315 protein-coding genes, 1 tRNA gene and 3 pseudogenes (1 of these 319 only partly in view) are annotated in these 367,863 nt (G+C 68.0%); 179 read left to right on the top strand and 140 right to left on the bottom strand.

The features are described 5' to 3' along the window. Nucleotides 1-634: 634 nt before the first annotated feature. Nucleotides 635-2,836, bottom strand: coding sequence for a chromosomal replication initiator protein DnaA (gene dnaA / locus BOX37_RS33115; protein WP_071931044.1), 2,202 nt, complete (start codon nt 2,834-2,836; stop codon nt 635-637). Nucleotides 2,837-3,491: 655 nt separating this feature from the next. Here dnaA and rpmH point away from each other — a divergent pair. From rpmH to BOX37_RS33070, 9 genes are all read left to right on the top strand, one after another. Then, nucleotides 3,492-3,635, top strand: a complete 144-nt coding sequence (gene rpmH, locus BOX37_RS33110; protein ID WP_071932098.1) for a 50S ribosomal protein L34 — start codon at nt 3,492-3,494, stop codon at nt 3,633-3,635. A gap of 22 nt (nt 3,636-3,657) precedes the next feature. Next, nucleotides 3,658-4,077, top strand: coding sequence for a ribonuclease P protein component (gene rnpA, locus BOX37_RS33105; protein WP_071931043.1), 420 nt, complete (start codon nt 3,658-3,660; stop codon nt 4,075-4,077). Continuing rightward, nucleotides 4,074-4,448, top strand: coding sequence for a membrane protein insertion efficiency factor YidD (yidD, locus tag BOX37_RS33100; RefSeq protein WP_071931042.1), 375 nt, complete (start codon nt 4,074-4,076; stop codon nt 4,446-4,448). Before rnpA ends, yidD begins: the two co-directional genes overlap by 4 nt. 4 nt (nt 4,449-4,452) lie before the next feature. Further along, the gene (gene yidC / locus BOX37_RS33095) at nt 4,453-5,529 is read left to right on the top strand and encodes a membrane protein insertase YidC (RefSeq protein WP_071931041.1); all 1,077 of its coding nucleotides are present in this window, start codon (nt 4,453-4,455) and stop codon (nt 5,527-5,529) included. A gap of 25 nt (nt 5,530-5,554) precedes the next feature. Continuing rightward, nucleotides 5,555-6,088 carry a Jag family protein gene (locus BOX37_RS33090; protein ID WP_071931040.1) on the top strand — a complete coding sequence of 178 codons (534 nt, stop codon included), beginning with the start codon at nt 5,555-5,557 and terminating at the stop codon, nt 6,086-6,088. A gap of 109 nt (nt 6,089-6,197) precedes the next feature. Continuing rightward, entirely contained in the window at nt 6,198-6,953 is a 756-nt protein-coding gene (rsmG, locus tag BOX37_RS33085) for a 16S rRNA (guanine(527)-N(7))-methyltransferase RsmG (protein ID WP_071931039.1), read from the top strand. A 468-nt stretch (nt 6,954-7,421) separates the two neighbouring features. Then, nucleotides 7,422-8,417, top strand: a complete 996-nt coding sequence (locus BOX37_RS33080) for a ParA family protein (RefSeq protein WP_071931038.1) — start codon at nt 7,422-7,424, stop codon at nt 8,415-8,417. A 53-nt stretch (nt 8,418-8,470) separates the two neighbouring features. Beyond that, on the top strand, nt 8,471-9,505 hold the full coding sequence (locus BOX37_RS33075; protein WP_071931037.1) for a ParB/RepB/Spo0J family partition protein: 1,035 nt from the start codon (nt 8,471-8,473) through the stop codon (nt 9,503-9,505). A 185-nt stretch (nt 9,506-9,690) separates the two neighbouring features. Then, nucleotides 9,691-10,416 carry a hypothetical protein gene (locus BOX37_RS33070; RefSeq protein WP_071931036.1) on the top strand — a complete coding sequence of 242 codons (726 nt, stop codon included), beginning with the start codon at nt 9,691-9,693 and terminating at the stop codon, nt 10,414-10,416. Nucleotides 10,417-10,563: 147 nt separating this feature from the next. On the opposite strand, the gene BOX37_RS33065 is transcribed toward BOX37_RS33070, so the two are convergent. The 6 genes from BOX37_RS33065 to BOX37_RS33040 form a co-directional block, all read right to left on the bottom strand. Then, nucleotides 10,564-11,772 (bottom strand): N-acetylmuramoyl-L-alanine amidase, encoded by a 1,209-nt coding sequence (locus tag BOX37_RS33065; RefSeq protein WP_071931035.1) that lies wholly within the window; start codon nt 11,770-11,772, stop codon nt 10,564-10,566. A 152-nt stretch (nt 11,773-11,924) separates the two neighbouring features. Next, complete coding sequence (trxA, locus tag BOX37_RS33060) at nt 11,925-12,257, bottom strand: thioredoxin (protein WP_071931034.1); 333 nt, start codon at nt 12,255-12,257, stop codon at nt 11,925-11,927. Between the two features lie 41 nt (nt 12,258-12,298). After that, nucleotides 12,299-13,285, bottom strand: a complete 987-nt coding sequence (gene trxB, locus BOX37_RS33055) for a thioredoxin-disulfide reductase (protein ID WP_071931033.1) — start codon at nt 13,283-13,285, stop codon at nt 12,299-12,301. Between the two features lie 99 nt (nt 13,286-13,384). Next, nucleotides 13,385-14,113, bottom strand: coding sequence for a hypothetical protein (locus BOX37_RS33050; RefSeq protein WP_084760522.1), 729 nt, complete (start codon nt 14,111-14,113; stop codon nt 13,385-13,387). Between the two features lie 96 nt (nt 14,114-14,209). After that, the gene (gene sigM, locus BOX37_RS33045; RefSeq protein ID WP_071932097.1) at nt 14,210-14,767 is read right to left on the bottom strand and encodes an RNA polymerase sigma factor SigM; all 558 of its coding nucleotides are present in this window, start codon (nt 14,765-14,767) and stop codon (nt 14,210-14,212) included. Between the two features lie 333 nt (nt 14,768-15,100). After that, nucleotides 15,101-18,892, bottom strand: a complete 3,792-nt coding sequence (locus BOX37_RS33040) for a lipid II flippase MurJ (protein WP_420811646.1) — start codon at nt 18,890-18,892, stop codon at nt 15,101-15,103. Between the two features lie 168 nt (nt 18,893-19,060). Here BOX37_RS33040 and BOX37_RS33035 point away from each other — a divergent pair, with 168 nt between their 5' ends. Continuing rightward, complete coding sequence (locus BOX37_RS33035; RefSeq protein ID WP_156910678.1) at nt 19,061-20,422, top strand: hypothetical protein; 1,362 nt, start codon at nt 19,061-19,063, stop codon at nt 20,420-20,422. Between the two features lie 342 nt (nt 20,423-20,764). On the opposite strand, the gene BOX37_RS33030 is transcribed toward BOX37_RS33035, so the two are convergent. Both BOX37_RS33030 and BOX37_RS33025 read right to left on the bottom strand, forming a co-directional pair. Next, the gene (locus tag BOX37_RS33030) at nt 20,765-23,245 is read right to left on the bottom strand and encodes a DUF6049 family protein (protein WP_071931030.1); all 2,481 of its coding nucleotides are present in this window, start codon (nt 23,243-23,245) and stop codon (nt 20,765-20,767) included. Then, a complete protein-coding gene (locus BOX37_RS33025; protein WP_240505146.1) occupies nt 23,242-23,697 on the bottom strand; it encodes an NUDIX hydrolase in 456 nt (151 codons plus the stop codon). Before BOX37_RS33025 ends, BOX37_RS33030 begins: the two co-directional genes overlap by 4 nt. Nucleotides 23,698-24,072: 375 nt before the next feature. On the opposite strand from BOX37_RS33025, the gene BOX37_RS33020 reads away from it, so the two are divergent. After that, nucleotides 24,073-25,509 carry a CCA tRNA nucleotidyltransferase gene (locus tag BOX37_RS33020; RefSeq protein WP_084760519.1) on the top strand — a complete coding sequence of 479 codons (1,437 nt, stop codon included), beginning with the start codon at nt 24,073-24,075 and terminating at the stop codon, nt 25,507-25,509. On the opposite strand, the gene BOX37_RS33015 is transcribed toward BOX37_RS33020, so the two are convergent. After that, nucleotides 25,510-26,325: a hypothetical protein gene (locus BOX37_RS33015; protein ID WP_071932094.1), complete on the bottom strand. Its 816-nt coding sequence runs from the start codon at nt 26,323-26,325 to the stop codon at nt 25,510-25,512. A 121-nt stretch (nt 26,326-26,446) separates the two neighbouring features. On the opposite strand from BOX37_RS33015, the gene BOX37_RS33010 reads away from it, so the two are divergent. The 3 genes from BOX37_RS33010 to BOX37_RS33000 are packed head-to-tail and all read left to right on the top strand — an operon-like array spanning nt 26,447 to nt 28,820. Continuing rightward, entirely contained in the window at nt 26,447-27,205 is a 759-nt protein-coding gene (locus BOX37_RS33010; RefSeq protein ID WP_240505485.1) for a LamB/YcsF family protein, read from the top strand. A gap of 14 nt (nt 27,206-27,219) precedes the next feature. Next, nucleotides 27,220-27,909: a 5-oxoprolinase subunit B family protein gene (locus BOX37_RS33005; protein WP_071931027.1), complete on the top strand. Its 690-nt coding sequence runs from the start codon at nt 27,220-27,222 to the stop codon at nt 27,907-27,909. 53 nt (nt 27,910-27,962) lie between these two features. Continuing rightward, on the top strand, nt 27,963-28,820 hold the full coding sequence (locus BOX37_RS33000; RefSeq protein ID WP_071931026.1) for a 5-oxoprolinase subunit C family protein: 858 nt from the start codon (nt 27,963-27,965) through the stop codon (nt 28,818-28,820). On the opposite strand, the gene BOX37_RS32995 is transcribed toward BOX37_RS33000, so the two are convergent. Then, nucleotides 28,821-30,341 carry a DUF4185 domain-containing protein gene (locus tag BOX37_RS32995; protein WP_071931025.1) on the bottom strand — a complete coding sequence of 507 codons (1,521 nt, stop codon included), beginning with the start codon at nt 30,339-30,341 and terminating at the stop codon, nt 28,821-28,823. 51 nt (nt 30,342-30,392) lie between these two features. On the opposite strand from BOX37_RS32995, the gene BOX37_RS32990 reads away from it, so the two are divergent. Beyond that, the gene (locus BOX37_RS32990; RefSeq protein ID WP_071931024.1) at nt 30,393-30,863 is read left to right on the top strand and encodes a hypothetical protein; all 471 of its coding nucleotides are present in this window, start codon (nt 30,393-30,395) and stop codon (nt 30,861-30,863) included. Here BOX37_RS32990 and BOX37_RS32985 read toward each other — a convergent pair. Next, the gene (locus BOX37_RS32985) at nt 30,832-32,097 is read right to left on the bottom strand and encodes an MFS transporter (protein ID WP_156910814.1); all 1,266 of its coding nucleotides are present in this window, start codon (nt 32,095-32,097) and stop codon (nt 30,832-30,834) included. The genes BOX37_RS32990 and BOX37_RS32985 overlap by 32 nt on opposite strands. Nucleotides 32,098-32,266: 169 nt before the next feature. Between BOX37_RS32985 and BOX37_RS32980 the strand changes: the two genes are divergently transcribed. Then, a complete protein-coding gene (locus tag BOX37_RS32980; protein ID WP_071931023.1) occupies nt 32,267-33,043 on the top strand; it encodes a pirin family protein in 777 nt (258 codons plus the stop codon). A gap of 4 nt (nt 33,044-33,047) precedes the next feature. On the opposite strand, the gene BOX37_RS32975 is transcribed toward BOX37_RS32980, so the two are convergent. Next, entirely contained in the window at nt 33,048-33,575 is a 528-nt protein-coding gene (locus BOX37_RS32975; protein WP_071931022.1) for a hypothetical protein, read from the bottom strand. Between the two features lie 210 nt (nt 33,576-33,785). Here BOX37_RS32975 and BOX37_RS32970 point away from each other — a divergent pair, with 210 nt between their 5' ends. Together BOX37_RS32970 and BOX37_RS32965 are read left to right on the top strand one after the other, a co-directional pair. Continuing rightward, a complete protein-coding gene (locus BOX37_RS32970; protein WP_071931021.1) occupies nt 33,786-34,637 on the top strand; it encodes a helix-turn-helix domain-containing protein in 852 nt (283 codons plus the stop codon). A gap of 10 nt (nt 34,638-34,647) precedes the next feature. Then, nucleotides 34,648-35,013 (top strand): DUF397 domain-containing protein, encoded by a 366-nt coding sequence (locus tag BOX37_RS32965; protein WP_071931020.1) that lies wholly within the window; start codon nt 34,648-34,650, stop codon nt 35,011-35,013. A 41-nt stretch (nt 35,014-35,054) separates the two neighbouring features. Here BOX37_RS32965 and BOX37_RS32960 read toward each other — a convergent pair whose 3' ends face one another. The 3 genes from BOX37_RS32960 to BOX37_RS32950 form a co-directional block, all read right to left on the bottom strand. Beyond that, the gene (locus BOX37_RS32960; protein ID WP_240505145.1) at nt 35,055-35,423 is read right to left on the bottom strand and encodes a response regulator transcription factor; all 369 of its coding nucleotides are present in this window, start codon (nt 35,421-35,423) and stop codon (nt 35,055-35,057) included. 179 nt (nt 35,424-35,602) lie between these two features. Beyond that, nucleotides 35,603-36,691: an alkene reductase gene (locus tag BOX37_RS32955; protein WP_071931019.1), complete on the bottom strand. Its 1,089-nt coding sequence runs from the start codon at nt 36,689-36,691 to the stop codon at nt 35,603-35,605. Nucleotides 36,692-36,717: 26 nt separating this feature from the next. After that, a complete protein-coding gene (locus BOX37_RS32950; RefSeq protein ID WP_071931018.1) occupies nt 36,718-37,107 on the bottom strand; it encodes a RidA family protein in 390 nt (129 codons plus the stop codon). A 101-nt stretch (nt 37,108-37,208) separates the two neighbouring features. On the opposite strand from BOX37_RS32950, the gene BOX37_RS32945 reads away from it, so the two are divergent. From BOX37_RS32945 to BOX37_RS32935, 3 genes are all read left to right on the top strand, one after another. Next, nucleotides 37,209-37,616 carry a MarR family winged helix-turn-helix transcriptional regulator gene (locus BOX37_RS32945; protein ID WP_071932092.1) on the top strand — a complete coding sequence of 136 codons (408 nt, stop codon included), beginning with the start codon at nt 37,209-37,211 and terminating at the stop codon, nt 37,614-37,616. Between the two features lie 44 nt (nt 37,617-37,660). Continuing rightward, nucleotides 37,661-39,676 (top strand): M13 family metallopeptidase, encoded by a 2,016-nt coding sequence (locus tag BOX37_RS32940; RefSeq protein WP_071931017.1) that lies wholly within the window; start codon nt 37,661-37,663, stop codon nt 39,674-39,676. Between the two features lie 135 nt (nt 39,677-39,811). Further along, the gene (locus BOX37_RS32935) at nt 39,812-40,564 is read left to right on the top strand and encodes an MBL fold metallo-hydrolase (protein WP_071931016.1); all 753 of its coding nucleotides are present in this window, start codon (nt 39,812-39,814) and stop codon (nt 40,562-40,564) included. 419 nt (nt 40,565-40,983) lie between these two features. Here the strand turns inward: BOX37_RS32935 and BOX37_RS32930 are convergent, their stop codons facing one another. From BOX37_RS32930 to BOX37_RS32900, 7 genes are all read right to left on the bottom strand, one after another. Then, nucleotides 40,984-42,072 carry an ABC transporter ATP-binding protein gene (locus tag BOX37_RS32930; RefSeq protein WP_071931015.1) on the bottom strand — a complete coding sequence of 363 codons (1,089 nt, stop codon included), beginning with the start codon at nt 42,070-42,072 and terminating at the stop codon, nt 40,984-40,986. Nucleotides 42,073-42,133: 61 nt separating this feature from the next. After that, entirely contained in the window at nt 42,134-43,462 is a 1,329-nt protein-coding gene (locus BOX37_RS32925) for an ABC transporter substrate-binding protein (RefSeq protein WP_084760512.1), read from the bottom strand. 19 nt (nt 43,463-43,481) lie between these two features. Next, nucleotides 43,482-44,348: a carbohydrate ABC transporter permease gene (locus BOX37_RS32920; protein WP_071931014.1), complete on the bottom strand. Its 867-nt coding sequence runs from the start codon at nt 44,346-44,348 to the stop codon at nt 43,482-43,484. Further along, entirely contained in the window at nt 44,345-45,337 is a 993-nt protein-coding gene (locus tag BOX37_RS32915) for a carbohydrate ABC transporter permease (protein ID WP_206045744.1), read from the bottom strand. The genes BOX37_RS32920 and BOX37_RS32915 overlap by 4 nt, the downstream gene beginning before the upstream one ends. Before the next feature lie 80 nt (nt 45,338-45,417). Beyond that, nucleotides 45,418-46,308, bottom strand: coding sequence for a L,D-transpeptidase (locus BOX37_RS32910; protein WP_071931013.1), 891 nt, complete (start codon nt 46,306-46,308; stop codon nt 45,418-45,420). Nucleotides 46,309-46,611: 303 nt separating this feature from the next. Beyond that, nucleotides 46,612-47,964: a cytochrome P450 gene (locus BOX37_RS32905; RefSeq protein WP_240505144.1), complete on the bottom strand. Its 1,353-nt coding sequence runs from the start codon at nt 47,962-47,964 to the stop codon at nt 46,612-46,614. Between the two features lie 98 nt (nt 47,965-48,062). After that, nucleotides 48,063-49,358 carry a serine hydrolase domain-containing protein gene (locus tag BOX37_RS32900; RefSeq protein ID WP_071932089.1) on the bottom strand — a complete coding sequence of 432 codons (1,296 nt, stop codon included), beginning with the start codon at nt 49,356-49,358 and terminating at the stop codon, nt 48,063-48,065. Between the two features lie 115 nt (nt 49,359-49,473). On the opposite strand from BOX37_RS32900, the gene lppU reads away from it, so the two are divergent. Beyond that, nucleotides 49,474-50,091, top strand: coding sequence for an LppU family putative lipoprotein (gene lppU / locus BOX37_RS32895; RefSeq protein ID WP_084760507.1), 618 nt, complete (start codon nt 49,474-49,476; stop codon nt 50,089-50,091). A gap of 86 nt (nt 50,092-50,177) precedes the next feature. After that, entirely contained in the window at nt 50,178-51,578 is a 1,401-nt protein-coding gene (locus tag BOX37_RS32890) for an MFS transporter (RefSeq protein ID WP_084761099.1), read from the top strand. A gap of 43 nt (nt 51,579-51,621) precedes the next feature. On the opposite strand, the gene BOX37_RS32885 is transcribed toward BOX37_RS32890, so the two are convergent. Beyond that, nucleotides 51,622-52,296 carry a chymotrypsin family serine protease gene (locus tag BOX37_RS32885; protein ID WP_071931010.1) on the bottom strand — a complete coding sequence of 225 codons (675 nt, stop codon included), beginning with the start codon at nt 52,294-52,296 and terminating at the stop codon, nt 51,622-51,624. A gap of 516 nt (nt 52,297-52,812) precedes the next feature. On the opposite strand from BOX37_RS32885, the gene BOX37_RS32880 reads away from it, so the two are divergent. The 9 genes from BOX37_RS32880 to BOX37_RS32840 all read left to right on the top strand — a co-directional run bounded on the left by BOX37_RS32880 (nt 52,813) and on the right by BOX37_RS32840 (nt 62,327). Beyond that, nucleotides 52,813-53,667 carry an MlaE family ABC transporter permease gene (locus tag BOX37_RS32880; protein WP_071931009.1) on the top strand — a complete coding sequence of 285 codons (855 nt, stop codon included), beginning with the start codon at nt 52,813-52,815 and terminating at the stop codon, nt 53,665-53,667. 3 nt (nt 53,668-53,670) lie between these two features. Next, on the top strand, nt 53,671-54,534 hold the full coding sequence (locus BOX37_RS32875) for an MlaE family ABC transporter permease (RefSeq protein ID WP_071931008.1): 864 nt from the start codon (nt 53,671-53,673) through the stop codon (nt 54,532-54,534). A gap of 7 nt (nt 54,535-54,541) precedes the next feature. Beyond that, complete coding sequence (locus tag BOX37_RS32870; protein ID WP_071931007.1) at nt 54,542-56,053, top strand: MlaD family protein; 1,512 nt, start codon at nt 54,542-54,544, stop codon at nt 56,051-56,053. Then, complete coding sequence (locus tag BOX37_RS32865) at nt 56,050-57,075, top strand: MCE family protein (protein WP_071931006.1); 1,026 nt, start codon at nt 56,050-56,052, stop codon at nt 57,073-57,075. The genes BOX37_RS32870 and BOX37_RS32865 overlap by 4 nt, the downstream gene beginning before the upstream one ends. Next, a complete protein-coding gene (locus tag BOX37_RS32860) occupies nt 57,072-58,067 on the top strand; it encodes an MCE family protein (RefSeq protein WP_071932087.1) in 996 nt (331 codons plus the stop codon). Before BOX37_RS32865 ends, BOX37_RS32860 begins: the two co-directional genes overlap by 4 nt. Beyond that, entirely contained in the window at nt 58,064-59,176 is a 1,113-nt protein-coding gene (locus BOX37_RS32855; RefSeq protein WP_071931005.1) for an MCE family protein, read from the top strand. Before BOX37_RS32860 ends, BOX37_RS32855 begins: the two co-directional genes overlap by 4 nt. Continuing rightward, entirely contained in the window at nt 59,173-60,270 is a 1,098-nt protein-coding gene (locus BOX37_RS32850) for an MCE family protein (protein WP_240505143.1), read from the top strand. The genes BOX37_RS32855 and BOX37_RS32850 overlap by 4 nt, the downstream gene beginning before the upstream one ends. Beyond that, nucleotides 60,267-61,442 carry an MlaD family protein gene (locus BOX37_RS32845; protein WP_071931003.1) on the top strand — a complete coding sequence of 392 codons (1,176 nt, stop codon included), beginning with the start codon at nt 60,267-60,269 and terminating at the stop codon, nt 61,440-61,442. The genes BOX37_RS32850 and BOX37_RS32845 overlap by 4 nt, the downstream gene beginning before the upstream one ends. Nucleotides 61,443-61,571: 129 nt before the next feature. Further along, complete coding sequence (locus BOX37_RS32840) at nt 61,572-62,327, top strand: hypothetical protein (RefSeq protein WP_071931002.1); 756 nt, start codon at nt 61,572-61,574, stop codon at nt 62,325-62,327. Between the two features lie 86 nt (nt 62,328-62,413). Here the strand turns inward: BOX37_RS32840 and BOX37_RS32835 are convergent, their stop codons facing one another. Together BOX37_RS32835 and BOX37_RS32830 are read right to left on the bottom strand one after the other, a co-directional pair. Continuing rightward, a complete protein-coding gene (locus tag BOX37_RS32835; protein ID WP_071932086.1) occupies nt 62,414-62,977 on the bottom strand; it encodes a ribonuclease H family protein in 564 nt (187 codons plus the stop codon). Nucleotides 62,978-62,987: 10 nt separating this feature from the next. Continuing rightward, entirely contained in the window at nt 62,988-63,461 is a 474-nt protein-coding gene (locus BOX37_RS32830; RefSeq protein WP_071931001.1) for an SRPBCC family protein, read from the bottom strand. A gap of 162 nt (nt 63,462-63,623) precedes the next feature. On the opposite strand from BOX37_RS32830, the gene BOX37_RS32825 reads away from it, so the two are divergent. The 9 genes from BOX37_RS32825 to BOX37_RS32785 all read left to right on the top strand — a co-directional run bounded on the left by BOX37_RS32825 (nt 63,624) and on the right by BOX37_RS32785 (nt 97,779). Further along, nucleotides 63,624-63,980, top strand: coding sequence for an IS5/IS1182 family transposase (locus BOX37_RS32825; protein ID WP_071931000.1), 357 nt, complete (start codon nt 63,624-63,626; stop codon nt 63,978-63,980). Between the two features lie 106 nt (nt 63,981-64,086). Further along, the gene (locus tag BOX37_RS32820) at nt 64,087-64,947 is read left to right on the top strand and encodes an AfsR/SARP family transcriptional regulator (RefSeq protein WP_167660023.1); all 861 of its coding nucleotides are present in this window, start codon (nt 64,087-64,089) and stop codon (nt 64,945-64,947) included. A 228-nt stretch (nt 64,948-65,175) separates the two neighbouring features. Next, nucleotides 65,176-65,919 (top strand): thioesterase II family protein, encoded by a 744-nt coding sequence (locus tag BOX37_RS32815; RefSeq protein ID WP_071930998.1) that lies wholly within the window; start codon nt 65,176-65,178, stop codon nt 65,917-65,919. An 81-nt stretch (nt 65,920-66,000) separates the two neighbouring features. Then, nucleotides 66,001-79,857, top strand: a complete 13,857-nt coding sequence (locus tag BOX37_RS32810; protein ID WP_167660021.1) for a type I polyketide synthase — start codon at nt 66,001-66,003, stop codon at nt 79,855-79,857. Between the two features lie 11 nt (nt 79,858-79,868). Then, nucleotides 79,869-90,470 carry a type I polyketide synthase gene (locus BOX37_RS32805; RefSeq protein ID WP_071930997.1) on the top strand — a complete coding sequence of 3,534 codons (10,602 nt, stop codon included), beginning with the start codon at nt 79,869-79,871 and terminating at the stop codon, nt 90,468-90,470. After that, complete coding sequence (locus BOX37_RS32800) at nt 90,467-95,587, top strand: type I polyketide synthase (protein ID WP_071930996.1); 5,121 nt, start codon at nt 90,467-90,469, stop codon at nt 95,585-95,587. Before BOX37_RS32805 ends, BOX37_RS32800 begins: the two co-directional genes overlap by 4 nt. Next, nucleotides 95,584-96,435 (top strand): ABC transporter ATP-binding protein, encoded by an 852-nt coding sequence (locus BOX37_RS32795; RefSeq protein ID WP_071930995.1) that lies wholly within the window; start codon nt 95,584-95,586, stop codon nt 96,433-96,435. Before BOX37_RS32800 ends, BOX37_RS32795 begins: the two co-directional genes overlap by 4 nt. Beyond that, nucleotides 96,435-97,283 carry an ABC transporter permease gene (locus BOX37_RS32790; RefSeq protein ID WP_071930994.1) on the top strand — a complete coding sequence of 283 codons (849 nt, stop codon included), beginning with the start codon at nt 96,435-96,437 and terminating at the stop codon, nt 97,281-97,283. The genes BOX37_RS32795 and BOX37_RS32790 overlap by 1 nt, the downstream gene beginning before the upstream one ends. A 4-nt stretch (nt 97,284-97,287) precedes the next feature. Next, nucleotides 97,288-97,779 (top strand): nuclear transport factor 2 family protein, encoded by a 492-nt coding sequence (locus BOX37_RS32785; RefSeq protein WP_071930993.1) that lies wholly within the window; start codon nt 97,288-97,290, stop codon nt 97,777-97,779. On the opposite strand, the gene lhgO is transcribed toward BOX37_RS32785, so the two are convergent. The 4 genes from lhgO to BOX37_RS32765 form a co-directional block, all read right to left on the bottom strand. Then, nucleotides 97,776-98,990, bottom strand: a complete 1,215-nt coding sequence (gene lhgO / locus BOX37_RS32780) for an L-2-hydroxyglutarate oxidase (RefSeq protein WP_071930992.1) — start codon at nt 98,988-98,990, stop codon at nt 97,776-97,778. The genes BOX37_RS32785 and lhgO overlap by 4 nt on opposite strands. After that, on the bottom strand, nt 98,987-99,673 hold the full coding sequence (locus tag BOX37_RS32775; protein ID WP_156910676.1) for a hypothetical protein: 687 nt from the start codon (nt 99,671-99,673) through the stop codon (nt 98,987-98,989). Before BOX37_RS32775 ends, lhgO begins: the two co-directional genes overlap by 4 nt. A 684-nt stretch (nt 99,674-100,357) precedes the next feature. Beyond that, entirely contained in the window at nt 100,358-101,149 is a 792-nt protein-coding gene (locus tag BOX37_RS32770) for a TIGR03084 family metal-binding protein (protein WP_071930990.1), read from the bottom strand. A gap of 63 nt (nt 101,150-101,212) precedes the next feature. Beyond that, nucleotides 101,213-102,568 (bottom strand): DUF445 domain-containing protein, encoded by a 1,356-nt coding sequence (locus BOX37_RS32765; RefSeq protein WP_071930989.1) that lies wholly within the window; start codon nt 102,566-102,568, stop codon nt 101,213-101,215. A gap of 195 nt (nt 102,569-102,763) precedes the next feature. Here BOX37_RS32765 and BOX37_RS32760 point away from each other — a divergent pair, with 195 nt between their 5' ends. The 3 genes from BOX37_RS32760 (at nt 102,764) to BOX37_RS32750 (ending at nt 106,455) form a co-directional block, all read left to right on the top strand. Beyond that, on the top strand, nt 102,764-103,633 hold the full coding sequence (locus tag BOX37_RS32760) for a 3-hydroxyacyl-CoA dehydrogenase family protein (RefSeq protein WP_071930988.1): 870 nt from the start codon (nt 102,764-102,766) through the stop codon (nt 103,631-103,633). A 10-nt stretch (nt 103,634-103,643) separates the two neighbouring features. Then, on the top strand, nt 103,644-104,540 hold the full coding sequence (locus tag BOX37_RS32755; RefSeq protein WP_071930987.1) for a hypothetical protein: 897 nt from the start codon (nt 103,644-103,646) through the stop codon (nt 104,538-104,540). Between the two features lie 106 nt (nt 104,541-104,646). Then, entirely contained in the window at nt 104,647-106,455 is a 1,809-nt protein-coding gene (locus BOX37_RS32750; protein WP_071930986.1) for a serine/threonine-protein kinase, read from the top strand. Nucleotides 106,456-106,762: 307 nt separating this feature from the next. Here BOX37_RS32750 and BOX37_RS32745 read toward each other — a convergent pair whose 3' ends face one another. Then, nucleotides 106,763-107,383 (bottom strand): TetR/AcrR family transcriptional regulator, encoded by a 621-nt coding sequence (locus BOX37_RS32745; protein WP_071930985.1) that lies wholly within the window; start codon nt 107,381-107,383, stop codon nt 106,763-106,765. A gap of 84 nt (nt 107,384-107,467) precedes the next feature. Here BOX37_RS32745 and BOX37_RS32740 point away from each other — a divergent pair, with 84 nt between their 5' ends. The 4 genes from BOX37_RS32740 to lon all read left to right on the top strand — a co-directional run bounded on the left by BOX37_RS32740 (nt 107,468) and on the right by lon (nt 112,413). Next, complete coding sequence (locus BOX37_RS32740) at nt 107,468-108,250, top strand: Rv1157c family protein (protein ID WP_071930984.1); 783 nt, start codon at nt 107,468-107,470, stop codon at nt 108,248-108,250. 28 nt (nt 108,251-108,278) lie between these two features. Beyond that, nucleotides 108,279-108,449: a DUF2613 domain-containing protein gene (locus BOX37_RS32735; protein ID WP_071930983.1), complete on the top strand. Its 171-nt coding sequence runs from the start codon at nt 108,279-108,281 to the stop codon at nt 108,447-108,449. Next, on the top strand, nt 108,446-109,513 hold the full coding sequence (pgfA, locus tag BOX37_RS32730; protein ID WP_071930982.1) for a cell envelope lipid trafficking protein PgfA: 1,068 nt from the start codon (nt 108,446-108,448) through the stop codon (nt 109,511-109,513). Before BOX37_RS32735 ends, pgfA (BOX37_RS32730) begins: the two co-directional genes overlap by 4 nt. A 329-nt stretch (nt 109,514-109,842) precedes the next feature. Next, on the top strand, nt 109,843-112,413 hold the full coding sequence (gene lon / locus BOX37_RS32725) for an endopeptidase La (protein WP_071930981.1): 2,571 nt from the start codon (nt 109,843-109,845) through the stop codon (nt 112,411-112,413). Nucleotides 112,414-112,750: 337 nt separating this feature from the next. On the opposite strand, the pseudogene BOX37_RS35695 reads toward lon, so the two are convergent. Further along, nucleotides 112,751-113,158: pseudogene (locus BOX37_RS35695) on the bottom strand (PaaI family thioesterase); the annotation flags it as partial. Nucleotides 113,159-113,265: 107 nt separating this feature from the next. Between BOX37_RS35695 and BOX37_RS32715 the strand changes: the two are divergent. After that, a complete protein-coding gene (locus BOX37_RS32715; protein ID WP_071930979.1) occupies nt 113,266-114,339 on the top strand; it encodes a DNA polymerase IV in 1,074 nt (357 codons plus the stop codon). 247 nt (nt 114,340-114,586) lie between these two features. Continuing rightward, a complete protein-coding gene (locus BOX37_RS32710; protein ID WP_071930978.1) occupies nt 114,587-115,567 on the top strand; it encodes an acrylyl-CoA reductase family protein in 981 nt (326 codons plus the stop codon). An 18-nt stretch (nt 115,568-115,585) separates the two neighbouring features. Here the strand turns inward: BOX37_RS32710 and BOX37_RS32705 are convergent, their stop codons facing one another. Together BOX37_RS32705 and BOX37_RS32695 are read right to left on the bottom strand one after the other, a co-directional pair. After that, nucleotides 115,586-115,939: a hypothetical protein gene (locus tag BOX37_RS32705; RefSeq protein WP_156910675.1), complete on the bottom strand. Its 354-nt coding sequence runs from the start codon at nt 115,937-115,939 to the stop codon at nt 115,586-115,588. Between the two features lie 388 nt (nt 115,940-116,327). After that, complete coding sequence (locus BOX37_RS32695; protein WP_071932084.1) at nt 116,328-118,214, bottom strand: ABC transporter ATP-binding protein; 1,887 nt, start codon at nt 118,212-118,214, stop codon at nt 116,328-116,330. Nucleotides 118,215-118,327: 113 nt separating this feature from the next. Here BOX37_RS32695 and BOX37_RS32690 point away from each other — a divergent pair, with 113 nt between their 5' ends. Both BOX37_RS32690 and BOX37_RS32685 read left to right on the top strand, forming a co-directional pair. Further along, nucleotides 118,328-121,129: an FAD-binding and (Fe-S)-binding domain-containing protein gene (locus BOX37_RS32690; protein ID WP_071930975.1), complete on the top strand. Its 2,802-nt coding sequence runs from the start codon at nt 118,328-118,330 to the stop codon at nt 121,127-121,129. A gap of 341 nt (nt 121,130-121,470) precedes the next feature. Further along, a complete protein-coding gene (locus BOX37_RS32685; RefSeq protein ID WP_240505141.1) occupies nt 121,471-122,418 on the top strand; it encodes a DNA-3-methyladenine glycosylase family protein in 948 nt (315 codons plus the stop codon). On the opposite strand, the gene BOX37_RS34570 is transcribed toward BOX37_RS32685, so the two are convergent. After that, nucleotides 122,415-122,621, bottom strand: coding sequence for a hypothetical protein (locus BOX37_RS34570; protein ID WP_071930974.1), 207 nt, complete (start codon nt 122,619-122,621; stop codon nt 122,415-122,417). The two genes, BOX37_RS32685 and BOX37_RS34570, sit on opposite strands and share 4 nt — an antisense overlap. Nucleotides 122,622-122,803: 182 nt before the next feature. On the opposite strand from BOX37_RS34570, the gene BOX37_RS32675 reads away from it, so the two are divergent. The 4 genes from BOX37_RS32675 to BOX37_RS32660 all read left to right on the top strand — a co-directional run bounded on the left by BOX37_RS32675 (nt 122,804) and on the right by BOX37_RS32660 (nt 124,380). Further along, entirely contained in the window at nt 122,804-123,721 is a 918-nt protein-coding gene (locus BOX37_RS32675; RefSeq protein WP_071930973.1) for a helix-turn-helix domain-containing protein, read from the top strand. Further along, nucleotides 123,718-123,936, top strand: coding sequence for a DUF397 domain-containing protein (locus BOX37_RS32670; RefSeq protein WP_071930972.1), 219 nt, complete (start codon nt 123,718-123,720; stop codon nt 123,934-123,936). Before BOX37_RS32675 ends, BOX37_RS32670 begins: the two co-directional genes overlap by 4 nt. Beyond that, on the top strand, nt 123,933-124,145 hold the full coding sequence (locus BOX37_RS32665; protein ID WP_084760495.1) for a DUF397 domain-containing protein: 213 nt from the start codon (nt 123,933-123,935) through the stop codon (nt 124,143-124,145). The genes BOX37_RS32670 and BOX37_RS32665 overlap by 4 nt, the downstream gene beginning before the upstream one ends. A gap of 97 nt (nt 124,146-124,242) precedes the next feature. Further along, nucleotides 124,243-124,380, top strand: a complete 138-nt coding sequence (locus tag BOX37_RS32660) for a hypothetical protein (protein WP_240505140.1) — start codon at nt 124,243-124,245, stop codon at nt 124,378-124,380. A gap of 14 nt (nt 124,381-124,394) precedes the next feature. On the opposite strand, the gene BOX37_RS32655 is transcribed toward BOX37_RS32660, so the two are convergent. From BOX37_RS32655 to BOX37_RS32645, 3 genes are read right to left on the bottom strand one after another with little or no spacing between them, the layout of a single operon-like run. After that, nucleotides 124,395-125,141 carry a succinate dehydrogenase/fumarate reductase iron-sulfur subunit gene (locus BOX37_RS32655; RefSeq protein ID WP_071930970.1) on the bottom strand — a complete coding sequence of 249 codons (747 nt, stop codon included), beginning with the start codon at nt 125,139-125,141 and terminating at the stop codon, nt 124,395-124,397. A gap of 2 nt (nt 125,142-125,143) precedes the next feature. Next, complete coding sequence (locus BOX37_RS32650) at nt 125,144-127,153, bottom strand: fumarate reductase/succinate dehydrogenase flavoprotein subunit (protein ID WP_071930969.1); 2,010 nt, start codon at nt 127,151-127,153, stop codon at nt 125,144-125,146. Between the two features lie 26 nt (nt 127,154-127,179). After that, nucleotides 127,180-128,007, bottom strand: coding sequence for a hypothetical protein (locus BOX37_RS32645; RefSeq protein ID WP_071930968.1), 828 nt, complete (start codon nt 128,005-128,007; stop codon nt 127,180-127,182). 249 nt (nt 128,008-128,256) lie between these two features. Between BOX37_RS32645 and BOX37_RS32640 the strand changes: the two genes are divergently transcribed. After that, the gene (locus BOX37_RS32640; protein ID WP_084760492.1) at nt 128,257-129,438 is read left to right on the top strand and encodes a thiolase family protein; all 1,182 of its coding nucleotides are present in this window, start codon (nt 128,257-128,259) and stop codon (nt 129,436-129,438) included. 221 nt (nt 129,439-129,659) lie between these two features. On the opposite strand, the gene BOX37_RS32635 is transcribed toward BOX37_RS32640, so the two are convergent. The 3 genes from BOX37_RS32635 to BOX37_RS32625 all read right to left on the bottom strand — a co-directional run bounded on the left by BOX37_RS32635 (nt 129,660) and on the right by BOX37_RS32625 (nt 132,503). Then, entirely contained in the window at nt 129,660-129,950 is a 291-nt protein-coding gene (locus BOX37_RS32635; RefSeq protein ID WP_071930967.1) for a hypothetical protein, read from the bottom strand. A gap of 192 nt (nt 129,951-130,142) precedes the next feature. Further along, complete coding sequence (locus tag BOX37_RS32630) at nt 130,143-131,087, bottom strand: alpha/beta fold hydrolase (RefSeq protein WP_071930966.1); 945 nt, start codon at nt 131,085-131,087, stop codon at nt 130,143-130,145. Between the two features lie 234 nt (nt 131,088-131,321). Next, nucleotides 131,322-132,503, bottom strand: coding sequence for an AAA family ATPase (locus BOX37_RS32625; protein WP_071930965.1), 1,182 nt, complete (start codon nt 132,501-132,503; stop codon nt 131,322-131,324). Between the two features lie 109 nt (nt 132,504-132,612). Between BOX37_RS32625 and BOX37_RS32620 the strand changes: the two genes are divergently transcribed. The 3 genes from BOX37_RS32620 to BOX37_RS32610 all read left to right on the top strand — a co-directional run bounded on the left by BOX37_RS32620 (nt 132,613) and on the right by BOX37_RS32610 (nt 134,184). Continuing rightward, nucleotides 132,613-132,900, top strand: coding sequence for a hypothetical protein (locus BOX37_RS32620; protein WP_071932081.1), 288 nt, complete (start codon nt 132,613-132,615; stop codon nt 132,898-132,900). Nucleotides 132,901-133,228: 328 nt separating this feature from the next. Continuing rightward, nucleotides 133,229-133,789 carry a C40 family peptidase gene (locus tag BOX37_RS32615; protein ID WP_071930964.1) on the top strand — a complete coding sequence of 187 codons (561 nt, stop codon included), beginning with the start codon at nt 133,229-133,231 and terminating at the stop codon, nt 133,787-133,789. Nucleotides 133,790-133,791: 2 nt separating this feature from the next. After that, a complete protein-coding gene (locus tag BOX37_RS32610) occupies nt 133,792-134,184 on the top strand; it encodes an RNA-binding S4 domain-containing protein (RefSeq protein WP_071930963.1) in 393 nt (130 codons plus the stop codon). Here BOX37_RS32610 and BOX37_RS32605 read toward each other — a convergent pair. After that, nucleotides 134,181-134,570 carry a hypothetical protein gene (locus tag BOX37_RS32605; RefSeq protein ID WP_071930962.1) on the bottom strand — a complete coding sequence of 130 codons (390 nt, stop codon included), beginning with the start codon at nt 134,568-134,570 and terminating at the stop codon, nt 134,181-134,183. The genes BOX37_RS32610 and BOX37_RS32605 overlap by 4 nt on opposite strands. A gap of 142 nt (nt 134,571-134,712) precedes the next feature. On the opposite strand from BOX37_RS32605, the gene BOX37_RS32600 reads away from it, so the two are divergent. Together BOX37_RS32600 and BOX37_RS32595 are read left to right on the top strand one after the other, a co-directional pair. Next, nucleotides 134,713-135,663, top strand: coding sequence for an MBL fold metallo-hydrolase (locus tag BOX37_RS32600; protein ID WP_240505139.1), 951 nt, complete (start codon nt 134,713-134,715; stop codon nt 135,661-135,663). Between the two features lie 143 nt (nt 135,664-135,806). Next, nucleotides 135,807-138,179 carry a lysylphosphatidylglycerol synthase domain-containing protein gene (locus tag BOX37_RS32595; RefSeq protein WP_071932079.1) on the top strand — a complete coding sequence of 791 codons (2,373 nt, stop codon included), beginning with the start codon at nt 135,807-135,809 and terminating at the stop codon, nt 138,177-138,179. A gap of 22 nt (nt 138,180-138,201) precedes the next feature. Here BOX37_RS32595 and BOX37_RS32590 read toward each other — a convergent pair whose 3' ends face one another. Continuing rightward, nucleotides 138,202-139,005: a hypothetical protein gene (locus BOX37_RS32590; RefSeq protein ID WP_071930961.1), complete on the bottom strand. Its 804-nt coding sequence runs from the start codon at nt 139,003-139,005 to the stop codon at nt 138,202-138,204. A 299-nt stretch (nt 139,006-139,304) separates the two neighbouring features. Between BOX37_RS32590 and BOX37_RS32585 the strand changes: the two genes are divergently transcribed. Next, nucleotides 139,305-140,072 (top strand): FadR/GntR family transcriptional regulator, encoded by a 768-nt coding sequence (locus BOX37_RS32585; RefSeq protein ID WP_071930960.1) that lies wholly within the window; start codon nt 139,305-139,307, stop codon nt 140,070-140,072. Nucleotides 140,073-140,427: 355 nt separating this feature from the next. On the opposite strand, the gene BOX37_RS32580 is transcribed toward BOX37_RS32585, so the two are convergent. The 4 genes from BOX37_RS32580 to BOX37_RS32565 all read right to left on the bottom strand — a co-directional run bounded on the left by BOX37_RS32580 (nt 140,428) and on the right by BOX37_RS32565 (nt 146,040). Continuing rightward, nucleotides 140,428-141,546 (bottom strand): NAD(P)H-dependent flavin oxidoreductase, encoded by a 1,119-nt coding sequence (locus BOX37_RS32580; RefSeq protein WP_071930959.1) that lies wholly within the window; start codon nt 141,544-141,546, stop codon nt 140,428-140,430. A 43-nt stretch (nt 141,547-141,589) separates the two neighbouring features. Beyond that, entirely contained in the window at nt 141,590-142,948 is a 1,359-nt protein-coding gene (locus BOX37_RS32575; RefSeq protein WP_071930958.1) for a WS/DGAT/MGAT family O-acyltransferase, read from the bottom strand. 163 nt (nt 142,949-143,111) lie between these two features. After that, nucleotides 143,112-143,966, bottom strand: coding sequence for a hypothetical protein (locus BOX37_RS32570; protein ID WP_071930957.1), 855 nt, complete (start codon nt 143,964-143,966; stop codon nt 143,112-143,114). 337 nt (nt 143,967-144,303) lie between these two features. Continuing rightward, the gene (locus tag BOX37_RS32565; RefSeq protein WP_071930956.1) at nt 144,304-146,040 is read right to left on the bottom strand and encodes a cutinase family protein; all 1,737 of its coding nucleotides are present in this window, start codon (nt 146,038-146,040) and stop codon (nt 144,304-144,306) included. A 340-nt stretch (nt 146,041-146,380) separates the two neighbouring features. On the opposite strand from BOX37_RS32565, the gene BOX37_RS34565 reads away from it, so the two are divergent. Continuing rightward, nucleotides 146,381-146,869 (top strand): hypothetical protein, encoded by a 489-nt coding sequence (locus BOX37_RS34565; RefSeq protein WP_156910674.1) that lies wholly within the window; start codon nt 146,381-146,383, stop codon nt 146,867-146,869. Here BOX37_RS34565 and BOX37_RS32555 read toward each other — a convergent pair. From BOX37_RS32555 to rpsF, 6 genes are all read right to left on the bottom strand, one after another. After that, on the bottom strand, nt 146,855-147,088 hold the full coding sequence (locus tag BOX37_RS32555; RefSeq protein WP_071930954.1) for a hypothetical protein: 234 nt from the start codon (nt 147,086-147,088) through the stop codon (nt 146,855-146,857). The genes BOX37_RS34565 and BOX37_RS32555 overlap by 15 nt on opposite strands. A 147-nt stretch (nt 147,089-147,235) precedes the next feature. Then, nucleotides 147,236-150,331: a replicative DNA helicase gene (locus tag BOX37_RS32550; protein WP_206045742.1), complete on the bottom strand. Its 3,096-nt coding sequence runs from the start codon at nt 150,329-150,331 to the stop codon at nt 147,236-147,238. Between the two features lie 633 nt (nt 150,332-150,964). After that, complete coding sequence (gene rplI / locus BOX37_RS32545) at nt 150,965-151,417, bottom strand: 50S ribosomal protein L9 (RefSeq protein ID WP_071930952.1); 453 nt, start codon at nt 151,415-151,417, stop codon at nt 150,965-150,967. Nucleotides 151,418-151,434: 17 nt separating this feature from the next. Next, nucleotides 151,435-151,686, bottom strand: a complete 252-nt coding sequence (gene rpsR, locus BOX37_RS32540; protein WP_056823934.1) for a 30S ribosomal protein S18 — start codon at nt 151,684-151,686, stop codon at nt 151,435-151,437. Nucleotides 151,687-151,717: 31 nt separating this feature from the next. Next, complete coding sequence (locus BOX37_RS32535; protein ID WP_071930951.1) at nt 151,718-152,281, bottom strand: single-stranded DNA-binding protein; 564 nt, start codon at nt 152,279-152,281, stop codon at nt 151,718-151,720. Nucleotides 152,282-152,378: 97 nt separating this feature from the next. Beyond that, nucleotides 152,379-152,666: a 30S ribosomal protein S6 gene (rpsF, locus tag BOX37_RS32530; RefSeq protein WP_071930950.1), complete on the bottom strand. Its 288-nt coding sequence runs from the start codon at nt 152,664-152,666 to the stop codon at nt 152,379-152,381. Between the two features lie 171 nt (nt 152,667-152,837). On the opposite strand from rpsF, the gene BOX37_RS32525 reads away from it, so the two are divergent. Beyond that, nucleotides 152,838-154,223, top strand: coding sequence for a glycosyltransferase family 87 protein (locus BOX37_RS32525; protein ID WP_071932078.1), 1,386 nt, complete (start codon nt 152,838-152,840; stop codon nt 154,221-154,223). Between the two features lie 62 nt (nt 154,224-154,285). Here the strand turns inward: BOX37_RS32525 and BOX37_RS32520 are convergent, their stop codons facing one another. Together BOX37_RS32520 and BOX37_RS32515 are read right to left on the bottom strand one after the other, a co-directional pair. Further along, a complete protein-coding gene (locus BOX37_RS32520; protein ID WP_071930949.1) occupies nt 154,286-155,389 on the bottom strand; it encodes a DUF475 domain-containing protein in 1,104 nt (367 codons plus the stop codon). 69 nt (nt 155,390-155,458) lie between these two features. Next, complete coding sequence (locus tag BOX37_RS32515) at nt 155,459-156,034, bottom strand: TerD family protein (protein WP_071930948.1); 576 nt, start codon at nt 156,032-156,034, stop codon at nt 155,459-155,461. Between the two features lie 195 nt (nt 156,035-156,229). Between BOX37_RS32515 and BOX37_RS32510 the strand changes: the two genes are divergently transcribed. The 4 genes from BOX37_RS32510 to BOX37_RS32495 are packed head-to-tail and all read left to right on the top strand — an operon-like array spanning nt 156,230 to nt 162,134. Beyond that, nucleotides 156,230-157,432 (top strand): hypothetical protein, encoded by a 1,203-nt coding sequence (locus BOX37_RS32510; protein ID WP_240505138.1) that lies wholly within the window; start codon nt 156,230-156,232, stop codon nt 157,430-157,432. A gap of 39 nt (nt 157,433-157,471) precedes the next feature. After that, nucleotides 157,472-158,683: an HpcH/HpaI aldolase/citrate lyase family protein gene (locus BOX37_RS32505; protein ID WP_206045741.1), complete on the top strand. Its 1,212-nt coding sequence runs from the start codon at nt 157,472-157,474 to the stop codon at nt 158,681-158,683. Further along, on the top strand, nt 158,680-161,271 hold the full coding sequence (locus BOX37_RS32500) for a phosphoribosyltransferase (RefSeq protein ID WP_240505137.1): 2,592 nt from the start codon (nt 158,680-158,682) through the stop codon (nt 161,269-161,271). Before BOX37_RS32505 ends, BOX37_RS32500 begins: the two co-directional genes overlap by 4 nt. 38 nt (nt 161,272-161,309) lie before the next feature. After that, nucleotides 161,310-162,134 carry an HAD family hydrolase gene (locus tag BOX37_RS32495; protein WP_071932075.1) on the top strand — a complete coding sequence of 275 codons (825 nt, stop codon included), beginning with the start codon at nt 161,310-161,312 and terminating at the stop codon, nt 162,132-162,134. On the opposite strand, the gene BOX37_RS32490 is transcribed toward BOX37_RS32495, so the two are convergent. The 4 genes from BOX37_RS32490 to BOX37_RS32475 form a co-directional block, all read right to left on the bottom strand. Continuing rightward, nucleotides 162,085-163,134, bottom strand: coding sequence for an alpha/beta hydrolase (locus BOX37_RS32490; RefSeq protein WP_084760489.1), 1,050 nt, complete (start codon nt 163,132-163,134; stop codon nt 162,085-162,087). The two genes, BOX37_RS32495 and BOX37_RS32490, sit on opposite strands and share 50 nt — an antisense overlap. A gap of 123 nt (nt 163,135-163,257) precedes the next feature. Next, complete coding sequence (locus tag BOX37_RS32485) at nt 163,258-164,019, bottom strand: AIM24 family protein (protein WP_071930946.1); 762 nt, start codon at nt 164,017-164,019, stop codon at nt 163,258-163,260. Between the two features lie 4 nt (nt 164,020-164,023). Next, a complete protein-coding gene (locus BOX37_RS32480) occupies nt 164,024-164,722 on the bottom strand; it encodes an AIM24 family protein (RefSeq protein ID WP_071930945.1) in 699 nt (232 codons plus the stop codon). Between the two features lie 8 nt (nt 164,723-164,730). After that, nucleotides 164,731-165,354 carry an AIM24 family protein gene (locus tag BOX37_RS32475; RefSeq protein WP_071930944.1) on the bottom strand — a complete coding sequence of 208 codons (624 nt, stop codon included), beginning with the start codon at nt 165,352-165,354 and terminating at the stop codon, nt 164,731-164,733. Between the two features lie 165 nt (nt 165,355-165,519). Here BOX37_RS32475 and BOX37_RS32470 point away from each other — a divergent pair, with 165 nt between their 5' ends. Together BOX37_RS32470 and BOX37_RS35690 are read left to right on the top strand one after the other, a co-directional pair. After that, on the top strand, nt 165,520-166,902 hold the full coding sequence (locus BOX37_RS32470; RefSeq protein WP_071930943.1) for a TerD family protein: 1,383 nt from the start codon (nt 165,520-165,522) through the stop codon (nt 166,900-166,902). 27 nt (nt 166,903-166,929) lie between these two features. Next, a complete protein-coding gene (locus BOX37_RS35690; protein WP_084760487.1) occupies nt 166,930-168,822 on the top strand; it encodes a TerD family protein in 1,893 nt (630 codons plus the stop codon). A gap of 20 nt (nt 168,823-168,842) precedes the next feature. On the opposite strand, the gene BOX37_RS32455 is transcribed toward BOX37_RS35690, so the two are convergent. From BOX37_RS32455 to BOX37_RS32445, 3 genes are all read right to left on the bottom strand, one after another. After that, nucleotides 168,843-170,609 carry a glycosyltransferase family 87 protein gene (locus tag BOX37_RS32455; protein ID WP_071930942.1) on the bottom strand — a complete coding sequence of 589 codons (1,767 nt, stop codon included), beginning with the start codon at nt 170,607-170,609 and terminating at the stop codon, nt 168,843-168,845. A gap of 21 nt (nt 170,610-170,630) precedes the next feature. Then, nucleotides 170,631-172,916 carry a transglycosylase domain-containing protein gene (locus tag BOX37_RS32450; protein WP_084761096.1) on the bottom strand — a complete coding sequence of 762 codons (2,286 nt, stop codon included), beginning with the start codon at nt 172,914-172,916 and terminating at the stop codon, nt 170,631-170,633. Nucleotides 172,917-173,722: 806 nt separating this feature from the next. After that, a complete protein-coding gene (locus BOX37_RS32445; protein WP_167660020.1) occupies nt 173,723-174,142 on the bottom strand; it encodes a DUF5318 domain-containing protein in 420 nt (139 codons plus the stop codon). 382 nt (nt 174,143-174,524) lie between these two features. Between BOX37_RS32445 and BOX37_RS32440 the strand changes: the two genes are divergently transcribed. Then, nucleotides 174,525-175,082: a PadR family transcriptional regulator gene (locus BOX37_RS32440; RefSeq protein ID WP_071930941.1), complete on the top strand. Its 558-nt coding sequence runs from the start codon at nt 174,525-174,527 to the stop codon at nt 175,080-175,082. Next, nucleotides 175,075-176,184, top strand: coding sequence for an inositol-3-phosphate synthase (locus BOX37_RS32435; protein ID WP_071930940.1), 1,110 nt, complete (start codon nt 175,075-175,077; stop codon nt 176,182-176,184). The genes BOX37_RS32440 and BOX37_RS32435 overlap by 8 nt, the downstream gene beginning before the upstream one ends. Nucleotides 176,185-176,456: 272 nt before the next feature. Here BOX37_RS32435 and BOX37_RS32430 read toward each other — a convergent pair whose 3' ends face one another. The 6 genes from BOX37_RS32430 to BOX37_RS32405 form a co-directional block, all read right to left on the bottom strand. After that, nucleotides 176,457-176,888 carry a GyrI-like domain-containing protein gene (locus BOX37_RS32430; RefSeq protein WP_240505136.1) on the bottom strand — a complete coding sequence of 144 codons (432 nt, stop codon included), beginning with the start codon at nt 176,886-176,888 and terminating at the stop codon, nt 176,457-176,459. A 3-nt stretch (nt 176,889-176,891) separates the two neighbouring features. Next, on the bottom strand, nt 176,892-177,350 hold the full coding sequence (locus BOX37_RS32425) for a GyrI-like domain-containing protein (RefSeq protein WP_071930939.1): 459 nt from the start codon (nt 177,348-177,350) through the stop codon (nt 176,892-176,894). Nucleotides 177,351-177,522: 172 nt separating this feature from the next. After that, nucleotides 177,523-179,805, bottom strand: coding sequence for a transglycosylase domain-containing protein (locus BOX37_RS32420; protein WP_206045740.1), 2,283 nt, complete (start codon nt 179,803-179,805; stop codon nt 177,523-177,525). Between the two features lie 121 nt (nt 179,806-179,926). Next, nucleotides 179,927-180,814, bottom strand: coding sequence for a carbohydrate ABC transporter permease (locus tag BOX37_RS32415; RefSeq protein WP_084761094.1), 888 nt, complete (start codon nt 180,812-180,814; stop codon nt 179,927-179,929). 11 nt (nt 180,815-180,825) lie between these two features. Continuing rightward, nucleotides 180,826-181,803: a carbohydrate ABC transporter permease gene (locus tag BOX37_RS32410; protein ID WP_071930938.1), complete on the bottom strand. Its 978-nt coding sequence runs from the start codon at nt 181,801-181,803 to the stop codon at nt 180,826-180,828. 45 nt (nt 181,804-181,848) lie between these two features. Next, nucleotides 181,849-183,126, bottom strand: coding sequence for an ABC transporter substrate-binding protein (locus BOX37_RS32405; RefSeq protein WP_071930937.1), 1,278 nt, complete (start codon nt 183,124-183,126; stop codon nt 181,849-181,851). 198 nt (nt 183,127-183,324) lie between these two features. Between BOX37_RS32405 and BOX37_RS32400 the strand changes: the two genes are divergently transcribed. From BOX37_RS32400 to BOX37_RS32380, 5 genes are all read left to right on the top strand, one after another. Further along, complete coding sequence (locus tag BOX37_RS32400; protein ID WP_071932068.1) at nt 183,325-184,125, top strand: DUF2786 domain-containing protein; 801 nt, start codon at nt 183,325-183,327, stop codon at nt 184,123-184,125. Between the two features lie 156 nt (nt 184,126-184,281). Continuing rightward, nucleotides 184,282-184,809: a TIGR04338 family metallohydrolase gene (locus BOX37_RS32395; RefSeq protein WP_071932067.1), complete on the top strand. Its 528-nt coding sequence runs from the start codon at nt 184,282-184,284 to the stop codon at nt 184,807-184,809. A gap of 96 nt (nt 184,810-184,905) precedes the next feature. Then, nucleotides 184,906-185,580, top strand: a complete 675-nt coding sequence (locus BOX37_RS32390; RefSeq protein ID WP_071930936.1) for a DUF2306 domain-containing protein — start codon at nt 184,906-184,908, stop codon at nt 185,578-185,580. Between the two features lie 5 nt (nt 185,581-185,585). Continuing rightward, nucleotides 185,586-186,716: a sensor histidine kinase gene (locus BOX37_RS32385; protein ID WP_167660019.1), complete on the top strand. Its 1,131-nt coding sequence runs from the start codon at nt 185,586-185,588 to the stop codon at nt 186,714-186,716. Continuing rightward, nucleotides 186,713-187,360 carry a response regulator gene (locus tag BOX37_RS32380; RefSeq protein ID WP_071930934.1) on the top strand — a complete coding sequence of 216 codons (648 nt, stop codon included), beginning with the start codon at nt 186,713-186,715 and terminating at the stop codon, nt 187,358-187,360. The genes BOX37_RS32385 and BOX37_RS32380 overlap by 4 nt, the downstream gene beginning before the upstream one ends. 114 nt (nt 187,361-187,474) lie before the next feature. Here BOX37_RS32380 and BOX37_RS32375 read toward each other — a convergent pair whose 3' ends face one another. From BOX37_RS32375 to BOX37_RS32365, 3 genes are all read right to left on the bottom strand, one after another. Beyond that, the gene (locus BOX37_RS32375; RefSeq protein ID WP_071930933.1) at nt 187,475-187,897 is read right to left on the bottom strand and encodes an organic hydroperoxide resistance protein; all 423 of its coding nucleotides are present in this window, start codon (nt 187,895-187,897) and stop codon (nt 187,475-187,477) included. A gap of 8 nt (nt 187,898-187,905) precedes the next feature. Continuing rightward, nucleotides 187,906-188,337 (bottom strand): MarR family winged helix-turn-helix transcriptional regulator, encoded by a 432-nt coding sequence (locus tag BOX37_RS32370; protein WP_071932066.1) that lies wholly within the window; start codon nt 188,335-188,337, stop codon nt 187,906-187,908. 146 nt (nt 188,338-188,483) lie between these two features. Beyond that, on the bottom strand, nt 188,484-189,446 hold the full coding sequence (locus BOX37_RS32365) for an o-succinylbenzoate synthase (RefSeq protein WP_071930932.1): 963 nt from the start codon (nt 189,444-189,446) through the stop codon (nt 188,484-188,486). Nucleotides 189,447-189,530: 84 nt separating this feature from the next. Between BOX37_RS32365 and BOX37_RS32360 the strand changes: the two genes are divergently transcribed. After that, nucleotides 189,531-189,854 (top strand): hypothetical protein, encoded by a 324-nt coding sequence (locus BOX37_RS32360; protein WP_156910672.1) that lies wholly within the window; start codon nt 189,531-189,533, stop codon nt 189,852-189,854. Between the two features lie 117 nt (nt 189,855-189,971). Here the strand turns inward: BOX37_RS32360 and BOX37_RS32355 are convergent, their stop codons facing one another. Further along, complete coding sequence (locus BOX37_RS32355) at nt 189,972-191,141, bottom strand: thiolase family protein (RefSeq protein ID WP_071930930.1); 1,170 nt, start codon at nt 191,139-191,141, stop codon at nt 189,972-189,974. Nucleotides 191,142-191,225: 84 nt separating this feature from the next. Here BOX37_RS32355 and BOX37_RS32350 point away from each other — a divergent pair, with 84 nt between their 5' ends. After that, nucleotides 191,226-191,738, top strand: a complete 513-nt coding sequence (locus BOX37_RS32350; RefSeq protein ID WP_206045739.1) for a winged helix-turn-helix transcriptional regulator — start codon at nt 191,226-191,228, stop codon at nt 191,736-191,738. 76 nt (nt 191,739-191,814) lie between these two features. Here the strand turns inward: BOX37_RS32350 and BOX37_RS32345 are convergent, their stop codons facing one another. Further along, the gene (locus BOX37_RS32345; protein WP_071930929.1) at nt 191,815-192,897 is read right to left on the bottom strand and encodes an ABC transporter ATP-binding protein; all 1,083 of its coding nucleotides are present in this window, start codon (nt 192,895-192,897) and stop codon (nt 191,815-191,817) included. 144 nt (nt 192,898-193,041) lie between these two features. Between BOX37_RS32345 and BOX37_RS32340 the strand changes: the two genes are divergently transcribed. The 4 genes from BOX37_RS32340 (at nt 193,042) to BOX37_RS32325 (ending at nt 196,799) form a co-directional block, all read left to right on the top strand. Continuing rightward, nucleotides 193,042-193,836: an LLM class F420-dependent oxidoreductase gene (locus tag BOX37_RS32340; protein ID WP_071930928.1), complete on the top strand. Its 795-nt coding sequence runs from the start codon at nt 193,042-193,044 to the stop codon at nt 193,834-193,836. 71 nt (nt 193,837-193,907) lie between these two features. Further along, nucleotides 193,908-195,695, top strand: a complete 1,788-nt coding sequence (locus tag BOX37_RS32335; protein WP_071930927.1) for an ABC transporter substrate-binding protein/permease — start codon at nt 193,908-193,910, stop codon at nt 195,693-195,695. After that, entirely contained in the window at nt 195,695-196,420 is a 726-nt protein-coding gene (locus BOX37_RS32330; protein ID WP_071930926.1) for an amino acid ABC transporter ATP-binding protein, read from the top strand. Before BOX37_RS32335 ends, BOX37_RS32330 begins: the two co-directional genes overlap by 1 nt. A gap of 82 nt (nt 196,421-196,502) precedes the next feature. Then, entirely contained in the window at nt 196,503-196,799 is a 297-nt protein-coding gene (locus BOX37_RS32325; protein ID WP_071930925.1) for a hypothetical protein, read from the top strand. Between the two features lie 222 nt (nt 196,800-197,021). On the opposite strand, the gene BOX37_RS32320 is transcribed toward BOX37_RS32325, so the two are convergent. The 4 genes from BOX37_RS32320 to BOX37_RS35680 all read right to left on the bottom strand — a co-directional run bounded on the left by BOX37_RS32320 (nt 197,022) and on the right by BOX37_RS35680 (nt 202,675). Continuing rightward, entirely contained in the window at nt 197,022-198,299 is a 1,278-nt protein-coding gene (locus BOX37_RS32320) for a CHAT domain-containing protein (protein WP_071930924.1), read from the bottom strand. Continuing rightward, nucleotides 198,296-199,810 (bottom strand): tetratricopeptide repeat protein, encoded by a 1,515-nt coding sequence (locus BOX37_RS32315; protein WP_071930923.1) that lies wholly within the window; start codon nt 199,808-199,810, stop codon nt 198,296-198,298. The genes BOX37_RS32320 and BOX37_RS32315 overlap by 4 nt, the downstream gene beginning before the upstream one ends. A 232-nt stretch (nt 199,811-200,042) precedes the next feature. Continuing rightward, a complete protein-coding gene (locus BOX37_RS32310; protein ID WP_084760476.1) occupies nt 200,043-201,188 on the bottom strand; it encodes a hypothetical protein in 1,146 nt (381 codons plus the stop codon). After that, nucleotides 201,188-202,675 (bottom strand): hypothetical protein, encoded by a 1,488-nt coding sequence (locus BOX37_RS35680; RefSeq protein ID WP_240505482.1) that lies wholly within the window; start codon nt 202,673-202,675, stop codon nt 201,188-201,190. Before BOX37_RS35680 ends, BOX37_RS32310 begins: the two co-directional genes overlap by 1 nt. 170 nt (nt 202,676-202,845) lie before the next feature. Here BOX37_RS35680 and BOX37_RS32295 point away from each other — a divergent pair, with 170 nt between their 5' ends. The 3 genes from BOX37_RS32295 (at nt 202,846) to BOX37_RS32285 (ending at nt 206,418) form a co-directional block, all read left to right on the top strand. Then, nucleotides 202,846-203,361, top strand: a complete 516-nt coding sequence (locus BOX37_RS32295; RefSeq protein WP_071930921.1) for a lipoprotein LpqH — start codon at nt 202,846-202,848, stop codon at nt 203,359-203,361. 38 nt (nt 203,362-203,399) lie between these two features. Then, entirely contained in the window at nt 203,400-204,203 is an 804-nt protein-coding gene (locus BOX37_RS32290; protein WP_071930920.1) for a hypothetical protein, read from the top strand. 139 nt (nt 204,204-204,342) lie between these two features. Then, nucleotides 204,343-206,418 carry a PhoX family protein gene (locus BOX37_RS32285; protein ID WP_071930919.1) on the top strand — a complete coding sequence of 692 codons (2,076 nt, stop codon included), beginning with the start codon at nt 204,343-204,345 and terminating at the stop codon, nt 206,416-206,418. A gap of 66 nt (nt 206,419-206,484) precedes the next feature. On the opposite strand, the gene BOX37_RS32280 is transcribed toward BOX37_RS32285, so the two are convergent. The 3 genes from BOX37_RS32280 to BOX37_RS32265 form a co-directional block, all read right to left on the bottom strand. Further along, a complete protein-coding gene (locus tag BOX37_RS32280) occupies nt 206,485-207,228 on the bottom strand; it encodes a glycoside hydrolase family 25 protein (RefSeq protein WP_071930918.1) in 744 nt (247 codons plus the stop codon). A 345-nt stretch (nt 207,229-207,573) separates the two neighbouring features. Continuing rightward, nucleotides 207,574-208,914, bottom strand: a complete 1,341-nt coding sequence (ggh, locus tag BOX37_RS32270; RefSeq protein ID WP_071930916.1) for a glucosylglycerate hydrolase — start codon at nt 208,912-208,914, stop codon at nt 207,574-207,576. 54 nt (nt 208,915-208,968) lie between these two features. Continuing rightward, entirely contained in the window at nt 208,969-209,469 is a 501-nt protein-coding gene (locus tag BOX37_RS32265) for a DUF6069 family protein (protein ID WP_084760475.1), read from the bottom strand. A 206-nt stretch (nt 209,470-209,675) separates the two neighbouring features. On the opposite strand from BOX37_RS32265, the gene BOX37_RS32260 reads away from it, so the two are divergent. Together BOX37_RS32260 and BOX37_RS32255 are read left to right on the top strand one after the other, a co-directional pair. Further along, a complete protein-coding gene (locus BOX37_RS32260) occupies nt 209,676-210,365 on the top strand; it encodes an SDR family oxidoreductase (RefSeq protein WP_071930915.1) in 690 nt (229 codons plus the stop codon). Nucleotides 210,366-210,549: 184 nt separating this feature from the next. Next, entirely contained in the window at nt 210,550-211,332 is a 783-nt protein-coding gene (locus tag BOX37_RS32255) for a polysaccharide deacetylase family protein (RefSeq protein ID WP_071930914.1), read from the top strand. A gap of 859 nt (nt 211,333-212,191) precedes the next feature. Here the strand turns inward: BOX37_RS32255 and BOX37_RS32245 are convergent. Beyond that, nucleotides 212,192-212,389, bottom strand: coding sequence for a DUF5808 domain-containing protein (locus BOX37_RS32245; protein ID WP_071930912.1), 198 nt, complete (start codon nt 212,387-212,389; stop codon nt 212,192-212,194). A 9-nt stretch (nt 212,390-212,398) separates the two neighbouring features. Then, nucleotides 212,399-215,245 (bottom strand): leucine--tRNA ligase, encoded by a 2,847-nt coding sequence (gene leuS, locus BOX37_RS32240; protein ID WP_084760472.1) that lies wholly within the window; start codon nt 215,243-215,245, stop codon nt 212,399-212,401. A gap of 214 nt (nt 215,246-215,459) precedes the next feature. On the opposite strand from leuS, the gene BOX37_RS32235 reads away from it, so the two are divergent. Continuing rightward, nucleotides 215,460-215,867 (top strand): SdpI family protein, encoded by a 408-nt coding sequence (locus BOX37_RS32235; protein WP_071930910.1) that lies wholly within the window; start codon nt 215,460-215,462, stop codon nt 215,865-215,867. Between the two features lie 670 nt (nt 215,868-216,537). Here BOX37_RS32235 and BOX37_RS32225 read toward each other — a convergent pair. From BOX37_RS32225 to BOX37_RS32205, 5 genes are read right to left on the bottom strand one after another with little or no spacing between them, the layout of a single operon-like run. Continuing rightward, on the bottom strand, nt 216,538-216,921 hold the full coding sequence (locus BOX37_RS32225) for a cupin domain-containing protein (RefSeq protein ID WP_071932063.1): 384 nt from the start codon (nt 216,919-216,921) through the stop codon (nt 216,538-216,540). Nucleotides 216,922-216,980: 59 nt separating this feature from the next. Further along, entirely contained in the window at nt 216,981-218,024 is a 1,044-nt protein-coding gene (locus BOX37_RS32220; protein WP_084761093.1) for a pyridoxal phosphate-dependent aminotransferase, read from the bottom strand. After that, nucleotides 218,021-219,034, bottom strand: a complete 1,014-nt coding sequence (locus BOX37_RS32215) for a 3-oxoacyl-ACP synthase III family protein (RefSeq protein ID WP_071930909.1) — start codon at nt 219,032-219,034, stop codon at nt 218,021-218,023. Before BOX37_RS32215 ends, BOX37_RS32220 begins: the two co-directional genes overlap by 4 nt. Nucleotides 219,035-219,042: 8 nt before the next feature. Further along, a complete protein-coding gene (locus BOX37_RS32210) occupies nt 219,043-219,702 on the bottom strand; it encodes an SRPBCC family protein (protein WP_071930908.1) in 660 nt (219 codons plus the stop codon). Then, a complete protein-coding gene (locus BOX37_RS32205; RefSeq protein WP_071930907.1) occupies nt 219,699-221,435 on the bottom strand; it encodes a thiamine pyrophosphate-binding protein in 1,737 nt (578 codons plus the stop codon). The genes BOX37_RS32210 and BOX37_RS32205 overlap by 4 nt, the downstream gene beginning before the upstream one ends. A 167-nt stretch (nt 221,436-221,602) precedes the next feature. Here BOX37_RS32205 and BOX37_RS32200 point away from each other — a divergent pair, with 167 nt between their 5' ends. The 3 genes from BOX37_RS32200 to BOX37_RS32190 all read left to right on the top strand — a co-directional run bounded on the left by BOX37_RS32200 (nt 221,603) and on the right by BOX37_RS32190 (nt 223,991). Then, a complete protein-coding gene (locus tag BOX37_RS32200; RefSeq protein WP_071930906.1) occupies nt 221,603-222,130 on the top strand; it encodes an EXLDI protein in 528 nt (175 codons plus the stop codon). A gap of 113 nt (nt 222,131-222,243) precedes the next feature. Next, nucleotides 222,244-223,218 carry an ATP-binding cassette domain-containing protein gene (locus BOX37_RS32195; RefSeq protein WP_071930905.1) on the top strand — a complete coding sequence of 325 codons (975 nt, stop codon included), beginning with the start codon at nt 222,244-222,246 and terminating at the stop codon, nt 223,216-223,218. Further along, nucleotides 223,215-223,991 (top strand): ABC transporter permease, encoded by a 777-nt coding sequence (locus BOX37_RS32190; RefSeq protein ID WP_071930904.1) that lies wholly within the window; start codon nt 223,215-223,217, stop codon nt 223,989-223,991. Before BOX37_RS32195 ends, BOX37_RS32190 begins: the two co-directional genes overlap by 4 nt. 50 nt (nt 223,992-224,041) lie before the next feature. Here the strand turns inward: BOX37_RS32190 and BOX37_RS32185 are convergent, their stop codons facing one another. The 3 genes from BOX37_RS32185 to BOX37_RS32175 form a co-directional block, all read right to left on the bottom strand. After that, on the bottom strand, nt 224,042-224,740 hold the full coding sequence (locus BOX37_RS32185) for a zf-HC2 domain-containing protein (RefSeq protein WP_071930903.1): 699 nt from the start codon (nt 224,738-224,740) through the stop codon (nt 224,042-224,044). Beyond that, a complete protein-coding gene (locus BOX37_RS32180; RefSeq protein WP_071930902.1) occupies nt 224,737-225,246 on the bottom strand; it encodes a sigma-70 family RNA polymerase sigma factor in 510 nt (169 codons plus the stop codon). The genes BOX37_RS32185 and BOX37_RS32180 overlap by 4 nt, the downstream gene beginning before the upstream one ends. A gap of 67 nt (nt 225,247-225,313) precedes the next feature. After that, a complete protein-coding gene (locus BOX37_RS32175; RefSeq protein ID WP_071932061.1) occupies nt 225,314-225,952 on the bottom strand; it encodes a YqgE/AlgH family protein in 639 nt (212 codons plus the stop codon). Between the two features lie 106 nt (nt 225,953-226,058). Here BOX37_RS32175 and BOX37_RS32170 point away from each other — a divergent pair, with 106 nt between their 5' ends. Then, complete coding sequence (locus BOX37_RS32170) at nt 226,059-226,820, top strand: lysophospholipid acyltransferase family protein (RefSeq protein ID WP_071930901.1); 762 nt, start codon at nt 226,059-226,061, stop codon at nt 226,818-226,820. Here the strand turns inward: BOX37_RS32170 and BOX37_RS32165 are convergent. Then, nucleotides 226,814-227,125 (bottom strand): GNAT family N-acetyltransferase, encoded by a 312-nt coding sequence (locus BOX37_RS32165; RefSeq protein ID WP_071930900.1) that lies wholly within the window; start codon nt 227,123-227,125, stop codon nt 226,814-226,816. The genes BOX37_RS32170 and BOX37_RS32165 overlap by 7 nt on opposite strands. Before the next feature lie 216 nt (nt 227,126-227,341). Between BOX37_RS32165 and BOX37_RS32160 the strand changes: the two genes are divergently transcribed. Continuing rightward, nucleotides 227,342-228,478, top strand: coding sequence for a glycerate kinase (locus tag BOX37_RS32160; RefSeq protein WP_071930899.1), 1,137 nt, complete (start codon nt 227,342-227,344; stop codon nt 228,476-228,478). Here the strand turns inward: BOX37_RS32160 and BOX37_RS32155 are convergent, their stop codons facing one another. Then, nucleotides 228,479-228,841 carry a winged helix-turn-helix transcriptional regulator gene (locus BOX37_RS32155; RefSeq protein WP_071930898.1) on the bottom strand — a complete coding sequence of 121 codons (363 nt, stop codon included), beginning with the start codon at nt 228,839-228,841 and terminating at the stop codon, nt 228,479-228,481. Between the two features lie 115 nt (nt 228,842-228,956). On the opposite strand from BOX37_RS32155, the gene BOX37_RS32150 reads away from it, so the two are divergent. Further along, a complete protein-coding gene (locus BOX37_RS32150) occupies nt 228,957-229,862 on the top strand; it encodes an NAD(P)-dependent oxidoreductase (protein ID WP_276207276.1) in 906 nt (301 codons plus the stop codon). 89 nt (nt 229,863-229,951) lie between these two features. Here the strand turns inward: BOX37_RS32150 and BOX37_RS32145 are convergent, their stop codons facing one another. From BOX37_RS32145 to BOX37_RS32135, 3 genes are read right to left on the bottom strand one after another with little or no spacing between them, the layout of a single operon-like run. Continuing rightward, entirely contained in the window at nt 229,952-230,188 is a 237-nt protein-coding gene (locus BOX37_RS32145; protein ID WP_071930896.1) for a helix-turn-helix transcriptional regulator, read from the bottom strand. Beyond that, nucleotides 230,178-231,020: an ABC transporter permease gene (locus BOX37_RS32140; protein WP_071930895.1), complete on the bottom strand. Its 843-nt coding sequence runs from the start codon at nt 231,018-231,020 to the stop codon at nt 230,178-230,180. Before BOX37_RS32140 ends, BOX37_RS32145 begins: the two co-directional genes overlap by 11 nt. Then, a complete protein-coding gene (locus BOX37_RS32135) occupies nt 231,017-231,946 on the bottom strand; it encodes an ABC transporter ATP-binding protein (protein WP_071930894.1) in 930 nt (309 codons plus the stop codon). The genes BOX37_RS32140 and BOX37_RS32135 overlap by 4 nt, the downstream gene beginning before the upstream one ends. 180 nt (nt 231,947-232,126) lie before the next feature. On the opposite strand from BOX37_RS32135, the gene BOX37_RS32130 reads away from it, so the two are divergent. Then, complete coding sequence (locus BOX37_RS32130) at nt 232,127-232,573, top strand: nitroreductase family deazaflavin-dependent oxidoreductase (RefSeq protein WP_071930893.1); 447 nt, start codon at nt 232,127-232,129, stop codon at nt 232,571-232,573. 53 nt (nt 232,574-232,626) lie between these two features. On the opposite strand, the gene aroQ is transcribed toward BOX37_RS32130, so the two are convergent. Both aroQ and BOX37_RS32120 read right to left on the bottom strand, forming a co-directional pair. Next, a complete protein-coding gene (aroQ, locus tag BOX37_RS32125) occupies nt 232,627-233,103 on the bottom strand; it encodes a type II 3-dehydroquinate dehydratase (protein WP_071930892.1) in 477 nt (158 codons plus the stop codon). Between the two features lie 35 nt (nt 233,104-233,138). Further along, on the bottom strand, nt 233,139-233,714 hold the full coding sequence (locus BOX37_RS32120; RefSeq protein ID WP_071932060.1) for a hypothetical protein: 576 nt from the start codon (nt 233,712-233,714) through the stop codon (nt 233,139-233,141). A gap of 522 nt (nt 233,715-234,236) precedes the next feature. Between BOX37_RS32120 and BOX37_RS32115 the strand changes: the two genes are divergently transcribed. Together BOX37_RS32115 and BOX37_RS32110 are read left to right on the top strand one after the other, a co-directional pair. Further along, nucleotides 234,237-235,790 carry an NTF2-like N-terminal transpeptidase domain-containing protein gene (locus tag BOX37_RS32115; protein WP_240505135.1) on the top strand — a complete coding sequence of 518 codons (1,554 nt, stop codon included), beginning with the start codon at nt 234,237-234,239 and terminating at the stop codon, nt 235,788-235,790. Nucleotides 235,791-235,937: 147 nt separating this feature from the next. Then, entirely contained in the window at nt 235,938-236,294 is a 357-nt protein-coding gene (locus BOX37_RS32110; protein ID WP_071930890.1) for a DUF3054 domain-containing protein, read from the top strand. A gap of 1 nt (nt 236,295) precedes the next feature. Here BOX37_RS32110 and BOX37_RS32105 read toward each other — a convergent pair whose 3' ends face one another. After that, complete coding sequence (locus BOX37_RS32105) at nt 236,296-237,372, bottom strand: lysylphosphatidylglycerol synthase transmembrane domain-containing protein (RefSeq protein ID WP_071930889.1); 1,077 nt, start codon at nt 237,370-237,372, stop codon at nt 236,296-236,298. 4 nt (nt 237,373-237,376) lie between these two features. Further along, nucleotides 237,377-238,897, bottom strand: a complete 1,521-nt coding sequence (locus BOX37_RS32100; protein WP_206045942.1) for an adenylate/guanylate cyclase domain-containing protein — start codon at nt 238,895-238,897, stop codon at nt 237,377-237,379. Nucleotides 238,898-238,969: 72 nt separating this feature from the next. On the opposite strand from BOX37_RS32100, the gene BOX37_RS32095 reads away from it, so the two are divergent. From BOX37_RS32095 to BOX37_RS32070, 5 genes are all read left to right on the top strand, one after another. Further along, nucleotides 238,970-240,220, top strand: a complete 1,251-nt coding sequence (locus tag BOX37_RS32095) for an AI-2E family transporter (protein ID WP_071930888.1) — start codon at nt 238,970-238,972, stop codon at nt 240,218-240,220. Continuing rightward, on the top strand, nt 240,201-241,379 hold the full coding sequence (macS, locus tag BOX37_RS32090; RefSeq protein WP_071930887.1) for a MacS family sensor histidine kinase: 1,179 nt from the start codon (nt 240,201-240,203) through the stop codon (nt 241,377-241,379). The genes BOX37_RS32095 and macS overlap by 20 nt, the downstream gene beginning before the upstream one ends. Nucleotides 241,380-241,396: 17 nt before the next feature. After that, nucleotides 241,397-242,053, top strand: a complete 657-nt coding sequence (locus tag BOX37_RS32085) for a response regulator (RefSeq protein ID WP_071932058.1) — start codon at nt 241,397-241,399, stop codon at nt 242,051-242,053. Nucleotides 242,054-242,102: 49 nt separating this feature from the next. Further along, complete coding sequence (locus BOX37_RS32080; RefSeq protein ID WP_071930886.1) at nt 242,103-242,768, top strand: DUF1707 SHOCT-like domain-containing protein; 666 nt, start codon at nt 242,103-242,105, stop codon at nt 242,766-242,768. Between the two features lie 83 nt (nt 242,769-242,851). Next, complete coding sequence (locus BOX37_RS32070; RefSeq protein ID WP_276207225.1) at nt 242,852-245,137, top strand: DUF2339 domain-containing protein; 2,286 nt, start codon at nt 242,852-242,854, stop codon at nt 245,135-245,137. 64 nt (nt 245,138-245,201) lie between these two features. On the opposite strand, the gene BOX37_RS36010 is transcribed toward BOX37_RS32070, so the two are convergent. Genes BOX37_RS36010 through trmB form a run of 3 tightly spaced genes read right to left on the bottom strand, consistent with a single transcriptional unit; the run spans nt 245,202 to nt 251,044 of the window. Further along, on the bottom strand, nt 245,202-249,581 hold the full coding sequence (locus tag BOX37_RS36010; RefSeq protein ID WP_338039814.1) for an MMPL family transporter: 4,380 nt from the start codon (nt 249,579-249,581) through the stop codon (nt 245,202-245,204). Further along, complete coding sequence (locus BOX37_RS32060) at nt 249,582-250,304, bottom strand: NYN domain-containing protein (protein ID WP_071930883.1); 723 nt, start codon at nt 250,302-250,304, stop codon at nt 249,582-249,584. Continuing rightward, nucleotides 250,301-251,044, bottom strand: a complete 744-nt coding sequence (trmB, locus tag BOX37_RS32055) for a tRNA (guanosine(46)-N7)-methyltransferase TrmB (protein WP_071932057.1) — start codon at nt 251,042-251,044, stop codon at nt 250,301-250,303. The genes BOX37_RS32060 and trmB overlap by 4 nt, the downstream gene beginning before the upstream one ends. A gap of 224 nt (nt 251,045-251,268) precedes the next feature. Here trmB and BOX37_RS32050 point away from each other — a divergent pair, with 224 nt between their 5' ends. The 4 genes from BOX37_RS32050 to BOX37_RS32035 all read left to right on the top strand — a co-directional run bounded on the left by BOX37_RS32050 (nt 251,269) and on the right by BOX37_RS32035 (nt 256,517). Next, nucleotides 251,269-252,378, top strand: a complete 1,110-nt coding sequence (locus tag BOX37_RS32050; RefSeq protein ID WP_071930882.1) for a hypothetical protein — start codon at nt 251,269-251,271, stop codon at nt 252,376-252,378. Next, nucleotides 252,365-253,960: a hypothetical protein gene (locus BOX37_RS32045; protein ID WP_240505134.1), complete on the top strand. Its 1,596-nt coding sequence runs from the start codon at nt 252,365-252,367 to the stop codon at nt 253,958-253,960. Before BOX37_RS32050 ends, BOX37_RS32045 begins: the two co-directional genes overlap by 14 nt. A 286-nt stretch (nt 253,961-254,246) precedes the next feature. Then, nucleotides 254,247-256,079 (top strand): phosphoenolpyruvate carboxykinase (GTP), encoded by a 1,833-nt coding sequence (locus tag BOX37_RS32040; protein WP_071930881.1) that lies wholly within the window; start codon nt 254,247-254,249, stop codon nt 256,077-256,079. Nucleotides 256,080-256,334: 255 nt separating this feature from the next. Further along, nucleotides 256,335-256,517: a hypothetical protein gene (locus BOX37_RS32035; RefSeq protein WP_071930880.1), complete on the top strand. Its 183-nt coding sequence runs from the start codon at nt 256,335-256,337 to the stop codon at nt 256,515-256,517. On the opposite strand, the gene BOX37_RS32030 is transcribed toward BOX37_RS32035, so the two are convergent. Then, nucleotides 256,514-257,959 (bottom strand): aldehyde dehydrogenase, encoded by a 1,446-nt coding sequence (locus tag BOX37_RS32030; protein WP_071930879.1) that lies wholly within the window; start codon nt 257,957-257,959, stop codon nt 256,514-256,516. The genes BOX37_RS32035 and BOX37_RS32030 overlap by 4 nt on opposite strands. 211 nt (nt 257,960-258,170) lie before the next feature. On the opposite strand from BOX37_RS32030, the gene BOX37_RS32025 reads away from it, so the two are divergent. Beyond that, nucleotides 258,171-258,467 (top strand): hypothetical protein, encoded by a 297-nt coding sequence (locus BOX37_RS32025; RefSeq protein ID WP_071930878.1) that lies wholly within the window; start codon nt 258,171-258,173, stop codon nt 258,465-258,467. Here the strand turns inward: BOX37_RS32025 and BOX37_RS32020 are convergent, their stop codons facing one another. Beyond that, nucleotides 258,468-259,268, bottom strand: coding sequence for a class I SAM-dependent methyltransferase (locus BOX37_RS32020; RefSeq protein ID WP_071930877.1), 801 nt, complete (start codon nt 259,266-259,268; stop codon nt 258,468-258,470). 155 nt (nt 259,269-259,423) lie between these two features. On the opposite strand from BOX37_RS32020, the gene BOX37_RS32015 reads away from it, so the two are divergent. Then, entirely contained in the window at nt 259,424-260,593 is a 1,170-nt protein-coding gene (locus BOX37_RS32015) for a glycosyltransferase family 4 protein (RefSeq protein WP_071930876.1), read from the top strand. 2 nt (nt 260,594-260,595) lie between these two features. On the opposite strand, the gene BOX37_RS32010 is transcribed toward BOX37_RS32015, so the two are convergent. Both BOX37_RS32010 and BOX37_RS32005 read right to left on the bottom strand, forming a co-directional pair. Beyond that, nucleotides 260,596-261,474, bottom strand: coding sequence for an RpnC/YadD family protein (locus tag BOX37_RS32010; protein ID WP_084761091.1), 879 nt, complete (start codon nt 261,472-261,474; stop codon nt 260,596-260,598). Nucleotides 261,475-261,588: 114 nt separating this feature from the next. Continuing rightward, nucleotides 261,589-263,667, bottom strand: coding sequence for an MmpA family trehalose lipid delivery protein (locus BOX37_RS32005; protein ID WP_206045738.1), 2,079 nt, complete (start codon nt 263,665-263,667; stop codon nt 261,589-261,591). 173 nt (nt 263,668-263,840) lie between these two features. Between BOX37_RS32005 and BOX37_RS32000 the strand changes: the two genes are divergently transcribed. Continuing rightward, complete coding sequence (locus BOX37_RS32000; RefSeq protein WP_084761090.1) at nt 263,841-265,100, top strand: polysaccharide biosynthesis protein; 1,260 nt, start codon at nt 263,841-263,843, stop codon at nt 265,098-265,100. A gap of 157 nt (nt 265,101-265,257) precedes the next feature. Here BOX37_RS32000 and pgfA (BOX37_RS31995) read toward each other — a convergent pair whose 3' ends face one another. Further along, nucleotides 265,258-266,457 carry a cell envelope lipid trafficking protein PgfA gene (gene pgfA, locus BOX37_RS31995; RefSeq protein WP_071930873.1) on the bottom strand — a complete coding sequence of 400 codons (1,200 nt, stop codon included), beginning with the start codon at nt 266,455-266,457 and terminating at the stop codon, nt 265,258-265,260. Nucleotides 266,458-266,603: 146 nt separating this feature from the next. Here pgfA (BOX37_RS31995) and BOX37_RS31990 point away from each other — a divergent pair, with 146 nt between their 5' ends. After that, entirely contained in the window at nt 266,604-267,797 is a 1,194-nt protein-coding gene (locus BOX37_RS31990; RefSeq protein ID WP_206045737.1) for an acyltransferase family protein, read from the top strand. Between the two features lie 46 nt (nt 267,798-267,843). Here the strand turns inward: BOX37_RS31990 and BOX37_RS31985 are convergent, their stop codons facing one another. The 4 genes from BOX37_RS31985 to BOX37_RS31970 all read right to left on the bottom strand — a co-directional run bounded on the left by BOX37_RS31985 (nt 267,844) and on the right by BOX37_RS31970 (nt 274,212). After that, nucleotides 267,844-272,232 carry an alpha-(1->3)-arabinofuranosyltransferase gene (locus tag BOX37_RS31985; protein ID WP_240505478.1) on the bottom strand — a complete coding sequence of 1,463 codons (4,389 nt, stop codon included), beginning with the start codon at nt 272,230-272,232 and terminating at the stop codon, nt 267,844-267,846. Nucleotides 272,233-272,269: 37 nt separating this feature from the next. Continuing rightward, nucleotides 272,270-272,440, bottom strand: a complete 171-nt coding sequence (locus BOX37_RS31980; RefSeq protein ID WP_022566695.1) for a DUF2613 domain-containing protein — start codon at nt 272,438-272,440, stop codon at nt 272,270-272,272. Between the two features lie 66 nt (nt 272,441-272,506). Further along, the gene (locus BOX37_RS31975) at nt 272,507-273,688 is read right to left on the bottom strand and encodes an isochorismate synthase (protein ID WP_071930872.1); all 1,182 of its coding nucleotides are present in this window, start codon (nt 273,686-273,688) and stop codon (nt 272,507-272,509) included. A 56-nt stretch (nt 273,689-273,744) separates the two neighbouring features. Then, nucleotides 273,745-274,212, bottom strand: coding sequence for a universal stress protein (locus BOX37_RS31970; RefSeq protein ID WP_071930871.1), 468 nt, complete (start codon nt 274,210-274,212; stop codon nt 273,745-273,747). Nucleotides 274,213-274,325: 113 nt separating this feature from the next. Between BOX37_RS31970 and BOX37_RS31965 the strand changes: the two genes are divergently transcribed. The 3 genes from BOX37_RS31965 (at nt 274,326) to BOX37_RS31955 (ending at nt 277,453) form a co-directional block, all read left to right on the top strand. Continuing rightward, entirely contained in the window at nt 274,326-275,495 is a 1,170-nt protein-coding gene (locus BOX37_RS31965) for a glycoside hydrolase family 3 N-terminal domain-containing protein (RefSeq protein WP_071932052.1), read from the top strand. Between the two features lie 85 nt (nt 275,496-275,580). After that, nucleotides 275,581-276,180: a TetR/AcrR family transcriptional regulator gene (locus BOX37_RS31960; RefSeq protein ID WP_071930870.1), complete on the top strand. Its 600-nt coding sequence runs from the start codon at nt 275,581-275,583 to the stop codon at nt 276,178-276,180. Nucleotides 276,181-276,247: 67 nt separating this feature from the next. Continuing rightward, complete coding sequence (locus BOX37_RS31955; RefSeq protein ID WP_240505133.1) at nt 276,248-277,453, top strand: DUF5685 family protein; 1,206 nt, start codon at nt 276,248-276,250, stop codon at nt 277,451-277,453. A gap of 7 nt (nt 277,454-277,460) precedes the next feature. On the opposite strand, the gene BOX37_RS31950 is transcribed toward BOX37_RS31955, so the two are convergent. Next, nucleotides 277,461-279,323, bottom strand: a complete 1,863-nt coding sequence (locus tag BOX37_RS31950) for a VanW family protein (protein WP_071930868.1) — start codon at nt 279,321-279,323, stop codon at nt 277,461-277,463. 331 nt (nt 279,324-279,654) lie between these two features. On the opposite strand from BOX37_RS31950, the gene gnd reads away from it, so the two are divergent. From gnd to BOX37_RS34540, 4 genes are all read left to right on the top strand, one after another. After that, on the top strand, nt 279,655-280,686 hold the full coding sequence (gene gnd / locus BOX37_RS31945; protein ID WP_071930867.1) for a phosphogluconate dehydrogenase (NAD(+)-dependent, decarboxylating): 1,032 nt from the start codon (nt 279,655-279,657) through the stop codon (nt 280,684-280,686). A 186-nt stretch (nt 280,687-280,872) separates the two neighbouring features. Then, the gene (locus BOX37_RS31940) at nt 280,873-281,574 is read left to right on the top strand and encodes a hypothetical protein (protein ID WP_071930866.1); all 702 of its coding nucleotides are present in this window, start codon (nt 280,873-280,875) and stop codon (nt 281,572-281,574) included. Between the two features lie 84 nt (nt 281,575-281,658). Next, nucleotides 281,659-282,648 carry an alpha/beta hydrolase gene (locus tag BOX37_RS31935; protein ID WP_071930865.1) on the top strand — a complete coding sequence of 330 codons (990 nt, stop codon included), beginning with the start codon at nt 281,659-281,661 and terminating at the stop codon, nt 282,646-282,648. A 277-nt stretch (nt 282,649-282,925) separates the two neighbouring features. Continuing rightward, the gene (locus BOX37_RS34540; RefSeq protein WP_156910669.1) at nt 282,926-283,144 is read left to right on the top strand and encodes a hypothetical protein; all 219 of its coding nucleotides are present in this window, start codon (nt 282,926-282,928) and stop codon (nt 283,142-283,144) included. Between the two features lie 69 nt (nt 283,145-283,213). Here the strand turns inward: BOX37_RS34540 and BOX37_RS31925 are convergent, their stop codons facing one another. After that, the gene (locus BOX37_RS31925; RefSeq protein ID WP_071930863.1) at nt 283,214-284,548 is read right to left on the bottom strand and encodes an acetyl-CoA C-acetyltransferase; all 1,335 of its coding nucleotides are present in this window, start codon (nt 284,546-284,548) and stop codon (nt 283,214-283,216) included. 172 nt (nt 284,549-284,720) lie between these two features. Between BOX37_RS31925 and BOX37_RS31920 the strand changes: the two genes are divergently transcribed. From BOX37_RS31920 to BOX37_RS31905, 4 genes are all read left to right on the top strand, one after another. After that, on the top strand, nt 284,721-286,076 hold the full coding sequence (locus BOX37_RS31920) for a 3-oxoacyl-ACP reductase (RefSeq protein ID WP_071930862.1): 1,356 nt from the start codon (nt 284,721-284,723) through the stop codon (nt 286,074-286,076). Further along, nucleotides 286,076-286,945, top strand: a complete 870-nt coding sequence (locus tag BOX37_RS31915) for a MaoC/PaaZ C-terminal domain-containing protein (RefSeq protein ID WP_071930861.1) — start codon at nt 286,076-286,078, stop codon at nt 286,943-286,945. The genes BOX37_RS31920 and BOX37_RS31915 overlap by 1 nt, the downstream gene beginning before the upstream one ends. 114 nt (nt 286,946-287,059) lie before the next feature. Continuing rightward, entirely contained in the window at nt 287,060-287,224 is a 165-nt protein-coding gene (locus BOX37_RS31910) for a hypothetical protein (protein WP_240505132.1), read from the top strand. Between the two features lie 51 nt (nt 287,225-287,275). Next, a complete protein-coding gene (locus tag BOX37_RS31905; protein ID WP_071930860.1) occupies nt 287,276-287,647 on the top strand; it encodes a hypothetical protein in 372 nt (123 codons plus the stop codon). 1 nt (nt 287,648) lies between these two features. Here BOX37_RS31905 and BOX37_RS31900 read toward each other — a convergent pair whose 3' ends face one another. Beyond that, nucleotides 287,649-287,954 (bottom strand): hypothetical protein, encoded by a 306-nt coding sequence (locus BOX37_RS31900; RefSeq protein WP_071930859.1) that lies wholly within the window; start codon nt 287,952-287,954, stop codon nt 287,649-287,651. 604 nt (nt 287,955-288,558) lie between these two features. On the opposite strand from BOX37_RS31900, the gene BOX37_RS31895 reads away from it, so the two are divergent. Both BOX37_RS31895 and BOX37_RS31890 read left to right on the top strand, forming a co-directional pair. Continuing rightward, nucleotides 288,559-289,065 (top strand): hypothetical protein, encoded by a 507-nt coding sequence (locus BOX37_RS31895; RefSeq protein ID WP_338039872.1) that lies wholly within the window; start codon nt 288,559-288,561, stop codon nt 289,063-289,065. A 469-nt stretch (nt 289,066-289,534) separates the two neighbouring features. Beyond that, the gene (locus tag BOX37_RS31890; protein ID WP_071930857.1) at nt 289,535-289,849 is read left to right on the top strand and encodes a hypothetical protein; all 315 of its coding nucleotides are present in this window, start codon (nt 289,535-289,537) and stop codon (nt 289,847-289,849) included. Between the two features lie 85 nt (nt 289,850-289,934). On the opposite strand, the gene BOX37_RS31885 is transcribed toward BOX37_RS31890, so the two are convergent. Further along, nucleotides 289,935-290,324, bottom strand: coding sequence for a helix-turn-helix domain-containing protein (locus tag BOX37_RS31885; protein ID WP_167660018.1), 390 nt, complete (start codon nt 290,322-290,324; stop codon nt 289,935-289,937). Nucleotides 290,325-290,712: 388 nt separating this feature from the next. On the opposite strand from BOX37_RS31885, the gene BOX37_RS31880 reads away from it, so the two are divergent. The 11 genes from BOX37_RS31880 (at nt 290,713) to BOX37_RS31840 (ending at nt 296,868) form a co-directional block, all read left to right on the top strand. Further along, a complete protein-coding gene (locus tag BOX37_RS31880) occupies nt 290,713-291,396 on the top strand; it encodes a hypothetical protein (protein ID WP_167660017.1) in 684 nt (227 codons plus the stop codon). A 470-nt stretch (nt 291,397-291,866) separates the two neighbouring features. Continuing rightward, the gene (locus BOX37_RS34535; protein WP_156910666.1) at nt 291,867-292,007 is read left to right on the top strand and encodes a hypothetical protein; all 141 of its coding nucleotides are present in this window, start codon (nt 291,867-291,869) and stop codon (nt 292,005-292,007) included. A 140-nt stretch (nt 292,008-292,147) separates the two neighbouring features. Continuing rightward, a complete protein-coding gene (locus tag BOX37_RS31875) occupies nt 292,148-292,693 on the top strand; it encodes an ImmA/IrrE family metallo-endopeptidase (protein WP_156910665.1) in 546 nt (181 codons plus the stop codon). 427 nt (nt 292,694-293,120) lie between these two features. Continuing rightward, on the top strand, nt 293,121-293,804 hold the full coding sequence (locus tag BOX37_RS31870) for an alpha/beta fold hydrolase (protein ID WP_240505131.1): 684 nt from the start codon (nt 293,121-293,123) through the stop codon (nt 293,802-293,804). Nucleotides 293,805-293,965: 161 nt separating this feature from the next. Next, the gene (locus BOX37_RS31865) at nt 293,966-294,196 is read left to right on the top strand and encodes a hypothetical protein (protein WP_071930852.1); all 231 of its coding nucleotides are present in this window, start codon (nt 293,966-293,968) and stop codon (nt 294,194-294,196) included. Beyond that, complete coding sequence (locus tag BOX37_RS31860; RefSeq protein WP_071930851.1) at nt 294,174-294,470, top strand: hypothetical protein; 297 nt, start codon at nt 294,174-294,176, stop codon at nt 294,468-294,470. Before BOX37_RS31865 ends, BOX37_RS31860 begins: the two co-directional genes overlap by 23 nt. A 240-nt stretch (nt 294,471-294,710) precedes the next feature. Further along, nucleotides 294,711-295,157 carry a hypothetical protein gene (locus BOX37_RS31855; protein ID WP_071930850.1) on the top strand — a complete coding sequence of 149 codons (447 nt, stop codon included), beginning with the start codon at nt 294,711-294,713 and terminating at the stop codon, nt 295,155-295,157. Between the two features lie 39 nt (nt 295,158-295,196). Next, on the top strand, nt 295,197-295,859 hold the full coding sequence (locus tag BOX37_RS31850; protein ID WP_071930849.1) for a phage tail tube protein: 663 nt from the start codon (nt 295,197-295,199) through the stop codon (nt 295,857-295,859). A 43-nt stretch (nt 295,860-295,902) separates the two neighbouring features. Then, a complete protein-coding gene (locus BOX37_RS34530; protein ID WP_156910664.1) occupies nt 295,903-296,049 on the top strand; it encodes a hypothetical protein in 147 nt (48 codons plus the stop codon). Between the two features lie 19 nt (nt 296,050-296,068). Next, nucleotides 296,069-296,389: a hypothetical protein gene (locus BOX37_RS31845; protein ID WP_071930848.1), complete on the top strand. Its 321-nt coding sequence runs from the start codon at nt 296,069-296,071 to the stop codon at nt 296,387-296,389. Further along, nucleotides 296,305-296,868, top strand: a complete 564-nt coding sequence (locus tag BOX37_RS31840; protein ID WP_071930847.1) for a hypothetical protein — start codon at nt 296,305-296,307, stop codon at nt 296,866-296,868. The genes BOX37_RS31845 and BOX37_RS31840 overlap by 85 nt, the downstream gene beginning before the upstream one ends. On the opposite strand, the gene BOX37_RS31835 is transcribed toward BOX37_RS31840, so the two are convergent. Continuing rightward, complete coding sequence (locus tag BOX37_RS31835; protein ID WP_156910663.1) at nt 296,828-297,373, bottom strand: STM3941 family protein; 546 nt, start codon at nt 297,371-297,373, stop codon at nt 296,828-296,830. The two genes, BOX37_RS31840 and BOX37_RS31835, sit on opposite strands and share 41 nt — an antisense overlap. A gap of 13 nt (nt 297,374-297,386) precedes the next feature. Next, the gene (locus BOX37_RS31830; protein ID WP_156910662.1) at nt 297,387-297,920 is read right to left on the bottom strand and encodes an STM3941 family protein; all 534 of its coding nucleotides are present in this window, start codon (nt 297,918-297,920) and stop codon (nt 297,387-297,389) included. Between the two features lie 34 nt (nt 297,921-297,954). Between BOX37_RS31830 and BOX37_RS34525 the strand changes: the two genes are divergently transcribed. The 19 genes from BOX37_RS34525 to BOX37_RS31740 all read left to right on the top strand — a co-directional run bounded on the left by BOX37_RS34525 (nt 297,955) and on the right by BOX37_RS31740 (nt 313,589). Next, entirely contained in the window at nt 297,955-299,295 is a 1,341-nt protein-coding gene (locus tag BOX37_RS34525; RefSeq protein ID WP_156910661.1) for a hypothetical protein, read from the top strand. 45 nt (nt 299,296-299,340) lie between these two features. Further along, the gene (locus BOX37_RS31820) at nt 299,341-300,213 is read left to right on the top strand and encodes a hypothetical protein (RefSeq protein WP_084760464.1); all 873 of its coding nucleotides are present in this window, start codon (nt 299,341-299,343) and stop codon (nt 300,211-300,213) included. Further along, nucleotides 300,210-301,880, top strand: coding sequence for a Gp37-like protein (locus BOX37_RS31815; RefSeq protein WP_071932050.1), 1,671 nt, complete (start codon nt 300,210-300,212; stop codon nt 301,878-301,880). The genes BOX37_RS31820 and BOX37_RS31815 overlap by 4 nt, the downstream gene beginning before the upstream one ends. A 17-nt stretch (nt 301,881-301,897) precedes the next feature. Further along, nucleotides 301,898-302,323 carry a phage gene 29 protein family protein gene (locus BOX37_RS31810; RefSeq protein WP_071930843.1) on the top strand — a complete coding sequence of 142 codons (426 nt, stop codon included), beginning with the start codon at nt 301,898-301,900 and terminating at the stop codon, nt 302,321-302,323. Continuing rightward, the gene (locus tag BOX37_RS31805) at nt 302,320-303,915 is read left to right on the top strand and encodes a hypothetical protein (RefSeq protein WP_071930842.1); all 1,596 of its coding nucleotides are present in this window, start codon (nt 302,320-302,322) and stop codon (nt 303,913-303,915) included. The genes BOX37_RS31810 and BOX37_RS31805 overlap by 4 nt, the downstream gene beginning before the upstream one ends. Beyond that, nucleotides 303,912-305,576, top strand: coding sequence for a hypothetical protein (locus BOX37_RS31800; RefSeq protein WP_156910660.1), 1,665 nt, complete (start codon nt 303,912-303,914; stop codon nt 305,574-305,576). Before BOX37_RS31805 ends, BOX37_RS31800 begins: the two co-directional genes overlap by 4 nt. Continuing rightward, nucleotides 305,573-305,767, top strand: coding sequence for a hypothetical protein (locus tag BOX37_RS31795; protein WP_071930840.1), 195 nt, complete (start codon nt 305,573-305,575; stop codon nt 305,765-305,767). Before BOX37_RS31800 ends, BOX37_RS31795 begins: the two co-directional genes overlap by 4 nt. Before the next feature lie 13 nt (nt 305,768-305,780). Continuing rightward, nucleotides 305,781-306,548 (top strand): peptidoglycan recognition protein family protein, encoded by a 768-nt coding sequence (locus tag BOX37_RS31790; protein ID WP_071930839.1) that lies wholly within the window; start codon nt 305,781-305,783, stop codon nt 306,546-306,548. Between the two features lie 158 nt (nt 306,549-306,706). Continuing rightward, on the top strand, nt 306,707-307,876 hold the full coding sequence (locus BOX37_RS31785) for a hypothetical protein (RefSeq protein WP_071930838.1): 1,170 nt from the start codon (nt 306,707-306,709) through the stop codon (nt 307,874-307,876). Between the two features lie 12 nt (nt 307,877-307,888). Continuing rightward, entirely contained in the window at nt 307,889-308,542 is a 654-nt protein-coding gene (locus BOX37_RS31780; RefSeq protein WP_084760462.1) for a pentapeptide repeat-containing protein, read from the top strand. A 137-nt stretch (nt 308,543-308,679) separates the two neighbouring features. After that, on the top strand, nt 308,680-309,333 hold the full coding sequence (locus BOX37_RS31775) for a pentapeptide repeat-containing protein (RefSeq protein ID WP_084760460.1): 654 nt from the start codon (nt 308,680-308,682) through the stop codon (nt 309,331-309,333). Nucleotides 309,334-309,355: 22 nt separating this feature from the next. Further along, nucleotides 309,356-309,598 carry a hypothetical protein gene (locus BOX37_RS34520; RefSeq protein ID WP_156910659.1) on the top strand — a complete coding sequence of 81 codons (243 nt, stop codon included), beginning with the start codon at nt 309,356-309,358 and terminating at the stop codon, nt 309,596-309,598. 12 nt (nt 309,599-309,610) lie between these two features. Further along, nucleotides 309,611-309,808, top strand: a complete 198-nt coding sequence (locus BOX37_RS31770) for a hypothetical protein (protein ID WP_156910658.1) — start codon at nt 309,611-309,613, stop codon at nt 309,806-309,808. Between the two features lie 96 nt (nt 309,809-309,904). Beyond that, nucleotides 309,905-310,510, top strand: coding sequence for a hypothetical protein (locus tag BOX37_RS31765; protein WP_071930834.1), 606 nt, complete (start codon nt 309,905-309,907; stop codon nt 310,508-310,510). Next, complete coding sequence (locus BOX37_RS31760; protein WP_156910657.1) at nt 310,510-310,944, top strand: hypothetical protein; 435 nt, start codon at nt 310,510-310,512, stop codon at nt 310,942-310,944. The genes BOX37_RS31765 and BOX37_RS31760 overlap by 1 nt, the downstream gene beginning before the upstream one ends. A 94-nt stretch (nt 310,945-311,038) precedes the next feature. Next, nucleotides 311,039-311,626 carry a phage tail tube protein gene (locus BOX37_RS31755; protein ID WP_071930832.1) on the top strand — a complete coding sequence of 196 codons (588 nt, stop codon included), beginning with the start codon at nt 311,039-311,041 and terminating at the stop codon, nt 311,624-311,626. Nucleotides 311,627-311,719: 93 nt separating this feature from the next. Then, nucleotides 311,720-312,007: a hypothetical protein gene (locus BOX37_RS31750; protein ID WP_156910656.1), complete on the top strand. Its 288-nt coding sequence runs from the start codon at nt 311,720-311,722 to the stop codon at nt 312,005-312,007. Between the two features lie 56 nt (nt 312,008-312,063). Then, nucleotides 312,064-312,381: a DUF5361 domain-containing protein gene (locus BOX37_RS35005; RefSeq protein ID WP_071930830.1), complete on the top strand. Its 318-nt coding sequence runs from the start codon at nt 312,064-312,066 to the stop codon at nt 312,379-312,381. A gap of 896 nt (nt 312,382-313,277) precedes the next feature. After that, nucleotides 313,278-313,589, top strand: a complete 312-nt coding sequence (locus tag BOX37_RS31740) for a DUF5361 domain-containing protein (protein ID WP_071930829.1) — start codon at nt 313,278-313,280, stop codon at nt 313,587-313,589. Nucleotides 313,590-313,778: 189 nt separating this feature from the next. Here the strand turns inward: BOX37_RS31740 and BOX37_RS36365 are convergent, their stop codons facing one another. Both BOX37_RS36365 and BOX37_RS34515 read right to left on the bottom strand, forming a co-directional pair. Continuing rightward, nucleotides 313,779-314,189 (bottom strand): STM3941 family protein, encoded by a 411-nt coding sequence (locus tag BOX37_RS36365; protein ID WP_420811644.1) that lies wholly within the window; start codon nt 314,187-314,189, stop codon nt 313,779-313,781. A 361-nt stretch (nt 314,190-314,550) separates the two neighbouring features. Next, the gene (locus tag BOX37_RS34515; protein WP_156910655.1) at nt 314,551-315,726 is read right to left on the bottom strand and encodes a beta propeller repeat protein; all 1,176 of its coding nucleotides are present in this window, start codon (nt 315,724-315,726) and stop codon (nt 314,551-314,553) included. 111 nt (nt 315,727-315,837) lie between these two features. Between BOX37_RS34515 and BOX37_RS31730 the strand changes: the two genes are divergently transcribed. The 11 genes from BOX37_RS31730 to BOX37_RS31680 all read left to right on the top strand — a co-directional run bounded on the left by BOX37_RS31730 (nt 315,838) and on the right by BOX37_RS31680 (nt 327,976). Further along, complete coding sequence (locus BOX37_RS31730) at nt 315,838-317,256, top strand: hypothetical protein (protein WP_156910654.1); 1,419 nt, start codon at nt 315,838-315,840, stop codon at nt 317,254-317,256. Between the two features lie 1,454 nt (nt 317,257-318,710). Next, nucleotides 318,711-319,436 carry a hypothetical protein gene (locus BOX37_RS31725; protein WP_156910653.1) on the top strand — a complete coding sequence of 242 codons (726 nt, stop codon included), beginning with the start codon at nt 318,711-318,713 and terminating at the stop codon, nt 319,434-319,436. Continuing rightward, nucleotides 319,433-320,326 (top strand): phage tail protein, encoded by an 894-nt coding sequence (locus tag BOX37_RS31720; protein WP_071930825.1) that lies wholly within the window; start codon nt 319,433-319,435, stop codon nt 320,324-320,326. The genes BOX37_RS31725 and BOX37_RS31720 overlap by 4 nt, the downstream gene beginning before the upstream one ends. After that, nucleotides 320,326-321,891, top strand: a complete 1,566-nt coding sequence (locus tag BOX37_RS31715) for a Gp37-like protein (protein WP_071930824.1) — start codon at nt 320,326-320,328, stop codon at nt 321,889-321,891. The genes BOX37_RS31720 and BOX37_RS31715 overlap by 1 nt, the downstream gene beginning before the upstream one ends. Before the next feature lie 15 nt (nt 321,892-321,906). Next, nucleotides 321,907-322,947, top strand: coding sequence for a hypothetical protein (locus BOX37_RS31710; protein ID WP_071930823.1), 1,041 nt, complete (start codon nt 321,907-321,909; stop codon nt 322,945-322,947). Between the two features lie 10 nt (nt 322,948-322,957). After that, nucleotides 322,958-324,064 (top strand): hypothetical protein, encoded by a 1,107-nt coding sequence (locus BOX37_RS31705; RefSeq protein WP_071930822.1) that lies wholly within the window; start codon nt 322,958-322,960, stop codon nt 324,062-324,064. A gap of 1 nt (nt 324,065) precedes the next feature. Next, nucleotides 324,066-325,109 (top strand): hypothetical protein, encoded by a 1,044-nt coding sequence (locus tag BOX37_RS31700; protein ID WP_071930821.1) that lies wholly within the window; start codon nt 324,066-324,068, stop codon nt 325,107-325,109. A gap of 31 nt (nt 325,110-325,140) precedes the next feature. Then, nucleotides 325,141-326,430 carry a hypothetical protein gene (locus BOX37_RS31695; protein ID WP_071930820.1) on the top strand — a complete coding sequence of 430 codons (1,290 nt, stop codon included), beginning with the start codon at nt 325,141-325,143 and terminating at the stop codon, nt 326,428-326,430. Then, a complete protein-coding gene (locus tag BOX37_RS31690) occupies nt 326,430-326,879 on the top strand; it encodes a hypothetical protein (protein WP_071930819.1) in 450 nt (149 codons plus the stop codon). Before BOX37_RS31695 ends, BOX37_RS31690 begins: the two co-directional genes overlap by 1 nt. Nucleotides 326,880-326,960: 81 nt before the next feature. Then, the gene (locus BOX37_RS31685) at nt 326,961-327,389 is read left to right on the top strand and encodes a hypothetical protein (RefSeq protein ID WP_156910652.1); all 429 of its coding nucleotides are present in this window, start codon (nt 326,961-326,963) and stop codon (nt 327,387-327,389) included. Between the two features lie 26 nt (nt 327,390-327,415). Continuing rightward, the gene (locus BOX37_RS31680; protein ID WP_071930817.1) at nt 327,416-327,976 is read left to right on the top strand and encodes a hypothetical protein; all 561 of its coding nucleotides are present in this window, start codon (nt 327,416-327,418) and stop codon (nt 327,974-327,976) included. Nucleotides 327,977-328,092: 116 nt separating this feature from the next. Here the strand turns inward: BOX37_RS31680 and BOX37_RS31675 are convergent, their stop codons facing one another. Next, on the bottom strand, nt 328,093-328,671 hold the full coding sequence (locus BOX37_RS31675) for a cysteine hydrolase family protein (protein WP_071930816.1): 579 nt from the start codon (nt 328,669-328,671) through the stop codon (nt 328,093-328,095). Nucleotides 328,672-328,775: 104 nt separating this feature from the next. On the opposite strand from BOX37_RS31675, the gene BOX37_RS31670 reads away from it, so the two are divergent. After that, nucleotides 328,776-329,762 carry a GlxA family transcriptional regulator gene (locus BOX37_RS31670; protein ID WP_071930815.1) on the top strand — a complete coding sequence of 329 codons (987 nt, stop codon included), beginning with the start codon at nt 328,776-328,778 and terminating at the stop codon, nt 329,760-329,762. Between the two features lie 45 nt (nt 329,763-329,807). On the opposite strand, the gene BOX37_RS31665 is transcribed toward BOX37_RS31670, so the two are convergent. After that, nucleotides 329,808-330,551 carry a hypothetical protein gene (locus BOX37_RS31665; RefSeq protein WP_071930814.1) on the bottom strand — a complete coding sequence of 248 codons (744 nt, stop codon included), beginning with the start codon at nt 330,549-330,551 and terminating at the stop codon, nt 329,808-329,810. A gap of 521 nt (nt 330,552-331,072) precedes the next feature. Here BOX37_RS31665 and BOX37_RS31660 point away from each other — a divergent pair. Then, the gene (locus BOX37_RS31660) at nt 331,073-331,561 is read left to right on the top strand and encodes an LppU/SCO3897 family protein (RefSeq protein WP_156910651.1); all 489 of its coding nucleotides are present in this window, start codon (nt 331,073-331,075) and stop codon (nt 331,559-331,561) included. Nucleotides 331,562-331,666: 105 nt separating this feature from the next. Here the strand turns inward: BOX37_RS31660 and BOX37_RS34790 are convergent. Beyond that, a pseudogene (locus BOX37_RS34790) lies at nt 331,667-332,466 on the bottom strand (transposase family protein). A 147-nt stretch (nt 332,467-332,613) separates the two neighbouring features. Beyond that, a pseudogene (locus BOX37_RS35670) lies at nt 332,614-333,274 on the bottom strand (transposase family protein); the annotation flags it as partial. 299 nt (nt 333,275-333,573) lie between these two features. Here BOX37_RS35670 and BOX37_RS31640 point away from each other — a divergent pair. Beyond that, nucleotides 333,574-333,945: an adaptor complexes medium subunit family protein gene (locus BOX37_RS31640; RefSeq protein WP_156910648.1), complete on the top strand. Its 372-nt coding sequence runs from the start codon at nt 333,574-333,576 to the stop codon at nt 333,943-333,945. Between the two features lie 344 nt (nt 333,946-334,289). Then, a complete protein-coding gene (locus tag BOX37_RS31635) occupies nt 334,290-335,363 on the top strand; it encodes a hypothetical protein (protein WP_156910647.1) in 1,074 nt (357 codons plus the stop codon). Between the two features lie 135 nt (nt 335,364-335,498). Here the strand turns inward: BOX37_RS31635 and BOX37_RS31630 are convergent, their stop codons facing one another. From BOX37_RS31630 to BOX37_RS31620, 3 genes are all read right to left on the bottom strand, one after another. Next, nucleotides 335,499-336,212: an MmyB family transcriptional regulator gene (locus BOX37_RS31630; protein ID WP_071930809.1), complete on the bottom strand. Its 714-nt coding sequence runs from the start codon at nt 336,210-336,212 to the stop codon at nt 335,499-335,501. Nucleotides 336,213-336,313: 101 nt separating this feature from the next. Beyond that, on the bottom strand, nt 336,314-337,585 hold the full coding sequence (locus tag BOX37_RS31625; protein ID WP_071930808.1) for an ATP-binding protein: 1,272 nt from the start codon (nt 337,583-337,585) through the stop codon (nt 336,314-336,316). A gap of 275 nt (nt 337,586-337,860) precedes the next feature. Next, nucleotides 337,861-339,696 carry an acyl-CoA dehydrogenase gene (locus tag BOX37_RS31620; protein WP_071930807.1) on the bottom strand — a complete coding sequence of 612 codons (1,836 nt, stop codon included), beginning with the start codon at nt 339,694-339,696 and terminating at the stop codon, nt 337,861-337,863. A gap of 234 nt (nt 339,697-339,930) precedes the next feature. On the opposite strand from BOX37_RS31620, the gene BOX37_RS31615 reads away from it, so the two are divergent. Beyond that, complete coding sequence (locus BOX37_RS31615) at nt 339,931-340,536, top strand: alpha/beta hydrolase family protein (RefSeq protein WP_071930806.1); 606 nt, start codon at nt 339,931-339,933, stop codon at nt 340,534-340,536. 63 nt (nt 340,537-340,599) lie between these two features. Here BOX37_RS31615 and BOX37_RS31610 read toward each other — a convergent pair whose 3' ends face one another. From BOX37_RS31610 to BOX37_RS31600, 3 genes are all read right to left on the bottom strand, one after another. Next, the gene (locus BOX37_RS31610) at nt 340,600-341,325 is read right to left on the bottom strand and encodes a class I SAM-dependent methyltransferase (protein WP_084760459.1); all 726 of its coding nucleotides are present in this window, start codon (nt 341,323-341,325) and stop codon (nt 340,600-340,602) included. Between the two features lie 64 nt (nt 341,326-341,389). Beyond that, a complete protein-coding gene (locus BOX37_RS31605; RefSeq protein WP_071930805.1) occupies nt 341,390-342,496 on the bottom strand; it encodes a DUF4185 domain-containing protein in 1,107 nt (368 codons plus the stop codon). A gap of 170 nt (nt 342,497-342,666) precedes the next feature. Beyond that, nucleotides 342,667-343,416: a crotonase/enoyl-CoA hydratase family protein gene (locus BOX37_RS31600; protein ID WP_071930804.1), complete on the bottom strand. Its 750-nt coding sequence runs from the start codon at nt 343,414-343,416 to the stop codon at nt 342,667-342,669. 123 nt (nt 343,417-343,539) lie between these two features. On the opposite strand from BOX37_RS31600, the gene BOX37_RS31595 reads away from it, so the two are divergent. Beyond that, the gene (locus tag BOX37_RS31595) at nt 343,540-343,857 is read left to right on the top strand and encodes a hypothetical protein (protein WP_071930803.1); all 318 of its coding nucleotides are present in this window, start codon (nt 343,540-343,542) and stop codon (nt 343,855-343,857) included. Nucleotides 343,858-343,941: 84 nt separating this feature from the next. Here the strand turns inward: BOX37_RS31595 and BOX37_RS31590 are convergent, their stop codons facing one another. Together BOX37_RS31590 and BOX37_RS31585 are read right to left on the bottom strand one after the other, a co-directional pair. Further along, nucleotides 343,942-344,748: a potassium channel family protein gene (locus BOX37_RS31590; RefSeq protein ID WP_156910646.1), complete on the bottom strand. Its 807-nt coding sequence runs from the start codon at nt 344,746-344,748 to the stop codon at nt 343,942-343,944. Nucleotides 344,749-344,922: 174 nt separating this feature from the next. Beyond that, a tRNA-Gly gene (locus BOX37_RS31585) sits at nt 344,923-344,993 on the bottom strand. A 121-nt stretch (nt 344,994-345,114) separates the two neighbouring features. Here BOX37_RS31585 and dcd point away from each other — a divergent pair. Further along, complete coding sequence (dcd, locus tag BOX37_RS31580; RefSeq protein ID WP_071930802.1) at nt 345,115-345,714, top strand: dCTP deaminase; 600 nt, start codon at nt 345,115-345,117, stop codon at nt 345,712-345,714. Here dcd and BOX37_RS31575 read toward each other — a convergent pair. Beyond that, complete coding sequence (locus BOX37_RS31575; protein WP_071930801.1) at nt 345,633-346,139, bottom strand: hypothetical protein; 507 nt, start codon at nt 346,137-346,139, stop codon at nt 345,633-345,635. The two genes, dcd and BOX37_RS31575, sit on opposite strands and share 82 nt — an antisense overlap. Nucleotides 346,140-346,333: 194 nt before the next feature. On the opposite strand from BOX37_RS31575, the gene BOX37_RS31570 reads away from it, so the two are divergent. The 3 genes from BOX37_RS31570 to BOX37_RS31560 all read left to right on the top strand — a co-directional run bounded on the left by BOX37_RS31570 (nt 346,334) and on the right by BOX37_RS31560 (nt 350,750). Then, a complete protein-coding gene (locus tag BOX37_RS31570) occupies nt 346,334-347,596 on the top strand; it encodes a helix-turn-helix domain-containing protein (protein WP_167660015.1) in 1,263 nt (420 codons plus the stop codon). 104 nt (nt 347,597-347,700) lie between these two features. Beyond that, nucleotides 347,701-348,948, top strand: a complete 1,248-nt coding sequence (locus BOX37_RS31565) for a pyridoxal phosphate-dependent aminotransferase (RefSeq protein WP_071930800.1) — start codon at nt 347,701-347,703, stop codon at nt 348,946-348,948. A 527-nt stretch (nt 348,949-349,475) separates the two neighbouring features. Next, entirely contained in the window at nt 349,476-350,750 is a 1,275-nt protein-coding gene (locus BOX37_RS31560; RefSeq protein ID WP_071930799.1) for a YibE/F family protein, read from the top strand. Between the two features lies 1 nt (nt 350,751). Here the strand turns inward: BOX37_RS31560 and BOX37_RS31555 are convergent, their stop codons facing one another. Both BOX37_RS31555 and BOX37_RS31550 read right to left on the bottom strand, forming a co-directional pair. After that, nucleotides 350,752-352,113, bottom strand: coding sequence for a DUF7159 family protein (locus tag BOX37_RS31555; RefSeq protein ID WP_071930798.1), 1,362 nt, complete (start codon nt 352,111-352,113; stop codon nt 350,752-350,754). Between the two features lie 86 nt (nt 352,114-352,199). Further along, the gene (locus BOX37_RS31550) at nt 352,200-353,522 is read right to left on the bottom strand and encodes a UDP-glucose dehydrogenase family protein (protein WP_071930797.1); all 1,323 of its coding nucleotides are present in this window, start codon (nt 353,520-353,522) and stop codon (nt 352,200-352,202) included. A gap of 157 nt (nt 353,523-353,679) precedes the next feature. Between BOX37_RS31550 and BOX37_RS31545 the strand changes: the two genes are divergently transcribed. Beyond that, nucleotides 353,680-354,183 (top strand): YdcF family protein, encoded by a 504-nt coding sequence (locus tag BOX37_RS31545; protein WP_240505130.1) that lies wholly within the window; start codon nt 353,680-353,682, stop codon nt 354,181-354,183. A gap of 126 nt (nt 354,184-354,309) precedes the next feature. On the opposite strand, the gene BOX37_RS31540 is transcribed toward BOX37_RS31545, so the two are convergent. Then, nucleotides 354,310-357,555: a (Fe-S)-binding protein gene (locus tag BOX37_RS31540; protein ID WP_071930795.1), complete on the bottom strand. Its 3,246-nt coding sequence runs from the start codon at nt 357,553-357,555 to the stop codon at nt 354,310-354,312. 412 nt (nt 357,556-357,967) lie between these two features. Between BOX37_RS31540 and BOX37_RS31535 the strand changes: the two genes are divergently transcribed. After that, a complete protein-coding gene (locus BOX37_RS31535) occupies nt 357,968-358,765 on the top strand; it encodes a DUF8020 domain-containing protein (protein WP_240505129.1) in 798 nt (265 codons plus the stop codon). A 305-nt stretch (nt 358,766-359,070) separates the two neighbouring features. Here BOX37_RS31535 and BOX37_RS31530 read toward each other — a convergent pair whose 3' ends face one another. The 5 genes from BOX37_RS31530 to BOX37_RS31510 all read right to left on the bottom strand — a co-directional run bounded on the left by BOX37_RS31530 (nt 359,071) and on the right by BOX37_RS31510 (nt 367,427). After that, a complete protein-coding gene (locus BOX37_RS31530; protein ID WP_240505128.1) occupies nt 359,071-360,333 on the bottom strand; it encodes a S1 family peptidase in 1,263 nt (420 codons plus the stop codon). 154 nt (nt 360,334-360,487) lie between these two features. Beyond that, complete coding sequence (locus BOX37_RS31525; RefSeq protein WP_071930792.1) at nt 360,488-361,849, bottom strand: S1 family peptidase; 1,362 nt, start codon at nt 361,847-361,849, stop codon at nt 360,488-360,490. Nucleotides 361,850-361,967: 118 nt separating this feature from the next. Beyond that, on the bottom strand, nt 361,968-363,104 hold the full coding sequence (locus BOX37_RS31520) for a hypothetical protein (RefSeq protein ID WP_071930791.1): 1,137 nt from the start codon (nt 363,102-363,104) through the stop codon (nt 361,968-361,970). 23 nt (nt 363,105-363,127) lie between these two features. After that, nucleotides 363,128-365,629: a LuxR C-terminal-related transcriptional regulator gene (locus BOX37_RS31515; RefSeq protein WP_071930790.1), complete on the bottom strand. Its 2,502-nt coding sequence runs from the start codon at nt 365,627-365,629 to the stop codon at nt 363,128-363,130. Next, nucleotides 365,622-367,427, bottom strand: coding sequence for an Hsp70 family protein (locus BOX37_RS31510; protein WP_156910645.1), 1,806 nt, complete (start codon nt 367,425-367,427; stop codon nt 365,622-365,624). Before BOX37_RS31510 ends, BOX37_RS31515 begins: the two co-directional genes overlap by 8 nt. A 294-nt stretch (nt 367,428-367,721) precedes the next feature. Between BOX37_RS31510 and BOX37_RS31505 the strand changes: the two genes are divergently transcribed. After that, nucleotides 367,722-367,863, top strand: partial view of an IniB N-terminal domain-containing protein gene (locus tag BOX37_RS31505; RefSeq protein WP_071930788.1) — the start only. 2,006 nt of this gene lie beyond the right edge of the window; only the first 142 of its 2,148 coding nucleotides appear in the window; the start codon lies at nt 367,722-367,724; its stop codon lies off the right edge, out of view.

The raw sequence follows: 367,863 nt of genomic DNA, 5'->3' as shown, positions 1-367,863 counted from the left end.
CGGCGAATCCCGGTGTCCTCGACCGCCCCTCTTCTCCTTGCTGCCTGTGAGTGAACGACCGACCGAGCCGAGCCTGCCGATCCGACTTTCCACACACCTTGTTTTCAAGAGATCTCTCTCAGAAGGAGAACTGAAGTAGTAGTAGGCACTGTGGAATCTGTGGACTTCCCTCGAATCCGCAGGTCAGAGACCGAGTCGGCATGGGGATGACCGTGGAGTGACTCGAGGATGAATCCGGGGCGTCTGTGGACGGACGAAGTTGTCCCAGATCCATCCTCGAGTTGTCCTCGAGTTGTTCCACCGGATTCACCCGGTTGTTCACACACGGTGCCACCCTGGTGGCAACCCGGTGGATTCCTCGAGGACTCCACACGAATTCCTCGAGGAATCCACAGGCCGGATTCGACAGCGGCGCAGGTCAGTATGCCCATGTGCCTGTGAGCGGAGCGACCTGTGGACGATGTGGACAACTCCCTGTGAGCGAATACTCCCCACTCGGTCCCCAGGCCCTGTGCGCGAACCGGTGCACAACCGGTGGATTCCTCGAGGATTCCACAGGGAGTCCTCGAGGAATCCACAGGGCAAAAAAGAACACCGCCCCAGGTCAGGGCGGTGTTCGGGGTTGGGGATGAAATCAGCGCGAACGTTGCTTGATCCGGGCTGTGAGTTCTTGCACCTGGTCGTAGACGCGACGGCGCTCGGTCATCTCCTTGCGCACCTTCTTCTCCGCGTACATCACTGTGGTGTGGTCCCGGCCGAACGCCTGCCCGATCTTGGGCAGCGACAGATCGGTGAGCTCACGACACAGGTACATCGCGATCTGGCGGGCCTGTGCCAACGGACGCGCCTTGCCGGGCCCGGTCAGCTCCTCCAGCGTCGTATTGAAGTACTCCGCGGTCACGGCCATGATCGTGGCCGCATTGATCTCCAGCGCGGCGGTGTCGGGCATGAGATCGCGCAGCACCACCTCGGCCAGCGAGAGATCCAACGGCTGACCGTTGAGCGAGGCGAAGGCCGTCACCCGGATCAGCGCGCCCTCGAGCTCACGGATATTGCGCTCCACCCGGCTGGCGATCAGCTCGAGCACGTCGTGCGGCACGTCGAGCCGGTCCATCCGCGCCTTCTTGCGCAGGATCGCGATCCGGGTCTCGAGCTCGGGCGGCTGCACATCGGTGATCAGGCCCCACTCGAAGCGGGTCCGCAGCCGTTCCTCCAGCGTCGCCAGCTGCTTGGGCGGGCGATCCGAGGACACCACGATCTGCTTGTTGGCGTTGTGCAGGGTGTTGAAGGTGTGGAAGAACTCCTCCTGGATGCCTTCCTTGCCCTCGATGAACTGGATGTCGTCGACCAGCAGGATGTCGGTCTCGCGGTAGCGGCGCTTGAACGCGACCTTGCGGTCGTCGCGCAGGCTGTTGATGAAGTCGTTGGTGAACTCCTCGGTGGAGACGTACTTCACTCGCATCCCGGGGAAAAGCCGCTGCGCGTAGTGACCCGCCGCGTGCAGCAGGTGGGTCTTGCCAAGACCCGAGGCGCCCCAGACGAACAGCGGATTGTAGGCCCGCGCCGGTGCCTCCGCGATGGCGACCGCGGCCGCGTGCGCGAACCGGTTGGACGCGCCGATCACGAACGTCTCGAAGGTGTACTTGGCGTTCAGGCTCGCCGAAGACGAACTCTGTGGCGGCGCCTCGGGCGACTTGCTGAAGTAGGTCGGCCAGTTGTTTCGGGCATCGACCACGGGCTCGTCGTCGGTGGAGTCGGCGCCCGGCTGGCCCGGGAACGGCTTGTCCTGCGCCTCGGCAGCCGGTTCCTCGGCACGCGCGGCCAGCGGCTCCTCGGTCTGCGGTCCACGGCCCCGGCTCGGCGCGCGCGGCGGCGGGTCGGGGGTGAACAGCGATTCCTGCCCGGGCGGGATGTGCTCGCGACGCGGGGCACCGCCCTGCTCGCGGCGCATGGGCGGCGCAGACTCGGACGGGCGTTGCTCGGGGCGTCCGCCCCGGAACTCGCCGCGTCCGCCGAACTCCCCGTTGACGTAGTCGGTGACCGGGTACGCGGCGGTCGGCTCGAAATCGGAGCCGGGGAACTGCGTGTGTTCGCCCTGGTATTCCGTGGGCTGGGGGTACTCGGGGGCCTGCTGGTACTCCGGCTGCTGGGAGTACTCGGGCGGCTGGGCGTAGTCCGACTCGGCCGGATACTCGCGGTGGCCGGAATCACGCGGCCCGGAGTCTCGGTGGCCGGGGTACTCGGTCCGTTCGCCGTATTCGCCACCCTGTGCCGGGTACTCGCGGCCGCCGTAGCTGTTGCCGTAGTCACCGCCTGCCGGGTACTCGGCGGCGGCGGGATAGTCGTTGCCGTAGTCACCGTTCTGCGCGGGATACTCGCCCGCCCCGTAGCGCGGCCTGCCGTACTCACCACGGGCGGCGTAGTCGGGAACGCTGAAATCGGGGCCGGGATAGCCGGCGGGCGGGCGCACCTGTTCGCGCGGCCGCTCCGGCCTGCTCGTCATCCTGGCGTGCCGGGGCGAACTGCCTGCCCGCTCCCCCGCGGCCGGGCTCGGCGCGGCGATGCGAACACCGAGACCTTCCACCTGCGGGCCGAGTCGGCGGCCCAGCGACCGGAGGATGGGCTCGCGCAGATCCCGCTCGATCGCCTCCTGGGCCAGCGAGGACGGCACCGACAGCAACGCGAAGCCCTGCGCCACGGTGAGCGGTTTGACCAGCTTCAGCCAGGCCTGCTGCGCGCGGCTCACCGCCGGGATCGCACCGTCGGCCGAGCCGGTGGTGAGCTCGGCGACCACCTCCGGCCATACGGTGGCCAGCACGTTCTGCTCGTCGTCCATGCAGCGTCCTCCCCGGACCGGTTTGTTGGGGCCCACGACCTGGCGAGCACGCTCAGAAACCGCCCTTGACCAGGCGGGATTCAGTGATCCTGCGTACAACCGAAGCCGGTTCGAACGCCGTGCGGTCCCAGAGTCGGCGACTGCGGCGCGGGCACCGTCGGCCCTACGAATATGCCACTCCGGCCGTCTGTCCACACAATTATCCACAGATGTGGACAAACCTGGGGATAGAGGAATTCTGCCACCGTGTGGCAGTGAATGGGGGCTGGACCTGCGGTTCTTCAGCAATCCCCCGGCTACAGAGGCTAGCTGGCCTCGTCGCACAAGGCTAGTGGTGTGGACGAACTCACGAAAATCCGCCCGCTGCGTCACTACATCCCGGGCGTGTCGTCCCAGGTCGGGCCGGTTCGGGGCGCCGAGGCAGGGTCCGGTAACCTGGAGCGGTGCCTGGCGCACGTGCCTGGGGGCCGAGTTTGACCCCGCGTAGCGGTATCAGTACCCTCGTACAGTCACCCCTTGGCGCGGTGGCGGCTGTGTGCTGCACGTCGATCGCCAAGGCTATCTGCGTGTAGACCGCGGTCGCTGCGCAGGCATCCGATTCACCGAACAGACTTCGGGTACCGCATGGTGCCCACCAACTCGAGGAGTGTTGACCGTGGCCAAGGGCAAGCGGACGTTCCAGCCGAACAACCGTCGTCGGGCGCGCGTGCACGGCTTCCGCCTCCGGATGCGGACCCGTGCGGGCCGCGCCATCGTTTCGGCGCGTCGCCGTAAGGGCCGTTCCGAACTGACTGCCTGATCGCGCGTAGTCGGACGCTCGGGTGTTGCCTGAGCCGTATCGGTTGCACCACCGTGCCGAATTCTCCCGCACGGTGCGCCGCGGTCAGCGAATCGGGAGGCGAGATCTCGTCGTACACGCGTTCACGCACAGGTACGACGAGATCGCCGACGGCGATTCCCTGGTCCGCGTAGGCGGTCCACGGTTCGGACTGATTGTCAGCAAGGCGGTGGGTAACGCGGTGGTTCGCCACTACGTCGCCCGCCGCCTGCGTCATATGTGCGCCCAGGTGGTCGACGAGTTGCCGGTCGGTACCGATGTCGTGATCCGGGCCCTGCCCGGCGCTGCCTCTGCCGACTCCGCCGAGTTGCTGCGCCAGCTGCGCACCGGACTGCGCAAGCTGGGCTTGCGTCAGGCTCCGGAGCCCGCGCTCGGTCGCACCCCGGTCGGTGACCGGAGATGAGGACTCTCGCCCGGCTACCCGCGAACGCGCTGATCTTCCTGATCGAGCTGTACCGGAACTATGTCTCCCCTACCCGGATGCCGATCTGCCGGTTCACCCCCACCTGCAGTGAGTACGCGGTGACCGCCTTGCGAACCCGCGGGCTGGTGATCGGCTCGGTGCTGACGGTCGTGCGCTTGGCCAAATGCGCACCCTGGCACCCTGGGGGGTGGGATCCCGTGCCGGCGCGCGGGTCGAATGCTCGCATGAGAGGTGAGCGGCCGCAGGCGGAAGCGGAGTGTGACCACGGAGGCCGCCCGAGCATGCGCAATGGATACTGCAAAAAGTCATCGCCCGCGTTGATCGGCGATACGAACGACGGGAGTACCTAGAGCCGTGCTCGACATCATCTATTGGCCGGTATCCGCGATTCTGTGGTTCTGGCACAAAGCCTTCGGCTTTGTGCTCGGAGCCGACAGCGGTCTCACCTGGACCCTCTCCGTGGTGTTCCTGGTCTTCACCCTGCGGCTTGTGCTGTACAAGCCGTTCGTGAAGCAGGTCCGCACCACCAAGCAGATGCAGGAGCTGCAGCCCCAGATCAAGGAGTTGCAGAAGAAGTACAAGAACGACCGCGAGACCATGGCGCGGGAGATGCAGAAGCTGCAGAAGGAACACGGCTTCAACCCGCTGATGGGCTGCCTGCCGGTCCTGGTGCAGGTGCCGGTGTTCCTCGGTCTGTTCCACGTGCTGCGCTCGTTCAACCGCACCGGCCACGGCTTCGGCCAGCTCGGCCTGTCCGCTGAGGAGAACGCCAACCTCGGCAACTACATCTTCAGCGCGACCGACGTCCAGTCGTTCCTGAGCGCCCGAATCTTCGGTGCGCCGATCGCGGCGTTCATCACGGCGCCCACCAACGAACTCCAGGCCTTCGCCGATTGGGGTGGCACGCCGAGCCGGATGAGTATCGCGCTGGTCGCGATCCCGCTGATGATCATCGCCGGTGTGGCCACGCACTTCAACGCCCGCGCCTCGGTCCAGCGCCAGACCCCGGAGGCCGCGGCCAACCCGCAGGCCGCCATCATGAACAAGCTCTCGCTCTGGGTGTTCCCGCTCGGTGTGATGGTCGGTGGCCCGTTCCTGATGATCGGCATCCTGATCTACTGGGTGGCCAACAACGTCTGGACCTACGGGCAGCAGCATCTGGTGTTCGGCCGGATGGAGAAGGAAGAAGAAGAGAAGAAGGCCAAGAAGCTGGAGCAGCGCGCGCAGAACGCGCCCAAGCCCGGCGCCAAGCCGGTCGACGTCCGTAAGAAGCAGGACGCTCCGGCCGAGGACTCGGCCTCGACGAACGGCACCGCCGCGAGCAACGGCACCCCGAAGCAGTCGGCCAAGCAGGGTGGCGGTCACAAGCGCCCCGGCGGTCAGAAGCGGCCGGGTAACCGCGGCCGGGCGAACCAGAAGCGCAAGCGCTGAGCGGCGATCGGATAGAGGGAATCCAATGACTGTTGAGACCGAGACCGACGGAGGGGACGCCACTGTGGCGACGACTGTTGACGTCGTGAACGACGCCGAAGAAGCGTTGATCGAAGAGGGCGAGATCGCTGGCGACTACCTCGAGCAGCTACTCGACGTGCTCGACTTCGACGGCGATATCGACCTCGACGTCGAAGGCGACCGCGCCATCGTGAGCATTGACGGCGGCCGCGATCTGACCAAGCTCGTCGGCCGCAACGGTGAAGTGCTCGACGCGCTGCAGGAATTGACTCGGCTGGCCGTGCAGCAGACAACGGGGGTCCGCAGCCGATTGATGCTCGACGTGGCGGGCTGGCGCGCCCAGCGTCGCACCGATCTGAGCGAGCTCGGTGTGGCCGCGGCTACACGGGTGCTGGAATCGGGCGCGCCCGAAGCGCTGTCGGCGATGACTCCGTTCGAGCGCAAGATCGTGCACGACGCCGTCGCCGATATCGATGGTGTGGCGAGTGAGAGCGAAGGTGTCGAGCCGAATCGTCATGTGGTGGTCGTGCCCGAGTAGGCTGACATCCGCCCGGCGCGACACCGCCCACGAATGATGTGATTAGGGCCTCCGGTCTCGGACCGGGGGCCTTATTCATGCCCGACGCGATTGATCACCACTCGGAAGGATGTTTCACGTGGAACGAGAACTGGGTGCGCTGTCCGCCGAGCTGGAACCACCCGCCGCCGCTGCCCGACTGTTCGGCGAGCGCCTCGACCTCGCCCGTCGCTACTGCGCAGCCCTGGCTACCGCCGGCGTGGAGCGCGGTCTGATCGGCCCGCGGGAGGTCCCCCGACTGTGGGAGCGACACATCCTCAATTGCGCCGTGATCGGCGAGCTGATCGATGAGGGCACCACGGTCGTCGACATCGGCAGCGGCGCCGGACTCCCCGGCATCCCGTTGGCCATCGCGCGGCCGGACCTTCGCATCACTCTCGTGGAACCGCTGCTGCGGCGGACCGTCTTCCTGAGTGAGTTCATCGAGGCCGCCGGATTGGACGTGACCGTGGTGCGCGGGCGGGCCGAGCAATCCGGGGTGATCAAGGAAGCGGGGGGCGCGGATGTCGTCACCTCGCGTGCTGTCGCGCCACTCGCCAAACTCGCACACTGGTCGCTGCCGCTGTTGCGCGACCACGGACGGATGCTCGCGCTCAAGGGAACCAGCGCTGCCGAGGAACTCGAGCGCGATGGAGCCGAACTGATTCGCGACGGCGCCACCGATCTTCGTGTTGTCGGCTGCGGTGCGGGCATCGTGGAAATCCCGACGCTCGTCATCAGCGCCGAACTCCTCCCCCGTGCCGAGCGGCCCACCCGTCGTAGCGAGCGCAAGGCGGCCGGCGTGGAGAAGAAGGCGCGGAAGCGTAGGGAATCCGGAAGTTCGTGATCGGCGTGTGCGAGAGCGCTTTTCCCTTTTCGTAACGTGACGAAAGGGTCCGAGGGTGGTTGCCTGCGGCAGGTTCAGCCCGATTTCGGCCTTCCGCGCCGGGCTGCCGCAACCGTTGCGCGGGTGGCGTTCCTGCGACAATGTCGTTGTGTTCCTCGTCGGAGTCGCTGTGTTTCACGTGGAACGCCGCGAGTGCGAGAGTCTTGAATCTCGAGCACCACTCCCCCGATGTTTCCCGTGAAACAACCTCTCGGGCGCGGAATTCGACACAGTTGGGCGTGTCCTCCTCGCCGTGCCGCGATTCAGCTTTCCTAACCGTCGCGGTACTGGCAAGCTGTTCACAGTCGGGCGTGAGCGTCTGGGCCACGGTGATGTGGACGATGCCACCCCGCACTTATATGCGATGACACGGCGCCGACGCTCGGTCGGGAGTACGTGATCTGAAGTTTCTCGGGTTAGGAGCTGTCTATGTCGAGCGGTCCGGCGAATGTTTCACGGGAAACAGCGTCGCGGGTCCCGGGGATGCTGGATTCCAGCAGCTTCGACGCGGAGACGTTCGGGAACACTCCTTTCGGGAACATCTCCCCGGCCGAGACCCCGATCGCGGCGGAAGCGCAACGCGCCAGCCAGATTCTGCATCCAGGAAAGGTCACTGTGCCGAAACCCCGCGAGCAACGGATCATCACCATCGCCAACCAGAAGGGCGGCGTCGGCAAAACGACGACCACGGTCAATCTCGCTGCGGCGCTAGCGCACCAGGGGATGACGGTACTTGTCGTCGATCTCGATCCGCAGGGCAACGCGAGTACCGCGCTGGGCGTGGCGCACCACTCGGGCGTCCCGTCCAGCTACGAGCTGTTGATCGGCGAGGTGGCGGTCAAGGACGCGATCCAGACGAGCCAGCACAGCGAACGGCTGCTGTGTGTTCCGGCCACGATCGACCTCGCGGGCGCTGAGATCGAACTCGTCTCGATGGTCGCGCGCGAAGGCCGGTTGAAGACCGCCATCCACGAAGCCGCACTCGCGGGCTACGACATCGACTACGTGTTGATCGACTGCCCGCCCTCGCTCGGCCTGCTGACGGTCAACGCGCTCGTGGCCGCCAAAGAAGTGCTGATCCCGATCCAGTGCGAGTACTACGCGCTCGAAGGCGTCGGTCAGTTGCTCCGCAATATCGGTCTGGTGCAGGCGCACCTCAATCCCGAATTGCACGTGTCGACCGTCCTGCTGACCATGTACGACGGTCGCACCAAGCTGGCCGATCAGGTGGCCGAGGAAGTGCGCAACCACTTCGGCGACGTGGTGCTCAAGTCGATGATCCCGCGCAGCGTGAAGGTCTCGGAGGCGCCGGGCTACGGCATGACCGTGCTCGATTACGATCCGGGCTCCCGCGGTGCGATGAGCTACATGGACGCGGGGCGCGAGCTGGCCGGTCGCGCTCAGCTGAAGCAAGACGCGTCGTAATTGTGTGTTGGACCGTCGTAGTTGTGTTGGAAGACTGAAGGGATCGGTAGCCGATGAGTCAGGCGAAAAAGGGCGGTCTCGGTCGCGGTTTGGCCGCGTTGATCCCGACGGGTCCGGCGACGGCGCCGGGTCTGAGCAGTGCCGCGGCGAGCGTGATCGGCATCAATCCGATCGGCCCGCAGCCCGCCGAGGCGTTCCTGCATCGTGTCCCGGAGCCTGAATCGGAGCCCGAGCCCGCGGCTGACGATCTGGTCTCCCCCGGCGGCGCGGTCTACCGCGAGGTACCAGCCGACCAGATCGAGCCGAATCCGAAGCAGCCGCGTCAGGTCTTCGAAGAAGAGGCACTGGCCGAGCTGGTGCACTCGATTCGCGAGTTCGGGCTCATGCAGCCGATCGTGGTGCGGCGCGTCGAGCCGGGTGTCGACAAGTTCCAGTTGGTCATGGGAGAGCGCCGGTGGCGTGCCTGCCAGGAAGCTGGACTGGCCACCATCCCGGCGATCATCCGGGACACCGACGACGGCTCGATGCTGCGCGACGCTCTGCTGGAGAACATCCACCGCGTGCAGCTGAACCCACTCGAAGAGGCGGCCGCCTATCAGCAGCTGCTCGAAGAGTTCGATGTCACCCATGAGGAATTGGCCAGCCGAATCGGCCGCTCCCGACCGGTGGTGACGAATATGATCCGATTGCTGAAGCTGCCGATCCCCGTGCAGCGTCGGGTGGCGGCCGGGGTGCTCTCGGCCGGACACGCCAGGGCGCTGCTCGGTCTGGATGCCGGCGCGGACGCACAGGAAGTTCTGGCGGCGCGGATCGTCGCCGAGGGGTTGTCGGTTCGGGCCACCGAGGAAGCGGTGACGCTGGCGAATCGCAATCCCTCGGAGGTCGCTCCCCCGGCGCCGAAGCGCAAGCCGATCCACATGCCGGGACTGCAGGAAGTGGCCGAGCGGCTGTCGGGCTCCTACGACACCAGGGTCACGGTGAGTCTCGGAAAGCGTAAGGGCAAGATCGTTGTCGAGTTCGGTTCCGTCGAAGATCTCGAGCGCATTGTGGCGCTGATGGAGCAGCCCAGCCCCGAAACGTCACTGTGACGGGGCACTACCGGCCTTTCTACACAATTGAAAGAGGCGGCATTACTGTGGATAGTGATGTGGCGTGAGCGAGCGTCAGCGAGCGAACCATAGATACAACGCGCATCGCGCACGACGGAACCGAGCGCCAGCGAGGTGGAGTCGTGAGCGTGGATGAATCGGACAGCTGGAGGCTGAGCAGAGCGGTGTCGACCAGCGTCACAGCATTGACTCTCGACGGGCTCGATCGGCTCCCGGCGCACACCCGGCGGTGTGTGTTCTGGGAGCTCGATCCGGCCGTCGCCGCCGACTCGCACGCGTTCAGCGATCCGGTCTTCGAGAAAGAGGCGTGGCTGTCGACCGTGATGCTCGAATGGGGTTCGTGCGGTCAGGTGGCTCAGGTCGACAACAACATCGCCGGGTGCGCGTTGTACTCGCCCCCGAGCGCCGTGCCGCGGTCGACGCTGTTCCCCACCTCCCCCGTGAGCCCGGACGCGGTCCTGCTGACCACGCTGCAGGCCGAATTCCCCTATGACGAGGCCGATGTAGCCCATCGACTGGTCCAGGCCGTGGTGGCCGATCTGGTCCGCCGCGGTGTGCGAGCGCTGGAGGCGTTCGGCATCCGCAACGGTCCCCCGACCACGTCGGTCGCCGATCGCGGTATCGGCTCGTCCATGCGTCTGATGGAACGGATCGCCGCACCGCTGCGCGATCGAGCCGCCGCGACCCACTGCACACCCGAAACCTGCATGATCGACGCGGATTTCCTCGAGGACGTCGGTTTCGAAGTGGTCGCCCAGCATCACCGCTTCCCCCGGCTGCGCCTGGAACTCGACACCGACCACGGTTGGAAGGAAGACGTCGAGCGCGCCCTTGATCAACTCCTCGCCGCAGCGCAGATCCGCATTCCCGTGACTTCTGGCCGGACCTAGGTGCGTCGTCAGGTGGCATCGCACCTGACGGTGAGTCCCGGGTGAAGCCAGCCCGTTCCGGTGAGTTACCCGTGTTCCTGCGGAACAACGCAACGGCCCCCGTGGAAACACGGGGGCCGTTGCGTTGTTCGGGGACTAGACGCGCGGTCAGGGGACGGTGCCCGCGTCCGCGGCGGCCAACTCTTCGGCGAGCAACTCGGCGAAGGTGTAGGTGCCGGTGGGCTGGTCGTCCTGGCCGAGCAGGTACAGCCGCTTCACCGAGATGAGGATGGCTTCGGCGATCACGTCGCGCATGCGCGGGTTGGTGAGCACCGAGGCGTCGTAGTCGTTGGTGAGGTAGCCCAGATCCACCTGGACCGTCGGCATCTTGGTGAGCCGCAGCAGGTCCCAGGTGCGCTGATGAGTCCGGCAGTCCTGCACCGAGGTCCGGGCCACCACCTCGCGCTGGATGAAGCCGGCCAGCACCTGGCCGATCATCGACACCGAGCCGTGTGAGTTGCCGAAGTAGAACCCGGCCACTCCCTTGGCCGACGGGTTGTCGCTGGTGGCGCAGCGCAGCGAGATCATCAAGTCGGCGTCGAAGGCGTTGGAGGTCTCGGCGCGTTCCACATCGGTGGGGTTGGCACCCCACGGCCGGGACAGGAAGGTTTCCATGCCGGTGGCCGCCATTCGGCCCTCGAGTCGCGAGGCGAGATCCCACAGGATCTCCGACTCGTAGACGTCACCGAATTCGGTGGGCACCGCGAAACCCTTGTCGGCTCCGCCGAATCCGGGATCGATCACGATGCGCTTGCCGGTGAGCTGCGGCCCGGCCCGGTGCACCACCTCTTCCTCGGCGATGCGGTGCGGATTGCCACCGGTGACGCGCGCGCCGAGCAGTTCCAGCGAACGCAGGGTGTCGGGCCCGCAGATGCCGTCGGCGGACAGGCCGATCTCACGCTGGAAGGCGCTGAGCCCCTCGTGGGTGTGCGGACCGAAGTAGCCGTCCACCCGGTACACGTAGAAACCGAGGTCCTGCAGCCTGCGCTGCAGGGTGGCCACATCGTCGCCGTAGAGCGGGGCCGAGAGCTGATAGATCAGTGTGCGGGCACCCAGCCGATAGGAGGCTTCCTTCAAGGCGCGGTAAGTCGCCGGACCGACCACGCCGTCGACCAGGAGGCCACGCTGCTGCTGGAACGCACGGATCGCCGAGTCGAGCGGACGATCGAACACCGCGTCGGTTTCCTTCCAGTACTCCCGCGGGTCGGCGCCGTCGAGGGACTGGCCGTGCTGGGGATGCAGGAGACCGAGGCTTGCGAGGGTGCTCCGAACCTCTGCGACGGCTGGTCCTGAATCGCCGTGACGAAGTCGGTGCATGCGTGAGAGCCCTTTCCTTCGGCCGGAGCGTCGCCTCGATTGTCTCAGATCCGGGCCGCATTACGGCAATCCCGGGTCCAGGCATCCTACGGCGCGTCGGCCGGTAGGAGGCGCATTTGTGGGATGTGATACCCCTCAGATGATGGGATACCTCAGATGAGGCCGTCGAGTTCGCGCAGCAGCGCCGCCTTGCCCTTGGCGCCGACGATCTGCTTCACCGGCTTGCCACCCTGGAACAGGATCATGGTGGGCAGGGACAGGATCTGGTAGTCGCGTGCGGTGCCCGGGTTGGCCTCGGTGTCGAGCTTGGCGATGGTCAGCTTGTCGGCGTGCGAGCCCGCGATCTCCTCCAGCACCGGGGCGACCATCTTGCACGGACCGCACCAGTCGGCCCAGAAGTCGACCAGCACCGGCTTCTCGCTGAGCAGGACGTCATCGGCGAAGGACTGATCGGTGACGGTGATGGTGTTGGCGCTGTCGGCCATGGTGTCTCCTTGACAGGGGGTGGAACTCGTCGTGCTCGAAATCAGTTGGCGCGCACCGCGGCCGGTCCGTCGGCATGGTCGAGCGTATTGGCGGTGATGTCGCCCTGCTCGGCGAGCCAGCGCTCGGCATCGATCGCGGCGCGGCAGCCGGTGCCCGCGGCGGTGATCGCCTGGCGGTAGGTGTGGTCGACCAAATCGCCCGCGGCGAACACGCCGGCCACATCGGTGGCGGTGCTCGGATCACTCACCTGCACATAGCCCTCGCCGTCGAGAGCGACCTGGCCCTTGACGAGTTCGCTGCGCGGGTCGTGGCCGACCGCGACGAACAGGCCGGTCGCGGCGAGCTCGGACTCCTCGCCGGTACGGGTGTCGCGCAGGGTCAGGCTGGTGACGCTGGTCTCGCCGTTGACTCTCGCCACTTCGGCGTTGAGCACGAACTTGATCTTGGGGTTGGCCTTCGCGCGCTCGAGCATGATCCGCGAAGCGCGGAACTCCTCGCGGCGGTGCACGATGGTGACGCTGGCCGCGAACTTGGTGAGGAAGGTCGCTTCCTCCATGGCCGAGTCGCCGCCGCCGACCACCACGATGTCTTGGCCTTTGAAGAAGAAGCCGTCGCAGGTGGCGCAGGCGCTCACACCGCGGCCGAGCAGCTGCTGCTCACCGGGGACGTTGAGATAGCGGGCCGCCGAGCCCATCGCGAGGATGACGGCATAGGCCTCGAAGGTCTCGTCACCGACGGTGACCTTCTTGATGGTGCCGGACAGGTCGATCGCGTCGACGTCCTCGGTGCGCAGGTCGGCGCCGAAACGCTTGGCCTGCTCACGCATCTGCTCCATCAGGTCCGGGCCCATGATGCCCTCGCGGAAACCGGGGAAGTTCTCCACCTCGGTGGTCGTCATCAGGGCACCGCCGAACTGGGTGCCTTCGAAGACGATCGGGGCGAGCTCGGCACGAGCGGCGTAGACGGCCGCGGTGTACCCGGCGGGGCCTGAGCCGACGATGATCAGGTCGTGAACTGGCGTGCTCATGGGGCCCTTCCGAAAAAGACAAGCTGGGGACGTGTCGGTCAACAACAGGGTAAACGGTGTTGTTCCCGGCGTCGCGGCGCTGTCGGGGAACGCGCCGGATCAGCCGATGTCGCGCAGGGTCAGCTGATCCGGCGCGCCGGTGGTGCAGCCGGTGCCGACGACCAGCGCGGTGATCGTCGGCGGCTCTGGTCCGGCGAGCAGCACGAGGACCGCGTCGGCGCCCCGGAAGGTGATGCTCGACGCACCGAGCACGGTGCGGTCGATCCCGTTGGCTTGCACACAGCGAATGAGCGCCGCCTCGTCGCTCAGCGGACCGCTGACCGTGCGCTTGCCGAGGGCACTGAGTGCTACCGCGGTGGTGAGTTCGTCACCCGGGTCGGCTGGTTCGGTGTGCGGGGCCGCGGTCGGGGTGCCGTCGGTGGTGTCGAGCGTGGCCACGACGGCTCCGGCGCCCGCCAGCACGGCTACGGTGGCCGCCGCCGCGGCCAGCAGGCCCATCCGGCGCCGGGAGCGGTACCGGTCCAACGCGACCACCGGGGCGCTCGGCGGGTCAGGCGGGGTCAGGCGTTCGGTCGGGCCCTCGCCCGCGTCGAGGTCGGCGACGAAACGGAACATGCGGTCGGCGACGTCGTCGGGCATGCGGTGCATGACCCGTTCCTCGGTACTCAGTGCGTGGAGGTGGGCGTCCACCTCGTCGAGCTGGTTCAGGTAGCGCAGCGCGTCGGGGTCGGTGCGGACCAGGGGCCACAGTTGCTCGCGCAGTTCGGGCGCGAGATTGTCGGCATGGAGATCGGCCAGCAGTTCCGACGGGAACGGAGGCTGCGGCACGGATCGGGCCACCCTCGCACCTCCCCTGTTCTGTCGATTTCGGATCGCAGGATTCACATCGCTGACTTACTCGTCACTGTTAATGACGCATCCGGGCTAGATCCGGTTCCCTGGATCCCGGAAAAATTCCAAACGTTCTTGCAAACGTACGCGCGCTCGGGAGCATCTGCTCTTGATCGTGCCCTCCGCCACGCCGAGCGCGGCCGCCGTCTCGGCCACACTACGACCTTCCATCTCGACCATCACCAGGGCCAGCCGCTGGTCCTCCGGCAGGGTGAACAGCGCCTCGCCGACCACGGTCGACAACTCGTACTCGGCGAACTCGTCGCGCGGCTCCACGGCCTCGGGCATCGTATCGGGGGTCACCGAGATGGCGCGGCGGGTCTTGTTGCGGCGGATCCGGTCCAGGCAGGCGTTGACGACGATGGCGTGCAGCCAGGACCGTACCTCGGCCTCGGCCCGGAACGAGCCGGCTGTGCGATGGGCCGACAGCAGCGCGTCCTGCAGGGAGTCCGCGGCGTCCTCGCGGCTGTAGGAGGTGCGCAGCGCGGTCTGCCACAGATGGTCCTTGTGCCTGCGCAGCAGCTCGGCGAAGGCGTGCGGCTGCCCGCGCACGTGGGCGGCCAGCAGTTCCTTGTCGCTGCCGTTCTCCAGAACGAACGAGCGGTCACGGGGCGCGACCTGCCGCGTTCTCCCCCCGCGGATGTGCTCGTTGACTTCCGGCGACAACACTCGACCCCTTGGACAGCGCTCATTACGGCGACTTCACGTCGGCGAACGAGGCCGAACCATCACCTGACTACAACGCGGCGTCCAGGATCGACGTCGACAAATCCTGGGTAGCTCCCTGCGGAGAGCGCGGGAGTGATCATAACGTTGATAACAATCGCGCACCAACCGGACCGCGGTTCGATGAACGCGGGTGTTCGATGCGGAAATAGTCGACCACCTGCACTGATGGCGGTGGGAACGAGAACGCGGGCGAATTTACGGCGCGGCGTCGAACCGGACGTCGGCGATCGCGGTCTGGAACTGACCGCCCGAGTTCGCCAGTCCGTTGATCCATACGAGCACGAAACGAACGGCCTGATCGGTCTGCACGGCGATGTCGGTGACCCCGTCACCGAGCGTGGCCGTGCCGATCAGCTGGGTCTGATCGAGCGTCGGCGTCTCACTGGGCGAGGTGCGGATCTCGACCGTGCTGCCCGCGCTCGGCGAGGTGATCGACACATTGGTCAGCTTGGCCGGGGTCGGCAGCGTGGCCAGCAGGCCCACGCCCTTCTTGAGGGCGGGGAACTGCTGGAAGTACTGATCGGTGCGCCACAGCGTCGACGGGTTCTGGTCGAGTACCGCGTCCGCGGTGGCCGCGCCGTCCGGGGTGCCCTCCGGAGAGAACACCGCGGCGCCGGTGACCGGCACCGGCACGCTCGTCGGCGGCGCGGGCTCCCCCGACGGCTCGGGTACGGCCGCCGCCGCGGGTGGTGCCACGCTGGAGGTGAGACCGATGTTGATCTGCTGGTCCAGCGGCTTGTCGGAGGCACCGGGGGCGAAGATGCTGACCATCCACCAGATCAGCACGCCGACCACCAGCGCGGCCAGCACACCGAGGCCGACCATGATCCACATCATCCGCTGCGAGCGTTCCCGTTCGGCCGCGAGCAGTTCCGGATCGGCGAGCGAATCGGGACCGCTGGCGACCGCCCGCTGACCGAGCCGCAGGACCGGGATGAAATCGGTCTTCTGGTCGACGACCGAGGCCTGCTCGAGCACATGCTGCACGGTCGCCGCGGTGCGCACACCCTTGTTCGATTCCAGCGAACGAACCGCGACTGCCGAGATCTCGAACGGCACCTCCGGCCGGATCTGGCGCGGTTCGACCGGTGTGCCGTCGGGCCCGAAATCGGCGAGACGAAGGCCGCCGATGGTGGCCGCGGTCCCGGTGACACCGCCGACGCGAATCGGCCAGCGCGCGGTGATCAGGGCGTAGAGCATGGCACCGAGGCCGCGCACGTCGGACTGGGCGTCGGCGTCGCCGAGCGTGCCGGGGAAGGCGAGCACCGCGTCACCGGAGGCGCTGATCCGGATGCGGTCGGGATGATCGATCGACAGCGAACCGCCGCCGCGATGGGCCAGTTCGGCCGCCGAGGCGAGCGCCCTGATGGCCCTGGCCGCGCCGATCGGCGAGGGGACCGTCTCGGCCATCTCGCGCAGCGACCGGCCGGGCGTCCACTCGGCGACGACGATGCCGCCCGAGCTGCCACGGACCACGTCGAGCACCCTGGCCAGGCCGGGCGAATTGATCCGGCCAAGGCGCAGCGTGCGCGACAGGATGGCCTGCGGGCCGTCGTGGCCCGCGTTCTCGCCGGACTTCTGGTCGGCGTCGACGAAGGTCAGCGCGACCTCGCGGTCGAGCTTGATGTCGAGTGCCTGCCAGAACTTCAGCCCGCGCGCGCCACCGTGACCGGCGAGCAGGCGGTACCGGCCGCCCGCCACGGACGCGCCAGGGATGAGCTTGGGTCCGCGCTGCGCACGGCGCGGATCGGCCGGTGGCAGCGGCGGGATCGGCAGCATGCCGGTGTCGTGGGCGTGGTCCTGGGGTGGCTCGACGTGGTGCTGCGCGTCGGCCGGTTCGTTGTGGTGGTCCGTCGGGCCGTTGGCCTGCGGAGTGTCGCTATCGTCGGGCGCGTCGGCGTGCCCGGATCCCGCCGTGCCTGCCACAGTGGGATCGACATCGGTGGACATCCCTCTTGCTGCGCGCGCCGCAGAATCAGCGGCCGGGGCGCCGCCCACCGCGTCATCGCTCACCCTCGGTCCTCCTTCGGACTGGTCTCGCTGATCGTGCGGACCGTGCGGATACTTCCGCGTGTTGACGAAATCGCCACCCGTGTCGGTCTGCCGAACAGCGTACGGGAACTGTGCTTGGCCGGTGATGTCAACAGTGCCGGGGCGGATCACGGGCAGCACCATGGTCTGGGTGTCCAAGGACTGCCCGTAGGCCGGATAGCCGTAGGTATCGGGCCTACGCAGGACCGTGGTGGCGTAGATGTCGTCGCTGTCGGCCGGTGTGTCGTCGAGTCCGAGGTCCGGCGCGGGCGGGGTGATACCCAGCTTGCGTGAGATCGCGACGGTGATCGCCACGACCTCCGGTACCCCGGCCAAGCGCATCAGCCCGAACGCCACCGAGAACAGCACCACCGCGCCGATGGTGACCCGCAGCAGGGAGCCCGCGCCCCCGGAGATCCGGTCGAGCCCGGTGACGGTGTCGACGATGAGCATCACCGCGCCACCGGCCACCGAGGCGAGCAGCACCCGGGTCACCGTGCGCCCGACATTGGCCATGCGCAGATCGCCGAGGCTGCGGTGCAGCAGGATGCCGCCGACCACCGCGCCCGCCGTGAAGCCGAGGCCGGTGGCGACGCCGAGGATGATGACCACGTCGCTGCTGTCGCGGGCGAGCACCGGCGCGAGCGCGGAGAACGCCACCTTCACCGCGGTGATGCCCATGATGATCCAGGTGGGCGTCCACGCCTGTTCCCTGGCGTAGAACACGCGCAGGTGGATCAGCACCAGCGAGTACGGGATCAGCGTGAACGCCGACCAGCTCACCGCGCTGCCGAGGCGTTCGGCATCGCCGGAGAACCGGGCGTAGCCGTAGAGCGCCTCGCCGATCGACGGGCCCGCGACGGTCAGGAAGGTGACCACCGGGATCAGCGCGATCATGGTGAGGCGGGTGGCCACGGACAGGTCGTCGACGACGGCAGGAGTGTCGTCGTTGGCGGCGTTGCGGCTCAGGCGCGGCATGATCGCGGTCAGCAGGGTGACGCCGAGCACGCCGTAGGGCAGCTGCAGCAACAGCCACGCGTTGGTGTAGATCGCCGGTCCGGCCTCGTCGGCGGCGGAGGCGATGTGGTTGGCGACGGTCATGCCGATCTGGCTGATCAGCACGTAGAGGATGATCGCCGCGGCCATCTTGCCGAACTGCTTGAGCCGGGCGTCGATGCCCCACAGGGGACGCAGATTGATGCCGTGCCTGCGGATCGCGGGCAGCAGGCACAGGGCCTGGGCGGCGACACCGGCGGTGACACCGATGCCGAGGACCAGCAGTTTCGTGTCGCCCATCTTCACCGGATCGAGGCTGATCTCGCCCGGGGTGAGCGCGTAGACGGCCAGTACGACCAGCATGACCACGTTGTTCAGCACCGGCGCCCATGCGCCGGGCTTGAACGCCTGCCTGGTGTTCAGGATGGCGGTGAACAGCGCCGAGGCGCCGTAGAAGAAGATCGCGGGCACCAGCAGATAGGTCAGCGCCATCGTGAGCTGGGTGTTCACCTTGCCGTCGGAGGCGACGAACACCTGGGTGGCCAGGATCGGAGTCGCCGCCGCGGTGAGCACCGTCGCGGCGAACAGCACCGTGAAGGCCGCGGTCACCAATCTGCGCACGAACGCGACGCCGCCGTCGGCGTCCTCCTGTTCGGCGCGGATCAGCGTGGGCACCACGATGGCGGTGAGCACGGCGCCGAGCACCAGCTCGGCGATCATGTTGGGAATCAGGTTCGCCGAGATGAACGCGCTGGCGATGGCCGGACCGAGCACTGTCAGCAGCAACAGCTGCTTGGCGAACCCGGTGATCCGGCTGATCAGCGTCGCGAACGCGATCGACCCGGAATCCTTGAGCAGTTTCGCGTTGGCGCTCTGCGGGGTCTCGGCCTTGTCCGCCTTCTCCACCGTCACCGGCTCGGGCCGGGCGATGACCTGGGTCCGCTCCGAAGAACCGGGGATGGGCTGTCGACCGGCCGGCGAACGACCCCGATCGTTGTGTTCACCACCGGGTCGCCCCGCATCGGCCGACGTGCCGACCGGTGTCCCCGGCATACCCGGATAGCTGGGCCGCGGCGGGGTGGATCGCCGACCTGGCTGCTCGTCGCGGCGCGAACCGGGGGCGTCGGGGTGGCCACCGGGCCGACGCTCGCCCCCGGCGGGCGGCCGTTGCGCGCCGGGGTGATCGCCGAAGCGGCGCGTCCGTTCGTCACCGTCGAGGTCCGGCCGCGCCTGTCGCGGGATCGCCCCGGACTGCGCACCCGGTCGCTGCTGCAACGGGAACTCACCCGAGCGGGCGGCCGCGCCGGGTCGCTGCCGCGGGAATTCACCCGAGCGCGGATCGGCGGCGGGGCCACGATGCGGCGGTGGGGGTTCGCCCGGTCCGCCGGGACGCTGTTGCCGCGGGAACTCGCCGGATCGGGGTTGCTCGGGCTGGCCGCCGGGACCGGGGCGATGCTGGCGCGGGAACTCGCCGGATCGGGACTGCTGCGGCGGCTCTCCGGGTCGGCGGGTGCCTGGACGTTGCTGTGCGGGTTCACCGTTCGGGCCCACCGGGCCGCGACGCAGCTGAGGTGGTTGTTCGCCCGGCAGCCCGGAACCGCCCGGCGGTCGCTCGCCAGGGCGACCTGGGCGCTGCTGGATGGGCTCCCCCGGTCGACCCGGGCGCTGTTGTGCGGATTCGCCGGGTGGACCGGTGCGATCGGGAGCCGGGCGCTGCTGCGGGAATTCACCGGGCTGACCGGTCGGACCGGGGCGTTGCTGCGGGGGCTCACCGGACCGACGGGCGGGCCCAGGACCGGGGCGCTGCTGGAGTGGGAACTCACCCGACTGTCCGGGGCCGGGGCGTTGCTGCGGGAACTCACCGGACCGAGGGGCGGGCCCAGGACCGGGGCGCTGCTGGAGTGGGAACTCACCCGACTGTCCGGGGCCGGGGCGTTGCTGCGGGAACTCACCGGACCGAGGGGCGACACCGGGCCGCTGGACACGCGGCGGCTCTACCGACGCACGCGGATTCGGGGCGTGCCCGGGCTCACCCTGCTGGGGCCGCACATCGGGGGAGCGATATCCGGCCGACCGCGGTCCACCGTCGTGCTCCGGGCCGGGCCGACGTCCAGGCTGCCCCGGAACCCCCGCTCCGGGCCGAGCGGGCGGAACCCGGCGATCATCGGGCCGCTGGTCGACGCCGGGATCAGCAGGTCGATGCCCGACGCGCGGGTCGCCGAGTCGGGGCGCGGGCCCGGGTTCGGCGGGTCCAGATGTTCCGGGCGGCGCCAACCGATCCTCGGCACGCGGCGGCACTCCGTACCGGTCGACAGCCGGCACATCGGGACGGCCGGCCCGGTCGTCGGGGTAGCGCGGTACACCCTGGTCGCCGGGGCGGGAACGAAGGGTGAGCTCGTCATCGGGGTGCCGAGGCGCGCGGGGTCGGTCGACGGCGGAATCGCTGGGCAGTGGTCGATAGGAGGCGATGGTCTGCTCGGGATCGAATGAGGGTTGACCAGGGGTTACCGGAGGCTCGAGCCCGCTGGGCAGGCCAGTTCGCGGCGACAGCGGACGATCGACTCTCGGCACTGCTCCTGAGGTCTCGTCATCGTCTCCACCGCGTCCGGGCGTCATTCCACGTTCCCACGGCGCGGCGGGGATCCGGCGCTGGTCCGGTCCGTCGCCACGATCGTCGTGGTCTCGCCGATGAGCGGAATCATCGTCGCCCATCATGCCTCCTGTACCCGGCGCAACCCGCGAATCCCGCCGGTCCGATGAGCGTTTCGCCCACCCGTGCCACTCTCGTCCCTGTCTGCCATGGTGCCTCGCCCGCCTGTCAGGCGTGGGCGTTCACTGCCGCTGCAGTCGCTGACGGGCGCGCCGCAATCGACTCGCCCGCCGTTGCGTCTCCGGATCGAACCCTTCGTCGGCGGGATCGGGTTGGCCACGGAAGCGCCGCCACAGTCGGCGCCCGGCCAACAGCAACAGCAGTATCGCGGCACATGCGGTAATTATGGCCAAGGCCTGACCGTAGGCATTCGACCGCACCGAGACCGAGGTCGCCTCCCCTAGCGCGATCCCCTCCGGAGTGGTAAGGGCAATCGGAATCACCAGCTTACGGCTGTCGCTCACCTCCGTCGGGATCTGGAACGACCTGGTCCCGGACGGCGGAAGCAGCTGTTCGCCGATGTCGGTGATCTTCGTCTCGGCGGGTACCTCGATTCGGAAGGTCACCCGGATCGCGACCGGCAGTTCATTGCGAGCTACCAACAGCAACGGGCTCTGTTCGGAGGCCAGCGTGTAGACCCCGCCCGGCGGTAGTACCGACACCGAGGCGAACATCGTGTCGAGCTCGTCGGTGACCTGATCGATGCGGCGCTGGGCGTGCAGGTCGGCCAGTGTGTTGTCCTCGGCGCGGCGATCGGACAGGCTCAGCGCGCGCAACAGGTCCTCGCGAGCGGGGGTGAGGAAGGCCAGCGGGGTGAGTTCGGATTCGGGTATTTCCACCAGTGCGCGCAGCAGCTCGCTCACGCGCGCGCCCTGGGCCTGGATCGGCGCCACGTACTGCGGCGGTGCCGCGTCCTGGGCGGCCCTCGGCAGATACTCGAGAGCGAACGGCCGCGGGTCCGGCGCCTGGGCGACCAGATCGGCGAAGGCGCGCGGCGCGGCCAGATTGTGGCGGGTGAGCAGCTCGATCTGCTCGAGCAGCGCGATGCCCTCTTCCCGATTGGCGCCCCACTGCTGGGGCGGCATCAGCAGCTGTGAGCGCGGCCGGTCCGGCCCCGGGTTGAGCGCGGTCCACGACATCGCGCCGAGCGCGTCCTGCAGCCGGGCGGGCCGCGAGTCGTTGGCGACGTCGAATCGCACCTTCGAGGGCGTGAACGACGGCGTCGGCGGATTCGACCCCACCGCGGCCAGCGCGGTCGCCGACCAGATGTCGAAGGTGGTCACACGCAGCGCCGGATCGACCGGCGGGGTGGAGGACTGTGGTTCCAGGCTCACCGCGGGTACCCGCACGACATCCGGCGCGGCCTGTTCGCCGCCCACCACGGCACCGGGCTCGAGCAAGGCGGGCGCCGAGCTCAGCGCGGTGTCGAAATCGGCGGGTGCGCCGTCGGCCGACACCGCCGAAGCGGCCAGCACCGCCGTCTCGTACCCGTGCCGGCGCAGCAGATGGCCGGCGGGTTCATCGATGCTGCCGGAATCGGGCAGGCTCACCCCGCGCAGCGACCGGGTGCCCAGAATCGAGTCCACCACGTCGGCGGGCGCCAGCAGCGCCCGCGCGGACAGGCCGGGATCGTTGACCGCGGCCACCGCCGACAGGTCGACCTGCGCGAACGGCAACGCCACCGTGCACATCGACGAGGCCAGCGCACGCAACCGGTCCAGCCAGGCCTGCGCGTTCTCCGCGCCGGTCCCCTCGCGAGTCGCCCCGCTCGGATCCGACGGGCTCGCCAGCACCCGATACCCGCGGGTCATGGTCTGCACGGTCGACACCAGGTCCGGATCGATGGCGATACACACCGACCCCGCCACGCCCTGGTCCTGGCCCGGCACGGGCACCACCGACTCCAGCGCGGCCACCAGCTGCTCGAGCCGCCCGCCCTTGCCGAGCGAGACCGCCAGCTCGTCGTCGAGCAGTTCCGGCTGCCCGTTCACCGACCCCGGTTCGCCCGCCACCATCCGCGGCCGGTCGGCCAGCGGCCAGACCAGCGTGGTCGCCACCGGCGTGGCCTCCGGCGGCGCGGCGACCGGCAGCGCCGCGGCACCGGCGGCATCACCGCCGGCCGGTGGCAGACCGAGCACCGGCAGCAGGAAGCGGGCGTCGTCGAGTCGGGCCTGGGTCCCATAGGCGGGTTCGCCGTTGACATTGAGCAGCAGCGGATACACCCCGGGATCGGTCAGCCCGAGCGAGGCGGTACCGGTCCCGTCACGCAACGCGATGCTCACCGAGAACTGCTTGCGCTGACCAGGACTCAACCGCTCCGCGACATCCTGGAACGGCCCGGTGACCTCGTAGTTCACCTGATCGAGCAGCAGCGAACTGCGCAACCCGCTCGGTGCGGTCACCGCCGCGGCGCGCTGAATGCGCACGCTCACGTCGTCGACGACGCGATCACCGATGTTGGTGACCGTGCCCGAGACCGTCAGCATCGGATCGCTGTCGGTGGTGACGGTGCCCGGCGACACCGCGTCCATGGTCAGCTTGAGGAACTTCGGTGTCGTGCTGCCCGACCCGTTCGGCTGCGCGTCCGCGACCGCGGGCAGGAGCGACACCGAACCCAAGATGGTCAGGACCGCCGTGATCAGCCGGAACAGTCCACCCGTCATCGCTTGCCGGTCTCCATCCGGTCGATCAATCGGTTCGCCACTTCGGCCAACCGCCGTTCGTCGGCGTAAGCCAATCGGGAATCCAACTCGCTCAATGGAACCCACGCAACCTGGGTGACCTCCACGTCGGCGTCGGACAGTTCACCGCCCAGTGAGCGCAGCAGGAAGTGGTGCACGGTCTTGTGTACCCGCCTGCCCTCGGTCACGAACCAGTAGTCGATGCTGCCCAGTTCGGCGACCACCTCGCCGGTGATCCCGGTCTCCTCGGCGACCTCGCGCATCGCGGTCTGCTCGGAAGTCTCCCCCGCTTCGATGTGCCCCTTGGGCAGCGACCACAGCAGACGACCCCGGCGATCGGTCCGCCCGATCAGCGCGGCGCAGCGCAGCTCACGCGGCCCGTCGAGCCCGTCGACGACCAAACCACCCGCCGAGGTCTCCCGCACGGTCCGCATCCGCGGTGTACCGGCATTGTTCGCCGAACCGCGCCGCCGCGGCTGGCGGCGTCGACTGTTCGCGCGATCGGCCGGAGGAGACACTCCGCCAGCTTAGCTGTGTCGTTGGAGCGCTGGCGCGCTCGAGTTCGCGCCCCCGGCGGTCCCGCCGATCAGGCGCCGTTTCTTGCTCCTTCGTCGCGTATGAGACGGCGCCTGATCGGCGGGACGGGCGCGAACCGCCGACTGCGTCGGCGGACCCTCCTCGAGGTCGGGTCGTGCGGGGCTGGGAGTGCGGTCATGGCGGACGTCGATGGTGCGGTGTGGCTGGGGCGGCGGGAGGTGGGCCAAGTATGCTGCTCATTCGTGGTTTCCCCTGATGTTGTCCCTGAAGCTGTGGCGGATCGTCGTGCTCGCCTGCTGGCGGGAGCGCAGGTGACGTTGGGGCAGCTCACCGATGTGCTCATGCCGCTGGGGGCGATGTTCGCCGAGCGGGGGCATTCGCTCTATCTCGTCGGTGGCAGTGTGCGGGACGCGGTGTTGGGGCGGCTGGGCAATGATCTGGATTTCACCACCGACGCGCGGCCGGAGGTGGTGCAGGAGCTCATGCGGGGGTGGGCCGACCACCTGTGGGACACCGGGGGGCTCGCCTTCGGCACGGTGAGTGCGGCCAAGGCGGATCAGCAGCTCGAGATCACCACGTTTCGGGCCGATTCCTATGACCGGGTCTCGCGTAATCCCGAGGTGACCTTCGGTGACACGCTCGAGGGCGACCTGGTCCGCCGGGATTTCACGGTGAACGCGATGGCGGTGAAGATCGGTGCCGACGGGTCGCTCGAATTCGTCGATCCGCTGAACGGCCTCGATGCCCTGCTCGCGGGGATCCTCGATACCCCTGCCGCACCGCAGGATTCGTTCGATGACGATCCCCTGCGCATGCTGCGCGCAGCCCGCTTCGTCGCACAGCTGGGGTTCGAGGTGGCGCCGCGGGTGCGGGCGGCGATTGTGGACATGGCCGAGCAGATCGACCGGATCACCGCCGAACGGGTGCGCACCGAGCTGGACAAGCTGATCGGTTCGGTTCATCCGATCGACGGCATCAACCTCATGTGTGACACGGGCTTGGCCCAGCGGGTGCTGCCGGAGGTCCCGGCGATGAAACTCGAGATCGACGAGCACCACCAGCACAAGGACGTCTACCAGCATTCGCTGACCGTGCTCGCCCAGGCGATCGACCAGGAGGAGGGCGATCCCGACCTGGTGCTGCGCTGGGCGGCGCTGCTGCACGACATCGGCAAGCCCGACACCAAGCGCAACGAACCCGGTGGCGGCGTGAGCTTCCACCATCACGAGGTGGTCGGCGCGAAGATGGTGCGCAAGCGAATGCGCGCGCTGAAGTACCCGAAGGCGTTCACCGAAGAGGTCGCGCGCCTGGTGTTCCTACACCTGCGCTTCCACGGCTACGGCAAGGGGCAGTGGACCGATTCGGCGGTGCGCCGCTATGTCACCGATGCCGACGACCTGCTCGATCGGCTGCACAAACTCGTCCGCGCCGATTGCACCACCCGCAACAAGCGCCGTGCGGCGGCCCTGCGCGCCACCTACGACGAGCTGGAATCGCGCATCGCGACCCTGCGCGCCCAGGAGGACCTGGCGCGGGTACGCCCCGATCTCGACGGCAACGCGATCATGGAACTGCTCGACCTGCCACCGGGCCCGCAGGTCGGCAAGGCGTGGAAGTACCTGAAGGATCTGCGCCTCGATCGCGGTCCGATGACCCGCGAGGAAGCCGAAGCCGCCCTGCTGGACTGGTGGAAGACGCAGAACCCCTGATCAGAACACGATCAGCGTGGTGCCCGCGACGATGGCCGTGCGGATCTGGGCCAGGTCGAACGAGCCGGTGGTCTCGGGCAGCTCGATCCGGAAGCGCACCTTGTCGCCGCGGCGGTGCGCGTAGGAGATGCTCGCCCGGTTCGGTAGATCGTCGAGCAGCAGCGCGGGCGCTTTGATGGCGCGGCGTGGCAGGCGGATGCCGTGCCAGTTCGCCCGGGCCACATCGATGGTGAGCAGATTGTCATAGACCTGCGCATCGACCAGCGCGCGCATCTTCTTACTGCGATGACTGGCGAGGATGCGTCCGCGCTCGTCCAGGCGCACCCGCCAATCGAAGTTCTGCGCGTCGACCCACTCGACCAGCGCCTCGAGCCCGATGACACCCTCGATGTCGAGCTGCTGCACCCGGATCTTGGTCGGCACACCGGGAATCAGCCGCACGCCGTGCGCGATGACGGTGACGCTGTCGAACGGATGCGCGTCCCAGACCAGGTCGGAGAGCACTGTCTTGCTCTGGAAGTGCGCGCCGCGCCTGCGCACTTTGAACACATCCAGCGTGGCCGTCAGGTCGTGCCCGAGCAGGGTCGCGCTCACCTCTTGGCCGCCGAAACGGCTGAGAATGCCCTCGCTGAGCACGGTCATCAGTACATCGGGCATGAGCGCGGTGACGGTGCCGGAACCGAGGTCGGCGACGGGATCGGCCCAGGACGTGGTGAAGCCGAGCCACTGATCGATCCATGACGGGTCGAGCAGGCGCCTGCCCACATCGACAGCGCCCGACAGTGACCAGGACTTCGGATCGAAATACGTGGCCATGATGATCCGAGAGTACTTGGCGACGGGCCCGGCGGCCACGGTCCGCGCGGGGTTCTGGGACCCGCGCCAAGACCGACCCCGCCCCGGTGGTGACCGAGCGAGCCGGGTCGTTCATGCTCGAATCATGCCGCTCGACCTGAACAGCGATCTCGGTGAGGGCTTCGGCCCGTGGCGGATGGGTGAGGACGCCGCGATGCTCGACGTCGTCACCAGCGCCAACATCGCCTGCGGTTTCCACGCCGGTGATCCGGCCATCATGCGCCGGACCTGCGAACTCGCGGTGGCCAAGGGGGTGCGGATCGGCGCCCACGTCGGCTATCGCGACCTGGTCGGCTTCGGCCGCCGCGACCTCGCCATCGCCCCCGCCGATCTGCGCGACGAGGTGGTCTATCAGATCGGCGCGCTCTCGGCCTTCGCGGCCGCGGCGGGCGACCGGGTGCGCTACGTCAAGCCCCACGGCGCGCTCTACCACGCGGCGGCCCGCGACCGGCTGCTCGCCGACGCCGTGCTGGCCGCGGTGACCGATATCGAACCCACCCTTGCCCTGCTCGGCCCGGCGGGTACCGAACTGGAACGCGCCGCCCAGCGGGCGAATGTGCGCTTCGTCGGCGAGGGCTTCGCCGACCGGGCCTATACCGCGACGGGCGCGCTGGCCCCGCGTGGAGTCGCGGGTGCGGTGCTGGCCCCCGACGACGCGGTGTCGCAGGCGGTTTCTCTTGCGCTGTCGGGGACCGCGCGTACCGTAGACGGTCCCGGTACGGTCGTCGTAGCCGTGGCCAGCGTGTGCGTCCACGGTGACTCCCCCGCCGCCGTGGAGATGGCCCGCCGGATTCGCGGGGCACTCGACGAGGCGGGCGTGCCGGTGGAGCCGTTCGGCTGAGGGTGGGAGGCAGGATGGACATCGATTGGAACTCGCGGATCCGATCCGCGGGCGATCGCGCCATGCTCGTCACACTCGACGATCCCCGACCTGTCCAGCGCCTGGCCTCGGCTCTGCGGGTACACGCCATCGCCGGGGTGCAGGATGTGCTGCCCGCGGCGGAAACCGTGCTGGTGACGATGCACTCGGTGAGCTACGAAACGCAGGTCCGCCGCGAGCTCGTCGCCCTGCTCGACCGGCTGGATCGGGAGCCGCCGCAACCGGATTCGCCGGATGTTTCCCGTGGAACACCGCCGGACACCGGCGTCGACGACGACATCGTCGAGATCCCGGTCCGCTACGACGGCGTGGACCTGCCCGAGGTCGCCCGGTTGCTCGACCTCTCGGTGCCGGAGGTGATCGCGGCGCACACCGACACGATCTGGCGGTGCGCGTTCGTCGGATTCGCACCCGGATTCGGCTATCTCACCTCGCCCGACGGCAGGCTCACCGTGCCGCGCCGGGCGCAGGCGCGCACCGCCATCCCACCGGGAGCGGTCGCGTTGGCCGGCGGCTATTCGGCGGTGTATCCGCGGGGTACGCCGGGCGGCTGGCAGCTGATCGGCCGGACGGATCTGCGAATGTGGGTCGTCGACCGTGATCCGCCCGCGCTCGTGCGGGCGGGTTCGGCGATACGGTTCGTCGAGCTGACGAGCGAGGAATGACCCCAGGCTGCTCAACGGTGCGCCGCCTCGACAGCGAATCGGGGAGTGATCGCATGCTGATCTTCATCGAGCGGGTGGGGCCGCTCGCGACGGTGCAGGATCTGGGCCGTCCCGGCTGGTTCGACTCCGGGGTGGGCCAGGCGGGTGCGGCCGATCGCGCGTCGCTGCGGCTGGCGAACCGGCTGGTCGGCAATCCGGAGGACCACGGCGCCATCGAGGTGCTGCTGGGCGGACTCGCCCTGCGCGCCGACGCGCACCTCACGGTCGCGGTGACCGGCGCGCCCGCACCGGCGACGGTCGACGGCACACCCGTCGGGCATGCCAGCGTGCTCGAACTCGACGAGGGCGAGGTACTTCGACTCGGCCTGGCCAGCACCGGATTACGCAGCTACGTCGCGGTGCGCGGCGGCATCGATGTGGCCAAGGTACTCGGTTCGCGCAGCCGCGACACGCTGTCCGGAATCGGTCCCGAACCGCTGCACGCCGGCGCGCAACTGCCCATCGGCCCGCCCCCGCGCACCCTGCCCACGGTGGAGTTCGCGCCGCAGCCGGTGCCGCCGGAGGTGCTCACGGTCCGGGCGCGTCCCGGCCCGCGCGCGGACTGGTTCGCCGAGCCCGAACAGCTGTTTCGCGGGTCGTGGGTGGTCTCGGTCGACACCGACCGGATCGGCGCGCGCCTGGATCGCGTCGACGGTCCGCCGCTGGTTCGCGCTCGCTCGCGCGAGTTACCCGCCGAAGGTGTCGCGCTGGGCTCGGTGCAGGTGCCCCCGAGCGGTCAGCCCGTCGTCTTCCTCGCCGATCACCCGATCACCGGCGGCTATCCGGTGGTCGCTGTCGTGCTCGACGCCGATGTCGACACGGTGGCCCAGGCCCGTCCTGGTCAGCGATTGCGGTTCGTGCCGGATCTGTGATCAGGCAGGCGGACGCAGCCGCGCGTGCATCAGGTAGACGTTGTAGCTGTCCCACGCCGACATCGTGAAGTACAGGTCGCGCGCGGTCGACCAGGGGTGGATGAACCCGCCGTAGGCCCGCGGATAGTCCTCGGTGGAGACCAGCGGCACGGCCGAGGTCCACGCGCCCTGGGGTTCGGCCGCCGTGCGCAACACGATCTGGCCCGCCGCCGCGTCCAGGTAGACCATCTGCCACTGCCCGGTCTCGGTGTCGAAACGCACCGACAGCTCGCTGGCCGTGCCGAGTACCAGCGGCGTCGCCGAATTCTCCGCGGCCGGTGCCCAACTGCCGTCCACCCAGTACTGATAGGCCGTCTTGTTGAGCACGTCCTTCTTGTGCACCCTGGCCAGCCCGATCATTCCGACCCGGCCATTGGGGGTGCCGAACATGTAGACGTAGTCGCCGCGGGGCACCATCGCCGCGACCTGGAAGCGGCCGAGGCCGAACATGTTCTCCCACTTGGCGTGCTGGTCCTTGGTCCAGGTCTGTCCGCCGTCGTCGGAGTAGGCGAGACCGCCGTAGTTGGTCAGCCACATGCCCGGGATTCGCGACCAGTGGTTCACCGACATGTAGCTCATGAACTGCCGCTCGCCGAGGGCGAACCCCGAGGTGGGGATGGTGGTGGTCTCCCAGTTCTTGATCTTGCGGCTGCCGAGCAGTTCGGCGGCGTGGCAGGGACTGTCCTGCACCATCGAGTCGATGGTCAGCCCGTCGGACAGGTCGGTGTCGGTGCTGAAGGCGAGCGCGTTGGACCGCCAGTCGGCGGTGTCGGCGCCCGCACCGCCGTAGACCCAGCCCTCGCCGAACGTGTCACCGAAGACCATCGCGACCTTGCCCGGTTCGGTCTCCCAGAACAGGCCGAGGTCGGTGCCGTCGACCTGCCAGCGCATATCGGTCCGATTGGCCGAGCCGGGCCCGGTGACCTGCTCGACGAGCCGCACGAACTCCACCCCGGTCTGCGCGACCGGCGCGCGCACCGGACCCGGTTCGATCGGTCGCACAACCGGTTCCGGCGCGTCCTGCGGCGGGTCGCCCTCGCCGCCGGGCACCGGGATCGGGATGGGTTCGATCTCCGGCCTGATCTGGATCCGGGGCAGCATGGCGGCCGAACCCGTCGACATCGGCTCGCCCCCTTCGCTGTCCGGCTCGGGCGTGTCCCTGACCTCGGGGCACGGATTGCGGCACGGGTCCATCGGCAGCGGTGTCTGGGCGACCCGCGTGTTGTCGTGCGGCGGATCGGGGACCGGCACGGGCGTCGGCAGTGGCACCGGGATCGGGATGTCGATGCGCGGCGGGAGCGGCGGCGCGGGGGGCGCGGCGGGGTCGGGCAGCCGGTTCAGCGGGTCGAATCCGACTTCCCCGCAGATGTTCACCGGCGGCGGCGCCCACGGGAGCGGGGCGGCGTGAGCTGGTGCGGCGAGGACCGCGGCGAGCAACACACCGAGTGCGGCCGAACCGGGCGAAACCGCTGATGCGCGCATGCGCGTAGAACTTACCGGAACCGAACGCCCCTGCCCCGCGTCCAACCAGATGTGAACGAAATCGAGTACGTCTTCGGAACCGGCGACGGGATCGTGCACCACTGGTCAGGTCAGGCCGACCTGGAACTGGCGAACACCGGGATCGCCGACGCGCTGTGGCTCGATTTCGACGGTGACGGCAACGTCGATGACGCACTGTGGGATTCCGACCGCGACGGCGTCGCCGATGTCGCCGCCCTCGACCTGGACGACGACGGCGTCCTCGACCACTTCTTCACCGACCCCACCGGCAACGGCACCTGGTCGCACCAGATCACCGGCGCGCCGGAACACGCCGAGCGGGAACCGCTGCCCTGGGTCGAACGCGACGCCCCGGCCGAGACGACCGTCGACGCCGTGCGGACGGCGTCGAATCTCGACCTGCTGCCCGACATTCCACTGGCGACCGTCGATCATCGGACCGTCCTGGCCCAGGAGACTCCCGGCCCGCTCAGCCCGCCGCCCTGGCCCTGCGGGCGTTGAGCGCGATCGCCACGATGCCGAGCGCGTAGACCACCGCGCCCGTGAGCACCACGCCGAGCGAGTGGCCGTCGGCGGGGATCACCAGTGCGGTCGCCGCGATCGCCAGCACGAAGGTGATGTTGAAAACGGTGTCCTGCAGGGCGAACACCTGGCCGCGCCGATCGTCGTCGATGTCCATCTGCATGCTGGCGTCGCCGGTCAGCTTGATCGTCTGACCGGCCAGGCCGAGCCCGAACGCGCCGAGCAGCAGCAGCCGGTGGGCGTTGTCGACCGCGGCGTCGGTGGACGCCACCGCGATCGGGGTGACCAGCGTCAACTGGACGATCACCGCGGTCACCAGCCCGAGCAGCACCGTGCGCGGCTTGCCGAGCCGGGGAATCAGCACCGGCGCCAGGATCGCGGCGGTCAGCATGCCGGCCGCGGCGAAGCCGATCGCGACCCCGAAACCCACCAGCCCGCCGCTCATCTGGGTCTGGTCGGTGGGCTGACGCAGCACCAGCACCATGATCAGCGTGTTCATTCCGAAGACGATCCGGTGCGCGCCGATCCCGATCATCGCCGTGGTCACCTGCACCGACTGCCACACCGCCCGCGCGCCGGTGCGCAGGCCGGTCGCGATCGCGCGTACCGTGCTCGCCGATCCGGCCGACCCGCGCTCGGGCCCGAGCACGCGCGGTCCGAACCCATAGGCGAGTACCGCTCCGATCACCGAGCCGACACCACTGAGCGCCACTGCCACCGCCGCGGCCGCGTCGCCGGCCCCGAGCACCGCGATGACCGCCACGGCCGCCGCCGCGCCGACTCCGGCACACACCGAGGCCACGGTCGCCAGAATCGAGTTCATCGGCACCAGCCAGCGCCGTTCCAGCACCCGCGGCAACGCCGCCGACACCCCGGCCAGCACGAAGCGGCTGATCCCCACCACGGCCAGTGCCAGGATCAGCAGCGGTGTCTCCCCCGCCCCGCCGAACAGCGCGAGCGCGGCCACCCCGATCAGCACCGCCCGGGTCACGCTGGCGACCAGCAGCACACCGCGCCGATCCCACCGGTCCAGCAGGGCGCCCGCGTAGGGCCCGAGGATCGAATAGGGCAGCAGGAGCACCGCGAAACCGGCCGCGATGGCGAGCGGATCGGTCTCGCGTTCGGGGTTGAACAGAATCGCGCCCGAGAGCGCGGCCTGGAACATGCCGTCGCCGAACTGGGCGGCCAGCCGCAGCAGGGCCAGCCGGGGCATTCGCGGATTCCGCCGGAACACGCCGTGGCTCTCGCGGAGCAGATTCCGCAGGGAGTTCGGTTGTTCGTCCGCCGGATCCGGGCCGTCGCGACGATGGGTCGACACCTCGTGAGGATAGTGGTGCCAGAATTGAGGGTGGCGGTACGGGTGGAAGAGCAGGAGGAGCGTCATGTCGACACCGACGACGCCGCGGATCGAACTGCATCGCGGCGGTGACCGGATGAAGACGCGGATCTCGTGGCTGGACTCCAAGCACTCCTTCTCCTTCGGCGAGCACTACGACCCCGACAACACCCATCACGGGCTGCTGCTGGTGAACAACGAGGACGTGGTGCTGCCCGGCGAGGGTTTCGACACCCACCCGCATCGGGACATGGAGATCGTCACCTGGGTGCTGGGTGGCAGCCTGGTGCACCAGGATTCGCTGGGCCACAACGGCGTCATCTATCCGGGCCTGGCACAGCGGATGAGCGCGGGCACCGGGATCATGCATTCGGAGAAGAACGATTCGTGGCGCCTGGACGGCACGCTGCCCGCCCACGACGAGCCGGTGCATTTCGTCCAGATGTGGGTGGTGCCCGACGAGCCGGGCCTAGACCCTGGCTATCAGCAGCTCGAGATCGATGCCGAGCTCGCTCGCGGCGATCTGGTGACGGTGGCCTCGGGCCTACCCCGCTACCGCGACCGCACCGCCATCGCGATCAATTCCTCGCACGCGGCCATGCACGTGGCTCGTATGTCCGCCGAGAGTTCCGGCGTCACCCTGCCCGAAGCGCCCTACCTGCATGTTTTCGTCGCGCGCGGCGAGGTCGACGTCGAGGGCATCGGCACGCTGGCCCAGGGTGACGCGGTGCGGCTCACGCGCTCGGGCGGTCAGCTGGTGCGTCCGCACGGGGCCGCGGAGGTCCTGGTCTGGGAGATGCACGCCCGCCTCGGCGGTGGGTAGCCGCTCAGGCCGATCCGGGCTGGTGGATCAGGTCGGCGGTTCTGGCGTTGGTGCGGGTGGCGGCGATGATCTGGGCGAAGTCGGGGCGGTAGTCGCCGTCGGGGGCCTGCATCCAGGTGCGGTATCCGCTGCGTTCGTCGGCCGGGGACGGGAGCACGATCTCGCTGCCGGGTAAGGCGACCGAGGCGCACACCCGGAACAGTTCGGCGAAGAGCACGGTGTCGAGATAGGAATTGTCGGTGGGGCCGGTCAGGAAGGTCCATCGACCGGAGCGGGGATGGGCGATGATCGGCCCGCAGCGCAGGCCGCGCCCGATCAGCAGACCGCGGACCCGTTCGCCCAGCGTCGAGGGCATCACCACCGCCCCGACGGCGCCGATCTCGAGCATGATCCGGCCGAGGGTCGAGTCGACCACGCCGTAGAGCCCGTTGTGCTTGCGGTAGTGACGACAGCGCGTCAGCGCGTCCTGGGTGGCCGAGTACTCCTCGGCCGCGGTATACCCGCCTTTGTCATCAGTGCGCGACGTGCTCATCACGACCTCGTCTCTGTCGACGCTGGACTCGATGTAGCTGTGGATTCGCTCGATCGGGGGTGCTCATACATCACGAACGCTGTGGAGCGGGAAACTTTTTCATAACGGCCGTTCGAATGGGAAAAATGCCGTTCTCGACAGCCTAGTGCCGCACAACCGGCCTGACAATAGTCAGTAGCTAGCGTGTCGATCAGCGTATTATCTGCCCGCATGGCTCCCGTTTCGCCGACCGCAGCGCGCTGGGAACTCGTGCTGCGCCTGCGTGAGCTGCGCGAGCAGCGCGGTTTCGACTCGGCCGGGTTCGCCCGCCGCGTCGGGTTCACCCCGGCCAACTGGTCGCATGTGGAGAAGGGCAGGCGGGTGCTCACCCGCACCACCATCGAACCGGTCCTCGACGTTCTCGACGTCACCGCCGATGAGCGTCGCGAACTGCTGGAACTGCTCGAGGCCAGCAAGCAGCGCGGCTGGTGGTCCACCGCCTCGGCCCTGATCGGTCCCGAACTGCAGCGCCTGTACGGCATGGAGGCGGGCGCGCAGAGTATCCGCAGCTATGACAGTCTGATCGTGCCCGGCCTGCTGCAGACCGAGGCGTACGCGCGTGCTCTGATCAGTGCCGATGTGATGATCCGTCCGGTTCAGGTAGACCAATTAGTCTCGATAAGACTACGCCGGCAACGGCGTTTGCGCGAGCCCGACCCGCTCGAACTCACCGCCGTCCTCGGCGAGGCCACCCTGCGGCAGCAGACCGGCGGTCCCGATGTCCTCCGTGAGCAGCTCGGTCACCTGGTCGAGCTGGTTCGCACGCTCGACACCGTCGACGTGCGGGTCATCCCGTTCAGTGCCACCGAAGGGGCGGTGCTCGGCGGGTCCAGCTTCCATCTGCTCGACTTCGCAAGCGATCAGCTACCCACCTTCGCCTGGGCCGAGAGCGCGGTCTTCGGCGGCCCGGTCGACGACCCCGAACAGGTCCGCGATCTCGGCTTCGCCTACTTGCGCGCTCGGGAGCAGTCCCTTTCCCGCACTGAATCTCTCGCCCTGATCAGGGACTATGCGAGAGTGTAAGATTCGAGGCATGTCCACCACCGCTCGCCGCCGCCCGGCCGAACACGGCTGGTTCACCTCGTCGCGCTCGAATAACGGCAACCAGTGTGTCGAGGTTCGTTTCGATGGTGACGTCGTCCAGATACGCGACAGCAAATTCCGGCGCAACTCGATGAACGTCGGCCTGGACGAACCGATCATCACCGTCACCACCGAGCTGTGGACCGAATTCCTGCACTGCCTGCGCATCACCCGCCGCCACCCGGCCCTGGTCGCCCACGTCTCCACCGACGGCTCGGCCACCCTTCGCCACGAAGACGTCCTCCTCCACTTCACCCCCACCGAATGGGCGGCCTTCGTCGCCGGCGTCCACGACGACGAATTCGCCTGCGTCTGAGCACCGCTCGACAACGCGCCGGAGATGATCGCTGCTGCGCTCTAGTCGGCCCGCACGCGTCTGGTGTCGTATGCCCACATCGCGATCTCGACGCGGTTGCGGGCGCCGAGCTTGGCCATCAACGATGCGACGTGGGTCTTGACCGTGCTCAGGCCGACGAAGAGCTCGGTGGCGATCTCGGCGTTGGTCCGGCCCCGTGCCACCAGCGCGAGCACCTGCTCCTCGCGCTCGGTGAGCGGGTCGATGGGCTGGACCGGTACCACCGGCGCCTGGTCGGCGAAGGTCGCCAGCAGCCGGCGGGTGACGTTGGGGGCGATCAGCGCGTCCCCGTTGGCCGCCGCGTGGATGGCCTGTACGAGGAGCCGTGAAACCGTTCGCGCCCAGCAGTGAGCGCACACGCGCCACCGCATCGTCGACCCAGCCTTTCCGCCCTTGAACGCGGAGAAGGGTGACTGTCGATTGATGGCCGGTCAGGGAGTGGCGAGCCCGGCCCGGAACGCCGCTGGTCACACGACCCCTCGGTGTGTGACCTGCGGCAGAGCCCCACGGCCAGAACGATATTCAGACCGCACAGCGCGGCGTCCCGGACCTACGCCCGATCGGCGACCAGGGCCGGGTAGTCGGTGTACCCCTCCGCGCCACCGCCGTAGACGAGCTCACGGGCGTACTCGGTAAGTGGTGCGCCCGTGGCGATCCGGGCGGGGAGGTCGGGGTTGGCGATGAACGATCGGCCGAACGAGAAGACATCGGCGAGCCCGGCGTCGAGGGTCTTCTCCCCCGCGTCGCGCGTCGTCGGCGCCGGACCGTTGAAGTTCGCGATCAGGGTGCTCGACCAGCGGGGGCGCAGGTCGGCCAGGGCGGGGTACTTGCCGCGTTCGATCACGTGGAGGTAGGCCAGGCCGAGCGGGTCGATGGCGTCGACGAGGGTTCGGTAGGTGGTCCGTGGGTCGGCTTCGGCGATCTCGTTCTCCGGGTTGTCCGGTGAGATGCGCAGGCCGACGCGTTCGGCGCCCACCTCGGCCACGACCGCGTGCACGATGTCGAGGACCAGCTGGAGTCGCCCGGTGAGCGAGCCGCCGAAGCGGTCGGTGCGCAGGTTGGTGTTCTCCGCCAGGAACTGTTGCAGCAGGTAGCCGTTCGCGCCGTGGATCTCCACACCGTCGAATCCGGCCGCGATGGCATTGCGCGCCTCGACGGCGAAGTCGGCGATGGTGGCCTCGACTTCGGCGGTGGTCATCGCGCGCGGGGTGACGTGATCGACCATCCCCTGGTTGGTGAAGGTTTTCGCGGTGGTGATGCGCACGGCCGACGGTGCCAGCGGCGTGGCGCCGCCCGGTAGGACCGACGGATGGGTCATCCGGCCGACATGCCACAGCTGGGCGAAGATGCGCCCGCCCGCCGCGTGCACCGCGTCGGTCACCTCGCGCCAGCCCGCGATCTGCGCGTCGGTGACGAGGCCGGGGATGCCGGGGCCGCCCTTGCCGAAGGCATTGGCGTAGATGCCTTCGGTGACGATCAAGCCGGCGCCGGCGCGCTGGGCGTAGTACTGCTTGGTGAGCGGGTTCGGGACGCCGGTGACGTCGTCCGCGCGGCCTCTGGTCATGGGGGCCATCGCGATGCGGTTGGGCAGGTCGAGGGTGCCGCGCTGGTAGGGGCGCAACAGAGGGCTGTCAGACATCGTCGTGTTCCTTGTCGAGAGGTGGTTCAGCGGGCGAGGGCGGTGACTTCGACTTCGATCTGCCAGTCGGGCTGGGCCAGCGAGGACACCTCGAGCAGCGTGTCGGCCGGGTAGGGCTCGCTGAGGAACTCCCCGCGCAGCTGGATGACCTTGTCGAGGTTGGCGGCCATGTCGGTGACGAAGATGCCGACCTTCACCACGTCGGCGAAGTCGGCGCCTGCCTCGCGCAGCACGCGCTGGATGTTGCTGAACGCCTGTCGCCCCTGGGTGAGGAAGTCGTCGGAGACGGTTTTGCCCTGCTCGTCGATCCCGGCCTGTCCGGAGACGTGCAGCAAGCCGTTGGCCCGGATGGCCTGCGAGATCTTGTACGGCGCGTACCAGTCGGGGGTGGTGGCGATCTTCTCGATGCTGGTCATGACGACCTCTCCTCTGTCAGTGCATGTACATGCATGTAATGTAGGTACATGCAGAGTTTGGCATTGCATATACTCTGGTGTCAAGACGGAAGGTGAAGATCATGGAAACGGCGATCTGGGACCAGTTGGTGGCACTGCACGGCATGGTGACCCACCGCCTGGCCAAGCAGATGCAGCGGCGCCACAACATCGGACTCTCGGAGTTCCAGGCCCTGTGCCGACTCGCGAGCGCCGACGACGGTGAACTGCGCATGCAGGAACTGGCCGAACTCATCGGCCTCAATCAGAGCTCGGTCAGCCGCCTGGTCGCCCGCCTGGAATCGAGCGGCCTCACCCGCCGCGACCTGTGCCCCAAGGACCGCCGCGGCGTGTATACGGTGATCACCGACGAGGGCCGCGCCCTCCATCGCGAGGCCTTGCCGACCTACCAGCAGGCCCTCGCCGAGGCCATGGACGAGGCCGCCGCCGACACCAGGGTGAGCGAACTCGCCGCCACACTCCGCTCCTGATCGACCCGCGCCGCCACGTCGACACCTTCGGCATACTGGGGAACGTGACTTCCGATCTGAGCAGCCCCTCCGGTATCGATCTGTCCTTCCGTGATCAGGATGTGCGGGTGCAGGACGATCTGTTCGCGCATGTCAACGGCCAGTGGCTGGCCGAGTACGAGATCCCGGCCGACCGCGCGGTCGACGGTGCCTTCCGCACCCTGTACGACCAGGCCGAGCTGGATGTGCAGGCGATCATCTCCGACAGCGCGGCCGGTTCCGCCGACGATGCCGATGCCCGCAAGATCGGTGATCTGTACTCGAGCTTCATGGATACCGACGCCGTCGCCGCGGCCGGGTTCACCCCCGTCGCCGAGGAGCTGCGCGCCATCGCCGAGGTCGCCGATCCGAGCGCTTTCGCCGCGCTGCTGGGCAGGCTGCAGCGCACCGGTGTGCGCGGCGCGCTCGGCTACTACGTCGACACCGACGACAAGGACTCCACCCGGTACCTGGTGCACGCGACCCAGTCGGGCATCGGTCTGCCCGACGAGTCCTACTACCGTCAGGACGAATTCGCCGAGATCCGCGATGCCTACCGCGCGCACCTGGTGAAGATGTTCACCATCGCCGCCGCCGATCCGGCACTGGCCGGACTCGTGCCCGCCGACGCCGAGGACGCCGCGCACCGAGTGTTCGAGCTGGAACGCGCACTGGCCGCGGGGCATTGGGATGTCGTGCGCCGCCGCGATGCCGAGAAGAGCTACAACCTCACCACTTTCACCGCCCTCGCCGCCGAGCACCCCGAATTCGACTGGGCCGCTTGGGTGGCGGCGGTCACCTCCGGCCTCGATCGCGCGGGCACCGAACTGTTCGCCGAGCTCGTGGTGCGCCAGCCCGACTACCTGCGCGCCTTCGCCCGCGCCTGGGCCGAACTGCCGCAGGCGGATTGGCAGGTCTGGGCGGTCTCGCAGGTGCTGCACGCGCGGGCGCCGTTCCTGACCGACGAGATCGTCGCCGAGAACTTCGATTTCTACGGCCGCACCCTCACCGGCGCGCAGGAGAACCGCGAGCGCTGGAAGCGTGGCGTGTCGCTGGTGCAGGAGCTGCTCGGCGAGGCCGTCGGTAAACTGTATGTGGCCAGGCACTTTCCGCCGCAGGCCAAGGCGCGGATGGTCGAGTTGGTGGCCAATCTGCAGGAGGCCTACCGCCGTAACATCGCCGAGCTGGAGTGGATGGGTCCCGACACCCGCGCCGCCGCGCTGACCAAGCTGGAGAAGTTCACCCCCAAGATCGGCTACCCCGACACTTGGCGCGACTACTCCGCGCTCGAGATCGACCCCACCGACCTGGTCGGCAACTACCGGCGTGGCTACGCCGCCGATCATGACCGTGACCTGGGCAAGCTGGGCGGCGAGGTCGATCGCGGCGAGTGGTTCATGACCCCGCAGACGGTGAACGCCTACTACAACCCGGGCATGAATGAGATCGTCTTCCCCGCGGCGATTCTGCAGCCGCCGTTCTTCGACATGAACGCCGACGACGCCGCCAACTACGGCGGTATCGGCGCGGTGATCGGCCATGAGATCGGCCACGGTTTCGACGATCAGGGCGCCAAGTACGACGGCGACGGCAACATGAAGGACTGGTGGACCGATGCCGACCGCGCCGAGTTCGGCAAGCGAACCAAGGCGTTGATCGAGCAGTACAACGTGCTCTCCCCCACCGACCTGGCCGACGAGCACACCGTCAACGGCGAGTTCACCATCGGCGAGAACATCGGCGACCTCGGCGGCCTCTCGATCGCCCTCGCCGCGTACAAGATCTCGCTCGATGGTGCCGAGCCGCCGGTGATCGACGGGCTCACCGGTCTGCAGCGGGTGTTCTACGGCTGGGCGCAGGTGTGGCGCACCAAGGCGCGGCAGGAGGAGGCCATCCGGCGTCTCGCCGTCGACCCGCACTCGCCGCCGGAGTTCCGCTGCAATGCGGTGGTGCGCAATATCGACAGCTTCTACGAGGCGTTCGAGGTCTCGCCCGAGGACAAGCTGTTCCTCGATCCCGAGGAGCGCGTGACGATCTGGTGATGGCGTCCCCCGGTCCGTGCAGCACGATCGCCGGGCCGGGGACAGCTCGACAGCGCATGTCCTCTAGCCGGTTTCCGGGTCGGATGCGGTACCCGGTGACGCTCCGGAAAGTGTTGTCCTGGAATAGGATCAGCTATGCGCTACGAGCAGGTCGCCGACGATGTCTTCCTGATCCGCGGCACCGACGTGAACATGTTCGTGCTTCGCGACGGCCGCGACCTCACCCTGATCGACGCGGGCTGGCACGGCGACGCCGCGGCCATCGAGAAGTCGATCCGCGCGCTCGGCCACCGCCCGGAGGACATCGTCGGCATTCTGCTCACCCACGCCCACCTCGACCACGTCGGCGCCCTCAACCACCTGCACCGCCACTACGCGATCCCGGTCTACACCAGCGCAACCGAAGCGGCCCACGCCCGTGGCGAACACCACGAGTCCGCCACGCCCCTCGACGTGATCAAACGCCTCACCGACCGCAGCACCCTCGGCTGGGCCGCCCGCATCACCGCCGCGGGCGGCCTCCGCAAGAACCCGGTCCCTCACATCCAGCCCTTCCCCACCGAAGGCCCCCTCGACCTCCCCGGCCACCCCGTCCCGATCCCCACCCCGGGCCACACCTCCGGCCACACCGCCTACCACCTCCCCAGCGCAGGCGCCCTGGCCACCGGCGACACCCTCGTCACCGCCCATCCCACATCCGTGATCGTCGGCCCCCAGCCCTTGCCCAACTTCTTCAACCGCGACACCGCAGCAATGATCGCGAGCTATTCCGAGCTCGAATCCATCCCCGCCGGCCTGATCCTCCCCGGCCACGGCCCGATCTGGACCGACGGCATCGCCGCAGCCGTGTCCCGAGCCCAGGAGAACGCTGCCCACCAGCGGACCTGACGCATCCGCCCGAACTCGTCCCGGTGCGGACGGGACTAGCCCGTGCTCGTTGTCGACGCGTCCGCGATGTGCGCGGCCCTGTTGTGGCAAGACGAGTTCGGGCAGCGCGCGAGACTCGAACTCGGCAAACTACGACGCGGCTTATCTGGTGGTGGCCGCCGAGAACGAGTCACCAGTGGTGACCTGCGACGCGCGGCTCGCCAAAACAAGCCAAGGTCGACGTCGAGGTCCGGGTAGTCCGCTGATCGTCGGCCGGTCAAGCCAATCAGGCCGAATGCCCACGCCGATGATTCAGGCGGCTCGACAGTCCAGCCGCGGTTGGCCGTACCGCGACAAGGTGGGGCGGTCAGGACATCCCGCCGACGCCAGCACGGCATAGCCCCCCGGGCTCGCGTCCTGCTGGTCGGACGCCGGACGATCTAGACCCTGTCCGTGCGAATCCGCAGGTCGGTCTCCGCGTCGAAGAAGAAGATCTCTTCGGTGGTGGGGCGCAGGTGGAGGGTTTCGCCGAGGGTGGTGTGGAAGCGGCGGTCCACGCGGACGACGATCTTGCCGGAGCGGGTGGCCCAGTCGGTGCCCGCGCCGTGGGTGTAGACGAAGGATTCGGCGCCGAGTTCTTCGAGGAGTTCGGCGATGACGGTGATGCCTTCGGGGTCGGTGGTGACCGTCCAGGCCTCTGGTCGGATACCGAGGACTACACGGGAACCGGACACTGTGCGCGGCACGGGGATTCGTAGACCATCGAGGACCGCGTGACCGTCGATGACGGGGGCTTCGAGCAGATTCATGCCGGGTGAGCCGATGAAACCGGCGACGAAGGTGTTGACCGGGTCGTCGTAGAGCTCACGGGGAGAGGCGATCTGCTGCAGGGTGCCGTCGCGCAGGACCGCGACGCGATGACCCATCGTCATCGCCTCGACCTGGTCGTGGGTGACGTAGACCGTCGTCGTGCCGAGCCGCTGTTGCAGCGCGGCGATCTGGGACCGCGTGCTCACCCGCAGTTTCGCGTCCAGGTTGGACAGCGGCTCGTCCATGCAGAACACCTGCGGGCGACGCACGATGGCGCGCCCCATGGCGACACGCTGACGCTGCCCACCGGACAGCTTGGCCGGCTTGCGATCCAGCAAGGGTTCCAGCTCCAGCATGGCCGCGGCCTCGCGCACGCGAACAAGCGTGTCGGACTTACTCATTCCGGCATTGCGCAGCGCGAACCCCATGTTCTCGGCGACGGTCATGTTCGGATAGAGCGCGTAGCTCTGGAACACCATCGCCACATCGCGGGCGCGCGGCGGCAGCCCGGTGACGTCACGATCGCCGATCCGGATCGACCCCGCCTCCACCGATTCCAGCCCGGCCAGCATGCGCAGGCTCGTCGACTTGCCGCAGCCGGACGGACCGACCAGCACGAGGAACTCGCCGTCGGCGATGTCGAGATCGAGCGCGTCGACGGCGGGGGTCTCGGCACCGGGGTAGCGGTGGGTGACACCGTCGAACTGCACTGTCGCCATGGGGAATTCTCCTGGGAAGACGAACGGGCCGACGGCACGAGACCGCCGGCCCGCGGGGGGACTACTTCGGCAGCTTGGGCATGATCTGGCGGTCGATGATCGCTTGCACGTCCGCGGCCACCTTCGCCAGCACGGTGGCGGGATCGGCGTTCTGCAGGCCGATCTGCTCGTAGCCGGTGCCGATGATCTGGTCGGCACCGGGCACGAAAACGCGCGCGTAGTCCTGCGACTTCGACACCGCGAGCTGGTCGATCGCGACCTTGGAGTTGGGGTTCTTCGCGAGGAACTCGATCTCGGTGGGATCGTTGACCGCCGACTTGCGCACCGGCATGTACCCGGTGCCCTGCGTGAAGTACGCGGTGTTGGGCCCGTTGGTGATGAACTCGATGAACTTGAGCGCGTTGACCTTCCGCTCGTCGGAGATCCGCGACGGCACGGCCAGACCGGCGCCACCGGTGGTCACGCCGGGCCCGTTGGGATGCGGCAGGAAGGCGGTGCCGAACTCGAACTTGCCGTCGGCGTTCTTCTTGATGCCGGTCAGATCACCGGTGGAGGCGATGGTCGAGGCGGCGACGCCGGTCCCGAAGTCGACCGCGATCTGCGGGCGGATGGCCGCGTACTTCTTGACGTTGATCGAGTCACGCAGGTAGGTGGCCGCGGCGATGCTGCCCGGCTCGGTGAACTTCAGTGCCCACTCGTCGGAGTAGGCGCCACCGAAGGTCCAGTTCGGGCCCTGGAAGGTCCAGCCCAGGTAGTTCTTGGCGTCACCCCAGGCGTGCGCGAACTTGCCGTCGCCGACGGTGCTCTGCAGTCGCGGGCCCCACTCGTCGAACTCCTGCCAGGACTCGGGGCCGCGATCGGGCAGCCCGGCCTGCGCCCACACGTCCTTGTTGTAGTAGAACAGCGGGGTCGAACGGGCGTACGGCAGCGCGTAGTGCTTGCCGTCGAACAGGTAGTCGGCGGCGAGGGAGTCGACGTAGTCGTCGAGCTGCACGCCCGCGGCGCCGAAGTGCCCGTCGAGCGGCTCGATCGCCTGCGACAGCGCGTAGTTGAACCACCACACATCCGAGAGCACAACGACATCGGGCAGGTCACCACCGGTCAGCGCGGCATTGAACTTCTGCGCCACCTCCTCGTAGTTCTTGCCCGCATCGACCAGGTTCACCGTCAGGTCGGGGAACTTCTCCTGGAACCGGTTGATCAGTTCCAGTTCCAGCTCCTTGGAGGTGCCGGGGTGGTTGGACCAGAAGGTGATGGTGTTCGCGTCACCGGAACCACCCGACGAACCGCCGGTGCCCGCGCACGCGGTGAGCGCGAGGCCCGCGGCGACGCCGCCGGTCAGACCGAGGAAGCCACGGCGGCTCAGCGCCGGGAATCGTGAAGTGGACACGTGGATCTCCGTTCGAGAATCAACCCTTGACCGCACCGGAGGTGAGGCCTTTGATCATGTGACGTTGCAGGGCGAGGAAGACGATGAGGATCGGCAGCATGGTCAGCACGGTGCCCGCCATCACCGGCCCCCAGTTGGTGACGCTGGGGTTCTCGGTGTTCTGCAGCAGGGTCAAGCCCACCGGCAGGGTCGCGACATCGGTGGAGTCGGCCATCAGGAACGGCCACAGGTACTCGTTCCACTCGTTGACCAGCGTGACCACCGCGAACGCGACCATCGTCGGCCCCGACATGGGCAGCACCACTCGGGTCAGCAGCCGCCACCAGTTCGCGCCGTCCATCCGGGCCGCCTCGATGACCTCACCGGGCAGTGACAGGAAGTGGTTGCGCATCAGGAAGGTGCCGAAGGCGACGCCGCAGAGCGGAATGATGATGCCCTGGAAGGTGTTTCGCCAGCCCAGCTGGGCGATCAGCGCGTAGTTGGAGATGACGGTGATCTGGTTGGGCACCATCAGCGCCGCGATGATCACCAGGAACACGATGTTCTTGCCAGGGAAGCGCAGGAACACCAGCCCGAAGGCGCTGAACACACCGAGCACGAACTTCACCACCGACACCGCGCCGGTGACGATCAGCGAGTTGCGCAGGAAGGTCCAGAACGGCACCGTGGTGGTGGCGTGTCCGTAGTTCTCCGGATGCCAGCTGCCCGGCCAGTACACCGCGGGCTGGGTGTAGATGTCGGGCCGGTCCTTGAACGAAGTGATCAGGATCCAGAACAGCGGAACACCGATCAGGATCAGCACGCACACCATCGCCGCGTAGCCGAGCGCGGTCACCGCGCGCTCGCGGCGTCGGTACGACAGTGTCTGCGGTCCCACGTGTTTCATCGCTGGCCCCGATCCATCACGCGGACCTGGATCAGCGTGACCACCAGCAGTACCAGGAACATGATCGTGGCGACGGTGGCGCCGTAGCCGGCCCGGAAGTTGCGGAAGGACTCCTCGTAGACCTGGAACACCATGGTCGTGGTGCCGTTGCCCAGCGGCCCGCCGCGGGTCATCACGTTGATGATGTCGAAGACCTGCAGCGAGTTGAGCAGCACCGTGATCGAGAGGAAGAACGTCGTCGGGCGCAGCTGGGGCAGCAGGACTTTGGTGAAGGTGGTCCAGCGGCTCGCGCCGTCCATCTCGGCGGCTTCCATCAGCTCGGCGCGCACGCCCTGCAGCGCGGCCAGGTAGATCACGAAGGTGTAGCCGAGGTTCTTCCAGATGTAGGTGATCGTCACCATGAACAGCGCCCAGCGCGGGTCCTGATAGAAATCCGGCACCTTCTCGACGCCGACGCGGTGCAGCACGTCTTGTACCAGACCGAAACTCGGATCGAAGATGAATTGGAAAGCCACCCCGATCGCCGCGCCCGAAATCACGAACGGTGCGAAGATGGCGGAGCGAACAACATTGCGCCCGAACAATTTCCGATCCAACAGCAACGCGAGCGCGAGACCGAGCGCCATGCTCACCACGACCGCGGCGACGGTGAATATCACCGTATTGCTGACGATCTTCCAGGAATCGTCGCGCTGCCACCACTCGACGTAATTTGCGAAACCAATTGGTTTCGCAATGGGGTCGGCGATGTTCCAGTCGGTGAAAGAGAGCCGGATGTTGTCGGCCAGTGGCCGGTAGACGAACAGCGTCAACAGCGCCAGGTTCGGCACGACCAGCACTCCGAACAGCGCATAGTCCTGCCACGGGCGATTTCTCAGCCCGCGGCCGCTCGGGGCGGGGAGGACCCGCTCTGGACTGCTACGCACCGCGGCAGCTTTACGGCGCACGGCGAACGTCCGGTTAACCTGGACCGCCGACCTGCTGAACATCGAGCGCACAGGCCGAGTACAGCAAAGAGCCGAACAATCCGACCGGAAAGATCGTATTGTTCGGCTCTCGTTCGAAAGGGCTAGTTCCAGTCTCCCAGGCCGTCACCGGCGCTGAGGGTGGGGCCCTGGGTGTTGCTGACGATCACGGCGTCGCCGCGGCGCGAGTTCTCCAGGAACCACTTGGCGTTCTCGGTGCTCACATTGAGGCAGCCGTGGCTGGCGTTGGAGTAGCCCTGCTGGCCGACCGACCACGGCGCGGCGTGCACGAAGATGCCGCTGTTGGACAGCCGCGTCGCGTACTCCACGTCGATCTTGTAGCCCTCGGGATCGGTGACCGGGACGCCGTAGGTGGAGGAGTCCATGGTCATCTTCTCGAGCCGCTCGCCGACGATATAGGTGCCGTTGGGGGTCTCGTAGCCGGGCTTGCCCAGCGAGGTCGGCATCTGTTTGACGACCTCACCGTTGACGGTCACGGTGATCATCTTGGTGTTGTCGTCCACGGTGGCGATGAACGCGTCACCGATGTGGAACGAGCTGGAGGTACCGCCCGCGACGACGGTGACGTCGGTGTTGGCGGGCCAGAACTCGGCGGGCTTCCAACGCACCTGCTTGGTGCCGGTCCAGTAGAAGTTCCCCGGCACGTTCGTGCTCGAGGTGACCTTGATGGCCCGCTCGGCGGCGGCGCGGTCATCGACCGGCTCCTTGAACGTGATGATGATCGGCTGCGCGACACCAACGGTCTCGCCGTCGGCGATGTTGATGTTCGGCGGCGCGAACGGCGCCTGTGCCGGCGGCTGGTCGAGCGCGGGCTGGCTGGAACCGGAGCCGAAGCCCGGCAGGGTCGGCTCGGCCTGCGCGGGCACGACGACCAGGGCGCCGGTCGCGGCGAACGCCGCCGACAGCAGCAGACCCCGGCGCAGCCAGTGGGATTGCTGCGTATTTGCCTCGTGGTGCATAGGTATCTCGTCCATTCCATCTCTCGTTCCGCGTGTGGCGGCGCGAGATCTTCGTAAGTGACGCGGAGACCGCGATGGGTCTCCACGGGGTAACGACGCCCCGACCCTGACCGCTCATTCCTACCCGCCCGAGGTGACAACGTGCCAGCGGCGCGACCCGGCGATAACAGACCGGCAACTATGTGCTGCGGGTCACATAACACCGTGTTATCCACTGGCTTTCGGCAAACGCCGCGCTCACGGCGGCGAGTTGGATCGAGGGTCGGCGAGCAGGGCCGAAACACATCGGTGTGAGCTTCAAACCCGCAGTGAGCGAGATCACTGCATTCGTGTGAAGTGGATCGCTCGATTCGGCGCGGTGGCCAGATTCCGCGGCACGGTCCGTGGCCGGGCGCCCAGGGCCAGAGCGGGTTCGAGGCGCAACCGGACCGCGGTCAGCAGGGTTGCCAGCACGACACGGAGCTCGAATTCGGCCAGCGTGGCGCCGATGCAGCGGCGATGTCCGCCGCCGAAGGGCGCGAACTCGAACGGCGAGACCTTGCGATCGAGGAAGCGGTCGGGATGGAACAGCCTCGGCGCGGGCCAGGTCGACGGCCGGCTGTGCAGCACGCCAACCGCCAACCCGATCGTCTGACCTGCCTCGATGTCGATCCCCCGCCACCGACACGGTTGCCGAATGCTGCGCAGCACGATGGGCACGGGCGGATGCAGGCGCAGGGTCTCCTGACACACCGCGTCGAGCAGCGGCAGCCGGGCCTGCTCGACGGGATCGCCGGACGCGCTCGGCAGTTCGGCGACGACCCGATCGAGCAGGCCACGCTCCCTGTGCAGGTGGTAGAGCGCCCAGGTCAGAGTGGTCGCGGTCGTCTCGTGCCCGGCGACCAACAGGGTGCGTAGTTGCTCGCACAACTCGGCGTCGGTGAGTGCGGAACCGTCGTCATAACGGGTGTCGAGCAGCAGGTCGAGCAAGTCGCCGCTGACGCCGGAACCAGTGCGGTCGCTGGCGCCGGGGCGAGCGCGTCGACGTCGCGCGACATCGGCGAGGATGAGCTCGTCGAGTCGCTCGCGGGCCACGACGAATCGCGCCCACGGTCCGAAACCGCCGATGTCGCGGCGCAATACGGGCGCGACCAGCAGCGGCGTGGTGAACGCGCCGAGGAAATCGGTGACCGCACCGGCGTATTCGTCGCTCCGATCCCCGTCGGTCCCGAACGCCGCGGTGAGGATGACCCGCAGGGTGATCGCACGGGCCGCCGCGAGCGCGTCGATTCGCCCGCCGGGCTGCCAGGAACCCGCGGCGCCGCAGCCGATGTCGACCTCTCGCAGCGTCGCGGCCCGGATGATTTCGCCCAGCTCCCTTACCCGCGCACCGTGTAGCGCGGGGGCGAGCAGGGCGCGATCTGCCCGGTGACGCGGGCCGGAACTCAGGATGAGCGAAGCGGCGCCGACCATCGGTTCGATCGGATTGGGCCGTGGCGGTTCCAGCAACTCGACCGGCAGCCGGAACAGTTCACGCGCGCCCTCGGCTGTCCCGGTGAACAGCACCGGCGGGAACCCGGGGAAACCGACCGCGAACGGATCACCCTGCGAGGCGCGTCGCCGCAGGTAGCCCTCGAAATCGCGTCCAGCGGCCGCACCGTGCAGCAATGACCAGCGGGGCGGTGCCGGCATTTGCGCGCTCATACCGGTACTACGACCGACCTGGACCTCCGGTTCGAGTGGGCGCGAAGCCGGACCATCGATGGCCAGGCCCTCAGGTCAGCATCGGATCAACTGTCCAGGTCAGGCGTGGCCGACGCGGTGCGCAGGCGACGCGCGGTGCCCTGGGCGAGCGCGGCGAGCTTGGCCAAGCGGGCGTCGCCGAGCGCGGTGACGGCATTGCCGAGCCGGTTGGTGACGAACGCGATCGACATCCGCAGGTCAGGGTCGGCGTAGGCGCCGGAGCCACCGACACCGTAGTGGCCGAACGCGTTTCGCGGCTGCTGCTTGGTCATCAGCACCGGTCGGTGATAGCCGAGGGTGAACCGCAGCGGCAGGCCGAGGACGTAGTCGCGGCTCTCGGTCTGCTGGGTGCGGTTGATCGTCTCGACCGTCTCCGGCCGCAGCAACGACACCGCCGGGTTCCCGGACTTCGGACGATGCTCGGCGTCACCGCCGTACACCACGCCCTCGTTGGCGAGCGCGCCGTACATCCTGGCCAGCGCCCGCGCCGAGAACACTCCGTTCCAGCCCGGCATCACCGCGTCGTGCACCCGCGGGTCGCGGACCAACTCGTCGAAACTCTCCGGCATGCCCGCCTCGGCCAGCCCGCGCACCGGCCGCACCCACGACAGCACCGAGGACGCGGTGTTCCAGCGAATCCCCGGCGGGGCCAGGTGCGGGAAGATCTTGGCGATCCGGTGCCGCTGCCCGGCCGGGACCTGGAACCAGAACTCGTCGATTCCCAACGGCTGAGCCACTTCTCGGCGCAGGACCTCGGTGAAGGGATCACCGGTCACCCGCTGCACGATCTCGGCGACCAGCCAGCCGAAGGTGATCGCGTGATAGCCGGAGGTGCGGATGCGGCGGGGGTCGGCGGGGCTCTCGGCCAGCGCCTTCACCACCGCGCCGTAGTCGAGAATGCCCTCGCGCCCCGGCACCAGCCCGCGCACCCGGTGCAGTCCGGCCCGGTGCGAGAGCACATCGCGCACCGTGATGTCGGCTTTGCCGTGCGCGGCGAACTCCGGCCAGTACTCGGCTACCGGCGCCTCGTAGTCGATGAGGCCGCGTTCGGCCAGCCGGTGCAGCACCGTGGCGGCCACACCCTTGCCGGTGGAGAAGGTGAGTGCGACGTGGTCGCCGTGCCAGCGCTGATCCTTGGCCGCCCAACCGGCCCAGACATCCACGACCGGTCGGCCGTCGAGATAGACCGCCAGCGCTCCCCCACCACGACTCGGTTGCGGGAACATGCCGAAGAAATGGTCGGCGAGCCGGATGAAGCGAGGATCGATGAGCATCTGGCGCGGCGCCACGAGCGCGCCGGGTCTGGTCAGTGGGCCGAAATCTCCCGCCGTTGCTGCCACCATCGGGTTCACCTCCTGATGCAGGCCGACCCGGGAGGCCGGAATCCCAAGGGTAACGCAGTGTCCGGACACCGGGACGGAGTCGACGCAGGTGGCTTCGGTGGTGTATTCACAGTAGGTGTTTGCAGATCTGTCCCTCGGCCGGTTCGTCGGTGCTGCCGCCATCACGGTGGCCGCGTTCGTCTCGGCCGGATGCGGTGGCACCATCGACGGCAACGCCCAACCGGCGATCGACGTCGTCCCGGCCACCAGCAGTGCGGCACCGACCACCCAGTCGAGCACGACGACCACGAGCAAACCCGCCCCGACCTCGAGCCGCGGCGGCGACACCGATTTCCAGGCCAGTGTCGGCGATTGCGTCGTACTGGGCGGCACCGTCGACGACGCCACCATCGAGAAGGCCTCCTGCGGCAGCCGATCCTCGAACTACAAGGTCATCGGCAAGGCCAGGACCAGCGGCGAGTGCGTCAGCGACAGCGACAACTTCTACGCCGAGTCGCTCGACGGGATCGAGACGGGCGCCCTGTGTCTGGACATCGACTGGGTCGTCGGCGGCTGCATGGACATCGGCGGTAGCGACCCGACTCGCATCGACTGCGCCGAGTCCGGTTCCGATCCGGTCAAAGTCGTCGCGGTCCTGCAGGACACCGACGACATCGACGACTGCCCCGACCCCGCCGATTCCGGCGGCGAGTATCCCGAGCGTCGCTTCGTGGTCTGCTTGCAGAGCCTGTAGTTCCGGCGAACTTCCCTGGTAGGCGCTAGCTTGGACGGGTGGCGACCCAGACGGTTCGGCTGAAATCGGCGACGGGCCGGTGGATCATGCTCGCCACCGTCCTCGGCTCCTCGATGGCGTCGCTGGACGCCACCGTCGTCTCGGTCGCGCTGCCACGCATCGGCGAGTCGCTGGACACCGACGTCGCGGGATTGCAGTGGACCGTCAACGGCTACACCCTCACCCTCGCCTCGTTCATCCTGCTCGGCGGCTCGCTCGGCGACCGGCTGGGCCGTCGGCGCGTGTTCGTCTGGGGGATCGTCGGATTCGCGATCACCTCGCTGCTGTGCGCGGCGGCGGTGAATATCGAGATGCTGGTCGCCGCGCGGCTGCTGCAGGGCGTCGCTGGTGCGCTGCTCACGCCGGGAAGTCTGGCGCTGATCTCGGCCTCGATCGATCGAGGTGATCAGGGCAGCGCGATCGGCCTGTGGTCGGGCCTGGGCGGGGTGGCCGGAGCGTTCGGGCCGCTGCTCGGCGGCGGGCTGATCGATCTCGTCGGCTGGCGCGCCATCTTCCTGCTCAATGTGCCGTTGGCGCTGGTCGTGGGTGTGGTCGCGATCCGGTCGGTGCCGGAGAGTCGTGATCCGAACGCGCCTGCGCGGGTGGATGTCCCGGGTGCGGTGATCGTGGCGCTCGCCCTCGGCGCGCTCACCCTGGGCCTGATCGACGCCCATCCCCTGCTGGTGGTGTTCGGCGCGCTCGCGCTCGGGGGGTTCGTCCTGGTGGAGCTGCGCAGCCCGAATCCGCTGGTGCCGCCCGCGCTGTTCGGCTCGCGGGTGTTCACCGTCGCGAACGTGGTGACGCTGCTCGTCTACGCCGCGCTGGGCGGGGTGTTCTTCCTGCTGGTTCTGCAATTGCAGCTGGTCTCGGGGTATTCACCGATGGCCTCGGGCGCGGCGAGCCTGCCGGTGACGGTGCTGATGCTGGTGCTCTCGGCCCCGGCGGGCCGCTGGGCACAACGGCACGGTCCGCGCATTCCACTGACCGTCGGCCCGCTGTTGGCCGCGGTCGGTGTGTTCGCGCTGCAACGGATCGGACCCGACGCGAACTATCTGACCGATGTGCTGCCGGGCGTGTTGATCTTCGGCCTCGGCCTGTCGGCGCTGGTCGCGCCGCTGACCGGCGCGGTCCTGGCGGCAGTGCCCGTCGCCGAGGCCGGAATCGCCTCGGGGGTGAACAACGCTGTCGCGCGGACCGCCCAGCTCTTGGCCGTGGCCGCGCTGCCCGGACTGGCCGGACTCTCCGGGGCGTTCACCGACCCGGCCGCCTTCGCGGTCGGCTTCGACACCGCCATGCGCTGGTGCGCGCTACTGCTTCTCCTCGGCGGGGGCCTCGCCGCGGTGTTGCTACGGGTACCGCGCCAGGCCGCCGCACCCGAGCGGGTGGACTGTCTGCCGCACTGCGCCGGGGCCGACGGCCCGGCGCTGGCACCTCCCGACCCACAGTGACCACCACGTTCGCGGCCTTGGGTCCGGCGGCACCAGCCGCCGATCACACAGGGCGATAGCCCGCGCCCGGGCCACCCCTCGCGTTGATGTCGTCCATGATCGAGGTCATGTTCGTGCCGACCTCGGGACCGAAACAGGCGACCGCCAGATAGGCGTTCACCATGCCGACCAGCGTCGAGCCGACCACGACCGGCGCACCGGAATCGCCTTCGACCACACACATCTGCGACCAGGTCTCCATCTGGGTCTGGAAGACATCACCCCAGCTCACGCCGCAGGTGTTGCCGGTCGTTCTGCCTTCTTTGCACACGATCGTCGGGAACTGCGCGGGCCCGCCGAGGCCGGTGATGGTGACATTGCCGATCCGGTTGACCGGAATGATCCGGCCGGGCGTGAACTCGATGACCGCGTAGTCGAGTTCGGCGTTGCTATAGACGAACCGGCCGATCTCGCCGTAGCCACGGTTCACTTCGGCGGCGACCCGGGAGCCCGCGTCGCCGCAGTGGCCCGCGGTCAGGCCGACCAGTCTGCCGCCGCTGTCATTGCCGACCGTCGTGAGTGTGCACTCGAACATGTCGTCGATGACGATGCCGGACCCGCCGCCGAGCACCGGTGGGCCTGGTTGTGCCTGCGAAGCGCCGGCCCCGGTGCCGAGCAGTACTGCACCGAGGGCGACGGCGAAGGCAGCGCTGGCTACCTTGGCGAGTTTGCTGAACATGTCCCTCCAGATGTCGGAAGTCCGCACGATATCAATTCGGTTTGCCTATCGTGCCTGTATTCCGTCCCGGGCGCGCCATGCTCGAGCCCTGGTTGGCACACTTTCCGCGAACAGTGTGTGTTTGCTGCTTACCAGAGCGGGCGCCGCACCGTCGGTGATAGCTGATGTCTATTGGAATCGTGATCAAGCGACCATTTCCGGGTTCTGCGTGTGATGTGTCCACGCATTCCGGCGAGGGGTTCGTTATGAATGACAGTTTTCCGCAATATTTGTTTGGCGCGACCGCCGGTACTGGGAATCCATGTGGGAAAACGACATCCCGAGCAATCTCCGTAACTGTACAAATAGGGCCGGTAGGGTCCGGCATGGCACGGCTCATAACAGTTGTGGACAGTGACCTCCATCTATGACAGCGCTCACATGTCGGTGGTGTGTTCTGCACTACTCCGTAGTAAGGTGCGTCAAGCAAACAAGTCGCCGGGGCAATGAGGGCCGGCGTCGAGAGGGGTAAAAGCAGTGCAGTCGACCAAGAGTCCGCCCACACGTTCACGAGTCAGCGAGGCTGTCGACTGGAGCAAGGGCCTTTGGGACGACCATCCGAAGAAGTCGCTCGAAACCTTCGGCCGACAGATCACGATGGGTTTCGAGGCGATCACGGAGCTGATCGTCGCGATCTTCCGCAAGCGCTTCCCCTTCGACGAGTTCGTCCGGCAGTGCGCGTTCATGGCCAATGTCGCTGCCGCGCCCACCCTGCTCGTCGCCATCCCGATCGCGGTCATCGTGTCCATCCAGGTCGGCGCGGTCGCCGGCCAAGTCGGCGCCACCTCGTTCATCGGCGCGGCCAACGGCCTCGGCATCATCCAGCAGGGCGCCCCACTGGTCACCTCGATCATGATCGCCGGTGCAGTCGGTTCGGCGGTCTGCGCCGACCTCGGCTCCCGCACCATCCGTGAAGAGATCGACGCGATGAAGGTGATGGGCGTCGATCCGCTGCGCAGGCTGGTCGCCCCCCGGCTCGGCGCCGCGATGATCGTCAGCTTCCTGCTCTGCGGCTTCGTCGTCTTCGTCGGTTTCATCACCGGCTACATGTTCAACATCTTCGCCCAGGCGGGTACCCCCGGCTCCTACATGAGCACCTTCGCCTCCTTCGCGGTCACCCTCGATCTCGCGGTGGCGCTGCTCAAATCGGTGATCTTCGGCCTGATCGCCGGCATCATCGCCTGCGACTGTGGGCTCAACGCTCGCGGTGGACCGGGCGGTGTCGCCAACGCGGTGAACTCGGCAGTCGTCAGTTCCATGGTCATGCTGCTCGGCGTCAACGTGGCGATCACCCAGATCTACGCCGCCGTCTTCCCCCCACAGGTGGTCTGAGCCTTGTCATCAACCTATGTACCTCCGCTGCTGCGGCCGCTGCGCCAGCTCAAGGCGGCCGGCCAGGCGCCCGTCGACCTACTCGCTCGCCTCGGTCACCAGGTCTTCTTCTTCCTGCGTTCGGTTGGCTCGATTCCGCTGGCGTTCAAGCAGTATCCGAAGGAAGTCTGGCGGCTGCTCTCCGACGTCACCTGGGGCAACGGCAACATCGTCGTCGGTGGCGGCACCATCGGCGTCATTCTGATCATCAGCGCCTTCGGCGGTATGACGGTGGCCATCCAGGGCTACACCTCGCTGAACCTGCTCGGCCTGAGCCCGATCACCGGCGCCATCTCGGCCTTCGCCACCACCCGCGAACTCGGTCCGCTCCTGGCGGCACTGGCCTTCGCGGCCCAGGCGGGCTGTCGATTCACCGCCCAGCTCGGCGCGATGCGCATCTCCGAGGAGATCGACGCGCTCGAATCGGTGGCCATCCGCCCGCTGCCCTACCTGGTCAGCACGCGCATGGCGGCCGCGGTCATGGCGATCGTGCCGCTGTACTGCCTCGGTCTGGCGATGGCCTACCTGTCCTGCGCGGTCACCGTGCAGTTGATCGGCGGCACCGCGGCGGGCACGTACTCGCACTACTTCTACCAATTCCTGGTACCGACCGACGTGCTGTACTCGCTGCTCAAGGCGATCGTGTTCGTCATGATCACCACCTTCATCCAGTGCTACTACGGCTTCTTCGCCTCGGGTGGTCCCGAAGGCGTCGGCGTCGCGGCCGGTCGGGCGATCAAGATGTGCATCATCCTGGTCGTGTTCGCCGACCTGTTCATGACTTTGGCGATCTGGGGCGTCGACCCCGGCATCAGGATCTCGGGGTAGGGGCGCGATGATCATCGATCCGAGTGGGCGTGGCCCCACGATGAAACAGCTCTACATCGCCGGCGCGTGTGGCCTGGTGGTGTTCGCGGTGATCCTCGGCTTCCTGATGGCCAGGTACCAGGGCTACTTCGTGCCGAAGGTGAACGTGGCCGCCAACCTGTCGACCACCGGTGACGGCCTGCCGTCCAAAGCCGATGTGAAGTTCCGCGGCGTGCTCGTCGGCGTCGTCAAGGACGTCGACATCGTCGACCAGGGCGCCGGGCAGAAGGTGAACATCGAGCTGAAGCCGGAGTTCGCCAAGGGTGTTCCCAGCAATGTCACCGCCCGCGTCGTCCCGAGCAACCTGTTCGCGGTGACCTCGGTCGAGCTGGTCTTCAACGGCCCGTCCGACCAGTACCTGAAGGAGGGCTCGCAGATCCCGGAGGACCGCAGCGAGGGCACGATCGCGCTGCAGGACACCCTCACCACGGTGCGCGACATCCTCGACGAGATCGACCCGGTGCAGCTGGGCCGCGTGCTCGGCACGCTCACCCAGGCGCTCGACGGCAGCGGCCGGGTGCCCGGCTCCACCATCGTGCGCCTCGATCACTGGCTGACCACCGTCGCCGACGCGGGCCCGAACCTGGGCGGCATGCTCGACAACTTCTCGGCCTCGGCGCGCGCGCTCAACCAGTCGGCGCCGGAACTGATGAATGTGCTCGGTTCCTCGGTGCAGACCGCCAACACCATCGCGACCAAGCGGGATCAGCTGATCGCGCTGCTCGCCGGTGCCAGCGTCACCACCGACCAGGTGAACGACCTGTTCGCGACCAACCCCGATGTGGGTAAGGAAGTCACCGTCGGCATGAACGCCACGCTGGGTTCACTGGCCGCCGATCCGGCCTCGATCACCCGGGTCTTCGAGGTCTTCGGTCCGTCGCTGGCGGCGCTGAACACGACTTTCCACGGCGGCCCGAACGGCAAGCAGATGGTGTGGAATGCCGGTCTGACCTTCACGCCGTACAAGCCCTACACCGTCGCGGACTGCCCGCGCTACGGCGACCTGGTCGGCCCGAGCTGCTTCACCGCACCGGCCGAGGCCTCGCTGCCGCCGCTGCCGGAGAACCTGCGCCCGCGCAGGCTCGACTCGGCTGCCGGGCTGCCGCCGATGATCTCGATTCCCGGCATGCCCGACATCCCCGGCCTCACCACGCCGGTGCTGCCGATGCAGACCGCCAACGGCACCGAGGTGGTCCCGTTCGCCGGCACGCCGCTCGAGGGTCTCGTTCCGTCGTTCCAGATTCCGGGCCTGCCCGGTCTGCTCGGCGGCGAGCCGGCACCGGCGCCCGCCGCGGCACCGGTGGAACAGGCTCCGGCCGAACCGGCACCGGCGCCGTCCGGCACGCCGATCTCCTACCACGGTGACGCCGCGATCCCAGGATTCCTCGGCCGCAAGCCGACGACGTCCGAATATCTGCTGCTCGGTCCGATCATGAAGGGCGGAACCCTGCAAGTGTCCGAAAACGGGGGTGGCGCATGAGTATCCGTAAGCCACTGATCGGGTTCAGTATCTTCGCGCTCGTCTCACTGCTGGTCACCGTGGTCGTGTGGAACACACTGGCCCGCACGGTCGACGGTGACACCCGCAAGTACACCGCGATCTTCACCGATGTCCTCGGCCTGCGGCCCGGCGACGATGTCCGCATGGCGGGCGTGCGCGTCGGCAAGGTCGAGAACATCGAGCTCGACGGCAAGAACGACGCCAAGGTGTCGTTCATCGTGCAGAGCGACCAGTCGGTCTTCGACGACACCAAAGCCCTTGTCCGCTACCAGAACCTGATCGGCCAGCGCTACGTCGCGCTGGCGCCGGGCCAGGAGACGAGCCCGACCGAGCTCAAGAGCGGCGCGACGATTCCGATCGAGCGGACCGAGCCCTCCTTCGACATCTCGGCGCTGCTCAACGGTTTCCAGCCGCTGTTCCAGGCGCTCGAGCCCGCCGAGGTCAACGCGATGTCGGAGACCCTGATCCTGGCACTGCAGGGCGACGGGGTCTCACTCTCGGCGTTCATCGTCCAGGCCGCGCAGCTGGCGACCGATTTCCAGCGTCGGGACGCGATCCTGTCCGACGTGATCACCAACCTGTCCGGTGTGATGGCCGGGTTGGCCAAGCGAGGGGATGAATTGGAGACCCTGGTTACCCAGACCCGGGCGTTGATCGGTGGTCTCTACGACCAGGGGCAGTCGCTGCAGCAGTCGACGGTCGTCCTGGCCGATGCCACGACCTCGCTGGTCGGGATGGTCGGCAAGATCCAGCCCCAGCTGTTCGCCGCGCAGAACTCGTCCACCGCAGCGCTGAACCTGTTGCTCGCCAACGGCGCCAAGCTCGACCAGGCCGCCGTCGACCTTCCGTCGCTACTGGCTGACCTCGGCCGCATGAGCTCGGAGGGCACCCACGCCAACGCCTACCTGTGTGGCTTGGACGTCTCGCTCTACGGGGTGCTGTTCCCCCGCGGGCTGTTCAGCCAGATCGGTGGCACCTCGCACTCGGCGGTGTGCCGATGAGCACGCTGAAGTCGAGATTCCTCGGCAACCGTAACTTCTGGCTCGGCGTCATCGGGTCGCTGTGCATCGTGCTGCTGCTGGTCGGTTCGACGATCTACCAGTTCATCGGGATCGGCAAGCAGACCATCGAGGCGGAGTTCGTGCAGGCCGCCGGGATCAGGACCGGTGACAAGGTCGCCGTGTCCGGTGTCCAGGTCGGCACCGTCACCGGCGCCAAGATCGAGGGTGATCACGTGGTGATCACCCTCGACGTGGACAGCTCGCTGAAGTTCGGTCCCGACGCGCACGCCGCGATCAAGATGGCGACCCTGCTCGGCGCCCGCTACGTCGACCTGAACCCCGGTGACGGATCGGGGCTGAAGGACAAGACGATCCCGCGCAGCAACACCGACGTGCCGTACAACATCGCCGATGTCGTGCAGGTCGGTACGCCGAAGTTCGAGGCGCTCGACACCCAGAAGCTGGCCCAGTCGCTCAACACGATCAACTCCCAGCTCGGCGATTCGCCGGAGCTGGTGGCCCAGGCGCTCGACAGCGTCGGTGCGGTGGCCAAGGTCGTCGATCAGCGCAAGGGTGAGGTCGACAGCCTGCTCAAGGACCTGAACCGGGTCACCCAGCTGCTGGCCGACAACCGCAACTCGATCCTGCTGGTGATCACCCAGGGTGAGGCCATCGCCAACCGGGTGATGGAACGGCAGAACCTGCTGCGTCAGCTGCTGGACAACATCGCCACGCTGACCCGTCAGCTCGAGGAGATCGGCGCGCAGAACAACAACCAGTTCGGCGGCACCATCGGCCAGCTCAACACGATGGCCGAGGGTCTGCAGAAGAACAAGGAGAACCTCGACGCGCTGCTGCAGATCGGTCAGCCGACGGCGCGCTACTTCAACAACGCGCTCGGCAACGGCAACTACGGCGATGTCTCGCTGCCGTGGCTGTTCCCCGACAACTGGCTGTGCTTCGTTCAGGTGATCCAGGGGTGCGAAGGATGAAACTGACCAACAGGCTCCGCAGCGCGAAGTTCCTCGCGCGCACGGTGATGATCGGCGCCACCGCGCTGGCACTGGGCAGCTGCTCGCTGCTGCCCAGTCAGTTCGACGACGCACTCGGCCGCTCGACCACGATCACCGCGGATTTCGAGAACATCGCGGGCATGTTCGAGGGCAACGAGATCATGGTCCTCGGCCTGCCGGTGGGCAAGGTCGACAAGATCGTGCCCAAGGGCACCTTCGTCGAGGTCCACATGACCGTCGAGGCGGGGGTGAAGATCCCCAAGGAAGCGATCGCGGCGATCATCTCGCCCTCGATCGTCACCGACCGCCACATCGACATCAGCCCGCCCTACACCGGCGGCGAAGCGCTGAAGTCGGGCGATCATCTGCCCAAGGCGCGCACTCGCACACCGGTCGAACTGGACACGATGATCAAGACCATCGACCAGTTCGCCGCCGCGCTCAAACCCGAAGAGGGCCAGGAAGGTCTCGGCCCGCTCTCGGGCCGGGTGCTCTACCCGGTGCTCGACGGCAACGGTCAGAAGATCAGGGAAACCCTCGACGCGCTCTCGGGCGCGCTCAAGGTCGGTGTCGACAACAAGGACGCCATCTCCAACATCATCATCAAGCTCAACGAGCTGACGACGATGCTGGCCGACAACGATCAGTCGGTGCGCGATTTCAGCAACCGGATGACCGCCATGTCGGGTCTGCTCGCCGAGCAGGCGCCCGGTCTGCAGGCCACCCTCGATCAGCTCAACCAGTTCCTGGCCAACACCTCGACCACCTTCGGTGTGCACGCCGACGAACTATCCGCCTCGCTGACCGGCCTGACCAACGTCACCAATCAGCTGCGGGACAACTCCGGCGCGCTGACCGAGGTCGTCGACATCGTGCCGCTGCTGATGCAGAACATCGACGGCGCGATCAACCGCGAGCAGGGCTTCGTCCGGCTGCACGCGCTGATCGGTACCGCTCTCTCGGGCGAGATCGTCAGCGTCTTCTGCGAGCGGATCCAGATGCGGGCCGACGGTTGCCGCTCCGGGAACATGCAGGATTTCGGCCCCGACTACGGGCTCACCGCCGCACTGCTTGGACTGACGAAATGACCCTTATGACAATCAATGCCCGCCGCGCGATGGTCGCGGTGGCCGCGGCGGCGACGGTGGCGATCAGCTCCGGCTGCAGCTTCACCGTCGAGGACCTGCCACTGCCCACGCCGGGCACGGGCGGGGAGACCTACACCCTGCACGCGGTGTTCGACAACGCGCTGAACCTGCCCGATCAGGCCAAGGTCAAGATCGGTGGTTCCGATGTCGGGGTGGTGACCTCGATCAAGACGAAGAACTTCCAGGCCGTGGTCGACATGGAGGTCAGCACCGATATCGAGCTGCCCATGGGCAGTACCGCCGAGCTGCGCCAGGCCACTCCCCTCGGTGACGTCTTCATCGCTCTGTCGGAGCCGCGCGAGAGCACCGGCGCCGCGATGTTGAGCAACGGTGACACCCTGCCGATCGAGTCCACCTCGGCTGGCGCCACCGTCGAGGAACTGCTGGTCTCGGTCTCGATGCTGTTCAACGGTGGCGGTGTCGCCAGTCTGAGCCGCCTCGGTACCGAACTCGGGTCGATTCTCAACGGCAACGAGGTCGAACTCGCTCATCTGATCACCGAGATGACCGGCGTGATCGGCGAACTGAACAACAACAGCGCCCGCGTGGACTCCGTGCTCACCGAGTTCAACACTCTCGCCAACACCATCGAGGTGAACAAGGGCCAGCTCGGTGAGGTGGCCGACACGCTGCCCCAGGCGATCGGCGCCATTGCCGAGAACAACCGGGCCATCGGCGATCTGCTCACCAAGCTGTCCGTCGCCAGTGCTGCCCTCGGCGACTACTCCAACACCACCGGCGACCAGCTCAACGACCTGCTCGTCAATCTCGACAACCTGATGAACGCGCTGTCGGCGACCGGTGACAACTTCGGCTACGTGCTCGATCAGCTGCACGCGATCCGGCCGGGCGTCAACGCCACCTTCCGCGGCAAGGGTCTCGCGCCGTACGCGACGCTGACCAATCTCGACGTCGGGTTGCTGACCGATCCGGCCAACAGCAAGTTCCCTGATCTGAAGGACGTGAACGATTTCGTCGGCAGCTTCATCCAGGTGCTGCAGATCGTTCAGGGCCGAGTGGAAGGCCACCGATGAGCAAGGTGAAGAAGTTCTTCGGTAGCAAGATCGTGCTGGCGAACACCGCGCTGGTGCTCGTGCTGCTGTTCGGCGCGACCTACCTGTTGGTCAACGTGATGCGGGTGAATCCGCTGCGTTCGGAGTACGCGGTGACGGTCACTCTCGATCGCTCCGGTGGTCTGCAGCCGGGCAATGACGTGACCCTGCGCGGACACCGGATCGGTAAGGTCACCTCGATCGAGCTCATCGATCGGGGGCAGGCGATCGCGGCGAAGACCCAGATCGACGAGAGCTACAAGATCCCGGCCGACTCGATGATCCAGGTGGCCGCGCTGTCGGCGGCCGGTGAGCAGTACATCGACTTCCGGCCCAACAGCGATGTCGGCCCGTTTCTGGCCGACGGCGCGGTGATCGAGTTCGATCCGGAACAGATCAAGACGCCGGTGCCGGTGTGGGCGGTGCTCGACGACACCAGCGCGCTGATCTCCCAGGTCAACCCGCAGGAGTTCGACGTCATCCTCACCGAGCTCGACATCGCGCTCGGTGCGGGCCCCGACCAGCTGCGCGGTCTGATCAACGGCGTAAGCCTGGTGGTCGCCGGTCTGGACAACCTGCTGCCGCAGACGGTGAACCTGATCGCGAACCTGCGGGTGATCGCCCAGACCACCTCCAACGCCCAGCCGGATCTGCAGACGCTGACCAACAACTCGGGCGCGCTGCTGGCACAGTTCAACAACGCCAACGCCGAGCTACAGAGCGTCCTCGACAACGCCCCGGCACAGTTCGAGGCGCTGGGCGCCGTGCTGGACAAGACGGCCGATCCGATCACGGGTCTGGCGGCGAACTTCGTCGCCATCACCAAGGCGGCGCAGTTGCGTCAGCCGGCGTTGCGGCTGCTGTTCCCGTCGCTGGCGACGGGTCTGGAAGCGGTCGGCGCGCCTGCCCACGATGGCGAGTTCCACACCATCCTCGATATCTGGCCACGTCCCACCTGCTACTACAACACCGAGTACCGGCGGAACGAGGAAGTTCAGGACGGGTCGATCCCGCGCTGGAATTACTGCACGAACCCGCCCCCTGACCAGCAGATCCGTGGTTCGGCGAACGCTCCGCGGCCGAATGTCCCCAACAACGGCGCGCAGATGCCGCCGGGGGTCGACCCGAACGAACGAACTCCCATCCCCAGGTGAGTCGATGCCCGGTCCGGCTGCTCGCGGCCGGACCGGGCATACTCGCGGGAGAGGGCGTGTGGCCCGGCTCACGGGACACACGAAGAGATCGGTGCGACAGGTGTGCCGGGAAAGAGCAGGATTGATTCGATGACCAGCGACGACGCCGAGAGCAAGAAGGAATCTGCCGCGGCGGACAAGCCCGATCTGGACAAGTCCGAGCCCACGGTCGAGGGTGCGGCGGCAACTCCGGAAACCGACGCGCCCACCGCCGAGGCGGCGACCGCGTCCGTGCCGCCTGAGGTGCCGAGCGCGCGTCCCGGATCGAGCGCGGGGGCAGGCTGGATCGCGGCGGGTGTCGCCGGTGTGGTCGCCGTCGGCGCGATCACCGCGGGTACGGTGTTCTTCCTGCAGAACAGCAACAAGGCCGAGAAGCTCGATGCCATCGCCGACTCGACGCAGGCAGCCTGCGACTACGGCAACGTCTTGGCGAACTACGACTACGCCAGCGACCTCGACGGGTACATCGAGGAGATGAAGGCGGGCGCCACCGGCGACTACCTCGAGGAGTTCTCCGATGCCAGCGAGGCGCTCAAGGGCGCCATGGTGCAGGCCCAGGTGAAGTCCCGTGGTGAGGACGTGCAGTGCGGCTACCTGTCCGGCTCCACCTCCGATGTCAAGGCGCTGGTCACCATGACCCAGTACCGGTCGAACTTCACCCAGCCCGGTGAGGATCGGATGAACTTCGCGCTCGAGATGACACTGGAGCGCAACGACGACGGCAAGTGGCTGGTCAGCAAGATGGACTCGCCGCTGCTCAAGGGCAACCCCGGTGCCCCGGCTCCCGGCCCCGGGCCGGTACCGCCGGCGCCGGCCGAGGAGCCCGCGCCGGCGCCGGGCAACTGATCGGCACCCGGACAGACAGCGGGCCCCGGCAGCTCTAGAGCTGCCGGGGCCGCCGCGTGCGGTCCCACTCCGGTCGCGCCGCGCCGTCAGAACAGGGTGAGTGTTCCTGGCGCCGCTGGTGCGACCGGCTTCCCCGTGGCCCGCGGCTGGGTGGCTCGCGCGACTGGCGTCGCGTGTTCGGTGCTGGTCTGGACGGCGGGCGCCGGGTGGTCGCGGCCGAGCGCGGCCGCTTCGCGGGCGGCGAGACCGGCCAGCTTGTCGGCCTGCTCGTTGAAGTAGTTGCCCACGTGCCCGCGGACCCAGCGGAAACGCACCGGTCCTTCGCGGGTGGTGATGGCCCGGTCGATCTGGGAGATGATGTCGACGTTCTTCACCGCGCCACCGGTGGAGGTGCGCCAGCCGTTGCGCCGCCAGCTGGTGATCCACTCCGAGGCGCATTTGATCGCGTAGAGCGAATCGCTCTCGATGAGCATCGGTTCCGCGCCGGGGTGGGCGAGGATGGCTTCCAGTACCGCGCGGAGTTCGGCGATCTGGTTGGTGCCGGCGACCGCTCCCCCACTGGCCGACGGACCCTGATGATTCACCCAGGCCCAACCGATGGCGCCGCCGGGATTGCGCAGGCAGGAGCCGTCGGTGCTCACGATGATCATGACCGCCACCCTAGGCGATGCGGCCGACAAGATCGGTACCGTGGAATGCCTCTATCTCCCTTCGCAACCGCGACTCCGTTCGGCGCAGTGCCGATTTCGCGGCCGCGTCGACGAGGCCGTGGCACAGGCGGCCGAGCACACCGCGTGGTGGTGGATAGTCGGCTTCGGAGGTCAGGACCGACCGTTCGTAGCCGAGTGGGTCGAACCGTAGGGTCACGGTTCCGTATACCCGCCCACGCAGGGTATACCCGATGACGGCGTGCTGCCGGAATTCGGTGATTTCGCAGGTGACCTTTGTGCGAATGATCCCGAACAACAGGATCTTTGCCGTGTAGGCGGCGCCGAGCCCGTGATCGGGCTCGCCCGCCGGTTCGAGCGCGGCCACGCCGTACATCCAGCCGGGCACATGGCGGCGGTCCTGAGCATAGGCGAACGCGACCTCGACGGGTGCGCCCACGTCGCACGCATACCTGATGTGGCCCATCACGCAAAAGTACTATAACTCTCCTATTTATTTGCCGAGTTGGTCGATCGAATCGCGGTGACTCGGCGTGTCCCGGCGCGCCGGGCCGTGCGGCAACTGTCTCATGTGGTCCTGTGCCGATGTCGGCGTGTCGGAAACTGTTGTGCAGCAAGATATTCGACTATGAACGAAGCCCTGGCGACGCGGTTGGTGCCGGACCGGCTGTGGGCGCTCGTCGAACCGCAGCTGCCGGAATTCCGACTCCGGCGTCAAGGCGGCGGCACTGCGCCGACCGACGAACGCGCCGTGTTCGCTGCAGTGGTTTTCGTCCTGACCAGTGGTTGTCCGTGGCGGATGCTGCCACCGACCTTCGGTGTCACCGTGCCGACCGCGCATCGGCGGTTCATGGTGTGGAGCCGGGCCGGGTCGTGGCGGCGGCTCCATCGCGTCGTCGCCGTCCAGCATCGCGGCGACGAGACCATGGCTTGGGCGTACGAGATCGTCACCGCCGCGACGCGCCGAGCGGAAATACGTCATTGATATTTCGGCAGGAGAATCGGCATTTCGTGTGACCACATAAGACGCCGGGTCAGTGATATATATCATACCGATTCCCTCGGTGGGGAATACAATGGGCCGATAGGCTTTGAACGGTTGTGGGGTCACCTGGTTTGCGGAGTGTGGTGAGGGAAGTATGGTAGACGTCCGCTTTTCGATCCTCGGACCTTTGACCGTCGTCGGCTCCAATGGTGCGGCCCTGCATTCGGCGGGTAAGAATCATCGCGCGATTCTCGGATATCTTCTGATTCATTCCAGCAGTGTGGTCGCGATGTCCAAGCTGCTCGACAAGATATGGAGCGGAGCACCGCCGCGAACGGCGCGCAAAATGGTGCACAACGCCATTTCCGAGATTCGCAGGTCTTTCGGTAGCGACAACAACGAACCGGACTTCATCATTACCCAGAGCCCGGGGTACCGGCTGTGTGTCGATCCCGAGTCGGTGGATTTGTACGCGTTTCGGAGACTGGTGCGCGAGGCGAACGAACTCGTCGTTTCCGGCGATCTGCCGTCGGCCTCGGCGCGGTTCCGGGCCGGCCTCGACCTCTGGGACGGCGACGCGCTGTCCGACCTCGTCGAGGCGGGGTTCCGCTGGCCCGAACTCGGCGCGATCGAGAACGAACGACTCGCCGCCTACGAAGCCTTCTTCGCCGCTGAGCTGCGGCGTGGCCGGCACCACCAGGTCGCGACGGAACTCGACGGCGTGCTCGCCAAGTGGCCGTCGCGCGAACGGCTCGGCAGTCAGTACATGCTGGCGCTGTACCGGTCGGGTCGACAGGTGGAAGCGCTCGAGTTCTATCGGGGCGTCCGCCGCAGACTCAACGAGCAACTAGGCATCGCGCCCGGAATAAAACTCGAGCGATTGCACGAATTGATTCTGCAACACGATCCGCGACTCGATATCGATCCCGCAGTGTCAATGCCCGTGAACGGACTGCCGCTCTTCTGACTCGTTAATCATCCGCGAACCCCTGTCGATCGTGTCGACAGGGGTTCGCGGCCGTTGTGTGCGAACAGCTCGATTACCCGACAATTACCCTGCGATGGTCTGCGCGATTACCCGTCGATTACCACGAACAACGATGGTCTCTTGACGTTCCGACCGGTCCGCTACTACCGTGAAAATGGGCCTCAGTGGAGGTGTGGAGGATGCATTTTTCGCAAAGATGGGCTGTGTATGCACGGTAAATGGATCAGGCGTATATCGCTACCGCGCGAGCTAGCCCGAACGGCCTTGATCTGCTTTCCGCATGTCGGCGGATCAGCCACCTATTTCGCACCGCTGGCCCGATGTATCGACCCGGCGATCGAACCATTGTCCGTGCAATATCCGGGCCGGCAGGATCGTCGCCACGACGAATGGGCCGGTTCGATCGACGAGCTGGTCGACGGTGTCCTCGGGGAGCTTCCCGGCACGGTCGAGGGCCGCGCTGTCGCGCTCTACGGACACAGTATGGGCGCGATCGTGGCCTTCGAGGTCTGTCGGCGCCTGCCCGAATTCGGGGTCACACCACAGGCGCTGTTCCTGTCCGGCCGCCGTTCACCGCGCTCGACGCGCAAGGAGCACAACCACACCTACACCGAGGCCGAGCTCGCCACGGAGCTGCGCTTGGTGGCCGACACCGCGCCCACCTGGCTGGCCGACCCCGAACTGCGCGAGTTGCTGTTGCCCGTCGTGCGTAGGGACTACCGGGCCATCGAGAGCTACGTCTACACCGAGGGCAGACCGGTCGCGTGCCCGATCGTGGTGCTCACCGGCGACGACGATCCCTATGTCGACGTGGACGAGGCGAAGGACTGGGAGTCGTTCACCACCGGGGATTTCGCGCTGCATGCCTACCAGGGCAAGCACTTCTTCATGGAATCGAACCTGCCCGCGGTCGGGCAGCTGATGTCGGAGACGCTGGCCCGGCTGAACTGATTTCGGTGTGTTCGTGTCCGGCACGCGGCTGACGTGTCGATCATCGGTGCCGGTGTGCGCTCGAATGTGGGGAGTTGTGCCGTGTCAGAGTTCACGCGAGATATCGCCGTCGTCGGAATCTCCTGCCGGTTCCCGAAAGCCGATGGCGCCGGGGAGTTCTGGGAGCTGCTGACCAGCGGGACCGAGGCGGTCGGCACGGTGCCCGAGCAGCGGGCCGGGTTGTTCGGCGGCGCGGGAGCCAGTGCGCGCGGCGGGGTCGTCGACGACATCGACCACTTCGACGCCGACTTCTTCGGCATCACCACGAGTGAGGCCGACGCGATGGACCCGCAGCAGCGCCTGGCGCTCGAGCTCGGCTGGGCGGCCCTGGAGGACGCGGGCATCACCCGTGCGCAGGCGGGCGCGGCCCGGCTCGGCGTGTTCCTCGGCGCCACCTGGAGCGACTACGGCGAGGTGACCAGGGACGCCGATGAGCTCAGCGGATATTCGCTGACCGGTGTGCATCGCGGCATGATCGCCAATCGGCTCTCGCGTTTCCTCGGCGCCGACGGGCCGAGCCTGGTCGTCGACACGGGGCAGTCGTCCTCGCTGGTCGCGGTGCACCTGGCCTGTCAGAGCCTGCGCACCGGCGAGTCCGAGCTGGCCTTTGCCGGTGGGATCAATGTTGTCGCCAGTGCTTTCGGTTCGCGACTGCTCGACGAGTGGGGCGGCCTGTCGCCGGACGGGCACTGCTACGCCTTCGACGCGCGCGCCAACGGCTTCGTGCGTGGTGAGGGCGGCGGCATGGTGCTGCTCAAGCCGCTCGACCGGGCCGTCGCCGACGGTGATCGCGTCTACTGCGTCATCCGCGGCAGCGCTGTGGCCACCGGTAGCGCGGGCGGCCTGACCGTGCCCAGCGAGCAGGCCCAGCGGCAGGCGCTGCGCCTGGCCTACGCCGATGCCGGAATCGCCCCGCACCAGGTGCAATACGTCGAGCTGCACGGCACTGGGACCCCGGTCGGTGACCCCATCGAAGCCCGTGCGCTCAATGCTGAACTGTGCGTGGTCCGGCCGGTGGACCAGCCGCTGCGCGTCGGCTCGGTGAAGACCGTCATCGGCCACCTCGAAGCCGCCGCCGGGATAGCCGGTCTCATCAGAACCGCCCTCTCCCTGTCCGCTCGTCGGCACACCCCCACCCTGCACTTCGCCAACCCCAACCCTGACATCGACATGACGCATCTGCGCGTCACCACGAACTCCACCCCATGGCCGGACCCGGCCGCCGGCTTGATCGCCGGTGTCAGCTCGTTCGGCATGGGCGGCGTCAACTGCCATGTCGTCCTCACCGGCGCACCCGTGGCCACCAGTGCCGCGCCGGCCGCCGCCGCGATCGGCTCGGCTGGCGCGGTGGCCGCCGCCAAGCCGGATGCCGCTGGGACAGCGGTCGATCGGGTGCCAGCGGGTGAGCCGGCCGGGACGCGGATCGTTCCGTGGGTCATCTCGGGGCGCGGCTGGTCGGCACTGGTCGGACAGGCGGGGCGTCTGGCCGATCGCCAAGGGCACGTCGCCGATCGCCAAGGGCACGTCGCTGGGGACATCGGTTGGTCGTTGGCGACCACCCGGGCGGTCTTCGAGGCGCGCGCGGTGGTTTTCGGGACCGACATCGCTGAACTACTGACCGGTGTGCGGGCCTTGGCCGCGGCCGAGGTCGCGGACAAGGTGGTGACCGGCACGGCTGACCCCGACCCGGGGCCACTGGTCTTCGTCTTCGCAGGGCAGGGCTCACAGCGGGTGGGGATGGGTGCCGGGTTGGCCGCGTCCTACCCGGTGTTCGCCGAGGCGTTCGATCGGGTGTGCGCCCAGGTCGACCCCCTGCTCGAACCTGGTGCCCGTACGGCGGACGGACTCGCCCGCCGTGGCCTGCGGGCGATGGTCTTCGGCGCGGACGACGAGACCGCGACGGCGCTGGCGAGTACACGTTTCGCGCAACCCGCCATCTTCGCTTTCGAGGTGGCGCTGTTCCGCCTGCTCGAATCATGGGGTGTGCGACCGGATCTGCTCGTCGGACATTCGGTGGGCGAGATCGCGGCCGCGCATGTGGCCGGGGTGCTGTCGCTGGCCGACGCGTGCGCGCTGGTCGTCGCCCGCGGGCGGTTGATGGACGAGTTGCCCGACGGCGGCGAGATGGCGGCGGTCGCCGCCGACGAGGCCGAGATCGCCGAGCTCTTGGCCGGATACGAGGAGGTCGCCGGACTGGCGGCGGTGAACGCACCTGGCGCGGTGGTGGTTTCGGGCGCCGCGCAGGTCGTGCGCGACATCGCCGAGAACCTGCGCGGCCGCGGCAGGAGAGTGAAGCAGCTGGCGGTCTCGCACGCGTTCCACTCGCCGCTCATGCGGCCGATGCTGGCGCCTTTCGCTGATGTGTTGCAGGACCTGGCATTCGGTGAGCCCACCATTCCGATCATCTCCACGGTCACCGGACGCCTCGTCGCCACGGACCTGGGCTCGCCCCGGCACTGGCTCGACCACGCCCGCCGTCCGGTCCGCTTCGCCGACGCGATGGCCGCTGCCGCCGCCGAGGGCGCGACCACCTTCCTCGAGCTCGGACCGGATGGCGGCCTCACGGCGATGGTCACCGAATGCCTCGGTGATGTCGACGCGGTATCGATCGCGCGTGCCGGACAGGAGGAGACACCGAGCTTCCTGACCGCGCTGGCCCGCCTGTTCGTGCGCGGCGTCGAGGTCGACTGGCGAGTCGCCTTCGATGCCGACGTACGTCGAGTGCCGCTGCCCACCTATGTGTTTCAGCGTCAGCGCTACTGGGTCGGCGCGGCGGCCACGCGATCGGCCACGACGCCGCGCGAGGCGCATCGTTTCGGCGACCTGTCCGGCGCCGCGCTGACCCGAGCTGTCGAGCGCCTGGTCACCGACAGTCTGCGCCGCGTCCTCGGTCCGTCCGCCGACCTGTCCGCTGACAGCGCGTTCACCGATCTCGGTGTCGACTCGGCCGCCGCGGTCGAATTGCGCACCCTGCTCAGCCAGGCGACCGGTGTGCGTCTGCCCGCCGGTCTGCTCTTCGACCACCCCAAGCCGTCCTCGGTGGTCACGCTGATCCTGAGCCTGATCGGTGCGCTGGAACCACCAGCGGCACAGCCGGAGAACTCGCGGCAGGTCGACACCCACGACGATCCGATCGTCATCATCGGCATGGGCTGTCGCTTTCCCGGCGGTGTCGGCTCCGCCGAGGACCTGTGGCGGGTGGTCGCCGAGGGACTCGACGTGATCGCCGACTTCCCGACCGATCGCGGCTGGCCCACCGACCTGCACGACCCCGACCCCGAAGCCATCGGCAAGAGTTACGCGCGCGCGGGCGGGTTCCTCGACGACGCCGGTGATTTCGACCCCTCCTTCTTCGGGATCTCCCCGCGCGAGGCGTTGAGCATGGAACCGCAGCAGCGGCAACTGCTCGAGGTGGCGTGGGAAACCCTCGAGGACGCGGGCATCGACCCATCGGCTCTGCAGGGCGGCGATCTCGGTGTCTACGTCGGGGTGAACGGCCAGTCCTTCGACACCGACGACGCCGGTGCCGAATTGGCCGGCCTCCGGATCACCGGCACCGCGCCGAGCGTGCTGTCGGGTCGGCTGGCGTACTTCCTCGGCACGGTGGGCCCCGCGATCACGGTGGACACCGCTTGCTCGTCCTCGCTGGTCGCGCTACATCTGGCGCTGGGGTCGGTGCGCTCGAACGAGTGCTCGGTGGCGCTGGTCGGTGGCGTCACGGTGATGTCGACGCCGGGAACCTTCCTCGAATTCTCCCGCCAGCGCGGGCTGTCCGCCGATGGCCGCTGCAAGCCGTTCGCGGCGGCCGCCGACGGTACCGGCTGGTCGGAGGGCGTCGGCATGCTGCTGGTGGAGCGCCTGTCGCGGGCACGCGAGCACGGCCATCGAGTACTCGCCGTGGTCCGCGGTTCGGCGATCAACCAGGACGGTGCGTCCAACGGCATCACCGCGCCGAACGGACCTTCCCAGCAGCGGGTGATTCGCGCCGCGCTGACCTCGGCCGGGCTGGCACCCGCCGACATCGACGTGGTCGAAGCGCACGGCACCGGCACCCGTCTCGGCGACCCCATCGAAGCCGAAGCCCTGCAGGCGGCCTACGGCCGTGATCGGCAGCGTCCCCTGTGGCTCGGCTCGATCAAGTCCAACATCGGCCACACCCAGGCCGCCGCGGGGATGGCGGGCCTGATCAAGATGGTGTCCGCGTTCCGGCACGACCACCTCCCGAAAACCCTCCATGTCGACGCCCCGACCCCCCACGTCGACTGGACCGACGGCGGCATCGAACTGCTCACCGAGCCCCGGGACTGGCCTTCGGGTACGCGTCCCCGTCGCGCCGGAATCTCCGCCTTCGGTATCAGCGGCACCAACGCCCACGTGATCATCGAGGAACCACCGGGGGAGTCGAGCCACCAGCCGCCATCCGCCCAGCGGCGACCTCACGGCGGACTCGGCACCGGGCAGCCCGAACCGTCGATGGTGGCAGCGTCCGATCGGCGCGGGGTCCTTCCCTGGGTCGTGTCGGCCCGCGATCCCGGGGCACTGTCCGCCCAGGCCCATCGTCTGGCAGCCTGGCCGAGCGCCGATCCGGCCGACATCGGCTGGTCACTGCTCACCACGCGCGCCCGATTCGATCATCGCGCGGTCGTCCTCGGTGCCGACCGCGGCGAGTTGGCGGCGGGTCTGGCGGCGCTGGCCGCGGGGACCGCTGCCGAGAACGTGACCACCGGGGCGGTGCGGGCGCACGGCGGCACGGTCTTCGTGTTCGCGGGGCAGGGGTCGCAGTGGCCGGGGATGGCACGGGCGTTGATGGCGAGCTCGGCGGTCTTCCGCGGTGCGCTCGAGGACTGTGATCGCGCCCTCGCCGACCATGTCGACTGGTCACTGCTCGACATACTCACCGACCCGGATCAGGCCGCCGAACTGGACCGGGTCGACGTGGTGCAGCCCGTGCTGTTCGCCGTGATGGTGTCGTTGGCGCGGGTGTGGACGTCCTTGGGCGTGCGCCCGGACGCGGTGATCGGCCACTCGCAGGGCGAGATCGCCGCGGCCTGCGTCGCCGGTGCGCTGACACTGGCCGACGCGGCGAAGGTGATCGCGCGCCGCAGTCAGGCCCTGGTCGAGATCAGCGGACTCGGCGCGATGGTGTCGATTCCGTTGTCGCGCGACGAGGTCGACGAACGACTACGGCAGTTGCCCGGAAACCTCTCGGTCGCGGCGGTCAACGGCCCCCGCTCGGTCGTGATCTCCGGCGACGTCGACGCCGCGGTATCCCTGCTCGACACCCTGACCGAGGCCGGAATTCGGGCCCGTCGCATTCCGGTCGACTACGCGGCCCACTCGGATCAGGTCGCCCGGGTCCGGGCACGCCTGCTGGCCGATCTCGACGGCGTGTCCGCCTCGGCCGCCACGATCCCGCTCTGGTCGACGGTCACCGGGGAGTGGCTCGACACCACGCGGATGACCGCTGACTACTGGTATCGCAATCTGCGCGACACCGTGGAGCTCGAGCAGGCCGTCGCCGCGCTCGCGGCCGCGGACTTCGATGTCTTCGTCGAGGTCAGCCCCCACCCGGTACTCGCCATCGGCATCGAGGACACCATCGACGCCAACGCGGGCGCCGCGACGGTCGTCGGCTCCCTGCGCCGCGACCGGGGTGGTCTCGACGACCTGCTGACCTCCGCCGCGAAGCTCTACGTCCACGGTGTCCCGGTGGCGTGGGAGACGCTGTTCGCCGACTCGGGAGCAGCCCGCGTCGACCTGCCCACCTACGCCTTCCAGCACGAGCGGTTCTGGCTCACGCCCACGCCCACGTCCGGTGATGTCACCGCAGCCGGCTTGGCGCGCGCCGACCATCCCCTGCTCGGCGCGGCGGTCGAGATGGCCGACGGCACCCTGGTTCTCACCGGTCGCCTCGGCCTCGACACCCATCCCTGGCTGGCCGACCACGCCGTCGCCGGCACTGTCCTGCTTCCCGGCACCGCTTTCGTCGAACTGGCGATCGCGGCGGGTGACCGGGTCGGCTGCCCGCGCATCGAGGAACTCACCCTCACCGCCCCCCTGCTGCTCCCCGCCCACGGCGCGACCCAGATCCAGGTCATCGCCACGGGCGACGCGACCGGCTACCTGGTCTCGGTGCATGCCCGCACCGATGACAACCCGTGGACCCAGCACGCCACGGGCACTGTGGTTCCCGCGTCGCTCCAGACGCCGACCGCGGACCCGATCCGGCAACCGGCCGATGCCGTAGACATCGACGTCACCGACGTCTACGACCGGTTCGCCGCCTTCGGCTACGAGTACGGGCCCGGTTTTCGGGGCCTGCGGCAGCTGGCGCGACGCGGCGCCGAGCTCTTCGCCGACGTGCGACTGCCCGAAGCGCTGGTCCCCGAGGTGAACCGGTTCCTGCTGCATCCGGCCCTGCTCGACGCCGCGCTGCACGCGCTCCTGCCCGGCGCGACGACCCACAGTCCCCGATCCGGCCTGCCCTTCCTCTGGACGGGGACGACCGTGCACGCCACGGGTGCCACCCAGGTGCGCGTCCACGCGACACCGACCGCTCAGGGCGGCACCCGCCTGCGTCTCACCGACACCGCGGGCAACGCGGTCGCCACCGTCGACTCGGTCCTGCTCCGCGACGCCGACCTCGGCTCCTTGCGAAGCCCGGACGTTCCCCCGCTGTTCGGCATCGAATGGACACCGGTCGCCACCCCCGAGTCCGCGCGGGGCTCGCAGCAGTGGGCGATGCTGGGAACCGGCGCCGATGTCGTCCGTTCCTACGACAACGCGGCAAGCCTGGCCGCGGCGGTCGATGCCGGGTCGCCCGTACCCTCCGCCGTGTTGGTGCTCTCCCGCCCCGACCCGGCCACCGATCTTGTCGTCGACACCCATCGTCGTTGCCGAGCGATCCTGGACACCCTGGCGAAGTGGCTGCCCGAAACACGGTGGCAGCAGACGCCTCTGGTGGTCATCACGGTCGGCGCGACCGGTCCGGCTCCCCGTGACCCGGCAGGCGCGGCGGTGCGCGGACTCGTACGCACCGCGCAGACCGAACATCCCGGTCGTGTCGTCTTCATCGACCTCGACCCGGAAGTGGCCCTGCCCCAGCAACTGTCGAACCTCCCGCTCGACAGCGGCGAACCAGAACTGGCGGTTCGCGCCGGTACGGCACTGGCTCCCCGCCTGAGGAGGACCGGGCCCGCCAAGGCGGGGGACGCCGGTCCGCTGTTCGATCCCTCGGGCACTGTGCTGATCACCGGTGCCACCGGAACCCTGGGCGGTCTGCTCGCCCGGCACCTCGTCGAGCACCACGGAGTCCGGCACCTGCTCTTGGTCAGCAGGCGTGGCAACCGAGCGCCGGGTGCGGGCGAACTGCGCCGAGGACTCACCGAACTCGGTGCCCGAGTGACGATCTCGGCCTGCGATGTCACCGATCGCACGGCCGTCGCGACGCTGATCGACTCGGTGTCGACGCACCACCCGCTGCGCGCGATCATCCACACCGCGGGCACCCTCGACGACGCCACCGTCACCGCCCTCACCTCCGACCAGCTCACCCGCGTGCTGGCCCCGAAGGTCGACGCCGCCTGGCACCTGCACGAACTCACCAGCCACCTGGACCTCACCGCCTTCGTCCTGTACTCCTCCATTTCCGGCGTCCTCGGAGGCGCCGGACAGGCGAATTACGCCGCGGGCAACCAGTTCCTCGACGCGCTCGCCGAACATCGCCGCGCGCTCGGTCTCCCGGCCACCGCGATGGTCTGGGGCCTGTGGGCCGAATCCAGTGGCCTGACCGGGCATCTGGCCGAATCCGACGTGGTGCGAATGGCCCGCGCCGGCGTGCTGCCGATGAGTTCGGCCGAGGCCATGTCGCTGTTCGACCGCGCTCTCGGTGACGGCGCGGCGGTGGCCGTCGCCGCCCGCCTCGACACCCGGATCCACGAACGGTCCGACACCGTGCCCGCGCTGTTCCGTGCGCTGGTTCGTGGTGGCCGCCGCCGCGCCGCCACCACCGTCGACATCGGCGACCTGGCGCGGCGACTGAGCTCGCTGACCCCGCGGCAGCGGTCCGACGAAGTCCGCGATCTCGTGGCGAGGGAGACAGCGCTGGTACTCGGCTATCCCGCTGGGCGCGCGGTGCCGATCGAAAGCCCCTTCAGTGAACTGGGTTTCGACTCGCTCACCGCGATCGAACTACGCAACCGCCTCGGGTCCGCGACCGGACTCGCGTTGACCACCGGTCTGGTGTTCGACCATCCGACCGTCAGCTCGCTCACCGAGCATCTGCTCGAGCGGCTGGTGGGTGCCGCCGACCCGGTGGGCGTTCCGGTGACGCCCACGGCGGTGGCCGAGGATCCGGTCGTGATCGTCGGCATGGGCTGCCGGTTCCCCGGCGGCGTCGACTCCCCCGAGGGCCTGTGGCGGGTGGTCGCCGAGGGACTCGACGTGGTCACCGACTTCCCCACCGATCGCGGCTGGCCCGCCGACCTGTACGACCCCGACCCGGAAGCGTCGGGCAAGAGCTACGCCCGAACCGGCGGATTCCTGCACAGCGCAGCCGATTTCGACGCCGGCTTTTTCGGGATCTCGCCGCGTGAGGCCACCGGGATGGATCCCCAGCAGCGGCTGTTGCTCGAGGTCGCGTGGGAGACCTTCGAGGACGCCGGCATCGATCCGGTGACCTGGAAGGGCAGCGACACCGGCGTCTTCGTCGGCCAGATGTATCACGACTACGCCGCGACCGACCCGGTGCCGGAGGCGGTGGAGGGCACGGTGCTCACCGGTACCGCGGGCAGTGTGGCCTCGGGCCGGGTGGCGTACTCCCTCGGGTTCGTCGGCCCCGCCGTGACCGTGGACACCGCGTGCTCGTCGTCGCTGGTCGCCCTGCACCTGGCGGTGCGAGCGGTGCGCTCGGGAGAGTGCGGCGCCGCGCTGGCCGGCGGTGTCACGGTGATGTCCTCGCCGCGCTCGTTCGTCGAGTTCTCCCGCCAGCGCGGCCTGGCCGCCGATGGGCGATGCAAGTCGTTCGCGGCCGCCGCCGATGGTGCGGGCTGGGCCGAAGGCGTCGGCTTGGTGCTGGTGGAGCGGCTCTCCGCGGCCCGCCGCCACGGTCACCGCGTGCTCGCCGTGGTGCGCGGGACAGCGGTGAACCAGGACGGCGCGTCCAACGGACTGACCGCCCCGAACGGCCCGTCCCAACAGCGAGTGATCCGGCAGGCGCTCGACGCCGCCGGGCTGGCCCCCGCCGAGGTCGACGTGGTGGAGGCGCACGGTACCGGTACCCGGCTCGGCGACCCGATCGAAGCCGAGGCGCTGTTGGCCACCTACGGTCGCGACCGCGCCCCGGACCGGCCGCTGTGGCTGGGCTCGGTGAAATCCAATATCGGGCACACCCAGGCCGCCGCGGGCATGGCGGGCGTCATCAAGATGGTCCTGTCGATGCGCCACCACCGACTCCCCCGGACCCTGCACGTCGACGCGCCATCCCCCCTGGTCGGCTGGTCGGCCGGTGCGGTCCGGCTGCTCACCGAATCCCGTCCGTGGCCGGCCACCGACCGGCCCCGTCGAGCCGGCGTCTCCTCCTTCGGTATCAGCGGCACCAACGCCCATGTCGTCCTGGAAGAACCAGCGGACCGGTCCAGCTCGTCGCCGACGGCCGAGCCACCGCTGTCGGCGGCCACCCTCGCGGCCGGACCAGGCCCGTCGGCGCACCAGCTCGCCGCGATGTCACCGGGCGACACCGCTGCGCGCACAGACCCGGGGTCGACCGAATCGCCGCGAGCCGACACCGCGCCGACGCCCGGAGCGGGTGACGCTTCGCCACTGCCGATGCCCTGGATCGTGTCCGCGCGGAGCGAGACCGCGCTGACCGGCCAGGCGCAGCGGCTGGCGGCATGGCCGATCGACCATGCCGCGGATATCGGGTGGTCGCTGTTGACGACCCGGTCGCTGTTCGATCATCGCGCCGTCATCCTCGGCGGCGACATCGGTGAACTGCGCGCCGGTGTCGATGCCCTGGCCGCGGGGGCACCGACCTCCGCCGTGATCACCGGCTCCGTCGACCCGCACGGTGGCGGGCTGGCCTTCGTCTTCGCCGGGCAGGGATCACAGCGAGTCGGTATGGGACGCGAACTGTATGCCGCGTTCCCGGTGTTCGCCACCACGTTCGATGGCGTGTGCGCGCAGCTGGATCCTCTGGTGGGCACCAGCCTTCGGGACGCCGTCTTCGACGTCTCGCTCGCGGGCGAGGCGGTACTCGACCGGACTCGCCTGGCCCAGCCGGCCATCTTCGCTGTCGAGGTGGCGCTGTACCGCCTGCTGGAGTCGTGGGGGGTACACCCCGACGTGCTGGTCGGGCATTCGGTGGGCGAGATCGCGGTCGCGCACGTCGCGGGAGTGCTCACCCTGCCGGACGCCTGCTTGCTGGTCGCCGCGCGCGGCTCGCTGATGGATGACCTGCCCGGTGGCGGGGCCATGGCCGCGGTCTCGGCCGACGAACACGAGGTCGGCCTGCTGCTGGCGGGCCGGGAATCGGTGGCCGGGCTGGCGGCGGTGAACGCGCCGGAATCGGTGGTGGTCTCCGGCGCGGTCGAGGCGATCGATCAGATCACCGGCACCCTGCGCGCCCGCGGCCGCCGGGTGAAGCCGCTGCGGGTCTCGCACGCGTTCCATTCGCCGCTGATGGAACCGATGCTGGCCGCGTTCGAAGAAGTGCTGCGGCGCATCGACTTCGGCGAACCACGGTTGCCGGTGTTCTCCACGGTCACCGGCCGGCTCGCCACCGGCGGCGATCTGCGCACACCGGAGTACTGGCTCGAACACGTGTGCCGTCCGGTCCGCTTCGCCGATGCCGTGACGCGGGCGGCACACGAGGGCGGGTCAACCACCTTCGTGGAGGTGGGCGCCGACGGCGGCCTGTCATCGCTGATCAGCGGCGTTCTCCACGGCGACCGCACCACTGTCCCCATCCTGCGCCCACCGCACGCGGAGGTAGCGGGTTTCCGCACCGCGCTGGCTCGGCTGTTCGTCCGGGGAACTCCGGTGCAGTGGCGAACCGCGTATCAGGGCAGGGCGGCCCGCACGGTGACGCTGCCCACGTATGCCTTTGCCCACCAACGCTATTGGCTGCCGCAGCACACACCGACGCACAGTGCCGAATCGCGCTCGACGGGCCATCCGCTGGTGACCGAGGCGGTGGACACCGCCCAGGGCGGCGCGCTGCTCACCGGACGCCTCGCTCTCGCCACCCACCCCTGGCTGGCCGATCACACGGTCGGCGGGCTGGTCCTGGTACCCGGCACCACTTTCGTGGAACTGCTGTGCGCGGCGGGAGACCGCATCGGGTGCGACCGAATAGACGAACTGACCTTGGCCAGGCCCCTCGCCCTGCCCGCCGAAGGCACGGTCGACATCCAGGTCGCGGTCGCCGAGGCCGATGAATCGGGCCGACACGCGGTGACGGTGCACTCCCGCCCCGTCGGCGACGCCGCCTGGACCGCCCACGCCACCGGCACCGTCAGCGAGGCTGATCAGCCCTGGCCACCACCGGTGACACCTGTGACGGCGTGGCCACCACCTGAGGCCACGGAGGTCGACCTCACCGGCGCCTACGACCATTTCGCCGAACACGGCTATCACTACGGCCCCGCGTTTCAGAGCCTGCGCCGAACCTGGACCCACGGCGCGGACATTCTCGCCGAGGTCGCGCTGCCAGAGGAATACCTCGAGGCCGCCGCGCAATTCGTGCTGCATCCCGCACTGTTCGACGCCGTTCTCCACGCCCTGCTGCCCGGCGTCACCGACACCGTGGCGGCCGGCAGCGTGCCGTTCTCCCTGACCGGTGTGCGCATCGCCGCCACCGGCGTGGCCCACCTGCGGGCCAGGCTGGTGCCGACCGCGACCGACACCGTGGCGATCCACCTGTTCGACACCGCCGGACAGGAACTGGCCGTGGTCGATGCGCTCCGCGTCCGCCGATCCCCCATCCCCGCGCCGGCCCCGGCCGATGGCGCACTGCTCACGGTGGACTGGGTGACCGCGCGAGCCGGGGCCGCGGCGTCGGCTCGTGACTGGGCGGTCCTCGGCGCACCGGCGGCGACCGAGATCTTCACCGCCCGCGGGCTGGGTTCCCGAGTCGCCGATCTCGCCTCCCTGCGGGACGCTCAGACAACTCCCCCTGTTGTCCTGCTGCCCGCGTCACGAGCTGACACGGGTGCGGTCACCTCGGCACCGGACGGTGTCGACAGCGCCGCCGACACCGCTCGACGCTGCGCCGAAGCGCTCGCGCTGATCCGAGAACTGCTGACCGACAGCGCCTTCGACCGCACCCGGATAGTCGCTGTCACCAGCGGCGCGGCGGGCGAAACACCCACCGACCTCGGCGGCGCCGCCGTGCGTGGTCTGTTGCGTTCTGCCCAGTCCGAACATCCCGGCCGCATCCTGCTCGTCGACCTCGACGACAACACCGAACCGGAGGTCCTGACCACCCTGCTCGCCCTCGACGAGCCGGACCTGATGCTCCGTGACGGCACGGTCTGGGTGCCACGCCTGATCCACGCACCCCAGCCACCGACCGGATCGTCCACCGCCGCGGTTGATCCGTTCGCCGCGGGCACGGTGCTGATCACCGGTGGCACCGCCGGTTTGGGCAGTCGGCTCGCCCGGCATCTGGTCGCCCGCCACGGCGCGCGCGACCTCGTTCTGGTCTCCCGCCGTGGCGACCGGACACCGGGCATCGCCGACCTGCTCGGCGAACTCACCGACCTCGGCGCGCGCGTTCGGGTGCTGGCCCGCGACGTCGGCGACTCCCACGCGGTCGCCGAATTGGTCCGCGAATTGCCGGATCTGCGTGCGATCGTCCACGTCGCGGGGACGGTCGCCGACGGTCTGGTGACCTCGATGGACCGCGATCAGCTCACTGCCGTCCTCACCCCCAAGGTGGCTGCGGCCTGGGCCCTGCACAAGGCCACCGAAGACCACGACCTCGCCGCCTTCGTGGTCTTCTCCTCGGTCGCGGGCATCCTCGGCACCCCGGGTCAGGCGAACTACGCGGCCGCCAACTCCTTTCTGGACGCCCTCATGCGCTCGCGAGCCGCCCGCGGCCGCCCCGGCCTCGCGCTGGCCTGGGGTCTGTGGGACCAGGCCACCGGCCTCACCGGCCACCTCGACCGAGCCGACCGGGTCCGGCTGGCGCGCAGCGGCATCGCCGCCATGTCCACCGAGACCGGTCTGCGCCTGTTCGACGCGGCTCTCCCCCATCGCGCGGGTGTGCTGGCCGCCGCACAGTGGGACCACTCCGCGATCCCCGCTCCGGTGCCGTCACTGTGGCGAAAGCTGGTGCGTGCCAGCCCTCGCCGTGCGGCCGGCGCCACGACAGCGGCACCGGACTGGCGGCGGCGAACCGAATCGCTGGCACCGCAGCGTCGCGCGGCGGCCGTCCGCGCCCTGGTCGAATCCGAAGTGAACCGAGTACTCGGTTACTCCGGCAGCGAAGAATTGCCGCTCGACCGCGCACTGGGCGAATTGGGTTTCGATTCGCTCACCGCGGTGGAATTGCGCAATCGGCTGAATTCCCAGACCGGCCTGAGCCTGCCCGCCGGTGTCGTTTTCGACCATCCGACCACCCGCGCGCTCGCCGAGCATCTTCTCGAACAACTGACTGGCCCACCAGTTTCCGATACGACCGAAACGCTGACGCGAATAGTCGAATTGGCCGACCAGCTCGAAGTGCTGGTGGCCGACGGCGCACGGCCGGAGCTGGACCAGGAGCCGGTTCTCTATCGCTTGGAAGCACTGCTGTCGAAGCTCCGCTCGGCAGCCGACGATGACGAATATCGCCGCCTCGCCGAGGCTCCGATCGACGACATCATCGACCTGATCGATCAAGAAGAAGACCTACGGTAGGGGTTTGAACAATGACTGTCGAACAATCCATGGGCAATGACGACCGACTGCGCGAATACCTGCGGCGGGCCACGGCGGAATTGCAGCAGACCCGTCGACGGTTGCGGTCCGCGGAGGCGCAGAATTCCGAGCCGATCGCCATCGTGGGCATGGCCTGCCGTTACCCCGGTGGCGTGATGACGCCCGAGGACCTGTGGCGCTTGGTCGACAACGGTGTGGACGCGGTCTCGGGCATGCCGACCGACCGCGGCTGGGACATCAACCGGATCTACGACCCCGAGCCCGGCATTCCGGGCAAGACCTACTCCACCGAGGGCGGTTTCCTCTACGAGGCAGGCGATTTCGACCCGGCCTTCTTCGGCATCTCACCGCGCGAAGCGCTGGCCACCGATCCGCAGCAGCGACTGCTGCTGGAAGTCTCGTGGGAGGCGATCGAGCGGGCCAACATCGATCCGACCTCGCTGCGCGGTTCGGCGACCGGCGTCTTCGCCGGGGTGATGTACCACGACTACGGCCATTCCGTGAATGCCGCCGCGAGCACCGGCGGCAGCCTGGTCTCAGGCCGGGTGTCCTACACGCTCGGTCTCGAGGGGCCGTCGGTGACGGTGGATACGGCGTGCTCGTCGTCGCTGGTGGCGCTGCATCTGGCCGCGCAGGCGCTGCGCAACGGCGAATGCGAGGTGGCGCTGGCCAGTGGCGTCGCCGTCATGTCGACGCCCGGCGCGATGATCGAGTTCTCCCGGCAGCGTGGTCTCGCGCCGGATGGGCGGTGTAAGTCGTTCTCGGAGTCGGCTGATGGGGTCGGTTGGGCCGAGGGTGTGGGTGTGCTGGTGTTGGAGCGGTTGTCGGATGCTCGGCGTCGTGGGCATCGGGTGTTGGCGGTGGTGCGTGGTTCGGCGGTGAATTCCGATGGTGCGTCGAATGGTTTGACGGCGCCGAATGGTCCTGCGCAGCAGCGGGTCATCCGGGCGGCGCTGGCGAGTGCACGCCTGTCGACCGCCGATGTGGATGTCGTCGAAGCCCACGGCACTGGCACGGTGCTGGGTGATCCGATCGAGGCCCAGGCACTGTTGGCGACCTATGGGCAGAATCGCGGGGAGAGCGCACCGCTGTGGCTGGGGTCGTTGAAGTCGAACATGGGCCATGCGCAGGCTGCCGCGGGTGTCGCCGGGATCATCAAGATGGTCGAGGCCATGCGGCACGAGGTGTTGCCGCGATCGTTGTACGCGGACGTGCCGTCGGGGAAGGTCGACTGGTCGGCGGGTGCGGTCGAATTGCTTGTCCGAGAGCAGGCGTGGCCGGTGGGGGAGCGGGTGCGTCGGGCGGGTGTCTCCTCGTTCGGGATCTCGGGCACGAATGCTCATGTGATCGTGGAAGAACCGCCGCGTGAGGTGGCGGCCGAGGGCGGCGAGCCGGCCCCGGGCGATACCACGCCGACGAGTCAGCTGCTGCCGCTGGTGATCTCGGGCAGGACCGCGAGCGCGCTGCGGGACCAGGCCGGCCGTCTGTCCAGCTGGCTCGCCGAGGCCGATCCCGCACCGACGCTCGCCGACATCGGCGCCGAGCTCGCCGCCCGCGCGGGTCTCGAGCACCGCGCAGCGATCATCGCCGACAGCCGTGACGAGTTGATCGCGGGCCTGAATGCCCTTGCTGCCGAGGGCCAATCACCGCGCGTCCTGCAAGGGCTGGTGCGTCGCTCCGGTCGCGTGGGCTTCCTCTTCTCGGGACAGGGTTCGCAGCGGCTGGGTATGGGCCGACAGCTGCACGAGCAGTTCCCGGTCTTCGCGGCGGCGTTCGACGAGGTGTCCGGTGTGCTCGATGCGGAGCTGAGTCGCTGGCTGGGTGAGCCGGTGGTGTTGGCTGATGTGGTTTGGGGTGAAGACGCGGATCGGTTGGAGCAGACGGTGTTCGCGCAGGCGTCGTTGTTCGCGTTCGAGGTGTCGCTGTTTCGTCTGCTCGAGTCCCTGGGTGTGCGTGTCGATGTCGTCGCGGGTCATTCGGTGGGTGAGATCGCCGCCGCGCATGTCGCTGGTGTGTTCTCGCTCGGTGACGCGGCACGTATGGTCGCGGCTCGTGGTGCGTTGATGCAGCGGCTCCCGGCTGGTGGCTCGATGGTCGCCGTCGCGGCGAGCGAAGAGGTCGTCGGGCCGCTGCTGGTTCCCGGTGTCGGTATCGCGGCAGTGAACAGTGCTGCCGCAGTAGTCATCTCGGGTTCGTCGGCGGCTGTCGACGCGGTGGTCGAGGTACTGACCGAACGCGGCGTGCGGACCAAGGCGCTGCGCGTCTCGCACGCGTTCCACTCGGAGCTGATGGACCCCATGCTCGACGAGTTCGCGGCGCAGATCGCCGGACTCACCTTCCACCAGCCCACCCTCGCCCTCGTCTCGACGGTGACCGGCGACTACCTCACCGAGGAGCTCACCGACCCGCGCTACTGGGTCGGCCAGGTGCGCTCCCCGGTCCGCTTCGCCGCCGCGGTCGCGGCCATCGTGGCCGACGGTGTGTCCACCTTCGTCGAGATCGGTCCCGGCGCCGCGCTGTCGGTACTCGGGCCGGAGTGCGTCGAGGAGAACGTCGCGAGCTTCATTCCATCCGCGCGCTCCGATGGTGACGAGGTCCGCGCCACCATCGAGGTGCTCGGGCGCCTGTTCACCCGGGGCGCCGTGCTCGCCGGGGACAAGGTGTTCGGCACGCGCGCCCCGGTCGAGCTGCCCACCTACGCCTTTCAGCACGAACGCTTCTGGCTCGAACCCGATCCGCAGACCGGCGACGCTGTCGGCCTGGGCCAGGTCGCTGCCGGTCACCCGCTGCTCGGCGCCACCGTCGCGCTGCCCGACGGGACGGTCGTGATGACCGGCAGGCTGGTGCTGATGTCGCAGTCCTGGCTGGCCGATCACGCCGTCATGGGCGCGGTCCTCGTGCCGGGCACCGGCCTGGTCGAGATGGCGTTGCAGGTCGGCGGTCAGGTCGGCTGCGCGCGCCTGGACGAACTCACCCTGCACGCGCCCCTGCTCATCCCGGACACCGCCGGTGTCCAGATCCGGGTCACCGTGACGCAGACCGACGACGCCACCCGGCGCGCGGTCACCATCCACAGCCGCGTCGAGAGCACCGAGCAGGGTCTCGGCGCGACCGAGTCGCCGTGGGTACTGCACGCCGAGGGCGTGTTGCTCGGGATGGACGCGGTCGAGGCCGATGTGCCCGGCTTCGCCGACCTGCAGGACTGGCCCCCGCGCGAGGCGACGCCGATGGATCTGGACGGCGCCTATGACGTGCTCGCCGACAACGGCTACAACTACGGCCCCACTTTCCAGGGCCTGCGCCGCGCCTGGCAGCGCGGTGGGGAACTGTTCGCCGAGGTCGAGATCCCCGAGCGCGGCTATGTCGACGCGGGCCGCTTCGGCCTGCACCCCGCCCTGCTCGACTCGGCGATGCACCCGATCCTGCTGCACTGGGGCGTCGGCGGCGACCGGCCGATGCAGCTGCCGTACTCCTGGCGCGGGGTCTCGCTGCGGTTGGTCGGCGCGACCGGGCTGCGGGTGCGGCTGACCCCGCACGGCGACAACGCGCTGAGCGTGGTCGCCACCGACGACAGCGGTGCCCCGGTGCTCTCGGTCGACGGTCTGCACACCCGTCCGGTCAGCGCCGAACAGCTCTCGGCGGCAGGCCGATCCGTGCGCGAACCGCTGTTCCGGGTGCACTGGCCCCAGATCGCGGCGCCCACCGCCGACCCCGCCGTGCCGGTTCTCCCCTGGGATCGCCGCGGCGAGGCGGTCCCCGGTGCGGTGGTGTACTGGGAAAGTACCGACTTGGCCACCGACGGCGACGTCCCCGGCGCGCTCCGCACCGCCACGACCGCAGCGCTCGGTGCGCTGCGGGAATGGTTGGCGGAGGAGAACTACGCGGAGGTCACCCTCGTGGTGGTGACGCACGGCGCGGTCGCCGACACCGTCACGGATCTGGCCGGGTCCACCATCTGGGGCCTGGCGCGCTCGGCGCAGGCCGAGGCGACCGGACGCATCCTCGTCCTCGACATCGCGCCCGGCGCCGAGACCGAGATCGGGGCGATCGTCGGAGCCGCCGCGGCCACCGAGGAACTCGAATTGTTGTGGCGTGATGAGGCATTCGCGGCCTCCCGCCTGGTCCGGGTACCAGTCGCACCACCGCCGGAGTCCGCGGAACCTGCCTTCGGCACCGGAACCGTCCTGGTCACCGGTGGTACCGGTGGTCTCGGTGCGTTGGCCGCCCGACATCTGATCGGGGAGCACGGTGTCCGCAGGCTGCTGCTCGTCTCGCGCAGCGGTCCGGCCGCCACCGGCGCGGAGGAACTGCGCGCCGAACTGGCCGAGACCGGCGTCGAGGTCGAGATCGCCGCGTGCGATGTCTCCGACCGCGCGGAGTTGGCGGCCCTGCTGGCAGCGATCCCCGCCGAATATCCGCTGACCGGCATCGTCCATTCCGCCGGTGTCGCCGACGCCGGCTTGCTCGGTGACTCCACACCGGAGCGCCTCGACGCGGTGCTGCGACCCAAGGCCGATGCCGCCTGGTACCTGCACGAGCTCACCGCCGAGTTGCCGCTGTCGGCGTTCGTGCTGTTCTCCTCCATCGCCGGTGTCCTGGTCCCCGGTGGTCAGGGCCTCTACGCCGCGGCCAACGCGTTCCTCGACGGCCTCGCCACCCGCCGGCGCGCGGCCGGACTCCCGGCCACCAGCCTGGTGTACGGACTGTGGGAGACCGAGGCCGGGCTGGGCCGCCTGCTCGCCGACAGCGACCGGAAGCGCATGCAGCGCTTGGGCTTTCCCGCGCTGAGTGCGGAGGCCGGGTTGCGGCTGTTCGACGGTGCGGTGGCCTCGACCGACCCGGTCCTCGTCGCCACCGTGGTCGACCTCGCGGCGCTACGGGAACGCAACAACCAGGGCGGCCGGATCTACGCCCTGCCCCCGCTGCTGCGGGGATTGGTCGGCGGGCTCGGGAAGTCCGGCGGCCGCGACGCCGGCGCGTTGCGGCGTCAGCTGGCCGGGCTCTCGCCCGAACAGCGGCACGACGTTCTGCTCACCCTGGTCCGCAATTCGGCGGCCTCGGTCCTCGGACACGGCTCGGCCGCCGAGATCGAGGAGGAGCGGGCGTTCAGCGAACTCGGCTTCGACTCGCTGACCGGCGTGGAGTTCCGCAACAACCTGAAATCGGCCACTGGTCTGCAACTGCCCGCGACGCTGGTGTTCGACTACCCCACCAGCCGGGCGGTCGCCGAATACCTGCTCGGTGAACTGGACGACCTTCCGGCCGAGGCGGTGGTCCCCACGCTGTCGAGCACCACGCTGGACGAACCAGTCGCGATCGTGGGCATGGCCTGCCGCTATCCCGGTGGCGTCGCCTCACCCGAGGACTTGTGGCGGCTGGTCGACAACGGCGTCGACGCGGTCTCCGGATTCCCCGCCGATCGCGGGTGGGATGTCGCCAACCTCTACGACCCCGAACAGGGCGACAACGCGCAGACCGAGGAGGGCGGGTTCCTCTACGCCGCAGGCGATTTCGATCCCGCCTTCTTCGGGATCTCACCGCGCGAGGCGCTGACCATGGACCCACAGGAACGCTTGCTGCTCGAGACCGCCTGGGAGGCGATCGAGCGCGCCGGCGTCGACGCGACCACGCTGCGCGGCTCCGCGACCGGCGTTTTCGCCGGCTCGATGTATCACGACTACGGCTACGGCATGAACGCCGCGTCGAGTACCGGCGGCAGCCTGGTGTCCGGTCGCGTGTCCTACACGCTCGGATTGGAAGGCCCGTCGGTCACCGTGGACACCGCGTGCTCGTCGTCGCTGGTGGCGTTGCACCTCGCCGCGCAGGCGCTGCGTAACGGCGAATGCGAGTTGGCGCTCGCCGGTGGCGTGGCCGTCATGTCCACGCCCGCCATGTTCGCCGAATTCTCTCGGCAGGGCGGGCTTTCATCAGATGGGCGGTGTAAGTCGTTCTCGGAGTCGGCTGATGGGGTCGGTTGGGCCGAGGGTGTGGGTGTGCTGGTGTTGGAGCGGTTGTCGGATGCTCGGCGTCGTGGGCATCGGGTGTTGGCGGTGGTGCGTGGTTCGGCGGTGAATTCCGATGGTGCGTCGAATGGTTTGACGGCGCCGAATGGTCCTGCGCAGCAGCGGGTCATCCGGGCGGCATTGGCGAACGCGCGGCTGTCCGCGGGGGATGTCGATGTGGTCGAGGCGCACGGTACTGGCACGGTGCTGGGTGATCCGATCGAGGCCCAGGCGCTGTTGGCGACCTATGGTCAGAATCGCGGGGAGAGCGCACCGCTGTGGCTGGGGTCGTTGAAGTCGAACATGGGGCACGCGCAGGCCGCCGCGGGTGTCGCCGGGATCATCAAGATGATTCAGGCCATGCGGCACGAAGTACTGCCGCGATCGTTGTACGCGGACGTGCCCTCGGGGAAGGTCGACTGGTCGGCGGGCCAGGTCGAACTCCTTGTCCAAGAGCAGGCGTGGCCGGTGGGGGAGCGGGTGCGTCGGGCGGGTGTCTCCTCGTTCGGGATCTCGGGCACGAATGCTCATGTGATCGTGGAAGAACCGCCGCGCGATCTCGCGCCTGCGTCGGACGTTCCCGCCGAGCTGCCGGTCGCACCGGTCGTCCTGTCCGCCAGATCGGCGGTGGCACTGCGCGAACAGGCGCAGCGAGTGCTGTCCTGGCTGACCGATGTCGATCCCGCGATCGCCGTCGCCGACATCGGCGCCGGTCTCGCCGCGCGCGCTGCCCTGGAACACCGCGCCGCGGTGGTCGCCGCCGATCGCGGCGAACTCCGCGCCGCGCTGCACGCCATCGCGTCTGGTGACACCGTCGCCTCGGTGGTGCGGCGTTCCTCCCGGCTCGGTGTGCTGTTCTCGGGGCAGGGTTCGCAGCGGCTGGGTATGGGTCGACAGTTGTACGAGCGGTTCCCGGTTTTCGCGGCGGTCTTCGACGAGGTGTCGGGTGTGCTGGATGTGGAGCTGAGTCGTTGGCTGGGTGAGCCGGTGGTGTTGGCTGATGTGGTTTGGGGTGAAGACTCGGATCGGTTGGAGCAGACGGTGTTCGCGCAGGCGTCGTTGTTCGCGTTCGAGGTGTCGCTGTTCCGTCTGCTCGAATCCCTGGGTGTGCGTGTCGATGTCGTCGCGGGTCATTCGGTGGGTGAGATTTCGGCGGCGCATGTGGCGGGTGTGTTCTCGCTCGGTGACGCGGCACGTATGGTCGCGGCTCGTGGTGCGTTGATGCAGCGGCTCCCGGCTGGTGGTTCGATGGTTTCCGTCGCCGCGGCCGAGGAGACCGTGCGACCGCTGCTGGTTCCCGGTGTCGGGATCGCGGCGGTGAACAGCCCGGCGTCAGTGGTGATTTCGGGCTCCGACGCCACTGTCGAGACCGTCGTGGCCGCACTCACCGAACAGGGCGTGCGGACCAAGGCGCTGCGGGTGTCGCACGCGTTCCACTCCGACCTGATGGAACCCATGCTCAGCGAGTTCGAGAAGGAACTCGCCGGAATGGAATTCGGCACGCCACGGTTGACGGCGGTATCGACGGTGACCGGCGGACGGGTGGAGGACCAGTGGTCGGACCCGCGCTACTGGGTGGACCAGGTCCGCGCGCCCGTGCGCTTCGCCGACGCCGTCGCGACCATCGCCGCCGACGGCGTCACCACCTTCGTCGAGGTCGGCCCCGGGGCCGCCTTGTCGGTGCTCGGCCCGGAATGCGTTTCCGGTGGTGAGGCGGTGTTCCTGCCGGTCCTGCGTTCCGACGGTGACGAGGCTCGTGGCGTCCTCGGCCTGCTCGGCGGCCTGTTCACCCGCGGTGTCGGCATCGGCTGGGACAAGGTCTTCGGCACCCGGCCGCCGATCGATTTGCCCACCTACGCTTTTCAGCACGAACGCTTCTGGCTGCCCTCGGGCCAGCGGTCCACCGACGCGGCGGGCCTCGGCCAGCGCGCGGCCGGACATCCGCTGCTCGGGGCCGCGATCGAACTGCCCGACGGTTCGGTCGTGATGACCGGACGGCTCGATCGCAAGGCCCAGCCGTGGCTGGCCGATCACGCCGTCCTCGGCACCGTGCTCGTGCCGGGCACGGGACTGGTCGAGATGGCACTGCAAGCCGGTGGCCAGGTGGGCTGCGACCACCTGGACGAACTGACCCTGCACGCGCCGCTACTGGTTCCCGAGTCCGGCGGTGTCCAGGTGCGCGTCTCGGTGGGGACACCCGGTGAGCAGGGGCAGCGGCCGGTCACCGTCCACAGCCGCGCGGAGAGCACCGGTGTCGAGCCGGTGTGGATGCTGCACGCCGAAGGCGCGCTGCGTGCCACCGCCGAGGACGCCGACCGCACCGGCTTCGACGAGCTGCTCGACTGGCCCCCACGGGACGCGACGCCGCTGGCGATCGAGGGCGCCTATGAGCTCCTCGCCGACAACGGCTACACCTACGGCCCCACCTTCCAGGGGCTGCGACAGGCGTGGCAGCGTGGCAACGAGCTGTTCGCCGAGGTCTCGCTGCGCGAGAACGCCTTCGCCGACGCCGCGCGCTTCGGTCTGCATCCGGCCCTGCTGGATTCGGCCCTGCACGCGATCCTGCTCAGCTGGGGTGTCGGCGGCGAGCGGCAGATGCTGCTGCCGTATTCGTGGCGCGGCGTCGCCCAGCAGCTGACCGGCGCGACCAGCCTGCGCGTGCGGATGACACCCAAGGCCGACAACGCGCTGAGCGTGTACGCGGCCGACGAGAGCGGGTCGCCGGTCCTGGCCGTCGACGCGCTGCACACCCGGCCGGTGAGCATCGACCAGCTGGCGCCGGGCGCCTCGGCGCCCTCGGCCCCGATGTACCGGGTCGACTGGACACCGGTGCCGCCACCGTCGACGGAAACGACCCTGCCGGTGCTGGACTGGGCACAGCGCGACGAGGTCGGGCAGGGGACGGTCGTCGTCTGGGAACCCACCCCGGTCGACGGCGAGGTTCCCGACGCGGTCCGCGCGGCGACCCACGAGGCGCTGGCGGTTCTGCAGGAATGGATCAGCGAGGAGCGCTACGCCGGCGCCGTGCTGGTGGTCCGCACCTGTGGCGCCGTCGCGGCGACCCCGGGTGAATCCGCGGATCTGGTCGGCGCCGCCGTGCGCGGGCTGGCCCGGTCGGCGCAGACCGAGGCGGCGGGGCGCATCGTCGTCCTCGACATCGCGCCCGGCGCGCAGGTGCCTGCCGATGCCGCGGTCGTCACCGGCGAGCCCGAACTGATCCATCGTGACGGCACGTTCCTGCAGCCACGACTGCTTCGCCTGGCCAGACCGGAAGACGGCCAGTCCTTCTCGGCCGAGGGCACGGCGCTGATCACCGGCGGCACCGGTGGCCTCGGCGCCCTGGTGGCCCGGCATCTGGTCACCGCGCACGGCGTGCGCGACCTGCTGCTGGTCTCGCGCAGCGGTGCGGCCGCCGCCGGCGCGCAGGAATTGCGCGCCGAACTGGTCGAGCTCGGCGCCACCGTCGGCATCGAGGCCTGTGACGTGGCCGATCGCGCCGACCTCGCCCGCGTGCTGGCCGGCATCCCGGCCGACCGGCCGCTGACCTCCGTGGTCCATTCCGCCGGTGTCCTCGACGACGCCATGATCGGCTCGCTCACCCCGGAACGCCTCGACACGGTGTTGCGCCCCAAGTCCGACGCGGCCTGGCACCTGCACGAACTCACCGCGCACCAGCCGCTGTCGGCGTTCGTGCTGTTCTCCTCCATCGCCGGCGTCCTCGGCGCGGCGGGTCAGGGCAACTACGCCGCGGCCAACACCGCGCTCGGCGCGCTGGCCGCCCACCGCAAAGCCGCCGGGCTGCCCGCCCTGACGGTGGCGTGGGGTCTGTGGGACCTCGGCATGGGCGAGGGACTGGCCGACCAGGATCGCAAGCGCATGGCGCGTATCGGGCTCGGCGCCCTGCAACCCGAGCAGGGCCTCGGCATGCTCGACGACGCACTGCGCACCGACACCGATGTCGTGGTGCTGGCGAAGTTCGACCGCACCGCGCTCGGCGCGGCGGGCGCCATGGTGCCGCCGCTGCTGCGGACCCTGGCGGGCGGTGCGGCGAAGCCGGGTCGCGATTCCGGTGCGCTGCGCAGGCAGCTGTCGAACATGACCCCGGACCAGCAGCACACCGTGGTGCTCAAGCTGGTGCGCTCGGTCGCCGCGGCGGTACTCGGCCACGGCTCGGCCAACGAGATCGAGGAGGACCGGGCGTTCAGCGAACTCGGCTTCGACTCGCTGACCAGCGTGGAGTTCCGCAACCACCTCAACGCCGCGACCGGCCTGCCGCTCCCGGCGACGTTGGTCTTCGACTATCCGACCCCGACGGCGCTGGCGCACAACATCGTCGAGTCCCTCGGCATCGAGAAGACCGACAGCACCTCGCTGCTCATCAAGGACATCGACCGTCTCGGCGAGTCGATCGCGACCCAGGTCACCGACGACCGGGACCGGGCCAAGATCATCGGCCAGCTCGAGCTGCTGATCGACAAGTGGCGCGACACCGGCGGTCTGCTCGAGGACAGCGCGGGCGTCACCGACTACAGCGAGGTCTCCGACGACGAGCTGTTCGCCGTCCTCGACGACGAGCTGGACCTCCAGTGAGCGAGGCGACGGTGAGCAACGACGAGCGGCTCCGCGAGTACCTCCGGCGAGCCACCACCGAGCTCCAGCAGACCCGGCGACGGCTGCGTCTGCTCGAGGCGCAGCACAACGAGCCCATCGCGATCGTCGGCATGGCGTGCCGCTATCCCGGTGGGGTCAGCACGCCGGAGGAACTGTGGCGGGTGCTCGCGGCGGGTGACAATGTCGCCGCCGAATACCCGCGCGATCGTGGCTGGGACGAGTTCATCGAGCTCGTCACCCGCGGCAATCGCCCGCCGGGCCTCACGCTGCCCGGCGGATACCTCTACGACGCGACGACATTCGACGCCGAGTTCTTCGGGATCTCGCCCCGGGAGGCGGCCACCATCAGCCCGCAGCAGCGGCAGTTGCTCGAGGTGGCCTGGGAGTCGGTGGAACGCGTCGGCATCGATCCGGCGGCGCTGCGCGGTCGCGAGGTGGGTGTCTTCGCGGGCATCAACAACGAGGACTACGGCACCATGATCATGCTCTCGGGCTCCGACATCGTGCACTTCAGCACCAGCTGCGCGCCCTCGGTGCTCTCGGGTCGCGTGTCGTATTTCCTCGGTCTGGAAGGCCCGTCGGTCACCGTCGACACCGCCTGCTCGGCCTCGCTGGTCACCCTGCACATGGCCGTGCACTCGCTGCGCACGGGCGAATGCGAACTCGCCCTGGCCGGTGGCTCCACCGTGATGGCGACGCCGACGACGATCCTCGGGTTCGCGGCCAATCAGGGCCTGTCCTCCGACGGCCGGTGCAAGTCGTTCTCCGAGGAAGCCGATGGTGTCGGCTGGGGTGAGGGCGCGGGCATGCTCGTGCTCGAACGGCTCTCCGACGCTCGGCGCAACGGCCACGATGTCCTGGCGGTCGTCCGCGGCTCGGCGGTGAACTCCGATGGGGCATCGAACGGTCTGACCGCACCCAACGGTCCGTCGCAGCAGCGGGTGATCCGCCAGGCACTCATCAACGCCAAGCTCTCGGCCGCCGACGTCGATGTGGTCGAGGCGCACGGCACCGGCACCGCGCTCGGTGATCCGATCGAGGCACAGGCTCTGCTGGCCACCTACGGCCAGGAGCGGGACCGCCCGCTGTGGCTGGGTTCGATCAAGTCGAACATGGGCCACACCCAGGCGGCGGCCGGGGTCGGCGGCATCATCAAAATGGTGCTGGCGATGCGGCACGAGCTGCTGCCGCGCTCGCTGCACGCGAGCACGCCCTCGTCGAAGATCGACTGGTCGGCGGGCGCGGTGGAGCTGCTGGCCGAACCGCGCCCGTGGCCGGTGGGGGAGCGGGTGCGTCGGGCCGCGGTGTCCTCGTTCGGGATCAGCGGCACGAACGCGCACGTGATCCTCGAAGAGGCGCCGCCCGAACCGGCGGCGGACGCGCCGAAACGTCTACCTGCCGATGCTCGTTCGGCGCAGACCCACGTCGGCGAGCCGTCGGTGCCGACAGACCCCGGCGGACCCGCCGAGCCGCCGGCTTCGGTTGCCTCGTCGATCGCGCCCTGGGTGCTCTCGGCGCGGACACCGGCGGCGCTCGCCCAGCTGGCCCAGCGGCTGCTCGACTGGCCGACGACGGCATCGGCCACCGATACCGGCTGGTCCCTGCTGCACACACGCTCGCTGTTCGACTCGCGCGCCGTGGTCCTCGGCGCGGACCGCGACGAGCTGCTGGCCGGTGTGCGCGCGGTGGCGGCGGGCACCTACCGCGACGGTGTCGTCACCGGCGCGGTCGAGCCGGGCCGGGGCGAAACGGTGTTCGTCTTTCCCGGTCAGGGTTCGCAATGGCCCGCGATGGCCCGCGAACTCCTCGCGACCGCACCGGTATTCGCGGCCTCGCTGGCCGACTGTGACCACGCGCTGGCGCCCTACGTCGACTGGTCGGTACACGCCGTGCTGACCGAGGCCGATGGCGCGCCGTCGCTGGACCGGGTCGATGTCGTCCAGCCGGTGCTGTTCGCGGTGATGGTGTCGCTGGCGGCACTGTGGGACTCGCTCGGGGTCACCCCCGACGTGGTGGTCGGGCACTCGCAAGGCGAGATCGCGGCGGCCTGCGTGGCCGGTGCGCTCAGCCTGTCCGACGCGGCGAAGGTGGTCGCCCGGCGCAGCCAGGCACTGGTCGAGCTCGCCGGACTCGGTGCCATGGTGTCGGTGACGCTGTCGCGCGCGCAGGTCGAGCAGCGGTTGCGCCAGTGGGACGGACAACTGTCCATCGCCGCCGTCAACGGGCCGCGCGACATCATCGTCTCCGGTGCGGTCGACGCCGCCGAGGAACTGCGGGAAACGCTGAGCGCGGAGGGTATCTCGTCGCGGCGCATCGCCGTCGACTACGCGGCGCACTCGACCCAGGTCGAACGCGTGCGCGACACCCTGCTGTCGTCACTGCGCGACATCACGCCCCAGCCGGGCGCGATCCCGCTGTGGTCCAGCGTCACCGGCGACTGGCTCGACACCACAACCATGGCTGCCGACTACTGGTATCGAAATCTGCGCGAGACAGTCGAACTCGAGCAGGCTATTCGCCAACTCGCCACGCGGGCAGGCATATTCGTCGAGGTCAGCCCGCACCCCGTGCTGGCCATCGGAATCGAGAGCACGCTGGAGGACCTCGGCGTCACGGTCCCCGTGGTGTCCACCCTGCGGCGTGACAACGGCGGTCTGGCCCAGCTCGCCGCGGCGGCGGCACGGATCTTCGTACGCGGTGTCCCAGTCGACTGGGACTACTTCTTCACCGATGCCGAGCCACAACGCACAGATCTGCCGCTGTACCCCTTCCAGCGCCGGCCCTTCTGGCTGCTGCCGAAGGTCAGCCTCGATGGCTCGCAGCTCGACGAATCCGCGCCGCCGTCACACCCGATGCTCGATGCGGCGGTGCCGATTCCGGGCAGCACCTCGGTCACCGTGGCGGGCTCGCTCTCGCTCACCGCGCAGCCATGGCTGAACGGGCACGAGATGCTCGGTCACACCATGATGCCCGGCACCGGTCTGGTCGAGCTGGCCCTGGAAGCCGGTGCGCGGGTGGGGTGTCCGCACCTGGCCGAACTCGTCATCGAGGCGCCCCTGGTCATCGCCGGTGACGGCACCAGTGTGCGAGTAGACCTCGAGCCCGCCGGCGAGGGGCGAACGTTCGTCATCTATTCGCGCCCGGCCGCTGCCCCGCTGGACCAACCCTGGACACGGCAAGCCGCGGGCCGGTTGACTTCGATTGTCCCGCACTTCGATTCGCGCCATTTCGCCGCATTGGCCAGCTGGCCGCCCGCCGACGCGACCCCGATCGACATCAGCGATCTGCACCAACGACTCACCGCCGAAGGCTACGGATTCCCGCCCGCCTTCCGTGGTCTGCGCGCCGCTTGGCAGCACGGCGGCGAGATGTTCGCCGAGGTGGCGCTCCCGGCACCCGAACAACGCGAAGCCGACCGGTTCCGGATCCATCCCGCGCTCCTCGACGCGGCCATGCACGTGATGATCGCCGGCGCGTCGAGCATGGTCGAGGACGGCATGATCGTCGGATTCCTCTGGGCCGGAGTCGCGCTGCGGCGCACCGGCGCCGATGTCATCCGGGTGCGGATCACCAGCGGCGAGGCGGGGCCGAGCGGCAACGCGGTATCGCTGGCCATCGCCGACGAGCACGGCCGACCGGTCGGGTTCATCGAATCGGTGGTCGGTCGCCCGATTTCGCGGCGCCAGCTGGCCGCGGTCTTCCGGTCGAGGGGCAGCCACCTCCACGCGGTGACGTGGGTGCCAACGACTCCGCGCCACAGTGCTGGCCCAATACGGTGGGCCGCAGTGGGATTCGACGCTGCACCGATGCCCGTCGGCTGTTCGGGCCCGGACATGGCGGCAGTCGCGGCGCGATTGTCAGCCGTCGGAGAGCGCCCCGATGTCGTCCTGCTCGACGGCGGCACCGCGACGATCGCGGCCGAGGTCGAAAACTGGTCTCGGCTCGACTGTTTCACCGGCAGCCGCCTCGCCCTCATCCTCCCGGCCGCCGCCGACTCCGCCGCGCTCACGCTCCGGGCACAGGCCGCGGTCGCCCGAGTCGACCACCCCGGGCGCTGTGTCCTCGTGCACGTCACCGACGACTGGTCCGCCCTGTCGCACCTGGCCACCACCGACGAACCGGAACTGCGCTTCGACGGCCCCACGGTGTCGGTGCGCCGATTGACCAGAGTCGACCACACCACCGGTCCACTCGTGCACGACCCCGACCTCACCGGCACGGCCCTCGTCGCCGGTGCGGTGGATCGAAGGGTGCTGGAGTACTTGGCGCGCGAGCGAGGCGTCAGCCGGATTCTGCATCTCACCGGGGGTGAGCCCGTCACCGGCTGCGGCGTCCCGGTCGACACGATCACCGACGTCGACGAACTGCGCGCGCGGGACCATGCGGTCACCTCGGTGTGCTACTTCGCCGACGACCGTTCTGCCACTGCTCAATTCGACACTCTCTGGGAACTGCACCAGAAGACCACGGACCTGGCGGACTTCACGATCTTCGCGTCGGCCGAGGCACTGCTCGACACGTCCGCGCACCGGCTCGCCACGGCGATCCGTGCCTACGCCGAGAGCCTGATCGCCCTGCGTCACAGTGACGGAAAACCGGCGCGCCTCATCCTCCTCGGAGCAGTCGAGGACGACGAACTTCCCGGCGCGCTCGACTTGGCTCATGGCTTGGGTCTTCCGACCGTGGTCGCCGGACTCGATCCCGCCCTCGCCGGACAGCGCGCGAACCCGCTGTTTCGCGCGCTGGCCCGCGCCGGCGTCGAACTCGCCGAGGAGGAGGCCGACTACGGCCGCTGGGCCACAGCGCTTTCCGGGTTGACCGGAGCCGAACGCAGCGAGCAATTGTTGTCGCTGGTTCACCACGAGATCGCCGAGGCATTGGGACATGACACCATCGAGGCATTCTCCGCCGACCGGCTGTTCGACGATCTAGGCGTGGAATCCATTGCCGCCATGCAGATTCGGGAGCGAATATCGCTCGGCGCCGGTGTTCGCATGCCGGTGACACTGATCTTCGATCACAAGACGACGCGGGCAGTGGCCCGATACGCTGAATCGCGCATGTTCCAGTCGACGACGGAAGAGGAACTCGGATGAGCGCCGACTCGAATTCACCGGCAATCCAGGTGCGCGGTCTGACCAAGACCTATAGAAAACACCGCGCGGTCGATGGATTGGACCTTCAGGTCGATCGCGGCGAGATATTCGCCCTGCTCGGCCCCAACGGCGCCGGGAAATCGACCACCATCGAAATCCTGGAGGGGCACCGCACCCGTGATTCCGGCGAGGTGAGCGTGCTCGGCATCGATCCGGCGCACGCCGACCGGATCTGGCGGTCCAAGGTCGGCATCGTCCTGCAGGACGCCAGCGATGCCGCCCTGCTCACCGTCTCGGAGACGGTGCGCATGTTCGCCCAGTGCTACGGGCGCACCCGCAGCCCGGCCGAAGTGCTCGCCCTGGTCGGTCTGGAGGAGAAGGCGGGCTCGATCGTGCGCACCCTCTCCGGCGGCCAGCGCCGCCGCCTCGACGTGGCGCTCGGCATCATCGGCATCCCCGAACTGGTGTTTCTCGACGAGCCGACCACCGGATTCGATCCCGAGGCGCGCCGCCAATTCTGGGACCTGATCAAGAAACTGGCCGCCGATGGCACCACCATCCTGCTCAGCACGCATTACCTGGAGGAAGCGGCCGCGCTCGCCGACCGGGTCGGCGTCATCGCCGCGGGCCGGGTCGTCGCGGTGGACACCCCGGCCAAACTGGTCGAATACACCGACGCCTCGGCCACGGTGAGCTGGCGTGAGGACGGCGAGCTGCGCACCGTGCAGACCGAGAATCCGACGCAGTTGGTGCGCGAACGCTCCGCCGACGGCGTCGAACTCGACCAGTTGACCGTCACCCGACCCACCCTCGAAGACGCCTACCTGCGTCTGATCGGAGCAGCGTGATGCGAGCCGACACCACCCCGGCCGGCACCGGAGCCGTCGCCGATTCGGTGAAACTACCGTCCCCGATTCGTATCGGGTTCTCGCGCGTCGTCCCGGAATTGAAGATGTTCTTCCGGCGTCCTGAACAATTGGCGCTCACTTTCTCGATGCCCGCCGTCATCTGTATTCTGCTCGGCTCGATCTTCACCGAGGAACTGCCGAACGCGAATGTCGAGACCGGGACGATCATCGCCGCCAGCATCATCGCCTACGGAATTCTGTCCACCTCGTTCATCAATCTCGGCATCAGCATCGCCGACGACCGTGACACCGGTGCGTTGCGCCGATTCCGCGGCACTCCGACCACGGCCTCGTCCTATTTCATCGGCAAGATCATGCTGGTGCTCTTCGCCAGTATCGCCGAGGCGGTGCTGCTGATCGGTGTCGGTGTGTTCTTCTTCGACCTGACGATCCCGACCGATCCGTTCAAATGGTTCACCTTCGCCTGGGTCTTCGTACTCGGCGTCATCAGTTGTTCGCTGCTCGGCATCGTGGTGAGCAATTTCGCCGGCAACGCGGTGTCGGCCGCGGCGGTCACCAACGCACCGGCCATCGGCCTGCAGTTCCTGTCGGGCACCTTCGTCGTCCCGCTGACCACCCTGCCGGTGTGGATGCTCACCATCGGGTCGATCTTCCCGGTCAAGTGGATGGCGCAAGGATTCCGCTCCACGCTGCTTCCCGCCGACGCGGTGATCTACGAGCCCGCGGGCACCTGGGAACTGTGGCGGATATTCCTCGTGCTTGCCGCCTGGTGCGTGGGTGGCCTCATCGCCTGCGTGACATTGTTCCGCTGGTCCAACGAAAGGTGATCGCATGTATCGCAGAATGGTGAAACGTCGGATCACCAAGACCTTCGACGAAGTCAGCGCCGGAAACTACCAGGCGGTGGTCGAACGGTTCGGCACCCAGCCGGTGCACTGGTTCGCGGGCGACCACGCCCTGGGCGGCACCCGCGACAACCTGCCCGATATCGAAACCTGGTACGCGCGCTGGGCGCGTCTGCTGCCCGACCTGGCCTTCGACGTCACCGATGTGATGGTCGCGGGCCCGCCATGGCGGATGAAGGTGGCCGTGGAATGGGTGCAGACGGGCGAGGCCGACCGCGTCGGCGCCTACCGCAACACCGGCGTGCACATCATCCAATTACGCTGGACGAGAACGGTATCGCAGCGCGTGCACTGCGATACCGCCGCCCTGGCCGACTACCTGCACCGGCTGCGCGCCAGCGGCGTGCGGGAGGCGAGCGCCGATCCCATCGGCGCGGCGCCCACACCCCTGCCGCAGCGCCGGCGCGATGTGAGCTAACCCGATTCCAGCTGATCGACCAGGTATTCGGCGATCGGCATCGCCGAGGTGGCCGCCGGGGACGGCGCGTTGAGGACGTGGATCGAGCGCGGCGTGCGTTCGATGAGGAAATCGTGCACCAGCGTGCCGTCGCGCAGCACCGCCTGCGCCCTGATCCCCGCACGATGCGGCAACAGATCGGCGGTGGTGAGTTCCGGGCAGTACCTGCGACATTCGGCGAGGTAGCCGCGCTTGAACACCGAATTGCGCAACTCGCGCGCGCCGGTCCTGAGATGGTCGCGGGCCACCCGGTGCAGGCCGGGAAAGCTCAGCACGTCCAGCGCGTCGCGCCGGTTCACGCTGCCCTTGCGGTAACCCTCCCTGGACAGGCCGAGCACGGCGTTGGGTCCGACCGTCAACTCGCCATCGATGGTCGGACTCAGGTGCACGCCCAGGAACGGCAGCGCCGGATCGGGCACCGGATAGATCAGCGTGCGCACCAGTTCGGCCCGCTCGGCAGGCAGCCGGTAGTACTCGCCGCGGAACGGGACGATCCGGAAGTCGGTGCGAATGCCGGCCATTCGCGCCATCCGGTCGGCTTGCAGGCCCGCGCAGACCACCAGGGTGCCTGCGGTGATCGAGCCGTTCGGCCCGGAAAGCGTGACAGCGGAGGTGGTTTCGGTGATCGACTCGATCGTGGTGTCGCACAGCACCCGCCCGCCCATCGCCTCGACCTGCGCGGCCAGCGCCGCGGTGACCCTGGCGTAGTCGATGATGCCGGTGGCCGGCACGAACAGCGCTCCGACGCCGGTGATCCTCGGTTCGCGCCGGATCAACTCGGTGGCGTCGATCGCCTCGACCTCGACACCGTTGGCGATCGAGCGCTCATACAGTGCCAGCATCCGCGCGTGCTCGGCGGAATCGGTGGCCACCAGCAGTTTCCCGCACACCTGGAACGGAATGTCGTTGGCCGCGGCGAATTCTTTGGTCCACTGCGCGCCCGCCCGGCACAGTCGCGCCTTCAAACTGTCAGGTGGGTAATAGATTCCGGAGTGGATGACGCCGCTGTTGTGCCCGGTTTGATGCGCGCCGAGCGTGGCTTCCTTCTCCACCAGCACCACGCTCGCACCCGGGAATCGGCGCAGCAGGCGATGCGCGGTGGCCACCCCGACGATGCCGCCGCCGAGGACGCAGAACTCGTACGCCCCGCGCGCTGTACCGGTAGAACTCACACGCTGACGGTAGTCTGCTCCGGCTCCGTCGGCTCCGCCGCCGCGGATTCGATCGGCTCGGCGGTCGCGGATTCGGCCGGCTCGGCGGTCGCGGGCTGCTGGACCCGCTCGACCCGCAGCGTATGGCTGCCGAGCCCGGGATCCGACAGGACGAACACCACTTCACCCCGGCGAGTGTCGAGTTCGGTGCGCAGCGCGGTGACGCCCGCCGGGTCGGCGGTGCTGCCGAGGTAGCGCGCGGCCAGCGTCACCAGATTCGTGTCGACGGTGAAGGCGAGGGTGTCGGTGCGCGCCGGGGCCACCTGAGCGGCCACGTAGGTGCTGCCGATCCGCACGCGGCCGCCCAGCGCCGAGTCGTCCGGCGTCACGCCGATTCCGCCCTGGTTCGCGGTCACTGCGGTCCTGGTCGCCGCGGGAAGTGCCCGCTCGCTGGACATCAGCTCGACGGTCTCGGCGGTGAACACCGGCTTGGACCGCTCGGGCGGGGGCAGCTGACCAGGTCGTGGCACGGTGAAGGGAGTGGCGCGATCCTCGGTGGGCGCGGCGAGGGCGGGCGTGTCGTCGATGAGGTCGGCGTTGTTGACGATGTAGGCGCCCGCGGCGAAGGTGAGGCACAAACTGGCGGCCCCGGCGACGACTGTCACGGACAGGCGCGCGATCTGTGCACGTCGATCTGCGGTCACGATGCGGTCCTTCCTGTGCCTGTGGATATCCCAGGGAACGGGCCCGCATCGTTGAAAGCCACGCGTCGATACCCACGGTACTGGGTAAGGGGCACCGCACGGCAACTCGGTCCCTGAGATCAGGGACACATCTGAAACGTCGACGTATCAATGCTCGTCATCGTGGCGAGCCGCCGGATGGCTGTTTCTCACGCTCGGCGGTGGGTACTCCTAGGGAGCAGGCGGGCGCCGTTCTCGACTGCCACGGAGGGTCACCCCGGCCAACGTTGTCCGGGGCAGTCGGCCTGGATGGCGCTCGTGGGGCGCTCGCCTGTTCTACTTCCTGGGAGCTGTGTTTGTTGGAGCGCTGGCGCGCTCGAGTCGCGGCCCCGAGGGGCCGCCGGTCAGGCGCCGTGGCTTGCTCCTTCGTCGCCTACGCCACGGCGCCTGACCGGCGACCCGGCCGCGACCGGCCGCTTCGCGGCCGCCGCTCCTCGGGGTCGCGGGTGCGGGGCTGGGAGTGCGGTCATGGCGGACTTCAGTGTTGGTGATGTGGCTGGTAGCGCGGCAGGTGGCGGACTTCAGTGTTGGTGATGTGGCTGGTGGTGCGGTAGGTGGCGGACTTCAGTGTTGGTGATGTGGCTGGTGGTGCGGTAGGTGGCGGACTTGACGGGTGCCGTGTGGCCGGGAGTGCGGTGGGGCTGGTCAGGTGAACTGGCCTGCTTGTCTGCCTGGGCCGGGTGGGCCGGCGAAGGCTTGGGCGATGGTGAGCCAGTGGTCGGCGTCGGGGCCTTCGGTGGCCAGGGCGGTGTCGGCGCGGTGGCGACGCTGGGTGGCCACCTGGCAGAAGTCGAGGGCGGGGCCGGTGATGCGCTGGGGGGCGTCTTCGGGGCCCCAGGTCCACAGGGTGCCGTCGGGGGCGCTGAGTTCCACCCGGAATTCGTCGGCGGGGCCGGATTCGCCGTTGACCAGGTAGGCGTAGTTGCGTGCGCGGACACTGATGTGGGCGACGGTGCGCAGGCGGGCGGTCGGCGTTCGGGTGGCGCCGAGGGCGTCGGCGACGTCTTGACCATGCGCCCAGGTCTCCATGATGCGGGCCGACACCATCGACGCGGGGCTCATGGGCGGGCCGAACCAGGGCAGCTTGGTGCCGGGCGGCACCGCGCCCAGCGCGGCGATCAGGTTCGCGCGGCCGGTGCGCCAGCGCTCGAGCAGCTCGGCGGGGGCGATGCGCGCGATCTCCTCGGCGCCTTCGTCGACGAAGGTGAGCATCTTCGGCACGGCCTCGGCCAGCAGTTCGGCGAAGGTCTCGCCATCGGTGACGGCCAGCAGCGACACTTCATCGGTCCAGGTCAGGTGGGCGATCTGGGTGGCGATGTCCCAGCGTGGGGCCGGGGTGGGTGTCTGCCACTGCGCCGGGGTCAGCGGCGCTACCAGGGTTTCCAGATCCGCGCATTCCGCGGCGAAATCGTCGAGCAGGGCAGCGAGGTCGGCCATGCGTCAACCATCGCAGCGGCATCGGAAAAATGCAAGCACGCGTGCTTGTTATTAGCGGCGTACCTACCAGCCGAAGATCAGCAGGTGGAGCGCGCCGACGCCGATACCGAGCACAGCGCCGTGCAGGTACAGCAGCCAGGCGTCCTGTTCCACCGAGGCGTAGAACATCTCCATGAACTCACCGGGGGTCAGCGTGCGCAGCTTGCGCGCGGCGAACTCGTCGATCTTCTTGGCCTGCTCCAGCACGAACTGCTCGTCCTCGACCATGCCGGGCGCCAAGCTCAGGCCGGCCCCCGCGCCCGAGATGGCCAGGTTCTCGAACTGCTTCTTGCCCATCGCCGCGCGCACCATGAACGCCGTCGGCCCGAGCTGCTTGTGGATCTCCTCGGAGACGACCCGCTCGATCAGCTGCTTGGTCTTGTCGCCGTTGGGGCCTTCCAGCAGCTCGTTGGACAGATTCTCCACGGTCAGCACCTGGTAGGCCAGGATATGCGCGAGATCGGTCGCCGCCTGGGGCTGGCGCTTGGCCAGCAGCGCCTGGCGCCACAGGTACTTGTAACGCGGCTGCGGATCACCCGGCTCGAACACCATCTTGATCGCGATGACATTCACCGTCACCCCGATCATCGCCGAGGCGAACAGCACGATCACCCACGCCGGAATCGCCCCCCAGTAGGGAATCTGCGAGTGCACGTGCAGATACAGCGCGAGGATCAGGCCGAACGGCGCGCCGAGCAGACCGATCCGCGCCATGAACTTCAGCTCCGGCGCGGCGATCGTGGTGGTCAGGTCCTTGAGAATGGACGGGTTGCGGTCCAGGTACCGGATCACGAAGTTCTTCACGTCGAGGATCTGGTCGATGTTGTCGCCCAGGCTTTCGAACGCGCGCCGGCACAGCGCGGGCAGCTGTCGGTCGACCCGCTGGTACACGGCCTGCTTCACCTGTCGGGGCAGCGAGCGCCACAGGTCGGGATTCTCCCGGTACATGATGTCGTCGACGATCGGTTGCACCTGCTCGCGCGACCGTTCGGCCAGGTAGTCGCCGATTCCGTCGAGGTCGAGCTCGTGGATGAAGTCGCGGGGGCTGCCGATCCGCATCAGTGCCTTGTCCACACAGATGCTGGCCATCTTCTCCGAGCGCGCGGGGATGAAGCCCTGGAACCCGAGCTGGCGCCCGTCACCGGAGAAGGTCGGCAGCACCTGGACCCGGCGCGGCAGATACGGGTACAGCACGTGCAGCATCGGGACCCGGAAGCCCTTGAACATCAGCGGCCAGAACAGCATCAGCACGCCGGTCCAGTTGGTCAGCCAGCCCGCCAGCGCGCTGAAGATCGGAAAACTCACCAGATCGACCACGAACTTCGACTGCCCCGTCAGCTCTTCCCAGTTGATGAAGAGTCCGGAGGCCAGTGTGGTCATCGAGGAGCCCCCTAGTGCTGACGCGCGAGATACATGAAACGTGAGGATATAGGCAACCACATTCTTACCGGTCGCGACGGGTGCCGAGGGCAGAAGGGCCATAACGTGAGCGCTGTGACAGCCGAGCGGTCCACTCATCGGCGCTAGGCTGCGGTTATCGAGTTCTTCCCCGTCACCTGTGCAGAGGGAGTCGTCGTGAGCAGTGTTCCGCAGAATCATCGCCAGCGACCGGTCACCGTCATCGGAGCGGGTACCCTCGGCAGACGGATCGCGCTGATGTTCGCGACCAGAGGCGGCACGGTGCGCATCACCGACCCACACGCCGAAACGGGCGCCGCGGCGGTGGCCTTCGTTCGCGAGCAGCTGCCCGCAGTGGCCGCGCAGGTCACCGACGGCTCGCCGGGCGCCGTCGAGTACGAGTCCGACCAGGCCACCGCGGTCGCCGGCGCGTGGCTGGTGGTCGAGGCGGTGCCGGAGATCCTGGATCTGAAGAAGCAGATCTTCGCCCAGCTCGACACCCAGGCCGATGCCGACGCGATCGTCAGCTCCAACTCCTCGTCTTATGCCAGCCGGCTGTTCACCGAGGGACTGCGGACCCGCGATCGGATGCTCAACACTCACTTCTACATGCCGCCGCAGTCGACGGTGCTCGATGTGATGTCCGACGGCGAGACCCGCCAGGACGTGCTCGACTTCGTGCTCGAGACCCTCCCGGAGTACGGCCTGCACCCGTTCCTGTGCCGTGAGGAGAGCACCGGCTTCATCTTCAACCGGATCTGGGCGGCCATCAAACGCGAAGCGCTCGAGGTGGTCTACGAGGGCGTCTCCATCCCCGAGGACGTCGACGAGATGTTCGCGCTGAACTTCGGCACCAAGGCCGGTCCGTTCCGGATGATGGATCAGGTCGGCCTGGACGTGGTGCTCGACATCGAGGATCACTACGCGAAGGAGAACCCGAATCTGCCCGACGGACCGCGCGCACTGCTGCACAGGTATGTCGACGCGGGCAAGCTCGGCGTGAAGACCGGCGAGGGCTTCTACGACGACTACCCGAAGCCGAAGTAGGGCCCCGGCCATGACCGAGTTGCTCGCACTCGATCTGAAAGCCGCCGCCATGCACGCCATCTCGCTCGACGGCAGCGCGGTGCGCACCCTGGTCGACGGCCTGGACCAGATGCCCGATGGCATCGTCGTCGACCAGCTGCGCGGCCACATCTACTGGACCAACATGGGCAGACCCGACCCCGGCGCGCAGCCGGGGACCGAACCGGAGTTCTTCACCCGCAACGGTTCGCTCGAACGAGTCGATCTCGACGGTGGAAACCGCGTCACCATCGTGCCGGTCGGCGCGTTCACCACCGGCAAGCAGCTCACCGCCGATTTCGAGGCGGGCAGGCTGTACTGGTGTGACCGCGAGGGTATGGCCGTGCTCACCTGCGACCTCGACGGCGGTGACCTGCGGCCGCTGGTGGTCACCGGCATGGGCGAGACCGACGCGCGGATCACCCGCAACTGGTGTGTCGGCATCTGCCTCGATCTGGACCGCCGCCTCGTCTACTGGACCCAGAAGGGCGCCGCCAAGGGCGGTGACGGCCGCATCTTCCGCGCCCCCATCGATCTGCCCCCCGGCGCGACCCCCGACGACCGCCCCGACGTCGAACTGCTCTGGCAGGGCCTGCCCGAACCGATCGACCTCGAGCTCCGCGGCGCGGGCCACCTGATCTGGACCGACCGCGGCGCTCGCCCCGAGGGCAATGCCCTCTACGAGGCGACCGTGCAGCCGGAAGTCGGCGCCCCACGGATCATTTCGCGCGGCTACCGCGAGGCGATCGGCGTCACCGGCTACGACCGGCACTTCTACGTCAGCGAACTGGGCGGATCCATCCGCCTGGTCGACCTCGGCACCGGAACCGACACCGAACTGGTCCGCCTCGGTAGTCCACTGACCGGCATCGCCCTGGCGGACTTGTAGGACGGCCTCGCGCACCGGTCACGAGCCGCCGATCGGGGCCGGTGCCAGGGCGCCTCCTGCGGTTACAGTGGCCGGGAGGCATTGCTCTTATCCGGAGGGTTCGGCGGTGGAACAGCTCGGCTCGAACGATCCCCGTCGGATCGGCGACTACCGCCTGCTCGGTGTGCTCGGCGCCGGTGGCATGGGCAAGGTGTATCTGGGCCGCAACTCGGGCGGGCGCACCGTCGCGGTGAAGGTCATCCGGCCGGATCTGGTGGGCGACCCGGAGTTCCGCACGCGGTTCCGCCGGGAGGTGGCCGCCGCACAACGAGTCGGCAGCGCGTTCACCGCGCCCGTGCTCGACGCCGACGTGGATGCGGATCCTCCCTGGCTGGCCACCGGATACGTGGCCGGACTGTCGCTTTCGGATGCTGTCACCCGGTTCGGCCCCTTCGCCGAACCGACCCTGCTCGCGCTGGCGCGAGGGTTGGTCGAAGCACTGGTGGCGGTGCACGCGGCCGGCATCGTGCATCGCGATCTCAAACCGTCGAACGTGATGCTGGCGATCGACGGACCCAAGGTGATCGACTTCGGCATCGCCCGCGCCGTGGAGGATTCCGCGCTCACCACCACCGGAAGGGTCATCGGCTCACCGGGTTTCATGTGCCCGGAACAGGTGAGTGGCGAACCGCTCGGTCCCGCCTGCGATGTGTTCGCCCTCGGCGGGGTGCTCATCTTCGCCGCCTCGGGGCACGGCCCGTTCGGCAGCGCCGAGCTCGTCCAGATGCTGTGGCGGATCGTCTACGAGCAACCCCGCGTCGATTCGCTGCCGTCGTCCCTGCGCCCTGTCGTTACCGCGTGTCTCGCCAAGGACCCCGCCGCCCGTCCCACTCCCCAGCAGCTCCGCACCGAACTCGCCACCCTCGGCAAGCCCGAACGCTCCGGTTGGCTGCCGCCCGCGGTTCTCGAGGAGGTCAGCGTCCGTGCGATCCGACTCCTCGACCTCGATTCGGGTCCGCCCGAGCTCGACACCACCATCACCGCGGACCCGAATCGCCCGGTCACCGGCGGCGCGGCCGCTGCCGCCCCGACTGACACCTCGGCCCCGCGCCTGCCTTCGGGTAGCGGCGGCCTGATCCCTAGCACGTCACCGGAGACTTCGGCGCCGAGCTGGCCACCGGTCACCGAGCCCGGTTGGCGGCGGGATGCGTCATCGCCGGGCTGGTCCGCCGCGGCGCACCGGGACTACCCGTCGCCGAGTCGGCCGGGTGTCTCCGCCGCGCATCCGGAGTCCTCGGCCCCGAACCATCCCACTGCGACGGGCCAGAACCCCCTCGTGGACGCGACCGTGCGACGACAGGTCGGTGGCCAGGGGCCATGGCAGTCCTCCCCCGCACCCACCGGCGGTTCGGGACCCGGTCCGCGACGCGACCGGACCCGCCGAACCCGCGTGCTGCTGACGGTCGCCATCGTGGCCGTCCTCGCGGCCGCGGCGGGGGGCGCCTTCCTGATCGGCACCCAAATGCGCGACCAACCCGATGGTGACACCGTCGCGAGCTCGGTGGTGGTGCCGACCGAGACCGAGAACTCCGCCGACACCGTCCCGGACGCGTTCCTCGGCGACTGGTCCGGGCAGGCCGCCGACGGCCCGGTTCGCTTCACCATCGAGCTGAGCATCGGCGCGGGCAGCGTCGGTGAGGAGCTGGCCAGTTCGGCGAACACCGGCGCGGTCGCCGGCGAGCGCTGCGATCGGGCCGAGACGCTGACCGCGGCGAGCGAGCGGCGCCTCGAATTCCGGGCCAGGCTCACCACCACCGGCAGCAGTTGCGTCGACGACGGCGCCACCTCGACGGTCACCCTCGAGCGTGACGGCACCCTCCGCTACAGCACGCCGGGTCTCCTCGGATCCATCACGGGCGTGCTGCGCAAGTCCTGACCGACCCGAACTTCTGGTAGCCAAATATTAGCTGACCGAAAGGACCAAGATCAACTTACTGGTCGATGGTCCAGTGCTGGTCCGGCGCGTTATCGTGGCGAAGGCAACTCGTGGGTAACCAAGCAATCGCCTATCACCGCTGGTGATGCCGGTCTCAGAAATCGAGCCATTGCGATCTGGGTCACTACTATGTCAAACTCTCCCCCCACACTGTGGAGCCGATCGGTCTCACAATGTCCGGAGAGGGAGTTGGTTGAGTAGGCGGCATGTGCGCGAATTTGCCACCGTGTCGTCGGCTGCGCAGAACTCATTCGATATCGATCAGCGACAACGCGGCGCCGGTCAGCAGATCCACCAGGTCCTCGACCGGTGGTCGGGTCTCGCGCAGCAGCCACTCGTGCGCCACACCGTTGACCGCCCCCGTGATCAACGCGGTGGTCAGCTGCGCGTCACCGCGCAGCCGCACGCCGATTCCGGCCAGCGCGGTTTCGATCAACGCCGACCAGGCGTGGCGCCGCGCGCGTCGACGATCCTCCATTCGGTCGCTCACGCCGACCACCTCGATGAGGGCGACCTTGGCGCGGTACGGATCCGAACCCAGCGATTCCAGGTACGCGGCCAGACCGGTGCGCAGTGCCGTCTCGGGATCGGTCGGCGCATCCAGTGCGACCAGCGCGGCGCCGACCGCGGCCGCGGCGTCGTCCTGGATCCGGTCGTAGGCCGCGGTGAGGACGTCTTCGCGGGTCTCGAACTCCTCGTAGAACTGCCGCTTGGACAGGCCCGCCGCCGCACACACCTCGGCGAGCGAACACGTCGCGTAGCCACGTTCGGCGAAGATTCGCGTAGCTGCTTCCAGGAACCGCTGGCGCCGCTCGGCCTTACGCGCGACGACTGTACGACCCCCATACCGTCTGTCCGCTGTAGTCACCTCTCCAAAGTATCTGAAACCCGGGATCACACTGACATTTCCGGTGTGCCTCATTCATCCCATGAAAAGAAGGACGGCTGACCAGTGCTGCGCACCCGAGGATCGCGGACCGTTTTGTCTGCTCTCGTACTAGCGGCGAGTGCTTCACTCGTCGCCCCGACGCCGACCATGGCTGCGCCACAGCCTGCCTCGGCGCAGCCAGGCGTTCCCGCGATCGCGGAGAACGTGCCCTCCGAGACGCTGGCAGCGCTGGCACCGACGATCGTAGGCGCAATCTCGGCGCCCGCCCCCATCGCCGACAGCGGGCAGGCCGCGATCCTGGCCCAGGCGCGCCTGCTGCTGGCGACGCCCGGCATCCCCGCGCAGGTGAAATCGACGCTGGAACGGGTCATCACGTTCCTCGACGGCAGCGGCGGCGGCGGTCCCGACCTCCCGCCCGCCGACGGCCCGCGCATCGCGCAGTTCCTCTACCCGACCATCGGCAAGGGCTGCATCGGCCCGACCTCCGATTCGATCGGCACTGCGCTGGCCGTGCCCGGCCCGGCCGAACTGCCCCCGCCCGGCCCCGCGTCCGGTCAGACCGGTTTCGTGTTCACCGCGCTGGGAACCGAAGCGCCTACCGTCGAACAGGACCCGCCGCTCACCGTGCAGTGGCTCAACCTCGACAATCGCCGCACCGGAGTGCAACCGCTGACCACCGAGGCCGCGATCAATCCCGATGGCCCCGCCACCCTGTCCGCCATCGCCGACACCGGTACCGGCCGCGTCGCCGCGGTGATCTCCGGTTCGCTCACCACGACCGACGCCGATGGCGAAGCCCGTACCTGCTCGTTCGCCCCGACCCTCGGGTTCTTCACCGTCGCTTGAGTCGACGCCTCGCATTGGAGTTCGATCTATGAAGTTTGCCGTCCCCGGCCTGCTCAGCGGGCTGGCAGGCGCGATTCTCGGGGTGATTGCCGTGTTCGGCATCACCGCGGGCGCGCAACAGAATTCGATCCCGGCACCGGAGACCACCGCTGATCCCGGTTCCTCGCTGCTGGGCGACGTGCAGTACGGCAGCCGATGAGCGGCGCGCGCAGGATCATCGCCTGCATCCTCGTCGGCCTCGGCGCGCTGCTGCTCGCCGCCGCCGTCATGATTCCCACCTACACCGTGGACAAGGTCGCCAAGACCCCGCTGGATCTGCGGATCACCACGATCGCCAAGAGCGTGCCCGGCGAGGAAAGCCTTGTGCTGGACTCGCGTTCGCTCACCTCGCCCGAGGGCTCGGCCAAGATCGACACCAATGTCCCGATCGTCTCGCAGCGCTTCCTCACCGTCGAGGAGCCCTCCGATGCCGACGAGATGACCGTCCAGGCCGGCCAGACGCTGCGTCGCGACGACCGCGACGGCGACTCCGGTTTGCTCACCGCCTCGGTCGACCGGGTCACCCTGAACCGCGTCACCGGCGCGCCGATCGATGCCTCGCCCAACGGTTCCATCGCGGTCAACGTCGACGCCTCGGGCGCCTCGGTGGCCGATCCGTCACAGCGCGTCGGTCTGCAGTACCGTTTCCCGATCGGCACCGAGAAGAAGTCCTACCCGTACTTCGATCTCAACGCCCGCGCGACCTACGACATCGAGTTCGTCGAGGAGTCCGAGATCAAGGGCGTCCCGGTGTACCACTTCCGGCAGTCGATCCCGGTCACCAACATGTGGGACGTCGTCCCCGCCGCGACCAACAAGCTCACCCTGCCCGCCGCCAAGTGGGGCCTGGAAGGTGAGGAGCCGGTCACCATGACCCGCTTCTACACCAACACCCGCGACGTGTGGGTCGAGCCGAAGACCGGCGCGGTCCTCAAGGGCGGCGAGCAGATCCACCTGTTCTACGGCCGCAGCGCCAACCAGATCGACGTCACCGCCCTCAAGTCGCACCTCGTCTTCGACGACGAGACGATCGACGCCCAGCTCGCCGTCACCCAGGAAAGCCTCGACAAGCTCTCCCTCTTCGGCAAGACCCTCCCCATCACCCTCGGCGTCATCGGCGCCCTGCTCCTGATCGCCGGCATCGTCCTCGGCATCCTGAGCGCCCGCCGCGACTCTCTCACCGACGCCCCGACCGAACAGTTCCGCGCCCCGCGAAACCTGTAGGTCGACCAAGAGAACTCGGCCTCCCCGGAAACGTTTCCGGGGAGGCCGAGTTCGTTGGTGAAGCGGTAGCGGGCGATCCGTCGATCGAGCGATCCGTCACCGTCGGGGACTGACGGGCCCCGCGCGGGTAGGTGCGCTCACCCTGGTGTCGAATCGGGTGCCGGCCAGCCTGCGCTCGGTGTGGCCGATGAGGTCGTGGCTGCGCTCGCAGGCGAATGTGGCAAGCGGATTGGCGGAGGTTTCGCCCTCGGTGAACTCCGGCACAGGATCGGAACAAACCGGTGGGCACCCGGGTTGAGTGAACAAAGCTCAACTCTGGAAGGGTCGATATGACTACAGCTCAGAACCTGCCGGTGCTGTTCCTGACCGATCCGATCGTGCTGCCGGGCATGGTCGTGCCCATCGAACTGGACGAGTCCGCGCAGGCTGCCATCGATGCCGCGCAGGCGGGCAAGACCGGGGCCGTGTTGGTGGCGCCGCGACTGGATGAGGGGTACGCGTCCTATGGCGTCGTGGCCACCATCGAGCAGGTCGGGCGGATGCGCGGTGGCGCGCCCGCGGCAGTGTTGAAGGCCGAGCGCAGGGCGCGGATCGGGCACGGGGTGACCGGGCCGGGTGCGGCGCTGTGGGTGGAGGCCGAGCCGGTCGAGATCGGCGAGCCCGATGATCGGGCCACCGAACTCGCGGCCGAGTACAAGAAGCTGGTCGTGGCCGTGCTGCAGCGGCGCGAGGCCTGGCAGATCATCGACATCGTCAACCAGCTCGACGACGTGGAGGCCATCGCCGACACCGCGGGCTACGCCCCGTACCTGTCCAACGACCAGAAGCGCGAACTGCTCGAGACCCCCGACCTCACCGCGCGGCTGACCAAGCAGATCGAATGGATCACCGCGCACATCGCCGAGGTCGAGGTCACCGACAAGATCTCCGAAGACGTGCGCGACGGCATGGAGAAGAGTCAGCGCGAGTTCCTGCTGCGCCAGCAGCTCAACGCCATCCGCAAGGAACTCGGCGAGGACGAACCCGACGGCGCCGACGACTACCGCACCCGCGTCGAGAACACGGATCTGCCCGAGCATGTGCGCGCCGAGGCGCTGCGCGAGGTCGGCCGGTTGGAGCGCGCCAGCGATCAGAGCCCGGAATCGGGCTGGATCCGCACCTGGCTCGATACCGTGCTCGACCTGCCGTGGACGGTGAAAACCGAAGACAGCACCGATGTTTCGGCCGCGCGTGCCGTGCTCGACGCCGATCATCACGGCCTCGACGAGGTGAAGGACCGCATGGTCGAGTACCTGGCGGTGCGCTCGCGCCGGGCCGCGCGTGGACTCGAGGTCGTCGGCGGACGCGGTTCCGGCGCGGTGCTGGTGCTGGTCGGTCCGCCCGGTGTCGGTAAGACGTCGCTGGGCGAGTCGGTGGCAAAGGCGCTGGGCCGCAAGTTCGTTCGCGTCGCCCTCGGCGGCGTGCGCGACGAAGCCGAGATCCGTGGCCACCGCCGCACCTACGTCGGCGCACTGCCCGGCCGGATCGTGCGGGCGGTGAAGGAGGCGGGCTCGATGAATCCCGTTGTCCTGCTGGACGAGATCGACAAGGTCGGGTCCGATTTCCGGGGTGATCCGGCGGCGGCGCTGCTCGAGGTCCTCGACCCCGCGCAGAACCACACCTTCCGCGACCACTACCTGGACCTGGACCTCGACCTGTCGAACGTGCTGTTCATCGCGACCGCGAACGTCATGGACACCATCCCAGGCCCCCTGCTGGACCGCATGGAGCTCATCACCGTCGACGGCTACACCGAGGCCGACAAGGTCGCCATCGCCCGCGACTTCCTGGTGCCACGGCAGTTGGAACGCAATGCGCTGACGGCGGAGGAGGTTTCGATCACCGACGCGGCACTGCGCGAGATCGCGGCGAACCACACCCGCGAGGCCGGTGTGCGCCAGATGGAGCGCTTGGTCGCAAAGGCGTTGCGCAAGGCGGCAACTCGACTGGCTGCAGCGGACAGTGCGGTAGCCGGTGCGGACTCGACTCCCTCCGGTGGCTCGCCGCTCGAGACCGGTGACGTGACAGCCGGTGACATGACGCTGGGCTACGACCCGTCGCTCGGCTACGACAACGTGGTCGACCTCGACTCGCGCGCCACGGCGCCGAACTCAGCTGCTCCGACACCGCGCGCCACCGCGGAGGCGGTGCCGGTCGGTGTCGAGTCGGCCGCCGCCGCCGCGGCGTCGTCGACGACCCTGATTGTCGACATCGACAACCTCACCGACTACCTCGGCCGCCCCCGCTTCACCCCGGACTCGGTGGAACGCACCGCAGTCCCCGGCGTCGCGACGGGCCTCGCGGTCACCGGTGCGGGCGGCGACGTGCTCTACATCGAGGCCAATGCCGCCGAGGGCGAGCGCTCGCTCACCCTCACCGGCCAGCTGGGTGAGGTGATGAAGGAGTCGGCGCAGATCGCCCTCACCTACGTGCGCTCGCACCTGGCGGAGATCGGGATCGAGCCGAAGGTCCTCGACCGCAACATCCACATCCACTTCCCGGCGGGCGCGGTGCCCAAGGACGGACCGTCCGCGGGCGTCACCATGGTCACCGCCCTGGTGTCGCTGGCACTGGGCCGCCAGGTGCGGGGCGATGTGGGGATGACCGGCGAGGTGACCCTCAACGGCCGGGTGCTGCCGATCGGCGGGGTGAAGCAGAAGCTGCTCGCCGCCCAGCGCGCGGGACTGAAGACCGTCTTCATCCCGGCCCGCAACGAACCGGACCTCGACGAGGTCCCGGCCGAGGTGCTGGCCGCGCTGGACGTCCGCCCCGTCGCCGACGTCGCCGACATCCTGGCCTACGCGATCGAGCCGATCGCCGAACCGGCCGTCGACGGCGAGCGCTTCGCCGTCACTGCCTGATCCGGACCGCGGAACGGGCCGTGCGCAACGCACTGCCCGTTCCGCCGTCCAGTGTGCGAGGGCCAGTTCGCCACTGTCGAGGACGGCTCGCCTATCGGCTCACCGCCGGCGGGAGGGCCGGGGCTTTCCCGGGGGCGACCGCCAACTGGTCCTCGGTGACCACGGCCAGCTGATCGGTGTCGTACATGTCCTGGTCGTCGGCGGGCTCCGTGTCGTCGGCGGGCTCGGTGTCGTCGGCGAGCTCCGCGTCGTCATCGAATTCGGCGTCGTCATCGAATTCGGCGTCCTCGTCCGCGTCGTCGGCGGCGCGCTCGAGGTCCTTCTCGACGCGGCGCGTCGTGCCCTGGGCGACCGCGCAGAGCACGGGCTCTTCCCCCTCGGTCTCGGCGTAGACGTCACAGTGGGTGACCGCCTGACGGCGGGTGGCGCCGAGGACCGTAGCGTGCACGCGCAGGCGTTCGCCCTGGGCGGGACGCAGGTAGGTGATGGTGAACCCACCGGTCAGGACGTTGGGCCCGAGGACGGTGCCCGCGGCGAAGGTGAGCGCGTTGTCGGCCGCATAGGCGAGCACCCCGCCGTGCACGAAGCCGAACTGCTGACCGTGTTCGGGCTGGATCTCGATGATCAGGGTCGCCGCGCCGTCGCCGAATTCGGTGAGTTCGGTGCCGACCAGGCGGGCGAAGGGTTGCGCGGCGAGTACCTGGCGGGCCAGGTCGAGGTCGAGGGTGGTGGCTTCGGTCGGCATCGGGTGTTCCGTTCTTCGAGCTCGGTCGTGACATCGGTTGGCGCGGTACGGATATTGCCACGCCCGGCTTACGGGCAATCGAGGGTGGCGTGCGGTAAGACGGAACAGTGCCCCAGTGGCTCCTGCATGTCGATCTCGACCAGTTCCAGGCGGCGGTGGAATTCCGGCGCCGCCCCGAGCTGCGCGGGCTCCCGGTGATCGTCGGCGGTGAGGGTGATCCGGCGCAACCCCGCAAGGTCGTGACCTGTGCGTCCTACCCCGCCAGGGCCTATGGCGTGCGCGCGGGCATGGCCTTGAAGATGGCGCAGCGCAAGTGTCCGGAAGGGGTGTTCCTGCCGCTGGACATGCCAGCCTATGCGGCCGCCTCCGAAGAGATCATGGCGACCCTGGGCCGGGTCGCGGGCCCGGTCGAGGTATGGGGGATGGACGAGGCGTTCGTCGCCACCGACGACGATCCGTGGCGGCTGGCCGCCGAAATACGCAGTGCGGTCGTCGAACTCGGCCTCACCTGCGCGGTCGGCGTCGGCGACAACAAACTCACCGCCAAACTCGCCACCGGCTTCGCCAAATCGACCGGCAAGACCTCCGCCGAACCCGAGCACGACCCCGGCGCCGCGGCGGGCATCTTCGAACTCACCGCCGCCAACTGGACCGAACTCATGGGCCACCGCCCCACCGACGCGCTCTGGGGCGTCGGGTCCAGAATCGCCAAGCGCCTCGCCGACCTCGACATCGCCACCGTCACCGACCTCATGGCCGCTGACCGCGAGCACCTGGCCACCGTGTTCGGCCCGAGCACCGGCCCCTACCTGTGGGTTCTCGGCCACGGCAAGGGCGATACCGAACTCACCACCACCCCGCGAATCCCCGTCGGCCGCAGCAAATCCGAGACCTTCCCGCACGACCTGACCGACCCCGACGAAATCCGCCGCGAACTCGCCCGCATCGCCACCGAGGTCGCCGAGGAGATGCGCGAACACCACCGCATCAGCACCCGCGTCGCGGTCACCGTCCGCACCAAGACCTTCTACACCCGCAGCAAACAGCAGAAACTCCCCCACCCCACCGACGACATCCCCACCATCGTCGCCACCGCCCTCGCCATCATCGCCCGCTTCGACCTCGACCGCCCCGTCCGCCTCCTCGGCGTCCGCCTCGAACTCCTCCCACTCGACGATTGATCACCTGATCGCGGACCCTCCCGGCCGATGCGCACACCACCGCCTGGTGATCAATCGTCCAGGTCTCGAAGGAGCGGCAGGGACCCCGCGATCGACTATGTTCGGTGAGAACATGGGTAACTCGCCGGGGGCGGGCTGACTCGACTCGGCTACCCACCGACGGCAGCGTTGTCACGGGAGACGAGCCCGAACTCCCGGCGCGGCGGGACAGCCCTGCACCCGGAGAGGCGGAGTTGTGTTTTCTGCGATGGTGGCTCGTGAGACCGATGGCGGAATTGTGCTCGCTCGCGAGGAGGTCGGCGACGATTTCCTCGGCACGGGCGAGGTGACGATCAAGGTCCACTACTCGAGTGCCAACTACAAGGACGGGCTCGCGATCACTCCGCGTGGCGGCGTGGTGCGGAACTATCCGATCGTGCCCGGAATCGACCTCACCGGTGAGGTGATCGCGTCGGAGGTGGACGACTTCGCACCGGGCGATCTGGTGATCGCGCACGGCTACGACCTCGGGGTTTCCCGCAACGGCGGGTTCGCGGAGTATTCGAAGGTGCCCGCCGAGTGGGTGGTTCGCCTCGACGGGCTCAGCACTCGCGACGCCGCCACCATCGGTACCGCCGGTTTCACCGCGGCGCTGAGCGTGCGGGCCCTGCTCGACCACGGTCTGACCCCGGATGACGGCGCGGTCCTGGTCACCGGCGCGACCGGCGGCGTCGGCTCGGTCGCCATCGACATCCTCTCCGGCCTCGGCTTCGAGGTCATCGCTTCCACCGGCAAGACCGACGCGGGTGAGCTGCTCGCCGAGCTCGGCGCGAACGAGGTGATCGGCAGGCTCCCGCTCGATCCCGACGCCAAGCCGCGTCCACTGAACAAGGCGAGCTGGGCCGCCGCGGTCGACAGTGTGGGCGGCGCTTCGCTGGCGCACGTCCTCAGCGCGATCGGCTACGGCGGCGCCGTCGCCGCCAGCGGCCTCACCGGCGGCGCCGAACTGCCCGCCACCGTGCTGCCGTTCATCCTGCGCGGGGTGAGCCTGCTCGGTATCGACTCGGTCTTCCTGCCGATCGAGAAGCGTCGGGAGCTGTGGACGCAGCTCGGCAAAGACCCTCGCCCACAGCACCTCTCGACGATCGAGTCGTTCACGCCGATCACCGAGGTCGGCTCGGTACTGCAGTCGATCAAGGACGGCACGCATTCGGGCCGCACCGTCATCGGGGTGGCCGGCGAGTTCTGACCTACTTCGCGGTCGAAGTCAGCGATTCGGGTCGGTGCCCCTGCGCAACTGGTCGCCGAGCAAGGCGGTCCGGATCTCGTACTCGGTCTGGTCGATCTCGCGCACGCTCAACCCGGGGGTGTGCTCGCGGCCGTCCCGGTGGCGTTGGGTCATTTCCCAGTGCTGGGCCAGGTACGCCGGGTCCTGCATGCGCTGTTCGGATTCGGCGATGAGGGCAGCGATCGCGCCGTTGCGGTCGGCGCCGGTGACGTACCAGTCCTCACCCGGATAGTAGGCGCGGACACGCCCATCGGGCTGGGTCACGAACTGCGGGTCCTGGGTCACATGGACGATCGAGCAAGCGTCAGGGCCGGGCTGAGGGTCCGGGTGCATAGAAGACCTCCCTCCGGCCGTTGTCGTGATGGACGTAGCAGATGTACTGCATACCAGGGTGACCGACGACAGGCCCTGTGTACATACAGTTCATGGTGGTGGCCGTAGCCGGGGCGGCCAGGACACCGATGGGCACGGCGGCCAGGATCCCCGCGGCGGCGGTCGACGCGAATCTCCGCATTCTCTTCGATTCCCCCCAACGTCTCGATATTTCGGTCGGACATCAAGAGTTGACGCGACACGACGGCAGTCGGTTCCCCCGACTTGGTCAATGATGGTTGACGTTCGGTCGAGTCGGCTGCGTCGCCGACCAATCGAGCTGGACCACCACCGCACGGGTAGTGCCTGGCCGGACGAACTGGTCCCGGGTCGGCGCTGCGCGCGTGGTTCAGACCGCGGCGGGGGCCACCACCGGCTCGTCGGCGAACTGGGTGCGGTAGAGCTCGGCGTAGCGGCCGTCGGCGTCGAGCAGGGCGGCGTGGGTGCCGCGCTCGACGACACGGCCCTGCTCGAGTACCAGGATCTGATCGGCGGCGCGGATGGTGGACAGCCGGTGCGCGATCACCAGGGCCGTGCGGCCGGTCAGCGCCTCGGTGAGCGCCTCCTGGACGGCGGCCTCGGAGGTGGAGTCCAGTGAGGCGGTGGCCTCGTCGAGGATCACCACGCGTGGCTGCTTGAGCAGCAGCCTGGCGATGGTCAGGCGCTGACGTTCACCGCCGGAGAGCCGGTAGCCGCGTTCGCCGACCACGGTGTCGAGGCCGCCGGTGAGCGAGGTGACCAGATCGCCGAGGCGGGCCCGTTCGAGTGCGTCCCACAGCTGATCCTCGGTCGCCTCCGGGCGTGCGAGCAGCAGGTTCGCGCGGATGGTGTCGTGGAACAGGTGCCCGTCCTGGGTGACGAGGCCGACGGTGCGCTGGATGGACTCGTTGGTCAGTTCGCGTACGTCGGCGCCGTTGAGCCGCACTGCGCCCGAATCGACATCATAGAGGCGTGAAACCAGCTGGGCGATCGTCGATTTGCCCGCACCCGAGGAGCCGACCAGAGCGATCAGCTGGCCGGGTTCGGCTCGCAGCGACACCTCGTGCAGTACCTCGACACCGCCGCGGCTGTCCAGAGTCGCGACATCTTCCAGGGAGGCGAGCGAGACCTTGTCGGCCGACGGGTACCCGAAGTTCACCGCATCCAGCTCGACGGACACCGGACCCTCCGGTACCGGGGTGGCGCCGGGCGCGTCCTCGATCAGCGGCCGCAGATCGAGCACCTCGAAGACGCGCTCGAAGCTCACCAGTGCCGACATGATCTCCAACCGCGCGCTGGCCAGCGCGGTGAGTGGGGTGTAGAGGCGGGTGAGCAGCAGCGACAGCGCGACCACCGAGCCCGCGTCCAGTCTGCCCTGCAGGGCGTACCAGCCGCCGAGACCGTAGACCAGCGCGAGCGCGAGCGCCGAGACCAGAGTGAGCGAGGTGACGAAGGTGGTCTGCAGCATGGCCGTGCGGACACCGATGTCGCGCACCCGGGTGGCGCGGACCGCGAACTCCGAGGACTCCTGATGCGGCCTGCCGAACAGCTTCACCAGGGTGGCGCCGGGCGCGGAGAATCGCTCGGTCATCTGGGTGCTCATGTCGGCATTGAGCTGGGCGCCCTCGCGCTGCATCTCGGCGAGGCGATTGCCCGCGTGCCGAGCCGGGATGACGAACACCGGCAGCAGCACCAGCGCCAGCAGGGTGATCTGCCAGGAGATGCTGAGCATGACGGCCAGGGTGAGGACCAGGGTGACCAGGTTGGTGATCACGCCGGAGAGGGTGTCGCTGAACGCGCGCTGCGCGCCGATCACGTCGTTGTTGAGCCGGCTCACCAGCGCGCCGGTCCTGGTGCGGGTGAAGAACGCGACCGGCATCTTCTGCACGTGATCGAACACGGCGGTGCGCAGGTCCAGGATCAGGCCCTCGCCGATCCGGGCGGACAGCCAGCGGATGATCAGCCCGAGCCCGGCGTCGAGGATCGCCAGCCCGGCGATGGCGAGCGCGAGCAGCACCACCGTGCGCGGGGGCGACCCGCCGACGATGTCGTTGACGACGCGCCCGGCCAGCACCGGCGTGGCCACACCGAGGACGGCGGCCAGCACGCTGAGCGCGAGGAAGCCCCCGATCCGGCGCCGGTGTGGCTCGGCGAACCGCGCGATCCGGCGCGCGGTGACCATGCGGAAGGGTCGCTGTTCCTCCGGCGCGTTCATTCGCCGGTACATCTGGCTGTAGGCCACGGACTCGATGCTCACGGTCACACTCCCTCTTCGCTCCAGGCCAGTGAACTCCTGTGCCCCGACACTAAAACCTCAACAAAGGTTTAGAGCAAATGCTCTCTCGCCGGGCAGGCGAATAGGCTGGTCGGGTGAACGACGACCGGAGTGCGGAGCTGCTGGCCGAGGCCCTGCGGGGCCGGATACGCGGTGAGGTCGACGCCTCGGTGCGCAGGCGGGCCGAGTACTCGTCGGATGCCTCCAACTATCGCGTGCGACCCACGGTGGTGGTCTTCCCCCGGGGTGCCGACGATGTCGCGGCGGTGGTCGGCTGCGCGCGCGACAACGGTCTGTCGGTGACCGCGCGGGGCGGGGGCACCTCGGTGGCGGGCAACGCGATCGGCCCGGGGATCGTGCTGGATTTCAGCAGGCACATGACCGCGATCCGCGCGGTCGACGCGGCGGCCCGCACGGCGATCGTTCAGCCGGGCGTGGTGCTGTCGGATCTGCAGCGGCGGCTGCGCGCCGACGGGCTGCGGTTCGGGCCCGATCCCTCGACCCAGGATCGCTGCACGCTCGGCGGGATGATCGGCAACAACGCGTGTGGTCCGCACGCGCTGGCTTGGGGCCGCACCTCCGACACCGTGCGGGAACTGCGCGTCATCGACGGAACGGGGACACGGCGGGTACTCGGCGCCGGGCTGGACGCGGTGCCCGGGCTCGCGGGATTCACCACCGCCAATCTCGCCGTGCTGCGCACCGAGCTGGGACGGTTCGAGCGACAGGCGTCTGGATACGGGCTGGAACATCTGCTGCCGGAACGGGGTTCGTCGGCGGCGAAGGCTTTCGTCGGTACCGAGGGCACCTGTGGACTACTGCTCGAGGCAGAGGTGGCGCTCACGCCGATGCCCGCGGCGACCGTGCTGACCGTGCTCGGCTATCCCGACATGGCCTCGGCGGCAGACGATGTCGCGGCCGTGATGCGGTGCGCGCCGATCGCGGTGGAGGGGATCGACGCGGGGCTGGTCGATGTGGTGCGCGCGCATCGTGGGACCGTGCCCGAGTTGCCTCGAGGGCGTGGATGGTTGTTCGTCGAGACGGCGGGGGAGAGTGCGGCCGAGGCGTTGGCGGTGGCCGAGCGGTTGGCGCGGGAGGCGGGTGCGGTCGACCATCGCGTCGTCACCGATCCCGCTGCCACAGCGGCACTCTGGCGTATTCGTGCCGACGGAGCGGGGCTGGCGGGGCGTACTCCTGACGGCAAGCCCGCCTGGCCCGGTTGGGAGGACGCCGCGGTCCCGCCGGAGAACCTGGGCCGGTATCTGCGCGAATTCGCCGCGCTCACCGCCGAATACGATGTCCGCGGCCTGCTCTACGGACACATCGGCGACGGCTGCATCCATGTGCGCCTCGACTTCCCGATCGCCGACGCGCCCCAGCGGTTCCGGTCCTTCCTCTTCGATGCCGCTGAACTGGTTGTCCGCCACGGTGGTTCCCTCTCCGGGGAACACGGCGACGGCCGGGCCAGATCCGAACTGCTCGCGGTGATGTACTCCCCGGCGGCCATCGCCGCCTTCGCCGGTTTCAAGTCACTGTTCGATCCCGACGACGTGCTCAATCCCGGTGTCCTCGTCGCCCCGCCTCCCGTGGACACCGACCTGCGAGTGGCCGGAGTCCGCCCGGTCCCCACCCTCGGGTTCGCGCTCGGTGACGACTCCGGCGATCTATCCACAGCTGTGCACAGGTGTGTAGGAATCGGCAAGTGTCGCGCGGACACTCGCGCTGCAGGCGGCTTCATGTGCCCCTCCTACCTGGCCACCGCCGACGAGAAGGACAGCACCCGCGGCCGCGCCAGAGTCCTCCAGGAAGTCGTGCGCGGCGAACTCGACTGGCGCGCACCAGCGGTCACCGAATCCCTCGACCTGTGCCTGTCCTGCAGGGCCTGCGCCTCCGACTGCCCCGCGGGCGTCGACATGGCCACCTACAAATCCGAAACCCTCTATCGCCGGTACCGAGGTCGCCTCCGCCCTGTGGACCACTACGTCCTGGGCCAACTCCCCAGGTGGCTCGCTGTCGCACAACGCTTTCCCCGCCTGGCCAACTCGCTCGCCACCCGCCCCCGCCTCCGTCGAACCGGCATGCGCCTGGCCGGAATCGACCCCCGCCGAACGGCGCCCGAGTTGGCGCCGAAGCCGCTGCGTCGAATCTGGCGCGATCGCGGTGGCGGTGCCTCGGCGGGGAGGGTCATGCTGTGGGTCGACACGTTCACCGACACCTTCGATCCGGCGAATGGGCTGGCCGCGACGCATCTACTGGAGCAGCTCGGCTATCAGGTCACGATCCCGGCCGAGCGGGTCTGCTGCGGGTTGACCTGGATCAGCACCGGGCAGCTCGACGGTGCCCGGGTGCGGTTGCGTGCCACGGTCGACGCGCTGGCCGAACATGTGGCCGGGGGCGGTCTGGTCATCGGGCTGGAACCGTCGTGCACCGCCGCCTTGCGGGCCGACCTGCCCGAACTGCTTCCCGACGATCCGCGGGCCGCACAGATCGCGGCCGCCGTCCGCACGCTCGCCGAATTCCTCCTCGAACACCCTGACTGGCAGCCACCACAGCGGCCGAACGACACCGTGATCGTCCAGCCGCACTGTCATCAGCACGCCGTCGGTGGGTTCGCCGCCGAGCGCGAGATCCTCGCCGCGATGGGCGTCACCGTGCGGGAACTGGCCGGTTGCTGCGGGCTCGCGGGCAACTTCGGCATGCAGCGCGGGCACTACGATGTCTCGGTCGCCGTCGCGGAAAACGCGCTGCTCCCCGCCCTGCGTACCGCGCCGGAGGGGTCGATCTTCCTCGCCGACGGGTTCTCCTGCCGAACCCAGGCCGACCAGCTCGCCGGCGTCCCCGGTCGTCACCTCGCCGAGTACCTGCTCGGGGCCGGCCCGAACTCGGCAGCCGACTAGCAGGAACGTCTGGCCGAACGCGGGCTGACCAGGTGGCGTGGCTGTAGTGGAAGCGCCACGCCAGGCGGGGAGTGTGGCGAGCTCGGCAGGAGAGCCGGCAGGTCCGGGGTGGGCGAGGTCAGCTGCCGCCGGGCAGGGTGCCCGGTGGAATCTGATAGCCCGAGCTGCCCGCCGACCCACTGCCCCACGCCGCGAGCAGCCAGTTGATTGCGTCTGTGATCATCGGGGTACCTCCTGCACCGAGGGATGCCAGCTGTTTGCCAGTATCGTCTCCATCGCCGTCGACGCGGCGAACATTACGAATACGCATCGGCGCCGGATCGGGCGCGCACAATGGTGGGGTGCGTGAGCAGACCCTCGACCCCGCCCTGTCGACGGCGGGGCTGTCCAGGACCGTCCGGTCGACCAGGCCGTTCGACGTCGGTCTGACCATCGCGCCGCTGCGGCGCGGCGGCGGCGATCCCTGCCACCACGTCGACGCCGACGGCGCGCACTGGCATGCCTCACGGATGCCCAGCGGCGTCGTCACCTACCGGCTCGCCCAGGACGGCCGCGACGGCGCGCACGCGCGCGCGTGGGGGCCCGGTGCCGAGGAGTTCCTGACCGGTCTCGACCGGATGCTGTGTCTCGACGAAGACCTCGACGACTTCGCTCCCGAGCACCCCAAGCTGGTCGAAGCCCATCGCGTGGTCCCTGGCCTGCGGATGCTGCGGACCGGGCTGGTCTTCGAAGCACTGGTGCCCGCGATCCTCGAGCAGAAGGTGCACACGAAATCCTCGTTCGCGGCCTGGCGGAGCCTGGTGCGCGAATTCGGGACGAAGGCGCCGGGACCCGCGCCGGCCGGACTGATGGTCGCGCCGGACGCGCGGGCCTGGCGGCTCATCCCCTCGTGGAAGTACCACCGGGCGAATGTCGGTCCGCAGCGCGCGCAGACGATCGTGCGGGCCGCGCGGGTCGCCGACTCGGTCGAGCGCACCTCCACCCTCGCCCCGGAGGAGGCGGCGCGCAGGCTGCGCAGCCTGCCCGGCATCGGCGTCTGGACGGTGGCCGAGACGGCACAGCGCGCCTTCGGCGATGCCGACGCGCTCTCGGTCGGTGACTACCACTTGGCCGCGGTGGTCGGCTGGAGCCTGCTCGGGCACCCGATCGACGACGACGCGATGATCGAATACCTGGAACCACTACGCCCGCACCGCTATCGCGCGGTCCGGCTGCTCGAGCTCAGCGGCCAGGCGCGCAAGCCGAAGTTCGGCCCGCGCGACCCGATCACCGATCATCGCCACCACTAGCGGATGGCGCGCTGCTCGAGCACGCAGCGCCCCGAGTCGACCAGAGTGTCGCGCGCCCGCCTGCGCACCCGGCACTCGTCGACCGTGCAGTCGAGGTGCAATTGCATTGCGGCGTGGGCCTGTTCGGCGTCCATCGGGCCCGGATCGGTGCCGCAACCCAGTAGTGCAGCGGCAATATGCATGTTCACATCGCTCAATTGCATGAATCCAGCAGAGCACGCAACCCTGTGGCTAACGACGAGTACGCGCCGATCCCGATATTTCGCGACGAATTCCCAGTACAGGATCCAACGGGGAGTGCAGGATTCCCCAGAGTGGATGAAATACGCCGCCACACCGGGGCTATGAGCGGTGGCGGAAGGGTGAACACAGGAGGAGTGGGGCTGTGCCGACGAACGCATCAACCGGAACCGGCGGACTATCGGCGGGCGTCTCCTCGACGCTGCCACGCCGGCAGCTGGGACGCTACCTGCGCGACTGGCGCACTCAGGCCGGGCTCACCATCGCCGAGGCCGCCAAACTCATGGAATGGGGCGCCAGCACACTGCAGCGGCTGGAAAAGGGTCAGGCCGACCGCATTCGGACGATCGACATCCACGAACTGTGCCGGATCTACGGCATTCCCGACCCGCTCGCCGAGGGCCTGACCGGCCTCGCGCAGCAGGCCGCGGTCAAGAGCTGGTGGCACGCCTACGGCGATCTGATTCCCGAGAACTTCGATATCTATGTGGGTTTGGAGGCATCGGCACGGCGATTGCGGGCCTATCAGTCCGAATTGGTCCTGGGCTTGTTGCAGACCGCCGAATACGCGCGAGCGCTGAATCATCTTGGCTATCCCAAGGATTCGGTAGACGAACTGGATCGACGCGTCGCACTGCGTTTGCAACGGCAAGCATTGATCACCCGCAAGCATTCACCCGCCGAGATCGATGTGGTTCTGCACGAATCGGTATTGCATCGCATCGTCGGTGATGCAAAGGTGATGGCTGCGCAGTTGCGCCACCTTGCCGACACGAGTACCCGAAGCAATGTGACACTGCGTATCCTGCCGTTTGCCGCCGGTGTTCCACTCGGAGTCTCCACCGGACCTTTCACGGTTCTCGAGTTCGGTACCGACAGCAAGGGGCAACCGGTCGAACCACCGGTGGTGTACGCCGAAGGCTTCACCGGCGATCTCTACCTGGAACGACGCGCAGATGTCAGGCGGTACGACCGGGCTCACGAGTGCCTCCAGCGCCATGCGCTGGACATCCAACCGAGTAGAGACCTGCTGCGGCGGGTCGCGAAGGAGTATGTGGCATGAGTTTCGATCTCGACGACGCACACTGGTTCAAGAGCACGCGCAGCGGTGCGGGCAAGGACTGCGTCGAAGTCGCCTTCCTGTTCGGCGGGCGGGTCGGGGTGCGTGACAGCAAGAACCCCGCCGGTCCCGCGCTGGTCTTCGACGGTGCCAGCTGGGACGCGTTCACCCAGGGCGTCGACAGTGGCGCCTTCGCCTGCGCGCTGGCCGACCGGTGAACAGCAAGCGCGATATCGACACCTCGGGCGCCACCTGGTTGCGCGCGGGCACGGCGGGGGAGGGCAGCGTGGAAGTGGCCATGCTGGCGGAGGGAAATGTCGCCCTACGTGACGGCAAGAATCCCGACGGGCCGGTACTGATCTTCACCCCGAGCGAATGGTCGGCGTTCACCGCCGGTGTTCACGACGGTGAGTTCGACCGGCCCTGAGGTTTGATCGGCGCCGACGCCGGGTAGCCCAAGGGCTATGGACCGAGGGTTGAAGAAGATGCCACCCCGGTACCGGAGGCTAGCGCCTGAGGACGGGGTGGAACGCCTGATCGTGATCCTGCTGTTCGCGGTATCGGCGATCGGAATCTACGTACTCACCAGCTCGTTGCTGTCGGCGCTGTTCATCGGATTACTGGTCGGATTAGTCGCGGTGGGGACCGTAGCTGTGCTGTAGGCACGGCTACGTCCCTACCGTCGGAACAGCTTGTTGCCCAGCCAGACGATCGGATCGTACTTGCGATCCACGACTCGCTCCTTCAACGGGATCAGGGCGTTGTCGGTGATCTTGATGTGTTCTGGGCACACCTCGGTGCAGCACTTGGTGATATTGCAATAGCCCAGACCCGCCTCGTTCTGGGCCATTTCGCGCCGGTCGGCGGTGTCGAGTGGATGCATCTCCAGCTCGGTGATGCGCATCAGATACCGCGGTCCGGAGAAGGCCTGCTTGTTCTCCTCGTGATCACGGACCACATGGCAGGTGTCCTGGCACAGGAAGCACTCGATGCACTTGCGGAACTCCTGGGAGCGTTCCACATCCACCTGCTTCATCCGGTAGTCACCGGGTGCCAACCCCGGCGGTGGGGTGAACGACGGTATCTCCCTGGCCTTTTCGTAGTTGAACGAGACGTCGGTGACCAGATCCTTGATGATCGGGAAGGTGCGCATCGGAGTCACGGTGATCACCTCGTCGGGGGTGAACGTCGACATCCGCGTCATGCACAGCAATCGCGGGCGCCCGTTCACCTCCGCCGAACACGAACCACATTTGCCCGCTTTGCAATTCCAGCGCACCGCCAGATCGGGAGTCTGGGTGGCTTGCAGACGATGGATGATGTCGAGCACCACTTCGCCCTCGTTGACCGCGACCGTGTAGTCCTGCAGGCCACCGCCGTCGAGATCGCCACGCCAGACCCGGAACCGGGCGTCATATCCCATCGCTACGCCTTTCCCTCGGCCGAGCCGGCCGCCGGATGCTCGGCCAATTCCTGCTCGGTGTAGTACTTCTCGAGCTCGCCCAGTTCGAACAGGGCGAGCAGGTCCTCGCGCATCGGCGTCTGATCGGCCGGGGTCACGGTGACTCCGGGCACCGGCGCATCAGTGGTGGCCGGATCCAGCGCGCACACCAGCAGGGTGTTGCGCCAGTCCGGGTTCATACCGGGGTGGTCGTCGCGGGTGTGTCCGCCTCTGCTCTCGGTGCGCAACAGCGCTGCCTGAGCGACACATTCGCTGACCAGCAGCATGTTCGCCAGGTCGATCGCGAGGTGCCAGCCGGGGTTGAACGGACGCTTCCCGGCCACGGCGACCCGGGCGTAGCGTTCGCGCAATTGGGCCAGCTTCTCGATGGCCGCACGCACCTCGTGTTCCTTGCGGATGATGCCGACCAGGTCGTTCATCGTCTGCTGCAACTCGGCGTGCAGGGTGTAGGGGTTCTCGCCGTCAGCCGAGGAAGACGAATCGAACGGCGCCAGTGCGGTTGTCGCCGCAGCCGCGACGTCGGCATCGGTGGGCAGGGGTTTGTCGGTGAGTTGTTTGACGTAGGCCGAGGCGCCGAGTCCGGCTCGTCGACCGAACACCAGCAGGTCCGACAAGGAATTGCCACCGAGCCGGTTGGAACCGTGCATCCCACCGGAACACTCACCGGCGGCGAACAATCCGGGGGTGCGGGCCGCGCCGGTATCGGGGTCGACCTCGATACCGCCCATCACGTAGTGGCAGGTCGGGCCCACTTCCATCGGCTCCGCGGTGATGTCGACGTCGGCCAGTTCCTTGAACTGGTGATGCATCGAGGGCAGCCTGCGCACGATCTCGTCGGCGGGCATGCGGGAGGCGATGTCGAGGAACACGCCACCGTGCTCGGTGCCGCGGCCCGCCTTGACCTCCTCGTTGATCGCGCGGGCCACCTCGTCGCGGGGGAGCAGATCGGGGGTGCGGCGCGCGGAATCGTTGTCGCGCAGCCACTGATCGGCTTCCTCCTCGGTTTCGGCGTACTGGCCCTTGAACACCGGCGGGATGTAGTCGAACATGAACCGCTTGCCCTCGGAGTTCTTCAGCACCCCGCCGTCACCGCGCACGCCCTCGGTGACCAGGATGCCCTTCACGCTCGGCGGCCAGACCATGCCGGTGGGGTGGAACTGCAGGAACTCCATGTTGATCAGCGTCGCGCCCGCGCGCAGGGCCAGTGCGTGGCCGTCGCCGGTGTACTCCCAGGAGTTCGAGGTCACCGTGTAGGACTTGCCGATGCCGCCGGTGGCCAGCACGATCGCCGGGGTGCGGAACAGAATGAATCCGCCTGATTCGCGCCAATACCCGAACGCCCCCGCGATTCGGCCGTGCCCGTCTCGGTGCGAGCGGGGGCCCTGCGTGGTGACGCCCGCTGCCTCCTCCGGGCCCTGACCGCTCGCGCCGGCGTCGGTGAACAATTCGGTGATGGTGCATTCGGCGAAGACCTTGATCCTGGCCTCGTAATCACCGGTCTCCGCGTAGTCCTCTTGCTGCAGCGAGACGATCTTCTGCTGCATGGTGCGGATCAGTTCCAGGCCGGTGCGGTCGCCCACGTGGGCAAGGCGCGGATAGGTGTGTCCGCCGAAATTGCGCTGGCTGATCCGCCCGTCGGCGGTCCGATCGAACAGCGCCCCATAGGTTTCCAGCTCCCACACCCGGTCGGGCGCTTCGCGGGCGTGCAATTCGGCCATCCGCCAGTTGTTGAGGAACTTGCCCCCGCGCATGGTGTCCTTGAAATGGGTCTGCCAGTTGTCCTTGTCGTTGGCATTGCCCATCGAGGCCGCGCAGCCGCCCTCGGCCATCACGGTGTGCGCCTTGCCGAACAGCGACTTGCACACCACTGCCACCGAGAGTCCCTGCTCACGCGCCTCGATCACCGCGCGAAGGCCCGCGCCGCCCGCCCCGATCACCACGACGTCGTAGTCGTGCTGTTCCACTTCCGGCATTCGATGAAGCTCCTTCTGCTCGCGGCTCAGTCGATGAACCGCAGGTCCGAAATGGTGTCGCTGGCGACCAACATCACGTAGAAGTCGGTGAGCGCGAGGGTGCCGAGAGTGGTCCAGGCCAGCGCCATGTGGCGGGTGTTGAGCTTGGAGATCTGGGTCCAGTACCAGTAGCGCACCGGATGGGCGGAGAAGTTCTTGAGCCGCCCGCCCACGATGTGCCGACACGAATGACACGACAGGGTGTAGCCCCACAGCAGCGTGACATTGATCAGCAACACGAGATTGCCGAGCCCGAAACCGAATCCGCCGCTCGCGCCATGGAACGCGGTGATCGCGTCATAGCTGTTGACCAGCGTGACCACCAGCGCGAAGTAGAAGAAGTAGCGGTGCGTGTTCTGGATGATCAGCGGCAGCCGCGTCTCCCCGGAATAGCTGGTGTGTGGCTCGGCCACCGCGCACGCCGGTGGCGACAACCACACCGAGCGGTAGTAGGCCTTGCGGTAGTAGTAGCAGGTGAGCCGGAATCCGAGCAGGAACGGCAACACTACGAAGCCGAGCGGAATCCACATCGGCAGCTCGCCGACCCAGACCCCGAAATGGCTCGATCCCGGGACGCACGACGCGCTCACGCAGGGCGAGTAGAACGGCGTCAGATAGTGGTATTCCGGCACCCAATAGGCTGTGCGCACAAACGATCTCACCGTCGCGTAGCCGACGAACGCGGCCAGGCCGAGTGTGGTGAGCAGTGGCGGCAGCCACCATCGATCGGTGCGCAGGGTGCGTGCGGTGATGCGGGCCCTCGTTCTGGCGAAGACGCCGCTCCCCGAAGGGGTGACGGTCGGTGCGGCACTCACGGTGGAAGCCTCGCTGATCTTCCGGCGTGCGGCGGTTGATCATTCCCCACCGCGATGGATTGTGATGCGGGCCACCATACGCCAGGGTTGTCGCCGCTCGAGTCCGGTCTCACGCACTCATGTCCGAGATGCCACGGTGAGATCGGTCACAGCAGTAACTGCCGTTACTACCCGTCATGCCGGTGCAACAAACCTGTGGTGCCCTGTGACAGGAAATTCCCCGCAACGGGGAAAGGAGCGTGACGAGCAATGAGAAGAGCCGCGATCGTGGCACCCGTCCGCACGCCCAGTGGCGTGGAGGGTGGCGCACTATCGGGTATGCCCGCCGAATGGCTGGCGACCACGGTCCTGTCGGCCGTGATCGAGCGCTCGGGCATCGACCCTCTACGGATCGAAGACGTCGCGATGGCCTGCACCGACGGTGGGCTCTCCGATGTTCCCGCGATCGGCGCGCTGGCCGCACGCGGCGCGGGCCTGCCCTTCTCGGTGCCCGGCTTTCTCACCGACCGGCACGGCGGCAGCGGCCTGCAGGCGGTGATCACCGCGGCCATGATGGTGCAGACCGGGGCCGCCGATGTGGTCGTCGCCGGCGGCGTCGAATGCGCTACGACTCCGGCCAGGCTACCCGGCGGCACGGCCGGACTGCGCAATGCCGAACTGCTCGCGCGCTACTACGGCATCGACCGCGGCGCGGCCGACGAATTCGCCGTCGCCAGTCATCGCAAGGCCGCGCGGGCCTGGCGGCAGGGCGCCTTCGGCGCGGAGGTGGTGCCGGTCGGCGTGGGCGGCGGATCCGCCGCCCACCAGATCCGCCGCGACGAGGGTGTGCGCGACGACCTGTCGACCCACACTCTGGCCGGGCTGCGGCCGCTGCTCGCCGACGGCGTGGTGACCATCGGCAACATGAGTTCGCATCGCCTCGGCGCCTCGGCCTGCCTGGTCGTCGCCGAGGACCGCCTCACCGAGCTCGGGCTCACGCCGATGGCCTTCCTGGCCGGCTGGGCGGCCGCCGGCTGTGACAGTGAGGGGCCCGCGCTCGGGGCCGCCCCCGCGGTGGCCAAGCTGCTCGGCCGCACCGGCTGCTCGCTCGACGAGATCGACCTGCTCGAGATCAACGAGGGCTACGCCGTGGAGGTCCTCGCACTCGCCACCGAGTGGGAACTCGACCCGCTGGGCAGGCTCAACGTGAACGGCTCCGACATCGCCCTAGGCCACCCGGTCGGCGCCACCGGCCTGCGCATCATGACCACCATGCTGCACGAACTCGGCCGCACCGGCGGCCGCTTCGGCCTGGAGGCCATCGCCCTCGGTCACGACCACGGCATCGCCGCCCTGTTCGAGTCGGCCGAACAAGCCGAACCGGTGGAGCTACCCCGCGGCGCCCGCTTCCACGGCTCCCGCACCCGCCGCCTGGGCAAACACCGCGCCTGAACAACACGGCACCCGCGAAACCTGGTTCTCGGCCGCCTCGATCTGGACTGACCAGAGGGTGCGACGAAGGAGTGCCCGGCGGGAGGGAAGATCGAGGGAACAGGCCGAGAACCCGCGGCGCCAGCCGCCATGAAACGGAGAACCCGCGGCGCCAGCCGCCAAGAACACAGAGTTCGGCGCGGCGGTCCTGGTAGCAGGGCCGCCGCGCCGGTGAGCAAGGTCTATTTGGTTCGTGGGCGGGAGTGGAAGCCCAGGCCCTCGTCCTGCGCGCCCATCCAGGCGGCCTCGTCGGACTTGCTGTCGGGAACATAGATGGGTTCGGACCGGCGCGGGACGGCGAGCTCCGGCGGCGGTGCCTGCTCGAACTCCTCGGCGTCGATGACGAGCCGCTCGAGGTCGTTCTCCAACCGGCGCACGGTGGCCGCGTCGCCGTAGTTGGAGCGCAGTGCGCCGATCGATTGCCGGAGTTGGCCGACCGCGTAGCGCAGTTCCGCGATATCGCTGCGTGTCATCGTTACCTCCTGTGTATATGGCGGGCATACCGACTCGTCGGATCACTGGCACGCCCGTGAAACCCCGGGCCGCACTGCACCGAGTCGTGTGACTCACCACACAACGTGATCTCCACCACAGTAACCGAACTTTTCGGTTTACGCCGATGATGTTCGCAATTCAGGGATTGCTGTCCGGTAACTGTTCGGCGCTCAGCCCGCGACCGCGTACCGCCCGCGCACGCTCGCACCCGCCCGATCGACCAGCGCGGTGATCGAATGGGCGACTTCCTCCGCCCGCTCGAGGATCACGCTGTGCCCCGCGCCTTCGATCCGCACCAGCTCGGCACCGGCGAGCTGGGAGGCCAGCACCACCGAGTGCGTGAACGGCACCATGAGATCGGCCGAGCCGGCCAGCACCAGCGCGGGCAGATCGCCGAGCTTGCCAAGGGTGTGCGCTTCGTCGAAGTCGAGCAGCGAATCGAGGAAGCCGGAGACGGTCAGCAGCGGTGTCTCGTTGAGTACCGCGGTGGCGATGGCGACGATCCGAGGATTCACCCGCCGGGTGCCCGCGCCGGCCTCGCGGAGTAGCGGCCCGAAGATCCACCGGGAGAACCGCTTCGACGCCTGCATCGCCCGCGGTGCCCGGACGACGGCGCGTTGCAGCGAGGCGACGGCGCGCCGGTTGAGCAGTCGGCCGAGGCCGACCTCGGCGATCCCGCCCGCCGCGCCTGCGATGAGCCCGATCCCGGCCACCCGGTGCCCGATCGTCGCCGGGAACAGCCGGGCGTAGGCCAGCAGCACCATCGCGCCCATCGAGTGCCCGACCAGGACGATCGTCCCGATCGGCGCGACCGCGCGCAGTACCGCGTCGAGATCGGTGGCGAGCTGGTCGATGGTGTAGGTGTCGTGGTGGGCGTGCCCGGATTCGCCGTGGCCGCGGTGGTCGTAGAAGACCATCCTGGCGTCGGTGTCCCAGCTCCGCAGTAGGTGATCACGCAGGAACGACCACGACTCGGTGTGCAGGCAGTGGCCGTGGACGAAGACGACGGTCAGCGGCGCGTCGACGGAACCGAAGCTGCGGACCGCGATCGGCACGCCGTCATCGGCGACGACTGTGGCACGGCGTCCGTCGAGGTCCGCGAAGTTCTCCGACATGTCGGGCCTCCTTCCTGCTGGGCTTTTCGGGTTAGGTTTCCGGCCCGTTAGCCGCCTATCCCTCGCGTTATCCACCCGATGCGCAACCGATCCCATTGCGGCCGTTCCCGTGATCGCGGGAAGATCTACATGAATCTAAGGATTTGCCTAGATATGCGCAGACAGATGTCGAGCGGAAGGCTCGCGATGGTTGTCTTCAGCTTTCTTCGGAATCAGCTAGAGGATCGAAGAGATTCATACGCTGCGCAGATACCGGCCGAAGTGCGGCACGGTGAAGCCGATCGTGCCGCGCTCGGCGGAGTAGATCAGGCCCTTCTTGATCAGACCGTCGCGGGCGGGGGAGACCGAGGCCGGTTTGCGGCCCAGCTCGGCGGCCACCGCCGCGGTGGCGACCGGGCCGTCGTCACCGGCCAGATCGGCCATCGCGCGCATGTACTCCCGCTCGGCCGGGGTGGCGCGCTCATAACGGGAGCCGAAGAAGCCGACGGCCAGCTCCTCCTCGGCCGCCGGGGCCGCCACCTCGACGTCCTCGGCGGTGATCGGGCTCTCCGGCGCCTGATCCCAGGCCGCCTTGCCATAGGCCTGCACGAAGTAGGGGTAGCCGTCGGCGCGCTGATACAGCGAGTCGAGCGCCTCGGAGGTGAACTTCACCTCCTCGCGTTCGGCCGGGGCGATCAGCGCCAGGTCGGCCGATTCCCGGTCGAGCCGGTCGATCCGGTGGTAGCTGAACAGTCGCTCGGAGTAGCTCTTGGATGCCGAGAGCACCGCGGGCAGATGCGGCAGACCGGCGCCGACCACGATCAACGGCGCGCCGTCTTGACTCAGCTCGTGGCAGGCACCGCAGATCGCGGACACATCCGCCGGGCCGAGATCCTGCATCTCGTCGATGAAGACCCCGATCCCGACGCCGATGTCGGCGGCCAGCGCCGCGGCCTCCTTGAACAGCTCGATCAGGTCGATCTCGATGTCGCCGGAATCGGCCCGCCCGGTCACCGCGGGCACATCGATGCCCGGCTGCCAGCGCTCCCGCATGCCCTTGTCGGCGGTGGTGCGCAGGGCGAAGGCCTTGAGGATGCCGAGGAAGTCGTCGACGCGCTCGGGATTGCGGTGCGCCATCGCGATCGCGCGCACCGACATGTGCAGGGCCGAGGACAGCGGCCTGCGCAGATCCTGATCGGGACGAGCCTCGATCTTGCCGGTGCCCCAGCCGCGCGAGATGGCGGCCGAGCGAAGCTGGTTGAGCAGCACGGTCTTTCCGACGCCGCGCAATCCGGTGAGCATCACACTGCGTTCGGGCCTGCCGCGGGCGATCCGTTCGAGCACGATGTCGAACGCGGCGAGTTGCTTGTCGCGCCCGGCCAATTCGGGCGGACGCTGACCGGCGCCGGGAGCATAGGGATTGCGCACGGGGTCCATGCCGGACAACCGTAGCGCGTCGCGACAGCGGAATCTCGGTAACTCTGGGCTGTGTCCTAGATACTGCTAGCGAACCCGAGACGAGTGAGTGGAACCGGAACGGAGCGGCATGGTCGCAGAACCCGAATTCGACGGTCACGACCCGATGGTGACCTCGACCGCCGAGATCGTGGCGGGCTGGCCGCTGCCGCAGGGCGCGTACCTGGCCGACACCATCCGCCGCGGCCTGCTGGCCAGTATCGGCACCGGATACGACGATCCGCAGGTGGTGGCCGACCTCGCCGTCGGCCCGCTGGTGATCGCGCTCGCCCGGATGGAAGTGGACCTGGCCGACGCGCGCCGACGCATCGAGGAGCTCGAACGCGCGCTCGGGCTACGCAACGGTCACGAACGATGACCATGCCGGGGCGGCGGAGATCGCGCCGTTACGCGTGGCGACACGCCGGTGATCAGTCCGTTGTTCTGGGCTTTCGCGCCTGCGGGAAAACAACTTGCGCGCATCGCTGGACAGCGTGAGGGCCAAGCCGTAATCTTCTCGTGACTTAGTGGAGTCTGTCGATTCGTAAGAGAATCGGCGCCATAGGTCACCGCCGAAAGTCGTGATCGCCAAGCGATCCCGATGCGCCACGGCGGTAGAGCAGCAAGATCGGAGACTCGTCTCGGTGGGTAAACACAGCTTGCAGCGGGATTCTCGTCTGCCGAATTCCGTCAAGGGTGCACTCGTCATGGGTGCGGTGGCCGCCACGACCGGTGCGATGCCCGCGATTTCGCAGGCCGCCACGATCAACATCCCCGGCCTCGGTAGCTTCGATCTGCCGCCGGAGCTCGAGCAGCCCGCGCAGCAGCTGGAGAAGGAACTGCAGGCGATGGTCGCCCCGCAGGGCCAGGCCGCGCCGCAGTTGCCGAGCGTCACCTTCGACAACCCGTTCCAGCAGCAGCAGACGGCGGCCAACATCGCCCTCGACGCCGCGCGCACCAAGGTGGGCGCCCAGTACAACTGGGGCGCCGCGGGACCGTCGAGCTTCGACTGCTCCGGCCTCGTGCAGTGGGCCTACCGCCAGGCCGGTGTCGAGCTGCCGCGCACCAGCTTCGAGCAGTCCCACGTGGGCGCTCCCGTGTCCTTCGACAACCTGCAGGCCGGTGACATCGTCATCACCAATGGTGGTGGCCACGTCGGTATCTACGCGGGCAACGGTCAGCTGCTGAACGCGGTGCAGTCGGGCACCCCGGTGTCCTACACCCAGCTCAGCGCCGACGACGTCGTCACGGCACGCCGTATCCTCTAGGGGTGTCCCCCGCGGAACAACGCTCCGTCACCCAGGCCCGCGTCGATTCGTGGATCTGGGCGGTCCGATTGTTCAAAACGCGTTCGGCTGCGGCGGAAGCCTGCCGCGCCGGACACGTACGCGTCAACGGCACGACGGCGAAACCAGCTCAGTCGGTACGCCCCGGTGACGAGATCAGGATCCGGCACTCGGGGCTGGAGCGGATCGTCGTGGTCGAGCGAATCATCCACAAGCGGGTCGGTCCACCGATCGCCGCGCAGTGTCTGATCGACCGCTCGCCACCGCCGCCGCCCAAGGAAGTCCTCGCCACGCTGCCGCAGCGTGATCGCGGCGCGGGCCGACCGACGAAACGCGAACGCCGTGAGACCGATCGGCTGATGGGCCGCATCGACTAGGGCATCGCGGCCATCTTGGCGGGGATCTCGATGTTCTCGTCGGCCCAGTACAGCGCGCACACTCGGTGGTAGCCGTCGGCGATCAGCATCGGCACGTTCCGGCGGCAGTCGCCGCGCACCAGCAGGATCGGCGAGAGCTTCTTGCCCTCGTTCACCTTGAGCAGATCCTTGCGCACGTGCGGGTTGTCCGGGGTGAGCGCTTCGAGCCGGGAAGCGCGCAGGATGTCCTTGGCCTTCTTCACCACCACCGGTGCCGCGCGTAGGTCCGCCACGATCGCCTCGACGACGTCGTCGGCGGCCAGCAGCGCGAGATAGTCGGCCGCGGCCGGATAGTCGTGGTCGTCCGGGGAGGTCTTCCACTGCACCGTGATGATCTGGTCTGCCATCGAACGATCATCCGCCCAGGCTGGACGCGATAGCGGGAGCGTTGCCGGATGTTATCGATTGTTGGTGCGAACGGTGCCGGGCTGTTGTCGGCGAAATTTCGTTCGGTGGTCCCGGTCTGGGCGATCGCCTACGGTGGCAACTATGGGTGAGCGCACGCCGATGTTATCGACGCTTCTCGCCTGCTGTGTCGCCGCTGTCGCCACCGGCCCGCGGCTGCTGTGGCCGCGTGCGGCCGACACCGCCTTCCTCGCCGGGCTCGAGTCCGCGCCACTGCCCCCGGCCCACCGCACTGTCGGGCTCACCGCGCTCGTCCAGGCCCGGCTGTCCGCGCCGACCGCGATCGTCGTCGAGGGCGTGCGCACCCTGCGGAGCACCCCCCTGAGCATGGCGACCTTCCTGGTCCGCCACCCCAGCGCCACCTTCCTCGTCGACCCGGCGATCTGCGCCGGTGTGCACCAGCGGGTACTGCCCGAACTGCCGTTCCCGGTGCCGCTGCTGGTGAGTCCGGAACAGCCGGTGCACGGCCTGAGCGAGGTGCTCGCCGCCAACGACCTCACCGGCGCCGACATCGACTTCGTGCTGCCCACCCACCTGCACTGGGACCACGTCGCCGGCCTCTACGAACTGCCCGGCTGGGTGCCCATCCGGGTGCCGAGCGTCGAATACCGCTGGGCCATGGGCGGATCGCACGCCCCCCTCGGCGTCGCCCGCGGCCCGCTGCGCGGCCGGATCTTCGACCTCTACGAACTCGACGGCCCGCCGGTGCTCACCTTCGCCCGCAGCCACGACCTGTTCGGCGACGGCTCGGTCCTGCTCGTCGACCTGGCCGGACACACGCCGGGCAGCGTCGGCGTGCTCCTCGCCGTCGACGACGGAACCCGCGTCCTGCTGGCGGGTGACGCCGTGTGGACCAGCCGCCAGGTCGAACTGCTCCGTGAGACGGCGCCGCTGCCCGGCGAACTGGTCGACACCGATCGCGACGCCGCCTTCGAAACCATTCACCGGCTGCACGCCCTCCCCGCCGGCATCGAACTGATCCCCGGCCACGACCGGGCCGCCGTCGCGGCACGCACCGACCCGCGCACGCACTGACCCGCGCGGTTTCCTGACTCCTGGACGGGATCCGCGGATCGATTGCGACGGCCGGTGACTCGCTTCACGCCACGCTGAGGTGACCGTGAGAATGTGCGATGTCACGGCGGGTCGACGGCGTGTCGGTGTGTATCGTGCGGCTCATGCGAGTCGACGGTCGGGAGATTCCCGTCACGGGAAGTCTCCTGCAGCCGCGGACCCGGCGTACCAGCGACATCATCCGCGTCGTGCTGGCGGCGATGGGCGTGGGCGTGGTGGTCGCGGGCTCGCTGATCACCCGGCCCGAGTGGCTGGCGCTGGAACGTTCGGTGTCCAATATCGTCGGCATTCTCAGCCCGGAACAGTCCACGCTGGTCTACCTGGTCTACGGAATGCTCATCCTGGCTTTGCCGTTCGCCATCCTCATCGAACTGGTGCTGCGCAGGCAATGGAAACTGCTCGCGGGCTACGCCGCTGCCGGTCTGCTCGCGGTCCTCGCCCTCTCGATCACCGGCACGGGCATCTCGACGCCGAAATGGCATCTTCCGGTGCCGGACCGGTTCGACACCTTCCTGTCGCAATTCCTCGACGACCCGCGCTGGATCGCCATGCTCGCGGCCATGCTCACCGTGTCCAGCCCCTGGCTGCCGGTGCGGCCGCGGCGCTGGATGTGGTTCCTGCTGTTGATGTTCGCGCCCATCCACCTGGTGGTCAGCTCGGTGGTCCCGGCGCGGGCGATGCTCGGCCTGGTCGTCGGCTGGCTGGTCGGCGCGGTGATCGTCTGGCTGGTCGGCACGCCCGCGCTCGAGGTGCCGCTGGAGGCCGCGGTCCGGGTGCTGGCCCGGCGCGGCTATGCGGTGCGCGCGTTCCGGGTGGACCGGCCCGCGGGCCGTGGGCCGCTGCTGCTGGCCACCGAGGTCGACGGGCCCGAGACCGAGCTGGTCGTGGAGATGTACGGCAAGAACCAGCGCAGCTTCGGCGCGATTCGCCAGGTGTGGCGCTGGATCACCTTCCGCTCCAGCGAGACCGCGCCGCTGCACGGATCGATGCACCGGGCCGTGGAACATCGGGCGCTGCTCGGGATCGCGATCGGCGAGCTCGGTATGGCCGACAGCTACCAGGTCGCGGTGGCCGGGCTCGATCGCGGCTGGATGCTGTACGCGCACACCGTCCCCCGCGGCACGCCGATCCGGAAGTTGTCCGCGCAGGTGCTGCCGGGGGTGTGGCGTTCGCTGCTGCGGATGCACGAGAACCAGATCAGCCACGGCGATCTGCAACCGGACCTGGTGCGAGTCAGCCAGGGCGACACCCTGTTCGGCGGCTTCTCCGCCGCCGAGTTCGGCGCGTCCGAGGCGCAGCGGCAGACCGACATCGCCCAGCTGCTGGTCTCGACGACTTCGCTGTTCGGCAAGCACGAGGCGGTGTCGACGGCGATCGAGGTGCTCGGCGAGGACACCGTCGTCACCGCGGCCCGCCGCCTGACCAAATCGGCCATGCCGACCGGCATCCGCAAATCGGTGCCCGAATGGACCAAGGTGATGGCGACCGCGCGCGAGGAGGTGCGTCACCAGACCGGCCACGACCGCATCCAATCCGAGCAGCTCACCCGCTTCACCCGCAACCAGATCATCCAGCTGGTGCTGCTGGTCGGGTTGGTCTACGTGGCCTACCCGTTCTTCAGCCAGGTGCCCACCTTCTTCAGCCAGCTGCGCACGCTCAACTGGTGGTGGGCACTGTTCGGCCTCGCCATCTCCGGGCTCACCTACGTCGGGGCCGCCGCCGCGCTCTGGGCCTGCGCGGACGGACTGATCAAGGTGCGGTACCTGGTCGTGGAACAGCTGGCCAACACCTTCGTCGCGACGACGACACCCGCCGGAGTGGGTGGGCTGGCGCTGAGCGTGCGCTTCCTGCAGCAGGCGGGGATGTCGACCATGCGGGCGACCGCGGCGGTGGCGCTGCAGCAATCGATGCAGGTGATCACCCATCTCACGCTGCTCGTCATCTTCAGTGTGATCGCCGGAACCTCGACGAACCTGGCCCATATCGTGCCCGACGCGACCGTGCTGTACCTGGCCGCCGGAGTGGGCGTCGGGTTGGTCGGCGCGTTCATGTTCGTGCCGAAACTGCGCCGCTGGGTGAACCACTCGGTGCGCCCGCAGTTGAAGGAGGTCGTCGGCGAGCTGATCAATCTGGGTCGCGATCCGCGACGGTTCGCGGTGATCGTCGGCGGGTGCGGGGCGATCACCCTCGGGCAGGCCCTGGCGCTGTGGGCCAGCGTGGAAGCCTTCGGCGGCGGAACGGATTTCGTCGCGGTCACCATCGTCACCATGATCGGCGGCACGCTGGCCTCGGCCGCGCCGACACCCGGTGGTGTCGGCGCGGTCGAGGCGGCCCTGATCGGTGGTCTGGCGGCCTTCGGCGTCCCCGCCGAGATCGCGGTGCCCGCCGTCCTGCTCTACCGCGTCCTGACCTGCTGGATCCCGGTCGCCCTTGGCTGGCCGGTCATGCGCTGGATGAGCGAAAAGCAGATGATCTGAATTCCGTCTTCCTCCCGCCGGATCAGTTGGCGCGCAGGGCGATGACCAGACCGTCCTTGGCGCAGACCGACGGGGTGTCGGCGTCGGGTTGGGCGTTGCAGTCCCAGCCGTCGACGGTGACCGCGTCCGAGGGCGCGATCGTGGTGGCGTAGGTGGTCGCCACGTCGATCGCCTCGGTGCAGCCGACCCGGCCCGCGGCGGTGCCGACCGCGATCACCGTGCGGCTCCCACCGCCCGCGTCGGTGACCGGGCCGCAGTTCACATCCTCGACGGTGGGCGGGGGTTCAGGCGGAACATTGCTGGTGGTGGTGACCGGCGGCTTGGTGGGGTCGACGGTGCGAATCGGGGACGGCGCCGGCGGCGGCGGGGAGGCGGGCGCCGCGTCGCCGCGCAGGCCGATGGTCAGGCCCTGGTTGACGCAGATGTGCGGCACCGAGGCGTCGGGCTGGGGTTCGCACAGCCAGCCGTCGACGGCCACGGCGTCACCGGTACGCGGCACGCCGAGATAGTCGGCGACCACAGTGAACGCCTCGGTGCAGCCCGGTCGACCCGCAGCGGAGGCGAAGGCGATCACATCGGCTGTCGCGCCGTTGCCGCCGGTGACCGCCCCGCAATTCACGTCGTCGAGGGTGGCGGGCGCGGGAGCGGGTGGGTGCGTGGGGCTCGGTGGTGGCAGCGACGCGGCCGAACTGCCGGTCAGTTTCGCCGCCGTGGTGGTGCTCGATGTGGACGCGGCGTGATCGTCGTTGTCCCCGCCACAACCGGACAAGCCTGTGATCACGGCGAGCGCGGCGACGGTTGTCGCGGCGACCCGAGTGGATTTCACGGTTCCTCCCTCGATGTTTAGCTGCCCTGTTGCCCGCGTATTCAATCACGGTGGCGCGTCGGCTGTCTGATCCACACGAACGTGTTCGCCGCGGATGTTTCTCCCGTTCGCCGCGCATGGTGACCGCCGTTTCCGCTGTTGCCCGGCACTTGCCGAGCGGGCTGTTCGGTCGGTTTGTGGAGATGATCGGCCCAACGACGTGAACCGCCCCACAGCGCCCTCGGGTGCGTGCGGGGTGCGGTAGGAACGCCTAAACTGTCTGGGACGTAGCCGCATCATGACCGAAAGGTGTTTCTTCGATGGGATCCCGGACGGTGGTCGCCGACGTTGCCGACGAGTTGGCACGCCGAGTCGCCACCGGCGAGTACGCGCCCGGCGAGCTGATGCCGTCGGTGCGCCAGGTCGCCGAGGAGTTCGGGATGAACCGCGCGACCGCCCAGCTCACTCTCGGCAGGCTGGAGTCCTACGGCTTCGTCGAGGCCCGCCGTGGCAAGGGCTTCACGATCCGCGATGTGCGCGAAGCGGGCGGGATGGACGCCTATCGGCATCTGTTCCGGTTCTCCATCACCGCCCCGGCGCTCGCCGCCGAGATGTTCACCGACATCGTCGAGGTGGAGCGCGGCATCGTGCTCGAGGCGCTGCTCGGTTACACCGCCGCGGAGAAGGTGCTCGATCCGGCCGAACTGGCCGCCGCCGTCGACGAACTGGAGGCGATGGCCCGCAACGCCGTGCCTGATCATCCGCGCATCATCGCCGCCGAGATGGCGCTGGTACGCAGACTGCTCGGCGTGCTCGGAATGAGCATGCAACGGGCCGTGCTGAATTCGATCGCCGACATGGTCGTCGAGGTGCCGGAGGCGGTGGCCGCCTACTTCGCGGTCGCGGCCGACCTGCACGTCCTGGTCTGGCGGGCGTTGCTCGCGGTGTGGGATGCCGAGTCCGCGCCCTCGGAGGCCCAGCTCGCCCTGTTCGAGGACCTGTTCACGCTCTATCACGAGAAGGTGATCGGCCGCTTCGACGAACTCGTCGGCGAGGCACCGGTCGAATCCGCGGCCGCCACAGCCTGATCGCGTACTCAGCTGTCTGAGTCGGATTTGTCCGTCGTGTCCGAACCGTGGTGCCACGGTGGATCACGCCCCGCGGCAGCACCGACTCCAGAATCGCGCCGGCGCGCCGGGCAGGCTGTTCCCGCCGGGCGATCACCAACGCTCGCGCTCAGTAGCGAACTCCGAACATGCCACCGCTCCAACAAACCCGGCCCCGCACATCCCGACCCCGAGGAGGGATCGCCGACGCAGTCGGCGGTTCGCGCCCGTCCCGCCGATCAGGCGCCGTGGCGTACGCGACGAAGGAGCAAGCCACGGTGCCTGATCGGCGGGACCGCCGGGGGCGCGAACTCGAGCGCGCCAGCGCTCCAAGGATTCAGCTGTTGAGTTTGGTGAGGCGGTCGTAAGCGGTGACGTATTCCTCCACCAGCCGGTTGATCACATCCGCACTGCGCTCGACCTTGTTCATCATGCCGACCACCTGGCCGACCGGATTGAAGTTCACGTCCTTGGCCGCCTCGGGGTAGCGGTGTCCGCGCTTCACGCCGTCGAGGGCCACCATCATCTGCAGCGGCATCGGCAGCGGGTCGGGAGTGTCGGTGGCCTCCCAGGCGTCGGTCCAGTCGTTGCGCAGCATGCGGCACGGCTTGCCGGTCCACGAGCGCGAGCGGATGGTGTCGTGGCTGCTGGCGTCGAGGTAGGTGCTCATCTGCGCGGGCGGCACATTGGCCTCCTCGACGGTGAGCCACAGCGAGCCGGTCCACGCGCCCGCCGCGCCCATCGCCAGCGCCGCCGCGACCTGCGCGCCGTTGCCGATGCCACCGGCCGCGAGCACCGGCATATCGCCCACGGCGTCGATGACCTGCGGCCACAGCACCAGTGAGGACACCTCACCGCAGTGTCCACCGCCCTCGGTGCCCTGACACACCACGAAGTCGAGCCCGGCGTCCTTGTGGTTCTGCGCGTGCTTCACCGAGCCGCACAGCGCGCCGATCACCCGACCCGACTCCTGGATCCGCGCGACGACATCGGCGGGCGGTGTGCCGAGCGCGTTGGCGACCAGCTTGGCCTTCGGGTGGTTGAGGATGACGTCGACCTGCGGGCCGGCGGTGGTCGCGGTCCAGCCGAGCAGCTCGTTGTGGTGCTCGCCGTCGGGCAGCGCGGGCACATTGTGCTCGGTGAGGATCTGCTGGGCGAAGTCGCGATGGCCCTGCGGAACCATCTGCGCCAGCCGCTTTTCCAGCTGTTCGGGGCTGAGTCCGTCGACGCCCTTGCCCTCGTACTTCGACGGGATCACCAGATCGACGCCGTAGATGCCGGTGACGTGCTCGTCGAGCCAGGCCAGCTCGACCTCGAGTTCCTCGGCGGTGAAGCCCACCGCTCCGAGTACTCCCAGCCCGCCCGCGTTGCTCACCGCCGCGACCACGTCGCGGCAGTGGGTGAAGGCGAAGAGGGGGAATTCGATGCCGAGCTGTTCGCAGAATTCGGTACGCATACCGAACTGTAACACGTTCTAGTTTGCGAGAGAATGGTCGATTTCAGGCAGCGGCATCCTCGAGCGCGACCAGCGAATCCTCCAGGTGGTCGAGCAATCGATGCAGGTCGGGCAGAGTGCGGCGGCACCCGACGAGACCGAAATCGAGATTGTCGCCATGGGAGGTGAGGGTGATGTTCACGGCCTGGCCGTCGAGTGGGATGGACAGCGGGTAGGCGGCGTCGAGGCGCGCGCCGTTCCAGTACAGCGACTCCCGCGCACCCGGCACATTCGAGATGACGATGTTGAACGGCGGCGTCCCCATCGAGGCGAACCCGGGCAGCAGCATCGCCGCCATCGGACTCAGCATCACCCCGGCCACCGCCAGGGTCTGTGCCGCGGACAGCGAGCGGTACACCTCTTTGTTGCGCCGCGTCGACTCGCTCACCACCCGCAGCCGTTCCAGCGGATCGGCGATATCGGTGCCCAGATTGCACAGCAGCGCGGCGATCTTCACGCCCTGGGTGTCGGTGTCGTCGGGATCGCGCAACGACATCGGCACCATCGCGATCATCGGCTTGTCCGGGAGGGCGTCGCGCTCCACCAGGTACGACCGCAGCGCCCCCGCCGACATCGCCAGCACCACATCGTTGACCGTGGTCCCCGTCGCCTTCTTCACCTGCTTGACCCGGTCCATCGACCAGCTGCGCACCGCGCACTTGCGCGCACCACCGATCGGCACGTTGAACAGCGTGTGCGGCGCCTCGAACGGCAGGGTCAGCTGCTGCTGCAACAGACCGGTGCGGGTGGCCCGCATGAGCGCCGCCGTCGCCGACGCGGCCGAGTTCATGCCGCCGAGCAGTCCGCCCAGCCCGGACTTCGACCGCGCGCCGGCTTCCGGTCGCTGCTTGCGCGGCAGGTTCCACGGCGTCGTGATCTCGGTGGCGAACGGATCGGTGGTGAGTGTGCGGCGTAGCAGCCGCTGCGCGGACACCCCGTCGATCAGCGCGTGGTGCATCTTCGAGTACAGCGCGAAGCGGCCGTCGGCCAGGCCCTCGACGAAGTGCAGTTCCCACATCGGCCGGTGCCGGTCGAGCAGTGTGCTGTGCAGCGTCGAGGTGTGATCGAGCAGTTGCGCGATCCGGCCCGGTGCGGGCAGGGCGCTGCGCTGCACGTGATAGTCCAGGTCGACCTCGTCGTCCTGAGCCCAGGCCAGCTGGGGCGCGCCGAGCCAGGTGGCCGGACGCTTGCGGAAGGTGGGGCGGAAGGTCTTGTCCGCCAACAGCGCATCGCGGAACTCGCGCAGATAGTCCGGCCCGGCGTCTTCCGGTGGCTCGAACAGCTGCAGTGAGCCGACATGCATCGGGTGTTCGCGCGACTCCGCGAGTAGAAACAGCGCATCCAACGGCGCGATGAACTCCATGACTGATCGCCCCCTGACGAGAGTGGTTCGGTGCGAATCTGTAGACGATCGACCACGCTGTCGGGTCGGCGCGCGAACAACACGCGCCGTACTCCAAGTTACCCGGACGTCCGGCTCGCGTCAGGCGAACGACGGTCGCGGGTGCTCGGGCGGCACGCGCGGATCAGACCTGGACGGTCTCGGTGCGCCGCTGCTCAACGGTGTCCGCGGCGTCGGGCGCGGGCTGCTGCTCGCCGGGCGCGGGCTGCTGCTCGCCGGGCTCGTCGCTGACTTCCGGTTCCTCGTCGACGATTTCGGCGACCGGTTCGGCAACGGGCTCGACCGGTGGCTCGACCGGTGGCTCGACCGGTGCCGGAATCGGCTCTGGCTGCGCCGCGACCGGTGCCGGAATCGGTGCCGTCGCAGGGCCTTTCGTGGCGACGTCGATACCCAGCTCCAGGCGCGTGATCTCCACCAGCGCCCGCTCCTGCTCGGCGGCATGGCGCATCGCCTTCTGCCACAGCTCGGCCATGTCCTCGAGCTCCTCGACCGTGGCCTCCACATCGATGTGCAGCTTCAACCGCTGCATGGTGATGTGCTGGGCGGCGGTGAGCGTGCGCAGCAGGTCTTCGCACTTGTTCGAGATCCGGCGATGGGCCACCACGCGCAGGCGGGTCAGCATCCCGCTCGGGCGGTCCCAGATCACCTTGTGGATCTGTGCGCCTACCCCGTCGATCTCGTCGACGGTGACCAGATCCCATTCACCACAGCTGGTCAGGTCGGCCCGCACCGAGGCCGAGGTCTCCAGGATCGAGGCGACCGCGGCGAGCACCGCCTCCCGGCGCCACGCCTCGTGATCGCGCTGGTCGCCAACCATGTTCGACAGTTCGACATTGCGCTGCGCGGTGTCGAGCGCCTGCCTGCCGCGCTCGTCGGCCGCCGCGATCCCTTCGCGATGCGTGCGGTTGTTGGCGATGACGCCGACCAGAACTGCTGCGGCGACGACGAGCGAACCGAGGAGTGGGAGCCACTGAGTCACCCGCCGATCATTGCACCGTGGCCCGTCACAGTCATCATGATCGGCGCGTTGCCCCGATGTCGCGGGGGGTGTCGCGGACCGCGGCAGCTTGATTCGCCGCCAGTGCGGGGTTCCGCTCGGCGCCTCCCGACGTATGGCGATCCAGCCCCTACCGGGCGCCTGTCAGGTGAAATCGTAGTTTCGCAACGAGACCGGAGCGCAGGATTCGACACGTGGTCGAGGGTCAAGGGAGCGGCGTGAGATGACCTTCCCCGCGCGCTACCTGCAGTATCGCGGCGGAAAGCCGAAGCCCCGGTGGCTGACTGCGCCACCGGGGCTTCGGTGTTCGGATCGGCGGCTAGTTCGCCGGGGCCGGGGTGGTGGTCGGCGTTACCGTGGAGGTCGGGGCTTCGGTAGTCGTTTCGGTGGTGGTCGGCGTGGCGGGAGCGGCGGCCTGGTTCGTGGCCGGTTCCGGAGCTGGCGCTGAGGGAGTGGTCTCGGTGGGTGTCGTCGTCGACGGTGTTGTGGTGGTCGGCTCGGTCGTTGTCGACGGTGTTGTGGTGGTCGGCTCGGTCGTTGTCGACGTCGACGTCGTGGTGGACTCCGTCGTCTTGGACGTGGTGGTCGGCTCGGTCGTGGTCGGCTTGGAGGTGGTGGTCGACGTGGTGGTCTTCGAGGTGGTCTTGGCCGCCGAAGTCGTCGTCGGCGCCTGCCTGGTGCTCGTCGCCGCCTCTCGCGCCGCCGCCAGATCCGCCGGTTCCGGCGCGGACTTGGTGTCCACCGGCTCGCCCGCCTGCGCCTGCTTGGCCAGATGCGTCAGCCAGGCCGCCGCGTACTCGGCCGAGGTCAGCGGCTTGCCGTTCGCCTCGTCGGAGTCACGCCAGTAGTCGAAATGATGTCCGGTCCCGTTCGGGCCGAGGGTGAGCTGGTACGGATCGCTCAGCGCCACCGGAATGGTGTTCTGGTTGGTGATGATCAGGCCGACGATCTCGTTGAAGATCTTCTGCGGCAGGTAGGCCAGCGGCGAGATCTGCTCGGCGGCAATGGTGTCGGCCTGCGAGGGCGGCGGGGTCTCACCGGGCACGTAGTCCGGGTCCGAGACCTTGAGGAGCACGTCGAGGAAGGTCTCGTCGCTGGCCATCCAGTTCGGGTTGGCGGCGATGTCGGAGAAGGCCGTCATCGCGATGCGGCCCAGGGTGAAGGCCATGTCCTGACCGGTCGCCGGGGTCAACCCGTCGCGTTCCAGGTCGTCGACATTGATCTGCCTGCCGACATTGGCCGCCAGCTGCAGCAGCGAGATGTTCTTCGGCGCCGCGCAGGTGAGGTCGCCCTCGGAGCAGAACGACGCGATCTTGCCGTTGAGCGCACCGAAGTCGCCGCCGGTGGTCACGCCCTTGCCCGAGACCGGGGTCCGGCCGTCCTGGTACCTCTGGTCGAAGCCGTCCGGGTTGGCGAAGGGGTCCTCGGCACCGATGAACGGGCCGTCGCCGGCCGCGCGACCCGCGTCGGCGAACATCACCACGCCGAGCACGTCGTCGGGATTCACCACGTCGTAGCCGTCGCCAGGGTCGTCGTTGCCGATCCCCTCGGCCACGCGACGCACCACATCGGCACCCTCGCTGTAGCCGACGATGGAGAACTTGGTATCCGGGCAGGCCGCCGAGATCTCGCGCATCACCTGCTGAGTGTTGGCCACACCCGCGTTGACCGCGTCCTCATAGGTCGACATGTTCGCCGGATAGGCGATGTACACCGCCGCGTACTGGCCGTCGGCCACGCTCGAGGCAGGCGCGTTCACCACCGGATCAACCCACACACTGCTGTGATCCCCCGACAACGCCGCGGGCAGCGGATTCCCATTGGCGTCGAGCAGCATCGCCGTGGTCCCCGCCACCGGGGTGTCGTTGCGCCCCGCCACCGAGATGGTCACCATCTCCCGGCACTCGGTCACCGAGGTGGTGAGCTCGTACTCCGGCGACGGCGCCTGCGACGTCACCGCGAACGACGCCGCGACAATCGCCGCGACACCCAACGCCGCGGGCGCGGCAACAGCCGAAGCGATCCGATGTTTCGCAAGGAACTCACGCAGATTCATGGCAGTTTCCCGTTCGAAGACCTACAGGTGGGCAGGCCCCCCGACGGGCCGCATGTCACGAAGAATGTCGCCCCCACCCCACCGATCGTTACTAGAGCAAACAGGTATCACCGCCCCCAACTCTGGGGGCCATGCCCAGCCGCTATCGCCGGATCGCTCACAGCGGAGCTCGGCCCGGTGCAAGCCCACGCCCCGCGCTGACCTACCGTTGGGCTGGTGCGCGCACATCACATCTACCGCGGACTCGACATCTCCGGAGTGGATCGCTGCCCGCCGATGAGTAAGGCGAACCGGTGCGGGTCGTCATGGCCGAGCGCCGCACCTGAGTACCAGGAGCCGAATGAGTGAAATCGAATCCGTTGCCTTGGACTGGGAGCTGGATGGACGTGGCTGGGCAACGTGCTCCTTTCACGTAGACGATCACGTCGTCAAAGTCTCAGCCTCGTATCTGAGTGATGCACTGAAAAGTCTGCTGGATTCGGCTCGCGATCTCGGATTGGGCTCGTCATCTTCATTTGCTCACTTGTCGCAGGAGCCTGGGTGTACCCGAATATTTCTGTCAGGAGCCGGATTCGGTGGTGCGGATCGTGTCTACCTTCAGGTCGTCCGCTTCGGGGACAGCAGTGGGGATGACATGACGTGGGAAGACGGGCGACTCGTTTGGGCCGGCGTCGTGCTGCTCAGTGCGTACGTGAAGTCGGTGCAACGCGCAGGTCGAGCAGTGCTCGAAACGTGGGGTGATGAGGGCTACCTGGCGCAGTGGGGGATGCCCTTCCCGATGGCGCGGCTCGAGACTCTGGATCAGGTTCTCGAATCAAGGCCGATGTAACCGAGGACTACTTCTGCCTGAGCCGCCACCGGTCCACTCCTTCGACAGGATCGCGCCTCCGCCCATGGCCACCGCGGGGGCACTGAGCACCGCCGCGATCACCATGCCGATACCCGATGTGCGCCCACCGGCATTGACCGACTTCTCGAGACCGTCGAGCACCAGGGCGAAACCTACGTAGGTGGCAATCGCGGCACAGGACAGGACCAGCGCACACATCGCCGTCAACATCGGTACGAATCGGCCCGGCCGCGAAACGGCACCAACGGTATTGGTCAACCTCGCCCCCTTCTTTTGATCAGGCTACGGGCCTGTTCTTGGGCGGGGATCGGTACTTCTACTCATCACGATGCGGCGGTTGAGTACTCAGCCCCTGGCCATGTCCACGAACCGGCTCAGGTGCAGCTGGTGGGCCACGGTGATGGTGGCGGTGGGGCCGTTACGGTGTTTGCCGACGATGAGGTCGGCCTCTCCGCCGCGAGGGTCATCGCGTTCGAAGGCGTCGGGGCGGTGCAGCAGGATGACCATGTCGGCGTCCTGCTCGAGCGAGTTGTGAGCTGAAATGCCTTGTGCGACAAAGTTATGTGTGCCAGGAACAGTCCCGTCGTAGACGTCGTGTTCGCCGAGGCTGGTGATTTCGACGATCTTGTCCCAGAACACGTCGTTGGTGGCCAGCATCTCGATATCGGCATCTTCGAGGACTGTCGCGGCTCGAGCGAGGCGGGAGCGGCTGGGGGAGCACTTCCACATCGAGGTGCCGCAGAAGCGGGAACCCATGGCGGCGGAGAACTCTCGGTGTGTCATCTCTTTGTCAGCCAGCAGTGTGCGGACACGGTTCCAGACTTCGGTGGGAACCGTGTCGACGTTCGTGTTGCGGATCATCGAAGCCAGCTCGACCATTGCTGCCTCAGCTGACTTGCCACGAGCGCCGTGCGCACCGACATCACGCAGGAACGTGGTCTGGTTCTCTCCGCCGTCGATCGTCAGGTGGTAGCAGGGGCGGTAGTCACCCTTGCGCACCGTCTTGATGCGGCCGTGTACGCCGAGACGAAGGAGGAGTTGATTCATGCCGTCGATCAGTCTGCGGCTGGTCGAGGCGTAGTAGACGCGGGCCTGGCGGTTCTTGGCGTCCCAGCGCACCGAGCCATCGGTCGCCCACAGGTGGCGCAAGAACAGCGCCACCTGATCGTTGGGCAGCGCGAAAATCGGCTCCGGAACGAACTTCTCGTAGCTGCGCAGACCGAACAGGCCCAGGGTGTCCAACCAGGCAGCGATCGGGTTCCGTTTGCCGTGGGTGAGCCGGTACGGGGCGGGCTGGCGCAGAGTGGTGACACGCGCGGCCGCGTACTCGTCGCGGACGGCGCTGACGCCGAAGTGCTCGGCGGCTGTGGTGACCGCGGCGAGGTTCTCCTCGTCGATGCTGGCGTAGCGGATCGGCTGCCGCTTCACGCACGATCCATCGCCGATCATGTGCGCGAGCATCACGATCTCGGCTTCGGGCAGACGGGTGGTGTGCGCGGGCTCAGGGACGCGGCGCGGCGTGGCGAGGCGGTCACCGACCGTGAGCTGGTCGAGTGCGATCCAGCCGTCCACGGTCAGGAACGGGTGGTTGCCGGTGGCTTCGACCTCACGGCCCGAGGCCAGGCGCAGCCGGAACACTTCTTTGCGCCCACTCGGGAACACCTTCACCATCGGACGGGCAACCATCCGCATCCGGTCGTCGAGCGACCACACGAGCGGCTGCTCACCACTGGCGAGCAGCTCACCCAGGGTTACCTCGGCGCCGTTGTCGGCGCGCAGGATCCGCGTCGACGCGGGCATGCATCCCGACTCGCGAAGGTCGGAGACCATCGGCCGCTTGTCGGTTCGCTGTTCCGGACCACGGTTCAGCTGCGAGATCGCGATCACCGGAACTTCGAGTTCCTTGGCGAGCAGCTTGAGATGGCGCGAGAACTCCGAGACTTCCTGCTGCCGCGATTCGACCTTCTTGCCGGAGCTCATCAGCTGCAGGTAGTCCACCACGACGAGTTTCAGATCGTGCCGCTGTTTGAGCCGCCGCGCCTTGGCCCGGATCTCCATCATGGTCAGGTTCGGCGAATCGTCGACGAACAGCGGCGCCTCACTGATCTCGCTCATCCGTCGAGCGAGCTTCGTCCAGTCGTCATCACTCATGCGCCCCGAGCGCATGTCCCCGAGCTTGATCTTCGCCTCGGCCGAGAGCAGACGCATCACGATCTCGGTCCGGCTCATCTCGAGCGAGAAGATGACGCTCGCCATGCCGTGCTTGATCGAGCAACTCCGCATGAAGTCCATGCCGAGGGTCGAGTTGTGCGTGGGGACCATCGTGCGGCCCGCCAGGTACAGGTGGTCGGCGTTGTCGACCTCGACGCAGCGCACGGGCACCGGGTCGACCTTGCGGACGTCGACGATCTGCCGGGCTTGCGACCGGGCGGACCTGGGCAGCATGTGTGCGAAATGGTCGCGCGGTGTCCGCAGGCTGTGCGCGATCTCGCCGGTCGTGCGGACCACCGGGTGCGGCGCCAGCGTGGGCGCGAGGGTGGTCCACTGATGTTCTTCGTCGGCGGTGATGACGGTGCCGTCCGAGAGCTCGACCTCATAGCAGGGACGGCCGACCATCACCTCGGTTGCCGCCAGCACGAGCGTGGGTGTGCCGTCGGCCCCGAGCAGTTGATCGCCCACCCGGACTTCGCCCATGGTGGTCCACCCGGTCGATGTCGGCAGGGGAGTGTCGAGCGCGAGTGCCTTACCAACACCAGGTCGCGCGGCGACGATGATCATCTGACCCGCGTGCAACCCATTGGTGAGTTCGTCGAGTTCGGTGAAGCCGGTGGGGACGCCGAGGGAGATGCCGCCGCGGGAGGCGATGGAGTCGATTTCGTCCATGGTGGGCTGGAGGAGTTCTTCCAGCGGGGTGAAGTCCTCGGTGGTGCGGCGCTCGGTGACCTCGTAGATCTCGGCCTGGGCGCGGTCGACGACCTCGGCGACGTCCTGTCCGTCGGCGCCGGCGTAGCCGAACTGGACGATGCGGGTGCCCGCTTCGACGAGGCGGCGCAGGATGGCCTTCTCGGCGACGATCTCGGCGTAGTAGCCGGCGTTGGCGGCGGTCGGGACGGTCTGGGTGAGGGTCACCAGGTAGGGCGGGCCGCCGATGCGCTTGAGTTCGCCGCGGCGGTCGAGGCCGGCGGAGACGGTGACGGGGTCGGCGGGTTCGCCGCGGCCGTACAGGTCGAGGATGGTGTCGTAAATGGCCTGGTGGGCGGGACGGTAGAAATCACCGGGGCGAAGCACCTCGACGACATCGGCGATGGCGTCCTTGCTCAGTAACATGCCGCCGAGGACGGACTGCTCGGCGGCCATGTCGTGCGGTGGCTGGCGGCCGAAGTCCTCGCCGGGGGGTTCAGGCGGGAAGTCGGTTGCCGCGCGGTCACCGGTGGTAGTCACCAGACCGTCCTCTCTGCCCTCGAGACCGGGGGTTTCACATCGATGAACTCGTTGTACTCCCGGGCACCGACACGGATGCCAGCAATCGGTTGCCTGCGTGATTCCCGGGGTCGCGCGCAGGGCAATGCGACGAACCTAGGCGACGTTTCGGGGACGCGCCAACCCCATATGTGCACACAACTGTGGATAACTTGGGGGTAGTTCACCCGCTGTTGTGCAGCTCCTGTGGAAAACGTGGGGAAAACCCAGGTCAGTCCGGTGGAACGCCCTGCTAGACCCCGTTTTACCCAACTCTCGACCTGTGGATGAAAGAAGTTCCGGCGTGTCGGTAAAGGTGAACAGCCGGGCGTGTTGGGTAAACAGCAGTGATGCACGGTATGACTGGTGTCACAATTACACCGGTCGGTTTCCTCGGTCATCCACAGGCGGAATAACCGGAGGTCAGCGAGTTGCCGACCATGGGCCGAAAACCGGTGTCCCAAACGGGAGCAAACCCGGCAATCGGTCAGCTATCGACCGAAAAGCCGGATGAAGGCAGCAGGAAACCACCCCTGCGGTGTACACAGGGGTGGTTTCCCAGCGAGTGGAATCATCGCGGCTGGCGCCGCAGTTCTCCGCCCACCACGCCGAGAACTAGTTCGCCGCAACCTCGAGGTTGAACTTGGCGGCCACATCGGGGTGCAGGTGCACCACGATGCCGTGCTTGCCGGTCGCCTTGATGTGCGACTTCGGCAGCTCGATGCTGCGCTTGTCCACCACGGGGCCACCGGCGGCCTTGATGGCGCCTGCCACGTCGGCGGTGGTGACCGAACCGAACAGCTTGCCGCTGCCGGCGGTCTTCACGGCCAGCGAGACCGACTCCAGGCCCTCGATGGCCTGCTTCAGCTCGTTGGCGTGATCCAGGTCGCGCACCTTGCGGGCGTCCTGGGCGCGACGGATGCCGTCGACCTGCTTCTGGGCGCCACGGGTGGCCACGATGGCCAGACCGCGGGGCAGCAGGAAGTTGCGGCCGTAACCGTCCTTGACCTCGACGAGATCGCCCGGGGCGCCGAGGTTGTCGACATCAGCGGTGAGGATGAGCTTCATCTGTCTGACTCCCTTTCTCAGCGAGCGGTCGACACGTAAGGCAGCAGGGCCACCTCACGCGAGTTCTTGACGGCCACAGCGATGTCACGCTGATGCTGCACGCAGTTGCCGGTGACGCGACGAGCGCGGATCTTGCCGCGATCGCTGACGTACTTACGCAGCAGCGTGGTGTCTTTGTAATCGATATTGACGATTCCGGACTTGGCTTCCTTGCAGAAAGCGCAGGCCTTCTTCTTCAGTACCTTTTCGCGCGCGGGCGCTTTAGGCATGGTTTTCTCTCCGTACTATGAGTGCCGTTCCTCAGAACGGCGGTTCGTCATCCGTGCGGCCGCCGCCCCCGAAGGAGCCGGCCGCGGGCGCGCTACCCCACGGATCGTCGTTGCCGGCGTTGCCGCCGCTCGACCCTCCGCCGCCATTGCTGGCGCTGTAGCCGCCTGCGCTTGCACCTGCACCGGCATTGCCGGAACCGCCACCGAAGCCACCGCCGCCTCCGCCGCCGCGACCGGCCTTGGAGACCTTGGCCGTCGCGTACCGCAGGGAGGGACCGACCTCGTCGACCTCGAGTTCGACGACCGTGCGCTTCTCACCCTCGCGGGTTTCGTAGGAGCGCTGCTTGAGCCGTCCACTCACGATCACGCGAGCACCTCGGGTCAGGCTCTCGGCGACGTTCTCCGCTGCTTCACGCCAGATGTTGCAGCGCAGGAACAGGGCCTCGCCGTCTTTCCATTCGTTCGAATTGCGATCGAACACGCGGGGAGTCGAAGCGACGGTGAAATTCGCCACCGCTGCGCCCGCGGGCGTGAAACGAAGCTCGGGGTCTGCCGTCAAGTTTCCGATGACGGTAATGACCGTGTCGCCTGCCATGGGGGTTCCTCCTGCTCGCCGGTGCTGTCCGCATTCTCGCTGTCGCGCTAGAGCCTAAAGATAGGCACCGACGAAAACGAGAGAATGTTGCAGCGGACTACTTGTCGTTGCGCAGAACCTTGGTGCGCAGCACCGTCTCGTTGAGGCCCAGCTGGCGATCGAGTTCGCTCACGGTGGCCGGGGTCGCGGTCAGTTCGACGATCGCGTAGATGCCTTCGGCCTGCTTGGCGATCTCGTAGGCGAGCCGACGGCGGCCCCAGATGTCGACCTTGTCGACCTTGCCGCCCTCGGTCTTGACGACCGTGAGCAGAGTATCCAGGGACTGCCCGACGATGCGCTCGTCCAGGCTGGGGTCGAGGATGACCATCACTTCATATTGACGCACGGACCAATCACCTCCTGTGGACTAGGAAACGGCCATGGACTTTCCATGGCAGGAGGGTTCGTTGCGTCAGCAACCCGCCAAGGCTACATGAGCGGGGGGTGAGCAGCGAAATCGATCATCGCCACGGGGCACGGACGCCCGATCCCGGAATCGCCGCATACTGTGTTCGGCATGAACACGCCCGACTCGAAGCCGCGCGCGACACGCGGCGCTACCCGGGCCGCGGCGCTGACTTTCCTGGTCGTGCTGCTGTGCGGGCTCACCCTCGCGATGGCTTACGCGAACAAGGCGCGCTGTGCCGGTGGGGCAATCGATACCGACGGTCGCAGCCTGGTGTTCGACGAGCGCAAGGATTCGGAGGTCTGCTACTCCGATATCCAATTCCTGTGGCTGGGGCGCGACATCGACAATCACGTCTTCCCCTATGTGGACGGCGGTATCACCGAAGACGGCGCGCTGACCGGCGGCGCGGTGGAGTATCCGGTGCTCAGCGGCGTGCTGATGTGGGCGGGGGCGATCGGGGTGAGCAACGACGCCGATTTCCTCTGGCACTCGGCGCTGCTGCTCACGCCGTTCGCGCTGCTGACCGCGTGGATGCTGGCCAGGCTCGCCGGTCCGGCGGCCCTGCTGTGGGCGATCGGCCCGCCGCTGGTGCTCTACGCCTTCCACAACTGGGAACTGCCGGTGGTGTGCACGGCGGTGGCCGCGATCTACGTGATGACCGCGTTGACCGGGGTGTCCGTGCGCACCCGGGGGATCATCGCCGCGGTGCTGCTCGCGCTCGGGTTCTGTCTCAAGATCTATCCGGGCATCTTCGTGCTGCCGCTCGCGATGTACGTGCTCACCGAGGGTGCGCCGCGCGACGGACGACGGCTGCGCGATCTCGACGTGGTGGGCGCGGCGCAGACCCTGCTGGCCGCGATGGGCACGGTGGTCGCGGTGAATCTGCCGTTCGCGGTGGCCGGGTTGGCGGGGTGGCGGGCCTCGATCACCTTCCAGCAGATGCGTCAGGCCGACATCACCACCAATTCGATCTGGTACTGGGGCCACCAGCTGATCTTCGGCCGCGCGGTCGGGGCCACCGACACCTGGCACGACCTGGTGTCGGTGGCCTCACCGGCGCTGATCTTCGCCTCGTTCGTCGTGGCCATGTGGCTCGGCTGGCAGCGTTGGACGACCTCGGCGGCCTTCCCGTGGGTGGGCGTCAGCGCGGCCATGCTGTGCGGATTCCTGCTTTTCCACAAGGTCCACTCGCCCCAGTACACCCTGTGGATAATTCCGTTCCTGGTGCTGCTCCAGGTGCCGTGGTCGATGGTCGCGGCCTATCTGGTGGCCGACGCCGCGGTGGGGATCGGGGTGTTCCGGTACTTCTATTCGATGGGCACCGGCGAGGGCGTCGAGCTGATGGAAGGGGTCGTCCAGTTCGGCGTGTGGTTGCGCTCGGCGCTGCTGATCGCGCTGTTCTTCGTCTTCCTGCGGGCTCGGCTGCGCGGTGCGCTCCGGTTCGAAGCGCTGTCGGCATCGGGTAGGGAACGACAACTCCAGCCGGTCGCCTGACAAACGACAGCGGCGGCGAATCCCGATCGGGACTCGCCGCCGCGGTGGCGTGGTCGGTCGGCTCAGCTGACCGGAGCCGTTTGCTTCTCCTCCGCCCCGTCGGACTCGGCCCGACGATTGCGCAGGATGCTCGAGATGAGCGCCGCGCCGATGAAGGCCACACCGACGAGGCCGGTGATGATCTCGTTGACGTGCACGCCGATCGAGACCAGCAGGATCGTGGCCAGCGCGCCGATCGCCCAGTGCGCGCCGTGCTCGAGGTAGACGTAATCGGAGAGCGTGCCCTGACGCACCAGGTACACCGTGATCGACCGGACGAAGATCGCGCCGATCAGGCCGAGGCCCAGCGCGATGATGATCGGGTCGGAGGTGATGGCGAACGCGCCGATGACCCCGTCGAAGGAGAACGACGCGTCGAGGACCTCGAGGTAGAGGAACAGGAAGAACCCGGCCTTACCGGTCGCTTTCGCCAGCTCGGAGGGGCCGCCGCCGGTGTTCTCCAGGTCCTCGGTGTGGAACATCGAACCCAGACCGTCGACGGCGATGTAGACGATCATGCCGAGCAGACCGGCGACCAGCACGGTGGCGCGATCCTCGGAGTCGGCGAGGAACTCCGCGGTGAGCACCAGGGCGCCACCGCCGACCACGACGGCGAGCATGTCGAGCTTGCCCGCCTTGGCCAGCGGCTTCTCCAACCAGCTGAGCCAGGTGATCTCACGTTCTTCGAGGATGAAGTTCAGGAACAGCAGTGCCAGGAACATGCCACCGAAGGCAGCGATCTGCGGGTGGGCGTCGGTGAGCAGGGTCTCGTAGCTCGGGCTGCCGTCGGGGAAGGTGGCCGCGTCGTTCGCCGGTGGGTTGAGGGCGAGGTCGAAGGCCTGCACGGGGTTGAGCCCGGCGGTGACCCACACGATCGCCAGCGGGAACACCAGGCGCATGCCGAAGACGGCGATGACGATGCCGATGGTCAGGAAGATCCGCTGCCAGAATTCGCTCATCCGGCGCAGCACGGTGGCGTTGATGACAGCGTTGTCGAACGAGAGCGACACCTCGAGAATGCCGAGGATCGCGCAGAGGAACAGCGCGGTCAGACCGCCGTAGAGGTAGGCCACGACCAACGAGAACACCGTGATGGCGATGGACAGGCCGAAGATGCGCGTAATCACGCGGAGGGACCTTTCTGTGTCACACGAACAGGGGGCCCGGAATGTCGAGCCCCCTGTTCATGATGGTGACTAGACGTTGACGCCGTAGTCGCGGGCGATACCGGCCAGACCGGAGGCGTAGCCCTGCCCGATGGCACGGAACTTCCATTCGGCACCGTTGCGGTACAGCTCGCCGAAGACCATAGCCGTCTCGGTCGAGGCGTCCTCGGTGAGGTCGTAGCGGGCGAGCTCGTTGCCGTTGGCCCGGTCGACAACGCGGATGTAGGCGTTGCGCACCTGGCCGAACGACTGGCTGCGGGACTCCGCGTCGTAGATCGAGACCGGGAAGAAGATGCTCTCGATGGTCGGCGGGGTGTTGGCCAGGTCGACGTTGATGACCTCGTCGTCGCCGTCACCTTCACCGGTGAGGTTGTCGCCGGTGTGCTCGATGGCGCCTTCCGGGGACTTCAGGTTGTTGAAGAATACGAAGTGCTTGTCGGAGACGACCTTCTTGTCGCCGCCGGTGGCGATCGCGCTCGCGTCGAGGTCGAAGTCGGTGCCGGTGGTCGTGCGGACGTCCCAGCCGAGGCCGACCGCGACCGCGGTCAGGTTCGGGGCCTCTTTGGTCAGCGAAACGTTGCCGCCCTTGGACAGACTGACACCCATGCGGGAATCCCTTCGGTTGGTCCGGTGTGTCGTTTCCCGGCATGTCCGAATCGCCGGGTACGGCTACGACAGTAATAGGTTTCGCCGAACTTGCGTAGGAACGAGCTGCAGCCCTGGTGAACGGGGGGAATCTCCTACCATCGACGAGGAGTGCGCACCGCGGACTGTTCCGCGGTTCGGGAAGGGGACGTGCCGGTGACACCTCGCAGACGCGGATGGTTCAGATCGGGGCCTGATCATGAGTGGATCAGCGGAGCGCGGGCCGCGACCTCGGCCGCCTTCCTCGATATGGATCGCAGGCAGTCGGCGGCGGAGGCGGGTGTGGTGGCCAGTGATCAGGTCTTCCCCGATCGCCGGGTCGGCGCGGCGTGGGAGCCGGTGCGGGCGCGCTGCTACGCGGCGGCGGGCGCCTATCTGAGTCTCACCGAGGAGCTCGACACCGCCGAGGCGACCGGGACGCCGATCCCGCACGGTCCGGCCAGGGCCGACGCCGTGGTCCGGCAGCTGCACGAGGCCGCGCGCGGGGTCGACGAGTTCTATCACGCCAACAGCGCCGGGCTGGCGGAGGCGGCGAGCGTGCGGGCGACGGTGCCGCAGTTGCTCGCGCGGGTGCGGGCCGATGCCGAGGGTGTCCTGGCGAAGGCGGCGGGCTCGGAGTTCGCGGCGTATCCGTCGGTCTCCGGTGGTGTAAGGCGGCTGAACGAGGCTCTGATCACAGCGTCCGCGGTCGATCCACTGGCAGCCGTCGCGAGCGCGCGCGAGGCCGCCGCGCAGGTGCAGCAGGCGACGGCGGATCTGTCGGATGCTTTGGCGCAGGCCCCTTCTCGCGTGACCGCCGCCACGAACGCGATCGCCTCGGTGACGACCCGGTTGGCCGCGGTGCGCAATCGCGCCGCCGCGCTCGGGCCCGCCTACTCGGCGCTGCTGCGGGAGTTCAGTGCTGCGAGTTCGGCGGATCTGACCAACAATGAGCGGGAAAGCCAGCGCGGCATCGACGCCGCCGACGCCGAGTTGGTCGGAGCCCGCGTCGCGGCTGCCGATCGTGACCCGGAGACCGCCCTTGACTTGACCGCCGCCGCACGCCAGCACCTCGCCGAGGCCGAGCAGTTGGTCGACGCTGTCACCCGACGGCTCGAACTGCTCCGCGGGGTGCGCGCCGATCCCGAAGCGCAGGCCCGCACCGTACGATTCCGGCTGCGGGACGCGCAGATGCTCGCGGTCGACCGAGGACTGGTCGCCGAATGGGGTTCGGTGCTCGATGCGCAAGCCGAACGCCTCGAACGGATCACTTCGGGACTGAAGGGTCGTCATCCAGACTATTGGGCATATGTGTCCGAACTGGGTACCGTCGCGGAGTTCATCGCCGGAGTGGTCGACCGCATGAGAAAACACGAGTAGAGAACACACACAATTGGCCCGACAGATGAGGTGGGGGGAATGACCGCGGGGTACGCCGTCGTACCGGAGGTTTGCCTGTACAAGCAGACTCCGCTGCGCCATTTTCGGCAGTTGCAGGGACCGCGCAGCCGGGAGTTGTTCCTGGTCGAGCCGGAACCGATCGTCGCCTCCGACGATCGGGAGTTACTCGCGACCGCCCTGGGCGCCACCCTGTACGTGCCCGCGACCAGACCGGATCTGGCGGAGACGATCCGCAGACGGGCGGCGCGCGGGGTGTGTTCGATGGTGATCGACCTCGAGGACGCCGTCGCCGATCACCAGGTGGAGGCCGCCAAGGAGCACGCGGTGGCGACGCTGGATCTGCTGGCGCGCAGCCAGGATCCCAATCCGATGCTGTTCGTGCGGGTGCGCGACGCGCAGACCGTCACCGAGCTGGTCGAGCTGCTCGGGCCGGGCGCGCGCGCTCTCACCGGGTTCGTCTTCCCCAAGTTCGACGCGGCCACCGGGCCTGCCTACCTGGCCGCCCTCGACGCGGCGAGCCATCGGCTGGGTCGCCCGGTCTACGGCATGCCGGTGCTGGAATCGGCGAGTCTGGTGCATCGCCAGACCCGCGACGAACAGCTCTCGCGCATCGCCGACCTGCTCGCCACGCACCGCGACCAGCTGCTGGCGGTGCGGATCGGCGCCACCGACATGTGCTCGACGTTCGGCATCCGCCGCGACCGCGATCTCACGATCTACGACGTGCGGGTGGTCGCCGATGTGATCGCCGACATCGTCAACTACCTCGGCCGCACCGACGGCACCGGGTTCATCATCACCGGACCGGTGTGGGAGTACTTCGCCGATCACGAGCGGATGTTCCGGCCCTTGCTGCGGACCGCGCCGTTCGAGGAGTCCGACGCGGTCCCGTTCCGCCAGTACTTGGTGAGCCGCGACCTCGACGGCCTGCTGCGCGAGATCACCCTCGACCGCGCCAACGGCATCCAGGGCAAGACGGTGATCCACCCCTCGCATGTGGCCGCCGTGCACGCGCTGTCGGTGGTGACGCACGAGGAGTACGCCGACGCGCTCGACATCATGGCCGCCGACGTCGGTGGCGTGGCCGCCTCGGAATACCGCAACAAGATGAACGAGATGCGCCCGCACCGCAGTTGGGCCCGGCAGACGCTGGTCCGGGCTCGCGCGTTCGGCGTCGCGAACAAGGGAGTTTCTTTCGTGGATCTGCTGACAGCGATGATCGCCGAATGAGCGGATTCGATCGGGAAACGCCGTGGGCGACCGAGCATCTGGGGATCGTGCTGCATCACGCGGAGTGCTTCTCGGCGACACCGCGCTCGACCGTGTCGCCGGTCGTCGCATCGCCGGTCGATGGGTTGAGCGCTGAGGTCGTCTCCGGTGCGGTCGCGTCGCCTTCTGCCGCGGTGGCCCTCGACGTGTCCTCGGTGGGCCTGTCGTCTCTGGAGGCGTCGGGCGCCGGGCTGTCGATCGCGGAGCTGGTGCGGCCGGGACTTCGCCGCAATCCGCGGCGTGCGCATCTGCTCGTGTCCACCGTGCTCGGCAAACACCTGCCCACCGACCCGCGCGTGGTGATCGGCGCGGGTGAGCGACTCGGCGATCTCGTGCGCGAGCAGCTCGGTGCGCGGGCGGCTGTCGTCCTCGGATTCGCCGAGACCGCGACAGGTCTGGGTCATTGCGTGGCCGCTCGCCTCGACGCGGCCTGCTACCTGCACTCCACCCGCAGGCACGAGCCGCGTGCCACCACGCTGACCGGGTTCGAGGAGGGCCACTCGCACGCCACCTCGCATCTGCTCCAGCCCGCGCCGGGGGAGATCTTCGCCAACGACCTGCCGTTGGTCTTGGTCGACGACGAGATCTCCACCGGCGACACCGCCATCGACGCGGTCCGCGCCCTGCACGCCTTCGCGCCCCGCGCGCACTACGTGCTCGCCTCACTGGTCGACATGCGCACCGCCGCCGACCGCGACAAGTTCGAGAAGTTCGCCGCCGAACTGGGCGCGCGGATCGACACCGTCTGCCTGGCCGCCGGTCGCACCGACCTGCCGGACGGGCTGGTCGAGTCGGTCGCCGCCCTGCCCGACCCGGAGCTCAATCCGACAGCGGCGCAGCGTGGTTCGTTCGGCCGATGCGAACTGCCCTGGCCGGCTGATGTTCCCGAAGGCGGCAGACACGGCGTCCTGAACACAGATGTTCCGGCGTTCGACGTGGCGGTCAAGGCCGCCGCCGACGCGGTACAGGCGCGCCTGAGCGCGGAGTTCCCCGGTCGCCCGGTGATCGTGCTCGGCCACGAGGAACTCATGTATCTTCCGCTGCGCCTGGCCGCTGAACTCGCCGACGGCGGCATCCCGACCCGCTTCCAGACAACCACCCGCTCACCGGCTTACGTCCTGGACGAACCCGGCTACCCCCTGCGCCGCGGCTTCCGCTTCACCGCCCCGGAACCGGACCCCGCCGCCCAGCGCTATCTCTACAACGCGCAGTTGCCCGACAGCGACGAGGCGCCGGTCCTGCTCCTCGTCCTCGACCCGCCCGCCGACACTGCCGAACTCCTCGCCCCCGGCGGCCTGGTCGACGTCCTCACCGCTTCGGGCGCGGATGTCCTCCTCGCGGTAGCGCCCGGCGCCGACCCACGCGTTCTCCACGAGAACCGCACCGCCGCGACGCCATCGCGCGTCCCGGCCGCGGTCGGACGCACCTTCCCCGAGGCGCTGCACGGTCCCGATTTCGGTTCGTATGCGGCCGAAGAGGTTTCCTGGTTGCTCAAGGACCTTTCGGGTGCCGATCTCGAAGCCGATGTCGCCGAACGTGAGCGCCGGATCCAGGCTGGTGTGGCGCACTACGCCGAGTCGCTGCCGGTGGAGTACCAGCCCGACGCCGAGTATCGCGAGTTGTTCGATCGGGTGCTGGCCGACAGTGCCGAGCGCTTGGCGGTGGCCGTGGCGACGGTGTCCGAGCTGGTGGTCGCCGAGCGTGGTGAGGACATCGTGCTGGTCTCGCTGGCCAGGGCTGGAACGCCGGTCGGCGTGCTCATGCGACGGTGGCTGGCCAGTGGTGTCGGGCGTCCGGTGCTGACCGTGCCGCACTACGCGGTGTCGATCGTGCGTGATCGCGGCATCGATGCGGTGGCGCTGGATTATCTGGCGCACCACCATGATCCGTCGTCGATCGTGTTCGTCGACGGCTGGACCGGCAAGGGCGCCATCACCCGTGAGCTCACCGAGGCGCTCGACACCTACCACGCGGCGGGCGGGGCGCGGTTCAACGACGAGCTGGTGGTGCTGGCGGACCCGGGCAACTCCGTGCGCACCTACGGTACTCGCGACGACTTCCTCATCGCCTCTGCCTGCCTGAATTCGACTGTCTCCGGTTTGGTGTCACGCACGGTCCTCAACGAGACCCTGATCGGGCCCCGAGACTTCCACGGCGCCAAGTTCTATCGCGAACTCGCCGACGCGGATGTCTCCAATCAGCTGCTCGACGCGGTGACCGCCGCCTTTCCCGTCGTCGCCGATCAGGTCCCGGATGCCGTCGCGGCGATCCGGGATTCCGACCGGACGCCGGATTGGTCGGGCTGGGCGTCGGTGGAGCGCGTGCGCGCCGAATATGGCGTCGCCAGTGTGAATTTCGTGAAGCCCGGTGTCGGCGAGACCACCCGTGTGCTGCTGCGGCGGGTGCCGTGGCGAGTCCTCGTCCGCGAGGCCGATGCCCCCGAACACGCCCACATCCGATTGCTCGCCGCCGCACGCGATGTCCCGGTGGAAGTGGTGCCGGACCTGGCGTACTCCTGCATGGGCCTGATCAAGGAGCTCGACCAGTGACCGCCGAGGCCCTGTTCGCCACCGACCTGGATCGTACGATGATCTTCTCGCGCAATGCCTTCGGTGGCGCGGACGCGGTGGCCGCGGAGTGTGTGGAGTACTACGAGGGTGAACCGCTGTCGTACATGACCACGACGGCCGTCGCCCAGTTGCGGCAGCTGGCCGCCACGGCGCCGGTGCTCCCCACGACCACCCGCACCATCGAGCAGTTCCAGCGGATCGCGCTGCCGGGCGCGCCGTGGCGCTACGCGGTCACCAGCAATGGCGGCAACATCCTCGTCGACGGCCTTCCCGATCCGACCTGGCGCACCGCGATCGATGACCAGGTGCGTACCACCGGCGCCACGCTCGCCGAGGTCGGCGCCGAACTGCGCACCCGCGTCGACGATTCCTGGGTCATGAAATATCGCGAGGCCGACGATCTGTTCTGCTACCTGGTCGTTCACCCCGACGCGGTGCCCGCGGGCTTCCTCGCCACCTGGGACACCTGGTGTCGCGCGCACGGCTGGTCGGCGTCGCAGCAGGGTCGCAAGATCTACACGATGCCCGACGCCGTCAGCAAGAGCTTCGCCATCGCCGAGGTCCGCCGCCGCCTGGTGGATTCCGGCGAACTGGCCGCGCCCGCGCCGCTGTACGCCGCGGGCGACGGCGCCCTCGACGCCCCCATGCTCCGCGCCGCCGACGCCGCCATCCGCCCCCGCCACGGCGAACTCGAGGAACTGAATTTCACCGCCCCGAACCTCACCGTCACCACAGCTGCCGGAATCCTGGCTGGTGAGGAGATCCTCGCCTGGTTCCATGCCCACGCCGCACTCACGCTGCGGGGAACAGCCCCTTCGCCAGCACCGGCCACGACGACTTGAGGTCGTCCTGCCAATAGCCCCAGGAATGGGTGCCGGTGTCGCGATAGACGAAGGTCGCGGGGATGTCGAGGCGGCCGAGTCGAGCCTGCAGGTTGTGCGCGCCGAGGAAGATCGCGCCCTCGATCAGCGCGCCCAGCGCCACGGTCTTCGGTGTGTCGGCGGGCTTCTCCATCCGGAACGGCCCGCCCGGCGCGTCGTGGATACCCGGGATGCCGGTGCCGGTGGACACGAAAAGATGGGTGCCGCGCAGCTTCTCGGCGTTCACGAGGGGATCGTTGGCCACCCACAGCGGCCCGCCGATCGGCCCCCACATGTTCTCGGTGTCCCCACCGCCGTACATCTCCACGGTCGCCCGCACCGCCTGCTGCCCCGCCGGATCGCTGACCTGGGTGAGACCGCTGTACACCGCCGCGCTGCGGAAGAGCCCGGGATGGTTGATGGCGAGATTGAGCACCGGAACACCCGACATCGACAGCCCGGCAATGGCATTCACCCCATTGGTGCCCAACGCCGCGTCGATGAGCGGCGGCAGTTCCTCGCCGATGTAGGTCTGCCACTTGTTCACCCCGAGCACCGGATCGGGTTTGATCCAGTCGGCGTAGAACGACCACTTGCCGCCGATGACCTGGACGACGTTGATGTCCTTGTCGGCCAGGAAATCCAGCGCGTCGGTGCGCAACTGCCACGACGCGCGATCCTCGCCGCCGCCTGCGCCGTTGAGCAGGTACAGCGCGGGCTTGGGCGTCGAGGTGTCGGCGGGGCGCTGCACATCGACGGGGAAGGTCGCGTCCATCGCCGCGGAGTACACGTGCAGCCGCAGGTGGCGGGAGTCGGTGACCTCCACCTTCTCGATGAAGGACCCGTTCGGCGAGGTCACCGCCTCGATCGTCACGCCGGGCGCGGTGGCCGGGTCGGCGGAGACGGGGATACCGGTGATGATCGACGCGCCGACGGCCAACACTGCCACCGCCACGACCCGTCGGATGCTGCGACGCTGCACTGCGCCCACTCCTCTGATCGAACTACCGCCGAACCGTTCTCTCGGCGGAGCCCACCGTAGCGGGCGCCGTCCGGCCACCGCCGGATTTTGGCGCGTTCTCGTTTCAGATTCTGGATCGGCCGGTCAGTGCTGCTGCTGATCGGCGAGCTGCTGGGCGATGACCCCGTGGATGCGCTGCAGGCCGCCCACGGAGATACCGCTCTGGAGCTGGCCCTCGATGGTGCGGACCAAGGCGTTGTCGCTCATGATCTTCTCGGTCGACTGGATCAGCACGGTGCCGGCGCCGGTGAAGTCGAACTGGCGCTCCTCGCCGGAGTTCACACCCATCCTGGCCGCGCCCGCCGCCAGGAAGCTGCCGATCCAGCCCTCGTCGTAGTGGTGACTGGGGGAGGGGCAGTCGGCCCAGCCGACCAGCGCCTCGGGGTCGACCCGCAGCGGCGGCTCGGCGAACATCACCGGACCATTGGAGGAGGCGAGGAACTTGCCGGTGCCGATCAGGGTGAGGAAACCGGGCACGATCGACTGCTTGAGCGCCAGGCCCGGCTCGAAGGCGAGCAGGTTGGCGCCCCGGATGGTGAGGTTGCCGTCCTCGAGATCATAGGAATTGATGTCGTAGCCGCGGTCGCCGATGATCAGCTTGCCGTGGCCCTCGGCCACCACGTAGTCACCGACGAACAGCGGCGCGGAGAACTTGCTGCTCACCATGTGCACGAGGTGGCCCTGCAGACCGTGGGTGAGCAGCTGGAACTGGATCTGGCCGTAGTAGGCGATCATCGCGCCCTTGCGCATGAACCACGGGCCGGTCAGATCGATGCAGAAGGCGTAGTCGTTGCCCGGAATGTTGTCGCTGGCGCCGAGATTGTGCGGAGACAGGATTTCGCTCATCGGTTCACAACTTCTCTTCGGAGGCCTGCACGTACACCACACCCTGTCCGTGGCAATGCAATTGCATCGCCTCGCCCGAACCGCGGCCCACGGCGTCGCGCCAACTCAGCGCGGCTTTGAGCTCGGTCTGGACGTCGCCGTAGGCGGCGACGAACGCCTGCGGGTCGACGATCACCGGATTCGGCCCGCCCACTGGCAGTTCCAGGAACCCGCCGTGCGCGAGCAGCACCGCGGCGCCCTGCCCGCTGAGCTGGGTGGTGAACATGCCCTGCCCGGTCGCCACGCCCGCGGCGGCGCCACGCAGCGCCCCCATCAGACCGCCACCGCCGCCACCGCCCGAACTCGCCACCGACACCACCGAGGTCTGCAGCGCCGCCGAATGGGCCAGTAGTCGCGAAGCCTCCACCCGCAGGGTCGCACCCGGCTGCATGTGCACCACGTGCACTTCGAGACCGGCGAATCCGTAATGGACGACGCCTCTTCCGCTGGCCAGCATGGTGCGCTCGTGCTCACCGGCCATCATCTGCCCGGCCATCCGCATCAACCCGCCACCCGATCCGGCACCGGCACCGGCACCGGGAATCTGGTGCGGAGAGAAGGAGACCTGGCCGGTGTAGAACAGCATCGCGCCGGTCCGCCCGACCACCTCGCCGACCCGCTCGAGGTCGGCCCGGACGACCTTGCTGTTGATCTTCTCGAACATCGCCCGCCCTACCGTTCCGCCGGCTGGATCAGTACCACGCCCTGGCCTTCCCACCGCAGTGAGAACGCCTCGCCCGAACCCTGGCCGACCACGGAGCGCCAGGAGACATCGGTGACGAAGGACTGCTCGAGATTGCCGCGCGCGGCGACGAACGCGTCCGGATCCACGATCAACGGGTACTGCGGGGAGACCTCGAGGTGGATCAGCGGACCGCCGGCCGACAGCAACGCCACCTGGCCCTGCCCGCTGACGGTGGTGGTGAACAGGCCGTTGCCCGACGACATCCCACCCACCCCGGCGAATCGCACATCGGTGCGCAGATCTCCGGCGATGGTGAGCAGCTGCTGTGATTCGACCTGCAGCGTCTCGTTGTTCAGATTCACCACGGTGACGTCCTGGCCGTTCACCGCGAAATAGACCCGGCCGTTGCCGCCGCATTCCATCAGCGACAGCTTCTCGCCGGTGGCGCGGCGCTTGAGCCCGGCGAGCACGCCGTCGCCGCCGCCGAAGCCGGCCGATTTGAACTGGACATTGCCTTCGTAGGCCACCATCGAACCGGCTATCGCGCGCACACTCGTCCCTGTGAGCTGGGCCGCGACCACCCTCTTCGATTGTTCGAACAACTGCGCCATGGCAGGCCCTGTGTCCCCTCTGACAGCGGGAGCGAAGCCCCGTTTCGACTGCGTCGTCACCCTAACCGATCAGCCGGGCCGATGCGGTGCTCACCGAGCGCGAACGCCACCGGCCGGTTTCTCGTAGAGTGGCAGGCGACCGCACCGACAAGCGAAGGGTCGAACTTGTCTGCAACACTCGCCAAGGGCCAGAACGGTCCGCTGGCCGTCACTGACGTGGTGATCTCGCTCCAGCTCACGGCACCGGCCGACCTGTCCGCCCTGCTCGTGACCGAGCAGGGCAAGGTCCGCACCGACGCCGATTTCGTCTTCTACAACCAGCCGAGCGGACCGGGCGTAGACCTGCGTCCCGGACCGGCCGGTCAGCCCGCCTCGCTGACGGTGTCGCTGCCCGCCGTGCCCGCCGACATCGCTCAGATCCGCGCGGTGATCACCCTCGACGACGCGAACAGCAACTTCGGCCGGTCCGCCCCGCCCACCGCGATCGTCTCCGACGCGGCCGGAAACCAGCTGTACGCGTATCAGATCGAGGGGCTCGACGCCGAGTCGATCGTGATCGCGCTCGAGCTGTACCGCCGTCAGGGCAGCTGGAAGGTGCGCGCCGTCGGGCAGGGCTACGCCGGTGGTTTCGCCGCGCTGGTCACCGATCACGGTGTGCAGGTGGATGATTCGCCCGCCCAGGCCGCGCCCGCCGCCGCACCGCAGCAGGCACCGCCGCCGCCTCCGCCCCCGCCGTCGCAGCCGGCGTATCCGCAGCAGTCCGCGCCGAGCTACCCGCAGCAGCCCGCGCCCGCCTACGCCCCGCCCGGTGGTGGCTATCCGCCGCCGCCCGGTCCGGGCCCGGCCCCGCAGCCGCCCGCCGGGGGGTACCCGCCGCCGCCCGGCCCCGGCTACCCGCCGCCCGCCGGTGGCTATCCGCCGCCCGCGCCCCCGCAGCCGACCGGCGAGGTGAGCCTGAGCAAGGATCGTCCGGTCAGCCTGCAGAAGGGACAGCGGGTCACCCTGCGCAAGGATGGCGGCACCGCGCTGACCTTCGTGAAGATGGGCCTGGGCTGGGACCCGGTTCGCGCGCGTGGCATGTTCGGCAACCGCACGGTCGACATCGATCTCGACGCCTCGGTCTGCATGTTCGCCGACAACAACCTCGTCGACGTGGCCTACTACGGCCAGCTCTCGTCCAAGGACGGGTCGGTGCGCCACCAGGGCGACAACCTGACCGGCGAGGGCGACGGCGACGACGAGACGATCCTGGTGGACCTGACCAGGATCCCGGCGCACATCTCGACCCTGCTGTTCATCGTCACCTCCTACAAGGGCCACACCTTCGAGCAGGTGCAGAACGCGTTCTGCCGCCTGATCGACGGCACCACCAACGGTGAGCTCGCCCGCTACACCCTCGCGGGCGGCATGCCGTTCACCGCGATGGCGATGGCGAAGGTGTACCGGGCCGGTGGCGACTGGAAGATGCAGGCGCTCGGCGAAGGCTTCCAGGCCAAGCATCCCGGTGAGGCCGTCCCGCAGCTGGGCCGGTTCCTCGGCAACACCTAGGTCGCGCGACAGAGCAAGGCAGACAACGTGATTCACCTGAAGGCGGGGCAGAACACCGCCCTCACCGCCGACGCCGTGCGCTTCACCGCACAGACCACCGGCACCGTCGAACTCGGCGCGCTGGTGGTCGGCGAGGATCTGCGGGTGCGCGACGAACACGACCATGTGTGCGCGTCGCGGCCCTCGGCCCCCGGGGTGAGCGTCGTCGGGGGTGGGGTGGAACTCGCTCTGCCGCAGGTGCGTTCGGATGCCGGTGCGGTCCTGCTCTACGTCGCGGCCGGGCACGTGCTCGGCCGCGTCACGGCGGCGCTGTTCGAGAACGGCAGCGTCACCGCCGAATTCGTCATCGCGCCGACCGCGGGGGAGAGTGCGTTGATCTGCCTCGAGGTGTACCGGCGCGGTGGGGGGTGGAAGCTGCGGGCGCTCGGTCAGGGCTACGCCGGTGGGCCGACGCAACTGCTTGCCGCGCATGGCGTTCCGGCCCAGCGCGGTGCACCGACCCCCGCCGGGGTGCCGCAGCACGGCGCCCAGCCCCCAGCCGGGTCGCCGACCTACCCCGGCGCCCAGCCCTCTGCCGGGTCGCCGACCTACCCTGGTGCGCCGACCCAGCCTGGCTCGGCGCCATACTCAGGTGCTCCGAATCCGGCTGGTACACAGCCATATTCCAGCTCTCCATCTCAGCAGGGCGACCCGACCTACCCCGGCCCGCCGACCCAGTCCGGCACGTCGTCGTACCCTGGTGGGCCGACTCAGCCCGGTGGGCACACCCAGTCTGGCGGGCCGACCCAGCCTGGCGGGCCGACCCAGTCTGGCGGGCCGACCCAGTCCGGCGGGCCGACCCAGCCCGGCGGCGCGCCCCATCATCAGTCCGGCACACCGACCGGGGCGTTCGGCCAGTTCACGCCCGCGCCGGGAGCCCCGCTGGAAGTCGGCCACGGCCTGCAGCGCATGTGGATGATCTTCGAGGACGCCGCGCGTTCGGCCGCCGCGCTGCTCTCCGCCCGCGACTACGCCGCCACCCGCCTGGATCGGGAACTGTCCGACGCGGTGTCGAATCCGGCCACCCGCAACACCCCCGCCGCCGACGCGGCCCGCACCGTCGCCCAGCATCGTCACGACGAGCTGGTCGGGATCGCCGACGCCGACCACCGCCGCGACAGCGATCAGCTCGGTCGCGAGATCGCCGAGGCCGACGCCGTGATGCCCGCCGCGCTCGCCTCCTGGCTCGCCCCGTCCTGGACCACCCGCGCGGTGCCGAGCGACGGCATCCGGCTCGGCGAGCTCTACGCCAGCGAACGCGGCGAGCTGCGCGTGCCGTATTGCGTTCCCGTGCCGTTGAATCGACCGCTGTGGGTCGACACCGAGTCCACCGCCGCCGCGGCGCGGGTGGTCGGCGCGTTGCTGGCCCGGCTGGTCGCCGCGCTGCCGGACAAGCCGACCAGGGTGGACCTGATCGACCTCACCGCCGGTCTGCGCGGACTCGCCACCCCGCTCGCACCGCTGCTGGCCGGTCCGGTGGTCACTGACCACGCTGACATCTCGGCTCGCCTGCGCGACCTGGCCTCCGCGGCCGAGCTCGCCGAAATCGCTTATCAGAGTGGGCAAGCCGTCCCGCCCACCGAACATCGCATCCTCGTCGCCGCCGACTTCCCGCACGGCTACCAGACCGAGGACGTGGTCCGGCTCGGTCAGCTCATGGTGCGCGGCGACCTGATCGGCCTGTCGCTGGTCATCGTCGGCAGCGGCACCACCGAATTCGGCGACGGCCCGCTGGCCCTGCTCGCCCAGTCCTGCCGACACCTCCCGACCCTGCCGGGCACCCCCCTGTTCGACCCGTGGACCGGTAACGCCTGGGAACTCGACCTCGACATGCTCCCCGCCGAGCCCGAACTCCAGGCTCGCTACCTGCGCACGCCGTGATTCCGCGGCTGCTGCCGCGGTCAAACAGATTCCCGGTCGACCTTCCGGTCGGGGGTTCGTCGCCGGGCGAAGGCGTCGGCGCGGGAGAGTCTGGGGCGCAGGAATTCCGGTAGCCAGGGGAGCAGCGGGTCGGGGGCTCGATTCAGGACGCCGCCCGCCGGATCGTCGACGAAATCGCGGCGGACCAGGTCGTGCTCGGGGCGCAGGATCTGGTAGACGATCATCGCGCACAGGCCGAGCACGGCGAGGTCGCGCAGCACCACGGTGCCGGTGAACCACTGTTCGGGCACACCCTTGTTGTCCTCGCCGAGGTAGTAGAACATCCGCGGCACCCAGACCAGCGCGTCGATCGTCATCCACGCCAACAGGATTCGCCGATGCGGCAGCGCGAGCACCGCGAGCGGCACCAGCCACAGCGAGTACTGCGGGCTCCACACCTTGTTCGTCAGCAGGAACGCGGCGATGACGAGGAAGCACAGCTGGGTGAGGCGGGGGCGCCGGGGCGCGGTGAGGGCCAGGTAGCCGATGCCGAGGCAGGCGAGCAGGAACAGCAGCAGCGAGACGGTGTTCAGTATCGTCGGTGGTTCACCGTGGGCGAGCGGGCCGTCGAAGCCCTGCCAGCCGGTGAACGAGGCGATCACGTTGTAGATCGAATCCGGGTCGGCGTGCCGAGTGGTGTTGAGCCGGAAGAACTCCCGCCAACCCTGCGGATACAGTGCGGCGATGGGCAGGTTCACCACCACCCAGGTGCCTGCGGCGGCGAGCACGGCCAGCGTGGCGGCGCCCAGCGGTCGCAGCGCGAAGAGGTGGGTGCGCGCGGGGGTTTCGCGCAGGTAGGTGCGGACCGCGTCGAGGCTGTCGATGTCGCGCAGGCGCAGTCCGGCACGGGCGGCGGGTTGGCGCCGCATCGGATCGGCCCGCAGGCACAGCACGATGATCGGCCCGAGCAGCAGCAGCGGATACAGCTTGGCCGCACCACCGAGCCCGAGCAGCACCCCGGCGAGCACCGGCTTGCGCCGCGCCCAGGCCAGCAGACCGGTGGCCGCGAAAGCCGTTGCCAGGGCGTCGAAATTGGTGAAGGCGTGCACGATGACCAGCGGCGAGACCGCGATGAGAGCAGCATCCCAGACCCGCCGCCCGGCTAGTCGCGACGAGGCCCACACGGTGATCAGCCAGCCCACCGCCAGCCCCAGCGCGACGACGTTGAAGTACACGACCACCGACAGCGCGCCGGGCAGCGGCAGGTGATCCCAGACATTGCCCACCTGCATCGCGGCGTACTGGTACAGGCCCGACAGCACGGGGTACTCCATGTGCCTGACCTCGGTGCCGCCGTCGGGCGTGGACTCGATCCAGTACTTCTTGTATGGGAACGCGCCCTCGTTGAGCCGTTCGGCGCCGTAGAGCGGGACCGTGTCCGAGTAGCACATGGCCACGTACTGGCGGCCGTTCGTCCAGTCCAGCGTGAGCCCGCCCGCGCCGTCGTCGGTCTGCTGGATGCAGGCGGCCTTGGTCGACCAGCCCAGCGCGAGGAAGATCACCGTGAACGCGAACAGCACCCGCAGCGGCGTCCAGAACCGCACCCGCCCGATCAGCGCGTGGTCGCCGACCGGGCCGCCGACCACGGTGGACAGCTGCGCGGTCAGCGAGTCGTTGCGGCTCGGCCGGTCACGCGCGTCGATCGAACGCAGGTCGGGGGCCAGCTGGGCGGGCGCGACGTACTCCAGCGCGCGGCCCGGCCGGGTACCACTCGACGTCGGCTGGTCCGCGAGATGCTGGTCGGTCACGACATCCGAGGCTACCGGTGGCTACCGGGTTCCGGTCGGTGCGGTTCCTCCGTCGGTGTAGCCGCCGTCGTCGTCCGCGGTCCCGCCGTTGCCGTTGGTCCCGCCGTTGCCGTTGGTCCCGCCGTTGCCATTGGTCCCGCCGTTGCCGTTGCTCTGGCCGTTGCCGTTGTTTCCGGAATCCGGTGGTGACCCGTCCGCGGGCGCCACCGGCTGACCGGGCAGCGGTCCGGTCGTGGTCTCCGGCACCTGCTGCGAGCGTTGCGGCACCGCGGGCTGCTGCACTCCCGGCACCGGAATCCGGATACCGGGCAGGATCTCCACCTGCGACGGCACGATCACCGGCGGTGCGAAGGTCTGCTCGGTGGTCTCCGGCGCTGTATAGGGCGCCGACCATTCCGGCACGCCCGCCTGGCCCTTGATCGGAGCCGGCTTGGGGAACGACTCGTTCGGCGTGCCCGACAAGGCGCCGTCCATCGCGGCCTTCCAGATATCGGAGGGCAGGCCGGAACCGTAGATGCTGGCGCCGCCGTAGTTGCGCAGCGGGTCGCCCTGCTCGGTACCGACCCAGACCGCCGTCGACAGCGACGGGGTGTAGCCGACCATCCAGGCATCACGGTTGTTGCCGGTGTCGCCGAGCTGGTGGGTGCCGGTCTTGGCCGCCGAGTCGCGGCCACCGGCCAGATTGTGGTTGCGCGAGTAGGCCGCGATCGGTTTCATCGCCGCGGTGACGTTGTCGGCCACGGCCTCGCTCACCCGCTGCTCACCGGCCGGTTCGCCGCGATCGAGCAGCACCTGACCGTCGGCGGTCACGACCCGCTGCACGAAGTGCGGCGCGTGGTAGATGCCCGAGGCGGCCAGGGTGGCATACGCCGAGGCCATGTCCAGTGGTCGGGATTGGTACTGGCCGAGCACGATGCCGTTGTTGGGGCCGTTGCCGTTCGGTTCGGTCAACGTCTTGCCGATGCCGGGCAGTTCCTCGGGAATGCCCAGCTTGTGGCCCATGTCGGCGATCTTCTGCGGACCGTTCGACATGTCGAGCTGCATACGATAGAAGCTGGTGTTCAGCGAGCGCTTGAGCGCCTCGGCGATGGTGCACATTCCGCACGACTCGCCCTCGACATTGCCGATCTTGACGCCGTTGACGGTGATCGGCGAGCTGTCGTAGAGCTGTGAGAGCGGAATGCCCTGTTCGAGGTTGGCGGCCAGCCCGATCACCTTGAACGAGGAACCGGTGGGCAGACCGGCATTGGCGAAGTCGAAGCCCTGGCCGTCCTCACCGCCGTAATAGGCGCGCACCGCACCGCTGCGCGGGTCGATCGAGACCACTGCCGTCCGCAGATTCTCCGGTTCGCCCTGCAAGTTCTTCTGCGCGGCGTTGACCGCGGCTTCCTGCATCTTGGGGTCGATCGTCGTGGTGATCTGCAGGCCCTCGGTGTTGAGCTGCTGTTCGCTGATGCCCGCCGAGGAGAGCTCCTTGAGCACCTGATTCTTCACCAGGCCCTCGGGCCCGGTGTCGAGGCTCTTGTCGCCCAGCGAGGCCAGCGGGACCACCGCCGGATACTCCATCGACTGGCGTTCGGCCGCGGACAGGTTGTTGCCCGCGACCATGCCGTCGAGCACGTAGTTCCACCGTGACCGGGCGCCGTCGGGGTTCTTCTCCGGATCGAGCAGCGAGGGCAGCTGAATGGTCGCGGCGAGCACCGCGCCCTCGGCCACGGTCAGCTCCTGCACGGGCTTGCCGAAGTACGCCTTCGCGGCGGCATCGATGCCGTAGGCGCCACGACCGAAGTAGATGGTGTTGAGGTAGGCGGCGAGGATGTCCTCCTTGCTCCACTGGCGCGCCATCTTCGCGGAGATCACCAGCTCGTGCATCTTGCGCGTCATCGATCGCTCGTCACCGACCAGTGCGTTCTTCACGTACTGCTGGGTGATCGTGGAACCGCCACCGGCGCTTTCCTTGCCCAGGATGTTGTCGCGTGCGGCACGGGCGAAGCCCGAGACCGAGAAACCGGGGTTGGTGTAGAAGTCGCGGTCCTCGGCGGCGATCACGGCATTGCGCGCGTGCGGCGGGATCTGATCGATCGAGACCTCGGTGCGGTTGCCCTCGGGCGGCACCACCTTGCTCAGTACCGACGTGCCGTCCGAGGCGTAGATCGTCGCGACCTGGTTGGTCTCCAGATCGCCGGGCTTGGGCACCGACACCGCCGTGTAGGCGACCAGGAACACCGCGCTCGGTACGACGATGGCCAGGGCCATCAAGACATACAGCGTGCGGCGCACGATCCGCCACGGCGATTTCTTCTTCACCGATTCACCACTACCGGAGCCGTCGTCGCCCCCGCCACCACCGCGGCGGTTGCGCGGACCGGTCGGCGGCGGGGTGCCGCCCGCGCCGGTGGCTCGGCGTTCACCGGTGGTCGGGCCGCCGGGACGCCGGCCCGCGCCGGGCCGCGCGGTCGCCGCCCCCGCGCCGACGCGGCGGGTCACCTCGTCGGTGCCGCCGCGCACGGTGCGTCCGGCGTCGGGCTGACCCGAACGTACGGTCGGCTCCTCGGGACCGCCGGGACGCGGCAGCTTCTGGGTGGCACCGGCGGCGGGCACACCGTGGCGACCGGGCTGACCGGGCCTGCCCTGCGGCGGCCTGCCCTGACCGGGCACCGGCCCACCCTGCGGCCCACCGGGGCGCTGCGGGGGCGGGCCGGGCCGACGTGGCGGCGTGCCGCCCGGGGGCGGCCCTTGTGGACGATGGGGTGGCGGTCCACCCTGCGGCGGCCTGCCCTGACCGGGCACCGGACCCCGCCCACCCGGCGGCGGACCGCCCTGAGCGGGCCCACCTGGGCGCTGCGGGGGCGGACCCGGCCGACGCGGCGGCGGGCCCGCGGGCCGATCACCCGACTGTGGAGGAACACCGGGGTTGCCACCCCGGGCTGGACGGCCGCCATGCGGATCATCGCCGAAGGGGGAGGACTCGTAGGGCGAACTCACTGACCAGATCTCCATAACTCGTAAGGTTCAACCGACACACGACATCCGCGCCGGTGGACCGGCGCGGATACCTTGCACCCCGAACAGCGGCGCATCATGCGGTGGCCACCATCACTGCGCGGCCACCATCACTCGGCAGCAGATCGCCGCCCGGCTCTCGGACCGGACCGGCGACGGGTGGGCGCGGGCGCCGAACCGAGCACATACGACTGGACCAGGTGGTTCCAGCTGCACGAGCGGCACACCTCGACGACATGCACCGAGAACTCCTCGTTCGACTCTGCCATCCGAATCAGTTCCTCGGGTGTCCGCGCCGACCCGGCCGCTTGGCCGAGCCCCTCGCCGTACACCCACGAAACCAAGGTCAGCTGCTCTTTCCGGCAGATCGGGCAGGTGACCTCGCTGCCCCGGCCATGGAACTTCGCGGCCCTGAGCAGATAGGGATTCGCATCGCACACTTCGGCCACCCCCACCCGGCCCGCGTAGACATCGGCCAGCAGCGACCTGCGCCGGAGCGCATAGTCGACCACCTGCCGCTGAATTCGCACGATCACCAGAGTAGCTGGGTTTGATTTGTGGCGTCGGTGGCATCGTGTCTTCTCCGCTCACATCGTGAACTCCCGATTCCAGGGTTGTCCCAGACGTTTTCGCAGGTCAGTCGAACAAGGGTGACGGCTGATTCCGGATGGTCCGCGCGCGGACCGAAATCCGTGGCGGGAGCGCGTGATATCGATCGCGCGCGGGTGTCGAGTGTTCTTGACCGTGAACTCCGGCCCCATCCGCTGACCGGGGGTCCGCCACCTGCGGAAACAGTGATCTGCGTCATCGAACTATGAGCAGATGTATCGGTCCGATATAGTTGGAACTCGCATCCACGGTTAGGTCCGTTCGGTCTGTCAGGCCGACATAGTCAGGGAGTGAGGTCGCGCCGTGCTCGAATTGGCGATTCTCGGCCTGCTCCTCGACGCGCCCATGCACGGCTACGAACTGCGCAAGCGGTTGACGGGCCTGCTCGGAGCGTTCCGGGCCTTCTCCTACGGTTCGCTCTACCCGACGCTGCGCAGAATGCAGGCCGACGGGTTGATCGCCGAGGAGCTGCCGGAGGGCGCGATCGCGCGCCGTGCGCGCCGCGTCTACCGGCTCACGCCGGTCGGGCGGGAACGGTTCAACGAACTCCTCGCCGACACCGGTCCGCAGAACTACACCGATGACGGCTTCGGCGTTCACCTTGCCTTCTTCAGCCGCACCCCCGCCGAGGCGAGGATGCGGATCCTGGAAGGTCGGCGGCGTCAGGTCGAGGAGCGCCGAGAGGGTCTGCGGGAAGCGATCAAGAAGGCCAGCGGCTCGCTGGATCGCTACACCCGCCAGCTCCACCAGCTCGGACTGGAATCAAGCGAGCGCGAAGTGCGCTGGCTCAACGAGTTGATTGCGGCGGAGCAATCGACGAAGGCGGCACCACAGAAAGAGGGAAAGAGCGGCCATGAGTGATGTCAACAAGGTTGGATCCGGCGAAGTTCGCGTCGCGATCGTCGGTGTGGGCAACTGCGCATCGTCGCTGGTGCAAGGCGTGCAGTACTACAAGGACGCCGACGAGAACGCGACCGTTCCCGGCCTCATGCACGTCAAGTTCGGTCCCTATCACGTCAAGGACGTGAAGTTCGTGGCCGCGTTCGACGTCGACGCCAAGAAGGTCGGCTTCGACCTGGCCGAGGCGATCTTCGCCAGCGAGAACAACACCATCAAGATCTCCGATGTGCCGCCCACCGACGTGACGGTCCTGCGTGGCCCGACCCTCGACGGCATCGGCAAGTACTACGCCGAGACCATCGAGCAGTCCGAGGCGCCTGCCGTGGACGTCGTCAAGGCACTGAAGGACGCCAAGGTCGACGTACTGGTCTCGTACCTGCCCGTGGGCTCGGAAGAAGCCGACAAGTTCTACGCCCAGTGCGCCATCGACGCGAACGTCGCCTTCGTCAACGCGCTGCCGGTCTTCATCGCCTCCGACCCGGTCTGGGCGCAGAAGTTCGTCGACGCCGGCGTCCCGATCGTCGGCGACGACATCAAGTCCCAGGTCGGCGCGACCATCACCCACCGCGTGATGGCCAAGCTGTTCGAGGACCGCGGCGTGGTGCTCGACCGCACCTACCAGCTCAATGTCGGCGGCAACATGGACTTCAAGAACATGCTCGAGCGCGAGCGCCTGGAGTCGAAGAAGGTCTCCAAGACCCAGGCCGTCACCTCGAACCTCACCGGTTCGCTCGCGGGCAAGGTGCACGACCGCAACGTCCACATCGGGCCCTCGGACTACGTGGAGTGGCTCGACGACCGCAAGTGGGCCTACGTGCGCCTCGAGGGCCGCGCCTTCGGTGACGCGCCGCTGAACCTGGAGTACAAGCTCGAGGTGTGGGACTCGCCGAACTCGGCGGGCATCATCATCGACGCGGTGCGCGCGGCCAAGATCGCCAAGGACCGCGGCATCGGTGGACCGGTCATCCCGGCCTCGGCGTACCTGATGAAGTCCCCGCCGGAGCAGATCGCCGACGATGTGGCTCGGACGCAGCTCGAGGCGTTCATCATCGGGGCTGAGTAAGTACTGGCTGAAAAGGCCGGTGGGTGCTAGGGATTCGCGCCCGCCGGCCTTTTTGTTTGCCTGCACAGGGTGGTTTACGGGCTGTGTTTGTTGGAGCGCTGGCGCGCTCGAGTTCGCGGCCCCACCGGTCCCGACGATCAGGCACCGTTTCTTGCTCCTTCGTCGCGTACGAAACGGCGCCTGATCGTCGGGACGGCCGCGAACCGCCGACTTCGTCGGCGATCCCTCCTCGAGGTCGGGATGTGCGGGGCTGGGAGTGCGGTCATGGCGGATCAGTCCAGGGAGACGTAGACCTCGACGCTGGTGGGGCCGGTGTAGCGCTCCAATTCCGCTGTGTGGGAGCGGGTTATGGTGCCCGCGGTCTCGGCTTTTCTGACCTGGGCCCAGGCGGTGCGCAGGAGGTCGTAGGGCTTGTCGGAGACCACGAATTTGGCGTAGCGGCCCGCGGGGATGCGGGTGAGGACGTCGCCTTCGTCGATGTCGTCCAGGTCGGCCACCTCGTAGCCGAGGACGGCGACGGCGTGGTCGTTCTGGCCGATGTAGGCGGCGGCGCGGGGAACCTGCTTCTCGCGCGACAGGTAGCGGTCCCAGGTGAAGTTGACCAGGTCCAGGTCGCGGGCGGTCACTTCGCGGCCGGCCAGTGGCACGGTCAGGCCGGCGACCAGGCCGTCGTCGAGGGTGACGATCTCGAAATCCACGGACATGGCCTATTCGCCGCCCTTCTCGTCGGTCACGGAGACGAAGATCTCGACGGTGCGCGCGTCGGGATATTCCTCGCAGTCGCCGGTGTAGGCGCGCACGAACTCGCCCGCCGCCTCGGCGTCCCAGATCTGGCGCCACAGGGCGACGACGGTGTCGCCGAGATCGTCACCGCTGGCGACGAATTTGGCGTAGCGGCCCGCCGGGATCCGGGCCAGCACGTCACCCACCTGCAGATCGGCCAGCGTCTTGCACGCGTAGCCGGCGATGTGGGTCAGATAGGAGTTGATCTCCGGTGCGAAATCGACGTATCCCGTCGCGGCCGGCCCTGGTAACGACCTGGCCCGCAGGTGCTGCCACGCCTCCACCACCTTGGCGCGGCGCGGCCCCTCGACAGCGAGCGCCGGGCTGCGGAGCACCGTGCCCGCGATCAGCGTCTCGGGACGGTCAACGACATCGAATTCCACCTGCGTAGCCCCTATGTCTAGTCTCGTCGTCGCTCGAGCGCACATCTTCCCGCATCGATCTGACAGGTTCCGCTCCGGGATCTTCTCGACCCCCTGGCCGGGCTGTTCGCGCTCTGGCCAACGATGTTGCCATGTCCGGGCAGGTGCCGGGTCACGGTGGCCAATCCGTGATCTATCGCGGCCCTTCCCCGCCGATCCCGGGGAACCATTCGAGCTGTTCAGGCGCCTGCGGCGCGGGGGGAATGATGATCACCGGCGGGGGATTTCGCGGGGCGTTCGTCGGCGGATCGAGAATGTCGAAGCCGTTGTTGCCCGGCGCCGGCGCCGGCGCGGGCACGGGCACGGGCGCCGGTGCGGTCCAGCCGCCACCACTCGGCAGCGGCGGCGCGGCGAACGGTTCGACCGGCGTGCCGGCCAACGCGGTGTCCATGACCTGCTTCCAGATGTCGGCGGGCAGCCCCGACCCGTAGATCGACCCGCCCCGCCCACTGCGCAACGGCTGCGACTGCTCGGTCCCGACCCACACCGCCGTCGACAGCGAGGGCGTGTAGCCGATCATCCACGCGTCCTTGGTGTCCTTGGACTCGCCGAGTTGAGTGGTGCCGGTCTTGGCCGCCGACGGCCTGCCCCCGGCCAGCCCGTGCCCGTTGGAGTAGTTGGCGATCGGCATCATCGCCTGTGTGGTCGCGTCGGCGATCGCGGCGGTGATGCGCTGCTCGGGCTCGGAGAGCCTTTTGCCCACGCGGGCTTCCGCGTCACGATCCAGCAATACCCGGCCGTCGCCCGTGGTGACCCGCTGGACGAAGTAGGGCGAGTGATAGACGCCGGAGGCGGCCAACGTCGCGTACGCCGAGGCCATGTCGATGGGCCGCACCAGATACTGCCCGAGCACGATCCCGTTGAGCGGCGGCCCGCCCGCCTCGGTCAGCGAGACACCCTCCACGCCGGGGATGTACTCGGGGATGCCCGCCAGATGCGCGGCCGCGGCGATCGAGCGCGGGCCGTCGGCCATCGTCATGGTGAGCCGATAGAAGCTGGTGTTCAGCGAGCGTTTGAGTGCCTCGGTGAGTGGACACTGTCCGCAGGAATCGTTGTCGACGTTGGTGATCCTGGTCCCGCGATCGACGATGGGCGAGCTGTCGATCGACCTGGTCACCGGAATGCCCTGTTGCTGCGCGGCGACGAGCGCGAACACCTTGAACGACGATCCGGTCTGCAGCGGCGCCTGCGCGAAATCGAAACCGGCGCCGTTCTCGCCGCCGTAGTAGGCGCGCACCGCACCGCTGCGCGGATCGATCGAGACCACCGCCGAGCGCAGTTCCTCGGGCTGCCAGGCCAGACGTTCGCGCACGGTGTCGATCGCGCCCGCTTGGGCGGCGGCGTCGATGGTGGTGGTGATCTGCAGTGCGCCGGTGTCGATGTCGGCCTCGGTGAGTCCGGCGGCGCGCAGCTCGCGCAGCACCTGGGTGCGGATATGGCCCTCCGGACCGAGCGCCATCTCCGCTGCCGGGGTGTCGACGAGTGGGATGATCGGCGGGAACACCGTCGCGTCGCGCTCGCCCGGCGCGAGCACGTTCATCTCGACCATGCCGTCGATCACGTACTGCCAGCGGGCCTGCAACTGATCGAAATGCGTCTCCGGGTCGAGCACCGAGGGGGAGCGGATCACCGCGGCCAGCACCGCGCCCTCGGCCAGCGTCAACTCAGGCACCGGCTTGTCGAAGTAGGCCTTCGCGGCGGCGGCGATCCCGTAGGCGCCACGGCCGAAGTAGATGGTGTTGAGGTAGGCGGCCAGGATCTCGTCCTTGCTCCACTGCCGCGCCATCTTCGCGGCGATGATCAGCTCGCGCATCTTGCGGGTGACGGTGCGTTCGGAGCTGAGGAAGGCGTTCTTCACGTACTGCTGGGTGATCGTCGACCCGCCGCCCGCGTTGTCGTGGCCGGCCAGATTGTCCCGCGCGGCCCGCAGGAACCCGCTCGTCGAGTAGCCGGGGTTGGTGTAGAAATTCCGGTCCTCGGCCGAGAGCACCGCGTCACGGACCGGGAAGGGCACGTCGCTGAGCGGAATCGGAATCCGATTGCCCTGCGGTGGAATGATTTTCGTCAGCACGGTGGTGCCGTCGGCGGCCAGCACGGTGGCGGGCTGTTCGACCGCGACCTCGGCGGGCTCGGGAATCTCCGAACTCCAGTACACCGCGGCGAACAGCAGCGTGGGCACGCAGAAGAAGAGGATGAACAGACTCAGCAGCAGGCGCCGGATCCGCTGGCCCCTGGTACGACGACGCCGTCGAGGTGGCTCGTCGCCCTCCGTGCCCTCGGCCAGCCGGGCGGCCTGCGCGCGTCGCGCCGCGCCTTTGCGGGGCGGCTGATCGGGCGAGAGCGGGTCACGGAATCCGGCGATCGAGGTGTACGGCGGATCGTCACCGGAACGCCCGCGCCCGCCCTCGGAGGCCACGACCCTCTCCTTCCACAGCGATGGAAGAACTCACCTGCACCGATGTATCGATGCGGGTGACTCTACCCGCCGTGGGTCGCCGAACCCGGGAAGCGCGGCTGGGGGCGCGACGCGCCGCCCGTCAGCTCTTGACGCCGCCCGCGGTGAGACCGGAGATGATCCGGCGCTGGAACAGCAGCACCATGATCACCAGCGGCACGGTGACGATCACGCCCGCCGCCATGATCGCCGCGTACGGCTGCACCAGCGGATCGTTGCCGGAGAAGCTCGCGATGGCCACCGTCACCGGCTTGGTCTGCTCACCGGAGAGCAGCCGGGCCAACAGGTACTCATTCACCGCGGCGATGAACGCCAGGATCGCGGTGGTGAACACCGCGGGCGCGGCCAGCGGCAGCATGATCAACCGGAACGCCTGCAGCTTGCTCGCACCGTCGATGCGCGCGGCTTCTTCGAGCTCCCAGGGCAGTTCGGCGAAGAACGAAGCCAGGATGTAGACCGTCATCGGCAGCACGAACGAGATGTTCGGGATGATCATTGCCTGGTACTGGCCGATCCAGCCCAGGTCGGTGAACAGCTGGAACAGCGGCGTCACCAGCACCACGGCCGGGAACATCGACGCCGACAGGATCAGCCCCGAGATCAGGTACTTGCCCGCGAAGGTCATCCGCGCCAGCGCGTACGCGGCGAGCACACCGAGCACCAGCGCGATGGCCGTCGTCGCCGAACCGATGATCAAACTGTTGAGCAGCGCCTTGCCGAAGTCGTTGCCGCGGCTGGTGTCGAAGGCGTTGCGGAAGTTCTCCAACGTGACGTGGGTCGGCCACGGGGTGCTGTCGAAGGTGTGGGACGCATCGCGGAACGCGACGACGGTCATCCAGTAGAACGGCCCGAGCCCCCACACCAGGATGATGAACACGCCGAGGTAGAGGCGGGCGGTGCCGAAGCGCTTGCGCCACGATACCGGCTGCGCCGCGAGCTCGGCCGGCTGATCGGGCGCGTCCTTGGTCATCGAGATGCTCATCAGGCCGCCTTCCGCTGTTCTTCTTGCGTGCGAACCGCGTTGGCGCCCAGCACCTTCACCAGAACGAACGCGATACCGAAGACGAGCAGGAAGGTGATCGTCGAGAGCGCGGCGGCGCTGTTGGGACCTTGGCGCACCTGGTCGACCACCAGGATCGACAGCGTGTTCGTCGCCGGGTTGCCCAGCGTCATGATCGCGGGCAGGTCGTACATGCGCAGCGCGTCCATGGTGCGGAACAGGATCGCGACCAGCAGCGCGGGCTTGAGCAGCGGCAGCGTGATGTGCACGAACCGCTGCCAGGCCGAGGCGCCGTCGACCTTGGCGGCCTCGTACACATCGTTCGGGATCACCTGCAGGCCCGCCAGGATCAGCAGCGCCATGAACGGCGTCGTCTTCCACACGTCGGCCATGATCACCGCGAATCGCGAGGCCCACACATCCGAGGTCCACAGGATGTCGGTGCCGAGCACCCGGTTCACCACGCCGTCGGCCTGGAACATGAACTCCCACAGCCGCGCGGTGACGGCGGTGGGAATGGCCCACGGGATCAGCACGGCGGCGCGCAGCAGCGCCCGGCCACGGAAGGTCTTGCCCATCACGATGGCCATGCCGAGGCCGAGCAGCGCCTCCAGCGACACCGTCACCACCGTGAAGAACAGGGTGACCCAGACCGCGGACCAGAACTGCGAGCCGAGCGTGCCGGTCGGGCACGAGATCGTGCCGCCGAGCGAATTGCACTGCTGCAGCAGCCAGTGCGTGTAGTTGCTCAGCCCCGCGCTGCCGCCCTCGACGAACATGCCGGTGGCCGGGTCGATCCCGGCGTCCTGCTGAAAGGACATCCAGATCGCCTGGAACACCGGATATCCGATGACGACGGCCAGCGCGACGAGCACCGGCGTGATGAACAACCACGCCTTGCCGGATCGCTGCAGTTCCAGCGCAAGCCCGCGCTGCTTGGGTCCCGAAGGATCCGACACCGTTACTACTCTCCTACGGTCTGGTCGGGTCCGCTGCGCGCTCCGCTACGAACCGGCGGTCTCGATGCCCTTTTGCATGCCGGCGACCGCGTCGTCGACGGACTTCGTGCCGTTCAGGGCAGCATAGGCGTTGTCCTGGATGGCCTTCGACACCGCGGGATAGAACGGGGTGACCGGACGCGGCACGGCGCTGGCGATGGATTCCTTCAGCGCGGGCAGGTACGGCATCTTGGCGATCAGGGCCGGGTCGTCGTAGAGCGAGGCGCGCACCGAGGGCAGCGCACCGGCGGCGATGATCTGCTGGGCCTCTTCGCTGATCAGGTAGCGCACGAAGTCGGCGGCGGTGGCCTTGTTCTTGGAGAACGCGCTGATCGCGGCGTTGTAGCCGCCCAGGGTCGAGGCGCCGACGCCGGTGTTGCCCGGCAGCGGGGCGACGCCGAACTTGTCCTTCACCGCGGAGCCGTCGGCGTTGGCCTGGCCGTACAGGTAGGGCCAGTTGCGCAGGAACAGCAGGTTGCCGGACTCGAACGCGCTCGCGCTCTCGCCTTCCTTGAAGGTGATGGCTTCCTTGGGGATGTCACCGTTCTGGTAGGCGTCGACGAGGACCTTCAGGCCGGCCTTCGACTCCGGGCTGTTCACGGTCGGGGTCTTGCCGTCGGCGCCGACGAAGCTGCCGCCGAAGGCGTTGATGACCTCGGAGGTGTTCACGGTCAGGCCCTCGTAGGGGGCGAGCTGACCGGCGTAGCAGCCGATGTTGTTGTCGCGCGCGATCTGGCACTGGCCGAGCATCTCGGTCCAGGTACGCGGCGGGTTGGGCACCAGGTCGGTGCGGTAGTACAGCAGGCCGCCGTTGGTGTTGCGCGGGGCCGCGTACAGGGTGCCGTTGTAGGTGGCGCTGGCGACGGTCGGCGCGAGCAGCGGCGCGGTGTCGATCGCGAAGGAGTCTTTCAGCGGCTGGATCCAGCCCTTGGCGGCGAACTCCGCGGTCCACGGCACGTCGAGGGCGACCACGTCGTAGCCGTCCTGCTTGGCGCGGAAGTGCTCGGCGAGGTCGTCGCGCTGCTGGTTGGCGTCGGCCGACTGCTCCTTGAACGTCACCTGCTCGTCCGGATGCGCGGCGTTCCACCGGTCGATGAGCTGCTTGACCACACCGGTCTCGGTGGTGTCCTTGCCCTCGACGTAGGTGATCGGGCCGCGGCCCGTCAGATTCTCGTCGAGCGGGTTACCTCCGTTGTCACTGGAGCAGCCACTGGCGAACGATGCGGTGAGCAACGCGATCGAGGCAGCAACCATGGTCGCTCTGGGGACGAACTTCAAGGCCATCGCAGACACTCCAGGGTCGAGACGTGAGCAGCAGCACACCCGTGCGGTGCAACAGGCAACATACATGGTGACGGCTCGTTGCGTCCGATCGTCCTGCCCTTTGGGCTACTTTCGGGTCAGTTGCGCTGCGGCCGGGTGTCGGTGCGGTGCCCTACCCTCGACGAGGTGACCAGTCCCTCGCTGCCGGCGCCCGACCGGATGCTTACCCGGATCGGGGGTTTGCTGCGCAAGGCCGAGTCCACCGACAACGAGCACGAGGCCGAGGCTTTCCTGGCGGCGGCGCAGCGGTTGGCGACGAAATCGTCGATCGATCTGGCGGTCGCGCGTTCGCACATCGCGAGCCGGGAGCGCAGGCCGGTGCCGGTGCAGCGGATCATCCCGATCGGTGAGCCGGGGCGAAAGGGGCTGCGCACTTACGTGCAGTTGTTCGTCGCCATCGCGACCGCCAACGATGTGCGCTGCGATGTCGCTCGCACCTCCGCCCAGGTCTACGCCTACGGTTTCGACGCCGACATCGACGCCTGCGAAGCGCTCTACGCGAGCCTGCTCATCCAGATGGTGCGGGCCTCGGACCACTACATCAAATCCGGTGCGTATCGGGAGGCGACGGTTGTCAAGATCGTCAGCGAGAAGCGATTCGGTCGGACGGTGCGGCGCGAGGTGGAGGCGCCGGTGGCCGGGGTGACGGCCCGGCTCAACTTTCAGATGGCTTTCGCGGCGCGGGTGGGTGCCCGCCTGGCCGAGGTGAAGGCCGAAGTGGTCGCCGAGGAATCGAAAGCCGAATCCACGGGGACGGCGCTGGCGCTGCGCGACAAGGAGGTTGCGTTGACCGACTTCTACACGGCCACCTCCGAGGCTCGTGGGATCTGGCGTGGGCCGCAGGCGTCCACCGGGCATTCGGCTGCTGCTCGCCGGGCGGGAGATCGGGCGGGGCGTACCGCGCGGCTGGGGGCGTTGCCGGAACTGCCCGCGGCCCGCGCGAAACTCACGGGTCGTTGAGAACTGCCGGAGCGGGTGGTGCCGTCAGGATGCGGGGCAGGCGGCATCATGCGGGTGCTCCCTACCGCCCCGTCGACCCGATGGGCCCGGGGCTTTCGCCGGGCGCTGAACCCGGTCGGAGAATCGCAATGCGGGGCGGTGGGTCTGGAGTGGGCCGTGTCCGATGATGGGAGGCAGCCGCGACGGGACAGTCAGCGGGCCAAGGTGTACGACGGTGAGCAGTTGGTGCGGGGGGTGTTCGATCGGGCTGCCGAGTTCGGGCATCGGACGGTGGACATCTATGGGTCGCAGGTGACCTTGCCGGTCGAGCGGCGGTTCGCGTCGGTCGAGTCGGTGCAGAGCTATGTGGACAAGGTGCTCGCGCTGAACTGGGTTCGGGGGCAATGGGCACGGGCGGGGGTGCCGGTGCGGGTCCGGGCTCGGGCCGGGAGTTCTGCCGCTCACTACGAGGTGGCCGAGGCGGTCCTGGCAGTGCCATTGCACACCGGCGTGAGCGCATGGGCATTGCGCGAGCTGGTGGTACTGCACGAACTCGCCCATCACCTCGCGCCTACTGCGGGAGAGGCGCCCCATGGGCCCGAATTCTGCACTCGCTATATCGAATTGGTCGACGGAGTGATCGGGCCTGAAGCGGCGCTGCTGATTCGGGCTACTTTCGGGGGGTGTGGGGTGCGGTTCGGGTGAGGCCGCTACATAGGTGCTGGGCCTGGTGTTCCGTGGGGAGCAGCTTCGGCCGGATGGCCGAAGCGGTGGTGCGGTCGTCGCGTGCACGATCACGATATGGACGTACCTGGGAGCATTCCTCGCCGTGAATGGCTGATCGCAGCCGGACTGATCCTGCTCGCCCTCGTGCCGTCGCTGGCCGGGATGATACGCATCGGCGAGATCGTGTCGGGGGCGCCCGAGACACTCGATAACGCGCGGTTTCTGCGGATGCCGTTGCCGGTCGTCGTGCACATTGTCGGCGCGCTGGTCTACTCGGTCGTCGGTGCGTTCCAGTTTCTGCCGGGTCTGCGTCGCAGGCATCTCGCGTGGCATCGATTCGCGGGGCGTTACCTGCTTGTTCCGGCGGGACTGGTGGTCGCGGTGAGCGGACTGTGGATGACCGCGTTCTACGATTCGCCGCCCGTCGACGGGGTGGTGCTCGCGCTGTCGCGGTACCTCGTTGGAGGGTTGATGCTCGCCTTCCTTGCCGCGGGGGTGGCCGCGATCGCGCGTCGCGACAGGTCCGCGCACGGCGCGTGGATGATCCGCGCCTACGCGCTGGCCTTGGGCGCGGGTACCCAGGTGCTCACCTCCGGGCCGTTCCTGCTGATGTTCGGCGAGCCCGACGTCGTCGCGCGGGTGGTGCAGATGGATGCCGGGTGGATCATCAATGCCATCGTGGCCGAATGGGTGATCGTCCGCCGCCGCGCGGCCCGTCGGCGTCACCGCGCCGCTTTGGCCGAGGCGTGAGTAGCATGCCTACTGTGCGAGGGTTGCTCGGCGTCGGGTGGTCGCGCCCCGCCGCGCCGGGCGCCGACGGTCCCCAGCCGCGCGATATCGTGCTCGTCATCGTGTTGGCCGCCGCCGCGGTCGTCGAGGGCGCGGTCCGCACCGACCTGACGTGGCCGCTCGCGACGACGCTGGTCACCCTCGCGATCCTGCCCGGCCTACTGTGGCGCCGGTCGCGCCCGCTGGTCGTCGTCGCGGTCATGACCGTGGTGACGGCGGGATTCACCGTCGCGCGGACCGTCGCGGGAAGCTCACCGACCGGGCTGGTGACGATGTTCGCGGTGCTCAGCATTCCCTATGCCGTGTTCCGCTGGGGATCGGGGCGCGATCGGCTCGTGGGTGGCGCACTGCTCGGCCTCGGCGTCGGGCTGTCGATCGTGCTCGGTGGGGAGGGATTCGCCGGGGCTGTCGCCGGGGTCGCGTTCGTGGGCGGCGCATGCTTGATCGGGGCCCTGCGCCGCGAACGCGTGGAGTCGCGCGCCGGGGAGCTCGACGCCGTTCGCGCGCGTGAACGCGAGGCTCTGGCCCGCGACCTGCACGACACCGTGGCACACCACGTCTCGGCCATCGCGATCCGCGCGCAGGTCGCGGGCGCCGAGCTGCCCGATGTGTCACGGGTGGCGGCGTCACTCGACGTGATCGAGCGCGAGGCGCAGGCGGTCCTCACCGACATGCGCTCGCTCGTGCGGACCTTGCGTGCGCCCGCCGGCTACGTACCTGCCGCGGGCCTGACCGAGCTCGTCGACCTCGCGGACCCCGGCCCGCCACCGGTGGCCGTGCGCGTCCACGCGCCGGACGATCTGCCCGACCTCGTCGCCTCGACGCTGTTCCGCATCGCACAAGAAGGAATCACCAACGCACGACGTCACGCCCGCGCGGCCACCGCGATCGCGGTGACCGTCACCGTAGACGCGAAGTCCGCGAACATCCTGGTCCACAATGACGGTGCCGCCGCCCGTCCCTCCTCCGGCGATGGCCACGGCCTACGCGGAATATCCGAGCGCACAGCACTTCTGGGTGGACACGTCATCGCGGGCCCGGATCCCGGCGGCGGCTGGACGCTGCGCGCAGCGCTGCCGCTGAGAGGTGCGGCATGATCCGCGTTCTCGTCGCCGACGACCAGGAGACCGTGCGCACGGGCCTGCGCATGCTCCTGGAAACTCAGCCCGGTATCGAGGTCGTCGGCGAGGCCTCCGACGGCGTGGCGGCGGTCGAACTCGCACGCCGACTGCGCCCAGACGTCGCGCTGCTCGACATCCGCATGCCTCGGCTCGACGGCATCGAGGCCACCGCGCTGCTCGCCGGAACAGATGTCACCGATCCGGTCGCGGTCGTCATCATCACCACCTTCGACCTCGACGAGTACGTCCACGCCGCGCTGCGCGCGGGCGCCAAGGGTTTCCTGCTCAAGGACGCGGGCCCACAACTCATCGGCGAGGCACTGCGCGCCGCCGCGAACGGTGACGCCCTCATCGCGCCCCGGATCACCGTGCGCCTGCTGGCCGAATTCGCCCGCCGGCCCCCGCGTCCGCGACAGCCGATGGATCCGCTCACCGCCCGGGAGGAGGACGTGCTCGCCCTGCTCGCCGCCGGCCTGACGAACAACGAGATCGGCGACCGGCTTTTCCTCTCGCTCGGCACGGTCAAGACCCACATCGGCGGCATCCTCACCAAACTCGGGCTGCGCAACCGCGTCGAGGCCGCGATGTGGGCATACGAATCAGGACGCATACGTCCGTGAGCTGCCATCGGATTCACGCCCCCGGATCACCGCGCTCTCAGATGAGTCGCGGTCGAGGTCGACGCCATCGGAGCGTGGTGATCGGTGGTCCCGGGGGCGGTGTTCGCCGGTGGATCAGTCGTCGGTGACCTGGATGTCGACGTCGATGTTGCCGCGGGTGGCGTTGGAGTAGGGGCAGACCTGGTGGGCCTTGTCGGCGAGGGCCTTGGCCTCGTCGCGGGGGAGGTGGGGGAGGGTCACCTCGAGGGTGACGGCGAGTTCGAAGCCGCCCGCGTCGTTCGGGCCGATCGAAACGCGGGCGCCGACGGTGGAATCGCTGACGTTCGCGCCCGCTTGCTTGCCGACCAAGCGCAGGGCGGAGTGGTAGCAGGCCGCGTAGCCGACGGCGAAGAGCTGTTCGGGGTTGGTGCCCGCGCCGTCGCCGCCCATCTCCTTCGGCGGGGCCAGGGTCACGTCGAGCTTGCCGTCGGTGGTGCGGCCGTGGCCGGTGCGGCCTTCGCCGGTGGCAAGGGCTTCTGCGGTGTAGAGGACCTTCATGTCAGCTCTCATTTCTCCGTGAGGGTGTGCGTGAGTTTGCGCAGCAGGCCGCGCAGGGCATCGAATTCCTCGGCGGTCAGTCCGACGATCTCCGACATCTCGGCGGGGATCCGGCAGGCTTCGGCTCGCAGGCCCCGCCCGTGTTCGGTGAGCACGATGTCGACGCGGCGCTCGTCCTCGACGGCCCGCCGCCGTTCGACGAAACCGCCCGCCTCGAGCCGCTTGAGCAGGGGGGACAGGGTTCCCGAGTCGAGATCGAGGGCCTTGCCGAGTTCGCTGACACTGCGGCCGTCGTGCTCCCACAGCGCCAGCATCACCAGATACTGCGGATACGTGAGCCCGAGGCGTTCCAGCTTCGGGCGGTAGACCGACGTCATCGCCCGCGACGCCGCGTAGAGCGGGAAGCAGAGCTGTTCGTCGAGGGCCAGTCCGTCGGTCATGCCCATACTGTAGCGCGCAATTGGGTTGTGCACAACCTAACGGTGGGTCCGGGCATGGAGCGAGTCGGCCGGTGCGACGTCGAGCGGCAGCCGAGTCCTGCGCTGCGGCGTGCGCGCGCTGTGCGGGCACCGCCGGGCCGCCGGCGTCAGTCGACCTCGAGGAGTGCGTTGACCCGCTCGTACCGCCGCAACCACCACTCGACCCGCTCGGGATCGGGATGTCGATACTTCTCCAGCAGCGCCGGATCGGGGTCCGGGGGAGCGGTCGGAACCGGCAGCCACCCGTCCACCGGTAGCAGCGAATCTGCCACCAGATCACCCTCGAACAACGCGAGAGTGCCTAATCCACAGGCGAATTCGAGCTCGGGCAGCGCACCGGCCAATGCCAGCTGTGCGGACAGCCCGACGCTCGTCTCCAGCGCCGACGACACGACGGTCGGCAGCCCGGCCGCCTCGGCGACGGCCAGTGCCCGCCGCACCCCACCCAGCGGCGTGCACTTGAGCACCGCCACATCCGCGGCCCCCGCGACGGCGACCCGCAACGGGTCCTCCGCCCGCCGGATCGATTCATCGGCCGCGATCCGTACCGGCACCCGCCGCCGCACCTCCGCCAATTCCTCGACAGTCCGGCACGGCTGCTCCACGTACTCCAATCCCCGAGCGGCCCGGTCGATCTCACCGATGTTCCGCACCGCGGTGTCCACATCCCACACCGCATTGGCGTCGACCCGGATCGCCCCGTCCCCGATCGCCTCCCGCACGGCGGCGACCCGCGCCAGATCCTCGGCGAGCGAGCCGGGATGATCGGCGACCTTCACTTTCGCAGTGGCGCAACCGGACTCGCGCACGATCCGACCGGCCGCCTCCGGCCCGACCGCAGGCACCGTGCAATTCACCGGAATCCGCTCCCGTACCGGCGTGGGCCATCCCACCGTCACCTGCTCCACCGCCGTCGCCAACCACCCCGCCGCCTCCCGATCGTCGTACTCGGGAAACGCGCAGAACTCCCCCCACCCCAGCGGCCCCCGAATCAACATCCCCTCGCGCATGGTGATCCCCCGAAACCGCGTACGCAGCGGAATCGCATAAACGAACGTATCGGCGCCCATCGTCCCGATCGTAGAGGTCGACGAGATCTCGGCTCGAGTAGTTCCACGGTGTCGCACCGGCCTGTGCCGGGCGATCCTGAGACCATGCGCCGTGACACCGACCGGACAACCGCCTTGGTACTGCTCGCGGCACTGGTCCTGTTCGCCTGCGCGTCGGCTGCCACCGCGATCCACCTCGAGCTGGCCGACCGCACCTGCCCCCTCGACTACGGCGGCTGCTACACCCCCTACGCGACCTTTGGCTCCCAGGTGGCCTGCGCGGGCGCGGCAGCCGCCGCCATCGGCTCGGCGGTGTGGGTGGCGATCGGAATGCGCCAGGACTGGCGCATCGGCTACGTGCCCGCACTCGGCGCCCTGGTGGTGATCGCCACCTTCCTGACCGGCCGCGAGATCGCCACGTGGTCGTGACGATGAGCGCGCCGGTTCAGTCGATTCCCTCGTCCAATTGCGCCCAGGTCAAGTAATCGAGAACGGCGTCAGCGTATCGATGGACAGTGGCGGCGCCGAGACGCCGCCACTCACCGGTCAGAGTCGTTCGATGATGGTGGCGTTGGCGAGGCCGCCCGCCTCGCACATGGTTTGCAGGCCGTAGCGTCCGCCGCGCTGGTGCAGGGCGTGGACCAGCGTCGTCATCAGCCGGGCGCCCGAAGCGCCCAGCGGATGGCCGAGGGCGATGGCTCCGCCGTTGACGTTCACCTTGCTCAGGTCGGCGCCGGTCTCCTGTGCCCAGGCCAGCACGACCGGGGAGAACGCCTCGTTGATCTCGATCAGGTCGATGTCGGCCAGCTCCAGCCCGGCCCGCCGCAACACCTTCTCGGTCGCCGGGATGACGGCGGTGAGCATGAGCAGCGGGTCGTCCCCGGCGACAGCGAAACTGTGCAGCCGGGCCAGCGGACGCAGGCCGAGCTGGGCGGCGCGCTCGCCGGACATGATGAGCACCGCGGAGCTGCCGTCGCTGACCTGGCTGGCCGAGGCCGCGGTGATTTCCCAGCCGATCTGCGGGAAGCGCGCCGCCATGGCGGGGTCGTAGTAGGCGGGCCGCAGCTTCGCGAGGGTGTCGAGCGTGCTGCCGACCCGGATGCCCTCGTCGGTGGCCAACCCGTTCAGTGGTGCGAGCTCGTCGGCGAAGAGTCCGTCTTTGGTGGCGCGGGCGGCCTTTTCGTGGCTGCCGAGGGCGAATTCGTCGAGCTGGGTTCGGGTCAGTTCCCACTGGGCGGCGATGAGTTCGGCGCTGATGCCCTGGGGTACCAGGTCGTCCGGGTAACGCTCGGCGAACGCGACACCGGAGAGGTCGGTGGTGCCGACGAGGTTGGCGCCCATGGGAATTCGGCCCATGGATTCCACGCCCGCCGCCACCACGATGTCGTAGGCGCCCGCGAGCACGCCCTGTGCGGCGAAGTGGATGGCCTGCTGGCTGCTGCCGCACTGCCGGTCGACCGTGGTGGCCGGCACGGATTCGGGATACCCGGCGGCCAGTACCGCCCGCCGGGTCATGTTCGCGCCCTGCTCGCCGGCCTGGGTGACGATGCCGCCGATCACGTCGTCGACCAGGGCCGGGTCGATGCCGCTTCGCTCGATCACCGCGCGCAGGCTGTGCGCGAGCAGGTCGACGGGATGGATGTCGTGCAGTGCGCCGTCGGGCTTGCCCCGGCCGATGGGGGTGCGTACCGCTTCGACGATGACCGCGTCTCGCATGGGAGTCCTCTTTCGACCTATCTGACTTTATCTAACAATAGTCAGAATAGGCGCTAACTATCGTTGATCAAGTCAGTGGTGGGTATGATGTCGGACATGGCGGCCGTGATGGATGGACCTCTGGCGGATTTGAGCGCGTGGGACACCACGGGCTGTTCCATCGCGCGCGCCATGGACCTCATCGGCACTCGCTCGGCGATGCTCATCCTGCGCGAGGCCTACTACGGCACCCGTCGCTTCGACGGTTTCGCCCGCCGGGTCGGCATCACCGACGCCGCCGCCGCGGGCCAACTCCGCAAACTCACCGAGGCCGGCCTGCTCGAGAAACAGCCCTATCGGGAAGAGGGCAAGCGCACCCGCAACGAATACGTCCTGACCCAGATGGGCCGCGACCTGCTCCCCGTCGTCGTCGCTCTCTGGCAGTGGGGCGACAAATACCTCCAGCCCGGCCCGCCGCCGCTGCTGCGCGTCGACGCCGACACCGACACTCCCGTCACCGTCGACCTCCGCACCCCCGACGGCACAGAAGTTCCCCTCGAGCGGCTCAAGGTCCGCGTCAACAAGGACTACCTGCGCGCCCGCAAGAACGCGCGCTGACTCAGCCGGTGCGGACGCCGACGCCGATGTCCTCGGTGCCTGCCCGTGGAACGAAATCCGCGGGCAGGCAACCGATTCAGCGCAGACGGCGGCCGTCGGAGGCGCTGAAGAAGTACACGTGCTCGGGGTCGGCGATCAGCTGCAGGCGCTCGCCCTTGGTCGGCGGGGTGCGCCAATCCACCCGCGCCACAATCGTTTCCCCGGCCTGCCCGCTCGCGCCGGTGGACAGCGCGCGCCCGTAGACGTAGGCGTCGGAGCCGAGCTCCTCCACCACGTCGACCTCCATCTGCAGGCCGCCATCGCCGACCTCGAGGTGTTCGGGCCGGATACCGAGCACGACCGAGCTCTCGCCCGTGTCGACCACCGCGCGCGGCACCCGCACCGGGTAGCCGCCGATGGTGACCGCACCGTCGGCGACCGGCAGCGTGAACAGGTTCATCGCCGGGGAACCCATGAACCCGGCGACGAACACATTGGCCGGGTCACGGTAGAGATCGCGCGGCGACGCGCACTGCTGCAGCAGGCCGTCCTTGAGCACCGCGACCCGGTCGCCCATCGTCATCGCCTCGACCTGATCGTGGGTGACGTAGACCGTGGTCGTGCCGAGACGCCGTTGCAGCTGCGCGATCTGGGTACGGGTCTGCACGCGCAGCTTGGCATCGAGGTTCGACAGCGGCTCGTCCATCAGGAACACCTGCGGCTGACGCACGATCGCCCGGCCCATCGCCACCCGCTGACGCTGACCGCCCGAGAGCGCCTTGGGCTTGCGGTCGAGGTAGTCCTCGAGGTCGAGCAGCTTGGCGGCCTCGAGCACCCGCTGGGAGCGCTCGTCCTTGGACACCTTGGCCAGCTTGAGCGCGAAGCCCATGTTCTCCGCGACCGACATGTGCGGGTAGAGCGCGTAGTTCTGGAACACCATCGCGATGTCGCGATCCTTGGGTTCGGCGTCGGTCACGTCGTTCTCACCGATCAGGATGCGTCCGCCGTTGACCTCCTCGAGCCCGGCCAGCATCCGCAGCGAGGTGGATTTGCCGCAACCCGAGGGTCCGACCAGGACCAGGAACTCGCCGTCGGCGATCTCGAGGTCGAGCGCGTCGACGGCGGGTTTGCTCGCACCGGCGTAGAGCCTGGTGGCGCGATCGAAGGTCACGGTAGCCATGCGTAGATCAACTTCCCATCCCGGCAGGAACGTGCCGGACGATCCGAGAACAGGGTCGCCAGGGATCGTAGCGGCGGTACGGAACACCCGTGCGATTCCGGGTAGCCTCGATCGCGGAGCCCACCGAGTACACAGGAGCGCGGAATGAGTCGTCCAGTTCGTATCGGAGTCCAGCTTCAGCCCCAGCACGCCCCCGACTACGGGTTGATCCGTGACGCGGTGCTGCGGGCCGAGGACGCGGGTGTCGACATCGTCTTCAACTGGGACCATTTCTATCCGCTCTCCGGCGATCCGGCGGGCGCGCACTTCGAGTGCTGGACCATGCTCGGCGCCTGGGCCGAACAGACCGAGCGGGTCGAGTTCGGCGCGCTGGTCACCGGCGGCGGCTACCGCAATCCCGATCTGCTCGCCGACATGGCCCGCACGGTCGACCACATCAGCGGCGGCAGGCTCATCCTCGGCATCGGCGCGGGCTGGTTCGAACGCGACTACGACGAGTACGGCTACGAGTTCGGCACCCCAGGCAGCAGGCTGAAGCTGTTGAAGGAGAGCCTGGCCCGGATCTCGACCAGGCTCGGCACGCTGAATCCGCCGCCGACCCGGCACATCCCGATCCTGATCGGCGGTGGGGGCGAGCGCAAGACCCTGCGGCTGGTCGCCGAGTACGCCGACATCTGGCACTCCTTCGCCGACGTGACGACCTTCGCGCACAAGAACAAGGTCCTCGCCGAGCACGCGGCCGCCGCGGGCACCGACGAATCCAGGATCGAGCGCTCGGTGGCCTGGCCGGGGCGCAACGACGCCGAGGCATTGCACGCGGCGGGGGTCAGTCTGTTCACGGTCGGCGTCTCCGGCCCCGATTACGACCTCACCACCCTGCGTCAGGCGCTCGAATGGCGTGACGAAGTGAACCCTGAGTCACTCGAAGGTCTCGCCTGAGCAGGTGATTCGCGCCGACGCCTGGCGCGCGTAGCCATCGGTTCGCCGGGCGGCCGCTAGGGTCTATCGGCATGTCTGGTGTGCGTGCTGTGCGAACCCGGGCGCGGATAGCCGCGCTGTTGCTCCTCGTCGGTGTCGCGGCGACGGGCTGCGGCGGCTCCGACACCGCGCGCGATCTGTGTTCCCCGCAGGGGGCGAGCGCGGCCGCGGCGGCACCGTCGAATCTCGGCGGTCCCGAAGCCGCCGGGGCCGACCGCTACACAACTGCCACCACCGAGCCGGTCGAGTCGATCGATACCGCCGGGCTCGGTCTGCTCGACCCGGGCACGCTGAGCGTCGGCACGCTCTCCGACGCCCCGCCCAGCATCTGCGTGAACGGGCAGGGTAGCTTCACCGGCTTCGACAACGAGCTGCTGCGCGCGATCGGCGAGAAACTCGGTCTGCGGGTGGAGTTCTCGGGCACCGAGTTCAGCGGGCTGCTGGCCCAGGTGGCGGGCAAGCGCTTCGATGTCGGCTCGTCCAACATCACCACCACCGATGCCCGGCGCGAGCTGGTCGGCTTCACCAACGGTTACGACTTCGGCTACTTCTCGCTGGTCGTGGCGCAGAACAGCGCGATCGAAGCCTTCGGCGACCTGAATCAGAGCTCGCGCATCGCGGTGGTGCAGGGCACCGTGCAGGACGAGTTCGTGGTGAACCAGCTGGGGCTGGACCCGGTGAAGTTCCCCGACTACAACACCGCCTACGCCAATCTGAAGTCCGGCCAGGTCGACGCCTGGGTAGCGCCCTCGGCCCAGGCCGAGGGCGCGATCTCACCGGGCGACGGCATCGTGATCTCGCAGAACACCTTCAGCCTCGACAACTTCGTCGGCTACGCCGTGGCCAAGGGCAATCAGCCGCTCATCGACGCGCTCAACTCCGGCCTCGACGCCGTGATCGCCGACGGCACCTACGCCCGTCTCTACGCCGACTGGGTGCCCCGTGAACTGCCACCCGGCTGGAAGCCCGGCTCCCGAGCCGCACCGACGCCGGAACTTCCGGACTTCGCCGCACTGGCCGCCGAACGCGGCGAGGGCGAGACCGAGCAGGTGGCGCAGAAGTCGACCCTGCAGCAGTTGAAGGACACCTTCTTCGACTGGTCGTTGTACGCCAAGGCCATTCCCGACCTGATCAAGACCGGTCTGCCGAACACCCTGATCCTGGCGGTGGTTTCGGGTGTGCTCGGCACCATCATCGGCATGGTGCTCGCGGTGATGGGCATCTCGCGCTCGCGCTGGCTGCGCTGGCCCGCCCGGATCTACACCGACATCTTCCGCGGCCTGCCCGCAGTGGTGATCATCCTGCTGATCGGGCTCGGCATCGGTCCGGTGGTCCGCAACATCACCGGCGGCAACCCGTACTGGCTCGGTGCGGTGGCGCTGGCGCTGCTCGCCTCGGCCTATATCGGCGAGATCTTCCGCTCCGGCATCCAGTCGGTGGAGCCCGGCCAGCTCGAGGCCGCGCGGGCCATCGGGTTCGGATATCGCCAGGCGATGACCCTGGTGGTGATCCCGCAGGGCGTGCGCCGGGTGCTGCCCGCGCTGATGAACCAGTTCATCGCGCTGATCAAGGACTCCTCGCTGATCTACTTCCTCGGCCTGCTCGCCTCCCAGCGCGAGCTGTTCGCCGTCGGCCGCGATCTCAATGCCCAGACCGGCAATCTGTCGCCGCTGGTCGCCGCGGGTCTGATGTATCTGGTGCTGACCATCCCGCTCACCCACCTGGTGAACTACATCGACCGGCGGATGCGCACCGGCAAACCGGCACCCGCCGCCCCCATCGACCCGGTCGAGTCGGCCACTATCTCGGAAGGTCGCTGATGAGCGCATCTCTCACCGGTACGGGACTGAATCTGACCCTCGGTAACAACCACATCCTGCGCGGGGTCGACATCCACGTCGACGCCGGACACGCCACCACCGTCATCGGCCCGTCCGGCTCGGGCAAATCGACGCTGCTGCGCGTGCTCAACCGCCTGCACGAACCCGATTCCGGTGACATCCTGCTCGACGGCGCATCCGTGCTGCGCGACAGTCCCGACCGGTTGCGCCAGCGCATCGGGATGGTCTTCCAGCAGTTCAACCTGTTCCCGCACAAGACCGTCGCCGACAACATCGCGCTCGGACCACGCAAGCTGCGCGGCCTGTCCGGCGAGGAAGCCCGCGCGCTCGCGCTCGAACAGCTCGAGATCGTCGGTCTCGCGAACAAGGCCGATGCCCGGCCCGCCTCGCTGTCGGGCGGTCAGCAGCAGCGGGTCGCCATCGCCCGCGCCCTGGCCATGAAGCCGGAGCTGATGTTCTTCGACGAGGCCACCTCGGCGCTGGACCCGGAACTGGTCAAGGGTGTGCTCGCGCTGATGGCCGAACTCGCCGCGGGCGGGATGACGATGATCGTGGTGACCCACGAGATGGGCTTCGCCCGCAGCGTCTCCGACAGCGTGGTGTTCATGGATCAGGGGGTCGTCGTGGAGACCGGCACCCCAGACGAGCTGTTCGACGACGCGAGAACCCCGCGTCTGCGCCGCTTCCTCGACCAGGTCCTCTGACCAGGGCGGACAGGGTCACGGTTACTCATGCGCATCTGTTAATGTCGGAAGTGCTCAGCTCCACTTCGACCAAAGGAGAGCGATGACCACCGCACACGTTGAACATCCCGAGCACACCCACGCCCATGGCCCCACGTGCGGCCATGTCGCGGTCCCGCACGAGGACCACGTCGACTACGTCCACGACGGCCACCTGCATCGCGCCCACGACGGCCACTTCGACGAGTGCGAGACCTCGGCGCACGTCGAGCACGCCGCCCACAACCACACCCACGGCCCCGGCTGCGGCCATGTCGCCGTCCCGCACGGTGACCACGTCGACTACATCCACGACGGCCACCGCCACGCGGCCCACAACGATCACTACGACGACCACTGACCTACCCGGCGGCGCGTCCCGGTTCGAACTCCCCGCGAAGGTGCGACTCGAGCGCGCCGGCATGACGCTCGAGTAGCGGGATCGTCGGCATGGTCCCGGCAGCCTCGAATCGGGTCACCGCGGGATGACGCGGCCCGGCGCGAGTCGCCAACTCCGACTGAGTGAGTCCGCCGCGATGTGCGCTTGTGCGATACCGCTCTCGACCTGCGCCGAGTAGGTGAATCAGTCGCTGACGGTGGCGAAGGCCGACCAGAGCAAGGGTGAGTTCTCCGGGATGGGGGAGTCGCGCCAAGCGGCGAGGCGGGTGCGTTGCCAGGCCAGGAGGGTGGGGACGGGGGTGGGGGAATCGTGGGCGGTGTCGACCGCGCAGATGGCGGCTTGGAGGGGAAGGGTTGTGGTGGGGGTGAGGGTGTGGAAGGCGTGGTCGGTGGGGAGGGACCAGCGGGTGGCGGTGACGAGCTCGGCGCCTGCCGAGAGGGCCGCGGTGGTGAGGCCGAGGGCTTCGGTGAAGCGCAGGTCGCCGCCGCTTTCGCAGGCGATGAGGGCCACGCGGCTCGGCATCGGCCACAGTTCGCGGCCGGGCACCGGGGTCGAGTCGAGGGTATAGGTGCCCAGCAGCAGGTCTTTGGCCGAGAGCGGTCGGTGGGTGCGGTTCGACGCGGCGAATCCGCGGGCCTCGGCGGTGCAGCACAGGTGCAGTTCCGCGTGTTCGCTTTCACCGGATTCCGGCGCGGGCGCGGTGACGTGGCCGACGTAGACCAGTCGGCTCGCCCCGGCTCGCAGGGCTGCCGACAGCCAGGTTCGATCGATGTCGGTGCGCCGCAACAGCTCGACCGGATCGGCGACGGCGGGAAGTAGCCGGTCGTAGCGGCTGAAATGGTGGGCGACAGGCATGTCCGCGTTCGGCCTGCCGAGTACCGAGCCGAGTTCGGAATCGGCGCGAAACCCTGGTACGCGCGGATCCAGCACCGCCACCACCGGCAAGTCCTTGGTGTCGTTCCAGCGGTGCGCGATACGCTCCGGCGCCCGCACCACCGACACCGGCGCGAGCAGGCTGACATCGGCGATATCGATCAGCCGGACATCGGGATCGGGCGCGATGATCTCCCACGGCACCTGCGCCAATCGAGGGGACGGCTGAATTCGCAGGTGCGGCCGGATGCCTCGCTGCGACAGCTCGTAGAGCTGTACGGCCAGCCCATAGGGCAACAGTGTTCGCGACAGTGCTTGTGCGAGTGCGACTTCCGCGACCGGATCAACGAGGGCGCCTTCGGTCAGCACTCGTCGCAGATCATCGGGCCGCGCCGGATCGGGCACCGCGTCCGCCAGCCGGCGCAGCACCACGCGGACCTGATCACGCGGCAGCACCGCTACCCCGCGCGCCGCGGTTTCGCCCACCCATCGCCAGGACACGTACACGTCTCCCGCATCGGCCATCCGGATGAGCGCGGTCGGCGTCGCGCCGGTGTACTCGGGCGCCGTGGACGGCCGGATGCTCATAGGGTGATCACCCGCTCGTCGCGAACCCGCCGACCGTAGCGCTCTTCGGCATGGGTGATAAAGGTGGACAACACTATTCGGCCGCTCGAGACCAGGCGGGGCGGCGGTGCGACGGGGACTCCGGCCGCGGCGGCGACATCGGCGAGGGCGTTGCCGAGTTGCAGTGCCGGTGTGGTGGGGCGTTCGACGACGGTAGGGTCGATCAGCTGGAACTCGAGAGTGGGCGCCGCGGTGTCGCGGAAAGCGGCGAGGTCCAGAGTGGTTCCCGCGCACTGGCTGTCGATCAGATCGGCGACCAGCTCGCCATCGCCGGACAGGGCCGCGCAGTGGAACGCGAGGCGCATGGCCGGTTCGGCGACGGCGCGGTGCCAGTGTTCACGCTGGTTGCCGTTGGGCAGGGTGTGGCGCACCGCGTCGATGGCCAGCGCGGCGGGCACGGCGAGATCGACGGCGCGGGCGAGCAGCTCCGGGTCGGGTTGGGGCGCTTGCTCGATCGCGGTGCGCAGGAGTTCGGCGTGCCAGTAGTCGAGCTGGGCGCAGTGCATGCCGAGACCGTGCGCGGAATACACCGCGAACGATGCGGCGAGCAGTTCCTCCCCCCGCGTGAGATCGCCTTCGGCACAGGCCACCGTGGCCAGTCGCAGGCGGACGTCGGCGGCATCCAGCACGGCGCCGGTCGCATCGAAGTAGTCCAGGGCCTGCTGATAAGACGACCGCGCGGTGGCCAGTTCGCCTCTTCCCTCGGCGAGGAAGCCGGCCGTCTTGGCGCCGATCGCGGACCGGTGGCCCAACCCCGCGCGGTCGAAGAACTGCCGGCCGGCGCGCAACGGCTCCTCGGCCTCGTCGTAGTGCCCCGCCCGGACCAGCATGATGGCCAGGTTCTGCCGCGTCTCGGCGACCGCCGCCTCCTCGCCCGCCGCGACGAACGCCGCCAACCCCTGCCGCGCGAAGTCGAGCGCCAACTCGTGTCGGCCGATCTCGAACGAGCTCGCCGCCAGATTCACCAACGGGTGACCCACCAGCTCGGGCGCGAAACGCTCGGTCACCCCGAGTGATTCGGTCGCCAGCTCGGCCGCCCTCGCCCACTGCTGGCGATGCAGCGCCACCGCTGTCAGCGACAGCAGACAGGCGACCCGGAGGAAACCCTGATCGGCGTCGTCGGCAAGTTGCTCACGCGCCTGCTCGAGTGCCTCCTGCGCCGCATCCAACTCACCCAGGTGCTGCAACGCCTGCGACAGATTGACCAGCGCCGCGGGCCGCTGATGAGCCGCGTCGTCGGGCAGCTCCGCCAGAGCGGCGCGGAACAACGACACCGACCGCCGGTGCTCACCGAGCTCATCGGCCATACTCGCCGCATTGATCAGCGCCGCACTACGCAATCGCGGCGACGCCCCCTCGGCCGCGCGCTCGAAGAGCTCGAGCGCCGCCGCCACCTCGCCGCGCTGATACGCCGCGTATCCCGCGGTGAGCTGCGCGTCGTCCTGGTCGGATCTACTCCCGGTGGCTGCCATTCAACTGCTCCCGATCGGTGGGGACACGGTGTGTGGACGATTGTGCACGGTCGGCGCGGGCCTGATCCGCAACCGCGCGCCTGCGAGAGGCACGCCACCACTTGACTGTGCCCCGGCGCCGACGCGCCCGACGGGTACACCTGCACGGCAGGGCGAACGGCCTGACACCGGTGCGCGACGAAACCGGCAAGGGCACTGAAGTTGCGCCCGGCGGGCCGATCGACAGCAGCCATCAGAAGTCCTGATCCCCACCCGCGGCCGATGCTTCGGCGGTCAGTAGTGGGTCGTCTGCGTTTCCGGCAAGCCGTCGCCGGACGTGGGCGCGGATTCGCGCCCGCATCGGCGATTCGTCGCCCTGCGTGCTCTCCGGACCTACTCCTGGCACGAAAATGGTTACTGCGCAGCCTGTTTCGGAATCCGTGGGAATCTGTACCGTCCCGATCCAAGCGTCCCCGTGCAGCTGAAGCGGGGCCGTGTAGTACTCGAATCCACCGCCGGAATCCGACTCTCGCGGGGCGGTGACCCGGGCATGCGGCCACAGGTGTTCGGGAACCCCGCGCGTACAGTCCGGCGCCGCGACCACGCTCACCTGGACTGTCGACACGCCTCCCGCACGAGTCACCTGCCACGACACCGCCTGCTCGCTCGCGTCGACGATGCCGGGCGGGCACCGCCGCCAATCCCAGCCCCCGCTGCCCCGCGCGAGCACCAGCCCGCCGCGTGTCGCCTCCACGCCACCCGCTGCCAGCGCGTAATCCTGAGCGCGAGCACGCTGTTCGCTCGCGGGCCGCTGCGCCGCCGCGCCGCCGCGCAGCCGGCCCGGCCCGTCCTGAGTACCGGAATCGGCCCGGCCATCGCGGTCGCGGCCGGCGCCGGGCTGCCGAGCTCCGGACTCGATCGTCCCCCCTTGTTGCTCGCTGTCGCTCGACGCCGGTGGATCGCCGAGCGCCATCTCGCACGCCTCGGTCAGGGCGGCGATCTCATCGGCCACCAGCTGGGCATCGAGGGCGGGAACCGCGTCGAGGGTCGAGGCGGGCCACCATCGAGTTACCCAGTGGGCGTAAGCGAGTCGGCGCAGAGCGGTCGCGAGTTCGGGGCGGGCGGGGGCAGCTGTGAGTTCCTGGGGATGATTGTCGGCCACGGCGAGAGCGACGGGTTCGCCGTAGACAGCCCACAGCCAGTCCTGCGCCGACTCCCGGTCGTCGAGGACAGCAGCGGGGAGGAGCTGGTCGGCGAGCAAGCTCCAACTCAGGTGTCCGCCTGCGACTTCCAGCACGAGAACATCGAGCCCGGGCCCTTCCTCGGTGACCAGCGGCGCGCCTGCGGGGGCCAGCGTCAGCAAGTCGGGAGCCGCGCGGCGGAGGCGAACGGTCGTCATCAGCTGGCCCTCGCTTCCGGAACGGCCACCGGCTCAGCAGTGAGCGCCTGCCGCACCCGCGTCCGATGATCCAAGATCACCGACCGCGCCACGCCATCGAGCAGATCCCACAACTCCCCGGCCTCGTACACCGGCAGATCCCGCACATCCCGCCCGTGTAGCCGCACCCACAGCCGCCGCAGATACGGCCGCCACGGACGACGCAAATCCTCGGCAACCACAGCAAGTGGCCCACTCGAACCATCCGCCGCATGCACCGCATACCGCCGTGCCTGCAGTACGTATCCTTCCCGCCGCCACCGCCCGTTGACAACCTCATGCGCCCGCGACCCGTCACCTCGGCTCTTCATGTCAGCCTTGCCGACGACGTAGCCACCTGCCCGGTTGCCTGCCGAGGCATTCACGCCGCTACCCATCCCGTCGGCCGCGCTTGCCGGCTGACTCGATCCAAGGGGATCGAGTCGACCCCTTTCGACGGCGACACTCTCGGTGCGCGTGCCGGACGCACCAAGCGCGGTGCCACCCGCCGCTGAGTTCCCCATCGGCGAGAGACCCAGCGCCAGTTCACAACCCGTGGCAGCGGCGACGCGCAGCGATTCATCCAGCAACCCCCACGGCGAGCAACTGCGGGAGATCTCCGTGGTCACGAGGTCCGGGATCTCGGGCAGGTCGACTCGGTCGATGCTGCCCTGGAGGACGGTGAAGACGCGTTCGTAGATGGTGCGGTCGAGGGGGAGGGCGAGGTTGGCGGTGGAGGCGGTGGCGCCGAGGGATGGGCAGACCGGCACGGGGTGGGCGGTGAGGCCGAGGTCGTCGGCGCCGTGGGCGGGCTGGGGGTTCCAGAGGGCGATGCCGCGGTGGGTGCCTACGTGGTCGCGGATGAGGTCGTCGAGCAGGGGGCCTGCGTCGGCGGGGTCGCCGTCGCGGGCGAAGGTGCAGGCGTCGAGGAGCTCGGTCAGCTCGGCGGACCGGTCGCGCGGCCCATACCCGGCGAGTGGTCGTCGGCGCCAGGCCAGGTCGAGGAGCACGTTCAGCTCGGTAGCTCGCTGTTGTTCGGTGACATGGCTTTTCAGCGCCGCGGTGGTGCGCCCCCCGGTGCTCTCGTGGATCTCCCGCAGGGTCGCCTCGGCTGTCGCCCGCCCGCGGTCCCCCTCGGGCGCGCCGTGCACCGTCGCCAGTTCGAAGCAGCGCTGGAAGTACAGGTCCTGGGCGTTGCCCTCGGTGATCCGCAGGGCCCGCCGCACCTGTTTGAGCACGGTGAACCAGGCCGCGCAGTCACGAAGTACGTCGGCGCGCGCGTGTACGAGCGCGGTGAGCAGGGTGACGCCGTCGGCGTCGAGGACGGTCGCGGCGCACGCCGGATGCTGCATCGGCCGGATCACCAGTGGATCCACGATGAGCTTCACCGTGCGCCGCAGCGGCCCGCCGTGCGGCCCGCTCAGTGCGTCGACCCCGTCGAGCCCGCGCCATACCTCGTCGAGCACCATGGCGCGAGATCTTCGCATTCGACCAGGTTAGCTGTATCCATTGCGGCTGGCGCCGCGGTTCTCGGCCCTGTGACCACCGACCAAAGTTGGGATCGGTAGGGCGCCGAGGATTCCTACCTTTCTCTCAACGGGTCACCGGCCCGGCTCACCTCGAGAGAAACGGAACCACCATGAACAGCAAGCTGATCGCCGCCCTCGCCGCCACCGCCACCGCGCTGATGGTCACCGCCTGCGGCGACTCCGGCAGCACCACCAGCCCGAGCAGCCCGCCCTCCCCGGGCAGCGCGGCCCAGGCCGCGGGGAACTCCACCGCCAGCGTCGACGGCAAGGAATTCGACGCGAAGTTCGAAACCACCTGTGCCGAACAGGGCGGCATCCTGGCCCTCGCGCTCACCGACACGGCCAACGCCACCTACGGCACCCTCTCGGTCAGCGCGTCCCTCCAGGGGGACACCGTGCAGGCGGTCGCCTTCGCGGGCAGCCAGGGCGGGGCGAACGGTCTGCCCTACGCGGTCGGCTACGGCAACGGCGCGCCCGGCGGCTCGGCCGAGCTCGCCAAGGACGGCAACACCTACCGGATCACCGGCGAGGGCGTGAGCGCGCCCGACTCGACCAACCCGCTGGCCGGACCGTCGACGGTGAAGTTCGACGTCACCTTCGCCTGCTCGACCATCGTCGGCGCCTGACCCGTCGCGACCCGGTCGCACTCATTCGAGGAGACATCATGAAATCCAAGATCCGCGCGGCCGCGGTCGCCTTCGGGGTCCTGTCCATCGGCTACTACCTCTACTACGGCCTCACCTACACACCCGACGAGTTCACCGGCGGCATGCTCGGCTGGGTCGGTCCGCAGATGGCGCTGCCGATCCTCGCGCTCACCATCGTCACGATCGTGTTCGCCTGCACCGGCGACGGCATCATCGAGGCCTTCACCGGTCGCAACAGCGGTGAGTTCCGCGCCGGCGAGCTCGGCATCGGCACCATCACCGCCTTCCGTCAGACCGGGGTCTCGGTCAATGACCAGCCACAGGTCAGGATCGATTTCCGGGTGGAGGGAGCTGACGGAAAGGTCTTCGATTCCCAGGCCACGATGATCGTGCCGCTCACCGAGCTGGCGCTGCTGCAACCCGGCGTGGTGCTGCCGGTGCGATATCTGCCGGGCCGCACCGACAAGGTGGAAGTGGATCGCTCCGGTGACGCGGGCGCCGCGCAGCGGGCGATGAACGAGTCGCTCATCCGCAAGGGCATCACCACCCGCGGCAAGCTCGACATCGCCGAACGCGGCCTGTGCGCGCAGGCGGTGGTGCGCAGTCTCGACGTGTCGGGCCGCATCCGCGGCGGCTATACCGAGGTAACCCTCGGTCTGGTGGTGACCCGCCCCGACGCCAGCACCTTCCAGACTCGCGTCGGCAAGTACCTGCCGCCCTCGGCGATCGGACACGTCCAGATCGGCCGCGTCATCCAGGTGCGCTACCTACCCGGCAACGAGCAGGAGGTGGTGATCGCGCTGCCGGTCAACGCGGGCTGACGACACCGTGTCCACTCGCGAGTGCTGTGCCCCCTGGCACAGCACTCGCCGAGTTTTGGTCGGGCGTTCATCTTCGCGTTCCCGGTGGCTTTCCTGGGCTGCCTACCGTGCCCGGAGTCCGACCTACCCAGGAGTCACTGTGAGCCCGAAACCGCTCGCCCTGTTCATCAAGCATGACGGTCAGTCGGCACGCGCCGCCCTGACCTGTGAGTACAAGTGCGGCAACGCCTGCTTCCACGAGGTGCCCAACACCTCCGACGGTGCCTACTTCGGCGACATCGTCGCTGGTCTCAACCGCCGAGGACTGATCAAGGGCGGTGCGGCCGTGGTGCTCGGCGTCGGTGCGGTGAGCGTGCTGGCCGCCTGCGGCGACGACAGCTCCGACACCGGCTCGACTCCCACCGGCTCGGCCGGCACCGGCACGGCCGGCACCGGCACCGGCACCGGTTTCACCGCCGTCGCGCCCAACACCGAAGACGCGCTGGTCATCCCGGAAGGCTACGAGCAGTCGGTGGTCATCCGGTGGGGCGACGCGGTGCTCGAAGGCGCGCCCGCGTTCGACTTCGACGCCCAGACCGCGGCCGCCGCCGCCCAGCAGTTCGGCTTCAACTGCGACTTCGCCGGCCTGCTGCCGATCGAGGGTCAGGCCGACAAGTTCCTGCTGGTCGTGAGCCACGAGTACACCACCGAGCCGATGATGTTCCGCGGCTACGACTCCGCAGCGCCGACCCGCGAGCAGTTCGAGATCGCGCTGGCCGGGCACGGTCTCAGCGTCGTCGAGGTGCACGGGAAGTCGGACTCGGGTGAGCTGAAGCCCGCGTTCGGCAAGTACAACCGCCGTCTCACTGCCACCTCGGAGTTCGAAGTCAAGGGTCCGGCCGCGGGTAGTGACCTGCTCAGGACCACGGCCGACCCGACCGGCACCAAGGTGCTCGGCACCCTCAACAATTGCGCAGGCGGTGTGACTCCCTGGGGCACAGTGCTTTCCGGCGAAGAGAACTTCAACCAGTACTTCGCGAACGCGGAAACCGTCACCGATCCCGCGGGGGCCGCGCGGCTGAAGCGCTACGGCATCCCGACCGGCGCCTCCGAGCGCAAGTGGGAGACCTTCGACCCCCGCTTCGACGTGGCGGCCGAACCCAACGAGGTCAACCGATTCGGCTACATCGTCGAGCTCAACCCGTGGGACGCCACCTCCGTTCCGGTCAAGCACACCTCGCTCGGACGGTTCAAGCACGAGGCCGCCACCATCTACGTGGCCGGTGACGGCAGTGTCATCGCCTACAGCGGTGACGACGAGCGCTTCGACTACATGTACAAGTTCGTCTCCACCAAGAAGGTGCAGCCGGGCATGGGCGCGGCGAGCATGCGCCACAACATGACCATCCTCGACGAGGGCACGCTCTACGTCGCCAAGCTCACCGGTGACCACGCCGACGAGATCGACGGCTCCGGCAAGGTCCCCGATGGCGGCTTCACCGGCAAGGGCCAGTGGATTCCGCTGCTCGAGACCGGTGCCGACGGCAAGGGCAAGTCGTTGGTCGATGGCATGTCCGCCGAAGAAGTCGCCGTGTTCACCCGCCTGGCCGGTGACAAGGTGGGCGCCACCAAGATGGACCGCCCGGAGGACTTCGAGGCCAACCCGAAGACCGGCAAGGTCTATGTCGCGCTGACCAACAACACCAACCGCGGCAAGGACGACTACCCGCGCGCCGACGAGGCCAATCCGCGCAATCTGAACAAGAACGGCCAGGTCCTCGAGATCGCCGACGACCACACCGGCACCGACTTCACCTGGACGCTGCTGCTGGTCTGCGGCGACCCCGCCGCCGCCGACACCTACTTCGGCGGCTTCGACAAGTCGAAGGTCAGCCCGATCTCCTGCCCCGACAACCTGGCCTTCGACCCGCACGGCAACCTGTGGGTCTCCACCGACGGCAACGCCCTGAAGTCCAATGACGGACTGTTCTCGGTGATTCTCGACGGCCCCGACCGCGGGGAGACCAAGCAGTTCCTCACCGTGCCCCGCGGCGCCGAGACCTGTGGTCCGATCGTCACCGAGAAGCATGTCATCGTCTGTGTCCAGCACCCCGGCGAGTCCGACGACGCCACCGTCGACAAACCCCTGTCGAACTGGCCTGACGGTGGCTCCGCCCAACCTCGGCCCTCGGTCGCGGTCGTCTGGAAGAAGAACGGCGGTCGCATCGGCGTGTAGCCGACCACCGATCTGCCGAGGAAACCGGTACTCGACTGGGCGAGTACCGGTTTTCTCGTTGTCGCCCTAGCTACTGCCGAACAGCCCGGACATGTTGGCGAAACGCGCGAAATCACCCTGGGCGCCGCTGTAGACGTTGACGTCGGTGGCGCCGCCGATCCCGGGGACGCTGCCGCGGTCGGTGGTCTGCCAGAAGGTCCAGTGCGGCCAGCCGCCGGGGACTTCGGGGTGCTCACCGCCGCTGTAGTCGGCGATCCAGAGCGGGTGGTGGGTGAAGGCGTTGGTGTCGGCCATCGCCGTCTGCCAGAAATGGGGATAGGTGTAGATGATCGCCGTTCGGCCGGTGAGGGCCCGCACGGTGTTGAGGTAGCGGTGCGTCCAGTCGATCAGCTCCGGCGGGGCCAGCCCGCCGGACACCTCGAGGTCCAGGACCGGCGGCAGATCCAGCGGGCCGTTCTGGCCGAGGACGGTCGCCGCGTACATCGCCGCCTGCGGTTCGGGTGGAAGTTCGGGGCGCGCGTAATGATAGGTGCCGCGTGCCACGCCCGCGGTGCGCATCAGGACGCTGTCGGTGACGAAGTACGGATTGACGTAGTGCAGCCCCTCGGTGGCCTTCACCATCGCGAATTGATGACCGGCCGCGCGCACGGCGTGCCAGTCGATCATCTGTCCGTCCACGTGCTGCCAGGATGACACGTCCGGCCCGCTCGGCGTGCCCTGCGCGGTGACGGGCACGAAGGCCCCCACCGCGACCAGCGACAACGCGGTGCACCCGCGGCGAACAGTCGAACTCCAGCGGTCGGTGTCCATGGCGCTCGACCGTAGTCAGTCGATGCCCCTGTGGCCAGTGGTGTCGATGGGGTGTCCGCGAATAGTTGTCCAACCGAAAGCCATCGGTGGCTGCCCGTACTTTGGTGCCCACACCGGTGGACGGGAGTGGTGGGTGATGGCGCGCAAGCGTGAGGTGCGGTCCACCACGGTCACGACCATGCGTTTGTCGTCGACGCGGTGAGGACTGTCCAGAAGGGTGCCGGTCATGAACTCGAAGGCCGCGGCGGCTGGACGGCCATCGCCTGCGCGAGTTCGTCAGCGGTGGCGGTTTCGCCACGCTTCGTGGTCATGTGTATGACCAGATTCTCGTGTGGCAACCATCCATCAGCCGAGCCAGTCCAGGACCGAGGCGGCGGTCCAGGACTGCTGCATGCTGCCGAGGGGGGCGCCGGTGAAGGGTTCGTAGTATTCGGCGAAGCTGCCGTCGCTGGCTTGGCGCAGGCCCTCGGCGCGCAGCATGTAGGAGCGTTCGGCCCAGCCGCGGCGGGCGAAGGCCCAGGAGAACAGCCAGCTCATCACGGGCCAGACGGGGCCTCGCCAGTATTCGCGGGGGCGGAAGTCGCCGGAGACGGGGGAGGTCGACGGGGGGAGGGCGTAGCGCAGGTCGGGGTGGCCGCAGAAGCGCGGGCCCTCGAAGGTGTTGAGCAGGGCGCGTTCGGCGTGGCGGGGCAGGCCGCCCGAGATCAGTGGGGCGAACATGGCCAGGGTCTCGGTGCTGATCCAGCGTTGCAGACGTACGTCGTAATCGCGTGCGGCGCCGGTGCGTTCGTCGGCGGTGGCGACGACGCCCTGGCGGAACCGTTCGGCCCAGGTGTGCAGTTCGCGCACATCGGAGTGCGGTTGCTTGTACTCCTCGCCGATATTGGCGAGCACATCACAGGCCAGTGCGAAGATCGCCGAGACGAACACGTCCTCGACGGCGAAGCTCATCGCCGAGGTGAGCTGGAAGTCGTCGTAGTTCGCGCGCCGCATCTGCTCGACCAGCCACAGGTAGCGGTCGTATTCGCGGTCGCTCGGGCGCTGGGTCGGGTCGGAGATGACGGCGGTGTCGGCGCGACGGTAGGGCGGCAGGTCGGCGCCGGGCACCACATTGGCGTAGGCGCGGTCCCAGCGCGGCGAGTTGTCCATGCCGGATTCCCAGCCGTGATAAAGCGTGATCCGACCGGTCTCCTTGGGGTCGCGGGCATGGGCGAGCCAGCGGTGCCAGCGCACCAGACCCGGCCAGCGGCGGTTCAGGAATTCCTCGGCGACGGCCCGGGTCGAGCGGCCGTGCCTGCGGGAATGGTCGAGGATGCGCTGCACGGCGATCGCGTGCACCGGTGGCTGGGTGATCCCGGAGGTGTCGGGGCCGTCGGGCGCGTTCGCCGCCAGCTTGCGACATTCCCAGCGCGCGGGCCCGGGGAAATAGCCGTCGACGCCGTTGGCGAAGACGATGTGCGGGATCATCCCGTTCTTCCACTGCGCCGAGAGCAGCGTGTCGAGTTCGACGACGGCCCGCTCCACACTCAGCGGCGCCAGCCCCACCGCGACGAACGCCGCGTCCCAGCTCCACATGTGTGGATAGAGCCGGGGCGCGGCGCTGGTCATCGTACCCAGGTCGTTGCCGCGCAGAAGGTAGGCGGCGCGGGCCGCGAGCTGCGTCGAGGTGAAACCTGGGTCCGTCATCTCCCTATTCTGCGGCGGCACCGGCCCGGTGGCACCTCGGCTGGGCTGTGACGATCAGTACCCCTCTTGACGCGGTTCGTTCTGCGCCGCCGCGCCGACCGAGCTGAGCATGGTGGTGATGCACAGTCCGATGAGCAGGTTGATCACCGCGGTCGCGATCTTGGCGTCCATGTCGGCCACCAGAGTGAACGGCAGGATCACCGCGACGGCGGTGACCAGCAGGCAGATCCAGGTGAAGAAGGTCAGCGGGCTGGGCATGAGCGCCAGCAGCACGGTCAGCAGGGCCGTGGCCAGCAGCGCGGCGCCCGCGGCGGCGAGGGCGTAGGACGTGGTCGACACCGTGCCGTAGGCACCCGCGCCCTCGGGCGCGAGGATCGCGACGCCGAGCACGCCGCGCACCAGCATGATCGCGACGACGACGAGCAACGCCGCCACGATGGCGGTCCCGACACCACCCGCCCACAACTTGCCCATGTTGATCGACGGTTTCGGCGGCTGCCCCTGCTGCGGATACTGCGGGTTCGCTGGTCCGTAGTTGTACCGGGGATCGGTCATCCTTCGACGGTACTAGCGCATGCCGCTGATCAGCGCAAAAACGCCCCAGGAGTCGCATTCCGACCCGACTTCCGCCCGATTTGCCGGAATCCGGCACGGCCGCATGCTGGACGGTTGATCACCAGGCTCCCAGGTGAGCATCGCCCGAGAAGCGAACGCCACCACAGCCTGATGATCTTGATCGTGGCGCCCGCTAGCGTGGTGGGATGACGGTGACCAGTACTCCTGCTCCGACGGCGTTGATCACGGGGGCGAGTCGAGGGCTCGGTGCGGCGATCGCCCGGGAACTCGCCGCGACGCATGAACTGCTGCTCGGCGCCCGCACCGCCGACGCGCTCGCGCCGATCCTGGCCGAACTGCCGGGCGCCACCGGGTGGCCGGTCGCGCTCACCGACTATCCAGCCGTCGCCACGGCTGCCGAGTCGATCGGGCGACTCGATGTGCTGGTCCACAATGCGGGCATCGCCGACCTCGGCACCGTCGTCGAGTCGAGCGTCGAGCAGTGGCGGTCGACCCTCGAGGTCAATCTGATCGCGGTCGCCGAGCTGACCAGGATCCTGCTGCCCGCGCTGCGCGCCGCGAACGGGCATGTGGTGCTGATCAATTCGGGTGCCGGATTGCGGGCGAACGCGGGGTGGGCGTCATACGCGGCGAGCAAGTTCGGGCTGCGCGCCTTCGCCGACGCGCTGCGGCTCGAGGAGCCGACCCTGCGCGTGACCTCGATCTTCCCCGGACGCATCGACACCGACATGCAGCGCGCGATCGTCGCCGACGAGCGCCGCGACTATCGGCCCGAGGAGTTCCTCACCCCGGAGACGGTGGCCGGTGCCGTGCGCACCGCCGTCGACACCCCGCGCGACGGACATCCGACGGAGATCGTTTTGCGTCCTCGCTGACCAGCGTGTCCTGATTCGGTATGGTCGCGATTCGTGCGGTGTGGGGGCATCGCGCTGGTTCGCGTACGGGTGCTCGCCGATTCAGCCGCTCGACGGACGCGGTGGGTACGGTCCTGCTGTTCTTCGCACGTGCCCGCCCGCGGGCGCCTGGTCGAGTAGGGGTTCGGAAGTGGACAGACGTCGAATGCTGGCGTTGCTCGCGGCGGGTAGCGCCGTGGCGCTGACCGGATGCGCGACGGCCGGTGGTGAAGCGGTGAGCGCCGGTTCCGGGGGCGAGATCCCGCTGCCGGAACCCGTGCCGGCCCCGCCGCTGCTCCCGCCCCCGCCCGGCGGCCCGAAGACGATCATCGGCGCCGAGACCATCACGGCCCTGCCCGGCGCGGGCACCAGCATGGCGCTCACCGTCGACGACGGCGCCAGCCCGGAGGTGGTCGGCGCCTACGTGCGGTGGGCCGAGGACACCGGCGCCCGCTTCACCTTCTTCGTCACCGGCTACTACGAGTCCTGGACCATCCACCGCGACGCCCTGCGGCCACTGGTCGACTCCGGCCAGATCCAGCTCGGCAACCACACCTGGGACCACACCGCGCTCACCAAGCTCGACGCGACCGGCATCGCCGACCAGCTCGGCCGCACAAAAGACTTCCTGCACAACACCTTCGGCGTCGACGGCACCCCGTTCTACCGCCCACCCTTCGGCTACCACAACGCCGCCGTCGACCGTGTCGCCGCCGACCTCGGCTACACCGTGCCCACCATGTGGTACGGCTCGCTCTCGGACTCCGGCCTGATCACCGAGGAGTACCTGATCGAGTGCGCGCGAAAGTATTTCGCCGCCCAGGCGATCATCATCGGCCACGCCAACTTCCCACCGGTCACCCACTGCTACGGCGAACTCGTCGACATCATCCGCGAACGCAACCTGTCCCTGGTCACCCTCAACGATGTACTGCAGGTACAGGTTTGAGTCAGACCGCCCGGTCGTAGCCCGATCTGGTATAAATTCTGATAGCCGTGCGCTATGGCCTGCTCGATCGTGGCGCAGGGTGACATTGAAGTGGTCTGCACATTGAAATAACCCCGGCGATGTGACCGTAGTCAGGGATCGTTCCGGGGTCTTCGAAAACAACGGTAGGGGCGGGTGGGGGCATTGTCAAGTAACGCAACTGTGCGGTGGCGAGCCGAGGTCGTTGCCGACCTACTCAGCCACCAGCGCCTGAGTTCGTATCTCGCTGTCACGCCAGACCTCGATTCCGCCCTGGCGTTGTACGAGTGGAACTCTGACGCCTCAGCCGCCGTGTTCGCACTGATCGCGCGCACCGAAGTGCTCACCAGGAACGCGATGGATGGGGCATTGGCCCGCTGGTCGAACCGTCGACACCGGACGGCCGAATGGTTCGATCACGTCCCGCTGGACCGGCGCGGCGACGCTGATCTGGCGGAGGCACGGAGGCGGTGTTCCCGCTGCCGCACCGCCGAAGCGCACGGAAAGGTGATCGCCGAACTGTCTTTCGGATTCTGGCGGTACCTGGCGACGTCGCGCTATCACGCATCGATCTGGGTGCCGGGCCTCCACACAGCGTTTCCGCTGGGGAACCCAGACATTCGACGTAGGCGAGGGCAGGTCGAGCAGTGCCTCAAGAACCTGCACCAGGTACGCAACCGGGTCGCGCACCACGAGCCGATTCATGCCTACGACCTGCGCCAGACGGTGGACGATGCGCGTCGATTGGCCGGGTGGATCGCGCCCGACGCGGCAGCGTGGATCATGGCCCGAGAAAGGGTCACCGTCGCTTGTCGGCAGCGCGCCGAGGTTCCCCTCCGGATCAGCGGCGCCGGTGGAACAGGCGGTAGAGGTTGAGGTCGTAGCCCCAGCCGAACGCCTTGGGCGTGAACAGGCGGGGGTCGTCGGGGTTCCACGCGCGCGCCTTGACGCGGGCCCAGGTGGGGCGGCGCCAGTCGTAGGGCATACCGGCGAGGGTGCCCTGGGGTTCGGGAACCCGGGTGTCGTCGCGGTCGGTCACGGTGGCCTCCTAGGGGACGATGTTGACCATTTTTCCCGGAACCACGATCACCTTGCGCGGTGCCTGACCGTCGAGCAGCGCCACGACCTTCTCGTCGGCCAGCGCCGCGGCCTCGATGGCGGCGGGGTCGGCATCGGCGGGGACCTGGATGCGGCTGCGGACCTTGCCCTTCACCTGGATCGGGTACTCCACCGAATCCGCCACCAGCAGTGCGGGATCAGCGGTCGGGAAGGGTCCGTGGGCCAGGGATGCGGTGTGGCCCAAGCGTTCCCACAGTTCTTCGGCGATGTGGGGGGCGAGGGGGGCCAGCATCAGCACCAGCGGTTCCACGGCGGCGCGGGGTGCGGCGTCGGGGTAGTTCTTGGTGAGGTGGTTGGTCAGCTCGATCAGCTTGGCACCGGCGGTGTTGTCGCGCAGGGCGGCCAGGTCCTCGTCGACGCCGGCGATGGTGCGGTGCACCAGGCGCAGGGTCTCGTCCGAGGGCGCGGCGTCGGTGGTCTTCACCGTGCCGGTCTCCTCGTCGACCACCAGGCGCCACACGCGCTGCAGGAAGCGGTGCGCGCCGACGACATCCTTGGTGGCCCAGGGGCGGGAGGTGTCCAGCGGACCCATCGACATCTCGTAGAAGCGGAAGGTGTCGGCACCGTAGAGATCGCACATCTCGTCGGGCGAGATGGCGTTCTTCAGCGACTTGCCGATCTTGCCGTACTCCTGGGCGACCTCGATCTCGACGCCGTCGGGACCGGTCCAGAAGAACTTCGCGTCGCGTTCGACCACCTCGGCGGCGGGCACGTAGGCGCCGCGGGAATCGGTGTAGGCGTACCCCTGGACGTAGCCCTGGTTGTACAGGCGCCGGTAGGGCTCGCTGCCGGACACGTCACCCAGGTCGAAGAGCACCTTCTGCCAGAACCGCGCGTACAGCAGGTGCAGCACCGCGTGTTCCACACCGCCCACGTACAGGTCGACCCCGCCCGGATCGTTCGGGCCGTGCTCGGCCGTGCGCGGGCCCAGCCAGTACTTCTCGTTCTCCTCGGCGCAGAACGTCTCGGTGTTGGTCGGGTCGGCGTAGCGCAGCTGGTACCAGGAGCTGCCCGCCCAGTTGGGCATGACATTGGTGTCGCGGCGGTACTGCTTGGGTCCGTCGCCCAGGTCGAGTTCGACAGTGACCCAGTCGGTGGCCTTGGCCAGCGGCGGGGACGGCTCGGAGTTCGCGTCGTCGGCGTCGAAGGTGACCGGCGCGAAGTCTTCCATCTCCGGAAGTTCCACGGGCAGCATGGATTCCGGCAGCGCGTGCGCGACACCGTCGGCGTCGTAGACGATCGGGAACGGCTCGCCCCAGTAGCGCTGGCGAGCGAACAGCCAGTCGCGCAGCTTGTACTGGACGGTGCCGGTGCCGTGGCCCTCGGCCTCCAGGTGACCGATCATGGTCGCCTTGGCCTCGTCGACCGAAAGTCCGTTCAGGAAGTCGGAATTCACCAGTTCGCCGTCACCGGACCAGGCGGCTTCGGTGATGTCGCCGCCGGAGATCACCTCGACGATCGGCAGGCTCAGTGCGGTGGCGAACTCCCAGTCGCGGCCATCGTGGCCGGGGACGGCCATGATCGCACCGGTGCCGTAGCCGCTGAGTACGTAGTCGGCGATGAAGATCGGCACCTGCTTGCCGTTGGCCGGGTTGGTCGCGTAGGAGCCGAGGAAGACGCCGGTCTTCTCCTTGTTCTCCTGGCGTTCCAGATCCGTCTTGGCCGCGATCGACTCACGATAGGCGGCGACGGCTTGCGCCGGAGTGGCGGCGCCGCCGTTGGTCCAGCGGGCCTCGGTGCTGTCCGGCCAGGCGGCGGCGGTCAGCTTGTCGACCAGCTCGTGTTCGGGGGCCAGCACCACGTAGGTCGCGCCGAACAGGGTGTCGGGGCGGGTGGTGAACACCTCGATGGTCTCGTCCTCGGGTGCGTCGAAACGCACCTGCGCGCCGCGGGATCGGCCGATCCAGTTGCGCTGCATGGACTTCACGTTGTCGGGCCAGTCCAGGGTGTCCAGGTCGTCGATCAGGCGATCGGCATAGGAGGTGATCCGCATCATCCACTGCCACATGCGCTTACGGAACACCGGGAAGTTTCCGCGCTCGCTGCGGCCGTCGGCGGTGACCTCTTCGTTGGACAGCACCGTGCCCAGACCCGGGCACCAGTTGACGATCGAATCCGACTGGTACACCAGGCGATACGAGTCCAGTAGCGCGCCGCGCTCGATGGCGCTCAGCGTGTTCCAGTCACCGTCGGGAACCGGGCGCGCGCCGCTGGCGAACTGGTCTGCCAGATCCGCGATCGGCCGGGCGCGACCGGCTTCCTGGTCGTACCAGGAGTTGTAGATGCGCAGGAAGATCCACTGTGTCCACCGGTAGTACTCGGGATCGGTGGTGGCGAAGGAGCGGCGCGGATCGTGGCCCAGACCCAGGCGGTCCAGCTGACGCTGCATGGTGGCGATGTTCGATTCGGTGGTCACCCGCGGGTGCGCGCCGGTCTGTACCGCGTACTGCTCGGCGGGCAGGCCGAAGGCGTCGTAGCCCAGCGCGTGCAGGACGTTGCGGCCGTGCATGCGGTGGTAGCGGCCGAACACATCGGTGGCGATGTAGCCCAGCGGATGGCCCACGTGCAGGCCGGCACCCGAGGGGAACGGGAACATGTCCTGGATGAACAGCTTGTCGGCAGGCGTCTCGCCCGCGAGCGGGCCGACCGGGTTGGGCGCGTGGAAGGTGCCGCGCTCGGTCCAGTTCTGCTGCCAGCGCCGCTCGATCCGCCCAGCCAGCTCGGCGTTGTACCGGTGCTGAGGTACGTCACTCTCGGTAGTACGAGTGTCCTGCACGGTCCTGCCTTCTTGTTCTCGCCGATTCCCGATAACCATTCCAAACACTGTCCAACAGGGTAGAACGTCGACGCTATCGGATTTCCCATGGGCCGAGACTGCGGCCTGGGCGGCGCGTACCCGGTGCGAGCCGAGGCACGCACCGGTGTGGGGGCGGTCACCTCGGCGGGGAGCACTGATTCCGGTGTCGTCGCGGGTGCGCTAGCCTGCAGGAATGGTCGTCGTCGCTCTCCTGCTGTTCGCGCTGGCCGCGGTCGCCATCGCGACCGGCGTGCTCGGATTGATCGGCAAGCTGCCCCGCAACCGCTTCGTCGGTGTCACCACCGAAGCGGCACTGCACAGCGATGACAACTTCCGCATCGCCAACCGCATCGCCGCCCCCACCTCCGTCGGTGCCGGTTTCCTGCTCTTCGCCGGTGGTCTGGTGGCCCTGGTCGCGGGCGGTTTCGCGGCCCTCGGCGTGGCCGTGCTGGTGGCTGTCGTCGCCGTCTTCACCCTCGGCGCGGGCGCGAACGCCGCCGCCCGTACCGTCGAGCCCCTGATGCCTCCCGCTCCCGTCGGTGGCTGCGGCTCCTCCTGCGGCGGCTGCTCACTGCGCGAGACCTGCGCCCCGGCCAACTGAACCTGCCCGCGCCTACGCCGTCATGGTGGATGGGGAGTCGCCCCGGCGCGGTCTCGAGGCCATACGCGCGCACCGATGCGATCGCGCTCGACTCCCTCGCCAGGACAACTTCCCAATACCAGGGAATGCCCGCGCTCGCGTATCGCATTTTCTTCGACTCGATATCGGTCTGCGAGTTGCCGGGCGACAGCACCTCGCCGACGAGCGCGACATCGCCGGCTCGAAGATCCTGATACGCCGAGCCGAGGCCGCTCGACCAGCGCGTCGGCTCGATTCCGGCGGCCGGGTTTCGGCGATGGGGGGCGGGGGTACCAAAGGTACTGAGGGCACTCAGGGGGAGGTCGACATGGTGTTCGTAGCGGGTTTGTTGTTCGCTGTTGTCGGGGGAATCGCGTTGGGGCAGGCGCCGATGGTGGGTGTTCCGCTGTTGGTTGTCGCGGTCGCGCTGGGGTTCCTCGGGGGGCGTGAACTCGTTCGCCGCTGGTTCTCCGTTGGTCGGGCCGGAGGGTGGAAGCGGCCGACTGCTTGGCTGACGGTGTTCGGTGTCGGCGGGACATCCGTGCACGGAGACGGTGGTTCCGGCAGCGCCTCGCTCGGTGGGTCGGACAGCGGCGGGGGTGGTGACAGTAGCAGTAGCAGTGGCGGCGGAAGTGGGAGCTGAATCGACGCTTCAGCCGTCCGTTGGCGGCGGTACCGAGTGAGACAGCGGACTGTTCGCGGGGTTGAGGTAGAGCACGAGGATGCGGGTTTCGGTTGGCCCGCCGTTGCGGGCGACGTGGGCGTTCGCGGGGCCGCTCGGCTCGCGGAACACGTGGAAGCGCGGGTATTCGGCGGGCCCGCGTTCGAGGTAGGGGTGGTCGAGAACGCCCCGGGTGACCACGACGAACAGGGTGCCGTCGTGATAGTGCCACCCGCTGGTGCCACCGGGAGCGATGCGGGTGCGACGGAGCACGATGTCGTGGCCGGCCACGCGCAGACGCAGGAGAGTGCGGCTGGCGGTGCCGACCGCCGGAGCGGGGTTGGGGCGGAATTCACGGTCTCGCCACCGAGTCATACCGACATCGAACACCACCCGGCCGCCGCCGTGTGGGAACAGCTGTCCCGGCCAGGGCATCAGTCGATCTGGCGCCATGGTCCGCGCAGGTCGCGCAGAGCCGCGTGGACCGCGCGGCCTGCGGCGGGGTCGCCGACGGTGATGCGGGCGCTTCCGTCGGGGTAGGGCTTGGCGCGGATGCCTGCGCGGCGCAGGGCGGTGGCGACGCCTGGGCCGGGGAGGTAGAGGAAGTTGGCGTGACTGGCCGGGACGTCGATTCCGCAGGCGCGGAGGGTATTTCGGAGGGCTTCTCGTTCGGTGTTGATGTGGGTGACGCGGCTGTGGAGTTCGTCGTCGGCGGCGTAGGCGGCGCGGACGGCGGCGACCGCGGCGGTGCCGATGCCGAAGGGCAACTGCTGGGCGCGGATTCGTTCGATCAGCTCGCCGCGGCCGACGCAGTAGCCGATGCGCAGGCCGGCCAGACCGTACGCCTTCGAAAAGGTGCGCAGAATCAGCAGATTGGCGTGCCGGTGGAGCAGGGCGCGCAGATCGAGGCGGTCGGCGGGGGCGAGGAACTCGACGTAGGCCTCATCGAGCAGCACCGGGACCCGGCGGGGGATGGCGGCGAGGAAGGAGCGTACGGCGCCCGTGTCGAGCACCGTGCCGGTCGGGTTGTGTGGTCGGCACAGCACCATCAGCGCGGTGCGCCGGTTCACCGCGCGGCGCAGGGCCGGTAGGTCCTGGTCACCGGCGGTGTCCAGCGGCACCGGTACCAGCGACAGGCCCGCCATCTCCGCCATCAGCGGGTACCCGTCGAAGGTCGGTGTGCTGGTGACGAGTTCGCCGGTGCCCAGGGCCCGCATCACCTGCATGGCGACACCGGTGGCGCCCGCGCCGACGACCACCTCCGCCGCGCCGACCCCGAGATGTTCGGCGATCATCCGGGGCAACCGCTGGGGCAGGAACTCCGGATACCGGTTCGCCTGGCCGATCGTTTCGCTCACCGCCGTCATGATGGAAGGCAGTGGTGGAAAAGGATTCTCGCTGAGCCCGAGATCGAACAGCGCGGGGGCCGAATCGCGCACCCGCTGCGACGGAAGGGTCGGTTCGACGAGCACGCTCATCGCGCCGCCCCCCACCGGATCGCCGCCGCACCGGCGAAATCGCCCGCGTGCGCGAAGGCCGACAACAGCACCACCGAACCATTGCGCAACCTACCCGCGCGGTTCTCCACGTCGAGCGTCACCGGAATGCCCGCGGCGAACAGGTTTCCACACTGATCGAAGGTGTCGGGATGGCGCTCGGCGGGAAGTTCCAGCGCGTCGTGCCAGTTGCGCAGGAACAGCCTGTTCGGCTGATTGGTGACGAGAGTATCGATGTCGCGGCCCTTCACGCCGATGTGCTCGCACACCGCCAGTGCCACCTCGGGCACCAGCCGATTGCCCCGCGCGAACACCTTGGTGATCTTCGATTCGGTGAAACTCACACAGCCCTGGCCCTCACCGGGTTCCCAATACTTGCGCGGGCCGTTGGTGGAGAAGTCCATGTCGCCCGCGAATTCGGGATAGGTACGGCAATCGATGTCGAGGATCGGTGCCGAATCATCCTTGCGCAGCAGGCCGATCCCGCACCCGTCACCGGGAACCGGCGCCTGGGCGAGTTTGCGGATCTCGGGCTGGGTGAACACCGGCCCGGCACAGTTCTGCGCGGCGACGACCAGTGCCGTCTTCGCCGCACTGGTTGCCATGATCATCCGAGCCAGCGACATCATGTGCACGAAGGCCGCACAGCCGCCGTTGTGCACATCGAGGACGTGGGCGGGGCGCGCGCCGAGTCGTCGGGCCAGCTCGGGACCGGCCCCGAGCACCGGGTTGTCGGGCAGTTGGGTGTGGGTGATGATGATGTCGAGCTCGGCGGCCAGCCCGTCACCGTGGCGTTCGCGCAGTGCGGCGAAGGCCCGTTCGGCCATGTCGACAGCGGTCTCGTCGCGGGCGATGTGGTGGCGGCCGGTGGGCGAACGGAACATCACGTTCTTCGCCATTCGCTCGGACCGGGAGTACTGGGTGAAATAGTCGGTCGGCACGGGTTCGCCGGGCAGGTAGCTCGCGACGTCGACCAGGCTCACCTGGGGCATGGGGGAATTCACTGCATCCACTCCGGCTTGATCGCGAGACCGTGCGCCGCACGGTACTCACAGATGGCTTTGAGATTGTCGAGCTCCAGTTGGTGCCCGGCCGAGAACATCTCCCAGAAGTCACCGACCCAGACCGGCCGTTTCGGCGGAGCCGTTTCGGGATAGCCGTTCTCGTCGTAGAAGGGGTGTTTGCAGTTGACCCACAGCACCACCGAGCCGGGCTTGTCGAACACCACCTGCGCGTCGACGACCCGCATCAGGTAGATCATCCACAGGTGTTCGGACTGGTCCCAGGCACAGTGGTAGTCGACGGTCATCGCGTCAGGGTGGGCGACGGTGCGGGTGAAGCACTTGGTCTGATCGCCCAGCCGGTCGTAGGACAGCCACAGGCCCGGCTCGTCGGTTTCGGTGAAACCGCGCAGGCTGTAGGTCCATTCCTCGAGCGAGCGGGTGTCGGCCAGATACTCGTATACCTCGCGTGGCGGCGCGGCGATATAGGTCTGCACCGGGCAGTACTCGCCGAAGATCTGGTCGTGCGGATACACCGACCGCAGCATGTCCATGATGATCGGGGTGGTCGCTTCCCGGTCGGAGTTCTCGATGCGCAGCACGCCGGGTACCACCCCCTCCGGGATGTCGCTGAGTGCGGGCAGGGCGCTGGTGGTCACTGGGAGCTCCTCGCGGATTCGATGGTCGACAGGAAAGGCAGGAAAGGCGGTACTTCGTCGGGGTCGCAGACGATTTCGAGGAAGGCGGGTCCGGGGGCGGTGAAGCTGTGATGGAGCGCGTCGGCGAGCTCGGCGGGTTCGGTGACGGTGTGGGCCGGCAGCCCGGGGAACATGGCCGCGATGCCCGCTCCCAGGTGTGCGGTGTGGAAACGGTTGAAGCTGTAGCGATCTCGGTAGTAGAGCTGTTCGCGAGTCACACACATGGCATGCGCGTTGTTGTTGAACACCACGAAGGTGATGGGCAGCGCGTGTTCGACGGCGGTGTGGATCTCCATGCCGTGCATGTAGAACGCGCCGTCACCCGCGATCACGACCGTGCGGTGCCGACCATCGGTCGCGTCGTGGCGGGCGAACGCGGAACCGATACCCGCACCGAAGGCGTACCCCATCCCGCCCATGCCGAGGGCGACGACGAATCGTCCGCCCTCGGGCACCCGCAGATGATGCACGACCGCGGCGCCGGTGTTGCCCGCGTCGGCGAAGATGTCCGCGCGCGCAGGCAGCGCGGTCTGGATGGCTTCGACGACGGTGCGATACCGCAGGCCGGGGCCCGATGTCTCGGGTACCGGTAGCGGCGTCGGTGTGCTCGCCGAACTGCTCGACGGTGCCGGATCCAGCTGTCCCAGCAGCCAGGTGATGTCGGCAGCGAGATCGGTGCTCGGCGCATGGGCGGTGGGCAGATACGGCGCCAGCACGCCGAGGCTGAGCAACGTGCGGCTGGTCAGCGCCGATTCCAAACCGGCGCGGGTCGGCACCGGCAGGCGGGTGCCGACGAGCAGACAGACACTCGCCGACTCCAGTGCCGCGACCAGCTCGGGATGACCCATGCTGCCCGCGACGCCGCTGTATCCCGGACCTGTCGCGGGGTAGACATCCTTGGCGTCGGGAGCCACGCCGATGGTGGCGTCCAGCATGGACACCAGCTCGGCTAGTTCGGCACGGGCGTTGTCGCGGGCCACCTGGTCGCCCGCGATGACCACCACTGTGCCGAGCGCCCGAGCAGCGGTGAGATCATCGGCGACCCGGCGCAGCGCCGCGCGGCGCTCGTCGAGCTCGGGCGAGGCGAGGGCATCAGTCGGGACGGTGCGTTGTCTGCGCTCGGTCGGAGCGTGGGAGTTGACGCCGGGTGCGGCGCCCGAGTCGGTCGGCATCGACTGCTGCTGCACATCTTTGGGGAGGAGCAGGACCGCAGGTCCACCGCCGCGTGCCGCCGCGAGTGCTGCTGCGAGCTGAGCAGGCAGTTCGGCTGGATCGGTGATTCGCGCGCAGTAGCGACTGATCGTTGCGAACAGCGCTGCCGCATCCGGTGATTCAGCGAGTCCGCTCGAGTCCTGGAAGGCGCCAAGTCCTTCCAGGACAGTGGGCGCCTGGCCGACCAGCGCCAGTACGGGCACCCGCGACGCATACGACTCGGCCAGCCCCGCGACCAGATTCATCGCCCCGCCACCGGAGGTCGCGGCGACAACGCCGAGTCCGCCCGTGCTGCGGGCGTACCCGTCGGCCATGGTGGCGGCCGAGAACTCGTGCTTGGCGACGATCCCGGCCGGGTGTCCGCCCGCGTCGAAGATCGCGTCGTAGAGGTCCTCGATATTGGCGCCGTCGACACCGAATATCTGGGTGATCCCCAGGTCGGCGACCGCGCCCACCAGATAGTCGACCACTCTGTCCGGCATCGGTTCTCCTTCGGCGCGAGTATTCGTCGGCGATCGTGCTGACCAGCGGATATCCGGAGCACGGATCGTCGACTACACGAGGGATACGGCGTGGCTCGGGGACGGGTTCACAGGGTGGTCGAAATCCACCCCTTGTGTGTACGTATACATCTACGTATAGTGAGTTCATGCCCAACAAGACGATCTACGTGGCCGATGACGATCTACCCCTGTTCCAGCGGGCGCAGGAGCTCATCGGCGGCAACCTCTCCGGCGCCGTTGTCGCCGCGCTGCGCCGGCTCATCGAGCTGGAGGAGGGGCGTCAGGCGGGGTTCGAGGAGATCACCTTGCAGGTCGGTCGCGACGGCGTCCGGCAGGTGCGCTTCCAGGGCTCGCTACTGGGCGAATGGCGCGACGTCGGCGACGAGCGGGTGCTGCACCAGCGGGTCTATCGCAGTCGCAAGGGCAAGTTCGTGCTGCACACGCACACCGCGCTGTGGCGGGACTATCCGACCGGCGAGGCCGCCGGCGACATGAAGGACTGGAAATACTGGCGCCGGATGTTCGGCATCGGCGACCGGCCCTGGGATTGGGGCGATTACGAGTACGAGATCATCGACGAACTCGCGACGCTGAAGGGCCGCATTCCGGACAAGCTGTACCGCAAGGTCGAGGACATCACCGCGCATCCGCAGGTGGAGGAGCTCGACATCTAGCGCTGAAGACCACAACCGCACACTCACATCGTCACCGCAGCCCCCTGGGGGTTGTGTCGATGACTCATGCACATATTCGCAGAACTTAATGAGAACTGGAAGGAACGACCACCATGGTCAACGGTCATCCGGGACCCGCCATCACCGCACGCGGCCTGTGTAAATCCTATGGCGACCACACGGTCCTCGACGGCATCGACCTCGCCGTCACCGAGGGCACCGTCTTCGCCCTGCTCGGCCCGAACGGCGCGGGCAAGACCACCACCGTGCAGATCCTCACCACGCTGATCGGCGCCGACGCCGGCGAGATCACCGTCGGCGGCCACGATGTGCGCGCCGACCGAGCGAGCGTGCGGGCGCTGATCGGCGTCACCGGGCAGTTCGCGGCCGTCGACGAACTGCTGACCGGTCGCGAGAACCTGCACCTGATGGGCGACCTCGAGCACCTGCCCCGGCGCGAATCCCGCAGGCTGGCAACCGAACTGCTGGAACGCTTCGACCTGGTCGAGGCCGCCGACAAACCGGCCGGCACCTACTCCGGCGGCATGACCCGCAGGCTCGACCTCGCGATGACCCTGGTGGGCGACCCGAAGGTGATCTTCCTCGACGAGCCGACCACCGGACTCGACCCGCGCAGCCGCCGTGCCATCTGGGACATCATCCGCGGCCTGGTCGACGATCTGGGCGTCACCGTCTTCCTCACCACGCAGTACCTGGAGGAAGCCGATCGCCTGGCCGACCGCATCGCGGTGCTCGACGACGGCCGCATCGTCGCCGAAGGCACCGCGGCGGAGCTGAAACGGTTGATCCCCGGCGGGCACATCCGCATCGACTTCCGTGAGCAGGCCGCCCTGGACGCCGCACGCTACGCATTCGGCTCCGCCGCCCAGGTACTCGAGGGCGGCGACGGACTCACCCTCGCCGTTCCGGGCGACGGCGGCGTGCGTTCCTTGCGCGCGGTGCTGGATCTGCTCGATGCCGAGAACATCGAAGCGGGCGGCATTTCCGTGCACACCCCCAACCTCGACGACGTCTTCCTCACCCTCACCGGCCGTGCGACCACCACCGAGCAGGAGTCTCTGCGATGACCACCCGGACCACCCAGCGCTACGCCCTCGCCGACACGATGACGATGCTGCGGCGCAACATGATTCACGCCAAGCGGTACCCGAGCATGGTCTTCAGCATCATCATCATGCCGACCGTGCTGCTGCTGGTGTTCAACTTCGTCTTCGGTGGGGCGTTGGAGAAGTCCTCCGGCGGCAACTACATCGACTATCTGGCACCCGGCATGATGCTGCTGCTGCCCGCGTACATGACGGTATCGGTCGCGGTGTCGATCGCGACCGACGCGAGCAAGGGGATCGTGAACCGCTTTCGGGTGATGTCGATCTCGCAGTCGTCGGTGCTCACCGGGAAGGTGCTCGGCGCACTTCTCCAAGCGACCGGCGGCATCCTCGTGATGACCGGCGTCGCACTGCTGATCGGGTTCCGGCCCAACGCGAACCTCATCGAGTGGCTCGCCGCGCTGGGTCTGCTGGTGGTGGTGACCTTCTCCCTCTCCTGGCTCGCCATCGCGCTCGGCCTGATCTCACCCAATGCCGAAAGCGCCAGCAACGCACCCTTTCCGATCATCATGTTGCCGTTCCTTGGCAGCGGGCTGGTAGCCACGGAGACAATGCCGGTCGGGCTGCGCCAATTCGCCGAGTACCAACCCTTCACGCCCATCACCGAGACGCTGCGCGGACTGCTGATGGGCACCGAGATCGGCGCGAACGGCTGGATCTCGCTGGCCTGGTGCGTGGCGATCGCCGCGGGCGGCTACTTCTGGTCGATGTCGATCTTCCGCAAGCAGAACTGATCGACGACCCGGTCGAACAGCCCCGGAACCCGCCGGGGCTGTTCGCTGTCTCAGACCTGAGCGACCAGCACCGTTTTGCCCGAATCCACCGAGGTGATCTCCACGCTGCTGATCGACTCCGGCGGGGCGTCGATGGTGCGGGCCACCGTGAGTTCGGTGCCCGGCCCCGCGGGCCACTGGTCGAGTTCGATCCGCTGCTCACCCGCGGTGACGACCAGACCGTAGGTCCAGACGTAGCTGGAACCCACCTCGCTGGGTGGGTAGCGGCAGGTCATCACCAGTCGGGTGCGCTCACCGTCGCGGACCAGCTTCACCTGCGCGCTGATCGGCGTCTGCTCGACCGCGCGCATCTCCTGCTGGGCGACGACCTGTTCGGTCGAGGCATCCGACCGCGCGACCGTCACGGTGATCGGAATCGCGATCGCCACCGCGGCAGCCGCGGCGGCCACCGCGCTGCCGATCCCGAGCCACCGGCGCCGCTGCTCCCTGCGCTGGGCCGCCGCGGCCAGCGTGGGAATCAGATCCGGCACCGGCGGCGGCGCGGCGGCCGGGGATTCGATCATCGACAGCGCGGTCTCGCGGTCGACCAAGGCGAGCATGCCCGGCATCGCGGCCAGTTCGGCCACCGCCTCGGCACAATGCGGGCAGTCGATCAGGTGCGCCTCGTATTCGCGCCGCTCGGCGGCGCTCAGTGAACCGAGGACATAGGCGGCGTCCCAGGTGCTGTACTCGTCAGCGCGATCGTTCATCGGTTCGTCACCCCCATCTCCTGTAATGCCAGCCGCATCGCCCGCATGCCGTAGTGCAGGCGTGACTTCACCGTGCCAGGCGGAATGCCGAGTTCGTCGGCGATCTGCTGCATCCCGAGGCCGCGATAGTAGGCGCGCACGATCACCTCGCGATGATCCGGGCTCAGCGTGCTGAGCGCGTCGGCGACCAGCCAGCCGTCGAGGGCCCGATCCGACTGGTCGGGACTCACCTGCTCGGGTGGGGTGTCGGTGCCGAACTCGCGGCGATGGCGGGCGCTGCGGTGCTCGTCGACGGCGAGATGCCGGGCCACGGTGAACAACCAGGCGCGCGGGGAGGTGTCGGTCTGTTCCAGCACAGCGGGGCGCTGCCAGGCGCGCAGCAGGGTCTCCTGGACGATGTCCTCGGCCCGGCCGGGATCGCGCACCAGGCCGAGGGTGAAGCGCCACAGCGCGGGCGCGTGCTCGGCGTAGAGCGCGCGCATCAGTTCGTCGCGGCCGTCGTCCATCGGGCGGTCGCCCTCACTGCTCGTCGGAATACATGGTCACTCCTACCCGGTCGAAGGAGTAACGGGGTCAGTTGCGTTCGAGTTCAATCGGATGGGTCGCCAGCAGCGCGAGCGGCAGCGGTTGGCGGCGCAGCACACCCGACCACAGGTCGTGGCGATCGGTGGCGATCGGGTCCGAGGGCAGCGCCGAGACCACGATCCAGTCGTCGTTGTCGAGTTCGCCGTCGAGCTGACCCATCGACCAGCCCGCGTACCCGGCGAAGATCCTGATCCGCTCCACCAGTGGGCCGATCTCGGCCGGATCGGCGTCCAGATCCACCAGCACCACGCGCCCGTCGACCCGGCGCAGACCACGTACCTCGCTGATGTCGACACCGGTGCGCAGCGTGCCGAGGCACAGGGCCGCGTCGCGTTTCACCGGGCCGCCGATATAGAGATCGGACGGCGAGGCGGCCAACTCGGCCCACGCGGGCAGCACATCGACCACCGGGGTCTCGCTCGGCCGGTTGAGCACGACGCCCAGACTGCCCGCTTCGTTGTGCTCGATGATGTACACGACGGTCCGCCGGAAGGTCGGCTCGACCAGATCGATCGCCGACACCAACAGATTGCCCGCGCGGACGCCCGCCGCGGGCTGGCCGCGGCGTCGGTCGTCGCCGTGCCCGTCGCGAGTCCGGCGCTCGTCCGGGTCGTCTCCGCGTGCCACTGAGTCATCATCGCATTGGACCGGTGTCACGCGCTCGTCGCAGACGACCAAGAACCGGAAAATTTCTTGTCAGCGGCCGTGGATCGTCGAACGGTAGGGTCGCGCTATGCACTCGCCCGAAGTCCTGCTCGATGACAACGACGCTGTGTACGACTACTACCTGCGACATCAGCAGAATCGGTGGAAGGCGCTGGCCGCCTACGCGGTGCTCGCCCGGCGCTTCCGCCCGCGGGTGAGTTTCGCCGAGGGCGCCAAGCGGCAGTTGACGGCACTCGTCAAGAGCGGGCGCCCGGTGATCTTCGCGATCAACCACCTCTCCACCAGCGACCCGTACACCGTCGCCGCCACCGCGTGGCGCTCACCGTTGCGCGCGAAGATCGGGCGGGTTCGGGTGCTGGCCAAGGACGAGCTGTTCCTCGATCCCGAGCAGCGTCGCAAGGTCGACATGATGGGCGGGATCCCGGTGTTCCGCGGCAAGGACCACGGCATCCGGGCGGTCAACGCCGCTGGTCAGCGGATGATGGATGTGTGCGCGCAGCGACTGGCCAACGGTGATCACCTCGCGGTCTTCCCCGAGGGCACCTGCAACCACGTCGATCCGGCGACGGTGCAGGCGGTCGGCAGCGGCATCGGCCACATCGCGTTCCGCGCGGCCAAGCTGGGTGCCCCGCCCGCGCTGGTCGCCCTCGCCATGAGCTACGGACCGCGCCCCGACCCCGCCATCGCACCGACCGCCGAGGAAGTGGTGTCGGCCGCGTTCTACTTCCGTGCGCCGGTACTGGAACTACCGCAGCGACCCGCCGACATCGCCCGGCTCGCCAAGGACGAACTGCAACACGCCGTCGACGGGGCCGTCGCCCACTACTGAGGCAGTCCGAACAGCGCCCGCGAGCGCTGCGGGACCAGCGAGATGTATTCGGGATGGGTGTTGACGAAATGCAGCGCCACCGGACACAGCGGCAGCACGCTGAACCCCTCGGCGCGGCTGGCGTCCATCGTCGCCTGGATCAGTACGTTCGCCAGGCCCCTGCCCTCGAACCTGGGATAGATCTCGGTGTGCACGAGACCGCGCTCGTCCCCGGTGTCCTGGTACTCGATATATCCGGCGGGGGCCCCGTCGGCGGTGAGTTCGAACCGCTCCAGCGCGGCATTCTTGCGGACCTCGGTCGCCATGCCCCGACGCTAGCACCCTTGGCGCACCGCGCCGCGCGTGTCCGCGGCCCGGTGGGGCCCGCCGGTCAGGGCACCCGCGGCTCGCTCCTTCGTCGCCTACGCCGCGGCACCTGACCGACCGGACGGGGCCCACCTCGAGGTCGGGCGTGGTGGGTGCGTTCGGGGGTGTGGGACTTGTTGGTGGCGGGTTTCGATTCGAGCCCGGAGAATGTCGGGATGACCGTCCGACCGCGTGTGGTGCTCGCCCCCGACAAGTTCAAGGGTTCGCTCGCCGCGCCCGAGGTCGCGGCGGCGCTGGCCACTGGAATACGCCGGGGCGCGCCCGCCGCGGACGTGCGGTGCGTGCCGGTGGCCGATGGCGGTGACGGCATGGTCGACGCCTTCGCGGCCGCGGGCTGGCGGCGTGTCGAAGTCCGCGCGCCGGGGCCGACCGGCGAGTCGTCGACGGCGGTATACGCCGTGCACGGCGACACCGCCGTGGTCGAGTTGGCCTCGGCGGTCGGGCTGGTGAAGCTGCCCGGCGGCAGGCTCGACCCGCTCGGGGCGAGCACCTACGGGCTGGGTGTGGTGGTCGCGCACGCGCTCGACAACGGTGCGCGCGAGATCGTGCTCGGGCTCGGCGGCAGTGCCTCCACCGACGGCGGCGCCGGTCTGCTGCGGGCGCTGGGCTTGCGGCTGCTCGATCGGGTGGGCCGGGAGCTGACCGCCGGGGTGAACGGCTCCGGCGATGTCGCTGCGCTGCTGCGGCAGGTGTGCTCGGTCGACCGGGCCGGGCTCGCCCCCGCCGTCGCGCAGGCGCGCTTCACGCTGGCCTGCGATGTGGACAATCCGCTGCTCGGCCCGGCGGGCGCGGTCGCGGTGTACGCGGCGCAGAAGGGTGCCAGCGCGCGGCAGATGGTGGAACTGGAAGCGGCGCTGTCGAATTGGGCAGCGGTGCTCGGCAAGGGCTACGCCGAGATCGGCGGTGCGGGCGCGGCGGGCGGCACCGGGTTCGGCGCGCTGGCGGTGCTCGGCGCGCAGGTGCGCAGCGGGATCGATGTGGTGCTCGAGCTGCTGGAATTCCCCGCGCTGGTGCAGGGGGCGGCGCTGGTCGTCACCGGGGAGGGCTCGTTGGACCACCAGAGCATGCACGGCAAGGCTCCGGTCGGGGTCGCGGCGGCGGCCAAGGCGGCCGGAGTACCGGTGGTCGCGGCGGTGGGGCGAACCCTGTTGTCGCCGGGGGAGATTCGGGCCGCCGGATTCGCCGGGTGCTATCCGCTCAGCGCGATCGAGGCCGATCCCGCGCGGTCGATGGCGCGGGCGTCGGAGTTGCTGGAACGCATCGGCGAGCGCATCGCCGCCCGGCACCTGTAGCTACAGCGCCACGCCGACCTGGGCGGGCAGGGTCTTCGCGCTCAACTCGGCGCGGTGCTGGTCGCCCCAGCGCTCCAGCGGTGCCAGCGCGACGCGCAGGGTGTCGCCGAGCGGGGTCAGCGAGTATTCGACGCGCGGCGGGATCTCGGGATAGATCTCGCGGTGCACCACGCCGGAGCTCTCCAGCTGGCGCAGATTCTCGGTGAGCACCTTCTCGCTCACCCCGTCGAGCATGCGCCGGATCTGGCCGAATCGCTGTGGTCCGTCGCCGAGCACCCACATCAGATGCAGTTTCCACTTGCCGCCCACCACATCGATGGCCAGGCTCATGCCGCACGTGTCGTGATCTACGTCACTGTTCATCTCCGGGTGCACCTCTCTGACCGTATTTCGAACCTCGAGGTAAGCAACCACACTCCGACGTTCGGTCTTCCCCGACGATACCCGCGCCGACCACCATGGATTTCGGCGCCGAACCATCCAGTATCGAGAATCGAAGGGGCATCAGATGTCCGAGCAGAACAACAACCGCTCCGTTTCCGTCCTCGGCCTCGGCCCGATGGGGCAGGCCATGGTGCGCGCCTTCCTCGCGGCCGGTGTCGAGGTGACGGTGTGGAACCGCAGCACCGCCAAGGTCGACGCCATGGTCGAACTCGGCGCCAAGCGCGCCGAGACCGTCGCCGAGGCGCTGGCGGCCAACGAGGTGTCGGTGCTGAGCCTGACCCACTACGCCGCCATGTACGACGTACTCGGCCAGGCGTCGGAAGCCTTGCCGGGCAAGGTGATCGCCAACATGTCCTCCGATTCGCCGGAGAAGGCGCGCGCCGGTGCGGCCTGGGTGCGCGAGCGTGGCGCGCAGTTCCTCTCCGGCGGCGTGATGTCGGCGGGCGACAACATCGAGCACCCGGCGTCCTACATCTTCTACAGCGGTCCGAAAGCGGTCTTCGACGCGCACGCCGAGTTGTTGCGCCCGCTGAGCCCGCAGGAGTACCTGGGCGCCGACGACGGCCTCGCGCAGATCTTCTACCAGGCCCTGTTGACGGTCTTCCATCCGTGGCTGATCGCCTTCGACCAGGCCACCGCGATGATCGCCCGCTCGGGCCACGACATCGCCCAGTTCGTGCCCTTCGCGGTGCGCTCGAGCGAGGCGTACCCGTACTTCATGGAGGAGTTCTCGGTCGCCAACCAGAACGGCGGCTGGGCCGACCTGGCCAGCCTGAGGATGATGGACGCAGGTGCCCAGCACATCATCGACGCCAGTGAGGAGGTCGGTGTCGATGCCGGGTTCTCCCACCTCGCCCAGACCTACTGGCGCAAGGCCATTGCCGCCAGCGAGGCAGCGGGCAAGCCGGTCTCGACCTTCGAACTGATCAAGGGGCAGTGAATCCGATGCCGTTCCGATTGATCCGGGGCCCAGCGTGATTCACGCACCTTTCCGTCCGGCGCCAGGTGGTGCCGGACGGAAAAGGGTGTTCACGCGGTCTCGGCGCCGAGGCGAGGGAACGGCTCGGTGGAGAACACCACCTCCACCGCCACCTCGAAATAGGCCGCGATCCGCAGGGCCAGGTGCAAGCTGGGGCTGTATTCGCCCCGTTCGAGATAGCCCACGGTCTGGTAATGCACGCCGAGCGCCTCGGCCAGGTCCCGCCGCGAGATGCAGCGCTCGGCGCGCAGCATCGCGATGCGGTTGTAGATGACCTCAGAAGGCACGCTGCATCGCCTTTTCCCGACGAGCCGCCATCGCCGAGCCGGACTCGCGACTGGCCATGCGCCGCAACACGATCGGCGCGCAGACCAGGCCGACTATCGCCCAGACCCCCAGTACCGCAAGGGTTTCCCCGTGTCGCCAGGACTCACCCAGCTCGATGACGACCGTCTCGGCGGGCAGCAGTGCCGAGCGCATACCGAGGCCGAGCCAGTACATCGGGAACACCTGGCCGATCGCCTGCAGCCAGCCGGGTAGCGCGGTGATCGGATAGAAGATGCCGGAGATGGCGATCAGGCCCATCAGCGGCATGGTCAGCAGGAACGCCGTGCGGGTGTCGAGCGCGCTACCCAGGATCGCGCCGATCGGTAGCGAGGCCAGCAGGCCAAGTGCCAGCACCCACACGAAGGTCAGCACCGCGCCGAATCCGGACAGCGAGCTGCCGCCGATGATCACCATGCTCACACCGAGCACGATAACCACCTGTGCGATCACCGAGCCCGCGGTGGCCACGATCTTGCCGGTGAAGTAGCCGACCATGCCGCCCGGCACGGCCTTCGCGCGCAGCAGGGTGCCGTCCTCCCGGTCGAGAACCAGCACGTTGAGCAGGGCGTACATCCCGTTGAAGGCGATGATGCTGCCGAGCAGACCGGGCACGGCCAGCTCGGCCACGGACATGCCGGTCTCGCCGTAAGTCTTGTCGCGCAGCAGGAACAGCACGCCGAGTGTGATGGCCGGGGTGACGAACTGGCCGATCAGATCGGGGGCGTTGGTGTAGGCCTGGCGCAGTTCGATCACGCCGCGGGCGAGTCCGGCGCGCAGGGCGGTGGCGTTCATCGGGTGACCTCCGTGAGGCTGTGGACGGCGAGGTCATCGGCGCCGGATTCGGCCCGCCGGACCAGGGTCATGTAGGTGTCCTCGAGCGAGGCGCGGCGCACCTCGAGATCGCCGATCCCGTCGCCGTGCTGTCGGAACAGCTCGTGCACGAACTTGGTCGACTCGGTGGTGGTGTGCACGAACCGCTGATCGTCGGCGGTCCAGCTGACCTGGGCTTCGCCCGCGACGGAGCGGGACAGTTCGTCGGGGGAGCCGTCGGCGATGATCCGGCCGCCGGCCAGGATCAGGATCCGGTCGGCGAGTTTCTCGGCCTCGTCCAGATCGTGCGTGGTGAGCAGGACGGTGGTGTCCTCCAGATCGGCCAGGCGGTGCACCAGATCGTGGAAGTCGCGCCGGGCGGCCGGATCGAAGCCCGCGGTCGGCTCGTCCATGAACAGCAACTCCGGCCTGCCGACGATGCCGATCGCCACATCGAGCCTGCGCCGCTGGCCACCGGAGAGCGTGGCGATCTTGGCACCCGTGTGCTCGGTGAGCCCGACCAGCTCGATCAGTTCGTCGGCGTCCCACGGCCGTGGCACGCCGGGTGTGGCGTAGGGCGCGTAGAACGCGCCGAGATGGGTGATCAGTTCGCGCACCCGCCATTTGGCGTGGTCACGCCAGGATTGCAGCACCACGCCGACGCGGGCGCGCCACTGCTCGTCACCGTGTTCGGGATCGGTCCCCAGCACGTCGACCCGACCGGCCGACCTCCTGCGGAACCCCTCGAGGATCTCGATCGTGGTGGTCTTGCCCGCGCCGTTGGGCCCGAGCATGACGAGTACCTCCCCGCGTCGCGCTTGAAATGTCACGTCGTGCAGGACATCGGTCTCGTCGTACCGCATCCGCAATCGCTCGACGTCGAGAACGATGTTGTTCCTCGAAGCCATGAGTCCTCCCAATCATTGACCTTCGATGATTTGTAGCATATGTACTACATTTCATTGCGTCAATGCATTCCCCGAGGTCGAACCTTTCGAAGAATGTGAGCACTGCTCTTGACAAGCCATCTCGCCGACCGCATGCTTGTCTAAACAGAGAGCAGTGCTCACATTTCAGGAGTGATCAGCATGGACAACGCCACCCGCTACCTCGTCCCCACCGGCATCGAGCCGATCATGAACAAGATCCTCAATCTGGTGCCGAAGGTGGGTATCAGCGTGGCCGGTGGCCGCCTGCTCGCCGTGCGCGGTCGTCAGAGCGGGCAGTGGCGTACCACCCTGGTCAACGTGATGACCGCCGCCGACGGCCAGCGCTATCTGGTCGCGCCTCGCGGGCACACCCAGTGGGTGCGTAATCTGCGCGCGGCGGGTGCGGGCGAACTGCGCCTCGGCCGCAAGACCGAGACGTTCACCGCCACCGAGGTCGCCGACGCCGACAAGGTGCCGCTGCTGCGCCTCTACCTGGAGAAGTGGGGCTGGGAGGTCGGCAAGTTCTTCGACGGCGTCACCAAGGACGCCACCGATGACGAACTCGCCGCCATCGCACCGGGATTCCCGGTCTTCCGCCTCGCCTGATCGCGCTCGCGCGGGGGACGACTCGTCGGGCACGGGCCGCCGACGAGTCGGGCTCACCGCCCGATTCCGGCCTGAACATTCGGGGAGGCGCAGCAGTACTCGACGGCCGCTGCGTAACCCTGGACGCCCAGGCCCGCGATGACCGCCGCCGCGATCGGGGAGACGAAGGAGTGGTGCCGGAATTCCTCGCGCGCGTGCACATTGCTGATGTGCACCTCGACGATCGGCACCTCAGGAATCACCAGCGCGTCCCGCAACGCGACCGAGGTGTGGGTGAGCCCGCCCGGATTGATCACGATCGCCGACGCCGTGCCCCTGGCCTCGTGGATCCGATCGATCAGCGCGCCTTCGTGATTGGACTGGAAGGCCACGACCTCGCGGCCGAACCGCTTCGCGGTCCGCTCGCACAGCGCCACCACGTCATCGAGGGTGTCGGCACCGTAGATCTCGGGCTGGCGGGTGCCGAGCATGTTCAGATTCGGTCCGTTGAGCACGAGAATCGGACCGGTGACCTGCACGGGATCTGCCATGTGAACACTGTATCTTCGGCGGCTGGTGCCGAGAACTACAACCCGGTCGGGCCCTCCGCGCGCAGGTCGTCGACCTTGCGCATGGCTTCACGCAGTTCGGCCAGCCAGCTCTCCGCGTGCTTGCCCGCCAGTTTCACCGTCCAGGCCAGTGCGTCGGCGCGGGAGCGGGCCACGCCTGCGTCGATCAGGGTGTCGAGGACCTGACGTTCGGGCTGGCGCAGGCGGGTCATCACCGGAACGGCGAGGTGGGTGAACAGGATTCGCTCGCCGTCGAGCCGGACACCCCAGGCGACGCTGCGGCCGTAACGCCGCTGTGCCTCGTCGGCGATCTGCATGCGGGCCGCGCGGGTCGACTCGCGGAAGCGGGCGAGCGCACCCTCCTTGGTGGCGGTCGAGGCGGGCGGCGCGCCGGCGTCGCCGGACTTCGGCGGGGGGAGCTCGCCGACCACGACGATCTCGTCGCGGTCGATCTCGATCTCCGGCGGGCCGGTGAACCAGTCGGCGGGCAATCGTCCGGCGAACCAGTCGGGGGCGTCGGCGGGGTCGGGAAGGTCGGCTTGTTGCCAGCCGCCCGGTCGGCCGAATCCGCGTTCGCGATGGGCGTTCCGCATGGAGATCACCTGCTATCGGAGTTGTTCGTTTTGCGTTGATTACAAGATTACTCCGATATTTGACTCGCGGTTTGCGCCCGGTGCGAACAGTCGCGCGAGTGGGCTGTCGTGCCTGCGTTCGGGGGTTGGGTGTCTGTGGTGCTGGGTACCCTCGCGTTGAATCGCCCGGGCAATGCGGGATCCGCACAACTCGATGGGTCCGCCGGTACCGTTGGTGAGCCAGTAGTTGCCACTGGCTGGGCGAGGTTGGAAATCACCCCCTCATTCGGGGGAGATTTCGGGCACAATCGAGGTGCCGAGGTCGGAAACCGCCCCGTTTGCCGGGGCATCGGAGACGGGTCAACTTCCGGTACGGTGGATTTGTTACCGGAGTGGCAAGAGTGAAGAGTGGGCGATATGGATGTGTGGGGATCCCGCCGCTTTCGCGCACGGGGCGCAATGGCGATCGTGGGGGTTGCGACCCTCGCCTTCGCGCTGTGCTCGTGCGCAGTGGGGGGTGCACCGAGTGAGTCGGAATCGTTGGTGCAGCGATTCACCGATCTGCTCGATGATCAGGACCACGCCAAAGCGGCGGACCTGACCTCCTATCCCGCCGCCGCTTCGGCAACCATCAAGCAAATGTTCGAAGGGCTGGAGTCCGGCACGGTCGACTACGAGCCGACCCAGGTCATCGACCTCGATCCGCAGTCGGCGATCTTCAGCCTGGACGTCGCCTGGAACTTCGGCGAGAACAAGGACTGGAGCTACACACTGCAGGGCACCGTCCGCAAGCTCGCCATCGGCTGGCGGATCTCCTGGGACCCCGCCGTGGTGATGCCGCAGCTGAAGGACAACCGCACCGTCAAGCTCGTGCGCACCACCGCCAAGCCGCCGCCCAAGATCATCGACCTGGCCGGTGACCCGCTGATGACCGAGCAGACCATCAATGTCATCAAGATCGATCCCGCCCGCACCGGCGACCTGGTGGCCACGACGAACGCGCTGGCCGCCGCCATCGAGCCGGTCGCGCCGCTGATCACCGGCCCCTCACTGATGCAGCAGTTGGCCGCGGCGGAAGGCAAGCCGGTGGTTGCGGTGAACCTTCGCGACGGTGATTTCGCGATCCTGGAACCGCGGATGGCCAAGGTGCCCGGCGTGGTGATGGAGAAGGAGCCGCGGCTGATCTCGGCCGACCGGCGCACCTGGTCGCCCATGCTCGACGCGCTGCGCGAGGTCTGGAAGGACAACCTGGCGGCCAGCGCGGGCTGGGGCGTGCAGATCTTCGAAGCCGACGGTCGGTTCGTCGACCAGATCGCCGGATACCAGGGTCCGGCCGGACCCGACATCGCCGCCACCATGGACCAGCGCCTGCAGCGCGCCGCCGAGGACGCGGTGGTCAGCGCGGGCACTCCGGCCTCGGTCGTGGCGATCCAGCCGTCGACCGGCGCGGTCGTCGCGGTCGCGCAGAACACCTACGCCACCCAGAAGGGCCCGATCGCGTTCACCGGCCTGTACCCGGCGGGCGGCACCATGGAGTTGTTCCGCACGGTCGCCGCCGCGATCGCGAACAAGCCGCCGCAGGAGATCTCGGAGCAGGAAGCCGCCGAGGCGGCGACCGCGCTCGGGGTCGGCGTCGACTTCAAGGTGCCCGGCCTCGACGAGGTGACCGGCCGGATCAGCGCACCCGGCCGCAATACCGAGCAGGTGCGCCAGGGCGCCGGGGCCGACGCGGTGCTGGCCAGTCCCTTCGGGATGGCGATCGCCGCGGCGGCGATCTCGCGCGGGTCGGTGGTGGCGCCGATGATCGAAACGGGCAAGCCGAGCGCCAGCGAGACCCCGATCCCCGAACTGCCGCAGGCAGCGGTCGACCGGCTGCGCGGCCTCATGCACGAGGGCATCGGCAAGCCGGAGACCGCCGCGCTGCGCGGGTTCCGCGACATCACCGCCTTCGCGGCCACCGGCGGCGCCGACGGCTGGCTGCTCGCCACCATGGGCGACCTGGTCTTCGCGGTCCATATCGCCGACGTCGACAGCCGTGACGCCACCTCGCGCCTGGCGGCCGTCATGCTGAAATCGCTGGCCACGCCAGAACCATAGGAAGTTGGCATCCGCCTGAACAACCGTGTTTGGTGAGCACATGGGTAACTCATCGGGTATGGGCGAACGCCACCCCTGGCATCCGGCGGTCGCGTCGCGAACGGCAGCGGCTCCTGAGTCGGGCCGGAATCACGGGGAGGCGGGACAGTGAGATTCGCGCCGCTCGCTGTCGATGCTCTGTTGGTGATCGTTTTCTGCGCGATCGGCAGGCGTAGTCACGATGAAGCGGTGCTGGCCGGGCTGGTGCAGACCGTGTGGCCCTTCGCGATCGGGTTGCTCATCGGCTGGGCGCTTGCCATGGCCGTCGCCCGCAACACCCGCTTCGACGCGACGGCACTGTGGCCGAGCGGAATCCTGATCTGGCTCGGCACCCTCGCCGGTGGTATGGCTCTGCGCGCGGTCAGTGGCCAGGGTGTCGCGGTGAGCTTCGTGATCGTCGCGGCCGGTGTGCTCGCGCTGTTCCTGCTCGGCTGGCGGGCCGCGGCCGGGGCACTGCGCAGCTGACTCAGATCCGCCGCTGCTGCTTGAACTCTTGTTCGTATTCTTCGTCGTCGGCCTGGGGCGTGCGGAACAGGAACGCGATGACGATCCAGCCGACGATGGCGACCAGGATGAAGCTGACCAGCCGATAGATGAACGCGGCGGCGACCGCCTGTGCGGCGGGCAGCCCGGCGGCCGCGGTGAGGCCGTAGATCAGGGTGGCGTCCACGTAGACGATGCCGCCCGGCGCGAACGGAATCGACCCCACCGCCTTGCCCGCCGCGAAGGCGATGAGCAGGCCGGACAGCTTGGGGTCGGCACCGATGGCGTAGCAGGCGGCGCCCAGACAGGCCACGTCGGCGAAGCGGTGCGTCACCGCCCAGACGCCGACCAGCGCGCCGTCGCGCTTGCCCAGTTCGACCGATTCCAGCTGAGCCCTGATCTCGGCGAGCTTGGCGATGCCGTGCTCGGCCGACTTCTTGCGCAGCCGGTTGACCAGCGCGAGCACCCGCCGCAGGATCGCCTCCATGGCCCCCGGATGCCGGGCGAGGTAGTTGCCCGCGATCAGCACCGCGGCCAGCAGCACCACCGTGGCGATGAGTTTGACCCCGATCCCCCTGCCGACCAGCGCGGCACCGGCGATGCCGAGCAGCGCCAGCCCGGCGGCGGCGACCACGCCGGAGAAGACCAGTTGCCAGGACGCCACGATCGGACTCGCGCCCCAGCGCCGGGTCTGGCGGTAGGTGAAGGCGGTGGAGAAGACCTGACCGGCGGGCAGCGTCAGCGACATGGCCGTCGCGCCGTAGACCACCGACACCGATTTGCCCTGGCTGACATCCACCCCACCCGCGTGCAGCAGCTGCTTCTGCACCAGGCCGAACCCGCTCATCGAGACCGCCTGCGCGACAATGCACAGCACCAGCCAGCCCCAGTGGATCTCGGTGAGCGTGCGCCAGGATTCGTGCAGGCGTGGCCACAGGTAGATGCCCTCGCCGATCAACAGGGCGAGCAGTACCGTGCCGAGCACCCATTTCACCCACCAGAACCGGCGGCGGCGCTCAGCCGGGGCATGCTCGCCTGCTAGGTCGCCGTCGGCCGTCACGGTCTCAGCCTAACGAACGCAACTGTTCTCCCAGCTCCTCGCCGGGCGCGGCGGTTGCCGACTTCGGCCAGGCCAGCCGGGTTTTCCTGCGTCTGCCACGCAGCTGGACCTCGTCGCCGGTCTCCCAATGGACTTGCTCGCTTTCGTCGGCGAAGTACAGCGCGCTGCCCGAAGCGAGGACGCGGCCGGGTTGATCTTTGGCCAGTTCGGTGAGCCGGGACGCCTCGTTGACGGGGTCGCCGATCACGGTGTATTCGAATCGGTTCGCGGCGCCGATGTTTCCGGCGACGGCCAGGCCCGCCGACACGCCGATGCCGACATCGAGGCTGGTCACCTCGCGCAGCGCGGCCCGCAGATCGCGGGCCGCGGCCAGGGCGGCGCTCGGCGCGTCGGGGCGGTCCAAGGGCGCGCCGAAGATGGCCAGCGCGGCATCGCCGACGAACTTGTTGACGAAACCGTGGTGGCGGTCGATCACGTCGACCACCACCCGGAAGAACTCGTTGAGCAGGCTGACGACCTCGGTCGGCGGACGTTCGGCGGCCGCGGCGGTCGAGCCGACCATGTCGACGAACAACACCGCCACGAACCGGGTCTCACCACCGAGTTCGGTGCCGTAGTCCAGCGCGCGCTGGGCCACGTCCTCACCGACGTGCTGGCCGAACAGTTCCTGCAGTTGCCGCCGCTTGGCCGCCTCTTCCATCATCCGGTTGAAGCCCACCTGCAGCAGCCCGATCTCACTGCCGTCATAGACCTCGACCTGCACATCGCGCGCGCCGGCCTGGACCCGGTTGATGGCCTGGGACAGCTGACGCACCGGGTCGGAGATGGAGGAACCGGTGAGCATCGACAGCGCCAGCGCCTGCAGGATCACCACGCCACACAGCAGCAGGATCGAGATGGCCAGCGATTCGGCCGAGAACTTCACGTCGGAGGAGATCTGGGTGACGCACAGCAGCACGATCGCGATGGTCGGCGCGAAGGTGCCCATGCCCCAGGTCATCGCCATTCTGGTGCCGACGCCGGGAGTGAGGGTGTGGTCGAAGGTGCCCGCGGTCAGCGCCTCGGCGGCGACCGGGCGCAGAATGCGTTCGCCGAGCATGTAGGTGAAGCCGAACACGATGGTCGCGGCCATGCACTCGGTGACGATGACCGCGCCGGCCAGCTCGGGCGATTCGGCGATGATCAGCGCGGCCAGCACGGCGCCGCCGATGATCCACAACACCAGGTGCACGATGGACTGGCGCAGCGGCACGTGCAGCGCCGCCATCTGTTCCTGCCTGCTCGGCGGCCCGCCGCGCATCTGCCAGCGCATCACCGGGCGCAACATCAGCGTGGCGGCGAAGATACTGAGTACCGCGGCCACGCCGAAGACCAGCAGCGGCGCGAGCAGCCCGATCTGGCGCACCCCGTCGGGGTCGCCTTCGGGCACCGGCAGGCCGTATTGGATGAACGTCCACACCAGCACCGCGCCGAAGGCGTTGGCCAGCAGTATCGAGGTCAGATACAGCGGCCAGCGCGTTCGCATGGTCTGTTTGACCGCTTCCAGGGGCGCCGACACGACCACCAATCTAGCGTTGTGACCGATAGGCTCTCTCGAGTGACCGACCAGAAGGTAGATTCCGGCCCCGCGTCCGCGCCGTGGCGTTCGGACGCCGAGGCCGTGCATCCCCTGGTCCGTAAAGCCGCCGCGTGGAGTTGGCGACTGCTGATCATCTTCGCCGCCGTGCTCGCGGTGGGGATGCTGGTGCAGAAGTTCGACACCGTGGTCATCCCGCTGGCGATCGCGCTGCTCGCGGCCGCGCTGCTCGCCCCACTGGTCGACTGGCTGCAGCGGGTGGGGATTCCGCGCGGTCTCGGCGTGTTCGTCGCGTTGGTCGGCTCGATCGGGCTGCTCGCCGGGATCATGACCTTCGTCGTCGAACAGTTCATCGCCGGCGTGCCCGCGCTGTCCAGCGAGATCACCGACAGCGTGCACAAGGTCCAGGACTGGCTGATCAACGGCCCGGCGCACCTGAGCGACGAGCAGATCCGCAACGCGGGCGACACCATCGTGCGCACCATTCAGGACAACCAGGACAGCCTCACCAGTGGCGCGCTGACCACGGCGACCGCCATCGGTCACATCGTGGCGGGCGCGTTCCTGATCCTGTTCATCCTGATCTTCTTCCTCTACGGCGGCGAGCAGATCTGGAACTTCGTCACCAGGGTGATCCCCACCGCGCATCGGGAGAAGGTCCGCACCGCCGGTGAACTGGGGTTCGGGACGCTGGTCGGGTTCGTGCGCGCCACCGTCGTGGTGGCGGGGGTCGACGCGATCGGGATCGGCGCCGGACTGGCGATTCTGCACGTCCCGTTGGCGTTGCCGCTGGCCTCGCTGGTGTTCATCAGCGCGTTCATCCCGATCATCGGCGCGTTCTTCGCCGGGTTCGTCGCGGTCTTCATCGCCTTGGTCACCAAGGGGCTGGTGACCGCGCTGATCGTGCTCGGCATCATCATCGCGGTGATGCAGCTGGAAGGCCATGTGCTGCAGCCGTTGCTGCTCGGCCGGGCCGTGAGCATCCATCCGCTGGCCGTGGTGCTGGCGATCACCGCGGGCCTGGTCGTCGGCGGGATCGCGGGCGCGCTGCTCGCGGTGCCGCTGATCGCGGTGTGCAACACCGCGATCCGGTATCTGCTCGCCGAGAGCCCGGAGGAGGTCTACAGCGATCTCGCCGGTGGCGAGGACCGAAGACTCTTCGCCGCGGAGCCGGACAAACCCGAGGCGGGCCGGTTCGACATCGGGCGCGTGCTGCGCAAGGAAGAACACAGGATCGAGCCGGAGCCCGGCGATGCGGACCCACACAGCTGAGCTGAGTTCGGCCGACGCGGCGACCGCGCCCCTGTGGCGGGCTGCCCAGGCGTTTCGGCTGGTCACGCTGCTGTACGCGATCGGCCAGCAGATCGCGTCGGTGTCGTACTACGAGCATCCGCGACTGAGCTGGATGCTGATCGCGCTGATGGTGATCTGGTCGGGCAGTTCGGCGCTGCTGCTCTCGCAGTGGTACTTCCCCGAGGCCACCGGGCGGATTCGCGGCTGGGTGGTGTTCGGTGATCAGGTGGTGACCGTCGCGCTGATTGCCTCGACCCGCCTGGTCGCCGATTACGACTGGTACCACGGACATCAGACCCTGCCGACGACGCTGTGGATCGCGAATTCGGTGATCTCGATGGCCATCCTGCGCGGTCCGGTCGCCGGGGTCCTCGCCGGGCTCGGCATGTCGGCGGTGGTGGTGACGGTGCGTGAGCAGTGGGGACAGGACGTGTGGGGCGATGCCACCGCACCGGTACTCGTCTCGGTCGGATTGGCTCTCGGTTTGGCCGCCAATACCGCGCGACGGGCCCAGGGCCAGCTCGAACGCGCCCTGCGCATCACCGCGGCCGCGCAGGAACGCGAGCGGCTCGCGCGCGAGGTGCACGACGGCGTGCTGCAGGTCTTGGCCTACATCAAACGCCGTGGTGACGAGATCGGCGGTTCAGCGGCCGAACTCGCGCAGCGGGCAGGCGAGCAGGAGGTGGCGCTGCGGGTACTGCTGTCCGAGCAGGGCGAGCGACCGGATTCCGGTGCCGCCGAGGTGGATCTGCGGCCCTTGCTGACCACCCTGGCCACACCGAAGGTGTCGGTGGCGACCCCCGGTGAGCCGGTGCTCATCGGGCGTGGCGCCGCGCACGAGATCGCCGCCGCGGTGGTGACCGCGCTGTCGAATGTCGAGTTGCACGCCGGGGCGGGCGCGAAAGCCTATGTGCTGCTGGAGGACACCGGTGACATGCTGGTGGTGAGCGTGCGCGACGACGGCGCCGGGATTCCGGCCGGTCGTCTCGCCGCGGCGGAAGCCGAAGGGCGGATGGGGGTTTCGCGCTCCATCGTCGGGCGGATCGGCGCGCTGGGCGGGGTCGCGGAACTGCTCACCGAGGGCGCGAACTTCGGCACCGAATGGGAATTCCGGATCCCGCGCCACCCGGCGCGCTGAGCGAGGCAGGAGCGACGATGCCCGATGACGTGATCACGGTGATGGTGGTCGACGACCACCCGATGTGGCGCGAAGGCGTCTCGCGCGATCTCACCGAGGCCGGTTTCGCCGTGCCCGCCACCGCCGACGGGGTCGGCACGGCGACCCGCCGCGCCGCCGCCGTGCAACCCGACGTGGTGCTGATGGACATGCAGCTCACCGACGGCAACGGGGCCGCCGCCACCGCCGAGGTGCTGCGGGTCTCGCCGCACAGCCGGGTGCTCGTGCTGTCGGCCTCGGCCGAACGCGATGATGTGCTCGACGCGATCAAGGCCGGTGCCAGCGGATACCTGGTGAAGAGCGCCTCGGCGAGCGAGCTGATCGAGGCCGTGCGGGCGACCGCGGCCGGTCAGCCGGTGTTCACGCCCGGCCTGGCCGGCCTGGTGCTCGGTGAGTACCGGCGGATGGCCACCGCGCCCGTCGCCGCCGATCAGCCCCATCGGCCCTCGCTGACCGAACGGGAGACCGAGGTGCTGCGGATGGTCGCCAAGGGGCTCTCGGCCAAGCAGATCGCGTCGCGGCTGAGTCTGTCGCATCGCACGGTGGAGAACCATGTGCAGGCCACGCTGCGCAAACTGCAGCTGGCCAATCGGGTGGAGCTCACCCGCTACGCGATAGAACAGGGTCTGGAATAGGGGTTTGCCCTGATGCGCGGGACCGGTCGCCCTGGTTACCCTCGATGACATGGGCGGTCCCGAATCCCTCTTCGTACCCGGCGCGACGACCGAAGGTCCGGTCGCCGACCGGGAACTGCGCGTGTCCGACGCCGAACGCGAGCACGTCGGCCAGTTGCTGCAACGCGCCGTCGGCCTCGGCATGCTCTCGCTCGGCGAGTTCACCGAGCGCATGGACACCGCGCTCGGCGCCAAGACTCGCGGCGAACTCAATGCCGTGCTCGTCGACCTGCCCGGAATGCGCGTGGCGGGCACACCCCAACCGGCCGCCATGCCGCGTCCGCGCCCGACGCCGCCCGGCGGATCGACGCCCGGCCTGATCCGCAGTCGCCTGTCCGGGGTGAACCGCCGCGGGCCCTGGCAGGTGCCACCGGTCCTGCACCTCAACAACCTCATGTCCAGTGTCACCCTGGATTTCACCGAGGCGGTCATGCAGACCCAGATCGTCGAGATCCGGATGGACGACTACTGCACCAGCCTCACCTTGCTCGTCCCCGCCGCCGCCACCGTCGACCTCAACGGCCTCGACCTGGTCGGCTCCAGCGCCAACAACAAGGTCCGCACCGGCCCGCCGATCGGCCCGCTGCACCTGGTCGTGCACGGGCGCGTCCGCTTCGGCTCCGTCACCGCGAAGTACCCGCTGATGGTCCAGTGGCGCCGGTTCCTCAACTCCTGACCCGTCAGATCGGGTAGAACCAGGTAGCCCACCGGGGGTTTCTACTCATCCCTTGGGTAGCGCATCCAGGCGACGATGAGGGCATGAGCACAGCCATCGATCCCGCCCTCGTCGCCCGCCTCTCCGGCGAATTCACCGACCTCGGCACCCGCATGGGCCGACTGGGCGGCGACCTGGACCTCCTGCGAACCCAGTTGCTCGCCGACGCTCGAGAGCGCGCCGAGTCGACCGCACCCCCCGCCTTGCGCGCCCGCAGTGTCGAGGAGCAGCGGGCTCCGTTCCTGCGCGCGGGGTCGGTGGTCGGTCAGGGCGGTGCCTCCGCGGTGGAGTCCGTTGGCGCAACGCGTGGTACGCGCGAGGGTCAGGACCAGCCGCCGTCTGTCGAGACCAGTGGGACGCAGAATACGCAGGGGGTGAGCGGCGAACCGGTGTCGCAGGCTGCGGCGGTGCAGGGCGCTCCGCACTCGGGTTGGCAGAGCGCACCGGGTGGCCAGGGCTCGGCGCCTGGCGTGGGGGCGCCGGGTATTCCGGGTGCCGCTCCTGGTGGTTGGGGTCCGGGGCAGGTCGGTGGTTGTGCGGGGCCGCAGCCGGGTTGGGGGCCGCCCGGGGTGCAGGGGCGGCCAGGGAATGGGGGATGGCCGGGGGCTCCTCATGGGCCGGGTCGGCCCGGTGGGCCGGTGGGACCGGGGCAGCGGGCGGGCTGGGTCGCGCCGCCGGTGCCGCCGCGGGAGCCGACGACACCGTGGTGGCAGCGGGAAGGAGTGATCTCGCGGGTGCTGGCGGTGGCCGGTGTCGGGGTGACGCTGATCGGCGTGCTGATGCTGTTGGTGCTGGCCGCGCAGGCGGGGTTCTTCGGGCCGGTGGCGAGAGTTGTCGCCGGTGGGGCTCTTTCACTGGTGCTCGTCGGCGCGGGGTGGCGGGTGTTCGGCAAGCCGGGTGGGCGGGTCGGTGGGATCGCGCTCGTGTCGACCGGTATCGCCGGTGCGTATCTGGATGTGGTCGCGATGACCGGGTACTACCACTGGGTGCCCGCCGGGATCGGGTTGGCGTTGGCACTGGTGGTCGCGCTGGCCGGGGTCGGGTTGGCGATGCGGTGGCAGTCGCAGCCGCTGGCGGTGGGCGTCGTGGTCGGCGCAGCGGTGCTCTCGCCCGCGCTGACCACCGAATTGATGCTGCTCGGTTTCCTCGTGGTGCTGCAGGCGGCCGGCGTTCCGGTGCAGATGCGCCGCGATTGGCCGGTGCTGCATGTGGCACGCACCCTGCCCGTGGTGCTCGCCGCGCTGAGCATGATCGCGGTCAGCGGTGTCGCCGGTGCCATCGGCGGTGCGGAAGCCGCGCAGCGTCGCGGACTGCTGGTCGCCGTGATCGCCTGCGCCGTGGTCGGGCTGGTCGGTGCCCTGCTCGTGGTCCGCCGCAAGCCCGCCGACATCACCGCCAGCGTCACGATCGCGCTCACCGCACTGCCCGTCCTCGCGGTCGCGATGCTGTTCAGCCGCGTCGTGAGCGCGTCGATCACCGGTGCGCTCGCCGCCGTCCTGCTCGGCCTCGCCGCGACGACACTCGTTCCCGGCCGGACCGATCGCCTCCCGCGCCACACCGCCGCGGTCGCCGCATTGACCGGCGCCGTCGCGCTGCTGCAGACCTGCGGATCCGCGACCGGCGGCCACCCGCATCTGCTGCCGACCAGCCTGTCCGTGGTCGCGCTGGCCTTCCTCGCGGTCGCGGCGACGAGCCGGGCGCGCGTCGCCGCCGCTCTCGGCCTCGCCTTCGCCGTGTTCGGTGGCCTGGCTCTGCTGGCCATCGCCAACCCGGAAACCCTGACCGTGCACCGTCTCGCCGAACGGCACCTCGACGTCTCGACCGCCGTGGCCGCGCTGATCGGGCTCGCCGTCGCCGCGATGGCCGCGTGGACCGTGCCGCGCCTGCCGGGCTGGGGTGATCGAACGCTGGTCACCGCCGTGTGGATCGCGGTGAGCGTCGCCGGTCTGTACTGCGTGCTGGTCGCCGCGGTGTCACTCGGCGTGGCGCTGAACGTGCCGGACGGCTTCGTCATCGGCCACAGCCTCGCGACGATCGTCTGGATGGTCGCGGCCACGGCGTCGCTGTTCTACGGCCTGCGTCGCCTGTCCCGCTCGCCCGCGGTGGCGAAGGTCTGCCTGGTCTCCGGCCTCCTGGTAGCAGCGGCCGCCCTGGCCAAACTGTTCCTCTTCGACCTGGCCACCCTGTCCGGTCTGGTCCGCGTCATCGCCTTCCTCGCGGTCGGAATCCTCCTGCTGCTCACCGGAACCCGCTACGCCCGAGCCTTCGCCGACTCCGGTACCGAACGCGCGGAAGCCGAGCGCGCGGAAGCCGAACGCACGCCGAGCTGAGCGAAAAGCGAAACCCACGGCATTCGATGCCGTGGGTTTCGCCGTGTCCGCCCTACCGCTCGGCTCAGTCGGTCTCGTCCTCGCGACGCCGCAGCAGTTCGTTCACACTCACCGTGCGTCCCTCGTTGCCGTGGTGACGGCCCTCGTCGGCGGTGCTCCCGCGCCGCGACGACCGCAGCTGGGCCATCCAGTTCTCGATCTCGTTGCGATGGGTGTCGGCCTGCGGCTGCTCGGATTCGCCTGCGGTGGAATCGCTGTCGGTCGAATCGTCCACCTCGGCGGCGGAGAGCTCGGTGGTCGCCGCGTCCTCGGTCGGTACCGGGGGAGTCGGCACAGGGGGAGTCGGCACCGGCGTGAATCCGGACGGCGCCTGCCACTGCCCCGCGGTCTGGGAATCGGCATCGGCTCGCCCCGCCGTGTCGGCGACTGAACCCTGGTACCCATCTGCCTGGGTCGTAGTGGGATCTGCCAGCGGCTCGGCTGTTTCGTCGCGTTCGTCGCGCCAGATCGAGGGGGAGGCCGGCGCGTCGGTCGGGACCGCGGTGAATCCGGGTGGCGCGGTCTGGGGGCGAACGATGTCCGCACGAGGGGAATCCTGTTGTGGCGCAGCAGGATCGGGCTCGGCGGTGAACTCGCCGCGTGCGGGATCGTCGGCCGGGCGACGGAACACGCTGTTGTCCGGCTCGGGAGTCACCGGGGAGAAACGCGGTCCGGTATCGGTGCCCGGAGTGTCGAAATCGCCCGTGACGCCGCCGACGGAGCGATCGCTCCACGGGCTCGTCGGCGGCTGCGGTTCGACCGGAACCGGGGTGCCGAAGATCTGATCCGAGGGCTCGGCCCGCAGCGTCTCGGCGCGATGCGCGCCCGGGGTCGAGGAGAGATCGGTCGGCGGCGCGAAGCCCTGCGGCCGCACGTCGGGCTCCCACGCCGAGGATTCCTCGTCGTCTGTCGACGAATCCGACGGCGCGCGCTCCGGTGTCGGCACCGGGGTGAACCCGCTGAACGTGCCGCCCGCCGGTGGCTCGCTGGTGCGCGGCCGCGGCGGCGTCACCATGCTGGGCGGCGTGTGCACGATGCTCGGTGGCGTCCCGTGCGGCGGCGGCGTGTTCACGATGCCGGGACGGATCGGCGTCACGATGCTCGGCCGTGGGAACGGATCATCCGCAGGCGCACCAGTTTCGGTGACGTCACCGCTGGTACTCGGCGTCGAAATCCGCGGCACGCCCGGGGACTCGCCGAGTCCCGGAGATGGGTAACCGGTCGGCGGCTGCACCCGCTCCGAACCCCGCGGCACCTCCGAGGCGCTCCTACGCGGAAGGTCCAGCCCCGAGTCGCTCACCTCGGCACCACGAGAGCTACCGGCCTCGCTGACACCGTCGCCACCCAGGGCACTGCCCGTTGCGCCGACAGCATCGGCGCGCGGCGCATTGCTCGGCGAGTGGAAGTCTGCTTCGCCGCCATGGCCGGCGCTTCCGGGCACAGCACCGATGCCGCCCGGTCCACCGAAACCGTTGTCGCCACGCAGGTTCGGGCCGGTGGGGCGTGGCGGGTCGACTCCACGGTTGACAGTCGGGTTGCCGCTGCTCGGCAGGCCGAAGGCGCTGTCGGCGCCGGTGTTTCGGCTCGAGTCGCTCGGTGCGCGGAAACCGTTGGTGCCGCCCGGGTTGTCGCCCGGCGCGTGGAAACCGTTGGTGCCGTTCAGGTTCGGGCTGTCCGATCCGGGGGTCTTGTTCGGCGAGCCGGAGCCGGTGTCGCCACCGGGGGAGCGGGTCGGCCGGGAGCCGGTGTCGCCGAGCTGGAAACCGGTGTCGCCGTGGATTTCCGGGTCGGTTCCGGAGGTGCTCGAGGTTGTCTCGGCGTCGGGGTTCGGCGGGGTGGTGCCGGGCTTGACGATCGGGAGGATTCGGGTGGGCTCGCCGGTGGCGTTCTTCGGCGGGTCGGCGTCCGAGGCGGGGTCGGCGGGCTTCGACTCGCTCGGGTCGGTGCCGGGCTTGGCCACCGGGAGAACGCGGGTCGGTTCACCGGACAGCATCGACGCGCGGGGGCGGGTCGGGTCCGGGGACATCGGGTGGCGGGGGCGGGCAGGCTCGGCCGGGTCGGGGGCCTCGCTGATCTTGTCCATGCGCTGGGTCGGGGCCTCGGCCTCGATCTCGGCGACCGTGCGCGGCCTGCGGGGGGTGCGGGCCAGTTTGGCGTCGGGGACCGCCGTCATCTGCATGGTCGGCGGATCGGTGATCGGGGTGGTCTTCACCAGGTCGACCACGGCACCCTTCTGCGGGCGCTCGTCGTCGAGAATGGGTTCGCCGAGGCCGATCTTCTCCTGGATGCGCTTCATCCACTTCGGCGCCCACCAGCAGTCGTCGCCGAGCAGCTTCATGATCGCCGGGACCAGCAGCATGCGCAGCACGGTGGCGTCGATGAACAGCGCCGCGATCATGCCGTAGGCGATGTACTGCATCATCACCATGTCGGAGAACGCGAACGCACCGGTCACCACGAGCAGGATCAGGGCGGCGGCGGTGATGATGCGCCCGGTCTGGGCGGTGCCTATTCGCACGGCCTCGGTGGTCGAGGCGCCCTGGGCGCGCGCCTCCACCATGCGCGAGACGAGGAAGACCTCGTAGTCGGTCGACAGGCCGTAGATGATCGCGATGATCAACATCAGCACCGGCGCGCTGATCGGCTGTGGCGTGAAGTTGAGTATCCCGGCGCCGTTGCCGTCGATGAAGATCCAGGTCAGGATGCCCAGCGTCGAGCCGAGACCGAGCGCGCTCATCAACGCGGCCTTGATCGGCAGCACCAGTGAACCGAAGGTCAGGAACATCAGTACGAAGGTGCTGAGCAGGACGATCGCGATCATCCACGGCATCAGCTCGAGCAGCGTGTCGATACTGTCGGCCATCAGCGTGGGCTGGCCGGTGACATACATCGTGACGCCGTCGGGAATCTCGATCGAGCGCAGATAGTCGATGGTCGGCTCGGCATTGCCGGTGGGATCGACCAGGGTCGCCGAGGTGCGGAACACCTCCGCGTTGCCCGGTGACTTGACCGGTACCTCGAACGGGCCGACCAGTCCGGGAGCCTGGTTGGCTTCCTTCCAGACCTGCCCGATCGCCTGGGTGTTGTCGGAGACGAAGACCAGCTGGATGGGGTCGGTCTTCTTCTGCGGGAAGACCTCGTAGAAGTGCTCGAGCGCGGCGCGGGTGTCGTTGTCGGGCGGCAGATACTTCTCGTTGATACCGCCGAAGGCCAGATTCTTGACCGGGATGATCAGCAACAGCAGACCCACCGTGACCGGGATCGCGATCTTCAGCGGATGCCTCATGACCCAGCGGGTGAGATTGCCCCAGAAACCGTTCTCGATCTGCTCGGCGGTCTTGTTCTTGCGGAACCACTTGAGACCGAGCATGTCCACGCGCGGGCCGAGCACGGCCAGCATCGCGGGCAGGATCGTCACCGCGGTGAGCGCGGCGAGGGAGACGGTCGCGATGGTGCCGTAGGCGACCGAACGCAGGAAGCCCTGCGGGAACAGCAACACGCCGCCGAGGCTGGCGATGATCATCGTCGCGGAGAAGACGACCGTCCGTCCGGCCGTCACCACTGATCTTCGGACGGCGGCCTTGGTGTCGTAGCCCTCGGCCAGTTCCTCGCGGAAACGACTGACTATGAACAGTCCGTAGTCGATCGCGAGGCCGAGACCGATCATCGAGACGACACCGGTGACGAACGAGTTGACCTCGGTGAAGTTCGTCAGGGTCATGACAAGGCCGGTGGCACCGATGATCGTCAGGCCGCCGATGATCAGCGGCAGCGCCGCCGCGACGATGCCACCGAAGATGAAGAACAGCAGGATCGCCACCGCGGGAAGGGCGAGCACTTCCATCCGCTTGGTGTCGTGCGCGATGGTGTCGTTGAGCGTGACCGCCAGCGGCTGCAGGCCCGAGACCTCCACATCGACACCGGGAATGTAGAAGACATCCGCCACGACCCGGTAGTTGGCCATGATGGTGGTGTCGTCGTCACCGACGATGGCGATGGAGGCGAACGCGTGCTTCTTGTCCTTGGACCCGAACGCCGACGGCACGGCGGGCGCGTCGCCGACTCGCCAATAGGTGCCGTTGATCTTGTCGATCTGATCGGGGTACTCGGCGGTGATCGCCGTCAGATTGTCGACGACCTTCTGCTGGAACTCCGGGTCATCGATCGTCGCGCCCTCGGGCGCGTTGTACATGACGATCACATCCGCCATGTGGTCGCGCCCGAACGAGGCGTCGGCGAGCTCGGCGCCCTGCACCGACTCCGAGCCGGGATCGAACCAGCCGCTCTGGGTCAGCCGGTCACCGAGTCCGGTGCCGTAGGCGCCCAGCGCCAACAAGGCCGCGCCGACCACCGCGATGACGGCGAAGCGGAACCGATAGACCAGATCGCCCCAGCGGGTGAACACTTAAGCGACTCCTTGACCAGGGCGAGAAGTGAGCAGCGCCGACAGCGGCCGGAAGGGCTGCAGCCAAGCGCCCTCGTCGGGCAGCGAGTCGAGGCTCACCCGCGGTAGCGGTTCCCGGAATACACCGGGGATGTCCTCGAGGTCGACGAACCCGAGGGTATCGGATGTGACAGCCCAACTCGCGTGCTCACGGAATCCCAGCACCTGAGCTGGGATTCCTTTGGCGGCGATGGCTTCGAGCGGTTCGCGAAAGGCCTGGCCGTCGGCCGAGGCGACCATGATGCCCGCTAAACCACCGTCGCGCTGGCGCATCGTGATGTGGGCCAGCATGTCGGCGTCGACGTCGGAATCCTCGTCGATCTTCGGCTTGGCGAACACCGCGAAGCCGACGTTGCGCAGCGCTTCCACCCAGGGGCGGACCACATCGGCGGTGCCGGGGGCGATATTGGTGAAGACCGTGGCCTCGGCCTCGACCCTGCCCTTGGTGCCCACCGACAGTTCGGCGGTGCGGGTGAGCAGCCAGCGGCCGAGCGCGTCGAAGCGCGGGCGATAGGCGGCGGTGGGACGCCCGCCGAGGATGGCGCCCAGGCCCATGTCGAGGTTCGGCGCGTCCCAGACGAGCAGGACGCGTCGGACATCGGGCCCGGAACTGCTCAACGCCTCGGTGCCGGCGCCTGTCGGGGTGACGTCCGGCATCTCGGGGGCGATCTCACTCACGCTCATCTCTCGATCTTCCCCCATATGAACTCGTTGATGGCGCTTCCGGCGCGCAGACCTTTGCCTTCGAACTTGGTGACCGGGCGATCGAAGCCGATCGGCGCCGTGTCCCGATTGGCCGCGCTGTCACCACCGGTGGTGTCGTTGAGGCCGGTGAACAGCGGTTCGGCCGAGCCGACTTCGAGGATGTGCTCGGCGTAATCGGCGTGGTCGGTCGCGACGTGCAGCACACCGCCCGGCTTCAGCCTGCTGGCGATGAGGGCGAAGGTCGGCGCCTGCAGCAGGCGGCGCTTGTGATGGCGGGCCTTGGGCCACGGGTCGGGGAAGAACACCCGGACGCCGGTCAGCGATTCTGGGGCAACCATGTTCTCCAGCACGTCGACGGCGTCGCCGCGCAGCAGGCGGACATTGCCGATCTCCTCGCGCTCGATCTGCTGGACCAGCTGCGCCAGGCCCGGCTTGTACACCTCGATGCCGATCAGGTTCAGGTGCGGTTCGGACTTGGCCATGGCGGCGGTCGCGGTGCCGGTGCCGCAGCCGATCTCGATGACCAGTGGGGCGCTGCGGCCGAACCAGGCGTCGGCGTCGATCGGATCGTTGGACACGTCGCGACCGATCACCGGCCAGGTGCGTTCCCAGGAGGTCTGCTGATTCGGGGTCAGCGCGCCGCGCCGCGAGCGGAAGCTCGTGACGCGGGGGTAGAGCCGGGAGCCGGTGGTCGAGCGACGGCCTGCCTCGTTGGGCATCTCCGAGAGCTTGGGATGGGCCGAGGCGGTGGACGGCTGCCCCGGAACCGACTCGGCGGGGTGGTTGGCGGCGTCGTTCACGCCGTCCATTGTCCAGCATGCGCGCGGGTGCGTCGCACGCGCGTGCGTCGCAGGTGGGGCGAACACCGCAGATCGGCGGGTCGCGGCCCTGATGCCGGTGGCGCGAATCTGACACAATGCCCTCCGTAAAGGGGGTGCGCAGAATGTCGACAGCCACCGAATCCGCACAGACACGACCGGCCGACGCGCTCGATGAGCTGATCGCGACCCTCGGTGCCGGGCCCGGCGGTGATCGGGTCATCGCCGATCAGCTCGCCGCCGCGGTCGCGCGTCGTCGTCGGCCGTTGCGCATCCAGGTGGCGGGACGCGCGCTCAGCGGTCGAAGCACGGTGTTGCGGGCGCTGGCCTTGCTGTCGGCGCAGGAGACCGCGCCGGTCGACCAGCCCGAGCTGCCCGATCCGGTGCTCGACGGTGACCTGGTCATCTATGTCCTCGCCGGTGCGCCGCAGGCCGCGGACTACCGCTTGCTGGCGACGCTGCCCGCCGCGCGCAGTGTCGTGGTGCTCAACAAGGCCGACGCGGTGGGCGCGCGCTGGGGTGAGGCCGTGGCCGCCGCCGAGCGCTACGCGCACGAACTCGGCTTGCCGATCGTGCCGGTGGTCGCCTCGCTCGCCGCCCGGACCAGGGCGGGCGCGGTGGACGCCGCCGACCTGACCGACCTGCGCCGCCTCGCCGCCGACCCCGATGTGCCCTCGTTGCTGGCCGCCGAACTGTTCATCGGCACCGGCTCCGACCAGGACGCGCGTCGGCGGCTGATCGAGAACTGGGACCTCTACGGCGTCGACTGCGCCCTGACCGCCCTGCGCGCCGATCCCGATCTGAGCGCCGCCGCGCTGATCCAGATCCTGCACTCCGCCAGCGGAATCGACCCACTGCACCGGCTGGTCCACCGGCGATACGAGCAGGTGGAGGCGGTGCGCGGCGGCGAACTCCTCGACGAGCTGATCCGGCTCGCCGCCCGTGCCGTCCCCGGGGACGGCGGTCTGGCGCGCGAGCGCGTCGAGCACTACCTCACCGGTGACGAAGCACTCTGGGCCGGTCTGTGCGCGGGACTGGCCTGTCCACAGGTCGCTCACCTCGCCGCCGGATACCTCTCACCCGCGCCCGCCGACGCCGACGAAGCTCTCGCGCGCGCCACCCGCTGGCGCGCGGTTGTCTCCAGCGACATGCCGCCCGCCGCCCGCCGTGCCGCCCTGCGCGTCCACCACGGCTACATCAGGGCCTGGGAGCGGATGAGTAGTGCCGGACTCTGACCAGTTCGCCGCCGCGCCACCCGACGAGCCGAGGCGTGCGGTGCCGCCCGCCGCGGCTGCCCAGCGCTCGGTGACCGAGGCCGTCGGCAGGGTGACCGAGCCCGGCATCGCGCGGTCCGGGGACGGGGCGCGAGCCCTGGTTGCCGAGCCGGCGCTGCCCGAGGCGGTCGAGGCCGTGATCGAGCGGTGGAATCCGCAGGGGATCGCGTTGCTGCGGGCGATGGACCAATCCGGTGGGGGCGCGGGGGTCGTCCTCTACGCCGTCGACGACGCCAACACCACCCTGCTGCGCACCGAACTCGCCCGCTTCGAACCGCGCGTCGACCTGGGCGATCCGGGCTCGGTCACCCCGGTGACCGAGCCCGCCGCCGCACTGATCCTGTTCGACGCGGGCAGTGTGATCGGCGCCGACACCCTCGCCCTGATCGACCGGCTCCGCGCCGACGGCACCCGGGTCCTGCTCGCCATGAACGGCTTCCACGCCTATCAGGACTGGCGCGCGATCCGGGAACGCAGCGTCGCCCTGCTCGCCGCCCGCGGACACGCCGACCTCGACGTGCTGCCCGTCTCGGCGCGCCTGGCCACCGCCGCCCGCGCCGCCGACGACTCGGCCCTGCTCGACCGCTCCGGCCTGGCCGGCCTGCACGCCGCGCTCGCCGCCGCGACCGCGCAGACGCCCACCGACGGCCCCGAACGCCGAGCTGCCGTGCGGGCCAGGGTCCTCGCCGACACCAGGGCCAGGATCGACGAGCAGATCGCCGCGCTGCGCTCGGGCACCGAGTCGACCCGGATCAGGGAGGAACGGGTCGCGCTGCTGGCCGGGCGCGACGGCGGCCGCCAGACCGGACTCTCGGCGGTGCGCAGTCAGGTGCAGCTGGCCCGCGTGGATCTGACCACCGAACTCGGCGCGATGGTGCGCGCGCTGCACACCCGATCACGTGCCGAACTCGACCGCTGCGACCGCGCCGAACTGCGCGTCTACGCCCAACGTCTCCAACAGGCGACCAGCGAAATCTCCGTCGCGGTCGACGCCGCCATCGACGAGCGCGTCGCCGAGACCGCCCGCCGGATCGGCACCGCCGAACCCGCACTGCGCAGACGCGATCCGGCCCCGCGAATCGGTCCCGACCCCGAGCCCCGACACCGTGGTGTCGAAGATCACCTCATGATCGCGCTCGGCGCGTCGGCCGGTGTCGGTCTCGGCCGATTGGTCGTCGCGCCGCTGTCGCTGGTGCCGACCCTCGATGTCGCCAGCGTCCCGGTGACGCTGTTGCTCGGCGCGGGCGCGGCCGCCTGGGTGGTGCGCGCGCGAGGACAGCTGGCCGAGCGCAACCACATGGCGCAGTGGGTCTCCGAGGCGCTGGTGAATGTGAAAGCCCAGTTCGAGCAGCGTGTGGCGGCCGTACTCGTCGATGTGGAGGCCGAATTCGCCGAGCACGTCGTGCGCGAATCGACGGCGCGGGCGGTCGCCGTCGACCGGCGTGTCGCGGAATTGGACGCGCTGGGCCGGCGGCTGGTGGCCGAGCGCCCGGCTCAACTGTCGGCCTGTGAGCGGGATATCAGCGCGCTGGATCGGCTGTGAGCGCCGAGATTGGTGGACCGACCTGTGGGTACTTGTTGGGGAACCCGATTCCGTATCGGTCGTCATATCGCGTTAACCTCTAGGTAGGAACCTGGGCGTCCGCTCCGTGCCAGTCGCTGCGCGGCCTCCGTCCGTGTACGGCCCTCCTGCCGTCCATTGGGGTTGTGCGGTGGTTGGTCGCTGCGGACGCCTTCCCGCCCATGGTGGCGATCGATGGATTCGCGCTGGTCGACGGCCTGACCAGCGGGAAGAAAATCGAACAACCGCCCATCTCAGGAGAGTTTTCATGACCTCAGCGACCATTCCTGGTCTTCGTGGATCCGACGGCACCGCGCCGACCGAGCACAGTGAACTGCTCGCCTGGGTACAGGAAGTCGCAGAGCTCACTCAGCCGGATCGCGTGGTCTGGGCCGACGGCTCCGACGCGGAATGGGATCGCCTGACCACCCAGTTGGTCGAGGCGGGCACCTTCAAGAAGCTCGACGAGAAGAAGAAGCCGAACTCCTTCCTAGCGCTGTCGGACCCCTCCGATGTGGCGCGCGTGGAATCGCGCACCTACATCTGTTCCAAGACCGAAGCCGACGCGGGCCCGACCAACAACTGGGTCGACCCCGCCGAGATGCGCGCGACCATGACCGAGCTGTACCGCGGCTCGATGAAGGGCCGCACCATGTACGTGGTGCCGTTCTGCATGGGCCCGCTCGGCGCCGAGGATCCCAAGCTGGGCGTAGAGATCACCGACTCCGAGTACGTCGTCGTCTCGATGCGCGTGATGACCCGCATGGGCCAGGCCGCGCTCGACAAGCTGGGCGCCGACAAGCCGTTCGTGAAGGCGCTGCACTCCGTGGGCGCGCCGCTGGCCGAGGGTCAGGCCGACGTGCCGTGGCCGTGCAGCGACACCAAGTACATCACCCACTTCCCCGAGGACCGCGAGATCTGGTCCTTCGGTTCCGGCTACGGCGGCAACGCGCTGCTCGGCAAGAAGTGCTACTCGCTGCGCATCGCCTCGGCGATGGCCCACGACGAGGGCTGGCTGGCCGAGCACATGCTGATCCTCAAGCTGATCTCGCCCGAGGGCAAGAACTACTACGTTGCCGCCGCGTTCCCGAGCGCCTGTGGCAAGACGAACCTCGCGATGATCCAGCCGACCATCCCGGGCTGGCGCGCGGAGACCCTGGGCGACGACATCGCCTGGATGCGCTTCGGCGCCGACGGCCAGCTCTACGCGGTGAACCCGGAGTTCGGTTTCTTCGGTGTCGCGCCGGGCACCAACCGCAGCTCCAACCCCAACGCGATGGCCACCATCGAGGCGGGCAACACCGTTTACACCAACGTCGCCCTGACCGACGACAACGATGTGTGGTGGGAGGGTCTGGAAGGCCAGCCCGATCACCTGATCGACTGGAAGGGCAACGACTGGGTCGCCCGCGAGACCGAGACGCTGGCCGCGCACCCGAACTCGCGTTACTGCACCCCGATGTCGCAGTGCCCGATCCTGGCGCCGGAGTGGGACGACCCGCAGGGTGTGCCGATCTCGGCGATCCTGTTCGGTGGCCGCCGCAAGACCACGGTCCCGCTGGTGACCGAGTCCTTCGGCTGGGAGCACGGCGTGTTCATGGGCGCCACCATGGGCTCGGAGCAGACCGCCGCGGCCGAGGGGAAGGTCGGCACCGTGCGCCGCGACCCGATGGCCATGCTGCCGTTCCTCGGCTACCACGTGGGCGACTACCTCAACCACTGGATCGACCTCGGCAAGAACGCCGACGCGAACAAGCTGCCGAAGATCTTCTACGTCAACTGGTTCCGTCGTGGCGCCGACGGCCGCTTCCTGTGGCCCGGATTCGGTGAGAACTCCCGCGTGCTGGAGTGGATCGTCGGCCGGATCGAGGGTCGCTCGGGCGCCGAGGCCACTCCGGTCGGCAACGTCCCCTCGGCCACCGATCTCGACCTGGAAGGCCTCGACGTGGTCGTCGCCGATGTCGACGAGGCCCTCGCGGTGAACGTCGACGAGTGGCGCAACGAGATCCCCTCGATCGAGGAGTGGTTCGAGTTCGTCGGCGACAAGCTCCCCTCGGGCGTCCGCGACGAGTTCGAGGCCCTCAAGGAGCGCCTGGGCTGATCCCCCCTGAACGACGAGCCGCCCGCACCGTTTCCGGTGCGGGCGGTGTCGTTTCGGTACTCAGTCGAGATTCAGGAGATGAATTTCTGGGTACTTCAGTCGGTGTCAGAGAGTCGCTGGCCCCGAGGAGCCGCTGTCCCCTATATTCCGTGTCAGCTCCGCCGCATGTCGCACCATCTGAGCTAACTCCCTTTCGAGACTCCTGCACCGCCGACGCGGTCAACGATGAGATCGACGCTGAGAGGTGGTTGACGCATGACCGATCTGGTGACCGGCCGCGAGTCCGACACCTACTCGACCACGCCGCTGCACCGGGTGGCGGGGCGCCTGCAGAGCGCACTGCCACCGGGCTGGCGGGTGGATGTGGTCGACCTGCCGGCCCGGGGCGAGGTGGGCGCGCAGCCGGTGCTGCGGGTGCAGATGCCGGAGGAGAACTAGCCGGTCCAGCCCATGGGCATCAGGACGGACTTCTGCTCGCAGAACGCGTCGAGGCCCTCCGGGCCGTTCTCGCGGCCGATGCCGGAGTTCTTGTACCCACCGAAGGGCGCGGTCGGGTCGAAGGCGTACCAGTTGATCGCGTAGGTGCCGGTGCGCACCCGTGCGGCGACCTCGACACCGTGTTCGATGTCGGTGGTCCACACCGACCCGGCCAGGCCGTAGTCGGAATCGTTGGCGATGGCGATGGCCTCGTCCTCGGTGTCGTAGGGGATCACCGAGAGCACCGGGCCGAAGATCTCCTCCTGGGCGATGGTGCTCGCGTTGTCGACGTCGGCGAAGATGGTCGGCTCGACGAACCAGCCCTTCTCGACCCCGGCAGGCCGTCCGCCGCCGAGCACGAGCCGCGCGCCCTCTTCCTTGCCCTTGGCGATGTAGCTCTCCACCCGATCACGCTGCTGCTCGCTGATCAGCGGGCCGAGCTGGGTGGCCGGATCGGTGGGATCGCCGGTCTGCATGGTCTTCACGTGCGCGACCAGCGCGTCGATGATCTCCTCGTACCGGCTGCGCGGGGCCAGGATGCGGGTCTGCGCCACGCAGCCCTGCCCGCTGTTCATCAATCCGGAGAACGCAAGGACGGGAATGCTGGCCGCGAGGTCGGCATCGGGCAGCACGATGGCGGCCGACTTGCCGCCCAGTTCGAGCGAGACGGTCTTGAGCTGCTCACCGGCGAGCGCGGCCAGTTTCCGGCCGACCGCGGTGGAACCGGTGAAGGTGACCTTGTCGACGCCGGGATGCCCGGCCAGGTACTCACTCGCCTCCGCTTCGGCGGGCAGCACCGAGAGCACGCCGTCGGGCAGCCCGGCCTCGGTGAAGATGTCGGCGAGCAGATTGGCGGTGAGCGGGGTGAGCGGCGAGGGCTTGAGCACCACCGTGCACCCGGCGAGCAACGCGGGGCCGAGCTTGTTCGCGGCGAGGAACAACGGGACGTTCCAGGCGGTGATCGCGGCCACCACGCCGCGCGGTTCCCGTGAGACGCGCGAGGTTCCGAACAAGCCGACCCGAGTCTCGTTCCACTGAAACGTCTTCGCGAGCTCGGCGACCGCGTTGAGTGCGGCGACGGCTGGAATCTGGTTGAGTGTCAAGGCCGCTAGCGAGGGCGCGCCCATCTCTGCGGTGAGCGCGGCGAGCAATTCCGGCGATCGTTGCTCGATCAGCTGCGCGGCCTTGGTGAGTACCTCGGCTCGTTCCAGTGGGGGAGTCGATGGCCACGGTCCGCTGTCGAAGGCGTCGCGGGCCGCGGCGACCGCCGCGTCCACGTCGGCCTTCGTCACCGCGGGCACGCTGCCGACGGTTTCCTCCGTTGCGGGTGAGACCACGGAAATGCGGTCACCACCGGCCGGGGTGGTCCACTTGCCGCCGATGAACAGGCTGTCGTAGTGCATGAGAACACGTTACAGTTTTGCGGCCGGATTGTCTGCAACATGTTCTAATTCGCTGGGGCGCAACAACTGTGAACAGGGCCAATTCCAACCTGTCGGTTCGCTTTTCGGGTAAACGCACTATTGCGTTCTGGTGGTGAAAAGGGGATGCTTTAGCTACTGATCAGCTCGCTCGATTCATCGGACCTTAACAGCGAATTGGGGAGACCGACTCATGGCTGTGCAAGTGATCGGCCGATCGTTGATGACCAGCGACCAGACCGACCATCAAGCGAAGAGTGTGGGCAGCGGGGGATGGGTTGTGTCATTCCTGCCTGGCCGCACACTCACGATCGAGCAGGCAACTGCCGCCATTCAGGCCGCTGAGGCGGTCGCGATGGTGGGGGCCCTCGCCGATCAGGTCGGCCTGACCACGTTGGAGACAGTGGGCCTGGCGATTCAGGAATCCCCGTGGGCCAGCGCGTTACCCGACCCGGTACGGAGGTCGCGGCGCTTGAGCTGGCTCGCCTGATCACTCCTTGGTGGCAACCACGACGAGATTGCTGACCAGTAGCTCGCGCAGCATCGGAACACGCACGAGCCACCACGCCCAGCGCGGGTGGTACCGGGGAAAAACCGTCCGAACGTCCGCCGAAGTCGTTGCCGCCCAGCGCAAACCCTCGGCCGCGGTCACCGCGAACAACGATCGGCCGAACCTGTTCTTGGGTTCACGTCCGTGCTTGCGCCGGTACCGGCGGGCCGCGTACTCGCCGCCGAGGTAGTGCCAGAGGCCCGTCTCGTGACCACCGAAAGGCCCGTGCCACACCGTGTAGGAGAACACGATGAGGCCGCCGGGCTTGGTCACCCGGACCATCTCCTCGGCCATCACCCATGGCTGCGGCACGTGCTCGGCGACGTTGGAGGAGAAGCAGACGTCGAAGGCGTTGTCGCGGAACGGCAGTGCCATCCCCGAGCCGCGCACCGACCCGGCGACGCGCAGTCCGGCGGCGTGCATCTCCGACGGGTCCGGCTCGACCGAGACGTAGCGCGCTCCCGCCACGGCGAACTCGTCGGCGAAGTAGCCGGGGCCGCCACCGACATCGAGAACCACGGTGTCGGTGAGGTCGCGCTCGGTGATGTCGGAGTAGAAGTCGGCGATCATCTCGGCGCTGTCGGTGGCGATGCCGCCGTAGAACCTGGCCGGGTCGGACTGCTCGAACCGGAAACTGGTCAGCAGGCGCAGCGAGCGGCGCAGCGTCGCGCGCCGGGCGAAACGAGGCGTACGGCGGCGCTGGACGGGCTGCGCGGTTCTCGGCAGGGATGCGGTCGGCACGGCAGGAGTTTATGGGCACCGCGTCGCGGCGTGGTCGCCTGGTCTGCGCGAACACTCTGCGGCGAGAGTGGCGATAGATCCGTGTCGTGCAGGACACACCCGCTAGGGTGGGGGCCGACGTTTGTCCGAAACCGACCCGATTGCGAGCTACGACCGTGCGTGAAGTCCTGCTGCTGTGCTGGCGTGACACGGGGCACCCGCAGGGTGGGGGCAGCGAGCGCTACCTGGAGCAGGTCGGCGCCCAGCTGGCGGCCCGTGGCATCAAGGTCACCCTGCGGACGGCCGGGTACCCCGGCGCGGCGCGGCGTGAGCACATCGACGGGATCGATATCAGCCGCGCGGGTGGTCGCTTCACGGTGTATCCGCGGGCGCTGGCCGCCATCATGGCCGGTCGGCTCGGTATCGGGCCGCTGCGCGGGGTTCGCCCCGACGTCGTGATCGACACCCAGAACGGCATCCCGTTCTTCGCCACCGCCACGGGTGTGCCGTCGGTGGTGCTGGTGCACCACGGGCACCGCGAGCAGTGGCCGGTGGCCGGACGGCTGGTCGGGCGGATCGGCTGGTGGATCGAGTCGAAGCTCTCGCCGCGGGTGCATCGCGCCAACCAGTACCTGACCGTGTCGCTGCCCTCGGCCGAGGAACTGGCCGTGCTCGGCGTCGACCGGGAACGCATCGCCGTGGTCCGCAACGGGGCCGAACCGGTCCCCGCCGAGGTCGTCCCCGGCGCCGATGACACCCGCGCGAGCCACCCTCGCGTCGCTGTCCTGTCCCGGCTCGTCCCGCACAAGCAGATCGAGGACGCCCTCGCCGCCGTCGCGCACCTGCGCGAACGATTCCCCGACGTGCACCTCGACGTGATCGGCGACGGCTGGTGGGCGCCCAACCTGCGCGCCTGCGCGGTGAGCCTCGGCATCGCCGACGCCGTCACCTTCCACGGACACGTCGACGAACGCCGCAAGCACGACATCCTGTCGGCCGCCTGGGTCCACGTGATGCCCTCCCGCAAGGAAGGCTGGGGTCTGGCCGTCATCGAGGCCGCCCAGCACGGCGTCCCCACCATCGGCTACCGCAGCTCCCGCGGCCTCACCGACTCCATCGTCGACGGCGTCACCGGGCTGCTCGTCGACGACGCCCCCGCCCTGGCCGATGCCGCCGCCGACCTGCTGGCCGATGCGGAAACCCGCCAGGTCATGGGCGAGAAGGCCCGTGCGAGGGCCCGCGAGTTCTCCTGGGAACAAACCGGCTCCGGTGTCCACGATGTCCTGGCCGCCGCCGCCCGCGGCCAGTTCGTCACCGGCCTGGTCGCCCCACCTGCCGAGGACTGACCTCAGCTGGCGAAGAGGTCGTCAGCCGTCCGTGCGTCGAACGCCCGATCGAACCATGCGTCGAGCTCGTCGAGATCGCGGCATGCGCTGATCTTGGCTTCCGCGGCAGGTGAAGGCTCGATGCCCCTGCGCCGCAGGATGCGCAGAACGTGGGCGCGACCCTGCTCGATGCCTCGCTCGAGGCCCTGCTCGAGGCCCTGTTCGCGGCCTTCTTCGCGGAGTCGCTGTGACGTCTCGCCCCGGAAGAACGACAGATCGATCGACATCAGATTCCTCCATATCCGGGCGCCGCGGGTGCGGCCGAGGCCCAGTTCGACGAGTTCGGTGTAGATCTGAGCATCATCGTGATCGCCTACCAGGTGCAATGCGGCGGAAAGCGCCTCCAGTATGGCACCGATTTCTGGTCGAGTGGCATGCGTGATCGCGGAAAGTGCTGCTAGAGGTAGGTCAGTCACTGCGGCCTCGACATCAGTGACCGCAGGGACGTTGTGTGGTCCGAGGACGAGTGGGCGCAGGGTCACGCACGGCCAGGTCGCATGGCCGATGGACAGCGGGCCCTCTGCCCATGTCGCGGTGGTTCGGTTGCGGCACACGACGACCAAGACCACGGGCATCGCGTATTTCGCGTGGAGGAATGCCAGGTAGTACGCCCACGCGCAGGGGCGGCTGTCGTCCTTCTTGTTCTGTGCCTCGACTACCAGGAGGAAGCTGGACTCTGCGGTGACTATTCGTAGAACTGTGTCTGCGCGGCGTTCGATCGGTTCGATCTCGGTGAGGTCGACCGAGAGGTGCTCGACCTCGAGTGGGTCGGGAAAGGGGAGGTCCAGCGCGTGGAAGACGCGGGCGAAGGTGCCCGGGTCGTGCCGGAAGATCCGGTGCATCGCTTCGTGATGGGAGCTGACCATAGCGACCGAACATAGGTCACTGATGGAACTATGGTGCCATTTGTGTGGCGTGTTCGGCGACATGCGAGCGACGCGCCGGAGGACACTCCGTCAGCGGGTGCTCGGGCGGAGGGCTGCGAGGGTTAGGCCGGTGAGGAGGAGGGCGGCCCAGAGAAGGTGGGCAGCCGCAGAGGTTCGGCGTTGGGCGGGGGTGGAGATGTCGCGGGGGGTGGGATCGGGGATTCGGTAGAGGGCCAGGTCGGTGTCCTGGTAGACGAGTTCGGTTGCGGTGAGGGTGGTCTCGGCGGTGCCGAGGGGGCCGGGGGTGGTGCGTTCCAGCAGGATCCAGCCGACGCCGAGGTCGGTGAGCTCGGCGGGGGAACCGCCGCGCAGGAGGGTTTCTTCGACGGTGCGGGCGCGGTTGCCTTCGCCGTTGACGGCATAGCCGCGGACGCGGAGTTCGCCCGTTTGCAGGACGTCGTTGGGGAGGATGCGCGGGGCGGGATCGAGGACGGGAGCTGTTCCGCTGTAGGGGAATCGGCGGAACATGCCGCCGGGCAGGACCGCCACATCACCGGGGCCATCGATGTGTTCCACGACCTCGGCCCACCCCGCCGGGTAGTGCACCGGGCGCATCTGGCCGCCGATTCCCCATGTCAGGTCGGCGAGCGGGAAGATTAGCAATGCGATGAAAAGCGCTGCGACAGCGTTGATTCCGGTACGGCTCGACCTATCTGCGGCTGAATCGTTCTCTGCATCAATCGTTCCCGCGCCGCCCGCCGAACTGCCTGGCGCAAACCCCGCGTGCTCTGGCTCGGCCGCTCTGGCCGTGTCGCCCGGCTCGCTGGCGGCCGCCGCGTGCCCTGGCTCGTCGGTACCGAACGCTTGGCTAGACGCGGCGGCACCGGTCGCATCGGTCTGCGATTCGGCTGAGCCGGTTCGGGTTTGGTGTATGCCCGCGCTCGGTGCGTGACTGTCCGCGGCGATTCGACGCCACCACATGAGCACGGTCCGACAGGCCGCGGCCGCGCACAGGGCGTAGGCGGGCATCGCCAGGGCGACGTACTTCTGGGTGTCGCGCAGCAGGCCGGCGCCGGGGACGTGCACCATCAGCCATTCCCCGGCCGCGAGCCCCCACCCGGTGGCGCCGAGCGCGGGCAGCACGATGGCCACCGCCGCGATCACCAGCAGTGCCCGGCCGTCGCGCCCGCTCGCCCACACTGCGCGCACCCCGAGCACGACGATCCCGAGCAACAGCAGGGTGCCGACCAGCGCCAGCGGCGTCGTCCGGCTCGCGGGAACCGCCTCGCCGTTCCAGATCCCGCCGAGCCCGGCCAGACTCCCCAGCGTTCCGAGCCACGGTTCGGCCCGCGCCGCGAACGCCGCCACCCCCGCCGGATCCGACGGTTCGGCCCCCGACCCGAGCGCGGTCGCGGTCAACCAGGGCGCGCACGTGAGAACCCACAGACCCAGCGCGGGCAGGAACGCCCGCCGCCCCACCAGCGCGAGCCCGACGACAGCCGCCAGCAACGACCCCGTCGGCGTCAACCCGGCCGCCGCGAAGCACGCCGCGAGCGCCCCCCACCCGCCGATGGCCCGACCGGGCCCGACCGCGCGGCCGGTCCCGCCTCGCGGTCCGTGGTGCCCGATCGTGCTCGCCGTCTGCTCGGTGCTGCCCCTTGATCCGGCGCCGGTCGTGGGGACGGCGTGGTGGCCGACGCCGGCGGCGGCCGAGCGGATGCGGGCGGCGGCGAGGGCAACCCAGGGGAGAGCTGCGTAGCCGGTGAGCAGGCTCCAGTGGCCCTGGAGGAGGCGTTCGGCGACGAAGGGGTTCCACAGGGCGAGGGTGGCGGCGACGAGTTGGGCGCCGGTGCCGGCGTCGACGAAGCGGCGGGCCAGGACGGCGGCGCCGTAGCCGCCCGACCACAGAGCGACGATCAGGATCGCCTTCACCAGGATGCCGCCGTCGATCACCGGCGAGAGGAACGCGAGCAGGGCGTCCTGGGGGACGGCGCGTGGGGCGGCGGCGCCGAGGCCGAGCGCGGAGTCGGTGAGGTAGGAGCGGGGCGTGCTCACCGCGTCGCGCAGTAACAGGTATCCCGACCCGGCCAGCGGCCCGACGATGATCAGCGTGAGCAGGGCGCAGTAACCGGCGACCCAGACTCTCCCACGCCCACCACTACCCGTCACGTCAGTGCACCTTACGTCCCGGCTCGCACCGCCACACGCCCCCCGCGAGGTTCGGCGGGCTCGGTGATCGGGGTGGCGACCGCGTCCGGCGCGTCGAGGTGCGACGATGGGGCGTGTCTTCGGTCCGTCGTCCGCCTGTTGTTGCTGATCTGACCTGGGTGACGGCTGGCGCGATGACCGCCAACGTCGCCGGGTACCTCCTGCAGTTGTTGGCGGGACGGTGGCTCGGCGTGGCCGGGTACAGCGAGTTCGCGAGTCTGCTCGCCGTGCAGTTGCTGTGTGCGGTACCCGCGCTGGCCATGCAGAACGTGGTGGCGCGCGAGGTGGTCCGCGGGGCGAGTCTGCGCGCGGTGCGATCGATGCAGTGGCGGTGCGCGGCGCTGGTCGCCGCCGTCGCGGTGGTTCTGGTGCCGGTGGTGGCCGAGGTGCTGAACGTGGGCGTGTGGGCGGCCGCCGCCGCGCTCGGTGCGGCGCCCGCACTGGTCGTGCTCTCGGGTGAGCAGGGAATCCTGCAGGGCGGCAACCATTTCCGCGCATTGGCCACGGTCCTCGCGATGGCGGGAACGGCCCGGGTCGCACCCGCGCTGATCGCCCTCGCTCTCGGTGGCGGTGCCGCCGGAGCGCTGTGGGCAGGCGCCGCGGGCATCGTCGTCGCCGCACTCGTCGCCGCCCGCATCGCGCGGTCCACCACGATGGCCGCCGGTGAACTCGCCCCGGAGCCGGTCGGCCCGCCGCAGGCCGGTCCGCACCCGGACGCCTCGACGACGCCATCCCCGGGTCGAGACTCGCTCCCTTCGGCGGCGAACCGGCGGGATTCCGGTGCGATCGGCGTCCTGCCCGTGCTTCGCGCGGTCCAGGTGCAGGCCGCGTTGATGGCCCTGTCCTCGGTGGACCTGATCGTGGTGCGCATCGTCCTCGACGAGGTCGACGCGAGCCGGTATTCGCTCGGCACCATCGCCACGAAGATCGCCTTCTGGCTGCCACAGGCGGTGGGGGTGGTGCTGTACCCGCGGATGGCCAAGCCCACGCAGTCGGCCCGCGCGATCCGTGACGCGCTGTCGGTGCTGTCGCTGATCGGCATCGTCGCGGTGATCGGCGCCGCCGTGGCCGCGCCGCTGGCGCCGCTGTTCGCCGGACAGGACTACGCGCCGATCCAGAGCATGCTGTGGTTGTTCGCGCTGCACGGCGCGATCCTGGCGGTGCTGCAGGGCGCGCTCCTGTCGGCCATCGCGGTGGAACGCACCGCCCTTGCCGCTGTCACCTGGGTGGGTTTGGCCGTCGAGGTGACCTTGATGCTCACCTTCGCCCGGACCATCGGCTCGCTGATCGGCACCGCCGTCTCCGTCGCCGCCGTGACCACCGCGATCGTCGCCTTCGTCGTCCTGCGCACCGCCGCGCGGACTCCCGTCGCCGCGGGCCAACTGCGGACCTGAACCGGACATCACCTGTCCACACCGCTGGATGCGGACAGGTGTGGATGATTCACACCTGGACCACGATCGTGGGAACCAATCGTCGGACCCACGCCCGCACGGCAAACGGCGACGGCCCCGGTCACAAGGACCAGGGCCGCCGTCGAAAGCGAGTCTCTCAGGGACGTTTGTTGATGTCGATCTGCTCGGTGGGCCCGTCGTAGTCGCCGCGCGGGAACTGCGTCGTCGGCGCCTCGTCGGCATTCCAGTCCGAGGCCGCGGTCGCGCCGGAAGCCGCCGCGGGAGCCGGGGTGGTGCGGCCACCGCGCGGGGTCGCGTGGGCGGGAGTGCCACCGCCACCGCGCAGGCCGAGGAACAGGCCGGCCAGCAGGGCGAGGACACCGAGGATGCCCAGCACGATCGGCACGGTGCGGCCGAACAGCGCCAGCTTGTCGGTGTTGTCCTTGGCGATCGAGATCTGCGACTCCACGGTCGCATCGTCGAACACGATGTGCGACTTGAGCGCGGTCACCTCGGGCTTGTCACCCGAACGCGCGTAGTACAGGTGGATCGACTCGCCGCCCTTGATGACGGTGCCGGTCTGCGGCTCGACCCACAGGTCACGCACATTGGTGTAGTAGCGGGTCATGGTGACGGGCGCGTCGGGCTCGACATCGGTCACGCCCCACTTCGACGCGGGCAGGGTCAGCCGGTTGGCCGGGGACTGCACGACGTCCCAGGTGCTGGTGACCGGCACGATGTTCTGGAACCGGTAGACCTTGGTGTTGTTGATCTCGGTCTCTTCGATGAAGTTCGCGTCGAACGACTTGCGCGCGTTGATGTCGAAGTAGGGGTAGGTCTTCTTCTCGGTGCCGATCGGGAAGCGGTAGCCGAGGCCGGTGTGCTGCACCGGCTCCATGACACTGCCCTCGCGGTCGACGGTCACGGCGATCGACCCGTTGGGGTCGGCCTCGACCGGCTCGCCGGTGGTGCGGGAGATGGTGACGCGGTCGATGGCGGCGGTGAGCAGGCCGGTGTCGCCCTGCACGTCGGTGCGGCGCAGTGTCTGGCCCGCCTGCAGCGTCATCTCGTCGGCGTCGGACGGCTCCTCGACGGTGACGAAGCGCTGCGAGATCAGCGGTACATCGGTGTCCACGACGGCCGGACCATCGCCGGTGGTCAGCGACCTGGAGTCGAGGACGAGGCTCTCCTCTCCCGGCTGGTTCTCCGAGATCGTGGTGATCTCGAGGTCGAGCGGAGTCTTGGCCACCTTGCTCACCGTGTAGGTGGGGATCATCAGCGCGGCGACGAGTAATGCCGCGCCCAGACCCACGAGCACGCAGGCGACCGTCCTTCTGGTACCGGCACTCAGTGCCATGCAAACTCTCCTCGTCGTTCGAACACGGATAATCCGGTGGTCTGGTAGTGCACCACAGGCACTCGTGAGCCCCGACACTAACAGCCCGAGATCCCAGTGTGCGGCGCTGTGCCCTGGAAAACGCCGACACGGCAGACTGGAACTCGATGACGACCGTTACCGCCCCCGTGCCACCGCCGCGCGCCTTCATTCCCGCACTCGAAGGCATGCGCGGGATGGCGGCACTCGGTGTACTCGTCACCCACGTCGCGTTCCAGACCGGCGCGTCGAAGATCCCGGTGCTCGGCTCCATCCTGGAGCGCTTCGACATGGCGGTCGCGGTCTTCTTCGCGCTGTCGGGGTTCCTGCTGTGGCGCCCGCACGCCGCGGCCGCGCATGGGCTGGGCAAGGCGCCCTCGACCACGCGCTATCTGCTGCACCGGATCGCGCGGATCATGCCCGCGTACTGGGCGGTCGTGGTGTTCGTGCTGGTGTTGCTGCCCGGCGCGGCCCAATCGGCGAACCTGAAGGTGTGGGTGTCGAACCTGTTCTTCCTGCAGGTCTTCATACCGCTGACGCTCACCGAGGGTCTCACCCAGATGTGGAGTCTGTCGGTGGAGATGGCCTTCTACCTGTCGCTGCCGCTGCTGGCCTGGTCGGTGGTGTGGCTGCGCGGCCCGGCGGCCCGGTGGCGGGTGCCGGTGCTCGGCGCGCTGATCGCGGTGAGCCTGACCTGGAATCTGTGGCCGGTGCCGACGCCGGAGGCGATCCACGCCGACAACTGGCTGCCCGGCTATCTGCCGTGGTTCGCGGCGGGCATGATGCTGGCCGAGTTGATCCACCGGGCGCGGCCGGGCACCTGGTGGGGGCCACTGTTCTCCAGTCAACCGCTGATGTGGGCGATCGCGCTGGTGGCCTTCCTGATCTCGGCGACCGAGTTCGGTGGCCCGGCCGGGCTGGAGCGGGCCGAGCCGTGGCAGTACGCGGTGAAGATGGCGTTGGGCATGGTGATCGGGTTCGGGTTGATGGCGCCGCTGGTGCTGCGCCCCGCCGACGCCCCTGGGCATCGCTGGCTGGAATCACCCGCCGCCGCGTTGCTGGGGCGCTGGTCCTACGGCATCTTCCTGTGGCACCTGGTCGTGCTCACCATGGTGTTCCCGATATTCAGTCTGATGCCGTTCAGCGGCCACTTCGTCTACGTGCTCGTGCTGACCATCGTGTTGACGCTGCCGCTGGCGGCAGCGAGCTTCGCGCTGATCGAGGACCCGGCCCGGCGCGGGGTGCGGCGCTGGGACACGCGGGTCGCTGCCAAGCGGGCCGAATCCGCCGCGAGTGACAGCGCTAGCCCGGCTGCTCGATGACGCGGTGACTCCGACGCGGTGCCGTCACCGACCGCGGCGATGGCAGTCAGCGTCGCCGCGGTAGCGCCGCGACGCCGACCGCGATCACCGCGATCACCGCCGGTGCCTGCGCCCACAGCGAGCCACCCATGTACTCGGTCCCCGACCGCCACGTCCCCGTGGACAGTGCCGCCATCGACAGCATCGTCCCGATCCCGGCGACCCACGGCAGCACCCGCGCCGTCCCGGCGGGCCGGAATCGACTGCAGCCCAGCGCGAGCAGGGTGCACACCGTGGCGAAGGGTCCGGCGATGACGGTCGTGACGCCGGTCAGCCCGACCGCCGCGAGCCAATGGATGCCCCACGTCCCCGGTGCGGGACCGGGATCGGGCACCACGCGCCGGCGGGGAATCGCCAGCAGCACCAGCGGAATCAGCAGCAACAGCCCGCCGAAGATGGCCAGCCGGTACCAGCGGTCGGCCGGGAACGACACCGTGATCTCCCCGGTCGTGCCGTCCGGAATCAGCCAACCCTGCTGCCAGCCGTCGACCACCACCGGCGTCAGCTCGCGTCCCTCGGCGGTGTGCGCCGCCCAGCCGACATTGGTGCTGAGCGGCAGCACGAGCAGCTGGGTGCCCGGATCGGTGGGCGCGGCGGGGAACGGATCGGTGCGGACCAGGCGGATCCGGTCGACGGTGAACAGCTCGGTCGGCACGACGGTGAGATCGGGATTGCCGGGCAGCAGTTCGATATCGGCGGCGTCCTCCGCGCAGGCGCGGGCGGAAACCGGTGCGCCGGAGCGCAGTTCATCGGCGGTGGCGGTGACCGTGGTGTGCACGGCGCGACCGCCGATGGCGATCACCGGTCCGGCCTCGCAGCCGATGGTGACGAGCCGGTCGCCAGGCGCGTGTGCCGGATACTCGGGGCCGAGCACCTCCACCTCGGCCAGTCCGGTCGGCTGGGTGAGGACGAAGCCCAGCGCGGTGCGATCGAGAACCTCGTTCCAGCGCTGGACGCTGATCTCGATCCGGTCGGTCTCGGTGGGGTGCAGCGAGATCCGGGCGGGTTCGCCGTGTTCGCGTTCGGGCAGCTCCCTGACCTGTGGTCCGTTGCCGAGGTTCACCGCGACGGCGGTGGCGGTGGCGGGCAGGCCGCCCAGCGCGGTGGTGATGTCGAGCCCGGTGACCACAGCGGGCTCGGGAAGTTCCAGTACCAGTGTGGGTTTGGCGCCGGTGAGCCCGCGCACGGTGGCCTCTGGTGCGATCCAGGTGGTCTTCGGGTCGCCGTCGGTGGCGGCGAAGGCGGCGCCGCGCAGGTCGGCGACGTCGGCCTTGCCACGCGCCACCGGCCTCGAGTGGTCGGTGAGCAGCGCCTCCAGCACCGGTCCTGGCCGGGTGCGGACCGTGAGATCGGTACCGACGGTGAGTGGTTCGGGCACCGCGATGGTGCGGTTGAACACGCCGGGTTGCTCGGCGGGCAGGCCGAGCCCCTTGCTGCAGTGCACGCGGTCGGGTCCGTCGAAACAGGCGCTGCGGCCGGGGAATTCCTGGCCGAGATCCCAGCCGGTGGGAATGGTTCCGGTCGCCACGTCGGGCAGCACTATCCGGTGGCGGATGTCGACGCGCACCGGTGCCTCGCGCACGCTGTAGTCGTCGAGGGTGAGTTCAGCGATGCCGAACTGTCCTCCACGGGTACCTCTTTCGGTACGGGCGGCGGTGATCATCACCCAGTCGGTCTCGCCCGCGGGCAGGGCGACCGTCACCGGCGCGCCGGGCTCGGGGATCCGCGCCGACACCGTGCCCCGCTCGGTACGCACCTCGACCCATTTCACCGGATCGCCCAGCGCGGCCGCCGCCGTGCTGAACCGCAGCGAGCCGGAGGTGATGGGCTCGTCGAGATCGAGCCGAATCCACTGTCCCAGTGCGGATTCGGCGCCACTGCTGATCCAGGCGGTGCTCGGATCGCCGTCGACGGCCGCGGCGGTGGAACTGCCCGGCGCGGCACCGCCGATCTGGGTGGCGTCGGCGGCCGAGCTGGACGCGGTGACCTTCGCGCCCGACCACTCGCCCTGGACGAGTTCAGCGCCTTCGACGGGATAGTCGGGCACCAGGTTGTGTGTGCGCCGGGCGTCGTCGGGGGCGCGGACCGCGGAGTTGTGGTTGTCGACCCGGCCGAAATCGGCTTCGCGATCCATCGGGGTGTCGGTGATCAGCGTCGGCTGTGACGGCAGACCGGCCCGCCGCGCGTCGGCGTCGAGAAGCATGGGCGCGGTGGGGTTTCCGGTGTCGCGGCGGAGGCGTTCGAGCACCTCCGGTCCGCCCTTGACGACGGGAACGGAGTCCAGCGGAACCGTGTACGCGCCGGGGAAACCGGGCGGCGCCCCGGTGCCGCCGCGCACGTCGACGGGCGTGCCCGGTGGCGGTACCTCGACCCGGTAGATCTCGACCGCCGGGTAGGCGGGCAGCAGATCGTTGTCGACGACCAGTCCGGCATCGGCCGCGCGCGGCCCGATCAGCGCGCCGAACTCGGCCACCTTGGTGATTCCCGGTGAACCCTCGATCGCCTGGTGGGCCAGCATCGGCCGGGTCGAGCGCGAGGTTTCCGGGTCCAGGTCGTTGCGCAGCACCAGCACGCCGATGCCCTGGTCGGCGAGGGTGGCGGCGAGCCCGGTGGAGGGCCGGCCGTCGGCGATGAGGCGTTGCACCGAGTCCATCGCGCGGATGGTGCCCGGCGGGTTGAGCGGCACGGCATCGCGCACCGCCCAGGGCGTGCTGGCCAGGGCCTGAAGTGGTTCGTCGCGGGTGAGTCCCCAGATCTGGCTGCCGAACGGCGCGCCGGGCACGACGAGCGCGCGGGTGTCGGCGGCATTGTCGGCCAGCCATTGCGCGGTGTCGGTCCAGTAGGCGGGCACCCGGTCGTAGGCGCCGCGCGGGGCGAGGCGGGCGGTCCAGGCCAGCGAGGTCGCCAGCATGAGCGCGGCCAGGATCAGCGCGGCCACGGCCACGAGTCTGCTGCGTTCCGGATGGGCGAAAGCGTTGCGCCACACCGGCAGCGGCGACGACGCCGGTAGCGGCACCCGGCCGAGCAGATGCGCGAGACCGAGTACGAGCGGCAGCCGGATCAGCGGTTCCAGCTTGTGCACATTGCGCAGCGGCGCGCCGCCGGAATCCAGGAAGACCCGCACCGACTCGGCGAACGGACCACCGAGCGTGCCGACGTATCCGGCGCAGATGCCCGCCAGACCGACACACAGGATCAGCACGAACCGACCCCGGTACGGCATCGACGAGCGCGCCAGCCCGGCCATGCCCGCCGCGGCGAGCAGTCCGGTCGCCAGCACCGCGCCGGGCTGGGTCACCAGCACCGCGCCCGCGATGCGCTCGGGCGAGACGAACGGTGTCCAGCTGTCCGTACCGCGCAGCACCTCGCTCAACGACGCCCACTGCGTCGTCACTCCCGAGGACTCGATGTAGTCGAGGAACGGAGGACTCACCTTCCCGAGCAGCAGCAGCGGCACCACCCACCAGAAAGTCGCCAGCACCAGCAGCGGAATCCAGGCCAGCGTGAATCGCCACCAGCGTCGATTCGGGCGGTACGAGGCCCACCACAGCGCGGCGGGCAGGAACGCCGCCACGGTCGCCACCGCGTTCACCGACCCCATCAGCGCCAACGCGAGCGCACTGCCAGCGGCCGAAAGCGCTCCACCGCGGCCCAGCCGCGGCTCGACGCCACGGTCCTTCGCCACGCCTGCGGTGCCTGCGTTCGGAGTCCGGCCCTGGACCGGCGCGTCCTCGGCGTTCTCGCCCGCCATGGCCGCGCGGTCGCTGGGGCGTGTGCGCTCGAAGCGGATATCACCGACGGCAGGTCGCGTCTCGGGCGTGTCAGGGCTGTCGTCTCGGGCTGCACGTTCGGGTGGCGATGTGCCGGCGGGGGGTGCCGCACCGGCACCGGATCGACTCCGCATCGCCACGCCGAGCGCCGCTGGGGCCAGCAGCACCCAGGGCGCCAGCATCATCGGCAGTGTTTCCGACGAGATCGAGCCGAGCGTGGTGAGCACCCGTGGCGACAGCGCGAAGGCGATACCCGCGATCACCCGCGACCCGCGCGCCCCGATCCCGAGCGTCTCGCACAGCTTGACGATGCCCCAGAACCCGGCCAGCAGCAGCAGCGCCCACCAGACGCGCTGGGTGACCCAGGCGGGGACGTTCAGCAGATGACCGGCGGAGAAGAACGCGCCGTGCGGGAAGAAGTAGCCGTAGGCCTGGTTCTGCACCTGGCCCATCGGGGCCTGGCTGCTCCACAGGTGAGCGGCCCGCGCGAGGAAACCGAGGGGGTTCTGCGCCAGGTCGTATTTGGTGTCGGCGACGGTGAGGCCGGGCGCCTGCGCGAAGGTCAGTACGAAGGCGGCGACTACCGAGCCGACGAACCAGCGCCAACCCAATGGCGCCTTGTCCAGGTGCCCCGATCCGGGGCGCGACGCGCGGGCGTCGGGCTCAGCGGCTGCCGTATTCAGGGGCGTTGAGCAGTGAGGAGTCCTTGTCACCGCTGCGGTCGATCGAGGGCGCCGTGTTCTGCTGCACCGCTGCCGTGATCGCGAAGACGGCGATTGCGCTCAGCAGGGCGCCGCCGACCGCGCTGGCAACAGCCGGAACAGCAAACTTCATCGCGCACTCCAATACGCTCGACTAGGGGCCTGTCTCCGGCCAACCTAGCAGGTGCGGGGCCTCGGGTCAGTCGTTGGGCACGCCGCAACGCAGCGCGCCGAGCAATGTGCGGAATTTGGCCGTGGTCTCGGCCAGCTCGGCGCGCGGATCCGAGGCCGCGACGATGCCGCCGCCCGCGCTCGCCCGCAGGGTGGTTCGATCCGCCGCGAGCTCGGCGCCGCGGATCGCGACGACCCATTCGCCGTCACCGTCGGCGGCGCACCAGCCGACCGCGCCGCCGTAGAACCCGCGATGCGGTTCGGCGGCGGTGATCGCGTCGAGCGCGGCGGCGAAGGGGGTGCCGTTGACGGCGGGCGTCGGGTGCAGCAGCAGGGCCAGGTCGAGCGCGGTGGTCGACGGGTCGCGCAGCACGCCGTGGATCGGGGTGGCCAGGTGCCAGACCTGCTCGGTGCTCAGGAGCTCGGGCGCGTCGGGGATGTGCAATTCGGCGCAGACCGGTGTCAGCTGTTCGCGGATCCAGTCGATCACGAACGCGTGCTCGTCGTGGTTCTTGGTGCTGGACAGCAGTTCTCGGGCCTGGGCGGCATCGGCATCCGGATCGGCGAGCCGGGGCAGGGTGCCGGCCAGCGGGCGCAGGCTCACCCGCGTACCGTGCCGCGTGACCAGCACCTCCGGCGTCGCCCCGATCAATGTCTCGCCCGTCCTGCCCGCCGCCGACAGATCGACCGCGTACACACTCGCGTTCGGATGCCTGGTCAGCAGATGCCCGGCCACCACCTCCGGATCGAGCGGGGCGTCGGCCGCGAGCACCATGCTGCGCGCCGCCACCACCTTGCGCAGGTCGTTCGCCGGGTCGCCGAGCTGTTCGACCAGCTTCGCCACCCGTGCGACATGCTCTGCCGCACCGGGTATCTCATCGACCACCCGGACGTCGGGCAACGTCGGCAGTGCCGCGGGCCGCCATGGTCCCGCCGTGTGCAGCGCGATTTCGGGCCGCCAGAGCGCAGCCGGCTCGCGGGGATCGAAGGGCAGGGCGCCGACGACGAGCCTCGGTGCCGCCTCGGACTCGCTCCGCCGGTCCTGATGGTCGGCGACGATGTTGTCCCGGCCCCGCGGGCCGGGGGGCGAGTTGTCTCGGTCCCGCCATCCGCGCAGTGCCTCGACCGCTTGTCGTGGATCGGCGTACCCCGCGCGCACGCCCGTCGTGCGCAGCACGGCGTCGGGTCGGGCGAGCAGGAATCGGTCCATGGTCGTTCGACCATAGCCCCGGCGCCACGCCAGGACCCGCGACAGCGACCGAACTCTCAGTGCTCCGGCGGCACCAGGAACACCGGCCGGTGCCCGTGCTTGAGCACCGCCTCGGCCACGCTGCTGTGCAGCAGCGCCCGCAGGCCCGTCGCGCCGCGCGTTCCGGCGACGATGATGTCGACATCGAGTTCCTCGGCGCAGTCCACGATCGTGTTCCAGATGGTGGTGCTGCACTCGGCGGTGCGCGGTTCGGCCGTGATACCGGCCAGCTTCGCCAGGTGCACGCCCTCGGCGTTGATCTTGCGGGCATCGGTGTAGGCGATGTCCTCGATCTCCTCGTCGGGCACCCATTCCGGCTGCATCACCCCGGCCAGCCCCGAGATCCGCGCGGCTTGGCGCACCATCGGTTCCCAGGCGGTGAGCAGGATCGCGCGTTCGGCGGACAGGAAGCGGCCCGCGTACTCGATGGCGCGTTTGGCGTGTTCGGAACCGTCGTAGGCGATGAGCATCCGATCGCAAGCCATGACGACCTCCTGCGCAGGTCCGGCGACTGTTTTCTCAGGTTACCCCTGGATTCGGCGTTCCAATCCGAACCTGCTGGCGTGGTTCGCGCCGCGGCAGGGCTACCGTGGAACCCATGCGGAAATCGCCTGTGGTCGTGTTCGCAGTCCTGGCCGCCGTCGCCACCGCTTGCTCGGGAGGTACGTCGAACGAGACGACCACCGCGGCGAGCACCAGCGGCGTCGCGACATCGGCGGGTGGGGAATCGGGCGCACCGGCCACCCCCGCTCAGAGCGCGTGCGGCGCGGAGTACCTCGCCCAGCTCTCCCAGCGGGAGAAACTCGCCCAGCTGCTCACCGTCGGCATCACCGGTGCGGCCGATGCGACGAACGTGGTGAGCACCGAGCAGGTCGGCGGCATCTTCGTCGGCAGCTGGACCGACCCGAGCCTGCTCGGCAACGCGCAGCTCGACGCGGTGAAAGCCCAGGCCAAGGTGCCGTTGATGGTGACCATCGACGAGGAGGGTGGCCGCGTGTCCCGGGCCGGGAACGTGATCGGCACGATCCCCTCGGCCCGCGTCATCGCCCAGACCCAGACCCCCGAGCAGTACTTCGAGAACTCGGTGACCCGGTCGCAGGCGCTCAAAGACCTCGGCATCACCGTGAACTTCGCTCCCGACACCGATGTGAGCAGTCAGCCCGCCGACAGCGTCATCGGCGACCGCTCCTTCAGCGACGACCCCCAGGTCGTGGTCTCCTACGCCGACGCCTATATCCGCGCTGCGAACCAGGTGGGTCTCGGCTCGGTCATCAAGCACTTCCCCGGCCACGGCTCGGGCTCGGGCGACTCGCACACCGGCGCGGTCCAGACCCCGCCGCTGGACCAGATGCAGAACACCGACCTGGTGCCCTTCCGCGAGCTGATCGGTTCCGGTGCCGCGGTGATGGTCGGCCACCTCGACGTGCCCGGCCTGACCGAGCCCGACGTGCCCGCCAGCATCAGCCCGGCCGTGATGTCGCTGCTGCGCGAGGGCACCGGCTACGGCGCCGCCCCGTTCGACGGCCCGATCATCACCGACGATCTCGGTGGCATGGCCGCCATCACCGACCGCATGACGATCGAGGAAGCGGTGGAGGCCGCGCTGGTCGCCGGTGCCGACAATGCCCTGTGGATCAGCACCACCGCGGTGCCCCAGGTACTCGACCGCTTGGAACAGTCGGTGGCAAGTGGCAAACTGCCCGCCGACCAGGTCGACGCTTCTGTGCTGCGAATGGCGCGCTACAAGGGCGCACCATTGGGCTGCTGAGCGGCGCGGCGACTGTGCGGCAAATGGGTACCTGTCTATCTTACCTTGGAGTAAGATAGAGGTTCACCCTGCGGTAGGAGAGTGGATGGCAGGCGGGACCAAGCGACTTCCCCGGGCGGTTCGCGAGCAGCAGATGCTCGATGCCGCGGTCGAGGTGTTCGCGCGCAAGGGCTTCCACGACACGTCGATGGACGCGATCGCCGCCGAGGCGAAGATCTCCAAACCCATGCTGTACCTGTACTACGGCTCCAAGGACGAGCTGTTCCGCGCCTGCATCCAGCGCGAGGGGCTGCGCTTCATCGAGGCCGTCGCACCCGCGGGCAACCCGCATCTCACGCCACACGAGCAGGTCCGCACCGCGCTGGAGGGCTTCCTCGATTTCGTCGACCGCAACCGGCAGTCCTGGCAGGTGCTCTACCGGCAGGCAATCGGTCAGCAAGCTTTCGCCTCCGAGATCGACAACGCCCGCGAGCGCGTCATCGAGCTCACCGCGAAACTGCTGGAATCCAGTGCCAAGAACGCCGAGCCCGGCACCAATTTCGAGGTCGTCGCGGCCGCGGTGATCGGTGCGGGCGAGGCCATCGCCGATCGGGTCGCGAGCGGCCGGATCGAGGTGGCCGAGGCAGTCGACCTGCTCGACGATCTGGCCTGGCGCGGTCTGGCTGGTCGCAAAAAGACCGAATAGCGCGCCAGCGGTTGCCCCCGCGGCGCTGACCTGCGATTGTGCACCGTTAGCGTTCGTCGAAATCGGGGTGGCAGTGTTCGGTGTGTTGAAGCCGTGTGCGCACGGTGCGGAGAAGTACGGCATCGATCCGGGACAGTGGCAGGCACACATGTGCGGGCTGTGTCTGGGCCTGCGCGACGGTCACGGTCAAGTGGCCAGAGCGGCGACCAATACCGACGCGATCGTGCTCAGTGTGCTCACCGAGGCGCAGTCCGGCGGGTTCGACGCTCGGACCACCGCGGGCCCGTGTCCGCTACGGGGGATGCGCCGGGCGTCGGTGGTCGATGCGAGCGCACCCGGTGTGCGATTGGCAGCGACGGCGTCACTTCTGCTGGGAACGGCCAAGATTCGCGACCATGTCGATGACGGTGACGTCAGTGTGCTCGCCCGACGGCCCATGCGCAGGGTCTCGGGTAGCTGGGCAGAGCGCGCACGGACACAGGCCGCCCAGATCGGTCTCGATGTAGAGCCCATGCTGGCCGCGATCGCGTCCCAGCCCGCATTGGAAGCGCGGGTCGCGGAGACTGGGCACGAGACGCCGGCGCGGATGCTCGACGAACTCACCGGGCCGACGCAGCTCTGTGCCGCCACCCTCTTCGGCCACACCGCCACGTTGGCCGGCCGACCGGAAAACGTCGCCGCACTGCGAGAGATCGGTCGGCATGTCGGTCGCATCGCCCACCTGGCCGACGCCATCGAGGACCTCGAGCGTGACCGTGCACGCGGCCGGTTCAATCCGCTCGATGCCACTGGCACCGACCTGCCGCGCGCCTACGAGTTGGTGCGCGAGAGCGAATCCCGCGTCCGCCGCGCCGCCGCCGAGGCCGAACTCGACCAGCTGCCCACCGTGCGCTGGGCGTTGCTCGATCCACTGGCGAGCCTGCTGCGTGCCCTCGGTCGCGGGCTCGGTATCGCCACCGGCCATGTCTGCCGCACTCCGGCATCCTCGAGCGCTGTCTCGGCCGCGCAACAGCATTCGCCCTACGGTCTCTCGTCCCCGCTGCACAAGGGCCCGAAAAAGCCCGGCCCGCTCGAGGCGGCCGGGCTCATTCTCGGCGTCTACTGCACCGGAATCGCCTGCTGCAGCGACCACACCAATCCCTGCTCCGGCAAGCGAAAGCAGGCGTGGCGCAAGCGTTGTGACTGCTGTGAATGCGGTGACTGTTGTGGCAACTGTGGCAACTGTGGCAACTGCGGCGGCAAGGATGGCGGCTGCTGCGGGTGCGACTGCTAGGAAACCCTCACTCGCACTTCACCACCGGGATCGGGTCGTACTTCACCGTCCTCGTGTGCCGGGAGATCTGCGCACCGGTCTCGTGATCGGTGATCACCCGGGTGTCGGAGATGGTGAAGCCCGGCGCGCCCTCGGAGGCGATGCAGTCATCGCCCTTGGGCAAGGTGAGCTCGGTGGGCTCGGTCGGCTTCGACTTCTCGCCGGTGATCGATTCCACGTCAACGGTTTTGGTGCCCCACAGCCGCACGGTGATGTCGGAACCGGTCGCGACGGCCTGGATGTAGACACCGGTCTCGGAGGTGTTGCGGAAGGCCAGGTCGATCGCGCCGTCGAACACGGTGGCCTCGCGGGCCGCCGGGTAGCGGGAGATGTAGTAGCTGTGCTCGGTGTGCCCGGCGTCTTCCATCCCGGCGAAGTAGGCGGCGTTGTAGAGCGTGGTGGCGAACTGGCTGATGCCGCCGCCGACCGCGGTACTCGGCCTGCCCTTGTCGATGATGCCGGACTCCACATAGCCTTCCGCCGCGGTGCGCGGGCCGGTGAACCCGTTGAGCGAGAAGGTGTCTCCGGGCTTGACCACCGCGCCGTCCACCTTCGCGGCGACGGTGCGGATGTTCACCCCGGACGGTCCGTTGAAGCCGCTGGTGGTGAACTCGCCGATCGCCTCGGTGATCCCGAGCCCTTCGGCGGCCTCGGTGGTGAGCTTCGGTTCGATGCGCTCGTAGGCCACCTCGGTGGCCCGCTCGCCCGCCAGCGTGAGCAGCGCGGGCAGCTTCTCCAGGGTCTTGGCCCAGTCGACCTTCTCGCCGACCACCGCGGGCACCACGGTGGGCGTGCCGGTGCCGATGGTGAAGGTGGCGTCCTTGGGCTCGATCTCCGAGGCTGTCAATTGCGGTGCGAGCAAGGCGATCACGGCCTCGTTGTCGATCGCGGGCGTGAGTCCGCCGTTCCCGTCGGGAACGAAGCCGAGCACCTCGCTGATCTGGCCGGGTGTCAGGGTGACGCGGGTGTCTTTGCCCGCCAAGGTGATCGGCGCGGCGATGGCGGGGGTCGCGATGTCGCGCAGGGCCGCCTGCACCGCCTCCTCGTCCACCGCGACGGGCGCGGCGACGACGGGCAGATCCAGTTCGGTGCTCTCGGCCCAGCGCTCGGTGATCGTGGTGCGTGCGGTGTCGGCGTCGAGGATCCGTCCCGGCACCGGCGCGACCGCGACCGGGACGCCGTTGTCGAAGCGCACCGTGCCCTCGACCGTCGGGTTGTCGTACCCGCGGAAGGTGTCGAGTTGCTGCTCGAGTGCGACGTCGTCGACGGTGCTCACCGCCCGCACGTCGCGGGTGCCGAACAGGGAGACCAGCCGGCTGACCGGATTGATCGGCTGATCGCCGACGGCGTCCCAGGTCCGGTCCCAGTCCACCGCGAGACCCGCGGCGGCGGGCACCATGCTCGCCTGCACGTCACCGATGCGCACGGGCAGCGGCTGTTCGGCCTTCGGGCCCAGTTCGGAGCGCAGCAGGGCGTCGGCCTCGGCCTCGTCCATCCCGCCGACGTCCACGCCGGCCACGACGACCCCGCGGGGGACCTCACCCGCGCTGAACGCGAGATCGGCCAGATAGGCGGCCGCGCCGAAGGCCACAACGGCACCTACGGCGATCCCGACCCGTTTGACCAGCTGCTGGTTGTCGGGCCGGATGGGCGGCTGAGCCCCCGGCGGGGGTGCGGGCGACCATCGGTCGCGGGTGACGGTGCTGATGGGCTGGGTGGGCAGGGCGGTGGTGTCGGCATCGAAAGTGCGATTTGCTTCGAGCAGCTTGCGTAGTCCGACCTCGCCCCTTGGTCGCTCGGCCGGTCGTCCGGCGTTCGACTCGCTGGGCACGGAGGTCCTTCCGTTGGGGTGTATGGCGTCGTCCTTAAAGGGGCGCCCGGCCCCGATGTTTGCGGGGCCCCGGCCAAGGGTAATGCGCCTGGGCGCAGATGGCAGCCCGGCCACCGGTGACCGACAGCAGGAAGGCTCCGCGTAGTTGCCGGGTCGGGGGTCTGGCAACTACACGGAGCCGATCTGTTTATCGCGGCCCGGAGCGGGGCGTTACAGCCTGAATCCGGGAAATTTCGGCGGCCCCGGTGATGCCGCCCCGCGTGCCCGCCCGGCCGGGCGGAGAATCTGACGTGAGACTCGCCACCAGGGACCGGACAACGAGGGAGAACTGATGCAGCTGGGAATGATCGGCCTCGGCCGGATGGGCGCCAACATCGTGCGCCGGATCGTGCGGGACGGGCACACGGCGGTCGGTCACGAACGTCACCAGGGTCACATCACCGAGCTGACGAACGAGCTGGGTGACAGCTTCCGGGGCAGTACGGACCTGCGGGAGTTCGTCGGCATGCTCGACGCGCCGCGGGTGGTGTGGGTGATGATCCCCGCCGGGGCGACCGGCGCCGCGATCGATCAGCTGGCCGAGCTGCTCGAGCCGGGTGACATCATCATCGACGGCGGTAACAGCCGCTACCACGAGGACATCGAACGTTCGAAGGCGTTGGCGCCCAAGGGCATCCACTACCTCGATATCGGGACCTCCGGCGGCGTGTTCGGGCTCGAGCGCGGCTTCTGCCTGATGATCGGCGGCGAGGCGGAGCAGGTGCGCTACCTCGAACCGCTGTTCGAGTCGATCGCGCCCGGTGTCGAGGCCGCGCCGCGCACCCCGGGCCGCACCGGGGAGCCGACGCCCGCCGAGCGGGGTTGGCTGCACTGCGGGCCGGCAGGCGCCGGTCACTTCGTGAAGATGGTGCACAACGGCATCGAGTACGGCGCGATGGCCGCCTACGCCGAGGGTCTGAACATCCTCGACCACGCCAACGTGGGCGCCGTGCGGGGTGACGGCGAGCACTCGGCCGAGGAGACCCCGCTCGAGCACCCCGAGTACTACCAGTACGACCTGGACATCCCGGAGATCACCGAGGTGTGGCGGCGTGGGTCGGTCGTCGCGTCCTGGCTGCTCGATCTCACCGCGTCCGCCCTCTATGCCGACCCGAATCTGGACTCCTACAGCGGCCGGGTGTCCGATTCCGGCGAGGGCCGCTGGACCATCGACGCCGCCATCGACACCGCCGTCCCGGTTCCGGTGCTGGCCGCCGCCCTGTTTCAGCGGTTCTCCTCGCGCGGCGAGGCCCTCTACGCGGACAAGATGCTCTCGGCGATGCGCAAGGCTTTCGGTGGCCACAACGAGCTGCCGCCGAAGTAGTCCTGTCAAGTGGTCTTAACGGCCGCAAACGCGAGGTTAAACAGAGATGTTCCACAAAAATGAGAACGTGTTCTTATTTTTCAGGACAACCGTCCAGTCCGGCCGATACCTTGTGGCCAGAGGGGGGAAAGCCCACCTGATGAGGATTCGTCCCGGCCATCCTCGCTGGGACTTTGGAGGAAAATCATGTTCCGGACTTCGCGTATCGCCGCGGGAATCGCGGCCACCACCCTGGTCGTGGCCGGTGTCGGCGTCAGCCTCGGTTCCGGCATCGCCGCGGCCGCTCCCGACTGCGCGGTCAGCAGCCACGCGACCAAGCGTGACGCCAGCACGGTCGGCGTCACCCATGTCTACGACAAGATCGCGAGTGCCGAGACGATCGGGGTCGGCACCAGCGTCACCTACAAGGTGATCGTCGGGACCACCGGAATCGGCAACCCGTACGTCAATACCATCACCGACTTCCCGCCGGTCGGGTTCGGTGCCCCGACCAAGACCACCATCACCGCCTACCACGCGATCGGCGGCCAGCGCACCGAGGACGTGACCGCGACCCCGAACGCGGGCGGCTGGAAGGTCACCAGCACCGGCTGGTTCGTCAACTCCGGCAACCCGGTCACCCTGACCATCACCTACCCCGTGCCGAGCAGCGTCAAGGCCGGTCAGGCGATCACCAGCGGTGGCGTCGGCGTCGCGGGCACCGTGGGTGTCGGCACCGAACTGCCCGGCCTCACCGCCTGCTTCACCGCCCGCGGTGCCAACGCCGGGGAGACCGTGATCGGCAGCCTCGGCGACAACGGTCTCGGATCCTCCGACGGCCAGCTGAGCTCCACCGGCTCGGCGACCGACATCCTCTCCGACGTGCTGCGCAATCTGATCGGAAGCTGATCGCGTAGCACCTGGTCGCCGGGGCGGTTCGCGCTGTCGCCCCGGCGCTCGGGTGTGGTCCTGTCGTTCGTCTGGTGAGGGTTCATGGTGGTGTGCAAGCGGCCGATCGCGGCCTTGGTTTCGGCGCTCGTGCTGACGCTGTGCTCGTTCGGCGCGGCCGGCGCGGACTCTTCGCGGCTCGATCACATCGACCGTCCCGGGCAGCGCGAGCAGACGCTGCACGTGTACTCCGCGGCGATGGATCGGGTGATCCCGCTGCAGGTCATCACGCCGTACGACACCAGCGCCCCGCGCCCGACGCTGTATCTGCTCAATGGCGCGGGCGGCGGCGAGGACGTCGCCAACTGGTACAACCAGACCGATATCGTGCAGTTCTTCGCCGACAAGAACGTCAACGTGATCACCCCGGCCGCGGGCAAGTTCTCCTACTACACCGACTGGCAGCGCGACGATCCCGAGCTCGGTCGCAACAAGTGGCAGACCTTCCTCACCGAGGAACTCCCGCCGATCATCGACGAGACCCTGAACACCACCGGCGTGAATGCCATCGCGGGCCTGTCGATGTCGGCCACCGCAGTGCTCAATCTCGCCATCGCCGCCCCCGACCGCTACCGCGCCGTCGGCGCCTACAGCGGCTGCGCCTCCGTCGAGGACCCCCTCAGCCGTGCCTACATCGACCTCGTCCTGGCCCGCGCGGGCGCCGACCCGGCCAATATGTGGGGCCCGCCCGGCGACCCCGCCTGGCGGGCCAATGACCCCTATCTCAACGCCGAACGCCTGCGCGGCAAGGCCATCTACCTCTCCAGCGCCACCGGCCTGCCCGGCATCGCCGAGACCCTTCCGCCGGGCGCGAGCCCCGGCAAGGTCATCGGCATGACCGACCAGATCCTGCTCGGCGGTGCCATCGAGGCGGCGGCCAACCTCTGCACTCAGCGCCTGGCCGCCCGCCTCGCGGACCTGAACATCCCCGCCCACACCGAGTTCCGTCCGGCGGGCACCCACACCTGGAAGTACTGGGAACAGGACCTGCACAACTCCTGGCCGCTCCTGGCCGAGGCCATCGGCACCGAGTAGCCCGAAAGGTGTTGCCACGCACCGTCGAAGTGCCTGGCACCTTTGATGGCAGCTGTTCCCGGTGTCGCCCCCACGGCGACCGCCGCTCCCACGCGAGCACCGTCGGTGATCGACGAGCTGACGCGAGAGCCTTTGGTTCCGCATGGAATAGCTTACAGGGCAAAGAAATTCGAGTATCGATGCCGAAGAATCGTTGGTAACGAACGGGCCGAGCCGCCCGATTGGGTAGTTAGTTAGCTTTGCTCACGTTCTCGAAAGGCTCCCCATGCATCGTCGTATGATCCGACTCGTCGTCGCCACCGCCGCCGTCGCCGGTATCGCTACTGCCACCGCGTCCCCCGCCATGGCCACCCCCGCGGCCCCGGCGGTGATCGCCGAGTCCGGTTCCGCCGGCACCGGTTCCGCCGTCCTGGACTTCCCCATCGGCTTCCTCAAGCTCATCCTCTGCGGCACCTGGGCCTCCCCCGAGCCCCATTACATTCCCCTGTGCCGCTGACCCCATGAACGCAACGGCGGGTGGTCTCCGAGACTCGGAGACCACCCGCCGTTGCGTGTGCGGTGTTGGCTAGCGCTCGATGATCGCGACCACGCCTTGGCCGCCCGCGGCGCAGATGGAGATCAGCGCGCGGCCGGATCCCTTCTCCGCCAGCAGCTTCGCGGTCGAGGCGACGACGCGGCCGCCGGTCGCGGCGAAGGGGTGGCCCGCGGCCAGCGAGGAGCCGTTGACGTTGAGCTTGCTGCGGTCGATCGAGCCCAGCGCGCCGTCGAGGCCGAGGCGCTCCTTGCAGTAGGCGTCGGACTCCCACGCGGCCAGGGTGGCCAGCACCACCGAGGCGAAGGCCTCGTGGATCTCGTAGTAGTCGAAGTCCTGCAGGGTCAGGCCGTTGCGGGCCAGCAGGCGCGGCACCGCGTAGGTGGGCGCCATCAGCAGGCCGTCGGGGCCGTGGATGTAGTCGACCGAGGCGACCTCGGAGTCGACCAGGTGCGCCAGCACGGGCAGGTTGCGCTCGGCGGCCCACTCGTCGCTCGACAGCAGCACCGCCGAGGCGCCATCGGTGAGCGGGGTGGAGTTGCCCGCGGTCATGGTCGCGTCGCCCAGCTTGGTGCCGAACACCGGCTTGAGGGTGGCCAGCTTCTCCACGGTCGAGCCGGGACGCAGGTTGTCGTCGCGGGTCAGGCCGAGGAACGGGGTGATCAGGTCGTCGAAGAAGCCACGGTCGTAGGCGGCGGCCATGTTCTTGTGCGAGAGGTAGGCCAGTTCGTCCTGCGCCTCGCGGGCGATGCCGAACTCCTTGGCGGTGATGGCGGCGTGCTCACCCATCGACAGCCCGGTGCGCGGCTCGGCATTGCGCGGGATCTCGATGCCGAGCATCCCCGGACGCAGCTGACCGACCAGCTTGAGGCGGTCCTTGTTGGTCTTGGCGCGGTTGGCGGTGAGCATCCACTCGCGCATGTCCTCGCTGACGCCGATCGGGGCGTCGGAGGTGGTGTCGGCGCCGCCGCCGATGCCCGACTCGATCCGGCCGAGCGCGATCGCGTCGCCGACGGTGACCACCGACTGCAGGCCGGTGCCACAGGCGAGCTGCAGGTCGTGGGCGGGGGTGTAGGGCGAGAGCTTCGAGCCGAGCACGCTCTCACGGATCAGGCTGTGCTCGCCGACCTTCTTGAGCACCGCGCCACCGACGACCATGCCGAGGCGCTCGCCCTGCAGGCCGAAGCGGCTGACCAGCCCGTCGAGGGTGGCGGTGAACATATCCTGGTTGGAGGCCTTCGCGTAGGCCTTGTCCGAGCGAGCGAACGGGATGCGGTTACCACCAACGATGGCGACCGGGCGCGCGGTCTTCGCGCTCTTGGCAGTGGTCTTGGCCTTGGCCGTCGCCGAGCGGGCTTTGCTTGTCACTCGAGTTCTCCATGGTCTCGTCGGTTCCGGGTACGTCAGGCGTATCGGTTTACATTAAACTTACTCTGGAGTAAGTTCGTTGTCGACACCGTACCCGCAAATGTGCGCCAACACGGGGGACACTGGGCGAGCACGGTCATACAACACGTCGAGCACAGAGAAGGTAGGAACAGTGGCAGCCAAGAGCAAGGGTGCACCCAACCTCTACGGATCCTTCATCCACTCCGCCCCCGGCGCGTTCCTCGCGAGCAAGCTGGGCCTGCCCCAGCCGGCAGAGCTGCGCCGATACAAGGCGGGCGAGCCCGCGCTTCCCGGTCCCGTTCTGCTCGGTGGCAAGGGCCGCCTCGCCGAACCGGTCCGCGCGCTGCTCTCCGATTACACCGTCGCCGATTCGCTCGACTCGGGCACCAAGTACGGCGCCCTCGTCTTCGACGCTACCGGCATCGACTCCATCGACAAGCTCGCGCAGCTGTTCGAATTCTTCCAGCCCGCCATGCGCAACCTGGCACCGTCGGGGCGTGTCGTCGTCCTCGGCACCACCCCGGAGCTGGTCGGCTCGGTCGACGAGCAGATCGCCCAGCGCGCGCTCGAGGGCTTCACCCGCTCGGTCGCCAAGGAACTGCTGCGCGGCGCCACCGGCCAGCTGGTCTACGTGCACCCCGAAGCGGGCACCGCCGCGACCGGCCTCGAGTCGACCCTGCGTTTCCTGCTCTCGGCCAAGTCGGCCTTCGTCGACGGCCAGGTCATCCGGGTCGGCAAGAACGAGTCCGTCGCCCCCGCCAGCTGGGACAAGCCCCTCGACGGCAAGGTCGCCGTGGTCACCGGTGCCGCGCGTGGCATCGGCGCCACCATCGCCGAGGTGTTCGCCCGTGACGGCGCCACCGTCATCGTCGCCGACATCCCCGCCGCGGGCGAGGCCCTCTCGGCCACCGCCAACAAGATCGGTGCCACCGCACTGGCTCTCGACGTCACCGCGCCCGACGCCGCCGAGCGCCTGGCCGACTTCGCCGTGGAGCGTTTCGGCGGCATCGACATCGTCGTGCACAACGCCGGTATCACCCGCGACAAGCTGCTCGCCAACATGGACGAGGGCCGCTGGAACTCGGTCATCAACGTCAATCTCGCTGCCCCGCACCGCATCACCTCCGGCCTGGTGGCCAAGGGTGTGCTCAAGGAGGGTGGCCGCGTGATCGACGTGTCCTCCATCGCCGGCATCGCGGGCAATCGTGGCCAGACCAACTACGGCGCCTCCAAGGCCGGTGTCATCGGCATGGTCGACGCCGAGTCCCCGGTGCTGGCCGAGAAGGGCATCACCATCAACGCGGTAGCGCCGGGCTTCATCGAGACCGCCATGACCGCCGCCATCCCGCTCGGCACCCGCGAGGCCGGTCGCCTGATGAGCTCGCTGCTGCAGGGCGGCCAGACCGTCGACGTGGCCGAGACCATCGCCTACTTCGCCAGCCCGGCGTCGAACGCGGTGAGCGGCAACGTGGTCCGCGTCTGCGGTCAGAGCCTGATCGGCGCCTGATGACCCAGACGATCACCCTCTCCGAGGTCCCGAAGAACGGCGGGCTCTACGCGAAGGCGGCACTGGGCGCTGTCCCGCTGCCGGCCCCGCTGTCGAGCCGCAAGCCGGGGCTGCCGGATCGCCGCGTGGTGCTGGACGGCTTCCAGGTCGATCCCGATCACCTGGCCGCCTACTGCCACGCCACCGGCCTGCGGTTCAGCGACACCCTGCCGCTGACCTACCCGTTCATCCTGTCGTTCCCGCTGATGATGGAACTGATCGTGGCCCGGGACTTCCCGTTCACCGCGGTCGGTGCGGTGCATCTCGAGAACGTCATCGAGCGCACCCGCGAGATCTCGGTCGCCGAACCGCTCGATTTCACCGCCCACGTCGAGAACCTCCGGGAGCACCCGAAGGGTCTGCTGATCGACGCGGTGACCGAGATCCGAGTCGGCCGCGAACTGGTCTGGCGCCAGGTCTCGACCATGCTGCACCAGCAGCGCACCTCGCTCTCGGGTGGTCCGAAGTCCGCGCCCCCCGAGGACCAGGTCCCGCCGCCCCCGCTGCGCGTGCAGCGCGTCGATCAGAAGACGATCAACCGCTACGCCGCCGCCTCCGGCGACCGCAACCCGATCCACGTCTCCGGCCTGGGCGCCAAGGCCATGGGTTTCCCCAAGACCATCGCCCACGGCATGTGGTCGGCGGCCGACATCCTCAGCACCATCGAGGGCCGCGTCCCCGAAAAGGCCACCTACGCCGTGAAATTCGGCAAGCCGATCTTCCTGCCCTCGTCGATCAACATCTACGCCGAGCAGGCCGAATCGGGCTGGGACCTGTCCATCCTCCACCCCAAAAAGGGCTACCCCCACCTCACCGCCACCCTGCGCTGAGCCGACACCCCCAAGGGCCGTACATCCACCGGATGTGCGGCCCTTGGTCGCATACCGGGGCCCCAGCTAGTCTAGTCTAGGATTGACTGTCAATCCTAGACTAGACTAGCATTCATGACTAAGCGGAACGACCTTCTGAGGAAGATCGGCGACGCCGCGAAGGCGGCCGGGCTGACTTGGGAGGTCGAGCGGGAAGGTGGCAATCACACCATCTACAAGCTGGGAGGGGAAGAAGATCCCGATCGGTCGGCACGCCGAACTCGGCAATCGTTACGCTGAGATGGTCTATAAGCAGTGCGAGGAAGTACTCGGAGAAGGATGGTGGCGGAAATGAAGTACACCGCCCACACAGAGCGGGATGGTCGATTCTGGCTTGTCCATGTTCCCGAGATCGACCAGTGGACGCAGGCGCGAAATCTGCGAGAAGTCGAGCCGATGGCGCGTGACCTGATCGCCACCATGCTCGAGGTGGCGCCCACATCTTTCGAGGTCGACGTCGAGATCGAGCTACCAGCAGCTGTACGTGAAGAGTGGGAAGAGTCCAAGCGGTTGCTGTCGAAGGTCGATGAGATCAAGGCGTCGGCAGCGGCAGCGGCTCAACGCGCCGCTCGGCGGCTGGCGGACGAAGGCTTGACCCTTCGTGAGATCGGGCAGGTTCTCGGCGTCTCGTTCCAACGTGCCGGTCAGCTTCTGAACCGGTAGATCAGTATCGGGGACACTGTCGCAGCGTCTCGTTGCGGACTTTCACGCGCCGCAGTGTTGTGCCCATCAGTACCATCGACGGCCGCGTCTCCGCACATCCACGAAACCGCAGGAATGCAGTTCCCGGCTGTCCCGTCTGATGGACCGCGGGCGAGCGTTCACCCTTCGCGGCGTAGTAGTCGGCCAGTCCGATCGCGCCGAACGGGAGCAGGCTCGTCTTCGCGATCGCCGACTCACCGATCGCGACACCGAGCGCCACGAAGAAGAGTCCGACGGCAATCGCTGCGAACGAGGCTCCGGTGAGCATGTCTCCATAGGCGCCTCGACCGAGGATTCCGGTTTGCCGGCGTGGTGCCCGCACTGTCGGAGAACCTCGGCTTTCCGCGCCGACGCTTCGGTTCGATCCGGCGGGTGGCGTCGACCTCATCCTAACCGACCGACTGAATAGATAGTGCTGCAACGTAATTCGACCGCACGTGTCGCTTCCGGGGCCGATGCATCGCCAGGCGCGGATGGCCCGTTACGGCAATTCGCTGTGATATTACTCAATTTCGCTGAGATGATTAGCGAAACAATTGCCGAAATCGGATATATCGGATCGCTAGTTCTACTGACCAGTTCTTTGTTCTGCGAGCTAAGGGGTAGCTCGATGCCATGTGGGCTGGCAACGGGTTATTGCCGGGATGTCAACACTGCCGACTGTCAAAATATGGCAACCGCAGCGCATTTGAACTTTCTCCTTCCCGAATTTCACGGAAACCACATCCTCTAAAAAGAGTGTTAGAACTTCTCTGCCCAGCCATCGGGCTGGGTGAACGGGACGACATCGAGCCCTCGGGGATCCGGCGATCATGCGGTCGCCGTGCGTGTTTCACCCGATCGGACTCGTGGCGAGAAGTGGCGTGGAGGAAGTGTTGAAGTACGCAACAGCAGGGGCATCGACCGTGGCGGCGTGCGCGCTCGTCGTGTTCGCCGGCGTGGCCGGAGCCGACACCGGTAGCGGTGAGACGGGGAGCGGCGTGATCGACTCCGGTAGTGGGATTCTCGGTGAACTGCTCGACACCGGGAGCGGGATACTCGGCGGCGGCGCGAGTGGCGGGTCCGCCGAGGCCGCGCAACAGTGCAACCGGTCGACCAAGTCCGGCGGCGCGGGCGTGACGACCACCGTGCACCAGCTCGGTGTGGCGGGGCCCACCACATTTGTCCTCGCCTATGAAACCCTGAACATTCCGGACCGAATTCAGGCGTTCTACGAGGGTGCGCAGGTGCTCGATACCGGCTATGTCGGCGACAACATCAACGAGGGCACCGGTTCCGCGGTGGTATCGCTGCCCGCGGGGAATGCGACGACAGTGACTGTGCGCGTCAGTGGATTGGACGAGACCAAATGGGAGTACACGGTCAACTGCCCTGCTTAGCCGCAGTCTCTGGCCCGGCAACGACTGGGCCAACTGTGCGGATATCGGCAGCGGAGGACTCTAGAGACGACTCCGAGAAACGCTGTTCCGCAATCGTTTCAGTCCGGAGGAATGTTACATGGATATGACGTGAGATCAATCATGGCGTTCATCGGCGGATAGCTGGGTAGTAACCATTGTTCCGTACTGGCAGGTGAGGGCTCCCTATGCTGGTTCGCCTGGTCGCTGGCCGCGTGTTCCGCCCATTCGAACGATTGTCCAGCGACGACGGCGCGGGAGTCGTCGAAAGTGGCGAGATCGAAGTATCACTCGTCGAAGGATCACAGTGCAATCCTCGATTCGGAGTGAACATGTTCGGCGCGCTGGCTAACTCGGGGCCTTCCCGTCGTGAATGCCCCGAAAAGCTCGGGCTGGGGCGGTGTCAGCCATCCGTGTTAGAAAGTTCCCGTCCGGCGAGTAGTCGGCAATCATGCGCAATATCAAGGGGAATGACTTCATGAAGAAGATTCGCACGCTCGGCCTCGGCATCGCTCTCGCGGCCGGAATGGTCCTGCTCGGCACCGGCGTTTCCGCCGCCGAGGAGACTTCCACCGGTTCGGCCGAGGGCCTCGCCGCGGTGCTCGAGTCGCTGAGCTCCGGCTCGGCGGGCGAAGACGCCACCGATCCCGATGCGATCTCAGAGGAAGAGGCCTCCACCGGCTCCGCCGAGGGCATCGCCGCTCTGCTGAAGGCGCTGACCACCGGCTCGGCCGGCGACGACGACACCACCGACCCGGACGCCTGACATCAACTCGACGAATGCCCCGCTCTCAGCGGGGCATTCGTCGTTTCAAGGGCTGTTCGTGCCGGGGTCCGGGTGGAGTCGCCGATCAGCTGTGCCTGGCCGCCCGAAGTCCGTTGACGTACGCCGCCACGATTCGGAGATCGCCCTCGGAGAGTCCGGAGAGATCGACGATGCCGTCTTGGTGCTGCGGTCGGGGGTGTTCGACCGGGACGGGCTCCAGGCCCGCCTGTGTCAGTAGGGGAGTCGCGTCGAGGCCGACGGCTTCAGCCATGGCCTGCAGCGTTTCGGCAGTGGTGCTGGCGGCGACCTTCTGTCCACGCTTGTACTGGGTGCCGTTCTCGACCTGTGTCCACAGGCTGGTGCTGATTCGTGCTGTCTTCGCGGCGCGGTCCATCGACATCTCACGCTCCTTGCGAGCAAGCCGCAGGGTGGCGCTGACCTCGGGAGGAACCACCGCACTCCGTGGTCTCACCATGTAGCGAGGGTAGCAGATTGTTTGCACTGATGCATTAAGTGCATACATCGGTCGTAGCATGTCAACACTACGGCTTTTGCCGCATGGCTGATAGCCATAACAGTACTCAACGAACTCTGTTGTGATGCAGCCCAACCGAAGGAATGCGGCTTTGCCTCCGCTTGACAGAAGCCTTGCAACAACGTTGCATACAACGAGTGTTGGTTTGGGGGGCTCAGCAAGGGCATCCAGTCGACGCCGCCCAGGTGTGTCGCCCGTCGCGGGTGGCGCGGTCCGGGGCGCGACCAGGGCGCAGGCCCGCAACGATCGAAGGAGTGACTACATGGCCGCGAGCGATGCCGGAACGGCGTCGAGCCGCATGCGTGAGGATTCATGCGGTGTGACACCCTTGGACAGGTGGGCTGACGACACCCACCTGTATCTGGATCGAACTGCCGCGCGGGATCTGGCCCGAATGCTCGGCGACATCCCGGATTTGGCGCAGGATCTCTTGGACGCACGGACGCGGCAGACGCGGTTCGGCGCGGTGGACTACCGAACACGCAACGGCTCGCGAGAGCAGCGACTCCCGTTCAATTCTGCCGCGGCGTGCGTGGCCGATCACCTCCACGCGGTGCTGGTCTCCTGGGTTCGGCTGGTCTGCGAGCAGCGCGGCCACCACTACGACGGTGCTGCGAGTACCGCCGATGTGGCGGAGTGGTTGCAGCGCAACATCGTTGCGCTCGCCATGACCGAGGGCGTCGATGCGGCGCCCGCCGAGATCGCCGCCGCCGTGGGGGCGGCGGTGGCGGTGGTGTGCCCGCCCCTCGACTCGGCCGCGGCGGATGACGAGCTGGTTGTGCGTGCCAGGGCGGTTCGGCTCAATGCCGCCGGGATCGGCAAGCTCGCGCAGAAGCTGGGCGAGGGCTATCGGAATCTGACCGTGCGGCGCGTGCGGACACTGCGTGCGGCCGGCCTGATCCGTCCCGTTCCCGGCCCGTGGGCGCCGAATTGGCCCGAGCTGTACGTCGTGGGCGAGGTTCTGGATGCGCACCGGACGCTGCCGATGCGCCACCGTGGGAAAGATGCTTAGCGAACGCAGTGACCCGATGGGGCGCCAGCCGAAGTGGCCGGCGCCCCATCGGCGTTCTGGGGGTCGAAAAGCCTTACGCCAATGCCGATTCCGCGCCCGGGGCGCGGCGAGCGCCAGTGAGGGCAGTGCCCTCACCTGCGACTTCTTCCCTTCGTGGGCCGAAGGTTGACACGGTGGCGGGAGTGTTGCAAGATAGTCGCAGCGGGATCCCGTATGCCCAAATCTGCTGAGGCACACCAAGTATCGTTGTCGGCGGGTCGCCGACCGTAGATCCTGACCGAGGTGAAGGTCGGGCTCGACGCTAGAATCGGGTAGGAGCTCTCGACCGAGAGTCTGTTCATTTCGGCTGCTGGGTGAGGTTTCTTGTGTCAGGTGCGTTTGACTCGTTCACTCCGGACGACTCGGGCAGGCCCGCGGAGGAGCGGTCCACCCGTGCGGGCGACAAGCCATTTGGCGGGGCGGACGACCGGATGACGGCCGGACGGTCACGCGCCGGTCATGTCGACCTCGCCGACCTCTGCGGCGCGGATCTGCACGTCGTCGCCAGCGCGGTCGATCGCTGGCGCTCACTGCGCCCGCCCTTCGCGGTAGTGCAGCACAGCTCACGCTGACCCCGAAGCTGGCATCTGACACCGTCGGGGTGGTGATGATGCGGCGGGTCGTGATCGTGTGCGAGTTGTGAGAGTTGTGTAACCCCATGGGTGTTGAAGGTGAGTCGGATGCGGTAGCGCCTGACCGGCAAGATGTGGCGATGCAGCGCAATGGGTTCAACGCCCAGGAGAGCGCGTTCAACGAGGGGATCAGGGTCGATTCGGTCGTCGTGTACGACTTCGTGTCCTACTGGTCGGTCGCCGACCGCGCCGTCCTGATTCAGGCGGATCTGTCGGGCCATGTGCGCAACGAGGTGATCGCCCACTCCGTCGCGCACATCGAAATGGCCGAAAGTCCGGAGCTGGCGGCGGCACTCGATGGCGAACGCTGGCGCGGGCGCATCGAGATGCAGGTGCACCACGTGGTGGCGCACCGGCTGATTCCGCTGGCGAACCTGCGCGACGCGCTCGAGATCGGTAACACCATGCCGCAGGTCGCCGCCCTGCTCGGCGTGACCGAGTTCCTCCTCGGCTGGCGATTACAGCACCTCTCCAACGAGGAGTTCGGCATGATTCCCGTACATCTGCTGAATCGGCTGGGTTGGCTCCCCGGCATGGCCACCGACTATCCGTACAAGTGTCTGTGGCCGACCTCCAGTTCCGGTGAGATGCTGCGGCAGCTGGCGCCGGGCAGGCACCGGAAGTAGTACGCAACAACAATTTTCAGCCCTCGTTCCGCATTCGGAACGGGGGCATCGTCGTCTCGGCGTGTTCGCGTCGAGCCCCAGCTCATGCGGTCGGCCCCCGGAAGAACATTCGATCCCGCGGGTTCAGAGCCCGCCGCATGCCCGCCCCTGACGCGCCCGTCTCCTGCTGATGATCCGCGGTCGCAGACGTCGACGCCGCGCAGGGGCGAATTGGTCCCGCTCCGGGCGTTGGCTCGTCCGGAGCGGGACCGCAACCCAGAAACGTGGCCGTTGCCATGAACGCAAGAGTTCGCGCCGGTCGTTGGCGCCCGTGAAAGGAATTCACATGTCGCTGTGGTCGTCGAGCAGGTCGCCGCGCGCGAACCGGCAGACTCGCACCATCGACGTTCTGGTGGTCGGCGGTACCTGGAATCCTGGCGGGGACGGCGTGACCGAGACTTTCATACACGCGCTCGACACCTCGATCTTCACCACCCGCATGGTGGCGTATCCCGCCGCCTACGGAACGCCGGTGAGTTACGCGGACAGTGTCGCCGCCGGCAAGCGCGCCTTGCTGGCTGCTGTCGACAGATCACCAAATCCTGTTGTCCTGGCGGGCTATTCGCAAGGTGCCGCTGTCGCCGGTGACCTCGCCGCAGAGATCGGGCGAGGTGCGCATCGCGGTCGTGAGGTAATCGCCTGCGCGCTGATCGCGGATCCACGCAGGCCCGCGGGCCACTACCTCGGCGACACCGACCCTGGCGGCTACGGTGTGGTCGGTGAGCGCCCGATCGACGGCATCCCCACGTATTGGGCCGCAGCTCCCGGCGACCCGATCACCGCACTTCCGGCCGGCAATCCGCTGCGCACCATCGCCGACCTGAGCGCCTTCTTCAGCTTCGCCGACGCGAACGCCGCCGTGCACTGGGCCCACCAGATGCTCAACACCGCGTCGCGGAATCAACTGCAGCGCTGGTGGTCGCTGGACAACTGGCGACAGTGGGCAGGCGCTCTCGCCTACGCCCGCGGCTACCTGTTCGACGGCCGCCACACCGACGACTACATCCGGCTCGGGTACACCACCGCCCTGGCCCAAGCCCTCAACCGCGACGTCGCCAACGGTCGTCTCTGAACACCCGGAAAGGAGGTTTCGCCATGTTCGCAGGTCTCACCCTCGAGCAGTGGTTCGCGCTCGTACGCCTCATCGCCGAGCTGGCCGCCGCTGTCGCGCCGCTCATCGTCTAGTCCGGCCGGCTCCCCTCCGGGGACCGTGCGCTGTCGAAAGGAATCAACATGCGAATCAGCAAGGCTCCCGAGCCCGCGCTGGTGCGTTCCGTGCTGGTCGCGATCACCGGTGTGATCGCCTATCTCCTCGGCCGAGAGGTCGACACCGCCTGGATCGAATCCGTGCTCGTCCTGTATGGGTTGGCGACTCCGGTGTTGGCCGGAGCGCTGATCAGACCGGCTGTCACGCCGGTGCGGCGATCGGGCGGTGAGCCGGATGCAGGGATGGCTCAGTCCTGAGCTGGTACAGGCCATCGGGGTCGCGGTCGCCACCGTCATCGGCGCGGTGACCGCGTGGCAGGCCCGCGAGGTCGCCAAGCTGCGCGCACGCGTGGTGGCCCTGGAAGAGCAGGCCGCCACCGATCAGCAACGGTTCCGTGACGCGATCCGACTGATCCGCGCCCTGCAGCGACACATCGACGAGCTGCTGGCCTTCCTGCGCCTGCACGTGCCCGGCCAGGAGCCGCCGCCCGCGCGCTACCGCATCCCGGCCACCCTGCACGAGCAGATCTGACCTCTACCCCAGACCCATGCGGTCGGCCCCCGGAGAACTCTTGACACGTCCGCGGGTTCAGAGCCCACCGCATGCCCGCCCCTTCGGCCCGCGTGCCCGTCTCCCGCAGGTGGTGCGGTCGTAGACGCCGCCGCGTCGCGGACCGAAGGGGTCCGGCTGGGGCCCGTCCCGGAACTTCCCCTCGCCCGGGACGGGCCCCTCCCGTCCGTATCACACCGTCCACCCTCGCTTGGAGGAATCATGACCTATCCCGTGCCGGGTGAATTCCCGGACTTCGAGCAGTGCCTGGTCGACTTGCTCACCCCGATCGTCCCGACCGTGACCAGTCTGCCCGCGACGGGAAGCGATCTCGACGCGGCATTGCCGCTGGCCTGGGTCAGGAAGGTGCGGGGAACGACGGACGTCAATTCGGTCACCTATACCGCACAGCTGCGGGTTGTGTTGGTGGCCACGGACCGTGGCCCCGCCACGCAGCTCGCCGGGCAGGTGCGTGGGGCGGTCCTCGGCGTCGCCGGGACCGACGTGAACGGGGTGCTCATCGACTGGGTCGCCGAGATCGCGCCGGAGGAGCTGAAGTACTTCCCCCCAACCGTGCAGCGCAGTCAGGGGTCGGCGGACCTGCCGAACCTGGATCCGCTCGATCGCATGGTCGAGCTGGGCTTCTCGCTGCAAGCTCGCCGCCAGTAACCGTCGGCGAGTCCCTTTCCACGAATTGGAGCGCAATCCATGCCAACCAACCTGAGCCAGCTCAAGGACGCGCGCAACGAGCTTCTGCTCAAGCCGCTCGATGCCGCGGTGTTCCTCGCGCCCTGGTACACGGCCGTGCCCGCGGCGTTCACCGATTCCTCCGGTGCGCTGCTGCCTCTGCCCGCCGACTACAAGTCGGTCGGTCTGATCGACAAGAAGACCGGTGTGGCCTTCGCACGCGCCATCACCGCGGCGCCGATCGAGTCCTACGGTGAGCTGCAGCCGTCGCGCAATGACGTGACCAGCGATCTCACCACCCTCGAATTCGAGCCCCAGCAGACGAACGCGATGAGTCTGCAGCTCGCCACCAACACCAACCTGGCCCAGGTCCGGGCCGACGCCGCCTCCGGTGAGGTCTTCTTCGCCCAGCCCAGCGCCGAGCAGATCACCTACTACTCGGCCGTGGTGATCGGTCGCGACGGCAGTGACGCCGAACCGATCTACATCTTCAAGGTGCTGCCGAAGGTCGCGGTCAGCAACTACGGCGGCGATCAGTGGGTGCCCACCGACATCATGAGCCAGAAGCTGACGCTCACGGCGTTCAAGGACGACACCGCCGGTTACGCCGTGGCACACGGTTTCGGCGGCGCGGGCTGGAAGAAGATCCTCGAGCACACCGGAATTGCCACCGCGAGCGAGTAATTCGCCGCACCGACCGACCATCCGAATCGAACAGGAGCCACAGATGCCCGCCATTCCCACCGAATACCCGGTCACCCTGACCGACGGCACCAACGAGTACGAGGTGTTCGACGCCACCGCGTTCGTGAACGCGGTCTTCGCGCGCGGCCACGAGGTCGTGCGCGCCACCACGACGGAATCCCCCGAGTAGCACCCGGAGAACTGCACCCATGGAACCCACTGGTAAGTCCACCCCGAGCGGGCGATTCTACGAACTCCAACGAGAGGTGGCCGCGGTGCGCCGCGGGCCGTACATGCTCACCGACGAGATCGTGATCGCACCGCTGACCCGTCGCCAGGCGCTCGCGCTGAGCGACGAGCCCGACGAGGAGCGCCAACTCGCCATCGCCTTGGGCGAGAGCTACGCGGCGGTGGTCGAGTTGTTCGACGAACGTCCGCTGGACGAGTGGACGGCGTTCCAGCAGGATCTGTACGCCTTCTTCTTCGGGGAAGGCGCCCGGGAACTGCCGGGGGGATCCGCGGGCTCGTAGAGTTCTGGGACCGCTTCGGTGCCGCGCTCGACTATGATCTGCTCGAGCGCGGCATCGATGTCCGAGAATGCTTCGGGCCCAAGGAGTACCGTACGCGCGACTGGCGCACGATCTGGCGGTTCAAGGACCGCCTGCCCCGTGGCTCGCGCTATCGCTCGGCCCTGCTCACCGACCGGGAACTGGCCGAACTCGTCCTGGAGCACCAGCTCGTAGAATCGCCGGACGACCAGCCGGAGGCGCTGAGCCCGGACGAATACACCCTCGACACCTATCTGCTGCTGTCGATCATCGACGCGGTGCACGGTGTGCAGGCCTCTGTGATCGCCGCCGCCGGTGGGGGAGATGCGGCGTTACGGCCGGTTCCCCGCCCGGATACCGCGCTCGAAGTCATTCGGGCCGAACGCCGGTCGCGTGCGATGCGACAGCTGATCGATCAGTTCACCGCGAAGAGTCCGATGGATCGTCGCGCAGCAGGCTGAGCGGGGTTTCCACGTCCGGGCAGACGCTATGTATTGCATAGACAATGCCGGGTCCCGAGCTGTCGTAGATGAGTGCCATGGAGATGGATGCGTATTGGTGCCCGATCATCCTGTTTCCGTACGCGATGATACGAGCCAGGAGCGGTCTGGTCTTCATGTATGCCCTGCGGTCGCGTAGATACAGTTCCACGAAGGCATTGCCGCCGATCATCTGCGTTCGTATATCGGCGCGGTGGATGTTCGTCCACGGTATGTATCCGGTTTGGAAGCTGTAAATGCCTTCTTTGTAGAGGATCAGCTCTGGTGTTTTGCTGAACAGTCGGATAATTGCCGCGATCAGGCAGCCGCCGAAGAATACGGTGCCGATGGTTCCGAAGAGCAATTCGGGAAGGCTGCCGCCGTACAGGGCTACAAGAAATGAGATCAGGGTCAATGGTAGTCCGTAGGCTATCAGCCTGACATACACCTTCTTGGGGGTCTTGTACTCGCGCAACACAGTTCGCATGGCAGGTTGATTCCTAATGCTCTTCTTCGTGCAGCATGCTGAGCGGGGTTTCCACGTCTGGACAGTTGCTGTGTATTACATAGATGATTCTCGATGCGGAGCTGTGGTAGATGAGTGACATGGAGATGGATGCGTACTGGTGTCCGATCATCCGGTTTCCGTATGCGATGATGCGAGCCAGAATCGGCCTGGTCTTCATGTACGCTCGCCGGTCGCGTAGGTACAATTCCAAGAAATCATCGCTCCCGATCATCGATGTGTGCACATCTGCGCGGTAGATGTTTGTCCACGGTATGTACCCGGTTTGGAAGCTGTAAATGCCTTCTTTGTACAGGATCAGCTCGGGTGTTTTGCTGAGCAGTCGGATAATTGCCGCGATCAGACAACCGCCGAAGAATACTGTGCCGATGCTTCCGAAGAGCAATTCGGGAAGGCTGCCGCCGTAGACGGCAACAAGAAACGATACCAGGGTCAATGGTAGTCCGTATGCGATGAGTCTGATGTAGACCTTCTTGGGAGTCTTGTACTCGTGCAACAGATTTCGCATGCACAATATTAGCACGGGCCCAGAGGAGATGTTGATGAACCTGATTCCAGACCCCGCCAATCCGTTCGATTGGATTACCGTCGGCACGGCAATCGGCCAGCAGGCCCTGAGTGATTATTCGGATAAACTTTCGAAAAGTCATTCTCGGGTTTCAGGGCGGTCGAAGGTCTTTATTCCCGAAGGGGCGACAAATCTGTCCCGCCGTGCCCGCGACTCCACTTTCCGGCACCGCCCGCTCGAGGGCGCGAAAGTCGACCGGGCGAATCTATGGAGATACAAGACCCCGCTGACCTGGAAACCGCCGTCGAATGTGCGGATCGAGACGATTCCCAAGCGGAAAGTCGTTCCCGGTGTGCCCACCGTCGATGTCACGAACAGAATTGGCGCCGGATCGAATTTCGGTGGACCAGCCAATCCGAGACCGAATTTCGGCCTGTACCGACCGCCGTCGGTACCCAAGCACCGGGCGGCTACAGCCACCCCGGCGCATCGGGTTCGTCCAGCGGCGCCGAAGAACTCTCCGCTCGGCCCCCGGAGACCGGCTGTCCCCGCGAGCTCAGGTGAGAAGACCAAACTTGCGCCCGTCAAGAACAAGTTCAGCCCCGTCAACGCGGGAAACGCGTCGAAAGTAGCGACGGTCGCGAAAGTCGCGAGCCGGGCGAACTTCGTGGTCGGCGCTGGTGCCAGCGCTTTCGATGCCTATGGCGATTACAAGAGCGGTGAGAAGACCAAGACCGAAGCTGTCGCGAAAGGTGTCGGTGCGATCGGTGGCGGCGCGTTGGGCGGAATGGCTGCGGGCGCGGCCGTCGGGTCGTTCGCCGGTCCGGTCGGTACCGCGGTCGGCGCCGGTGTCGGTGCGTTTGTCGGCTCTAAGGCCGGTGAGTATGCGGCGGAAAAGGGCTTGGAGTACGGCAAGAAGGGCAAGGACTTGGCCGTTAGCGGTGCGAAATCTGTGGGTACCGGGGCCAAGAACCTGGGCCGGGGAGCGAAGAACGCGGTCGGCGGCGGCGCCAAGAAGGTCGGCAAGTGGCTCGGGTTCAAGGACGGCGGTGAAGTCCTCGGGCCTGGTTCCTCGATCGGCGACGTCATTCCGGCATTCCTGTCCAGTGGCGAGTTCGTCGTGAACGCGCGGTCCGCGCAGTCCAATCTCCCACTGCTGCAAGCGATGAATCGTGATGCGCGGGCGCTGGCGAGTCTGCTGCCCGGCCATTCGCAGACCGTGCGACCGCTTGCGGGCACAGCGCGCGCGACGGGTCGGCGGGTCGACAGGTCGACCACGATCAACCTGTCCACCCCGGATATCGATACCGCTTTCCACAAGGCCAAGACCTTCGAGGCGCAGCGCTCGCTGACCTATTCCGGCCGTTGGTCATAGCACGGTCTCCGCGTGAGATCGTCCCGTTCCGAATTGAGGTGAACTGTGGCTGAGGCCGCAACAATTGAACTCGAAGGTGTCGACGGCTCGCGGTGGGTGCTGGCGGGTCCGGGGCAGGGCGGCGAGGGTGTCGAATTGGCGACCGCGCCGACCGGCCTCTACGACGCTCCGGTGAAGACGATCTGGAACTCGTCCGCGTATCAGATCGGCGCGAGCTACGGCGGCGCGAACTGGTTGCAGCGCGATGTCGTCTTCGGGGTGAACGTCTTCGAATCCGGCGAATCCAGCTGGGAATCGGTGGATTCCGCCTGGCGCAAGGCCTGGGCCTACGACCGCGACGCGAAACTGTCGGTGACGACGACCTTCGGCACCCGGAGCCTGCACCTGCGCCTGTCCGAGCAACCGGATTTCAAGCCCGACCGTGATCCGCACCGGAAGCGGTGGGGGAAGGTGACGATGACCTGTACGGCGGGTACGCCGTGGTGGGTCGAGGACGATGTGACCGACATCGTGGTGTCCGCCACGGACACCACGGCCGCTTCGGAGACCGCCTACGTCCGGGTGTCCAACCCGACCGATCAGCCGATGTGGCTGAAGTGGGTCGTCTCCGCGCCCGGCTCGTGGACGCTGCCGGACTTCTCGTTCACCGCCGACGAGCACGCCGACCGGGTCCTCACCCTGCCGACTCTCGTCGCGGGACAGGATCTCACGATTGACACCGATCCGATGGAGGAGATGGTCGTGGCGGCCGACGGCAGCTCGGTGTGGGCCCGGATGAACGGCAAGATGTTCCTCTACGCCGTTCCGCCGTGGACGCCGGAGACGCTGGTGCCGGTCACCGTGAGCGGCGCTCCGGCCGGTGCATCGGTGCAGGTGCGGTGTGCCCGCAACTGGTCGCGTCCGTGGGGGCTGCAGTGAGCGCGCCCGCGGATCAGCAGACACTCGACCGCGTCGAGGAGATCTACCGCGATGCCGTCGCGGCCCGTGGACTGCGCAAGGACCTGCGGATCGCGCAACCACTGATCCGGCTCTGGGACGGTGACTGGAATCTGCGCGGAATCTCCCGAGCGGAAGTGGAAGCCGACTTCAAGTGGCTGCTCAACGAATCCGGCACCGGGCGACTGGTCCTGCCCGCCGAGCACTACCTGGCGCGCTGGATCATGGACACCTCGGCGCGGTCGACGCAGAACGTGCACATCACCGTCGACAAGGACGGCGCGCGCTGGTCGGGGCGGATGAAGTACGCGACCCTGCAGAAGACCGAGACCGGGCAGCGGCACGTGGTTGTGCAATTCATGCACGACTACGAGGAACTCAAGTGGATTCAGGTGTGGAGCAATCCGTTCCTGCCCGCGGCGGTCCAGTTTCCCCGGGTGTTCATGCTGGCCGGACCGTCGAAGTGGTGTCTGAAACTGGCGCTGTTCCTCAATGTCCTGCGCAAGGAAGCCAGCCTGTGGGCCCTGCCCGACGATCCGCTCGATCCGGGCCAGTGGTTGAACCTGGACCAGTCGACCTGGTCGATGGTGGTCGCGCCGAGTGACTTCCTGACCGACACTTCGGTGTGGACGGTGCTGTCGTCGCGGTGGAAGACCTGGCACGACATGGCCGAGCACACCCTAGCGGACGCCCAGCTCATGGTGACCTGCCGCCGCTTCCTCGACGGCGATCAACCGCCGTGGGAGGGCGCGAATCTGCGGCACGGGTGCCTGGTGTTCGACGTCGTCGACAAGTCCGGCTACTACTCGGGGACTTCCGAGGGCGGCACGCTGTTCGACGGCCTGGTGCACACGGTGGCCCGCTTCACCGACGACATGCGCGAACAGACCGCCGAGATCCTGCCCGACCCCGACTTCCCGCCGGAATACGACCAGCCTGGTTGGCTCGGCACCCGGCCCGCGAGCCCGTGGGTCGTCTACCGCGACGGCGACTACACCGGAATCGAGACGGCCGAGTTCACCGTGCGCCCGGCCACCGCGGTGCAGATCAACTGCGGCGGGCGCAGTCCCGTCGGCGTGAACGAGGCGATCTCGAGTGCGGTGCAGATGGTCGGCAACCTCACCTCGACGATCTCGATCGGGGTCAGCCTGCCACCGATGGGCGGCGTGCTCGACACCTTGTTGAAGCCGCTCTACACCGACACTCTGCTGGCCTGGATGTCGTTCAAGTCCCCGCTGCGCGCGCCGCGGATGGGCTGGTCGCACTACTTCGAGTACTTCCAGCCCGGTGCGGACCGCGCCTACTCGCTGTCCTCGCTGGTCGCGTTGCGAATGGGGTTGTGGGCGACGCGCGCCCAGCACGGGCACAAGCTCACCGTCGCCGACGGCGCCCCCTACCTGATCGGCGAGAACGGGCAGGGCCACTACTTCCTCGGCGACCGGATCGGCTCGACCGTTGCCGGATTGCCGCGCGGCCACATCTACGTCGAGCAGGTGAGCGCGCTCGAGCTGTCGTGGAAGCGCGGGGTGACCCCGGCGTGGAAGGTGACCATCGGCAACGACGACGCGACGGCGGACCCGGTGGTCAAGGCCATGAAATACGTGCAGCGCATCATGTCCGACCTGCACGACCTCGGCGTCAGCGCCTGACCAGGAAAGGAACGATCATGCCGTTGCCGTTGCAGCACGAATGCGACTCCGACGACCCGGAAGAGGCGTTCGTCTGGGCTCTGGTCGGGTTGCCCGGCCCGCAGAATGGTCCGCTGCTGGTGCCGCCGCAGGTGCTCGGCAAGTGGTCGAAGCATCTGTGGGATCTGGGTTTTCGGCATCAGTCGCAGCTCCAGACACTCGAATACCATCCGGCCGCGCGCGGCGGCGAGCATTGGCTCGGACAGGCCGGGCACTGGGTTCCACTCGGCACGCCGATGCCGCCGGAGATCACCGTGCCCGCTGTCGCCGATTTCACCCCGGCCGAACGGCGTGACCTGGTGCGTCAGCTGCAGGAGTCCGGCGAGCTGGCCCACCTGGTCGACGTGCGTGAGCTGGCGCCGGATGTCGCGCGGGAGGGCCATGCCACGAGGAGCGAGGAATGACCGCCCCCGACGGTTCGCTGCCCGAGGGCGCGTACTCCGGAGGCGGCGGCCAACGCGGCATCGTCAGCCTGGCCGCGATCACCGAGGAGTCGGCGAAGCTGGCGTCCCGCAGCGCGGTCTACCAGCCCTACGCGCAGGTGAACCTCAACCTCGGCGACGTCGTGAACGCGGGCGTCAACGAGTTCACCGCCGACCTGGCCGACGCCGTGACCGGCGCGACCGGCGGACTGATCGACCTCAGCGCCTGGGCTGATTCTTTGCGCGCCGACGCCGAGCGGGCCCTCACCGACGCGGTGAGCGCCCGCCAGACCGCGCAGGGCGCGCAGGCGATCGCCGAGAACCAGACCGCGATCATCCAGTCGACGAACTCGAACGTCCAGGTGGTGCTGGACGGCCTGCCGGTGAAGCCGTACTGGGAATCGATGAACCTCACCGAGGAGGCCTCGTTCCCCCGCAACGCGCTGCACCGGGCCTGCTGGGACCTGCGAACCACCCAGGCCGCCGGATACACCCAGGTCGACCAGCTCTTCGCCAAGCTCGCGCCGACCTACGTACCGCCGGTGAACATCCTGGAGGGCGCGTTCATCCGATGCCTCTACAGCGGCTCCCGCAAGACGGTCACCTACGTCCCGGACACGGTGACCACCCCCTGCGAGCTGTACGTGGTGCTGGGCCGGATGACCGAGAACGGCGACATCACGATCGTGTGGGTGTCGCCGAATCAGACGCCGCTGATCACCGCGTCGCGGTTCGAGCGCACGGTCGAGCTCCCCAACGAGGTGGTGTTCGAACAGGGCGAGACCGCCTTCGTCGGTATCCACCAGCGGGGGTCGGGCAATGCCCGTCCGCTGCTCGGGCTCGAAGCCGTCGACATCCCGCGACCCGCGACCGTCTGGCCGCCGCAGCTCAACGCGCAATTCTCGACTTCGGCGCTGCTGAGCCCCGGACTCACGCTGGCCGCCGGTGCGCTGTCGTTCGCGTCGCGGACGATCCCCTATATCTCGCTGGGCCGGGCGGATCTCACCGGCGACCCGATCAAGTTGATGTTCTACGAGGACTTCGACAGTGGTGTGTTGCCGACCGCGCTGGTTCGCATGTCCACTCAGGCGGCCACCGTATCCAATGGTGTGTTCGTGGTGTCGGGTGGCAACGACGGCATTCGCAGGTACCTGTACGCGCAGCCGTTGAACTATGACGATCAGCGAGTCACGGGCCAGATCCGCAATCCAACCGGACGGGTGGCCCGCCTCATGGTGCGGTCGTCGGCGAACAACGTCGGATACGCCGCGCTGACCGTGTTCAGCAATCGGATCGTCATTGATCGGGCCTCGGGTGGTGGCGAAACATTCACGGCGCTGGCATCTCTCGACATTGCTGTGGCCGACGGCGATGAGCTGCGGTTCAGTGCGATCGGCAACGTCTATTCGGTCGACCGCCGCTCCGGGGTCGACTGGATCCAGATCCTGTCGCACACCGACGCCGCCGGCGCCATTCCCGCCGGCCCCGGCCATCGCTACGTCGGCTTGGGCAACGAACGGGGCTTCTTCAGCAATGGCGGCGGTTGGGACTACTGGAAGGCGGAGGACCTGTGACCAGCCCCGGCGGGGAAACGCCTGACTCGGCGTACAGCGGCCCCGGTGCGCGGGGCATAGCCGGCTTGGCCGCGATGAACGCCGAGTCCGCCAGAGCAGCCGTCGATGCCGACATCGCCGGTGGTTTCGCGGGTATCCCAGAGAAGCTGGCGAATGTGGTCCGAGCAGGCATGCACGAGTTCGCCGCCCAGCTGTGCGAAGCCGTCACCGGAATCACCGGCGGTCTCATCGATCTGCGTGGCTGGGCCACTGCCCTGCGCGCCAAGGCAGAGCAGGCCCTGCAAGAATCGACCACCGCGAAGGCCATCGCGGACTCGGCTGTCACGACCGTGGAGGACAACACCGAGGCGATCCGAGCAACAGGTGCTCGGGTACAGGTCGTACTGGACGGGCTGCCGATCCGGCCCTACTGGGAAACGATGAACCTCACCGAGGAACCATCTTTCCCGCGCACGATGCTGCATCAGCGCATCCGGGATATTTCGAACACCGCGCGGCCCGGGTACACCCAGCACAACTGGAGCACAATCGAATACGTCTACGTGTGGAACCCTGGCACCGGGCAGTACGAGTACCAGCCGCAGACCCAGCACCACGCGATCTGGACAACTTCGACACCTGCGTACGCCACGGTGTCCGGCACAGTCGAGCTGGCCTTCATTCGCTGTCGATACAACGGTGGACGCAAGATCGTCACCTACCTCCCCGAGGCGGTCGCGAACCCGTGCGAGCTGTACGTCCTCGTCGGTCGGGTCCTGGCCGACGGCAACCTGCGCATCGAATGGGTTTCCGACGACCAGACACCGCTGATCACCGGCTCGCGGTCGGAACGTTCGGTCGAGTTGGCCGAGGAAGTCGTCTTCGAAGTCGGGGAGACCGCGTTCGTCGGCATCCACCAGCGTGGTACCGGCAATCCGCGACCGCTACTTGGTGTCGCCGACGCCGGCGTCACCCGGCAGGCGACCGCGTGGCCGCCGCGCGGCAACGCTCGCTTCACCATCGCGTCGACGATCACGGCGGGAACGACCATCGCGGCGGGCACCCTGGACTTCACCTCCCTCGACGTGCCCTATGTGGCGTTGAGCAAGTCGTTGATCGTCGGCGACGCACCGAAACGCGTTCTGTACGAGGACTTTCAGCACGGAAGCATCCCGCAGGCGTTCGCGCGGATGTCGAGCGTCGAGGCGACGGTCGTGAACGGGGTCTTCGTCGTGTCCGGTGGCGCCGACGGCGCCCGCCGGTACCTGAACGCACAACCGCTGAACTACGACGACCAGAGGGTCACCGGCACGGTGATCGGGCCGAGCGCACGCCACGCCTGGTTGATGCTGCGATCCGCACCCGACAACCGCTATTTCGTCTCGGCGAATGTCACCCAGTCCGCAATCGGCCTGTATCGCTACAGCGACGGCACCTGGACTGCCCTGTCCAGCACCGACATCACCGTCGCGAGCGGCACCGCCGTGCGGCTCTCCGCAGTCGGTGACGTCTTCACCGTGCAGTGCAGGACCGAGGGCAGCTGGATCGACGTCCTCACCTACACCGATACCGACAGCACCCTCCCGAAGGGTTCCGACTACCGCTACACCGGCCTCGGCACTGAACGATCCGCATGGATCAACGGCGGCGGCTGGGACGACTGGAAGGCACAAGATCTGTGACCACACATGTCACCGTCGACTCCCACGAGCTCGCACTCGCGGTCGAGAACGACTCGCTCATCGTCCATCTCGTCGTCGACGGCGCCGAGGTTCGTCGGGGCAGCATCTTCATCGGCGAACTGCCGCTGGGCCCCGTCCCCGTCTTCCTCGAACCCGACCCGGCACCCGAGACGCCGCTCGCGGCCGAATGAGCGGAGCAGACAAATGAGTTGGACCGGAGACCCGATATGGCTCGCCGACGTCTTGCGCGCGGCCGGGCTGACCGTGATCGAACACGAGGGCTGGCGCACCCGCGGCCACGGCGACTTCCGTGACCTACGCGGTGTGCTGTGCCACCACACCGCGGGCGGCAGCGCCAACGACTGGCGCGTCGTCCAGAACGGCCGCATCGACCTACCAGGCCCGCTGTCCCAGCTGGTCCTCGAACGCGACGGCACCTACCGGGTGATCGCCGCCGGTGTCTGCTGGCACGCCGGCCGTGGCTCCTGGCCCGGCTGGCCGACCAACAACGCCAACTACCACGTGATCGGCATCGAAGCCGTCTCGCGCGGCGACGGAACCGACTGGACCCCAGCCCAACTCGACGCCTACAAGCGTGGGTGCGCGGCGATCCTGGCCCGTATCGGCCGCGACGCCGAGGACTGTGTGGCCCATCGCGAGTACTCCCACGAGGGAAAAATCGACCCCGCCGGTATCGACATGGCCGAATTCCGCCGTGACGTCCAGGCATTCATCGACCGAAAGGACGCGCCGATGAGCGCAGCCGAAGTCAAACAGATCCAGGATTTCATCGTCGGCTTCTGCGGCCCGATCAGCAGTGATGTCAAGGACATTCGCGAACAGCTGTGTGGTGGTCGGCAGCGTGACGCGGGCATGTTCGGCGGTTGGGAACAGCTGGACGGCATGACCGTGGTCGACGCCCTCGCCGACGTGATGGGGCGGTTGAAAGCCCTCGAATCACGCGGCGTCTGACAGGTCGACCGATGAAATCTGTGTCACGTACCGACGACGTCCTCCGGGGACGGGCATGGTTGGACACGATGAATCCCGCGGCGACCCACTCGACGACGGATGGCCGAGCTGGCAAGCAACGCCGAGTCCACACAATGCGCGCCACGTCCCCAGCGTCGATGGCACGGCAGCTCGAGCGCATCGACGCGATACGGTCGATGGTCGAATCCGCCGGGCAGGGGCTGTCGCAGCTCGCCGAAGCACTGCTGAGTCCCCCGACCTCGTCTGATGTGGAATTCATCAACGAGCGTGACCGGCCGCCCACGACAGCGACTCCGCCGCCGCCTCGGAATTCCGTGCCACCTCCGACTCAGGCCGCTCCGCCGAATCCCGTTCCTACCCCGCCACCACTCGATGCCCCCAAGGAGAAGGAATCGAGCAAGAAGGTCGCCGCATTCTGGGACGGCGACGACACGCACATCCCGTCTGTGACACTGGATGCGCCGTTCGCAGGACAGATGGGCACCGGATACCGCGTATATACCGATGAAGACGGCAAACCGAACCTGGTCCAGGTTCGGGAGAACGAGCGGATCATCGCGGACATCGAGATCCTTCCCAACGGGAACTACCTGTACACCTTGATGGACGAGGACAACCTCGCCGGCGTCTACGAGGTCTCTCCAGATGGGACATCGGTCACTGTTCGGCAGTCGCTTCCCGCCCTCTGGGACAAGTGGGGCGACTTCATCACCGGCCCCGACCCTGGCACGACCGACAACCGTAGCGCCGCCTCGCAGTTCCTGTCCAAACTCAGCTCAGCGGCGACCAGCCCACGGGAAACCCCACCAGACCTTCCATCGTCGCCGGCTGTCGAAGGTCCGCAGAATCCGTCGAACACACCTGGAACACCAGAGTATTCGAAGCGGCAGGAAGAACTGGCGCTGGATCCTGCCAAGGGTGGAATCAAGGCATCAACGATGCATGAGGCTGCGGTCGGCCTCGAGGCTGAACGTAATGGGTCCATCCCTGGACCGATCACAAGAGCCGAATTGGGCCCTGACGGTGAAGACATGGGAGACTTCATTGATGCTGCTGGCACCCGCTGGGATGTCAAGAGCTCTCCCGATATCACGCCGCCCTATACCAAGGACCCAGGTCGGCCGATCCAGACTCCGCAGTCGGATGAAAAAATCATAAATATGATTAATAAAGATATCGCATCTGGAGAGAAGGTGCTGATCGATCCTGTTGGCATGTCGGAGGCGCGAAAAGAGCACATCAGGGATCTCATTTTGGCGCATCCAGAATGGTATGATCACGTTGTATGGGTTAATATGAACAGCTAGGGAAAATCGCCGATGAACAGTGTAAAGAAATGGCCAACTTCGCCAGAGGCGCGCGCTGTATTGAAGGAATACCTCGATCGTGTAACAAGCGAAACGCCTGGTCCGGTAGGGGGTGAGAAGGCGCTCGGTGGGGACAATCTGGACTTTTCCGGAGCTGATCTATCGGGCCTGTCACTGATTGAAGCTTGGTTTATGGGAGCGGATCTTTCCGATGTGCGTCTAGCTGATGCTGATCTGTATCGGGCTTGGTTGAACAGTGCGCGTCTCGACCGAGCAGTTCTCGATGGCGCCGATATACGGAAGGTCGAAGCAAGAGGCTGCTCCGCTGTCGGCGCAAAGATTCGGGGCTCCGATGTTCGAAGTGCGGTTCTGGAAGATTCCGATCTACGGGACGCCGACTTCTCCGGATCCGATCTACGGCAAGCGAGTCTCGACGATTCCGACCTACGGAACGCGCGATTGGACGGGTGCAAGTATCTGCGCACCGGCCTGATCCGCAGTCGCCTGGGCGGTGCATCTGTGGCCGGTGGTCAAGGGTCCGTGTATGGACCGGCCGACGTGGGTGTGACCGAACCGAGGGTTATCGGAGGCGATGAATTGCGTCAGTGGTTCCATGATCACGGCGCCCCCGAGGTTGTTGTCCTGGAATTGAAGGCGCCTGGGTAGCGCCGTATTGCAGTAAGAGGCGATATTGATTGACCGGTCGGTATGAGATTGGCGCGACAGGCTCATATCCGAGCCATTATATCGGCACATCTGGAATGGTGCGATAAGGTTGTATGGGCAACTAGGGAAGTCTTCCGATGGGCAGTGTGGAGAAGTGGCCGGATTCGCCGGAAGCGCGCACGGCCTTGAAAGAGTATCTGGACAATGCGATGAGCAGATCTCCTGACTCGATAGGACCTGAGGATACGCTGGGTGGGGATGATCTGGACTTCTCTGGTGCCGATCTGTCGGGCCTATCGCTGATCGAGGCATGGTTCATAGCAGCGAATCTGTCGGGCGTTCGTTTGGTTGGTGCTGATCTGTACCGGTCCTGTGTGAATGGGGCAAGCCTCGACGGGGCAATTCTGGATGGCGCCGACATTCGAAAGGTTGATGCGAGGGGTTGCACCGCCGTTGGAGCGAAGATTCGGGGCGCCGACGCGCGAAGTGCGGCGCTGGATGACGCTGATTTTCGGGAGGTCGACTTCTCGGGATCCGATCTACGGCAAGCGAGTCTCTCAGGTTCTGATCTACGGAACGCGCGTCTGGATGGGTGTAAGTATTTAGATACCAGGCTGATCCGAAGCCGCTTGGGCGGCGCGAGTGTGGCCGGAGGCCAAGGGTCCGTGTATGGACCGGCTGACGTGGGTGTGACCGAATCGAGGGTTATCGGAGGCGATGAATTACGTCGATGGTTCCATGATCACGGCGCCCCCGAGGTTGTTATTCTTGAATTGAAGGCGCCTGGGTAGCAAGGCAAGAAGGGGAGGTCGCGTGAAATCGAGGTTTCGATTGTATGCGCGAGAGCAGGAACTGAAAGTTCGTTTCGAACCATCCGGGCAAGAAACTACCGTTATGGCGGGAGACTATCTCGATATTTCGGTGTGGCCGTTGCGAGCTGATCAGGCCGATGATGCCGAGCTGACTCTGAACTATTGGGAGGACGAAATGGTCATCAGTCAGGATTGGTGTCTCTTGTATGCTGAGGACTCCACTGGCATGGACGTGGGTGTGTAGATGAGATTCCGTTTGCTGAGCACCATTTCGGGGCGTCCGATCACCTTCGATCCGGCGGTGTTGGAGTGCCCGATACCTGAGTCCACCGACGTTTCGATGAATCCGACCCCCTTGGCCGACGGTAGTTCCGATGACAATTTGTTCACGGTGGATTGCGGCCCTGACGGGTTGCTGGTGACTCAGGATCGCAGCACGCTCAACCCGGAATAGCGGACAACTCCACACCACATCCACCCAGCCCGGCCGACAAGGTCCGGGCTTTTTTCATGCCCGGATACGGGCACTCAGAAGGGGACCACAAGCACCATGCCCGGCGATGAAACCATCGAGTACACCCGAAACGAGACCGGTCAGCTGGTCACTCCCGAATTCATCGCCTTCCTCCAGCAGACCCTGTCGGGGAAACTCGCGGCCGCGGAGGAAGACGACGACCTGGACCCCGATGTGCGGGCCTTGGCCGAGGAGCTGTCGGTGATCCACCTGCCCGAGTGGCAGAGCCGGGTCGGCCGCAAGCTCGCCGAACCCACGGTGACCTCGATCAAACAAGCCACCCGGGTCGCCGAGTACCTGGTGAAGCGCGGGGTTCGCGTGCATCCCGAACTCGAGCGGATCCGCTGGGTGCCCACCCCGGCCGGACCGCCCGGAGCCTTCGACACCGGCGCGCACATCACACCCGACGAGGACGGGAACTGGCCGTCACCGGACCCTGAGACCTTCTACGACCTCGACGACATCGATGTGCGCCAGGGCGACGAGGGTCTCTGGTCTGCGACCCATCCACGCGGCCTGTCGTTCGAAGGACCTACCAAGACCGACGCCTACGCCGGACTGGTCGAGCTCTTGCGCGACCGCATCAACGAGGCACGAACATCCGAACGCCCACAGTCGGCGATGCAGAAAGCGGTGAACTGATGGAAAGAATCGTCTTCTCCGATATCGAAATGGCACTCGTCGAGTACCTGACGGCCGAGCTGTCCGGTATCTCCGATACAGCCCAGGTGGTGACCAGGGTCCCTGATCCGCGCCCGGCGCGAATGGTCCGAGTAATTCGAAACGACCGCAAAGCCAGGCTCGATGTCGAGGACCGGGAGGGACGGCGCGGAGCGCATCTTGCCCTGGACCGACCGCGCTTGGTGCTCGAATGCACCGACGACGCCGGATTCGCTCACGAATTGGCCGCGAATGTGCGCGCGCTGGTGACAGCCGCCGCACCCGGCTACATCGGCGAGGTCTGGTGCGACGACGTCGACGACGCGGGTGGCGAGAACGACATGGATCCGGAAACGGACGCACCGCGCTACACCATCGTCGTCGACCTGATCGTGCGAGGAAAAATCCTCGCCTGATACTTCCCTGCCGAATCGGATCTCATGCGATTCCGAGCCGGGAGGAACAACTGAATACCGAACCGAATGAAGAAACCTGAAGGGATCAATTCTCATGGCTCTGCCTTCCAGCAAGTACATCGGCGCCGGCACCCCCAATATCGCGGTCACCGGCGGCGTCCTGGTCGCCCCGCTGTCCACCGTTCTGCCGACTTCGGCCGCGGGCGCACTCGAGGCCGGCTTCATCCCCCTCGGCTACGTCTCCGAGGACGGCATCGAGTCCTTGGGTGAGCGCAAGGTCGAAACCGTCAAGGACTGGAATGCCGACATCATCGCGCAGCTCCAGACCGAGCACTCGGTTCGCTTCGGCCTCACCCTCTACGCCGTGTGGGACCAGGATGTGCTGAGCGAGGTGTTCGGCCCGGACAACATCACTGTCACCGCGGCCGACGCGACCAATGGCACCCGCATCGATGTCCACGAGACCGGCGCCGTGCTGCCGCACCGCGCCTGGATCTTCGACATGATCAACGAGGACAAGAAGCTGCGCATCGTCCTGCCGAACGCCAAAATCTCCGCGGTCCAGGAGCGAAAGTTCGTCTCGCGCGAACTGGCCGGCTTCACCATCACCGTCGAGGCGTTCAAGAACGACGCCGGTGTGAAGGCCTACCGCTACCTCGACGACGGCATCAAGACCGCCTGACCGAATTCCCTTGGGGTGGGCTGGATTCGCGATCGGACCCGGCCCACCCCACGAACTCGACTCTCCCAAACCACCACCGAGAGGAAGAATCCCATGACCTCCCCCAAAGCACCTGTTACACCGGCCCCGGACAAGGTGAAGGACGATTTCGTCGAACGCGTTGGCCAGGTCGAGGTTCGCCTGCCGTCGCTGACCTACCTCAAGCCCGGCATCATCCGCCAGGTGCGCCGCCTCGGCCTCGCCGACGCGCTCTACACGATCATCGAACTCAGCGTGTCCCGTGAGATCCTCACGGTGCTCGACGAGATGGACCACGACGGCTACCACCGGCTGCTCGCCGCCTGGCAGCGGCACTCCGGGGTGAGCCTGGGGGAATCCTGAGCCTCGATGCGCTCATCGAAGAGCACACCGAGGCCGTCGAGTACGACCTGATCACCGTGGGCCTGCGCCTACGCCACCTGGCCACTGACGCCCTGACCTGGGGCGACTTGAAAGCCGTCATCACCTGCAGCCCACGCACTTCGGCCCTCTACCGCGTCCGCCATCCCAGCGAACACGAATGGCACCTGGACCGCCTGCTGCTGGCCGACATGGCGGACTCCCTCCGCTGGCTCGTCTGGGCCAAGTCCGCGGACGCCCAACAGGGCCGCAACCGCCCCGAACCGATCCCCCGTCCCGGGGTGAATACCACAAACGAACGCATCGGAAATTCGACCGACATCAGGAACGTGAACGAGCTGTTGGGATGGACATGACATCGCGGCACCGGAGTGACCCGACGCCGGCGCTGCACTCGATCTCGAACAGCCACTGAATCAACCAGGTGTCTCGGTACCTGAGATGTTCGCAACGTTGGAACTATTCGGACCAATCAGGGGTCCGAAGCATCGCGGCGAGTTCACTGCCCGTTATGCCGGGCACATCGTGAGCCTCGGTAAAGTATCGGAGGGTAGCCAGGAGTGAATTCGGATCCGTCGACCAATTTTGTGCATATATGGACCAGCCCCCTTTTGATGAACGCGCTCCCCAAACGTTTACTTCAGGCCAGGCGGTAGATTCTTCTGCGTGTGAAAATGTCACAATCGCCTGATCGGAGTATCGAGGCCGTGGTCTGACATTCAGATTGGAAATCTTGCTCCACTCAAATTCCCATACCTCGGTTCGGGTTCGAACAACTAGTGCGGTCTGGCCGAATTCCATTGAGCATAGTGCCATGAATGCTATCCGAGTTAGAATTACCCACGCAGTAACGCAGGAAACAATGATCCCGCATGCCATGAGCACGGATGCATTGTCATGTATTCCGTAGAATGCTAGTAGCAATCCGCCGATAAAAGTGAGTAGCAGTCCGCTATTGCTCGGTGCCAGGAGCTTTCCGCCGATCAGGCGGGGTGGGGATACGCGAGAATCTACGAATGGCCGATGTGGGAACACGAAGCTCGCGATCGAAGCCACTCCCAGCGCGGCGAACGGATACACCCCTGTTACTATTGACAATCCTATTATGGCGACCCCTGCGGGTACCAGCCAATACGGCAGCTTGTGCCGTCCCTTCCAGTCCCGACGTAAATGATATCCATCGGGTGTTGCAGATTCTTCTCGGCTCAACTATAGACCTTGTTTCCTTAGCTGGGTCGGCCGACGCTCCGGGGTGAGCCTGAGCCTCGATGCGCTCGCCGAGGAGCACGCCGAGGCCGTCGAGTACGACCTGATTACGGTAGGCCTGCGCCTACGCCACCTGGGCACAGACGCCCTGACCTGGTGCAACCTGAAAGCCGTCATCACCTGCAGCCCAAGCACTTCGGCACTCTACCGCGTCCGCAACCTCAGCGAACACGAATGGCACCTGGACCGCCTGCTCTTGACCGACGTGGTCGACTTCCTCCGCTGGCTCGTCTGGGCCAAGTCTGCGGACGCCCAACAGGGCCGCAACCGCCCCGAACCGATCCCCGCCCCGGCGTGAAACGCACAAACGAACGCATCGGATATTCGACGAGTATCACCGGCGTGAACGAACTAATCGGCTGGACGTGAGAAACGACGTGCTGCCACATCGGATCATTATGGCTGACGGTGATCACCAGGCAAGCGTCGTTGCGGCAAACTTATTGGTACATCCGGCCGATGTTGATATATTGCACGTAGCAGGTCGTTAGTGCTCGCATTTGTCAGGAATGTACTTATATTGACAGGTCCTAGGGGGGGTGGACTTTCCTATGAGGGCCATAAGACGGGCCTTCATTCCAGTAGTAGCTGCTGGATTCAAGTGCGGATGTATGGCGATCTCGACGAATTCATTATGGCCACGGCTCCATACTGAAACCCGTTCAATGGTATTCCAATACACTTTGCCTGTATTGTATACCTCGATGTACTCGGACGAAATTACCACACCCGGTGCTCTCCTATGGATGCGTCGCATGATGGAAATTGAAACAAGAATCGTGAGCGGAATACCAATCCAGCCTGACAGTTGGTAATAGAGCGAGTCCTCGCTGGTCATGAGTGCGAACCCAATGGTCATTCCCGATGTTATCAAAAGAGTTATGACCAATATTGACACCGGCTGGGCAAACACTGTCTTATCGGGCGTGGATTCATGGAGCACTCATCCATCCTACCCTTGATCTGTTCGATGGGTGGCCAGTCGGTGATCTCATGATTCCTCTGCTAAGAATTACTGGTGGGTGTTGTGCATTCACGAGTCAAGATTGAGAGTAATAGTGGATATACGACGGATTGCGATGATCATTCCCCCGGATGACGGGTCCGGTTCCCTCAACAGGGCGCAGCCACGCGGGTCGGGGGAACCTGGGCCCGAGCGGCCCGATGTCAGGGGTCTTGGTGAGCTCCAGCCGCAGAATCCGATCGTATCTCCAGCGTGAACGAGATTCTCGGGTGGGGATGACTCGCAGGGCCGACCACTACTTGTCGGCGGCGGGAGTCGCGAAATCGATCCGGCGCCAGGTCTCGCCTGAGTCGTGGCTGATGAGAGCGGTTGATTGCAAGGGGGACGCGGGTCGTAGTGATTCAAAATTGTAGTTCTCTGTCATGACTACAACTCCGAAAGAATTTGTGACGGCGCCAGGCAAGCCCGCGATCCACTTGATCGCCTTGGGATTCCAATCCGACACGGCGGACTGCCATCGAATCGACTCGGTTGTCGAGTAATGGATGGATCCACTCTGAGCTGAGACGATCTTGTCGGGCACGAAGGCAGCCAAGAGGTCGAGTTGGGTTTCGGGTACCTCGTGCCAGTGGGTGAATGTCAGTCCGCCATCCTGCGACCGCGCTATGTATGGACGCATGCCGCGCCTGTCTCGAGCACAGGCGACGTAGAGTTCCATGTCGGAGGCGGCGACCGCCGAAGTGGGGCGTTCGTCGACCGCGGTGCAGGGAGGCGACCACGGGAATATCTGTCCACCGACTATTCGAGCTCCCGCTCTGCTGTTCGAACTGACTTCCGCCGGGGTGTGCTCTCTGTGAGTGCTCCAGATCCAGGCCGACGTGCCGTGGATTGCGGTCAACAGCCGTGCGTCACCACTGCGCATCGAATTCCAGAGCGAGACACCGCCGACTCGGTGCCACTGGTCGCCATCCGCCTTCATGACGAAGAGATCGACCGTGCCACCTTCCGTTAACCGCAGTATCGCGGCCAGAACATCAGATCCTCTGGGATCGCCGAGATGCTGGACACGTATGCCGTCATCAGCAAAAGGCAGGCTGGTCGATGCCCACGAGAGACCACCGTCTCGCGTGATCCAGACACTGTTGGTGTCGTCTGTCGTCAACGATCCGGTGTGGGAATCATAGAATTTGATACTTTCCGCACCGGGCGGAAAGCCGACCGTCTCTATTGGCGTCCATTTATTTGCGCCGTCCACGGTGTGTTGAAGGATTGGACATCCTCCTTCGTCGGAACACGGGCTCATCTGTCCGATTGCCCAACCGACTCGATCTGAAACGAAGGAAAGAGACTTCGGATCGAATCGAGAATCCTGGCCGCGACCGCCTTGCGGCCAATGCAACGTGCAGGCGGCGATCGTGGACAGAATTGCGACGAATACTACTGCGCTGAGCGTCGACCATCGCTTGAACATTGTTCTCCAAAAACTCTGGCAGTGGGTGCCGTACAGCGTTCTACGATACCTCTGTCTCGCTGGATAGACGAATCAAATGCGACCTTAACCTACATTTCAAAGGCTGTAAACATGTCGAACGAGAAACCCAGACTTGCTCCGCGGGGCTGGAGTGGAAGGCTCTCCATCACGCCGGCGGAACCGGCTGATCCAGCGACGCCCGCACATGAGGACGCGATTCACGGGCAGCCCGCGTGGCACTCCGAATCAACGAATGCCCTGGAACGCAGGAAGCTTGATCTCACGATGTACGAGGCTCTCCTGGTCTTGGAGACCTACGGTGAGATGTCCGCGAATGCGTATCGACACTTCATGGGCAACACTGGCGATCCTTATCGGTTCTCCAACAACGAAGTCGAGATGGCTGCGCTGGGCACGGAGTGGGGAAAGTCGGCGCTCTTCTTCGGTCAGACGACGACTGAGGTCGATGCGACCTGGGATCCGCGTCCAGGCTTGAGAGAATCGGTAACCATTCCGTACGACCCATATAATCCGACGACTCGTCCTGGGCTTACCCAGACGATCGAGAGAATTGCTGCGGAAGCAAACGGTGATGATAGCTTGTTCGCATCGCCGCACGGCCTGCTGCTCGATTGGCGTCGAACTCCGGCCGACTGGGCCAATGAGGACAATCCGGATGTGCACAATGCGCTCGGCCACTACAATCTCGGCGCAGACGGCGTGGTTTCATACACCAAACTCGAGAATGGCGATATCGCCTACCGGGCGCAGTTCCAAGCGAAAGTATGGGACTACTACAAGTTCGACGAGCGCGTGCCCACGGAGGATGATGGTTTCGTCACCACGATGAAAATCGAGGTGAACAATCTGAGTAGGATGGCCCATGCCGCAGGCCAGGGTCGAAACTTTATCGCCTATGGAACGAGTGATGACATCGTAGCGGAGGGGATAATATCCAATGGTGAGATCTCGGACTCGGTTACGTACTATCGCGCGGATGATCCGGAAAACAAGAGCACGATAAATCGGGCTGACAAGTACGATCCCGGTTCCAAGCCACCCGACAAGGGCACGCTGGGTTACGCGAGCGGGGGGCTTGTGCGCGGTCCTGTCTCCGCCGATGGCGTAATCCCCGCCCGACCCCATGACGGCGAGTTCGTGGTCGGTGACACCGCGGCGAGCGGAATGCTTGTCGAAGCTCTCACGGGGAGCATTGATGGCTTCGCGTCGTCGGTGAGTGGACAGGTCGGCGCGATGATAGGCACAGCTGTGGGCGGCCCGGTGAGCGACGCGATAGGTGGAGCCACGGAAATCGTGTCGAAACCGATTCAGATAGTGGCTGAAGCTGCGAAGGAAATGATCGAGCCGGGATTCGGCCAGATCGAGCTGGCGCCAGGTTCCGTTGGCGGACGCGCACGGCGTGGCGATATCTACAACATTTCTGGCCTTGATCCAAAGAGTGTGCAGACGGCGGTGGAGCGAGTTCGGCGTCGTAGAATGGTCGCTACGCCCGGGGCGGAGATTGATTAGTATCGCGCATCGCGTAGTGGACGGCCATGTCTGCAACGACATCCGTCAACTCGTATGGGTGGAGTTGGATATGTGATATCGCGATAGACTTCTGGGTAACAATTTTCCAAGTTGACTTCTGGCTGTGACTCCAGTCGAATTTTATGACGATCGATTCGAATAGTCCGGTCTTGGAAATCCGCACACTCTCGATCTCGCTCCACCGGGCCAGTCCGATAATTGGAAGTTCTACACCTACCGCGGAGACGGATAGCTCTGGCCTATTGAGTAATGCGGATTTCAGTGCACTGAATGCGACAATCGCGCCAGGCGGGAACAATAATATACCGCACATGACTCTTTCGAATATGGGAAATACTGGCGTGATTGCGATCATTGCGCCTATGGCGGAGAGGGCAAGGGCAGCTATGGCAAGGCAGAGTCTATAACTCCGTGCTGCTGGATAGACGGTCTGAAATTGATCACGATGCACCATTCAATGATATCAGGGCCGAGAGGTTCTGGGATGAATATTCTACGTAAGTTCCCATCTATTGAAGCTCGGAGGGATCAATATGGGTGACCGAGGCATCAAGGGCTCGTCATCGAAGAAGACAGAGAAGCGCAGCGATGCTGCGGCGTCCGAATCGGCGACAGGTCCTGCTCAGCCCGGGGTGACGCGAGATTGGACGCCACCGAGTGGGCCAAGGGAGCAACCTGGTGTTTCAGTTGGTCCGACTCAGCCCGGTGTGTCGGTGGGTTGGACGCCGCCAAGGGCTCAGCCTGGCGTCACCGCGGCTGGCGGCACAACAACCTGGATATCACCGAATGCGCCCAAGGTGCAGCCCGGCGTGACCATCGGTCCGGCTCAGCCGGGCGTTTCAGTCGGATGGAGGCCTCCTCCCGGGCCGGTTCAGCCCGGCGTGTCGGTTGGATGGAGGCCTCCGCCGACCGTGAAGGGCGAGAGTCGCGCTGGTCTGAGCCCTGCGGAGGCCGCCGAACTGAACGCGATTCTTGGAGGTGCTGCCAAGGGTGCCAGCCTAGCGGAAAAGCCAGCAGGTTCGGCAGGCGTGGGCGGGCCCGTAAAGTGGTTTGGTCGCTCAATGGTGCCGCTTGGTGGCGCAGTGACCACCTATGATCTGTGGTTGAAATATCAGAACAATGAAATCACCTGGGGTGACGCCGTAGCGTCAGGGGTTGGTCAAATCGTAGGCGGCGGAATCGGCGCCAGCGCAGGAGCAGCTAGCGGCGGGGTCTTTTACAGGTACTTTCCACACCCATGGACTGCTGCACTGACTGTTGGCGGCGCAGCCGGCGGGAACGCACTCGGAGCGCAAGCTGGTGGAGATGCGGGCATCGCCCTCAAAGGTCTGCTCCAGTCTTACTATGATGACTCGAAAACTATTCCTGGGAATGCTGTGCCGGAATCGCCAAGGCAGCAACCAGGAGTAAGTATAGGGCCTAGGCAGCCGGGCGTGACACCAGAAATTCCCCGTCGTTGGCGTGGTGGACTGGTCCGTGGTGAGGGATCTGCTACGAGCGACAGCAATCTAACGTGGCTGTCGAACGGGGAATTCGTCGTAAACGCGGCTGCTACAGCATCGGCGCTGCCTCTCTTGGAGAGGATCAACGCCGGCCTTGTTCCGTCGGCCGATCTGCTTCACGAAATTCTTCCTGGATTCAGTTCCGATGGTCCTGTCGGTGACAGTGACCTCAATGTACTCGCGGAAGACTTGCTATCCGATGCGGCGGTCTCAGGGCTGTCCGGCGGCATCTCGGGTGCGACGTCCGGGATGGAGCGGAACGGCCTGGTCGGTGGGCTGATCGGTGGCATCAAGGGCGCTGCATCGTCGGCGGGTAGTCAGATCGGGTCCGGGATCGGGGCGGCGATCGGGACGGCGGTGGGTGGTCCGGTCGGTACCGCGATCGGTAGCGCACTGGGATCGATTGTTGGATCCGAGGTCGCCGGTGGTGCCGCGGAGATCATCACCAAGCCGATTCAGTATGTCGCCGAAACGGCGAAGGAAGTGATCGGGTCCGGGTTCGGGTTGGTGGATTTGGCGGAAGGTCCTGGTGGGCATACGCAGCGTGGCGATATCTACAACATTTCCGGAATGGATCCGAAGAGTGTGAAGACGGCGGTAGAGCGAGTTCGACGGCGCAAATTGGTCGCCGTATCCCGAGGAGGTAGCGTCAGATGACGCAACAAAGATTCGATGCCAGTGGTTCGAAACTGGTGGTGTGGGACGTGAATGGCCGGGTTTGGCATCTGTCCGGAGTCAACGCCGGCCGGGAAGGTGTGCATCTGTCGAAGCAGGCCGGATTCATGTTCGCGCCGGTCGAATTGCTGGTTTCGGAGGGTGCCCGTCAGGACGGCGCCACTTTCCATCGGTCCGTGCGGGCGAAGAAGGATTGGGACTTCGTGGTCGCGATCACCGGTCGCCCGTCGCGAGTTGCCAGCCAGAGCGTTCGCGAGTTCCACGCTGTGCACGACGCCTGGTTCCGTGGCTGGTCGACCGACCGTGCGGTGACCGTGGGGCATTTCACCCGGCATCAGGGCTGGCGGTTCCAGAAGGCTCAGTTGAGTATCGCTCCCGAGCTGATCGGTGATGTCGACCCGGCCCGCAACGCGATGGCGGTCTACAAGATGGCGGCCACGGCGATGGACCCGCTCGAGCAGCACTTCGAAGAGCAGGCCGTGTGGTCGAACACGGCTGCGGTGAACGAGGGCATCGTGCGGCTTCGCAACGCCGCCGACCAGCCGGCGTGGCCCAGGTACACGATGAACGGTCCCGGGCGCTGGTCAATTCTGGACCCGAGCGATGGTGACCTGCCGCGCCTGGTGCAGACGCCGCGGCTGGAGGTGGGCGAGACGCTGCGAATCGACACCCATCCCCGGCGCCGGACCGCGCGTGTGCACACTGCGGAGAACCCCAAGGGCCGCAATGTGTGGGCTCAGTTGGCCGGTCGCCGGTGGCTGTCGGCGCTCGGTCCGTGGTCCTCGACCGAGATCCTCGTGCAGGTCGAGGGCGGTTCGGGGCAGTCTCAGCTGATCGCCTCGGTGACGCCGCGATCGTCGAGGCCGTTCTGATGAGCGCGCCGGAATGGGATCCGCAGGCCGAATCGCGGCGGATGGATGAGCTGATCCGGGTCGATCAGGACGCGGCACGGGATCAGACCGTCCTGGTCAGGTACTGGGACAAGGACATGCGCGAAGTAGGGGAGGAGCACAGCTATCTTTCGCTCGAGTTCACCCACGCGCGCAACGCCGCGGGCGGGCTCAAGATGATCTGCCCGCGTGACATGGAGCATTTCGATCATCTCTTCAACAATCTCGACGGCGAGGACGCGACGATCCCGATCACGGTGAACACCAGGGGTTTTCGCTGGGACGGCTACATCACGAAGGCGTCGATCGTTCGTGACGAGCACGGCGTCGAGACCGTGGACATCGAGGCGATCCATGCCTGGAACCACGTGTCGACGATCTGCTGCTGGGCTTCGCCCTTCGCGCCGGTGCTGGCTCAGTTCCCGCGCCACCACATCATGTTCGGTCCGGTCCGAACCTTGGTGACGAGCTATCTGACGATGAACCTGATGCGTCTGCAGGGCGGCGCGGTCTTCCCGATCGCCGTCGTCCCGGTCGATCCGCGCACCGACACGAGCAGGTGGAGCGCCGCGTCGGCCCGATTCGACATGGCCGACAATCTGTTCGCGCCGATGCTGGAGGATTCCGGCGTCATGCTGACAGCGCGCTTTTTCCTCCCGGAGGAGGACGAACAGCCCGCACCCCAGTGGTTCTTCCTCGACAAGCCCACCGTCGTCCTGGAGACGGTCGACAAGTCCGGTGTCACCGGGCCCACCGGCACGCTCCTGGACGGCATCATCTCCTGGATCGAGGAATTCGCCGACGACGGCACGACACCGGTGCGGTATCCGCGATTCGATTCGACCACCGAGTACGAGGCGGTCTACGGCCAGCCGGGTCGGTTCGGCACGGTCAAGAACTTCCCGTGGGTGTGGTATTTCGAGAACGAGTACTCCGGGATCGGTGAGTCCGAGATCGCGCTGCACAAGCCGACCGCGACCGACATCATCGTCGGTGGGCGTTCCCCCGGGTGGGTCAACGCCGGTATCGAGTACGCAATCAAGGGTCTGCTGTCGCTGATCGGTCTGGACTGGCTGTACCGGGGTCAGCTCGACGATGTGTTCCTCGCGTGGATGGTCTACCGCGACAATATCCGCTCGAACCGAGCGGGACCCTACGCGTTCCGCGAGCTCTACATCACCGGAAGCGACAAGGCGTTCAATCTCGACGGCCTCGTGGCCGCCCGGCAAGGGTTGCACCTGACCCGCGGCTACACCAGTCATCGAGTTTCGGTGGAGGACAACGCGCCCTACGTGCTCGGGCACGACTTCGGCCTGGGTGACCAGATCGGCTTCGCGGTCGGCGGCCAGGTGTTCACCGACTTCGTGACGGAACTGACGTTCACCGACAACCGCGAGACCTCGGCCACCTGGCAGATCACCGTCGGTGACGGTTCCGACGAAGAGGACTCGATCGTCAAGGCGTGGCAGCGCCTTGGTCGCGTGACCTCCGCGATCAAGGATCTGTCGACCGATGTCGGCGCCGATCTCGACCTACTCATTATCTGACACACGGAGGAATTCATGGCGGACATCAGCTTTCCCGCCCATATCACCGTGGCCCGCGACACCGATATCGATGGACTTCCGATTCTCGATGCCGAGATCACCGTGTCCGACGATATCGCCGCGCTCGAACTGCCTCCCGGCCCTGCCGGGGAGCGAGGCCGAGTGGGACGTCCTGGTACCACGTTTCGGAAGATGGGAGAAATCCCCGACGCGGCGGCCCGACCAGCGGGTCTCGGTGTCGAGCATCGCGGTCAGTGGTGGCATCGGCTCGACGACAATGGCATGGATGTCTGGACCGGGGACTCCTGGCAGCACTCCCCAGCGGCGGTCGGGCCGAAAGGGCTGGTAGCGGAAGCTACTTCAGTGACCGTGGTGGCCACCATGCATCGCGAGGAGCTGACCGAGCCAGCGGTGCAGATCGAGCCGGTCGGTGGCGAACAGCGGATCTCGGTCACCGCGCCAGCCGGTCTGCGTGGCCCGAAGGGGCCAGCGGGTGAGTCCGGTCCGATCGGTGCCGCGCCCGACTTCGACAGCTCCTCGGGTCCCTCACACGGCGGTGTGTTCACCTACAACCGCGCGGGTGGCAAATTCGTTGCTGCGCCCGCACCGCTGGGGGCCGGTCCCTGGGCGTGGCATGAATCCGGGTTCATCGCGACAACCGAGGTGAATACCAGTCGACTCACCGTCGCGACGTTCACGATTCCGGCGCAGCCGTTCGCCTGGCGCCCGATTGTGTACGGGCACCTCTACGTCGGCGCGGCCGCGACCGCCTCGAACCACGCCCAGGGCACCGCTCGCCTGCACAACTCGCAGGGGCAGGTGCTGGCCACGACATTGCCGGTCGCTGGACCGCGCACGGTTTGCCTGCCGCTGACCCCGACTTATAGCGAGGAACAGGCCACGCGGAACATGTCGCCGACTTCCACCTACGCCACCGTCGCGGCAGGGCAATCGGCCAACGTGATCGTTTCGATCGAGCGATCCCAAAACGGTTCTGGTGCCATCAGTTTCAACAACAGCCGATCGTCTCTGGTCGTCTACGCGCGACCCATCTGAAGGAGGTGACATGTCCACTATCAGCGAATACTTCCACGCCGCCCGAATTCGTGGCATCGACGAAGGGATCGGTAGCCCCGGTGTCGTGCAATCGATGCACGCGACTCCGAGTGACGGCACCCTGGAACTGACGACCGGTCCCGCCGGTCCGGTCGGTCCGGCCGGTGACGCTTGCCGTGCCTTCCGCTGGGAAGGTGATATCGCCGACCCGGCAGCGCTGGCGAGCCTGGCGACCCGGCTCGGTCCGGCGCAGGCGGGCAAGGCCTGGCGGGTGTTGTCCACCGACACCCTCATGTTCTGGAACGGCACAGGTTTCGACTCCTTCGTAGAGGCATTCGGTGCTCGCGGCCAAGCCGGGGACCCCTGCACGGTGGTGCTCGGTGTGGTCGAGACCGGTGCGCCCGGCTCGCCGTTGCTGGCCAACATCAGCGGCACCGCCCCCAATCTCACCTTGAACCTCACGGTGCCGCGCGGTATCAAAGGGCAGCAGGGTGAGCCAGGTGGGCCAGGGCCGCTGCGGAACGCGCCGGACTACGCCGATGGCAGCCACGTCGACGGTGCGGTGCCGACCTGGGACGTGGCCGTCGAGAAATGGGTGCCCACTCCCTACCCGGGGCTGCGTGGGCCCTGGTCGGTTATCGAAGCCGAATCATGGGACGGAAGTGCCGGATTCGTCAATTCGGTGGCGTCGATCTCGAGTGCGTCCTATTCAGTGGCGACACTGAACATCCCGGCGCAGGACACCGATTGGCGTCCGCTGGTCGCCGGTGGTGTTTTCACCCGTCCGCTCAACACCTCGTTCGACCACCGGGTCGACACCGAGGTTCGGCTGGGATCGGCCACCGGCCAGATCGTGGCGCTGGGTACCGGCGTGACCGCGGGTGCCGGTGCTTACAGCCGGGTTCAGAGCTTCTTCGGTACCGCCGTCACTCCGGACAGCGCTGTCGGGGTGGTGGCCGCCGGTGAACCGGCGCAACTGCACGTGGTGTTGCGTCGCAACCTGGGTACGGCCAATTACCACTACGCCCGCGGTAGCGCTCAGCTCGTTTGCTGGGCACAGCCGGTCGCCGTCCCGGCGCCCGAAGCGCCGCAATCTCTCGCCCTCACGGAGTTGTGACATGACCGAGAATCCGGTGTTCGACGACGACATCATGATCACGATGCGTGGTGTGGCCGACTCGGTGGGACTGCCGTATACGGTCAACCCTGTCGAGTTGGTCGACCGCGAAGCCCTCATCGAGATGCGCGAGGGGCCCGCGGGTCCGCAGGGACCCGCGGGTGAGACGGCCTGGCCGTGGAATTGGCAGGGCGACATCGCCGATGTGGACGCACTGCGCGCGCTCGCACTGACCACGGCTGACGCCCGGAAGGCCTGGCGGGTCGTGGCTGATAACGCTGTGTACTTCTGGACCGGCCTGGAGTTCATCGCCTTCGGCAATGCGTTCGGCAAACGTGGGCCCCGTGGGGCGACGAGCCGGATGACAGGGTCGGGAGTCGCCGGGCCGACCGGGTCTGCCGCCGCTGCCCAGTTCGTCGGCCAAGCACCCGAGCAGCAACTCGAAATCACCTTCCCGCGTGGAGAATCTGGTGATGAGGGCGTGCCCGGGACAGCGGGACGCCTACAGGACGCGAACGACGTGCTGATCGACGCCGAGCACGCTCTGGGCCAGAACTTCGTGCTTGCCTGGGATGGGGCACAGCAGAAGTTCACCCCGATCCCGAGTCCTCGGCTGGTCGGTCCGTGGGCGATCGGGCAGGGACAGTTCAACGGCGGCAGCAATCTCGACGACGATCACCGGGTCCTGGCCGCGATCACCATCCCCGCCCAGCCGATGGCGTGGCAGCCGGTGGTCGAAGGCATCGTCGGCGTGGTCAGCAAGCCGACAGACCAATCCACCGCCTGCCATATCGAGGTACGTATCGGTGAGCCGAAGGAAGGCGAGCTGGTCGGTCTCGGCGTCGGCTCCCCCTCGCCCAGCTTCGGTGTCGCCATGGTCACCCCCGCCTACGAGCACCCGACATCGCCGCCGCAGCCGCTCGGCGTCGTGCCCGCGAACCGGACGGTGACCCTCTACGTCAGCGTCCGACGCGCGTATGGCTCCGGCCGCTACACCGTCAGCCTGTACGGCGCCCAGGTCATCGTCTACGCGCGTCCGGCCTGACCGCATCCCACTCTCCGAAAGGCACTACATCATGGCCGAGCTCCCTCCGCTCGAATACGGCAAGGTCGTCGGGCGCTTCCTCGCGAACGTCGCCGACGGCCCCGACATCGGCGACCTGCCCGAGTTCCCACCGCTGAGCGGCCGGGTCACCTTCACCGCGGACGCGGCGAAGGTGCTCGTCGCCGGTGCTGAACCCGCGCCCGCCACCTATGTCCAGTTGCCCAAACACTACGAATGCCAGCTCGACGAATTCGGCTATCTCACCTGGCGGGGAGCGCGGGGAATCCGCTTGGTCGCTCCCAACGCGGCGACCAACCCCAGCGACTGGACCTGGAAAGTCACCTTCGACCTCGACTACGAAGGTGACCCGGTCCCACTGGAACCGTTCAGCTTCACCGTCGGTGAGTATCAGCCCGGACCGGACCCGGAGGACCCGGATCTCGGCTCGACCGGGCTGATCGACCTCACCCTCGTCTCACCGGTCCCGGCGAGCACCGGCAACGCGGTGGTGCGCGGCGAGCGCGGACACGGAATCCAGATCGACGGTCAGGTACCCATTTATGCCGACCTTCCTGGAAGTCCACCCGATGGCAGTCAGTACATCGTGCAGTCCGACGGGCTGCTCTATCTCTTCGACGAAGTCACCGGGTGGACTCCGCCTGGGCAGGGTGTTGTGGTCCGTGGTCCCGCGGGGACCACGCAGTGGGCGGGAATCAGTGGAAAGCCCGCCACTTTTCCGCCGACGATCGGTTCGAGCGCCACCACGGCTGTCGCGGGCGACGATCCTCGGCTGAGCGACGCCCGCACCCCCACCCTCCACACCCACCCGGCAGGGGAGATCACCGGCCTCACGCAGATCGCCGACGCACTGCTGAGTTCCACCACTGAGGGGGAGGCTCGTGCCGCCATCTCGGCGGTCTCGGTGACCGATCCCCGGTTGTCGGACCCGCGCACGCCCACCGCCGCCGGGCAGGCGTACGACATCGCTTTCAAGTCACACACCGGCAACCGCGCCGTCGGCGCCGGAAATGTGATGCCCGAGGGCGTGCGGATCGAGCGGCCGTACCAGGTCAGCTCGATCACCTACCGCGGCGAGACGGCGGGCACCGGCAATCTGGTCGCCGAACTGCGCAAGAACGGCACGGTGATCGCCGGGACCACGGCGACCATCGCCGACACCGCACACGTCGGCGACACTGTCGTCACGGTCGGAGGCCCGTGGAACTTCGTCGCGGGCGATCGGCTCACCGTGCACATCACCACCGCCGACAACCCGGCCGGCAAGGGGCTGCAGGTCAGCCTGAACGGGCGGACGGTCTGATGCCGCACATCACGATCGCGGCGGCGTCGGTGGTCACACCGATGGGCGTGAACAAGGCCGGTCAACAGCAGATCGATGCCACGGTCACGAACCGAAAGCTCACAGACTGGATCGTCCGCCCCGGGTACGAGAGCACCGTCGTCGCCGACGACGAGATCATCGCCGCTGGCGCGGCATCGGTGACCGTCCGCGCGCGTGTGCAGCTGGCCGCGACCTGGAACTCGACCTTCGGTGTGCTGCGGGTGATGTTGATGCGCAACGACACCGAGATCCGCACCGCTGACTTCGTCAACGGCACGAACGCGCTGACCCTGCCGGACACCGCCGCCACCCTGGCGGTGGGCGACCGGCTGTGGTTGCGGATGACCAACACCACGAGTGGTGGGTTCTCGATGACCGGCACCGTTCAGGGCGGCACCAACACCTACCTGACCGCCGACTTCGCCTGACGTCGTCCGGTGATCTGGCCGGAGGGGAGCGGAACCACGTTCCGCTCCCCTCCGTATTCAGGTGGCCGAAATCTGCCTTTCGTGAGTTCTCTCGACCAATGCCCGGCAGGGCTGGTCGAACAAATTGAACGGGTTGACATGAATTACTATTCGACCCCGGATCGCGCGCGTTGGCTCACGGGTATCGATCTAGCCGGGAATGCGAAGAGTGCTGGCAATTTGGTCGGTTCTGACTATCCCGCGCGGACATTCAATTATATCGAAATGACGGTCGATTCGACCGTGCGACTGATCGAGCGTTTGAACAATGTGTGGGAGATGGTGGAATCCGCCATCACCACTGTTGCCTTGGATTCCATCAATTCGGCAGCGCCATTGTTGGACATGTCTTCGATGCCCGGTCTGCTGAGCGTGCCGCCCGACCGCCTGGAATTCATCGACGATAAGCCGCCCGCACCAACGGGCACTCCATCGGATCCCGCTGTTGGTGTGCTGAAATACTTTTCATAGTCGTGTTCCATGGTAGTGTGAGATCGATGATCGACCAGTATCAATTCGGACGTTTTCGTCCGCTCGCCGAGCGGCTCCAATTCTGGCGGAGCGAATTGGACAGGATGGGGTGGGAAAGCGAGATTCATCCATGCATGAACCGCGATGGGGTGCTGCTGGTCGAAGATATCGGTCTGGATTCGTCGGGTGTGGCGGGACTGAATCAAGGGTTCTTGTATGAGGATGGGCTGTACAAGATGGTCGTGGTCGACGACCGCCAGTTTTTGGATACCTATGGATTAGATTTCTCGCGATTGGAAGATGCGAGTCAGTACATGGTTATGCGATTGATTGACGCTGTTCGTCATCGCGTAGGCCTGGCCACGGTCCACTGTGCGTTGGACAGTATGGGGCTGCATCCGAAAGTGAACGCCGACGACGAGTATGACCGCATCGCGCTCGACGACGACCCGGATATCTACTGCGACTGCTACCGTCTCGTCGCTGTGTCGATCAGCCACCTGATGTGTATGGAATCCTCGCGCCTGGACTCGCTGCTCGCCGATGGTCTCGCCGAGGCGATTCGTGGAGCGCGACAGTCCAGGTGATGTGCTGCCTGCGGCTGAGGGTGAGATGGAGAACCGACGGAGGCAGGCCGTGAGCTCTTATCGGGGTTGGGGTCATGCGGAGAGCGCCGTGACTCCGCTTTTGATTCTCGGTGATGCTATCCGGTGAGCTGGGCGTTGGTGGCGACGACGGCGTAAAGGTCGGCGAGGGTGGCGAGGGCGCTGTGGTGGAGTTGGGGTGCGGTGACTTCGGCGAGGGGGCGGGTGGCGCAGGCGTCGGCGACGACGGTGGGTTTGTTGCCGCGGAGGAAGGCGCCTTCGGTGGTGAAGGTGACGCACATGTGGGTCATGAAGCCGGCGATGATGACGGTTTCGTTGCCCGCGGCGTCGACGAGGTCGCCCAGGTCTGTCCCGACGAAGGCGTTGGGGACGGTTTTGACGACTACCGTTTCGTCGGCGGTGGGTGCGACGGTGGGGTGGATTCGACCGATGTCGGCGGTGATGTCGTAGGGGGTGTCCGGTCCGCCGTCATTGATGACGTGGATGACGGTCGCGCCGGATGCTCTTGCTGCGCTGAGTAATTCGGCGGCGTTCTCGAGGGCTTGCTCCCAGCCTGTCAGTTCCATGACACCGCGGGTGTAGGTGTTCTGGTAGTCGACCAGGATCAGGGTGGAGTCGGCCAGTACGGCCGGAGTCTCATCGAAACCGTTGAGCTGACGCAGAGTCGTCGAAGTCATCGGGGGACCTTCCTATCGGGACAACTCCACGCTAAGACCACCCGGAGTGTCGGCAATGTCATGTAACCTGCAGATTCAGACATGCCGGGAGGAGATGCGGATTGATGGCAGCGGCGGAGCGGCTGATAGTCGTCGTGCTGTTCGACAGCGTCGACCTGCTCGACGTGACCGGACCGCCCGAGGTCTTCTCGCTGTTGCAGCGTGAGCTGGACGAACCCACCGGTTACGAGGTAGTTCTCGCCGCCGAGACCATGGACCCGGTGACCACCTCGGCGGGTGTCCGCCTGCTGCCCGACACCACGTTCCTCGAAGTCTCGGCTCGCCGGATCGATACCGTGGTGGTCCCCGGCGCGGTCGAGGTGGACGACCAGCGGCGCGTCCGCGCGACGGTCGACCCGGCCGTCGTCTACGCGGTGGCGGTGCTCGCCAAGGATGCCCGCCGCGTGGCCTCGGTGTGCGTCGGCGCCCACGTCCTCGCTGCTGCGGGACTTCTCGATGGCAAACGCGCCACCACGCACTGGTCGACCGCGCGCCAACTCGCCGCTGAGCATCCTGCTGTCGAGGTCGATGCCGACCCCATCTACATCCGCGATGGCGACATCTGGACCGGGGCGGGTCTCACCGCCTGCCTCGATCTCACCCTCGCCTTGGTGGCCGACGACTTCGGTGACGAACTCGCCCTGCGGGTGGCCCGTCAACTCGTGATGTACCTCAAAAGGTCCAGTGGCCAAAGCCAATTCAGTGTTTCCCTCGAGCCGGTCTCGACCACCCGGCGCATCGACGATCTCCGCCACTTCATCACCCGCAATATCGCGACCCCGCTCACCGTTTCCGTCTTGGCCGAACGGGCCAACGTCAGCGATCGCCAACTCACCCGCATCTTCCGCACCGAACTCGGCATGACACCGGCCGCTTACCTCGAATCCGCCCGCGTGGAGATCGCCCGCCACCGCCTCGAAGCCACCGATGAAACGCTGCAACGTATCGCCACCACCTGCGGCTTCAACACCATCGACACCCTCACCCGAGCCTTCCGCCGCACACTCGACACCACCCCCACCGAATACCGCAACCGCTTCCGCATCAGCTGAAGAAAGTCGGTGACCGGACGCAGCCAGGTAATGCCGCCGCGGACCTTATAGGATTCGTGATCTATCGATTCTTTTCCTCGTAGAGATACCAGGGCAGTCCAGCATTCTGGCCATCTCATCGTATGTCGGGAGCGGTGTCGTCGACTGTTTACCCGAAATATACACAAAGGTGGACAGCAGTGAGTTCGGGTGACAATTCCAATCATATGCGGAGATCTTCTGGACCGATTCATTCCAGAAGTCGTAGCGAGGCAGGCCCCCGGTCGATCGGGGGTCTCCTTTCAGCCAGTGGATCTTCTCTGGCGCGCAGCGCAGGTATACATCGCCCTTCGGTGACGTCGCCACCCCGTAGATCGCTTCGATGAATTGCCACTCCATCTCCCAGGCGGCGTCCTTCATGACAACTCTCAAGTAGTCGTCGGTGAACACCATGTACGACTCGAATCGGTCAGAGGTGATGCGATACGCCAAGTATCCGGCGATGGCCAACGAAGTTATTCCGAAGAGTATTGGCGCCAAATCCTTCTCGTACAGGCCTATGCCGGGCAGGAAGGCGCCGTTGAGTCCGAACGAAGCGACCAGAGACAAGCGGGGCAAGCTCCAACCGGAATAGGGTAAGAGGACTGCATTGGTCTCCGGAATCGCCTCTATTCTGGGAGGCGGTCGATGCCAAGCATGAATCGCGCCGGATAAGAACAGCATCCCGAATCCGGCTGACGAGATGGCGAGGGCAAGCTTCCCCGGGTCGCCATCCGCCGAGTAGGCAATGCCGGCCACCGCGGCCAACATGTGGCACACCGAGGCTGCGCCGAGCCATCCGATGCCAGATTTTTCGTGGAACTGACATATCCACGTATAGTCCGGCGGCGATCCGGTTGGTCCAGGTATTCGGGGAATTCTAGGTAGATTGCTGTGCTGCATGCCTCTGCTGCCCTTGAAATGGCCCCTCGTGGGCGTTTCGATTATGCGATCGGTCGACCATCTCTGCGTCCGCGGCAAAGACGTTGTGCCGCAGTCTATGTCGTGTTGTGCCGACAGTCGGTCGGAGATATGCTCTGCTGTTGCCCGTTCGCGTCCGGCGCGGGCTCTAGCGAGGTTCGGGGGTAGGCGTGGCTGCGCCTCAGGGGTTTCATTCGCCGCAGGCCGACTTCAGTTCGGCCAATGGGGTCTATTGCTGTCTGTGCGGCGCTACACCGGCTGTGCGGACGCCGATTCGAGCGCACTATGGGTTCGCTTTTCTGATGCGGTTCGTCACTCAGCCCGGACCGTTCTGTCGTGACTGTGGAACCGCCACCTACCGTCGGTTGACGGTGGAGAGTGCGCTGATGGGGTGGTATGGGTTCGTTTCGGTGCTCGTCACTCCGGTCATCCTGGTGCAGAACATCGGCGCGGCCAAGCGGATCAAGCAGTTGTCCGCGCCCATTCCCGGGAGCCCGCGGGCGCCGCTGGATCCTGGTAAACCGCTGGTGCGGCGACCCGGGATGCTCGGGCTGTTGATTCCGGTGGTGATCGGGCCGCTGCTCGTCTGGGCGTTCGTGGCGATCGAGGCGCGGTCGGCGAACAGTGCTGAGGTCGGTGATTGCGTGGTGAACCTCACCGGGAAGACCGAAGACGATCGTCCCAAGGTGGAGAAAGTGTCGTGTTCGGATCCCGCGGCGATGGGCAAGGTCGTCGCGAGGGTGGGCGGGAGCCGGCAGTTCCCCTCTCCTGCGGAAGATTTCCTGTGTTCGGGACATCCGACGACAGAATTCGTCTACACAACAGACGATTTCACGCTCTGTTTGGAACCGCCGCGTTGAAAAGTGCTCGGACTGGACGCCGTTGCCGCGCGTGCCTGGGCTCGAGGCGGTGCCTGAAACCAGCTCTGGCAGAATTGATATCGGCCGAACAGTACTGAGCCTTTCTCATCCTGCTGCCGCGGCCTGACGCTCGCGGTCCTGAAGAACTCCGATCGCCTTGACGAGCCGAGTCGTCTTGTCGGGACAACAACGCAGCTTCCGCAGAATCTTCCACACCTCGAGCTGGGCGAATGCCCGCTCGCCGCGGCTGCGTAGCCGTGCGTGGGCACGGTTGGCTTCCTTCTGCGACGCCGGTTTGTTCCTGCCCTTGTACGGGGTGAGGACACCTGCGACACCCTGATACCCCTTGTCCGCCAACACTATCCAGCCACCAATGACCAACTCGGGTCACTATCTGCCAGATCCAGGCCGCTTTGCTGTCATGGACACTGCCCGGCAAGGCCGGTGACAGCCACACGATCTCACCGTCAGGCGAGGCCAGGACCTCCCACGTTCATCCCGTGTAACCGGTGCTTGCCCGAGTGCAATGGTCGATCCGCAGCGACGCGATCGATCGCGATCACGGTGCCATCGAGGATCGGATAGCTATGACCTGCGGCTTTCGCGGTCCGCAGCGCTGATCTCAGTCCCGGTGCTCGTGCCGCGAGCACCGAGGTTGTTTCCTCGACGTAGCGCCACGCCGTCGTAGTAGAGATTCCGAACCCGGCCCCGAGTTCGGTGAAGGGTTCGCCTTTGCGCAGGTAGACCAGCACGAGCATGGCTTGTTGGCCCGGATCCAGTGCCCGCCAGCGTGAACCGATTTCGCGGCGGTGGTGGCGGATCACGCCGGCGACGAAGTGCAGGGTCGAAGGTGACGTCGTGAGACTCTGCGCAAGATCTTGAAGGCCGAGGGTGTGTCGTGGCAAGCGGTCAAGACGTGGAAAGCCGGCACCGATCCCGAGTTCGCCATGAAGATGAACCGAATCCTGGACCTGTACGACCACAGAACCGCGGACGGGCGGGTTCTCTGTCGATGAGTTCGGGCCGTTGAACCTGCAACCTCGTGCTGGTCGCTCGACGCGAGCACGGACCTTGCGGTGGGACTTGTTCTGTGTCAGTTGGCCATTCCGGCAGCTCGACACCAGGGGTGACCGGCGGTGCGGGATTAACACACCGGTGCCCCCGTGGCCGCCATCGGCGATGACCACCGCGTTGCGGCAGGCATCGGCAGCACCGGACTCGGTCCAGGCACGACAGTCGTTGCGGTTACCGGGCAACGGCCGCCCGAGTGCGACGACGAGTTCGGTGTCGGCGTCGATCACGACCTGAAGGTTGGTCGAGTACCGGTAGTTCCCACTCTGCGCTACCACCTTGTGATCACGGGTCGAGACCAGAGTGCCGTCCACGATCAACACCGCATACGGGGAAACCGAGCCCGGGGCCGTAGCGCCAACACCGGTCCAAGGTCATCGATCACTGGGGCCGCGGCTGATTCGACACCCCGAACACCGCAGCGAGTTGGCGCATCGTGAGGTTGGTCCGCCAGTAGTTGGCCACCAGCAACACCCGGTCCTCGAAACACAACCTCCACGGCCGACCCCGCAACGGCGGATCAGCGCCCTCGCGCCGCAACTGCGTGATCAGGCGAGAGAACGTCCGTGCCCGCAACCCGGAGAACAACTCCACCATCACCGCGTCGGACGTCGAGATCACCACAGGCGACACGATAACCATTGCTGCTCAACGGCTTACGGACATGTTTTAAGAGGTTTGATGTGGAATTCTTGACTGTCCAGTCGCTAGAGATCGCGCCGAAGACGCGCTCGCGGTGCGTGATCAGAACCCGCTACGTGCGGTCGCGGGTTGATCATCTGTGTGGAACAAGTGCGGGCCACTGAACGTGCAGTCCCGCGGTATCCGGGTCTGGTTTATCCGCCCCCTGGCCGAAAAGGATTGCGGGCCAACACTCACCGTCGACTGTGATCGGTGACAGCAGAACCTGCCCTCCTCTGTAGAGAATGAAAGGAAACGAAATGTCGAAATTGATGCGCCTCAGGGTGAACTCGAACGATGCGTGGACCAGGATTCGCGTGCCCCGGCAGGCACGGCCGGTCTTGGCTCGTCCGTTCCAGGGCGGGGTCATCGGCGGTGGCTCTCCCGAGCCGCCGACCGCATGGGACACCTATTGGGAGGTCCCGAGCAACGCAGTCACCGGCGAGGAGACCTACCTCATCCGACGGGGCGTCCTTCCCGGTCCCACAGTGCCCAGCCCCGAGCAGCCGCCGCAGGAAACGCCGAGCGAATCGGGTCTGTCGGGTGCGACGACCTTCTTCGCGGAGGACGGCGCGGTCTTCTGGATCTACCGGGACCTCTTCGGCGCCGGGGGCAACTATCCGCCGAACTAGTCGGGAAGTGAGCATGCACTGAGGCGAATGGCCCACACTCCCTACCGGAGTGTGGGCCATTTCTTGGTTTCGGGTCAACGTGAGGTGAAGTGTGAACGAGGTGGGGGGAGGGTCCAGGGCTTCGTCAAAGTCGTGAAGTGTGGGCATGAACTGCCGATTCTGGGTGCTGAAACACGACCCTATCGGAGCCCTGGGGTGGTGCTACTGTGGACGAAGCTATTCGATTGGGGGGGAAGGCATTTCATCACCGTGCGCGAACCCTGGTCGGACGCCCAGGTGCCTCCCGGCAGCGGTCCCGCTGGAGGGGTTCCTGGTGGACGACAGTGTGATTTCAGGAGTTCTTCGTGCACCCCGACCAGTCCCCGAACACCGGGGGAACGCCAGCCATCGCCAACCCGCCGCTTGCCGCGCCCCCGGTCGCCCCACCCATGCGGCGGACCCGCAGAGTCGTGATCGCCGCACTGGTCGGCGTGGTCCTGCTCGCGGCGGCCGGTGCGGTCACCGGCTATCTGGTGACGCGGCCCGACCCGATCGTGCTGGCGATTGGTGACTGTGTGGGCCCGGCGACAGTCGCCGAACTGGCCTGCGACGAACCGGAAGCCACCCACCGCATCATGGCGCGCGAGCCGCGCGAGCGGCCCGACAGCGCGGCATGTATGAAACACGATGCCGCCACCCGCGCGGAACGGGATACGCAGTACCCCGATGTGGTGCTGTGCTTGGAGCCGACCAGGAACGCGAACGACGATCCGGGGTCGCTGCGGCAGGGCGACTGCGTGGAGGTTTCCGAAAAGGGGACGACAGCGCGCCGGGTGCCGTGCACCCACGTTGATCCCATCCAAGTGTTGAGTACCGAACTGCATGCGACGATTCCCGCCACCGACCGCGCCTGTGCCGAGGAACCGGAGACGCGGTTGGCGTTCGGGCTGACGTCACTGGGCGGCCGCGGCATCGTGATCTGCGCCCGATATCTAGCGGGCCACTCGAAGACCGCCGAGGTCGGTGAGTGCGTCGCCAAATTCGATCAAACCCCGGTCCCCTGCGACGCTCCCGAAGCGATGTATCGCGTACTCGACGGCCGCGTCGAGTATCAGGATCCCGGGAACCGCGCCTGCGCCGGCATCCGCAACTCCCAGTCCTCCTACGTGCACAGTTCCTCGGGCGCGGCGTTCTACTACGTCCAATGCAGCGGCCCCGTCGCCACCGACCACATCGGATACGGCACACCGGGCGACTGTGCCACCGATGTCCGCGAACCCCTGCAACCGAAGGTGACCGACTGTTCCGACCCAGCCGCTGACCATCTCGTCACCGAGGTGCACGATGTGGCCACCGACTGCGGGACCGGCTGGGTGTACAAGTTCGTCCGCAATGACGGAGCCGCAAACGGTTTGACGGTTTGCGTCGCCTCACGATGACGTGGCGGTGGTCCCGGTCAACTGAAGATCACCTTCTCCGATGCTGAAGCCGCGATACTTGGCGGGCGGGGGCACGTTCAGATTGCTTGTCACCTGTGGGGACGGCTGATGCCCGCCTGAGCGGACCCTTCTGCGTCAGCGGGTGGGGATGAGGCGGTAGAGCCACCAGGGGCGGGTGGGGAAGGCTGGGTCGTAGACGCGGAGGAGCATGCGGCGTTCGGTGGTGGTGCCGGGTTCGCGGAGGCGGATGTGGCGGCGGGCGATGTCCTGGGGACGGACGTCGCTGGCCCAGATCTCGTCCCAGTCGGGGGAGCGGCCGCAGGCTTCGGCGATGGCGCTGACGCGGTGGCTGGGAGCGAGCGGGGAGAGCATGCGGAAGGCGTGGACCAGTAACTGGGCCTCGGTGGTCCAGTCGACGAAGACCTCCTTCGCGGTCTGGTTCAGGAACATCCACTGCAGCATGTTGACGCCGGCGCCCATGCCGGGGAACAGGCGCTGGTAGTCGGCGTTCGCGGCGAGCACGTCCATGGTGGGGAAGCGCTGGAAGCAGGCGGGGTGGGTGAGGCTGGCCAGGTCGGCCAGGTCCTCGGCCGAGGGCGCGGTGGCCGGTGGACCGGACTCGACCGAGGGCAGGCCGAGCACGAGGATGTGTTTGCGGTACCACTGCGGCACGTCGAGGCTGTCGAAGAGACGCTGCAGCATCGGCGGATTGGGCACCAGCGTGCCCGCCTCGATCTGCGTGATCAGCAGCGGCGCCATCTGCGCCCGCACGGCCAGCTCGGCCCGTGCGAGCCCGGCGGCCATCCGCCGTTCGCGCAAATACACACTGAGCGCGGAACTTTCAGCCATCTCGACCCCCCGAGCGATGCATCGACGGTATCACCCAGGATACCCGCCGATCTTGCCGACGAACGACAAACGGCCCGGAGCAATAGCTCCGGGCCGCGCCCTCAAGGTCCTAGAAGCGCGAGTGGGATGACTGCGATTCCGTCCGGACGGCGGTAGGCATGTTCGCCCGCGTACACGACGGCCGCATCCACGACATCGTCGCCGATCCGGTCCCGGAGCCAGAGCAAGTGTTTGACATCGACATCGGTGACCCGGTCCGCGAGCTTCACCTCGATCGGCAGCACCCGACCGTCCGAGCGTTGGACGATGAGGTCGACCTCGTGATCTCCGTTGCGGGTCCGCAGATGTCCGACCGGGGCTTCGCCAGCTTGCGCGTAGGCTTGCACGCTCAATGTGACCAGATGTTCGAACAGTGCGCCGAGAATCGTGCCTTCGCGGAGCCGCCTTCCGGTGCCTTGCTCGGCGCGGAGCAAAGCCTTGGCATCGAGACCGAGTAGACGTGCAGCCAGGGCGGGATCCGCGAGCTGGTGCTTGGGAGCTTGCCCGAGTCGGTCGAGGTGGTTCCGGCTCGGAATCCACGCGGGAACGGGATCCAGAAGCCACAACGACGACAGCGCATCGCGATAGGCCAGCGTGGTTTCCTGGGCAGGTTTGCTCGGCAGACCAGGGGTAGCCGCATCGAGGATCTTGGAGTACGCGGCTGTCGAGGAAGTGGCGGCCGCGTACGCCGCCAGCCACGCGCGTAGCACCTCGGGTTTGCGCACCGGATAGCCCTGCTCCGGGAACTCGCGTTGCACGACATTGTCGAGATAGGCCTCGAGCTCGACGCGGCGAACCCGAGGCGGCAGCGGGCGAATTGCGGGGAACCCCGATGCGGTGATCTCTTCGACGTAGTCGACAAGTCGCAGTGCTGTCGATCCATGGATATCGGCCCCACCGTCGAGGAGATCGGCCAACCGTACGGTCGGAGCTTCGATACCACGTTCGGCGATGCTCAACGGCCGCATCCGCATCGGGACGATCCGGCCCGCGCCCGAGTGCACAACCGCTCCGCGGGGAGCCGAGCTGCCGGCGATGATGAAGTGTCCTGGTGGCGATCCCGCGTCGACGGCGTGTCTGATGTGGTCCCAGACCTCGGGCAGCCGTTGCCACTCGTCGACCAGTACGGGCCCCTTCGTGTGAGTCAGAATCGAGGGGTCGGCGATGATCAACTCTCGTTGAGCGGGCAGACTGAGGTCGATGGTCCAGGCGGCGCGCTGGAGGGCGGTCGCGGTCTTTCCCACGCCTTTGGGGCCGAAAATCGCGAGCGCTCTCAGGTGCGGCTGGATATCGTCCAGAACTTGGTCGATGATGCGCTGTTGATACTCGGCCATGCGGCTAATCTAGCAATCGCACAGCCTCTAGTCTTGCAATCGCAGGGCCTCTACTCTGGTAAACGCACAACCTGTACTCGGGTAAACGCCGAACTGCGACGGCAGTGACCTGATACGACAAACGGCCCGGAGCAGTAGCTCCGGACCGTTCGACAGATCCCGCGAGAACATGGGTAACCCACCGGGAACTGGCTAACTCCCCACGCACCTCCCCGCCAGCCGCGTGCCAGGCCGGAGACTCACCTGAGTCTGGCCAAAATACGCGGAGAGGCGGATCAGAAGGCGGCTTCGTCGAGCTCCATGATGTCGTTGTCCAGGTTGGCCAGGATCGCGCGGGTGGCGGTCAGCTCCGGCAGGACGTTGCGGGCGAAGAACTGCGCCGAGGCGACCTTGCCGGTGTAGAACGCGACATCGGAGCCGGTGGCGCCGTTGTCCAGGGCCGCCAGGGCGATCTCGGCCTGCTGCAGCAGCTGCCAGCCGATGAACAGGTCGCCGACGGCCATCAGGAAGCGCACCGAACCCAGGCCGACCTTGTACAGCTCGGTCGGCTGCTCCTGGGCGCCCATCAGGTGGCCGGTCAGGGTGGCAGCCATGGTCTGGACGTCCTCGAGCGCGGTGGCGAGCAGCTTGCGCTCGCCCTTGAGGCGCTCGTTGGCCGAGTCGGCGTCGATGAACTTCTGGATCTGGCCTGCCACGTGGGCCAGGGCCACACCGCGGTCACGCGCGATCTTGCGGAAGAAGAAGTCCTGCGCCTGGATGGCGGTGGTGCCCTCGTAGAGCGAGTCGATCTTCGCGTCGCGGATGTACTGCTCGATCGGGTAGTCCTGCAGGAAGCCGGAGCCTCCGAAGGTCTGCAGCGAATCGGTCAGGTACTGGTAGGCGCGCTCGGAGCCGACACCCTTGACGATCGGCAGCAGCAGGTCGTTCACGCGGAACGCGACGTCGGAGTCCGCACCCGAGACCGCGGCCGCGATCTCTTCGTTCTGATGGGCGGCGGTGTAGAGGTAGATCGCGCGCAGGCCCTCGGCGTAAGCCTTCTGGGTGGCCAGCGAGCGACGCACGTCCGGGTGGTGGGTGATGGACACGCGCGGCGCGGTCTTGTCGGTCATCTGGGTCAGGTCGGCGCCCTGGACGCGGGTCTTGGCGTACTCCAGCGCGTTCAGGTAACCGGTCGACAGGGTCGCGATGGCCTTGGTGCCGACCATCATGCGGGCGTTCTCGATGACGTCGAACATCTGCGCGATGCCGTTGTGCACCTCGCCGACCAGCCAGCCCTTGGCGGGCACGCCGTGGCCGCCGAAGGTGACCTCACAGGTGGCCGAGGCCTTGATGCCCATCTTGTGCTCGACGTTGGTGACGAACACGCCGTTGCGGTCGCCGTAGGTCTCGGTGTCGAAGTCGAAGTGGGTCTTGGGCACGTAGAACAGCGACAGGCCCTTGGTGCCCGGTCCGGCGCCCTCGGGGCGGGCCAGCACCAGGTGCATGATGTTCTCGAACAGGTCGTCGGAGTCGCCCGAGGTGATGAAGCGCTTGACGCCCTCGATGTGCCAGGAGCCGTCTTCCTGCTTGATCGCCTTGGTGCGGCCCGCGCCGACGTCGGAGCCCGCGTCGGGCTCGGTCAGCACCATGGTGGCGCCCCAGTTGCGGTTGGCGATCTTGGCCGCCCACTGCTTCTGCTCCTCGGTGCCGTTGTTGAAGAACACCTGGGCGAAGCCGGCGCCCGCGGCGTACATCTGGATCGGCGGGTTGGCGCCGAGCACCATCTCCGACAGGGCCCAGGTGATGGCGGAGGGGGCGTTCAGGCCGCCGAGCTCCTCGACGACGCCGACCTTGGCCCACTCGCCGTCCTCGAGTGCCTTGTAGGACTTCTTGAAGGCCTCGGGCAGGGTGACGGTGTGGGTGTTCGGGTCGAAGGTCGGCGGGTTGCGGTCCGCGTCGGCGAACGACTCGGCCAGCGGGCCCTCGGCCAGGCGGCGGACCTCGGACAGCATTTCCTTCACGGTGTCGGTGTCGAGATCACCGAAGGCGCCCGCGTCCAGCAGCTTGTCGATGCCGAGCACCTCGAAGAGGTTGAACTCGAGGTCGCGAACGTTTGCCTTGTAGTGGCCCATGATGAGTACTCACTCTCCATTGAGTTCTGGTGCGGTCGGTTGTGCGCCGTTCCCGCCCGTCGTGACGTCCACCGGGTAGCCTTGCCGGTTTTCCGCATGCTACTCGCGGGTAACTTATGGACCATATTACCGGTGGGTAATCGCTTCGGCAAAGGGGTAGGCCGCAATGTGATGTGAAAGACACGCTTGGCGGTGGCGCGGTTGCTCGCAGTGTGCGTGGGGCTACCGTGAGGTGTGCGCATCGAGACGAGTGCCGGACCGGCCGAGATCGAGCTCGACGAGGTTGCCGAGCCGAGTTTCCTGCTGGCGATCACGCACGGCTCCGGCGGCGGCGTCGACGCGAAAGACATTCTGGTAGTGCGTGATTCAGCGATCGAAGCCGGTGGGGTGGTGGCTCGCGTCGTCCAGCCCTATCGGGTTGCCGGTCGCCGCGCGCCGGGCAACGCGGTCAAGCAGGACGAGGCCTGGCTCGAGATCGTCGCCGCGTTGCGGGAGCGTTTCCCCGGGATCCCGCTCGTCCAGGGGGGTCGAAGCAACGGCGCGCGCGTGGCGTGTCGCACCGCCGTGGCGGCCGACGCGCGCGGGGTGATCGCCTTGTCCTTCCCGCTGCACCCGCCCGGAAAGCCGGAGAAGTCCCGGCGTGAGGAGCTGCTGGCCCCCGGTGACATCGAGGTCGTCGTCATCAACGGCGGCAGTGACCCCTTCGGTATCCCCGACCCCACCGACGCCACCGAAGTCCTCGTCATCCCCAAGCAACCCCACTCGTTCCGCACCGGCTTCGACACCATCGCCGCCACTGTCATTCCCTGGTTCGTCCGCTGGCGCCAGCTGGACGAATGATCACCAGGCACTGACGCAAGCAACGGCCGAGAAGCTCTCGCCACCATTGCCTGATGATCTTGGTCAGGGGGTGGGGCGTTCGGCGATGACGAGGGCGTCGATGGCGTCGGGGCCCTCGGTGGGGCGGAAGACGTGGTCGGCGACCCGGATGGTGAGGCCCTGGCCGTCGAGGTCGGCTCGGATGTCCTGGGGGGTGAAGAGGATGCCGGCGTCCTGGGGGCCGCCGTAGCCGTCGGTGACATTGCTGGTGTCGTGGCCGAGAACCAGGAGCATGCCGCCGGGGGAGAGCATGCCCGCGAGCTGGTGCAGCAGGGGGCGGCGCTGGTCGGCGGAGAGATGGACGAAGACCATCAGGATCAGCTCGAACGGGCCGGTGACCTCGGCGGCGTCGAGCTCGGTGATGTCGGCACAGCGCCAGTCCACCCGGGAACGGACCGAACGGGACAGGCGCGCGGCGACGGTGCGGCCCTTGTCGATGCCGACCTGGGAGAAGTCGACCGCCTGCACCTGCCAGCCGTGGGTGGCCAGCCACAGCGCGTGGCGGCCCTCGCCGCAGGCCAGGTCGAGCGCGCGGGGCAGGGGCGGCGGGGTGCCTTCGGCGAGCTGGGCGACGCGTTTGTCGAGGCCGTAGACGTACTCGACCACCGTGCTGTTCGGCGGTGCGCCCCACACCAATTCACTGCGCGCATACCGCGCATCCCACTCCGCTGGACCGCCTCCCCGTGACTTCTGGCCAGACTCGGGCTCGTCACCGGCAGCCGACGCGGCCGGCGGTTGGTCAGTGGTCATGTCAGCCCGTCCCCGGTGAGTTACCCATGTGCTTGCGACACCATGGTGCCAGCTTTCGGGAGTCTCAGAGCGTGGTGCGCATCAACACGACGTTGTACTGGGAGTGGATCGTGGTCATGAAGTAGAGATCGCGGCCGGTCTGGTACGGGAAGATCGACGGGGCGTAGGCGGTGGGGAGTTCGCGGGCGTCGATCAGGACCTCCGGAACGCTCCACGGGCCCTGCGGGGAGGACGCGCGGCGCATCACCACGGAGTTGAACGGGTCGGTGGTGAGGGAGACGAACTGGCCGAGGTGCTCGTTGTACATCACCGACAGCTCGCCGACGCCGCCCATGATGGGGGCCGCCGCGTTCACGTCGCCCGGACGCCAGCCCTCGCCATCCCAGTACTCGTAGGCGCCGAGGTCCTCGATCTGGGCCTCGGGCACGCGGGCGACGAAGGCCTCGTTGTTGCGGCCCGCCGAAGTGCCGTACTCGTAGATGAAGCCGCCGTCCTTCAGGAACGCGTTCATCTGGAAGTTCGCGTTGCCGCCCTCGGCGGGTCGGCGGGTGTGGCCGAGGTCGGCCCAGGTTTCGCCGTTGTCGGCCGAAGCGGCCAGGCCGGAGAAGCTGGTGGTCCACTCACCGGGCGCGTCCCAGGTCTTCACCGACATCATCGACAGGTACTGCACCCCGTTGGCCGAGATGCCGGCCGTCGGGATGCGGCTGATCTCCAGGAACGGGATCTTCGGGCTGGGGATCAGGTCGCGCGCCTGACCGATGACATCCCGCACCACACTGTCGAAGTAGATGCCGTTGGCCGGGTTCTTGGAATTGCTGCGGACCAGGATGTTGGACCGCCACGCCCAGGTGCTACCCGCGAGCAGGTTGGGGAAGCCGATGCCGGCGGTGTCGCCGAAGGCGGTGAGCATCTCGCCGCGGCCGTTGTCCCACATGATGCCCAGGTCGGTGCCGAGGACGTTGTAGTTCTGGGTGTTGTTCGGGCTCGCCATGCCGGTCACCTGGAACACGGCCTGGGTGCGACCGTGCAGCGGGGGCAGACCGTGGGTGCCGTTGAGGACGGGAATCGGGTTGATGGCGTTCGGATTCGCCACGGCGGGAGTGGCTCCGCTCACCAGCAAGGCCGTGGCCCCTGCCAGTGCTGCCAGCAGGATGGATCCGGTCTTGTTCACGGTTGTGCGAGCCTCCGGGTCAGGCCGAAAGTGACGCACGCTCCAGGGGCGCCTGTGTCGCATGCCACATTTCAGCTGGTTGGCGAATCGCAGCGATGCTAACAGCCTTGCGCGCGGAAGTGGGGAACATCAACGTGGGAGCCGACACGAATTCTTCATCCGATTGCCTGTCAGTCGCTACGAGTCAGCGCTTTACGCAGCAGCAAGGGCAGTTGGGCCGCGCGCTCGGCGGCGAAGGTGGTGCGGGAACCGCGTTGCCAGGTGCGGTCGAACAGTCGTTTGGCCGCGGCGACGGCCCGGGGATCGCGGGCGGCGATGCGGTCGGCGAGAGTTTCCGCGGCGGCCAGTGGGTCCTCGGCGATTTCGGTGATAAGGCCGATTTTCCGAGCGTGGGCGGCGTCGACGGGATCGGCGGTCAAGGTCAGCAGCAGGGCTTGGTCGATGCCGATGAGCTGCGACAACGTGGCGGCGCCCGACATGTCCGGAATGAGCCCGTGCGCGGCTTCCATGACCGAGAATTCGGCGGTGGGGGCGGCGATCCGGAAATCGGCGGCGAGGGCGAGTTGGAGTCCGCCGCCGAAACAGCGGCCGTGTACCGCCGCGATCACCGGAATGTCCAGGCGGCGCCATGACCAGCACGCTTCTTGAAAGGTGTTGGTACCGCGCCAGGGTCGGGGCAGGAATTCCCGGACGATAGCCAACGGTTCGCGGGTAGCGGCGGCGATATCGAGCCCACTGCTGAAGCTCGGACCGTTTCCCGTGACAATGGCGACTCGAGTTTCCTTGTGTTCAGACACTTTTCGCGCTGCCGCGATGAGATCGCGCAGCATTTCCAGCGTCAGGCCGTTGTGTTTGCCGGGACGGTTCAGCGAGATATATGCGCGATCGCTATCGAAGCGCACGGTGATGTGGTCTCCCATGGCCCTACCTTACTCGTGAGTCAGTTCTGGCGGAACCGTTCGCGCTGGCCTCCACGGCGACGGTGCGGCATGATCCACCACGGCCGCGCATCGGCCGATGCGCGACGATCGAGAGGACACTCAGTGCGGATCTGTCTGGTCGCCGCGGCGCTCATCGCGTTGCCGGTGCTGTCGGCGTGTGGAAGCGATGACGAGGGCCCCGCGGTCACTCAGGCGGAGCTGTCCCAGTCGTTGCAGGACAAGGGTTTGCAGAATCCAGAGCTCGCCGACTGTGCCGCGAAAGTCTTTTTCGAGTCGGGAATGTCGCAGAACGGTCTGCGGGTGATGGTGTCCAACGCGCAGTCCGGTGACCCGGCCGAGCTGCTCGGCGAAGAGGACTCCGGCAAGGTCGCCGCGGCCCAGTCCAAGATCGCCACGGACTGCGTACGCCTGGGCAGCTGAGCTTCGGCTGATTCCACTCGCGTTGTGGCGGGCCATGTTTCGCGCCTGGGCTGATCGGCGTCGTCGGCCGCTCCGAGGTCGTTGTCAGTGGCGGTGGTCCGGAACGGGCCGGGCTTCGGCCGCTGGTGCCGCCGGATCGCGGTCTTCGGCCGTATCCGCCAGGCGCGGCCCGATGGCGTCGAGCCGTTCGTTGAGCCGTTGGATTTCCTGGCGCAGGCTCTGGATGAGCTCGTGTGTCGCGTCCTGCGACTGCGTCGATTCGTCCACCCGCTCGATCAGCCAGGACGCGAACGTCGCCGTCACCACACCCAGCAGCGCGATGCCCGCGATCATCAGTGCCGCGGCGACGAATCGGCCCGGCGTGGTGACGGGGACCCGGTCGCCGTAGCCGACGGTCGTCATCGTCGTGATCGACCACCACAGCCCGTCACCGAGACTCTCGATCTGCGCTCCTGGCGCGCCGCGCTCGGTGTCGGTGATGGCCAGCCCTGAGAGGCCGAGCAGGATCACCGTACCGGCGGTCGCGTAGATGACTACTCGGCCGCGCAGTTGGGGAGCTCCGGCGCGGTGCGCGATCGACAGCAACGTCAGCAGGCGTAGCAGGCGCAGTGGCCGCAGCATCGGCAGGACCAGAATGATCAGGTCGAAAATGTTGCGTCCGATGAACCGCAACCGGTTGCCGCTCAGCGCGAGCCGAGTGAGGTAGTCCAGCCCGAACAGCACCCATACCGCCCATGTCGTCGCGGCACAGGCGCTGCGCCAGCCTTCCGAGATTCCGGGATGGATGATGGGTGCGGCGTACGCGCCGAGAAAGACCAGCGCCGCGACGACCAGCGCCGGTTCGGTGCGTTGTTCCCACCTCGTACGCCGGGTCTGCACAGGGGTGTCCACAACTCGCTCCTGGCCCAGCCGACATCAGATTCTGGTGGGGCACCATAACCCGGGGCAGGGTGGCGGCGCGAGCGGCCGGGGCACGCTCGACACGGACACGCTTCGGGTCGGTGGCCATCGGAACTGTGGAGAAACGACGAAACCCCCCGGATGAGCTGGGGGGTTTCGTATTTGAGCCGATGACGGGAATCGAACCCGCGCTGTCTGCTTGGGAAGCAGAAGTTCTACCATTGAACTACATCGGCAGGCGTCTGACGCGTTCGCGACTCTATCAGACCTGTCGGCCGCAGATACAAGTCTTCGGGGTCGGTGCAGGTCGCTGGGGGGCCGAGGGGGTGGGGGTGGGTCGCTGCCTACACTGGGCCGGTGCTGCTCTCCGATCGTGACATCAGGGCCGAGATCGCCGCGGGGCGGCTGGGCGTGGAACCGATGCTCGAGTCGATGGTCCAGCCGTCGAGTATCGACGTGCGGCTCGACGGGCTGTTCCGGGTGTTCGACAACAGCCGCTACACCCATATCGATCCGGCGCAGCAGCAGGACGAGCTGACCAGTCTGGTCGAGCCGAAGCCGGGGGAGCCGTTCGTGCTGCACCCGGGGGAGTTCGTGCTCGGGTCGACGCTGGAGGTGTGCTCGCTGCCCGATGATCTGGCGGGGCGGCTGGAGGGCAAGTCGAGTCTGGGGCGGCTCGGGCTGCTGACCCACTCGACGGCGGGGTTCATCGATCCGGGGTTCAGCGGGCACATCACGCTGGAGCTGTCGAACGTGGCGAACCTGCCGATCACGCTGTGGCCGGGGATGAAGATCGGGCAGCTGTGCCTGATCCGGTTGTCCAGTCCGGCCGAGCACCCCTACGGCAGTGCCGCGGCTGGATCGAAGTACCAGGGTCAGCGCGGGCCGACGCCGTCGCGGTCGTACCTGAACTTCCCGCTCTCGCCCGATTCGCTCAGCGCGGTCGAGACCCGCTGAGGCACGACCGACAGCGCGAGGTGCAGCAGCAGCGACAGCGGCGGTAGCGCATCGTGGCCCGCGGGCGGGCGCACCCAGTGACAGCCTTCGCGGCTCCACCGGCCGAGGCTGGTGGGCAGCATGACGGCGCTGCCGACGGCGGGGATGTCGATGTCGAGGCCCGACAGGTCGGTGGCCACGTCGGCGGGGGGCCGGGCGTCGGGGACGGCGAGCAGGCTCCAGCGGATCTGGCGCGCCAGCACCGGACCCTCCCTGCGTTGCTCCCGTAAGACGGCCAGCACCTTCTCGGCACGCGTGGTCGGCAGGTGCACCACGCAGATCCGGTCGGTGATCGGCAGCATGACGAAGCCACCGCGCTCGCGAACGGGTAGCCCGAATTCGCGCTGGTAGCAAGACACCCAGTCGTCGACAGTTCTGGCTTCCACCCCTCAAGCATCGCGCGCGCGAGGGTGCGTGACCACTGCCTCACACCGCCTTTTCACTGCCTCTGGCCATGGATTCGGCGAACCTGTGGCGTGTCTCACTGCCACGCTCGTACTCTTGAGGGGGAGTGAAAGGTGACGCCGTGGTCGGGGAGTGGACAGGCAGAGAGGCCAGGGCCCTTCGCGATGCCAAACGAATGAGCATCCGAGAGTTCGCGGCTCATCTCGGCGTGCACGAACGGCTGGTGTCGAAATGGGAGGCCGGTGGGGCGCGGGTGCGCCCGCGCCCGGTGAATCAAGCAGCACTCGACACGTCGTTGGCTCGCTCCGACGATGTTGTCCGCGCACGTTTCTCGACCTTGCTCGCACCCGCAGGCGATGCCGATCTGCTCGCATTCGTCGACGCGGGAATCAAAGGCACTGTGCCCGAGATGATGTCGGAGAGGGAGCTGATCATGGCGGCTGCGCACGAGGCCAGCGAACACGCGGCCGCCGCGGAGAGCACCAATGTCGGCGCGACGACGCTGGCCCAGCTCGACGCCGACGTCCGGCGCATCGCCAACGAATACGTGCACGCCGCACCGGCGCCGATGATGGTCGAGATGCTGCGGGTGCGCAGGCGGGTGTACCGGCTGCTCGACGGGCAGCAGAAGCCGGTCGACACCAGCCACCTGTATTTACTGGCGGGCACCCTGTCGGGGCTGCTGGCCAACGCGAGCACCGACCTCGGCTACCTCGATGCCGCGGGCGAACAGATCAGGGCCGCATGGGCGTACGCGGAACTGAGTGGCCACAACGGTTTACGCGCGTGGACGCGTGGCATGCACGCGCTGATCGAGAACTGGTCGGACCGGCCGCGCAACGCCGTTCAATTGGCGCGCAGTGGTCAGGAATTCACCACCCCCGGCCTGGCCAGGGTGCGACTGCTCAACATCGAGGCCCGGGTGTGGGCGCGGTTGGGCAACGACGGCGAGACCGATCGCTGCCTGCGCGCGGCCGAGGTGGCCGCGGGCGACCGGCGCGACGAACTGCACGACGAGATCGGCGGGGTGTTCGGCTTTCCCGAACCGAAGGCCGCCTACTACGCGGGCGCCACCTGCATCCAGCTCGGTCGCGCCGACCAGGCGCTGACCGCCACCGAACGTGCCATAACGCTCTACACGAGTGGTCCTGCCCCGCAGCGCTCCTACGGCGCCGAATCACTGGCCCGCGTCGACAACGCCGCCGCCCACCTCATCAACGGCAGCATCGACGGCGCGGCCAATGCCCTACGCCCGGTCCTCGGCCTCCCCGAGGACCGCCGCATCGCCCAGCTCGGCGAACGCCTGGTCGACCTGCGTCGCCGCATCGCCGCCCCCGGTTACCGCAATGCCGTCGAAGCCCGTGGCCTCGACGAACAGATCGAAGAATTCTGCGTCGCCACCGCCGCCCTCGGCGCCCGCCCCTACCCCGCCGCGTGATCGAGCCGGGCAACAACTGAGCACGCCGCGTCTGGCCGAGACTCGCGAAGAGACGGCACAGGGCGGCGCAAAAATCGGTTTGCCCAGGATGGCACCATGGACGGGTGAGCCCGAATCAATCGCCGCATGTGCCGCCGCGCGTTCTCGAGCAGTCGACGAAACTGCAGAACGTGGTCTACGAGATCCGTGGGCCGGTACACGCGCAGGCAGCACGCCTGGAGGCCGAGGGTCATCGCATCCTCAAGCTCAACATCGGCAACCCGGCGCCGTTCGGCTTCGAGGCCCCCGATGTGATCATGCGCGACATCATCGCGGCGCTGCCGTACGCGCAGGGGTACTCCGAGTCCAAGGGCATCCTGTCGGCGCGGCGCGCGATCGTCACCCGCTACGAGCTGGTCCCCGGCTTTCCCGAACTCGACGTGGACGACGTCTACCTCGGCAACGGTGTCTCCGAGCTGATCACCGTCACCATGCAGGCGCTGCTCGACAACGGTGACGAGGTGCTCATCCCGGCGCCGGACTACCCGCTGTGGACGGCCATGACGAGCCTGGCCGGCGGCACCCCCGTGCACTACCTGTGCGACGAGGAGAACGGCTGGCAGCCCGATATCGCCGATATCGAATCGAAGATCACCGACAAGACCAAGGCACTGCTGGTGATCAACCCGAACAATCCGACGGGTGCGGTGTACTCGGCGGAGGTGCTGCAGCAGATCGTCGACCTGGCGCGCAAGCATCGCCTGCTGCTGCTGGCCGACGAGATCTACGACAAGATCCTCTACGACGACGCCAAGCACATCTCGCTGGCCTCGATGGCCCCCGACCTGCTGTGCCTGACCTTCAACGGCCTGTCCAAGGCGTATCGGGTGGCCGGGTACCGCTCGGGCTGGCTGGCGATCACCGGGCCGAAGGAGCACGCGGCCGGGTTCCTCGAGGGCATCGACCTGCTCGCGTCCTCGCGGTTGTGTCCGAACGTGCCCGCCCAGCACGCCATTCAGGTGGCGCTGGGCGGCCATCAGAGCATCGAGGATCTGATCCTGCCCGGCGGGCGCCTGCTCGAGCAGCGCGATGTGGCCTGGGAGCGGCTGAACATGATCCCGGGTGTGTCGTGTGTGAAGCCGCGCGGCGCGCTGTACGCGTTCCCGCGCCTGGACCCCAACGTGCACGAGATCCGCGACGACGCCAAACTGATCTTGGATCTGCTGCTGCAGGAGAAGATCCTGATGGTGCAGGGCACCGGGTTCAACTGGCCCGCGACCGACCATCTGCGGATCGTGACGCTGCCGTGGGCGCGGGATCTGGCGGTGGCGATCGAGCGGTTCGGTAACTTCCTGGCCAGTTACCGACAGTGAGACCTCACTTGTGAGGGCGTTGACCTGTGAGTTCCGAGGGGTCGGGGCAAGCTGGTCATCTTGATAGTTTGACCAAAACAGACCTCGAGTTCGGAATATTGCAAGTTTTGAAGATCTACTAGTGCAAAAGTCCAGCTTTTGTGTACAGTAGTCCTCGGCACTTCGGTGCCCGGCCCGGTTGTCTACCCCCCCTGGACGACCGAGAGCCTCAGGTACGCGCGCCTACCCCCCTGGGCGCCTGCCTGCGGGCGGCGGAGACATCCCCCTGCTCTCCGCCGCCCCCACTCATCCGCCTCCCCGCGTCCAGACCTGGACGCGGGGAGGTTTGTGTTGGCTGTTCCGCCTCTCCGTGTATTCAGGCCAGATCCAAGCGCGTGACGGTTTGTGTCGGCGGCTGGCGGTTCGGGCATTGGTTCCGGTAGTCCGTTCCGGTGAGTTACCCATGTGCTTGCGTGATCTGAGGGAAGGTTGCGTGATCTCGGGTTGCGTGGGGCGGTCTTGAAAACGACATCCCTTAAGGTTTGGGCGTGAGCGATCATCATCACCACCATCACGATCATTCGGGCCCGATAGCCATCGGTGACACCGCGGCCAGGGTTGTCGTGGGGCTGTTGGCGATCATCGGGGTGGTGGTGCTGATCGGGACGGTGATGTTGTGGCCCAGTGAGCAGCACGTCGAGATTCCGTTGCCGATGCAGACGGTGGCCGGCGAGGCGGTGCACACCGAGGCCGCGACGGTGGTGATGCAGGATGTCGGGGACTGTGGGAGTCCGTCGAACGGGCGGGTGTTCGTGGATGCGCCGGAGCCGCCGCGAATGTCTGCCTATACGTGTCAGCGCAGCATCATCGACATCCGGTCGGGGCCGGACGAGGGCAAGAAGACGCTGTTCGAGATCGCGCCGGGGCCGGGGCAGCCCGATCTACGGGCGGGTGACGACATCCGGGTGGTGCGGGCGGCCGACCCGAGCGGAATCACGATGTACGGGTTCGAGGACTACTCGCGTGGGCTGCCGCTGACGCTGATCGTGCTCGCGTTCGTGCTGGTGATCGTGATCGTCGCGCGGTGGCGGGGTCTGCGGGCGATCATCGGGTTGTGCTTCGCCTTCGGCGTCGTGGTGATGTTCCTGCTACCCGCGCTGCTCGACAGCAAGCCAGCGATTCCGGTCGCGCTGGTGTCGGGAGCGTTGATCCTCTATGTGGTGCTCTACCTCGCACACGGGGTGAATCTGCGGACCAGTTCCGCGCTGCTCGGCACGCTCGCCTCGATGTTGGTCGCGGCGTTCCTGTCCTGGGTGGCGTTGGAGATCACCCACCTCACGGGGTTGTCCGAAGAACAGAACACCAACGTGGCCACCTATATCCAGCACGTCAGCATCACCGGGCTGCTGCTGGCCGGATTCATCATCGGCTCGCTCGGTGTGCTCAACGACGTGACCATCACCCAGGCCTCGGCCGCCTTCGAACTCGCGGCACTCGACGAAGGCGCGTCACGGCGCGAGATCTTCACCGCCACCATGCGCGTCGGCCGCGATCACATCGCCAGCACCGTCTACACCCTGGTGCTCGCCTACGCCGGTGGTGCGCTCCCGCTGCTGCTGCTGTTCAGCATCGCCGGACGATCCATCACCGACGTGCTCACCGGTGACGCGGTGGCCATCGAGATCACCCGCTCCGCGGTCGGCGGTATCGCGCTCGCCCTGTCGGTGCCGTTGACCACCGCCATCGCGGTGATGCTCGCACGGCCCTTCGGCGGCAAGGTGCCCGTCGCGAAGCCGCAGCGGGCGCGGCACGCGCGCGACTGAGTTACTGGCCGGGGCCGGGGAAGCCCGGCAGCATCACCGGCGGCAGCGTCGGTACGACGATCGGCGGCAGGCCCGGCACCACGGTGTAGGTGTTCGGGCCGGGCGGCGGTGGTCCCGCGTCGGTCGGTTCCGTGGCCTGCTGTCGCACCGGCGGCGCGGCCACGGTCTCGTGTACGGCCTCGGTGGTGGTGACCGGGGCCGAGGTCGGCGCCGCGACGCTCGGGCGCGGTGGTGTGGTCGCGGGCACCGCCTGGGAGTCCTCGCTCGCCGAACCGCGCTCCAACACCTCGGGCCCGTAGCCGAGGCCGAGACCGATCCCGGCGACCACCACCAGCGAACTCACCGTCAGGACAGCGGCATTGAGCTCGCGGCGGGAATTCGCGCGGTGGGCGAGCGCGCTGAGCGGACTGCGCCGGCGGGCGGGCGCGGTCAGCCAGGCCGGGGTCGAATCGTGCTCGTCACCGAGCGCAGCGACGACGGGTGTGGCGGCGGGCGCCTGCTGGACTTGCGCGGGCCTGGCCAGCAGCACGGCGCCACGGGCGAGTGCGGCCTCCGGCTCGGCGGGCACGATCACCGGAACGCCGATCGTGCGCTCGAGGACGCGCGCGATCAGCGGAATCCGCGCGCCGCCGCCGACCACCAGGATCGCCTGCACCGGATGCTGCGCGCGGATGATCACGTCGCGGGCCATCCGCGCCGAGGACTCGATCGCCAGCATCATCAGCGCTTCGAAATTCTCCTGCGTGAGCAGAACGAGGCCCTGCTCACTGGGCAGCGCCACCGCGTTGCTGTTCGACAGCTGCTCCTTGGCGGCCCGGCACAGACCGTCGAGCGCGGCCAGTCCGGCCGGGTCGGCCGGATGCGCGATCCGGCCCGAGGCGATCTGCTGCTCGCGGATCAGCGAATCCAGGTAGTCGCCACTGATGTCGCTGATCCGCTCGCACTGGTAGACATCGCTGGTGCGCGCGTTCACCACGCTCACGGTGAGGCCCGAACTGCCCAGGTCGTAGACGGCCAGCGTGGACACCTCGCGCATATCGCTGGTCGCGTGCGCGAAGTGCACGGCGGCGACGGCCTCGGGAACGAGCTGGTAGTTGGTGAGCTGGCGGCGCGCCATCGCGGCGCGGATGGCCCTGGCCTGCGGTTCGCTGCGGAAGGTGATGGTGGTCGCGGCGATCTCGGGCGACGCGGCCAGCGCGCCGGCGATCACATCGGCCGCCGCTTCGTCGGCCTGCTGCTCGGGCATCGAAATCGACTGCACCTCGAACGAATACGGCGCGTTGCTCCCCTGGGTGTCGCCGAGCTGCGGGCGCGCCAGGCGCACCGTGCCCGCCCCCACCGAAACTCCCAGAACCGAACTCATCTGCTGTCCATCTCGTTCCCTACTGCACGACATGCGGAGCCGCGCATTCGGACCGAAATCCGGCAGCCCCCGCTTGGATCGCCACTCTACGGGGTGCCGAGTCCGGCGTACACCCACCCGGCCGCACGCCAGGTGCCGCGGTCCAAGCAGTTGCGACCGTCGATGATCGAACGGCGACGTACCACCGGGTCCAGATCGGCCGGGGTCAAAGCGGTGAATTCGTCCCACTCGGTCAGGACGAGGACCACATCGGCGCGATCGCAGGCCTCGGCCACCGAGGTGGCGTAGTTCAGTGTGGGAAACACCCGGCGCGAATTCTCCACCGCCTTCGGGTCGTACACGGTGACCACCGCGCCGTGCAGCTGGATCATCCCGGCCACGTTCAGCGCGGGCGAATCGCGCACATCGTCGGATTCGGGTTTGAACGCCGCGCCGAGTACCGCCACATTGGCGCCGAGCAGCGAGCCGCCGCAGGCGCGGGCGGCCATGTCGACCACCTTGGTGCGGCGGCGCATGTTGATGTTGTCGACCTCGCGCAGGAACGCCACCGCGTGATCGGCGCCGAGCTCGCCGGAGCGGGCCATGAACGCGCGGATGTCCTTCGGCAGGCAGCCGCCGCCGAAACCCAGTCCGGCGTTGAGGAATCGGCGGCCGATGCGGGCGTCGTAGCCCAGCGCGTCGGCCAGCATGGTGACGTCGGCGCCGGTGGCCTCGCAGACCTCCGAGACGGCGTTGATGAACGAGATCTTGGTCGCCAGGAAGGCATTCGCCGAGACCTTCACCAGCTCGGCGGTGGCCAGGTCGGTGAGCAGGAAGGGGATCTCGGCGGCGATCAGGTCGGCGTAGATCTCGCGGATGTGCTGTTCGACCCAGTCGGCGCGTTCACGGGTGCGGTCGAGGCCGAGGACGAGACGGTCCGGGCGCAGGGTGTCCTGCACCGCGAACCCCTCCCGCAGGAACTCCGGATTCCAGGCGACCTCGATCTCGACGCGTGCCCGCTCGCGAGCTCGAACACCCAGGGCCGCGGCGGTTCCCACCGGCACCGTGGACTTGCCGACGATCATCGCCGGACGCTCCAGCATCGGGGCGAGCGTATCCACCACGGCGTGCACGTATTTCAGGTCGGCGCCGTACTCGCCCTTCTTCTGCGGCGTGCCCACGCCGAGGAAGTGGACATCGGCATGGGCCGCCGCGTCCTCGTAGTCGGTGGTGAACCGCAACCTGCCCGCGGCGAGGTTGCGTTGCAGCACCTGCTCGAGGCCGGGCTCGTAGAACGGCACCACTCCATCGGCCAGTTTGGCCACCTTGCCGGGATCGACGTCCACCCCGACCACATCGTGCCCCAGCTCGGCCATACACGCGGCATGCGTGGCCCCCAGGTACCCCGTTCCGAAGACTGTGCATCGCATAGTTCTGTTGGTAAGCGCTGGGTGTGGCTACGCCGCGTCAGCGAGGCAAGAGCGGGCGCAACATCTGGTGTACAAGGGGCGACGTGGGTTGATCGACGCTGGTCGCGGCGGTGCGGGCTAGCATCGGTTCGTGCGCGGGCGCCGGATTCTGTTTGCTGTGAGCGGGCTGTTGCTCGCGGCGCTCGTCGTCACCGTGGCGTTGTGGCCGGTGTACGTGCGCCCGCGCACCGACCCGCCCCAACCGGCCGACGCGATCCTCATCCTGGGTGGTGCCCACGACGGCCGCGAGGAACTCGGGCTGAGCCTGGCCGCCGAGGGCTACGCACCGCGAGTCCTCGTCTCCAATCCCTACGAGCGCAGCCCGATGGTCAACCGGATCTGTCACGGCGGCTACAGCTTCGAGGTCATCTGCTTCGACCCCAGCCCTCGCACCACCCTCGGCGAAGGCCGCGGACTGGCCCGGCTCGGCGCCGACTGGCACCGCGTCATCGTCGTCACCTTCACCCCTCACATCTCGCGGGCCCGCTACATCCTCGGCACCTGCTGGCCGGGCGAGCTCCTCTTCGTCGACCCCCAACCCCATCTTTCCCCGGCACGCTGGGCCTGGGACTACGCCTACCAGTCAGCGGGATATGTGAAGGCGTGGTTCGCGAACTGCTGAGTGGCGGTGCGTCGCGGCTCAACTCGTCGAGAGTCGATGAGCGCCGCGTTCGACCAGCAGCCCAGGACAGCAGTGAGGCGCGGATTCCGGTGGAATCCGCGCCTCACTGGGTGTCAGGGCTTGGCGTCAGCTCTTGCGGCCCGGGGACTTGGCTCCGGACTTGAAGCCGAGGCCGCCGGGCTTGGCGGTCGGCGGGGCTACCGGTGGGGTGCCATTGCCGTTGGTGGGCTCGGGCTGGGGGGCCTGAGCCGCGGGGGCTTCCGGTTCTGCCGGAGCCGCCGGTTCGGCGGGGGCTTCCGGTTCGGCGGGAGCTGCCGGTTCGGTGGGAGCCGGGGTTGCCGTCGCGGCGGGCTTCGGAGCTCCCGGCGCCTTGGGGCCGGGGCGTTTGAAGCCGGACTTCATGGCCAGGCCCTTGGCGGCGACCGTGGGCTTGGACTCGGTGGGGGCCGAGGCCGGTTCCGCGGTGGGGGCTTCGGCTGCCGGGGCGGCCTCAGCGGTGGCCGGGGCTGGTTCGGCTGCCGGAGCCTCGGCGGCGGGCTTCGGTGCGCCGGGCGCCTTGGGGCCGGGGCGTTTGAAGCCGGACTTCATGGCCAGGCCCTTCGCCGCGACAGTGGGCTTGGCTTCCGTGGGCGCCGAAGCCGACTCGGCGGCCGGTGCTTCGGTGGCCGCTTCCGCTGCCGGAGCCGCTTCCGCTGCCGGAGCCGCTGGGGCCTTGGCGCCGGGCGCCTTGGCACCGCTCTTCATGCCCAGGCCGCCGGGTGCCTTCGCGCCACCCTTCATGCCCAAGCCCTTGACCGGAGCCGCGGGAGGCGCGGACTCGGCAGCCGGAGCCGCGTCGGCCGCGGGTGCCTTCGCACCCGGCGCCTTCGCGCCGCCCTTCATACCGAGGCCGCCGGGTGCCTTGGCGCCACCCTTCATGCCCAGACCCTTGGCCGGAGCCGCGGTCTCGGCGGCAGGAGCAGCTTCGGCCTTCGCGCCCGGCGCCTTCGCGGCACCCTTCATGCCCAAACCACCACCGCCGGGTGCCTTCGCGGCGCCCTTCATCCCCAAACCGCCACCGGCCGGTGCGGCCTTCGCAGCGGTCTCGGTCGCGACCTGCGCGACAACAGGCTCCGGTTCCGGTTCGGGTTCGGCCTTGGGTTCCTGGACCACCAACAGATTCGCCGACAGTTCAGCAGCCTCGACACGGGTGATCGAGTCCAACATCAACTGGGCGACATCGACGACCTCGACCCCTTCGCCCAGACCCTGCTCCTGACGGGCGGTCACACCATCGGTGAGCATCACCCGACAGAACGGGCAACCCGTCGCGATCTTGGTCGGGTTCGTCGACAGAGCCTCGTCGACACGATCGACATTGATGCGCTTACCGAGCTGCTCTTCCATCCACATCCGGGCACCACCGGCACCACAACACATCGACCGTTCCCCGTGCCGGGGCATCTCGACCAGCGTCGAGCCGGAGGCTTCCATCAACTCACGGGGAGCGTTGTAGATCTTGTTGTGCCGACCCAGATAGCACGGGTCGTGGTAGGTGATGTTCTGCGACACCGACGCCACCGGCACCAGCTTCTTCTGCCGCACCAAACGATTCAGCAACTGGGTGTGGTGCACGACCTCATAGGTGCCACCGACCTGCGGGTACTCGTTGTTGAGCGCGTTGAAGCAATGCGCACAGGTCACCACGATCTTCTTCTTCGACTGCTCGACACCGTCGAACACCGAGTTGATGACCTCGATGTTCTGCATCGCCAACTGCTGGAACAAGAACTCGTTACCCGCACGACGGGCCGAGTCACCGGTGCAGGTTTCCTCGGCACCCAAGACCATGAACTTGGTTCCCGCGGTCGCGAGGAGTTCGGCGACGGCCTTGGTGGTCTTCTTCGCGCGGTCTTCATAGGCGCCGGCGCAGCCGACCCAGAACAGGTACTCGTAGCCGTCGAAGCTGTCGGCGTCTTTACCGAAGACCGGGATGTCGAAATCGACTTCTTTGATCCAGTTGAGGCGGTCCTTGGAGTTCTGACCCCACGGGTTGCCCTTGTTCTCGAGGTTCTTGAACAACCCGGCCAGCTCGGAGGGGAACTCCGACTCGATGAGTACCTGGTAGCGGCGCATGTCGATGATGTGGTCGACGTGTTCGATATCGACCGGGCACTGCTCGACACACGCACCACAGGTCGTGCACGACCACAGGACCTCGGGATCGATGATGCCGGCGATGTCCTCGGCACCGATCAACGGACGCTCGGCCTCGGCACGCGCGGCCTCGGGGATCTTGGCCAGCGCGGCCTCGTCGGGCTTGCCGTCGGCGTCGACCAGGCCGATCTCGTCGCCACCGGGATCCTTGCGGCCACCGGCCAGCAGGTAGGGGGCAGCGGCGTAACCGTGGTCGCGCAGCGACATGATCAGCAGCTTGGGCGAGAGCGGCTTGCCGGTGTTCCACGCGGGGCACTGCGACTGGCAGCGACCACACTCGGTGCAGGTGGTGAAGTCCAGCCAGCCCTTCCAGGAGAAGTCCTCCATGCGGCCGACGCCGAGATTGTCGACATCGGGGTCGACGTTCTCCATGTCGAGGACCTTGCCGTTGGACATCATCGGCTTGACCGCGCCGAGGGCGACGCTGCCGTCGGCCTCACGCTTGAAGTAGATGTTGGGGAAGGCCGAGAACCGGTGCCAGGCCACGCCCCAGGTGATGTTGCGGCCGACCAGGTACAGGAAGGCCATGCCCGACATCAGCTTCACGAACGCGAAGATCGACACCATGGTCGGACTCGCGGGCAGCAGCTTGGCGATCTGCATGGTGAAGAAGTCGGTCGAGGCGTGCGCGTTGCCATAGGTGGCGAGCTTGCCCGCCTTGACGAAGATCATGCCGAGACCCTCGAGCAGGACGATCGTCTCGATCACGTACGCGGGGGCGAACTTCGATCCACTGAATCGCGAGAGCCGCTCCGGGACGCGCGGGTGGTTGAGCTGGCGGATGATGATCAGCGCGCTGATGCCGACCACGGTGCCGATGCCGAGGATCTCGTCCCACAGGTGGTAGATCGCGGTGTCACCGATGATCGGCCAGTGGAACTTCGGATCGAAGGTCTGGCCGTAGGCCTCGAACCACAACATGGCGCCACCCATGAAGCCGATCATGACCAGCCAGTGCGCCCAGCCGACGGTGCGGAACTTGTTCATCCGTGTGTGGGCGAGGAACTCGACGACCATGGTCTTGAACCGCGGGAAGAACGGCCGCCACCGGTCCGGCGCGGACTGGCCGATCGTCACGGCCTTGCCGATGTTCCATGCGCCGCCGAGGAACGACGCCCAACAGAACAGGCTGAGCACTGCTCCAATCGTGCCCAACGTGATTGTCAGGGCATTCATGTCGCGACCTTTCTTTAGAGGCAACACGAGGGTCATGGGCGAGCGGGCTCACCCAGTTGGCTCGTATCGTAACCGGCACTAAGTTACCGGCCAGTAACTACCGGTGTCCACCGTAGGATCGGCATGTGCGCTCTGACCTTGTTTACTGCGGCTTGACCTGGAATTTGCCTGTGAGCAATGTCACATAAATGTTGCTCGGAGGGTTCCTGGGTCGGCTGCTTAACACCGTAAACCGTGCGTGATCTGCGACGGAGCTAAGGCCAGGCTTACTAGTTTCGTCGAGATTGCTTCTGGCTTCAGGGGTTTCGGTCCACTAGGCTCCCACCTGTTCTGTCTGCTGTGCCGGTCTTCACACTGCTCGGGGAGAAGTAGGGGACATCTCACAAGGATGTGCCCGCTTGACGAGTCTCGCGTGTCGCGGATCGCGCGCCGTACCACACCTGATGGATGGGAACCTTTAATGAACTTCCGTAAGACCACTGCGGCTGCCGCACTGGTTATCGGCGCTATGACGGTGTCGCTGGGGACCGCGCACGCTGAGCCTGTCGCCGAGGCTCAGGAAATCAAGTACTCGGTGAAGATGGTCGAGACGACCGTCGTCACGAAGCTCCTCGGGGGAACCTTCGATCTTTCGGAGGTTGAGGAGATCGCGGATGGTGCGACGGAGCCGATCAGTACTGAGGTCGCCACCGTCAAGGATGGCAACGGTGACGTCGTGATGACGCTGCCGATGAAGTTCTCGGTCGCGGGCATCGACGTCCCAGTGAAGCCGGTGGTGAAGGAGGACGGCGCGGTCCTGGAACTGACCCCAGAGCGTCCGGCCAACCTGCCGCAGGGCACGGAGGTCAACGCGGTGGCGATCAAACCGATCGCCTCGCCGGTCGAGAACCAGCGTGCTATGAACGACTTCACCACCCAGTTCGGCCTGGCCACGGCGATCGGCGGCTTCGTCGGTACCGCGGTCGGTGTCGTCATCGGTGGCGCGATCGGTGTGGCGCTCGGCGCCATCCAGTGCGCTACCGTCGTCCTGTGCATTGCGGCGATCCCGACCTTCGTCGCGCTGGCCGGCATCGGTGGCGTGCTCGGAACGATCGCCTTCGGCGCTCCGGCACTCGGTCTCGCCGGTCTGGATCTGCTGAGCACGTTCCAAGCTGAGCCCGGTACCAGCAAGTGGAGCGACGAGAATATGAACGGAAGCAAGCCGAACTGAGCAGCTTCTCCGCGCCCTCGCCGAGTGGCCCGTTCCCGATCGGGAACGGGCCACTCGGCTGTTCGCACCAAGTGAACAAGTGTTACCTCGCCACGATTTGCCTGAGCACCCGAGTGCACTGTCGGACAATCGGATAGATATCAGCCGCTGGCGTCCGTGACTGCCTGCTGCCGGTAGCCCCTGGCTTCGGTGGGCCCGGACCTTGGGCGGGAGGGCACACTTACCCTGGCTCAGACGCGGGAAAGGCCGGTAGCTGCGAGCTACCGGCCTTTTCGAGGCTGCTCAGTGCCGGGGGAGCCCCGCGGTCAGTTGGTGCGGACCGCGAGGCCGGGGTTGTCCGAGAGGACGACGCTCAGGGGCTGGGCGAAGAGCTGGGGGGTGTCGCCGGTGATGGCGCCGATGATGTTCGGGATCTCGCAGATGGGGAAGTCGGCGACCGAGGAAGCGCTGGAGATGCCGAGGGCGAGGCGGCCGGTGACGATGGCGCCGCCGGAGTCACCGGGGAGGGCGCAGATGTTGGCCGAGAAGCTCTGGGTGAGCTGACGATCGCCGACCTGCACGGTCTGGTCGACACCGTTGACCACGCCACAGCTGAAGCCGGTGCGCGCACCGGACTTGCAGACCGGGGCACCAACCACGGGGATGGCGACACCGTCGACGGGGATGGGGGCGGCGCCGGGCACGCGGACGAGGTTGTTCTCGAAGCGGGCGCGGACATTGTCGTTGACCCGGATGATCGAGTAGTCCTGCTGGCCGAGCACCGACTTCTGGAAGGTGCCCAGCTGGGCGCCGGCGCGGTCGCCGTTCATCTCGTAGACGGCGGCGGCGTCACCGGTACCGGCGGTGCCGATGTCGGGGTTGCAGTGGCCCGCCGAGATGTTGATGACGTTGCCCGCGCGGTCGGTGCCGTTGAAGCCCAGCGAGCACCGCAGCGAGCTGCGGCCGAGCACGGAGGCGTAGCCGTCGCCGCCGGCCAGCGCGCCGGTGCCGTCACCGACGATGGGAGTGGCGGACAGCTCGATCCGCTCGCCGGCCACCGGCGGTGCGGTGACGACGACGCGGGACGGGTCGATGAAGCTCGGCAGCGGCAGCCCGGCCTGCTCCACGCGCACCGCGATCGCGTTGTTCACGGTGTCGACGACGACGCCACGCACCAGTGCGGCGACCTCGGGCGGCGCGGTCTCGAGCCAGTTCTCGAACGCGGTCTTCTCGCCACGCAGGGTGGACTCGCTCTTGGCGACGTTGCGCACCTCGAACCCGGCCGACGCGGCGGCCTCGCGGGCCTGGTCGGCGCCGGGGCCGTTCGCGAGCGCGACGACGGCATTGCCCGAGTCGCTCAGCCAGGAACCGGCGAACACCTGCGGGAACTGCCGCTGCGCGGTGGTCGAGAACGCGGCGACCTGCTGCGCCAGATCGGCGCGACGCAGGTACTCCTCGGGCGAGATCTTCAGATCACGGGTGACCGCTTCGATCAGCTGCGCGGGCAGGTCGACGGCGGGCTCGGGCTGCGCCTCGGCGACTGCCATGGTGGGGCCGAACAGCAGAATCGCCGCCGAAGCGGCGATCACGGACTTCCGAGCTCTTCTCGAGCTTCGCGCGGACGGGGTGCGACCCAGACGTGGCAGGAGCATGATCGAACTATATGGGCTCGGACCGGTTATGCCTACTCGGACCGGGCACGAGATTTCGCTCACCCGGTCCGACCGGCGATCCGGCGCGTCCTCAGCCCGCGTTCGACTTGGTGCGCACCGAGATTCCGCTGCCGAGGCCGCCGCCTGAGCTCGCGTCGATATCGGCCAGGATCGGCCGGATCGGGATGCCGAGGGTGGCGGTGCCGCCGTAGGGGGCGAGCACGGAGTTGGCCTCGGCGCAGTTGGGCGCCTCGGCGGCGTTGGAGCCGCTGGTGATGCCGAGCGCGAGGGTGCCGGTGACGATCGCGCCGCCGCTGTCACCGCCGAGGGTGCAGGCACTGCTGGCGAAGCCGCGGATGGTCTTGCTGACGCCCTCCGCGGTGAACAGCTGGGTCTCCACCCGGTCTGCCGAGACGAAACCACAGGTGAACGTGGAGGACTGGCCGGTCTTGCAGACCGGCGCGCCGGTGACCGGTTCGGCGGTGCCGGTGATGGTGAGGGTGGTGCCGTTGGCGCCGCGCACCCTGGGCTGATCCATGCCCGCGTTCACCGCGCGCTCGTTCAGCTTGATCACCGAGTAGTCCAGCGAGGCGGGCCCACCGAGTACCGACTTGGCGAACGCGCCGACCTGGGGGCTGTTGGGGATGTCGCGCACGTTCGGCGAGTAGACCGTCGCCGCGCCGTCGCCGTCGACGGTGGGATTGCAGTGGCCCGCGGAGATGTTGAGCGCGTTGCCGGCGGCGTCGGTGCTGTTGAAACCGAACGAGCACACGTCGACCCCGCGCAGCGTGGTGTCGCGCAGGTCGGTCGCCGCGGTGATGTAGGTGTCGCCGCCCATCGGCCGGTACTCCACGGCACCGCCGCCGCCGGGGGTGAGCACCACCTTGATGGTGGCGATCAGGGTCGGCAGGTTCAGCAGGTGGCCGGTACTGGTGTTGGCGATGTTGAGCACCAGCTGGCTGTTGAGCGCGTCGATCGCGATCGAGCTGATCGGCTGGGAGATCTCGCGCGGCAACGCGGCGATCCACTGACTCAGCTGGATCAGTGCGCCCTCGAGGCCGTTGGCCGAGATGGGGGCGAGGTGGGTCTGGTAGCCGTCGGCCGCGGCGATGCGGCCCGCGTCGGCATTGGTGACGGCGACGACGGCCTTGCCCTCCGGCGTGAGCCAGGCACCCGCGAAGGTGTCGGGATTCTCGGCGCGGAAGTCGCTCGCGTAGTCGCGCAGCTGCTGTGCGCGGGCGGCCCGGTCGAGGTATTCGGTCGGGGTCATCCCCAGATCGCGCGACAGCGCCGTCACCATTTCGGCTGGTAGCGCGTCCACGGGAAGCTGAACGGGCGCAGCGGGTTGCGCCGAGGCGAGACCGGAGCCGAGCAGGGGTGCGAGGAGAACAGTCGCGGCGAACCCGGCGGAGGCTGCCTTGACCGCGGCGCGACGCGCCACCAACTTGCGCATGAAATCCCTTCGTCTGCACGAGTGACCGAAACCACCGCCGGGGGCGATCATGTCGGTCAGCGCATCACTCTAAGGCACGGTCGTCCGGCGGGCGCGGTTACGGTGCACCCGGCCGAGATCAGCGGGTGCCCGGAATCGTCAGGGGCGGTGGGAGATAGTCCGGCGGGTAGTTGCGGAACGGCCACGGCGAGCGCGTGGTGCTGCTGCTCCCGGCGTCCGGCTGTTCCTCGGTGGTCGTCTGTTCGGCTTCCGGTTCCGGTTCCGGCGCGGGTTCCTCGGCGGGCGGTGGCGGCGCCGGTGCCGGTGCCGGGGGCTCGTCGGTGGTCGGGACGACAACCGGTGCGGGCGTGGTCGATTCGACGACGGGCGCGGGCGCGGGTGGTGGCGGCAGTGGTGCCGGTGCGGGCGGTTCGGTGGACTGTTCGGTCCGCGCGTCCGAGATGGGCGGCGGCGTGACCGGCTCGCCGCCGCGCAGCGCCACCGAGACGGCGACCGCGCCGAGCAGCAGACCGACCAGCGCGGCGGCCGCGATCAGCAGCGGCGTCCGGCTGCGAGCGGGCGGTGGGGTTTCGACGGGGACCGCCGCGGCGGCGACCGGCACGTCCATCGACTTCGTCGGCAGGCTCGCCACCGGCAGGGCGGCCGAGTACGCCTGCGCGGTCACCACCGGGGTGGCCAGCGCGGGCATGACATCGGTGACCACCAGCGAGTTCTCGGTGACGATCGGGTCGGGCGGGGTCGCGCCCGCGGGGGTGGCCAGCACCGCGACGAGCGCGGCCTCGGCGGCGGCGGTGGCGTAGGTGCGGCCGGGGTCGCCGCCGTGAACGGGTTGGGGCAGTTCGTCCTCGCCGAGCAGCGCCACCGACTTCAGGCCCAGATAGTCCAGCGCCTCGCGCACACCGCGCACGATCTCCGGCGACCACTGCGCCGGATGCGTGGCGTAGAACTCGGCGGGGCCGCTGAGGTGCTCGGTGGTGAGGTCGATGAGGCAGAACATCGCCGTCGCCAGCAGGTCCTCGGCGCGGTAGGCCTCGCCGCCGTCGACATCGACACCGGCCGGGTCGCCGATCGCGCGGACGAACCCGGCGACGGAGTGGGCGTGCTCGTTCGGGGCCGGACCGCCGAGCGCGGCGTCGCCGTCGTCGGACATGTGCAGGACCGATTCGCGGGCGACGAAGGTCGCCGAGCCGTCCTCGGTGACCACCGCGGCGATGCACTCGTCATCGGCGATGCGCAGGCCGACTCCGGTGGCCATCCCGTTTACCTCCCCCGGGACCGTCACACCAGCAGTGAACCGTGTCCCATCGCGCGGAGCATTGACAATAGTTCCGATCGTGACCGCGCGCCTATCCGACGTCGGATTCGCGCGACGTGATGCTCCACGGTTTTCGCGGAAATGTACAGCCGAGCGCCGATCTCCCGATAGGTCAGCCCGAGCAGGACCAGCTCGGCGACCTCGCGTTCGCGATCGCTGAGCGCCACCGAGGCTTCGGGTGGCGGGGTCTGCTGTTGCGGTGTCCGCGCGAGCGCGCGCGCCGCGGGGAGCGGCTGTTCCACCGGCTGGGAGCGCGCGCGGACCGAGCGGGCCAGTTTGAGCAGGGTGGTCGCGGTGGCCGAATCGCCGACGGCGAGTGCGGCTTCACTGGCCAGGCGGGCGGCGTCCCAGGTGAGGCCGAGTTCGGCCAGTGCGGACACCGCGGCCTGCACCTCGGCGGCGTCGACCTGACCGCGCAGCACGAGGACCCAGGTGCGACCGGCGTCGGCGAGCGCGGCGGCCTGTCGGTCACCGGCCGCCGCGGCCGTCTTGAGCGCGTGAGCGTGCGGCAACAGGTCGCGGGGCGATGCACCGGCCAGCGCGGCCTGCACCCCGTACCAGTGGAAGGAGTTGGTCCAGGCGGGTGCGCGACCCACTGCGCGCAGCAGGGCCCGCGCGGCGTCGACGAGCGGTTCGATCCGGCGCACATCGCGCAGCCGGATGCCCGCCAGCCACAGCTCTCCGATCGGCAGCAGGCTCAGCAGGTCGGCGTCCAGCTCGTCGAACAGCGGGCAGGCGGCCTGCCAGGCGCGCACCAGCGCCGCGTGGTCGCCGCTGCGGCGGGCCAGGCCGACCGCCAGTGCGTGGGCGAGTAGTTGCTCGCGTGGTTCGAGGGCGGGGATGTCGATCGCGGCGAGGGTACTCGCGGCGTGCCGTTCGTCCCCGCCGAGCAGTGCGGTCCAGGCGGTGAGGATCGGCAGCTGGTGGTTCGCGCCCTTACCGGCCGCGCGGCGCAGCGCGTCACCGGCGCGTCCTGGTTCGCCGGTGCCGAGGCAGAGCAGGGTGGCGACCGAGAGCGCGGTGCAGGGGAGATAGCGATCGTCGCCGTCATCGGAGTTGACCGCCTGGATGAGCGCGGAGATCGCCGCGCCGGTGCCCGCGCCATGCGGGTCGAGGGAGTCGTCGAACGCGCCGACGATCAGTCGCGGGCCCGCGTCGGTTTCGGTCGGTGGCCACTGCCGGGCGGCCTCGGCCATGCGCGTCGCGCCCGCGATGTCACCGGCCATGGTGAGCACCATCGCGGCCGGTGCCCAGTCGGCGCCGATTCGTTCGGGTCCGAGCCAGCGGTACAGCCCGGCCGCGCGGCCCACCAGGCCGCGCCGGGTGAGGACGGACGCCGAGATGCGTACGGCCGCGACGAGTTCGGTGGTCGACACGCGATCCGCGGTGAGCAGCGGTTCGACCAGCCGCAGCGCGGTGCCGGAGTCGCCCGCGCGGGCGGCGGCCTCGGCCCAGCGCACCGCGATCGATTCGACCGGCGTGCCCGCGGCCGCCGCGGCCGCGTAATAGCGGGCCGCCTCCCCCGACTTCTCGGCGGTCCGGCAGAGGAACTCGGCCAGGCGGGCGTCGAGCACGCCCGACTCGGCCAGGAACAGGGCGGTGCAGTCGCGTAGCAGGCCCGCGTCCAGGCGCGCGGCCAGCAGGCGGCGCTGCACCTCGACAAAGCGGCGATCGCCGAGCAGGATGCGCAGCGGACCCACGGCGGGCGCGAGGAGCAGATCGGCGTCGGTGACCAGCGCGCCTGCCCGCGCGCGGTCGATCAAATCGTGTGCGGAGTCGAGGTCGACGCCGAGGACCTCGGTGAGTTCGGTGGCGTCCAGACCGGTTCCGGTGGCGGCGATGACGAGCGTGTCGAGCAGGTCCGGCTCCATCGTGTCCAGCAGCGTTCGTGTCCACGCGGTGACGGCGGCCTCGACGGCGGCTACGCAGTTCGCCAGCTGCACCGTGCGGGCCGCGGACAGCGCCGCGATCACCCCGCCGGGAATGCCTGCCGTGAGCTGGTGGATGTGCAGCGCGAGCGGCGGGGAGACGGCCATGCCGAGTTCCCTGGCGAACGTCGCCGTGTCGGCGCTGCCGAGAGCACGCAGGTCCACCGTGCGGCCGTGTCGCGACACCGCGTCTGCCAGCGCGCGTAGTCGGGTGTCGTGTGGGCGCGGCTGGGTGGTCAGCACCACCGAGCGGCGACCGGATTCGACTGCCGCGCACAGGGTTCGTAGGTCATCGTCGCTGTAGCGGTGGACGTTGTCGGCGACGAGCACGCCGTCGCCGTCATCGAGGTCTCGCACCGAATCGGTGATCGGGATGCCGCGATTGCGGAGATGGGTGCGAACAGCGTTGAGCAGGAACGTCTTTCCGGTACCCGCCCGGCCCCGGATCAGGAGCAGTACGGGCTGCTGATCCACGGTGTCGAGTGCGCGGAAGACGGTGCGGCCGTTGGGAAAGGTGTCGAGGGAGATGTCAGCCACCGTTTCCCCCGAGGACCTGTCCCGGCAGTTGTCTTCCCGACTCGATCGTGTCGTCGACCGCGCCGCCCAGATCGTTGATCAGGGGGCCGGGGTTCACCTGGATGGTGGGAACCTGTGGTCGGGTCGGCGTGGGAGCAGGTGCCGGAGCAGGTGCCGGAGCGGGTGCGGGAGCAGGGGACGGGCCGGGCGCCGGAGCGGGTGCGGGGCCCGGCGCCGGAGCGGGTGCCGGTGACTGTCCTGCTGGGGCCGGGGCGGGCTGCCCAGTGGCGGGCTGTCCGGCCGCCGGGGCGTCGCCGGGTGGCGCGGGGGTGCCCGCGGCGGGAGTGCTGCCCGACTCGCCGGCGCCGGGAGTGCTGCCCGGTGTCCCGGCCTCGGTGCCGTTCACCGGGTTCGCGCCTGTCGGTTCGCCGGCGGTCGCGCCGGGACGCAGGGGATCGGCCACGGTCGAGTCCGTGGCGCCCGGTGTTGCGGGCGCACCACCGGTACCGGTCGACGCGGTGGCGCCGGGCACCGCGACGCCGCTCGTCACCGAGGCGGGCCCGGTCGGTGCGGACGGTGGGGCGCCACCAAGGGCGAGCGTGCCGGTGGCCAGCGCGGCCATGGTCAGCGCCCCCACCGCGACCATCGCCGCGCGCTTGGCCGTGGACATCCGGGCCGGAGCGGGCTCGACCGACGGCAACGCGGGTTCGTCGACGACCGCGATCACCGGCGGCGCGGCGAGTGCGGGAATCGCCTCGGTGGGTACGGCGAGGGCGGCCACGTCCAGACCGATCTCGGCCGCGCCGTGTGCGCTGCAGGACGCCGGGTCCGCGCAGACGGCGATCGGCAGCGCGAATTCGGTGGAGATCAGCTCGGCGACCAGCGGGATCGCGCCGCCACCGCCGGTGAGCAGCACCCGGCCGACATCGCCCATGGTCAGTTCGGCGCGGCGCACGGCGTCGCGGAGCAGGTCCATCGAGTCGTACAGGGCCGGACGCAGGAGGTCTTCCAGTTCGCCGCGGGTCAGCCGGACCTGCTCGGTACGGAACGTGGGGTCGAGCAGACCCACCGGAACCACCGTCGCGGTTGTTCTGGAAAGTTCTTCTTTCGCATTTCTGCAGCGCGCTCGCAACGCCGCCAATTCTGCTTCGACAACGGGGTCGAACGGATCTATTTCGTGTCCGCCCACGGCGTTAGCCAGGACGTAGCGCATCGTCAGCAAGTCGAATTCGGCGCCCGCGATCGCAGTGCTGTGAATCGGTGCGCCGAGCACGCCGGCTTGTTCGCCGGTGCGTAGCACCGTGACCGTCAGGCCGCTCGCGCCGAGGTCGTAGACGACCAGCGCGCCGTCGTCGAGCAGTCCGTTCTCCCTTTCGTACCGGCGCACCGCGGCCAGCGGCTCGGGCACCAGCGTCACCTCGGACAGGCCGGCGCGCGCGAGTGCGCTCCGCGCCACCTCGACCGTCTGTCCCGGCCACCAGGCCGGATGGCACGCGACGATGTCGGCTGCCTCGGCCGTGCCGCCGGACAATTCGTCGACCAGCGCGCGGGTCGCGGCGGCGACCAGATCGGCCGCGTCATGGGTGGAACCATCGTCTGCCAGCAGGTCTACCGGGTCGCCGACTCTCGAGAGATAGTCCTCGATGACCACACGGTGGGAGTCGTCGGTCGTGTCGGCGAAGGTGACCGCGCCGTCGGCGCCGAGCTGTAAGGCGCTGCGATGCATGACAACGGTGGCGGTGGATCCGTCGGCGGTCGCGGCCGCGGCGACCGAATTCGCCGCCCCGACAGTGATGCCGAGCGCCAGACGCTCTGTCATTGGACAACCCCGTTCGCAGGACTTCCGGTGGACGGTCAACATGGTGAACAGCCAGACCACCGCGGTGGACGGCGTCCCACTCGATCTGTCGGTAGCCGAGCAGCAACTGTTACCTGCGCCGGGGCAGGTACGGGGGAATTCCCCTAATCGGCGGGGTGCCCCTAATGGATCGCGCCCGGCGTGAACTAGGGGTTCGCCCCGTTTCCTGTAACGCCGAGTCGTCCTAGCGTGAAAAGCATTCCAACGACAACAGATCGGGCGGTCCCGCCCAGCGATCTGGAGGAGCTGATCTCGATGACACCGAATGCGATTCTGGAATTCATCCTCAACCTGCTGCGTGATCGCGACGCCGCGGCGAACTACTGCGCCAACCCGTACGGTGCGCTGGCCGCGGCCGGTGTCGAGATGACCCCGGAGGACATCTCCGCCTGCGCGC

The sequence above is a fragment of the Nocardia mangyaensis genome (assembly GCF_001886715.1).
GTDB classification, from domain to species: Bacteria; Actinomycetota; Actinomycetes; order Mycobacteriales; family Mycobacteriaceae; genus Nocardia; species Nocardia mangyaensis.
This window is presented reverse-complemented; position numbering and strand designations above follow the sequence as displayed.

Bases quoted from the DNA above. Each gene is read 5' to 3' on its own strand.
- dnaA (WP_071931044.1), bottom strand. From the start codon at position 2,836: ATGGACGACGAGCAGAACGTGCTGGCCACCGTATGGCCGGAGGTGGTC.
- yidD (WP_071931042.1), top strand. From the start codon at position 4,074: ATGAGGACTCTCGCCCGGCTACCCGCGAACGCGCTGATCTTCCTGATC.
- BOX37_RS33090 (WP_071931040.1), top strand. From the start codon at position 5,555: ATGACTGTTGAGACCGAGACCGACGGAGGGGACGCCACTGTGGCGACG.
- rsmG (WP_071931039.1), top strand. From the start codon at position 6,198: ATGTTTCACGTGGAACGAGAACTGGGTGCGCTGTCCGCCGAGCTGGAA.
- BOX37_RS33080 (WP_071931038.1), top strand. From the start codon at position 7,422: ATGTCGAGCGGTCCGGCGAATGTTTCACGGGAAACAGCGTCGCGGGTC.
- BOX37_RS33075 (WP_071931037.1), top strand. From the start codon at position 8,471: ATGAGTCAGGCGAAAAAGGGCGGTCTCGGTCGCGGTTTGGCCGCGTTG.
- BOX37_RS33065 (WP_071931035.1), bottom strand. From the start codon at position 11,772: ATGCACCGACTTCGTCACGGCGATTCAGGACCAGCCGTCGCAGAGGTT.
- trxA (WP_071931034.1), bottom strand. From the start codon at position 12,257: ATGGCCGACAGCGCCAACACCATCACCGTCACCGATCAGTCCTTCGCC.
- trxB (WP_071931033.1), bottom strand. From the start codon at position 13,285: ATGAGCACGCCAGTTCACGACCTGATCATCGTCGGCTCAGGCCCCGCC.
- BOX37_RS33030 (WP_071931030.1), bottom strand. From the start codon at position 23,245: ATGACGGGTGGACTGTTCCGGCTGATCACGGCGGTCCTGACCATCTTG.
- BOX37_RS33025 (WP_240505146.1), bottom strand. From the start codon at position 23,697: ATGCGGACCGTGCGGGAGACCTCGGCGGGTGGTTTGGTCGTCGACGGG.
- BOX37_RS33015 (WP_071932094.1), bottom strand. From the start codon at position 26,325: ATGGCCACGTATTTCGATCCGAAGTCCTGGTCACTGTCGGGCGCTGTC.
- BOX37_RS33005 (WP_071931027.1), top strand. From the start codon at position 27,220: ATGGACATCGATTGGAACTCGCGGATCCGATCCGCGGGCGATCGCGCC.
- BOX37_RS33000 (WP_071931026.1), top strand. From the start codon at position 27,963: ATGCTGATCTTCATCGAGCGGGTGGGGCCGCTCGCGACGGTGCAGGAT.
- BOX37_RS32995 (WP_071931025.1), bottom strand. From the start codon at position 30,341: ATGCGCGCATCAGCGGTTTCGCCCGGTTCGGCCGCACTCGGTGTGTTG.
- BOX37_RS32985 (WP_156910814.1), bottom strand. From the start codon at position 32,097: ATGCCCCGGCTGGCCCTGCTGCGGCTGGCCGCCCAGTTCGGCGACGGC.
- BOX37_RS32980 (WP_071931023.1), top strand. From the start codon at position 32,267: ATGTCGACACCGACGACGCCGCGGATCGAACTGCATCGCGGCGGTGAC.
- BOX37_RS32975 (WP_071931022.1), bottom strand. From the start codon at position 33,575: ATGAGCACGTCGCGCACTGATGACAAAGGCGGGTATACCGCGGCCGAG.
- BOX37_RS32970 (WP_071931021.1), top strand. From the start codon at position 33,786: ATGGCTCCCGTTTCGCCGACCGCAGCGCGCTGGGAACTCGTGCTGCGC.
- BOX37_RS32965 (WP_071931020.1), top strand. From the start codon at position 34,648: ATGTCCACCACCGCTCGCCGCCGCCCGGCCGAACACGGCTGGTTCACC.
- BOX37_RS32960 (WP_240505145.1), bottom strand. From the start codon at position 35,423: ATGCGGTGGCGCGTGTGCGCTCACTGCTGGGCGCGAACGGTTTCACGG.
- BOX37_RS32955 (WP_071931019.1), bottom strand. From the start codon at position 36,691: ATGTCTGACAGCCCTCTGTTGCGCCCCTACCAGCGCGGCACCCTCGAC.
- BOX37_RS32950 (WP_071931018.1), bottom strand. From the start codon at position 37,107: ATGACCAGCATCGAGAAGATCGCCACCACCCCCGACTGGTACGCGCCG.
- BOX37_RS32945 (WP_071932092.1), top strand. From the start codon at position 37,209: ATGGAAACGGCGATCTGGGACCAGTTGGTGGCACTGCACGGCATGGTG.
- BOX37_RS32935 (WP_071931016.1), top strand. From the start codon at position 39,812: ATGCGCTACGAGCAGGTCGCCGACGATGTCTTCCTGATCCGCGGCACC.
- BOX37_RS32930 (WP_071931015.1), bottom strand. From the start codon at position 42,072: ATGGCGACAGTGCAGTTCGACGGTGTCACCCACCGCTACCCCGGTGCC.
- BOX37_RS32920 (WP_071931014.1), bottom strand. From the start codon at position 44,348: ATGAAACACGTGGGACCGCAGACACTGTCGTACCGACGCCGCGAGCGC.
- BOX37_RS32915 (WP_206045744.1), bottom strand. From the start codon at position 45,337: ATGTTCAGCAGGTCGGCGGTCCAGGTTAACCGGACGTTCGCCGTGCGC.
- BOX37_RS32910 (WP_071931013.1), bottom strand. From the start codon at position 46,308: ATGGACGAGATACCTATGCACCACGAGGCAAATACGCAGCAATCCCAC.
- BOX37_RS32905 (WP_240505144.1), bottom strand. From the start codon at position 47,964: ATGCCGGCACCGCCCCGCTGGTCATTGCTGCACGGTGCGGCCGCTGGA.
- BOX37_RS32900 (WP_071932089.1), bottom strand. From the start codon at position 49,358: ATGGTGGCAGCAACGGCGGGAGATTTCGGCCCACTGACCAGACCCGGC.
- BOX37_RS32890 (WP_084761099.1), top strand. From the start codon at position 50,178: ATGCTCGCCACCGTCCTCGGCTCCTCGATGGCGTCGCTGGACGCCACC.
- BOX37_RS32885 (WP_071931010.1), bottom strand. From the start codon at position 52,296: ATGTTCAGCAAACTCGCCAAGGTAGCCAGCGCTGCCTTCGCCGTCGCC.
- BOX37_RS32870 (WP_071931007.1), top strand. From the start codon at position 54,542: ATGATCATCGATCCGAGTGGGCGTGGCCCCACGATGAAACAGCTCTAC.
- BOX37_RS32865 (WP_071931006.1), top strand. From the start codon at position 56,050: ATGAGTATCCGTAAGCCACTGATCGGGTTCAGTATCTTCGCGCTCGTC.
- BOX37_RS32860 (WP_071932087.1), top strand. From the start codon at position 57,072: ATGAGCACGCTGAAGTCGAGATTCCTCGGCAACCGTAACTTCTGGCTC.
- BOX37_RS32855 (WP_071931005.1), top strand. From the start codon at position 58,064: ATGAAACTGACCAACAGGCTCCGCAGCGCGAAGTTCCTCGCGCGCACG.
- BOX37_RS32850 (WP_240505143.1), top strand. From the start codon at position 59,173: ATGACCCTTATGACAATCAATGCCCGCCGCGCGATGGTCGCGGTGGCC.
- BOX37_RS32845 (WP_071931003.1), top strand. From the start codon at position 60,267: ATGAGCAAGGTGAAGAAGTTCTTCGGTAGCAAGATCGTGCTGGCGAAC.
- BOX37_RS32840 (WP_071931002.1), top strand. From the start codon at position 61,572: ATGACCAGCGACGACGCCGAGAGCAAGAAGGAATCTGCCGCGGCGGAC.
- BOX37_RS32835 (WP_071932086.1), bottom strand. From the start codon at position 62,977: ATGATCATCGTGAGCACCGACGGCTCCTGCCTGCGCAATCCCGGCGGC.
- BOX37_RS32830 (WP_071931001.1), bottom strand. From the start codon at position 63,461: ATGGGCCACATCAGGTATGCGTGCGACGTGGGCGCACCCGTCGAGGTC.
- BOX37_RS32825 (WP_071931000.1), top strand. From the start codon at position 63,624: ATGAACGAAGCCCTGGCGACGCGGTTGGTGCCGGACCGGCTGTGGGCG.
- BOX37_RS32815 (WP_071930998.1), top strand. From the start codon at position 65,176: ATGCACGGTAAATGGATCAGGCGTATATCGCTACCGCGCGAGCTAGCC.
- BOX37_RS32805 (WP_071930997.1), top strand. From the start codon at position 79,869: ATGACTGTCGAACAATCCATGGGCAATGACGACCGACTGCGCGAATAC.
- BOX37_RS32795 (WP_071930995.1), top strand. From the start codon at position 95,584: ATGAGCGCCGACTCGAATTCACCGGCAATCCAGGTGCGCGGTCTGACC.
- BOX37_RS32790 (WP_071930994.1), top strand. From the start codon at position 96,435: ATGCGAGCCGACACCACCCCGGCCGGCACCGGAGCCGTCGCCGATTCG.
- BOX37_RS32785 (WP_071930993.1), top strand. From the start codon at position 97,288: ATGTATCGCAGAATGGTGAAACGTCGGATCACCAAGACCTTCGACGAA.
- BOX37_RS32770 (WP_071930990.1), bottom strand. From the start codon at position 101,149: ATGGCCGACCTCGCTGCCCTGCTCGACGATTTCGCCGCGGAATGCGCG.
- BOX37_RS32765 (WP_071930989.1), bottom strand. From the start codon at position 102,568: ATGACCACACTGGCCTCCGGACTCTTCATCAACTGGGAAGAGCTGACG.
- BOX37_RS32755 (WP_071930987.1), top strand. From the start codon at position 103,644: ATGACCGAGTTGCTCGCACTCGATCTGAAAGCCGCCGCCATGCACGCC.
- BOX37_RS32735 (WP_071930983.1), top strand. From the start codon at position 108,279: ATGAAGTTTGCCGTCCCCGGCCTGCTCAGCGGGCTGGCAGGCGCGATT.
- pgfA (WP_071930982.1), top strand. From the start codon at position 108,446: ATGAGCGGCGCGCGCAGGATCATCGCCTGCATCCTCGTCGGCCTCGGC.
- lon (WP_071930981.1), top strand. From the start codon at position 109,843: ATGACTACAGCTCAGAACCTGCCGGTGCTGTTCCTGACCGATCCGATC.
- BOX37_RS32710 (WP_071930978.1), top strand. From the start codon at position 114,587: ATGGTGGCTCGTGAGACCGATGGCGGAATTGTGCTCGCTCGCGAGGAG.
- BOX37_RS32705 (WP_156910675.1), bottom strand. From the start codon at position 115,939: ATGCACCCGGACCCTCAGCCCGGCCCTGACGCTTGCTCGATCGTCCAT.
- BOX37_RS34570 (WP_071930974.1), bottom strand. From the start codon at position 122,621: ATGCAATTGAGCGATGTGAACATGCATATTGCCGCTGCACTACTGGGT.
- BOX37_RS32670 (WP_071930972.1), top strand. From the start codon at position 123,718: ATGAGTTTCGATCTCGACGACGCACACTGGTTCAAGAGCACGCGCAGC.
- BOX37_RS32655 (WP_071930970.1), bottom strand. From the start codon at position 125,141: ATGGGATATGACGCCCGGTTCCGGGTCTGGCGTGGCGATCTCGACGGC.
- BOX37_RS32650 (WP_071930969.1), bottom strand. From the start codon at position 127,153: ATGCCGGAAGTGGAACAGCACGACTACGACGTCGTGGTGATCGGGGCG.
- BOX37_RS32640 (WP_084760492.1), top strand. From the start codon at position 128,257: ATGAGAAGAGCCGCGATCGTGGCACCCGTCCGCACGCCCAGTGGCGTG.
- BOX37_RS32635 (WP_071930967.1), bottom strand. From the start codon at position 129,950: ATGACACGCAGCGATATCGCGGAACTGCGCTACGCGGTCGGCCAACTC.
- BOX37_RS32630 (WP_071930966.1), bottom strand. From the start codon at position 131,087: ATGTCGGAGAACTTCGCGGACCTCGACGGACGCCGTGCCACAGTCGTC.
- BOX37_RS32625 (WP_071930965.1), bottom strand. From the start codon at position 132,503: ATGGACCCCGTGCGCAATCCCTATGCTCCCGGCGCCGGTCAGCGTCCG.
- BOX37_RS32620 (WP_071932081.1), top strand. From the start codon at position 132,613: ATGGTCGCAGAACCCGAATTCGACGGTCACGACCCGATGGTGACCTCG.
- BOX37_RS32615 (WP_071930964.1), top strand. From the start codon at position 133,229: ATGGGTGCGGTGGCCGCCACGACCGGTGCGATGCCCGCGATTTCGCAG.
- BOX37_RS32605 (WP_071930962.1), bottom strand. From the start codon at position 134,570: ATGGCAGACCAGATCATCACGGTGCAGTGGAAGACCTCCCCGGACGAC.
- BOX37_RS32600 (WP_240505139.1), top strand. From the start codon at position 134,713: ATGGGTGAGCGCACGCCGATGTTATCGACGCTTCTCGCCTGCTGTGTC.
- BOX37_RS32595 (WP_071932079.1), top strand. From the start codon at position 135,807: ATGCGAGTCGACGGTCGGGAGATTCCCGTCACGGGAAGTCTCCTGCAG.
- BOX37_RS32585 (WP_071930960.1), top strand. From the start codon at position 139,305: ATGGGATCCCGGACGGTGGTCGCCGACGTTGCCGACGAGTTGGCACGC.
- BOX37_RS32580 (WP_071930959.1), bottom strand. From the start codon at position 141,546: ATGCGTACCGAATTCTGCGAACAGCTCGGCATCGAATTCCCCCTCTTC.
- BOX37_RS32575 (WP_071930958.1), bottom strand. From the start codon at position 142,948: ATGGAGTTCATCGCGCCGTTGGATGCGCTGTTTCTACTCGCGGAGTCG.
- BOX37_RS32565 (WP_071930956.1), bottom strand. From the start codon at position 146,040: ATGAATCTGCGTGAGTTCCTTGCGAAACATCGGATCGCTTCGGCTGTT.
- BOX37_RS34565 (WP_156910674.1), top strand. From the start codon at position 146,381: ATGAGTGAAATCGAATCCGTTGCCTTGGACTGGGAGCTGGATGGACGT.
- BOX37_RS32555 (WP_071930954.1), bottom strand. From the start codon at position 147,088: ATGTGTGCGCTGGTCCTGTCCTGTGCCGCGATTGCCACCTACGTAGGT.
- rplI (WP_071930952.1), bottom strand. From the start codon at position 151,417: ATGAAGCTCATCCTCACCGCTGATGTCGACAACCTCGGCGCCCCGGGC.
- rpsR (WP_056823934.1), bottom strand. From the start codon at position 151,686: ATGCCTAAAGCGCCCGCGCGCGAAAAGGTACTGAAGAAGAAGGCCTGC.
- BOX37_RS32535 (WP_071930951.1), bottom strand. From the start codon at position 152,281: ATGGCAGGCGACACGGTCATTACCGTCATCGGAAACTTGACGGCAGAC.
- BOX37_RS32525 (WP_071932078.1), top strand. From the start codon at position 152,838: ATGAACACGCCCGACTCGAAGCCGCGCGCGACACGCGGCGCTACCCGG.
- BOX37_RS32515 (WP_071930948.1), bottom strand. From the start codon at position 156,034: ATGGGTGTCAGTCTGTCCAAGGGCGGCAACGTTTCGCTGACCAAAGAG.
- BOX37_RS32505 (WP_206045741.1), top strand. From the start codon at position 157,472: ATGACCGCGGGGTACGCCGTCGTACCGGAGGTTTGCCTGTACAAGCAG.
- BOX37_RS32500 (WP_240505137.1), top strand. From the start codon at position 158,680: ATGAGCGGATTCGATCGGGAAACGCCGTGGGCGACCGAGCATCTGGGG.
- BOX37_RS32495 (WP_071932075.1), top strand. From the start codon at position 161,310: ATGATCTTCTCGCGCAATGCCTTCGGTGGCGCGGACGCGGTGGCCGCG.
- BOX37_RS32485 (WP_071930946.1), bottom strand. From the start codon at position 164,019: ATGAGCGAAATCCTGTCTCCGCACAATCTCGGCGCCAGCGACAACATT.
- BOX37_RS32480 (WP_071930945.1), bottom strand. From the start codon at position 164,722: ATGTTCGAGAAGATCAACAGCAAGGTCGTCCGGGCCGACCTCGAGCGG.
- BOX37_RS32475 (WP_071930944.1), bottom strand. From the start codon at position 165,354: ATGGCGCAGTTGTTCGAACAATCGAAGAGGGTGGTCGCGGCCCAGCTC.
- BOX37_RS32435 (WP_071930940.1), top strand. From the start codon at position 175,075: ATGAGTGATGTCAACAAGGTTGGATCCGGCGAAGTTCGCGTCGCGATC.
- BOX37_RS32430 (WP_240505136.1), bottom strand. From the start codon at position 176,888: ATGTCCGTGGATTTCGAGATCGTCACCCTCGACGACGGCCTGGTCGCC.
- BOX37_RS32415 (WP_084761094.1), bottom strand. From the start codon at position 180,814: ATGACCAAGGACGCGCCCGATCAGCCGGCCGAGCTCGCGGCGCAGCCG.
- BOX37_RS32405 (WP_071930937.1), bottom strand. From the start codon at position 183,126: ATGGCCTTGAAGTTCGTCCCCAGAGCGACCATGGTTGCTGCCTCGATC.
- BOX37_RS32400 (WP_071932068.1), top strand. From the start codon at position 183,325: ATGCTTACCCGGATCGGGGGTTTGCTGCGCAAGGCCGAGTCCACCGAC.
- BOX37_RS32390 (WP_071930936.1), top strand. From the start codon at position 184,906: ATGGACGTACCTGGGAGCATTCCTCGCCGTGAATGGCTGATCGCAGCC.
- BOX37_RS32385 (WP_167660019.1), top strand. From the start codon at position 185,586: ATGCCTACTGTGCGAGGGTTGCTCGGCGTCGGGTGGTCGCGCCCCGCC.
- BOX37_RS32380 (WP_071930934.1), top strand. From the start codon at position 186,713: ATGATCCGCGTTCTCGTCGCCGACGACCAGGAGACCGTGCGCACGGGC.
- BOX37_RS32375 (WP_071930933.1), bottom strand. From the start codon at position 187,897: ATGAAGGTCCTCTACACCGCAGAAGCCCTTGCCACCGGCGAAGGCCGC.
- BOX37_RS32370 (WP_071932066.1), bottom strand. From the start codon at position 188,337: ATGACCGACGGACTGGCCCTCGACGAACAGCTCTGCTTCCCGCTCTAC.
- BOX37_RS32365 (WP_071930932.1), bottom strand. From the start codon at position 189,446: ATGGGCGCCGATACGTTCGTTTATGCGATTCCGCTGCGTACGCGGTTT.
- BOX37_RS32360 (WP_156910672.1), top strand. From the start codon at position 189,531: ATGCGCCGTGACACCGACCGGACAACCGCCTTGGTACTGCTCGCGGCA.
- BOX37_RS32355 (WP_071930930.1), bottom strand. From the start codon at position 191,141: ATGCGAGACGCGGTCATCGTCGAAGCGGTACGCACCCCCATCGGCCGG.
- BOX37_RS32350 (WP_206045739.1), top strand. From the start codon at position 191,226: ATGATGTCGGACATGGCGGCCGTGATGGATGGACCTCTGGCGGATTTG.
- BOX37_RS32345 (WP_071930929.1), bottom strand. From the start codon at position 192,897: ATGGCTACCGTGACCTTCGATCGCGCCACCAGGCTCTACGCCGGTGCG.
- BOX37_RS32340 (WP_071930928.1), top strand. From the start codon at position 193,042: ATGAGTCGTCCAGTTCGTATCGGAGTCCAGCTTCAGCCCCAGCACGCC.
- BOX37_RS32335 (WP_071930927.1), top strand. From the start codon at position 193,908: ATGTCTGGTGTGCGTGCTGTGCGAACCCGGGCGCGGATAGCCGCGCTG.
- BOX37_RS32330 (WP_071930926.1), top strand. From the start codon at position 195,695: ATGAGCGCATCTCTCACCGGTACGGGACTGAATCTGACCCTCGGTAAC.
- BOX37_RS32325 (WP_071930925.1), top strand. From the start codon at position 196,503: ATGACCACCGCACACGTTGAACATCCCGAGCACACCCACGCCCATGGC.
- BOX37_RS32320 (WP_071930924.1), bottom strand. From the start codon at position 198,299: ATGAGCATCCGGCCGTCCACGGCGCCCGAGTACACCGGCGCGACGCCG.
- BOX37_RS32315 (WP_071930923.1), bottom strand. From the start codon at position 199,810: ATGGCAGCCACCGGGAGTAGATCCGACCAGGACGACGCGCAGCTCACC.
- BOX37_RS32310 (WP_084760476.1), bottom strand. From the start codon at position 201,188: ATGACGACCGTTCGCCTCCGCCGCGCGGCTCCCGACTTGCTGACGCTG.
- BOX37_RS35680 (WP_240505482.1), bottom strand. From the start codon at position 202,675: ATGGTGCTCGACGAGGTATGGCGCGGGCTCGACGGGGTCGACGCACTG.
- BOX37_RS32295 (WP_071930921.1), top strand. From the start codon at position 202,846: ATGAACAGCAAGCTGATCGCCGCCCTCGCCGCCACCGCCACCGCGCTG.
- BOX37_RS32290 (WP_071930920.1), top strand. From the start codon at position 203,400: ATGAAATCCAAGATCCGCGCGGCCGCGGTCGCCTTCGGGGTCCTGTCC.
- BOX37_RS32280 (WP_071930918.1), bottom strand. From the start codon at position 207,228: ATGGACACCGACCGCTGGAGTTCGACTGTTCGCCGCGGGTGCACCGCG.
- ggh (WP_071930916.1), bottom strand. From the start codon at position 208,914: ATGACGGACCCAGGTTTCACCTCGACGCAGCTCGCGGCCCGCGCCGCC.
- BOX37_RS32265 (WP_084760475.1), bottom strand. From the start codon at position 209,469: ATGACCGATCCCCGGTACAACTACGGACCAGCGAACCCGCAGTATCCG.
- BOX37_RS32260 (WP_071930915.1), top strand. From the start codon at position 209,676: ATGACGGTGACCAGTACTCCTGCTCCGACGGCGTTGATCACGGGGGCG.
- BOX37_RS32255 (WP_071930914.1), top strand. From the start codon at position 210,550: ATGCTGGCGTTGCTCGCGGCGGGTAGCGCCGTGGCGCTGACCGGATGC.
- BOX37_RS32235 (WP_071930910.1), top strand. From the start codon at position 215,460: ATGGTCGTCGTCGCTCTCCTGCTGTTCGCGCTGGCCGCGGTCGCCATC.
- BOX37_RS32225 (WP_071932063.1), bottom strand. From the start codon at position 216,921: ATGACTCGGTGGCGAGACCGTGAATTCCGCCCCAACCCCGCTCCGGCG.
- BOX37_RS32220 (WP_084761093.1), bottom strand. From the start codon at position 218,024: ATGAGCGTGCTCGTCGAACCGACCCTTCCGTCGCAGCGGGTGCGCGAT.
- BOX37_RS32215 (WP_071930909.1), bottom strand. From the start codon at position 219,034: ATGCCCCAGGTGAGCCTGGTCGACGTCGCGAGCTACCTGCCCGGCGAA.
- BOX37_RS32205 (WP_071930907.1), bottom strand. From the start codon at position 221,435: ATGCCGGACAGAGTGGTCGACTATCTGGTGGGCGCGGTCGCCGACCTG.
- BOX37_RS32200 (WP_071930906.1), top strand. From the start codon at position 221,603: ATGCCCAACAAGACGATCTACGTGGCCGATGACGATCTACCCCTGTTC.
- BOX37_RS32195 (WP_071930905.1), top strand. From the start codon at position 222,244: ATGGTCAACGGTCATCCGGGACCCGCCATCACCGCACGCGGCCTGTGT.
- BOX37_RS32190 (WP_071930904.1), top strand. From the start codon at position 223,215: ATGACCACCCGGACCACCCAGCGCTACGCCCTCGCCGACACGATGACG.
- BOX37_RS32185 (WP_071930903.1), bottom strand. From the start codon at position 224,740: ATGAACGATCGCGCTGACGAGTACAGCACCTGGGACGCCGCCTATGTC.
- BOX37_RS32180 (WP_071930902.1), bottom strand. From the start codon at position 225,246: ATGGACGACGGCCGCGACGAACTGATGCGCGCGCTCTACGCCGAGCAC.
- BOX37_RS32170 (WP_071930901.1), top strand. From the start codon at position 226,059: ATGCACTCGCCCGAAGTCCTGCTCGATGACAACGACGCTGTGTACGAC.
- BOX37_RS32165 (WP_071930900.1), bottom strand. From the start codon at position 227,125: ATGGCGACCGAGGTCCGCAAGAATGCCGCGCTGGAGCGGTTCGAACTC.
- BOX37_RS32160 (WP_071930899.1), top strand. From the start codon at position 227,342: ATGACCGTCCGACCGCGTGTGGTGCTCGCCCCCGACAAGTTCAAGGGT.
- BOX37_RS32155 (WP_071930898.1), bottom strand. From the start codon at position 228,841: ATGAACAGTGACGTAGATCACGACACGTGCGGCATGAGCCTGGCCATC.
- BOX37_RS32140 (WP_071930895.1), bottom strand. From the start codon at position 231,020: ATGAACGCCACCGCCCTGCGCGCCGGACTCGCCCGCGGCGTGATCGAA.
- BOX37_RS32135 (WP_071930894.1), bottom strand. From the start codon at position 231,946: ATGGCTTCGAGGAACAACATCGTTCTCGACGTCGAGCGATTGCGGATG.
- BOX37_RS32130 (WP_071930893.1), top strand. From the start codon at position 232,127: ATGGACAACGCCACCCGCTACCTCGTCCCCACCGGCATCGAGCCGATC.
- aroQ (WP_071930892.1), bottom strand. From the start codon at position 233,103: ATGGCAGATCCCGTGCAGGTCACCGGTCCGATTCTCGTGCTCAACGGA.
- BOX37_RS32120 (WP_071932060.1), bottom strand. From the start codon at position 233,714: ATGCGGAACGCCCATCGCGAACGCGGATTCGGCCGACCGGGCGGCTGG.
- BOX37_RS32100 (WP_206045942.1), bottom strand. From the start codon at position 238,897: ATGCGAACGCGCTGGCCGCTGTATCTGACCTCGATACTGCTGGCCAAC.
- macS (WP_071930887.1), top strand. From the start codon at position 240,201: ATGCGGACCCACACAGCTGAGCTGAGTTCGGCCGACGCGGCGACCGCG.
- BOX37_RS32085 (WP_071932058.1), top strand. From the start codon at position 241,397: ATGCCCGATGACGTGATCACGGTGATGGTGGTCGACGACCACCCGATG.
- BOX37_RS32080 (WP_071930886.1), top strand. From the start codon at position 242,103: ATGGGCGGTCCCGAATCCCTCTTCGTACCCGGCGCGACGACCGAAGGT.
- BOX37_RS32070 (WP_276207225.1), top strand. From the start codon at position 242,852: ATGAGCACAGCCATCGATCCCGCCCTCGTCGCCCGCCTCTCCGGCGAA.
- BOX37_RS32060 (WP_071930883.1), bottom strand. From the start codon at position 250,304: ATGAGCGTGAGTGAGATCGCCCCCGAGATGCCGGACGTCACCCCGACA.
- trmB (WP_071932057.1), bottom strand. From the start codon at position 251,044: ATGCCCAACGAGGCAGGCCGTCGCTCGACCACCGGCTCCCGGCTCTAC.
- BOX37_RS32050 (WP_071930882.1), top strand. From the start codon at position 251,269: ATGTCGACAGCCACCGAATCCGCACAGACACGACCGGCCGACGCGCTC.
- BOX37_RS32040 (WP_071930881.1), top strand. From the start codon at position 254,247: ATGACCTCAGCGACCATTCCTGGTCTTCGTGGATCCGACGGCACCGCG.
- BOX37_RS32035 (WP_071930880.1), top strand. From the start codon at position 256,335: ATGACCGATCTGGTGACCGGCCGCGAGTCCGACACCTACTCGACCACG.
- BOX37_RS32030 (WP_071930879.1), bottom strand. From the start codon at position 257,959: ATGCACTACGACAGCCTGTTCATCGGCGGCAAGTGGACCACCCCGGCC.
- BOX37_RS32025 (WP_071930878.1), top strand. From the start codon at position 258,171: ATGGCTGTGCAAGTGATCGGCCGATCGTTGATGACCAGCGACCAGACC.
- BOX37_RS32010 (WP_084761091.1), bottom strand. From the start codon at position 261,474: ATGCACCGGATCTTCCGGCACGACCCGGGCACCTTCGCCCGCGTCTTC.
- BOX37_RS32000 (WP_084761090.1), top strand. From the start codon at position 263,841: ATGACCGCCAACGTCGCCGGGTACCTCCTGCAGTTGTTGGCGGGACGG.
- pgfA (WP_071930873.1), bottom strand. From the start codon at position 266,457: ATGGCACTGAGTGCCGGTACCAGAAGGACGGTCGCCTGCGTGCTCGTG.
- BOX37_RS31990 (WP_206045737.1), top strand. From the start codon at position 266,604: ATGACGACCGTTACCGCCCCCGTGCCACCGCCGCGCGCCTTCATTCCC.
- BOX37_RS31980 (WP_022566695.1), bottom strand. From the start codon at position 272,440: ATGAAGTTTGCTGTTCCGGCTGTTGCCAGCGCGGTCGGCGGCGCCCTG.
- BOX37_RS31975 (WP_071930872.1), bottom strand. From the start codon at position 273,688: ATGGACCGATTCCTGCTCGCCCGACCCGACGCCGTGCTGCGCACGACG.
- BOX37_RS31970 (WP_071930871.1), bottom strand. From the start codon at position 274,212: ATGGCTTGCGATCGGATGCTCATCGCCTACGACGGTTCCGAACACGCC.
- BOX37_RS31965 (WP_071932052.1), top strand. From the start codon at position 274,326: ATGCGGAAATCGCCTGTGGTCGTGTTCGCAGTCCTGGCCGCCGTCGCC.
- BOX37_RS31960 (WP_071930870.1), top strand. From the start codon at position 275,581: ATGGCAGGCGGGACCAAGCGACTTCCCCGGGCGGTTCGCGAGCAGCAG.
- gnd (WP_071930867.1), top strand. From the start codon at position 279,655: ATGCAGCTGGGAATGATCGGCCTCGGCCGGATGGGCGCCAACATCGTG.
- BOX37_RS31940 (WP_071930866.1), top strand. From the start codon at position 280,873: ATGTTCCGGACTTCGCGTATCGCCGCGGGAATCGCGGCCACCACCCTG.
- BOX37_RS31935 (WP_071930865.1), top strand. From the start codon at position 281,659: ATGGTGGTGTGCAAGCGGCCGATCGCGGCCTTGGTTTCGGCGCTCGTG.
- BOX37_RS34540 (WP_156910669.1), top strand. From the start codon at position 282,926: ATGATCCGACTCGTCGTCGCCACCGCCGCCGTCGCCGGTATCGCTACT.
- BOX37_RS31915 (WP_071930861.1), top strand. From the start codon at position 286,076: ATGACCCAGACGATCACCCTCTCCGAGGTCCCGAAGAACGGCGGGCTC.
- BOX37_RS31910 (WP_240505132.1), top strand. From the start codon at position 287,060: ATGACTAAGCGGAACGACCTTCTGAGGAAGATCGGCGACGCCGCGAAG.
- BOX37_RS31905 (WP_071930860.1), top strand. From the start codon at position 287,276: ATGAAGTACACCGCCCACACAGAGCGGGATGGTCGATTCTGGCTTGTC.
- BOX37_RS31900 (WP_071930859.1), bottom strand. From the start codon at position 287,954: ATGCTCACCGGAGCCTCGTTCGCAGCGATTGCCGTCGGACTCTTCTTC.
- BOX37_RS31890 (WP_071930857.1), top strand. From the start codon at position 289,535: ATGCGCAATATCAAGGGGAATGACTTCATGAAGAAGATTCGCACGCTC.
- BOX37_RS31885 (WP_167660018.1), bottom strand. From the start codon at position 290,324: ATGGTGAGACCACGGAGTGCGGTGGTTCCTCCCGAGGTCAGCGCCACC.
- BOX37_RS34535 (WP_156910666.1), top strand. From the start codon at position 291,867: ATGACGGCCGGACGGTCACGCGCCGGTCATGTCGACCTCGCCGACCTC.
- BOX37_RS31875 (WP_156910665.1), top strand. From the start codon at position 292,148: ATGCAGCGCAATGGGTTCAACGCCCAGGAGAGCGCGTTCAACGAGGGG.
- BOX37_RS31865 (WP_071930852.1), top strand. From the start codon at position 293,966: ATGCGAATCAGCAAGGCTCCCGAGCCCGCGCTGGTGCGTTCCGTGCTG.
- BOX37_RS31860 (WP_071930851.1), top strand. From the start codon at position 294,174: ATGCAGGGATGGCTCAGTCCTGAGCTGGTACAGGCCATCGGGGTCGCG.
- BOX37_RS31855 (WP_071930850.1), top strand. From the start codon at position 294,711: ATGACCTATCCCGTGCCGGGTGAATTCCCGGACTTCGAGCAGTGCCTG.
- BOX37_RS31850 (WP_071930849.1), top strand. From the start codon at position 295,197: ATGCCAACCAACCTGAGCCAGCTCAAGGACGCGCGCAACGAGCTTCTG.
- BOX37_RS34530 (WP_156910664.1), top strand. From the start codon at position 295,903: ATGCCCGCCATTCCCACCGAATACCCGGTCACCCTGACCGACGGCACC.
- BOX37_RS31845 (WP_071930848.1), top strand. From the start codon at position 296,069: ATGGAACCCACTGGTAAGTCCACCCCGAGCGGGCGATTCTACGAACTC.
- BOX37_RS31835 (WP_156910663.1), bottom strand. From the start codon at position 297,373: ATGCGAACTGTGTTGCGCGAGTACAAGACCCCCAAGAAGGTGTATGTC.
- BOX37_RS31830 (WP_156910662.1), bottom strand. From the start codon at position 297,920: ATGCGAAATCTGTTGCACGAGTACAAGACTCCCAAGAAGGTCTACATC.
- BOX37_RS34525 (WP_156910661.1), top strand. From the start codon at position 297,955: ATGAACCTGATTCCAGACCCCGCCAATCCGTTCGATTGGATTACCGTC.
- BOX37_RS31810 (WP_071930843.1), top strand. From the start codon at position 301,898: ATGCCGTTGCCGTTGCAGCACGAATGCGACTCCGACGACCCGGAAGAG.
- BOX37_RS31805 (WP_071930842.1), top strand. From the start codon at position 302,320: ATGACCGCCCCCGACGGTTCGCTGCCCGAGGGCGCGTACTCCGGAGGC.
- BOX37_RS31790 (WP_071930839.1), top strand. From the start codon at position 305,781: ATGAGTTGGACCGGAGACCCGATATGGCTCGCCGACGTCTTGCGCGCG.
- BOX37_RS31785 (WP_071930838.1), top strand. From the start codon at position 306,707: ATGGCACGGCAGCTCGAGCGCATCGACGCGATACGGTCGATGGTCGAA.
- BOX37_RS31780 (WP_084760462.1), top strand. From the start codon at position 307,889: ATGAACAGTGTAAAGAAATGGCCAACTTCGCCAGAGGCGCGCGCTGTA.
- BOX37_RS31775 (WP_084760460.1), top strand. From the start codon at position 308,680: ATGGGCAGTGTGGAGAAGTGGCCGGATTCGCCGGAAGCGCGCACGGCC.
- BOX37_RS31765 (WP_071930834.1), top strand. From the start codon at position 309,905: ATGCCCGGCGATGAAACCATCGAGTACACCCGAAACGAGACCGGTCAG.
- BOX37_RS31760 (WP_156910657.1), top strand. From the start codon at position 310,510: ATGGAAAGAATCGTCTTCTCCGATATCGAAATGGCACTCGTCGAGTAC.
- BOX37_RS31755 (WP_071930832.1), top strand. From the start codon at position 311,039: ATGGCTCTGCCTTCCAGCAAGTACATCGGCGCCGGCACCCCCAATATC.
- BOX37_RS31750 (WP_156910656.1), top strand. From the start codon at position 311,720: ATGACCTCCCCCAAAGCACCTGTTACACCGGCCCCGGACAAGGTGAAG.
- BOX37_RS34515 (WP_156910655.1), bottom strand. From the start codon at position 315,726: ATGTTCAAGCGATGGTCGACGCTCAGCGCAGTAGTATTCGTCGCAATT.
- BOX37_RS31730 (WP_156910654.1), top strand. From the start codon at position 315,838: ATGTCGAACGAGAAACCCAGACTTGCTCCGCGGGGCTGGAGTGGAAGG.
- BOX37_RS31720 (WP_071930825.1), top strand. From the start codon at position 319,433: ATGACGCAACAAAGATTCGATGCCAGTGGTTCGAAACTGGTGGTGTGG.
- BOX37_RS31715 (WP_071930824.1), top strand. From the start codon at position 320,326: ATGAGCGCGCCGGAATGGGATCCGCAGGCCGAATCGCGGCGGATGGAT.
- BOX37_RS31710 (WP_071930823.1), top strand. From the start codon at position 321,907: ATGGCGGACATCAGCTTTCCCGCCCATATCACCGTGGCCCGCGACACC.
- BOX37_RS31705 (WP_071930822.1), top strand. From the start codon at position 322,958: ATGTCCACTATCAGCGAATACTTCCACGCCGCCCGAATTCGTGGCATC.
- BOX37_RS31700 (WP_071930821.1), top strand. From the start codon at position 324,066: ATGACCGAGAATCCGGTGTTCGACGACGACATCATGATCACGATGCGT.
- BOX37_RS31695 (WP_071930820.1), top strand. From the start codon at position 325,141: ATGGCCGAGCTCCCTCCGCTCGAATACGGCAAGGTCGTCGGGCGCTTC.
- BOX37_RS31690 (WP_071930819.1), top strand. From the start codon at position 326,430: ATGCCGCACATCACGATCGCGGCGGCGTCGGTGGTCACACCGATGGGC.
- BOX37_RS31680 (WP_071930817.1), top strand. From the start codon at position 327,416: ATGATCGACCAGTATCAATTCGGACGTTTTCGTCCGCTCGCCGAGCGG.
- BOX37_RS31675 (WP_071930816.1), bottom strand. From the start codon at position 328,671: ATGACTTCGACGACTCTGCGTCAGCTCAACGGTTTCGATGAGACTCCG.
- BOX37_RS31670 (WP_071930815.1), top strand. From the start codon at position 328,776: ATGGCAGCGGCGGAGCGGCTGATAGTCGTCGTGCTGTTCGACAGCGTC.
- BOX37_RS31665 (WP_071930814.1), bottom strand. From the start codon at position 330,551: ATGTTGGCCGCGGTGGCCGGCATTGCCTACTCGGCGGATGGCGACCCG.
- BOX37_RS31640 (WP_156910648.1), top strand. From the start codon at position 333,574: ATGTCGAAATTGATGCGCCTCAGGGTGAACTCGAACGATGCGTGGACC.
- BOX37_RS31630 (WP_071930809.1), bottom strand. From the start codon at position 336,212: ATGGCTGAAAGTTCCGCGCTCAGTGTGTATTTGCGCGAACGGCGGATG.
- BOX37_RS31625 (WP_071930808.1), bottom strand. From the start codon at position 337,585: ATGGCCGAGTATCAACAGCGCATCATCGACCAAGTTCTGGACGATATC.
- BOX37_RS31620 (WP_071930807.1), bottom strand. From the start codon at position 339,696: ATGGGCCACTACAAGGCAAACGTTCGCGACCTCGAGTTCAACCTCTTC.
- BOX37_RS31610 (WP_084760459.1), bottom strand. From the start codon at position 341,325: ATGACCACTGACCAACCGCCGGCCGCGTCGGCTGCCGGTGACGAGCCC.
- BOX37_RS31600 (WP_071930804.1), bottom strand. From the start codon at position 343,416: ATGGGAGACCACATCACCGTGCGCTTCGATAGCGATCGCGCATATATC.
- BOX37_RS31570 (WP_167660015.1), top strand. From the start codon at position 346,334: ATGAGCATCCGAGAGTTCGCGGCTCATCTCGGCGTGCACGAACGGCTG.
- BOX37_RS31555 (WP_071930798.1), bottom strand. From the start codon at position 352,113: ATGAGTTCGGTTCTGGGAGTTTCGGTGGGGGCGGGCACGGTGCGCCTG.
- BOX37_RS31550 (WP_071930797.1), bottom strand. From the start codon at position 353,522: ATGCGATGCACAGTCTTCGGAACGGGGTACCTGGGGGCCACGCATGCC.
- BOX37_RS31540 (WP_071930795.1), bottom strand. From the start codon at position 357,555: ATGAATGCCCTGACAATCACGTTGGGCACGATTGGAGCAGTGCTCAGC.
- BOX37_RS31525 (WP_071930792.1), bottom strand. From the start codon at position 361,849: ATGCGCAAGTTGGTGGCGCGTCGCGCCGCGGTCAAGGCAGCCTCCGCC.
- BOX37_RS31520 (WP_071930791.1), bottom strand. From the start codon at position 363,104: ATGGCCACCGGAGTCGGCCTGCGCATCGCCGATGACGAGTGCATCGCC.
- BOX37_RS31510 (WP_156910645.1), bottom strand. From the start codon at position 367,427: ATGACAGAGCGTCTGGCGCTCGGCATCACTGTCGGGGCGGCGAATTCG.